Origin of the sequence: Mycobacterium sp. SMC-19 (assembly GCF_045310815.1) — a bacterium.
Taxonomy (GTDB): domain Bacteria; phylum Actinomycetota; class Actinomycetes; order Mycobacteriales; family Mycobacteriaceae; genus Mycobacterium.
The window spans coordinates 1-444,905 of sequence record NZ_JBJIAM010000005.1 but is presented as its reverse complement, the minus strand read 5'-3'; the positions used below and the strand labels follow the sequence as shown (position 1 = coordinate 444,905).

Genomic DNA, 444,905 nt, shown 5'->3' with positions numbered 1-444,905 from the left:
GCGACCGTCAGCACCCCAACGGCACCATCGAATGGACCAGCCCCACCGGCCACACCTACACCACGCAGCCCGGCAGCATGCTGCTATTCCCCGCCCTGTGCGTAGCCACCGCCGCACCAGCGGCACCACCGTCACCACCGACATCGACCGCCAACCGCGGCCTGATGATGCCTACCCGCAAGCGCACCCGCAGCCAAGACCGCGCCCACCGCATCAACAGCGAACGTGCTCTCAACAAGGCGCCACCCTGACCAGGGCGGGCAACTAGCTCTTGAAGGGCAGGATCTTGTTGAGCTGGTCGAGTTGCTTACGCAAGTCGTGGATCAGCGCGGTGCCCTTGGCGGTCTGGGCCACGGCATACATGCCGTTCTGATGCTGGGCCAGCTCGGCGATGTTCTCGTGGGCGACGCGCACGGACTCCAGCGTGCGCGCAAGCAGGTCCGTGGTGGACTCCGTCGTGGTCGCAGTGTTGTTTGCATGGGTCACGGCATCGCAGCCTATCGTCTCACGATAGGAACTGCGCGCAAACCGCGGGCATAATCTGCGACAAACATCGGCCGCGTCCGGCATAGTCACTCGACAACACGACGCGAGGAGAAGGGGTCGACCGTGAAGCGCTACCTCACCGGGGGCCTGACCACCGCGCTGGCGGCTACCGGACTGGCAGCCGGATGGCTGATCGCCTCGGCACCGACGGCCCAGGCGGGCTGCCAGGACAACCCGCTGCTGTTCTTCTCCACCGCCCAGAAGTGCGACGGTCCGGTTCAGCCCGACGGCAGCTGGCAGCGCTGCGTCATCTACTACTACGAGCCGCCGAAATCACCGCCGTCACAGCAAGACTGCCACTCGATGGGACCCGGCCGGGATTACCCACTGCACTCGTTCTACATGCCGGAGAACCACATCGACCCGTAGCGGGGCTCAGTCCATCAGCTGCGCGGCCACCGTCGCGCCAAGCTCCCAGCACGCTTCCAGCTCGGGCTTACCGGGCTTACCCGACACCACCACGTAGTCGGCCGCTTTGACCCATCCCAGGCCCGTCGTGATGGAGTCGACGGCCCGTTCGGCGCCCTCGGTTCCTTCGTTGCCGTGCAGGTAGAGGCCGAACGGCCTGCCGCGGGTCGAGTCCAGGATCGGGTAGTAACAGACGTCGAAGGCGTGCTTGAGCGCGCCGCTGATGTAGCCGAGGTTGGCCGGGCTGCCCAGCAGATAGCCGTCGGCGGCCAGCATGTCGGCCGGCGACACCTCGAGCGCGGCGCGGCGCACCACCTCGACGCCCTCGATCTGCGGGTCCGTCGCCCCGGAAAGCACCGCCTCGAACATGGCCTGGCAGAACGGCGATGGCGTGTGGTGCACCACCAACAGCGTCTTGCTCACTGCTGCGCCTGCAGCGCGACCGCGGTCTTCATCGCCTCCCGCGCGCGACGACGGTCCCCGGCGAACTCGTAGGCCCGGGCCAGCCGGTACCAGCGCCGCCAGTTGTCCGGGTCGGCATCGAGTTCGGCGCGAACCGTGTGGAACAGGGCATCGGCGGCGTCGCGTTCGATGCGTCCAGAAGGCCGCCGCGGCAAGGCGCCGGCGTCGAGTTCCATGTCGTCTTCGGTGATCAGCCGCGACAGCTTCTGGTGAGCGAATCCGTCCCGCAGGGTAGCGATCATCGCCCACAGCCCGAGGAACGGCATGATCAGCAGCGCCAGCCCCATCCCGATCGCCGCCACCGAACCGGAGGCGATCAGCAGCACCGCGATCCGGCCCAGAAACGCCAGATACATCAGCAGTGCCACACACATGAAGGCGATGAGCACCTTCACCCGGTTGGCCGGCGACACCTTGATCACGACTACTTCAGGTCGAGGAGGGGTTCGATGCCGATTGTGAGCCCGGGGTATTCGGCCACCCGGCGCACCGCCAGCAGCACCCCGGGAACAAACGAGGTCCGATCGATGCTGTCGTGCCGGATGGTCAGCGTCTCCCCCATGGTCCCGAACAGCACCTCTTGGTGGGCGACCAGCCCGGCCAACCGGATCGAATGCACCGGCACACCATCGACGTCCGCGCCGCGCGCTCCGGGCAGACCGGTGCTGGTGGCGTCGGGATTGGGCGGCAGTCCCTTTCGGGCTTCGGCGATCAGCGCGGCGGTGCGAGCGGCGGTACCCGACGGCGCATCGGCCTTCTGCGGGTGGTGCAGCTCGATGACCTCCACCGATTCGAAGTATTTTGCGGCCTGGGCCGCGAAGTGCATGGACAGCACCGCGCCGATGGCGAAGTTGGGCGCGATCAGCACCGCCGAACCGGGCTTGGCCTCGATCCAGGAACGGACCTGGGCCAGCCGCTCCTGCGTGAACCCGGTGGTGCCCACCACCGCATGGATCCCGTTGTCGATCAAGAACTTCAGGTTGTCCATCACGACTGCGGGGTGGGTGAAGTCGATCACGACCTCGGTGCCGCTGTCGGTCAACAAGCTCAGTTCGTCACCGGCGTCGACCGCCGCAGACAGGGTGAGATCTTCCGCGGCTTGCACCGCCGCCACCATCGTCGCGCCGACTTTGCCCTTGGCGCCCAGCACTGCTACCTGCATGGCTGCCACCCTAGCGGCAAGGGGCTTCAGGACACCTCTCGGCGGGTCTCGCCCGACTCACCGGGGTCGGCCAGGCGCCCGGCGACGAAGCGGACCATCAGGTCGAACGCCGCCCGACTCTCGGGCAGGAATCCGAACAGCGCCGGGAAAGCGTGCACCTGGTGTGCCCACAGCTCGAGCCGGCTGGACCGGCCCGCCGCCAGCAGCGCGTCGTGCAGCCGTTCGTTGTCGCAGCGCAGAATCTCCGACTCGGCGGCGATCAGCAGTGCCGGCGGCATGGTCTCAAGCCGGCCGTTGATCGGAGACAGCTCGCGCCGCATCGGCGTCGAGGGGCACACGTGCTCGACGAGGTCGGGCAGCGCGTCCGCGATGCCGAATGCGTCGGTGCCCATGTTCGGGTGCGTACTGCGGGCCGTTCCGTCCAGCTCCAGCAGTGCCGAGATCCCGATGACTCCGGCCGGTGCCGGCAGCCCCTCCTGCTGGGATCGGAGTGCGGTGGCGAACGTGAGAAAGCCCCCCGCGGAGTCGCCGGCGATCACCGTCTTGGCCGGGTCGGCCCCCTGTTCCAGCAGCCAGCGGTAGGCGCCGACGCAGTCTTCCACCGAGCCGTCCACGCTCACGTCGGGGAATTGCCGGTAGTCGACGTGCACGACCGGCAGCCGGGTGCGTCGGGCCAGGGTCGCCACGACATGCAGGTGGGTGTCCAGACCGCCGGTGAAGAACCCGCCGCCGTGAAAGTACAAGATGGCGCCGTCGCTCAGCGGGGCGACGCAGTCTGCCCTGCGGACGATCTCGACCGGAACACCCGTCGCGAGATCGCGGGTGAAGCGGATCCGAAAGTACGGGCGCAGCCGTTGCAGGCGGGCGACGGTGTTGGTGCGCCGGCCCAACTGCGCCAACATTCCGGGCATGGCCTCGGGGCCCCCACGGCGACTGACCCACCGCACCAACCGCGGCATTACCGCCGAGAAGACGGCGTAGATGATTCTGGCCCGCAAACTCCCGCGATGAATCTCAGCCTCACCAGACATCCGAGCATCCTATCTGCAGCGATACGCCTCGATTCAGGCGTCGATGACGATGCGTCCGCCGTTGGCCCGCGACACGCAGACCAGCATCTCGTCGCCGCCCTCGGCGGTGCGTCCGCGCCGGTCGACGTCGCCGGAGACCACCTTGACCTTGCAGGTGCCACAGAACCCCTGCCGGCACGAGTGTGCGGCCGTCGGATCGGCGTCGAGCATCACGTCCAGCGCCGAGCGGTCCGCGGGAATCGCCAGGACGCGCCGGGATCGAGCCAGCTCCAACTCGAAGGGCACCCCGTCGACCACCGGCGGCGGACTGAACCGCTCATAGTGCAGCGGGGCTTTGATATTCGAGGCGTGTTCGTTGCGGGTGACGCGCACCGCTTCGAGCATCGCGCTCGGGCCGCACACGTACACCGCGGTCTGCGGGCCGGCGCCGGCCAGCAGCTCCTCGGTGCCGGCGAAGCGCCCGTGCTCGTCGTCGGCCCACACCGTGACCCGCGCGGGATCCACGGCCAGCACCTCGTCGAGCAATGGCATGTCCGCCCGACTGCGCCCGGCATAGACCGCGCGCCAATCGATTCCGCGCTGGGCGGCCTCGCGCAGCATCGGCAGCATTGGGGTGACGCCGATTCCGCCGATGACGAACAGCACCTCGCTTTCCCCGGTGCCCAGGTAGAACGCATTGCGCGGACCTTCGAACAGCAACGTGTCGCCCTCGGCGTAACTCTCGTGCATCTCGACCGAGCCGCCGCCCCCATCGTCGAGCCGGCGTACCGCGATGCGGTACTCGGTGCGACGCCCCGGCACGCCGCACAGCGAGTACTGCCGGCGCCGGCCCGAGGGCAGCTGCACGTCGATGTGACCGCCCGGCGTCCACGACGGCAACAGTCCGCCGTCGGGGTCCGCCAGGGTGAGGGCCACCACGTCGCTGGTCAACATCTCCCGCTTGGTGACGACGGCCGCGATCGTCCGTGACACCGGGGCCACCCGGGACGGCTTCCATCGCGAAAGCGCGGCCATTCCGCCGAATACGGTGATCGCTCCCCAGAGCGCGTTGAACAGCCGGTCATGCTTTCGCCGGCCGTAGAGGTCGGCGGGGCGAGACCTCCAGATCTCCTGCGTCATATCAGGCCGGCCGCACGTCATCGCCGGGTTCACCGGCCACGCTGTGTTGCACCCACTCGTCGGTGAGCCGAGCGATCACGTCGGGGCGATCGGTCACCACCCAGTGGCCGCCGTCGATGTCGAGCACCCGGTGGTTGGCCGGGATGGATCCGGTGTAGCGCTGCAGGGCCGGACTGACGAACAGGTCCAGGCGAGGCGCGAGCACCTGCACCGCGACATCGGTGGCGGGCAGCGGTCGCGCCGGCTTCAGAAACGGTCCCGGCATGTTCGCGCGGTACAGGTTGAGCCCGTTGACGTAGTCGTTCTCCCCCCGGGGCATATCCGGCTGGGCGGTGCCCGAACGACCGATACGGTCAAGCCAGCCCAGGACTCGAACGCCCAGACCGGACCGGAAAGCCGCCTCGGGAACCCGCGGGGTCAAGAACAGCCAGATGTAGCTCGACTCCAGCAGCTGCCTGACCACATCGCCGAGCGTCCGCAGGTTGCGCGCCGAGCGCAGGAATCTGCCGGCGTAGTCCAAGTGAGGACCCGAAATCGACGTGTAGGAGCCGACTTTGGCCGCCACGGCCGGGTCGGTGATGGCTGCCCAGCCCTGGATCGAACCCCAGTCGTGCCCCAGTAGGTGAACCCTGTCCACGCCCAATTTGCCCAGGTGCTCGATCACCGCGGCGACGTCGGCGATCAGGTGCGGGAATCGGTAGCCGGACTTCTCAGCCGGCGCCGAGGACGTCCCCGCACCACGTACGTCGTAGGCGACGACGTTGTAGCGGCCCGGGTTCTGCTCGGTGAGCTCACGAGCCACCCCGTCCCAGACATGGTGATTGTCGGGGTAGCCGTGGATCGCCAGGATGGTCGTCCGCTGTGGGTCCAGATCGGTGTACGCGTGCACCGCAAGGGTCACACCGTCGGCCGACGTCACGGTGGTGGTGGTCGGGGTAGTCATGGACTGCACTCCTCGTTGTTCGCCCGCGGGTTGGGGTCAGTGCGTGGCGCGGGCGGCGGGCGACACGGCCAAGTAGTTGACCGCCTTTTCCACGCCGCCGAGTTGCGCCGGGTGGAAGCCGGGACGGTAGTACGAGGCGATCGCGGGCAGGAATTCGAACGGCGAGGGCACCAGCCCGCGGCGCGCCGCGATGAACCAGTCCCGCCAGCGCGGCTTGGCTCCGGCCGGCAGTTGCGGGTCCACCTTGTACATGAACCGCAGGCCGCGCACCCACAACAGCAGCATCAGGGGTGTGACGGCCAACTGGGTACGGACCTGCCGGAAGAACCCGGCTCGCAGGTGCTTCATGACGTCGAAGGCGACAGCCTTGTGCTCAACCTCTTCGGCGCCGTGCCAGCGCAGCATGTCCAGCATCGCCGGATGGGTGCCGACCTCGTCCAACGCGGGGCTTTCCAGGACCCACTCTCCGAGAATCGCCGTGTAGTGCTCGACGGCGGACACCAGAGCCACCCGTTCCAGCAGCCAGCGCTGCTGACGGCGCTCACTCCAGGTCGGCCGGTCGCCGAGCAGTTTGTCGAACAGCCACTTGATCTGGCCGGTGAACGGCGACATGTCGACGCCGCGGGCGGCCAAGTGGTCGACAACGGCGGTGTGCGCCTGGGAGTGGGTGGCCTCCTGGCCGATGAAGCCCTGGACGTCGAGCCGCAGCTGGTCGTCCTTGATCAGCGGTAACGCCTGCTTGAACACCTCGACGAAGAACTCCTCGCCGGCCGGCAGCAGCAGGTGCAGCACATTGCAGAAGTGGGTGACGAAGGGCTCGCCCGGCACGTAGTGCACCGGCAGGTCCGACATGTCGAACCCGACGTCGCGGGCTTGCAGGACGATGCGCTCGTGATCCAGTGACCCGTCATGCGGGCCGGCGGCGCTGTCATCGACCTTGAGCATGGCGAACCTCCCACGGGTTTTACAAAACCCTATCAATTGTCTTCGCAATGGACAGATAGCCCGGTGGGGTATAACGATACCATCGGTACTGCCTAAACCGGATTGTGACCGTCGCCACTGTCCTGCCGCGCCGGCCGGTCGCGACGCGCAGCGCGCAGCGCCGTCAAATCAGCCAATTTCGCGCCGTTGTGTAAACGTTTCGCTGCGAACGTTAAGAGGCTGTTAACCAGCTTGGATACCGGCAGGGCTGTCAGGAAATCTGGAGGATGTTCCCAGCAAAACGTTGCGCAACAGGGTCCGACTCCGAAAGAAGCCGGCCCTTTTTGTTGCCGCCGTCATTTTCAAGGAGAGGCCTTTGTCGTTCGTCAATGCACATCCTGAGACCCTGACCACCGCTGCCGACACCCTGTCGAGCACCGGCTTGGCGCTCGCGGCCCAAAACGAGGCCGCGCACATCGTGACCACCGCAGTGGTTCCCCCGTCCGCCGACGAGGTGTCGGCCATGCTGGCTGCCCGGTTCGCCGTTCAGGCGCAGCTGTACCACCAGGTCAGCACCCAAGCCAGCGCCATTCACGAGATGTTCGTCGCCACCCTCAACACCAGTGCGAACACCTACGCGGCCGCCGAGGCCGCCAACGTGATCGCGGCCGGATAAGAGAGTAGGCACAGCAATGGATTTCGCAGCACTACCACCGGAAATCAACTCCGGACGCATGTACGCCGGCCCTGGTTCAGGGTCGCTGCTGGCCGCCTCGGCGGCCTGGGACGAGCTGGCCGTCGACCTGCATTCCGCGGCGTCGAGCTACCGCGCGGTCGTCACCGAGCTGACCAGTGGCCCGTGGTTGGGCGTGTCATCAACGAAGATGGCGGCGGCAGCCGCACCGTATGCCACCTGGCTCACCGCCACAGCCGAGCAGGCGGAGCTCACCAGCACCCAGGCCAAGGCCGCCGCTACGGCCCACTCGAGCGCGTTCGCCATGACAATTCCCCCGCCCTTGATCGCTGCCAACCGCGCACAGTTGGCCACGCTGGTCGCAACGAACTTCTTCGGGCAGAACGCCCCGGCCATTGCGGCCACCGAAGCCCAATACGCCGAGATGTGGGCCCAGGACGCAGCCGCGATGTACTCCTACAGCGCTGCCGCGCAGGCCGCAGCACAGATGGTGCCGTTCACCACGCCGCCGCAGACGGCCAACCCCGGCGGCATTGCGGCGCAGGAGGCGGCGACCGCCGAGGTGACTGCGGCCGCGGCCGGCCAAGCCGCCACCAACCTGGCGATGGAGGCGTTGCCGGGTGCACTGGCGGGCTCAGCCGAAGCGGGGGCGCTCAACCTTCCGCCGATCTTTGGCGATCTGGCGACGTTGGGTGCGGCTCCGGTCTCAACCATGATGAGCGCCGCCATCATTGCCGCGTTCATACCCGAGTACCTCATTGCCGGCGCGGCACTCCCGTCGCCGTTCGGCCTGGAGGCGGCAGCTCCCGCTGCCATCGCGGCGGGTCTGCCCTTGGGCCTGACACCAACGCTGGGCAGTGCCGGCCTGGCGTCGGCAACGTCGGCAGCATCGGCCGGAGTTGGCAACGCGGCCTCCGTCAGCGGCTTGTCGGTACCCAAGGCGTGGGCCACCGCAGCGCCGGAAATGCGCTTGGCCGCAGCCGAATTCGCGGCGCCCGCGCTGGCCACCGCAGGCGCGCCGATGATGGGTGGCTCGCCGCTGCTGTGCGCTCCGCCGCTGATGGGGTTGGGTCCGCGTGGCAGTGCTGCAGCGCGAGCCAAGGACGACCAGAACGAAGAGGCCAAGCGCAAAGCAGCCAAGGGGCGACGGTCGTCCATGTGGTGAGGCGCTTCCGGCCGTCGACGATCCCCGCAGGGATCAACCCGACGCCAAGTCGGCGATGATGTCGGCGGCCGGAGCCGATCGGGCGGTCCGATAGGCGGTCCCAGCCCACAAGCTCGTCCCATGCGGGTCGTCCACGGCCACCGCCGCCGCCCGGATCGGGGCGGTCATGTGGTTGATCTCCGGGTATCCCACCGGCGCCACATCTTCGAAGGCGCGGGTGAAGTCGTTCTCCAGGCCGCGTGCGTAACGGCCGGAGAAGGCGCACGTCACCGTGGTGTTGGTGAATTCCGGGTTGGTCAGCGCCGCCCGGTGCGTCGGGTTGGTCCCGGCTTCGTGCGCCAGCAGCAGCGCGGTACCGACCTGGGCCGCGACCACACCACCGCCCAGCACCCCGGCTACGTCGGCCGCGGTGCCGAGCCCACCCGCCGCCACCAACGGGACATGGCCGTGGGCGTGGGCGATCTCCGCCAGCACATGCTCCAGGGAGTCGGTGCCCGGGTGCACGTCCGGCGCAAAGGTGCCCCGATGTCCACCGGCCTTGGGGCCCTGCACCACCAGCGCCTCGGCCCCATGTCCCAGCGCGACCCCGGCCTCGTAGGCAGACGTCACCGTGACCATCGTCAGGATCCGCAACGCCCGCAACGCCGCTATGTCGTCGGGCGACGGCGTCCCGAACGTGAACGACACCACCGTGGGCCGCAGGTCGGCAATCACCTCGAGCTTCTCCGGCCAGCAGTCGTCGTCGCCGAAGCGGGGCCGGCCCAGCTCTACGCCGTAATGTTCGGCCAGCGTATCCAGCAGGTCGGCGTATTCGTCGAGCAACACCACATCCGCGCCGCTGGGTTGGGGCACAAACAGATTGACACCGATCGGGCCGCTGGTGGCCGCGCGCGCGGCGGTGATCTCGTCGGCCAGCTGTTCGGCAGTGCGATAGCCTCCCGCGACGAACCCGAGTCCGCCGGCCTCCGACACCGCGGCCGCCAGCGCCGGTGTGCTGGGACCGCCTGCCATCGGCGCGCCGACCAGTGGGACAGTGAGTTCGGAGAAGCTGAACGCCATTGCTCTAGCCTGCCATCAACCGGCAAGCGCCCGCAGACGGGTTGGCAGCGCCCCTTTCGAGCGGTAGGGACCCAGTACGGCGACGCCGTAGGGCTGGCACAACAGCTGACGGGCCACCGCGTTGACCTCATCGACGGTCACCGCGGACAATTCCCGCAGGGTGCGCGCGATGGGCCGATGCCGGCCGTAGTTCAACTCGGTACGGCCCAGCCGGTTCATCCGGGACCCGGAATCCTCCAGGCCCAGCACCAATCCCCCGCGCAATGACCCCTTGGCGATCCGGCACTCGTCGGCGGTGATTCCCTCGCGCGCCACCGAGTCGAGCACCTCGGCGGTCACTTCCGCCACCTCGGCGAACCGGTCCGGCTGGCATGCGGTGTACACCGACAGTGCGCCGGCGTCGGCGAAGGTGTCCACCGACGAGTAGATCGAGTACGCCAGGCCGCGGGTCTCCCGAACCTGTTGGAACAGCCGGGAACTCAGGCCGCCGCCCAGAGCGGTGTTGAGCACCGCCAGCGCCTGACGGTGCTGCCAATATCGTCCCGGCGCACGTACCCCTAAAGACATGTGCGTCTGGTCCGCGTCGCGGTTGACCACGGTCAGCCCGGGCTTGCCCGGGACCCGGGTGGTGCCGCGCCGCGGCTCGGCGGGCTTCTCACCACGAATCAGGCGGTGCCCGAAGTGTTCTCGCACCAGCGCCACCACCGTGTCATGGTCGATGTTGCCGGCAACGGCGACCACCATGCGCTCCGGTGTGTAGCGGCGCTGGTGGAACGACCGCAGCTGTGCGCGAGTCATCGACGACACCGAGTCGACATTGCCGATCACCGGCCGCCCGATTGGATGGTCGCCGAACAGCGTCGACAAGAACACATCGCCCAGCGCGTCCTCGGGATCGTCGTCGCGCATCGCGAGTTCCTCGAGAACCACATCGCGTTCGAGGTCGACATCGGCAGCCGCGCAGGACCCGTTGAGCACCACGTCGCTCACCAGCGCGACGGCCAGCTCCAGGTCGGTGTCGAGCACATGGGCGTAATAGCAGGTGTGCTCTTTGCCGGTGAAGGCGTTCAGCTCGCCCCCGACGGCGTCCATCGCCTGGGCGATGCCGGCCGCCGTGCGGGTCGGGGTCGCCTTGAACAGCAGGTGTTCCAGGAAGTGCGCCGCCCCGGCCACCGTGGCGCCCTCGTCGCGAGATCCGACGCCGACCCAGACGCCCACCGACGCCGAACGAACTGCGGGAAGGTATTCAGTGACTACCCGCAGCCCGCCCGGCAGGGTGGTGCGTCGCAGTGTGGCGCGTGGCGCCGCTATGTCAGCTTTCGGTAGCCGCGGCATCGGCAGACTCAGCGGGCCCCGCCTCTGGGGTCGACTCGTCCACGGGCACCAGCGAGATCTTGCCGCGGTTGTCGATGTCGGCGATCTCCACGCGCAGCTTGTCGCCGACCTTCACCACGTCCTCGACCTTGGCCACCCGCTTGCCCTTGCCGAGCTTGGAGATGTGCACCAGGCCGTCGCGGCCCGGCAGCAGCGACACGAATGCGCCGAAGTCGGTGGTCTTGACCACGGTGCCCAGGAACCGCTCGCCGATCTTCGGCAGCTGCGGGTTGGCGATCGCGTTGATCTTGTCGATCGCCGCCTGCGCCGACGGGCCGTCGGTGGCCCCGACGAACACGGTGCCGTCGTCCTCGATCGAGATCTGAGCGCCGGTCTCCTCGGTGATCGAGTTGATCATCTTGCCCTTGGGCCCGATGACCTCGCCGATCTTGTCCACCGGAACCTTGATGGTGGTGACTCGCGGCGCGTAGGGGCTCATCTCGTCGGGCTCGTCGATGGCCTCGGCCATCACATCCAGGATGGTCATCCGGGCGTCCTTGGCCTGCGCGAGAGCACCCGCCAGGACGGACGAAGGGATGCCGTCCAGCTTGGTGTCCAGCTGCAGCGCGGTGACGAAGTCCTTGGTGCCGGCGACCTTGAAGTCCATGTCGCCGAACGCGTCCTCGGCGCCCAGGATGTCGGTGAGCGCGACGAAGCGACGCTCGGTCTTACCGTCCACCTCGACATCATCGGAGACCAGGCCCATCGCGATACCGGCGACCGGAGCCTTCAGCGGCACACCGGCGTTGAGCAACGCCAGCGTGGACGCACAGACCGAACCCATCGAGGTGGATCCGTTGGAGCTCAGGGCTTCCGACACCTGCCGGATGGCGTACGGGAATTCCTCGACGCTGGGCAGCACCGGGACCAGGGCCCGCTCGGCCAGCGCGCCGTGGCCGATCTCGCGGCGCTTGGGCGAACCGACCCGGCCGGTCTCACCGGTCGAGTACGGCGGGAAGTTGTAGTGGTGCATGTAGCGCTTGGACTTCTCCGGACCGAGCGAGTCGATCTGCTGCGCCATCTTCATCATGTCCAGCGTGGTCACGCCCATGATCTGGGTCTCGCCACGCTCGAACAGCGCGCTGCCGTGCGCCCGCGGGATCACCGCGACCTCGGCCGACAGCGCCCGAATGTCGGTGATGCCACGGCCGTCGATGCGGAAGTGGTCGGTCAGGATGCGCTGACGCACCAGCTTCTTCGTCAGGCTCCGGTAGGCCGCGCTGATCTCCTTCTCGCGACCCTCGTAGGTCTCGGCGAGGCGCTCGATGACCTCGGCCTTGATCTCTTCGGTGCGCTCGTCACGCTCGGCCTTGCCCGCGATGGTCAGCGCCTTCGCCAGCTCGTCGGTCGCGACCGACGCCACCGAGTAGTAGACGTCGTCACCGTAAGGCGGGAACAGCGGGTAGTCGGCGGTCGGGCGGGCGGCCGCGGCGCCGAGCTCCTGCTGGGCCTTGCACAGCGCCGCGATGAACGGCTTGGCCGCCTCCAGGCCCTCGGCCACCACGGTCTCGGTCGGCGCCTGTGCGCCGGATTCGATCAGCTCGATGACGTTCTCGGTGGCCTCGGCCTCGACCATCATGATCGCGACGTCACCGTCGTCGAGGAGGCGGCCCGCCAGCACCATGTCGAAGGCCGCGCCCTCGAGCTGTTCGACGGTGGGGAACGCCACCCAGGTGCCGTTGATCAGCGCCACCCGCGCCGCACCGACCGGGCCGGAGAACGGCAGGCCGGCGAGCTGGGTGGAGGCCGAGGCGGCATTGATCGCCACCACGTCGTACAGGTCGTTCGGGTTCAGGCTCAGCACGGTCACCACGACCTGAACCTCGTTGCGCAGGCCGTCGACGAACGACGGGCGCAGCGGGCGGTCGGTGAGGCGGCAGGTCAGGATCGCGTCGGTCGACGGCCGGCCTTCGCGGCGGAAGAACGAGCCGGGGATACGGCCGGCCGCATACATCCGCTCCTCGACGTCGACGGTGAGCGGGAAGAAGTCGAAGTGGTCCTTGGGAGCCTTGCTGGCGGTGGTCGCCGACAGCAGCATGGTTTCGTCGTCGAGGTAGGCGACGACACTGCCGGCGGCCTGCTGGGCCAGCCGGCCGGTCTCGAAGCGGATGGTGCGCTTGCCGAAGCTGCCGTTGTCGATGACAGCGGTGGTCTCGAATACGCCTTCTTCAATTTCAATTGCAGACATAAAAGCCCGTACGGCCTTTCCTGGTTTGTTCAACTGTTTCGCAACGTCGGACGTGCGTCAGTGATGGACCTGGATGCGGCTACGGTCGTCGATCGAAGCGGCCGGATCCTGGCTTACGTACTGTCAAAGCACTCCTCAGGCCCGGCTGCCACTACCGAAGACCGCCCGACTCAGGTCTGGCTGATCGCAGGAACGTGTCCCGTCGTGACGTGCCGGAGTGGCGCACGCGGATGCGGGGGCCACACCGATGCCCGGGCCTGGGCGGCCCGGGACGGCCTCACTCTACACGGAGGCGACTGACGCCGGCCCGATTCGTCGTCAGCGACGCAGGCCGAGACGCTCGATGAGCGAGCGGTAGCGCGCCACATCGGTCGCGGTCAGGTACTTGAGCAGACGGCGACGACGACCGACCAGCAGCAGCAGGCCGCGGCGGGAGTGGTGGTCGTGCTTGTGCTGCTTGAGGTGTTCGGTGAGGTCGACGATCCGCTTGGTCAGCAGGGCGACCTGAGCTTCGGGCGAGCCGGTGTCGGTCTCGTGCAGGCCGTAGCTGGCCAGGATCTCTTTTTTCTGCTCGACGGTCAGCGCCACGAAGAATCTCCATCAATCGGTCCCGCGAATATCAAGTCGGCGGCCACCGCGGACTGCAGCACGCCGAGGGGCGAGTCTAGCAGCGCCCTGGGCGCCCTTCCCAATCGCGCGGGTGGTCAGTCACCCGAGAGCAGGCCGCGGGTCTTCTCGACGTCGGTGTTCATCACCGCCACCAGGTCCGCCACGGAGTCGAACTTCTCCTGGCCCCGGATCCGACTGACGAAGTCCACGGCCACGCGCTGCCCGTACAAGTCTGCGGTTTCGTCGATCACGAACGCCTCCACGGTGCGGGCCCGTCCGGAAAACGTCGGGTTGGTGCCCACCGACACCGCGGCCCGACAACGCTGACCGGCGACGACGGTGCCGGGCACCTGGCCGTGTCCCAACACGGTGAACCACGCGGCGTACACCCCGTCGGCCGGAATCGCCGCAAAGGCCGACGGCGCCACGTTGGCGGTCGGGAAGCCGAGGCCGCGCCCACGGCCGTCACCGCGCACCACCAGTCCCTCGACCCGGTGCGGCCGGCCCAGCGCCTCGGCCGCCGCGGACACATCGCCGGCGTCCACACAGGACCGGATGTAGGTCGAGGAGAAGGTGACCGACTGGACGGCGTCGGCGCGCTCAGCCACCAGCGACACCGATTCGACCCCGAACCCGAACTGCTCACCGGCCCGGCGCAGGGTCTCGACGTTGCCGGCCGCCTTGCGGCCGAAGGTGAAGTTCTCCCCCACCACCACTTCCACCACGTGCAGGTGCTCGACCAGCAGTTGGTGGATGTAACGGTCCGGGGTGAGCTTCATGAATTCGGGCGTGAACGGAATCACCAGGAACACGTCGATGCCGAACTGCTCGACCAGCTCGGCGCGCCGCGCCAGCGTGGTGAGCTGCGCGGGATGGTTGCCGGGGTAGACGACCTCCATCGGATGCGGATCGAAGGTCATCAGCACCGTCGGCACGCCGCGCGCCTGGCCGGCCTTCACCGCATGGGTGATCAGTTCCGCATGTCCACGATGCACACCGTCGAACACGCCGATGGTGAGCACGCACCTGCCCCAGTCTGTGGGGATCTCATCCTGCCCCCGCCACCGCTGCACCAGGACAGCCTAAACTGTCGTGTTGTGAGCCCTTGGGAGCAGTCGGACGGGCTGAGTAGCGTCGCCCAGGACTATCTGAAAGTCATCTGGACCGCCCAGGAATGGTCACCCGACAAGGTCAGCACCAAGATGCTGGCGGAGAAGATCGGCGTGTCCGCCAGCACCGCCTCGGAGTCGATCCGCAAACTCGCCGACGCCGGCTTGGTGGACCATGAGAAGTACGGTGCGGTGACGCTGACCGATGAAGGGCGCCGGGCAGCGTTGGCGATGGTGCGCCGGCACCGGCTGATCGAGACCTTCCTGGTGTGTGAACTCGGCTATGGCTGGGACGAGGTGCACGACGAGGCCGAAGTCCTCGAGCACGCGGTGTCCGACCGGCTGATCGCGCGCATCGACGCCAAGCTGGGCTTCCCGCAGCGCGACCCGCACGGCGACCCGATCCCGGCACCGGACGGGCAGGTGCCCACTCCCCCCGCCCGGCAACTGTGGGCATGCGCCGACGGCGAGACCGGCACGGTGGCACGCATCTCCGACAACGATCCGGAGATGCTGCGCTACTTCGCCCAAGTGGGCATCAGCCTGGACGCCCGTTTACGGGTGCTGACTCGCCGCGACTTCGCCGGAATCATCTCGGTGGGCGTCGAAGGATCCGACGGCGAGCAGGTCACTATCGACCTGGGAAGTCCTGCCGCCCAGGCGATCTGGGTGGTCTAGCCACTACTTCACGTGGCCGGCCAGCTGACCTTCAGCCCCGAAGAGTTCCTGCTGCCAGTAGGTGATGAGTTCGGCGGTGTCGATCTGGTCGGGATGAAAATCCCGCCGCTTGAACGGCCGCATGTCGGAGTAGAAGCCCTGCCACATCGGGTTGCGCAGCATCTGCACCGTCTCCTTGAGGATCCGGAACGGTTGGCGGCGGCCCTCGACATCGGTGGTGGCAATCGAGAGCCAGGAGAACAGCACCAGAATCGGGATTCCACAGTTCTGCGCGAAGCGCATCCATCGGATGCGCGTCGACTCCGGAACGCCCACCGCCCGGTACACGTCGAACGCGACCGACTTGTGCTCCAGCTCTTCGAGCGCATGCCAGTTCAGCAGATTGCGGATCTCAGGGTCATACATCATCGCCTGGACCGCCGGGCGTTTGAGGATGTTCTCCGCCCACACCGCGGTGAAATGTTCTGCAGCCACTGTGAATCCGAGGAAGAAGTGGCGAAGGCGGGGCAGCCGGTCCGGGCTGGGGTACTGCTTGTCGAGGAACTTCTCCATGCGCTCGGTGCCGCTCAGCAGATACTCGAACCATGCGGTGGGATATCCCATGGCCGAGAGCTGCTCATTGAGCTCACGATGCTGCAGTCCGTGCGTCTTCTCCTGCCCGATGAAGCCGGCGACGCGCTTGGCCAACTCGGGGTCGGCAAGCTGGCCGGAGTAGCGGCGCACCGAGCGCACGAAGATGTCCTCGCCGGGTGGGAAGATCGCCGACAAGATGGCTACCAGATGGCTGAACACGATGCTGCCGTCGGCGAAATACCGGTTGCCGTCGGGCTGTTCACCGAACCCGAAGTTCAGGCGTCGGACGGCCGGGTATGTCATCACGTTCGTCATGGCAACGACGCTAGGTCCGCCTGCCGGCCGGCGGAATGGGCGAGCCGGACAAGAATTTGATGTTTTCGGACAGCTGGCCGTCAGGGCCGGCGGCCCCGGTGCTTGCTGGGCGGCGTACCGACCCAACGGATGAAGGCACGACTGAAGGCGGCCGTCTCCGAATACCCCAGTTGACGGGCCGTTTCTTCGACGGTGAGGCCCGATTCGAGCATGGCTAGCGCAAGGGTCACCCGCACCTCATCGACCAGCGCGCGGTAGCTGGTGTGCTCGCCGACCAAGCGGCGATGCAGTGTGCGCTCGGTGATGCACAGTTCGTCGGCGATCACCGCCATCGACGGCAGCACGCCGGGGTCCCGGACCAGCCGGGAGCGCACTTGCGCGGCGATTCCGCGACGGCTCCGACGCGTCTGCAAGAGCTCTTCGCACTGCTTCGCACATACCTGCGCCGCGGCGGTGTCGGCCGCGGGCATCGGAAGCGCCAGCAGTTCGAACGGCAAGGTGATCGCGCTGCGTGTCGCGGCCAGATCGACTTCAATTGTCACCCAGGGGAACTCAAGACGTTCGATGGGAAAGTCAATTCCGGGCAGCTCGACCTTGATCGGCGCATCCGAGCTCAGCTGGCCGATCAGTAGCGGCACCATGCTGGTCAGCGCGAACAGATCACGTTCGAGCATGAAGCTGCGGACGTCGGCGGGAACGGCGCTGTTGTCGAACTCGAGCACTGCGCCGTCGGGGGTGTCGTGGCGACTCAGCCGCAGAAAGGTTGACGACAACGTCGCGTAACGACAGGCCGTGTTGACCGCATCGCCCAAGGTCGGGCTTGCCAGCAGCGCATAGCCGAGCACGCCGGTGTTGGCGAAGTTGTACTGCAGACCGACGTCACGCGCGAACTCGTGTGGATCTTTCACGCGGCCAAGAATGTTCCGCAGGATCGCGAGTTCCTGCCCTGCTTGGACCTCGTTCGCGCTGTCGTCGATGTCGGTCAGCGTGACGCCGGTGCCGGCAAGGCAGTCTGCCGCATCGATGCCATGTAGGCGGGCGGCCTCCAGAAGATGCCGACAAGTGGCCACCGGCCGCGGAATGTCCCAATCCGCCTGCGCGGCATCGCCGATCGACACATGTCCGAATCTATCAAATTTGTGTCGGCATGCACTGTCCGCTCTAGGCTTTGCGGATGGCAAAGCTTGAGTTGTCCCGTGAACTGTCGCTGCCTCCCGACGAAGCCTGGGCCCACGCGTCGAATCTGGCCGAGTTGGGCGACTGGCTGTCCCTGCACCAGGGCTGGCGTTGCGAAATCCCGGCCGAGCTCACCGCCGGAACCACGTTGGTCGGGGTGGCGGGAGCCAAGGGCATGCGCAACCGAGTCACCTGGACGGTCCGCAAATTCGACCCGCCCGCACTGCTGGAACTGACCGGCGACGGCGTGGGCGGCACCAAGTACGCACTGACATTGGCGATCAGCCCGGCCGCAACGGGTTCGAAGTTCCTGCTGCGGATGGACCTGGGCGGACGGCCGCTGTTCGGACCGATCGGGGCGGCCGCCGCCCGCGCGGTCAAGGGCGACATCGAGGGATCGATCAAGCGATTCGAGCAGCTCTACAGCTGACGCGTCAACCGGCGGCACCCAGGGCAGTCGAAGCACCCCTCAGCCGCTCAGCAGGCCCTTGGCGATGTGGGTGACCTGAACCTCGTTGCTGCCGGCGTAGATCATCAGCGACTTCGCGTCGCGAGCCAACTGCTCCACCCGGTACTCGGTCATGTAGCCGTTGCCGCCGAACAGCTGCACCGCCTCCATCGCGACCTCGGTCGCCGCCTCCGAGGAGTACAGCTTGATCGCCGATGCCTCGGCCAGCGTCGGGATCTTGCCGTGCTTGGCCTTCTCCAGCGTCTGGAACACCATGTTCTGCACGTTGATCCGGGCCACCTCCATCTTGGCCAGCTTGAGTTGGATCAGCTGGAATTGGCCGATGTTCTGGCCCCACAAGGTGCGGCTCTTGGCGTAGTCGACGCAGAGCCGATGGCACTCGTTGATGATTCCCAGCGCCAGTGCGGCGACCCCGACCCGTTCGGCGACGAAGTTGGCCCGGGCACTGTCACGCCCGTCGCCGCCGGTGTGCTCCTCGGTCTCGCCCAGCAGCCGGTCACGCCCCAACCGCACGTCGTCGAAGAACAACTCACCGGTCGGCGAGGAGTGCATACCCATCTTCTTGAACGGCTTGCCCTGGGTCAGGCCCGCCATACCGGCGTCGAGGACGAAGGTGAGCACCTTGCGGTTGCGTGGATCGGTGCCGTCCTGTTCGTCCAGCTTGGCGTAGACGATGAGGGTGTCGGCGTAGGGGCCGTTGGTGATGAACGTCTTCTGCCCGTTGAGGATGTAGTCGTCACCGTCACGCCGGACATAGGTCTTCATCCCGCCGAACGCGTCGGATCCCGCGTCCGGTTCGGTGATCGCCCAGGCGGCGATCTTTTCCAGGGTGACCAGCTCCGGCACCCAGCGTTCCTGCTGAGCCAGCGTGCCGCGCGACAGGATCGTGGCAGCCCCCAGCCCGAGACTGACACCCACGGCGGCGACCAATCCCAAGCTCACGCCGGCGAGTTCGCTGACCAGGATCAATCCCATCGAGGCCTGAGCACCCAGATCGCCGAAGCGGCCTTCCGACGACGCGGCCGGCTTTCCCCCGCCTTCGGCGGTCTGCCGCGCCTGCGCCTTTTCCAGTCGGCTTTTGATGGCTTCGGCCGCAAGCACGTCGATCCCGAAGTCGGCGAACAGCTTCCGCAGGATTGGATACGGCGGCAGTTCACCGCTCTCCAGTGCGTCGAGGTTCGGCCGAACCTCCCGGTCGATGAATTCTCGGACGCTGTCCCGGATGAGCTCGTCGGTGTCGGACCACTCGATCATTGTCTACTCCGTCTCCTCAGCATCACTTCGTTCTGCATCGTCGCCGGTGGCTATGGCAACCTCGCCGCGATGTCGTCGATCTGCCAGATGCCGTCGGTTTCAATGGTGTCGGTGTCGTGCCAGCCGGCCAGCCGCGAGATGGCCCCACCCTGCACCGCATAGACCGTGCCGGTGACCGGGCATTTCTCCGTTGCCAGATAGGCCACCAGCGGCGAGATGTTGGCCGGGCTGAACAGGTCCAGCTCCCCGTCCTCCGGCTCGGCCATCAGCGCGCCCATCCCGGGAGTGGCCAGCGTGAGTCGGGTACGGGCGATGGGGGCGATGGCGTTGACCCGCACCCCATAGCGGTCCAGCTCCTCGGCGGCGATCAGGGTCAGTGCGGCGATCCCGGCCTTGGCCGCGCCGTAGTTCGCCTGCCCGGCGTTGGGCAAGGTGACCCCGGACCCCGAGGCGGTGTTGATGACCGCGGCGTTGGGCTGATCGCCTGCCTTGGACTGCGCCTTCCAGTAGGCCGCGGCGTGGTGCAGCATCGCGAAGTGCCCTTTGAGGTGGACCGCGACCACGGCATCCCACTGCGCCTCTTCCATGCCGGGGATGAATGCGTCGCGCAGGATTCCGGCGTTGTTGACCAACACATCCAACCGGCCGAACTCGTCGACGGCCTGCTGGACAAGGCCTTTCGCGGCATTCCAATCGGAGACGCTGTCGGTGTTGGCCACCGCTCGCCCGCCGGCCGCCACGATCTCATCGACGACCTGCTGCGCGGTGGTGGAGTCGGAACCCTCGCCGGCATTGCTTCCACCCAGGTCGTTCACGACGACGCAGGCGCCCTCACTGGCGAACAGCAACGCGTGCTCCCGCCCGATCCCTCGCCCGGCGCCGGTGATGACGGCGACACGGCCTTCTAACACACCCATTGATTTTCCCCTTCAGTCGGCGATGACAGCCAGGCCGTCGGTGATCGCCATTTCGCCGGCGCCTACGCGCGCGGTCTCGAATGCGTACGTCGTGGCGCCGTCGCCGCGACCGCTGGTCCAGATCCGGGTCTCCAGGTCGTCGCCGGGCAGCACCATCTTGGAGAACCGGACCGCCAACCGCCTAAGCCGGCTGACATCCGAGCCGGCCACCTCGGTGAGCACCGCCCAGGACGTGAACGCCATGGTGCACAGGCCGTGCGCGATGATCCCCGGCAGTCCGGCGTCGCGGGCGACTTCCTCGTCCAGGTGGATCGGCATCGGATCACCCGCGGCCGGCCCGTAGCGGAACGTCTGGTCGGCATCGACGTGCTGGACGACCTTGGCCATCGGCGCCTGCTCGCGCAGGGCGTCGTCGAACTTGTGTCCGGGGCTCAGTTCGCCGATCCGTTTGCCCGCATTGTGTCCGCGGAAAAAGCAGGTCACGTATTGCTCGTTGACCAGTTCGCCGTCCTCGGTGCGGCATTCGAGCAGAATCGCCGCGCGGGTGCCCTTCTCCAGCCCTTCGTAGCCGATCATCTTGCCGCGGGAGACCAGCTTGTCCCCCGGTCGGATAGGCCGGTGGAACCAGAAGTCCTGCTCGCCGTGCACCACCCGCGGGATCAGCTCGACCGGTGCCACCTCGACGGCCGGCACCAGCAGTGACTCGAACACCGGCACGATCGCGAACACCGGCGGTGCGAGGTCGCCGCTGCGGTGCGCGGAGATCGGGTCGTTGGTCGCCTCGGCGTACTCGACGATCAGCTCCCGGGTGACCTCGAAGCGGTCCTCGTCGCTCCACTTGTCCAGCCCGGCATCGTCGAATGCCAGATCGTCGGCCACGTCAGGCCGCCGCCGACGCCAGCGCCTCGAGCTGGGCCAGGGTCTTGTCGAGTTGCTTGGCGCCGTCCTTCTCGACCGCCTTGCCCAGCGCGCCCTTGATCAGCGCGCCCTCGAAGTCGCCGGCCACGCTGAATTGGGAGCCGTCCCCATCCGGAGTGACCGTGAAGTCAAAGCGGCACTTCACCCCCGCCATACCGGTCCCCGACAACGTCAGGCTGGTCGGGGCGTCGACCTTCTCGACGGTCCATTCGATCTTGTTCGCCATCCCCAGCATGACGATCTTGGCGGTCAGCGCCGATCCTTCGGTGAGTGCGGCCGGTGGCTCGGTGAGCCACTTCTCGTGGATGGTGAACCATTTGTCCCAGCCGGACAGGTCGCTGATGGTGTCCCACAGCGCGTTCGGGCTGACGGCCAGGCTTTTGGTGGCTTCGATGTGTCCCATGGTGTGTTCTCCTGCGCTGTCGATGGTTAGCGCTCGGCGCGCTGGTAGGCGGTGACCACGGCGGCGCCGCCGAGGCCGATGTTGTGTTGCAGCGCAGCGGTGACGCCCGGCACCTGGCGCTTGTCGGCGTCACCGCGGAGCTGCCAGGTCAGTTCGGAGCACTGCGCCAACCCGGTGGCGCCCAGCGGATGCCCCTTGGAGATCAGGCCGCCGGACGGGTTGACCACCCAGCGCCCGCCGTAGGTGGTGTCGCCGTCGTCGATCAGTCTGGGCGCATCACCCTCGGCGCAGAGCCCCAGCGCTTCGTACAGCAGCAGCTCGTTCGCCGAGAAGCAGTCGTGCAGCTCGATCACCTGGAAGTCTTCCGGCCCCAGGCCGGACTGCTGGTAAACACGTTGCGCGGCTTGGACGTTCATGTCATAGCCGATCAGGTTCTTGGCGCTGCCGTCGAAGGTGGAGCCGAAGTCGGTGGTCATCGCCTGCCCGACGATTTCGACCGCGCGACCGGCCAGGCCATGTTTGTCGACGAACGCCTCGCTGGCCAGGATCGCCGCACCAGAGCCGTCCGAGGTCGGCGAGCATTGGAGCTTGGTCAGCGGGTCGTAGATCATCCGCGACCCCAGGATGTCCTCGAGGGTGTATTCGTCCTGGAACTGGGCGTACGGGTTGTTGACCGAATGCTTGTGGTTCTTGTAGCCGATCTTGGCGAAATGCTCGGCGGTGGAACCGTGTTGCTTGATGTGTTCACGGCCGGCGGCACCGAACATCCACGGCGCCACCGGGAACAGCACCTCGGAGATCTCGGCGAGCGCGAGCACGTGTTTTTCCATCGGCTGGGCGCGGTCGTCGTAGGTGGACGCCAGCGAGCCCGGCTTCATCTTCTCGAAGCCCAGCGCGATGGTGCAATCGGCCAGCCCGCCCCGGATCGCCTGGGCGGCCAGGTAGAGCGCGGTCGACCCGGTCGAACAGTTGTTGTTGACGTTGACGACCGGGATCCCGGTCAGCCCCAACTCATACAGCGCCCGCTGGCCGGAGGTCGACTCGCCGTAGACGTAACCGACGTAGCCCTGTTCCACCTCGCGGTAGTCGATCCCGGCATCGGCCAGCGCCTTGGTGCCGGATTCTCGGGCCATGTCCGGGTAGTCCCATGCCGATCCGTCGTCGTTGGTCCGCCGGCCCGGCTTCTCGAACTTCGTCATCCCGACGCCGATCACATACACCTTGTTCGCCATGGTTCCCTTTCGCATCCGACCAGTGGCTAGAAACATACAGACCTGATTGCATCTTTACAAGGGTGCGCAGAGGGCCCCTGCGAGCGAAGGTGCGGTGAGTTGCCGGCCGGCGAATTCAGTCGGATTGCGGCAGCACGCCGGCCGCGACCTGACGCAGGTGCACGCAGGCGCGATCCCAGCGCCGCCGGGCGCGCTGCGCATCGTCGTCGACGAAGTTCGACACCAGGATGCCGCGTAACGCATCCATCGCGGTGTAGACGACGTTGCGTATCTCCTTCTGCGCCGGGCGCCCGGGCATCAACCGGGCGATCGCGGCGACCAGGGTCCCGTTGACGACGCCTTCCACCCGTTCGATGTGCTGCGCCAGGACCCGATCGGTGCGGGCGGCGACCCAGAGTTCCACGGTGGCAATGAACATCGGCCCCTGATGGGCCTCCCAAAGAAAGTCCAGGGCCATCTTTACCGGGTCCGGAATCGACCGGACCTGACCGAGTTCACGAATGGCGGCCTGGGTGCGTTGCTGGGCCAGGTGCTCGACGGCGGCGACGACGAGGTCCTCTTTCGACCGGAAATGATGGATCTGGGCGCCCCGGGTGACGCCGGCCAGTTCGGCGATACGCGGCGTGGTGGTGCCGGAGTAGCCGTAGCTCACCAGGCATTCGATGGTGGCGTCGAGCAGGCGGGTTCGCATCGCGGCACTGCGTTCGGCCTGGGTGCGTCGCACCGCAGGTGCACTACCGCTCGCAGTCATCCCGCCACCTCCACCAGTTTCCGGCCCATAACTCGCGCGTCAGCATAACTTCGCAGGGATACGTTTACATACGTTCTCGTAGGCATGTATCCATCCCCGGCGGTTGCTCACCAGAGCATGTGCACCTGTTCGGCCCAGCCGAGTAGGCCGTTGACGGCAATACTCGCTCCGCCGTCGGTGCGGATCCGGCCGTCGTAGTGCCCGAAGCACTGATGGGTCCCCGGCAACGGTGACCGGTGATGGAACGGGGTGAACGTCAGCTCCACCTGGTCACAGTCGGGCGTGCGGATCGTCCAGGGCCCGGCGTATTCCGGGTAGTGCCAGTCCAGTTCGGCGCCGATCTTGGTCAGTCGGCCATCCACGCAGAGCGCGTTCTCGGTGCTTGCCGTGCCGGCAGTCCACTTGCCCCCGAGCTGCAGGCCGACCGTGCGGCCGTCGGTGCGCCCAGAGGCCGCGCCCCAGTTCCACAGGGTGTTGGCCGGCCAACGACCGCGCCCGTGGTCGAGCACCCCCCACCCGCCGGCGAAGTCGTATACGTCGTCGCCGACCTGCACCGTGCCCGACGCCGGCCGCGCGGTGTGCTTGGCGGTGTACTGGAATCTCGTCTCGCTCCACGGCACCACCACCGCCAGCGTCTCGTGTCCGGGTGGCAGGGCCACAAACAGGTCACCGGTCATCGGGCCGGCAGAGGTCTTGCAGGAGAACCGGATCCGCGTGCCGTCGGGCTCGGGGGTGAGATCGATCGCGACCAGGCCACGGGCGGCGGCCGGTCCGTCGCCGAGGCTGGACGGCAGCGTGATCCCCCACCCGCCCGGGTGCAGACAACTGCGACTGAGCTCCCGCCCGGAATAGTCCAGGAGGAAGACGTTGCTCACCCCGAGGTAGTCCAGGTCGGCGACGGTGATCGCGATCAGGTGGGTGGGCGTCGTCAGGCACCAGTACTCCCACCGCTTGGTGCGGCCCCAGCCACGCAGGTTGCAGCGGTGCAGCGGTGTTCGGGTCCAACCGACGGCGGCCGGGTTCAGCAATCCGGCCGCATCGCACAGATCGACCGGCTCGGTGATCTCGCGCTCCTCGGTGGCCATCGGCGGACTATAGCGTCGCCGGCCGGATGACGACCACCGATTTGGTCCGCCTTCCCGAGTCCTCCAATAGTGCGATCACCCGGCCATCGGCGTCGGTTGCCGCGTAGATTCCGTCGATGCCCGCCGGGACCAACGGCCGGCCGTGGCTAACGTCGAGCGCCTCCTCGACGTCCAGGTCCCGGCGCGGAAAGGTCTGCAGGCAGGCGTCATCCAAGCTGTAGCTCAGTTGCGGGCTCTCCCCCACCTCGTCGAGGGTGCGAGCCTGATCCAGCCCGAAGCTGCCGGCCCGGGTACGCCGCAACGCGGTCAGATGACCGCCCACCCCCAGCTCGCTGCCGACGTCACGGGCCAGTGCCCGGATGTAGGTCCCCGCCGAACAGTCCACCTCGACGTCCAGATCGACGAAGGGATCGGCACGCCGCACCGCCAACAACTCGAAGCGCTCGATACGCACCGGCCGGGCCGGCAGCTCGACGGCGCGGCCCTCCCGGGCCAACTGATAGGACCGCTTGCCGGCGACCTTGATGGCGCTGACCGCCGAGGGCACCTGCTCGATGTCGCCGCGCAGTCCGGCGATCGCCGCGGCGATCTGACCGTCGGTGATGTGCGCCGCCGAAGTCGTGGTCAGCACCTCGCCCTCGGCGTCCTCGGTCGAGGTGGTCTGCCCCAACCGGATGGTGGCGGCGTAGGACTTCTGCGACGCGGTCAGCAACCCCAGAATCTTGGTGGCCCGCTCGATGCCGACCACCAGCACCCCGGTGGCCATCGGGTCCAACGTGCCGGCGTGGCCGACCTTGCGGGTCCCGAAGAACCTTCGACACCGCGAAACGACGTCGTGGCTGGTGATTCCGGCGGGCTTGTCGACGATCACCAGACCGGCCGGCGGCGGCGCGCTCACAGCACGATCGCCGTCAGCACCAGGCCGCCTGCCACCGACCATCGGCCGCGCAGCTCAGTCAGCGGAGGTCCGGACAGCGCCGCGGGATCGATCAGGATGCGGGAGCGAAAGCTGCCGTCGGGATCGAAGGTGATGTGGGCGTCCTCGAAACCCAACCACCGCCGGGTCAGCGGAAACCACACCTTGTAGGTGGCTTCTTTGGCGCAGAACAGGATTCGGTCCCAATGCCAGTCTTGCGGCAGCGCTGCGAGTTCGTCACGTTCGACCGGCAGGCTGACGGCTTTGAGCACACCGTCGGGCAGCACGTCGTGTGGTTCGGCATCGATACCCACCGATCGCACGTCGCCGCTGCGGCCTACCACCGCCCCTCGGAAGCCCGCACAGTGCGTCAGGCTGCCGACAACGCCGTCGGGCCACGTGGGCTCGCCCTTCTCCCCCTTGAGGATCGGGACCGGCGGTTGACCGAGCTCTTCCAACGCCAGCCGAGCGCAGTAACGCGCGGTGATGAACTCGTTGCGGCGCTTGGCAACCGAACGGGCCACCAGCGGCTCTTCCTCGGGCAGCGGAGCCAACCCCGGAGGATCGTCGTAGCGTTCGGCCCACGCCAGCGAGTCCGCCGGCGCTCCTTCGAGCACCCTGTCCAGCAGCTTGCTCATCGCGCCTGCCGCTTGCGCAGCCGCTCGGCGAATTTCGCACTGGCCTCGCGCATTTCGTCGGTGATGGCGAAGTGGCCGCCGAACTCGTTGAGGTAACCGGGCGGGTATTGCGGATCGGGCAGTATCTGGCGCAGCCACCGGTGCGGCGGGCGTCGGCGCCACTCTCGGGGATAGCCCACCGACACCTCTTCGAAGCGCACACCGTCGTAGAACGTGGTCCGCGGGATGTGCAGGTGGCCATAGACCGAACACGTCGCGTTGTAGCGGGTGTGCCAGTCGGCGGTTTCGACGGTGCCGCACCACAGCGAGAACTCTGGATAAAACAAAGCGTCGCAGGGCTGGCGCACCATCGGGAAATGGTTGACCAGCACGGTCGGCGTCATCCAGTCGAGGTCTTCGAGCCGCTTACGGGTGACGGCGACCCGATCGCGGCACCATGCGTCGCGGGTGCCGTAGGGCTCGGGCGACAGCAGGAACTCGTCGGTGGCCACCACGTTGTTCTCCCGCGCGATGGCCAGGCCCTCGGCCTTGCTCGTCGCTCCGGCCGGAAGGAACGTGTAGTCGTAGAGCAGGAACATTCCCGCGATAGTGGCCGGGCCACCCTGCTCGGTCCAGACCGGAAAGGGGTGCTCGGGCGTGATGACGCCCATCTGGTCGCACATGTCGACCAGATAGTCGTAGCGCGAGCGGCCGAACACCTGCATCGGGTCCTTGTTGGTGGTCCACAGCTCGTGATTCCCCGGGACCCAGATCACCTTGGCGAACCGCTTGCGCAGCAGATCCAGCGCCCAGCGGATCTCGTCGGTGCGCTCCGCGACGTCACCGGCGACGATCAGCCAGTCGTCACCGGTGGCCGGATGCAGCGCCTCGGTGATCGGCTTATTGCCCAGGTGACCGGTGTGCAAGTCGGAGATCGCCCACAGGGTGGGGCCGTCTGCAGCCCTGCGCTCGTGGGTGGTCACGGGGATCCAGCCTAATGGAGGCACAGAATTAGAACGTGTTCTCGCCTTCCGGGCAGTGGCCGCCGCCACAACTTGTACACTCCCGGCAGTACACCGGGTGGAAGCGAGGAGTGTCATGCTCACCAAACTGCGTCTGATCACCGCGTTGGGAGCGCTGGTGATGGCCGTCGTGATGGTCTGGCAACAGACACCCCCCAACCGGGACGTCGCCGGCGGCTCCGCGGTGCAGTTGCGTTCCACGGCGATACCGCTGGCACCCCCGACCACCTCGAGCAAAGCGGTCAACATCACCAACCCGCGTCCGTTCGACGCCTGCGAGGACATCCCCTACGACGTCATCGCACAGTTGGGGCTGGCATTCACTCCGCCCAAGCCGGTCGAGGGTGTGCGCTGCGAATTCGACTCCGGCAATTACCAGATGGCCGTCGAGACGTTCGTGTGGCGCAGCTACGACGAGTCGATTCCGGCCGACGCTATCGAGATGGACATCAACGGGCACCGGGCGGCGCAGTACTGGGTCATGAAGCCCACCGAGTGGAACAACCGGTGGTGGTTCTCCTGCATGGTGGCGTTCAAGACCAGCTACGGGGTGATCCAGCAGTCGCTGTACTACTCGCCGGTGTACTCCAACCCGGATGTGGACTGCCCCACCGAGAACCTGATGCGCGCTCACCAGCTGGCCCCGCACTACAAGTACTGATCGCGTGGCCGCCACCTCGCCACGTCCGGCCGGCCCGCGCCTTGCCGATGTTGTGGTGAACCGGGCGCTGCGGCGACTGCCGCCGCCCACCACCGGCTATACCGTGCGCCGGGAACACATCCCGATGCGCGACGGGGTCGCGCTGCGCGCCGTCCACTACCAACCGACCGGCGACGTGGTCGGCACCCTGCTGGTGCGCTGCCCCTATGGCCGCAAGTTCCCGTTCTCACTGGTGTTCGCCCGGATGTACGCCGCCCGCGGGTACCGGGTGATCCTGCAGAGTGTGCGCGGCACCTTCGGTTCCGGCGGTGTGTTCGAGCCGATGGTCAACGAGGCCGCCGACGGCGCCGACACCGTCGCCTGGCTTCGCACCAGGACGTGGTTCACCGGATCCTTCGGCACCATCGGGCTGTCGTATCTGGGCTTCACCCAGTGGGCGTTGCTCGCCGACCCGCCGCCTGAGCTGACCGCCGCGGTCGTCACCGTCGGGCCGCATGATCTGTACCAGTCGACGTGGGGCGTGGGGTCATTCGCGCTCAACGACTTTTTGGGCTGGAGCCACATGATGGCCCACCAGGAAGTGCGTCCGCGGATCCGGGCCGGGTTACAGCAACTGACAGCGCAGCGGCGGGTCAGGCGGGCCGCGGCCGCGTTGCCGCTGGGCTCGGCCGGCCGGGCCCTGTTGGGCGAAGGCTCCCCCTGGTACGAGTCCTGGGTCGAGCACCCTGATCGCGACGATCCGTTCTGGGACAGGTTGCGTCACCCGGTGGCACTCGAGCAGACCCGGGTGCCGGTGCTGCTGCTCAGTGGCTGGCAAGACCTGTTCTTGGATCAGGCGCTGGCTCAGTTCGCGACGCTGCGCGACCGGGGAGCCGAGGTGGCGTTGACCGTCGGCCCGTGGACCCACACCGAGATGCTGACCAAGGGACTGCGCACCGTCACCGCGGAATCCCTGGACTGGCTCGGCACTCACCTGGCCGGCACCGACGGACCCTCGCGGACCAGCCCGGTGCGGGTCTGCGTCACCGGCGGCGGGGGCTGGCGCGACTTGCCGGATTGGCCGCCCGAGTCGACCGGCCGAAGCTGGTGGCTGCAGCCCGGCGGGCGGCTGGCCGACTCCCCGGTGGCCGACGGTATGACCGACTCGGCGAGCTTTCACTACGACCCCGCCGATCCCACTCCCACGGTTGGCGGGCGACTGCTCGCCCCGGGCGGCGGCTATCAGCGCGACGACGTGTTGGCGCGCCGCGCCGACGTGCTGGCCTTCACCGGGGAGCCGCTGACCGGGGATGTCGAGGTGTTCGGCAGCCCGGTGGTGGAGCTGGCGCATTCCAGCGACAACCCGCACGTCGACGTGTTCGTCCGGGTCAGCGAGGTCGACGCCCGCGGACGCTCACGCAATGTCAGCGACGGCTTCCGGCGGCTGAACCAGACCTCGGGGACAGTCCGTATCGAGCTGGACCAGATCGCCCACCGATTCGCGGCAGGCTCACGCATCCGGCTGCTGATCGCCGGCGGCTGCCACCCCCGATTCGCACGCAACCTGGGCACCGACGAGCCCGCTATCAGCGGCGCCTCCCAGCGACCGGCAACGCACACGGTGCGCCTGGCCGGCTCACGGTTGCTGCTGCCCACGGACCGCCGCGACGGCTTTGACCAGCAGGTCTGACATCAGCCGCTGCGGGTCCAGCTGCTCATCCGCGCTGCCCATGACCACAACCGACGTTCGTTCGTCGAGCGCCGCCGTGTACAGATAGTCGGGATCCTCCTCGGGGTTCGCCACACTCAGCTTCACCCCGGTCGTGGTGGCCCCGGCGATGGCAGGGGCCGGGATCCGCTCCACGGTCCCGGTCGCCTCCGGCGAACCGGCCAGTGAGATCCGATCACAGCCCGCCGGTTCAGACTCGGCCGCAACGGGATTGGGTGATCGCAAGGCGACAACGTACATGTTGCCCTGATCTCCCTGCCCGATCACGCCGGCAGCTTCGGTGCCGACCGTCGGATCGACATACGGCGGGATGACCACCGACCGGCACTGCGGCGGGTCCACCTGGGCGTCGGTGAACGCCGCGACCGCGGAGCCGTCGATGTCGGCCTGGCCGAGTGTCTTCGCCGGGTGCGCCTGCGCGGTGAAGCCTTGCGGAAAGTCGTCGGCGACGGCGCCGACGTGCGAGATGTCGTAGGGTGCCGGGCTCGGCTCGGCGGCGGGCGGTTGGGACGCAACCGGCCCCGCCGGGGCGACTTCGGTGCTGGCGCCGCACCCGGCGAGGGTTGCCCCGACGCCGAGTGCGGCCAGCAGTACCAGCCCGTGCCTGGCGGCACGTCGCTGACCACGGTCAAGACCTGGCTTGGCCGACACTTCGATCACCACCACCACCACCAGCGGTGCCACAGATGGTGATGGCGCCACCAGTGATGGTGCCGGCCCCACCATTGCGGCATGGGCGCCATGCGCATGTCACTGGCGAACACGGTGTCCGCCGGTGCGCGATCGATGCCGACGCGAGTGCCCAGCGAGACCGGGGCGCCGGCCGGATTCCCGACCACGTGGACCGCGGCGGGCGGTGGTACGGCAACCTCCCCCGGGGAGGCCTGCGCCGGCCCCGTCGCGCCGACCAACAGCGCGCCGGCCAATGTCCCGGCGCCGATCGCTCCAGCGGCCACGCGCCGGCACGAATTGCGTGAAATCAACATGATTTCCTCCCTCGTCAAGATTCCCGAATCATCTTGATATTCGCAGGCTAGCACCGAGAAAGGCGCTCGACAACGGTCCGATTAACAATTTTTTTGCCTTCCGAATGTCTCGCTTAAATCGGACCACACACGGCGATTATCGCAGTTCAAAGCCTATCTACTGAGTTACTGATCCACTGATTCACGGATGTCCGTATTTAATGGAATGATGATCGATCAAGCCGGTCTAATATTTCTTTAATCTTGTACAGATAATGGCTCGACAAATTGTTGTCCGGTAGGTTTGCGCAGGCTTGACCGGGACTCGACATCCGCCGACTGACCGCTGAATGCACGTATGCGATCACCACAAGGCCACGCAGCCCTCAGCGCGACTTTCGTCGATCACCCTCGCGGCCGTCGATCGGGCGCTCTGGTCAACCGCGACGGTTGACGGGCTACTCTGGCGTGAGTACCCAGGGTGAGGTTCCACCGCAACCGAAGGTCCATACGATGAGAGCAGCTGCCAGCGATCCCCTCGACAACCGCAGTTTGGGTGTCCCGGCCACCGGCTGGACACCGCCCCGCGAAACCGGAATGAAGCCGACTGAGCCGATCCCGCTGCGTCAAACCCGCACCCGCCGCACTGTCGATCTGTCGCCGGCCCAGCACCGCGGACTCGACCTCTGGCAACGCGACGCCGCCGACCGGGTGGGATGCGCCCGCATTACGGGGCAGGAAGTCATGACTGCGTTGATCGACCAACTGCTCGCCGACCCGGAACTCTCGGCGCAGATCATTCGGACCCTGCGGTCCCGTCGATAGCCCAGATCTGAGCCCACGATTCCTTCAGCCGACGGTGTCGCGAACCCGGGTAGTCACCGCGTCAAGCTCGTGGACGGCGTAAACCGGGGCGCCCAGCTCCGGGTCCGCGATCGGTAACTGCACCCAGCTGGCGCAGCCGGCGTAGTCAGGGCTGCGCGCCAACCGCACCGGCGTCGACAGCGGGAACACCTGAACCACCAGGGCCGTCAACCGATGTTTGGGCCGGAAATCAACCCGATCGGCGCGTACCGATTCAGTGGTCCAGATGTGCAGGTCCGCGATGTCCTCCAACGCCTCGGGCCGCTCGACCGGCAGCGCCGCAACGACTTTGGCTGCGGCCCGCACCAGCACCTGCTCCACGGTGGAATCGGCTGCCGCCGGCACGATCAGGTCGCGGTGTTCGGGACGAACCCGCTCGGCGTGACTGTGTACCGATGTCGGAAACAGCAGGAATTCCTCGGCGCTCACATCGAAGCGCTTCTCGTGAATACCGCCTTTACGCAGCAGGATTCGTTGCCGGCCGGCCAGCAGCGCGGCGACGACAGCGCTCCACTCCTTCAACGCCATACCGTGCATTCCGCCCAGCGTAGCCGGGGCTACGGTGAACCGATGAGCGACGACATTCTGCAGGTCCAGACACAGGACCGAATCCGCACCCTGACCCTGAACCGCCCGCAGGCCCGCAATGCGCTCTCCGGCGCCTTGCGTGAGGCCATCTTCGGTGCGCTGGCCGACGCCGACGCCGACGACGGCGTCGACGTGCTGATCCTGACCGGTGCCGATCCGGTGTTCTGCGCCGGTCTGGATCTCAAGGAGTTCGGCGAATCCACTGGGCTGACGGATATTTCCCCGCAGTGGCCGCCGATGACCAAGCCGGTGATCGGTGCCATCAACGGTGCGGCGGTCACCGGCGGACTCGAGTTGGCGCTGTACTGCGACGTCCTGATCGCCTCGGAACAGGCCCGGTTCGCCGACACCCATGCTCGCGTCGGTTTGCTGCCTTCCTGGGGACTCAGTGTTCGACTCCCCCAGAAGGTCGGCGTGGGCTTGGCCCGCCGGATGAGTCTGACCGGCGACTACCTGTCGGCAGCCGACGCGCTGCGGGCCGGGTTGGTCACCGAGGTGGTGCCCCACGCCGAGCTGCTGACCGCGGCGCACCGGGTGGCCGCCTCGATCGTCGGCAACAACCAGGCCGCGGTGCGTGCACTGCTGGCCTCCTATCACCGCATCGACGAGTCGCAGACCGCCACCGGCCTGTGGCTCGAGGCGATGGCGGCCAAACAGTGGCTCAACACCGTGACCGGCGCCGACGTCGCCGCCAACCGGGCGGCCGTACTGGAACGTGGGCGCGCCCAGGTGCAGTGACAAAACACGTCCCGGACGGCGCTTGCGGCACCGTCCGGGACGTGTCAGTTGAGGCGAACTGCTAGAAGTCGAGCCCCAGGAATGCAGCGCCCGGGTCCATCAACGCCGAGGCGTCGAAACCACCGAACAGCCCGCTCAGGTCGAAGTCGCCGAACGGGGTGACGAAGGTGTCGGTGACGGTGCTGTCGGCGCCGTCCAGACCGGGGATCGCGGAGTAGACGTTGGCGAAACCGCCACCGAGGTTCAAGACGCTGTACACCGAACCGAGCACCGGCAGGTCTGCGGCGTCGCCATCACCGGGCGTCACGCTGTCGATGACGAACTCGGTGGTGGTCAGGCCCAACAACTGGGTGACGGTCTCCTGCGCGTGTGCAGTACCGAGCAGGTCGGTGCCGTCATAGATGTTGAAGTCCTGCGACGTGATCGGCAGCGGGAAGTAGGTGCCGCCGAGGTCGACGCCGGGTGTACCGCCGCCGATGTTGAGGAACGGCAGCGCACCGACCGTCTGGAAGACCGGCGCGAATCCCGGGGTGGCGTCGGCTCCGGTCCCGGTGAACGGGTCGAAGGTGGTGCCGCCGATGGTAAAGGCGTCCTCGCCCACTGCACTGTCGCTCAGCGCGCCGAACGCGGCTCCCGGGTCCATCGAGATCCCGCCGGCCATGCCGCTGAACAGCCAGCTCAGGTCCATGCTGCCGAACGGGGTGACGAGCGTGTCGGTGATCGTGCCGTTTTCGCCCGGGGTGGCGACGTAGACGTTGGTGAAGCCGCCACCGAAGTTGAACGCGTCGTAGACCGTCCCCGCGGCCGGCAGGCCGTCGCCGGTGTCCGAGCCGTCGGTGACAACGAGCTGGGTGTTGGTCATGCCCAACAGGTTGGTCACGTCCACCGAGGTGTTGATGGTGCCGATCTGGGTGGCGTCGTCACCGGTGCCGCTGAATACGTTGAAGTCCTGGGAGGCCAGCCCATTGCCTTGGTGGCTCGGGTCACCCAGCGATGCGCCGCCGATGGCCAGCAGCGGCGCCGCGCCGCCGAGCGCGGTGATCGGCGAGAAGCCCTCCTGCGCCGCGTCGCCGGTTCCCGTGAAGGGGTCCAGCGTGAGACCACCGATGGCGAAGGCGTCCTCGCCACCTCCGGACGCCCCAGCCTGCAGCGCATCGAAGGCGTCGCCCGGCAGCAGCGGGTCCGCCGCGTTGAAGCCGGCGAACATCGAGCTCAGGTCCATGCTGCCCCAGGGCGTCACGAAGGTGTCGGTGACCGTCCCGTCCTCGCCGGGGGTGGCAACGTAGACGTTGGCAAAGCCCCCGCCGAAGTTGAAGACGTCGTAGACCGAACCGGTCACCGGCAGATCCGCCGCCGAACCACCGGATGCGGCGGTGACGTCAGTGATGGTGAATTGCGTGTTGGTCAGACCCGCCAGGTTGGTCACGACGACGCTGGAGTTGATGCTGCCCAGGCTGGTGCCGTCCGCGCCGTACACCTCGAAGTTCTGGGGAGCGGTCGGCAGCAGGCCACCGGGGCTTCCGCCGCCCAAGGTCAACAGTGGCGCGGACCCGGTGAGCGGGTGAACGAGGGAGAAGCCCTCTGCGCCGGTGGCGTCGTTGAAGGGATCGAACGTGTATCCGCCAATGGTGAAGGCGTCGGCGCCGGTGGCACTCGGCGCGACAACGTCGTCACTCGGGCCTGCCACGGCGACCGCAGCCTGCAGGAACGCCGCAGTAAGTAGCCCACCCCCGGTGGCCAGACCTGCGGCGATCAGTCGGTAATGCATCATTTTCGAGCTTCCCCATCTCCGTCGTTTTCCCAAGCCAGTGGGTTACACCCCCAGGGTCAGGCGTGTGTAACTGGTAACAACGCGCAGAACGCTACCCGCGAGTAACCTAAATGTATAGATAGGCAGTGTAGATTTTTCCTGTCAATTAGCTGGACAAACAGAACGCCTCGACGCCCCCGCAGCAGGGTTACGGTGAGACAGCAAACCGGACCTACCCAGGGGGACTCAGTCGTGGCTCAGCACTCCCCGCCGTATCCCCCGTGGCCCCACGGCAACGTCACCCCGCCGCCACGCCGGCGGCCCGGGGATGTCATCGCCGCATCGCTGCTCGCCGTGCTCCTGCTGCTGGCCTGCGGGCTGGGCCTCATCTACTCGATGTTCGCCGGCATGGCGACCGACGTGTGCTCCAGTGCCCATCGCTGCAGTGACAACCTGATCAACGGGGCCTACCTGGTGGCCTGGGGCGGTATCGGTGCTGCCGTGCTCACCACCTTGGTCGGCATGAGCGTCAGCGCGCGCCGACGGAGCCGCATGCTCACCTGGCCGGCACTGGGCTGGTTGATCTTCATCGTCACCTTCGTCACCGGCGGTTTCCTGCTGAACGCCGGCGTGGGCGGCTGACGGCTGACGGGCTAGCCGAGCGATCGAAGGATCCGGCAGGGGTTTCCTGCCGCGAGCACGCCGGCCGGTAAGTCTCGGGTCACTACGCTGCCGGCCCCCACCACGGTGTCGGCGCCGATCGACACCCCGGGGCACACGATCACCCCCGCAGCCAGCCAGACGTTGTCGCCAATGGTGATCGGAGCGGCCGATTCCCAGCCGGCCCGCCGCGCGTCGATGTCGTCGACGGGGTGCAGCGCCGTCAGCAGTTGGGCGCAGGGTCCGATCGATACGTTGTCCCCGATGGTGATGGGCGCGCAGTCCAGAAAGACCGCGTCGTAGTTGACGAAACAGTTGGCGCCGATGCTGGTGTATGTGCCGTAGTCGCAACAGAACCGGGGCAATATCTCCGAGTTCGCCCCGAAGGATCCGAGCAGTTCACCCAGCAGTTCACGGCGGGTGTCCGCATCGTCCGGCCCGGTGGCGTTGAACGCCGCCACCAAACGCTGACATGCCTGCCGGCCGGCGACCAGGTCCGGGTCGTCGGGCCGATACGGCGCTCCGCGCAGCATCCGTTCTCGCGCACTGCTCACGCCAGCCGATCCTACGGCCGCCCGGCCCGTACCCAGCGCCCGGAAAGCGCCCGCCACCCGACGAACAGCAACCGCAGCACCAGGGAAGCGGTCAGGCCCGACCATATTCCGGCAAGCCCCCAACCGAAGGCCAACGACAACCACACCAGCGGCAGGAAACCAACCAGCGCGCTGATGACAGTGGCGGTACGCATGAACGCCGTGTCACCGGCTCCCAGCAACACTCCATCCAGCGCGAAAACGATTCCGGCAATGGGTAATTGGGCCACCAGAAACCACCAAGGCACCCCGACAGCGGTCAGCACCGCGACATCGTTGGTGAACAACCCCGGCAGGAGTCGCGCACCGAGTGCCAATCCCGCCGCCAGCACGGCAGCAGCGACCAAGGAGAACAGAGTGACCCGGCCCGCCACCGACTTGGCATGACGGACGTCGGATGCGCCCAACGCTGCGCCCACCAACGCCTGCGCGGCGATGGCCAGCGAATCAAGGGCCAACGCCAGGAAGTTGAACAGCTGCAACACGATCTGGTGGGCGGCCAACGCCGCGGCCCCGAAGCGCGCCGCGACCGCGGCAGCCGAGACGAAGCTGACCTGAAAAGCCAGCGAGCGCGCGATGAGATCGCGTGCCATGACCAGTTGCGCCCGCAGTACTGCGCGGTCGGGCTTGCAGGACACCGGTTCACGGCGCAGCGCACGCAGGAACAACAGCGCGGCAAGCCACTGGCCCGCGCAGTTGGCCACCGCCGAGCCGGCCAGACCCCAGCGCGGCATGCCCAGACCGCCGAACACCAGCAGCGGGCATAACAGCGCCGAAAGCGCAAAACCCGCAACCACATAGCGCGGCGGCCGCGCCGTGTCCTGTACCCCTCGTAGCCATCCGTTGCCCGCCAACGACACCAGAATTGCCGGAGCGCCGAGAATGGCGATCCGCAGCCATGGCAGGGCTGCTCGCGCGATGCTGTCACCCCCGGCCACGGCCGAGACCAGCGGCACCGCCACCGCCTGCACCCCAAGCACGACCAGCACCCCCAGCCCCAAGGCGAGCCAGGTGGCCTGCACCCCCTCGGCGACCGCCGCGGACCGATCGTCGGCACCGAAATGCCGCGACGAGCGCGCCGTCGTTCCGTAGGACAGGAATGTGGCCTGCGAGGCGACCAGACTCAGGATCAGCCCGCCGATCGCAAGACCGGCCAGACCCACGGCGCCGAGCCGGCCGACGACAGCGGTATCGAACAGCAGATACAGCGGTTCGGCGGCCAACACCACCAGCGCCGGCAGTGCCAGCGCCGCGATCTGGGGGTACCTCCCGCTTGCGGGGGACTTTGTCCCGGCGCCGGACTCGTCAGCCAAGGCCGGCGACCAGCGCGGCGACCACGTCCTGTGCCGTACCGGTGACCGTGTACCCGGCGGCCAGGCGGTGACCGCCGCCGCCGAAAGCCACTGCCACGGCGCTCAGGTCCACCGCCGCCTTGGCACGCATCGACACTGCCCAGCACCCGGGCTCGGTCTCCTTGAACACCGCCGCCACCTCGGCTTGGGCGGTGGTACGCACGATGTCGACGATGCTCTCCACCTCCTCGGGCCGCGCCGCGGTCCACTCGGCATGGTCGACCACCGCGTAGACCAGCCCGCGCCCGCCCGCCGCGTCCGGCAGCAGTTGCGCACCCGCCAGCACCCGCGACAGCATCGTCAGCCAGCCGAACGGATGGGTGTCCATGACCGTGCGGGTGACCGCCGCATTGTCGACCCCGGCTTCCACCAGGCGCGCCGCCAGCCGATACGCGCGAGCACTGGCCCACCGGAACGACCCGGTGTCGGTGGCCAGCCCCGCATACAGGCAGTGCGCCACGTCGGCGTCTATCGGCTCACCCCAGGCGTCGAACAGCTGCGCCACCATCATCGTCGTCGAATCCGCCGACGCATCAACGAAATTGGCCGTGCCGAAAAATTGGTTCGAGGCGTGATGGTCGATCACCAGCAGCTCACGTCCGACAGCCAGCTGACCCAGCTCCCCCAGCCGATCCGCGCTCGAGACGTCGACCGTCACCACCAGATCGACGTCGCAACGCATCACGTCGGCAGCGACCAGCAGGTCACCGCCCGGCAACGACTGCAGCGACTGCGGAAGTGCCGCCGGCCGAGCGAAACTGACTTCGACGGCCTTGCCGCGCCGTCGCAGGAGCGACGCCAAAGCCAGCCCCGCACCGATGGTGTCGGCGTCGGGATGCACATGACAGATCACCGCCAGCGTGCTCGCGCCCGCCAGCAGTTCCACGGCTTCGGCGGCGTCCACCCGCCGACTCGTGGGCAGCGGGTCAGTCGCCCGACTGCTCACCGTCACCGCTGTCGTCGGCATCGGGTTGTCCCGGTGCCTCGCGATACGGGTTCGCGTCCCCGACCGGCTGCTTGCCCTCCCGTATCCGGGCCAGGTCGGCATCGGCGGCTTGGGCTGCGGCCAGCAATTCCGACATCCGATGGGCAGCGTCGGGCACGGTGTCCCGCACGAACGACAGGGTCGGGGTGAACCGCACCCCCGTGCCTGCGCCGACCTTGGACCGCAGCACGCCCTTGGCGCCCTCCAACGCGGCAGCGGCGCCGCCGTAGTCGGGGTCCTCGTCCAGGGAGCGGCCCAGCACCGTGTAGTACAGGGTCGCGTCGTGCAGGTCAGCGGTCACCTTCGCGTCGGTGATCGTCACGCCGGCCAGCCGCGGGTCCTTGATCTCGTACTCGATCGCCGAGGCGACGATCGTGGAGATCCGCTTGGCCAGCCGGCGTGCCCGTGCCGGATCAGCCACTACGTCCGCGCCTTCTCGACGAGCTCGTAGGCCTGGATGACGTCGCCTTCCTTGATGTCGTTGTAGGTCAGCGTCAGACCACATTCATAGCCGTCGCGGACCTCGGTGACATCGTCCTTCTCCCGCCGCAGCGAGGAGATCGTGACGGTCTCGGCGATCACCACGTTGTCACGCAGCAACCGCGCCTTGGCGTTGCGGCGCATGATGCCCGAAGTGACCAGGCAGCCCGCGATGTTGCCCACCTTGGAGGAACGGAACATGGCGCGAATCTCGGCACGCCCCAGTTCCTTCTCCTCGTAGATCGGCTTGAGCATGCCCTTGAGCGCGCTCTCGATCTCGTCGATGGCCTGGTAGATGACCGAGTAGTACCGGATCTCCACACCCTCGCGGTTGGCCAGCTCGGTGGCCTTGCCCTCGGCACGGACGTTGAACCCGATGATGATCGCGTCCGACGCCGATGCCAGGTTGACGTTGGTCTCGGTGATGCCACCGACGCCACGGTCGATGACCCGCAGCTGCACCTCGTCGTCGATCTGGATCCCCATCAGGGCCTCTTCCAGCGCCTCGACGGTACCGGCGTTGTCGCCCTTGAGGATCAGGTTCAGCTGGCTGGTTTCCTTCAGCGCCGAGTCCAGGTCCTCCAGCGAGATCCGCTTGCGCGACCGCGCGGCCAGCGCGTTGCGCTTGCGGGCGTTGCGCTTATCGGCGATCTGGCGAGCGATCCGGTCCTCGTCGACCACCAGCAGGTTGTCGCCGGCACCGGGCACCGAGGTGAAGCCGATGACCTGCACCGGCCGCGACGGGGTCGCCTCCTCGACATCCTCGCCGTGCTCGTCGACCATCCGACGGACTCGGCCGTAGGCGTCGCCGGCGACGATCGAGTCGCCGACCCGCAGCGTGCCGCGCTGAATCAGCACGGTGGCTACCGGGCCGCGACCACGGTCCAAGTGGGCCTCGATCGCCACACCCTGGGCCTCCATGTCGGGGTTGGCCCGCAGGTCCAGGGCAGCGTCGGCGGTCAGCAGCACCGCCTCCTCGAGCGCGGCGATGTTGGTGCCCTGCTTGGCGGAGATGTCGACGAACATGGTGTCGCCGCCGAAGTCCTCGGCAACCAGTCCGTACTCGGTGAGCTGCCCCCGGATCTTGGCCGGGTCGGCACCTTCCTTGTCGATCTTGTTGACCGCCACCACGATCGGCACATCGGCCGCCTGGGCGTGGTTGATCGCCTCCACCGTCTGGGGCATCACGCCGTCGTCGGCGGCCACCACCAGGATCGCGATGTCGGTGGCCTTGGCGCCACGGGCACGCATGGCGGTGAACGCCTCGTGACCCGGGGTGTCGATGAAGGTGATCAACCGCTCGGAGCCGTCGAAGTCGACGCCCACCTGATAGGCACCGATGTGCTGGGTGATGCCACCTGCCTCGCCCTCGCGGACGTTGGCCTTGCGGATGGTGTCCAGCAGTCGGGTCTTGCCGTGGTCGACGTGACCCATGACGGTCACCACCGGCGGGCGGCTCTGCAGGTCTTCCTCGCCGCCTTCGTCCTCGCCGTAGGTCAGGTCGAAGGACTCCAGCAGCTCGCGGTCCTCGTCCTCGGGCGAGACGACCTGCACCACGAAGTTCATCTCGCTGCCCAGCAGCTCCAGCGTCTCGTCGCCGACCGACTGGGTGGCCGTGACCATCTCACCGAGGTTGAACAGCGCCTGCACCAGGGCAGCCGGGTTGGCGTTGATCTTGTCGGCGAAGTCGCTCAGCGATGCGCCGCGGGCAAGCCGGATGGTCTCGCCGTTGCCGTGCGGCAACCGCACACCACCGACGACCGGCGCCTGCATGTTCTCGTACTCGGCGCGTTTCGCCCGCTTCGACTTGCGTCCCCGCTTGGGTGCACCGCCGGGCCTACCGAATGCGCCGGCCGCGCCACCGCGCTGGCCGGGACGACCGCCGCCGCCACCGCCACCGGGACGACCCCGAAAACCTCCGGCGCCCGCGCCTGCGGGACCACCCGTGCCGCCGGGACCACCGGCACCGCCACCGCGGTAGTTACCGCCCGGACCGCCGCCGGGACCACCGGGACGACCACCGGGGCCACCGGGACGGCCACCGCCGCCGGGCCGCGGCGGACCGCCGGGACGTGCCGGGCGACCCTGTGCGCCGAAGTTGCTGGTGCGTCCGGGCATGTTGCCCGGCGTCGCGCCGCCGCCGGGGCGGGGCATGCCTGGCCGGGGGGCTCCTCCCGGCCGGGGCGCCGCCTGCGGGTGCGGACGCGGAATCGCCCGCTCGACCGGCTGCGCCGAGGAGAACGGGTTGTTGCCGACGCGCGGGGTGCGGGCGCCGGGCTTGGGACCCGGTGCTGCCGGCCGGGGGCCGGGCGCCGGCGGCGCCGCCGGCGACGGTGCTGCGGCGGCCGGTGGCGGGGTCTCGGCCGCGGGCGCGGCCGGAGCGGCCGGTGCCGCTGGAGCTGCCGGGGCCGCCGGCTTGGCTGCGGCCGGGACGGGGGCAGCAGGCTTGGCGGCCTCGCCCTGAACGGCAGCCGTCGGTGTCGGCTTCGCCGGTCCCGGGGTGGCCGCCGGGGCCGGAGCGGCCTTGGCGGGCGCCGGAGCCGCGGGCGCTTCAGCCTTCGGCGCGGGCTTGCCGCCGCCGAAGGACTCGCGCAGCCGCCGCGCGACGGGGGCTTCCACGGTTGAGGATGCCGATTTGACGAATTCGCCCTGTTCGCTCAGGCGGGCGAGAACTTCCTTGCTGGTGACACCGAGTTCCTTGGCCAACTCGTGTACGCGGGCCTTTGCCACTACATCTCCTGTCTATGAGGCGACAGCGGTGGTGGGCCGCGCCTCGGGTTTAGCTATGACGCATGGTCATCGGGACTTCACGGTGTGCTCATGTTCTTCGCTACCTGTTCTGTTGACCGGGGCGGCGAGCTGATCTTCGACTCCTTCGAAGTACTCCTCCACCCCGGATACATCCGGGGAACCGCTGATTCGCAGCGCGCGCGCGAATGCCCGTCTCCGAATCGCCGCGTGCAGGCATTCCGACGCGGGATGCAACCACGCACCCCGCCCCGGCTGGTTGCCCGCGCGGTCAACGATCACGGCACCGTTGCCGTTCTCGGTTGACACCGCGACCACCCGACGCAATTCGACGGTCAACGCACGTTTCCGGCATCCGACACACGTGCGCACCGGTCCATCTGGGGAACGGTGCGTCCGCGAGGCGGCTGGCGAAGTCTCGCGCTGGATCACGGCTCAGTCTACCCATACAACGGCGATGACCCGAACCACCCGAACCAACCCGGCGCTGCGCTACCGGGCGCTCCTGGTCGCGTCCCGCTCAGCGCTCGTGGCCCACGCCCTGACCTGCCGCACGCTCAGCGCCATCGGTATCGGTCTCGGGGGTGTCACTGCGGATATCGATGCGCCAACCGGTCAGCCGGGCTGCCAGCCGGGCGTTCTGGCCTTCCTTGCCGATGGCCAAGGAAAGCTGGAAGTCGGGGACGACCACCCGGGCGGCACGAGCCGCCTGGTCGATCACCGTCACCGACATCACCTTGGCAGGCGACAGCGCGTTGCCGACGAAGCGCGCCGGGTCCTCGTCGTAGTCGATGATGTCGATCTTCTCGCCGGCCAGCTCGCTCATCACGTTGCGCACGCGCTGGCCCATCGGGCCAATGCAGGCGCCCTTGGCATTGAGCCCGGGAACCTGCGAGGCGACCGCGATCTTGGATCGGTGGCCGGCCTCCCGGGCGACCGCGACGATCTCCACCGACCCGTCGGCGATCTCGGGGACCTCCAAAGCGAACAGCTTGCGCACCAGGTTCGGGTGGGTACGCGACAGCTCGATACGCGGTTCGCGCAGGCCCCGGGTCACGCCGATCACGTAGCAGCGCAGCCGGTCGCCGTGGTCGTAGGCCTCGCCGGGCGCCTGCTCCGCGGGGCGGATGACGCCATCAAAGCCCTTGGCCTCGGTGCCCAGCCGCACCACGATGACACCGCGGGCATTCTCCCGGGCGTCGCGCTGCACGACGCCGGCGACGATGTCGCCCTCCCGCGCCGAGAATTCGCCGTAGGCCTTCTCGTTCTCGGCGTCACGCAGCCGCTGCAGGATCACCTGGCGGGCCGTGGTCGCCGCGATACGGCCGAAACCCTCGGGCGTGTCGTCGTATTCGCTGATCACGTTGCCGTCGGCGTCCGTCTCGCGGGCCAGCACCCGCACCACGCCGGTCTTGCGGTCGACGTCGATCACCGCGTCGGCCTGATGGCCTTCGGTGTGGCGGTATGCGGTGAGCAACGCCGATTTGATCGTGTCCACGACCACGTCAACCGAGATGCCCTTGTCTGCCTCGATCGCATGCAGCGCGGCCATGTCGATGTTCATGCTCCGGCCTCCGTTCCCGCCTCCGGGGCCTGCCGGCCCGCCAACTCCAACTCACGTTCACTCGGCGGTGCGAATTCGACTTGCACCACCGCTCGGCTGATCTCGCTCAGCGGCAGGCGGCGACGGTTCCAGTCGCGCCCGGCGCGTACCACCAGCGTCAGGACGTCGTCATCGACGACGCCCACCCGACCGGTCAGACCCGACCCGTCGGACAGCGTCAGCTCCACTTTGCGACCGTGCGCGCGCCGAAAATGCTTCGCGGTGGTCAGCGGCCGCCCCACCCCGGGCGAGCTGACCTCAAGTACGTATTGGCCGTCGAATTCCAGGGTGTCGAGCAAGTCCGACGCCGAGCGCGCCAACGCGGCGGCGGTGTCCAGATCAAGCGGGGTGTCGCCGTCGGCGACCACGGTGATTCGCGGGAGCGGGTCCCGATCGTCGACGACAACGTCTTCGATCTCGTATCCGGCGCGGGTGAACTCAGCATCGAGCAGCTCGATCACCTGTGTCTGGGAAGGTAGCCCGGTGGCCACGGCGAGCTCCTCATCTTGAGTTGTCCTTCTCGGCGCGTTCCCACGCGCCAGGCGCGGCCGGGAACCAGTCATCAACGATACGCCGTGGGAAACACAGCCACAGCAAACCGGCAAAAGCGCCCGTCAGCGTACCGCGACCCGTTCGCGGCCACGTCGCGTCCTTACGGCGCCGTGGCAATGGCAGGATGTCAGGGTGCCCGGCCCCCTGTCCGCCATCGACCGACGGCGCGTGCTCACCGGCGCCGGGATGCTCGCCCTGCTGGCCCTTGCGGCGCCGGCCTGCGGCTCGGCTCCGACGGCGCCCGTCGTGGACGACCTGGAAGCGCAACGGCAGTTGGCGCTGCGCGACAGTGAGCTGGCTGCGGCGGCCGCCGCAGCACTGACCGACCCGGACTCCAAGGCGCTGGCCGCGGCGCTGGATCAGGTGTCGCAGGAGCGAACCGAGCACGCCCGGGCACTGGCCGCCGAGATCGCCCGCGCCTCCAGAAAGGCGCCGGTGGACGAGACCGAGACCACCACGCCCGGCGCCGCGCCGGATGCGCCCGCTCCGCCGGCCTCGCAGGTGATCAGCGCGCTGCGGGAGGCCGCCGACAGCGCCGGGAAACTGGCGGTCTCCTCGTCCGGTTACCGCGCCGGGCTGCTGGCCTCCATCGCCGCGGCATGCACGGCCTCCTACGCAGTTGCCTTGGTGGCGCAGACATGACATCTCCGCAACCCAGCCCGAGCTCCGGCCCCGAAGCGGCCCTGATCGATGCGCTGGCCACCGAACACGGCGTCGTCTATGGCTACGGGCTGGTATCGGCGTACTCGCTACCGGAATTCAACGATCTGGTGGTCACAACCATTCGACAGCACCGCGAACGCCGGGATCACACCATCGCGATACTGACCAGCCGCTCGGTTGCCGTGCCGCCTGCCGCTGCCGGCTATCAGTTGCCCATGCCGGTGACCACGTCCAACGATGCACTGCGGCTGGCGGTCCGGATGGAAAGCGACACCGCGGCGGCCTGGCGTGCGGTCGTCGAACAGGCCAGCGAGGCCACCGATCGGGAATTCGCGGCGACCGCGCTCGGTCAGAGCGCCGTGCTCGCCGCGCACTGGAACCGCGCGCTGGGGAGTTGGCCGATCACCCAGGCCTTTCCAGGTGGCCAGGACTGAGCGAGACTGACCTCGACCGGGCGAAGGGAGCAGGGATGATGTCGGTGCACAAGCGTGGTGCCCTGATCGCGACCGTAGTAGGAGCAGGGGTGCTGTTGGGTGCCGGACCGGCCGCCGCCTGGCCGATCCCCTACACCTCCGAGGACATCAGATACCTCGACGCAACCCGCGGCAACTTTCCCGGCGACGACGACCAGCTCCTGCTGGCCGGAAAGCAGGTCTGCCGGCAGCTCTACACCGGCCAGTCCGCCGGCTCGGTGACCGACCAGGTCGCCGCACAGTACGGGGCCAGCCCCGAACAGGCCGCCGTCGTGGTGCGCGCGGCGCGCAGCACCATGTGCACCCAGGCCCCGGGTTAACTGCCCTCAGCGCGGACCGCGGCCATGATCTGCCCGGCCAATTCCGCACCGACGGCCAGTTCGCGGGTCTGCCCCGAGAAACGATCCCGCAGCTCGACAACGCCGTCGGCCCAGCCGCGCCCCAGTACGACGATCCACGGCACCCCGAGCAACTCGGCGTCCTTGAACTTCACCCCCGGCGAGGCCTGCCGGTCGTCAAAGAGCACCTCCAGACCAAGCCGGTCCAGTTCAGCGACCAGCTCGGTCGCGCCGGTGCGGGCGGCGTCGTCCTTGTTGGCGATCACCACATGCACGTCGAACGGTGCGACCTGCGACGGCCAGCGCAGACCCAGCTCGTCATGCTGCTGTTCGGCGATGACAGCCACCAACCGCGAGACGCCGACACCGTAGGAACCCATGGTGAGCCGCACCGGCCGGCCATCCTCGCCGAGGACGTCGACAGCAAAAGCGTCGGTGTATTTGCGGCCGAGCTGGAAGATGTGGGCGATCTCGATGCCCCGGGCGCTGACCAGCGGGCCGGCCCCGTCCGGTGACGGGTCGCCGTCGCGGACCTCGGCCGCCTCGATGGTGCCGTCGGCGTGGAAATCACGCCCGGCGACCAGTCCCACGACATGCTTGCCGGGCGCATCGGCACCGGTGATCCAGCTGGTGCCGTCCACCACACGAGGGTCAACCAGGTAGCGGACCCCGTTGTCCTGCAGTGCTTTCGGACCGATGTAGCCCTTCACCAGGAACGGGTGCTTGGCGAAATCACCGTCGCCGAGCAGCGCGTACTCGGCGGGTTCGAGGGCCGCCCCGAGCCGCTTCTCATCGATCTCGCGGTCGCCCGGGACCCCGATGCCCAGTAGCTCCCACTCGCCATCGGGCTGGCGGACCTTGAGCAGGACGTTCTTGAGGGTGTCGGCGGCGGTGACGAGGCGACCGAGGCCCAGATCAGCAGAGTTGGCCCAATCCACCAGGGTGGCGATCGTCGGGGTATCGCCGGTGTCGTGAATCTGCGGCTCGGCCAAGCCATCGATCGGTCGCGGCTCGGGGCGGGCGGTGGTCACCGCTTCGACGTTGGCGGCGTAGCCGGACTCCTGGCAGCGCACGAAGGTGTCTTCACCGACCGCACTCTCGGCGAGGAATTCCTCGGAGGCCGATCCGCCCATGGCGCCGGAAACCGCCGAGACGATCACATAACGCACACCGAGCCGGTCGAAGATCTTCTGATAGGCCGCCCGGTGCGCGTCGTAGGCGGCGGCCAGGCCGGCGTCGCCGACGTCGAAGGAATAGGAGTCCTTCATCACGAATTCGCGGCCGCGCAGGATGCCGGCTCGCGGTCGCGCCTCGTCCCGGTACTTGGTCTGGATCTGATACAGCACCACCGGGAAGTCCTTGTAGGAGCTGTACTCCCCCTTGACGGTCAGGGTGAACAGTTCCTCGTGGGTGGGGCCCAGCAAGTAGTCGTTGTCGCGACGGTCCTTGAGCCGGAACAAGCCATCGCCGTATTCCGTCCAGCGGTTGGTGGTCTCGTACGGTGCGCGCGGCAGCAGCGCCGGGAACAGGATTTCCTGGCCGCCGATGGCGTTCATCTCCTCGCGCACCACTCGCTCGATGTTGCGCAGCACCCGCAGGCCAAGCGGCAGCCAGCTGTACAGACCGGGTGCGATAGGCCGGACGTAGCCGGCCCGGATCAGCAGCTTGTGGCTGGGAACTTCGGCATCGGCGGGGTCGTCGCGCAGGGTGCGCAGGAACAGTTCGGACATCCGGGTGATCACAGGCCGAGAGCCTATCTTCAGCCGCGAGCAGACGCGGACTTGCCCGGCGCCCCTACAGCTCCCCCGCCTCCACAGCCTCCAGAGTGTGTTGGGCGCGGGCGATCTGTTCGGCCGAGAACCTGATGAACAGTGCCGCCGCACCCACCAGCACGGCGATCGCGGCCACCCACAGCAGCGAATAGGTGTAGCCATGGCCGAGCGCATCCAGTTCGCTGTCGGTCATGTTCTTCACCGGGCCGGTGGTGCCGCCCAGGTACAGCGTTCGAGAGGTCTGCACGGCCTGGATGATCACCAGCACCACCGGGCCGCCCAGGTTGTACACCATCAAGGTGACCGCCGACACCGGGCCGATCTCGCGTGGGCCGACCTCGGCCACCGCGCACAGCGGCAGCACCACCGAGATCACGCCGATACCGAAGCCGCCGACCACGAACAGCATCACCAGGTCGGGGATGTACGGCACGCCGCGGTCCAGCGTCGACCCGAACAGCATGGCGCCCCAGACCAGGCTGCCGGCCCCGATGATGAGCCAGCGTGGCGCGATCAGCGCGGCCGCCCAACTGGTCAGCAGGTTGCCGAGACCCATCGCCAGCGCGAACGGGATGAAGCAGATACCGGCGCGCAGGGCCGAGTAGCCCAGCACGTCTTGAACCAGTAGACCGATCATCACGCTCACCGTGAGCATCACGCCGCCGGCCATGAAGTACGCCACGAAGGTGGCGACCCGGCTGGGGTTGTCGAACACCGCCGGCGGCACCAGTGGGTTGGCGGCGTTGCGCTCGACGAACAGGAAGGCCAGTAGGAAGAGTGCCGCGGCGACGCCGGCGCCGATCACCCACGGGCTCGCCCAGCCCTGGGGCGGGCCCTGGGTGAATACCAGCACCGCCGCGGTACACCCGCCGGTGGCCAGCAGCGCCCCGGTGAGGTCGAGCCGGAGCCGTTCGGTGTTGGTCTCGGTCAACCGCCGCACCGCGATGGCCACGATGACGATTCCGATCGGGATGTTGATCAAGAACGCCAGCCGCCACGAGATGACGGTGAGGGCGCCACCGAGCACCAGGCCCATGACCGAGCCGATGCCCTGCATGGCGGCCGACACCGCCATGGCCCGGTTCCGGGCCTGCCCGGCCGCGTAGGTCGTCGCGATCAGCGCCAGGCCGGTCGGTGCGGCAACCGCGGCCCCCATGCCCTGGACTGCCCGGGCGGCGATCAGGGTGGCGGAGTCGGTGGCCACCCCACAGACCAGCGAGGCGAGGGTGAACAACCCGACCCCGGAGATGAACGCCCGCTTCTGTCCGATGGCGTCGCCCACCCGGCCGCCGAGCAGCAACAGGCCGCCGAAGGTCAGTACGTAGGCGGTGATGACCCAGCTCTTGGCGGCATCGGACAGATCGAGGTCGGCCTGCATGCGCGGCAATGCCACCACGACGATGGTGCCGTCCAGCGTCGACATCAGCTGCATGCCGGTGATCGCCACGATGGCGACACCGAGCACGTTGGACGACAACGACCGGCCGGCCGACTGGGATTCCCCCGGCGCGGCCATAGCAGGTCAGCTTAGCGGGGATCGCTTGCGCGGCGGAGCCGGGCGAAGCGGGTCACCGCCGTCAACCCAGCGGGGATCGCTTGCGCGGCGGAGCCGGGCGAAGCGGGTCACCGCCGTCAACCCAGCGGGGAGCGCCGGCGCGCGTCCGGGCGAAGTTACAGGTTGCCGAAGGCGTCCTGCACGTCCTGGGCGTGCGCAACCTGTTTGGCGGTGTAACCGATCAGCAGGGAGATCCCGCCGACCAGGATCGCCACCGCGGCAATCCACAGCAAGCCGTAGGTGTAGCCGGCGTCCAACGCGGCGATCTGCGCGGGATTCATCGTCTTGACCGGCATGTTGGTGCCGCCCAGGTAGAGGGTGCGCGAGGTGATGACGGCCTGGATGACCGCCAGCACGATCGGCCCGCCCAGGTTCTGCAGCATCAGTGCGATCGCCGAGGTGGGACCGATCTGGTCGAAGCCCACGCCGGCGATCGCCGAGAGGGTCAGCGGCACCACGATCACGCCGATCCCGAGCCCACCGAGCACGATCAACGTCACGAAGTTCGGGAAGTACGGCAGGTTCCGGTTGATCGTCGAGCCGTAGATCATCGCGCCCAGCAACACGACGCCACCGGCGATCACCAGCACCCGGGGCGGGAACCGCCGCACCAGCTGGGAGGACAGACCCAGTCCGACGCCCAGCCCGATGACGAACGGGATGAATCCCACTCCGGCGCGCAAGGCCGAGTAGCCCATCAGATCCTGCACATACAGGCCGATGGTCACGGTCAAGGTGAACAGCACCCCGCCGGCCAGGAAGATCGCCGCGAAGGTCATCAGCCGATTGCGGTCCTTGAAGAGGCTGAACGGCACCACCGGGTTCTCTGCGGTGCGCTCCACCACGGCGAAAGCCAAGAGCGCTAACACCGCGACGACGCCCGAGCCGATGGTGAAGACCGAGATCCAGCCCTTCTCCGGGCCGATCGTGAACGCGAACACCGCGGCCGTGCAGCCCAGGGTCGCCAGCAGCGCGCCGGCAGCGTCGAGCTTCATCCGTTCCCGGTTGGTCTCGGTCAGCGCGGTGCGGGCCAGGTAGATCATCAGCAGGCCGATCGGCACGTTGATCCCGAACGCCAGCCGCCACGACACCTCGGTCAACGCGCCACCGACCACCAGGCCCATCACCGACCCGACAGCGGTCATCGCTCCGAATATCGCGGTGGCGGCGTTGCGGGCCGGCCCCTTCGGGAAGGTGGTGGCGATCAGCGCCAGCGCGGTCGGTGAGGCGATCGCTGAGCCGACGCCCTGGAGCAGTCGCGCGATCACCAACGTGGGCGCATCCCAGGCCACCGCGCACAGCACCGACGCGATGGTGAACAACGCGACCCCGCTGATGAAGGTGCGCTTGCGGCCGATGGTGTCGCCGAGCCGGCCGCCCAGCAGCATCAGGCCGCCGAAGGTCAGCACGTAAGCGCTGATCACCCAGCCGCGGCCCGCGTCGGACAGTCCCAGGTCGTCCTGGATCTTAGGAAGCGCGACGATGGCGACAGTGCTGTCCATGGTGGCGAGCAGTTGCATGCCACCGATGGCGATCACCGCATAGATGAAGCGGCGAGAAGGCAACCAGGACGACACATACTTGCTGGTCAAGCTCATGAGATCGGAACCGGTACGCCCCGGGGGAACCGACCCGGCAGCGCCGTCGGACCGCTGCGCAGTCGCCCGGCCTGCATCATCGAGTGCAGTCATAACCGGCTACCCTACAGTAATATTAAGAGCTGTTTAAACCCCAAAACCGGCGACGGCCCCGATAATGACGATCGCGGGAGGTCGGATGCCCTCCGCGCGGATCTTCTCGGGCGCGTCGGCCAGGGTTGCTCGCAGCGTGTGCTGGGCCGGCGTGGTGCCGTGTTGCACCACTAGAACCGGCGTATCCGCAGGTCGCCCGCCCTTTTGCAGGACCGCGCTGAATTGTTCGATGCGTTCGATGGCCATCAGCAGCACGATGGTTCCGCGCATTGCCGCCAAGGCGTCCCAATTCACTAACGATTCGGGATCGTCGGGCGCGACGTGCCCACTGACCACCACGAACTCGTGGTTCACGGCCCGGTGGGTGACCGGAACCCCGGCCAGCGCCGGCACCGCTATGGCACTGGTCACACCCGGCACAACCGTCACCGGAATCCCGGCGTCGGCGCAGGCCAGGACCTCTTCGTAGCCGCGGGCGAACACGAATGGATCCCCACCCTTGAGGCGCACCACGAACTTGCCGGCCTTGGCACGATCGATCATCAGCGCGTTGATGGCGTCCTGCGCCATCGCCCGCCCATAGGGGATCTTGGCGGCGTCGATGACTTCGACGGTCGGGGGCAGTTCGGCGAGCAGCTCGGGCGGGGCGAGCCGATCGGCCACCACGACGTCGGCGTGCGAGAGCATGCGGCGGCCGCGCACCGTGATCAGTTCCGGATCACCGGGTCCGCCGCCCACCAGCGCCACACCGCCGCGCACTACGTCGGGGGTCGCCGCTGCGTCCACGGTGATCGTGCCGTCCTGCAACGCCTCCCGGATGGCGGAGCGGATCGCCGCCGACCGGTTGTGCTCGCCACCGGCCAGCACACCCACCGACAGTCCGGAGTAGCCGAAGGTCGCCGGGGTGACCGCAGATCCCTCGACGGCCAAGTCGGCGCGCACACAGAAGATCTGACGGCGATCGGCCTCGGCCACGATGGCGGCGTTGATCTCCGGGTCGTTGGTGGCCGCAATCGCATACCAGGCATCGGCCAGGTCCCCGTCGCGGTAGGTACGCGATACCAGTGTGATTCCGGGCTTGCGCTCGCCCAGCGCTTCGACCGCCGGGGTGGCGCTGGGCGCGATCACCAGCACCTGCGCCCCGCTGTCCACCAACAGTGGAAGTCGTCGCTGCGCGACACTTCCCGCGCCTACAACAACAACCTTGCGGCCGGCCAGCCGTAAACCGGCCAGGTAGGGGTTCTCGGTCACCCGATAACTCTAGTGGCGACCGTCAGCGCGGCGAAGCCGGGCGCAACGGGTCGCCACCATCAATCCCGCGGCGACCGTCAGCGCGGCGAAGCCGGGCGCAACGGGTCGCCACCATCAATCCCGTGGCTATCAGCTCAGCTGAAGCTGTCGGCTGCCCCACTCCCACACCTGCTCGAACAACACGGGCTCGTCGGACAGGCGCGTACCCAGCGAGGGCACCATCTCTTTGAGCGTCGGCAGCCAGTCGGCGAACTTCCCGGCGAAACAGCGCGCCAGCACTTCCAGCATGGCCGGTACCGCGGTCGAGGCACCGGGCGAGGCACCGAGCAGGCCCGCGATGCTGCCGTCGCCGGCACTGACGATCGTGGTGTCGAAATCGAGCTGCCCGGCGCGGATCACCTGCACCCGCTGGCCGGCCCGGATCTCATGCCACTCCGCGTGATCCGCATCGGGAAGGAACTCCCGCAATGCCGCGACACGGGTGCCGTGGGTTCGTCGCAGTTGGCCGAGCAGGTACCCGACCAACTGACGCTCCCGGATCCCGGCGCCCAGCAGCGACCGCGCGTTGTCGAAGCGCACCGATCTCGGCAGGTCCGTGGCCCGACCGTGTTTGAGGAACTTGGGCGACCAGCCGGCAAACGGTCCGAACAGCAGCCACGACGCACCGTTGACCATTCGGGCGTCCAGGTGCGGGGCGGTCGTCGACGGCGCGCCTGGTGCCGGGGCGCCGTACACCTTGGCCCGGTGTGCGGCGGTGAGCTCGGCGTGCCCGCAGCGCAGGAACACCCCGCCGATCGGGAAGCCGCCGAAGCCCCGCACTTCGGGGATTCCCGAGCGCTGCAGCAGGCCCAGGGTCGCTCCCCCGGCGCCAAGGAATACGAATTTGGCGTTGAGCCTTCGGATTTCGCCGGTTCGCCGGTTGACCAGCCGCAGCGTCCAGCTGCCGTCGGACTCCCGGCCCAGCGCCCGTACCTCGTGGCCGAAGAGCACCGCGGTGCCGTGTCGTACCCCGTAACCGATCAGTTGGTCAGTCAGCGCACCGAAGTCGACGTCGGTGCCGTGCGGCGCCCAATCCAGGGCCACCGGTACGTCCGGATTCCTCCCGGCGGCCATCGCGGGCAAGCGCGTGGCGAACTCGCCGAAGTCGGTGATCAATTCGGTCCCGCCGAACAACGGGTTGTCGGCCAGCGCACGATGACGCCGCCGCAGGTAGTCCACGCCGCCGGCGCCGTGCACGAAGCTGACGTGCGGGACCGGATGCACGAAGTCGCGTGGATCCTCCAGCAGTCCGTTCTCCACGGCATACGCCCAGAACTGGCGGGTCACCTGGAACTGCTCGTTGACGCGTACCGCCTTGGCGATGTCGATCGAGCCGTCGGGCTGCTGCGGTGTGTAGAAGAGCTCGCACAATCCGGCGTGGCCGGTTCCGGCGTTGTTCCAGGGATCGCTGCTCTCGCCGGCGGCGGAATCCAACCGCTCGACGATGGTGATCGCGGCATGCGGTTCCAGCCGGCGCAGCATCGCCCCCAAGGTGGCGCTCATGATGCCCGCGCCGATCAGCGCTACGTCGGTCATCTCGGTCTGAACCGATGGGGACACGCCCATAGATTAGCCCGCGCACCGTTTAGTCTGACGCAATGGAGAGCTACGACCTGGCGATCATCGGAACCGGTTCGGGTAACAGCATTCTCGACGAACGCTACGCGGACAAGCGGGTGGCGATCTGCGAGCAGGGCACGTTCGGCGGCACCTGCCTGAACGTGGGCTGCATCCCCACCAAGATGTTCGTCTACGCCGCCGAGGTGGCCAAGACGGTGAGCGAGGCCTCGCGCTACGGGGTGGACGCCCGCATCGACGGGGTGCGCTGGGACGACATCGTCTCGCGGGTGTTCGGGCGGATCGACCCGATCGCCGCGGGTGGCGAGCAGTACCGCCGCAGCCTGCCGAACATCGACGTCTACGGCGAGCACACCCGGTTCGGCCCGGTCGGCTCCGACGGCCGCTACTTGTTGCTCACCGCCGGTGGCGAGCAGTTCAGCGCCGAGCAGGTGGTGATCGCGGCGGGGTCGCGCTCGGCGATCCCGCCCGCCATCGCCGACAGCGGGGCGCGCCACTACACCAGCGACGACATCATGCGGATCGCCGAGCTGCCCGAGCATCTGGTGATCGTGGGCGGGGGCTTCATCGCCGCCGAGTTCGCCCACGTGTTCTCCGCCTTGGGTGTCCGGGTCACGGTGGTGATCCGCGGCTCGACATTGCTGCGGCACTGCGACGAGACCGTAGCGGAACGGTTCACCCGGATCGCCGCGGCCAAGTGGGAGCTGCGTACGCACCGCAACGTGGTTGCGGCCCGAAACGACGGGAGCGGTGTCGTCCTGGACCTCGACGACGGCTCGGTCCTGCGAGCCGACGCGATGCTGGTGGCCACCGGGCGCGTGCCCAACGGCGACCTGCTGGACGCCGAGCAGGCCGGTGTCGCCGTCGCCGGCGGTCGGGTGACCGTCGACAAGTACCAACGGACCTCGGCGCGGGGAGTTTTCGCGCTCGGTGACGTGTCCTCGCCCTACGAGCTCAAGCACGTCGCCAACCACGAGGCCAGGGTGGTGCAACACAACCTGCTGTGCGACTGGGACGACGTGGACTCGATGCGGATGACCGACCATCGCTACGTGCCGGCAGCGGTGTTCACCGATCCGCAGATCGCTGCGGTCGGATTGACCGAAACACAGGCACTGGCAAAGGGTCTCGATATCTCGGTGAAGATCCAGGACTACGGTGACGTCGCGTACGGCTGGGCTATGGAGGACAGCACCGGATTCGCCAAGCTGATCGCCGAGCGCGGCACCGGACGGCTGCTGGGCGCGCACATCATGGGCTACCAGGCGTCGTCGATCATCCAGCCGCTGATCCAGGCGATGAGCTTCGGTCTCACGGCGCCAGAGATGGCTCGCGGTCAATACTGGATCCACCCGGCGCTGCCCGAGGTTGTTGAGAACGCACTGCTTGGGCTCCAGTGAAAGGTTCGCCAGATGAAGTCCACCCTGCTGTCCCGCCAAGACCTTGATTTCCTGCTGTTCGATTGGCTGCGCGTCGACGAACTGACCGGACGGGACCGATTCTCCGAGCACTCCCGGGAGACCTTCTCCGACACCCTCGATCTGTGCGAGCAGCTGGCGACTCGTTATTTCGCCCCACACAACAAGAAGAGCGACGCACACGAGCCCACCTTCGACGGGACGACAGTCACCATCATCGGCGAGGTCAAGGAGGCGTTGGCGGCGTGCGCCGACGCCGAGCTGATCGGCATGGCGATGGACTACTCACTCGGTGGTGCGCAATTGCCGGCAACGGTGGCCCAGGCCGGCTTCGCCTGGCTGTTCGCCGCCAATGTCAGCACCGCCGGCTACCCGATGCTGACCATGGCCAATGCGAACCTGCTCGCCAAGTTCGGCAGCGAAGAACAGATCGCCGCCTTCGTCAAACCCATGCTCGCCGGCCGCTTCTTCGGGACGATGTGCCTGTCGGAGACCCAGGCCGGTTCATCGCTGGCCGACATCACCACCCGCGCCGAGCCGCGCGCCGATGGCACCTACCGGCTGTTCGGGTCGAAGATGTGGATCTCGGGGGGCGAACACGACCTGACCGACAACATCGTCCATCTGGTGCTGGCCAAGATCCCCGGTGGTCCGGCTGGCACCAAAGGGATTTCGCTGTTCATCGTGCCGAAGTATCTGGTGAATCCCGACGGCACGCTGGGTGAGCGCAACGACGTCGTGCTGGCCGGGCTCAACCACAAGATGGGTTATCGCGGAATCACCAACACCGTGCTCAACTTCGGGGAGGGTGGCCACCAGCCCGGCGGCGAGCCGGGAGCGGTCGGCTATCTCCTCGGCGACGAGCACCGCGGCTTGAACTACATGTTCCACATGATGAACGAGGCACGTCTGGGCGTGGGCATGGGCGCGATCGCGCTCGGCTACACCGGCTACCTGAAGTCGCTGGAGTACGCCCGCAGCCGTCCGCAGGGCCGGCCCGCGACGACGAAAGACCCTGCCGCGCCGCAAGTTGCGATCATCGAGCACGCGGACGTCAAGCGGATGCTGCTGGCACAGAAATCCTATGTCGAGGGGGCACTCGCGTTGGCGCTGTACTGCGCGCGGCTCGTCGACCTCCAAAACACCGCCGAATCCGACGAGGAGTGCGAGCACGCCACCGCGCTGCTGGACATCCTCACTCCGATCGCCAAGAGCTGGCCGTCACAGTGGTGCCTGGCCGCCAATGACCTGGCGATCCAGGTGCACGGCGGCTACGGCTACACCCGCGAGTACGACGTCGAGCAGCATTACCGGGACAACCGGCTCAACCCGATCCACGAGGGCACCCATGGCATCCAGAGCCTGGATCTGCTGGGCCGCAAGGTGGTGCAGCGCGACGGCGCCAGCTTGGCCGCCCTGCACGGCGCGATGACCCAGACCACCGCGGCCGCCCATCGCGCCGGTGGCGAATTGGCCGATATGGCAGCCCGACTCGACACGGTGGTCCAGCGGCTGGTGGCGGTCACCGCGGGCATGTTCGCCGCCGGTGACATCGATGCCGCACTGGCCAACAGCGCGGTCTACCTGGAGGCCTTCGGCCATGTGGTGATCGCCTGGATCTGGCTGGAGCAGTTGTTGGCCGCCGAGGGACGCACCGGGGACTTCTTTGACGGCAAACGCCAGGCGGCCCGCTACTTCTTCCGCTACGAGCTGCCCAAGACCGGGCCGCAGCTCGACCTGTTGGAAAGCCTGGACCGCACGACGCTCGAGATGCGCCCGGACTGGTTCTGACGCCCTAGCCGAGGGCCCCCAGGATCTGATCAATGCCGAATCTGAACCGGGCGTCGTAGTCTGCCGACAGGAAATCGTCCAGTACCGCATGCAGACTGGGAAACTCGGTCTCGTCCACGACATCCCGCAGAGCGTCCGGCAACGTATCGGGGGCCCGCTGCTCCTCCTGGACCAGCCCCAGGGTGAAGTAGAAAAGGTTCCACGCGGTCCATGCCGCCGGCTTGGAAGCCGCTCCGCCACTCAACAAAACGGCGATCAGCTGGTCGCCAAAGGCCAGGGTCGACGGCAGGACCGGGAAGGTTCCGGCGACGACCAGCGCACCGTCACGGTAGCGCAGCATCGCCTGACGCAACCCGCCTAGCAACTGGGCCGCCCGCTGACGCCAGTCGCCGTGCAACGGGTCCGTCTCCACCTCAGCCACAAGGGCATCCGCCATCAGCTCGAGCAGTCGGGCCTTGGTGCCGATGTGCCACATCACGGTGTTCATGCTGACGCTGAGTTCCGTTGCTATGGCGCGCGTTGAGAGTTTCGCGATGCCTTGACGGTCGAGGACCTCGAACGCGGCCCGCACCACATCCTCGACGCCAAGGCCGGCTCGTGCCCGCACGACACCTTGATTCTTGGTCACTGACCAAGTATACAAAGGAGAGGCACCCTTCTTGGTCAGTGATAGAGAGGAAGATCCCATGCAGGCCGACCCGACCTTTGACGCGATGTACCGCGGCGAGCAGACGATCGCCGGGATGGTTCCGTGGGATATCGGCGGCCCGCAGCCGGTGGTGCAAGAACTCGCCGCCCATGGCGCGCTGCACGGAGAGGTACTGGATCCGGGCACCGGCCCCGGTCACCACGCGATCTACTTTGCCTCGCAGGGATATTCGGCCACCGGAATCGACGCCTCTCCGGCGGCGATCGAGCACGCCCGACGTAACGCGCAGCGGGCGGGAGTGACCGTGGACTTCCGGGTCGCCGACGCGACACACCTGGCCGAATTCGAGGGCCGGTTCAACACCGTCGTCGACAGCGCCTTCTATCACGTATTCGCCCATGACGAGCTACTGCAGGCGCGCTACCTTCAAGCGCTGCACCTCGCGACCGCGCCGGGTGCGCGGCTGTTCATGTTCGAGCTCGGGCGGCACAATCTCAACGGCCTACAGTTCTACGGCCTTCCGGCGGACTCCTTCAACCGGCTGCTCAATGCCAACGGCTGGCGCACGGACTACGTGGGCACCTCAACCTACGTCGGCACCTTCGGTCCACGGGCGTTGGAGTTTCTTTCGCAGATGGACTCCACCGACGGCGTCGCACCGCAGATGAAATCCCTGCCGGATCAGCTGGCGAGGTTGCGGCCGCAACTACAGAACGATCGGGTCCACCTGCCGATGTGGTCGGTAGCCGCCACCAGAGTCGACTGACCCAGGAGTCTGGCGCCACTGCATTCACTTGTGCCACAGCAGTTTTGGCTGTGGATAGGTTCTTCGACTTGTCGGATACCGAAGCTATGATTAGCACATGCGTTCGAATAGCCGGGAAGAGGTCGTCGAAGTCTTCGACGCACTGTCGGCGGATCTGGATCGAGCGCTGGATCTGGACTTCGAGGCGCTGACCCCGCGGGAATGCCTGGCACTGCTGCGGCGCTGCGAGCGGCTGCGGCGGCGGCTTCCTGCAGTGGAACATCCGCTGGTCAACCAACTCGCCGCCACCGACCCCACCGAGATCGGCGGCAAACCCCGCTGGGTGCTGGCCGACGAACTCCACATCACCCGTGGGGAGGCCGGGCGGCGTATCACCGAGGCCGCCGAACTGGGACCGCGCCGGTCCATGACCGGTGAAACCCTGGAACCGGTATTACCCAGCGCGGCCACCGCCCAACGTGCAGGGCAGATCGGTGCCGCCCACATCGCGGTGATACGCGCGTTCTTCACCTACCTGCCCGCCGAGGTCGACGCGGGCACCGTGACCCAGGCCGAACAGCACCTCACCGCATTGGGTACCGAGTGCCGTCCCGACGAACTGGCCAAACTCGCCCAACGCCTGGCCGACCACCTGCACCCCGACGGCAACTACACCGACGACCAGCGCGCCAAACGCCGCGGTGTGGTGCTCGGCCCCCAAGACCGCGACGGCATGACACCCATCAAGGGCTACCTCGATCCGCAAGCACGCGCCACCCTCGACGCGGTGCTGGCCCGCTGGGCCGCCCCCGGCATGTGCAACCCCAACGACGAGATCCCCTGCACCGCCGGCACCCCCTCACAAACCGCGATCGACACCGACACCCGCAGTGCGCCGCAACGCAACCACGACGCCCTGACCGCCATGGGGCGCGCCTTGCTGGCCTCCGGAGATCTGGGGCAGCACAACGGGCTACCGGCCACCATCATCGTCTCCACCACCCTGGCCGACCTGGAAGCCGGCACCGGGAAAGCTCACACCGGCGGCGGCACCTGGCTCCCCATTCGTGACGTGATCGCCATGGCCAGCCACGCCCACCACTACCTGCGGATCTACCACGGCGCCAAAGAGCTGGCGCTATTCCACACCAAACGGCTGGCTTCGCCGGGGCAACGCATCGTGCTCTACGCCAAAGAACGCGGCTGCTCCCACCCGGGCTGCCCCATATCCGGCTACCACTGCGAAGTCCATCACGACCACGACTACGCCAAAACCAGGCGCACCGACATCACCGACCTGACTCTGCGCTGCGGCCCCCACCACCAGCTGATTACCTCAGGCGGATGGAAAACGCGCAAGCGCCACGACGGGACCACCCAGACCCTGCCGCCGCCACACTTAGACCACGGTCAACCCCGCACCAACCACTACCACCACCCCGACAAGCTGTTGGGCGGCAACGGTTCCGGCGATGAGGATGACGACGGACACTAGCGGGCACCTAGCCAGACCGCTTACAGCGGCGTGACGTACGCCGAGCTGATCCCGCCGTCCACCAGGAAGGTCGAGCCGGTGATGAACGATGCGTCGTCGCTGGCCAGGAATGCCACCGCGGCCGCGATCTCCTCCGGCTCGGCGAACCGGCCCACCGGTACGTGCACCAACCGGCGTGCGGCGCGCTCCGGGTCGGCCGCGAACAGCTCCTGCAGCAGCGGGGTGTTCACCGGCCCGGGGCACAGCGCGTTGACCCGGATGCCCTGCCGGGCGTACTGAACCCCGAGCTCACGCGACATGGCCAACACGCCGCCCTTGGAGGCGGTGTAGGAGATCTGGGAGGTGGCCGAACCCATCACCGCCACGAACGACGCGGTGTTGATGATCGATCCCCGCCCGGCAGGCGCCATGTGCCGCAGCGCCGCCCGGCAGCATAGGTACACCGACTTGAGGTTGACGTCTTGAACCCGTTGCCAGGCTGGCAGTTCGGTGGTTTCGATCAGGTCGTCGTCCGGCGGCGAGATGCCGGCGTTGTTGAAGGCGATGTCCACCGAGCCGAACGTTCGGGCCGCGGTGTCGAACAGTGCGTCGACCTGGTCCTGATCGGAGACGTCGACCTGAACGAACAGGCCGTCGAGCTCATCGGCGACCGCGGTACCCGCCGCCTGGTCGAGGTCGCCGACCACGATCTGGGCACCTTCGGCGCGCATCCGCCGGGCGGATGCCAAGCCGATTCCGCCACCGGCGCCGGTCACCACGGCTACCCGTCCGGCCAGGCGTTGGGTCAGATCGGTCACTGCGTCTCCTTCACTGCGATGAATACGTTCTTGGTCTCGGTGAACGACAGTGGGGCGTCCGCGCCCAACTCCCGGCCCAACCCCGACTGTTTGAAACCCCCGAAGGGAGTGGTGAAACGCACCGAGGAGTGCGAATTCACCGACAGGTTCCCGGCTTCCACTGCCCGAGAGACGCGCAGCGCCCGGGACAGGTCGTTGGTCCAGATCGAGCCCGACAATCCGTAGACGGTGTTGTTGGCCATGGCGATGGCGTCGGCCTCATCGTCGAACGGCAGCACCGTCACCACCGGGCCGAAGATCTCGTCTGTGACGCATCGGTCGGTCGCCGCGGGGGTCAGGACCGTGGGCGGGAACCAGAAACCGGGGCCGGTGGGAGCCTGACCGCGGAAGGCGACCGGCGCGTCGTCGGGCACGTAGGAGGCCACCTTCTCCCAGTGCGGGCGCGAGACCAGCGGGCCCATCTCGGTGTCACGCGACGTCGGGTCGCCGACCACGACGCCGGCCACGGCGGGCTCCAGCAACTCCATGAAGCGGTCGTAGACGCTGCGCTGCACCAGGATCCGGCTACGTGCGCAGCAGTCCTGGCCGGCGTTGTCGAACACGCCGTAGGGTGCTGTCGCCGCCGCCTGCTCCAGGTCGCAGTCGCCGAACACGATGTTTGCGCTCTTGCCGCCGAGCTCCAGCGTGACCCGCTTGACCCCGGCCGCCCCGGCCTGCAGCACCCGGGTGCCGGTGGTGGTGGAACCGGTGAACACGATCTTGGCGACGTCAGGGTGGGTGACCAGGCGCTCCCCCACGTCGGCGCCACGGCCGGGCAGCACCTGTAGAAGGTCGCGGTCCAACCCGGACTCCACGGCCAGTTCCGCCAACCGCAGTGTGGTCAGCGGTGTCCATTCGGCCGGCTTGATCAGCACCGCGTTTCCGGCGGCCAGCGCCGGAGCAAAACCCCACGCGGCGATCGGCATCGGAAAATTCCACGGGGTGATGATCCCGACGACGCCGAGCGGCTCATGAAAGGTGACGTCGAGCCCGCCGGCGACCGGTATCTGCTTGCCGGACAGCCGTTCCGGGCTGGCCGCATAGAACTGCAGCACGTCTCGGACATGCCCGGCTTCCCATTCCGCGGCCGACACCGGATGGCCGGAGTTGGTGACCTCGAGGGCGGCGAGCTCGTCGATGTGGGCGCCGACAACCGCGGCGAAGTCTCGCAGCGCGGCGGCCCGCTCGGCCGGCGCCCGCTTGGCCCACTTCTTTTGGGCGGCCTGCGCACGGCGCACCGCGTCGTCGACCGCGGCGGCTTCGACGTGTTCGACGGTGGCGAAGACCGACCCGGTGGCCGGGTTGATCAGGTCGGTACTGATGTCTCGGCTCCTTGCTCGTTCGTTCCTCGCTCGCCGTCGCCTTCGTGAGTCATTCGCTCACCCGCGCCGACGTGTGCTTGCCCGCCTCGGCCACGATCGCGGCGAACAGCCGCAGATCGTCCGGGGATTCCTCGGGATGCCACTGAACCGCGAGCACGAAATCCTCCCCGGGAAGCTCGATCGCCTCGATGACCCCGTCGTCATCGCGCGCACTGACCACAAGTTTCGCACCCACCTCGGCGATCGCCTGATGGTGGTAGCACTGCACCTGGCAGGTCTCGCCGAGGAGTTCGGCCAGCCGGGTGCCGGCGACGGTGTGCACCGGCATCGGGGTGAAGACCCCGTTGCCCGCCCGATGCCCGGTGTTGCCGATGACGTCGGGCAGATGCTGGTGCAGTGTCCCGCCGAGCGCGACGTTGAGCACCTGGGCGCCACGGCAGATCCCCAGCACCGGCATACCGCGGCGCATCGCCTCGGCCAGCAGAGCGAATTCCCATGCGTCCCGGGTGGTGTCGGGTCGATCGGTCTCGGTGTGCGGCGCTTGGCCATACCCGATCGGATCGAGGTCACGACCTCCGGTGATCACCAGCCCGCCGACGCCGTCGAGCACGCGCGCCGCGATGTCGGGCGTCACCGGCTGCGGCGGGAGCAGTACTGCGATCCCGCCGGCGGCGGTGATGCCCTGGATGTACTGGGCAGGCAGCAGACCCGCCCGCGAATCCCAGACCCCGAACTTCGCTCGGTCCAGATAGGTCGTCAATCCGACTACTGGACCGCCGGGTTCAGAAGCGTTCAAATCCCCGGACCCTCTCCCAGTCGGTCACCGCGGTGTTGAATGCGTCCAATTCGACCCGGGCGCTGTGCAGGTAGTGCTCGACGACCTCGTCGCCGAACGCCTTGCGCGCCACCGTCGATTCGGCGAACAGCTCCATGGCCGCGCCCAGCGTCGTGGGCAGGTGCGGCAGCCCGGCCCGATAGGCGTCACCGTCGACCGGCTCGGGCAGCGACAGGTCGTTGTCGATGCCGTGCAGGCCAGCCGCGATCAGCGCCGCCACCGCCAGATAGGGGTTCACATCGCCGCCGGGAACCCGGCACTCCACCCGCATCGAGTCGCCGCGGCCGAGAACCCGCAGTGCGCAGGTGCGATTGTCCAGGCCCCACGCGATCGCCGTAGGCGCGAAGCTACCGCCGACGAATCGCTTGTAGGAGTTGATATTCGGCGCGTAGCACAGGGTCAGCTCGGGCAACGTGGCCAGCACCCCGGCCAGGAAGCCGCGGAACAGCGCCGACATGCCGTGCGGTGCGGCCGGATCGGCGAACACCGGAGCGCCCTCGGCGCTGCGCAGCGACAGGTGCACGTGGCAGCTGTTGCCTTCGCGTTGGTCGAACTTCGCCATGAACGTCAGGCTCTTGCCGTGCTGGTCGGCGATCTCCTTGGCGCCACTCTTGTAGACGCTGTGGTTGTCGCAGGTCCTCAGCGCCTCTTCATAGCGGAAGGTGATCTCCTGCTGACCGGTGTTGCACTCGCCCTTGACGCCCTCGCAGCGCAGGCCCGCCCCGGTCATCCCGAGCCGAATGTCGCGCAGCAGCGGCTCCAGCCGGGTACCGGCGACCAGGCCGTAGTCGGCGTTGTAGTCCGTTCCCGGCGTCAGCCCGCGATACCCGCCGGCCCACGCCTGCCGGTAGCTGTCCTCGAAGACCAGAAACTCCAGTTCCGTGGCGGCGTAGGCAACCAGCCCACGCTCGGCCAGTCGGGCCAGTTGGGCGGCCAGAATCTGGCGGGGTGCCACCGCGACCGCGCCACCGTCGGGCCAGTGCGCGTCGGCCAACACGTGCGCGGTGCCGGGCAGCCAGGGAATGCGCCGCAACGTCGCGAAGTCCGGCTTGAGCACCAGGTCGCCGTAACCGGTACCCCAGTCGGCGATCGAATAGCCGGGAACGGTGTCCATCTCTACGTCGACGGCCAGCAGGTAGCTGCAGGCCTCCACGCCGTGTCCGGCGACCTCGGCAAGGAAGTGCTCAGCCGCGACTCTCTTACCGACCAGCCGGCCCTGCATATCGGCGAATGCCACTACGACGGTGTCGATCTCACCGGAGGTGACCAGTTCTTGGAGCTCGGCCTGGGACAACATCGCGGGCCGGGTCATTGTGCTCCTTCGCCGACGACGGTCTTGCCTGACATTTGAGTGCTGTCAGGCTACCCGCCCGCGGTCAGTCGACGGGCTCCAGTCGACTGAATTGGGCCGAACGGTAGCAGTCGGCGCATGTGGAGCGGCGGATCTTGCCGCTGGTGGTGATCGGCAAGGAGCCAGGCGCGACCAGCACGAGGTCGGCGACCCGGACTCCGTGGGATCGGGAAACCGAGGCCGCCACATCTTTTTTCAGGGCCGCGATCCGTGCAAGTTGTTCTTCGACGGTGTTGCCCCGGTTCTTGAGTTCGGCGATGACCACCAGCTGTTCGCCACCGTCACCGCTGACCGGTACCGCGGCGACGCGGCCGCCGGTGAGCTCCTGCACGGTGGCCTCGATGTCGTCCGGGTAGTGATTTCGGCCGTCGACGATCAACAGATCTTTGATGCGCCCGACGACCAGCATCTCGCCCTCGTGGATGACGCCGAGGTCACCGGTGCGCAGCCACGGCCCCACCGGTGTACCGGCGGACGGCGACTCGAGGTGCCCACCGAAGGTGCGCTCGGTGGCCTCCGCGTTGTGCCAGTAGCCGCTGGCGACGTTGGGCCCGTGCACCCAGATCTCACCGACGCGACCGTCTGGGCTCTCGGTGTGGGCCTCAGGGTCGACGATCCGCACCGTGCACGCCCGCGGGGCTCCGATGCTGACCAGTTCGGCCCCGCCCGGGCCAGCCTCTGCAGTGCCGCCGACCAGGTTCTCGTAGTCGAGCCGAATGGTCACCGGACGGTTCGCGCGCGGCGCCGAGGCGACATAGACCATTGCCTCGGCCAGTCCGTACGACGGTGCCAGCGCATTCGCCGGCAGGTTGAAGCGGGCGAAGCGGTCGGTGAAACGGCGGATGGTCGCCGCGTGAATGCGCTCGCTGCCGCTCAAGATGGTGTGCACGCCCCCCAGGTCGAGGCCGGCCATGTCCTCATCGGTGGTCCGGCGCGCGGCCAGTTCGAACGCGAAGTTCGGCCCGGCGGTGAATGCGCAGGAGTTGATGGCCAGCTGCTGGATCCATCGGGACGGCTTCTGCAGGAACGCGATCGGGCTCATCACCACCGCGTGGCGGCCCAGCAAGACGGCTCCCATCACGCCGAGCAACAGGCCCATGTCGTGGTAGAAGGGCAGCCAAGACACCAGCGTGGCGTTCGGCGGCGGCGCTCCCCCGTCCTGCCCGAAGTAGTCCGCCATCACCTGCTCGATGTTGGCGAACACGTTGCGGTGCGAAACCACGACGCCTCGCGGAGATCCGGTTGAGCCGGAAGTGTATTGCAGCAGTGCCGTTTTCGTCGCCGACGCTCCGGTTCCGTCCCAGCAAACGGACGCATCGAGATCGATCAGATCCACCTCGATGATCACCGGCGAACTTCCGCCGAGAGCGCTGACGCACCCGTGGATGTCGCCGGCGACCGCCGACGTGGTGAGTACCGCCGCCGGTGCGCAGTCCTTCAGCGCTGCGGTGACTCGTTCGTCGTGGCTGCCGAACGCGGGGACCGGCAGCGGCACCACGATGCAACCGGCCTCCATCGCACCGAAGAAGCCGGCGATGTACTCCAGGCCCTGCGGCGCGAGCAAGGCGACGCGATCGCCCGGCGAGGCGATGGCGGCCACCTCCGCGGCGACGGCCTCGGTGCGCCCCAGAATCTGCGACCAGGTCAGGGTGTCGGCGTAACCGGCCGGATCCACCTCGTAGTCGATGTAGGTGAACGCCGGCCGATCAGGCCAGTGCTGAGCGCGTTCACGCAGCAAAGCCGGTATTGATTGCCCCCACGACAGCATTCGGTATCCCCCCAGATACGTATTTTATTTTTCCCAGCCGACGCGCCCTCGACCGCCGGCTACGCCGGAACCTACTCTCCCTCGCTCTGTATTACCAGGTACTGGCCCGTAACACGATCTCCATCGCGAGCTGTGCGGTGAATTCCTGGGCACTGCGCCGCCCGGGCAGCATCACCAGTCGGTGTTCGCCGTAGACGAACCGCTGGCTGGCGTTGGCCACCGACGCCGTGGCCCGGGAACTGACCAACACGGTGGTGTTGATCTCCACCGGGGGGCAGCGTTCGTCGCGGATCACGCCGCTCAGATCCGGCGCGCGCGGATGGCCCCGGTCGAGCGCCACCAGTCCGGTGAAGCGATCAGGGCGCGTCGCCGCGAGTTCCCAGGCGTTGTCCGCACCGGTCCGGTCACCCACCAGCACGCCGCATTGCACGCCCAGCGAATCGAGGATGCCGATCACCGACTTGGGCGTCAGACGCGGATCTGCGCCGATCACGATGGTCCGCAGGGAGGCGGTGTGCAACCGTTGGCAGACCGCGTCGTAGGCGGTGAGCGGGTGCTGCGCCGCGGCGAGCACGACGACGACCGGCCCGTTGTCCGGGCCTGCCACGTCGACCGGGATCGGGAACCCGTCGATGGTCATCATCGTGCCCGGCATCTGCGCCACGCTACAGCCCCTCGGGCGGCGCGGGGCGATTTTGGCGGGCCCCTTAGCGGCTCAACAGACAACGGCCGGAAGTCACGGCAGAGTCAATATCTCGGCACCGTCGTCCGTCACCACCAGGGTGTGTTCGAACTGGGCGCTCCACTGTCCGTCGCTGGTGACTACGGTCCAGTCGTCATCCCAGATGTCGTAGTCCAGGCTGCCGAGGTTGATCATCGGCTCGATGGTGAAGGTCATCCCGGGCTCGATGATGGTGTCGACTTCGGGCTGGTCGTAGTGCAGCACCACCAGACCGTTGTGGAAGGTCGGACCGATCCCGTGACCGGTGAAGTCACGGACCACGTTGTAGCCGAAGCGGTTCGCGTAGGCCTCGATGACCCGGCCGATCACCGACAACGCGCGGCCCGGTTTGACCGCCTTGATGGCGCGCATGGTGGCCTCGTAGGTGCGCTCGACCAGCAGCCGGTGCTCTTGCGAGACGTCGCCGGCCAGGAACGTGGCGTTGGTGTCACCGTGCACGCCGTCGATGTACGCGGTGACGTCGATGTTGACGATGTCGCCGTCGGCGATCACCGTCGAGTCCGGGATCCCGTGACAGATGACTTCGTTGAGCGATGTGCAGCATGACTTCGGAAAGCCCTTGTACCCCAACGTCGAGGGATAGGCGCCGTGGTCGACCATGAACTCGTGGGCGATGCGATCGAGCTCATCGGTGGTCACGCCGGGCGCGACGGCCTTGCCCGCCTCGGCGAGCGCACCCGCCGCAATCCGGCTCGCGACCCGCATCTTCTCGATCACGTCGGGGGTCTGTACCCAAGGCTCGGAGCCCTCGGCGGCCGTGGCGCGGCCGACGTATTCCGGACGCGGGATCAGGCGGGGCACCGGCAGCGTCGGAGACAGCACGCCGGGAGAAAGCGGGGCACGAACGGGCATTACGCCAGCTTAACGGAGCTGGTCAGCGCCGCCAGCGCAGCTTGCGCCGAGGGCCCCTGATGTCCACCGACCCGCACACCACACGACCGGTCAGCACCAGGTGCGGGGCCCCGTCGGCGGGCGGGTCGGTACGACGATCCCGGGCGCTACCGCCGTAGACCTCGACATCATCGATCGAGGCGCTGGCACCGTCGGGCAGCCGGATGTCGACCGAACCGAATCGCATGTCGAGTTCGATCACGACGACCGGCCCAGCGAACCGAGCCTTGGTGAGGTCGAGATCGACCGAGCCCAGGCGCCGCACCAATGCCAGCCGGGTCGGCACGATCCATTCCCCGTGACGTTTGAGCGATCCGGCCCAGCCGCGCAGTTCAACCCGGTCGGCCGCCGAGGTGACGATGGCGCGCGGGCCGGGCAGGTCACCGATCAGGGTGTCGAGCTCCGAGCGCATCCGCGCCTGCGAGACCTGCGCCGCGCGCTCCTCGAACTCCCCGATATCGATCAGTCCGAGGGAGACGGCATTGTGCAGGCGGCGCAGGGTGCCGTTGCGGTCCGCATCCGAGATACGCAACAGTTCCGCTTCGATCTCCGTCATCACCTTCCCCGTTGTACGTCTCCCCGCAACCTACCGCTGTCGGCCGCCGAACGGCAGCTTCGGACCGCCGCCCGGCCAACACCACGACCGATCGAAATGCTGGAATAACGTCCATGGAATTGTGTCAATCATTCAGATAAATCGGCTGAGTCGTACTTCAGAAATTTCCCTTATTGTTTGCCGATATAAAACACCGCGACGCCCCGGGTAATCCAAATCGGGGGCGGTTGGCTCGTTCGGCATAGGCGTATTTGCCGATCCTGAAAGCCGCACGCTGCCAACACTATCCACGCCTGTCAAGCGACCGGGAATGAGCTGCCAGTCCGCTGAGTACCGACCCGATTTCGCTGTGAATACTTTCGGATTTCACCAAGCACAGGTATAGACTCCGATTTGCCGGGGGGTCGGCAGGGGTGGATTCAAAGACTCATGTGCGAGCCCGCGGCTGCGGGAGGGCAATCCCGCATCCACATCCACATCGAGAGATCCAGAATTGGGGGGCTCGCACATGAGCAAGAACGAGTTTACGCACCCGCGGCGCATCGCGGCCGGTCTAGGCGTCGCCGCCGGTGGCGCCGTTGCCGCCGCGCTGATCGGCCTGGGCGCCGCCGGGGTCGCCGGCGCCGACCCGTACGTCGACACCTACTCCGCACCCGACCCCTATGACGTGCTGTTCGGCGCTCAGGGCACCGACCAGGGCCAACAAGGTTGGGAAAACAACGCCCTCGATCAGGCGTTGTTCGACCAAAGCGCAACCAACTACGCCACCTTCTACCAAGACGTGGTGAACTTCGAGGAGAACAGCGGCGAGCACGGCATATCGAACCTGATCTATGCGATCGATCCCAGCGCGTTCTACGAACAGACCTCGGCTGACATCACCGGTACGTTGGTCGGTGGTGCGTACCTGGTCCCGGACGACGCCCTCGGCTACCTCGCCACGGGTCTCGATTTCGGCCTGCTGTCGCCGATCGGGCTCGACTTCGTGTTGACCCCGCTGATCGACATCCTGCTGGGCGAGCCGCCGGCGATCTGACGAAGTGCGGTAGGACAACTGGCCGGCGGAGCGCAGCCCCGCCGGCCAGTTCCTTTGGTGTCAAGCGATTTTCTACAGCAGGAAGTTATCCGGCAGCGAGTCGAACATCACCTTGGTCATGCGAACCGCGTACTGCGAGCTGCCACCGCCGACGATCAGCGACGCGAAGGCCATGTCGCCCCGATAGCCGGCGAACCAGGAGTGCGAGCCACCGGTGAACTCGGCCTCCCCGGTCTTGCCGTAAACCGGTCCACAGCCGGCGATGTCGCGTGCGGTGCCATCGGTCACCACCAGCCGCATCATCTCGCGCAGACCGTCGAGCATCTCGGCGCTGACCGGAGCGGCCACCGGACCGTTGACCGCTGTCGGGCGCCCCTCGATCAACCGGGGCACCGGTGTTCGGCCGGCCGCCACCGTCGCCGCGGCCAGTGCGACACCGAACGGGCTGGCCAACACCTTGCCCTGACCGAATCCGTCCTCGGTACGTTCGGCCAGGTCAACGGTCGGCGGTACCGAGCCGGTGACGGTGGTGATCCCGTCCACCAGGTAGTCCACCCCGATCCCGTAGCGGCTGGCCGCCTGCGACAGCGCCCGCGGCGGCATCCGGCTGGCCAGCTCGGCGAAGGTGGTGTTGCACGAGTTGGCGAAGGCCCGCGACATCGACACCAGGCCGAGGTCGAACCCGCCGTAGTTGGGGATGGTGCGCTGGCCGATGTCGAGTTCGCCAGGACAACCCACCATCGAGTTCGGCGTCGCCATGTCCCGTTCGATCGCCGCGCCCGCGGTGACCATCTTGAAGGTAGAACCGGGCGGATACAGACCGCTGGTGGCGACCAGGCCGTCGGCGTCGGCCGCCGCGTTCTGCGCGACGGCGAGCAGCTCACCGGTCGATGGCTTGATCACCACCAACATCGCCTTGTCACCGCGGGTGTTGACCGCGTTCTGGGCGGCACGCTGTACCGCTCGGTCCAGGCTGATCGTCAGCGAGGGCGCCGGCGCCGGATCGACTTCGTGCAGCACCGCGACGTCGACGCCGTTCTGGTTCTCGCTGACCACACGCCAGCCCGCGGCACCCTCGAGTTGGGTCCCGACCGCCTTCTTGACCTCGCTGATGAGCATCGGGGCGAAGTGGTCGTCGGTGGGCAACAGATCGGGGCGCGGCGTGACCACGACTCCGGGCAGGGCGCCGATGGCGGGTTCGACACGGTCGTGGTCGGCCTTGCGCAGCGTGATCAGGCCGAGCGGGGTCGCTGAGGAACTGGCCTGCTCGGCCAGACGCTGCGGGTCACCCAAGGCGTCGTCGAAAGGCCGCAGAGTATCGACCACCGCGCGGGCGGTGCGCATCAGGTTTCGTCCGGCCCGGCCGGCGTCCAACTGATAGTGGTACACGTAGCCGGGCACCAGTACGTCGGTGCCGCCGATCTCGTTGACCGCCGCACGACGCGGGGGGTCGGCCCGCAGCGCGAACGTCTGGTGCTCGCCCAGTTTGGGGTGCAGGCCGGTGGCGGTCCAGCGAACCGTCCAATGGCCTTCGTTGCGGACCATCTTGAGCTGGCCGTCGTAGGCCCAGGTCCGGTTCTTCGGCAGCTTCCAGGTGTAGCGGTAGGCCACACTGCCGGTGTCGTCGTTGTAGCGCGAGCTGAGCACCTGCGCATCGAGGTGTTCGGCCTGCAAGCCCGCCCAGGCGGCGTTGAGTGCGCTGCGTGCCGTCGACGGGTCGTCGCTGAGCTCGGCGGCCGTCGCGGTGTCACCGGTGGCCAGGGCGGCGAAGAAGCGCTCGGCGACGGGCCCTGGGCCGTCGGGGCGCGGGGTGCAGGCCGCCACGCCGGCTGCGGTGAGCAGTACGGTCGCCAGGCCCGTGACGCGTGTGACGAATGAGCTTGCAGTTGTCATTGGGGCTGATGTTACGAAATAGAAACGGTCAGCAGGCGGAGGCGCACCGAAATTGAACCGCTACTTGGCGCCCGTACCCACCGAGCCTGTAGTTGGCGTGTCCGCTACTCGAACTTTTCCGCGCTAACAACAGTCTCGGCGAAAAATACGACAAGGCCCGAGATCAGTCGAGCAACACCGTCGCGAAAGTGCCGACCTGGGTGAAACCCACTCGCTCATAGGTGGACCGCGCCACCTCGTTGAAATCATTGACGTACAGGCTGGCGATGCGCCCGGTGCCGACGATCACCGCGGCCAGCATCGCGGTGCCGCCGGCGCCCAGCCCGCGTCCGCGTCGGTCCGGGTGCACCCAGACGCCCTGAATCTGGCCCACCGACGGCGACTGCGAACCCACCTCGGCCTTGAACACCACCTCGCCCCGCTCGAAGCGCGCCCAAGCGCGGCCCGCTGCGATCAGGTTGGCCACCCGCCGACGGTAGGCGCGTCCCCCGTCACCGACCCGCGGATCCACGCCGACCTCACCGATGAACATGTCGACGGCGGCTACCAGGTACGCGTCCAGCTCGTCGGGACGCACCTGGCGAACTTCGGCATCCATCGAGCAGGCGGGCATGGTGTGCAGCGCCATCAACGGTTGACTCTCCCGCACGTCGCGGGCCGGGCCCCAGGAGTCGGCGAGCCGCTGCCACATCGGCACCACCAGCTCCGCGCGGCCCACCAGCGACGAGCAGCGCCGGATCGCACTCACCGCCTTGTCGGCGAACGCGGTGAGGTCGGCCGGCGCCCCGCGCAGCGGGATCAGGTTTGCGCCTGCGTAGCACAAGGATTCGCTCACGCCGCCGCGCGTCCACAATTCCCCGCCGATCATTCGGGGGTCGACACCGTGATCGGCTACCCGGGCGGCGACCATGCAGGAACCGATCGGATCCTCTTCGAGCACCTGCCAGACCGCCGCGGCGTCACGCGCGACGGACACCCGTCGCTGGTCGAGACGGAACTCGGGCGGAGCCGACATAGTGACTCTTTCTGGCGAACTTCAACTGCCGCGCGCGTACGGCGATCCGGCTGCGATCAGCTTACGGCGACGGTGGGCGACCCGCCGGGAGATCCCTCACCCATCTCCTCCGCCAGGCGCAGGGCCTCCTCGATCAGGGTCTCCACGATCTGCGCCTCGGGAACGGTCTTGATCACCTCGCCCTTGACGAAGATCTGGCCCTTGCCGTTGCCGGACGCCACACCCAGATCCGCCTCGCGAGCCTCACCGGGACCGTTGACCACACAGCCCATCACCGCGACCCGGAGCGGGACGTCGATCCCCTCCAGCCCGGCGGTGACCTCGTTGGCCAGTCGGTAGACGTCCACCTGAGCCCGGCCGCAGGAGGGACACGACACGATCTCCAGACCGCGTGGCCGCAGGTTGAGCGACTCCAGGATCTGGTTGCCGACCTTGACTTCCTCTACCGGCGGCGCCGAGAGCGACACCCGAATGGTGTCGCCGATGCCGCGGGACAGCAGGGCGCCGAACGCCACGGCGGATTTGATGGTGCCCTGGAAGGCGGGGCCCGCCTCGGTGACGCCCAGGTGCAGCGGGTAGTCGCACTGCTCGGCCAGCAGCTGATATGCGGCCACCATCACGACCGGGTCGTTGTGCTTGACGCTGATCTTGATGTCGCCGAAGCCGTGCTCCTCGAACAGCGAGGCTTCCCACAGCGCGGACTCCACCAAGGCTTCGGGGGTGGCCTTGCCGTACTTGGCCAAGAACCGCTGATCCAACGAACCGGCGTTGACGCCGATCCGGATCGGGATACCCGCGGCGCCGGCCGCCTTGGCCACTTCGCCGACCCGGCCGTCGAACTCCTTGATGTTGCCCGGGTTCACCCGGACCGCGGCGCAGCCGGCATCGATCGCGGCGAAGATGTACTTGGGCTGGAAGTGGATGTCGGCGATCACCGGGATCTGACTGTGCTGGGCGATCTCGGCCAGCGCGTCGGCGTCCTCCTGCCGGGGGCAGGCCACCCGCACGATGTCGCAACCCGAGGCGGTCAACTCCGCGATCTGTTGCAGTGTCGCGTTGACGTCGTGGGTCTTGGTGGTGCACATCGACTGCACCGCGATCGGATGGTCGCTTCCCACCCCGACCCCACCGACCTTCAGTTGGCGGGTCTTGCGACGTGGCGCCAGTGTGGGCGGAGGGGCTGCCGGCATTCCTAGGCCGACGCTCATGAGGGGGCTCCTATCAAAACAGCCTGATCGGATTGACCAAGTCGGCGGTCACGGTGAGCAGCATGTAGCCGACCACCACCACCAAGACTACGTAAGTGGCCGGCATCAGCTTGAGGTAGTTCACCGGTGCGGCCGCGACCTTTCCACGGGCCGACCTGAGCAGGTTGCGGAGCTTTTCGAACAGCGCGATCGCGATGTGCCCGCCGTCGAATGGCAGCAGCGGCACCAAGTTCAGCACGCCCAGGATGAAGTTCAGCTGGGCCAGGAAGAACCAGAACGCCACCCACAGCCCGTGATCGACGGTGTCGCCGCCGATGATCGAGGCGCCCACCACGCTGATCGGGGTTTCGGGGTCGCGCTGCCCGTGCGGGTTGCCGATGGCGTGCACCAGCGCGCCGACCTTGGAAGGAATGTTGGCCAGCGACTTGCCCAGCAGCACCGACAGGTCGCCGCTGAAGGCGAAGGTGGCCGGCACCGCGGTGACCGGGTTGTACTGGGTCGGCCCGAACTGGGCGGCACCCACCCCGATCGCGCCGACGGTGCTGGGGACGGCCTCGCGGTCCGCGCCGTCGGCGATCCAGCGCTGAGTGGGCGTCACGTCGACGTACTTGGTGAGCGTGGAGCCGTCACGTTCGACAACGATCGGCGTCGTGCCGTGCTGCTTGCGCACCGCGGCGGCCATCTCCTCGAAGGTCGACACCGGGGTGTCACCGACCTTGACCACCACGTCACCGGACTCGATGCCGGCCAGCGCCGCCGGGCCGGGACCCGAGCAGGTGCCCAGTTCACCCTTGACGACTTCGGGTGCCACACAGGCGGTTTCGCCGATGACGGCGGTGGTGGGTGCGTGCAGGTTGGGCAGGCCCCAGATCACGGCGATCGAGTAGACCAGCACCAGGCCGATGACGAAGTTCATGGCGGGGCCGGCGGCCAGCACGGCCACCCGCTTCCATGTCTTCTGCTTGTACATGGCGCGGTCGACCTCGTCGGGCTCCAATTCCTCCACCGCGGTCATGCCCGCGATGTCGCAGAAGCCACCGGCCGGGATCGCCTTGAGGCCGTATTCGGTCTCGCCGCGCTTCGTCGACCACAACGTGGTGCCGAAGCCGACGAAGTAGCGGCGCACCTTCATGCCGGTGGCGCGCGCCACCCACATGTGACCGCATTCATGCAGCGCCACTGAAACCAGGATGGCCAGCGCGAACAGCGCGATGCCTACCGCGAACATCATCGGGTGCTGCCGACCTTTCTCGTAGCTATCGCCTCGACGGCGCGAGCCGCTCGCTGCTTGGCCCAGCGCTGCGCATCGAGTACCTCATCCACGGTAGCGGGTTGCGCGGCCCACTGGTCAGCGGCGCCCAGCACCTCGGCGATGGTGGCCACGATCGCCGGGAAACCGATCCGGCCCGCCAGGAAGGCTTCGGCCGCCTCTTCATTGGCCGCGTTGTAGACCGCGGTCATGCAGCCACCGGCCTCACCGGCATGGCGAGCCAGCTGCACCGCCGGGAATACGGCGTCGTCGAGCGGTTCAAACTCCCAGGTGGAGGCGGTGGAGAAGTCGCACGCCGCCGCCGCACCGGGCACCCGCGCCGGCCAGCCCAGAGCCAGCGCGATCGGTAGGCGCATGTCCGGCGGGCTGGCCTGGGCGATGGTCGATCCGTCGGTGAAAGTGACCATGGAATGCACGATCGACTGCGGGTGAACGACCACGTCGATGCGCTCGTAGGGAACACCGAACAGCAGGTGGGTCTCGATGAGCTCGAGGCCCTTGTTCACCAGCGACGCCGAGTTCAGGGTGTTCATCGGGCCCATCGACCAGGTCGGATGCGCCCCAGCCTGCTCGGGTGTGACGTGTTCCAGCTCGGCGGCGCCCAAGCCCCGGAACGGCCCACCCGAAGCGGTGAGCACCAACCTGGCGACCTCGTCAGGCGTGCCGCCCCGAAGGCATTGCGCCAGCGCGGAGTGCTCAGAGTCCACCGGCACGATCTGGCCCGGTTCGGCGGCCGCCAGCACCAGCGGGCCGCCGGCGATCAGCGATTCCTTGTTGGCCAGGGCCAGCCGCGCCCCGGTTTCCAGCGCGGCCAGCGTGGGCCGCAGCCCGAGCGCGCCGACCAAGGCGTTGAGTACCACGTCGGCCTCGGTGTCGTACACCAAGCGGGTGACGGCGTCGGGTCCGCGGTAGGGGGCATCGAGCGCCTCACCGACCTGCGTGTCGGCGACGGCGATGTTGGCGACCCCGGTCTCGGCGCGCTGGTCGGCCAGCAGCTGCGGGTTACCGCCGCCGGCGGCCAGCCCGACGATCTCGAAACGGTCCGGGTTCGCCGCGACGACCTGCAACGCCTGGGTTCCGATCGAGCCGGTAGAGCCCAACAGCAGAACTTTGATCCGGCGGCCCGTGGTCACCCACCTATTGTGCTCCCGCGTAGTTGCCGAAGCTCCACAGGTTGCCTTCCGGGTCACGGACGGTGAACTCACGAGCGCCGTAGTCGGTGTCGCTCAACGGTCGGATCACCTCGGCCTGGCGATCCAGGACCCGCTGGTAGAGGCCGTCGGGGTCGCTGGTGACGACGTAGCCACCCGCGGTGCCGGGCTCGCGACACCAGTCGTTGCCGGGTTTGTGACTGCCGAGCATGATGCCGCCGACACCCTCGGGCCAGCGCAGTTCGGCATGGGCGATGGTGTCGCCGTCATCGCCGTGGCGGGCTGTGACGACGAAACCGAAGGTGTCGACGTAGTAGTCGAGGAGTTTGCGCGCGTCATGCGCTTGCAGGGTCAACCACACGGTCGGATTCTGATGCGTCATGACTCCACTCTGATCGCGGGGCATGGCCGCCGTCTTGAATGTTTTGGAACTCCTCGGCCAGCTAGGCGCCCGGCGAGGTTCCGGCGTACCGAACGAATTCACGAGTCAGATGAGCCTGATCGGCATATCCGGCAGCGTTCGCGACACTCGCCAGGTCGACACGGCGATGCCGGCGAGCTTCCTCGGCCATTCGGGCGGTCGCGTACTCGAAACGCATGAGCATGGCCACGGCTTTCGGCGTGCGGCCGACCTCGCGGCGAAACAGCGTGCTCAGATGCCGCTGGCTCAGTCCGACCTGCTCGGCGATGTACGCAACCGGCGTCCTCCCCCGGCTGCGCTGCAGCAACTGCCAGGCCCGGGCCACCTCAGCGCGCACGGTGCCGTGGCGTCGACGCTGCTGGGCCACCAGATAACCGGACAGCAGCGCAAACGCGTCCGGCCAACACCGCACGGAGGCAAGCTGCTCATGTAGCCGCACCGCACCCCGGCCCAATATCGGCGCGGCGCCGAACTCGGTCACGCTTAGCTCGGCGGCCGGCACGCCGAACAGCGCACGCGACGCCAGGGGGTGCACCGCCAACTGAACGCCCGCCTGGCCCCGGGTTTGCTGCACCCGAGCGGCTTGCTCGTGCAGGCCGCCCAGCAGCACCGGAGCAGGTCGCGCGGACGGGAGAGCCTCGAGCGTTTCGGCCGCACGCACGCCCTCGTCGAGGCTGACGATGAAGGTCAAGGTCGACGACGGCATCCCCCGGTGCACGCCGTCGGGCACGTCCAGCGCGCGGTAGCCCACCATCGAACTCACGCCCGGCGCGGTGTGCGGCGGTGCAGCGGCGAAATCCCAGAACTGTGGCGCTTCGTCGGCGTCAGCGGCCATGTGCCCACGGTATCCCCGCAATCCGACCCTTGACCGCCGATCACTGGCCGATGCAGAATCCTACACAGCGTAGGAAAATGAACGAACCAGAAAAATGGAACGAACCAGAAAATGGCGAAAGGCAGACGAAATGAGCACTCTGCGCACGTGGCTGTCCCTGCCCGACGCCGAGCCCGCCGAGGATTACGGCTTCTTCGGCCCCGACTCGGCGACCTGGAAGGTCTGGAGCTACCCGACCTCGCTGTCGATCGGCTTCCAGCGCGCCGTGGTGATCGAAGAACTCGACCCCGCACTGGTCGCCTCCGTCGATGCCACCCAGGCGATCTATGAGCGGCCACGGACCCGCTATGACCGCACCCTGCGCTACTTCGCGATGGTGGCCTTCGGCGAGAGCCGCACCACCGCCGAGGCAGCCGACATGCTGGTCCGGATCCACTCCAAGGCCATCGGCGTCGATCCGGTCACCGGCGCACACTACGACGCCAACGACCCGGCCTCCCAGATGTGGATCCACCTCACGGCCTGGCACTCGATCCTGTACGCCTACGAAAAGTACGGACCCGGACCGCTTTCAGCGGATGAAGAGGCGTCGTACTGGGCCGACTGCGCCAAGGCGGCCGAACTGCAGACGCTCGACCCGGCCGACGTCCCGCGCACCCGCGACGGCATCGCAGCCTACTTCGACCAGATGCGCCCGCAGCTGATCAACTCCGACATCGCCCGGCGCGCGATGGCCCACCTGCTGCACGCCGAGGTGATCCTGCCGCAGTCGCTGCCCAAGCTGCTGTGGCCGGGCGCGCTGCTCGTCACCGCGTTCCTGCGCCGCGGAACCCTGGCAACCATGCCCCGCTGGATGCGCGAGCTCGGCGGTGTGGGCACCTCTCGGGTGCTCGACGCACTGATCGTGCCGCCGCTCAGCGCCGCGTTCACCCTGCTGAGCTTGAGCCCCCGCGTACAGCTGATGCTGCTGCGGCTGATCTCGCCGATGACGCTTCCGATCGGCACCCGGGTACTGCGGGCGATCCGGCCGGTGAACCCGGTCACCACGACTCCGCGGGAAGCCCAGGGACGCTACGGCTATGCCGTCCCAGCGCAGGCCCATCTGGAATTCCGGGCCAGGCAGTCGAATCGGGTCTTCGGCGAAGGCCTGGCGCCCAGCGACGAGGGACTCATCGAGTCCCAGCCGATCCTGGGCAGCATCCGATGAACCTCGGGGGCCTGCAACGCCTGCTGGACCGCGAACTCAGCATCCGCCAGCTGTGCTATCTAGGCGCCATGGGCTCGGTGCTGCTGGGCGCCTACCTGGTGATCGGACTGTTCTGGGCCGGCAGCCACTACCAGCACCTCCACGAGGTGCGCGGACTGGACAAGGTGTTCTCCGTTCTGGGGGAGATCGTGGCCTGGCCGGTGCTGATCATCGCCGATATCCAATTACGCTGAACCGGTGCCGGAACACGCCGCGAACCGGTCCCGCGCCGAGCATCTCGGCCCGCAGCGACGTCGGCCACAGGTGCTCGACGCCGCCCTGCAGATCGCTGCCGAGCACGGCATCGCCGGGGTGACGATGGCGGCGATCGCGGAGCGCATCGGAGTCACCCGACCGGTGGTGTACGCCTGCTACGACGGCCGGGGCAAGGTTCTGGCCGCGCTGCTCGACCGGGAGACCGAGCTGATGCTGACCAGCCTGCTCGGGGCCCTGCCGCCGCGGCGGACCAGCAGCGTCGAGGACCGGTTCGTCGCGGGCTTTTGCGCGTTCCTGTCCGCCGTGCGGGAACGGCCGGCGTCATGGCGGATCATCTTCACCGCCGATCAGGATCCGGTCCTGGCGGCCGCCGTGGTCTCGGGCCGAGCCCGCCTCACCGAGCGGGTCGGCACGGTGATGCGGCCACTGCTGGAGCGCCGAGCCCCGTCCGCCCAAACCCTGGCGGCACTTACCGAGGTGTTCCTGGCGATCTGCGAAGCCGCCGCGCGGATGCTGCTCGACAGTGACCAGCAGTGGACGCCGGAGAGCCTGGCCGCGATCGTCGGCCCGGCCGCCTACCGAACGTTCGAGATCTAAGCGATCGGAGGCGCGGCGCAGCGGGTCGCCGCCGTGCGATGGGCCGACTCGCCGTATGCCAGAATGATGCGAACTTGCTGCGAACCTAAGGAGTCGAAGTGGCCGGTACCGAGGTGGAGCGCCACACCGGGGTTGACCCTGTCGAGGTGCCGTCTGCGGCGTGGGGTTGGAGCGCGATCAACTACCGCACCTGGCACATCGTCGGCTTCGGTATCGTCGGTTTCCTGCTGCTCATGCTGCGCGGCAACCACATCGGCCACGTCGAGGACTACTTCCTGCTGGGATTCGCCGCGCTGACGCTGTTCGTCGTGGTGCGCGACATCGTCGGCCGCAACCGCGGCTGGCTGCGCTAGCAGCCGTATCGGCCGTCGCCGATTCCCCGAGACTGCATTCACGCAGTTAGATCGGCGATTTTCCCGGCGTCAGTGCAATCTCGCCGGGTGATCACTGGTTTTCGGCCGCCAGCTGGCCGCACGCCGCCGCAATCTCGCGCCCGCGGGTATCGCGGACCGTGCATTCCACCCCTTGGGCCCGCACCCGCCGGACGAACTCGCGTTCCACCGGCTTGGGGCTGGCGTCCCATTTGCTTCCCGGGGTGGGGTTGAGCGGAATCAGATTGACGTGCACCAATGGTCCCAGCGCCTTGTGCAGCTTGCGGCCCAACAGATCTGCCCGCCACGGCTGGTCATTGACATCGCGGATCAACGCGTATTCCACGGACACCCGTCGGCCGGTGACGTCCGCGTAGTAGCGGGCGGCATCGAGGGTTTCGGAAACCTTCCACCGGTTGTTCACCGGAACAAGCGTGTCGCGCAGCTCGTCATCGGGAGTGTGCAGCGACAGCGCCAGCGTCACCCCGAGCCGCTCGTCGGCGAGCTTGCGGATCGCCGGGGCCAGTCCCACCGTCGACACCGTCACCGATCGCGCCGAGATTCCGAACCCGTGTGGCGGTGGCTCGGTGATGCGCCGCACCGCGGCCACCACGCGGGCATAGTTGGCCAGCGGCTCCCCCATGCCCATGAAGACGATGTTGGAGAGTCGAGCCCCCGAAGATGGAGCACCGCCGCGGTCTCGTAGCGTCACTGACGCCGCCCGGACCTGCTCGAGGATCTCGGCGGTCGAGAGGTTGCGGGTGAGGCCGGCCTGGCCGGTCGCACAGAACGGGCACGCCATGCCGCAGCCGGCCTGTGAGGAGATGCACACGGTGTTGCGGCGCGGGTAGCGCATCAACACCGACTCGAACTTGGTCTGGTCGTGTGCACGCCACAACGTCTTACGTGTCTCGCCGGCGTCGCATTCGATCTCACTGGCGGCGGTCAGCAGGGTGGGGAACAGTGCGTCGGCCACTGCGGAGCGCACCGCGGCGGGCAGGTCGGTCATCTGCTGCGGGTCCGCGATCAGCCGGCCGTAGTACTGGTTCGCCAGCTGTTTGGCCCGAAATGCCGGCAGCCCCAGCTCGGCGACCGCGGCCACCACTCCGTCGGTGTCGAGATCTGCCAGATGCCGCGGCGGCAGGGCCCGCCGCGGTGCGGTGAACACCAGCTGTTGCTTCATGATCGGTTCCAGTATGCCGGTGACTCAGGGCAGAACGGTCAGCACGATCCAGGTCACCACGGCCGATGGCAGCAGCGCGTCCAGCCGGTCCATGATCCCGCCGTGGCCGGGCAGCAGCCGGCCCATGTCCTTGATGCCCAGATCGCGCTTGACCTGCGACTCGATCAAGTCGCCGAAGACACCGGTGATCACCAGCAGCAGACCCAGCGGCAGTCCTACCCACCACGGCCGGTCGAGGAACACCGTCACCGCGAACACCGCCGCGGCGACGCCGAGCACCAGGGATCCCGCGAGACCCTCCCAGGACTTCTTCGGGCTGATCGCCGGCGCCATCGGGTGCTTGCCAAACAGCACACCGACGGCGTACCCGCCGATGTCGGAGAACACCACCGGGAACAGCAGGCACAGCACCCGGCCCGGGCCATCGTCGCGGAAGACCAGCAGGGCCGCGAAGCTCATGCACAGCGGCACCCAGACCGCGATCAGGATCGTCGCCGACATGTCCCGCAGGTAGTTGACCGGGGCGTGGTTCAGCCCTTGGCCCACCAGCCGCCACATCATGGCGATCACCACCGTGGCACCGAACGCGCCCAGCACACCCCTGGCCCCGAACGGCAGCGACAGCCACAGCATCGCCTGGCCGCCCAGGGCCAGCGGGATGAACGGCACGTCGTAGCCGACTTCACGCAGCCGCCGGACGATCTCATGGGTGGCAACCGGAGCGGCTACCGCCAGAATCAGCACCCAGAAACGGGGGGCGAACAGCAGGGTGTAGACCAGCGTTCCGCTCAGCAGGGCGCCTACGGCGATGGCGGCGGGAAGGTTGCGTCCAGCTCGCGACTGTTTCGGCTGTGAGTCCGCGGCGTCTACGCCGGTGTCTTGGTCTGCCACGAGGGTGCCTACTGGACGGCCGCTAGACCTCCAGCAGCTCGCCTTCTTTGTGCTTGACCAGCTCGTCGATCTGGGTCACATACTGCTGGGTGGACTTGTCCAGGTCCTTCTCCGCCCGACCGACCTCATCCTCGCCGGCATCGCCGTCCTTGCGGATGCGGTGCAGCTCCTCCATCGCCTTGCGGCGGATGTTGCGCACCGAGACCTTGGCGTCCTCCCCCTTGGCTTTGGCCTGCTTGACCAGCTCCTTGCGCCGTTCCTCGGTCAGCTGCGGTACCGACACCCGAATCAGCGAACCGTCGTTGCTGGGGTTCAGGCCGAGGTCGGAGTTGCGAATCGCGGTCTCGATGGCACCCAGCGACGATGCCTCGTAGGGCTTGATCACCACGAGCCGCGCCTCGGGCACGTTGATGCTGCACAGCTGGGTGATCGGAGTGATCGACCCGTAGTAGTCGATGACGATCCGCGAGAACATGCCCGGGTTGGCCCGACCGGTGCGGATAGTCGAGAGGTCGTCGCGGGCCACCGACACGGCCTTCTCCATTTTCTCTTCGGCATCGAAGAGAGCCTCGTCGATCATCTGCCCCGCTCCTCGTTATCGCTTCGCTGTAGCGCCGGTGGTCGCCTGCACCGCGCCCGTCAGCTGGTGACCAGTGTTCCGATCTTCTCACCCGCGACCGCCCGCGCGATATTTCCGTCGGTCAACAGGTTGAACACCAGGATCGGCATGCCATTGTCCATGCACAGACTGAACGCGGTGGCATCGGCCACCTTCAGCCCCCGATCGATGACCTGGCGATGGGTGATCGAGGTGAGCAGTTCGGCATTCGGGTCGACGCGAGGATCCGCGGTGAAGATGCCGTCGACGGCCTTGGCCATCAGCACCACCTGAGCGCCGATCTCCAGCGCGCGCTGAGCCGCGGTGGTGTCGGTGGAGAAATACGGCAGCCCCATGCCGGCACCGAAGATCACCACCCGGCCCTTCTCCAGATGCCGCTGTGCCCGCAGCGGGATGTAGGGCTCGGCGACCTGACCCATGGTGATCGCGGTCTGCACCCGGGTGTCGATGCCTTCCTTTTCCAGGAAGTCCTGCAGGGCAAGGCTGTTCATCACGGTGCCGAGCATGCCCATGTAGTCCGAGCGCATCCGTTCCATGCCGCGCTGCTGCAACTGTGCGCCGCGGAAGAAGTTGCCGCCGCCGATCACCACCGCCACTTGCACGCCGTCGCGGACCACTTCGGCGATTTGGCGGGCGACCTGGGCGACCACATCGGGATCAAGCCCGACCTGCCCGCCGCCGAACATCTCCCCACCGAGTTTCAGCAACACCCGGGAGTAGGGGGGACGGCCGGCCGGCCGGTCTCCGTCGGTACTCGTCGGCTCCGTCATCAGGCTCCTCCGGGCTGTGCGCATATGACAGCGCCATCGCGGGAATCGTCCGCGACGGCATTGTCATCCTGCCCTACCGGAACGGTCAAACAGAGCCCGGGGTGGCGACACCGCTCTCGACCGTCACAACATATGAAAATATTTTCAATTGATGCGTTCGCTGCTATGGTCTGCGCTGTGCCGAACTCGCTCCATCAGGTGAAAGCGGAGTTCTTCAAGACTCTCGGGCACCCCGCCCGGATCCGCGTCCTGGAACTGCTTGCCGAACGTGACCACACCGTCAGCGAGCTGCTCCCCGAGATCGGGCTCGAGGCATCGAATCTGTCCCAACAACTGGGTGTCCTGCGCCGCGCGGGCGTGGTGACGGCGACCAAGGACGGCAACGCAGTGGTGTACTCCATCGCCTCGCCGCTGATCACCGAACTGCTCGTCGTGGCCCGCAAGGCGCTGACCGGATTGCTCAACGAACAAGTGGCCCTCCTCGATGACCTGCGGGCCGGGCAATGAGTTGGCTCACCAGAATCCGTGCGCTGGGCCGTGTCACCGAACCGGCAGGTGCCCGCCCCCCGGCCGCCACCGACCCGCCGGGAGGCGTCGCGGGGTCCCTGCAGATCCGCCATGTCGACGCCGGATCGTGCAACGGTTGTGAGATCGAGATCGCCGGGGCTTTCGGCCCGGTGTACGACGCCGAGAGATTCGGCGCCCGGCTCGTCGCCTCGCCGCGTCATGCCGATGCCCTGTTGGTCACCGGGGTGGTCACCCGCAATATGGCCGAGCCGCTGCGCAACACCCTGGAGGCCACCCCGCAGCCGCGCAAAGTCATCGCGTGCGGGGACTGCGCCCTCAACCGCGGGCTGTTCGCGCAGTCGTACGCCACCGTGGGGGCGGTCGGCGAGGTGGTCGAAGTCGATGTCGAGATTCCCGGCTGTCCGCCGACGCCCGAACAGATCCTCGCCGCGCTGAGGTCGGTGACCGGCCGGTGAGCACGCTGGCGGTTTCCTCCCCCGACACCTCGCATCACCCGACACTTGCGGCGGCCCTCAGCGGTGCCGCCACGGCCGGGATCGGTGCGGCCGGGGTCGGTCTCGGCCTGGCCGGCGTGTTCGGCAGCGTGCCCGCGGTCCGCATCGACTGGCTGGTCCCGCTACTGGGTGTGCAGCTGCGTATCGATGCGCTCGGCGGATTCTTCATGGTGCTGACCGGCGCGGTGGCCGTGGCCGCCGGCCTGTACTGGATCGGCTATGCGCGCCACGAGCGCTACGGCGCCGTCCCGCTGCTGACGCTGCCGCTGTTCGTCGCCACCCTGCTGACAGTCCCGGCGGCCGGCTCGGTGACGACGTTCCTGCTCGCCTGGGAGCTGATGGCGCTGAGCTCGTTGGTGTTGGTGCTCACCGACCAACAGCGCAGCGAGGTGCGTTCGGCCGCGCTGATCTACGCGGTCATGACCCAGCTCGGTTTCGTGTCGCTGCTGTTGGGAATGGTGGTGCTGGCAGCCCACTCCGGCGACGACTTCGGCGGTAGCGGCGCGTTGCCCGATCCCGTGCGCAACACCGTATTCGTGTTGACCCTGATCGGTTTCGGATCCAAAGCCGGACTGCTCCCACTGCACGCGTGGCTGCCGCGGGCGCACCCGGAGGCCCCCAGCCCGGTCTCGGCGTTGCTCAGCGCCGCCATGGTCAATCTCGGCATCTACGGCATCGTTCGCGTCGACCTGCAGCTGCTCGGTCCCGGCCCGCGGTGGTGGGGTCTGACGCTGCTGATCGCCGGTGGCGCATCGGCGCTGTACGGGGTGTTGCAGGCGTCGGTGGCAACGGACCTCAAACGGCTGCTCGCATATTCGACGACGGAGAACATCGGGCTGATCACCCTGGCCCTGGGGGCGGCGACGTTGTTGTCGGGCGCGGGTTCGCGCGACGCGGCAGCCGTTGCCGCCGTCGCGGCGCTGCTGCACCTGCTCGCCCACAGTGCGTTCAAGAGCCTCGGCTTCCTGGGCGCCGGGTCGGTGCTGGCCGCCACCGGCCTGCGCGACCTGGATCGACTCGGCGGCCTGGCCCGCCGAATGCCGGGCACCACAGCACTGTTCGGGGTGGCCGCGCTCGGCGCCGCCGGCCTACCGCTGGGAGCGGGCTTCGTCAGTGAATGGTTGCTGATCCAGTCGCTGATGCATGCCCGAGCCGACCATGACGTCACGATCACCCTGGTGACACCGCTGGCGGTGGGTGCGATCGCACTGACCGCCGGATTGGGTGTGGCCGCCATGGTCAAGGCGTTCGGAATCGGGTTCCTGGCCCGCCCGCGCTCGGATGCCGCCGCAGCGGCCCGGGAAGCGCCCACCACGATGCTCGCCGGCATGACGCTGGCCGCACTCGCCTGTGTGGTGCTGGCCGTCGCGCCGGGCACCGTGGGCCCGCTGTTGCATCGGGTGCTCGACACGCTGCCGATCTCCGGGGCAGCGCCGGCTCTCGGCACTTACCTACGCATTCCCGGGCTGGATGCGTCCATGTCGCCCGGGCTGCTGGCCGCCGTCCTGGCCGCCGCCACCGTCGTGGTGCTGATCGGTTCTCGCTGGCGCGCCCGTGCGCGCCCCAGCACCGCCACGGTGCCGTTGTGGGCCTGCGGCGCAGACGATCTGAGCCCGCGCATGCAGTACACCGCGACGTCGTTCGCCCAACCGCTGCAGCAGGTCTTCGACGACGTGTTGCACACCGACACCGCCGTCGAGGTGACCCGCCAAGCGCCGTCGAGCTATTACGTGGACCGGATCGCCTACCGGGCTCGGGTGGCCGATGTCGTCGAAGACCGCTGGTATGCCCCGCTGCTGCGGGCCGTGGCCGCCGCCGCACAGTTGGTGCGCCGCGCCCACACCGGCAGCGTGCACCTCTACCTGGCCTACGGCGCGGTGGGTGTGCTGATCGCCATGCTGGTGGCGCGATGAACGTCATGGCTTACCTGGCGGGTTTCGTGCAGGTCGCCGGTGTCGTCGCGGGCGCTCCCCTGGTCATCGGGCTGATGCGCCAAGTGCGGGCCCGCGCCGAGGGCCGCGCCGGTGCCGGGATCTGGCAACCCTGGCGTGACATGCGCAAACTGCTGGGCAAGCAGAACCTCAAACCACGCGGCACCACCTGGGTGTTCGCCGCGGCGCCGGTTGCCCTGGCCGCCACCACCCTGGTCATCGTCGCCGCCGCGCCCCTGGTGGCGACCGGCTCGCCGCTGGACCCGATCGCCGACCTGATCACCGTTGTGGGCCTGCTTTTCCTGGGCACCGTGGCTCTGACACTGGCCGGCATCGATACCGCAACCGCCTTCGGCGGAATGGGCGCCAGCCGCGAGATCACCATCGCGGCCCTGGTGGAACCGACCATCCTGGTGGCGGTGTTCGCGTGCTCGATCCCGGCGAACTCGGCCAATCTGGGGGCCATCGTCGGCTACACCAGCCAGCACCCCGGTCAGGTGATCTCGCTGGCGAGCGCCTTGGCGTTCGTCGCGCTGGTCATCGTGATCGTCGCCGAGACCGGCCGGCTGCCGGTGGATAACCCGTCCACCCACCTGGAGCTGACGATGGTGCACGAGGCCATGGTGCTCGAATACGCCGGACCCAAGCTGGCGCTGGTCGAATGGGCCAGCGGCATGCGGCTGACGGTGCTGCTGGCGCTGCTGGCGAATCTGTTCTTTCCGTGGGGCATCGCGGGTGCAAACCCCGGTGCGCTCGAACTGATTGTCGGTGCCGGCGCGATCGCGCTCAAGGTGGCCGTGCTGGCCGCGATCATGGCAGCCGTGGAGGTCTTCCTCGCCAAGCTGCGGCTGTTTCGGGTGCCCGAACTACTCGCCGGGTCCTTCGTACTGGCATTGCTCGCCGTGACGGCGGCGAACTTCTTCTCGGGGGCAGGCGGATGACCTACGTCAACATGCTGGACCTGGCTGCCGGTGGCGTGCTGCTGGCCGCGGTACTGGCGGTCTGGCATCGCGACCTGTCGGTGGTGGTGCGCCGGTTGCTCGTCGCCCAAGGTGTCGCGCTGGCCGCCATCCCGGTGATTCGCGGTGTGCACGACCATGATCCAGCCCTGCTCCTGGTGGGCCTCGGTGTGCTGGCGGTACGTGCGGTGCTGCTGCCGTGGCTGCTACACCGGGCATTGGGCGCCGAACGCCAGGAACGCCGCGAGTCCGCTCCCCTGGTCAGCACCACCGCTTCGCTGCTGATGGTCACCGCACTGGTGGTCGCGGCGTTCACCATCGCCCAACCGGTGGTCGCACTGGCACCCAGTACCTCGACCAACGCCGCCCCGGCGGCCATCGCGACGGTGCTGATCGCGCTGTTCATCATGGCGACCCGCCGCCACGCCATCTCACAGGCCGTCGGGCTGCTGATGCTGGACAACGGGATCGCTGCGACCGCGTTCCTGCTGACCGCCGGCGTCCCGCTGATCGTCGAACTCGGCGCCTCGCTGGATGTGCTGTTCGTCTTGATCGTGCTCGGAGTGTTGACCGGACAGCTGCGCAACGCCTTTGGCGGGGTGGACCTGGACCTGTTGCGGGAGCTGCACGACTGATGACGCTTCTGATCCTGCTACCCCTGCTGGCACCGGTGCTGGCCGCACTGTGTTCGGTGGTACTCGGCTGGCGGCGGCTCAGCGCCGCCGTCACGGTGTTGTCGGCCCTGACGATCCTCGGATGCGGTGTCGCCCTCGGTTTTCAGGTCGGCGATCAGGCGCATCTGGTTCTGAACGGCCTGCTGCGTGCCGATGCACTGTCGGTGACCATGCTGATCGTCATCGGTGTCGTCGGCAGTCTGGCCAGCTGGGCGAGCATCGGTTACATCGGTGCCGAACTGGCTCGTGGGCACACCGATGATCGCGGCGCGCGGTTGTACGGCATCCTGACTCCGGCGTTCCTGGCGGCGATGGCTCTTGCGGTGTCGGCCAACAACATCGGCGTGGTGTGGATCGCGGTGGAGGCCACCACGATCGTCACCGCGTTCCTGGTCGGGCACCACCGCAGCCGCGCCGCCCTGGAGGCCACCTGGAAATACGTCATGGTGTGCTCGGTGGGCATCACCATCGCCTTCCTGGGCACCGTGCTGCTGCATTTCGCCACGCTGCATGCCGGAGCCGTCGGCGAAGATGCGCTGGACCTGGACGTGCTGGCCGCCCATGCCGCTGGGCTCGACCCGGCGGTGACCCGGTTGGCGGGCGCACTGCTGCTGATCGGCTATGGGGCCAAGATGGGCCTGGCGCCGTTTCACACCTGGCTCGCGGATGCGCACAGCCAGGCCCCGGCACCGGTTTCGGCGTTGATGAGCGGGGTGCTGCTCTCCGTCGCGTTCTCGGTACTGATCCGGGTCAAACCGATCATCGATGCCGCAGTGGGCCCGGATTTCCTGCGGACCGCACTGTTGGCCGCCGGTTTGGTGACCTTGCTGATCGCAGCGTTGCTGCTCACCATCACGACCGATCTCAAGCGGATGCTGGCCTATTCGTCGATGGAGACGATGGGTTTGATGGCGGTCGCGGCGGCGGCCGGCACTCAACTGGCGATCACGGCACTGCTGCTGCACGTCCTGGCTCACGGCATCGGCAAGACCGTGCTGTTCCTGGCCGGCGGGCAGTTGCAGGCCGCCCACGGTACGACGGCGATCGGCGAGATCACCGCGGTGTTCGGCAGATCCCGGTTGATCGGCGGTGCGTTCGCGGTCGGGATGGTGGTCCTGCTCGGATTGCCGCCGTTCGCGATGTTCGCCAGCGAGGTGGCGATCGCGATCTCGCTGGCCGACGCCCGGCTGGCGTGGGCGCTGGGCGTGGCACTGCTGGCACTGCTGGTGGCATTCGCCGCATTGCTGCGCAACTCCGGCAGGATGCTGCTGGGCACCCCGGGCGCCGACAGTCCGTCGATCCCGGTGCCGGTGACGGTCGCTGGCGCGCTGGTTGCCGGGGTGCTGGCCTCGCTCGCCCTGGGTGTGACCGCGGGCCCGCTTTCCGAACTGTTCAGCACTGCCGCAAGCCAACTCGGAGTCCGCTGATGAGCCCCATCACCCGCGCCCAGCCGGTCACCGACAGCCAACTCGTCGGCGCGGCAACCGCCCTGTTAGCCGACGGGTTCCGGCTTGCCCTGGTAGCCGCCCACGACGACGGGGCCACCCTGCGGGTGGTGTACCTATTCGTCGCCGGGCGCCCGGATCGCCGCACTGAACTGATCCTGACCGTTCCGACGGACAACCCGGAGATACCGTCACTGGCCCGGATGTCGTTTCAGGCCGGCCGATTCGAGCGCGAGATGCTCGATCTGTATGGGATCACCCCGATCGGACATCCGCAGCCGCGCCGCCTGGTACGGCATGCGCATTGGCCAAACGATTGGCACCCGATGCGCAACGATGCCGGGCCACCTGGAGACTTCGTTGCGGCGGACCACTTTCCCTTCCTGACGGTGGACGGCGCGGGGGTGTACGAGATCCCGGTCGGTCCGGTGCACGCCGGTCTGATCGAGCCGGGCCACTTCCGGTTCTCGGTCGTCGGCGAATCGGTGTTGCGTCTCAAGGCACGATTGTGGTTCGTGCATCGCGGAATCGAGCGGCTCTTTCAAGGCCGGGCCGCCGCCGGGGCGGTCGATCTGGCCGAACGGATCAGCGGTGACACCTCCGCCGGCCACGCGCTCGCACACAGCCTGGCGGTCGAAGACGCCCTCGGTGTCGAGCTGCCCGATTCGGTGCACCGGCTGCGGGCATTGCTCGTCGAGCTCGAGCGCCTCTACAACCACGTCGCCGACCTGGGCGCCCTGGCCAACGATGTGGGTTTCGGCCTGGCCAACGCACATACCCAGCGAGTCCGTGAACTTGCGCTGCGCATCAACGCGCAGGTGACCGGACACCGGTTGTTGCGCGGAGCGATCAGTCCCGGGGGTGTTGCGCTGCAAGCACTCCCCGACCCTGAGCGGCTGCAGGATCTGGCTGATGACGTCGCCGAGATCGCCGAGCTGACGTTGGGCAACTCGGTCATTTACGACCGGTTCGCCGGTACCTCGGTATTGCACCGCGAGGACGCCGTGGCGATGGGCACCCTGGGCTATGTGGCTCGGGCCAGCGGGATTGTCACCGACGCCCGCCTCGACCATCCGACCACCGATCTTCCGGTCACCGAGGTGACGGCAAGCGCCGGCGACGTCCTCGCCCGCTATACCGTTCGCCGCGACGAGTTCGCGGCGTCGGTAGCACTGTGCCGCAACCTGATCGACAACCACGACGGGCCGATCGATGTCCGAGCGCAACTTCCGGCGCCGACCGGTCCTCGCAGCGGGGTCGGCATCGTTGAGGGCTGGCGCGGCAGCATTGTGCACCGGGTCGAGATCGAGGCCGACGGCGTCATCGGCCGCGCGAAGATCGTGGACCCGTCCTGGTTCAACTGGCCGGCGCTGCCGGTGTCGATGACCGACACCATCGTCCCGGACTTCCCGCTGACCAATAAGAGCTTCAATCTGTCCTACGCGGGAAACGATCTATAGCGGCTCAGCGCAGAGACCTTGTATGTCAGGATATTTGATATGGAAGACGTGGACGGTGCCCCGCTGGGATATCTGCTGTACCGGGTCAGCTCGGCGCTGCGCCCGCAGGTGACCGCGGTACTCGGACCGCTGGGGCTGGCCTTACCCGAATTCGTCTGCATGCGGGTGTTATCGCTGCGTCCCGGGCTGTCCAGCGCCGAACTGGCGCGCCACACCGGCGTCACCCCGCAGGCCATGAACACCGTGTTGCACCGATTGGAGAACCGCGGCGCGGTCAGCCGCCCGGAATCGGTGCCGTCCGGGCGGGCGCTGCCGGCGAACTTGACCGAGGCCGGCCGGGATCTGCTGAAGCAGGCCGAGGATGCGGTGCGCATCGCCGACGGTCGCGTGCTGGCTGCGCTGAGCGCGGCCGAGCAGCATCGGTTGCGGCAGATGTTGGAGCGAATCGGCGCGGAGTGACTGCTGGGTTGATGGCGGCGACCCGCTAGGCCCGGGCGGCGATCGTGGGCCAGGGCTTCGCGGCCTCCAGTTCGTAGGCCAACTCCAGCAGCCGGGCGTCCTGCCCGAGGGGGGCGCTGAACATCATGCCCACCGGCAAGCCGGCCGCGGACTCGGCCAGCGGCAGCGAGATCGCCGGTTCGCCGGTGGCGTTCTGCAGCGGAGTGAACGCCACCCAGTCCATCAGCCGGTCGATGACCTGCTCATAGCTGGCCGTGGGGTCCAGATGGCCCACCCGAGGCGTCTCGTGGGCCAGCGTCGGCGTGAGCACGACGTCGTAGTCGCCGTACATCTTCGAGGTGTGCCGCCGGCGCACGGACGCCAACCGGGCGACCGCCAGCGGCAGCCGGTAGAGGTGGCGGCTGGCGTGGCGATCGAGGCCCAGGGTCAGGTTGTCCAGCCGGCTGCGGTCGAAAGTGGGACCGAACATCCGTCGTCCGCCCCGAACCAACGCGGTCGCCAAAAACGCCCAGTAGAGCAGGAAGTCGTCGGCGAAGTGCGCCGGTACCGGTGGACGATCGAGATACTCGACGCGGTGACCCAGTTCCTCGAGCAGGGCCGCGGTCTTCAAGGTCAGCTCACGCATCTCCGCAGACGTCTCGCGGGCGATCGACTGGGTGATCACCGCGACCCGCAGGCGCTGAGCACCCGGCGCCCGGATGTCGCCGATCGGCGGCAGCTTGGTGTTGCGCGAGATCCGTTCCGCCTCTGCGTAAAAGGCGGCGGTGTCGCGCACCGAACGGGTCACCACTCCGTTGAAGACGATCCGTACCGGCATGGCACGCAGGTCCTTGTCCAGCGGCAGGCGACCTCGCGACGGCTTGAGGCCGACCAGTCCGTTGCAGGCCGCGGGGATGCGGATGGACCCGCCGCCGTCGTTGGCGTGCGCGATCGGCACCACCCCGGCAGCGACGAACGCCGCCGACCCCGACGACGACGCGGCAGCGGTGTAGTCGGTGTTCCACGGGTTGCGGACCGCGCCGATCCGCGGATGCTCGGCCGAAGCGCTGAAGCCGAATTCGCTCAACTGGGTCTTGCCCAGCGCGATCAGCCCGGTGCTGCGGTACAGCTTGGCGAAGTCGCCATCGACGGCGGCCGGGTGGGGCTGCCAGGCGTCGGTGCCCTGCATGGTCGGCATCCCGGCGACATCGACGTTGTCCTTGATAAACGTCGGGACTCCTTGGAAGAACCCCGAGTGGCCGCCGCTGCCCTGCCGGGCGGTCGCCCGGGCGCGGTCGAACGCCCGGTAGGCCAGGGCGTTCAGCTGCGGGTTGACCGCTTCGGTGCGCGCGATCGCGGCGTCGATGAGCTCGGCGGCGGACACCGCGCCCGATCGGAGTCGTTCGACCAAGCCAACCGTGTCGGAGTCACCGAGCGCATCGTCGCCGAAGGCGTGCACATGTTGCATGCCGGTGACCTTATCCGACGAAGGCGCCGGGCCCGTGACGCCCAAACGAAATCACCGCCAGGCCCGATCAACGGGCGCTGGCGGTGATTTTCGTACGAAAGTGACTAGCCCTGTCCGACCTCGAACCGCACGAAACGGGTCACGGTCACGCCGGCCTCGTCGAGCAGCGCCTTGACGCTCTTCTTCGAGTCGGACACCGACGACTGGTCCAGCAGCACGACGTCCTTGAAGAAGCCGGTGACCCGGCCTTCGACGATCTTGGGCAGGGCAGCCTCGGGCTTGCCCTCCTCCTTGGCCGTCTCTTCGGCGATGCGACGCTCGTTGGCCACCAGCTCGGCGGGAACGTCGTCGCGGCTCAGGTACTTGGCCTTGAGCGCGGCGATCTGCAGCGCCACGGCGTGAGCCGCCTCGGTGTTGTCGCCGCTGTACTCGACCAACACACCGACGGCCGGCGGCAGGTCGGAGGCCCGCTTGTGCAGGTAGGTCTCCACGGTGCCGTCGAAGTAGGCGACGCGACGCAGTTCGAGCTTCTCGCCGATCTTGGCCGACAACGCCTCGATGGCCTCACCGACGGTGCGGTCACCGATCTTGGCGCTCTTGAGCTCCTCGACATCGGAGGTCTTGGCCGCCGCGGCGGCGGTGACGACCTCGTCGGCGAGAGCCTTGAACTCGTCGTTCTTGGCGACAAAGTCGGTCTCGGAGTTCAGCTCGATCAGGGCGCCGCCCTTGGCCGCGACCAGACCTTCGGCGGTGGCACGCTCGGCGCGCTTGCCGACATCCTTGGCGCCCTTGATGCGCAGCACCTCGACGGCCTTGTCGAAGTCGCCGTCACTCTCGGCCAGCGCATTCTTGCAGTCCATCATGCCTGAGCCGGTGAGTTCCCGAAGCCGCTTAACGTCGGCAGCGGTGTAGTTCCCCACTGTTGTGTGCCTTTCCTACGATGCGTCGGTGGTGGTTTCGGCGCCGGCAGCCGCGGCGTCCGCGTCGGGCGCCGCCGTGGTGGCGCCCGCCAGCAGTTCCTGCTCCCACTCGGCCAGCGGCTCAACCGTTTCGGCCGCAGCCTTGCCCTCGCCGTTGCCCTGACCTGCCCGGGCCTGCAGCCCCTCGGCCACCGCGGAGGCGATGACCTTGGTCAGCAGAGCCGCCGAGCGGATGGCGTCGTCATTGCCCGGGATCGGGTAGTTCACCTGGTCGGGGTCGCAGTTGGTGTCGAGGATCGCGATGACCGGGATGCCCAGCTTGATGGCCTCCGCGACCGCGAGGTGCTCCTTGTTGGTGTCGACGACCCAGACGGCCGACGGCACCTTGTTCATGTCGCGGATACCGCCGAGGCTGCGCTCCAGCTTGTTCTTCTCGCGGGTCAGCATCAAGATTTCCTTCTTGGTGCGACCTTCGAAGCCACCGGTCTGCTCCATGGCCTCGAGTTCCTTGAGGCGCTGCAGGCGCTTGTGCACGGTGGAGAAGTTGGTGAGCATGCCGCCCAGCCAGCGCTGGTTGACGTACGGCATCCCGACCCGGGTGGCCTCGGCCGCCACCGATTCCTGAGCCTGCTTCTTGGTGCCGACGAACATGATGGTGCCGCCGTGCGCGACGGTCTCCTTGACGAACTCGTACGCCTGGTCGATGAACGTCAGCGTCTGCTGCAAGTCGATGATGTAGATGCCGTTGCGGTCGGTGAAGATGAACCGCTTCATCTTGGGATTCCAACGACGGGTCTGATGCCCGAAGTGGGCGCCGCTGTCCAGCAGCTGTTTCATGGTTACGACAGCCATGAGTCCATGGTTCCTTTTTTGTCGGTTGTCGCCCGGCGTCGGGTGAGGCCGGGCCCTGGTGCCTGCTGAGATGTCGGACCCCTGTCGGAGACCACCCGGCATCTGCGTTGTGGCGCAGGCACGCGAAGTCAGCCCGCATAAGCGAACTGCGCAAATGAGTTTACACCGTCCGAGCAGGTGCTTTGTCCACAGCGGTGACTGGCCCGATTCGGGGCTACCGAGGTGAACTGGGCACATGCGATGCGTGCCATTGTTGCTGGTCGGGGGACTTTTGCTGGCGGCCCCGGCACACGGCGACACGGTTCGGCTGGATTGGCCGCTGCAGCCGCGCCCGGCGGTGGTGCGGCGATTCGACGCCCCGCGCCCGGATTGGCAGCGCGGCCACCGGGGGGTGGACCTGTCCGGGGAACCGGGCCAGCCGGTGTACGCCGCCGGCGCGGGAACGGTGGTGTTCGCCGGGCGTTCCGGTGGACAGCCGGTGGTCTCACTGGCCCATCCCGGCGGGTTACGCACCAGCTATCAGCCGGTGTCCGCGGCGGTCCGGGTCGGTCAGCTGGTGGCCGCCGGATCGATGATCGGCACTTTGGAGTCCGGCCACCCAGGCTGCGCCGCGTGCCTGCACTGGGGCGCGATGTGGGGGCCGGCGTCACGGGCCGACTACGTCGATCCGTTGGGATTGTTGGTCTCGACGCCGATCCGGCTCAAACCGGTATCTGGTGTGAGCGCGACTACCGCGGCGGCAGTCGACGCAGGAAATCCATCATGGCGGCGATGACGACGTCAGGCTGGTCCCGTTGGACCCAATGGCCTGCGCCGGCAACGACTTTCAGCTCGGCGTGCGGGATCAGTTCGGCGGCCGCTCGCGCGCGCGCCACGGGCACGCCGACATCCCGGTCGCCGTGAATGATCAGCGTCGGACACGGGAACGACGCCAGCTGCGCCGTGTAGTCGGTTTTCAGCCGGTTCCACAACATCTCGTCGCGCTGCCATTGCTCGAACGCGACAAACCCGGGTTGACGTGCGGCGGAGATGATCTCCGCGATCAGTTCGGGGCTACGTTGGGCTGGATCACGGATCAGCGATTTCAGACTCCAGGTCAGCGCGGCGCGATTGGTCGCCATCCAGCGGGTGGCGAGATCCAGTGCACCGGTGCGCTGCATCGCCCACGCCAGCATGTGCCGGCCGCCGGCCAGCCGCGGCATCAGCCCGTAACTGTCCAACAGTAGTGCCGCGGTGACCCGTTCGGGGCGGTCCAACACGTGCCCGATCGTCAGGGCCCCGCCCAGCGACAGCCCACCGACGGCGTAGTGATCCAGTTCGAGCGCGTCGACGAACTCCCCCACGTAGGCGACCAGCCGCTGCTGGGTCACCCGCCACGTGGGCAGCGGGCTCTTACCGCAGCCGGGATGATCAGGAGCGATGACCCGCAAGCCGCCGGCCGCCAAGCGTGGCCCGACCTCGCCCCAGGACAGCTCGGCGCTGTCCGTGCCGCCCCCGTGCAGCAGCACCACGGTCCCGGCCGCCCAGGAAGCGGGATCGTCGGGACGAAAGTCGAGGTAGGAGACCAGTCCCGACGGCAGTTCGACAGTTGACCGCACCGTCACGCCCGCGGGTGGGCCTGATCGTGCACGGCACGCAGCCGGGCGACGGTGACGTGGGTGTAGAGCTGCGTGGTGGCCAGGCTGGAGTGACCGAGCAGCTCCTGCACGATCCGCAGGTCTGCCCCACCCTCCAACAGATGCGTGGCTGCCGTGTGCCGCAGCCCGTGTGGCCCCATATCCGGTGCTCCCCCGACCGCGGCGACGGTCTGGTGCACCACGGTGCGGGCCTGACGCGGGTCGAGGCGACCGCCGCGTGCACCGAGCAGCAACGCCGGGCCGGAGTCCGACGTTGCCAGCGGCGGGCGCCCCCGGGCAAGCCATGCCTGCAGCGCGTCGGCGGCGGGCTCCCCGAACGGCACGGTGCGTTGCTTGTTGCCCTTGCCCACCACTCGCAACACCCGTCGCGAGCTGTCGACGTCGTCGATGTCGAGGCCGCACAGTTCGCTGACCCGCACCGCAGTGGCGTAGAGCAACTCGGCGATCAGCCTGTCCCGCAATGCCAGGGGATCATTTTGCTGCGCACCGGATTTCGCAGCAATCATCGCGTCGTGCGCCTGGTCTCGGCGCAGTACCGCCGGCAACGTCCGGCGTGATTTCGGCAGCTGCAGGCGCGCACCGGGATCCGATGCCAGCAGCCCCCGCCGCGCCGCCCAGGCGGTAAAGGTCTTGACCGTCGAGGTGCGGCGCGCCAGTGTGCTGCGGGCCGCACCGGCGCCGGCCTGCGCGGCCAGCCAGCTGCGCAGCAGTGGAAGGCTCAGGCCCTCGATACCGGTATGGCCCTGTGCGGCGAGGAATCCGAACAACGATCGCAGGTCACCGAGATAGGCGCGCCGGGTGTGGTCGGAACGGCCCCGCTCCAAAGCGAGGTACTCGTCGAACTCGTCGAGAATCGCGTCCACACCGACCACGGTCTCAGACATCGCTCGACGGCGCTCAGGTGACGCGCCGCAGCGTTTCCGGGGTGAGATCAAGCCGTGACGGATAGCCGTCCACAGCCATGATCAGGTCTGCTTCGGCCAGCAGCGAGCGCAGCACGTGCACGATCCCGGCGGTTCCGCCCAGAGCCAGTCCATAGGCATACGGCCGGCCGATACCCACCGCCGTGGCCCCCAGCGCAAGGGCCTTGATGATGTCGGCGCCGGTGCGGATGCCCGAGTCGAAGAGCACCGGCATCCCGTCGGCGGCCGCCACCACGTCGGGCAGGCAGTCCAGCGCCGGCAGTCCGCCGTTGGCCTGGCGGCCGCCGTGCGTGGAGCAGTAGATGCCGTCGACGCCGCCGTCTCGGGCACGCCGCACATCGTCGGGGTGGCAGATCCCCTTGACGATCAGCGGCAGGTCGGTCAGCGACCGCAGCCACGGCAAGTCATCCCAGGTCAGCGGGTTTCCGAAGGTCTGGATCCAGGACAAGATGGCGGCTTGCGGGTTTTCCTCGGGCGGCTGGGCCAGCCCCGCCCGAAACACCGGGTCGGACCAGTAGTTGGACAGGCAGTGCCCGCGCAGCTGCGGGAAGTTCGAGGTGGCCAGGTCACGCGGACGCCAGCCCGGAACCCAGGTGTCGAGGGTGACCACGATGGCCTTGTAACCGGCCGCCTCGGCGCGGTGCACCAGACTGGCGGCCAGCTCCCGGTCCTTGGGCGTGTAGAGCTGAAAAAACCCTGGGGTGTCACCGAATTCGGCGGCGACATCCTCGAGCGGGTCCGCGGTGAGGGTGGACACCATCATCGGAACTCCGGTGGCAGCCGCGGCACGTGCGCTGGCCAGGTCGCCGTGACCGTCCTGCGCGCAGATCCCGATGACACCGATCGGCGCCATGAAGACCGGCGAGGGCAGCCGTAATCCGAACATCTCGATCGACAAGTCGCGCTCGGCGGCGCCGACGAACATCCTCGGTATGAGCCCCCACCCGTCGAAAGCGGTGACGTTGGCCCGCTGGGTGCGCTCGTCACCGGCACCGCCGGCCACATATGACCACACCGAGGGGGAAAGCGCCGCAGCGGCTTTGGCCTCCAACTCGGTGTAAGTCATCGGCAGCGCGGGCAGCACTCCGGCCAGGCCCTGCAGGTAGATCTCGAACTGGTAATCCCCGAATGCCATCGCGTTAGCCTGTCTGTTCTTCGGCTGATTCTTTAGCGGCGAGCTCTTTCTTCCACTGCCGGAACGTCTCTTCGGTGCGCCCGCGACGCCAGTAACCCGAGATCGATGCCCACTTCGCGTCGACGCCGCGCTCCTTGCGGACATAGGGCCGCAGGTTATGCATGACCGCCTGGGCCTCGCCGTGGATGAAGACCTGAACCTGGCCCGGTGGCCAGGCCGCGGTGGTGACCGCCTCGATCAGCGGCGCGTTGTCCCCGGCCCGCTCCTGCCCTACCAGGTCGGCCCGTCCCCCGCGGTGCAGCCAGTTCAGCTCGATCCCGTCCGGCGCATCCAGCGCGATCTCGTCCTCGGGCCCGGCGACTTCGAGAAACGCCATGCCCACCGCGTCTGCCGGCAGGGCCTCCAGTGCGGCCGCGATCGCCGGCAGTGCGCTCTCGTCACCGGCAAGCAGGTGCCAGTCCGCATCGGGGTCAGGCGCGTAGGCGCCGGCGGGCCCCATCAGGTAGACCGGATCGCCGGGCTCGGCGCCGACTGCCCACGGGCCGACCACACCGTGGTCCCCGTGCACCGAGACGTCGATGCCGATCTCCCGGGCCAGCGGATCGGCGCGGCGCACCGTCAGGGTGCGGACCACCGGACGCTGCTCGTCCGGCAGGCCCGCGAAGCTGTCCAGCGTCAACGGTTGCGGCAATGCTGCGACGTCGACGTCGTAGCGCACAAAGACCACCTTGACGTACGAATCGGTGAACACGCTGGGCGTGAATGTATCGAAACCGGTGCCGCCCAACACCACTCGAATCATGTGTGCCGACGCCTGCTCGGTGCGGACAACTTCGAAGGTGTGAACCGGTCGTCCCGCCACGCTGTCTCCCGTCTTCGGCCTGCTCCAGCCGACTATACGAGCTGCCGCTTCGGGCGGGTTATCGCCCAGCTTCCGTCGCGCCGGGCCACCAGGCCGGCGACCTCGAGCATCGCCAGCGGCCCGAATACCTGCGACGGCGCCAGCCCGGAGGCCACGGCGATCTGATCGACGGTGACCACGCCGCGCCCGGGTAGCGCTTCGTAGACCTGACGTTCGGCGGCGCTGAGCCCGTCCAAAGGTGTCACCGGCCGCGGCGGATCGTCGGCAAGTTCCCCAACCCGCCCCACCAGCTCGATCACTTCGTCGACCCGGGTTACCAACTCGGCGCCGCCGCGCAGCAGTACGTGGCAGCCGGCCGAGGCCGCGCTCGTGACCGGGCCGGGGACCGCGGCCACCGGCCGGCCCAGCAGCCGGGCCCACGCGGCGGTGTTGGCCGCTCCACTGCGCAGTCCCGCCTCCACCACCACCGTCGCACCTGCGAGCGCCGCGACCAGCCGGTTGCGGGTCAGGAACCGATAGCGGGCCGGACGTACCCCGGGCGGATACTCGGTGACTAACAGGCCGCTGGCGCCGATGCGATGCAGCAGCGCGGAATGGCCTGCCGGGTAGGCGATGTCAATGCCCCCGGCCAGGACCGCCACGGTGGTGCCGTCTGCGGCCAGCGCCGCACGGTGCGCCGCGCCGTCGATTCCATAGGCGCCGCCGGAGACCACCGCCACGTCGCGTTCGGCTAATCCGGCGGCCAGATCCGCGGCCACCAGCTCGCCGTAGGCGGTTGCTGCCCGGGTGCCGACGATCGCGGTGGCTCGCTCGGCGATCTCGTCGAGGCGAGCCGGACCCACCGCCCAGAGCACGAGCGGTGGCCGACAATCCGGTTTGTCCGCGGCCTCGGCGCCCCCGAAGCCGGCGAAGGCCAGCACCGGCCACTCGTCGTCGTCGGGGGTGACCAGGCGGCCTCCGCGGCGGTCGAGGTTCTCCAGATCGTCGGCAGCGACGTCGATCTCGCGTCGGGCCTCGGTGTGGCGGGCCAGCTCCGGGCCGACTGCACCGCACCGAATCCGTTCCGCTGCTTCCACTGGACCGACGCGGTCGACCAGTACGGCCAGCTCCGGGCGCGGCGGCTCGGCAACCCGGGACAGGTAGGCCCACGCCCGCTTCGTGGTGGCGTCTGTGGTGGTCATCGGGCCGCACCCGCTTGGCGGAAGCTCAAGGCCGCGGAGACCTCGTCCAGTCCCGGAGACGCCCGCCCGGCCAGATCGCAAAGGGTCCACGCGACCCGCAGGGTGCGGTTGGCACCCCGGATCGATAGCAGACCGCGGTCCAGCGCAGTGCGCAGCGGGGCCATCGCCTCGGCGCTGAGCCGAAACTTGCGGCGCAGCAACGCCCCGCTGACCTCGGCATTGGTGTGGAAGCCGTGCGGTGCCCACCGGTGTGCTGCGGCGGCGCGCGCCTGCGCGACCCGGCTGCGCACCGCAGCGGTCGACTCCCCATCCGCCGCCGAGAACGCACCCGCGCGCACCGGATGCATCTCCACTCGCAGGTCCACCCGGTCCAGCAGCGGACCGGACAGCCGGCCCAGGTAGCGCCGCTTCTCCATCGACTTACAGGTGCAGTCCCTGGGGTCGGCCGGGGCGCATGGGCACGGGTTGGCCGCCATGACCAACTGGAAGCGGGCCGGGTAGCAGGCCACCCCGTCGCGGCGGGCCAGCCGGATTTCCCCGTCTTCCAGCGGTGTACGCAGCGCCTCTAGCGCACTGACCCGAATCTCGGCGCACTCGTCGAGGAACAGCACACCTCGGTGAGCGCGGCTCACCGCGCCGGGCCTGGCCATCCCGGAGCCGCCGCCGACCAGCGCCGCGACGCTCGAGCTGTGATGCGGCGCGATGAAGGGCGGCCGGGTGATCAGCGGTGCACTGCCCGAGAGCAGACCCGCGACCGAATGAATGGCGGTGACCTCCAGCGACTCACTGTCGGTGAGCGCCGGGAGCAGTCCGGGAAGGCGTTGGGCCAGCATGGTTTTACCGATGCCGGGCGGACCGGTCAGCATCAGATGATGGGACCCGGCGGCGGCCACCTCGACGGCGAATCGGGCCTGAGCCTGGCCGACCACCTCGGCCAGGTCCGCGACCGGCTCGGCCACCGGGGCCGCGGTGGTGATCCGGTCCTGCAGCCGCGCGGCCCCCTCCAGCCAGCCGTGCAACTGCCCCAGCGTCGCCACGCCGTACACGTCGATGCCGTCCACCAGGCTGGCTTCGGCGAGGTTGTCCACGGGAACCACCGCGGCAGCCCAGCCGTCGTTCTTGGCGGCCAACACCGCGGGCAGCACCCCGTGGACCGGCCGCACGCGCCCGTCGAGTGCGAGTTCCCCCAGCAGCACCGTCTTCTCCAACCGGGACCACGGTGCTTTGCGGTCGGCGGAGAGCACGGCGGCGGCCAGCGCGATGTCGTAGACGGAACCCATCTTCGGCAGCGTCGCCGGCGACAGTGCCAGGGTCAACCGGGCTGCGGGCCAACGCTGCCCACTGTTGGTGATCGCCGCGCGGACGCGATCCCGCGACTCCTGAAGTGCGGCATCGGGCAGCCCCACCAGGTGCACCCCGGGAAGCCCCGAAGTGATGTCAGCCTCGATCTCCACGATCAAGCCGTCGAGGCCGCGTACCGCCACCGAGAACGCCCTCCCCAGAGACATTCAGCTCACCCCCTGTAGGTGCGTGATCTCTGGGGTTCGGCTGCGCCCGATCCGCACCCCGATCACGTCGAGACGTACTTGGTCCCAGTGCGCCTGCTGGCCCACAAGCCACGCACCGGCCAGCCGACGCAACCGGCGTATTTTTTCCGGTGGCACCGCGTACGCCAGCCCGCCGAAACCCTCACCGCTGCGGGTCTTCACCTCGACGAACACCACGGTGCGCGCCACCGGGTCCGCGGCAATCACATCCAGTTCGCCGTACCGGCAGCGCCAGTTGCGGGCCAAAATGGCCCAGCCCTGTCCGATCAGATGGTCGACGGCCAGTTGTTCTCCGAGGGCGCCCAGCTCGGTGCGAGACGTTGTCATGCCGGTCAGGGTCGGTCAATGCCCCGACACCGTCGAGCCGAGATGATCCGAAATCAGCTGCCAGGCAGGCAGTTATCCCCAGCCTGGCTTTCATCCACAGCTGCAGATGCCGAGATTCCGGCTCACTCGCTGCGACCGCGGACCCGTTGCCGCCGCCCCACGTGGGCTTCGGCGTGCAACCGTTCCGTCATGTGGGGATAGTGCAATTCGAAGGCGGGGCGGTTCGAGCGGATCCGGGGCAGTTCGGTGAAGTTGTGCCGCGGCGGCGGGCAGCTGGTGGCCCATTCCAAGGAGTTGCCGTGGCCCCACGGATCGTCAACGGTGACCGGCTCGCCGTAGCGGTAGCTGCGGAAGACGTTCCAGATGAACGGGAGCATGGAGACGCCCAAGACGAATGCGCCGACCGTCGCCACAATGTTCAGCCCTTGGAAGCCGTCGGTGGCCAGGTAGTCGGCGTAGCGCCGCGGCATCCCGGCCGCCCCGAGCCAATGCTGCACCAGAAAGGTGGTGTGAAAGCCGATCAGCGTCAGCCAGAAGTGGAGCTTGCCCAGCCGCTCGTCGAGCAGTCGGCCGGTCATCTTCGGAAACCACAGATAGATACCCGCGAAAGTGGCGAACACGATGGTGCCGAACAACACGTAGTGGAAGTGGGCAACGACGAAGTAGGTGTCGTGGACGTGGAAATCCAGTGAGGGGCTGGCCAGCATCACGCCGGTCAGGCCACCAAGCAAGAACGTCACCATAAAGCCGATCGAGAACAGCATCGGCGTCTCGAAGGTCAGCTGTCCTCGCCACATCGTGCCGATCCAATTGACGTATTTGATGCCGGTCGGCACCGCGATCAGAAACGACATCAACGAGAAGAAGGGCAGCAGCACGGCCCCGGTCGCGAACATGTGGTGCGCCCAGACCGAGGCGGACAGGAAGACGATGGCCCACGAGGCGTAGATCAACGTGGTGTACCCGAACAGGGGCTTGCGACTGAATATGGGAAGTACTTCGCCGATGATGCCCCAGAACGGTAGCGCCACGATGTAGACCTCGGGGTGACCGAAGAACCAGAACAGGTGCTGCCACAGGATCGGCCCGCCATTGGCCGGGTCATAGACATGGGCGCCCAAGTGGCGCTCGGCGGCCAAGCCGAACAACGCCGCAGTCAGGACGGGAAATGCCAGGAAGATCAATACGCTGGTTGCCACGATGTTCCAGGTGAAATTCGACATTCGGAACATCGTCATTCCGGGTGCGCGCAGGCAGACCACCGTGGTGACCATATTGACTGCGGCCAAGATGGTTCCGAGCCCCGACACGATGAGACCCACAATCCACAGGTCAGCGCCGGGGCCCGGTGAATGGACGCCGTCACTGAGTGGCGCGTAGCCGGTCCAGCCGAATTCCGCAGCGCCCCCGGGGGTGATGAATCCCGCCAGGACCAGGAGCCCGCCGAACAGGAACAGCCAGTATGACAGGGCGTTGAGGCGCGGGAAGGCGACATCGGGGGCACCGATCTGCAGCGGCAACACCAGGTTGGCGAAACCGAAGGCAATCGGCGTGGCATACAGCAGCAGCATGATCGTGCCGTGGATGGTGAACAGCTGGTTGTACTGCTCATTGGACAGAAACTGCAGGCCCGGTGCGGCCAGTTCGGCGCGCATCAGCAACGCCATCAGTCCTGCGGTCAGGAAGAAGCCGAAGGCCGTCACCACGTACATCTGGCCGATCACCTTGTGGTCGGTGGTCGCCAGCAGCTGGACAATCGCCTCGCCGCGGCGCTTGCCGCGCGGCGGGAACGGTCTGGGTGCGACAACCTCGGTGGGAGCCGCGCCGGCCTCGCCGATGACCATTGCTCTCCCGTCACACGCACGACAGCGATCAGCTGTGTGGCCGGGATACCCCTAGGGGGCAAGCCGAAACCCCGGGGCGTCCCGGGGCGACGATCCGCTGTTAGCCGGCGTGCGCACCCGGTGCTCGAACGATCAACGGCACTCCGGGAAAGTAGGCCGCCATCTCGGCGCGGGCCCGGCGCAATGCGGCGGTGCCGTAGCCCTTCTTGCGGTGTTCGGGATGAATCCAGATCCGCACGTTGACCTCACCGTGGTTGAGGTCGCCGAAGACCATCCCTACCTTGTGCCCGCCGTCGATCGCGACGAACAGCGCCGCGTCCTCGTCCTCGACGCGCGCCAGCGCCGAGCTGATCTCGTCGCCGATGTCGTCGGCCGGTCGACCGGTGCCGTCGGCGCTTGCGCCGACGTCCGTGGTCCGGTCCGCCAGAATGTCGCGGTCCTGCTCCCCGGAGAAAATCCGGAGCGCCAAGGTCTCGCCGGAACTGGCCGGCCGGTCACCGAGGGTGAACGTGAGCTCGTTGTTCAAGTCGTTGAGCTCGTCGGCGATCTTGTCCCGCGACTGCTTGGTGAGCTGATCCAGCGACATTCCGATCACCGCTTCGCAGCCCAGCGGCGAGACGCCCAGGAGGTCAGCGATAGCCTGCACGGCCGACGCGCGGTCGTCCGAATCGACGATCACATCCAGCACCTCGTGGCGGCGTTCCATAGCCTTGAGCAGGGCATCTGTGATTTCACGGCGGGAGACGGCACGGTCGACAGCGGTCATAGGTGTCAGCCTAGACCGAACTGCACGCCGACGCGGGGGTGTTCATTTGCGAGGCGTCAGCCTGCGAATTGCTCGCGCAGGACCCGCTTGAGAATCTTGCCGGTCGGGTTGCGCGGAATGGCATCGGCGAAGATCACCTTCTTGGGCATCTTGTAGCGCGCGAGCTTGGTCCCGCACTCGGCGATGATGTCCTGCTCGCTCAGCGCGCCCTGGTCGCCGACGACGATCGCGCAGGCGATCTCCCCCCACTTCTCGTCGGGCAGCCCGATGACCGCCACCTCGCTGACGCCCGGGATGCCGATCACCACGTTCTCGATCTCCGCCGGGTAGATGTTCTCGCCGCCGGAGATGATCATGTCCTTGAGGCGATCCTTGATGTACAGGTAGCCCTCGTCGTCGATCTCGCCGATGTCGCCGGTGCGGAACCAGCCGTCGTCGAAGGCGCCGCGGGTGGCGCCCGGGAGGTTCCAGTACTCCTTGAGCAGGAAGTCGGCCTTGATCACGACTTCGCCCTCGCCGCGTTCGCTGATCACCCCGTCGTCCCGGCGTACCCGAACGTCGGCGAACATGCAGGCCCGCCCGGCCGAGCCCACCTTGCGCAAGGCGTCGTCGCCGAGCAGCAGGGTGCCGCCGCCGCACGATTCGGTGAGCGCGTAGCCCTGCACGACCTGCATGTTCTTGGCGGCGTACAGCGTGATCAGCGGCTCGGGCATGGGTGCGCCGCCGGTGATGAAGAAGCGAAAGTCGGGGGCGACGAGTTCATCGAACCCGGGCACTTGGCGCATGAAGTTCAGGATCGCCGGCACCGCTCCCCCGATGGTCACCCGCTCCTGCACGATCAGCGACCACACCGTCGTCGGATCGAACTGCGGCATCGAGATCAGCGTGATGCCGCGCATGGCGCAGAAGATGACCGTCGTCAGCGCAGCCACATGGAACATCGGCAGCGGCAGCAGCACCCGGTCTCCGGCCCGCACGTCGACGGTCAGCGCCCACGACGTTGCCGCCGAGTGCACGGAATCATGGGTATGGACAACACCTTTCGGGCTCCCGGTGGTGCCCGAGGTATACATGATGAACAGGTTGTCTTCGCCGCCGCATTCGACGCCAGGTTCGTCCCCACGCACGGCTGCGAGGCGTTCGTCCAGCGAACCGGGACCGCCTGTTGCCGGCACCCAGTCGGTCACGGTGCAGGGATGAGTGGTGCCCGCCCGCACCGCGTCGGCCACCGGGGCGAATTCGGCCCCGTAGATCAGCGCTTTGCTGCCGCTGTTGGACGCGATGAACTCCAGTTCGGCTGCCGCGAGGCGGGTGTTGAGGGGCACGACGACGACCCCGATCTTTGCCGCGCCATAGAACAGGCCGCAGAACTCGACACTATTGGGCATCAACAGCGCCACCCGGTCGCCTTTGCCGAGTCCGAGCGAGATGAGCACGGCAGCACAGCGATTGGCCAGCTCATTGAACTGTGCGTAGTTCGTCCGCACCGATGACGACGGCTCGACGTACGCCTCGAGCCCGGGGCTGACGACGGCACGTTGTGCGAGCATGGCGCCGATGTTCTTCATGGTTTCCTCCGTGTCGTGGCCTGCAGACGCTGGAACGATTGGTCCATCAACCGGGCCAGCCGCAGGGGTTCGTCTACGGCCTCGGGTGCCGCACCGATGGCGATACGGACGGTGTCGTTGACGCTGGCGAAGGTGACGTTGAGTCCCGCGCCGGGCGGCAGGATCGGCAGGCCCAGGAACGCGACCAGCGGCGCGCCGGCCAGATAGAGCTGCTCGGCGGGTCCCTTCATGTTCGAGATCACCACGTTGGCGCTGGGCGCATTCCCCAACCCGGGCACGGAGTCTGACACGGCCATGCTGCCGGCCAGCAGCAGTGCATAGACCTGACGCGAGGTCGTCTGCATGCGGCGCCCCTTGGCCTTGGCATTCTTTGTCGCCCTGTTGATCTGTCGCAGCCGCTCCCCGATCCCTGACCCGGGGATGCCCAGGGAGATCAGTTCGGCGCTCACCTGATTGCCGCCCGCCCCGCCGGATCCGTGCGGCGCTCCCTCACGCAGCGACATCGGCATGAAGGCCACCAGTGGTCGATCGGTGGGCGCTCCGCGCTCGCCGAGGTAGGCGTGCAGCGCATCGTCGATGACGGTCATGACGACGTCGTTGACGGAGGTGTCGGTCGCCGAGGCCACGGCCTTGACGTCGGCGAGCGGCAGGCCGATGTCGGCGTAGGCACGGGCCGCCGATTTCGCGGTGTTGTTGAACAGCGTCCGGTGCGCAGTGAACGGCACCGACGCCAGGCGCGGCTTCAGGTGCAGCGCTTGTACGCCGAAGTCGAGGATGTCGGCGCCGATGCCGATCATGTCTGCGGGCAGGGTGGTCAGTCCCCGCAGCTGACTCTGCAGTCGCTCGGTCTGGGACACCCGGGGCTGCCGGCGGCGCACCTCGGCACCGCCCTCGGGTGCCATCCACGGGGCGGCCAGCCGCTCGTCGTCGGGTGAGTCGCTCATGAAGTTGCGCATCACCCGCAGCCCGCCCTCGCCGTCGATCAGGGCGTGGTGCACCTTGATCATGACCGCGAGACAGTCGTTCTCGAGGCCGTCGATGAGGTAGCACTCCCAGAGCGGACGGCTACGGTCCAGTAGCCCACTGTTCAGGGTGGAGACCAGCTCATAGAACTGCGCCATCGTGCCGGGCGCAGGTAGGTCGATCTGGCGGACGTGGTTGGCCATGTCCGGCTCTACGGTCTCCCACGCCGCGATCCCGGCGCCCGCCCAGCTGAGTTTGTGGTTGAACGGCTTGACCGCCCGGCTGTGCAGATAGGCGTCGAACAGGCGGGGACCGAACGTCGATTCCTGCCCCTTCGGCTTTCTGAAGATCGTCATGGCGGCCATGTGAAACGGCCGGTTCGGGTTCTCCAACAACAGAAATGTCAAGTCCGTCGGGCTGATTGCGCTCATCGGGCGACCTCGTTGGCTTCGGCCACGGCGAGCAGGGCGTTCAGTTCGTCGATGAAGTAGCCGAACAGTTGCCAGCCGTCGTCGAGGACTTCCCGGTCCGCCAGCATGCAGATGTTGGCCTGACCGCAGTAGCTCCACATGGTGATGTTGAGCGCGGTGCCGTCGACGAGTTGGCCGGTGGAGAACCAGTTGTCGAGCTTCCAGTTGTCGAGGTAGAGCGCGTCCTTGGGGCCGGGAACGTTGGACAGCACCAGATTTCCGAACAGGCTGAAACTGCCACCCCGGCGGTGAATGGCCTTACGAATGAGGGTGATCCCCCAGGGTGGAACGATCTGCAACAGCGTGCTGATGTCCGCGCCGACCTCCTTGACCGCCTTGATGTGTTCTTTCATCTCGAGGTTCGCCGTGCGGCTGGCGGCCAGGCGCTGCAGTGGGTCGGCGATGTCGCTGCGCAGCCAGCAGAAGTCTTGGGTCGCGAAGTTGCCGCGGCCTTCCATACCGGTGGGCCGTTCGCCGGCGAACGGGGTGGCGCCGACCAGCGGATGCTCATCGGGGTTGTAGTCCATGGCGATCAGCAGACGGCGTACCGCACCGGCCACACAGCTGCTGAAGACGTCGTTGATGGTGACGTCGAGCGCTTTGCTGACGGTGACGAAGCTGTCCAGCGGCAGGCTGTCGCATACGAACGTGCGCCCGGCGCTGAGGTTGACGTTCAGCGGGGTCTGCCGCATCATCGCGGCCGCCGGCGGTGGCGGTGCGCCGGCAGATTTGCGCCGCCGTTCCAACCTGACCCGCTGCCACAGCCCGGTGGCGACCTTCGGCAGGTTGGCGATGGCGACTTCGGGAAAGTCACGAACCGCCCAGCCCAGGCGCCGCAGCCACGACGGTAGCGGCGGTGGGTCATAGGGTGGGGGCGCGTCGGACTTGACGCCCGGCTGCGGCTGGTAGAACCGCTGCATCAGCCACGACGCGCCGACACCGTCGACGTAGGCGTGGTGCACGAGCATCACGCATGCGACCTTGCCGTCGGCAAGACCTTCGACGACCCACATCATCCACAGCGGTCTGCTGCGGTCGAGTTGGTAGGCGTAGATGTCGGCCATGAACTCGCACAGGCTCTTGTGGTCGGCCGGCGGCGGGCAGGCCACCCGGCGAATGTGGTAGTCGAGTTGGAAGTCCGGATCCTCAACCCAGTACGGATGATTGAGGCCGAGCGGCGAGTCGAGATACTTCCACCGCAAGACCGGCATCAGGTGCAGCCGGCGCGCCGCCTCGGTACAGAATTTCTCGAAGGACCAGCCGTCGGGGTCGGTGGTCGGGTCGATGATCGCCACCTTGAACGTATGCATATACGCCTTGGGGGTCTCCATGCCGAGCATGAATGCGTCGACCCCGTTGAGCCTCTCCATTATCGCCTCCGCGCCGTATGGTTGCCGTGCTTGCCGGATTGCTTGCGGCCCAACCGATACGACCGATGGACCTCACCGAGGAAGATCCCGATCGCCGTCACGGTCGACGGGGTTCGCGCACCGTCGGTCATGTCGAAACCGTGGTGGGCTCCGGGCAGCTCCAGATAGGCCACGGGCGCCCGCGAGGTCGCACGCAACGCGTCCACGAAGGCAACCGCCTGGGCTACCGGAATGATGGTGTCGGCGGTGCCGTGCACCACCAGGAACGGCGGCGCATGCGGCCCGACCCGCGCAATCGGCGATGCGGCCCGAAACACCTCGCGGAACCGGTCGTGGCGCTTGCGCACTACGACCCGCTCAATGAAGTCCATGAACCGGCGCCGCTCCGGAGTCGATCGGTCTTCCCAGTCGTAACGGCCGTAGATGCCCACCACAGCGTCCACCGACGTGTCGGCGTCGGGCGACAGATCCGCTTGCAGGCTGCGGTCCCCGGCGCTCAGCCCGACCAGGGCGGCCAGGTGGCCACCGGCCGAAGCGCCCGCAATGGCGACGAAATCGCCGTCTCCGCCCAAGGTGTCGGCGTTGGCCCGCGCCCAGGCAACCGCGGACTTGACATCGTTGAGGTGGCGCGGCCAGCGATTGCGCGGCGAGACGCGGTAGTCGATCGACAGGCACAGCCAGCCCTGGTCGGCGAGGTGACTCAGCAGCGCGTCGCCCTGTAGCGCGCGGCGGCCGTGCACCCAGCCGCCGCCCGGGACGAAGATCAGCACCGGCGCCGACATGGCCAGGGGCCCGGGCCGGCGCCAGATGTCCAGCACCTGTTCGGGCGAGTCCCCGTAGCTCACCGATGCCCGGTAGAGGTATCGGCGCCGGTTCCGGTGGTAGCTCAACACCGGTGGCAGCCGCCCGGGCGACGGCCAGTCGATGTCGAGCCGTTCGGCGGCAACGACGTCCTGCAGGGCATTCACGCAGGCCTGCGCCGCGCTCTTGCTGGGTTGCTCATCGCGCGCACCGCGTCGCGGCACGAACATTCCTTTGACCGCCGCGGAGGCGATACCGGGAGCGCGGCCCCCGACCCACAGACCCGCGGCAACCAGCGTGCCGAACGGGGTGAGGCGCTTGCCCACGACGGGAACGGTCGCCAACGACTCGCTCAGCGCCATGAGGTAGTCGACCGGACCGGTCCGCTGTTCGACATCCACGTCTGGTTTCACGTTGTGCCTCCTGTGTCCGCCTTGGTGTCAGCGCAGTAGGTGTCGGCTCATGACGACGCGCTGGATCTGGTTGGTGCCCTCATAGATCTGGGTGATCTTGGCATCGCGCATCATCCGCTCCACCGGGAAATCAGTGGTGTAACCCGCCCCACCGAACAACTGCACCGCATCGGTGGTGACCTCCATCGCCACATCCGAAGCGAAACACTTGCTGGCCGCCGAGATGAAACCCAACCCCGTCTCACCACGCTCAGCCCGCGCCGCAGCCGAATACACCATCAACCGAGCAGCCTCAAGCTTCATCGCCATATCGGCCAACATGAACTGCACACCCTGAAACGTGCTGATGTTCTTCCCGAACTGCTTACGGTCCTTGGTGTACTCAATCGCCGCATCCAACGCGCCCTGCGCAATGCCAACCGCCTGAGCGCCGATGGTCGGACGCGTGTGGTCCAACGTCCGCAGCGCGGTCTTGAAGCCAGTACCGGGCTCACCGATGATCCGGTCGCCGGGGATCCGGCAGTTCTCGAAATACAGCTCGGTCGTGGGCGAACCCTTGATGCCGAGCTTGTGCTCCTTGGGCCCGATGGTGAAGCCCTCGTCGTCGATGTGGACCATGAACGCCGAGATCCCATTGGCATCCAAATCCGGGTCGGTCACCGCCATCACCGTGTACCAACTGGATTTTCCGCCATTGGTGATCCAGCACTTGGAACCATTGAGAATCCAGTCATCCCCATCAGCCTTGGCCCGCGTCCGCATCGCCGCGGCATCACTGCCCGCCTCACGCTCCGACAGTGCATAGGAGGCCATCACCTCACCAGAGGCCAAACCCGGCAACACCTGCGCCTTGAGCTCATCAGAACCCGACAAGATCAAACCCATCGTGCCCAACTTGTTCACCGCCGGAATCAACGACGACGACGCACACACCCGGGCGACCTCTTCGATCACAATGCACGCCGCCACCGAATCGGCACCCTGACCGCCGTACTCCTCCGGGACGTGCACAGCATTGAAGCCCGACGCATTCAACGCGGCCAAAGCCTCTTCGGGGAACCGGGCCTTCTCATCAACATCCTTGGCGTACGGAGCGATCTCCTTCTCCGCCAACGCCCGAATCGCCGCCCGCAACTCATCATGCTCCTCGGGCAACTTGAACAGATCAAACGACGGGTTCATCGGGCGCTCCCCGGCTTCGTCCACGGGAAGAATCGCCCCGCCGCGGCGGCGGTGAGCCGCTGATACCCCGGTCCGATGACCCGCACGAGCACGTCGAGGGCGTGCGCCTCCCACCCGATCAACACCCGGGCGCGGCCCGCGCGGACGCCGTCGAGGATGGTCTGCGCGGCCATCTCCGGGGAATGCAGCAGCAGGTATCGGTCGTAGAACTCGGCAAGCGTCCGGGCGTCTTCGCCGTCGCAGACGGTCGCGTTGCGGGCTACTCCGGTCTTGATGCCGCCCGGGTGCACGCACGTCACCTTGACCGGATGACCGCTGATCAACATTTCTTGGCGCAGCGCCTCGGTGAAGCCGCGCACAGCGAACTTCGCTGCGTTGTAGGCACTTTGGCCCGGCACGGCAATCAGCCCGAACAGGCTGGAGACGTTGATGATGTGCCCGTCGCCGGACGCGATGAGGTACGGCAGAAAGGCTTTGGTGCCGTTGACGACACCCCAGAAGTCGACATCGATGACTCGCTCGATGTCCTTGAACGACGCCTTCTCGACGTCACCGTTGTAGGCGATTCCGGCGTTGTTGTAGACCTGGTGCACCTGGCCGAAGTGACCGGCTACGTCGTCGGCGTAGGCCAATACCTTTGCGCGTTCGGCCACATTGAGCTGGTCGGCCTTCACCTGCGCTCCCAGCGCCTGCACCTCGCGCACGGTGTCGGCCAGCCCGCCGGTGTCGATGTCGGACAGCGCGAGCTTCGCGCCCTGGGCGGCGAGGTTGAGCGCCAACGCTTTACCTATCCCCGATCCGGCGCCGGTGATGACGACGACCTTGCCGTCGAATCGGGTCGTGGGATCAACCGGCCGGCGTCCGCGTAGTGCGCCCAGGGCGATGACGATCCCGGACGAGCCCAGTCCTAGGGCCCAACGGGGTAAGCGTTGCGAAATCATGCCCCGATCTTGTCCATCTCCGGGGTCCTTGGTCTTGACATTTTCCGACGTTTTTTTATCATTTTCCGACAACCGGGTTGCGGAGGTGGTTAGCGAGGTGTCATCGGGCAGTTTCATCCGCGCGCCGGCCGCGTCGGGCTACGCCGAGCTGGTCCGCGAGCTCGGCGGTGACCCGGCGGCGTTCCTGGCGCGCTTTCATATCCCGGTAGAGGTGGAACAACTGGAGGACACGTTCGTTCCGGTCGACGCGTTCGCGCGGCTGCTGGAGACCACCGCCGATGAACTTCGGTGTCCGGAGTTCGGGCTTCGCCTCGCCCACCTGCAAGGGCTGCATATCCTCGGGCCGATCGCGGTGATCGCGCGCAACGCGCAGACCGTGCTCAGTGGCCTGGGCGCGATCTCGCGGTTTCTGTACATCCACTCCCCCGCTTTGGAACTGACCGATAGGCGAACGCAGCGGGGCATCGCGTTCAGCTACGAGGTGACCGAGCGCGGAATCCCCTATCCCCTGCAGTCCTACGAGCTCAGCATGGGCATCGCCGTGCGCATCCTGCAGCTGCTCGGCGGCCCAGGTGCGCGGCCCGACTCCGTCTCGTTCTCCCACCGACAACAGGCCTCCGACAGCGCCTACCGCGAGGCGCTGGGTTGCCCGGTGCGTTTCGAGCAGAGCTGGTGCGGGTTCGAGCTGCCCACGCATCTGGCCGAACGGCGGATCGAGAACGCCGATCCCCACACCAGCCGCATTGCCACCCAGTACCTGGAGTCGACCTACCTGCCGAAGACGTCGCCACTGGCGGCACGGGTGGCAGAGTTGGCGCGCCGACTGTTGCCCACCGGGCAATGCAGCATGGACGTGATCGCCGCCGAATTGGCCCTCCATCCGCGGACGCTGCAAAGACGATTGGCGATCGAAGGTGCCAGCGGCCGGGACATCATCGACGAGCAGCGCCGCTCCCAGGCGATGCGGTACTTCGCCGAGCCCGGGTTACCGGTGCGGCAGATCGTCGTCCTGCTCGGCTACACCGAGCAAAGTGCGCTGAACCGATCCTGTCGACGGTGGTTTTCGAAGACGCCGCGCCAGTGTCAGGACAGTGGGTGCACTTAGGCGCCGCGCACGCTGGCCTTACTCCGGAAGCCGCAGCTCGGGCTTCTCGACCTCTTCGATGTTGACGTCTTTGAAGGTGACCACCCGCACCTGCTTGACGAACCTGGCCGGGCGGTACATGTCCCACACCCAGGCGTCGGCCAACCGGAGCTCGAAATAGACCTCGCCGTCGGCGTTGCGCGGCACCATCTCCACGCTGTTGGCCAGGTAGAAGCGCCGTTCGGTCTCCACGACGTAACTGAACTGCCCCACGATGTCCTTGTATTCGCGGTACAGCGAGAGTTCCATCTCGGTTTCATACTTCTCGAGATCTTCGGCACTCATCTGCTCAGCCGTCCTTCTGCTCGGTTCGTCGACCCCATTGTCCCCGCAACCGGGGCGGCCGCGGCAGCCATAGCCACGTTGCGCACGTTGATGAACGAGAAGCGATGCTGGCTGCACGGTCCCAACGCGGTCAGTGCCGCAGTGTGCGCCGCGGTGGAATAACCCTTGTGCACCGCGAAGCCGTAGCCGGGGTGGTCGTCGTCCAGGGTCGCCATGTAGCGGTCCCGGCTGACCTTGGCCAGCACGCTCGCCGCGGCGATACATGCCGCCGCCCCGTCGCCGCCGATCACCGGAAGCGAGGGCATCGGCAGCCCGGGCACCCGGAACCCGTCGGACAGCACGTAGCCCGGGCGCAGCGCCAGACCCGCCACCGCCCGCCGCATGCCCTCGATATTGGCTACGTGCACGCCGCGCGCGTCAACCTCGGCCGGCTCGATGAACACCACGTGGTAGGCCAGCGCATGCCGTCGGATCAGTGGGAACAGCTGCTCGCGGGTCTTCTCGGTGAGCTTCTTGGAATCGTCGAGCGCGGCCAGTGCAGCCGGCTTGCCCGGCCCGAGCACACAGGCAGCCACCACCAATGGCCCAGCACAGGCGCCTCGACCGACCTCATCCACGCCGGCCACCGGACCAAGCCCACCGCGGTACAGCGCCGACTCCAAGGTGCGCAACCCCGGTGAGCGACGGATCACCGTGCGCGGCGGCCAGCCCGGGGCCATCGCCTAAGGCCCCTGCTGCGGGTTTGTCGCTTTCACCGGTCCCCAGCGTGACGGCGGCCAGGCGATGAACCTGGTCTTGCCGATCACGTTGGCCACCGGCACGGTGCCGGCGTCCAGATCTTCTCCGGTGCACAGGATCCGGCGCTGCATGTCGGGCTGGACCTGGACCGAGTCGCAGTGTGCCCGCGAGTCCGACGAATGGGTGCGGTTGTCGCCCATCACCCACAGTCGCCCGTCGGGCACGGTCACCGGACCGAATTCGTTACCGAGGCAGGGGTAGACCATCGGGTCGACCATGAGGGTGGCCGGGTTGAGGTAGGGCTCGTGGAGCGCCTTGCCGTCGACGGTCAGGCCGGTGTCATTTCGGCACTGAACCGTCTGACCGCCAACCGCGATCACCCGCTTGACCAGGTCGTTCTCGTCGGGCGGGACGAAGCCGATGAACGACAGGGCGTTCTGCACCCAGCGCAACGGCGTGTTGGTCGACCGGATCGACTTGTAGCCCACGTTCCACGAGGGGGGTCCGCGGAAGACGACGACGTCACCGGGCTGCGGTGCGCCGAACCGGTAGGTGACCTTGTCCACCATGATCCGGTCGCCGACGCAGCCGTGGCAGCCGTGCAGCGTCGGCTCCATCGACTCCGAGGGAATGAGGTACGGCCGTGCCACGAACGTCAGCACCAGGTAGTACAACACCAGAGCGATCGCGATCAGCACGACCGACTCACGCAGGGTGTTGTGCTTGCCGTCCTCGGGCGCCTCGGCAGGCTCAGCCGCCTCGGGGGAACTTTCGGGTGATGAGCCCGTGGTTTCGGTCACGAGATCAGGGTAATGACCGCGTCAGCGGTGTCGGGGACCGACCGAAGAAAGCCCAGCGCGGGCAAGATCAGCGCTTTTCCTTGATCTTGGCCTTCTTGCCGCGCAGCTCACGCAGGTAGTACAGCTTGGCGCGCCGAACGTCACCGCGGACCACGACGTCGATGTGGTCGACGTTGGGCGAGTGCACCGGGAAGGTCCGCTCCACGCCGACGCCGTAGCTCTCCTTGCGGACGGTGAACGTCTCGCGAACGCCGCCACCCTGCCGACGGATGACCACACCCTTGAACACCTGGATGCGCTCCTTGGAGCCCTCGATCACCTTCACGTGCACGTTGACCGTGTCGCCGGGGGCGAAGGCCGGGATGTCGTCGCGCAGCGACGCCTTGTCGACGATGTCCAGCGTGTTCATTGCGGAAACACTTCCTCGCGGGTCGCGGCTGCGGACCGGCCGACACGCGTTGTGAGCATGCAGACGGCTACCGAGCCGATGGGTTCGGGCATGTTGTCGCGCTGTGCGGTGACCGGGACGCCAGGACTCCGCTGCAGCATCAACCGCAGGCGACAACTGCTCAATTGTGCCAGACGCAGCGCAGCCAGCGAAATCGCGCAAATCGCCGCTGGTCGTTCCACACCGAACCCCGCCGCCGTGATAACTCTGGAAGCGACCGAACTGCGCGATCCTCATGCCCACGCGGTAACCTATCCGGCGGGCCGATGGCAGCAGTGTGGCGAGCCCGTAACCCATAGTTCGGTGCGATTACGCGACTGACACCTGTTGAGGAGGCCACCCACCGTGCGGCCATCGATGCTTCTGCTGACCATCGTCATGGTGATTTCCACGGTGGTGTTCGGTTGCGACGAGAAGGTCTACGGCGCCGACGCCGTACGGCCGACGCCGTACCGCGCCCCCGAGGTGGCGCCGGTGGCCACGGCGATCGAGGCTCCCCGGGCGCCTGCCATCCAGCCGGCCGCGGTGGTCGACGGCCTCTCGGCGCGCATGCAGGAAGCCACCGACGACGCCGCCAAAGTCGGGGCCAACATCTCGGTGGCGGTGCTGGACCGGATCTCGCACCAATTGATCACCAACGGCAACACCCGACCGATCGCCACCGCGTCGGTCGTCAAGCTGTTCATCGCCGACGACCTGCTGCTCCGCAAGCCCGAAGGTGGCCTGTCGGCCGACGACCGGGCTGCTCTCGACTCCATGCTGCGTGCGTCCGACGACGGGGCAGCCGAGACGTTCTGGAACCAGAACGGCGGCAACGCGATCATCACCCGGGTGGCCGGCCGCTATGGCCTGGCCGGCACCTCGCCGCCGTCGAACGGTGCCTGGTGGAACACCATCAGTACCGCACCGGACCTGGCGCGTTACTACGACATGCTGCTCAACGGCTCCGGCGGTCTGCCGCCGGCCCAGGCCAGCATCATCATGAACAACCTCGCGCAGTCCACCCCGAGCGGCCTCGACGGCTACCCGCAGCGATTCGGGATCCCGGAGGGCTTGTACGACGAGCCCGTGGCGGTGAAGCAGGGCTGGATGTGCTGCATCGGCAACAACTGGATGCACCTGTCTACCGGTGTGGTCGGGGCGGATCGTCGCTACATCGTGGTGATCGAGTCGCTGCAGCCCAGCGACGACGCCACCGCGCGCACCACCATCACCGAGGCCGTCAAGACCATCTTCCCGGGCGGTCGGATCTAGGTGATCGCCCGCACGGCGTCGCCGGGCGAAGCGGGTCACCGGTCGGCTTAGTCGCCCAGGTCGTCTAGCAGGTCCGGGCGGCGTGCGCGGGTCCGCTCCAGGGCCGCCTCGTGGCGCCAGGCGTTGATCCGGGCGTGGTCACCGGAGAGCAGCACATCAGGCACGTCCAGGCCGCGCCAGCTCGGCGGGCGGGTGTAGCTCGGCCCCTCCAGCAGCCCGTCACGGTCCGGGGAATGCGAATCGTCACGTTGCGACGCCGGATTTCCGAGCACGCCGGGCATGAGCCGCAGCACCGCCTCCAGCATCACCAACACGGCGGGCTCGCCGCCGGCCAGCACATAGTCACCGATCGACACCTCTTCGACCCGCATCCGCCGAGCGGCGTCGTCGGCGACCCGCTGATCGATGCCCTCATAGCGGCCGCAGGCGAACACCAGGTGCTCTTCTACGCTCCAGCGCTGCGCGGTGGCCTGGTCGAACAGTGTGCCCGCCGGAGTGGGGACGACGAGAACGGTCTGCTCCGAACAGATTTCGTCCAGCGCTTCACCCCAGACCGGCGCCTTCATCACCATTCCGGGGCCGCCGCCGTAAGGCGAGTCGTCCACCGAGCGGTGCACATCGTGAGTCCAGCGCCGTAGGTCGTGGACCTGCAACTCGACCATCCCGGATTCGATCGCCTTGCCGGGCAGTGATTGACGGATCGGGGCCAGATAGTCGGGGAAGATCGTGACGACATCGATTCTCATGCCGCGCTTTACCCGTCCAGCTCCAGCAGCCCGTCGGGCGGTTCGATCACCACGGCGTTGTCGGCCAGCGACACCGACGGCACGAAGGCGGCGATGAACGGCACCAACAGTTCCCGGCCATCGGTCCGCTTGATCGCGAGCAGCTCCCCGGCGGCGGTGTGCAGCACCTCGGTCACGGTGCCGATCTCCTCCCCCGCCACCGTGCGCACCTGCAGACCCTCGAGTTGATGGTCGTAGTAGGTGTCCGGTTCGGTGATCGGCGGAAGGTCGGCGGAGTCGACGACGAAAAGGCTGCCGCGCAACGCGTCAGCACCATCGCGGTCGCCGACCCCGGCCAACCGCACCAACAGGCGCGCACCATGCGGGCGCGCCGCCTCGACGACGTAGTCGCGTTGCGGCGCACCGGATTTACGGGCGTGCAGTGTGGCACCCGGCGCGAACCGGAGTTCGGGATCGTCGGTACGGACATCGACGACGAGTTCGCCGCGGATGCCGTGCGCTTTGACCACACGCCCGACCGTCAGCTCCATGAGCCAGCCGGCTACCGGTCGGTGTCCACCACGTCCACGCGGATGCCGCGTCCACCGATACCGGCGACGAGGGTGCGCAACGCAGTGGCGGTGCGACCGCCGCGACCGATTACCTTGCCCAGGTCGTCGGGGTGCACGTGCACCTCGACGGTGCGGCCACGGCGGTTGGTCACCATGTCGACTCGTACGTCATCGGGGTTGTCGACGATGCCGCGCACCAAGTGCTCGACAGCATCTGCCACGACGGCACTCATGGCCGCGGTCAGCTCTCGCTGGCCGACTCGGCGGCCTCAGCAGCGGGTGCCTCGGCAGCGGCGTCCCCGGCGGAAGCCTCGGCCTTCTCGTCGGCCTTCTTGGCCGGTGCCTTCTTCTTCTTGGCGGTGGTGGCCTCGGTGGTCGGCCCGCCCTCGGCCTCGGCCAGCGCGGCGTTGAACAGCTCCAGCTTGCTCGGCTTGGCCGGCTTGACCTTCAGGCGGCCCTCGGCACCGGGCAGGCCCTTGAACTTCTGCCAGTCACCGGTGATCTTCAGCAGCTTGAGCACCGGCTCGGTGGGCTGAGCACCGACCGACAGCCAGTACTGGGCGCGCTCCGAGTCGATCTCGATCAGGCTCGGCTCTTCCTTCGGGTGGTAGCGACCGATGACCTCGATGGCGCGACCGTCCCGGCGGGAACGGGCGTCGGCGACCGCGATGCGGTACTGCGGATTGCGGATCTTGCCGAGACGGGTGAGCTTGATCTTGACAGCCATGAATTACTCCTGAGGTAGCACGCTGCAATTCAGCGACGGGGGCGGGTTTGCTCCCATCCGGTTTTGCCTCGCGTGTTGCGCCACGGCCGCGCAGCCGTAGTCGCGCGGCGGACAGCCGCCTATTGTGCCAGAACCGAGCCGGTCAGCTGAAATCGCCTCAGGGCAGCTTCTCGAAGCACTTGATCTCGTTGCGCCGGCTCATCCGCCAGCCCTGCGCGGTGCGGATGAACTCGTCGTCGTACCACAGGCCCAACAACATGGTGGCGGGCTTTTCCCCGCCGAACACCATCGGGTTGAAGCAGAAGGTGCGCGCCGTGGCGCTGTCGCCATCCACCCGGATCGCCGGCAGTCCCAGCATGTGGGCGTAGCCCGCGAAATTGGGCAGTACCTCGGCCAGCCAAGCCTTCACCTCCGGGAAGCGCCCGTCGATACCGCCCATCGCGCGGTAGTCGATGTAGGCGTCGGGGGTGAACACCGCGTCCAGACCGTCGAAGTTGCGAGTGTCGATCGCAGTCGAGTAGTCGACCAGCAGCTGCTGGATCTCCCAACGGTCCGAAATTTCTTGTTGGCTCAGCATTCCCCGATTCAACACCACGGCGGTAAGGTAGGCCGCCATGCGGAAAATCTTGGCCGCAATCGCGGCTCTTGCGACCGTGTTCGCCTCGCCCGCCGTGACTGCCAACGCAGATGCCGCCCAGCCCATCGGCTCGGCGCCGGTGCCGATCGGCCCGGCTCCGAACTGGCTGATCGCCGACCTGGATTCCGGTCAGGTACTCGCCGAGCAGAACGGCTACGCCGTGACTCCGCCGGCCAGCACCATCAAGGTTCTGCTGGCTTTGGTGGTGCTCGACGAACTGAATCTCGACGACACCATGGTCGCCACGCCGGCCGACACTCATGTGGAGTGCAACTGTGTCGGGGTCAAGGCCGATCACAGCTACACCGCGCGGCAACTGCTCGAAGGTCTGCTGCTGGTGTCGGGCAACGACGCCGCCAACGCGCTGGCGGACATGCTCGGCGGGCCCGAGGCGGCGGTGGCGAAGATGAACGCCAAGGCCGGCGCGGTCGGCGCGACCGACACCCACGCCAGCACACCGTCCGGTCTGGACGGCCCCGGCGGCCCGGGCGCGAGCACCCCGCACGACCTGGCGGCCATCTTCCGGGCGGCGATGGCCAACCCGGTCTTCGCCGAGATCACCGCGCAGCCGGCGGCATCGTTCCCCACCGATTCCGGGGACCGTCCGATCGTGAACATGAACGAGTTGCTGGCCCGCTACCCCGGGGCTTTCGGCGGCAAGACCGGCTTCACCGACGCTGCCCGCAAGACCTATGTCGGCGGGGCCGCCCGCGACGGCCGGCGGCTGGTGGTCGCGATGATGTACGGGCTCATCCATGAGGGCGGGCCGACCTACTGGGACCAGGCAGCCGCCCTCTTAGACTGGGGTTTCGCGCAGGGCCCGATGTCGGGCGTCGGCAGCCTGTAGGCAGCGCATCACCGAACGTGTAATCAGCACGAAAAATCGCCGGAAGTATCGCGCTGGGTGCACGCTCGGCGCTGGGTCGCTAGTACACCCGGCCCCGCAGCATCACCAGATCGGGACGCCCGAGCACCTCGGGGCCGTTGCGCGGGTCGTCGGCGAAACACACCAGGTCGGCCGGGGATCCATGCTCCAGCCCGGGTGCCCCCAACCAGCGACGGGCATCCCAGCAGGCCGCGCCCAGTGCCTCGGCCCGGCTCAGGCCCACCCCGGACAGGGCATCGACCTCGTCGGCGATCCGGCCGTGGGCCACCATGCCACCGGCGTCGGTGCCGGCGTAGATCGGTACGCCGGCTTCCCGAGCCGCACCAATCCGTGATCGACAGGAGGCGTGCAACGCGCGCATGTGCGCCGCGTAGGTGGGGTACTTGGCCGCTGAGTCGGCGATACCGGGGAAATTGTCGATGTTGATCAGCGTCGGCACCAGCGCGGTGCCCTGGTCCAACATCAGCGCGATGATGTCGTCGGTGATACCGGTGCCGTGCTCGATGCAGTCGATGCCGGCGTTGATCAGCCCGGGCAGTGCCTCTTCGCCGAAGACGTGTGCGGTGACCCGCGCGCCGTTGGCGTGCGCGGCGTCGATAGCAGACTTCAACACGTCGTCGGACCACAGCGGCGCCAGGTCACCGACACCCCGATCGATCCAGTCCCCTACCAACTTCACCCAGCTGTCGCCGCGACGGGCTTGGGCCGCAACGGCTTCCGGTAGGTCAGACTCGTCATCGACGTTGACCGGCAGCCCGGGGATGTAGCGCTTGGTCCGGGCCAGGTGCTGCCCGGCACGGATGATGCGCGGCAGGTCGGCACGGTCGTCGAACCCGCGGGTGTCGACCGGTGAGCCCGCGTCCCGGATCAGCAGCACCCCGGCGCGGCGTTCGGTCTCGGCCTGGCGCACCGCCTCGTCGACGTCGACCGGACCGCCGGGCCCGATCCCGACATGGCAGTGCGCATCGACCAGACCCGGGATGACCCAGCCGCCGGAGAAGACGGTTTCGGCGCCGGCGACCGGTTCGAGACTGATCGTGCCGTCGACGATCCAATACTCGACGGGCTGTTCGTCGGGCAGCCCGCGGCCGGAGACGTGGAGCGCCAAATTACTTCTGGCCCGGGAAGTTCAGCTTGGACAGGTCGAAGTCGGCCAGCCCGGGGGGCAGCTCATTGAGGCCTTCGGGCATCTGGGACAGGTCGGGGAAACCGGCGGGCATCCCCGGGCCACCGGGACCGAACAGACCCCGCACCTTCGGCGGGGTCGGGCCGCGATTCTTGCCCTTCTTTCCCGCCTTGCCCTTTGCCTTGCGGTTGGAGCTCTTGCGGCCCATCCCGGGCAGGCCCAGGCCGCCCATCATCGACGACATCATCTTGCGGGCCTCGAAGAACCGGTCGACGAGCTGGTTGACGTCCGAGACGCTGACACCCGAGCCGTTGGCGATGCGCAGGCGCCGGGAAGCGTTGATGATCTTCGGATCAGCCCGTTCAGCCGGCGTCATGCCGCGGATGATCGCCTGCAGACGGTCCAGCTGGCTGTCGTCGACGGCGGCCAGCGCGTCCTTCATCTGGCCGGCTCCGGGCAGCATGCCCAGCAGGTTGCCGATCGGACCCATCTTGCGGATCGCCAGCATCTGCTCGAGGAAGTCCTCCAAGGTGAGCTCACCGGAGCCGATCTTGGCCGCTGCCTCTTCGGCCTTGCGGGCGTCGAAGACCTGCTCGGCCTGCTCGATCAGGCTGAGCACGTCGCCCATGCCCAGGATGCGGCTGGCCATCCGGTCGGGATGGAAGACGTCGAAGTCCTCCAACTTCTCACCGGTCGACGCGAACAGGATCGGCGCACCGGTGACTTCCCGCACCGACAGCGCGGCACCACCGCGGGCGTCGCCGTCGAGCTTGGTGAGCACCACCCCGGTGAAGCCCACGCCCTCGCGGAACGCATCGGCGGTGGTCACCGCGTCCTGGCCGATCATGGCATCCAGGACGAACAACACCTCGTCGGGCTGCACCGCGTCGCGGATGGCGGCGGCCTGGGCCATCATCTCCTCATCGATGCCCAGGCGCCCGGCGGTGTCGACGACGACGACGTCGAAATGTTTGGCCTTGGCTTCAGCCAGGCCGGCAGCGGCCACGGCGACCGGGTCACCCGGCGCGCCGGCGTCACCGGCGACCGAGGTGCCCGGGTGCGGAGCGAACACCGAGACCCCGGCGCGCTCCCCGACGACCTGCAGCTGGTTGACCGCGCCCGGACGTTGCAGGTCGCAGGCCACCAACAGCGGGGTGTGGCCCTGGCCGCGCAGCCAGGTGGCCAGCTTGCCGGCCAGCGTGGTCTTACCCGCACCCTGCAGGCCGGCCAGCATGATGACCGTCGGCGGGGTCTTGGCGAACGACAACTGCCGGGTCTGCCCGCCGAGGATGCCGACGAGCTCCTCGTTGACGATCTTGACGACCTGCTGAGCCGGGTTGAGCGCACCGGAGACCTCGGCGCCCTTGGCGCGGTCCTTGATCCGGCCGATGAACGCGCGCACCACCGGCAGCGACACGTCGGCTTCCAGCAGTGCCAGGCGGATCTCCCGGGCGGTGGCGTCGATATCGGCGTCGGTGAGACGGCCCTTGCTGCGCAGCCCCTGTAGGGCCCCGGTCAACCGGTCGGAGAGGGATTCAAACACGCCGCCAGCCTATATCCGCTTACATCGCGGGCGGGCAGGCGAAGGTGACGGCCGGTGGAGCGGGACGACACCTGACCGCCACGGCAAAATATTTCCGCGGCTCACTAATTGTAACCGCGACGTTAGATAAATTGCACAGTTAATGCGGCAATTCACGCCAATTAAAGAACCGTTTCAGACCTTTCACAGCGAATCTATTTTTGTTAAGGATCTACGCTCCACCGCAAAGAAAATGTTAACGATCTCCTCACGCTTGCCGATCTCTGCAACGCTTCACAACATCGATGACCGGCCCGTCGGACCATCACATTCTGGTCCGGCTTCCTGCGAGGAGGATGCATGTCCTTTGTGAAAACACTCCCCGAGTCAATGACGCACGCCGCGGGTCAGCTCGCAGGTATCGGCGAGGCGCTGTCCGCCGAGAGCGGCGCGGTGGCGATCCCGACCACGGTGATCGCGCCGGCCGGCACCGACCCGGTCTCTGCGCTGCAGGCCGCGGTGTTCGCGACCTACGGGAGCCTCTACCAGTCGATCAGCGAGCAGGCGACGGCCGTTCACCAGCAGCTGGTGCAGGTCCTCGGGCAGAACGCCGGGGCCTATTCCACCGCCGAGGCGACCAACCAGGCGACGTCGTCGATGGACTCAGGACTCCAGTGGTTCCTGACCAACATCCTCGGTGTGCCGACCAGCGGCAGTGGCTCGCTGCTCTCGGGCAACCTGGCCAACATCGAGAACATCGGGATGGGCAACTGGGCCTCGGCCACCTCTGCCCTGCTTGGTCTGGCCGGTGGTGGTCTCCTGGACTTCCCCGAAGAGATCGCCGCCGAGGGAGCCGCCGGCCTCATGGGGTACGAGGCGCCTGCGGCAATGGCCGGCGTCGGCGCGATGCCGGTGGCAGCCGGGATGGCACAGGCCACCACGGTCGGCTCCTTGTCCGCGCCGCCCAGCTGGGGAGCCGAGCCCGTGGCGGCCGCGTCCGCTGCCCCAGCCCGTTTGGCGGCTGCGAGCAGCATGGCCACCCCGCACTCCGTACCCACGATGGCCGCCGTGCCGGCCGCCATGGCCGCAGCCGGCGCCGGCGACCGCGGCGTCGGGAAGTTCGGCGCCCCGCGCTACGGGGTCAAGCACACCGTCATGCCCAAGCCGACCGCCGTTTAGCAACCTGCCCCACCAACGAGAAGGGGAATACAGATATGTCTTTCGATTTCGGAGCGCTACCGCCGGAGATCGTTTCCGCGTGGATGTACAGCGGAGCCGGTTCCGGCCCCCTGATGTCGGCCGCCTCGGCGTGGGGCAGCCTGGCCGCCGAGCTGGAGTCTTCGGCCATGTCAGCTCAGTTGGTGCTTTCTGAACTGGTCGGCGAAGACTGGACGGGGCCGGCCTCAGCGGCTATGACCAGCGCCGTGTCGCCATATCTCTCGTGGCTGCACACCACCTCAGCGGCCGCCCACCAGGCCAGCTCGCAGGCGATGGCCTCGGCAGGAGCGTTCGAGGCTGCCCGCGCGGCAGTGGTGTCTCCAGCGATCATCGCCGCCAACCGGGCCCAGCTGGCGGCCCTGGTTGCGTCGAACTTCCTGGGGGTGAACACGCCGGCGATCCTGGCCACCGAAGCCCACTACCTGGAGATGTGGGCTCAGGACACCTTGGCCATGTTCGGCTACACCACCTCCTCGTCCAGCGCTGCCGCGCTCACCCCGATGACTCCGGCACCTCAGACCACCAACCCCGTAGGCGCGGCAGTCGCCACTGCCGGCAGCGCCACCGGCGGGCTCCAACAGGAGTTGTCTCAATCACTGGCTTCGTTGCAGGGCGCGCTGCAGGCAGCTGCATCGCCCCTGTCAGCCACGGCGTCGATGCCGGATCTGGGGACTGCATTTGACCTGTTTCTCGGGACCCCACTGTTCGGCAATGCCATCAACGGCGGGGTGAACACGGCGGCCTGGTTCGTGTGCACCGCCATCCCGACGGCGGTATCGCTGGGCCACACCCTGGCCTTGGCCGGCCCGGCCAGCCTGGCATCCGATGTCGTCGGCGTAGATGGGCTTGCGGCGGGACTGGGCTCCGGGGTCCTGGCGGGCATGACCCAGCCGGTAGGAGCGGTGGCTGCCGCCGGAACGCCGGTGCTGGCGGGACTGGGTCAGGCATCGACCATGGGTGGGATGTCGGTCCCGGCCGGCTGGTCGGCCGCCGCGGGCACTCAGGTCGCGGCGTCGACGGGCTCGGGCTGGACGGTTGCCGCAGAGGAGACCGCGCAGATGCACGCCGTCCCGGCCGGAATGGGACCGATGGGCGCAGGTGGGCGCGGCGGTCTGGGTTCGGGAGGCCCGCGTTACGGCTTCAGACCTACGGTGATGCCAAAACAGGTGCTGGTGTGAAGCCGGGTGCGCCCTCTTGGTCACTGGCGATGGCGGGAGCCCCGTCGAGCCGCGCCTCAGGAGGGCGCACCGCGTGCTTCCGCCGGTCACCGGGGCAGGTGCGGCCCCGAATACAGCCGCAGTTGAGGCCGATGATGCAGGTCTGGGGGCTGGCGGGGGCTACGCCCGGCAAGGGGGCCACACCGCTCACAGGGATGGGTGCCGCCTGCGCGATGCCGGCCACTCCGGTTCCGGTGAACCCGACGGTCAAGGCCATGCCGGTGGTGCCCAACAACGCGGCCGTCATCTTGCCGAAGTGTCTCATCGCTATCCCTATGTTTCGTCCGTGTTTCACCCCCTTCACGCAACGTACTTCGTGTTTCTGGCATCCATCTGAATCTGCCTGGCATCTATCTGAGTCTTCGCAGGTCTCTGCCGGTGGCGGTCACTTCCAGCGCGGGCGTCGCGCGAAAATACGCCCCGCTCACACGGGCGATTTCGCGGGAAGGCGGCGGCCCCAGATTTAGGACGTCGGTATTGATAATCGCGGCGGGATTTTCCGGGTACCCCAAATACCTCGCCGTGCTTTCAACGCGCCAAAAATAATTCCGATCAAATGGCAGAAATACGGGGTTTCAGCTGCCCGGGAACCGGACCGACCCCGGTTGCATCTGTGCCGATGTGCCGGCTGATCATTTCCGGGACCATTTTCCCAACGCAGGACCGTAATAAAGCGCTGACAACGCCGATTCCGGCCCCAGCGGGTACCGTCAGCAAATTGCCAACACCGCGGAGATCACACCCGCAGAGCTGGCCTCCCGCGACGCGGCGATGTGTTGGCAACGGCACTCAGCACGGCGTCGACACGCCGGCTGATCGTGCGCGCCGCATCGAAGAGCCTGGCCGCCAGCTCGTACCTGTCGCCGAGCTCCAACGCGGCACTAACCTCGTCGGTGTACTGGGGCGACAGCAGATCGTGGGCGCGCCCGCCCGCCCGGTGCAGTTCGGTCCGGACGTCCAGCACCGTGCGATAGGCACCGCGCAACGAACTCCCGATGCCATCCGGCCGACGCCTGGTCCAACCGCCCGAGACATGGGCCACCGTCAGCGCATCGAGCAGTTGAACGTCACGCAGGCCACCTCGGCCACATTTCAGATCGGGTTCGGCGCTACCCGCTATCTCCCCGCTGCGCTGCCACCGGGCGTGTGTCACATCGACGAGTTCGGCGTAACGGGTGCCGATCCTGTGGCGCCATTGCTGTCGGACGCCGGCGATCAGCCGTGTCGACAGCAGCTCATCGCCGGCGATATGGCGTGCGTCCAACATGGCCAGAGCGGCGAGGATATCGGAGTCTGCGACCCGCAGCGCCTGCGGAACTGTGCGCACACTGTGGTCGAGACGAACATTGGCGTCCCACAAGGGATACCAGAGCAGCTCCGCCGTCCGCCGCACCGAATCGGCAGGCATGCCGTCGTGCACCAGCAGCAGGTCCAAGTCCGAGTGCGGAAGCAACTCGCCGCGGCCCAGCGAACCGGTGGCAACAACCGCGAAACCACTTCCGGCCACTACCCCGATCTCGCTCGCCTTGGCGGCCAACCACGACTCGTGCACCTGGCGCCATATCTGCCGCAGTGCGACCGAATCCCATTGCGCTGACGTGGTGCACCGCAGTGCCGCCCGGACAGCGGCCAGGTCGGTTGCGGAGCAGCCAGGTCGACGCTGCTCAGGGCTCAAGGTTGGACCCCCGCGGTTCATGGCCGTCTACATCGGCTCGGATCGCGCTACAGACTCATACCGCGTCGGAGCCGCGTTCGCCCGTGCGCACCCGGACCACGGATTCCACCGCGCTGACCCACACCTTGCCGTCGCCGATCTTGCCGGTATGTGCCGCCCGCACGATGACGTCGACGATCTTGTCCACCGCGAAGTCGTCGACCAGCACCTCGATCCGTACCTTGGGAACGAAGTCGATCGAGTACTCAGCGCCGCGGTAGACCTCGGTGTGGCCCTTCTGCCGTCCGTATCCCTGGACATCACTGACCGTCATCCCCAGGACTCCGGCCTCTTCCAAGCCAGTCTTGATGTCCTCCAACGTAAACGGCTTCACGATCGCGGTGATCAACTTCATCTTCTCTCCTGTCTTCAGCCGAGTAAGCAAGAACAGCACTGCCGGTACTCACGAGGTCGTAACCGCTTTGGAGGTGCTCGGCTTCATCGATTCCCGACGCTTCATCCTCGGCGTCCAGTCGCAGCCCGATGGTGTATTTGAGGATCAAGGCCAAGATCGCGGTTCCCACCGCCGAGTACAGCGCAACACTGGACGCGCCGATGAGTTGGCGCCACAGCTGATCGAAGCCGCCGCCGTAGAACAGGCCTGGCGACACGTCGGACGCACCGTCGATCGCCGCGGTGGTCGGCGCCGCGACCAGACCCACCAACAGGGTTCCGACAAGACCGCCGACCAGGTGCACCCCGACGACATCCAGCGAATCATCAAAGCCGAAGCGGTATTTGAGGCCCACTGCGAGCGCGCAGGCGACACCGGCCACGGCACCTACGACCAGCGCGCCGACGACATCCACTGACGCGCACGCCGGGGTGATCGCCACCAGTCCGGCCACGATTCCCGACGCTGCACCCAGCGAAGTGGCGTGGCCGTCACGCATCCGCTCGGCCAGCAGCCAGCCCAGCATCGCGGCTGCCGTCGCGACCGTCGTGGTGATGAAGGTCGATCCGGCAACACCATTGGCGCTGACCGCCGATCCGGCGTTGAACCCGTACCACCCGAACCACAACAGGCCGGCGCCCAGCATCACCAACGGCAGATTGTGCGGCCGCATCGGAAGGGCCGGCCATCCTTGGCGCTTGCCGAGGATGAGCGCCAGCACCAAGGCAGCCATGCCCGCGTTGATATGGACCGCGGTGCCGCCGGCGAAGTCGATCGCATGAAGCTTGTTGGCGATCCAACCGCCGTGCGGGGCGGTGCTGTCGTCGAACGCGAAAACCCAGTGGGCAACCGGGAAATACACGACGCTTACCCACAGAGCGGAAAACAACAACCAGCTGCCGAACTTCATCCGGTCGGCCACTGCCCCAGAGATCAACGCGACCGTGATGATCGCGAACATCATCTGGAATCCCACGAAAACGGTCGCCGGCACCGTGCCGACCAGCGGAATTTCTACCGCAGCCGTACCACTGGCCGGATCGGCGGCGACCGCGTTGACCCCGATCAGGCCCTTCAATCCCCAGTAATCAGTTGGGTTTCCCGCGACGTTGCCGACATCATCGCCGAACGCGATCGAGAATCCGTAGAGCACCCAGAGCACGGTCACCACACCCATGGCGCTGATGCTCATCATGATCATGTTCAAGACACTCTTGACCCGGACCATGCCGCCGTAGAAGAACGCCAGACCTGGCGTCATCAACAGCACCAGGGCGGCGCTGATCAGCATCCAGGCAGTGTCTCCGGTGTCGGGCACGCCCATCGTCGGGAATTGATCCATGCACCAAACCTCCTCCGCCGCGGCCGGTTGCCAGATGAACCCGGCTGGTCATAACCATGCGCAACAGTTGTTTCGGCGCTAGCGCCGCTCCGTTGCAGATGTGTGACCACCTGCTCACACCGGTCGAACCCGGAAGAGCCCAGAAGAGTGCAAAAGAATGTCCCACAAACCGCCTGCTGCGCGCGGTCGAACCAGTCGCGGCCAGGCTAGGCGGCGGCGTTAGGCGGGCGCGCCGGGTGCACCCCCGGCGCCGCCGGCACCACCGGTGCCGTCGACGTTGGCATCGCCGGGTGTGCCCGCGCCGCCGGCGGTTCCTCCGGTGGACCCGCCGTGGCCGCCGTCGCCGCCGTCCCCGCCGGCGCCCACCGAACCATTGCCGCCCGCACCACCGTTGCCGCCGCGGCCACCAGAGCTGCCGGTCTGATCGGCCGCTGCGCCGCCGTCGCCACCGTCGCCACCATTAGCGCCGACCCGGCCGCCGCCGCCGGCACCGCCGACTCCCCCGGCACCGCCGTTCCCACCGGTCGTTCCGACGCCGCCGGCCCCGCCCGCACCACCGTTGCCACCATGGCCTCCGGTGCCGAACGGGTTGGTCAGACCTGCGCCGCCAGCGCCCCCGGCGCCGCCGTCTCCGTCGTCCCCGGCCTGCCCGACCGCGCCGATCCACCCGACGCCCGTGCCGGCAGCACCGCCTCGGCCGCCGTCGCCGCCGTCGCCACCGTTGCCTCCGTTGGGCTGGCTGGCGGTGCCGATGCCGCCGGCCGCCCCCAGCCCGCCGACACCACCGGCGCCGCCATTGCCGCTGAAGCCCAAGAGCCACCCGGCATTGCCGCCGGCGCCGCCGTTACCGCCGACGCCGCCGTTCAATGCGGTCACATCGGGACCGTTGACACCGGCCCAGCCGGAGCCACCGCGCCCACCGGTTCCGCCGAATCCCCACCCGGCCAGGGAGTCACCACCGCCGCCGCCGGCACCCCCGGCGTGCGTCACCAACGACGTGCCGTCGAAGGTGTCGTGGAAGCCGGTGCCACCCTGGCCGCCGACACCACCGTCGCCGAACCACATTCCGCCGGTACCGCCCTGGCCACCCGCGCCGGCCTCGATCACCACACCACCCACACCGACGTAGGCGGCGGCGCCCTGACCGCCCGCACCACCGTTGCCGAACAATCCGGCGTCGCCGCCATCACCGCCCATGCCACCGTTGACTCCGGCGACGCCGGCCGCACCGTCGCCGCCGTCACCGAACAGGAACCCGCCGTCGCCGAGGTTTCCCAGACCGAGCCAGCCGAACAGCGAATTGTTGACGCCGTTGAAGCCGTCGATCCCGTCGCCGATCAGGTCCCGGCCGAACATCAACACAACGGGAGTGTTGATCAGGTCGATCAGCAGCTGGTTTCCGGCGTTGTGCAGGAAGCTTTCCAGTGCGTCGTGGATCGGGAGATAGAAGCTGTCCTGATAGAGCTGAGCCCAGTCAGCCGGTACGAACAGATTGAAGTCGGCGCCGCCCAGCTCGCCCGGGTCGAAGCTGGCGATGCCGATGTCTGCGAGATCAGCGCCGGCCGGGTTGATGTCGGCCGTGTCGAACCAGGTACCCGGGTCGAAGAAGTCGAAATCCGCCTGGGCAGATGGCGCAATCGCCATGGGCGCCAGGGCGAGCGTCAATGCCGCCGCAGCACCGCCTATCGCACGACTCATCCGAGCAGTTGCGCTACGACCCCGGTGCCCGGCACTACGGCGAAGACGACGATTCATTGCGATTGACCTTTCTACGACTAACCCGTGTTGACGGGCGCGAAGCTGACTTAGGCGGCGGTAACCGTGTCCAGGCCGAGGAATTCGCCGATCCACGACAGATCGGGATTCCCGTCAACAAGTGACCCGAGTGAGTTCAGGAAATCCGGCGACTCCCCTGGATCGGTCGCCATCGCCGAACCACCGAACAGGCCACCGAACAGCGGGGTGGGGTCCTGGATATCGAAAAAGACGCGTTGGGCTGCGTTCCACAGCGTCGAGAACGGTTCCTGCTCCATAAACGAGCCCCAAACGTAGTTCGCCGGGTCCTGCAAGTCGCGAAACGCCGCCTGAACACCTTCCGACCAGGCGGCACTCAAAGCGGTGTTGACCTCGGCCCAGCTGATGTTGCTCGGCAGCAGGTCGAAGCTGAAGTTCGTGAGCTCGTTGGCAGGTCCCTGGTTCCAGCCTTCCGTCAAGCTGCCGTAGCCCAGATTGACCAGGATGCGCATGCTCGGTTCCAAGAGGTCGGCCAAGGGGTTGCCCCAGACGGGATTTACCCGCAGCAGATCCAGCAGCGGCAGCGAATCCGCGGGGATCACATAGTAATTGGTGAGACCGTCGCCGGTGGTTTCCAACTGAATTGCGTTGGCGATGTCATCGGCGGTGACACCGAAATAGCCGATATGGGTAGAGAACATGCCCATGACGGCATTAAGCGACGATATCAGGTTCAGCGGATAACGGGGAAAGTCGGCGTACCCGTCATATTCCATCGTGTAGACATCGGTGGTGAAGTAGTCCGGCGTCGGATGACCGAGGGTCATCCCGTTCCAGAAAGTAAGGTTCCCGCCCCAGAAGTTCAACAACTGGAGCAGCCCGCCGTTCGGGTTCGCGGAATTCCCCACGAGCACGAAATGAACGTCCTCGGGCGCGACACCCTCGTGCTCGAGTTGCTCCATCGTCATCGACGACATTGCCGAACTCTGTGAGTAGCCGAACACATACACCGGGTTGTCGGCGTTCACTCCGCCGGCGGCGATCTCCTTGTTGATTGCCTCAGCGAGGATCTGGGCGCCCTGGACCATCGAGATGTTGCCCGGGAAGTACAGCTGGGGCGTGAACAGCGAGTCCGCCGTTCCAGTGAAGCCATGCGGCTGTAGATACAGCAGGTTGGCAGCATTGACGTAACCCTGCGACGGCAACGGAATACCGCTGCCGCCCATGACGAACGCGATGTCGCCCGCGGTCAGCGCTACGTCCTGTGACTCAGCGGCCGACGACCGGGCGGACAACGGCGATGCCGTCGCAAGCCCCGCCATGCCGGCGAAGACGACGAGAACGCTTACGACAGCGAGAACTACGCGACCACGGCGGAGCGAACGCCCCCCCTGCGGACCGGTCATCGCGACGACACCAGCCATGGAAACCCCTTGAAATGCCCTTCAACGCACCGCGGAACGCGGAACCCCACCCGAAATTAGATCACCCGCAACAGTTTTAGTCAGTAGTTCGGTGGAAAGCCAGCCAGATTGACATAACTGCGCTTATTGGGGCATGATAAAAAATCGGCCTTTCGGCTTCCCCGAATCGTAGCGCGGAACACCGTCCAAGTAAGGTGTCATTCGTGGATATTAATGGAGCAAGCGCGATCGTCACCGGTGGCGCATCAGGAATCGGCGCGGCCACTGCCCGCCAGTTGGCCGACAGGGGCGCACGGGTCGTCGTCGCGGATCTGCAGGCGGACAAGGGCGAGGCCCTGGCCCACGAGATCGGCGGCGTGTTCGTGTCCGTCGACGTGACCAGCACCGAACAGATCATCGACGCGGTCAACACCGCGACGGACCTCGGCCCGCTGCGGGCGCTGGTGAACTCGGCTGGTATCGGCTGGGCGCAGCGCACCATCGGCAAGGACGGCGAGTTCGAGTCGGCGCACAACCTGGACCTGTACAAGAAGGTGCTCGCCATCAACCTGGTCGGCACCTTCGACTGCATCCGGATCGCGGCCACCGCGATGAGCCGCAACGAACTGACCGACACCGGCGAGCGTGGCGCGATCGTCAACATGACCAGCGTTGCGGCCTTCGACGGCCAGATCGGCCAGGCCGCCTACTCGTCGTCTAAGGGCGGCGTCGTGGGCCTGACCCTGCCGGTGGCCCGTGACCTCTCGGCGGCAGGCATCCGCGTCAACACCGTGGCCCCGGGCCTCATCGACACCCCGATCTACGGCGAGGGCGAGGCCTCGGAGGCCTTCAAGGCCAAGCTCGGCGAGTCCGTGTTGTTCCCGCACCGGCTCGGCAAGCCCGAAGAACTGGCGTCGATGGTGGTGGAGCTGCTCACCAACTCCTACATGAACGCCGAGGTCGTCCGCGTGGACGGTGGCATCCGGATGCCCCCGAAGTAGTTTTCGTACCCGAGGTTGAGATTGCGTCCAGGGTCGCGGATACCGCGAAATGTACAGCCCTGGGCGCAATCTCAGCGGGCGACGGTCTAGGGGCGTTCCGTAGCGCGCCGGCGCGTGGCACCCCAGAGCCCGACGCCGATGCCGACCACCGCTCCACCGAGACCAATGATGTGCTGCCCACGCTTGAGATCGGCGTGCACGCTCATCCCGCCCAGCAGGTCGGCCGCATCGGCACCACCGGATGCGAGGAACCAGCCGCGCGTGTCGCGACCGCGCAACGCCCCGTTCAGGAGTAGCCCGCCGATCAGGGCGTCCCGGTATCCCATCGAACGAAGCAGCAGGCGCGCGGAAGGCCCGGGATCTTCCGGTTCTCCCCACAACCGATTCGCCCGAAGCGGATCGACGAGAAACGAGATACCCGACGCCAGCCGGATACTGCCCGCGACCAGGGCCGCACGGTCTTTGATCATGAACCGCAGCCTAGGGCCCGACTCCTGGGCCCGAACCTATTTCCAGGCGAATACCGGTTGTTCCAGCTCGTCGACCCGGTCCCCTCGACCCTCCAGGCACAGCCATCGCACTTGCAACAGCACCGCCCCGGTCGGCGCGTGGATGAGGTCATTGCCCAACGGGATCTGCACGACCGGACGCGGGCTCTCCGGGATACTGACGAAACGCGGCGAATCATCGCGTTGCAGCTGATGTAGCCCCACGCGGTAGACCGCCACCACCTCGGCCGGTTCGGGACGGAGATCGAGCCGTCCCCCGCCCCAGATCACCACCGGCGTGATGACGTATCCGGACCGAGTCGGATAGTCGTCGAGCACGCCGAGCACAGCCGAGCCAGACAAACTGATGCCGACCTCCTCGTCCAACTCGCGCAGGGCCGCGTCGACCGCGGTTTCGCCGGGATCCAGGCGGCCACCGGGCAGCGCCCACTGAGCGGCATGCGAGGTGAGACGAGAGGCTCTGCGGCACAAGAGGAAGGCAGCACCCCCGGATACATCGACCATGCGGCCGTCTAGACCAGCCTCCGGCATTGGCCGACCGGCGATCCAGTCGTCCACAGGCGCGGGGTCAACCCGGTCTTCGGCGACTTCGGAGTCCACGATCACCACCGCGACGGCCGCGTGCCGCTTCGACGGGTCGGTCACGACGCGGCGGTCGTGCCCGTCCAGATGTGCCCGGATCCGCTCCCGCAGCGCCTCGTCATAGCTGATCGTCACCGCTTGACCATAGGCGGCGCGGCAGGAACGATCTCGATACCGAGCCCACCCGTCGGTCAGCCGGCGGCCCATTCCTTGGCACGGTCGACGTCGTCGAGGCCGAACACTGCCAGTTCGCCGGGGATCATCCACTCGAGCGCATGCAGAACGTGGGCGACCCACTCCTTGTCGGACACCACCGCGATCCGTTTGAACGCGGCGTGATGCGGCAGCACGGCCCCCAGTCCGAGCTTGATGTCCTCGGCCAGCCCGCCGGGCCCGAAACCCTCGTAGTCGGAGTCGATGACCTCGACGATCCGAACATCGCCGCCCTGCAGAAGCTCGTGCAGCGAGGGCTTGATCTCACGCAGTTCGTCGCCGCGAAGCCGCCCCGACACCCGAATTCCAGTCACTCCCTCGGGCATGTCCGCCAGTAGCTCGATCATGGGAATGCTCCCTTCCAGCCGATGCAGTCACTGTAGTCCGCGGATCCGTCGACTATCCGAATTCGTTGCCGTGCGACTGGTGTTCGCGGAGCCGGCCGGAGAAGGTCATCCAATCGCCGGCCTCGACATCGCTGAGCAGGCTCCGATGTTCGGCCAGCACGAGATCGGGTTGCCCGCGGACTGTCGAGTTGCGCACGATCGAGAGGTGCTGTCGATCTTGGAGCCGGTCGTAGAACGCCAGCATCGTGGAGTTGTTCGCGAGCTCCACGAAAGCGCGATGAAACTGCATCGCCAGGGCCGCAAAGCCGGGATAGTCGCGCCGGCGTAGCGCCTGGTCTTGTCCATCAAGGTTTTCCTGCAGCCGCGCACTCAGTTGCCGCCGCGCTTCAGGATTGCCCAGTTGCACACCGGCACATTCAAAGGCGTGCCGCACCTGGTCTGACTCGCGGATCTCATCGACGGTCAATTCACGTACCAGCGCACCGCGCTTGGGATAGATCCGCACCAGTCCTTCGTCCTGTAGACGCGTCAGCGCCGCGCGCACCGGCGTACGGCTCATCGACATCGACGCCGCCAGGGCCGACTCGCTCAGCATGGCCCCGGCTGGGAACTCACCGCTGAGGATGCCCGCGCGGATCAGGTCGTGAGCACGTTGGGCGGAATTGACCGTCACGTCGCTCATGCGGACCTCCCGATCGGCTAAGACTCTCTAGGATACTTCTAGTATCCTAGTTGGGCGCAGAGAATCTGGAGGAGTGTGTGACAACACCAGCGAGCGGGCATCAGCCAACGGAAACCACCGCGCAGGAACTGGCATTCGCTGACCGCGTGACCGAGGCGCTGGACGCCGCCAGCCTCGCGCTGCTCCTGAGCCTGGGTCATCAAAGCGGACTGTTCGACGCGCTGGCCACCCTGTCAGCACCGGCGACCAGCGCCGAGATCGCCACCCGCGCCGGGCTCAACGAACGCTACGTTCGCGAGTGGTTGGGAGGCACGACGGTGGCCGGCGTGCTGGACTACGACTCCGTCAACCAGACGTATCGATTGCCGCAGCACCATGCCGCAGTGCTGACCCGTGCTGCCGGGGCCGCCAACCTGGCGCGCGTCGCGCAGTACATCGCGCTGATGGGCGAGGTCGAGCAGAAGGTGTTGGGCTGCTTCCAGCACGGCGGTGGGTTGCCCTACAGCGACTATCCCCGCTTCCATGCCGTGATGGCAGAGCGCAGCGGCGAGGTCTTCGACACGGCACTGGTCGACGTCGTCCTGCCCCTCGTCGAGGGCTTGCCACAACGGCTCCGCGACGGCGCGGACGTGGCCGATTTCGGCTGCGGCAGCGGACACGCCGTCAATGTCATGGCCGAGGCGTTTCGCACCAGCCGGTTCACCGGCATTGACTTCTCGACCGAGGGCATCGAGCGCGCGACGCGCGAAGCGACTCAGCGGGGATTGGCCAATACCACCTTCGAGAGCCACGACCTGACCACGTTCGACCGTGCATCGGCGTACGACCTCGTCACCGCATTCGACGCCATTCACGATCAGGCGCAGCCCGCGCGGGTGTTGGAGAACATCTATCGATCCTTGCGACCGGGTGGCGTCTTCTTGATGGCCGATTCGAAGGCGTCAAGCCGCCTGGAAGACAACATCGGCACCCCCATGAACACCTACCGCTACACGGTCTCACTGATGCACTGCATGCCTGTGTCATTGGCCTTGAACGGTGCCGGCCTGGGCACCATGTGGGGCCGCCAACTCGCTATGTCGATGCTGGCCGACGCCGGCTTCACCGACGTCGAGTGCGCCGAGATCAACGAGGATCCGTCGAATTACTACTTCACCGCGACCAAACGCTGAAGTGAAGGAGATCCAGTCATGCTGCCGGTTGTGAACTTCGCGCTGCTCGGCAGTTCCGGCGAACGCATCCGGCTGCGGGAAGTCACCCACACCACCGGATTCTTCTACCTCGTCGGCCACGGTGTCCCGGCCGAGCTCGTCGCTGAACTGCACACGACGGCACGCGAATTCTTCGCCCTGCCCGAGCAGGACAAGCTGGCGATCGAGCTCGCACGCAGCCCCCACTTTCGCGGTTACTCGAGAGTCGGCGGTGAGCTGACCAATGGTGCGGTGGACTGGCGTGAGCAGATCGACTTCGGTCCCGAGGCCGGCGTCACCGACGGCGCTGCCGGTCCGCAGTGGCTGCGCGGGCCCAATCAGTGGCCGCCGGCGATCCCCGCGATGCCGGACCTGGTGGGGCGCTACCAACAGGAGATGAACAGGGTCGCACGGGAGTTGTTGCGGCGCTGGGCACAATCTCTGGGCTCGCCGGCAGAGATATTCGACTCCACCTTCGGAACCGAACCCGCGTCGTTGATGAAGCTGATCCACTACCCGAGGCGGGCGGCCCACTCCAGCGGTGACCAGGGAGTTGGCGCGCATAAGGATCCGGGCGTCATGACGCTGCTGCACCTGCCGAACGACTCGACGGGATTGCAGGTGCAATCGCTCGACGGCGAATGGCTGGATGCCCCGCCGCTGGACGGCGCCTTCATCGTGAATATCGGCGAGCTGCTCGAAGTCTCGAGCCAGCGCTACCTTCGCGCCACACCGCATCGGGTGCTGACACCGGCGGGTGCCCCGGCACGCATCTCGATCCCCTACTTCTTCGGCCCGGCGCTGGACGGCGTCGTTCCCACCCTTGCACTACCCCCGGATCTTGCCGCCAAGACCCGACCGATCAGCCACGACGCCGACAATCGGCTGCACAGCACTACGGCGAAAACATGTGGAAGGCCAAGAGACGCGCCCACCCCGACGTGTTCGCGCGGTGGCACGACGCTGCCCCGGAGGCCAGCTAGGCCGGCCCGGTCAGCCCGCGTTGCGCGCCAGGTTGATGGCGTAATCGCTGACGAAGTGCCCCGCCGCGGGTTCGCCGGAACCACAGCTGCCGTCGGACTCCCCGACCCGCTTGACCCACAGGTAGGCGTCGGCGTGCTGCCCGGCGGTGTTGGCGGTCGGCGGCGTGCCCAGGGCCCGCCCGCTGGGGTTGCACCAGCCGTAGGGGTCGCCTTCCGCGGGGCCGGCGCCGTTGCGGGAGGTGTCGATCACGTAGTGCGCGCCGCCGGTCATCCCCGAGATCTCTTCGCCGTAACCGGTTTCCTCTTCGGTGGTGAAGTAGTTCGTGCTGTTCAGGGCAAAGCCCCGCGCGCGCCCCACACCGGCCTGGTTGAGGCGGTTGGCCATCTCTCCGGCGCTGACCCAGCGCGAGTGCCCGGCGTCGACATAGACCGCCGTGCCCGGGTTGCGGCCCAGCGTGTCGACGGCGTAGCTGATCAGGTCGAAGCGCTCCTGACGCGCATCACCGGAGAGGCAGTCGGCCATCGCTAGCGCGTCGGGCTCGAGGATGATCGCGGCCGGGTTGCCGCCGATCCCGTCGGCGACGCTGTCGATCCAGGCCCGGTAGGACGCACCGGAGGAGAATCCGCCCGCGGCGTAGCTGCCACAGTCACGGTGCGGGATGGCGTAGAGCACCAGCACGGGCATGGCGCCGGCCGCCGCGGCCGCGCCGGTGTGCCGGGCCACCGTCGAGCCGACAGAACCCACACCGAACGCCTGGTCCAGCCAGTACGCCTGCGGGGTGTTGGCTACGCGGGCCAGCTCGGCGCTGTCCGGCTGCGCGTTGGAGGCATGCATCGCCTTCGAGATGGGATCGACATAGAAGGGCATGCCGCCCAGTGGGTTGTCCCCGTCGGCCTGGGCGGGGGCCGCGCCGGCCAGGGCCGCAACGGCAAGGAGGGGGGTGAGGCAGCGCGCGACCGCGCCAAACGCTGAGGGGATCACAGGCAAAAATTACCTTATGGCCGACCCGAGGTCACAAGACGGTCACGGTGGAGAGCGGATCGCTCAGCCGAGCAGCGCGTCGACGAAGGCGCCCGGCTCGAAAGGCGCCAGGTCATCGGGCCCCTCCCCGAGCCCCACCAGCTTGACCGGCACACCCAGCTCCTGCTGCACCCGGAAGACGATCCCGCCTTTGGCGGTTCCATCCAGCTTGGTCAGCACCACTCCGGTGATGTCGACGACGTCGGCGAATACCCGGGCTTGGGCCAGGCCGTTCTGCCCGATAGTGGCGTCGAGGACCAGCAGCACCTCGTCGACGGCCGCCCGGCGCTCGACCACCCGCTTGACCTTGCCGAGCTCGTCCATCAGACCGGTCTTGGTGTGCAGCCGTCCCGCGGTGTCGATGACCACCACGTCGACACCGTCGGACACGCCCTTGTCGACCGCGTCGAACGCGACCGAGGCCGGATCGGCGCCCTCGGCGCCCCGCACCACTTCCGCGCCCACCCGCGCAGCCCAGGTCTGCAGCTGGTCGGCCGCGGCGGCCCGGAACGTGTCGGCCGCCCCCAGCACCACGCGACGGCCGTCGGCCACCAGCACCCGGGCCAGTTTGCCGACGGTGGTGGTCTTGCCGGTGCCGTTGACCCCGACCACCAGCAGCACCGACGGGTGCTCGTCGTGCGGCAGCGCCCGGATGGAGCGCTCCAGACCGGGCTGCAGTTCGCCGATGAGCACGTCGCGCAGCACGGCACGAGCCTCGGCTTCGGTGCGCGCCTGGCCGCCGGCCAGTCGGCCGCGCAGCTGCGTCACCACCGATTCGGTGACGACGGGACCCAGGTCGGCCACCAGCAGGGTGTCCTCGACGTCCTGCCAGGAGTCGTCGTCGAGGTCTCCACCGCCCAGCAGCCCGAGCATGCTGCGGCCCAATGCGTTCTGCGACTTGGCCAACCGACCGCGCAGCCGCTCCATCCGGCCTTCGACCGGCTCGATGTCCGGCTCGACGGCCTCGGGCGCCGGTGCTGCCTGGGTTTCGGGAAGGACTTCGGCCGGCGCTTCGGGCAGATCGACGTCGGTGATGGTGCGCCGGGGCGCGTCACGCGGAACGGTCGCGTCGTCGCCGATGACAGGCGCGGGCGGCTCTGACGTCTCGGTCCGGCTGAAGGTGATGCCTGAGGAGGCGGTGTAGCCACCGGAGCGGTCCAGGCTCTCGCGTTGCGGCGCGGACAGGTTGATCCGGCCTCGCCGATACCGCACCAGGCCCCAGACCAAGGCACCGACCAGGATTAGCGCGACAACGACCGCCGCGGCGATCAGGAGAGTTTGAGACGACACGACCGTCATTGTGGCAGCAGGGACTTAGGCGGGGTTGACGCGGCGGTCCCAGCTTCGGCTCTCCTCCGTCGAGCCTCGCTGAACCGCCGGGTTCACGCCTGGCTGGAAACGAGCTCTTCGCCCCGGATGCGTTGGGAGATCACTGCGGTGATCCCGTCGCCCTGCATGGTCACGCCGTACAGCGCGTCGGCCACTTCCATGGTCGGCTTCTGGTGGGTGATGACGATGAGCTGCGAGCGGGCCCGCAGCATCTCGAACAGCGCCAGCAGCCGGCGCAGGTTGGTGTCATCCAGCGCGGCCTCGACCTCGTCCATGATGTAGAACGGCGACGGGCGGGCCCGGAAGATCGCCACCAGCATGGCGATGGCGGTCAGCGACTTCTCCCCGCCGGACAGCAGCGAGAGCCGCTTGACCTTCTTGCCGGGCGGCCGAGCCTCGACGTCGACGCCGGTGGTCAGCATGTCGCCGGGATCGGTCAGCAGCAGCCGGCCTTCGCCGCCGGGGAAAAGCGCCGCGAACACCTCGGTGAACTCGCGCTCCACGTCGGCGTAGGCGTCGGTGAAGACCTGCAGGATGCGCGCGTCGACCTCGGAGACCACATCGAGGAGGTCTTTGCGGGCCGCCTTGACGTCCTCGAGCTGAGTCGACAGGAAGTTGTAGCGCTCCTCGAGCGCCGCGAACTCCTCGAGCGCCAGCGGGTTGACCCGGCCCAGTTCGGCCAGCTCGCGTTCGGCGCGTTTGGCCCGGCGCTCCTGGGTGGCGCGGTCGAAGGGCATCGGGGCGGGGGCCATCACCAGTTCACCGCGGTCCCGGGCCTGCTCGTACTCGGCCATCTCCAGTTCGGTCGGTGGCAGCGCCACGTCCGGGCCGTATTCGGCGATCAGGTCTGCCGAGCTCATACCGAACTGTTCGAGCACGGTCTGCTCGAGTTGTTCGATGCGCAAGGCGGCCTGCGCCTTGGCGACCTCGTCGCGGTGCAGTGACTCGGTGAGCGCGGTGAGCCGGGTGCTCTGGGCGTTCACCTCGTCGCGGACGGCGACCATCGCGGCGGCTCGCTGCTGGCGTTCACTGGCCAGCCCATCGCGGATCCGCGCCGCCGCGGTCACCACATGTTGCAGACGGCGGGCCAGCGAGCTGCCAGCGTCGGCCACCGCCGCCGCTGTCGTCGCCGCGCGTGCGCGTGCGGCGCGGGCCTGCTCGGCGCGCACCCGCGCCTCGCGCTCGGCCGCTGCCGCCCGGCGCAGCGAGTCCGCCTTACCGCGTACCGCGTTGGCGCGTTCCTCGGCGGTACGTACCGCCAGCCTGGCCTCCACCTCGACGCTGCGCGCCGCCTCGGCTGCCGCCGCGATCTGCTGGCGATCCACCGGTTCGGCGGCCGCGGTCGGCTGGTCCTCTTCGGCGTTGCGCAGCCGGGCCTCCAGTTCGCCCAGCTCCGTGACGGTCTGCGCTCGGCCGGTCTCCAGCTCGTCGCGCTCACGCAGCCGGCGGTGCCATTCGGCCTCGGCGGCGCGGGCTTCTTGCCCCAGTCGGCCCAGTTGCTCGTGGGTCGCGGCGATGGCGGCATCGGACTCGTTGAGCGCGGCCAGTGCCTGCTCGGTGGCGTCTCGGCGCGCGGACTGCTCGGCCAGCGCTCCGGAAAGAGCCGCACCGAGTTCGCCGGCCTGTGTCTCCGCGGCGGCCAGTTCGGCACGGGCCTTGTCGATCTCGCTGTTGATCTCCAGGGTGGACGGCTTGCGATCCGATCCGCCGCTGACCCAGCCCGCACCGACCAGATCACCGTCTAGCGTCACCGCGCGCACCCCGGGGCGCGCGGCCACCAGGTCCAGCGCCTTGGGCAGGTCGTCGACCACCGCCACCGCCGACAGCATGGCCGTCATCGCGCCGCGCAACTTCTCGGGGGTCTCGATGAGCTCCACTGCCCAGAGCGCTCCGTCGGGCAGCACCGCACGCTGTTCGGTGGCTGGCAGCGGCCAGTCCCCCAGCACGATGGCGGCCCGGCCGCCGTCGGCGGTCTTCAGCGCGTGTAGCGCCGAGCGGGCCGCGCCGGCATTCTCCGCGGCCAGCGCGTCGGCCGCGGACCCGAGCACCGCGGCCAGCGCCGCCTCGTACCCCGAGCGCACCTTGACCAGCTTCGCGATCGACCCGAACAGTCCGGGACCGCTGTGGTTCGCCGCGAGCCAGGCGGCGCCGTCCCGGCGTTCCAGCCCCATCGACAAGGCCTCGATGCGAGCGTGCAGCGAAGCCACCTGCCGCTCGGCGGCGCGCTCGGCCGCCTGAAGTTCGGCGACGCGCTCATCTGCCAGCTGCAGGGTGGCCACGGTCCGCTCGTGGTGGTCGTCCAGACCGACCTCGCCCTGATCCAGCTCGGAGACCCGACCCTGAATCGTTTCGAACTCCGCCTGCGCGGCCTGGGCCCGCCCGGCGGCTTCCTCGATGCGCGTCGAAAGCTGCCCGACGTGCGTGTCGATCGATTCGACCCGCGCCCGGATCGTCTCCACCTGGCCGGTCAGCCGGGCCAGGCCCTCCCGCCGGTCGGCTTCGGCACGGACCGCGGCCAGATGCGCCTTCTCCGCCTCGGTGCTGCGGCGCTCCCGTTCGGCCAGCTCGGCGCGTGCCGCCTCCAGCCGGATACCGGCCTCGGCCAGCTCGGCCAGCAGTTGCTGCTCGGCCGCGGCCACCTGCTCGGCCTCGGCTTCCAGTGCGTCCGGGTCGACGCCGGCGGTGGTGATCGGCTCCTCGTCGAGATGGTGCGCGCGTTCGCTGGCAATGCGCACCGTCGCGCTGACCCGCTCGGCCAGCGCGGAGAGCGAGAACCAGGTCTGCTGGGCGCTCTCGGCGCGCTGGGTCAAGCTGGCGACCGCGGACTCGTGGGCGGTCAGTTCGTCGGCGGCCACCGCCAAACGCTCGGTGATCTGGTCGTGTTCGCGGCGCAGCGTCGCCTCGGCGTCGGTGGTTCCGGCGAACTCTGCTTGCCGCGACACCAGGTCGTCGGCGGTCAGCCGCAGCTTGGCGTCACGCAGGTCGGCCTGGATGGTGGCCGCTCGCCGTGCGACTTCGGCCTGGCGGCCCAGCGGTTTGAGCTGGCGGCGCAACTCGGTGGTCAAGTCGGTCAGGCGGGCCAGGTTGGCCGCCATCGCATCCAGCTTGCGGACCGCCTTCTCTTTACGCTTGCGGTGCTTGAGCACCCCGGCGGCCTCTTCGATGAACGCCCGGCGATCTTCGGGCCGCGATTCCAGGATCTGCGCCAGCCGGCCCTGGCCGACGATGACGTGCATCTCTCGGCCGATGCCGGAGTCGCTGAGCAGCTCCTGGACGTCCATCAACCGGCAGCTCGCACCATTGATCTCGTACTCGCTGGCTCCGTCACGGAACATCCGCCGGGTGATCGAGACCTCGGCGTACTCGATCGGCAGCGCGTTGTCGGAGTTGTCGATGGTGACGGTGACCTCGGCGCGACCCAGCGGGGCGCGCGAGGAAGTGCCGGCGAAGATGACGTCTTCCATCTTCCCGCCACGCAGGGTCTTGGCGCTGTGCTCCCCCATCACCCAGGCCAGCGCGTCGACCACATTGGATTTGCCCGAACCATTGGGTCCGACCACCGCGGTGATGCCCGGTTCGAAGCGCAGAGTCGTCGGCGCGGCGAAGGACTTGAAGCCCTTCAGCGTCAAACTCTTGAGATGCACGGGACGTGAGACTACCGGGCTAGCGTTCGGCGAATCCGTCGATCGGGTCCCTGGCGTCCGTCCAGTCGGCGACGACGGTGTCCACCCGCCCCGGTGTGGTGCCACCCTTCAGCAGCTCCAACAGGCGCTGGCAGTTCGCGCGGGGCCCCTGAGCTACCACATGAACACGGCCGCCGGGCCGATTGGCGGCGTAGCCCGTCAGGCCCAGCTCGAGTGCCCGCGACCGTGTCCACCACCGAAAGCCGACGCCCTGGACGTGGCCGTGCACCCAGGCGGACAGGCGGACGTCAGGACCGGTCACCGGAGTCGATCTCGAAGCGCACCTCGGTGCCGGATTTCAGGGTGCGCCCCACGGTGCAGACCTGGTCGACGGCGCGGTACACGACGGTCAGCAGCCGCTGTTTGTCCACTTCATCCAGAGCCGACAGGTCCAGCTTCAGGACTTCTTCCAGCAGCGGATAGCGCTCCTGCTCCCGATCGGCCGGGCCGGAGACCTCGATGGTGGCCCGGTAATCGTCGCCGAGCCGGCGCGCCAGTGGGGCGTCACTGGACATTCCGCTGCACGCGGCCAGCGCGATCTTCAGCAGTTCTCCGGGGGTGAAGACGCCGGCGACGTCTTCACTGCCGACCAGCACCTGCGCGCCCCTCGAATTGTGTCCGGTGTAGCGGCGGGTTCCGGTTCGTTCCACCCATAATTCGGTCATGGGGACATCTTGGCAGCCCCGGACGTGACCGCGCCGAACGTGCGCTCTGCGTGCGCACGCGGATGCCGCTAGGCCGATGGCGGTGACCCGCTGCGCCCGGCTCCGCCGCGCTTGCGATCCTCGCTAGGTCAGTCGGCCACCGCCGCAGCAGGCTTTCTGCCGTACTGGCGCTCCATCATGGCCGTGTCGCCGTACACTTGCACCCGCACGGTCTTGCCGTTACGCAGGGTGTAGACCTCGGCACTGTGACCCCGTTCGCCGCCGATCGCCGCCTCGCTCAGGACGACGACGGTCTCCCCGTCGGCCAGGAAGCGCTGTGGGGTGATCGTCGGTGACTTTCGCCCCAACTGCATCAGGAACTCCATGAGTTCCCCTTTGCCGCGGTAGGTTCCGCTGATCGCACTCTCGCCGGGCTGCACCCATTCGATGTCGTCATCGAAGAGCGCCATCAGGGATTCGGTGTCGCCGGAGGCGAACGCCTGGTAGCCATTGCGCACCAGCGTGATGTTCTGCTCGGACATCTGTCGGGTCCTTTCTTAGGTATTCTCTTGCGCCCGGCCCACTTTCACGCATAAGAGCCGGAACATCTCACGCGCCAAGTGCGCGGCTTGCACGGCCGACGCTTGCTGATTGGCGGCATCCATAAGGCAAGCACCATCACCGCAAAATTGCCTCATCCCAATGGACGAGATCCGCGTAAACTTTTGCGACGAGAAGACAAGCGTCTTCCGATCCCTTCACAACCGGGAGCATGCGGAATGTCCAGGCCTATCAATGGATTCAGGGCCCGCGATGAGCGCGATCGATGAATTCTCACAACTGATCTCTCGTATTTACTCCGCGGTACTGGCTCCCGACGAATGGGATCTCGCCATGGCCGCCATCGCCGGCGCCTTCACGGCGCATACGGCGTCGCTGGTGCTCTCCGACAACGTCTCGCGCACGCTGAAGCACGCGCAGATGCCGTCGTCAGCGGCTGCGGCCTACGCGGCGCACTACGAACGGCTGGATCACGTCCTTTATGCGGTGGAGACCGGGCCGGTGGGCGTGGTACGGACCGGCGCTGAACTCATGTGGCCCTACCAAAATTGCGAGTTTCAGATCGACTGGGCTCGCCCGAATGGACTACACGACGGACTATTCGTTCGGCTCACTTCCGGAACGACGATGACCAGTCTGGCCATCGCCAACACAAAGCAATCGGAGCGGTTCGACAATCCCGAGAATCTTGCGTTGATGAACCGTCTGATTCCGCATCTGCAACAAGCGCTCCGATTGCAGGACCGTCTTGAAGATCTGGATCGCCGCAATGCTGATCTCACGGAGGCCAGTGAGGCCGTCCGTCACGGGGTCGTCATCGTCGAAGGACGGCGATGCGTGTACGCCAATGGTGCCGCGGAACGCATTCTGGGTTCCGACGACGGCTTGCGGATCGAACGAGGCTGCATCACAGCCGAGTCCTCGCACGCCGACGCGGAGTTGGAGCACGGCATCGCCCGACTGTCCAAGGCCGAAAGCCAGGAGATCTGGGGCGGTTCATTCCTGTGCGCACGCCCCTCCGGGCGACGCCCGTACATCGTTCATGTCCTACCGGTCGAAGCGAATTCCTTTGCGACACTGCGCTCCGGACGGGCCATGGTGATCATCGTCGACCCCGAACGACAGCCGGAACCACCCGCGATACTGCTGCGACGCCTGTACGGACTGACGAAAGCCGAAGCAGAGGTGGCCCTCTTGGTGATGCGAGGCGAGGGGCTGACCCCGATCGCCGAAGAGCTGTCGGTGTCGCTGACCACCGTGAAGACCCACCTGAGGCACATCTTCGACAAGACCGGCATCCATCGCCAGGCCGAACTCGTTCGGCTGCTGATCCTGCTCGGCCCCATGCGCGGATAACGAGATCTGCGGATCCGGCGCCGCAGGACTATCGTCAGAGTTGTCCCGCAACACCATTCGCCGAAGGCCGGGAGGCCATCCGTGCAGGTAGCGATCCCGCTCTTCCCACGATTCACCGCGCTGGACGCGATCGGGCCGTACGAGGTGCTGCAACGGATCCCAGATGCCGAGGTGGTTTTCGTCGGGCACCGCCGAGGCGAGGTCCGCAGCGACAACGGGATGCTCGGAGTCCTCTGTGACGCCCGATTCGACGAACTGACCGCACCGGAGGTCTTGGTCGTCCCCGGCGGTGTCGGGACGCGAACACTACTCGACGACGCGGAATTGCTCGACTGGATACGCAGCGCCCACACCCACACCAGGTTCACCACCTCGGTATGTACCGGCTCACTGCTGCTGGCCGCCGCGGGGCTCTTGGATGGGTTGACCGCGACCACTCATTGGAGCGCCGTCGGATTGCTGGAACACCTGGGCGCCAGCTACGTGGAGCAACGTGTGGTCGAGCATCTGCCGGAGCGGATAGTGACCTCCGCGGGGGTCTCCAGCGGCATCGACATGGCGCTGCGGCTCGTCGAACTGTTAGCCGACGCCGAGGCGGCCCGCGCTGTCCAGCTACTGATCGAATACGACCCACAACCGCCGTTTGACTGCGGATCGCTGGCCAAGGCCGGCGAGGACGTTCGACGGCGCGTCGCGCAGCTGAGGCGCTGACACAGCCGACCGCCGCGGGCATACTGGGCTTTTATGGCGACGGTGGTCGCGTTCCACGCCCATCCCGACGACGAAGCGATTCTGACCGGGGGAACTCTGGCGCGGGCGGCCGCCGAGGGACATCGCGTAGTCGTGGTGGTGGCGACCGATGGACGCGTCAATGACGACGATGGCGATCGGCTCGTCGAATTGCACGCGAGCGCAACGGCCCTCGGGGCCCACCGGGTCGAATGCCTGGGCTACGCCGACAGCGGCTTCGGGGCGGAGTTCTATCCTGACCCGCCGGGGCGGATCAGGTTCGCCCGCGCCGACCTCGAAGAGGCGGCACAGCGACTGGCAGCCATCCTGCGTGACGAAGACGCCGATCTGCTCCTGAGCTACCAGTCCAACGGCGGCTATGGCCACCGCGATCACGTGCGGGTTCATCATGTCGGCAAGCGGGCCGCGCAGATCGCGGCGACGCCGCGCGTGCTCGAGGCGACGATGCCCCGGGAGATGCTGACTCGGGTCGCCGACGGCGCACGTTTACTGCACCTGCCGGCGCCTTACGGGCGCGAGGTGGTACGCACGGCATACGCACCGGCATCAAGCATCACGCACCGGATCAACGTGTTTCGGTTTGCCCGGCAGAAGCGCGATGCCTTCGCCGCGCACCGCTCCCAGATCGGCGCCAGCGCCGCCGCCGCGCGGCTGTTCGCGGTGCTGATGCGGCTTCCCCCACAGGCGGCCGGCCTGATTTTCGGCCGGGAGTGGTTCATCGATCCGAATCTGCCGCCGGGCAGGGTGCACCGCAACATCTTCGAGTGATCGAAGGCTGGTCGCCGCGGCGCGGGGGCCGCTACGGCGCGAGCGTGCGCAGAATGCCACGATTTTCGGCGTGTTGGCGTGCAAACACGCACGCTCGCCGAAAGGGAACGGCAGTCAGCGTTGGCATTTCGGGCAAAAATACGACGAGCGGTTCATGAACTTTTCCCGGCGGATCGGCGTCCCGCAGCGGCGGCACGGCTCGTCTTCACGGCCATAGGCGTCCAGTGACCTGCTGAAGTAACCGGATTCACCGTTGACGTTGACGTACAGCGAATCGAACGAGGTGCCCCCGGCGGCCAGTGCGTCGTTCATCACCGCTGCTGCCGCACCCAGCAGTGCCCGCAGCCGCGGCCGGGACAGTCGGTCGGCCATTCGGGTGCCGCGAATCCCCGCCCGCCACAGCGCTTCGTCGGCGTAGATGTTGCCGATTCCGGCCACCACCGTCTGGTCGAGTAGTTGGCGTTTGATCTCGGAGTGTTTGCGCCGCAGCACCTCCACCACCGACTCGGCGTCGAAGCGCGGGTCCAGCGGGTCGCGGGCGATGTGGGCGACCGGGACCGGCAGCACGCTGCCGTCCACGGCGACCAGGTCGGTGAGCTGCCACCCGCCGAACGTGCGCTGGTCGACGAAGCTGACCTTCGTACCGTCGTCGAGCACGGCGGCGATCCGCAGGTGCCTGGCGTCGGGAAGCTCCCCCAGCAACATCTGACCGCTCATCCCCAGGTGCACCACCAGCGCCTCGTCGGTCGCTGCCCCGCTCAGCAGCAGCCACAGGTACTTGCCCCGCCGGTCGGTGCCGGTGATCTTCGCGCCCAGCAAACGACCGGTCAGATCGGCGGGGCCGGCGTCGTGCCGGCGCACCGCCCGCGGATGGTGCACCCGCACCCCGGTGATCGTGCGCCCGACCAGGTGCTCGTTCAGGCCGCGCCGAACCACCTCGACCTCGGGGAGTTCGGGCATGCTCAGGCCTGCGGCGTGTTGTCCAGCGCGTCCAGCGCCTGCCAGGCCGCCGCCGCGGCCTTCTGTTCGGCTTCCTTCTTGGTCCGGCCGACTCCGGTTCCGTATGCGGTCTCCGATACGACGGCAGTCGCGGTGAACTCACGGTCATGGTCGGGTCCGGTGGAGCTGACCTGGTAGGACGGCACGCCGAGACCGCGCGCTGCCGTCAGCTCCTGCAGGCTGGTCTTCCAGTCCAGGCCGGCACCCAGCGTGGCCGCGGTGTCGAGCAGCGGACCGAACAAGCGCAGGATCACCTCGCGGGCGGTGTCGATTCCGTGCTGGAGGTACACCGCTCCCAGCAGGGACTCCATTCCGTCGGCCAGGATGCTGGATTTGTCGGCGCCGCCGGTGTTTTCCTCGCCCCGACCGAGCAGCAGGTGGGCTCCCAGGCCGTCCTCGGTCAGTCCTCGCGCCACATCGGCCAAGGCGGTGGTGTTGACCACGCTGGAGCGCAGTTTGGCGAGGTCACCCTCGGGCCTGTCCGGGTGGCGATGGAACAGCTCGTCGGTAATGGTCAGTCCGAGCACGGCATCGCCCAGGAACTCCAGGCGCTCGTTGGTGGGCAGACCGCCGTGCTCATAGGCGTAACTGCGATGCGTGACGGCCAGCGTGAGCAAGTCGTCGGCGAGATCCACGCCGAGTGCATCCAGCACAGCTTGCCTGGGACGGCTCACCGCTCACCGTCGTCGCTCGGCCGGCCATCGTCCTGCGGTTCAAGCATTCCCGCCAATTTCGCCCAGCGCGGATCGATCTTGTCGTGGCGATGCCCGGGCTCCGCGGTGGCCAGTACCGCCCCGCAGTCCGGGCACAGTCCGGGACAGTCGGGGTCGCACAGCGGGGACAGTGGCAATGCCAGACCGACCGCGTCGACGATGGCCTGTTCGAGGTCCACCGCGTCGTCGACGACACGGCCCATCTCGTCATCGTCGGTGGTGGCGTCGGTGGTGCTGTCGGGGTAGGCGAACAGTTCCGTCAGCTCGACTTCGACCTCGCCGGTCAGTGGTTGCAGGCAACGCGCGCATTCGCCCGCGGTGCGCGCCGACACCACGCCGCTGACCAGAACGCCCTCAGATACCGACTCCACCCGCAGATCCAGATCGACTGCGGCGTCCGCAGGAATCGCCACCAAGTCCAGCCCGATGCGGTTGGGGCTGATCCGCTGCTCGTGCAGCGGCAACAGCGCACCGGGGCGTCGTCCCAACCGGGAGACATTGACCACGAACGGCGCAGGCAGCCGTCGGTGTGCTGCCTTCATACCTGCGCCGGGGTGCCTCGCCATGCCGCGATTCTACGCAGCGCGTTCCTCGACGTTCTCGGGTCAGCGAGTCGCGTAGTCGTGAGTGCCCGCGGCGGTACGCAGTTGGTGACGACCACGGTTGATCGAACGCAGCGTGCCGTTGAGGAAGTCCTCGAATTCGGCCAGCTTGGCGTCGACGTAGATGTCGCATTCGCCGCGCATCCGGTCGGCCTCGGCGTGAGCCGAATCGATCAGCCGGGTGGATTCGGCGCGCGCCGAGGTCACCACCTCGTTCTGCGACACCAGCCGCTGCTGTTCCTTGATGCCCTCCTGCACGGCCTTCTCGTAAGCGGCGTTGCCGTTCTCGACCAGTCGGTCGCATTCCGCCTGAGCGCGGCTGGTGGCGGTCTCGAACTCACGCTTGGCGGTGGCGCTCAGCCGGGCCGCCTCTTCACGGGCCTCGCCGACCATCCGCTCGCTGTGTCCGCGGGCCTCGGCCACCATCCGGTCAGCCTGCCCCTTGGCATCAGCGAGCAACCGGTCGGCCTCGGCGCGAGCATGGCTGACCAGCGAGTCGGCTTCGGTGGTAGCCGCGCCGACCATCGACTCCGCGTGCTCCTTGGCCTCATTGAGGACCGAGTCGCGGGCGTCAAGAACGTCTTGGGCGTCGTCCAACTCTCCGGGGATGGCGTCGCGGATGTCGTCGATCAACTCCAGGACGTCACCGCGAGGTACCACACAACCGGCCGTCATGGGCACGCCACGGGCCTCTTCGACAATGGAGCCCAGTTCGTCAAGGGCTTCGAACACTCGGTACACGGCAGCACCCTCCAGGCATAGTTGTTGTTACTAGTGTGCCCTGTGTTACGCGTGTGACAGTGTTAGCCGCCCGGTGTGTCGGATTCTCGTGCACTTCACCGGTAGCCTGACCCGTTGAAGTCGGCGATGAGCGAAGGGCGGCCATGACGAACGGTTCCGGGGGCCACGGGGGCACCGCGACACCAGGGCAGGCCCCACAGGGCTATCCGCAACAGTCCGGCGCCCAGGCCACCACCGATATCGGCCGACTGCTGCTGAGCTGCCGGGACAGCCACGGCATCATCGCCGCGGTCAGCGCCTTTCTGGCCGAGGCCGGCGCCAACATCATCTCGCTGGATCAGCACTCGACCGCACCCGAAGACGGGACCTTCGTGCAGCGGGCGATCTTTCACCTGCCCGGCCTGCCGGCAGCCCTCGACGGACTCCAGGAGCGCTTCGGCGCCACCGTGGCCCAGCGGTTCGCCATGGATTACCGGTTCACCGAGGCCGCCAAGCCCAAGCGGGTGGCGATCATGGCGTCCAAGACCGACCATTGCCTGCTGGACCTGTTGTGGCGCAACCGCCGCGGCGAGTTGGAGATGAACGTGGCGATGGTGATCTCCAATCACCCGGAACTCGCCGAGCAGGTACGCCCGTTCGGGGTGCCGTTCTTCCACATCCCCGCAACCCGCGACATCCGCGCCGATGCCGAACAGCGGCAGCTGCAGTTGCTCTGCGGCAACGTGGATCTGGTCGTGCTGGCCCGCTACATGCAGATCATCACCGGTGACTTCATCGAGGCGGTGGGCTGTCCGCTGATCAACATCCATCACTCCTTCTTGCCGGCGTTCATCGGTGCGGCGCCCTATCAGCGAGCACGGGAACGCGGCGTGAAACTGATCGGCGCCACCGCGCACTACGTCACCGAGGTGCTCGACGAGGGTCCGATCATCGAACAGGACGTGGTGCGGGTAGACCACACCCACAGCGTCACCGATCTGGTGCGACTGGGCGCCGACGTGGAGCGAGCGGTGTTGTCGCGGGCAGTGCAGTGGCACTGCCAGGACCGGGTGATCCGGGTGGGCAACGAGACGGTGGTGCTCTAAGTCGCTCCGGAGTTGACATCTGTCAAGTACGGTGTTGCGCATGGCTGTCCAGGACTTGTTCTCCAGCGTGCCGACGACCACTGCCGAGGCCTGTGAGATCTTCGATGCCGCCGAGGCCGTCGACCCCGATTTCATGGTCGGCACCTGGCATGGCTCCGAGCTGCCGACCGGCCACCCCCTAGACGGGCTGTTGGCCGCCACCGGCTGGTGGGGCAAGCAGTTCGTGGATGCCGAGACCGTCCATCCGCTGCTGTTCCCCACCCGCGACGGATCTGCGCTGTGGGCGTTCAACCCGGTGCTGGCGTTCAGTGTCCTCGGACTCGCCGCGAAGTTGCCGGCGCTGAAGAAACGCTCGTTCCTCGGGCAGATCAACGCGGTGGCGCCACTGCTGCGGACCCGGTCGCCCCGGGCTCGGCTGCGCACCACCCGGTTCCGCGGAGTCGACAGCGCCACGATGGTCTATGACCAGGCACCGGTCAACGACGTCTTCCGCCGGCTCTCCGATGACGCGGTGATCGGCGCGATGGACCTGCGGGGCTCGTCGCGACCATACTTCTTCGTGCTGCGCCGCGACGATTCGCTGAAATTGGCCTAACCGCTGGCGATTTCGCCGGCGTCGTGCCACGCATTGCGCTCCGCGGTGAACGCGGCGACCTGTTGGTGGCGGAATCCAGCGATGCTCTCGGTGTTGTCGGCCAGGAATCGGCGGTAGGCCGGCAGTGAGAACTCGCCGTCGGTGATCTCCACCCGACCACGCCCGGCCGCCATGTCGGCACGCAACTCCAGGAGCTCCTCGGCTCCGACCGGATAGAAGCTGATGCGGTCGAAGTAACGCAGCAGCCAAGGGGTTTCGGCATCGAACAGCCCAGCGGTGGCATGCCGGTGGTTCCACACCTGGGTGGTGCGCCCGACGAACTGGTAGCCGCCGGGCCCCTCGATGCCGTAGATGCACAGGTAGGCGCCGCCGATCCCGACGGCGTTCTCCGGGGTCCAGGTGCGGGCGGGGTTGTATTTGGTGGTCACCAGCCGATGCCGGGGATCCAGCGGGGTGGCCACCGGCGCGCCCAGGTAGATGTCGCCCAGCCCCAGCACCAGATACTGCGCATCGAGCACGATGTCGTACACCTGCGCGATGTCGTCGAGGCCGTTGATGCGCCTGATGAACTCGATGTTCGACGGGCACCACGGAGCGTCGGGGCGCACGCCGTACATGTAGCGGCGAATGGCCTCATGGGTGCCGGGGTCGTCCCAGCTCAGCGGGAGGCGCACCGCGCGGCTCGGCACCACGAGTTCATCGCAGGGCGGCAGCGCGTCGTCGATGGCGGCCACCTCCTCGATCACCTCGGCGCAGGAGGACTGCTCGGTGTCGAATTGGATCTGCAGTGATCGCACACCCGGGGTCAGTTCGGCCAGCCCGGGCAATCCCCGCTGCCGGAGTTGGTCATAGAGCACCTGCACCCGCGCCCGTAGCGCCAAATCCAGGGTCATCGGTCCGTATTCGAGCAGCACGCCGTTGTCTCCGGCGCGCCGCAATGTGACGGCCGTCCCGTCGCGGCCGGTGTAACGCTGCAGCACTCCGTCGTCGCCGTCGCCGGAGCGGGAGACCACGACGGGCAATGCCGCGCGCCGCTGCACACCCAGTGCTGCCGTCGGTGGAGCGTGGTCGGCACGGATCGGCACCAGGCGCACCGCGTCGCCGGGCGAGATCTGGCCGAGTTTCCATCGGTCGCCGCGCACCACCGTCACCGGACAGACGAAGCCGCCCAGACTGGGCCCGTCCGGGCCGAGCAGGATCGGGGTGTCACCGGTGAAGTCCAGCGCCCCGATGCTGTATGCCGTGTCGTGAATGTTGGACGGGTGCAGGCCGGCGTCCCCACCGTCAGGTCTGGCCCATCGTGGTTTCGGCCCCACCAGCCGCACGCCGGTGCGATCGGAATTGAAGTGCACGGTGTAATCGGTGGTCGTCAGGGTGATCATGTCGGCGCGGGTCATGAATTCCGGTGCGGCGTGCGGACCTTCGGTCACCGCCAGCTCCCAGCGCCGGCCGATGCTGGGCTGACTCTGGCTGGGCGCACGGGTGAGCCTCGACGGTGTGCCGCCCAGGCCGACGGCGCTGAGTCGATCCGATTCCCGCAATGCCCTGCCGTGGTGTCCGCCGAACACCCCTTGAGTGAAAGTAGCTGCGCTGCCCAGGAATTCCGGCGTGGCTATGCCACCCTCGACCAGGACGTAGCAGCGCATCCCCGGCCCGGGGATGATGCCGATCTCCAGGAGGCCACCGGCGGGTACCCGGACCGACTGCCATTGCCCAACCGGGACACCATCCAGGCTGACCGGCACCGCGGCACCGGTGACGCAGACCCAGGCGGGATCTGAAAAGCGTAGGGCCGGTCCGGCTTTGGTGCATTCCAAACCGGCCGCACCTTCGGGATTGCCCAGTACCTGGTTGCCGATCCGAAACGACAGGTCGTCCATCGGCCCGGACGGCGGCACCCCGACATGCCAGTAGCCGACGCGCCCGGGCCAGTCCTGGACCGTGGTGAACATGCCCGGCGAGACCACCTCGATGCCGATCATGTTCGGGTGATCACCATCCGCACCGGTGTCGGGTCGAAGCCGTTGCACGGGTTGTTGATCTGCGGGCAGTTCGACACCAGGACCAGGGTGTCGATCTCGGCGCGCAGGGTCAGGCTCTTACCCGGTGCCGAGAGGCCGTCGACGATGCCCAGCGTGCCGTCCGCTTCGACGGGGACGTTCATGAACCAGTTGATGTTGGAGACGATGTCGCGTTTACCCAGGCCCCACCGGGCCCCCTCGGCGAGGAAATTCTCCACGCAGGCGTGCTGGTGGACGGTGTGGTGCCCGTAGCGCAGGGTGTTGGATTCCTGCGAGCAGGCTCCGGCGATGGTGTCGTGGTTGCCGACGTCGTCGGCAACCACGGTCATCAGGGCGGCGCCGTCGGCGGTGCGCAGCACCGATCCGGTGCTCAAGAAGATGTTGCGCGCGGCGGCGACGGTGGCCTGGGCGCTGTACCGGCGGGTGTGGTCGGCGGCGTCGTAGAGCAGGCAGTCCACCGCCTGGTTCCCGTGTAGATCGATGATCTGCAGCAGGTCGCCGGCGCGCACCACTGCCGACCAGGGCGCCCGGGCCGCCACCACCTCGTCGGAGATGATCTGCGATGGGTGCGAGGGGTTGGTCATGAGCGCTTCCCCGATCCGGCGACCCAAGCCGCCTCCGTGTTCTGCACCGCACGTAGGTATTCCGGGTCCTGGTTGGTCAGGTTTGCCAACTGCTCGCCGGCCTGCCAACCGAGCACGTCCAGTGCGGTGGCGGGAGGCTTGGGATCCAGCGGATGCGCGGCGTTGGCCAGCACCATTACCACCGGCAGGTGGACCAGCAGGTCAACAGCCGCACCCGCGCCCACCGACCCGGTGAATTCCAGTGCCCCGCTGACGGGATCGACACGCACTCCGCGGAACAGCGACACCGACGGCGCCACGTCCCGAATGTCCATGCCCTGCTTGATCGCGCCCAGCAGGAGCAGTTGACGGCCGGTGGCGTCCGGGCCGCAGAGCAGGTCGTGCTGCCCCGAGGAGTCGGCGACGACGGTGGCCAGTACCCGACCCTGATCGGACAACAGCGGGTGACCGACACCGAGGTAGGCCTGCCACGGCACCTTCATGGTGTCGGCGACATTGAGCCGTTCCCAGGGCGCCTCGGCCCGGTACAGCAGCAGGTGCGCGCACGCCCCGCCGTCGACGTCGATCAGCCGGATCCGGCTGCCGCGGGAGAGCACTTTGGTGGCGTAGCCGTTCGGCGGAATCGACTCGGCCCAGGTCAGTGTCGACGGGTCGACGTCGTCCGGAGCCGCCGGGATGCGCATCGACGCGTGCTGCGCCTGCGCGCGGGCATGGGAACGCGCCCCGTCGGTGGAATCGGTGCGTGGATTGTCCATGACCAGGAAGCTAGCACATTTTCTATCAACTGATAGTTTTTAGCGCGCCAGGCCTCGGCGCGTGATAGGCAGTAAGGCGTGCAGAGCGATCGACGAGGACGTCCCCGGCTGGTGGCTTCCAGCAGGCCGGGCCGCAGCGCCCGCGACGAGATCCTCGATGCCGCGGCGGAGTTGTTCACCACCGTCGGCTACGCCGCGACCTCGACCCGGCGCATCGCCGACAGCGTCGGGATGCGGCAGGCCTCGCTGTATCACCACTTCGCCGCCAAGGACGACATCCTCGACGCGCTGCTGGCCGACACCGTCGAGAACTCCGTGCAGCTGGCCGCCGATCTGCTGGCCGAGGGCGGACCGAGCGCGCCCCGGCTGCACACGCTTGTGGTCGCCGATACCGCGCAATTGTGCGGCGGTGCCTGGAATCTGGGCACCCTGTATCTGCTCCCGGAGCTTCGCCTCGAGCGCTTCGCCGCCTTCCGCGCACGCCGGGGAGAGCTCCGCGACCACTATCACGAGTTATCGCGTGCGGTGATCGCCGACCATGCCGGTCCCGCCGCTGCCGACGACCTGCCGTTCCGGTTGGTGGAGGCGGTGATCAACCGCCGTTCCGACGACGGCTCCTGCCCGCCGGATCATCCGTGGACGATTGCCGAAGCGGCGCTGCGGGTATTGGGATGCACCGGTGGTTTCCCTGCGATGCGCACCTCGACCGAGCACCGGTTGGGGTGGCAGCCGCAGTAGGCAGCAGCCTGCTCAGCGGCCGGCCAGCTTGGCAGCCAGTCTGCGGTTCACCGGCTCGGGCAACAGGTCTGAGACATCGCCGCCCATCGACGCCACTTCCTTTGCCAACGAGGACGACACAAACGAATACCGCGGCGTGGTCGCCACGAAAAACGTGTCGACACCGGCGATGTGCTTGTTCATCTGGGCCATCTGCAGCTCGTACTCGAAGTCGGTACCGGTGCGCAGCCCCTTGACGATCGCGGTCAGCTCACGCTCGCGGACGAAGTCGACCACCAAGCCCTGGCCCGACTCCGCACGCACGTTGGGAAGGTGCGCGGTGGCTTCGGCGATCATCTCGAGACGCTCGTCCAGGGTGAACATGCCCTTCTTGGCGGGATTGACCAGCACGGCGGCCACCACCTCGTCGAACTGGGCGGCCGCGCGCTCCAGGATGTCGACGTGTCCCAACGTCACCGGGTCAAAGGAACCGGGGCATACCGCGCCACTCATAGTGCTCGACGCTAGCAGCCGGGCTACTCCAGCTCGGCCAGCTCCAGCCGGGTGTCGCCGTAACGGCGCGAGGGCCACGCTTCCCAGCCCTGCGGCCAGGCCACCGCCGGACTGGAAGCGGCCCGTTCGATCATCACGACGGTGCCCGGTCCCGCCCAGCCCCCGGCGGTCAGCAATCCCGGCAGCGCGTCGATCGTGGCGGCATCGACGTCGTAGGGCGGATCGGCCAGCACCAGATCCACCGGCGTCTCGGTGCCCCCGGCCAGCACCGCGGCCACCGTGCCGCGGCGCAGCACGGCGCCGGCCAGCCCCAGTGCGGCAATATTGGCGGCCAGCACATCGGCAGCGCGGCGGTCCGATTCGACGAACAGCGCCGATGCAGCGCCGCGAGACAACGCTTCCAAGCCGAGCGCCCCCGAACCCGCGTACAGGTCCAACACCGTCATCCCGGTCAGATCCATCCGGGAATCGAGCACATTGAACAGCGCCTCGCGCACCCGATCGGTAGTTGGCCGGGTGCCACGCGGTGGCACGGCGAGGCGTCGTCCACCGGCTGCACCGCCGACGATGCGGGTCAGCTCAGCACCACCAGCAGGTCACCGCCCTCGACCTGCGCGGTCTCGGCAACGGCCACCCGCGTGACGGTGCCGTCGGCCGGCGCGGTGATGGCCGCCTCCATCTTCATCGCCTCGATGGTGGCCACGGTCTGTCCGGCGGTGACCTTCTCCCCCTCGGCAACCCCGATGGTGACCACACCGGCAAACGGTGCCGCGACATGGCCCGGCTTGCTGCGGTCGGCCTTTTCGGCAACCGGCACTTCGCTGGCGATACTGCGGTCACGCACCTCGACCGGCCGCAGTTGACCGTTGATGATGCACATCACGGTCCGCATGCCGCGTTCATCCGGCTCGGAGATGGCCTCGAGCCCGATCAGCAGCTCCACCCCGCGCTCCAGCTTGACCCGGTGTTCCTCGCCTTGACGCAGGCCGTAGAAAAACTGGTTGGCCGACAAACGCGAGATGTCGCCGTAGAGCTCCCGATGCGACTCGAACTCCTTTGTGGGGCCGGGGAACAGCAGGCGATTCAGCCGGGCCTGCCGTTCCGGTCCGGACCGGGCCAGCACCGCCTCGTCGTCGGCCGAGAGCTGCTGCATCTCCCGTGCCGGGCCGCGACCCTGAAGCGCCTTGGTCCGCAACGGCTCCGGCCAGCCACCGGCCGGGTCGCCCAGCTCGCCGCGCAGGAAGCCGATCACCGAGTCCGGGATGTCGACTCGGGACGGGTCGGCGGCGAACTCGTCGGCACTCACGCCCGCTCCGACCAGGGCCAGTGCCAGGTCGCCGACCACCTTCGAGCTCGGGGTCACCTTGATCAACCGGCCGAGTACGGCGTCCGCGGCGGCATAGTTGGTCTCGACGTCTTCGAACCGGTCCGCCAACCCCAGCGCCTTGGCCTGCTGATGCAGGTTGGACAGCTGGCCACCGGGAATCTCATGGTGGTACACGCGCCCGGTCGGCGCCGGCAGTCCGGACTCGAACGGCGCGTACACCTTTCGCAGCGCTTCCCAGTACGGCTCCAAGTCGCCCACCGCATCCAGCGAGATCCCGGTGTCGTAGTCGGTGTGCGCCGCCGCTGCGATGATCGAACTCAACGCCGGCTGGCTGGTGGTGCCCGCCAGCGGGGCGGCCGCGCCATCGACGGCGTCCGCCCCGGCCTGCCAGGCCGCGACGTAGCTGGCCAGCTGACCACCCGCGGTGTCGTGGGTGTGTACGTGGATCGGCAGGTCGAAGCGACTGCGCAGCGCGCTCACCAATGTGGTTGCCGCAGCGGGGCGCAGGAGCCCCGCCATGTCCTTGATGGCCAGCACATGGGCGCCGGCGTTCACGATCTGCTCGGCGAGCCGCAGGTAGTAGTCCAGCGTGTAGAGGGTCTCGCCCGGGCTGCGCAGATCCCCGGTGTAACACATGGCGACTTCGGCTACCGCACTGCCGGTTTCGCGCACCGCATCGATGGCCGGAATCATCGAGTCGACGTTGTTGAGCGCATCGAAGATCCGGAAGATGTCAATACCGGTCTCCGTCGCCTCCCGGACGAACGCCGAGGTCACCAGCTCCGGATAGGGAGTGTAGCCGACGGTGTTGCGCCCGCGCAGCAGCATCTGCAGGCAGATGTTGGGCAGCGCCTCACGCAGCGCGGCCAGCCGCTCCCAGGGGTCCTCCTTCAAAAACCGCAGCGCCACATCGTAAGTCGCGCCACCCCAGCACTCGACCGACAGCAGTTGCGGCATGGTGTGGGCCACATACGGCGCCACCTTGACCAATCCGCTGGTGCGCACCCGGGTGGCCAACAGCGATTGGTGGGCGTCCCGGAACGTGGTGTCGGTGACACCCAAGGCCGGCGAATCCCGCAGCCAGCGGGCGAAACCGTCCGGGCCCAGCTCGACCAGCCGCTGCTTGGAGCCCGACGGCGGCGGCACCGACAGATCCAGCTCGGGCAGCTTGTCGCGCGGGTACACCGCCGACGGCCGGGTACCGTGCGGACTGTTGACGGTGACGTCCGCCAGGTAGTTCAAGATCTTGGTGCCGCGGTCGGCCGAGGACCGCGCGGTCAGCAGCTGCGGGCGCTCGTCGATGAACGAGGTCGTGATACGCCCGGCGGAGAAGTCGGGATCATCGAGCACGGCCTGCAGGAACGGGATGTTGGTGGCTACCCCGCGGATACGGAACTCCGCGATCGCCCGGCGCGCCCGCTTCACCGCGGTGGGGAAATCCTTACCGCGACAGGTCAGCTTGACCAGCATCGAGTCGAAGTGTGCGCTGATCTCCGCACCCAGGTTGGTGCCGCCGTCCAGCCGGATCCCGGCCCCGCCCGGGCTGCGGTACGCGCTGATCCGGCCGGTGTCGGGCCGGAATCCGTTGGCCGGGTCCTCGGTGGTGATCCGGCATTGCAGCGCCGCACCGTGCAGCGTGATCGCATCCTGGGAGAGGCCCAGGTCCGCCAGCGATTCACCGGCCGCGATCCGCAGCTGTGACGACACCAGGTCGACGTCGGTGATCTCCTCGGTGACGGTGTGCTCCACCTGGATGCGCGGATTCATCTCGATGAACACGTGGTGGCCGCGTTCGTCGACCAAGAACTCCACGGTGCCCGCGCAGGTGTAGCCGATATGACGCGCGAACGCGACGGCGTCCGCGCAGATCTTCTCCCGCAGGGCCGGATCCAGGTTCGGCGCCGGCGCCAATTCGACGACCTTCTGATGCCGGCGCTGCACGCTGCAGTCGCGCTCGTAGAGGTGGATCACGTTGCCGTGGTTGTCGGCCAGGATCTGCACCTCGATGTGGCGCGGGTTGAGTACCGCCTGCTCGAGGTAGACGTGTGGGTCGCCGAACGCCGAATCCGCTTCCCGACTGGCCGCTTCCACCGCGTCGGCCAGCGCATCGATGTCGGCGACCCGGCGCATCCCACGCCCACCGCCACCGGCGACCGCCTTGACGAACAACGGGAACGTCATGTCTTGGGCGGCTGCGAGAAGTTCCTCGACCGAGGACGACGGCGCCGACGACGCCAGCACCGGCAGTCCCGCCTCCCGCGCGGCGGCCACCGCGCGGGACTTGTTGCCGGCCAGTGCCAGCACTGCCGCGCTGGGACCGACGAAGGTGATGCCCGCGTCCGCACAGGCCTGCGCCAGTTGCGGATTCTCCGAAAGGAATCCGTATCCGGGGTAGACGGCGTCGGCCCCGCACCGCACCGCGGTGCCGACGATCTCATCGACTGACAGGTACGCGCGTACCGGATGGCCCTCTTCGCCGATCTGGTAGGACTCGTCGGCCTTGAGCCGGTGCAGCGAGTTGCGGTCCTCGTAGGGGTAGACGGCCACGGTGCCGACCCCCAGTTCGCAGGCGGCCCGGAACGCGCGGACAGCGATCTCCCCACGGTTCGCAACCAGCACTTTGGAGATCACTTCCACCCCTACAGCAGCGTTATCCAGTAATCCTGAAACCGAATAAATATCAACAGAAATAACGCGATAAACCATAACGCAGCGATGGTCCAACGCCATCGGTGCAAATACTGCAAATTTTTGCGTATACGACCCTGCTCAGATGCTAGGGCTGCGAATATCACCAGCAGGCACAGCGTGACCGCCCAGACCACCATGCAGTACGGGCACAGCGCGCCGATGCGGTACAGGCTCTGGAAGATCAGCCAGTGCACGAACCCCGCACCGACCAGCGTGCCGAGCGTCATTCCGGTCCAATACCACCGCGGCAGAGGCACTTTCGCCACCGCCAGCACACCGGTCACCACCACCACAGTGAATGCCACGATCCCCATCAACGGATTGGGGAAACCCAGCACCGACGCCTGCGGGGTGACCATGACCGATCCGCAGGACAGCACCGGGTTGAGGTTGCACGACGGCACGTAGCCCGAGTCGATCAGCAGCTCGATCTTCTCGACGGTCAGCGTGATCGAGGCGGCCAGGCCAATGACTCCGCCGATCAGCACCGCCCAGGCCCGGGGCGTCGCCACCGGTACCGCCTGCTCGGGCGGTTCGGGTTCGACGGCCGAAGCCGCGATGGTCACGACTCCTGGGCCGGTGCGGCCATGCCGGGCACGTCACCGACGATCTCGCGGATCTTGGAGACCAGGGCCTCCGGAGTCGAGGGGCGGTAGTCCTCGCCGTTGATACGCAGGGTGGGGGTGGCGTGTATGCCAGCGTCCGCGGCCATACCGCCGACCATCTTGAGGTACTTCCCGCTGTTGATGCACGCCGGAACGCCGCCGGCGGCGCCGGCCTGGCGGGCCAGCTCGATCAGGCGCTTGTTGTCGGGGAACTCCGTACCGATCTCCGACGGCTGCAGCTGCTCGGTGTAGAGCGCGGTGTGGAACCGGCGGAAGGCGTCGTTGTTCTCGTCGGCGACACAGTAGGCGGCGGCACCGGCGCGCGAGGAGTAGTCGTCGTTCTGGGGCCGGTCGAGGATCGCGACCATGTGGTAGTCGGCGGCGATCGCCCCGCTGTCGATCAGCCGGGACACCGTCGGGCCGAATGCCCGCTCGAGGTTGCCGCAGGCCGGGCAGAGGAAGTCCTCGTAGAACGCCAGCACGGCCTTGGGCTCATCGGTCCCGTCCTTGGTGACCAGCTTGCTCGAGGTCACCCGGATCGCCTCACCGGCGCCAGCGCCCTTCTTGTGGCCGTTGGACAGCACGATGTAGCCGATGAGCCCCACCGCGAAGACCACCACGATCGCGACAAGCCCGATCTGCATGGCGAGGTTGCGTTTCTGGTCGCCGGCCCTCAAGCCGGAGACGCCGGGGCGTTTGGGTTTGCTGGCCACAGTCGGTTGGTCCTCGTCTTCGGTGGTCGGTTTGCGGTTCAGCGTACCGGCGTGCGTCCTGGACCTCAGCCGCGGCTGAGGTGCGCGCGCAGCGCGGAGATCAACTCACCGGTGGCGGTCGCGCTGCCACCGCCCAGGCCGAACAGGTTGATGAAGGCATGCGTCAAGGACGGCATCTGCCGCAGGTCGACCACGACCCCGGCCTCGCGCAGGGCTTTCGCAAACGCCTCGCCTTCGTCGTGCAGCGGGTCGAAACCGGCTACGGCCACCAGTGCGGGCGGCAACCCCGACAGGTCGCCGGCCAGCAAGGGCGATACCCGAGGGTCGGTCGGGTCAAGCTGCGAGCGGCCCACGTACTGGTCGGTGAACCAGTCGATGTCGTGCTTGGTCAGCAGAAATCCGTCGCCGTAGAGGGTGCGCGAGCGGGTCTGGGCGGTGCAGTCGGTGACCGGGTAGATCAGCCACTGCAGGATGGGTGCCGGTCCCCCGCCATCACGGGCCAGCAGCGCCACTGCGGCGGCCAGGTTGCCGCCGGCGCTGTCCCCACCGACCGCGATCCTTCCGGGTATCCCGCCCAGCTCAGCGGCGTGGTCGTGGGCCCATCGAAATGCCGCAAAGGCATCGTCGAGCGCTGCCGGTGCGGGGTGCTCGGGCGCCAGCCGGTAGTCGACCGAAAGCACCGCGATGTCACCGTCCCGGCAGGTCAGCCGGCAGATCGCGTCGTGGCTGTCCAGGTTGCCGATCACGAATCCGCCACCGTGGTAGAAGACCAGCAACGGCTTGGCGCCACCGCCGACCGGCCGGTAGTGCCGAGCGGCGATGTCGCCGGCCGGGCCGGGCACCACGATGTCGCGAACATCGACGTGGATATCACCGCCGCCGAGCCCGGCGGTCGTCTCGCGCAGTTGGGCACGGGAGGCAACCGCGTCGTCGCCGATGACGAAGCCGTTGATGCCCATCGCGCGCTGCGCGGCCAGCGTCAACCGCAAGGTGGGGTCCAAGGTCTTTCCATCGATGGCCACCGACCGCCCGCCGGTCAGCATCCGCTGGACCCCGATCGGCAGCAGCGGCGTCACCTTCATGCCGACTCTCATGGCGGTGCTCTGCAGCTGGTCGGTCCATCGCGCTCCCCGGCCGGAACCGGAGCCGCCTGGCAGACTTCGTGTCATGGCTGTTGAAGGTAGCTTGCGTTCGGTCACGCTCAACGACGGTAATTCCATCCCCAGCGTCGGTTTCGGGGTTTACAAGATTTCACCTGCCGAGACCGAGCAGGCGGTGCGCACCGCACTGGCTGCCGGATACCGCCATATCGACACCGCGGCCCTGTATGACAACGAGCGTGAGGTCGGCCGGGCCGTCGCGGCATCCGGGCTGCTGCGCGACGAGGTGTACGTGGTCACCAAAGTGTGGAACTCCGACCAGGGCTATGACTCGACGCTGAGGGCATTCGAGGCGAGCATGGACCGCCTCGGCCTCGAATTTCTGGACCTGTACCTGATCCATTGGCCGCTGCCGGCACGCGGAAAGTTCGTCGAGACCTTCCGGGCGTTGGCTCACCTGCGAGATCAGCGCCGGATCCGCTCGATAGGGGTGAGCAATTTCGCACCCGAGCACCTCGAGATGCTCATCGACGGAACCGGGATCGTTCCAGTCGTCAACCAGGTCGAGCTGCACCCGCGCTTCAGCCAGCCCGAACTGCGTGAGGTACACGCCCGCCTCGGGATCGCCACCGAAGCCTGGGCACCGCTGGGCCGGGGTTCGCTGTTGGCCCATCCGACGGTTACCGGGGTGGCGCGGCGTTGCGATAAGACACCGGCACAGGTGCTGATTCGGTGGCATATCCAACTGGGTAATATCGTGATTCCGAAATCGGTGCACCCGGAGCGCATCGTCGGCAACTTCGACGTCTTCGACTTCGAACTCGGCGCAGCAGAGATGGCCGAGATATCCTCGCTCGACGACGGCGCCCGATTGGGACCCGATCCGCGAACATTCGATTACACAGGTAGGTGAAATGACGTCGGGCACTTCGATCCCCTCCGTCACCCTCAACGACGACCGCGCGATGCCGACTCTGGGCATCGGGGTGGCCGAGTTGACCGAGGCCGAAACCGAGCGTGCGGTCTCGACCGCTCTTGAGCTGGGCTGCCGGTTGATCGACACCGCCAAGGTGTACGGCAACGAGGCCGCGGTGGGCCGGGCGATCGCCGCGTCGGGGATCCCACGCGAGGAGGTGTTCGTCACCACCAAGCTGGCCAACGCCGACCAGGGACTGACCGCCGCCATCGAAGCCTGCAAGGCCAGCCTGGAGCGGCTCGGGATGGACTATGTGGACCTGTACCTGGTCCACTGGCCGGCTCCATCGCTGGGCATGTACGTCGACAGCTACGGCGGACTCATCCAGGCCAGGGAGCTGGGACTGGCCCGGTCCATCGGGGTGTGCAACTTCACCGCCGAACACCTCGACGATGTGATCGACCTGGCGTTCGAGACGCCGTCGGTGAACCAGATCGAGCTGCACCCCCTGCTCAACCAGGCCGAGCTGCGTGCCGCCAACGCCGAACGCGGCATCATCACGCAGGCCTACAGCCCGCTGGCGGTCGGTCGGTTGCTCGAGCACCCGACCGTGACGGCGATCGCCGGCGAGTACGGCAAGACCCCGGCCCAGGTGCTGATCCGGTGGAGCCTGCAACTGGGCAACGTGGTGATCCCCCGGTCGGCCCAGCCGGAGCGCATCGCGGCCAACCTGGACGTGTTCGGCTTCGAGCTGGCCGACCAGCACATGGAGCGCCTGGGCGGCCTCAATGACGGCACCCGGGTGCGGGAAGACCCGCTGACCTACACCGGTATCTGATCCGAGCCGATCCGCACACGCGGGTCAGCGCGCCGACACCCGGTTGATGCGCTCTACCAACCGGGCCCGCGCTTGCGGCCACTCCTGCCCGATCACCGAGTAGATGATCGTGGTGCGCCAGGATCCGTCGCGGCGCCGGGCGTGGTTGCGCAGCTCACCCTCCCGGGTGGCGCCGATGGCCTGCACCGCGCGCTGCGAGCGCTCATTGAGGTTGTCGACGTTGAACTGCACCCGCCCCGCGCCCAGGGCGCCGAAGCAGTGGTCGAGCAGCAGCAGTTTCGATTCGGAGTTGACCGCCGACCCGCGGACCCGCTGAGCCAACCAGGTGCTGCCCACCGTCAGCCGGCGGTCCACCCCGCTCATGTCGTACAGCGATGTCGTCCCGATGATCTCGCCGGTGCCGGCCTCGACCTGAGTCAGCACCTGGTGGTCGGAAGCCAGTGCCGCGGACACCGAGGCTTCGGTGGGCGGCTCGGAGTGCTGGCCGTAGAGGAAGTACCGGGTGCACTCGGTGTCGAACGCGCGGGCCAGGCCGCCGACATCGGCGAGCACGGTCGGCCGCAGCAGCACATGCTCGCCGGGCAGCGTGGGCGTGGTTCGCCAGTGGTCGATCATCATCGGCTCCCCTATCCGGTCGGGCAGGTGGCCGCTGCCGCACGCAGCACGTCGGCTGACGGCTGATCGAGACGCAACGCGTAGCCCCGCAGGACCGAAATGTAGGCGACGGCGTACTGGCACGCGAACGATTTATTGGGCGGCATCCACTGCCCGGGCCCCGCGTCGCCCTTGTCCTGGTTGCCCTGCCCGGCGACCGCCAGCAGGTTGGCGGGGTCGTTGGCGAAGCGCAACCGCTGGCGATAGGGCCAGGCGGAGGCCCCCATGTCCCAGGCGTAGGCCAGCGGCACGATGTGGTCGATCTGCACCGCCTCACCGATCTTCGCGCCGCGGGTGAAGGCGACGACGGCGTTGGTGTAGGGGTCGTGCAGGGTTCCGGTGGCGACCGCGTCGGCGCAGCGTTTGGTCGACACGTGCGTGATGTCCACCAGATCCCGGTTGAGGATGTCGTTGCGGGTGTCACAGCCGTTGTGCCCGCCCGGCGCATCGTTGTCGTCATCCCAGGCATCGCCGAACAGCGGGCGGCGGTAGTCGTAGCGGTGGGTGCGGGCTGGAACCACGGTGATGCCGGCCAGGACGTCGGTGCCGGGCGCCACCGTGGGCATGCCGGCCTGCGCTGCCAGGGCACGGCTGCTCCTACCTACGGCCGACACCGTCTGGTAGGCGACGACCACGGCCAGCACCGCCACCACGGCCAGCCACAACAGGGTTTTACGACCGGTCATGATTTGTCCAGGTAGTCGATGTCGGTGAAATGCGCGGCGAGCGTGGCCAATCCGGGATCATCCGGGTGGGTTTCCCAAGCCTTGTTGCACCACGACCGGGCCGCCTCGATCACTTCGCCGTGGTCGGCCAGCGAGAGCAGTTTGAGGCCGCCTCGCCAACCGGACTGGTTGCGGCCCAACACATCTCCCTCACCACGCTCGGCCAGATCCAGATCGGCCAGGGCGAATCCGTCCAGGGTTCCGGCGACGGCCTTCAGGCGCTGACCCGCCTTGGACCCCGGACCGCTGGAGGTCGCCAGCAGGCAGAGGCTGGCGTGCTCGCCGCGGCCGATCCGGCCGCGAAGCTGGTGCAGCTGGCTGATTCCGAACCAGTCGGCGTCGGCGATCAGCATGACGGTGGCATTGGGTACGTCGACACCGACCTCGATGACCGTGGTGCAGACCAGCACATCGACCGCACCGCTGCGGAACGCCGTCATCACCGCGTCCTTCTCGTCCCCGGTCAGCCGCCCGTGCATCAAGCCCAGCCGCAGCCCCGACAGCGGCCCGGCCCGCAGCTGATCGAACAACCCCACCGCGGTGGCCGAGGTTCGGCCGCCCTCATCTGCTGAACCGGGTTTGCTCGGCTCGTCGGTCTCGTCGATGCGGGGTGCCACCACGTAGGCCTGCCGTCCGGCCGTCACCTCCTCGCGGATCCGCGCCCAAGCCCGATCCAGCCAGGTCGGTTGCTCCTTGACGAAGATCACCGAACTCGCGATCGGCTGGCGGCCGCGGGGCAGCTCGCGCAACGTGGAGGTCTCCAGATCGCCGTATACGGTGAGCGCCACCGTGCGCGGAATCGGAGTGGCGGTCATCACCAGCAGGTGCGGAGTGATGCCCTCGGGGGCTTTGGCGCGCAACTGATCTCGCTGCTCGACGCCGAATCGATGTTGCTCGTCGACGACCACCATGCCCAGGTTGTCGAATTCGACCGCATCGACCAGCAGGGCGTGCGTGCCCACGGCGATGCCGGCCCGGCCGCTGGCGATCTCGGCGCGAGCCTGCTTCTTGGCGGCCGCGGACATCGAGCCGGTGAGCAGCGCCACCGCAGTGGCATTGTCGGCCCCGCCCAGCTGACCGCCGAGCGCCAGCGGCCCGAGCATGTCGCGTATCGATCGGGCGTGTTGGGCGGCAAGGACTTCGGTGGGCGCCAACAGGGCGCACTGATAGCCGGCATCGACCAGCTGCAGCATCGCCAGCAGCGCGACGATCGTCTTGCCCGAGCCGACCTCGCCCTGCAGCAGCCGATTCATCGGGCGGCTGGCGGCCAGTTCGCCTTCGAGCACGCCGAGCACGTCGCGTTGTCCGGTGGTCAGCTCAAACGGCAGCCGCCGAAGCAGTTCTGCGACCATCCCGTCGTCGCGGCGCGGTGCCGGCGACCCGGATTCGGACAGTTCACCGTTGCGGCGCATCGCCAACGCCCACTGCAGACCGAACGCTTCGTCTACGGCCAGCCGAGCCCGGGCGCGGTCCCGTTCGGCGGCGTTCTCCGACAGATGGATCGCGCGCAGCGCTTCGTCTTCGCCGAGCAGGCCCCGTTCGGTGCGCACCGCGGTCGGCAGCGGGTCCGGAACCGGATCGAGCATGTCGAGCACCTGCCGCACGCAGGCGAAGATGTCCCAGCTCTGCAGTTTCGCGGTCGCCGGGTAGATCGGGTAGCAGCTGCGCTCGAAGTCGGACTGGTTGACCTGCCCGCTGACCTTTTGCGATGCATCGGCGATGTTGCGCAGCGAACTGCTGCCGAAGTTGCGTTCCTGCGCGGCGTCGTCGGCTTCCTTGAGTACCAGGAAGTCCGGATGGGTGAGCTGGATCGCACCCCGAAACAGCTTGACCTCCCCGGACAGCATCACCCGGGTGCCGGGGGTCAACCGCCAGCGCAGGCCTTTGGGGTTGAAGAACGTCGCACTGACCTTGTTTCGGCCGCTACCGACGGTGACAGCGAGGTATTTGCCGTTGCGCCGCTGCATGTCTTTGAGCACCGCTGAACTAATGGTGTCGACGATGGTGATGTGGTCGCCTTCGGCGGGGCGACTGTCCGCCGCGCCGCGCACCCCGGTGCCTTCGACGTAGCTGCGCGGGTAGTGCCGCAGCAGGTCTCCGACGGTGCGGATGCCGAAGCATTCGTCGAGTTTGTCGGCGGCGTCCGAGCCGACGATGAAATCCAGCCGGTCAGCCAGCGTCACCATCGCTACTCGACCCCGATCAGCAGTGCGTCCCCCCGATGGCCGGTGAAGTAGGTCGCCAGTTCGGTTCCCGGGTGCTGGTCATGCACGTGCCGGGCCAAGACGTCCATGACGTCACCGTCGAAACCGGCCCCGAACAGCACCGTCACCAGCTCACCGCCGGCCGCCAACAACAGATCGATCAGGCCGATCGCCGCCGCACCGACATCGCGGGCCACGATCAGCACCTCGTCTCCGGCGATACCCAGACCGTCGCCGGGCCGGCAGGATCCGGCCCAGGTCAGCGCCTGTTCGGTGGCCACCCGGACCGATCCGAGCCGGGTGCTGCCGGCGGCTCGGGCCATCGTGTAGCCGTCATCGACCACCGGACGGCCAGGGTCGTGGACCGCCAACGCGGACAGCCCCTGCACCATGGAGCCGGTCGGCACCGGTACCACGTCGATGCCCCAGCCGATGGCCGCCGTACAACCCGCCACCAGCTCCTCGGCGGCGACATAACCGTTGGGCAGCAGCATCACCTGCGCTGCACCGGTGTCTACCACCGCCCGCAACAGCTGCTGGGCGGTGACCATCATGACCGGCTCGGCACTGTGCGGGTCGGGCCGCAGCACGCAGGCGCCTTCGGAGTCGAACAACGCCTCGGCGCCGTCGCCGTCGACCACGGCCAGCACCGCACGCTCCCGCGCCCAGCTGCCCGGGGACGGGCCGGTGGCCCCGGCCAGGGCCGAGATCTGGATCCGTCGCGGCCGGCCGAAGGCCAGGCCCGCTTCCACAGCGGCACCCGCGTCATCGGTGTGCACGTGCACCGAATATCCGCCGACCACGCCTGAGGTGGCGATTGCCACCGATTCTCCGAGCTGGTTCAGCCTCTCGCGCAGGGCTTCGGTGTCTTCGGGACCGCACTCGCCGAGTAGGTACATCACCTCGAACTGCGGCGCGGGAGCCTCGGTGCCCGCTTCGGGCGGCCGCGGGCACGGCGCGGGCTGGTATGTCTCCCGCACGGGCGCCTGCCCGGTGATCGTGGAGCGCAGGGCGTCGAGCAGCACCAGCAGGCCGCGGCCGCCCGCGTCCACCACCCCGGCCTCGGCGAGCACGTCGAGCTGCGCGGTGGTCGCCTCCAGTGCCGCCGCGGCTGCATCGGTGCCGGCCACCAGCGCCGGACCCAACTCGGCTCCCTGCTCCGCGCACTCTTCGACGGCCGCAGCGGCAGCCTGCAGCACCGACACGATGGTGCCCGGGACCTCGCGACCGCCCATTGAGGTGACCACCAGTTCGACCCCGTGGCGCAGACCGGCGCCGAGCAAGGTGGAGTCGATGGCACTGACTGCGGTATCAGGGTTGCTTGGGGCCGTCACATCGGCCAGGCCACGCAGGATCTGCGACAGGATCACCCCGGAGTTTCCGCGTGCGCCGTGCAGCGCCCCGGACGACAGTGCGGCCGCGACCCGGCCCACCTCACCCGAGGCGGCCTCGGTGTTGGCCTCGGCCAGGGCCGAACGCATGGTGAACAGCATGTTTGTTCCGGTGTCGGAATCGGCGACCGGGAAGACATTGAGCCGGTTGATCTCGTCGGTATGGGTGATCAGGTCGCCGACGGCGGTGTGCGCCCAGTCCCGCAAGGTCGCCGCATCCAGCCGACGATCGGGGTTGCCCACCTGCGCCCACCTTCCTGCCGCCACCTCCGGTGGCTGCAAGCCTAATCACTCCGGGCGACAGCACAGGTCACGTCCGTCCGGCCGCGATGGGGCGTTTTGGTGGTTGCCCCGCCTGGCGGGTATCCTGATCAGGTTGTCGGGCCACCCGCTGAGGTCGTTGGCCCTCAAGCAGACGTTTTGAGGAGTGTCACATATGGCTGCCGTGTGCGATATCTGCGGAAAGGGCCCCGGCTTCGGTAAGTCGGTGTCCCACTCGCACCGTCGGACCAGCCGTCGGTGGGACCCGAACATCCAGGTCGTGCACGCCGCGCGTCCCGGCGGTAACAAGCAGCGCCTGAACGCCTGCACCTCGTGCATCAAGGCCGGCAAGGTCGTCCGCGGCTAAGTCCGCTCTTTTCTCGCCGAGAGCGCAGGACACCCCTGCCTCCTCGGCGAGTGTGCGCGACCGCCTGAGCCGCGCTACTCCAGTCGCCAGTCGATCGGCTCGGCACCCATCTGCGTCAGCAACTCGTTGGCGCGGCTGAACGGCCGAGATCCGAAGAAGCCGCGCGACGCAGACAGTGGCGACGGGTGCGGTGATTCGATCGCGACGCAGTGGTCGGACAGCATCGGCTTGAGCGTCCCCGCGTCACGTCCCCACAGGATCGCCACCATCGGCTGACTGCGGGCCATCAACGCGCGGATCGCACATTCGGTGACGGCCTCCCAGCCCTTGCCGCGATGTGAGGCCGGCGTACCCGGCCGCACGGTGAGCACCCTGTTGAGCAGCAGCACACCCCGCTGTGCCCAGGCGGACAGATCGCCGTTGGACGGCTTGGGATAGCCCAGATCCGCGGTGTACTCGGTGAAGATGTTCTCCAGACTGCGCGGCAGCGGCCGAACATCCGGGGCGACCGAGAAGCTCAGGCCCACCGCGTGCCCGGGCGTCGGATACGGGTCCTGTCCGACGATCAACACCCTGACGTTGTCGAACGGAAACGTGAAGGCACGCAAGATGTTCTGCCCTTCGGGCAGATAGCCGTGGCCGGACGTCGTCTCCTCGCGCAGAAACTGCCCCAGCGCGGCGACATGATCGGTCACCGGCGCCAGCGCACTGGCCCAACCGCTTTCGACAAGTTCAGGAAGTGGACGCGCAGTCATGGTGTCTCAACGTAATGGGGCGCCGGAATCAAACGACTGCCAGCCCGCCTCCCCGTCCCACCCCGCCCCGTCGACCAGCACCCGTGCCGGCCCCGCCCGTACCTGTCCGATGGCCCGCCAACCGGCCGGCACCGCACCGGGAAACGCGGCGACGAAGGCGTGGTCTTCTCCCCCGCCCAGAACCCACGACCACGCGTCGGCACCGACCGCAGCGGCCGCGGGCGCCAGGGCACGATAATCGGGCGCCAGCGCCGCTGTGGACACGTCCAACGTCACCTGCGACGCCGCGGCCAGGTGCCCCAGATCGGCGATCAGGCCGTCGGAGACGTCCGTCATCGCCTGTGCCCCGGCATCGGCGGCCGCCGCGCCCTGCCCGTACGGCGGTTCGGGCACCAGGTGCCGATGCCTGAGCTCCGCGAATTCTGCTGAGCCCACACCGTCACGCCACAGCCGCAGTCCCGCGGCCGAGCGGCCCAGGTCCCCGGCCACCGCCAGCGTCGCCCCAGCCCGCGCCCCGGACCGCAGCACCGCCGCCCGACCACCTAGGTCCCCCAGTACCGTCACCGACACCACCCAGCAGTCGGCCTGGACCAGGTCGCCGCCGACCACGCCCGCCCCCAGTCGCTCCGCCTCAGCCCACATCCCGTCGGCCAGGGCCGCGGCATCGGCGGCGGAAGTGTGGGCTGGGGCGCCGAAGCCGACGACGAACGCGGTGGGGCGTGCACCCATCGCCTCGATATCGGCGGCGTTCTGCGCGATCGCCTTGCGCCCGACCTGCTGTGGGGTTGACCAGTCCAGCCGGAAATGCCGACGTTCCACCAGCATGTCGGTGGACACCACGGCCCGGCCGTCGGCGCACTGGACCACCGCCGCATCGTCCCCTGGCCCCAGCTGGGTGGTGGTGGGCTGACGTCGCCCGGCCACCAGCCGGTCGATCATGGGAAACTCTCCAAGCTGACCCAGCGTGGGCTCGTTACCGCGCACAGCCTGGAGTGTAGGTGTGATCAGAACGGTAGGCGGGGCGTGACCAATCCGGAGAACGACGCGGACGGACCGCCGCGACTTGCGTTGATCGTCGCGCTGGTGGTCGCGGTCGCCGCGGTAGGCGCGGCACTGACCGTCGCCGCGCGACACCACCCGGGCAAACGGCCGGCCGGACCGGTGCCGGTCGCGACGGTGCCCGCCCCGCACGCCGACAGCGAAGACTGCCGTGCCCTCCTCGACGCCCTACCGGATCGGCTGGGCGACTATCGGCGCGCCGAGCTCGCCGCACCGGCACCGGAGGGCGCGGCGGCCTGGACCGCCGACGACGGCGAGGCCGTGGTGCTGCGCTGCGGGCTGGACCGGCCGGCCGATTTCGTGGTGGGTTCACCGCTCCAGGTGGTCGATTACGTGCAGTGGTTCGAGGTCCGCGAAGGCGACCGCGCCACCTGGTATGTGGTCGACCGGAAGGTCTATCTGGCGCTGACATTGCCGCCGGGATCGGGCCCTACGCCGATTCAAGAGGTGTCGGATCTGATCGCCGGCACCGTCGACGCCGTACCGATCAGACCGGGCCCGCCGCGCTAGCGATCGCCGGCCCCGACGATTCGCACCGAGCGTGCAATCAGACTGAATATTTGGCTGCTTTTTCGCCCTCAGTGCACGCTCGGCGCGCTAGCTAGCAGGCCGGCGTCAGCGGAGCCCCACGCCGCGAGCCAGGGCGGTGTCGACCATCGTCGCCAGCAGCGTCGGGTAGTCGACACCGCTGGCCGACCACATCCGCGGGTACATCGAGATGGTGGTGAATCCGGGCATGGTGTTGATCTCGTTGATCACCGGTCCGCTGTCGGTCAGGAAGAAGTCCACCCGAGCCAGCCCCTGGCAGTCCAGCGCGGCGAATGCCCGAATCGCCAATTGCTGCACGGCTTCGGCGACCTCGTCGTCGATCTTGGCGGGCACGTCGAGTTCGGCAGCGTCGTCGAGGTACTTGGTGGAGAAGTCGTAGAAGGAGTCGTCGCGGCCCCGCACACCGGCCACCCGGATCTCCGCCACGGTGCTGGCGGCCACCGTGCCGTCGGGGAACTCCAACACGCCGCATTCGATTTCACGCCCGATCATCGCGGCCTCGACAATGACCTTGGGGTCGTGCCGGCGCGCCTCGGCGATCGCGGCGGGAAGCTCGTCGTAGGACATCACCCGGCTGACCCCGATCGAGGACCCGCCGCGCGCCGGCTTGACGAACAACGGGAGCCCCAAGCGCTCCCGATCCTCGATCGACAGCGTCTCCTGGCGCGGCCGCAACACGGCATAAGGTCCGGTCGGCAGACCCTCGGCGGCCAGTAGCTTCTTGGTGAACTCCTTGTCCATGCCCGCCGCGCTGGCCAGCACCCCGGCGCCCACATAGGGCACCCCGGCCAGCTCCAGCAGCCCCTGCACGGTGCCGTCCTCGCCGTAGGGGCCGTGCAACACGGGAAACACCACGTCGACCGACGCCAGCACCTCCGCGGAACCCGCGGACGACAATGCGACCAGCTGACCGGCACGCTGTGGGTCGGCCGCCAGCGCCAGTTCCGCACCGGAGGCCGAGCTGACCGCCGGCAGCTGGCGGTCGGTGATCGCCAACGTGTCGGGGTTGCCGTCGGTGAGCACCCACGCCCCTTCCGGGGTGATGCCGACCGCGACGACCTCGAAGCGTTGCGGATCCAGGTTGCGCAGGACGCTACCCGCCGAGACGCACGAGATAGCGTGCTCGCTGCTGCGGCCGCCGAAGACTACGGCCACCCGGGTGCGTTCGTGGGAATTCACACGCCAGAGGCTACCGGGGCCGCTCACTCCGGCTTGGTGCGACGTCCCAGCAGCAGTGCCACCGCCTCGTTGACCGACGAGCCCTTGTGGCAGACCCGGTGCACGGCGTCGGTCAGCGGCATCTCCACGTCGTAGCTCAAGGCCAGGGCCAGCACCGACTGGCACGACGTCACGCCCTCGACGACGTGACCGTCGGCGGTGCTCAACAACCCCGCCGACCCGGGCACCGGCGGCATCGCCTCGCCGCGGCCGAGGCGCTCGCCGAACGAGCGGTTGCGCGAATGCGGCGATGTGCAGGTGGCCACCAGGTCGCCCACTCCGGCCAGCCCGGCCAGGGTGGCGCCCTTGGCGCCCAGCGCGACTCCCAGACGGATGATCTCGGCCAGGCCCCGGGTGATGATGGCGGCCGCGGTGTTCTCACCCAGCCCTACCCCGGCCGCCATCCCGCAGGCCAGGGCGATGACGTTCTTGCAGGCCCCACCGATCTCGGTGCCGACGACGTCGGAGTTGGTGTAGGGCCGGAAATAGCCCGTGTTGAGCATCCGCTGCAGCGCCACCGCCCGGCCGGAGTCCGTGCAGGCGACGACGGTGGCTGCGGGCTGTTCGGCGGCGATCTCCGCCGCCAGGTTGGGACCGGACACCACCGCGACCTGACCGGGGTCGAATCCCGTCACCGCGGCGACCACCTGGCTCATCCGCATCAGCGTGCCCAGCTCGATGCCCTTGGCGACGCTGACCAGCGTGGCGCTGTCGGTCAGGTGCGGCGTCCATGCCTGCAGATTCGCCCGCATCGTCTGCGCCGGCACAGCCAGCACCACGGTGGTCAAGCCGTCCAGCGCCTCGGCCGGATCACTGGTGGCGCGCACCGCGGCGGGTACCTCGAAGCCCGGCAGGTAGTCGGGGTTGCGCCGGGTCTCGTTGATCTGCGCGGCGATATCGGGCCGGCGTGCCCAGAGCCTGACGTCACTACCGGCGTCGGCGAGCACCTTGGCCAGCGCCGTGCCCCACGCGCCGGCGCCCATCACCGCGACCGTGCCCTCGGTGCCTGCCATCGCACACCACCTCCCTATAAGCGCATCACCCTAGCGGGGATCGCAAGCGCGGCGGAGCCGGGCGAAGCGGGTCACCGCTATGAACCCAGCGCGCGGAACGTTCAGCCCGACGCTGGCAGGATGTGAGGTGTGAACTCCGCACAGGCCGAGGTATCCGGCATCGGCCTGATCATCGCCGTCAAGCGGCTCAGCGTGGCCAAGACCAGGCTGGCGCCGGCTTTTCCCGCACCGCTGCGGGAGGCCGTGGTGCTGGCCATGCTGGTGGACACCATCAGCGCGGCGGTGGCCGCCCGCGGACTCGAACACATCACCGTTGTGACTCCCGATGCGGCCGCCGCGGCAGCCGCCGCCGAGCTCGGAGCCGAGGTGCTGGAGGACCCGACTCCAGAAGGTCACGGCGACCCGCTGAACAACGCACTCGCCGCTGCCGAAGCCGCAGTAACCGAATCGGTGCCCAATATCGTTGTGCTGCAGGGCGATTTGCCGGCTTTGCAATCTTACGAGCTCGACGAGGCGATCGCCGCAGCGCGGACACACCAGCGCAGCTTCGTCGCTGACCGGCATGGGATGGGCACCGCGGCGCTCTTCGCGTTCGGCACCGCGCTGGACCCGAGGTTCGGCAGAAATTCATCTACGCGACACCGGGAATCCGGCGCGCTGGAACTGACCGGAGCCTGGCCTGGCCTGCGCTGCGACATCGACACCCCGGAAGATCTCGCGGTAGCGCGTCGGCTCGGAGTCGGTACCGCAACAGCCCGTGCACTCGCACATGCCAAGTCCGGTGGCAGCACCACGCGGGATGAGCAATGATTTCGGGGTGGACGAAATCGAGGGCAGCGAACTCACCGAGACGCGTAGCGACACGACCGACTGGCGTCCGCACGACGCCGCTCCGACTGCACCACCCGCTGCCACCGAGACGCTTTCGGCCGGCGACGACGACGAACTACCCGCCGACCGCTACCTCAACCGCGAACTGAGCTGGCTGGACTTCAACGCCCGAGTGCTGGCTCTGGCCGCCGACACCTCATTGCCGCTGTTGGAACGGGCCAAGTTTCTGGCGATCTTCGCCTCCAATCTGGACGAGTTCTACATGGTCCGGGTCGCCGGCCTCAAACGCCGCGACGAGATGGGCCTGTCCGTGCGCTCGGCCGACGGCCTGACCCCCCGTGAGCAACTGCGCCGCATCGGCGAACGGACCCAGCAGATCGCCACCAGCCATGCGCGGGTGTTCCTCGACTCGGTCCGCCCGGGGCTGGCCGCCGAAGGCATCCACATCGTCACGTGGGCCGACCTGGAATCGACCGAGCGCGACCAGCTGTCGGGGTACTTCCACGAGCAGGTGTTCCCGGTGCTGACACCGCTGGCGGTCGACCCGGCACACCCCTTCCCTTTCGTCAGCGGGCTCAGCTTGAACCTGGCGGTGACGGTCAAACGTCCCGAGGACGGTGGAAGTCACTTCGCGCGGGTCAAGGTCCCCGACAACGTCGACCGTTTCGTCGAACTCGATGTCGGCGCCAGCAGCAGCGACAGCCGCGGCGAGGTCCGATTCCTGCCGATGGAGGAGCTGATCGCGGCATTCTTGCCGGTGTTGTTCCCCGGCATGGAGATCGTCGAGCATCACGCGTTCCGCATTACCCGCAACGCCGATTTCGAAGTCGAAGAGGACCGCGACGAAGATCTGTTGCAGGCCTTGGAGCGGGAGCTGGCGCGGCGCCGGTTCGGGTCACCGGTGCGCCTCGAGGTCGCCGACGACATGACCGAGCACATGCTGGAGCTGTTGCTGCGCGAACTCGACGTGGACCCCGGTGACGTCATCGAGGTGCCCGGCCTGTTGGACCTGTCATCGCTGTGGCAGGTCTACGGGCAGGACCGGCCCGATCTCAAGGACCGCACCTTCGTCCCGGCCACTCACCCGGCGTTTGCCGAACGGGAAACCCCCAAAAGCATTTTCGCCACCCTGCGTGAAGGCGATGTGCTGGTACATCACCCGTACGACTCGTTCGCCACCAGCGTGCAACGGTTCATCGAACAGGCGGCCGCCGACCCGGGCGTGCTGGCGATCAAGCAGACGCTCTACCGAACCTCCGGTGATTCACCGATCGTCACCGCGCTGATCGATGCCGCCGAGGCCGGCAAGCAGGTGGTGGCACTCGTCGAGATCAAGGCCCGGTTCGACGAGCAGGCCAACATCAAGTGGGCCCGCAAGCTGGAGCAGGCCGGCGTGCATGTGGTGTACGGACTGATCGGTCTGAAGACCCACTGCAAGGTCTGCCTCGTCGTGCGTCGCGAGGGATCGACGATCCGGCGGTACTGCCATATCGGCACCGGTAACTACAACTCCAAGACCGCGCGCCTCTACGAAGATGTGGGACTGCTGACCGCCGACCCGGACATCGGCGCCGACCTGACCGACCTGTTCAATTCGTTGACCGGCTATTCGCGGAAAGTCGCCTACCGCAACCTGTTGGTGGCCCCGCACGGCGTCCGGACCGGGATCATTGAACGCATCGAACATGAGGTCGCGGCACACCGCCAGTCCGGCGACGGCCGGATCCGGCTCAAGCTCAACTCACTGGTCGACGAGCAGGTTATCGATGCGCTCTACCGCGCCTCTCGCGCCGGAGTCCGAGTCGAGCTGTTCGTCCGCGGGATCTGCGCGTTGCGCCCCGGGGTCGAGGGTTTCTCCGAAAACATCCTCGTCCGATCGATTCTCGGCCGATTCCTGGAACACTCCCGCATCATCCACTTCCGCGCCATCGACGAATTCTGGATCGGCAGCGCCGACATGATGCACCGCAATCTGGACCGCCGGGTCGAGGTGATGGTGCAAGTGAAGAACCCGCGGCTGACCGCGCAACTGGGCGATGTGTTCGACTCCGCCATGGATCCGGCCACCCGCTGTTGGGAGCTCGGGCCAGACGGTCAGTGGACGGCCGAACCGCAGGCGGGGGCCACGGTCCGCGACCACCAGGTGTCGTTGATGGACCGGCATCGCAATTCCTGACATCTCCGCCCACTACCGCCCACGAAGTCCGAATTGACCTGCAGGAGTGCAAGGTGCTCGAAACGACAGTGTCGAATGGCTCCGGGACGGTAGACAAGGTCGTCCACGCCGCCGGTGCGGTGCTGTGGCGGACGCGGCGCAATGCCGTCGAAGTGGCCCTCATCCACCGCCCGCGCTACGACGACTGGTCACTGCCCAAGGGCAAAGTCGATCCCGGTGAGACCGAACCGGTGACAGCCGTGCGGGAGATCCTCGAGGAGACCGGCCAGCACGCGCAGCTGGGCCGCCGGCTGGGGGCGGTCCGCTATCCGGTCACCCAGGGCGTCAAGAAGGTGCGTTACTGGGCCGCGCAAGCGGTGGGCGGAGATTTCGTGCCCAACCACGAGGTGGACGACATGGTCTGGCTACCGGTCGAAGCCGCAATGCGGGAACTGCAGTACGCCTATGACCGGAAGATATTGCGGCGGTTCGCCAAGCAGCCCGCAGACACCGAAACGGTGTTGATCGTGCGGCACGGCACCGCCGGCCGTCGGTCGCGGTTCTCCGGCGACGACCGCCAACGGCCACTGGACAAGAAGGGGCGTGCGCAGGCCGAAGCGCTCACCGATCAGCTGCTGGCCTTCGGCGCGACCACGGTGTACGCGGCCGACCGGGTGCGCTGTGAGCAGACCGTGGAGCCATTGGCCGCCGAACTCGGGGTGGCGGTACACAGCGAACCGACGCTGAGCGAGGAGTCGTACGCCGACAACCCGAAAAGGGCCCGGCGCCGGGTAGTGGAGATCGCGCAATTGGGCGGCACACCGGTTATCTGCACCCAGGGCAAGGTGATTCCGGATTTGGTCGCCTGGTGGTGCGACCGCGACGGTGTCAGCCCGGACAAGTCGCGCAATCGCAAGGGCAGCACCTGGGTGTTGTCGCTGTCGGGCGGCCGGCTGATCGCCGCCGACCACCTCGGTAGTCCGCTGGCTACCCAAGCACTGGTGTGAACGACCGAGCGCCGCGGGGATAACCCCGCGGCGCTCGGCTATTCGTTGCTACTTGCGACCCTTACGGGCCGGTGCCTTGGTGGCTTTCTTGGCCGGAGCCTTCTTCGCCACGGCCTTGGTGGCGGCCTTCTTGGCGACGACCTTCTTGGCCGGAGCCTTGGTTGCTGCCTTCTTCGCGACAACCTTCTTGGCCGGAGCCTTGGTCACAGCCTTCTTGGCCGGAGCCTTAGTCGCTGCCTTCTTCGCGACAACCTTCTTGGCCGGAGCCTTAGTCGCTGCCTTCTTCGCGACAACCTTCTTGGCCGGAGCCTTAGTCGCTGCCTTCTTGGCGACAACCTTCTTGGCCGGAGCCTTGGCGGCAGTCTTCTTCGCGGCGGCCTTGGTGGCCTTCTTCGCCGGCGACTTCTTCGCGGCCTTCGCGGGCGTGGCGCTGGCACCAGCACCGCGCTTGACGGCGAGCCCCTCGGACGGGACACGCTGCGCGCCAGAAACAATCGCCTTGAACTGCGCCCCGGGGCGGAAGGCGGGAACGGACGTCGGCTTCACCTTGACCGTTTCACCGGTGCGGGGATTGCGGGCCACGCGCGCGGCGCGACGACGACGCTCAAAAACGCCGAACCCGGTGATGGTGACGCTCTCACCCTTGTGGACGGCGCGCACAATGGCATTGACGAAATGCTCGACGGCCTCGGTCGCCGACCGACGGTCGGTGTCCAATTCCTTTGTGAGCACCTCGATGAGCTCTGCTTTGTTCATCCAATCCCTCCGAAACCAGTGGCCCTACTTGAGCCGACTAGAGCACACGGTAAACCCTGATACCACTGATATCCAAGAGCCACGCGCAATTTCAGACGAGATTATGGGCGAATTCGGCAATCCGGTTACCGCCCTTGGACGCTGACGAGAGCGTCGTTTCGACCGGAATTAAGCTCCGGCACGGGGCCTCAAGAAGCAGGCAGAGTGCGCGGTTTCCAGCTCGGGCGAGCCGCCTCGAAAGAATCGATATCGTCGAGTTTCCGCAGCGTAAGGCCTATATCGTCGAGCCCCTCGGACAGCCGCCAGGCGGTGTAGTCGTCAATCGTGAACGCCACCACCACCGTTCCGGCGGTGATATTCCGATCTTGAAGATTGACAGTGATTTCCAGCCCCGGGCTCTGCTCGATGACTTTCCACAGCAGTTCCACATCATCCTGGGCCACCTGGGCCGCCAGCAAGCCAGCCTTGCCAGCATTGCCGCGGAAGATGTCGGCGAATCGGGAGGAGATCACCACCCGGAACCCGTAGTCGAGCAGCGCCCAGACCGCATGTTCCCGCGAGGATCCGGTGCCGAAGTCCGGTCCGGCCACCAGCACCGAACCTTGGTCGAAAGGGCTGAGATTCAGCACAAAGGACGGGTCGGTGCGCCACGTGGCGAACAGGCCGTCCTCAAATCCCGTCCGGGTGATGCGCTTCAAATAGACCGCGGGAATGATCTGGTCGGTGTCGACATTGGACCGCCGCAGCGGGACTCCGATTCCGGTGTGGGTGTGGAAAGCGTCCATGACAAGGCTCCTTTTTCGTACCGGCGGCGGTCAGTTCAAGTCGGCGGGGGCCGACAGCGTCCCACGGACAGCGGTGGCAGCGGCGACGACCGGAGAAACCAGGTGGGTGCGTCCGCCCTTGCCCTGCCGGCCCTCGAAGTTGCGGTTGGACGTCGACGCAGACCGCTGCCCCGGCTCCAGCTGATCGGGGTTCATCCCCAGGCACATTGAGCAGCCGGGTTGGCGCCATTCGGCACCTGCGGCGGTGAAAACCTCCGCAAGGCCCTCGGCTTCGGCCTGATTGCGCACCCGCATCGAACCCGGCACCACGAGCATCCGCACCCCGTCGGCCACCTGATGCCCACGCAACACGTCGGCCACCGCGCGCAGATCCTCGATGCGACCGTTGGTGCACGACCCGACGAAGACCGTGTCGACCGCGATCTCGCGCATCGGCGTTCCCGGTTGAAGGTCCATGTACGCCAACGCCTTCTCCGCGGCCCGTCGCTCGGCCTCGTCGTGGATCGCCTCCGGGTCGGGCACCTGGGCGCCCAGCGGGACACCTTGGCCCGGGTTGGTGCCCCAGGTCACGAACGGCGTCAGCGTGTCCGCGTCGAGGTGGACCTCGGCGTCGAACACCGCACCCGGGTCAGTGCGCAAGCTGCTCCAATAGTCCACCGCGGCGTCCCAGTCGGCGCCGGTCGGCGCGTGCGGCCGGCCGCGCAGGTACTCGTACGTGGTCTCATCGGGAGCGACCATGCCGGCCCGAGCGCCGGCCTCAATGCTCATGTTGCAGATCGTCATCCGGGCCTCCATCGATAGCGCCTCGATGGCGCTGCCCCGGTATTCGATGACGTAACCCTGGCCGCCGCCGGTGCCGATCTGGGCGATCACCGCCAAGATGATGTCCTTGGCCGTGACACCCTCGGCGAGTCGCCCGTCGACATTGACCGCCATTGTCTTGAAAGGCTTCAGCGGCAGCGTCTGGGTGGCCAGCACGTGTTCCACCTCGGAGGTGCCGATACCCATCGCCAGCGCACCGAACGCGCCGTGGGTGGAGGTGTGACTGTCGCCGCAGACCACCGTCGTACCCGGCTGGGTGAGCCCCAGCTGCGGCCCGATGATGTGCACGATCCCCTGATCGATGTCGCCCATCGGGTGCAGCCGGATGCCGAACTCGGCGCAGTTGTGCCGCAACGTCTCGACCTGGGTACGCGACACAGGGTCGGCGATCGGCTTGTCGATGTCGACCGTCGGCACATTGTGGTCCTCGGTGGCGATGGTCAGATCCGGGCGCCGCACCGGACGACCGGCCAACCGCAGCCCCTCGAAAGCCTGCGGGCTGGTGACTTCATGCACCAGGTGCAGATCGATGTAGATGAGGTCGGGTTCGGTCCCACCGCCGGATACCACGACGTGGTCTGCCCAGACCTTCTCGGCCAAGGTGCGAGGCTGCTCGGTCTTGGACATTGCTGCCATCCCCAATCTGTACCGTCTTACATTCTGAGACGCTAGTATCTGTATATGGGACAGCATAGCGGTATCGGCGTTCTGGACAAAGCACTGGCGGTGCTCCACTCAGTCGCCGAATCGCCGTGTGGGCTGGCTGAACTGTGCGAGCGCACCGGCCTGCCCCGCGCCACCGCACACCGGTTGGCCGCAGGCCTGGAGACCCACCGGCTGCTCGGCCGCGACGATGAGGGCCGTTGGCGGATCGGCCCCGCGGTCAGCGAACTGGCGTCCCGCGCCGACGATCCGCTTCGCGCCGCCGGAGCGGCGGTGCTGCCACGGCTGCGAGAGATCACCGGGGAGAGCGTGCAGCTGTATCGCCGCGAGGGTTCCGAACGAGTCTGTGTTGCGGCGCTGGAACCGCCTGCGGGGCTAAGAGACACAGTTCCGGTCGGCGCCCGGTTGCCGATGACGGCCGGTTCGGGCGCCAAGGTCTTGCTGGCCTACGCCGATGCAGGCGTGCAACAGGAAGTGCTGGCGGCGGCCAAGTTCACCAGTCGCACCCTCGCGGAGATGCGCCGGCGGGGCTGGGCGCAAAGCGTTGCCGAGCGCGAGCCCGGGGTGGCCAGCGTGTCGGCACCGGTGCGCGATCACCGCGGCACGGTGGTCGCAGCGATCTCGGTGTCGGGTCCGATCGACCGGATGGGGCGGCGCCCGGGGGCGCGCTGGGCCGACGACCTGCTCGCGGCGGCCGGCGACCTGACGGCCCGGCTGTAACCCGGGCGCGGGGGTCCCGGTCCGCCTGTCAGACTGCAGAGATGGGAACCAAACAGCGCGCACAGATCGTCATGACCGATGCCGAGGTAGCTGACTTCGTCAACACTCACCGCACCGGAACACTGGCCACCATCGGGCCCGACGGCCAGCCCCACCTGACCGCGATGTGGTACGCGGTGCTCGACGGCGAGATCTGGCTCGAGACCAAGGCCAAGTCCCAGAAGGCGGTCAACCTGCGCCGCGATCCTCGGGTCACCTTCCTTCTGGAAGCCGGTCAGACGTACGACACGCTGCGCGGGGCCGCGTTCGAGGGCGTCGCCGAGATCGTCGACGACCCCGAGACCATCTTCCGGGTGGGCGTCAGCGTCTGGGAGCGCTACACCGGCCCCTACACCGACGAGATGAAGCCCGGCGTCGACGCGATGATGAACAACCGGGTGGCTGTGCGCATCGTCACACGGCGCACCCGCTCCTGGGACCACCGCAAGCTCGGGTTGCCGGCCATGCCGCTGGCCGGTTCCACCGCCCCGAAGGGCGACTGAACCCACTCTGGATCAGGTCGACACAAAAAGGCCCGCACCGTGACGGTGCGGGCCTTTTGCGATGTACCCCCGATGGGATTCGAACCCACGCTACCGCCGTGAGAGGGCGGCGTCCTAGGCCGCTAGACGACGGGGGCTAGAACATTTCCGGGTTGCCAGCATAGCTCAACCCGTACGGCCCGCCTAATCGCTTGCAGCGGACCGCTTTTGCTGGGGTACCAGGACTCGAACCTAGAATGGCTGAACCAGAATCAGCTGTGTTGCCAATTACACCATACCCCATTGGCCGGCCATTACCGCTGGTCAGAGTGCCGGTGGGGCACTACTGGCCAGCCGTTCTTGGGCCGACGAGCAGACTACCAAACTTCTAGCGCGAAGTTGTCATCGCGCTTCCCCAACGCCGTCCCGGGCGCTGCGGAGCCGGTCCAAACTGCGGTTCGAGCCCAACAGTTCCAGCGACTCGAACAGTGGCGGGCTGACCAATCCACCGGAGACACCGACCCGGATCGGGCCGAACGCCTTGCGCGGTTTGAGCCCCAGATCGTCCAGCAGCGCGGCCTTCAGCGCAGCCTCGATGTTGGCGGTGGTCCACTCCCCCACGCCCTCCAGGGCCGCAATGGCCGCATCCAACACCGGAGCCGCGTCGGGGCCCAGCTCCTTGGCGGCGGCCCGCGGGTCCAGCTCGTAGTGCGAGTCGTTGAAGAACCTCAGCAGCGGCCATGCGTCCCCGAGCACCACGATGCGGGTCTGCACCAGCGCAGCGGCCACCGCGAAGCCGGCGTCGTCCAGACCGGTGTCCTGTCCGTGGGTGTCGAGATAGCTGCGCAACCGTGCGGTGAAGTCGTCGAGGTCGAGCAGCCGGATGTGCTCGGCGTTGAGCGCATCGGCCTTCTTCTGGTCGAACCGGGCCGGATTGGAGTTGACGTTGACCACGTCGAACGCGGCAACCATCTCGTCGATACTGAACACGTCGCGGTCGTCGGCGATGGACCAGCCAAGCAATGCCAGATAGTTCAACAGTCCCTCGGGGATGAAGCCTCGGTCGCGGTGTGCGAAGAGGTTCGACTGCGGGTCACGCTTGGACAGCTTCTTGGTGCCCTCACCCAAAACAGTTGGCAGGTGGCCGAATTCCGGGATGCGATCGGCGACGCCGATGCGAATCAGCGCCTGGTACAGCGCGATCTGGCGTGGCGTGGACGGCAACAGGTCCTCGCCGCGCAACACGTGGGTGATCTTCATCATGGCGTCATCGACCGGGTTGACCAAGGTGTACAGCGGGTCGCCGTTGGCGCGGGTCAGCGCGAAATCGGGAACGGTGCCCGCCGGAAAGGATGTCTGCCCCCGCACCAGGTCCGCCCAGCCCAGTTCGGTGTCGGGCATCCGCAGTCGCACGACCGGCTTGCGGCCCTCGGCCAGAAAACCGGCGCGCTGCTCGGCGGTCAGCTCGCGGTCGAAGTTGTCGTAACCCAGCTTGGGGTTGCGGCCGGCGGCCAAGTGGCGGGCCTCGACCTCCTCCGGCGTCGAGAACGCCTCGTATGCCTCTCCCGCCGCCAGCAGCCGCGCCACCACGTCACGGTGGATGTCGGCGCGCTGCGACTGCCGGTACGGGCCGTAGGGCCCGCCCACCTCGGGACCCTCGTCCCAGTCCAGATTCAGCCAGCGCAGCGCATCCAGCAGCGCCAGGTAGCTTTCCTCGCTGTCGCGTTCGGCGTCGGTGTCCTCCACCCGGAAAACCATGGTTCCGCCGGTGTGGCGGGCGTAAGCCCAGTTGAACAGGGCGGTGCGGATCAGCCCGACGTGCGGCGTGCCGGTCGGTGACGGGCAGAACCGGACGCGAACACCAGATGTGGTCACGAGTTTCCTTTGCGGATAACGGGGTTGGACAGCGTGCCAATGCCTTCGACGGAGACGGACACGGTGTCACCGTGTTCGATGGGGCCGACACCTTCGGGGGTTCCGGTCAGCAGGATGTCGCCGGGCAGCAGCGTCATCACCGCGGAGATCCACTCCACGATGGCGCCGATGTCGTGCATCATCAGCGAAGTCCGGCTGTCCTGCTTGACCACCCCGTTGACCTCGGTGCGAATCGCCAGGTCAGCTGGGTCGAGGTCGGTGACGATCCACGGCCCGATCGGGCAGAAGGTGTCGTGGCCCTTGGCCCGGGTCCACTGCCCGTCGGACTGCTGCTGGTCTCGCGCCGACACGTCGTTGCCGATCGTGTAACCCAGGATGTTGTCCTTGGCCCGCTCGGCCGGCACGTCCTTGCACGGACGTGAGATGACGACGGCCAGCTCACCTTCGTAGTGGACCGGGGAAGCGTTGGCGGGCAGCTGAATCGGCACGTTGGGCCCGATGATCGCGGTGTTGGGTTTGAGGAACATCGTCGGGTTGACCGGTGGGGCGCCACCCATTTCGGCGATATGTGCCGCGTAGTTCTTCCCGATGCAGACCACCTTGCTGGCCAGGATGGGCGCCAGCAGGCGCACGTCGGCCAACGGCCAGGACCGGCCGGTGAACTCCGGTGTGCCGAACGGATGCTCGGCGATCTCGCGGGCAGTCATCTGGTGTGGCCGGTCCGGATCTCCTTCAAGACTGACGAAGGCGACACCGTCCGGGCTGGCAATTCGGCCTAGGCGCATTCGAGCAAGCCTAATGGCGATCACAAGCGCGGCGGAGCCGGGCGCAGTGGGTCGACATCAATCGGCTCAGGCCGATCACAAGCGCGGCGGAGCCGGGCGCAGTGGGTCGCCATCAATCGGCGTAGCTCGCGTCCCTGGTAGACCCGCCTGTGGAAGCATGGTCGGATGTCCACCGAGCCGATCGGCAAAGCCGCTCGCTGGTCGGTCGTGGTCGTCGCCCTGATGGCCACGCTGTGTTCATTCGTCTTCATCAACGGCATCGCCTTCGTCATCCCGATGCTGGAGACCAAACGGGAAACCAACCTGGCGATGGCCGGCCTGCTGGCCTCGATGCCCAGCTTCGGAATGGTGCTGACCCTGTTCGCGTGGGGCGCGTTATTGGACCGCATCGGCGAGCGAATCGTATTGAGTGTTGGCTCCGCGTTGACCGCGCTGGCCACGTTCGCGGCCGCCTCGATGGAGTCGCTGGTCGGGGTCGGCGCGTTCCTGTTTCTCGGCGGTATGGCCGCCGCCAGCGCCAACAGCGCCAGCGGGCGGCTGGTGACGGGCTGGTTCCCGCCGCACCAGCGCGGATTGGTGATGGGTATCCGCCAGACGGCGCAGCCGTTGGGCATCGCGCTGGGGGCCGAGGTGATCCCCGAACTGGCTGAGCACGGGCTGGCGCGGGCGTTGATGTTTCCCGCAACGCTGTGCGCAGTCGCGGCGGTGGCGTGTGCGATCGGCGTGGTGGATCCGCCGCGCATGCCACGGTCGGCGGCCTCTGGCACTGAACTCGCCAGCCCCTACAACAGTTCGAAGGTGCTGTGGCGCATCCACCTGTCCTCGGCTCTGCTGATGGTTCCGCAGTGTGTGCTCGCCACTTTCATGCTGGTGTGGCTGATCGTGGACACCGATTGGTCCATCGCCGCCGCAGGCGGTCTGGTGACGGTGTCGCAGCTGCTCGGCGCCGCCGGGCGGGTGGCCGCCGGCCGGTGGTCCGACCGCGTCAGGTCGCGGCTGCGCCCGATTCGCAGCCTCGCCGTCGCCGGAGCGCTGGCGATGCTGGCTCTGGGCACCGCCGACCATCTGCACTCCCGTCTCGCCGAAGCGGCCATGGTCGTTGCGGCGGTTATCACCGTGCTGGACAACGGATTGGCCTCGACCGCAGTCGCCGAGATCGCCGGCCCCTACTGGAGCGGTCGTGCACTGGGCATCCAGAACACCACTCAGCGGTTGACCGCCGGGATCGCTCCCCCGGTCTTCGGTGCGCTGATCGGTGCCGCCGGTTACCCGGTGGCGTTTGCGTTATGCGGACTGTTCCCGCTGGCCGCACTGCGTTTGGTACCGGTGAGCGCTGAACCCGAAGGCCGCTCGGCACTGGAGGCGCTGCGGACCCTGCGAGTGCCGCCCGGGCCGCCGCCCGACCCGTCCACGTAACCGCGAGCCTGCGGCCAAGTACCGTCGAAACGATGACGGATACGGATCTTGTCCGGCTTCGGACACCAACTGTGGCGGACGGCCCGGCCCTATGGCAGATGGCCGTCGACAGCGCCACGCTCGACGTCAACTCGCCCTACGCATACCTGCTGTGGTGCCGCGATTTCGCCGCTACCTCGGTGGTTGCCGAGGTCGGCGGAGAACCCGGCGGTTCAGCGAGGCTCGAGGCAGGAGAGGCGAAGCCGCGGCCGCCGCATCAACTCGGCGGCTTCGTCAGCGGCTACCGGCGCCCAGATCAGCCGGAGACCCTGATGGTCTGGCAGGTAGCTGTCAACGCTGCTCACCGCGGCGCCGGCCTGGCCGGGCGGATGCTCGACCACCTGGCGAGCGCGCAACTCGCCCAGGGCGTGACACATCTTGAGACCTCGATCACACCGGATAACGAAGCCAGCCGACGACTCTTTGGCGCTTTCGCCCGTCGATGGGACGCGCCACTGGCGTGTTCCGAGCTGTTCGGAGCGGATTTGTTCACCGAATCTCATTTGGCAGAAGAACTGTTTCGGATCGGACCGCTTCGGGTACACCCACGACGCCGGTGAGGGCGTGGCAAGGTTGAGATCACAAAATGGTCTCGGTAAGGTCACGGACGCGCAAACGTGAGCCCCGACAGACCTAGTGCGGGGGCATACGAGCGGGGTGGTGGGTCGAGCCGAGATCACCCGCGGCACGAGTTTGATGTCGACCTGTCGTTCCGTTCCGTTGTATGTGACCGACGGACGGAGGAACTATGACGATTTTCGAAACCCTTGAATCCGAAGTACGAAGTTATTGCCGGTCCTGGCCGGTGATGTTCGACCGCGCCAGTGGCTCTCGGATGTGGGATGTCAACGGCAAGGAATATCTGGACTTCTTTGCGGGCGCCGGAGCGCTCAATTACGGCCACAATCACCCCGACCTGCGGGCGCCGTTACTGGAATACCTCAGCTCGGATCGAGTGGTGCACAGCCTCGATATGAACACCGTCGCCAAGGCTGAGTTCCTGGAGCGCTTCAACGAGGTGATCCTCAAGCCCCGCGAGCTCAACTACAAGGTGCAATTTCCCGGACCCACCGGGACCAATGCGGTGGAGTCGGCGCTGAAGCTGGTGCGCAAGATCACCGGCCGCGAGAGCATCATCAGCTTTACCAACGCTTTTCACGGAATGACGCTGGGTGCGCTGAGCGTGACCGGCAACTCGATGAAGCGCGGCGGTGCCGGGATTCCGCTGGTGCACGCCACCCCGATGCCCTATGACAACTACCTCCACGGCGCTACCCCCGACTTCATCTGGTTCGAGCGACTGCTGCAGGACAGCGGCAGCGGCCTGAACGACCCGGCGGGGGTGATCGTCGAGACTGTGCAGGGTGAGGGCGGAATCAACGTGGCCCGCCTGGAATGGCTGCGCGGCCTGGCCGACCTGTGCCAGCGCCACAACCTGCTGCTGATCGTGGACGACGTCCAGATGGGCTGTGGGCGCACCGGACCGTTCTTCAGCTTCGAGGCGGCCGGCATCGTTCCCGACATCGTCTGTCTGTCCAAGTCGATCAGCGGGTACGGGCTCCCGATGGCACTGACGCTGCTGAAGCCGGAACTGGACGTGTGGGAGCCGGGCGAGCACAACGGCACATTCCGCGGCCAGAACCCGTCGTTCGTGACCGCCGCTGCGGCGCTGAACTTCTGGACCGACAATCGGTTGGAGAAGTCGGTACTGCGCAAGGGTGAACTGATCGAACAGGCGCTGACCGAAGTGGTGGACCCGATCCCCGGCGTCAGCACCCGGGGTCGCGGCCTGATCCGCGGCGTGGCCTTCGAACGACCGGAGCTGGCTGGAGAGGTATGCCGTGAGGCGTTCGAGCGCGGGCTGCTGCTGGAGACCTCTGGCCCCGAAAGCGAGGTTGTAAAACTCATGCCGCCGTTGGTCATTGACGACGACGATCTGGCCGAAGGCCTGACGATCGCCGCCCAATCGATCGAAGCCGTCGCCGCCCGTCAACTCACCGCAACCACGTCAGGAGCCAGCCGATGATCGTCCGTACCCTCGCCGAGATCAAGGGCACCGACCGCGACGTCCAGTCCAAAACCTGGAACAGCCAGCGGCTGCTGTTGGCCCGCGACGGGCAGCGGTTCTCGATGCACGAGACCTGCCTGTACGCCGGTACCGAGACCTCGATGTGGTACGCCAACCACGTTGAGGCGGTGTACTGCGTCGGCGGCGAAGGCGAGCTGATCAACGACGAGACCGGCGAGGTGCACCCGCTGCATGACGGCACGCTGTACCTGCTCGACGGTCACGAGCACCACCGCGTTGTCGCCCACACCGACCTGCGCATGGTGTGCGTATTCGACCCGCCGGTCACCGGGCAGGAGGTGCACGACGACACCGGCGCGTACCCCCTGCTCACGGAACAACCACAGGAGACGGCATCGTGACCCCTCCCCTGACCGAGCAAGGCCTCGTCGACCGCTACCCCACGCGCAACAACGTCACGATCGGTATCGAACCGCGGCACGACCCGGTGGTCTGGGCCGCAGAAGCCAACGGCGGCGGCCCGTTGAGCCCGCAACGGGTCGCGCAATTCGACGCCGACGGATTTCTGGCCGTCGACACCGTTTTGGACGCCGACGTCGTGGCAGACCTGCGTAACGAGCTGGACCGCCTGCGCGCCGACGCCGCGCTGGCCGCCGACGAGCGCTCGATCTGCGAGCGCGACAGCGGCCAGATCCGGTCGATCTTCGAGGTGCACCGGATCAGTCCGGCGTTCGCCGCGCTGGTCGCAGACCCGCGCCTGGTGGGACCGGCCCGTCAACTGCTCGGCTCCGACGTCTATGTGCACCAGAGCCGGGTCAACTTCAAGCCGGGGTTCAACGGCCGAGAGTTTTACTGGCACTCCGATTTTGAGACCTGGCATGCCGAAGACGGCATGCCCACCCCACGCGCGGTCAGCGTCTCGGTGGCCCTCACCGAGAACCTGGACAGCAACGGATCGCTGATGATCATGCCCGGGTCGCACCGTTGGTTCGTGTCGTGCCCGGGCCAGACCCCGCCGGATCACTACCGCTCGTCGCTCAAGCAGCAGGAGATCGGCACGCCCGACGATGCGAGCCTGACCTGGTTGGCCGATCAGCATGGGATTCGTCAGATCACCGGACCGGCCGGGTCCGCGGTGTTCTTCGACAGCAACTGCATGCACGGATCGAGCAGCAACATCACGCCATATGCACGCTCGAACGTGTTCATCGTCTACAACAGCGTGGACAACGCCCTGGTGGAGCCGTTCGGCGCTGCCGTTCCGCGACCGACATTCATCGCCAGCCGCGTCTTCGACCCGGTGTAGACCCGGCGGGAGAGGAAAGAGGCTGCTGTGGCACGTTTCCTGTCCATCACGCTGACCGGGCGCGGGGTGTCTTGCCGGGCGCGACTGCTCGAGGAGCAGGCGCCCCTGACCTGCGCCGTGGTCTGGGAAGCGCTACCCGTCGCAGGCCAGGCCTATCACGGCAAGTACGCCCGCAACGAGGTCTACACGCTGTTGCCACCACTGGGCTCCCCCGGACGCGAGAACACCACGGTCACACCAATCCCCGGCGATGTCTGCTTCTTCGACTTCGACGCCGGTGACATCGGCAACCCCGCCTACGGCTATGACAAGGACGGGCAGGCGAATTCACCACTGGGCGCCACCGACCTGGCGATCTTCTACGGCCGCAACAATCTGTTGATCAATGGCGACGTCGGGTGGGTGCCCGGCAATGTCTTCGCCACGATCGAGGACGGCCTGACCGAGATGGCCGCCGCCTGCAACGACTTGTGGATGGCCGGTGCGGTCGGCGAACAGTTGGCCTTCGCCCGGGCCTGACCCTTTCCGGCGAGAGTGCATGTCTGCACAGCGACACGCCGTTGACGACGGCATTCTGCGCACGCTCGCTGGTGGAACGGGACTGTATCTAGCCCAAGACCCGCTCGGCGAACAAGCCGGCCGCCAGCACCAGATCGTCGCTGTGCCGGGGGCCGATGATCTGCATGCCGATCGGCAGACCCTCCGCCGTGGCGCCGATCGGGATGCTCAGCGCCGGCTGTTGAGTCATGTTGAAGGGGTAGGTGAACGGCGTCCACTGGGCCCACCACCGCAGATCGGAATCGACCGGCACGTCGTGGCCGGCGGCGAAGGCCGCAATCGGGGTGGTCGGCGTGATCAGTAAGTTGTGCCGTTCGTGGAAGCGCCCCATGGCAACACCCAGATCCACACTCACCTGGCGGGCGGCCAGATAGTCGACGCCCGACACCGCCGTCCCCCGGTCCCACATGTCGGCCAGCCCGGGGTCGACGAGCCCGCGGTCGCCTTCCCGGCCACGCAGGCTGCCCGCCGCCCCGGTTGCCCACAGCACCTCGAACGCGTCGATCGGGTCGGCGAAGCCGGGATCGGCCACTAGAACGTTCAATCCGGCGTCGGCCAGCGCCTGAACGGCCTCGGCCACCGCGGACGCGATCTGCGGGTCGACGTCGACATATCCCAGCGTCGGCGAATACGCCACGTCGAGACCGACCACGTCGCGCCGGACTTCGCCGCGGTAAGTCGTCAAAGTCGGCGGCAACGACGTGGGGTCGCGAAAATCTGGCAGCGCGATGATGTCCATCAGCATGGCGGCGTCTTCGACGGTCCGGGTGATCGGGCCGGCGTGCGCCAGTGGCCCGAACGGGCTGATCGGATACATCGGCACGCGGCCATGAGTGGGTTTGAAACCCACCACCCCACAGAAACTCGCGGGAATCCGGATGCTGCCGCCACCGTCGGTGCCGATAGCCAAGGGCGCCATCCCGGCGGCGACCGCGGCGGCGCTGCCGCCCGAGGAGCCGCCCGCGGTGCGCGTGGTGTCGACGGGATTGCGGGTGACGCCGGTACGCGGGCTGTCGGTGACGCCCTTCCAGGCCAGTTCCGGGGTGGTCGTCTTACCGAGCAGCACCATGCCGTCGTTGCGGATCTTGTTCACCGCCGGGCTGTCGTCGGGCCACGGCCCCGCCGCGTCGGCGAGCAGCGATCCCCGCAGGGTCGGCCAACCGGCGGTGTGGAAGACGTCTTTGATCGCGATCGGCACCCCGTCCAGCAGTCCCTTGGTGTAGTTGCCGCCCCAGCGGACCTCGGACTTGCGGGCCTCTGACAGCGCCGCCTCCTCGTCGACCAGACAGAAGGCGTTGACCTCGCCGTCACGTTCGCTGATCGCCGCGAGCGCTGCGGCGGTGGCTTCCACCGGTGACAGCTCGCCGGAGGTGTAGGCGGCGACCAGTTGCAGGGCACTCAGTTCGGTGGGGTGAGTCATACGACGTGCCTCCTCAACCGGTTTCGCTGGTCGCCGACGCGCGGCGCTTGTCGACCACGTTGTGCAGCGGCTGGCCGGACATGTACCGGCGGAAGTTGGCGATGAACTGTTGCTGCAATGCGTTTCGCCAACCCTTGATGTCACCGCTGTTGTGCGGTGTCAGGCGTACGTTGGGGACTCTCCACAGCGGATGATCGGCCGGGAGCGGCTCTGGGTCGACGACATCGAGTGCGGCTCCGGCAATGACACCGGCCTGCAGCGCCGCCACCAACGCATCGGTGTCTACCAGCTCGCCGCGGCCTACGTTGATCAGTCGCGCCGTCGGCCGCATCGCGTCGAGCACCCCGGAATCGACCATGCCCCGGGTCTGCGACGTCAGCGGCGCGGCCAGCACCACATAGTCGGCGTCGGCGACTGCGGCCAACACATCGGTGGTGATCGCGCCGATGTCGGGATCCTCGCGGACGCTGCGTCCAACGCCGCGTACCGACATTCCGACCGCACGCAACAACCGGGCGATGGCCCGCCCGACCGGCCCGGGCCCGACGATCGTGACCGATGCGCCGGCAATCGGCTCGCTGTCGAAGTGCTCCCACCGTTGGACGCGCTGAGCGTCCCAGGACCGCCGGAAGTCCTTGGCGAAGGCCAGGATCTGCCCGAGCACATACTCGGCGATCGGTTCCTCGAAGATTCCGCGGGAATTGGTGATGACGACATCGCTGTCGATCAACTCGTCGAAGAGCACGGCGTCCACCCCGATGGCGGCAACCTGCACCCAGCGCAATGCCTCGGCGGAAGGCCACACCGATGCCAGTGCGGGAGAAGAGAAGTCGTACAAGAAGAGCACGTCGGCACCGACAATGCCGTCGGCCAGCCGCGATGACGGAACCAGGCGTAGCTCCGCGTCTGCGCTGATCGAATCGAGTTGTGCGGGGACCGACTCGCCGTGCTGGACGGTCACCACCGGCCGCGCGTCCACATTGACACCGTAAAAACAGATCGTATGATTGTCAACAATCCAGGGCTGGCCTGGGGGTGGAACGTCAGTATGGGGAAACCCATGGATCTGTCCCAGTTTCCGGAGTTGCCGGACTTCGACGGGCCGGTCGATCAGCGCGGTGTCGGCATCATCGCGCCTTTCGATCTGGCGATCGAACGCGAACTGTGGCGCTGGATCCCTGCCGAGGTGACGCTGCACCTGGCACGTACGCACTACGAACCTGTCCCGGTCAGCCGAGCCATGGCCGAACTGGTGTCTGACACCAATCATCTACAGGCGGCGACCCGAGACGTGCTGCACGTCGAGCCGGAGGTGGTTGCCTATCTGTGCGCGTCGGGGAGCTTCATCCACGGCGTCGAGTACGAGAAGACGCTGGTCTCGGCCATCGAATCCGCCGGAGCCAAGGCAGCGGTCACCACGTCGGGCGCACTGGCTGAAGCGATCATCGCGCTGGACATTTCGCGGATCAGCGTCCTGACCCCCTACGACGGGGAGTTGACCGACCTGCTGCGGGTGTTTCTGAACCAACTCGGGGTGTCCGTGCTGCACTCCGATCATCTGGGACTGGGTGGCGGGATCTGGAAGGTCAACTACCGCACCGTGGCCGAACGGATTTTGGCCGCGGATCGCCCGGAGGCGCAGGCCATCTTCGTCAGCTGTACCAACCTGCGGACCTACGACATCATCGCTCCCCTGGAGCAGATGCTGGGTAAGCCGATCCTCACGGCCAATCAACTGACGATGTGGGCGTGCCTGGGGCGGATGGACCTGCCGATGATGGGACCCGGCCGGTGGCTCCGCGATGTCTTCACCGGAGCCCCCCAATGACCGGCGCACCACCGACCGTCGGGTTCATCTATCCCGACCACGCCGCCGAGTCGGACTACCCCCATGCCGCCCGCCTGCTGGGCGTGCACCTGCCCGTCGCGCACATCTACGGCACCGACCTGCATGCCGTGCCGGAACTGATGGACCTCGGCAGTCCAGCCAGACTCGCCCACGGCGCGGCGTTGCTGACACCGCAGCAGCCCGCCGCGGTGGTCTGGGCGTGCACGTCGGGAAGCTTCGTGTTCGGCCCCTCCGGCGCTGCCGAGCAGGTTGATCGACTGGCAGCCGAAGCCGGCGTGCCCGCCTCGAGTACGTCGTTCGCGTTCGTGCACGCCCTGGCCGCGCTCGGCTGCCGCCACGTTGCGGTCGCCGCCAGCTATCCGCGCGACATCGCCCAGCTGTTTGTGGATTTCGTTGCCGCCCACGGTGTCACCGTCGAAGCCATGGGAGATTCCGGTATCCCCACCGCGGCGGAGGTGGGCCGGCTGACGCCTGGCCAAGTCCGAGAACTCGCACTGCGCAATGACTCCCCTCGGGCCGATGCGCTGCTGATCCCCGACACCGCCATGCACACCGTCGCCCAGGTCGACGAACTCGATCGACTGCTCGGCAAGCCGGTACTGACCGCCAATGTGGTGACGGTGTGGGAAGGTTTGCGCATCGCCGGGATAAGCCGGCGGACAACCGGGCTGGGCGCATTGTTCGAGGATGGGCGATGACAATCTCACATGATGCCGGGTTCGAGCCATTGAGCCGGCCCTCAACGGCGGAGCTGATCGCCGAGCGGCTCCGGGAGGCGATCACCCGCGGCCGGCTGGCGCCGGGTCAACAACTCGGCGAAGCGACCCTGGCCGCGCAGTTCGCGGTGTCGCGCGGCCCGCTACGCGAGGCGATGCAGCGGCTGGTGGCCGAAGGGTTGCTGCGCAGCGAACGCAATCGGGGCATTTTCGTCGTCGAACTCACCGATGACGACGTCCGCGATGTGTACCAGGCACGCAAGGCCATCGAACGCGCCGCCGTCATCGAAGTGCTGCGCGGCGACACCCGCACCGCGGCCGCCCGACTGCGTGGCCCGGTAGAGGCCTTGCGCGTTGCCGCGTCCCAGGGCGACGGCGCCGCGGCAGCCGATGCCGACCAGGCGTTCCACGAAGAGCTCGTCGAGTGCGCCGGCAGTCCACGACTGCACCGCGCGATGCGGACCCTGCTTTCGGAAACCCGAATACTGCTGGGCGAACTCGAAGAGGCCTACCCCGACCTGCGCGATCAGGTCACCGAACATGTCGTGCTGCGCAAGGCGATCGGTGCCGGTGACGAGGGCCTCGCGATCCGGCTGATCGACGAACACATGGACGACGCCGTACGTCGCCTGTTGGCGCGGCGGGCACAGCTGCTCTTGGCCCCGTCGTAGCTGTTAGCCGATCTGGTCGCCGATCTCTTTGGCCGCCTCGACCAATACGGCCGCCACCCCTCGGTACTGCGAACTGCTCAGTCGGTGAACGGGCGCTGCGGCATTGAGCGCCAGCAGAACTCCCGGCGCACGCGTAGGAATGGGCACCGCGACCGAAGCGACTCCATCCTCACTTCCCTCCCGGTTCACCGCGTACCCCTGTTGTCGTATCTGACTGAGCTCGCGTTGCAGTTGCGTCCTGGTGCCGACCGAATGTGCCGTCACGCGCGGCAGCTCGTCGTCTGGGTACAGACGGGCGATGTCGGCATCGGACAACCGCGCCAGCAGCGCCTTGCCGGTTGAGGTGCAGTGCGCCGGCATCGTGCGCCCGAGCCGTGAGGCAACCCGAACGGCAGCCTGCCCCTCAGCGGCGGCGATGAAGCGAACGCCTGAGCCCTCAAGCATTCCGAGATGGACCGACTCGTTGAGGCGTTCGCTGAGGCGCAGCAAAACCGGCTTTGCCGCACCCTCGACATCGATGCGGTTGAACACCGAGAACGCCACGCTCATCAGCGCGGGCCCGGGGTGATAGGCCTTGGACACCGGATCCTGGCGCACGAAGCCCCGATATTGCAGCATGGCCAACAGACGATGGGCCGTGGAGGATGCGACGTCCAAGTGTTTGGCCGCGTCCGTCAACCGGATCTGCGGCTGCTCTCCCAACAACAGGAGAAGCTTCAGCGCCCGGTCCACCGATCCGATCGGATACTGCGGCACACCCCAGTCCGGAGCCGCGGCGCCGGCGCCCTCGCCGGTCGGCCCCAGTGGTTCATCGCTCTGCATACCAGAGACAATACTGCGGGTTGTTGACCTTTTAACCGGCATCCTGGCAAAGTTTTCTCCACGCCCCAGAGATTTTCTCTGCATACCAGACATCGCGGGCCTTCACGACTGGAGACGCATCGATGAGTGATCACCGGCATGTCCTCGATGAGGTCAGGCGGGGAATGATCCCAGCGCACATCTACAACGACGCCGAAATCTTCGAACTGGAGAAAGAGCGACTCTTCCGCCGCGCCTGGATGTTCGTGGCGCACGAGTCGGAGATACCCCAGGGCGGCGACTACGTGGTGCGGCGCCTGCTCAACGACTCCTTCATCATTGCGCGCGACTCCAAGGGCGACGTGCGGGCCATGTTCAACATGTGCCTGCATCGTGGGATGCAGGTATGCCGCGCCGAGATGGGCAACGCCTCCAATTTCCGATGCCCCTACCACGGCTGGTCGTACCGCAATGACGGGCGCATCACCGGCCTGCCCTTCCACCAAGAGGCCTACGGCGGCGAGGCCGGCTTTTCCAAGCGGGGCCAGACCCTATTGCCGGCACCAGGTCTCGCCAGTTACAACGGGCTGATCTTCGTCAGCCTTGACCCGCAAGCTCCCCCGCTCGAAGAGTTTCTCGGCGATTTCAGGTTCTATCTGGACTTCTACACCAAGCAGAGCCGCAGCGGCCTCGAGGTGCGCGGCCCGCAACGGTGGCGCATCAAGGCGAACTGGAAGATCGGCGTCGAGAACTTCGCCGGCGACATGTATCACACCCCCCACACCCACGCCTCTGTCGTCGATATCGGGCTGTTTCGTGAACCGAAGGCGCAGAAGCGCAAAGACGGCGCAACGTACTGGGCGACCTGCGGCGGCGGTACCACCTACAAACTGCCGCCGGGCACCTTTGAGGAACGGATGCGCTATGTCGGCTACCCCGACGACATGGTGGGGCGAATCAAGGACGTGTGGTCACCCGACCACCAGCGCATGGTCGCCGACGACGGTTTCATGATCTCGGCGGCATCGGTCTTCCCCAACATGAGCCTGGTGCACAACTGGCCGAAGATTCAAGACAGTGAAGACGTGTTGCCGTTCATATCGATTCGCACCTGGCAGCCGATCAGCGAGAACGAAACCGAGGTGTACTCCTGGTTCGCGGTCGACGCGGCCGCACCCGAGCAGTTCAAGAAGGACTCCTACAAGGCCTATCTGATGTGCTTCGGCTCCACGGGCATGTTCGAACAGGACGACGTGGAGAACTGGGTGTCGCTGACCAATACCGCCGCCGGATCCATGGCCCGCCAACTGTTGCTCAATGGCCGGATGGGCCTGCTCGCCGACGACACTCCGGTGGTCAATGCCCTACCGCCGGAGCAATTCCATGGACCAGGTACCGCTCAAGTCGGCTATAACGAGAACAATCAGCGGGCGATGCTTCGGATGTGGGCCGATCACCTCGAAATGCCTGCGGTGGCGACCACCACCGCGGCGATGGGCACACAGCGCGAAGGCATCACGCCCCTGGTGCAGACCAACGGCACGTCGGCATGCGAGGACGCCTGCGAGGAGGCCCGGGTATGACATCCGCCGAGAAAGGCACGCGGGCGGGGTTTCCACGACCGAGCGATGCCGGCGGCCCCTGGGAGCTGGCAGTCCTGGGTGGTCATGCACCAACGAAGGTCCGTACCGGTAAGCCCTTACCGTTCAACGACACCCGACACCTGCAGGCACATCAGTTCTTGGTCGATGAGGCCTATCTTCTCGACGCGCAGCAGTACACCGAATGGCTCGACACTCTCACCGAGGACATCCACTACTTCATGCCCGTGCGAGTGACCACCGCCTCCGGCGCTGGGTTCGACACGTCGCCCGGCATGGCTCACTTCGACGAGAACAAGTACTCCCTGCACAGACGCGTCGCGCGCTTTGCGACCGAACACGCCTGGACCGAAGACCCGCCGTCACGGCTGCGCCATCACATCACCAACGTCCGCACCTTTGCCTGCGACGATGACCAGCACCTGATCGTCGAGTCGGCCGAACTGCTCTTCCGCAGCCGCGGCGACGTCAACGAGGCTGCGCTGGTCTCCTGCGGCCGCGAAGATCTGTTACGCCTGACTGACCACGGATGGAAGTTGGCGCGCCGCACCATCTATGTCGATGAGTCGGTCATTCGCATGCAGAACCTGGCGGTCTTCCTGTGAGCGCACTCGACGACCTGATGGCCAATGCGGTGGGTGACGCCATAACCATCGCCAACGAGTTCACCGAAGTCACGCTGCGCCGGGTCGATACCCGCAACGGTTCGCGGCTGCTGATCGCCTCACCGAAGTCGGGACAATGGATCAGTCTCGATGCCCTGGAACTTGAAGCATTGACCTGGCAGAACACCTACACATTGGCCGCGATGGTCGGCAAGATGCATCAACCGCTCCTCGCAGACGACAGTGACCTGCCATGACCCGATGGCTGGACGGTAAGCGTGCGCTGGTCGTCGGCGCCGGCTCGGGCATCGGCCGAGCAGTCGTTGACGCATATCTCGACGAGGGAGCCCAGGTCGCGGTACTGGAACGCGATCGGTCGAAGTGCGATGCCTTGGCACGTCAATTGCCCGGAGTGCCGGTGACACAGGGCGATGCGACCACTGCCGAGGCAAACGAACGCGCTGTCGCAGCAACAGTCGCGGCATTCGGCGGCCTGGACACGCTGGTCACCTGTGTCGGGATCTTCGACTTCTACAAGGGAATCACCGACATCTCGACCGAAGAGCTGGCGCCGGCCTTCGACGAGATGTTCACCACGAACGTGCTGAGTTATCTGCAGTCGGTGAAGGCCGCCATCCCGGCGCTTCAAGCCCAGGAGCGGTCGTCCATCGTTCTCACTGAGTCTGCGTCGTCGTTCTATCCCGGTCGCGGCGGCGTACTTTACGTCGCGTCGAAGTTCGCCGTGCGCGGCCTCGTCACCACTCTCGCCTACGAACTCGCCCCGAACATCCGGGTCAACGGCGTTGCACCGGGCGGCACGTTGAACACCGACCTGCGCGGTTTGCAGAACCTGTCGCTCGACCAGATCCGCCTTGACGACACCCCCAACCGGGCCCGCGATCTCGCCGCACGCACCCCGCTCAATGTCGCACTCACTCCACAGGACCACGCTTGGAGCTATGTCTTCCTGGCATCGGACCGGTCCCGCGGCATCACCGCAGGGAGCACACATCCCGACGGTGGATTCGGAATGACTACCGGGGGTACCGCGTGACCGCCGACTATCTGTCGCCGCTGCGGCTGGAGGTCGCCCAGGCATGCCGAGTCGCTGCCGCCCGGGGCCTGGTGGACGGCATTCTCGGACACATCAGTGCCCGAGTCGACGAGGAACACCTACTCATGCGGTGCCGCAGCGACTCTGACGACGGCGTCGCATTCACTGGTCCCGACGACATTCGGCTCATCCGCTTTGACGGAACACCGGGCATGCCAGGCGAACTGGACGGGTATCGGGTGCCTAACGAGCTGCCGATTCACGTCGAAACCCTGCTGGCCCATCCCGAACACCGGGCAGTGGCCCACCTGCATCCGGCGGCCGTCGTGGCCGCCGACCTGGCGGGCATCACGATAGAACCCATCTACGGGGCCTTCGACATCCCTGGCGCATGGCTCGCGCGTCGGGGCGTCCCGGTGTACCCGAGGGCCGTGCTGATCCGCACCGCAGAACTCGGCAAGGAGATGGTCGCCGCCATGGCGGGCAAGCCGGTGGTGATCTGCCGCGGCCACGGCATCACCAGTGCCGCAGCCACCGCTGCCCGGGCTGTCCTGCAGGCGATCAGCCTGGACCAACTGGCTTCGATGTCACTGCGGGTCCGCTCCGCGGGCGGCACATTGAGGCCGATCGACGAATCGGATTGGGCGGATCTGCCCGACCTTGGTCCCTCATTCACCGCGGATGCCGCGTGGCGCCACGAACTGGCCCGGCTGGAGCGGTGATGACGGGTCAGGCGGAGATCAGCGCCGAGATCGCGGCGATCCAGGTCGAGTACTCGCGCGCGGGCATGCAAGAGAGCCAGCCGAAGCTGGACTATCCGCCGTACCGCAGTAGCGTGCTGCGCCATCCCAAGAGTCGGCTCCACCTCACGGATCCAGAGGGCATCGAGCTACAGGCGCCCTGTTTCGGCGACGGCGACCTCGGCCCGGGCGACGCCGATCTGACCGCGCAGCACACCGGCTCGCCGATCGGTGAGCGGACCGTGGTGACCGGGCGAATCCTCGACGGTGACGGCAGGCCCGTGCGCAAGCAACTCGTCGAGATCTGGCAGGCCAACGCCAGCGGGCGCTACATCCACCAGGGCGATCAGCACCCCGCACCGTTGGACCCCAACTTCACCGGAGCAGGGCGTTGCCTCACCGACGACGACGGGTGTTACCGGTTCACCACGATCAAGCCCGGCCCGTACCCCTGGCGCAACCACCACAACGCGTGGCGCCCCGCGCATATCCACTTCTCCTTGTTCGGCAGTGATTTCACGCAGCGGATGATCACCCAGATGTATTTCCCCGGCGACCCGCTGTGCGCGTTGGACCCGATCTACCAGTCGATCACCGACCAGAAGGCCCGTGATCGGCTCGTCGCGCTCTACGACCACGACATCACCAGCCACGAATGGGCTACCGGCTACCGGTGGGACATCGTGCTCACCGGTTCAGCCGCAACGCCTTTCGAGGATCACGATGACTAATCGGACGGCCACTCCCGGGCAGACCATCGGCCCGTTCTTCGGCTACGCGTTGCCGTTCGAGCGTGGTAGCGAACTCGTTCCCCCCGGCTCAGTCGGTGCCATCCAGCTGCACGGCACCGTCACCGACGGCGCCGGGGCGCCGGTTCCCGATGCGCTGTTGGAGATCTGGCATGCCGATTCGGACGGCGTCGTGCCAACCTCGAGTTCACTTCGTCGCGACGGCGACACCTTCACCGGGTGGGGACGCGCCGCAACAGACGCCGCCGGCCGTTACTGCTTCACGACGGTGAAACCCGGAGCATCCCAGCAGTCGACACCATTTATTGCCGTCGCCGTGTTTGCGCGGGGCCTGCTGAACCGGTTGTTCACCCGTGCCTATCTGCCGGGAGATCAACTCGACGCAGACCGACTGTTGAGTTCCGTTCCTGCTGACCGTCGCCATACGCTCATCGCGGTAGCCGACGAGCAGGGCTTTCGCTTCGACATCAGACTGCAGGGCGCCGACGAGACGGTTTTCCTGCGCTACCGGGGGCAACCATGACCGACTTGTTGTGGCCCGGCGACCACCGGGCAGGACAGATCTTCAGCGACGCGGCGTACCTGGCTGCGCTGGCGCGGGTCGAAAGCGCCTGGCTCGGTGTGCTTGTCGACTCGGGTATCGCACCGGCGACGGCGCGGTCCGACCTATCTGCGGCGATCACCGCAGCCGACGTGGAACCGGTGGCCGTAGCCGCCGAGGCGACCGGAAACCCGGTGCCCGGCCTGCTCGCATTGCTCCGGGATCGCACCGGCCACGAATCGGCCCGCTGGCTGCACCGCGGCCTGACCAGCCAGGATGTCGTCGACACCGCACTGATGCTGTGCCTGCGCGACACGCTGGACCGCGTTCGCAGCGAACTCAGCAGGCAGGTACGCACCGTGGCCGCGCTGGCCGAAACCTACCGTGACAGCCCCATGCTGGCCCGCACGTTGACCCAGCCCGCTTTGCCGACAACGCTCGGCATGAAGTTCGCCCATTGGCTGACCGGACTTCTGGATGGCGCCGACTGTGTCGCGGCACTGCCGGAGCTTTCAGTGCAGGCCGGCGGCGCCGCGGGAACCATGGCCGCTGCCACCGAGCTGACCGGCTCACCCACCGATGCCCTCGCCCTGTCCGGGCGCCTGGCCGCAGCCCTTGGTCTTGCCGAGGGCCCACCGTGGCACACGACTCGATCAGTCATTACTCGCGTGGGTGACGCGTTGGTGACATGTTGCGACGCCTGGGCCCACATCGCCAATGACGTTGCCGCAAGCAATAGATCCGAGGTCGGCGAATTGGCCGAGGGCAGCGGCGGCGGTTCGTCGACGATGCCGCACAAGAACAATCCGGTGTTGTCCCTACTGATCCGCCGTACAGGATTGGCGGCACCGTCGCTGGCCGCCGGCTTGCACGCCGCGTCGGCCGCCGGTGTCGATGAGCGCTCCGACGGCGGCTGGCACGCCGAATGGGCCGCCCTGCGGACCTTGTCCCGCAATGCCGTAGCCGCCGCGTCGCAGACCACAGACCTACTCGCCGGCCTGGTCATCGACACCGATCGCGCCGCGGCCAATCTTGCGTCCGCCGGTGACCTGCTCGGCGAACAGCGGGCGATGACCGAACTGACCGGAAATACCGCTCGTCGCGACTACACCGGGGCGACAAGCCATCTCATCGATGCCGTGTTGCAGCGCGCACACCACTGGATGGAGGCAACATGAGCGTGCCGCGGCTGGTCGGCACTGACTTCGGCGGACCACCGAACGCGGACCTGCTCCTGCTCGGGCCATCGCTCGGGACATCGGCAACCGCCCTGTGGGGCTCAGCCGCTGAACAACTCGCCGAGCGCCTGCGCGTCATCGCGTGGGACCTTCCCGGCCACGGTCGTAGTCCAGCAGCTCCTGCCTTCCGGATACCGGACCTGGCGGCAGGCGTGCTGGCCTTGGCGGACGAGATCGCGCCGCGCTCGGCATTCCATTACGCCGGCAATTCGATCGGTGGTGCGGTCGGTCTGCAGCTGCTGCTCGATGCCCCCGAGCGGTTGTCGAGCGCCACGCTGCTATGCACTGGCGCCGCCATCGGTCGGGCAGAGGATTGGGCGACGCGTGCCGCCACCGTGCGCACATCGGGTACCGGCGCGGTCGTCGAGGCCTGTCTGCAACGCTGGTTCGCACCCGGTTTCATCGATCGGGCGCCGGGTCTGGTCGCGGCGCTGGTGGATGCGTTGCGCGGAACCGACGACGAATCGTATGCCCAGGCATGTGTGGCACTGGCCGACTTCGATGTCACCGCACGACTCGGTCAGATCGCCGCACCGGTGTTGGCCATTGCCGGTTCCCGTGATGACGCCACTCCCCCAGAGTCGTTGGGGCGTATCGCCTCCGGTGTCCAACACGGCCGCCTGGTGGTGCTCGACGATGTCGGCCACCTTGCGCCCGTCGAGGCCCCCAAGGCGACCGTCAACCTCATCCTCGCCCATCTGATGGTGCGGGATCCGGTCTACACCGCGGGTATGTCGGTGCGCCGACAGGTCCTGGGCGACGAACACGTCGACCGCACGATCGCACGCACCACCGAGTTCACCGCCGACTTTCAAGACCTGATCACTCGTTACGCGTGGGGCAACATCTGGACCCGAGACGGCCTCGACCGACGCAGCCGCTCGATCGTCACCCTGACCGCCCTGGTGGCTCGAGGCCACCACGAGGAACTTGCCATGCATCTGCGCGCGGCGCGCCGTAACGGCCTGTCCAACGACGAGATCAAAGAGGTGCTGTTGCAGACCGCCATCTATTGCGGTGTACCCGATGCCAATACCGCGTTCCGCATTGCCGCGCAGGTGCTGGGCGACCACGACAGCTCGGAGGGTTACCGGTGAGCCGTGCTGCGTTCTGTGACAGCGCTGCCGAGGCGGTATCCGGAGTCGCCGACGGCGCAACGGTTTTGGTAGGCGGATTCGGTTTGGCCGGCCTGCCCACCGTGTTGATCGACGCCCTGATCGCCCAGGGAGCTCGCGATCTGACCATCGTCAGCAACAACGCGGGCACTGCTGATACCGGGCTGGCAGCACTGTTGGCCGCCGGGCGGGTCCGCAAGCTGATCTGTTCGTTTCCCCGTCAGTCCGATTCCTACGTGTTCGACGGCCTGTATCGCGCCGGCAAGATCGAGCTGGAGCTGGTACCACAGGGCAACCTCGCCGAACGCATACGCGCCGCCGGTGCAGGCATCGGGGCGTTCTACTGCCCCACTGGCGTTGGCACGCTGCTCACCGAGGGCAAAGAGATTCGGACCATCAACGGCCGGGACTACGCGCTGGAGTATCCGATTCACGGGGATGTCGCGCTGATCCGCGCCCATATCGGAGACCGCATGGGAAACCTGGTGTATCGCAAGACCGCCCGCAACTTCGGCCCGGTGATGGCCGCCGCCGCCACCCTGACGATCGCCGAGGTGTCCCGTGTCGTCGACACCGGGCAGCTGGACGCCGAAGCGGTCGTCACGCCGGGAATCTACGTCGACCGGATCCTGGAGACGAGCTCGTGACGTCGGCCTCTGCGAACACGATCGAGCACATTGATCGCGGCCCGCTGACCCGCGACGAACGTGCCGCCGTGATCGCCCGTGACATCCCTGCGGGTTCGTACGTGAATCTCGGCATCGGACAGCCCACGCTGGTCGCGGATCACCTGTCGCCCGACGACGCGGTGATACTGCACACCGAGAACGGCATGCTCGGCATGGGCCCCGCAGCCCGCGGCGCGGACGTCGATCCCGACCTCACCAATGCCGGCAAGATTCCGGTCACCGAGACTCCCGGGGCCTGCTACTTCCACCACGCCGACTCCTTCGCGATGATGCGAGGCGGGCACCTCGATGTGTGCGTGCTGGGAGCACTACAGGTCAGTCAGTGCGGCGACCTGGCGAACTGGCACACCGGGGAACCGGGCGCAATCCCGGCCGTCGGTGGCGCCATGGACTTGGCGATCGGCGCCAAGGACGTGTTCGTGATGATGGACCTGTTCACCAAGGACGGTGCCGCCAAACTGGTTCCGTCGTGCACCTATCCGCTGACCGGTCTGCGTTGCGTCAGCAGGGTCTATACCGAGTACGCCATCATCGACATCGACACGGCTACCGGAACGATTCGGGCCCGTGAAACCTTCGGCATCACCGCCGCTGCCCTGGCGGCGAGATTGCCCGTCAGCTTCAGCTAGCCCAGCACCCATCCACGATGATGCGGCCCAACGCCATGGGGCGCGTCACCATAGCCGTGTCAGAGCAGGTTCAGAATCCGCTCTCCGGTGGCCACGGTAGACAGCTTCTGCCCACCGCGGGTAGCCAGGTGCTGCTCGACGGCCGCATCGACCCGGGCGGCGGCCTCGGGCTCGCCGATGTGGCCCAGCAGCATGGCCACCGACGTCACCGCCGCGGTCGGGTCGGCGATGCCCTGCCCGGCAATGTCGGGCGCACTGCCGTGCACCGGCTCGAACATCGAGGGATTGGCACCGGTGGCGTCGATGTTGCCGCTGGCCGCCAGGCCGATCCCGCCGCAGACAGCACCCGCCAGGTCGGTGATGATGTCGCCGAACAGGTTGTCGCTGACGATCACATCGAACCGGCCGGGGTCGGTGACCATGTAGATCGTGGCGGCGTCGACGTGGGTGTAGGCGGTCTCGACGTCCGGGTAATCCTTGGCGACTTCGGCCACCGTCCGGGTCCACAACGATCCCGCGTAGGCCAGCACGTTGTTCTTGTGCACCAGGGTCAAGTGCTTACGGCGAGCGCGGGCCTTCTCGAAGGCGAACCGGACCACTCGGGCCACCCCGAACGCGGTGTTGACGCTGACTTCGGTGGCGACCTCGTGGGGGGTGCCGACCCGCAGCGCCCCGCCGTTGCCGGTGTAGGGACCCTCGGTCCCTTCGCGCACCACCAGGAAGTCGATCTCCGGCGGATCGGCCAGCGGGCTCGTCACCCCCGGGTACAACCGGCTGGGACGCAGATTGACGTGGTGGTCCAGGGCGAAGCGGGCGTGCAGCAGCAGGCCGCGCTCCAGCACACCCGAGGGCACCGACGGGTCACCGATCGCGCCGAGCAGGATCACGTCGTGGCCGCGGATCTCTTCCAGCACCGAATCCGGCAGGACCTCGCCGGTGGCGTGATAACGCTTGGCGCCCAGGTCGTATTCGGTCTTCTCGGTGCCCGGGAGCACGGCGTCGAGCACCTTGACGGCCTCGGCGATAACCTCCGGGCCGATCCCGTCGCCGGGGATGACGGCAAGTTTCAGGCTCATGTCAGGTCTACCTCTTCAATCTTGTTGGCGCCGACCGCAGCACTGATCGCCGACTCCACATCGGCGGGCACCTGGCGATCGACCCGCAGCAGGACGGTCGCCGCAGGGCCTTCGGCGTCCTCGGACAGCTGCGCGGCGTGGATGTTGATGCCCGCCGACCCCAGCAGAGTGCCGATCTTGCCCAGCGCGCCAGGCTGGTCGGAGTAGTTGATGATCAGGTTGACGCCTTCGGCACGCAGGTCGAAGTGCCGGCCGTTGATCTCAACGATCTTCTCCACCTGCTGGGTGCCGGACAGCGTGCCGGCAACGGTGACGGTCGAGCCGTCGGCGGTGACCGCCTTGAGCTCGACGACGCTGCGGTGGTTGGGGCTTTCGGTGGCGGTGCCGATCTCGGCGTCGACGCCGCGTTCGGCGGCCAGGGCCGGCGCGTTGACGAACGTCACCGGGTCTTCGATGACCGCCGAGAACAGTCCGCGCAACGCCGACAACCGCAGCACCCCAACGTCTTCGGAGGCCAGTTCGCCGCGCACCTGCACCGACAGCGACACCGGCAGCCCATCGGAGAGCGCGCCCGCCAGTAGCCCGAGCTTGCGCACCAGGTCCAGCCAGGGTGCGACTTCCTCACTGACCGCGCCACCACCGACGTTGACCGCGTCGGGAACGAACTCACCGGCCAGCGCCAGCTTCACGCTCTTGGCGACGTCGGTGCCGGCCCGGTCCTGGGCTTCGGCGGTCGATGCGCCCAGGTGGGGGGTCACCACCACCTGCGGCAGGTCGAACAACGGCGAGTCGGTGCACGGCTCGGTGGCGAACACGTCCAGACCGGCGGCCCGGACGTGGCCGCTGGTGATCGCCGCCGCCAGGGCGGCCTCGTCGATCAGCCCGCCGCGGGCGGCGTTGACGATGATCACCCCCGGCTTGGTCTTGGCCAGGTTTTCCGCGCCGATCAGACCCGCCGTTTCGGGGGTCTTCGGCAGGTGCACCGAGATGAAGTCGGCACGGCCGAGCAGCTCGTCGAGGGGCAGCAGTTCGATACCGAGCTGGGCGGCGCGGGCCGCCGACACATACGGGTCGTAGGCGACGATGTGGGCGCCGAACGCGGCCAGCCGCGCCGCGACCAGCTGTCCGATGCGCCCCAGGCCGACCACGCCGACGGTGTGGTCGTAGATCTCGGTGCCGGAGAACGACGACCGCTTCCACTGCTTGCCGTGCAGCGAGGCGTCGGCGGCCGGGATCTCGCGGGCGGCGGCGAGCATCAGCGCGATCGCGTGCTCGGCGGCGCTGTGAATGTTCGAGGTCGGGGCGTTGACCACCAGCACCCCACGGGCGGTGGCGGCCTCGACGTCGACGTTGTCCAGGCCGACCCCGGCGCGCGCCACGATCTTGAGCTTGGTGCCGGCCGCGAGGACCTCGGCATCGACGGTGGTGGCCGAGCGCACCAGCAGCGCGTCCGCTTCCGGAACCGCGGCCAGCAGCTTCTCCCGGTCCGGGCCGTCCACCCAGCGAACCTCGACCTGGTCGCCGAGGGCGGCGACGGTGGATTGGGCGAGTTTGTCAGCGATCAAAACCACGGGCAGAGTCACTCGGACAGCCTAGTGGCCGGTCGCAAGCCCGGCGGAGCCGGGCGCAGTGGGCCGGCCACCATCAGCACAGTGCCGGTCGCAAGCCCGGCGGAGCCGGGCGCAGTGGGCCGGCCACCATCAGCACAGTGCCGGTCGCAAGCCCGGCGGAGCCGGGCGCAGTGGGCCGGCCACCATCAGCACAGTGCCGGTCGCAAGCCCGGCCCGGCCCATCCCCAGCCCCGAGATTGCACTGAGGCGGGCGCTGCGCCGATTTCACCCGCCTGAGTTCAATCTCGCGACGCGGGGCCCACTTCTTGTCGGACCCCCGGCGGACCCTGGGGTCAAATCGACCCGCAGGAAGGGGCACCTATGTGCTGGAAATGCGATCACCCGGACAGCACCGTCGAGCAGTGGCTGGACTCCATTCGCGCCACGGTGGATAAACACGGTTGGGCGGTGCAATACGTAGAGAGTGATCGCGCACCGTACGCCTACACGGTCGGCCTGCATGAACACGGCCTGCCTGAGCTGCTGGTGACGGGCCTGCCGCCGGATCGGACCGCCCGTTTGCTCAACAGTGTGGCCGCCTACTTGATGACGGGCGGACGGCCGCTGCCCGGCGAATGGATCGAAGTACCCGACGGTCCGCTGCTCGCCGTGGTTGCGGTGGAGCATCCCGACGCGCACATGAACGTGGCAATCGCGTTCTACGGCAGTGGTGTGCGGGCATTGCAGCTGGTGTGGCCAGATGAGCGCGGCCATCGGCCGTGGTGCCCCGAATTCGACAACGGCGGCGTCCGGCAGCCGGTATTGGGGGTACACCCCGATCTGGCCGCATAGCGCGGGCCGCTCCCTACTATCGACGGATGGATGTCACCGTCGTCGGTAGTGGACCCAATGGCCTGGCCGCCGCCGTCATCTGCGCCCGCGCCGGCCTGACGGTTCAGGTTCTCGAGGCCCAGCCCACGTTCGGCGGCGGAGCGCGCACTGCCGCCGATCCGGAATTCGGTGACGTTGCCCATGACATCTGCTCGGCGGTGCATCCGCTCGGCTTGGCATCGCCCTTTTTCACCGAGTTCGATCTGGCCGCCCGGGGTGTGCAGCTGACGGCGCCCGAGATTTCCTACGGCAATCCACTCGATGACCGACCCGCGGCGATCGCCTACCGCGACCTGGACCGCACCTGCGCGGAGTTGGAGCGCGGCTCGTCCTGGCGACGGCTACTGGGGCCGCTGGTGGCCGACAGTCGAGCCGTGGTGGGGTTTCTCCTCGGCGACAAGCGGTCGGTTCCGTCCGGGATCGCCACAGTCGCCCGACTGGGGTTGCGGATGGCCGGACAAGCCGGACCGGCCTGGAACGCGACGCTGTCCGGTGATGACGCCCGCGCCCTCTACACCGGGGTGGCCGCGCACACGATTTCACGACTGCCGTCGGTGACCTCTGCCGGCGCCGGCATGATGCTGGCGACGCTCGGTCATACGGTCGGTTGGCCGATCCCGGTCGGGGGCAGCCAGGCCATCACCGATGCCCTCATCGCCGACCTGACCACGCACGGCGGTCAGGTCGCCGCCGATACCCCGGTGAGCCGGCCACCCGGCGGCGTGGTCCTGTACGACACCGCACCGACCGCGCTGCTGTCGATCTACGGTGACGCGTTGCCGTCGCGGTATGCGAACGCGCTGCGCCGCTACCGGTTCGGTTCCGCGGCGGCCAAGGTGGACTTCGTACTCTCCGGCGAGGTGCCATGGAGCGATCCACGGTTGGCGCAGGCACCCACGTTGCATCTCGGTGGTGACCGCAACCAGATGGCACTGGCCGAAGCCGCGGTCGCTTCCGGGCGGCACGCTCAGCGACCGATGATCCTGGCGGCCTTACCGCATCTGGTCGACCCGTCCCGTATCGACGCCGCCGGACGGCGACCGATGTGGGCTTACGCGCACGTTCCGGCCGGCTCAACGGTCGACCAGGCCGAGGCTGTCACCGCGGGAATCGAGCGATTCGCCCCCGGCTTCCGCGACATCGTGGTCGCGGTCCGATCCGTTCCAGCCGCCCAGCTGGCACACCACAATGCCAACTACGTCGGCGGCGATATCGCCGCCGGAGGCAACAGCGCATGGCGGGCTCTCGCCGGCCCGACCCCACGGGTAAACCCTTGGGCTACAGCGATTCCCGGGGTGTATCTATGTTCGGCGGCCACTCCCCCCGGCGCCGGGGTGCACGGCATGGCCGGCTACTACGCCGCCCGCACCCTGCTGCGCCGCGAGTTCGGGATCAACCGGCTGCCGAGCCTGGCAGCCTGACCGGACCGCGTCCACGTTCGACGCCAGCGAAAACGTTGGCTTTGCGGGCACCTACAGTCTGCACAGATTTTTCCCAGTTAATTAGAGACATACTGCCAGCTTCGGTGTAGCCTCAGCTAACTTGTGTTGGGCGTTACAAAAACTCCCGGTAGTGACACAAGCCACACTTCACTTGAGGAGAAACCGTGCCAACCATCCTTCGTCCATTCGCCTTGGCGGGCGCTGCGCTCATCGGCGCCAGCGCCATCGCCGCAACTCCTGTGATCGTCGCCCCGGCGAACCCGCACATCCCGGCCATCGAACTCACCGCTGACGGCAGCGGTGTGTTCGATGGCGCCCTGGGCAACATCGACTTCTCCGGCATCTTCAGCGGCCTCGGCGACTGGCTGAACAACATCGACTTCTCCGCGATCTTCGGCGATCTGTTCACCAATCTCGACCTGTCCGGCATCTTCGACGATCTGTTCACCAACTTCGACCTGTCGGGGATCTTCAGCGGACTGACCGACTTCCTGGCTAACTTCGACCTCTCCGGCATCCTCAGCGGCTTCTTCGACAACTTCGACTTGTCGGCCATCTTCGGCGGCCTCGGCGACTTCTTCGCCAACTTCGACCTGTCGGGGATCTTCAGCGGGCTCACTGACCTGCTGACCAACTTCGACCTGTCGAGCCTGTTCGGTAACTTCGACCTGTCGAGCCTGTTCGACAACTTCGACCTGTCGGCCCTGTTCGACGACTTGGACCTGTCGAACCTGTTCTCGGGACTGGACCTGTCCGGCTGGCTCGACGGTTTGCTCGGCAGCCTGTAAGTACGACAAATGGCGAGTGGCCCCTTCCGGGGAAGGGGCCACTCGTCTTTGGGGATCTTCTTCGCCTCGATAGCCGTTGTGCGCCAACGGCTATAGGGGCGAAATCAGCACCGCCGCTTAGGCGGTTTCGGTGATGGGCCGGTCCACCCAGCTCATCAGGTCGCGCAGCTTCTTGCCGGTGACCTCGATGGGGTGCTCGGCGTTCTCCTTGCGCAGACCTTCGAGCTCCTTGTTGCCGCCCTCGACGTTCGCCACCAGGCGCTTGACGAAGGTGCCGTCCTGGATGTCGGAGAGGATTTCACGCATCCGCTGCTTGGTACCGGCGTCGATCACCCGCGGCCCAGACAGGTAGCCGCCGAACTCCGCGGTGTCGCTCACCGAGTAGTTCATCCGCGCGATGCCGCCCTCGTACATCAGGTCGACGATCAGCTTGAGTTCGTGCAGCACCTCGAAGTAGGCCATCTCCGGGGCGTAGCCCGCCTCGACCATGACCTCGAAGCCGGTCTTCACCAGTTCTTCGGTGCCACCGCACAACACGGCCTGCTCACCGAACAGGTCGGTCTCGGTCTCCTCCTTGAAGGTGGTCTTGATGACGCCGGCCCGGGTGCCGCCGATGCCCTTGGCGTAGGACAGCGCCAGCGCCTCGCCGTCGCCGTTGGGGTCCTGCGCGACCGCGATCAGCGAGGGCACGCCCTTACCGTCGACGAACTGCCGGCGCACCAGGTGCCCCGGGCCCTTGGGCGCGACCATCCCGACGGTGATGTCGGCGGCCGGCTTGATCAGGCCGAAGTGGATGTTCAGGCCGTGACCGAAGAACAGTGCGTTGCCCGCCACCAGGTTCGGCTCGATGTCGTTGGTGAAGATCTCAGCCTGGGCGGTGTCGGGGGCGAGCACCATGATCACGTCCGCCCACTTGGCGACCTCGGCGGGCGTGTCGACCTCGAGGCCCTGCTCGGCGACCTTGGCGCGCGACTTCGACCCTTCCTTGAGGCCCACCTTCACCTGCACACCGGAGTCGCGCAGGCTCAGCGAATGCGCGTGTCCCTGGCTGCCGTAGCCGATCACGCCGACCTTGCGGCCCTGGATGATCGACAGGTCGGCGTCGTCGTCGTAGAACATCTCAACTGCCACTGTGTTGTTTCCTTACTATCTCTACTGGCTTTTTCTGGGGGACTATTTGGTCGTGCCGATGCCGCGCGGACCGCGAGACAACGATACGAGACCCGATTGGACGATCTCGCGGATGCCATAGGGCTCCAGCACCCGCAGTAGCGCTTCGAACTTGGCCGGCGTGCCGGTGGCCTCGATGATCAACGACTCCGGAGAGACATCGATCACCCTGGCGCGGAACAGGTTCACCGCTTCGACGATCTGTCCACGCGTACTGGCATCGGCACGGACTTTGATCAGCGCGATCTCGCGGGAGACGGAGTTGTCCTCCTCCTGCTCGACGATCTTGATGACGTTGATCAGCTTGTTGAGCTGCTTGGTGATCTGCTCGAGCGGGGTGTCCTCCACCGAGACGACGATCGTCATCCGCGACATGTTCTTGGTCTCGGTGGCGCCGACGGCCAGCGACTCGATGTTGAATCCGCGCCGGGAGAACAGTGCCGCCACCCGCGCGAGCACACCGGGCTTGTCTTCGACCAGCACCGAGAGCGTGTGGGTCTTCCAACCTGTCGCCATCACGCGTGCCCCTCGTTGTTCTCGTCGTCGAACAGCGGCCGGATGCCGCGTGCAGCCTGGATCTCGTCGTTGCTGGTGCCGGCGGCCACCATCGGCCACACCTGCGCGTCCGCGCCGACGATGAAGTCGATCACCACGGGCCGGTCGGTGACCGCCCGCGCCTGATTGATCACGTCTTCGACGTCTTCCTCACGCTCGCAACGCAATCCGACACAGCCCAGCGCTTCGGCCAGCATCACGAAATCGGGGATGCGGTGGGAGTGGGTGGCCAGGTCGGTCTGGCTGTAGCGCTCCCCGTAGAACAGGGTCTGCCATTGGCGCACCATGCCCAGGTTGCCGTTGTTGATCAAGGCAACCTTGATCGGGATGCCCTCGATCGCGCAGGTGGCCAACTCCTGGTTGGTCATCTGGAAGCAGCCGTCGCCGTCGATCGCCCACACCTCGGCGTCCGGGCGGCCCATCTTGGCGCCCATGGCCGCCGGGATCGAGAAGCCCATGGTGCCCAGGCCCCCGGAGTTCAGCCAGGTGCGCGGCTTCTCGTACTTCACGAACTGCGCCGCCCACATCTGGTGCTGGCCGACACCGGCAACATAGAGCGCATCGGGTCCGGCGATGCGGCCCAGCGTCTCGATGACGAACTCCGGCGACAGGCTGCCGTCGCTCTGCGGCCCGTAGCTCAGCGGGTAGGTGGAACGCAGGCCGTCGAGGTAGGTCCACCACTCGGTCTGGTCCAGCGACAGCTTCTCGTGGCGAAGGACCTCGAGCAGCTCGGCGATGACGGCCTTGACGTCACCGACGATCGGGACGTCGGCGTGCCGGTTCTTGCCGATCTCAGCGGGGTCGATGTCGGCGTGAATCACCTTGGCATCCGGGGCGAACGAATCCAGTTGGCCGGTGACCCGGTCGTCGAATCGGGCGCCCAGGGTGATCAGCAGATCCGAGCGCTGCAGCCCGGCCACCGCCGCGACCGTGCCGTGCATACCGGGCATGCCCAGGTGCTGACGGTGGCTGTCCGGGAACGCGCCGCGGGCCATCAAGGTGGTGACCACCGGGACGCCGGTCAGCTCCGCCAGCTCCGCCAGTTCCTCGCAGGCGTCACCGCGGATCACTCCGCCACCGACATAGAGCACCGGCCGGCTCGCGGCCGCGATCAGCTTGGCGGCCTCGCGGACCTGCCGGCTGTGCGGCTTGGTGGTGGGCTTGTAGCCGGGCAGATCCAGCCGCGGCGGCCACGCGAAGGTGCACTGGCCCTGCAGAACATCCTTGGGGATATCGACGAGAACTGCTCCGGGCCGTCCGCTTGCCGCGATGTGGAATGCCTCGGCCAGCGCACGCGGGATGTCGTCGCCGTTGCGAACCAGGAAGTTGTGCTTGGTGATCGGCATGGTGATGCCGGAGATGTCGGCCTCTTGGAAGGCGTCCGTGCCGATCAGCTGACGGCCGACCTGACCGGTGATCGCGACCACCGGGATGGAGTCCATCTGCGCATCGGCCAGTGGGGTCACGAGGTTGGTGGCACCCGGCCCCGAGGTGGCCATGCACACCCCGACCCGTCCGGTGGCGTGCGCGTAGCCGCTGGCCGCGTGCCCGGCGCCCTGCTCGTGGCGGACCAGCACGTGGCGCAGCTTCTTCGAGTCGAACAGCGGGTCGTAGACCGGCAGAACCGCGCCGCCAGGAATGCCGAAGATCACGTCAACGTCGAGCTCTTCCAGCGAACGGATCACCGATTGGGCACCGGTCATCTGCTCCGGCGGGACCCGCTTGGCGGGTGATTTGGCCTTGTCTGAAGCTGCGTCCGAGGCCGAAGCCCCGTTGGCGGCTTGAGACGGTGCCGACCGCTCCGGCGGTCGCGTGGTAGGTGCGCTCACGGTTTCCTCTTCAATTCCTCTGGTGCTATAGAACTGGTGGCAACAAAAAACCCCCGCCAGCTCAGCTGCTGCACGAGGGTTGCGCGTCGGTGTTGGAAGTTCAGGCAACAACCAACGCGCAGTGGGCTACTACGAGCATGCCGTTGTCCATAGCACACGACGGTAGCCGCTGGACCGACCCAGCGTCAAATGAGCAAGCGCTCAGTTCAGGTGGTCGACCAGCGATCCCTGCTCGCCGAACAGTTCCGCCTCCCAGTACTCAAGCAGCGCGGCGTTGTCCTGGTCATCGGGATGGAACCCCGGCCGCATGTACTCCCCCAGCCGGCGGAAGACCGCGCGGGTCAAGAACGGCGAATGCCGCAGGGCGGCAAAACTGCGGACGAGTCGCACCGGGTGATAGGCGGCCCGGTCGCCGAAGAGCGAGAAGATGGTGTTCGTCACGACGGCGAGGGGGAAGCTGAAGCGGATGATCCGCATCGTCCGGATGCGCCGGGCCTCATCACCCCCGACCGCGCGATAGACGTCGAATGCCACCGAGCGGTGCTCGGACTCCTCGATGGCGTGCCACAGCAGCATGGACCGCACTTCGGTCGTGCCGAGCAGGGCCTGGGCCCGCTCGTCACCGAGCAGGGTCTCGGCGAAAACGGCGGTGAAATGTTCGAGTGCGGCGGTGATGGCCAGGCAGGTCAGCGGGGAGAACCGTCGTTCGATGACCGCCTGGCGGCGCGCCACCAGCCGGTCGATCCTGCGGGTCGGGTAACCCATCTCATGTAGGCGCTCGTTGAGTGCACGGTGCTCGCGCCCGTGGGTCACCTCCTGGCCGATGAATCCCTTCACCTGATCTTTGAGGTCGGGGTCGGTGATCTGGTCGGCGTAGCGACGCACCGAACGAATGAAGAAGTCCTCGCCCTCCGGGAACACCGCCGACAGGTGCGCGATCATGTGGCTCATCACCAGGTCGCCCTGGACGAAGTGGCGATCCAGGGCCGCCACCGGGTAGTTGAACCGGATGCGACGCGGTTGTACCGCCGGGTGCGTGGGTTGGCGGCGGTACTCGTCGGCGGTCATTGCGTCCCCTCTGGTTGTTGATCTGCCGGGTCGGCCACCAACGGCCGAGCCAGCGCCTTGAAAGTCTCGAGGATGTCGTTGGTGGCCACCGGTTCGTAGCCGTCGATCGACCGCGACATCGCCAGGCCGTTCATCAACACGAAAGCCATCTGGAGGCCAATGCGCCACTGCGGGGCGGCGCCATCGGCGGGACTGGCCGGGCCGAGCAGTTGGCCGTAGACCCGCTCGCAGGCTTCCGCGAACTGTCGATCTGTCTCGATGACCGCCGGCGCCAGCTCCGGGTCGGTGCGAGCCGCCACCCACAGCTCGTGGGTTGCGGTGAAGGTGGGACCGGAAAACATCGACCACAGCAGGTCGAAGGCCTCATCGAGTTTGTCGGCGGACGGGTCCAGCCCGGCCATCAACACCTCGAACTCTTCGATGCGGCGGTTCAGCGAGAACTCGATGGCGGCGGTCAGCAGGCCGACCTTCGACGGGAAACGTCCCTGCAGCGCCCCCACCGAGACGCCTGCTCGGCGGGCCACCTCGGTGGTGGTAGTGCCCTTGAAGCCGACCTCCACCAGCGCGTCAAGCGTCGCGTCGAGCAGCGCATGCCGGGTTTCGGCAGTGCGTTCCGCCTGCGTTCGGCGGGGCTTTGTCGGCGACACGCGTTCATCATGCAGCACATAAAATAAGTAGTCAATATTTATTTTTATCGTGGCGCTGGCTCCCACCGACCGGGTCCGACGACGCCGGCGGTGACATCATGCGGGGGTGGCCTCTCCCTCCCCCGATCCCGCACCCTTGGTGATCCGCATCTCGCCGATGGCCCACTTCGCGGTCGGCTTCCTGGCCCTCGGCCTGCTGATCCCCGTGCTGACGTGGCCATTGACAGCGCCACTGCTGGCACTGCCGGTATTGCTGTCGGTATTGATCGCCCGGTGGCGAACCGTGGCCGACGCCCGGCAGATCAGGGTGCGAACCCTGCTCGGCAGTCGCGCAGTGGACTGGGATGCCATCGCCGGACTGGGATTCACCCGGGGATCGTGGGCGCGGGCGCATCTGCGCGACGGGGAGATTGTGCGGTTGCCCGCGGTCAGTTTCGCCACGCTGCCGCTGTTGACCGAGGCCAGCGGCGGGCGGGTGCCCAACCCCTATCGCTGAATCTCTAGCCCAGCGGGTTGGCCCCGTTGAGGAACACCCACATCGCAATGCCACCGGCAATCCCGAGCACCAGCGCGACGATGGATCCGATAAAGGGCCGCCGGGCCCAGCCGCGGTCGCCATCGAGGCCATACCGACCCGGGCCGACCAGCACGATCGCCACTGCCACCACAATCAGAATGACGTGGTACTCGTGGCCGTCGGGCAGGAAGAGATCGAACCGGCCCTGGTTGTGCGACGAGACACCGGTGAGCACGCCGTTGATGAAATACGCCAACGCGCCGGCGGCGGCCACCGGCGTGAACAGGCCGAGCACCAGCAGCAGGCCCGCGGCGATCTGGCCGCCCCCAGCCGCGTAGGTCAGGATGTCCGCGTGCTGGTAGCCGGCCGCAGCAATCGAACTCTTGAAGTCGGACAGCCCCTGACCGCCCCACCACCCGAACAGCTGACGCAGCCCGTGGGCCACCAACAACACTCCGAGACCGAGCCGCAGCACCAGCAGACCGAGATCCTGGGTGCCGCGGCGGTCCAGCGCCCGGAACGGCTCGTCTGCGTCGGCGTCTCCGCCGACAGCGACTCCGACACGGCCGGGGTTGACCTGAGGCTCGGCGTAGGGCAGCGGGTGGTAGCCCGTCCCCACCGCGGCACGAGAGCCGGTGGGGTCGTAAGCCGGAATGGCTGCGGTCTCGAAATCACCGGTGTAGGTCGGTGATGGCATGTCGTCCTCCGGATCTACCAGACGTGCCGACTTGGGACGTCCTTTGCCTGCGTCGGCAGTCTCACCCGGCCGACGCCAGTGTGAGCCCTCACCATGACTGGTCACCCTGCCAGCGTAAGGGCAACCCCGGCGGGATTGGGGATTTGAACGCCTTCGTTAGCGAATCGAATCCGGTCCGGTGCGGCGCTGCGGTGGGCGTCGTGGCGAAACCCGACCCGGTGTCCGTAACCTGACGGGCATGCGGATGCGCGGGGTGGTTCACCGGGTGCCTGTCGTGCTGTGCGCAGCTTTGCTGGTTCTGACCGGCTGCGCGCACTTCGATGACGCTCAGTCTCAACCGTTCACCACCGTGCCGCGGCGCGGGATGGCGCCCCCCACGACTCCCCCGCCGCCGCCACCGCTGCCCGCCAACCCGTTCCCGAAGCAGTGCCCCGCACCCGGGGTCATGCAGGGCTGCCTCGAGAGCACCAGTGGCCTGATCATGCACGGCGACAGCAAATCGGCACTGGTCGCGGAGCGGACCACCGGTGCGGTCAAAGAGGTCTCACTGTCCGCCGAACCCAAGGTGAAAACCGTCATCGGCGTCGACCCGGCCGGGGACGGCGGCCTGATGGACATCGTGCTGTCACCGACCTACACGCAGGACCGGTTGATGTACGCCTACATCAGCACGCCGACCGACAACCGGGTGATCCGGATCGCCGACGGCGACGTCCCGAAGGACATCCTGACCGGAATCCCCAAGGGCGCGACCGGCAATACCGGCGCGCTGATCTTCACCAGCCCGACCACCCTGGTGGTCCTGACCGGAGACGCGGGCAATCCGGCCGCGGCCGCCGATCCCGGCTCGACCGCCGGGAAGGTATTGCGCATCGAGCAACCCACGACCATCGGCCAGGCAGCGCCCACCACGGCGCTGAGCGGCATGGGCGCCGGCGGTGGACTGTGCATCGACCACGTTGACGGCTCGCTCTACGTCACCGACCGAACCCCGAGCGGCGACCGGTTGCAGCGCATCACCAAAGATTCCCGGGTTTCGACCGTGTGGACGTGGCCGGACAAGCCCGGCGTCGCCGGTTGCGCCGCCATGGATGGCATCGTGCTGGTCAACCTGGTCAACACCAAGCAGACGGTGGCCGTGCGACTGGCTGCCGGTACCGGATCGGTCACCAGCGAACCCGAGGTCATGCGCCAAGACACCCACGGCCACGTCTGGGCCGTCAAGATGTCGCCGGACGGCAACGTCTGGGGCGCGACGGTCAACAAGACCGCCGGAGATGCCGAGAAACTCGACGACGTGGTGTTCCCACTCTTCCCGTCCGGCGGCGGATTCCCGCGCGCCAACGACGACAAGGACTAACCGCGCGCCGGGTCGCGCACCATCATCACTCACCGCATCCACGACCCTGATCCGTCTCAGGTGGCGCCGCCTGAGGCTCAGTTCACGGGCGACCGCAGACTCCCGGACGCAACTTTGGTCCACTCACAGCAGCCGCACTTCCGCCTCCCGGACACCAAGTTTCTGAGAATTCTCTGTCAATCAATTTTCCGTGATCCACATATCCCCAGGTCACCTAGGGCGAACTTGGGCTGACCTTGGCTTTTGTTAGCAGTCAGTTCATTTGCACCTAAGCTACTTTCAAGTAGCCTTTCGTTGCCGTGGCAGTCGTCACGCGTACGTAACTAGGAGACCAATGCAACACATTGCCCCCGCTCCGTGGGTCGCAGCAGGCATCGCGCTCATCGGCGCCGGCGCCGTCGCCGCCACCCCGGTCACCGTTCCGCTGCCCGGCCTGACCGCGTCGCACTCGGCCGCTGTGGCGCTGACCGCGGACTTCGACCCGTTCGGCGCATGGCAGGACGTCTTCGCCACCGCCAAGGACAACGCCACCACCCTGTGGGACAGCATGTCCGCGGTGCCGGGCGTCGCCTTCCAGCAGCTGATCGCTGACCTCATGAATGGCACCTCGATCGACCCGCAGGCGGTCTTCGAGGCGATCGTGCAGCCCAACATGGCGACCGACCTGACGATGTCACCGCTGCTGCTGAGCAACGACGCTCTGCAGGCACTGGTCACGCTGGTGATGCCCCAGTACATGCCCGACGATTTCCCGCTCACCACCGACCAGCTCACACCGATCCTCTCTTTCCTGGCGTCACCGCTCAGCGGGGTGTTGATCGGCGCGATCGGCCCGTCGATCGCGCCGCTGGTGGCGCTGGGCAACAGCGTCAGCGAGATCAGCACCGCGCTGTCCGGCGACGACCCGGACTGGACCGCGGCACTGCAGGACGTGGCCAACATCCCTGCCAACATGGTCGGCGGGCTCCTCAACGGGGCCACCCTCAACCTGGATGCGCTGCTACCCAGCCTGACCGAGGCCGGCTTGTTGCCCGCGGACCTGGACGTCACCGCGCTCAGCTACACCTTCGGCGGGCTGCTGTCGCCCGGTGTCACAGGCACCGACGTCGAGGGCTTCATCAACGAGATCTCCGACGGCAGCTCGCCCGGTATCGGCGGCTCGATCATCAACGGCCTCGGACTGACCACCGGTCTCATGGGCTTCCCGCTGGAGATTGAGGGTCAAGGCGTCGGACTGCTAGGCGCATTCCAAAGCCTGCAGGAGATCATCGCCATGACGCTCGGCTGGGACGGCGTGGGCAGCCCCCTGGGCGACGAGGCCGACACCATCGCCTCGCTGGTGACCGACATCTTCGGCATCAGCGTGTAAATCCGGTCAACACAGAAGTGGCCCCCTTCACCGCGAAGGGGGCCACTTTTGCGTTGCCCGGTCAGTGCAGCGGGTGGGCCAGCAGCAACTCGCAGTTTGCGGTGCAGATCGTTGTAGGACAGCTCGCGGTACAGGCTGGCCAGAACGCCTTTCCGTTTCATCCGGTGATCAACTACCCGCAAGGAGGGCCGAGTCAGCTGGTCCAGCGCCAGTTCACCGACGGCCCGGCCCTTGATGGCGAAGTGCTTGCCAGGGCGGCGGGTCAGCACAATCGGTTCTCACAGAAGTATTACTGACTCCGCCCGGACGCCTTAAATATCGGGCTTACCTTGGGTTTCAACGGGTTGATAGCAGTGACTCACCGCAGAACGTCACCGCCGCCGCACGCTAGCCCGACGAGCGAAAAGGATGACCACACAATGTTGATCGACTTCCGGTGGCTGCAGTTCATCTTCGACCACCGCGACCACCAGGGTTTCCGCCAGCTGCCGCAGACTGGCGGCGCCACCGTCGGCTGAGGCAGCCCAGGACTAACCGCCGCAGGCGGCCAGCACCAGCTCACGCACCCGGGCGGCGTCGGCCTGCCCCTTGGTCGCCTTCATCACCGCTCCCACGATGGCACCCGCGGCCTGCACCTTCCCGCCCCGAATCTTCTCGGCTACATCGGGATTGGCGGCCAAGGCTTCGTCGATCGCCGCCTGGATCACTGAGTCGTCACGCACCACGACCAGGCCCCGGTCGGCCATCACCTGGGCGGGCTCGCCCTCGCCGGCGAGCACCCCTTCGACCACCTGCCGGGCCAGCTTGTTGGACAGCTCGCCCGATTCCACCAAAGCCACCACTGCCGCGACCTGCTTCGGCGTGATCGCCAGGGCATCGAGTTCGACGCCTGCCTCGTTGGCCTTCTGCACCAGGAAGTTTCCCCACCAGGCCCGGGCCGCCTCGCTGGACGCTCCGGCCGTCACGGTGGCGGCGACCAATTCAACGGCGCCCGCATTGACCAGGTCACGCATCACCTCGTCGGAGACGCCCCACTGATCCTGGATCTTCTTGCGGGCCAGCCACGGCAGCTCGGGGATGGTCTCCCGCAGTTCTGCGACCAGCTCCGCCGACGGAGCCACCGGCTCCAGATCGGGCTCAGGGAAGTAGCGGTAGTCCTCCGCGGTCTCCTTGGCCCGGCCCGGACTGGTGTAGCCGGCCTCGTGGAAGTGCCGAGTCTCCTGGACCACGGTGCCGCCACCGGCCAACACCGCGCCCTGGCGTCGCATCTCGTAGCTCACCGCCACCTCGACACTCTTGAGCGAGTTGACGTTCTTGGTCTCGGTTCGGGTGCCGAATTCGGCTGCACCGGCGGGCTTCAGCGACACGTTGGCATCGCAACGCATCGACCCCTGGTCCATCCGCACGTCGGAAACGTCCAACGCCCGCAGCAGATCCCGTAGCGCGGTCACATACGCCCGGGCGATCTGCGGTGCCCGGTCACCGGCACCGGTAATCGGTTTGGTGACGATCTCGATCAGCGGCACACCGGCTCGGTTGTAGTCGACCAGCGATTCGCTGGCGCCCTCGATACGGCCGGTGTCGCTGCCCACGTGGGTGAGCTTGCCGGTGTCCTCTTCCATGTGGGCACGTTCGATATCCACCCGCCACACCGACCCGTCCTCCAACGGCACGTCCAGGTGGCCGTTGAATGCGATCGGCTCGTCGTACTGGGAAATCTGGTAGTTCTTCGGCTGGTCGGGATAGAAGTAGTTCTTGCGCGCGAACCGGCACCAGGAGGCGATGTCGCAGCCCAGCGCCAGCCCGATCCGGATCGCCGATTCGACCGCGGTCGCATTGAGCACCGGCAGTGAACCAGGCAGGCCAAGACACACAGGGCACACCTGGGAGTTGGGTTCGGCGCCGAACTCAGTCGAGCATCCGCAGAACATCTTGGTGGCCGTGGACAGCTCGACGTGCACTTCCAGGCCCATAACCGGGTCGAAGCGGGCGATGACGTCGTCGTAATCGAGCAGTTCAGCGACAGCAGCGGTCATGGGACCAAAGTCTAGGTGACCCCCTCGGCCGGACTTGCTCACACCGGCCAGTCCTCCATCCGGTAGGCGGCGTCGAAGAACATCCACTCATAGCGCGCGGCGGTGTGGAAATGCCGGCGCATCAGCTCCCACTCCGCTGCCGGCAGATGCGCACCGATTCGGTCGGCGACCGTAAGCACCGCCTCGACCACCGCCTGGTATTCGTGGCCCGCATAGGTGTCGATCCAGCGCTGGAACAGTGGCTCGGGTGAGCCGTGGCGCTGCAGGTGCTCCCCCACCCTGGCGTAGATCCAATAGCAGGGCAGCACGGCGGCCACGGCTTCGGCGTAGGAGCCGGATGCGGTGACCGCCAGCAGATAGCTGACGTAGGCCTGGGTCGTCGGGGCGATCGGCACGGCCGCGGCAGCTTCGACATCGAGCCCCAGATCCGCCAGCAGCCCGGCATGCAATTCGGCTTCGGCGGTGATCGCCGCGCCGGCGTGCTCGGCGAACATCGTCAGCTCCGACTCGATCGGCGCCTTGGCCGCGCAGACCGCCAGTGCCCGCGCATAGCCGCGCAGGTAGTGCGCGTCCTGCACGAGGTAGTAGCGAAACTGGTTGCGCCCCAAAGAGCCCTTGGTCAACCCGGTGACGAACGGGTGCTCGCAAATCTGCCGATAGATGCCATCGATATGCGCCCACAGCCGTTCACGGTTCCGCTCGGTCATACCTCACGGTAGGTGACACCGCCCTAGACTGACCTCCATGCCCGACCGCAACGTACTGGGCGGCCCGCTGGAGCCGTGCGGCAGCGACCCCATCACCGGCTTCTACCGCGACGGCTGTTGCTCGTCAGGGCCCGAGGACATTGGCCTGCACACGATTTGCGCCGTCGTCACCGGCGAATTCCTGGAACACCAGCGCTCGATCGGCAACGATCTGTCCACGCCGATGCCGGCCTACCGGTTCCCGGGACTGACGCCCGGCGATCGCTGGTGCGTGACCGCACTGAACTGGCTGCGGGCCCACCGCGACGGCTGCGCCGCGCCCGTCGTGCTAGCTGCCACCCATGAACGCACGCTGGAAGTGGTCGCCCTGGAGGTGCTGGCGGACTACGCCGTCGACGTGCCCGACGACCCGAGCGACCTCTGACGGCTACCGGCGTTCGCCGGCCACCCCGGGGATCAGGGTCCCAGCGTCACGCCGACGCCGGAGTTGCTCTGCTCCCGATGCCTTTCGTACCAGACGAATTCCTCGACCAGCGGGCCGTCCTCGGGGCAGTCGGCAATGACTGATCCGGCCAGCAGTCGCCCCGTCTGGTCCGCGGGCATGCCACTGGTCGCCAGGATGTGGCTGACCGCGTGCTTGACTCCCGCCAGATTCGGCTGGTCGTTGATGAAAGCGCACACATCGCCACCGTGATCGGTGACGTAGTCGCCGATCTGGTCACCGCTGGCGTGGGCCGGTATACACGGCACCAGTCCCATCGGCAGACCGCACAGCACCGCGACAGACAACGCCATCTTTCCCATACCCACCCCCCAGCCTTCGTCCATCGGGCACCACGAAGCACAACCTCACCATTGTGAGGCCATTTAGCGACGTTGTCACGCCACGCGCGGGCTATCCGAAAAACGCCGCCGCGTCGTCGTAGCGGCTCTGCGGCACCACCTTGAGCTGTCGGACCGCGTCGGCCAATGCCACCCGGCCGATCTCCTGGCCGCGCAGCGACACCATCATTCCGTATTCGCCGGCGTGGGCGGCGTCGGCGGCGTTGACGCCGAACCGGGTCGCGAGCACCCGGTCGTAGGCGGTCGGGGTGCCACCGCGCTGCACGTGGCCCAGCACAGTGGTGCGGACTTCCTTCTTGACGCGTCGTTCGATTTCGACGGCCAACTGGGCTGCGACACCGGTGAACCGCTCGTGGCCGAACTCGTCGACACCGCCGGCCCGTAGCTCCATGGAGCCGGCAGCGGGCTTGGCCCCTTCGGCGACGACGCAGATGAAATGCGACGATCCGTGTTGGAAGCGCTGTTTGACCAGCCGGCACACCTCTTCGACGTCGAAGGGCTGCTCGGGTATCAGGGTCATGTGCGCACCGCTGGCCAGGCCGGCGCTCAGCGCGATCCAGCCGGCGTGGCGGCCCATCACCTCGACCAGCATGACCCGCTGGTGAGATTCGGCGGTGGAGTGCAGCCGGTCGATGGCGTCGGTGGCGACCTGCAGCGCGGTGTCGTGGCCGAAAGTGACATCGGTGCAGTCGATGTCATTGTCGATGGTCTTGGGCACCCCGACCACCGGGACATTCTCCTGCGACAGCCAGTGCGCCGCAGTCAGCGTGCCCTCTCCGCCGATCGGGATGAGCACGTCGATGCCGTTGTCGTCGAGGGTCTGCTTCACCTGATCCAGGCCCGCGCGCAGCTTGTCCGGGTTCACCCGGGCGGTGCCGAGCATGGTGCCGCCCTTGGCCAGCAGCCGGTCGTTGCGGTCGTCATTGGCCAACTGGACGCGCCGGTTCTCCAGCAGGCCGCGCCAGCCGTCTTGGAATCCCACGACCGTGGAGCCATAGCGGGAGTCGCAGGTGCGCACCACCGCCCTGATCACCGCGTTCAATCCGGGACAGTCGCCGCCTCCGGTGAGCACTCCGATCCGCATAGTGCCCATCTTGCCGGGTCGCTCGCCCCGAGACTGTAGTTAGCGCGAGCTCCACTCGAACTTTCCCGCGCTAACCGCAGGCTCGGCGATTAAATCGCCGTCGTCAGCTCCCCGCGGGCCACCTCGTAGGCCGCGCCCACCCGGTAGAGCCGGTCATCGGCCAGCGCCGGCGCCATGATCTGCAGACCCACCGGCAGCCCGTCGTCGCCGGAGAGCCCGGACGGCACCGACATGCCGCAGTGCCCGGCCAGGTTCAGCGGCAGCGTGCACAAGTCGAACAGGTACATCGCCAGCGGGTCGTCGACCTTCTCCCCCAACCGGAACGCGGTGGTGGGCGTCGTCGGCGAGATCAGCACGTCGACGGACTTGTACGCCTCGTCAAGGTCGCGGGCGATCAGCGTGCGCACCTTCTGGGCTTGGTTGTAGTAGGCGTCGTAGTAGCCCGCCGACAGCGCGTAGGTGCCGAGCATGATGCGGCGCTTGACCTCTGGACCGAACCCGGCCGCGCGGGTCAGCGCCATCACCTCCTCGGCGCTGTGGGTGCCGTCGTCGCCGACCCGCAACCCGAAGCGCATCGCATCGAAACGGGCCAGGTTGGACGACACCTCCGACGGCAGGATCAGGTAGTAGGCGCTCAGCGAATAGTCGAAGTGCGGGCAGTCCACCTCGGAGATCTGCGCGCCCAGCGCCGTCAACTGTTCGACGGCGGCGTTGAACGACGCCAGCACGCCGGGCTGGTAACCCTCCCCGCTGTGCAGCTGGCGCACCACCCCGATCCGCACCCCGGACAGGTCACCGCTGGCCCCGGCACGCGCGGCGCCGACGACGTCGGGCACCGGTACGTCCAACGAGGTGGAGTCGCGCGGGTCGTGCCCGGCGATCACGGAGTGCAACAGCGCGGTGTCGGCCACGGTGCGTGCGCACGGCCCGCCCTGGTCCAGCGAGGAGGCACAGGCCACCAACCCGTAGCGGCTCACGGTGCCGTAGGTGGGTTTGACGCCGACGGTGGCGGTCAGCGCGGCCGGCTGGCGGATCGAGCCGCCGGTGTCGGTGCCGATGGCCAGCGGCGCCTGGAACGCCGCCAACGCCGCGGCACTGCCCCCACCGGAACCACCCGGCACCCGCTCGACATCCCACGGGTTGCGGGTCGGACCGTAGGCGGAGTTCTCCGTGGAGGAGCCCATCGCGAACTCGTCCATGTTGGTCTTGCCCAGGATCGGAATGCCGGCCGCGCGCAGCCGCGCGGTGACGGTCGCGTCGTAGGGGGCCCGCCAGCCTTCCAGGATCTTCGATCCGCAGGTGGTGGGCGCGTCGACGGTGGTGAACACGTCCTTGAGCGCCAGCGGCACCCCGGCCAGCGCCGACGGCGCCTCGCCGGCGGCGATCGCCTTGTCGGCGGCCTCCGCTGCGGCCAGGGCCTCGTCGGTGCCGACGTGCAGGAACGCCCCGTACCGGTCGTCGGTGGCCGCGATCTGGTCGAGGTGGGCGCGGGTGACCTCGACCGAGGACACCTCGCGGGCGGCGATCTTGGCCGCCAGGGTGGCCGCGTCGGATCGGATCAGCTCACTCACTGGCTCTCCCCCAGGATCTGCGGCACCGCGAAGCGGTTCTCGGCGACGCGCGGCGCGGCGGCCAGCGCCTCGGCCTGGGTCAGGCAGGCGACGATCTCGTCGGGCCGGGTCACATTGACCGCCTTGAGCGGGTTGTCGGTCGCTTCGACGCCGGTGACGTCGACGGACTGAATCGTGCTGACATGGGTCAGGATCGCATCGAGCTGGCCGGCGAAGCCGTCCAACTCGGCGTCGGTCAGCGCCAGCCGGGCCAACCGGGCCAGGTGAGCTACGTCATCACGGGAGATCTGGGACACGGGTGCAAAGCCTAGTCGTCCGCTCACGCCGAGCGTAAAGCCAGCGTGCGATGGCGCGCGTGAAGTCAGACTCACTCGCGGCGTGCCCGGACACGCTGTGGGAAAGTTTGCCCATGCCTTCCTATCTGCTGCGCGTCGAACTCGACGACCGCCCCGGCAGCCTGGGTTCGTTGGCCGTGGGTCTGGGCTCGGTGGGCGCCGACATCCTGTCGCTGGACGTTGTCGAGCGTGGAAGCGGTTCAGCGATCGACGACCTGGTGGTCGAACTGCCGCAGGGATCGATGCCTGACGTGCTGATCACCGCCGCCGAACGACTGCCCGGGGTTCGGGTGCACAGCCTCCGCCCGCACACCGGGCTGTTGGACGCGCACCGCGAACTCGAGCTAATCGACCACGTCGCTGCTGCCGGTGACCGCAGCGCCAAACTGCAGAAACTGGCCGATGAAGCGCCGCGGGTGCTGCGAGTCAGCTGGTGCGCGGTGCTGCGCAGCGACGGAGACGACGGGACGTTCCGCCGGCTCGCCGGCAGTGCGGGCATCCCGGAGACTCAGGTCAGCGCGGTGCCGTGGCTGCCGATCGAGCAGGCCGCCGCCCTGGACAACACCGCCGCCTGGGTGCCGGCGGTGTGGCGGGAGATGGATGTCGCCCTGGCGGCCGCGCCGTTGGGCAACCCGCGCACCGCCGTCGTGCTGGGCCGCACTGGAGGTCCGGCCTTCCTGCCCGCCGAAGTGGTCCGGTTGGGCTATCTGGCCGGGATCGTGGCGACGCTGCTGCGCTAGTCGGCCTCCGGGGTCTCGTCTTCCGGAACGTCGGGTCCGTTCTCCAGCAGTGCCCGGAATCCGTCTTCGTCCAGGACCGGCACTCCGAGTTCGACGGCCTTGTCGTACTTCGAGCCGGGCGCATCGCCGGCCACCACGTAGGCGGTCTTCTTCGATACCGAACCGGCCGCACGGCCACCGCGGGCGATGATCGCCTCCTTGGCCTCGTCGCGGGAGAAGCCGGTCAGTGAGCCGGTCACCACGATGCTGAGCCCCTCCAGCGTGCGTTCGATGCTCGCGTCGCGTTCGTCGGCCATCCGTACCCCGGCGGCCCGCCACTTGTCGACGATCGCCCGGTGCCAGTCGACGTCGAACCATTCGGTGACCGCGGCGGCGATCGTGGGGCCGACGCCTTCGACTGCGGCCAACTGCTCGGTGGACGCCGTGGTGATCGCATCCAGGCTGCCGAACTCGGTGGCCAGCGCGCGGGCCGCGGTCGGTCCGACGTGCCGAATCGACAACGCCACCAGCACCCGCCACAGCGGCTGCGCCTTGGCCTTGTCGAGATTGGTCAGCAGTTGCCGGCCGTTCTTGGACAGCGCGCCGTCCTTGGTGGTGAACAGCTCGGTGCGCAACAGGTCGTCTTCGGAGAGGGTGAACAGATCACCCTCGTCGGTGATGACCCCGGCGTTCAACAGCGCGGTCGCCGCTTCATAGCCCAGGGCCTCGATATCGAAGGCGCCGCGGCCGGCGACGTGGAACACCCGCTCGCGCAGCTGCGCCGGGCAGGACCGGGAATTGGGGCAGCGGATGTCGACGTCGGCTTCCTTCGCCGGCGCCAGCAGCGTTCCGCACTCCGGGCAGTGAGTCGGCATGACGAACTCGCGCTCGTTGCCGTCGCGCAGATCGACCACGGGCCCGAGCACCTCGGGGATCACGTCGCCGGCCTTGCGAATCACCACGGTGTCGCCGATCAATACACCCTTGCGCTTGACTTCCGAGGCGTTGTGCAAGGTGGCCAGGCTCACCGTGGAGCCGGCCACCTTCACTGGAGTCATGTACGCGAACGGGGTGACCCGGCCGGTACGTCCGACGCTGACCCGGATGTCGAGCAGCGTGGTCTGCGCCTCCTCCGGCGGATATTTGTAGGCCACCGCCCAGCGCGGCACCCGGGAGGTGGCACCGAGCCGGCGCTGCAGTGCCCGGTCGTCGACTTTGACCACGACACCGTCGATTTCGTGTTCGACGTCGTGCCGGTGTTCGCCCCAATAGGTGATGCGTTCGGCCACAGCGGCCATGCCCTCGACGCGGGCGGTGTGCGGCGAGACCGGCAGCCCCCACGACTTCATCGCGCTGTAGGCGTCGTGCAGGGTCTCGGGGCTGAACCCGTCGGCGAAGCCGAGGCCATGGCAGACCATCCGCAGGTTGCGCCGGGCGGTGATCGCCGGGTTCTTCTGCCGCAGCGATCCGGCCGCACTGTTGCGAGGGTTGGCGAACGGCGCCTTGCCCTCAGCGACCAGTCCGGCGTTGAGGGTCTCGAAATCCTCCAGCCGGAAGTACACCTCGCCGCGTACCTCCAGTACGGCCGGGACTGGGAATTCGCCGTCGGTGTTGAGGAATTCGGGGATGTCGGCGATGGTGCGCGCGTTCAGCGTCACGTCCTCGCCGACCCGGCCGTCGCCGCGGGTGGCCCCGCTGCTCAACCGGCCGTCGCGGTACACCAGCCCGAGTGCCACGCCGTCGACCTTGAGTTCGCACAGATAGGTGGTGTCGCCGCCGATCTCACCGCTGACCCGGCCCGCCCAGGCCGTCAGTTCGTCGGGTGAGAACACGTCTTCCAACGACAGCATCCGCTCCAGGTGCTCAGCGGGAGCGAACTCCGTGGTGAAGCCGGCGCCACCTACCAGCTGGGTCGGCGAGTCGGCGGTGCGCAACTCCGGGTGCGTCTCCTCCAGCGCGAGCAGCCGGTTGAACAGCTCGTCGAAGTCACCGTCGGTGATGATCGGCGCGTCTTTGACGTAGTAGCGGAACTGGTGTTCGCGCACCTCTTCAGCCAGGTCGTGCCACTGCCGCCGGAGGTCCGGGGTCACGCTGTCGGCCTCTGGTCTCACCACCGCAGGTTATCTGCTGACTACCCTGACGGCATGCCGCACCCGATCATGTTCCACGACGACGACCCTGGTCTGGCGCAGCTGCGGCGCATCGCGCTGGGCTTTCCCGAAGCCTTCGAGAAGATCTCTCACGGCCGCCCGGTGTTCTGCGCCCCGAAAATGTTCGCGATCTATGGCGGCAACAGCAAAGCCACCGGCGCGATGGTGCCCTACCCGCACGCGCTGCTGGTCAAGGTCGACGAGTCCGAGCGACGGGCGCTGGAACAGGACCCGCGGTTCTTCTCACCGATGTATTTGGGCCCGTCCGGTTGGCTGGGATTGGATTTCGGTGCAGCTGAAGTGGATTGGGATGAGGTCGGTGAGCTGGTCGACGCGTCGTTTCGGCTGACCGCGCCGGCGCGGTTGATCCGGTCCCTGGATGGGGATTAGTTCTCGCCCGTCTCGACGAACGCCCGCAGCCGCTCAGTCGCGGCATCCCAGCGGCGCGACAGCCCGGTGAGATAGTCGCTGGCATCGGCCAGCTGCCGCGGCTGCACCGCCCAGATCCGTTCGCGGCCGCGACGGCTGCTGGTGACCAGGCCGACGGCCTCCAACAGCTGCAGGTGTTTGGTGGCCGCCTGACGTGTCACCGGAATCGCGTGGGTGAGCTGCGAGGTGGAACACGGCCCGCCATCGCAGAGACGCCCGATGATCCGCAGCCGGTTCGGGTCGCCGAGCGCGTCGAAAACCGGCGCCTCGATACTCGTCACGCCCGCTGCAACTCCAGGTACTTGCGCACCAACCTGACCTGATGCGCCCAGCCGCCGGCGTTGGCCTCGAATGCGGTCGATCGCCGGGACGGCGGCAGTGCGTCGAAGCCGCTCTCGACGATGGTGAGCAACACCCCCTCGGGCGTCTCGGCCAAGGTGAACTCCACCAGCGTCATCGGTTCGTCCTCGACCTCGGTGTCGACGGCGAACGGGTGCCAGCGGTAGGCGAACCGCCGTTGCGGTTCGACCGCGACGACGTGCCAGGTCCCCCGGTTCCCGGCATGGGGCTCCTGCAGCCGTGCGACCTCGCTGTCGACGCTGGTCGGGGTGATCGTCCCGGTCACGGCGGTACCAGCGACGAACGGGCCGTCGAACCGGATGCCGAACCACTGCCCGAACTCCCCCGAGTCGCTGATCGCACGCCACACCCGGTCCAGCGTCGCGCGCAGCACAACTTGCTTCTCGATACGATCGGTACTCATATGCAACCTCCCGGTTGCCTTTCAGTACAGCAGGCCGGTGATCAATGCGCAACCTTTTGGTGCCCTTAGATCGCCTCGGGGTCGCTGGCCATCGCCTCGCCCACCTTGCGCACCAGCCCTACCGCGGCGCGCGCCCAGGCGGCGCTGGCACCGGCCATCCCGCAGACCGGACTGATCCCGACCCGCTGCGCCAACACCGAGCGGGGGAATCCGATCCGGTCGGTGATCGCTGCAACCGCGGTCGCCAGCTCTTCAACGTCGGGCGTCCGCACCGGCGCCAGCGCGGGAACCAGTCCCATCACCACGGTGCGGCCGGAGTCGACGAAGGCACCGATCTGGTCGTAGTCGGCGGATTCCAACGCGGTGCAGTCCAACGCCAGCGCAGTGATAGCGCTGCGCTGCAACACATTCCACGGAAGTCCCGATGCACAACTGTGCACCAGCACCTCGCCCCCGATCGTTTCGACACAGCCGTCGAGCAGCGCACTGGCCACCGCCTCGTCGATGGCGGCCACCGGGCTCAACGCGGTCACGCCGGCCAGCCGGCCGGTCACCGCGGCGGCCAGCGACGGCTCGTCGAGCTGCACGATCACCGGTGTGTCGAGCCGGCGAGACAGCTCGGCGCGGTGTGACTTGAGGCCCTCGGCCAGCGACGCGGCCAGGTCACGCATCGCACCGCGGTCGGTGATCGCCCGGTGCCCATTGGCCAGCTCCACCTCCGCGGCCAGAGTCAACGGACCGGCCGCCTGCACCTTCACCGGATGCCCGCTACCGCGCAGGCCGGCGACTTCCCACGCCTCTTCCAGCGCATCGGCGTCCTCACCGAGCAGACTCACCGCGCGCCGGCTCACCGCTCCAGGACGCGCCGCCAGCCGGTAGCCACGCGGGGCGGTGTCGATGGCGATGTCGACCAGCAGCGCGCCGGTCCGACCGATCATGTCGGCGCCCACGCCACGCCCTGGCAGCTCGACCAGGTGGGCCAGGCTGCCACCCAACTCACCGACCACCACCTCGGCCGCCGCACGCGCCGAGGTGCCCGGCCACGACCCCAATCCGGTCCCGGTGGCGAAAGCACTCACCGGGCAACCGTATTGAAGTGACATGGCCCCGGGTACGGCGGGCTAGCCTTCGATGGTGAGGATGTCGCGGCTGGTGCCGATCTGGGCGGTGACAGCAGCGGTGGTGGGCTGCACCCGGCTGGTCGACGGGACCGCGCTGCCACCGGTGGCGCTGCCGGCGCCCGCCGGCGTCGTGGATCTCGGCCGGATCATGCTCGGCACGCCCCGGATGCGGGCCATCGTCGGCGCCGACGAGCAGCTGACGGTCATCCCCACCATGGATTCCAGCTCTCCAACCGACATCGACGACCTCGCCGCCACCATCCCGCCGCCGTGCCGTTTCATCTTCGCCGAGACCGCGGTGTTCGGATCCGCCGCGACGCGTTTCCACAAAACCACCTACCAGTACCCGCCCAAGGCCGCGCTGGTCTCCGAGGGCGCGGCCGTCTATCCCGACACCGAGGCCGCCCACCACGCTCTCGACACGCTGGTGAACACGGTCGCCGAGTGCGCTGACACCGCTGCCGGGCCGGGACTGGTCAGCGACTGGGCTTCCGACGAGGAGTCCCTGCGCACCCACGCCGGTGCCTGTGGCCGGGCTTACCAGGTCAAGTCGGTGGTGCTGTTGGAGGTCACCTACTGCGGCTTTTCGCAGGCCGACGCCGACCTGGTGGTGACGAATATGGCTTCGGCGGTGCCCGGTTAGGCGCGCTTCCGCACGCCGAACGTGCATCCAGGGCGAGAAAATCGCCGGATCGTCGCACTCAGTACACGTTCGGCGCTGAAAGCTGGAGTTATGCGCCGGTGGCGGCGATGGTGGCGCTGGCGATCACTTCGTCGCCGTGCGCGTCCGGGCGGTAGCAGGCCAGGGTCTGGCCGCGGGCCACGCCGCGCAACGGCTCGCGCAGTCGCACCTGCAACATGTCGCCGACCAGTTCGGCGACCGCGCCGACGGTCTCACCATGGGCGCGCACCTGCACCTCGCACTCGACCGGGCCGCGCCACGGCTGCCCGGAGGTGAACACCGGTGCCCGCCCGGTCAGCTCCACCACCCGCAAGTCGGCGGCCGATCCGACGGTGACGGTGCCGGTCGCGGCGTCGATACCGGTGACGTAGCGCGGCTGGCCGTCCGGGCCGGGCCCAGCGATGCCCAGACCCTTGCGCTGACCGATGGTGAAACCGTGCACTCCGTCGTGCTGCGCCAGCACCGATCCGCCGGTGTCCACCACGGCCCCGGGCCGTACCCCGATGTGCCCCCCGAGGAAGGTGCGGGTGTCGCCGGTCGGGATGAAGCAGATGTCGTGGCTGTCGGGCTTGCTCGCCACCGCCAGGCCGCGTTCGGCGGCTTCGGCACGGATCTGCGGCTTGGGGGTGTCCCCGATCGGGAACGCCGCGTGCCGGAGCTGCTCTGCCGAGAGCACCGCGAGCACATAGGACTGGTCCTTGTCGGGGTCCACCGCGCGGCGCAGTCGACCGCCGGCCAGCCGGGCGTAGTGACCGGTGGCGACCATGTCGAAGCCCAGGGCGAGCGCTCGGGCGGCCACCGCGGAGAACTTGATCTTCTCGTTGCACCGCATGCACGGGTTGGGTGTCTCGCCGCGGGCGTAGGACTCGACGAAATCGTCGATCACCTCGTCCTTGAACTGCTCGGAGAAATCCCACACATAGAACGGAATGCCCAGCACGTCGGCGACGCGACGGGCGTCGTCGGAGTCTTCCCGCGAGCAGCAGCCGCGCGAGCCGGTGCGCAGGGTGCCCGGATTACGCGACAGTGCCAGATGCACGCCGACCACGTCGTGGCCGGCATCGACCATGCGGGCCGCCGCCACCGAGGAGTCCACTCCGCCGCTCATCGCCACGACGACCTTCATCGCGCTACCCCCGCGGCGGCCAGCATCGCATGGCGGGCCCGGTTCACCGCGCCGGGCAGCACCGCCAGCACGGCGTCGACATCACCGTCGACGCTGGTGTGCCCCAACGACAGTCGCAGCGATCCCCGGGCGGCGACCGGGTCAAGGCCCATCGCGGTCAGCACGTGCGAGGGCTGCGGCACACCGGCGGTGCAGGCAGATCCGGTGGAGCATTCGATTCCGTTGGCGTCCAACAGCATCAGCAGGGAGTCGCCTTCGCAGCCGGCGAAGGTGAAGTGCGCGTTGCCGGGCAGCCGCTGGGTGCGCGACCCGTTGACCCGGGTGTTGTCGATCCGGGCGAGCACGCCGTCGATGAGCCGATCACGCAGGCCCGTAACCCGGTCTGCGGTGGACTCCAACGAGCCCACGGCGACCTGGAGCGCCGCTGCCATTCCGACTGCCCCGGCTACATCGGGTGTGCCGGAACGGATGTCACGCTCCTGTCCCCCACCGTGCGTCAGCGGTACACAGGTCACGTCACGACGAATCAGCAGTGCGCCGGTGCCGCACGGCCCGCCGAACTTGTGGGCGGTCAGGCTCAGCGCCGACAACCCGCTGGCAGCGAAATCGACCGGCAGCTGCCCGACGGCCTGCACCGCGTCGGAATGCATCGGTACCCCGAACTGCGCGGCGATCGTGGCCAGTTCAGCAACCGGCAACACCGTTCCGACTTCGTTATTGGCCCACATCACCGACACCAGGGCGACGTCGTCGGCGCGGCCGGCGTCCAATTCCTCGCGCAGCGCATCCGGTGACACCGACCCGTCGGCGTCGGTGGGCAGCCAGGTGATCTCGGCGCCCTCGTGTTCGGCGAGCCAGCCCACCGAATCCAGCACCGCGTGGTGCTCGACTTCAGTGGTGATGATCCGGCGCCGCCGCGCATCGGCGTCGCGGCGGGCCCAATAGATACCCTTGACGGCCAGGTTGTCGCCGTCGGTGCCGCCGGAGGTGAACACCACCTCAGAGGGGCGTGCGCCCAGCCCTGCTGCAATGGATTCGCGGGACTCCTCCATGCGACGACGCGCGGCGCGGCCCGCGGCATGCAGCGAGGAGGCGTTGCCGACGGTCCCCAGCACAGCTGCCATCGCCTCGATGGCCTGCGGGTGCATCGGGGTGGTGGCAGCGTGATCCAGATAGACCATGACCTGCTAAGGATACCGGGCACTTCGCGACGGCCCAGCGTTGCGGCGGGCGGCCAGGGTGCTCAACAAGCGATGCGGGCTCGTCGGCGCGGCCGCACCCGCCAGCCCGCCGCCGCCTGGCAACGAGCGGCCAGCTCACGCCGATCGGTTCCCGGCAGCTGCAGGGCGGCGACGTGCACCTGTGCGACAGTGCGTCGCGCGGTGATCAAACGACGCATCGAGGCCAGCAGGCTGTCGTCGCCGACAAATGCGGGCAGGGTCGACGGCGACCCGTCGTGATGGTGGTAGGTGAGCTGCAGGGGCTGCACCGGTCGTGCCGCGTCCACGGCGGCCTGGAACATCGCCGGATAGAACCGGCCGTGGGCCCGTCCACACCAGGTGGTGCCTTCCGGGAACGCCACGACCGTGCGGCCGGCCCGCAATCGCGCCGCCACCGTCTCCACCACCACCGGCAACCCGCGCAGACTGTCCCGCTCGATGGGGATGATCCGCATCAGGCGGGCCAACGCTCCGATACCGGGCCAGCTGATCAGGTCGGCGCGCGCCACGAAAGTCCCCGGCGATACCGCACCGATCACGAACACATCCAGCCAGGACACGTGCGGGCTGACCACCAACATGCCGCGCAGGTTGCGTACCGGCCCGCCGGTGGTCGTCACCCGCACCCCGAAGCAGCGCAACACCACCCGGCAGCCGCCACGCTGCAGCCGGGCACGACCCGGAATCGGGACCGCCAGCAGTGGCAGCAGCGGCGCCAGCAGCACCACCAGGGCCAGCCGTAGCGCCGCCACCCCCGGGAACGGCCGCTCGCTACCGCCCCGGACGCATCGCGGGGTGCAGCCGGCCCGGGGCGCCCAGGCGTTCACCGCCGTTTGGTTCACGCGTGTGCGGCGGTGTCGGCAGCCTCAGGAGCTCCCGCCACCACCGACGCCGCGGACACCGACCGCAGCCGGCGCAGGTAGCGGGTGTCGGCCTCGCTGCGGCGCAGCAGGGCCGGGAAGTCCCCCACACCGAAGGCCGGGTCGTGGGCCGGTTCACCGCAGACTCGTGCGCCCAGACGCAGGTAGCCCCGCAGCAGCGGCGGCATGGTTGGCCGAGTCGGCGGCGCGATCTCGTCGAGGCCCTTACCGTCGATCACCACCGGCCGATACGGAGTCACCCGGTGTGGGGAGGCGTGACGCCGCCGCACGAAATCGCGGACCCCGCGGATCTGACTACCGGGAGCGCCCTCACCGCGCACCGGCACCGATACGCAGCCGGTGATGTAGTCGTACTGGTAGCGGTCCAGGTAGGCCAGGATGCCGGCCCACATCAACAGCACGACGGCGCCATTACGGTGCCCCGGCCGAACCACGGCGCGACCCATTTCGACCAGCGACGGCCGCAGCGGGTCCAGCGCGGTGACATCGAATTCACTTGCGCTGTAAAGGCCTCCGGCGGCGATAGCCCCGGTGGGAGGAAGCATCCGGTAGCAGCCGACCAGCTCTCCGGAGTCGTCGTCGCGCACCAGCAGGTGGTCGCAGTACTCGTCGAAATGGTCGGCGTCCAGGCCGGGGCGGCCGGTGCCGGTGTCGGTCAGGCAAAAGCCCGGCTCGGTGCTGAACACCTCGAATCGCAGCCGCTGCGCGGCTTCGATCATGGCGGGGTCGGTAGACAACAGCAGCGAGTAGCGCGGGTTGTCGGTCCCGGAAGCGGGAGAATCGGTGGCGGGCTCAGGGGCGATGAGAACAGAACCAGTGCTCACACTCGTCACGGTCGCGCAGCCAGGCAGCGACCAGGCAATCACGGCGTGACATGTCGGTGCACGCTTGATGACGACTTGTGCGCATTGGTGAACAACGCCCAACGGGCGTTGAGATTGCATCTACGGTCGTGAATCCGCCATGTCATGCACAACCATCAGTGCAATCTCAACGCCGCGGCTCAGGCGGCGGCGCCGCCGCCGTCGGCGTGCAGGGTCGAGCCGGTGATGAAACTGGACCGCGGCGAGGCGAGAAACAGCACGGCTTCGGCGATCTCGGCGGCGTGAGCCGTACGCCCGAGCGGAAGTGCCCGGCCCAGTTCATCGTTGACGTCACCCCATTCGGCGACGACCCCCTCGGTGGCGGTCGGTCCCGGGGCAACACTGTTGACGCGTACGCCCTGCGGGCCGAATTCAGCGGCCCAGGTGCGCGTCAGCGACTCCAACGCGGCCTTGGAGGCGCTGTAGCTCGACGCACCTGGGACGCCCTTGAAGGCGACCATGCTGGTGACATTGACGATGCTGCCGCGCCCACGCCGCAGCATCCCCGGCGCCAAGGCGGCGACCAGGAAATAGGCACCGCGCACGTTGGTGTCGAACGTCGACTCGAACGATGCCACGTCCTGTTCCACGGTCAGTGCGCCGGGGAAGCTGGCGGCGTTGTTCACCAGGATGTCGACGCCGTCACCGCATTGGCGCACCAGAGCTTTCACCGAATCGAGGTCGGACAGGTCCGCAGCCACAAATCGCACCCCGCCACCGAGTTCGGCGACGGCGGCGGCACCACGCTTCGCCGAGCGGCCGGTGATGATCACCTCGGCGCCGTGCCGCGCCAGCAGGCGTGCGGATTCCAGTCCGATGCCCGCGGTCCCGCCGGTCACCAATGCGGTCTGACCCGCCAGCTCGTTCATTGCCCCACCAGCCAATCGGCCAGCCGGGTGGACGCCAGGGTGGCGTCGTCGCCGGTGACCAGGCCGGTGTCGCCGATCTTGGTGCCGAAGTAGACCGCGGCCGGATCGACGACGATCGGGAGGTTCTCGCCGCGGTGGGCCAGTACCAGCGCCGCCATTTCGGCGAAGGTCAGCTTCTCCGGGCCACCGATGTCGACGATGCCGTCGACCGGCGCGCCCTGCGCGGCCCGGGCCACTTCGGCGGCCACCTCGGCACCGGCGATCGGCTGGATCAGGCCTTCGGGGGCCCGGACTTCGCCGTCGACGGTGATCGACGCAACGATGCCGTCGGCGAACTCGTGGAACTGGGTGGCGCGGACGATGGTGTAGGGCAACCCGGAGTCGGCGATGATGCGTTCCTGGGCGACCTTGGCGCGCATGTAACCGCTGTCGGGCAGACCGTCGCAGTTCACGATGGACAGCACGACATAGTGGCCGACATCAGCGGCTTTGGCCGCGGCCACCTGATTGGTGGTGGACTTGGTGAAGAAATCCAGCACCGGGCCGTCGGCGAAGTCCGGCGAGTTGACCACGTCGACCAGCACGTCGGCCCCCGACAGGGCCTCGGCCAGGCCATCGCCGGTCAGCACGTCGACACCCGAATTGCGGGCGGCTGCCACGGTCTCGTGGCCCGCGGCACGCAGCAGCTCAACGACCTTGGTGCCGATCTGCCCGCTGGCACCCATCACAGTGATCTTCATCCTCGACACACCCTCTCGCCTCAGCACGATTTCGATACCTCGACCCTGGCACCGCGCAGTGCGTGGGGGAACCCCGGAAAGTCCGTAGTCTGCTGTCCTACCGGCGGGGTTTGGGGCCCCGGTCAGCGACCGGCCGCGGTGTCGCGCAGTTCCCGGCGTGAGCGGATGCCCAGCTTGGCGAAGACCTTGCGCAGGTGCCATTCGACGGTGTGGGCACTGATGAACAGCTGCGCCCCAATCTCGACATTGGTCAACCCGGCACCGGCCAGCTCGGCGATCTGCTGCTCCTGCGGTGTCATCACATCACCGCCGGCAGCGGTCCTGGTGCCGACCTTGTCCCCGATCGCCTGCAGTTCGCGGCGGCTGCGCTGCGCAAAGGCCTGCGCCCCGAAACCGGTGAACATCTCGTGGGCGGTGCGCAGCTGCGTACGCGCGTCGCCGCGCCGCTTCTCGCGACGCAGCCATTCCCCGTACACCAGGTGCGCACGCGCCAGGTCCACGGCGATCCGGGTGCGCCCCAGCCGCTCGACGGCCTCGACATAGTGGTCCTCGGCGGTCGCTGAGTCGCACAGCAGCGCACGCGAGCGAGCCAGCACTCCCAGCCCCCAGTCCGTTCCGCTGACGGTGGCGCGTTCGGCCAGCTGCGCCAGTGCCTCGGCGGCCAACGGCTGCTCACCGCCGCGCGCCCCGGCCTCCACCAGTTCGGCCAGGTTCCACCCGTAGAGGCCCAGATCCTCGTACTCCAGCACCCGGCGCAGCCCCTCGCACGCCGACTGGTAGCGGCCCAGCCCGTTGTAGAGCACCGCGGAGGCGTAGCCGATCAGCGCGGTGATACGGCCCTCTCCGCGGGCCGCCCCGCTGCGGGCCGCGGCGTCGATCAGCACCCTCGCCTCGGCTTCCTCGCCCGTCCAGGCCGCCAGCGCCAGCGCGTGGTAGCGCACCGGCGCCTGACCGACCGCTGCGGTCAGCGCGTCGGCGTCTGCGATCAGCGCGCGCGCCGCGGCGAACTCCCCCGCCTGTACGTGCACGCCGGCCCGGGTTGTCAACGCGATCGGCAGCATGGCCAGCGCACCGGTGTCGGTCGCGACCCGCACGGCGTCGCCTGCGATCCGATACCAGGCCTCGTCGTCCCACACGTCGTGCACAGCGGCCTCGTACCCGATCGGAAACGCCTGCCATGACCAGGTGTTCGGGGTCAGTGCGGCAATCGCGGCGCGCATCGGCTCCAGGCCGGCTTGGCAGCCGGCACTGATGCGGGTGGTCAGCGCAAGCAGCAGCAGATCGGCCGGCCGGTTCGGGGCCGTCCGCACACCCGCTGCCAGTGCCGCCGCAGTGTGATGGCGCACCTGCGCGCCGAACGCCCGGCCCGCGTACATTGCCGCGCTGACCGCTTCCAGCAGGGTCTCTTGCGCCATCACCGCATCAATAGACTCCAAATGACTTGCTGCGCTGAAGAACTGGTGAACCGAATCAAGAATGGTTGCGGCGTGACCGCTGCCGCGGCCACGGGTGAATCCCAACTGCGCGCGCATCCGGAACAATCGGGCACGCTGCAGCTCGTCGAGCGGCGCCAGCTCAGCGGCACCCAACAGTGCTGCGGCCGCGTCTATTTCGGCCACCGCCAGCTTGGCTTCGGCTGCCCCGAGCGCACGGGATCCGCGCCGCAGCGGGTCGGGGGTCAGTTCGGTGGCACGGGCTAAAAACGCTGCTGCTGCAGCGGTTCCACCGCGTAACGCCGCACGGTCGGCGGAGCATTCCAGCTCTGCGGCGACCGATTCTTCCGGGCCGGCTGCCGCATGGGCGCGATGCCACGCCCGCCGGTCGGGGTCGTGTGCCGGGTCGGTGGCCTGCGCCAGCGCGCGGTGGGCATCCCGGCGGCCCTCCAGACTCGCCGCGCGGTAGATCGCCGAGCGCACCAGCGGATGCCGGAACCGCACCCGCGCGCCCACCTCGATCAGGCCGGCCTGCTCGGCCGGGGCCAGGGCCGCAACCGCCAGACCCAGCTCACCGGCCGCCCGCAGCAGCAGCGCCGCATCCCCCACCGGCTCGGCGGCAGCCAGCAACAACAGCCGTTGGGCATCGTCGGGCAGCCCATGAACCCGGGTCAGGTAATGGCGTTCGATCTGTCCCGCCACCGGCACCACGTCGGGGCGGTAGTAGCCGCCGGCCAGCTCGGCCGCGGACAACCCCCGCGGCAGTTCCAGCAGTGCCAGCGGGTTGCCATGCGTCTCGGCGACGATCCGGTCGGCGACCTGGGGGTCAATCCGGCCCGGCAACGCCGATTCCAGCACGGCGCGTGCGTCGGAGTCCGCCAGGCCGCGCAGCATCAGCTTCGGCAGCCCGGTCAGACCGTCGACGGGTTCACGCAGTGCGCACACCAGTACGATCGACTCGGCCCGCAGTCGCCGTGCCACGAACCCCAGCGTCTGAGCCGAAACCCGATCGAGCCACTGGGCGTCGTCGATCAGACACAGCACCGGCTGCCGGGCAGCGATCCCGGCCAGCAGCCCCAACACTGCCAGGCCGACCAGAAATCGGTCGGGCGCCGACCCGCTGCTCATGCCGAAGGCAATGGCCAGCGCCTCGCGCTGTGGTTCGGGCAGCAGGTCGATCCCGTCGGCCGCGGGTGCGCACAGCTGCTGCAGCCCGGCGAACGCCAGCTCCATGTCGGACTCCACCCCGGCCGCCCGGATCACGTGAAAATCCGGCGCGGACTCGGCCAGGTAATCGAGCAGAGCGGTTTTGCCGATCCCGGCCTCGCCACGCAGCACCAGCACCTGAGGGCGGCCGCCACGGGCGGCCGCGAGGGTTTCGCGCAACTGCGCGCACTCGGCGTCGCGGCCCCGCAAGGACGACAAAACCCCCGACACGCCAGGCGTGCGGGGGCTTTGACGATTGGCGGCCGGGCGGGCCCGGCGAACGCCCATAGAGGTCTTCTTAACCCTTGCGGGCCTTGATCGCCTCGGTCAGCTGCGGGGTGACCTTGAACAGGTCGCCGACGATGCCGAAATCGGCGATCTCGAAGATCGGCGCTTCCTCGTCCTTGTTGACCACGACGATGGTCTTGGACGTCTGCATGCCGGCCCGGTGCTGGATCGCACCGGAGATGCCCAGCGCGATGTACAGCTGCGGCGAAACCGTCTTGCCGGTCTGGCCGATCTGGAACTGGCCCGGGTAGTAGCCCGAGTCCACCGCGGCACGCGAGGCACCGACGGCCGCGCCGAGCGAGTCGGCCAGCTCCTCGACCACCGAGAAGCTCTCGGCGCTGCCGACACCGCGACCACCGGACACCACGATGGGGGCCTCGGTGAGCTCCGGGCGGTCACCGGCCACGGCCGGCTGACGCGAGGTGATCTTGGTGGCGTTCTCGGCGGCCGCGGGCACCTCGACGGTGACCTGCTCGCCCGCACCGGCGGCCGGCGCGGGCTCCACCGCACCCGCACGCACGGTGATGACCGGGAGTTCCCCGGTGGGCTCGGCCTCGACGGTGTAGGCACCACCGAAGATCGAGTGCACCACCTTGGCGCCTGCCTTGACCTCGACCACGTCGACCAGGAGTCCGGAACCGATCCGGGCAGCCAGGCGGCCGGCAACCTCTTTGCCGTCGGCAGTGGCGGCGATCAGCACCGCGGCCGGAGCGGCCGTCTCGGCCAGCCCGGCCAGCACGTCGACGACTGGGGTGAGCAGGTAGCTGTCCACCACGTCGGACTCGGCGACGTAGATCTTGGCGGCGCCGGCCTCCTTCAGTCCGTCCACCAGCGGGGCGGCGGTGCCGGGGGCACCGACGACGACCGCGGACGGCTCGCCGAGCTCACGCGCGGCGGTGATCAGTTCGGAGCTGACCTTCTTCAGCGCTCCGTCGGCGTGCTCAACGAGCACAAGTACTTCAGCCATGTCTATTTTCTTCCGTCTTCGCTAGGTCCGGGGATCGCTTAGATGATCTTCTGGGCAACCAGGTACCCGGCGATCTTGGTGCCGCCATCGCCCTCGTCGGTCACCTTCTCGCCAGCGGTCTTCGGCGGCTTCGGGGTCGAAGCAGTCACCTTGGTACCGGCGTTGGCGACACCGACCTCGTCGGCCTCGACGCCGATCTCGGCCAGCGTCAGCACGGTGACTTCCTTCTTCTTGGCGGCCATGATGCCCTTGAAGGAGGGGAAGCGCGGCTCGTTGATCTTCTCGTTGACGCTCACCACGGCCGGCAGCGAGGCCTCCAGGGTGAACAGGCCTTCGTCGGTCTCCCGCTCGCCGGTGACCTTGCCGTCTTCGACGGTCAGCTTGCGCAGGTGGGTCAGCTGCGGCAGACCCAGGTACTCGGCGATGATCGCCGGAACCGCGCCGCCGACACCGTCGGTCGACTCGTTGCCGGCGATGACCAGCTCGGTGCCCTCGATGGCGCCCAGGGCGCGCGCCAGAGCCCAACCGGTCTGGACGACGTCGGAACCCTTCATGCCGTCGTCGAGGATGTGCACGGCCTTGTCAGCCCCCATCGACAGCGCCTTGCGGATCGCCTCGGTGGCCCGCTCCGGGCCGGCGGTCAGCACGGTGACGGTGCCTTCGGCGCCTTCCTTCTCCCGGATCTGCAGCGCCTCTTCGACGGCCCGCTCGTTGATCTCATCGAGCACGGCGTCGGCAGCGTCACGGTCCAGCGTGAAGTCACCGTCGGTGAGCTTGCGCTCCGACCAGGTGTCTGGGACCTGTTTGATCAGGACCACGATGTTCGTCATGAGTGTGGTTCGTCCTCCTCGAAGGGGTCCTGCAGCGGCGGGCCACAAGACTTCGGTAGCGATTCACGCAGCCGCACGAGAATGTTACTCACCGGTAACTTAATGCGGTTCGCGTGTACAGCGTAGCGGGTCGTGATAATGCCATGTGGGGTAGCCGGTTCATGGACCGCGCCCTTCGCGTTAGCCTGCCTGTGCGATGAAATCTACGAATGCCGCCGGAGACTCCACCGGCACGCCGCCCAGCGACAGCACGCTGACGCTGACCGGGGAGCGCACCATTCCCGGACTGGACGTCGAGAACTACTGGTTCCGACGTCACGAGGTGGTCTACCAGCAGCTGGCGCCGCGCTGTAGCGGTCGCGACGTCCTGGAGGCCGGATTCGGCGAGGGCTACGGCGCCGACCTCATCGCGCGCGTGGCCCAGCGGGTGATCGGCGTGGATTACGACGACTCGGCGGTGGCCCACGTACGGGCCCGCTACCCGCGCGTCGAAGCCGTCCAGGGAAACCTCGCCGACTTGCCGCTGCCCGACGCGGCCGTGGACGTGGTGGTCAACTTCCAAGTCATCGAGCACCTCTGGGACCAGGGGCAGTTCATCGCCGAATGCGCCCGCGTGCTGCGGCCCGGCGGCTTGCTGATGGTGTCCACTCCCAACCGGATCACCTTCTCCCCCGGCCGCGACACACCGATCAACCCGTTCCACACCCGCGAACTCAATGCCGCCGAGCTCACCGAGCTGCTGCTCGAGGGCGGATTCGACATGGACGGCATGTTCGGGGTTTTTCACGGACCGGTCCTGGCCGAGATGGACGCCCGGCACGGCGGCTCGATCATCGACGCCCAGATCGCGCGGGCGGTCGCCGACGCGCCTTGGCCGGCCGACTTGCTGGCCGACGTCGCCGCCGTCACCAGCGACGATTTCGACATCCTCGAAGCCTCGCAGCGCGACATTGACGACAGCCTGGACCTGTTGGCGATCGCGGTGCGCCGGTGACCGAAGAATCCAACGGCTCGGTACCGGGCCTGTTCACCCTGGTGCTGCACACCCACCTGCCCTGGCTGGCACACCACGGCCGCTGGCCGGTCGGCGAGGAGTGGCTCTACCAGTCCTGGTCGGCGGCGTACCTGCCGCTGGTGCGGGTGCTGCGGACGCTGGCCGCCGAAGGCCGGCGAAACCTGCTCACGCTCGGGGTGACACCGGTGGTCGCCGCCCAGCTCGACGACCCGTACTGCCTGGACGGCATGCACCACTGGCTGGCGAACTGGCAGCTGCGCGCCGCGCAGGCCACCACTTTGGCCGACATCCGCCCGTTCGGGCTGCACGAATGCGCCGCCGCCGAACAGGCTCTCGAGGAGTTCGCGCTGCTGTGGCGCCACGGCGCCAGCCCGCTGCTCCGGGAGCTGGTACAGGCGCAGACGGTGGAACTGCTCGGCGGTCCGCTAGCCCACCCGTTCCAACCCCTGCTGGCGCCACGACTGCGCCAGTTCGCGCTGCACGAGGGATTGGCCGACGCTCGGGCGCGGCTGGCCCACACCCCCACCGGAATCTGGGCACCGGAATGCGCGTACACGCCCGGCCTGGAAACCGAGTACGCGGCCGCCGGGATTTCGCACTTCATGGTCGACGGTCCGTCGCTGCACGGCGACACCACACTGGGCCGACCGGTCGGTGACTCCGACGTGATCGCGTTCGGCCGTGACCTTGCAGTCAGCTACCGGGTGTGGTCGCCGAAGTCGGGCTATCCCGGGCATGACGCCTACCGGGATTTCCACACCTATGACCACCGCACCGGGTTGAAGCCGTCCCGGGTAACGGGCCGCAACGTCTCCCCCGAGCAGAAGGCGCCGTACGACCCGCAGCGCGCCGATGCCGCGATCGATGCCCACGTCGCCGATTTCGTCGAGGTGGTCCGAGGCCGCCTGCAGTCCGAGTCCGAGCGGATCGGCCGACCGGCCCACGTGGTCGCCGCATTCGACACCGAGCTGTTCGGCCATTGGTGGTACGAGGGACCGACCTGGCTGGCCCGGGTGCTGCGGGCACTGCCGGAAGCGGGGGTTCGCGTCGGGACCCTCACCGATGCCATCAACGCCGGATTCGTCGGCGAGGCGGTCGAACTGCCGCCCAGCTCGTGGGGTTCGGGCAAGGACTGGCGGGTGTGGTCCGGCGAGAAGGTCGCCGACCTGGTGCAGCTGAACTCCGAGGTGACCGAGACCGCGTTGGGCGCCGTCGACAAGGCCCTGTCCCAGACGGCTGCGCCGTCGGGTCCCGCCCCGCGCGACCGGGTCGCCGACCAGATCCTGCGTGAGGCACTGCTGACGGTCTCCAGCGACTGGCCCTTCATGGTCAGCAAGGACTCCGCCGCCGACTACGCCCGCTATCGCGCACAGCTGCACGCGCACGCCACCCGCGAGATCGCCGACGCACTGGCCGGCGGTCACCGAGACACCGCACAGCGCTTGGCCGACGGCTGGAATAAGGCCGACGGCCTGTTCGGCGCCCTGGATGCCCGTAGGCTGCCACGGTGACCCCCCACCTCCGGACCTCGCACCGCTACGGTGCGCGTCAGAACGGAACCGCCGCGTGAAAATCCTGATGGTGTCGTGGGAATACCCGCCGGTGGTGATCGGCGGGTTGGGTCGGCATGTCCATCACCTGTCGACCGCGCTGGCCGCCGCCGGGCACGACGTCGTCGTCCTATGCCGGCGCCCCTATGGCACCGACCCGAGTACGCACCCGTCGTCCGACGAGATCAGCGAGGGCGTGCGGGTGGTCGCCGCGGCCCAAGACCCGCACGAATTCTCCTTCGGCGAAGACATGATGGCCTGGACACTGGCGATGGGTCATTCGATGGTCCGCGCCGGACTGTCGCTCAAGATCGACGGCGGCCAGAGCGTGTGGCGCCCCGATCTGGTGCACGCCCACGACTGGCTGGTTGCACACCCCGCGATCGCACTTGCCGAATTCTATGATGTGCCATTGGTTTCCACGATCCATGCCACCGAGGCCGGACGTCACTCCGGCTGGGTGTCCGGAGCGCTGAGCCGTCAGGTGCACGCGGTGGAATCGTGGCTGGTTCGCGAATCCGACTCGCTGATCACCTGTTCGGCCTCGATGCGGGACGAGATCACCGACCTGTTCGGTCCCGGACTCGCCGAAACCACCGTGATCCGCAATGGCATCGACGCCGCACGGTGGCCGTTCGCCCGCCGCCAGCCCCGCACCGGCCCGCCGGAAATCCTGTTCGTCGGGCGACTCGAATACGAGAAGGGCGTGCACGACATCATCGCGGCCCTGCCGCGGATCCGGCGCGCCCACCCGGGAACCACGCTGACCATCGCCGGCGACGGCACGCAGCAGGACTGGCTGGTCGAGTGCGCCCGAAAGAGCCGGGTACTCAAGGCAACCCGGTTTATCGGCCGGGTCGACCACGACGAATTGTTGGCACTGTTGCACCGGGCCGACGCGGCGGCACTGCCCAGCCACTACGAACCGTTCGGTTTGGCGGCGCTGGAGGCCGCTGCCGCCGGGACCCCGCTGGTGGTCGCCAACGTGGGGGGATTGGGCGAGGCGGTGATCAACGGCGAAACCGGTATGTCCTGCCCGCCGCGCGACGTGCCGGCCCTGGCCGCGGCCGTCTGCCACGTGCTCGATGACCCGGCCGCCGCCCAGCGCCGCGCCGTCGCCGCCCGGGAGCGGCTCAGCTCCGACTTCGATTGGCACACCGTCGCCGACGAGACCGCCCAGGTGTACCTGGCGGCCAAACGCCGCCTGCGGGACCCGCAGCCACGCCGCCCGATCATCGAGCACGCACTGCCGGACCGGTAACCCTGGCCGATGAAGAGCCGCGCCGCGATCCTGCGAACCTACGGTGGGCCCTGGTCGGTCGAGGAGTTCGAGCTCGATCCGCCGCGCACCGGCGAGGTCTTGGTCCGCATGGCCGCGGCGGGCCTGTGCCATTCCGACGAACACATCCGTCAAGGCCACCTGGCCCCGCCGGCGCAGAGCGCTCCCACCGCTCCGACGATCGGCGGCCACGAGGGCTCCGGGGTGGTTGTGCAGGTCGGCGACGGTGTCACGGGGTTGTCCCCCGGCGATCATGTGGTGACGTCATTCGTGGCGGTCTGCGGTCAATGTCATTGGTGTTCTTCGGGGATGGGGTACATCTGTGATGCCGGCGCGGGAACCATGCTGCCCGGAATGCCCACCGACGGCACCTTCCGCCACCACGGCGCAGACGGCCGGGATCTGGCGCATGTCTCCAAGATCGGCGCCTTCGCCGAACACACCGTTGTCTCGGCCGCCTCGCTGGTCAAGATCGATCCACACCTGCCCCTGCTTCCCGCGGCCCTGCTGGCCTGCGCGGTGCCGACCGGGTACGGCTCGGCGGCCTATCGCGCCGGTGTGCGCGGCGGGGACACCGTCGTGGTCATCGGGGTGGGCGGCATCGGCACGGCCGCCGTCCAGGGCGCCCGTATCAACGGCGCCGTCCGGATCGTCGCGGTGGATCCCGTTGCCTTCAAGCGGGAATCGGCACCGACGTTCGGCGCCACGCATACCGCGGCCAGCACCGGCGAGGCGTTCGAGACAGTCCGCGACCTGACGCGCGGTGTGATGGCCGACGCCGTGGTGGTGTCCCCATCGGTCATCACCGATTCCGACATCGAAGATGCCCTGCGACTGACCCGCAAGGCCGGGACCTGTGTGCTGACCGGGATGGCGGTGCAGGGCACCCGGACCAGCATCGATCCCCAGGACATGATGTTGATGAACAAGAACCTGTGCGGCACCGTCTTCGGCTCGTGCAATCCGCGGACCGACATCCCGCTGTTGGCCACGCTCTACGAGGCGGGCCGACTGCAACTCGACGAGATGGTCACCAAGCGTTACCGGCTCGAGGACGTCAATGAGGCTTACGCAGACCTCGCCCGCGGCGAATTGATCAGGGGCGTCATCGACTTCGGGCTCTAGCCCCGCCCGCCGTCATCGAGTGACGGTGAATCCTTCCAGGGCACCGGAGTCTCGCCACGCACCCAGGATGTCGGCGTATTCGGTAGGGCTGCCGAAGAAGAAACTGTCCTGCCGCAGCCGGGCGTTGGCGTGACCTTCGCGGTTGTAATAACCCGGGGTGCAGGACTCGCGCCGCCCGGCGATGACGTCGGAACGCGCCACCACAGCATCAACCCAGCCCTGTTCGGCGTCCTTGGTGACCTCCAGGGTGGCCACGCCCTGCTGCAACGCGTGGGCGATCACCCACGCCACGTGCCGCGACTGGGTGTCGATCAGGTAGGGAAAGTTCACCGTGAACCCGGATTGGGCGATGCTCTCGATGAAGCAGTTCGGGAAGCCGCTCACGTGCAGGCCGTGGAAGGTACGCACACCGTCGGCCCACTTGTCGGTCAGGGTCACGCCGTCGCGCCCGATGACCTCGAAGCCGGTGCGCCGGCAATAGTCGGTGCCTACCTCGAAACCCGTCGCGAAAATCAGGCAGTCCAAAGGGTATTCGGCGCCGTCGACCACCACGCCGGAAGAGGTGATCCGCTCGACTCCGAGGCCTTTCGTGTCGACCAGGGTGACGTTGTCGCGGTTGAAGGCCTGCAGGTATTCGTCGTGGAAGCACGGCCGCTTGCAGTAGTACCCGTACCACGGCTTGAGTGCCTCGGCGGTGGCCGGATCGTCCACCAGCGCGTCGACGCGGCCGCGGATCTCGTCCATCTTGGCGAAGTCGGCCATCTCGGCGGCGTTCGGGCCACCCTCATCGACTATCGGCATCTGCTTGGTCAGGCTGGTCCAGGCGTCATCGACCAGGTCCTCGTCGGCGGTGCCGCCCGCGGTCAGGATCTGAAAGTTCTCCATGCGGCGCTGTTGCCAGCCCGGCTCCAGTGCCGCCGCCCACTGCGGGTCGGTCGGCCGGTTGCCGCGCACGTCCACCGTCGACGGCGTGCGCTGAAAGACGTAGAGGTGCCCGGCCGCCTCGGCCAATCGCGGCACGCACTGGATGGCGGTAGCGCCGGTGCCGACGATCCCGACCCGTTTGTCGGCCAGCCGGACCAGATCCGCGCCGCTGTACTCGTAGTCCCAGCGGCTGGTGTGAAAGGTCCGACCGGCGAAATCGTCGATGCCGGGAATACCCGGCAACTTCGGCTTCTGCAGGTAGCCATTGGCCATCGACACGAATCTGGCCCGGAATGCGTCGCCGCGATTGGTGCTGATCCGCCAGCGTGATGTCGCCTGTTCCCAACGGATTTCGGTGACCTCGGTCTGCAGGCAGGCGTCGCGGTACAAGTCGTAGTGGCGGGCGATGCGCTGACAGTGCGCGAAGATCTCCGGGCCTTTGGCGTATTTCTCGGTCGGCACGTAGCCGAGTTCCTCCAGCAGCGGCATGTAGACGTAGGACTCCACGTCGCAGGCGATACCCGGATACCGATTCCAGTACCAGGTGCCCCCGACATCGGCCGCCTTGTCGATCAGCCGAATGCTGCCCACCCCGAGCTCGCGCAGCCGGGCGCCGGTCAGCAAACCCCCGAAACCGGCTCCCACGATCGCGACGTCGACCTCATCGGCCAGCGACTCCCGGGTGAACCCCGGCTGCGCCCACGGGTCCTGCGCGAACCGGGCAAAGCGGCCCACCACCTCGACGTACTGGTCGATCCCGTCGCTGCGCAGGCGCCGCTGGCGTTCCCGGGTGTACTTGTCCCGCAGGGCATTCGGATCAAACTCCTGCCCCTGCAGATCCTGGACATCGGTCACTATCAGGCACCTCCGGAACGCCGCAAAGCCAGCCCAGCAACGCCGATCAGCATATAATCAATCAGTTGATCATATCAATGGCCGTCGAACAGGGTTCCCCTGATCAGCCGCTTCGCGGCGGCCAGCGCCGCCTGATAGGTCTCCGGCGAACCGGTCGCCGCCAACTCGGTCAGGCCATAGACCAGGGCGTAGGTGACCTCTACTTCCGGCCGCGTTGCGCCGGCGTCGCCATGAGTGTCGTCATGCACGATCCCGGTGATGATGTCGCGCAGCGCCTCGAGCCCCCCGCTGCCGGCCTCCCCCGGATACACGGTGACGGCATTCTGAGCGCGTATCGCCCACTCGAAGGTGGCGAGATCGGGATGCTCGCGCATGAGGTTGCCGGACTCGTCGAGCAGGGCCTCGATCCGGTCGACCACGGTGCCGGGCCGCTGCGCGGCGCGCCGCAGTCGCGGCAGCGCGATCTCGGCCCGCGCGGCGATCGCGGCCGCCACCAGTTCGGCCTTGTTCGGAAAATAGTTGTAGATGTTGGCGCTGGTGACACCCGCGGTACTCGCGATCTGACGGATCGTGGTCCGCGCGTAGCCCAATTCGGCTACACACGCAATGGTGGCGGCGATGATCCGCTGGCGGGTCTGGCCGCCGACGGCGCCGACCGGGCGGCCCAGCTGCGGAGTCGACATGGACACATCCTCGCAGCCCTCGACACCGGCGCTCGACAACCGGCACTGTGTGTGACCCGCCGGATCGCCGGCGGGTTAATCTGAGGTGATCATGCCCCTGACTTCGTCGCCGCGGGGTCGACCGGCTGGAACCAGCAGCGAAGAAACCCGCCAGCGGATCATCAGCGCAGCGATCCGGCGCGTCGCCGAAGTCGGCCGTTCCGGCGCCACTATCCGCGATATCGCCTCCGCCGCCGACGTGACCAGCGCAAGCCTCTACCACTACTTTCCGAACAAGGATGAGCTGATGGCGGCGACCGTGGCCGCCGCGCGAGAGATCGCCCTGCCCCGATTACACGCCGCGGCACAGCGGACCGGCACTGTGGCTGATCAGCTGGCCGCGATACTTGCCGAGGCCGATCGGTTGAGCCACGACCACCCGTACCTGGCCGCCTTCGAACGTGCCACGGGCGAGGTCTCGCCGTTGCGCGAGGTCATCGGTGAGGTCGTCGGTGAAGCGCGACGCGGCGGGTCGCTGGCAACCGATGTGGACAGCGACGGCGCCGCGGATGCGATCTACGCATTGACGCGGGGGTTGACCGAGCAGGCAGCGCAGGCATCACCGGCCGCCTACCGGGCCACTCTGCGCTGCGCCGAAGAACTCATCCGCGGCACGCTGTTCTAGGCTGCTGCCGCGTCCTAAGCGCTTGCCGCGGCGGCGATTCCGATATCAACCCATTCGGCGAGCTGATGCGCAGAACCGATGTGCTCGCCATCGACATGGACCCAGCCACGCATGGTCCGTCCGCCCATCTCCATCGGCTGGGCGGCGGTGGCTTTCAGCAGCTGTTCGGCACGCGCGGCACCCACGCGGACCAGCAGCCCACCGGCCATAGCGGCGACCGCGATCTTGCCGGCGACCAGGAACGCCAGGCCGCCGAACATCGCCTTCTCCAGCACCGGTGGGCCATCTGCGGCGAACATCTCCCGCACGCGGGCCGCCAGCTGCGCGTCGTAGGCCACTATTGCCCCGGATGCCAGTCGCGGATCGCCGCGGCGAATTGTTCGGGGGCATCGGAGGGAACGAAGTGGCCGGCGCCTTCGACGATCACCGTCTGATGATTGGTCAGCGTCTGTTCCCACTGCCGTAATTCCCTGTCGCCGAAGGCGAAATCGCCGTCACCCCAGATGATCAGCGTCGGCAGCCCCGCGATGGCGGGCAACCCGGATTCGAGGTCGGCGAGAAAGGCTCGGCTGGCGGTGATCTCGCGCGGAAAGACCGCCGACGCCTCCCGACGCGCGGGGCTATCGAGGGCTTTTTGGTAGTGGTCCATCTCCTTGCGGGTGGGCTTGGTGAGGCGGTGCCCGACGGGGATCATGACGTTGACGAAGAGGTTGAACTGTCTGATCAGCAGGCGTCCGATCGAGCCACCCATCACATGCGACATGACCTGCACGAGCGGAGCACCGACGGGCCATGCCCACGTATTGGACAGCACCAACCGTTCGAAGATCTCGGGACGTTGTTGTATGACGGCCAACCCGATCGGACCACCCCAGTCGTGCACCACCAAGGTGATCCCGCTCAGGGCGAGCGCATCGACGAACGCGCCGATCACCTGCGTGTGTTCGGTAGGTAGGTACCGGTAGCCGGGCCCCGCCGCCGACAGGCCGAACCCGGGATAGTCCACCGCGATGCATCGAAAGTCCGGCCGCAACGCTTCGATGATCTTGCGATAGTCGAACGACCAGGTCGGGTTGCCGTGCAGGAACAGCAGCACCGGCCCGGATCCCTCATCCACGTAGTGGACGCGGTTCCCGTCGATGTCGAGGAACCGGCTCTCGAACGGAAACAACGTGTCGTCGACCCACGCGGGCCGTTGGGCGTCTGCCATGCCGATCCCCCTCGCCACTTGATATAGTCAAGTTCACTTTAAATTAGCAAGCAGATGGTGATGAGTCGAGACTACGGTCAGTACTGCGGACTTGCCCGGGCCCTGGATGTGGTGGGTGACCGGTGGAATCTGTTGATCGTGCGCCAGCTCCTGATGGGCCCGGCCCGCTACCGCGAGTTGCGCGACGGGCTGTCCGGGGTCGCGACGAACCTGCTGGCCGACCGGCTCCGCGATCTGGAGACCGCGGGGGTCCTCGAGCGGCGATTGGCCGACGACGGCAGGGCGGTGACCTACGCACTGACCCCCTGGGGCGCGCAACTGCGCGAGCCGATCTACGCGCTGGTCCGCTGGTCCACGCCGTTGATGATCCGCGGCCCCCAGGGCGATGAGTTCCGCGCCGAGTGGCTGCGACTGGCCCTTCCCGCCCTGTTCGCCGATCGGGTGGCAGCGGGCCCGTCGGTGGCGGTGGGAGTCGCCGTGGACGGCGGAATGGTTCAACTGCAGGCCACCGAGTCCGGTATCGATGTCGGCGAACCCGACGGGCGCCCGCTTGATGCCGTGCTGCACACCGAGGCGCCCTTGGTCCTCGGCCTCGCGGCGGGCGTGTTGTGCTTTGACGACGTGGCTGCACTGGTCGAGATCGACGGTGACGAGTCGGCGCTACGCAGGCTCTTCGGCGCGGCTACAGCGCCGCCAGATACCTCACTCGGTGCGCGATAACCCGTTGAGAAACCTCGGCTTCGGGCGCAAGCAGGTCGAACGCGTGCGGGCAACCGGGGTACACATGCAGCTCGACGGGGACCCCTGCGGCAACCAGGCGATGAGCAAAGGCGACGTCCTCCGGCGCGAAGATGTCCAGCCCGCCGACATCGACGTAGGTCGGCGGCAGGCCGGCCAGGTCGTCGGCGCGGGCCGGGGCGGCGTAGCCGTCTGCGCCACCTTCACCCAGCAGAGCTGACCAGCCCGTGGCGTTGTCGTCGTAGCTCCAGGTGAGCAGCGTGGCGCCCGCGGCGCCCGCCTCGCGGGTGCGGTCGTCGAGCATGGGGTAGATCAACAGCTGAGCTGCGATCGCCGGTCCGCCCCGGTCGCGGGCCAGCAGGCCCACGCCTGCGGCCAGTCCCCCGCCGGCGCTGTCGCCCATCACGGCCAGCCGGGACGCGTCGACTCCTAGGTCGCCGGCGTGCTCGCCGAGCCAGCACAATGCCGCGTAGCAGTCCTGAAGCGGAGTCGGATGCGGGAATTCCGGCGCCACACGGTAATCCACCACCAGCATCGGTACCCCGGAGGCAGCGACGTAGCCGCGCACCGCCGCATCGTAGAGCGGACCCAAGTGTCCCCAGTCCAGGATCATGCCGCCGCCGTGCAGATACAGCGCGGCGCTGCCGGGCTGATCGGCGCCGTTGCGCCGGTACCAGCGCAACGGCAGCGTGCCCCCGTCGCAGGTCAGCGAAAACTCTTTTGTCTCTACGCCGGTGACCGGTGCCAGCGACGCCAGCACCTGATTGAAGGTATGACCCACGTTGCGACGACGTGCGGCGACATCGCCGACCTGCGGCGCCGGCGCATTGTCGGCGCCGTCGCGCATCGCCAGCAACGCCGCCAGCACCTGCGGGTCGGGTGGCCCGGCCATCAGCCTTGCGCCCCACGCACCGCGGTGGCCACCACTTTGGTCTCGAGGTATTCCTCGAAGCCCGCCAATCCCATCTCCCGACCAACTCCCGATTGCTTGTATCCCCCGAACGGTACGTCGGCGGAGTACCACATCCCGCCATTGACGTTGACGGTCCCGGCACGTAGTCGCGACGCCATTCGAGCGGCACGGTCGTAGGTCCCGAACACGGTGGCGGACAATCCATACGGCGAGTCATTGGCGATGCGCAGTGCGTCCGCGTCGCCGTCGTGAGCCAGCACCACCAACACCGGCCCGAAGATCTCCTCGCGGGCCACCCGGGCCTCGTTTGTCAGCCCGCCGATCACCGTCGGCTCGATGAAGAAGCCTCGGTCGACTCCGGCCGGTCGGCCGCCGCCGCAGTGAAACGTCCCGCCTTCGGCGATCGCCAGATCCAGGTAGGACTGCACGCGGTCTCGCTGCTTCGCCGAGATCAGCGGTCCGCACAGCGTTTTCGGATCATTGGGGTCACCCACGGGCACCCGTGACATCGCGGCAGACACCAGGTCGAGCGCCTCGCCGTAGCGTTCACGCGGCACCAGCAGCCGGGTGGTCAGTGCGCACCCCTGGCCGGCATGCATCGCCACCGTCGACGCGGCGGCCGTGCACGCGGCGGACAGGTCGGCGTCATCGAGGACCACGAACGCCGACTTGCCGCCCAGTTCCAAAAAGACCTTCTTGATGGTCTGCGCGGCCGCGGTCATCACCGAGCGACCGGTCGCCGTGGAGCCCGTGAAAGAGACCACGTCGACACGCGGGTCCTGCGCGAGCCGGGCACCGATACGGTGGTCGGACGCGGTGACGATGTTGACCACTCCGGGCGGGAAGTCGGTCTTCTCGGCGATGATCCGACCGACTTCTGCTGCGCACCAGGGGGTGTCGGGTGCCGGCTTGAGGACGACGGTGTTGCCGGCCGCCAGCGCCGGCCCGATCTTGGCGAACGTGACCTGGTGAGGGAAGTTCCACGGGGTGATCGCCCCGACCACGCCGAACGGCTCCCGCACAAGGGTGCGCGCGGTGGTGATGCCCAACGGAGCCGCCACCCCGAGGTCCACCTGCCAGGGGTAGCTCTCCGCAGTGGCGGCCGGGAAATCCAGGTCATCGACGGGAGTCTGCAGCTGGCCCCGATAGGTCAGCGCCCGTGGTGCCCCCACCTCGGCGATGGTGATCTCACGCAGCGTCTCGATCTCGTCGTTGAGCACGTCGCGGAGTTGGCGCAGGCAGTGCACCCGCAAGGCGGTGTCACGGCCCCAGTCCGAGGAGTCGAACGCCGTGCGGGCGGCGGCGACAGCGCGGTCGAGATCGGCGGCGTCACCGTCGGCGGCCGCACCGATGGCTTCCTCGGTGGCCGGGTTGATGGTGTTGAAGGCGCCCGCACCGCCGGCGACCAGCGCGCCGTCGATCAGCAGCGGGGTTGGCGCACCGGTCACAGCCCCTAGGCTAACGGCGGGACGCGGACATAATCAATCGATTGATCATTTCGTGCGCTACGGTGGCGCCCAGGAGGTGACCGACCAATCCCATGCCACTACTGAGCGCCCTGCGGCTGAACATGACGAACATCCCCGGTGCCGAAAATGCCGAGCGGTACCGGGCGGCGTTGGAGATGGCGTCCTATGCCGACGCCAACGGAGTCACCGCGGTCGGCTGCGAAGAACATCATCTTGCGGCCACCGGCTGGCTTCCCGCGCCGCTGTTGATGGCCGCCGCCGTCGCCGGATGCACCACCAACATTCGCATCAGCATCAACGCGCTGCTGATACCGCTCTACGACCCGGTGCGCCTCGCCGAGGACATCGCGGTGCTCGACCAGCTGTCCGCCGGGCGAGTCAGCTTCGTCGCCGGAATCGGTTACCGCCCAGAGGAATACCACGCGGTGGGCAAGGATTTCCGGCGACGGGGCCGCTTGATGGACGAATGCCTCGACGTGCTGCTCAAAGCCTGGGGCGACGAGCCGTTCGAGTACCACGGCCAGCTGATCGACGTGACACCCAAGCCGTACACCAAGCCGCATCCGGTGTTCTTCATCGGCGGGATGAGCACCGCGGCCGCCCGCCGAGCGGCCCGGTTCGGTTTGCCGTTCTCGCCGCCGATGCCCATGCCCGAGATCGAATCGGTGTATCGAGATGAACTGGCACGCAACGGCAAGCAGGGTTTCGTGTTCAGCCCCGAGAACGGCAACACCGTGACTCATCTGACCACCGACCCCGAAGCGGCGTGGGCACGATGTGGTGAGCATTTCCTGCACGAGGCAACCGAATACAGTTCCTGGGCGGTGGCCGAGGTGCCTCGCCCCAACGAGAGTCCGACCGCTACCATCGCCGAGCTGCGCGCATCGGCCAAGATCGAGGTGCTGACTCCCGAAGAGCTCGTGGCACAGTGTCACGCCGGCCGCACCGGGGTGACCCTGCACCCCCTGATCGGCGGCCTGCCGTTGGACGAGGGCTGGGAGAGCCTGCGACTGCTGGTCGAACGGGTGCTGCCCGCAGTGAAACCCTAGCTCCGGCAGCCCGGCTCACCAGTTTTCTCCGATACCATGGGCGCGATGGACCGCCCAGCCGAATCCAAAGTCGACGCCCGTGCGCTGAACGGAGTTTCGGAAACCGCCCTGATGACGCTCAACGGTCGGGCATATCAGGCCGCACACTCCAACGCCATCATCGACGACCCGGAGGCTGTTCGACTCGTCGAGTCCATCGCGTTCGACTTCGACAAGTTCGGACGTCGTGGCCAAGAGATGGCGTTGCGGTCGCTGGCCGTTGATCGATGCGCGACGGCGTATCTGCGTGAGCACCCCGACGCGACGGTTGTCGCACTTGCCGAAGGCTTCCAAACCAGCTTCTGGCGCTTGAGCCGTGCCCTACCCGATCCGCGGTTCAATTGGGTATCAGTGGATTTAGAGCCGGTGATGCGGCTTCGCGAACGATTGCTGCCGACCTCACCGCGCATCACCAACCTGGCGCAGTCGGCGTTGGACTACAGCTGGATGGACCAGGTCGACTCCAGCGCCGGGGTCTTCATCACCGCCGAAGGCCTGCTGATGTATCTGCAGCCGCGCGAGGCGATGGACCTCATCGCGGCGTGCGCCGATCGTTTCCCCGGCGGTCAGATGTTCTTCGACGTCCCACCGACCCTGGTCAAGAAAGTGGCTCCGCGCGGGATGCGTTCATCGCGGCACTATCGCGTGCCCCCGATGCCGTTCAGCCTGTCGCCGCGTCAGCTCGCCGGGCTGTCCCAGACGGTGCCGGGCATCAGTGCCGTGCACGATGTGCCGATACCCAAAGGGCGTGGCCTGTTCTTCGGAACACTGTTCCCGACTTTCTGGCAGTGGGGCCCCATCAAGAATCTCCGGGGCGCCTACACGCTGCTTGAGTTCGCCTGAAAACTCGAGGCGGGTCAGGCGGCGGTGATTTCCAGGCCGATGTGCACCTTGTCGATTCCACCGCGCACGAGCGAGTGCGGGACGAACCACCAGGCGTGCCACCAGTACCGCTTGATGACGGCGTCGTAGACCCGCCGGGTCTCGGACTTGGGCAGCACTCGGGCCACCGCCTCAACGGGATCGCCTTTGGGCTTGCCGAGTGCGCCGCACTTTTGGATGGTGACCCGCGGAGTGTTCTTGATCCGCTTGGTCTTCCACGACCCGTCGTCGGTGATGACCAAGAGCTTGTCCCCGACGGGCGCCCCCCAGACCGCGGTGGGTTTGGGCTTGCCGTCCTTGGTGAACGTCGTCAGCAGCAGATACTTTTCCCGGTACACATCGGAGAATGCCGGTGTCGTCATCATTCGATTCTGGCAGTTTTCAGCGGATCGTTGGGGCGCACGCCGCGATAGATGCCCCGCCGGACGATCCAGGGAAGCAGCACGCGGTCGATCGACCAGGCCGGGAACCGGAACGCGCGCCCAGAGGGCGCGAACACCTCCAGGCCCTCGGGCCCCGGCCCCAGCACCGAACCCCAACGCCTGGTTGGCGGCCGGTAGTGCCGGAGCGGGCGGCCGGTGAGGGCGGCCCGCACGTTATGGGCCAGCAGGCCGTCGGCCCGGTTGCGGGCCGAGCTGCGCAGCGGGTCGGTCGCCGCGACGTCGCCGATCGCGAACACTGTCGAATGTCCGGGCACCCGCAGGTCGGGCATCACTCGGACGAAGCCGGCCTCGTCGAGCAGCTCGGCCGGCAACCAGTCGGTGTTCGGTCGCACCCGTCCGATCGCCCACAGCACGGCATCGGCCGATGCCGGGTCCTGACCGGTGCTGAAATGAACCGGGTCAGCGGTGATGCGGTCGCAGCAGAACCCCTCGGGCACCAGCGCGCGGTGTTCGGCATGCAGCGCCACACGCGCGTCGACCAACCTGCGTTCGACGGTGTTCCAGACCCGCCGATGGTGCTCACGCAGGGGGCGCTGACCCGGGAAATACAGGGCGACCCGTTTGGCCGGCCAGGTGCGTGCGATGTTGACGGCGCTGCTGACCGCCGCGGCACCACCGCCCACGACGATGACCGATTCGGCGGTGGCCAGTCGACTGTGCGCCTCGGTCAGCTCCGCGGCGACATCGCCGGCCGACTGCGTCGTGGGCTGACGCCAGAAGCCGTTGCTGACTCCGGTCGAGATGATCAGGGCGTCATAGGGCTCGTCGCGGGTGGCGCCGTCGGCGCAAGCGACCCTCAGAGCTCCACCATCGAGATCGACGCCGGTCACCGCGCCGTGCACGGTGCGCACCGCGTCCAGTCGCGCGAATCGGTCGAAGGGCAGCCAGTAGTCCCGCGCCCACTGGTGCGGGCGGGACAGCCGCAGACCGAGCTCTTGACCGCTCACCAGGGCGGGCTTGACCGAAATGCCCACCACGTCGGCGTGCTTGGCCAGCCGGATCGCGGTGAGCACGCCGCTGTCGCCCAGCCCTGCTATGACTACCCGCGGTCGCGTCACCGGCAACTCAGCTCTGGGAGGCCTTCTTACGTTCGATGTCGGCCAGTGCGGCGGCCAGCTCCGCCCGCTCGGCGGCCGAGGTCTCCCAGGCCAGTTTGCGGTTCTTGACCACCTTGGCCGGTGCTCCCACCGCAATCGAGTAGTCGGGGATGACGCCCTTGACCACCGCGTGGGCGCCCAGGACGCAACCACGGCCGACGCTGGTGTCGCGCAGGATGGTGACTTTCGCCGCGATCCAGGTGTCCGGACCGATCCGCACCGGGCTCTTGATGATGCCCTGGTCCTTGATCGGCACGTTGATGTCATCCATCTTGTGGTCGAAGTCGCAGACGTAGCACCAGTCGGCCATCAGCACCGAGTCGCCCAGCTCGATGTCGAGATAGGTGTTGATGACGTTGTCGCGTCCCAACACCACTTTGTCGCCGAATCGCAGCGAGCCCTCGTGTGCCCGGATGGTGTTCTTGTCGCCGATGTGCACCCAGCGGCCGATCTCCATGTGCGACATCTCCGGGGTGGCCTGGATCTCGACACCCTTGCCCAGGAACACCATGCCGCGGGTGATGATGTGCGGGTTGGCCAGCTTGAACTTCAGCAGGCGCCAGTAGCGGACCAGGTACCACGGTGTGTAGGCCCGGTTGGCCAGCACCCAGCGCAGCGAGGCCAGCGTGAGGAACTTGGCCTGGCGCGGGTCCCGCAGCCGCGAACCCCGCCAGCGTTTGTGGATTGGAGCACCCCACATCGTCGTCATGGCCGGAAAGCCTACGCGAGCGCGATCTACCCACGCGCTACCCTCACCTGGACTCGTTCACTGACCGGCCGGGGATTGGGGATTGCCACTGTGTTGCGGCGACGTGGTGTCCTAGCCGGAATCGCAATGATGGCGCTGGCGGGGCTTCTTGGCGGCTGCTCCAACACCGATTCGTGGGTGGATGCCGCGCCCGCGCCGGGCTGGCCCGCCCAGTACGCGGACGCCGCCAACAGCAGTCATACCGCCACCGCGGGAGCCGCCGACCTGCAACTGGACTGGATCCGCTCGGTCAAGGGTGAGCTGGGAGCCCAGCCCGCCCTGGGCGTCCACGGCTGGATGATGCTCAACGCCCAGACCGACTCGGGTTGCTCGCTGATGCAGTGGGAGAACGCCGACCGCGGCCGGCAACGCTGGTGCACACGGCTGCATCAGGGCGGTGGGTTCTTCAGCCCGCTCATCGACGGCTTCGACAACGTCTATGTCGGACAGCCGGGCGCCATGCTGTCGTTCCCGCCCACCCAGTGGATCCGCTGGCGCGCACCGGTGATCGGAATGCCCTCAACGCCGCGGATCCTCGGCGACGGCCAGCTGCTGGTCGTGACCCATCTGGGCCAGGTACTGGTTTTCGATGCGCACCGCGGCGCCGTCGTCGGCACCCCGCTGGACCTGGTGGACGGTGTCGACCCGACCGACTTCCGGCGCGGATTGTCCGACTGCGCCGGCGCGCGGCCCGACTGCCCGGTCGCCGCCGCCCCGGCCTTCTCGCCGGAGAGCAATATCGCGGTGGTGAGCCTGTGGCAGCCGGGCGCCAAGGAGTCCGGCTTGGTCGGCCTCAAATACCACCCGGGCGGCGTCCCACTGCTCACCCAGGAGTGGAGCAGCGACGCCGTCGCGGCCGGGGTATTGGCCAGCCCCGTGCTGTCCGCCGACGGTGAGACGGTCTACGTCAACGGGCGCGACCAACGCCTGTGGGCGATCAATGCCGCCGACGGCAAGGCGAAATGGTCAGTGCCACTGAAGTTCCTGGCCCAAACACCACCGGCGGTGACGCCCGGCGGATTGATCGTCTCGGGCGGTGGCCCCGACACCGAACTGGTCGCCTACGCCGACCGCGGTGACTACGCCGAGCAGGTGTGGCGCCGCGAGGACACCGTGCCGCTGTCCTCGTCGAGCCTGGCCGGCAAGGTGGGCTACACCGTGGTCGCGGGCACCAGCCTCGGCCCGGCAGGTTTGTCGCTGCTGGTGTTCGACCCGGCAGACGGCCACACCATCAACAGCTATCCGCTGCCCGAGGCGCGCGGGTTTCCCGTCGGGGTGTCGGTCGGCAATGACCGGCGGGTGGCGGTCGCCACCAGCGCCGGTCAGGTGTTCAGCTTCGCCCCCGCGTAATCGCGACTACTCCCCCAGCGCGATCGCTTAGACGGCCAGCGCCGGGAGTGCCGTGCGCGGCACTTTCACCGAAGTGGCGCCGGAGCTCATCGGCAGCAGCTCGCCGGGTGCGAAATAGAAGATCACCTCGTCGTTGGTGATGGCGAAGTTCTGGTAGTGCGCCGGGTCCATCCCGGAACCCGACGAGATCAGGATGGCCGGCACTCCGGTTTGGCGCTCGAGGTCGCGCTGCACGACCGGAAAGATCACTTCCAGCGGCTTGCTGCCCGGCACGAACAGGGTCTCGAACGTGATCGGCTTGCGCGTCCCCAGGTCGTAGTTGAACGACTGGTACCAGGTGGAGGGCTGCGGGCCGCCGAGGTCTTGGAAGATCTTCAGCACGACGCTCTGGGTGCCTTTGGGGGCTTGACCCGAACGGTGCTGCTCAGATGTGGCATCCATTTCGTACGGCATATCCCGCGACCCGGGTGACTTGGCCACGGTCAAGAACCCGTCGCGGTTCTGCACCAGGTAGTCGGTCAGGGTCTGCTGGTCGGGGTAGTCGACCGGAAACCGCATATCCAGGGTGTAGTTGGCATTGGACGAGTGGACGTGGCATTGCCCGGACTCGAGCGTGCCGCCCAGTTCGGCACAGGGCGACACCGCGCCCGCCGAGGGCACACCCGTCATGCCCAGCCAACTGCCCACCGCACCGCCCGCCACCAGGGCGGCCACCAGAATGCGCATTGTCGGTTTGTCTCGCTTTGTCTCGCCTTGCCGCAGCAAGCAGGAATGGCCCGAAGACGACAGCCTACCGGGCGCCTTAGCGCGACGGACGGCAGACGAACGCAATCGCCCGCGCCGCTGCCCCCGTCCCGATGCGGGTGATCACCACCGACAGGGCCTGCGCCCCGCGCAGCCGCAACCGGCGACGCAGCCCGTCCGGGTCGGCCTGCACGTCGCGTACACCGCGCACCAGGATCTCCAGGGCACCGCAGTCGCGTGCCGTCAACACCTGACGGAGGCGTTTCTCGCTGTAGGCCAGCGACTCGAGCACCTCGAATCCGCGTACCCCGTCCGGCAATTCGTCACCGGAGAGATAGGCGATGTCGGGATCGAGCTGCCACAGCCCATGCCGGGCGCCGTACTGGCGGACCAGACCGGCCCGCACCACCGCACCGTCGGGGTCGATGAGCCAGCGCCCCGCCGGACGCACATCACAGTCGGGCGGGTCGGCGTCGGTGATCTGCTCGTCGCGGTCCAGGATCACCGCCCGGCGGCGCACCCCGGTCTCGGCCAGGGCGGGCGACCACAGACAGGCCTCCCGCACCGAGGCGCGCCACGAGGTGACTTCGATCTCGCCCTGAAATCCGAGCTCCCCCACCTTGTCGAAATCGATTCCGGGAGCGACCTTTACCACCATGTCGCGGTCGCGGTAGACATCCAGCAACCGATCCAGGGCGGGCTGATAGTCGGTCGGGTCGAAACGACGCCGCCCGCCGCCTCGCCGGCCGGGGTCGGCCAACACCACCGTGCCGCGGCTGACCGGCACCAGTGCATCGGCTCGTACAACGCAGTCGACGCCCACGTTGTGGCGCGCCATCGCCAGCCGTACCGAGTCGAGATCACTGCCCAGCAGCCGATCCGCCGGCAGGCCGGCCGCCAGGAAGGCGGCCAGCTCGGTGCCGACCGAGCAGGTCACGTCGTGCACGACGGCACCTGGTGCCGCGGCGGCGATGCGGTGAGCCCGGTGCCGCGCCACCGGGGCGGCACTGGCCTGTTGCAGGGCCTCGTCGGTGAACAGCCACCGCGACGTCTCGGGCAGCTCAGCGAGTTTGGCGGCGGCACGCCGGCGCAGCAGCACGGTCTCCACCAACGCGGGCGCGCGGGTGCCGAAGCGGCCGCGCAGGGCGGTGATGTCGGCGATCCGGCTGGCGTCGGTGAGCGCGAAGCCGCCGACCTCGGCCAGGGCGGTGACCCCGACCGGCGAGCTCAGATAGCCGACGTCGTCGACTTCAAATCTGAAGCCGGCAGTCAGGACGGCTTAACCCCGGTGATCATCAGGTTGTAGAACCAGCCCTTGGGGACCACCCGGCGCCAGATGTTGGAGTCCACCCAGCTCAAGGCCGTCCAGCTGCCGAAGGCGAACCGCGCCCAGCCCCAGCCGAGCTTGCCCGGCGGGACCGTCGACTCGAAGGTCCGGACCGGCCAGCCCAGCATGGCGGCGGTGAACTCTTCGCTGGCGGTCTGCACGTCGACCGCGCCGGCGTTGCTCGCCATCCGCTCCAGGTCGCGCGGCTCGAAGGTGTGCAGGTCCACGATCCACTCGAGTGCGGCGGCGCGCGAGTTCTCGTCGAGCTCTTCCTGCGGTCGGCGCCAGGAGCCCATTCCGGGCAGCTTCATCGCGGCGACCGTGGTCTTCCAGGTCAGGTCGGCCAGCCGGCGGGCATAGAAGTTGCCGACCGTGGTGGGTTCGCCGGCGAAGATGAATCGCCCACCGGGCTTGAGCACCCGGACCACCTCGCGCAGCGACAGTTCGACGTCGGGGATGTGGTGCAGCACCGCATGGCCGACCACCAGGTCGAAGGTGTTGTCCTCGTACGGGATGCCCTCGGCGTCGGCGACCCGCCCGTCGACGTCCAGGCCCAGGGACTGACCGTTGCGGGTGGCGACCTTAACCATGCCCGGCGACAGGTCGGTGACCGAGCCGCGCCGCGCTACGCCGGACTGCATCAGGTTGAGCAGGAAGAATCCCGTGCCGCAGCCCAGTTCCAGCGCCCGGTCGTACAGCGGTGCTTCTCCGGTGCGCTCAGCGGCCGGCACGATCGCATCGAAGCGGCCGCGGGCGTAGTCGATACAGCGCTCGTCGTAGGAGATCGACCACTTCTCGTCGTACTGCTCGGCCTCCCAGTCGTGATAGAGCACCTGAGCGAGCTTGCTGTCGTGCCGGGCGGCCTCCACCTGCTCAGCGGTGGCGTGCGGGTTCGGCGTCGGGTCCGTGCTCGTCATAGTGAGCCAGCCTAACGGCTGGCCCCGCCCCGGGTCAGATCGCTCCCACCAAACCGTCGGCCATCGAGTCGGCGGCTGAGCCGGTGCTGTCGCCCAAGGCGCCGGTGATGGTGTCGATCACCGCTTGCGGGAACGCGGTGAATGCCGCGAGCACGTCGTTAAAGCCGGTCTGCAGCGCGGCGGTGATGTCGGCGGAATCGCCGCCCTGAATGGCCTCCCAGACGTTCCAGGCGGCCACCTGCGGTGCGACGATCAGGTCTCGGACGTCGACGAACAAGCCGGTGAACAGATCCGGGGTCTGCGGGACTGGCGTCCCGTCCCAGCTGACCATCGTCCAGCCGTCAGTGGGGCTGCCCTGCAGGATGGCTTGACCGGCATTGGGTGGCGGCCCCAGCGTCTCGAGCAACTGCTGCAGAAGCAGCAATACGGGCGGGTTCTGCACGTTCATCAATGTCCAGATGGCGATCACTCCGCCGCTGGTGTACGCCACGTCAGCCAGTGGGCCATCGCCGGCAATGGTGTTGGTGTAGATGGTGTCGATGGCGCCGCCGACCTGCTCGTCGAACTGCACGCCGTTGATGCCGCCGAACTCTGGCACCAGTACGAAGCCGAGGACCCACGCTGCCATCGGCGCGAAGTAGCCGATCTCGGTCGTCAGGTCACGTGGTTGGCCTTCGAAGATGCCGGCGCCCACCTCGTTGAGCCCGGCGAGGATCTGCACGTCCATCATCAGCGCCTGCGCCAGCGGGTCCGCTGTCTCCTGGGTCCGGATGAGCTCGGAGGCATAGATGCCGGAGATGCCATTCGGGAACTCGCCCGCAATGGCCTGGGCGACGGCGTTCGCCTGCTGTACCCCTGCCTCGGTGAGCGGAGCACCCGGTGGCAGCGTGCCGAGGATGTTGTTGAGGTCGTCGGTCGATTGGCCGTGCCGCACCAGATCGAGCGTGATCTGCTCGGCATCCGCGGTGAGCTGGATATCGACCACGAGCGCTGCGGCGGGCGGGGATACCACCGGAGTGACGGTGGCGCCCCCGAGCCCGACCAGAGTGATGACGGCGGCTATCCACGTACGGTTGACGACTCGCTGCATGTCCATCCCCCCAGATGGGACGCGGTGTGACCGATATCACATGGTACCCAGGCGGGAGAGAGCTGGGCAATACCCGGCCTTCAGCGAATCACGGGGCCGCCTTCAGGGACAGCGAAGCCGGGTGCGGCGAGTTGCTGCCGCACCCGGCTTCGGCACTGCTGCGGCTTAGATCGCCAGGGCCGCCAGCAGGTCGCCCATCGCATCTGCGGAGCCGGTGCCCGCGGCATCGCCCAGGGAACCGGTGATGGTGTCGATCACGGCTTGCGGGAACTCCACGAGCGCGGAGAACACGTCGCTGAAGCCGGTCTGCAACGCGGCCAAGATGTCGGTGGGGTCGCCGCCCAGAATGGCCTCCCAGACGTGCCAGCCGGCCATCTGCGGCGCGACGATCAGGTCACGGAAGTCGACGAACAACCCGGTGAGCAGGCCCGGGTTCTCCGCGACCTCGGTGCCATTCCAGCTGACCAGCGTCCAGCCGTCGGTGGGGTTGCCCTCGACCACGACCTGGCCGGTGTTGGGGAGCCCGCGGTCACCCGCCAGCGTCTCCAAGAACAGCCCCCAATCGGGGTTCTTGACGTTCATCATCGTCCACGCCATGATCGCCGCGCCGTGCGAGAACGCCACCTCGGTCCCGGCGCTGTCCGGGTCTGCCGTACTGGTGTCGTAGATCGTCTGAATCGCGCCACTGTAGTTGTCCTGGAACGCCATCCCGTTGGGGTTGACGTCCGAGCCCAGCATCGGCACCCAGTAGGCCCCGGTCATCCACGCAATGGTGGGCAGGAGATAGAGCAGGCCGCCGAGGGTGCCGCTCTGCCCCTCCAGCCACCCGGCATTGATCTCGCCGAGCCCGGACAGGATCTGACTCGGGTCGAGCAGCGGGGTCGGACCTTCCGGGATCTGGTCGTAGTTGCTGTTGCCCAGCAGCAACTGCGCCAGCGGCCACGCCGTCTGCTGAGCTCGCAGGAAGTCCGAGGCCCAGACCCGCGCGATGTCGTTGTCGCCGCCGTTGAAGAGGCTGTTCCCGACATCGATGGCCTGTTGCTCACCCAAGTCGGTGAGCGGAGCACCCGGCGGCGTCGTCCCGACGTAGTCCGACACGTTCTCCGTCGATTGCCCGTGCCGGACCAGATCCAGCACGATGTCCGCTGCGGTCAGCTGGATGCTGGACACAGCGACGGTGGGCAAAGGTCCGGCTATCGGGGCCACCGGGGCGACAGCCACGAGGCCGGCGCCGACAAGGGCAACCCCGGCGGTGATCCACGGACGGGTGTGGTGCATGACCTTCTCCTTCAGCGAGTCGATAGCTTCCGTTACGCTCCGACGCGTAGCGCAATACTTCGCTGAAGGTAATCCCGTGGTTTTCCTATGTCAATGCTTAATCCGCCGAACTCCTGAACCGCCAAAGTCCGGCGCGGCGCGCTAGCCGCCCAGCGCGCCGGTGATCGTTTCGAACACAGCCTGCGGGAACGCGGTGATGGCCCCGAGAACCTGGTCGAACCCGGTCTGCACTGCGGCAGCGATTTCGGCCTGATCCCCGCCCTGCAATGCCTCCAGGATGTGCCAGGTCGCGATCTGCGGCGCAACGTTCAGCTCCCGCCAGTCGACGAACAGACCGGTGAACAGGTCCGGGGTCTGCGACACCTCGTGCCCGCCCCAGCTGACCAGCGTCCAGCCGTCGGTGGGGTTGCCCTCGATCACCACCTGGCCGGTGTTGGCCAGCGGACTGTGGGTGTCGAGCAGTTCGCTGAGGACGAGCCCGAAATCCGGGTTCTTGACGTTCATCAACGTCCAGATCGAGATCGTTCCGGCGTGGGCGAACACCGCGTCATTCAGCGGGTTCGCCGGGTCGGTGACGGTGTTGTTGTAGATGGCGTCGATCGCTTCGGTGACACGATCGTTGAACGCCACCCCGTTGGGGTCGATCGTTGACCCCAGCATCGGCACCCAGTACTGACCCAAGGCCCACATGAAAGTCGGCAGGGCGTAGGCGATCTCGGTGAGGATGTTGAGATCGTGCCCTTCGAACCATCCCGCGTTGATCTCGTTGAGCCCGGCGAGGACCATGACGTCCATCCCCAACAGATCAGCCAGCGGCTGCGCGGTGTCCTGCGCACGAATGAACTCCGACGCATAGATGCCGGCGAGCCCGCCCGGGTATGCAGCATCGATCAGCGGCGCCACGTCCTCCGCCTGCTGCTGCCCGAGTTCGGTGAGCGGAGCGCCCGGCGGAAGGGTGCCCAAGATGTCCTCGGCGTTGTCCACCGACTGGCCGTGGCGCACCAGGTCGAGCGTGATGTCCTGAGCGGCCAGCAGGATGTCGACCGCGACGGCTCCGGCCTGCGGCATCACGACCGGGCCGGACGCAACGGCGCCCGCGCCCAGCAGGGCGATGGCCGCGGTGGTCCAGGGGCGGATGGCAGGTGACTGCATGATGGATTCCTAACGCCGGGATCGTGGCGGCCTTCGCCGCTGACTGGACGTTAGCTGATAAAAACGTGAAAAGAAACCGTCACTGCCCCAAGTCGTTCTGGCGTGGCGGCTAAGGGCCGTCCCCGGCGGGGCCGATACCGGCGGCGAACAGCTCGCCGTAGCGGCGTTGGTCCGCGCCGGCCCGGTCGGCTGGACGTTCGGTTTCGATCGAGTCGATCGAGGCCTTGGCCGCGGCCAGCGCCTGCGCCGGGGTGCCGATGAAGCGCCGAGCCCAGGCGATCGCGGCGTCGTAGACGCCGTCGGGGGCGACCATGTCGTCGACCAGACCCAGGGCCAGCGCCTCTTCGGCATCGAAGAACCGGCCGCTGTAGGCCAGTTCCTTGGCTCGGCTGGCACCGATGGTGCGGGCCAGGCGAGCCAGTCCGCCGCCGTCGGGAGCGAGGCCGGCCAGGATCTCGGTCGCCCCGAACTTGACGTTGTCGCCGCTGATTCGCCAGTCCGCGGCAAGTGCCAGCGCCAGACCACTGCCCAGCGCGTAGCCGGTGATCGCGGCCACGGTCGGCTTCCCGATTGCCGCCACCGCTTGCACGGCATCGTGGCGCACGCGGGCGAACACCTGTGCCTCTGCCGCGATCAGCGTGCGCAGTTCGGGCACATCGTCACCGGCGCAGAAGATCTCGTGGCCCCCGTACAACACCACGGCGGCGACGTCGTCGCGCGCCGACACCTGGGCCGCGGCCGCGGTGATCTCCCGGTAGACCTGCCGGGTCATGGCGTTGGTCGGTGCACGTGAGACCACCAGGGTGGCCACCCCGGGCCCCTCGCCCGAGGTGTGCACGGTGACGAATTCGCTCATCCCGGCCAACGCTTCCCACGCGCGGCGTTGTAGCGGTCGGAATTGAAGAACTCGATCTCCCAGTTGTCCCCTCGGCGAGCCAGGTCCGGCTGCACCACCACGATCTGCCGTTCCACCGCCATGACGGCCTCGATGCTGCGCCCGATGAGTGAATCCAGCTGTGTCCAGGTCGGCGGCAGCAAAAAGCTGTTCCCGGCCGCGAAGTCGTCGATCGCGGCTTCGGGGGTGAGCCAGCCGGCGCGGTCGGATTCGGTGTTCTCGCCATCCGCTCGCTGCCCGACCGGCAGAGCGCCCACGAAAAAGTAGGTGTCGTAGCGGCGGGTGCGCTCGGCTTCCGGGGTCACCCAGTTCGCCCAGGGCCGCAGCAGCTCGGCATGCATCACCAGATTCTCGGTGCGCAGAAAGTCGGCGAACGACAGCTCGCCGGCGTTCAGCGCTCGCCGGGATTCGGCGTACACCGACGCATCGGAGACAACCCGGTCGGGATCATCGGCAGGGCCGGCGAACAGTACCCCGGATTCCTCGAAGGTCTCGCGTGCGGCAGCGCACACCAGTGCCGCGGCCAGGTCGACGTCCACTCCGAAACGCCGCGCCCACCACGTCGGCTCTGGCCCGTGCCAGGCGATCTCGGCGCTGCGGTCACGGTCGTCGACCCCACCGCCGGGAAACACCATCACCCCGGCAGCGAACTCCATCGCAGCGTGGCGGCGCATCAGGAACACGTCGAGGCCCGCCCCGCCGGGGGCGTCCTGGCGTACCAACATCACGGTCGCGGCCGGTCGCGTCGGCAACGGTGGTGGCTGGGGTTCGTTCATGCGCGCCTCCGGTGGGCTGCTCGGCTTCGGGTCCGGCGCGCGAAGTAGCGCCCGTCGATGACATCCAGGGAGATCGACTGGCCGAATGTGGCCGAGAGGTTTTCGGCCGTGAGCACATCCTCGAGCAGTCCGGCGGCCACAGCGCGGCCCTCGGCCAGCAGTAGGCAGTGACTGAAGCCGATCGGGATCTCCTCGACGTGGTGGGTGACCAGCACGATCGCCGGGGCGTCGGGGTCAGCGGCCAGGTCCCCCAGGCGCGCCACCAGCTCCTCACGCCCACCCAAGTCCAGGCCGGCCGCCGGCTCGTCGAGCAGTAGCAGCTCCGGATCGGTCATCAGGGCGCGGGCGATCAGCACCCGCTTGCGCTCGCCTTCGGACAACGTCCCGTAGGTGCGATCGGCCAGGTGTTCGGCGCCCAGGCTCTCCAACAGGTCGACCGCCCGCTCGTGGTCGACGGCGTCGTAGCGCTCCCGCCACCGTCCCAGCACCGCGTAGCCGGCCGAGATCACCAGGTCGCTGACCGTTTCCCCGCCCGGGATCCGCTGCGCCAGCGAGGAGGAGCTCAGTCCCACCCGGGCCCGCAGCTCGGTGGTGTCGACGCGGCCCAGCTGTTCGCCCAACACGTAGGCCACACCCGAGGACGGGTGTTCGGTGGCGGCGGCGATCCGCAGCAACGACGTCTTGCCCGCCCCGTTGGGGCCGATGATCACCCAGCGTTCGTCGAGTTCGACCGACCAGTCCAGCGGCCCCACCAGAGAGCGCCCGTCACGGCACAGCGAAATGCCCTCGAAGTGGATCAACAGATCCTGATCGGCCCCGGTTGCGGGAGCGGAACGTCCGGTATCGGGCACGGCCCTATCGTGCCGTATCCCGGCTCCGCGACGACCGACCGGGGTGCCGGTAGCCGGCGCACGTTCCCGGCTGATCTTCTTCGCACCGATGCGGCGTTGTGCTGTTGTAATGTTTGCCGAGGTCGGCCCACACCGGTTCTCAGGCTTTGGTTCAGGGGGCTTCGATGATTCGTCTTCCCAGTGTTCTCGCGGTCGGCCTTGTCGGTGCCGGTTTCATCGCCTCCCCCGCTGCCGCGGATCCCGTCGTCCAAGCGGTGCAGCTCGCCGACGCCGAAGCGCCGCTGGGCGGCGGAACGGCTCTGATCATGGGCGGCAGCGGTATGCCCACCCCGGGGCAGACCTACGCGGACACGGTCAACGAGCTCTACCTGGCCCCGCTGGGCTTCACCGGAACCACCCAGATCATCACCACCCCAGAGGCGCTGTACCCCTTCCTCGGCCCGTTCACCGGCACCTTCGACGAGTCGGCCGCAGAGGGCAGCCAGATCCTGGAGCTCGCGATCCTGCGACAGATCGTCGGCGGGCACGTCGATGCCGAGAACCCCGTGGTGGTGTTCGGGTGGTCGCAGAGCGCGGTGATTTCCTCGTTGCTGATGCAGCAGCTCGCCGACGAGGGTGTGCCCAGCGATTACGTGCACTTCGTGCTGATCGGTGATGAGACCCTGCCCAACGGGGGAATGCTGTCCCGCTTCGATCTGCCCGCCGGTGCCCATCAGGACATCCCGAGCCTCGGGTTGACGTTCAGCGGGCCCCAGCCCAGTGACCTGTTCCCGACCACCGTCTACACCCACGAATACGACGGCTTTGCCGACTTCCCGCAGTACCCGCTCAACTTCTTGTCCACCCTCAACGCCGTGATGGGCATCTTCTTCGAGCACGTGACCTACCTGGGCCTGGATCCCGAGGAGATCGCGAATGCGGTGCAGCTGCCAACCTCGTCCGATGACGTCCTGACCGACTACTACATGATTCCGGCCGGCACCTTGCCCCTGCTCGCGCCGCTGGAAGCGCTGCCGTTCGTCGGCCCGCCGATGGTCGACCTGCTGCAACCTGCCCTGGAAGTGCTGGTGAACCTGGGCTACGGCAACATCGAGCACGGCTGGAGCCCCGGGTTCGCCGATGTACCCACGGGAATCGGCTTCTTACCGGACCTCAGTGTCCTGCAACAGGTTCCGCAGGCCCTGTTCGACGGCGTGCAGAAGGGCATCACCGACGCCTTCAACACTTTGATGGACCCGGCCAACTACGTCTATTCGTTGCCGGACTGGGCTGAACAGCTACTCAAGACCGCACAGGCCGTCGAAGGGGGCGATAGCTCGCTGCTGTCCTTCGTGCCCACCACCTGGCAGGACCTCTTCGAAACGTTCCCGCCGCACACCGGTTTCCCGCCGCTGGACATGCTCAGCGCAGTGCTGTTCACCCTGCCCCAGTACAACTACGACGTGTTCATGTCCGAGCTCGCCGACGGCAACGTGCTGGACGCGATCGGCATCCCGCTTGCCGCTGACATCGGATTACTGCCGTTGATCGTGCTCGGCGCCCTGTTCTAGACCGGCGGGATCTCGACCCGGCGCAGCACACCGTCGTGTGCGTCGGCGGCCTCGATCTCAGCACGGGTGACCCCGAGCAAGAACAGCACCGTGTCCAGGTACGGGTAGCTCAGCGAGGCATCGGCCACCTCGCGCAACGCCGGCTTGGCGTTGAACGCCACACCCAGGCCCGCCGTGGACAGCATGTCGATGTCGTTGGCGCCGTCGCCGACCGCCACGGTCTGCTCCAGCGACACACCCACCTGGGAGGCGAACTCCCGCAACGACTCGGCCTTGCCGGCCCGGTCCACCACCGGACCGATCACCCGGCCGGTGAGTTTGCCGTCGACGATCTCGAGTTCGTTGGCCGCCACGAAGTCCAGCTGCAGCTCAGCCGCCAGCGGCTCGATCACCTGCCGGAAACCGCCGGACACCACCCCGCATTTGAAGCCGAGGCGGCGAAGCGTGCGCACCGTGGTGCGAGCACCGGGAGTCAGCTCGATCTGTGCGGCGACCTCGTCGACGACGCTGGCAGGCAGACCCGCGAGGGTGGACACCCGGTGGTGCAGTGACTCGGCGAAGTCGAGTTCGCCGCGCATCGCGGCCTCGGTGATCGCGGCGACCGCGTCCCCGGCGCCGGCCCGATCGGCGAGCATCTCGATGACTTCACCCTGGATCAGGGTGGAGTCGACGTCGAAGACGATCAGGCGCTTGGTCCGGCGCGACAGGCTGGCGTCTTGGAACGCGACGTCGACCTGCTGCTCCGCGGCGACTTTGCTCAACGCGGACTGCAACTGGCCGGCGGCGCCTTCCGGCACCGAAACCCGCAGTTCCAGCCCGGTCACCGGGTAGTCCGAAACGCCGCGGATCATGTCGATGTTGGCGTCGATCTCCGCGATCTCGTGTGCCAGTGCGCCCAGTGCGGTGGCGGCCACCGGCCGTCCCAGGACGACGATCCGGTGCGTGGAGGGCGCCGCGATGATCGGCGCGTCGTCGCTGCGTTCGATCGTGACATCTAGCCCCACGCCGCGAATCGCGGTGGTGACCTCATCGGCGAACGCTGTCCCGTCAGCGACCTTCGGCTCTACGGAGACCAGCACACCGAGCGTGAGCCGACCGCGAACCACGACCTGCTCGACGTTGAGCAACTCCACCTGGTAGCGCGACAGCACCTCGAAGAGGGCCGACGTCACGCCGGGCTGATCGACGCCGGTGACGGTGATCAACACCGGCACCTTGGGCGTGCTCACCCGCGGCGGGCGCCCGGCTCGACCGGGCGCCGCCTCTCCCCCGACAGGCTCATCAAGCGTTTGCGGGTTCGTACAGCTCGTCACCGGGGTGACGGCCGACGTGCGCCTCGGCCCGCAGTCGATCGATCATGTGCGGGTAGTGCAGCTCGAAAGCCGGACGCTCCGAACGGATCCGGGGCAGCTCGGTGAAGTTGTGCCGCGGCGGCGGGCAGCTGGTTGCCCACTCCAGGGAGTTGCCGTAGCCCCACGGGTCGTCGACGGTGACGACCTCGCCGTACCGCCAGCTCTTGAACACGTTCCAGGTGAAGGCGATCATCGACGAGCCCAGGATGAAGGCGCCCACGGTCGAAACGATGTTGAACGCGGTGAAGCCGTCGGTGGGCAGGTAGTCGGCGTAACGACGCGGCATACCCATGTTGCCCAGCCAGTGCTGGATCAGGAACGTGGTGTGGAAGCCGATGAAGGTCAACCAGAAGTGCAGCTTCCCGAGCCGCTCGTCGAGCAGCCGGCCGGTCATCTTCGGGAACCAGAAGTAGATCCCGGAGAACGTCGCGAACACGATGGTGCCGAACAGCACGTAGTGGAAGTGCGCGATCAGGAAGTAGCTGTCGCTGACGTGGAAGTCCAGCGGCGGGCTGGCCAGCATGACACCGGTCAGACCACCAGCCAGGAACGTGACGATGAAGCCCAGCGCGAACAGCATCGGCGTCTCGAAGGTCAGCTGGCCCCGCCACAGGGTGCCGATCCAGTTGAAGAACTTCAGACCGGTCGGGATGGCGATCATCAGGGTCAGCAGCGAGAAGAACGGCAGCAGCACCGCACCGGTGGCGAACATGTGGTGCGCCCACACCGCGGTCGACAGTCCCGCGATGCTCAGCGTCGCGTACACCAGGGTGACGTAGCCGAAGATCGGCTTGCGCGCGAAGACCGGGAACACTTCGCTGACGATGCCGAAGAACGGCAGCGCGATGATGTACACCTCGGGGTGGCCGAAGAACCAGAACAGGTGCTGCCACAACAACACACCGCCGTTGGCGGAGTCATAGACGTGCCCGCCCAGATGACGGTCGACGGCCAGGCCGAACAGCGCAGCGGTCAGCAACGGGAAGACGATCAGCACCAGGATCGAGGTGACCAGGATGTTCCAGGTGAAGATCGGCAGCCGGAACATCGTCATGCCCGGGGCACGCATGCAGGCCACCGTGGTGATCATGTTCACCGCGCCGAGGATGGTGCCCAGACCACCGACGGCCAGGCCCATGATCCACAGGTCGCCACCGGCACCCGGGGAGTGCACCGCGTCGCTCAGCGGGGTGTAGGCGGTCCAGCCGAAGTCGGCGGCGCCGCCGGGGGTGATGAAGCCCGCCAGAGCGATGGTCGCACCGAACAGGAACAGCCAGAACGAGAACGCGTTGAGGCGCGGGAAGGCCACATCCGGGGCGCCGATCTGCAGCGGCAGCACCAGGTTGGAGAACCCGAACACGATCGGGGTGGCGTAGAACAGCAGCATCACCGTGCCGTGCATGGTGAACAGCTGGTTGAACTGCTCGTTGGACAGGAACTGCAGGCCCGGCACCGCCAGCTCGGTGCGCATGAGCAGCGCGAGCAGGCCGCCGATGAAGAAGAAGGCCATACAGGCGACGCAGTACATGATGCCGATCAGCTTGTGATCGGTGGTGGTGATCATCTTGTACAGCAGGCTGCCCTTGGGGCCCGTCAACGCAGGGAAGGGCCGACTGGCCTCGAGTTCTGCGCGAGGGGGTGCTTCGGCGGTCAAGATTCCTCCAAACATGGGCATCCCGGGAAACTTGTTCGAATCCTAACCCCGAGCGTCGCCCGGTCGGTATAGGCCTCCTACAAACTGTCGTATTCGTCTCCTCGAGGGGTGTTCCGCCGTGGGTGTTAACGTCACGGCGTGACCAGGGTGGACCGGCGGGCGGCGTCCGCAGTAGCGCTTTCCGTGACCTTGCTCACGGCCGCCGGATGCGCGGGCGATGCGATGGAAACCGCCCCGACCTCGATCTCCACTACGACGACGATGGTCGCCGGCGCTGGTGTGCTCGGCAATGATCGACGCCCCGACGAGTCCTGCGCGGCGGAGCCGGCGCACCCGGACCCCGGTCCCTCGATGCGCTGGGCCCATAACGCGGCCGAGGTGGAGCCGCCCACCGTCGAAGTTCCCGAGCAGGCCGAGCGCATCGTGGTGCTCTCCGGCGACCAGCTCGACACGCTGTGCGCCCTCGGGCTGCAGTCCCGCGTGGTCGGAGCCGCTGTACCGGACGGCGCAGAGAACCAGCCGTCTTACCTGGGTGCCGTGGTGCACGGTGTCCCGTCAGTGGGCTCGGCCAGCAACCCCGATACCGACGCCATCGCCGCCTTGCATCCGGATCTGATCCTGGGCGCGCAGGGCCTGACGCCCGGGTATGCGGAGCTGGCCGCGATCGCCCCGACCGTGTTCACCGGTACACCCGGCTCGGCATGGGAGGACAACGTGCGCGGTGTGGGCGCCGCGACCGCACGCACCGATGCCGCCGACGAAGTGCTGGAGAAGTTCAGCGCATATGCAACCGAGACCCGCGAGGTCAGCGACGCCACCCACTTCCAGGTGTCGGTAGTGGCGCTCACCGACGACAGCGTGCGGGTGTACGGGTCCGCCGGCTTCGCCGCCAGCGTGCTCAGGGCCGTCGGCGTGGACCGCCCACCGTTGCAGCGATTCACCGATCGGCCCTACATCGAGATCCCAGCTAACGATGCCGATCTGGCCGGCCGGGCGGACTTCTCCGCAGCCGACGGCGACATCGTCTACGTGTCTCTTTCCTCGCCGTCCGTTAAGGCGCGGGCAGCCACGGTGTTCGACAGTGTCGCCTGGCGCCGGCTGGCGGCCAACCGCGACAGCCGGGTGTTCGTCGTCAACAACGAGGTGTGGCAGAGAGGGCAGGGGCCAGTCGCCGCTCGCGGCGTGGTCGAGGATCTGCACTGGGTGAACGCGCCGATCAACTGAACCGGCGCCCCCACTCGCCAAGCCCGCGGTGACCGATCTCACCCCACGGGGACAGACATGGCAGCAAATAACTTTGCTAAGCTATGTTTTTACGTGTCGACGTATATCTGAAGAGGAATCTCCACTATGAGCACCGTTTCCGCTTACGCTGCGACCGCGCCCGACGCCCCGCTGAGCAAGACCACCATCACTCGCCGGGACCCAGGTCCGCACGATGTCGTGTTCGACATCGCCTTCGCCGGCATCTGCCACTCCGACATCCACACCGTCAGAGCCGAATGGGGACGTCCGCAATACCCACTGGTTCCCGGCCACGAGATCGCCGGAGTGGTGACCGCCGTCGGTTCCGAGGTGACGAAGTTCAAGGTGGGCGACCGTGTCGGCGTCGGCTGCTTCGTCGACTCCTGCCGCGAGTGCGCCAATTGCCAGGCCGGGGTTGAGCAGTACTGCACCGGCGGCGGCATGGTCGGCACCTATGCCGGCGTCGGACGCGATGGGCAGCCCACCCAGGGCGGCTACAGCGGCGCGATCGTCGTCGACGAGAACTACGTGCTGAGCATCCCGGACGAGATTCCGCTGGACGCCGCCGCTCCCCTGCTCTGCGCCGGCGTGACCACCTATTCGCCGCTGCGGCACTGGAATGTCGGTCCCGGCAAGCGGATTGCCGTCGTTGGTCTGGGCGGTCTGGGGCACATGGCCGTCAAGCTGGGGGTGGCGATGGGCGCCGAGGTGACGGTGCTGTCGCAGTCGCTGAAGAAGATGGAGGACGGCCTGCGACTGGGGGCCGAGCACTACCACGCCACCAGCGATCGACAGACCTTCAAGGACCTGCGCGACAAGTTCGACGTCATCTTGAACACCGTCTCAGCCAGCCTGGACCTGGGCGCATATCTGAACCTGCTCACCCTGGACGGCACGCTGGTCGAGTTGGGCATGCCCGAACACGCCCTGACAGTGCCGCCGAGTCCGCTGGTTCGGATGCGACGAAGCGTGACAGGCTCGTTGATCGGCGGGATCGCCGAGACCCAGGAGATGCTGAACTTCTGTGCCGAGCATGGCGTGCGCCCCGAGATCGAGGTCATCGAACCGGACTACATCAACACCGCTTACGAGCGCGTGCTGGCATCCGACGTGCGCTACCGCTTCGTCATCGACACCGAGTCGTTGCGGACCGCCTAGCACCCAGCGTTCGCGTCCACCTCGCCGAGCGTGTACTGAGACCGAAAAAGTCGCGAAATCCCCGGTCTCAGTACACGTTCGGCGAGGGATCCGGGCTCAGACGTAGCGGTTGCGCCCGGCCAGGGCGCCCGCCAGTGTCTGCACCAGGTAGACGGCGAGCATCATGAGCCACGGCACGGTCCATCCACCACTGACGTGGTGCAACAGACCGAACATGAACGGGCCGACGCCGGCGAGCAGATAGCCGAAACCTTGCGCCATCCCCGACAGGCTCGCGGTGTCCTGTGCGTCGCGGGCTCGCAGCGCAATCACGGTGAGCGCCAACGAGAACACGCTCATCCCCAGGCCCACCAGCACGCTCCAGAGCAGCGGCGCGGCCGCCGGCGCGATCAGCAGACCGAGCATTCCGGAGATGCCGAGCACCCCCAGTCCGACAATCCATCCGCTTTGGCTGTCGCTGCGGGCCGCCAGCGGCGAGACGATCAGGCTGATCGGCACCGCGATCAGCGAGATCAGGCCGAGCAGTAGGCCCGCGCGCGTTTCGCTGGTGCCGTTCTCGATCAGCACCTCGGGTAGCCAGCCCATCACCACGTAGGCGAGGAACGACTGCGTGCCGAAGAACAGTGTGACGGTCCATGCCAGCTTGCTGCGCAGCAGCGAGCGGCCCTTGGTCGTCGCCGCGGGTGCGGCGGTGCCGGGCCGGTCGAATCCGCGGGCCCCCACCACCCATGCCGCCAGTGCCAGCAACGCCAGCGCACTCCACGCGCCCAGGGCCGAGCGCCAGCCGCCCAGGGCGTCATCGAGCACCGGGGTGACCGCGGAGCCCAAAGCTCCTCCCCCTTGGAGTGCCGCGGTGTAGATCCCGGTCATCAGGCCGACCTGCGCCGGGAAGGATCCTCGGATGATCACCGGGATCAGCACGTTGATCAACGCGATTCCGGCGGTCGCCACCAGTGTTCCGCCGAGCACCACGAGGGGTCCGTCGCAGACCCGGATCAGCAGTCCCGCAATGAGTATGAGCAACGCCGCGGAAACGGTGCGGCCCAGTCCGATCCGCCGCGACAACCACGGCGCGGCCAGCCCCGCCGCGGCGAAGCACAGACCGGGCAACGTGGTCAGGACACCGGCCCAGGTGTCCGAGGCGCCCAATGCGCCACGCATCTCCGGGAGCAGCGGCCCCACGCTGGTGATCGCAGGGCGCAGGTTCAGCGCGGTCAAGACCACCGCGACGGTCAGGAGTGCACCGCCGGCCGCCATCGTCGCCGGCCGGAATTCGGCCGCACCCTCGAGTTCCAGTTCAAGGTCGTGCTCGTACTGGCCGAGTCTGTCGTTGCGGGCGGTGCGGGTCACCTAAAGTAGGATGGCATACATCCTATGATTGGATGAAGGGAGGTAGCTGTGCCGTTGGTCACCACTCGCCGCACCGGCTTGGTGGATCAGGTGATTGAACAGCTTCGCGCCTCAGTGACCGGCGGGGAATGGCCGGTCGATACGCGAATCCCCACCGAGCCGGAGCTCGCCGACGCGCTGGGCGTCGGCCGCAATACCGTGCGTGAGGCGGTCCGGGCGTTGGCCCACAGCGGCCTCCTGGAGGTCCGCCAGGGCGACGGCACCTACGTGCGCGCCACCAGCGAGGTGTCCGGCGCGGTGCGCCGACTGTGCGGCCCGCAGCTGCGCGACGTCCTACAGGTGCGGCGTTGCCTGGAGGTGGAAGGGGCGCGCCTGGCCGCAGCCGCCCGCACCGACGAGGACCTGGCCGAGCTGCGCACCCTGTTGGATCGCCGCGACGGCCACCAGCAGCAGGGCCGACACGAAGACTTTGTCCGGGCCGACACCGATTTCCATCTTGCGGTGGTGCGCTGCTCGCACAATCCGGTGTTGACCGAGTTGTACTGCGGGCTCACCGAGGTGCTGATGGCCAGCGTGGCCACGACGAGCGCAAAACCGGTGCAGGCGGACCAGATCCGGCACCGCGGCCTGGTGGATGCGATCGCCGCGGCCGACGTAGAGGCGGCCGGGCGTGAGGCGGGCGGATTCCTTGACGAGCTGCTGGAGCAGCTCCCGACCCGATGAGCCGCTCAGTCGCGCCGAAGTCCGAGCACCCGTAGCAGTTCCGGCCGGCGCAGGATCAGCCCGATCCACATCAGCACGCCGACATACACCCCGGATAACACGAAGCCGGCCAACGGTTTGTCGGCATGCAGGTTGATCGTTACCGCCCCACCCAGATAGGCCGTCAGACCCAGCGCACCCAGCACCGCGGTGCGCGGGATCAAGAAGACGGCCAGGCACACCAGCAGGACCCAGCCGATCACCGCGGTCTTGTCAGGAGAAAAGCCGAGCGCCTCGGTGCCCTCCCGGGCAAACGACACACCCAGAATCTTCGGGATGGCATCGAACGCGAAGAACAGCCCCAGCAGGGCGGTGATCGCGGCTCCGGTGATCCACGCCCGGGAACGACGCGGCGTGGTGGCGTCGGCGTTTGTCGTCATCATGCGCTCCTTGCATCCGAAGGTCAGTGTGCTGCGATGGGTTCCTCTGCGCGGACGAAACCGCCCTGACCGCAACACTAAGCTTTCTGCCGCGCCAAGGCGGGCGCCACGACCGCGGAATCCACCGAATCGCGCGGACGCGCCGACGGATCGCGGCCCTCGAGCAACTCCTGTGCGTACAACAGCCTTCGAAGTCATCGCGCAGCGGCCACACTCCCGGAGTTGCGCCAGCGCAAAGCTTCCAATGCCACCGCGACATGCACGACGGCGACTTCCAGCGGTTGTGGCAACAGTTCATCGGCGCGAACGAGCCTGCGGTCCACCGTGTTTCGATGTGTGAACAGACGTTCGGCGGTTCGTGCGGCATTGCACTTCTCCTGTATGAAGGTGAGGACCGTCCGCTGCAACTCGGGATCTGCTGACTCGAAATCGCCGAGTGTGCGTTTGATGAAGCGGTCTACCTGATCAGGATCGGCGGTGATCAGCGAGATGAGCTGGGCATCGGTGAAGCTGGCGATCCGCTGGATTGATCCGAGCCGCGTCATTACCCGCTGAGTCGTGATGGCGTCGAGATGGCTGCGCCGGAAGCCGGCGATTCCCGCCGCCGTCGAACCGATCGCGATCCGAACACCGGGCAGTTGACTCATCGCGGCGGCCACCCCGGCCAAGTCGACATCGTCGTTGCCTTGCAACCACACCCATCGGGTATCAGCGCTGGCCAACACCGACAACGACCGACGCTCGTGCCAGGCGTGTATCAGCAATTCCCTGGCCCGATCGAGGTCGGAGAGCTCGACGTTCGACTCGTCGCCCCAGATCACAGCTGCAGTGTGGTTCTGCTCAAGGTTGTAGCCCAGCCGCTTCTCGGCGAGCTGGGAGGTGATCGGCGCTCCGTCGAGGATCAGCGCGACCGTCTCCCGACGTTCAGCGTGCGTTCCGCGGGTAAGTTCGTCGCGTTCTATCTCCATCTGGCGATGGACCTCGACGATCGTCGCACTCAGGAACGAATTGATCGAGCGTTCGGAAACATCGAACAGTTCCCGAATCTCCTCAGGGTCGGATGTCAGCCGGAAAACAATGCGCATCCACAACCGAACCGCCACCCGCTCCGCCATCCGGTAGGTCTCCACGACCGCCACGTTGTCCAGCCCGTGACGAACCAGGTAGCGGGCGAGCGCGAGCGTCTCCGCACCGAGATTGGGTGGCACCGGCTCGCCGGGGTGGCTGATATTGGCCGCCGCCCAGTGCAGCTGGTTTGACCGGTTGCTTCTGGCAATCACCTCGGCGGCAAGCGGATCCCCAGCCATTGCCTGCATGTAATCCGGCGACAGCGTCATCATGTTCACGTCGGCGACCCACGTCTGCTGAGTTTCGACGGCCAGCTTCGCGGCCTCGCGCATCAGCTCCCGGACCCGTCCCGACAGCGGCTCTTCGCTCACCCGGACAGCATATCGACACAGGTTAATTACTCACTACTACGGCGTGCGGTTGGGTGCATATCTCACCTTGCTGGCCTTCCTTCCAGCCGACATACTTCAACCACCAGAAGCCCTTCTTGGTTGACATTTACTCGGCTGACCACCGTTACTCGGGAGAATCACATGTTGCACTTTGGACTGACGCCGTGGACACCTCGCACCTTGGCCGGTGGCCGGGAAGGCGTGGCCTTGGTCGGCGAAGCGGGCTTGTCTGCGGCGCCCGGTCAGGGCGTCGACCCGGCCGCGGAATCGGGCCGGTCTCGGCGTCGCGGACACCGGTTTGCTCGAGCAGTCGGCGTAGCGACCACTGCGACGGTCGGCGCGTTGGCAACGGCAGTGGTTGTCCCCCAGGCTGCGGCAGGGCCGGCCGTGGCCACTCCGGTGAGACTGCTGTCGGATTCGTTGCAGAGCGCGATCAACGAGATACTAAGCGCACAACAACAAGTCGCGACCAGCGTTAGCCAGCTCCCATGGGTTACGCCGTATGACGTCGCGCATCAACTGGGGCCGTATACGCAAATGGTGGCCAACACCATGCTCGCCAGCATCCTGAACATCGAAAACGCGACCCGCGGATTCGACTCGAACGGCCAGATAGCTCCGACCCCGTGGGGTGCCCCCGCCGCCGATCCGTTTCAAATGCAGAACTTTGCGAGTGCCGACAACATTTACATGGGACTCGCCACCGGAGATAAAACCTGGACAGTCACCGTTTACCCCGGTCAGGGCAGCCAGGATATGCTTTTCTCACCGATGGTCGGTGACGGTGTTACGACCAGCTACCTTACGGCCAGAACCGATGATTTCGCCGGATTCACGCCCAACGCCGATGGCAGCTACACCATTATTCTGAGTCCCACCGAGCACGCCGGCAACTGGGTCGATACGCAAGGCTCCGTGTCAACGCTGATCCGTGACACTGTCGGCGACTGGGGGATGATGCACAATACCCTCCGGGTCCACGAAGTCGGTGCGTCCGGATATACGATGCCCGTGTTGTCGACGGACAACATCACGTCAATTCTGCAGACCCTTGGTGCCAACTTCGTTTACCAGAATTCGACGCCCACCTATATCGGGCTGCCGAATGCGATGGCGCAGATTCCGTTCAATACCGTGACAACGCCCGCGCCATCTCAGCCAGGAGTCATCGGTCCGGCGGTCGTCGGCCAAATCAACAGCATGGGCCGCTTTCAGCTTGAGCCCGACCAGGCTCTCATCATCAAAGTGGCCGACGTTCCCGGCCGCTACAGCAGCGCGGAGATCGGCTCCGCATTGAACAACGTCGGCTCACAGCCGGGGTGGGCGACCAGCGTCGGCCAGATCAACGACGCCCAGGCGTTCCATAGTTCCGATGGATTCACCTACTACGTCATCAGCGCTAAGGACCCGGGTGTCGCGAACTGGCTTGATACCAATGGGGCTTCCAACGGCGACATTGCTTTGCGATGGCAGGGCGCGGAGGTCAGCTCCATCTCCCGACCGACGTTCGAAGTCGTGTCGATCGACGACGTCAAGGACTACCTGCCGGTTGACACACCCACCGTCAGCCTCGCGGAACGTGCCGTTGAGCTCCAGAACCACCTGCTGGAATACGGCTACAAGATCAACCAGTATCACGACAGTGGTTGGGTGACGCAGAACCTCGAGATCGATCAGATCAAAGCCGCGATCGGCACCGAGCAGTTCGACGCGATATTCGGCACTCAATTGAACGTGCCATCGGTGCTGGACCGGATGGTGGATCCGATGCTGATGGCCGACCCGGCCACCGTCATTCACGACTTACTAACCACCGATCCCGGCGATACGTTCTCGGCAATCGTGCAGAATATGCCCACGCTGCTGCAGGATATCCAGATGCCCGTGGTTTTGGCGGCGTTGAGGTTGGCCATGCTGCTTGGCAGCGACCCAGGATTTTCAGGCCTGACGACCGGGCTGGGAACGTGGTTGGAGTCGACGTTTACCGACCCGGCCACCAGCATCACTGCCGGTTTTCTCAACGCGCGCGACGACCTGAGCGTTGTGCTCATGAACGCGGACAAGTACTCCGCACTGTCATTCGGCGACCTCTCGCTGGTATCGGACCGGCTGTCCGATTTGCACGAGTCCGTGTCGAACATGCTGGCCGCGGGATTGGCGCATGCCTTGGGTGTTGGCGATAGCAGCGCGGTATTCGACTTCAGCGACGGCACCGCCCTGACCGGCTTGGATCTCTGGTGAGATCCCGGCCGGCCGTGGCCGGAACCGATGCACGGGCGCCTAACCCGTTGTCGTGCTAACCGGTTCGTGGGCGTGCAGAAATATCGCGGTGTAGCCGAACAGGATCACCGCGGTGGCCACCAGCAGCAGCAATCCCACCGCATAGCTGTTGCGCACCGGATCATAGGTAGCGCCCATCACCAGCGGCGGGAAGTAGCCACCCAGCCCGCCGACCGCGGCGACGATCCCGGTGACCGAGCCGACCGAACCGGCCGGGGCACGATGGGACACCCAGGCGAACACCCCGCCGGTGCCGATGCCGAGCGCGACGGCAAGGGGCAGAAACGTCAGTCCCGACCAGATATCGGCGGGCGGTTTGAACACCGAGATCAGCGTCTGCACCGCGATACCGGCCAGCGAGGCCAACACGACGTACTTGGGCGCGATGTGGTCGGCCAGCGTCCCGCCGAGCAACCGGGCCAGCACCGCCGCCAGGGCGAACGCGGCGGTGCGCTCCCCCGCGCCGACCGCGGAGAAGTCGTAGACCGTCTTGATGTAGATGGGCAGGTAGCTGCAGAAGGCCACGAAGCCGCCGAACACCAATCCGTACAACAGCGACATCTCCCACGTCACCCGCAATCGCGCGGCGGCCTTGAGCTTCGGCAGCACCGGGTTGGTGTTGGGCACGAAGCGCGGGCCGTTGCGCATCAGCGCCACACACAACAGCGCTGAAATCGCCAGGGCCACCGCGACTATGAGGTGGGTGGTGAAAAGCCCAAACCACTTCACGAACCGCGGGGTGAAGAACGCCGAGACCGCGGTACCTACCATCCCCATGCCGAACACTCCGGTGGCGAACCCGCGGCGCTCGGGGCCAAACCAGTTGTTGGCGAACGGGATTCCGATCGCAAAGACGGTGCCGGCCACGCCGAGGAAGAACCCCGCCACCAGCATCAGCGGATAGGAACCGATCTTTGCCGCGTACCCGACCGCCAGCACCGGGAGAATCGAGGCCAGCGAGACCCCGATGAACATGGTGCGGCCGCCGAACCGGTCCGTCATCAATCCGGTGGCGATCCGGCCCAGCGCTCCGACCAGGATCGGAGTGGCCACCAGCAGCGCCTCACGGTTGGAGCTGAGCGACAACTGGCTGGCGTACCGCGTCGACAGCGGACCGATCAAGGTCCACGCCCAGAAGCAGATCACCGAGACCCAGGTGGCCAGGAACAGGTTGACGAACTGCTGTGCCCTGGTTTCCGGCTTGGCAACAACCGTCATTCGGCCATGTAAACACGGCGCTGCGGGCCGTGTGAGGCTAATTCAGCCGAACGCGCTTAATCAGAACTCCCAGTCCTCATCCTCGGTGACGACGGCCTTACCGATCACGTACGACGAGCCCGAACCGGAGAAGAAGTCGTGGTTCTCGTCGGCGTTGGGCGACAGCGCCGACAAGATCGCCGGGTTCACGTCGGTCTCTTCGCGCGGGAACAGCGCCTCGTAGCCGAGGTTCATCAATGCCTTGTTGGCGTTGTAGCGCAGGAACTTCTTCACGTCCTCGGTCAGGCCGACATCGTCATACAGGTCCTGGGTGTACTCGACCTCGTTCTCGTAGAGCTCGTAGAGCAGGTCGTAGGTGTACTCCTTGAGCTCACCCTGCTTGGCCTCGTCAACGAGGGCAAGTCCGCGCTGGTACTTGTAGCCGATGTAGTAGCCGTGCACCGCCTCGTCGCGGATGATCAGCCGGATCATGTCGGCGGTGTTGGTCAGCTTGGCCCGGCTCGACCAGTACATCGGCAAGTAGAAGCCGGAGTAGAACAGGAAGCTCTCCAACAGCGTGGACGCCACCTTGCGCTTGAGCGGCTCGTCACCCCGGTAGTACTGCATGACGATCTCGGCCTTGCGCTGCAGGTTGGGGTTCTCCTCCGACCAGCGGAACGCGTCGTCGATCTCACTGGTCGAACACAGCGTGGAGAAGATCTGGCTGTAGCTCTTGGCGTGCACCGACTCCATGAACGCGATGTTGGTGTAGACCGCCTGCTCGTGCGGGGTCAGCGAGTCGGGAATCAGACTGACCGCCCCGACCGTGCCCTGGATGGTGTCCAGCAATGTCAGACCGGTGAACACCCGCATCGTGAGCTGCTTCTCGTGATCGGTCAAGGTCCCCCACGATGGCAGGTCGTTGGAGACCGGAACCTTCTCTGGCAGCCAGAAATTGCCGGTCAGACGGTCCCAGACCTCGGCGTCCTTGTCGTCTTGCACCCGGTTCCAGTTGATTGCCGAAGTGCGGTCGATCAGCTTCACATTTTCGGACACCAGAACCCCATTTCACCCGCCGAAATCTAGGTCTTCGACACTACCCCTGGGGGGCGACAACCCAGGCCAACACAAGAACTTGTGGTCTGCGTGTCGTGTCAGCCCACCCCGGAAAATCGGTACTCCCCCGCCCGCAACGTCCTGGTGGACTGCCAGTACTGCCAGGTCATGCCGCTCCACAGCGTCCGGTTCACACCGTGCTCGTCGAGATACCAGCTGTTGCAGCCGCCGGTGATCCACACCGAGCCGCCAAGCTTGTCCTGCAGCTCGGCGTTGTAGCGGTCCTGGGCGGCCCGACTGGGCGCCAACGCCTGCGCGCCGGCTTGGTCGGCCGCGGCGATCGCCTTGGCGACGTACCGGATCTGCGACTCGATCATGAACACCACCGAGGTGTGGCCGAGTGCGGTGTTGGGACCGAGCAGGAAGAACAGGTTGGGCATATCGGCCACCGCGATGCCGCGGTGCGCCTGGACCCCTTCGCGGTTCCAGCGCTCGACCAAATCCTCGCCATTCGGGCCGGTGATGCCGACGTAGGTGTAGGAGTCGGTGACATGGAATCCGGTGGCGTAGATGATGACATCGGCCTGGTGTTCCACGTTGTCGGCGGTGACGATGCCATCCCGGGTGATGCGGGTGATCCGGTCGGTCACCAGCGTCGTCTTCGGGTCAGCCACCGCGCGGTAGTAGTTGTTGCCGGAGTAGAGGATTCGCTTGCAACCGGCCCGATACTGGGGCGTCAGCTTACGGCGCAGTTCCTTGTCGCGGACCTGCCGCCGGATGTTGAGTTTGCCGGCGGCCTCGATCAGACGCAGCAGGCCGGGGCGCTTGGTCATCGCGAATCCGACACCCTCCAGCGCCCAGTAGATGGCAGCCCGGACCGACAGGCGCAGTCCCGGCACAATCGCGAAGGCGCGGCGTACCGCGTTGGGCAACGGCTGGTGTGGCACCGGTACCACCCACGGCGGAGTGCGTTGGTAGAGCTGCAGTTCAGCTACCCGGTCGACGATCGCCGGCACGATCTGGATTGCACTGGCGCCGGTTCCGATCACCGCAACCCGCTTGCCGGTCAGGTCCACGGTGTGGTCCCACTGGGCGGAGTGGAATGCGGCACCGGCGAATTCGTCGATTCCCTCGATGTCGGGAAAGCGCGGGATATGCAGGCCACCGACTCCCGAAACCAGGAATTGGGCAACGTATTCCCCGCCGTCCTCGGTGAAAACATGCCAGCGAAATTCGTCGTCGTTCCAGTGCGCACGGGTCACTTTCGAACCGAATCGGATCTGGCGGCGCAGGCCGTACTTGTCGGTGACGCCCTTGAGGTAGTCCAGGATCTCCGGCTGCGGGGAGAACAGTCGACTCCAGGTGGCCTTCGGCTCGAAGGAGAACGAATAGAGGTGCGACGGCACGTCGCAGGCGCAGCCCGGGTAGGTGTTGTCCCGCCACGTCCCGCCGATCTCGTCAGCCTTCTCCAGGATGAGGAACTCCACGCCCTGCTTCTGCAGCGCAATGCCCATGCCCAGACCGGAGAACCCGGTTCCGATGATGAGCGCCCGGGTGTGCACCGGCGCCCGGCGGCCGGCATCTTCAGTGGTGTGATCGGTCAGCGTCATCGCGCATCCCTCCCTTGTGGGGTCTTGATGTTCAGTGTGTTTGCCGGACCTGTGTCCGTCAACGCCCGTGCCGCCTTGCCGCAGGAGCCCCTGCGGCAAGGCGCCACGACGCGTGGTTGCTGCCGGCTCAGCCCATCAGGGCCGCCATGACCTGCTGGTTCAGATCGACCAGTGACTCCATCAGCGGCGAGTACGGGCTCAGGTCGAAGCTGTTGCCGGCGTTGAGAATTCCAGTCGACATGTCGTCACGCGCGTTGAGCAGGCCCGCGATTATGCCGGTGGTCGGGTCATCCCAGGCCGTATCGAAGACCGTCCCAAGCCTTTCCAGACCGCCGGTCAGAGTTGTCCAGGCCTGCGTCCAGTCGCCGGAACTGAAGTCACCCTGCAAGCCTTGCCAAGTCTGGTCCGCAACAGCCTTCGAACTCATCATGGCCAGCAGCACCGGCAACTCGATGTCTTTGAATGCCAACGGCATATTGCCGACGAACGCCGCCATGGCACCAGCCGGGTTGGTCAGGAACTCCGAGGCGACGGCGTCCAGGTTCGGCATCAGCGCAGGATCGGTCATCCGGTCCCAGATCGTAGGCGCGTCAGCCTGGCTGCCGAAGATCTTCTCGAAATTGTCCTCGCCCATCGAGGCCACAACCTGGTAGCGCAGGAGGTTGGCCCCCAGCCAGGAGATGTCGTGGTCCTGGTCTTGGTTGTAGTTCCAATTGAACAGGCGCTCGTGCAGCAGCGCCGCCTGCTCTTCGGGGCTGACAAGTGGGTGATCGGCCGGCAGGTAGTCCTTGACGTCGGCGACGTTGACCACCTGGGAAAACGTCTGGGAGCCCGTCGGATTGCCTTCCACGCCCTGCCAGCGGACTCCGAGCATGCCGTTGACCAGGCCGCCGGTGTCGATCCAGTTGGCGACACCAGGGTCTTTGGCGCTGACGACGTAATAGGTGTAGCCGTCGGGGTCGGCGAACGTCTGGGTGCTGTTCAGGCTGCCCTGTGCGGTCACGATCGGAACGTTCTGCCCCCACGCGTTGGCCAGCTCCAGGCCGGAGTAGCGGGCGTCCAGGTTGGGCACCTTGATGATCAGTGCCTCATCGTCATCGAGGCGGAAGTGTCCCATCGTGCTGTATTGACCGGGCATGAGTCCGTTGATCGCGGTGGTGGACGATGCGACCGGCGTCATCCAGTTGACCGGGAGCTTGTTCGGGATCGCGGTCTGGTCGTAGTACACCGCGTCGGCGTTGGTGGTGGGAATGTCCCTGGCGACGTTGCTCAACAGCGTCGTCAGCTGCTCGTCCGAGAGGAACGGCAGGTGGTAGGTCGGCGCGACACCCTCTTGCTGGAGTGAGAAGAAGTCGTGCGGCAGTCCGGCGTCACCGATCGAGTTGCGAATAAGCATGGTTTCAGCGCCGGTAGTGTCGATCCAGTTCCCGTCGTGCGGCGTCGGGCTGAAGGTGACCGTGTAGCTGCCATCGGCATTCGGCGTAGCCCCGGACAGACTGAGCACATGGCCGGTGGGCAGGTAGCCCTGCTCAGAGCCGATCGTGCCGGACAGCGTTGTGAACGAAACGTCGAGGCTGCCGGCACCGGGGTGGACCGTCATGGTGTAGGTGCCGTCCGCGCTGATCGGGATGACGCCGTACTGATTGTCCGGGTTCACCAAGATGTAGAACTGGCCCGGGTCAGCCGAATTGGCGTCCCACGGGAAGCCGAGCAGCCATTGGATTCCGGTATTGGGATTGAACATCTCGCCGTATTGCAACACCAGCTCGGTGGCTGACAGGCCCTGTATGTACTGCGGCAGCGAGTCAAGATCCGACGGAATGATGAACGGGTAGTGGCTATTCGTGTCGTACACCTGCTGCTGTGCGTCGAGCAGCTGGTCGATGATCGATTGCATGGCGGCCGTCGGGGCCGTCGCGGCGACCGCGTGCGGGGTTGCCAACGTCATCGCCAACGCTCCAGCCACCGCGCCCGGCGCGGTGGCGGCGACGACGCGCAGCCGCTGCCGCACCCGGCGCCGCTGAGCGGCCTTGCAGTTGGCGCGCTCGACGGCTGCGCGTTGTGTGGATCCGATGCGCGACATGTGGTCCTCCAGGGTGTGGTCAAGGCGAGCTGTGATGGCTGTCACCTGATAGCGACCTGATTGTTCGGCGAATGAGGGTCGTCGCGAAAGAGCATTTGGCACCTAAAAAGCACACCAGTCAGTGCACAATGCACCAGCGATATATGCTGCAGCTATGGACTGTGCACGGCCATCCGAACCGGTACGCGAACTGATCCGGCATGGCGCCCAGCTGATGGTCAGTGCTCCCCCGGAGTCACTCGACGAACTCCATGAGGCCACCCTGTCGGCCGTATACACGCAGGCCATAGCCTCGGATCCGGTTCTCGCCGAAGGCATCCGCCGCAGCAACCGCTCCAACCTGCTGCACTGGGCGGCCGCCAATGTCAGCCACCCAGGAGAACCGGTGCCGGCCAATCTCGCGACGGAGTCACTGCTCATCGTCCGGGACGGATTCCGTCGAGGCCTCGACGAATCGGCGGTCCTCGACGCCTACCGGGTGGGAACTAATGTGGCGTGGCGGTCGTGGATGCAGACCGCATTCACCCTCACCAACGATCCCGACCAACTGCGTGAACTGCTCGACGTGACCTCCCGGTCGTTGACCTCGTTCATCGATGCCACCATCGTCGGCATCGGCGAGCAGATGCAGCGCGAACGTGAGGCCCTCACCCGGGGCACCCACGCCGAGCGGCGGGAGACCGTCGCACTGATCCTGGACGGCGCGGCGATCACCACACAGCGCGCGCAAAGCCGGCTCGGCTATCGCCTCGACCAAAGCCATACCGCGGCGGTGATCTGGGGCGACGAGTCGACCACCAACCTGTCCGATCTCGATGCCGCCGCCGAGGCGTTGATGCGTACCCACGACGGTCAGCGCGCATTGTCGGTTCTCGCCAGCACGGCGACCCGCTGGGTGTGGGTGCCCGGCCCGGCAGGCCCGGACCTGACCGCCGTCTCCGCCGCGGTCAGCACCCTGCCGGGGGTGCAGATCGCGATCGGGACGACGGCCGCGGGCCTCGACGGCTTTCGGCGCAGCCACCTCGACGCCATCACCGCACAGCGCATGATGGTGCGGCTGAACTCCACCCAGCGTGTGGCCCGGTTCACCGATATCGAGCTCGTCGCCTTGATCAGTGCCGAACCGGAGTGGGCGGACCGGTACATCACCCGAACGCTCGGCGACTTCGCGACGGCCGACGCCGAACTGCAGCAAACCGTCCTGACATTCGTCCATCAGCAGTGCAACGCCTCGCGTGCGGCCGCCCACCTGTTCATTCACCGAAACACATTGCTGCGCCGGATTGCTCGCGCCGAGGAACTGTTGCCGAAGCCACTGGAAGACAGCAGCCTGTACGTCGCGGTCGCGTTAGAAGCGCTGCGCTGGCGTGGCGGCGCGGGTTAGCGCCGGCGGAAGCTTCGCGCCTCACCTGAGAATGACTTCGGTTTGACCTGAAATTTCTCTCCCGTGGGCGATACGCTCAACCCTCACCATCACTGACGAGGCGGTCCTGTAGTTGATCACTGTGCGTCGCATCCAAACGGCACTCGCCGCGGCCATTCTGGCCGCCTCAACCCTGACCGGCGCCGCCAGCCTGCCGACGACCAATCCCGGCGCGGCCCCGGCGATCGCAGCGCCGCAGGTGATCCACCTCGAGACGATCACCCTGGTCAATGCCGAGACCAGCGATGTCACCACCCAGGTTTTCGGGGTGGCCGACTCCGACCTGTACAACCTGAACCAGTCCGACCTCGTCGCCCAACTCAGCGAGATCCGCGACCTCGGGGTCACCGATCTGCGCCTGGCCGTGCCGTGGCTCTACATTCAGCCCACCGCCACCACCTATGACTGGGCCCAGATGGACAACGTGATCAACACGGCGCACTCGATGGGCTTCACGATCACCGGCGCGATCACCGGCAACCCCGCCTGGGATGGCCCCCTCATCTCGGGTGCCCCCGACCCGACCGCGTATGCGAATTTCGCCGCCGAGGTCGCCGAGCGCTACGGCAGCCAGATCTCGTCCTACGAGATCTGGAACGAACCCAACGGGGTGATCTTCTACTCCCCGGTCAGCGCCGAGACCTACACCACCGTGCTGCAGGCCGCCTACACCGCGATCAAAGCGGTCGACCCCGACGCCACCGTGCTGGCAGGCGCGTTGGGTGCGACCACCACCATCGCCGGGCTCAGCGTCAGTCCCCAAGAGTTCCTGGAGCAGATGTACGCCAGCGGGGCCCACGGCTATTTCGACGCGGTGAGCTACCACCCCTACCACTACACGTTGCCGTTCTCCGCAGGCCTGGGCGTGACCAACTCACCGCTGGAGCAGGTCCAGGCTCTCAATGCGATCATGGCCGCCAACGGTGACGGCGATCTGAAGATCTGGGCCACCGAGTACGGCAATGCCACCACCCCGGTTTTCGGTGTAAGCGAGACCGTCCAGGCCAATTTCCTCGAAAACTTCCTGATCGCCTGGTCCAAGCTCCCGTTCGCCGGGCCGGCGTTCATCTACAGCGCCCAAGACCTGGCGACCGGGGCGCTCAACCACGAGGGCAACTTCGGTTTGTTCACCGACGACGGCACCCCCAAGCCCGCCGCCGAGGTGCTGGCCAACCTGATCACCGCCAACGCCCACGGCACCCTGCCGGACTACACCGCGCCGCTGTTGCCCGACGCCGAGGTGGTCTACCTCCAGCTGGCCTCGATGGTTGCGGGCGTGATCAACCAGGGGCTGATCATCCCCAACGCCATCTTCGCGGCGATCTACCAAGTGCTGCCCGAGCCCCTGCAGCAGGCGTTCACCGCAGCGTCAGACTTCATCACCGCGACCGCGACCCAATTCCTGGAGGCCACCAAACCCATGGTCGTGGACACCATCAGCGTGTTGCTCGACCTCGGGCTCTAAACCTCTGACACCGGATCAGCCGAACAGGCCGGCCAACTCCGCCTGAATCTGGGACGTCGCGTGCATGATTCCGATCAGCTCGAATCCCGCCGCCAGCGACCCCAGCCCGGTAGCCGCGGCCAATGGAAGACCGATCGCGTCGAGCAGGTTCCCCTGGGAGAGTTCGGAGAAGAAGACCTGGGCCATGGCGGCCGGCAGCGTGGTGGTCAGTGCATTGAGGATGTCTCCGGTCACCATCAACGCCCCGTTGATCGCGGAGACCGAGCCGCTGAATGCGTTGGCGATGTCAACGAGGCTGGGCATCGTGAACGCAGCCATGTCCACACCTGTGTCGGGCCCGTCAGCAACGGCTGACGACAGCGAACCCAGGTCTTGAACGAAATCCTGCCAGCCCTGTTGCGCGCCGTTGACCAGGGCCGTCAGGACATCCATGGGGTTGACGTCCGGGAACAACCCAATCGTGGTGGGTACGTTGGCCGGCCCCGCGTCCCAGCCGTGTTCGATCTGGCCGTAGCCCAGGTTGACCAGCACCCGCAGGGAGGGCTGCACCAGGTCAGCGATCGCGTTCCCGAACGGACTCCCCCGGAACGGCTCCAGCAGGGGAAGGTTCTCGGTCGGGATCATCCAGTAGTTGGTCGCCGTACTCGGCGTCACGCCGTCGGGCAGCTCACCGACGTAGTCCACCGACCCCGGAAGCAGAATCGCGTTGGCGAGCTGGCCATCAGGTGTCATCGGCAGCATCGCGTACTGGTCGTGCGTGTACAAGATCCCGGCTACCGCGTTGAGGTTGGCAAGCAGATTCAGCGAGTAGCGCGGAAAATCGGCAAACCCGTCGTACTCCAGCGTGTAATTGTTGGTCGCCCAGGGACCGTCCGGGGTTGCGCCGTTGAGGGTCAGGCCCAGTGAGGCAATGGGCACCGATCCACCGAACTCCGGCAGATTGAAGATCTGCATCAGCCCGCCGTTGGGGGTGTTGGGGTTGCCCAGGAACGTGAACGTCAACGCATCCGCGTCTGGCCGTTGATCTTCGGGCAACGCGAGATACTGCCTCATCAGCAGCGTGTCGATGGAGGCACTTTGCGAGTAGCCGTAGAGGTTGACGGCATGGCCCAAGTTGAACTGCTGTTGGACGGCGAGCTGCAGGATCGTCAGCCCCTGGGCCATCGAAACGTCCAGCGGCAAGGTCTTGACACCGGTAAACGGCTGCAGTCCCTCCGGGGTGAACAGGGCCTGCGGGGTGAACCCGGGATGCAACGGCTGAATGAAGCGCTCGTTGACCGCGTCGATGTAGTCCTGGTGCGGTATGGGAATGCCGCTGCCGCCGAACACAATCGAGCATCCGAACACGTCCACCGCCATGCATGCGTACGGGTCACCCGGCGGGCCCCCGCCCGGAAAAGTGGGCAACGCCGCCGGCGCTACCGCCAACGCCGTGGTTACTTCGGACGCCGCGGTCGCCTGAGCCGCCGGCACGACCAGCGCTGCCGCGGTGACCGCCGACAGGAGCCCTGAACCCATCCGCCAGGCGTTATTGTGCTTCATTCAGCCGTTTATACGGCATTTATCAGGTTGTTGGGCGCGATTCAGGCAGATCGCGATCAGGCGACCGGCTGGCGCCGAACTGCCTCGTGGATCGGCTGGGCCGGGTCCATAACGATGCCGAGGTTCTGGGCGGTGCCACCGACGACGCTGATCATGATCGTCGTCAGGTAGTCCACGAAGGTGTCGCGGGGCATCCGCCGCGGGCTGTCCAGCTCCGGTCCGAGCCACCAGTCGGTGGCCGAGGTCGCGCTGCCGAAGGCCGCAAACGCGGCCAGCTCCAGCGCCCCACGGTTGAGGTCCAAATCCTGCAGTTCGTGGTTGATCATCTCCGCCATCGCCAGCGTGATGGTCCGGCCTTCGTTGAGTGCCCGCATCCTCGACTCGGACTGTGCGCGCGCCCGGCCCTGGATGAAAAACCGCAGCACGTTGGGGTGCTCGTCGACCAGCGTGACGTACTCTTCGACACTGCGCTGGACGATGTCGCGCAGCGAGTTGGTGGCGACGTCGATGGAGGCGAAGATCGCGGCCCACAGGTCGTCGCGCAGCCGAGCTCCGACCGCCTCGAACAGGTCATCCTTGTCGGCAAAATGCCGGTAGATCTTGGGCTTGGCGGTGCCGGCTTCCTCGGCGATCTCGCGCACGCTCACTTCAGGGCCGAGCCGGTCGATGGACCGGAAGGCGGCGTCGACGATCTCGCTGCGAACCTTCTTGCGGTGTTCGCGCCAACGCTCGCTGCGGGCGTCGACCTTCTGCCCGCCGTTTTCGGCCGGCTTGGGTCTCGTCGTTCCGCGCACGTCAAGCACCTTACAGCGTTGCCGTCGCTGACCTGGGCAGACCGGCCGTCGGCTACCATCGCCGCTGTGGTGCAGCGATTCGATCTTGCAGTTGTCGGCGGAGGTCCAGCAGGGTCAGCGGCCGCCTGGCAGGCCAGGCAGGCCGGCGCAAGCGTCGTGGTCTTGGACAAGGCCGAGTTCCCCCGGGACAAGCCCTGCGGTGACGGCCTGACCGCCCGCGCGGTCAGCTACCTGCAGAAAATGGGCCTGGCCGAGCAGGTCGACAAGTTCCACCGGGTCAACCGGGTGAAGGTGTTCAGCCCGAGCGAGTGGGAGCTGTCATTTCCGCGCCGGCCCGGCATGCCCGACCACGGCTACGTCGCGCGCCGCCCGGAACTGGACACGTTGCTGCTCAAGCACGCCGAATCTGCCGGCGCCGAGATTCGGCAGTCCGCCGAGGCCGCCGGCCCGGTGCTCGACGACACCGGCCGCGTGACCGGAGTACTGCTCAAGGGCGGCGAAAAGGTGCTGGCGGATGCGGTGATCGCCGCCGACGGCGCCTACTCGCCGATCAAGCGGGCGCTGAAGCTCGACTCGGACTACAACGGCTACTCCGCGATCGCGATCCGCGCCGAAATGCCCGCGGTCCGGCCGGATGTCGACTCTCTCGACATCTATATGAAGCTGGTCTTCCAGGGCGACCAACTGCCCGGCTACGGCTGGGTGTTCCCGCTGGGTGACGGCCGGGTCAACATCGGCCTGGGCTACGTCAACAGCTACAAGAACTGGCAGGCCATCAACGCCACCCACTTCCTCGGCGACTTCCTCGAGACGCTTCCCCGGGAATGGGAACTGCCTTCGATCACCGAACTCAAGCAGTCCAAGACCGTACGAGCCTGGCGCCTGCCGATGGGCTTCACCGCGTGGCCGCCGTGGCGGCCCGGGGTGCTGTTCACCGGGGACTCGCTGGGTGCGGGCAGGCCGACCTCGGGCGCCGGGATCTCCAAGGCGCTGGAGTCGGGGCTGGCTGCCGGCGAATGCGCCGTCGCAGCACTGACCAACGGCGGGCCCGACGATTTCACCAACTACGCCAACCGTATGGAAGAGGCGTGGGGCCGGGAGTACAAGCGCGGCAGGTTCTTTCACAAGCTGGCCGGTAGGCCGACGCTGGCCAACGCCGGGCTCAAGCTGCTCGACAACGCGCGATTCCGCGACCTGATGCTCGCCCGGCTCTACAAGGGCCAAGAGGGGCCGGCTCACACGCACTGAGGTCGTGGCCCCTGACCGAGTGTGAATCTCACGACGCGCCACGCCGACGAACGCGTCGCGAACCGCACAGTCGGCGCGCGCTTGGCCGATGAGTCGGCTACAGGTCCCGTTCGCCCAGCCAGACGTGGATGTGTTCTGCTACCGAGTCCCAGCCGGGTTCGAGCATCATGTTGTGCCCCATTCCGGAGAAGATCTCCGCGTCGGTGCCCACGGCGCGTGCCAGCGCCCGCACCGCCTGGATCGAGATGCAACCGTCGTGTTCGGCGCCCAGCACCAACAGCGGCGTCGTTATCCGCGTGGGGCGGGCGATATTCAACATCAGCACGTCCAGGATTGCTCGTTGGCATTCTTCCTGCAGACGCGCTGCATACCGGACGACATCGGCTTCGGCAGTTGTCGGCGAGAAGAATGCCTCCCGGGCGCGTTCGGGCGAGTCGACCAGCGGCAACGATCTGCCGGTGAACGCGTAAGCCGCCATCAGCCAGGGGTGTCGTCTGGTCTGACGCAAGGACAGTGCGAGCGCAGCGCGGCCGGTCACGGACGCCAGCAGAACTCCCGCAGCCGCGGGTGAGGACTCCAGATATTTCTGCACCAGGTAACCGCCCATAGAGTGGCCGATCAACACCGGCACGGTGGGCAGGTCATCGACCACCGCGTGAATGTCGTCGACGTAGTCGGCGGCCGAGCAGGAGCGCAGCCGCTGGTGCAGCGAGCTCTTCCCGTGGCCGCGCAGATTCACCGCCACTGCGCGATAGCCCTTGTCGGCGAAGAAGTTCAGGAAGTGTTCGGCCCAACACCACGCGCCGTGCCAGGCGCCGTGCACGAACAGCAGCGGCGCCGGGTGGGCGCGGGTAGTGACACCTACATCGAGGATCTCGAGCCGGGGAGCCACACCCCGCCCCGGCACACCGGGTGACGCTGGTTGCGCCGTCACCGCAGCGCGCCCGATCGCTGTGTGACGCGGGCATAGATCGGCGCGGCGGCGACCGTCGTGAACGGTACCGCCACCGGGAATTCGTTGCTCAGCGAACTGATCTCACGGTGCCGCACACAGGTGGCCAGCGCCAGGGTGGCTTCCAACATGGCGAAGTGATCGCCGACGCACTTGCGTGGTCCACCACCGAATGGCAGATACTGCCATCGATTACGGCCCGCCGAGCTCTCCGGACTGAACCGGTCCGGATCAAACTCCAGCGGCCGTTCCCACAGCGTCGGATCGCGGTGCAACGCGTAGATGCCGATCCCGACCATGGAGCCGGCCTGCACACGAAAGCCGTCGACCGCGATGTCGCGCAACGCAGTTCGACCGTTGAGCGCGCCAGGCGGGCACAACCGTAATGCTTCATGCAAGACCTGGATGGTGTACGGCAGTCTGGCCACATCGTCAGGGCTGAGGTCCGCGTCGAGTTCGGCGACCTCGTCGGCAACCCGGCGCTGCATGTCGGGGTGGTTGCCCAGCGCCCACAACGCGTAAGCGAGCGTCGTCGCGGTGGTGTCGTGACCGGCCAGCATGAACACGATCAGCTCGTCGCAGATCTCACGATCGGTCAGCCCACGGCCGGTGTCGGGGTCGGTGGCACTGATCAGCCCGCGCACCAGCGGCGCATCCCTATCGGGGTCGGCTCGACAGGCCTGCAGGATGTCGTTGGCGAGCCGGTGCAATGTGGCGCTGGCGGCCCGGGCACGGTGTCGCGCCGGGGTCGGCAGCCAGCGCGGCGCGCGTGCCGGAGCAAACGCCCGATCCGTGACGTACTCCTGCGCGACGCGCATCGGCGTACCCAACGCGGCAGCCTGTTCGTCAAGGTCGGCGCCGAGCACCGAGCGCCCCAACGCCCGCAGCGTCAATCGGCGGCACTCGGCGTCCAGATCGACCGTTGACCCGTCTTTCCAGCCGGTGGCGACTGTTTCGGCGGCCTGTCCCATATGCCCGGCGAACCCGCGGACATGCTGCTTGGTGAACAGCGGCTGCAACGTGCGCCGCCGCGGCAACCACGCCTCATTGGGTAGATCGAAGAGGTTCGGACCCATCAGGTGGCGTATCTCATCGTGGGCCAGAGTGCGATCGACGTCGCCGCTGCTGAGCACGTCATGCGAACCTTGCGGCGAGGTCACAACCACTATCGGGGGCGCGAGCCAGCGTGGTGCCAGTTCCAACCTGGTCACCGGCCCGCCGGCATCGCGCAGTATTTCGATTCCGGTACGCAGCTCCCGGAACTGCCGCACCTGCTGCCAATATGGCAATGGGTTCTTCGGCGCCAACGGCAGAGCCCGCACATCGACGCCGACATCCTGCACGGTCATGGGGGTCAGCCAACCAGGCACGATCCACCCCGCGCCTCATCCAAATGGTTGAGATTTTCGCCGGAAATCAGATTGCAGGCGACTTCTCCGGCGCACAATCTTCTCCAAGGTGGGAGACATTCCCCAGACCGGAGACGTGACATGCCGGCGGCAGCGACTCTTGACGACTTTTCGCGGATAGTCGCGGCCATCTATGGCACCGTCCTGGCGCCCACCAACTGGACCTCGACACTGAGCGACCTTGGGCAGATCGTCGATGCAAACTGCGCGGTGATACGCGTGGACGAATCGGGCCGGTCGATCCAGGCCACCAGCCTGGCACCGGAGGCCCAAGCCGACTACAACCGGCACTACCACCGGATCGATTACGTCCTCGACGCCGTCGAGAACGGCCCGGTCGGTGTCCTTCACAGCGGGCGGTCACTGGTGGCATTGCAGACCGAGTCCGAGTTCAACATCGACTGGCTGCGTCCACTGGACATGACGGACGGCTTGTTCGTGCGGCTCACCGACGGCCCGGCGCCGCTGGCGTTCCTTGCCGCCGCGCCACAGCCGCTGCAGCCCTTCGTCCCGCTGGTCAGCGCCCTGGTACCGCACCTGCAGCAAGCCCTGCACAGCCAACGGCACCTGCAACAGCTGCGCCGCCATGCCGACGACCTCGGTGCCGTCACCCAGGCACTGCGGCTGGCCGTCGTCGTGGTCGCCACCGAGTCGCACATCGTGTACGCCAACGACGCCGCCGAGGACCTCCTGCGGTCAACCGGCGGACTCCGCTCCCGCGCCGGGCGACTCGAAGCGGTAGCCGCCGGAACCGACCGTGCGCTTCAGTGCAGCATTCACGCCGCCTTGGCGGCCGGGACCAACCCGCCGTCGGGAAGCTCGCTGCTGTGCACCCGACCCGACGACCAGCGCCCCTACGTCATCGAGGTATTGCCCATCGATCCGGCCGACGGCACCGGACCCGGCAGGCGCGCCATGGTCATTGTCGTCGATCCAGAGCACGAACCCGAAACAGCGGCAGTGCTTTTGCGCCGCCACTACGGCCTCACGGCCGGCGAAACCCAGATTGCGCTGATGGTGTTGAACGGCAGCAGCGTCAAAGACATCGCCGAACGCATGTCGCTGTCACAGTCCACCGTCAAGACCCACCTGCAGCACCTCTTCGACAAGACCGGAACCCATCGCCAAGTCGACCTCATCCGGCTGCTGCTCGGCCTGCGCTCGCCCTGCCGCTGAGCTCAGTGGTGGGTTCACACCAAGCAGGGCACATCGAAGGTGGCCGTCTCGCGAGCTGGACGCCAGTAAAGTACGGCTAGCCGTAACTATTTGTTCGGGTAGCCGAATAACCGCTACGGTATGAGGGCGCAACAGCCCCACCCCGTCAAGGAGAACTACGCGATGCCGGCCTACCAACTCCCCGATCTGACCTACGACTACGGCGATCTCGAACCCGCGATCAGCGGCGAAATCATGGAGTTGCACCACGGCGCGCACCACGCCGCCTACGTCAAGGGTGCGAATGCAACGTTGGAACGCCTCGGCGAGATGCGACAGGCCCGCGACTTCGCGCCACTACCCGGGCTCGAGCGCACCCTGGCCTTTCACCTGGCCGGCCACAGCCTGCATTCGCAGTTCTGGACCAACCTGTCCCCCGACGGCGGCGACCGGCCCGGCGGAGAGCTCGCCGCCGCTATCGACGAGTTCTTCGGCAGCTTCGAAGCGTTCCAAGCGGAGCTGACGGCGGCCACCGCCAGCGTGCAGGGATCAGGCTGGGGCGCACTGGCCTGGGATCCACTCGGGGCGCGACTGGTGGTCAACCAGATCCACGACCACCACATCACCGTGGTCCCGACCAGCACCCCGCTGCTGGTGTTCGACGCCTGGGAGCACGCGTTCTATCTGCAGTACCGCAACGTCAAGACCGACTACATCGACCGGCTGTGGTCGCTGGTCGACTGGGCCGATGTCGCCGAACGATTCGACGCCGCCCGACGCTGTTCACCGTCGACGTAGGCTAGATCGTGGCCGTCGATCCGATCGAGGCGATCAACTGGAACGACATCGCCGACCAGCGGGACCTGGATGTGTGGAACAGGCTCACCGCGAACTTCTGGCTCCCGGAGAAAGTGCCGCTCTCCAACGACCTGCCCAGCTGGCACACCCTGAGCCCCGAACAGCAGACGCTGACCATCCGGGTGTTCACCGGACTGACCCTGCTCGACACCATGCAGGGGACCGTCGGGTGCATCGAGATGCTCGCTGACTCTGCCACACCGCACGAGGAAGCGGTCTACACCAACATGGCGTTCATGGAGTCGGTCCACGCCAAGAGCTACAGCTCCATCTTCTCCACCCTGTGCTCGACTCCCGAGATCACCGCAGCCTTCGCCTGGTCGCGTGAAAACACCTTCCTGCAACGCAAGGCCCACATCGTGCATGACTACTACCGGGGCGACGACCCGCTGAAGAAGAAGATCAGCTCGGTGATGCTGGAGTCGTTCATGTTCTACAGCGGCTTCTATCTGCCGCTGCATTGGGCATCGCGTTCGATTCTGACCAATACCGCCGACATCATCCGGCTGATCATCCGCGACGAGGCAGTGCACGGCTTCTACGTCGGCTACAAGTTCCAGCAGGGCATGCACACGGCCACCGCGCAGCGACGCATCGAGCTGAAAGACTTCGCCTACTCCATGCTCACCGAGCTGTACGACAACGAGATCGACTATGCGCGAGATCTATACGGCCCACTCGGCATGATCGAACCTGTCCTGCCTTACATGCGCTACAACGCGAACAAGGCTCTGTCCAACCTCGGCCTGGACCCGTTGTTCCCCACCGATGACTGTCGCGTGCCGGCCGAGATCATGTCCGCCCTCGACCCGGGAGCTGCCGAGAACCACGACTTCTTCTCCGGGTCGGGCAGCTCATACGTGATCGGCGCACAGCAGCCCACGACCGACGACGACTGGGATTTCTGAACTCCACAGCTGTGTCAGCGTCGACCGCGCCCCGCCCGGCCCGGTTTGCGGGCGACCTTGCCCGCAGCGGCGCGCGCGGCCTGTTTGGCGAGCGTCTTCTCCCGAGCGGTGCGCTTGGGCGCCGACGGGGCCTGCCCCCGCGACGAACCGGGTTTGCGGCCCCGCACAACGCCGACGAACTCTTCGACCAGTTCCGACTGCGGACCGCTGGGGAAAGCCAGCGACACCGGGCAGCTGGGCGCATCGGCGATCGGACGGTAACTGAGATCCTTGCGGTGATAGAGCCGCGCCAACGACTGTGGGACGACAAGTGCGCCCAGCCCGGCTGCAACGAGTTCTATTGCGTCCTTGGTGGTTTCAGGTCGATGGTCGATCGGGTTGCCGGGAGCGTCCGCCCATGCGACGACGTCGTCTAGCGGCAGCAGGACCGGCTCATCCTGGAGGTCGGCAGCGGCGATCTCGTCGACGGCGTTGAAAACGTGGTCCTTGGGCACCACGACTACCGTCGTCTCCTCATAGAGAGGAATGACCGCCAGCCCCTCGGTGTCGGCCAGCGGCCGCAGCAGTGCCACATCGACGGTGCCGGCCCGCACGGCGGCCGCCGCGTCTGCCGCGGCAACGGCGTGCAGCAGCAGTGGGACATCCGGGTGCCGCTCGGCCCAAACCCGAGCCCACTTCGCGGGCGTCCCGCCGGGGACGTACCCGAGGGTGAGGGAAGGCGGGTTCACCGCATCAGGCTACCGATAGGCTGACGCCATGAGCAGGCCGAACGCACAGTCCATGAAACCCGCTACGGCCGCCAAGAAACTGGACGTGTATCTGCCCGCGACACCTGGGGAGTTCCAGGAGAACTCGATCACCCGCACCGAGCTCGCCGCCTTGCAGGCCGAACCGCCGGAGTGGCTCAAGGACCTGCGCAAGAACGGACCGCACCCGAAGAATCTGGTGGCGGCCAAGCTGGGCATCTCGATCTCCGGTCTCACCCGCAGCGGCGTGGAGAATGCGCTGACCACCGAGCAGATCGTCGCGCTGCTCGAGGAGAAGCCGGAGTGGCTGGTCGCCGAACGTGAGAGCTACCAGGAAGTCCTGCGCGAGCAGCGGCGCATCAAGGCACTGCATGCCGACCAAGCTCGCGAAGGCTGATTCACGAAGACCGAAGAACGGGCCTCACGGCAGGTTGAGCTGCCAGGACACTCCGTACCGATCGTTGACCCAGGCGAACGCGGTCGAGAAACCGTAGTCGCCGAGCGGCATCAGGGTGGCGCCACCCTCGCCCAGCACGGCCACCAGCCGTTCCAGCTCCGGGCGGTCAGCAACGTCGACGAACAGTGAGCTCGACGGGGTGAAGTCGAAGCCATGCGTGACCGCACTGTCACTGACCAGCACCCGCTGCCCGGCCAGGTCGAGTTCGGCCAGCATGATGCCGGTGGCCGGATCGGGGTGCGCGGTCGAGGACACCACCGAGGCACCCGGGAATGCGGCCAGGTACAACTCGATCGCGGCGGCGGCGGTCCCGCCCTGGAACATGAGGAACGGTCTGATCCGGGTCATGCCGCCCACCCTAGCCACGCTGACAGCGCGCGGCTTTGAAAAAAGAAGCAGGCCAGGGAGCAATATCGCCTGGCCTGCAACTGTTTCGAAGCGGCCTGCCAGTCGCCGAGCACGAGCGCGAGCCGATCAGCACAGGTAGCGTTCGGCGGAATCCACCAGACGGCTGACGCTTCCGCGATCCAGTCCGTCGTGGCGGTTCACGCCCAACTTGCGCGCTGCCCTGCTGACGACTTGAGCGGCCTCACCGCGCGACGCGGGGGTCGCGCGTCCGTCCGGCCCCTTGCGCAGGACATGGCATGCCTCCCAACCCAATTGCAGCGCTTGGTTATCGCGTAACCGGACCCTGACCGTGCTGTGCACCTCACGCAGGTAGCTGTTGGCGTCGGCGTGTGCGGTACCAACTGCCAGCGAAGGGAGGGCCGCGAGAAGGATGGCTGCCAGCATGATCCGCGAGAACCTGGCTTTGAGCTGGGTCAATTGACGCCTTTCGTCGGTCAACCGCGCAGAAGTGAACGCCGAATCTGGTTTGTTCAGGACTTTCACATTCAGCATAAACGCTTGGTCGCGGGAGCCGAAAGTGCCACCTGCGTTGCGGCCGCTCGAGGCAGTAAGCAGTCGATCGACCTAGGACTCTGACCTCCCCCAACGAACAAACGGGCCAGAGGACATGTCCCCTGGCCCGCGTGTCGTCGGAAAAATGGTCACAGCATGCAGGACACGCAACCCTCGACCTCGGTGCCTTCCAGCGCCATCTGCCGCAGGCGGATGTAGTAGAGCGTCTTGATCCCCTTGCGCCAGGCGTAGATCTGAGCCCTGTTCACATCGCGCGTGGTCGCGGTGTCCTTGAAGAACAGCGTCAAGCTCAACCCCTGGTCCACGTGCTGGGTGGCCGCGGCGTAGGTGTCGATGATCTTCTCGTAGCCGATCTCGTACGCGTCCTGGTAGTACTCCAGGTTGTCGTTGGTCATGTAGGGCGCCGGGTAGTAGACCCGGCCGATCTTGCCTTCCTTGCGGATCTCGACCCGCGCCACGATCGGATGGATCGACGACGTCGAGTGGTTGATGTAGGAGATCGACCCGGTCGGCGGGACGGCCTGCAGGTTCTGGTTGTAGATCCCGTGGGCCTGCACCGACTCCTTGAGCCGGCGCCAATCGTCCTGGCCCGGAATCCGGATGCCCGCCTCGGCGAACAGCTCACTCACGCGCGCGGTCTTGGGCTCCCACACCTGCTCGGTGTACTTGTCGAAGAACTCCCCAGAGGCGTACTTGGAATTCTCAAAGCCCACGAATGACGTACCCCGTTCCAGGGCAAGACGATTCGACGCGCGCAGTGCGTGATACAGCACGGTGTAGAAGTAGATGTTGGTGAAGTCGATGCCCTCTTCGGAACCGTAGAAGATCCGCTCCCGGGCCAGGTACCCGTGCAGGTTCATCTGCCCCAGCCCGATGGCGTGCGAGGAGTTGTTGCCCTGCTCGATCGACGGCACCGACCAGATGTGGGTCTGATCCGACACCGCGGTCAGCGCCCGGATGGCGACCTCGATGGTCTGGCCGAAGTCCGGCGAGTCCATCGCCTTGGCAATGTTGAGCGAACCGAGGTTGCAGGAGATGTCCTTGCCCACCTTGGCGTACGACAAGTCGTCGTTGAATTCCGATGGGGTGGAGACCTGCAGGATCTCCGAGCACAGGTTCGAGTGGGTGATCTTGCCTTCGATGGGGTTGGCCCGGTTCACCGTGTCCTCGAACATGACGTACGGGTAGCCGGATTCGAACTGCAACTCGGCCAGAGTCTGGAAGAACTCGCGCGCCTTGATCTTGGTCTTGCGGATGGCCGCGTTGTCCACCATCTCGTAGTACTTCTCGCTGACGGAGACGTCGGCGAACGGCACCCCGTAGACCTTCTCGACGTCGTAGGGCGAGAACAGATACATGTCCTCGTTCTTCTTCGCCAGCTCGAAGGTGATGTCGGGAATCACCACGCCCAGACTCAGCGTCTTGATCCGGATCTTCTCGTCGGCGTTCTCCCGCTTGGTGTCCAGGAAGCGGTAGATGTCGGGGTGGTGGGCGTGCAGGTACACCGCACCGGCACCCTGACGGGCGCCGAGCTGGTTGGCGTAGGAGAAGGAGTCCTCCAGCAGCTTCATAATCGGGATGACCCCGGAAGACTGGTTCTCGATGTTCTTGATCGGGGCGCCATGCTCGCGAATGTTGCTCAGCAGCAACGCCACTCCCCCACCACGCTTGGACAGCTGCAGGGCGGAGTTGATCGACCGGCCGATCGATTCCATGTTGTCTTCGATGCGCAGCAAAAAGCAGCTGACCGCCTCGCCGCGCTGCTTCTTGCCGGAGTTCAAAAACGTCGGGGTGGCGGGCTGGAAGCGACCGTCGATGATCTCCTCGACGAGTTGCTCGGCCAGCTTGGTGTCACCGGCGGCCAGGGTCAGCGCGACCATGCACACCCGGTCCTCGAACCGCTCCAGGTAGCGCTTTCCGTCGAAGGTTTTCAAGGTGTAGGAGGTGTAGTACTTGAACGCCCCCAGAAACGTCGGGAACCGAAACTTCTTGGCGTAGGCCCGATCCAGCAACGACTTGACGAAGTTGCGCGAGTACTGGTCGAGCACCTCGCGCTCGTAGTACTCCTTCTGGATCAGGTAGTCGAGCTTCTCGTCCTGATTGTGGAAGAACACCGTGTTCTGGTTGACGTGCTCCAAGAAGTACTGACGGGCGGCCAGCACATCCATGTCGAACTGGATCTTGCCGTCGGCGTCATACAAGTTGAGCATCGCGTTGAGCGCGTGGAAGTCCAGCTCGCCCACCGGTGCGCTGCGGGTGGTTGCGGTTACCTGCTCTGCAGTTGCAGCGGTTGGTGGCATGCCTCGTCCTTCCAGAAATCGGCCAAGCCCGCGCGGACGGCTTGTACGTCCTCGTCGGTTCCCATCAATTCGAATCGATACAGGTACGGCACCCCGCACTTGCGGGACACCACGTCACCCGCGTAGCAGAACTCCGCACCGAAGTTGGTGTTGCCGGCCGCGATCACGCCGCGCAGCAGCCCCCGGTTGTGTTCGTTGTTCAAAAAAGCGATGACCTGCTTCGGCACGTAGCCGCCGTCGTTCATATCGGGCTGCTGACGTCCGCCGCCGTAGGTCGGCAGGACTAATACATAGGGGTGGTCGACCTCGATGCGTCCGTGCAGCGGGATCCGGATGGCCGGCAGGCCCAGCTTCTGCACGAACCGGTGGGTGTTCTCCGACACCGAAGAGAAATACACCAGGCTGCATTCCGAATCCGCAGACATGGCGACCCCCTTCAGCTCTCAGTCAGACTCCACCCGTACCCGACCCGACCACCGGCGCCTACGCGCTGAGCGCGGTCTGCGTCAGCGCCTTGATGCGGTCCGGCCGGAAACCCGACCAGTGCTCGTCGCCGGCGACCACAACCGGGGCCTGCAGGTAGCCCAGCGCCATGACGTAGTCACGGGCGTCGGGGTCCAGCGAGATGTCGACCTTCTCGTAGGAGATGCCCTGCTTGTCCAACGCCTTGTAGGTTGCGTTGCACTGCACGCACGCGGGCTTGGTGTAGACAGTGATGCTCATGGCGGCAGGCTCCTCAGCGAATCGTCGACAACGAAAGGATGACGGATCGGGCACTACGTTCAGCTAGCCGCCAGGACTTTCCGTTCTCCAGCTCCGCAGCCGTGGCAGAGCACCGAAATTGGTGCCGGTTGCCGCGGCCCGGATAACTGGAAGATCCCGGGCCTGTCGGTCCCCCGAACACTACACCTAGTGGTCATCCCTCGGGGTTAATACTAGATGTTCTGAACGACATTGTTGAAATTCGCTGGTCGTAAGCTTGCGGCGCCGTGTACGTCGGCGTGTCGCATCTCACATTCGAGCATCTCTCTCTTCATAACCGCAGGTCTACCACTCGGCACCGACAAGCGATCGGCGCAGGCACCCGCCGGCCTCCTGCCAGCAAAGCTGCCCAGCCTCCCCATCAACGCGTCCCGGCAGGCACAGATTCCCGCAGATCCGCCACGGCAACGGGGGCCGGCCGGCGACGGTTCCGGCGCAGACGGCCGCCCACGACGCCCAGCAGCACCGGTACCAGCGACACTGCGATGACCGCCAGCAGAACCAGGTCCAGATGTGCGCGGACGAACCCGATGCCGCCGAGCTGGTACCCCAGCAAAGGGACGCCCGCACCCCAGGCCAAAGACCCGGCGATGCTGTAGCCGGTGAACGTTCGATGGCGCATTCCCGACGCCCCCGCCAGCACCGGCGTCAGGGTCCGCGCCACCGCGACGAAGCGCGCCAGGAAGACCGTCGCCTTGCCGTGGGCAGCGAAGTAGCGCTGGGCGCGCTCCACCTGATGGCGGCCGAGCCGTCGGGCGCCCCGCGACTCCAGCACCGCCGGCCCCGCCTTGACCCCGAGGAAGTACCCGCACTGATCGCCGGCGATCGCCGCGAGCGGCACGGTCAGTATCAGCAGCCACAACGGAACCGCGGGGTGAACTTGAGCGGCCAGCACGCCCGCGGTGAACAGCAGCGAGTCGCCGGGCAGGAAGAAGCCCACCAGGAGACCGGTCTCGACGAACACCACCGCCAGCACGCCCAGCAGACCGAACGTGGCGATCAAAGTGTCTGGATTGGTAGTAATTCCGGTCATGGCACCAGCTTGTCCGCGAGGCGCTGTGGGACCGCTGAGAACGCGGCGAGCCCGGTGGTCGCGCTCTGCTGTACTGGTGTGGTGCGGATACTGCTGGTCGAAGACGAGGCTCGGCTGGCTGAGACGGTGCGTCGTGGACTGGTCGCCGAGGGCTTCGTCGTCGACGTCGAACACGACGGCGCAGATGGTCTGGCCGCCGCCACCACCGGCGACTACGACGTGGTGGTGCTGGACATCATGCTGCCCGGCCTCAGCGGCTATCAGGTGGTTCGCGAGCTGCGAGCCCAGCAGGTGTGGACGCCGGTACTCATGCTGTCGGCCAAGGACGGCGAGTACGACATGGCGGATGCCTTCGACATCGGTGCCGACGACTACCTGACTAAGCCGTTCTCATTCGTCGTGCTGGTGGCGCGGCTACGCGCACTGCTGCGCCGAGGCGCCCCGGCGCGTCCGACGGTGCTCACCGCCGGCACCCTGACGCTGGATCCGGCTCGGCGCCGGGTGACCCGCGGCGACACGGTGCTCACCCTGACGCCGCGGGAATTCGGGCTGCTGCAGTTCTTGATGCGGAACCAGGGTGACGTCGTCACCAAGCCCGAGATCCTGCGGTCGGTGTGGGATACGAACTACTCCGGCGACGAGAACGTCGTCGAGGTCTACATCGGTTATCTGCGCCGCAAGGTCGACGTGCCGTTCGGGCTCGCCACCATCGAGACCGTGCGTGGCGCCGGCTACCGGCTGCGCTCGGACAGCGATTCTTGATCGGGGCAACCCTGCCGCGGCAGTGCGACGGTGAACACCGCACCACCGGCGGCAGCATCACCGACAGCGACGGTGCCCCGGTGGGCGCGCACCACCTCCGCGACGATCGCCAGGCCGAGCCCGGTTCCACCTGACGCCCGGGCCCGGGCCGCGTCGAGCCGAACAAACCGTTCGAAGATCCGGCTCCGATCCCGCGCCGGGATCCCGGGACCATCGTCGGCGATCGTGATCACGACGCCGTCCGGGACCGGACGGCAGCTCAGCGTCACCGTGCTGCGGGCATACCGGGCCGCGTTGTCGACCAGGTTGCGAACCACCCGGGTCAGGGCGGCGCGATCGCCCGTTACCCGGCAGGCCCGGATTTCGGTCGCGACGCCGACCGCCCCGTTACCACTCAGCCGGGCCGCCTCGGCCTCCATCAGATCGTCGATGTCGACGTCCTCCCACCGCAGTCCCAGTGCCCCTTCGTCGGAGCGGGCCAGCAGCAACAGGTCTTCGAGAAGTCGGCTCATCCGGCGTGATTCCGGAAGCAGCGATTCGTCGATCAGTTCCCGGTCCATCAGCTCGGGCCGGCCACTGGCCAGCTCCAGCGCGGTGGTGATCGTGGCGAGCGGGCTGCGCAGTTCGTGCGAGACATCGCTGACCAGGCGAAGTTGGGCGGCCCTGCCGTGTTCCAGGCGAGCGAGCATGGCGTTCATCGTCGTCGCCAGTTCGGCGATCTCGTCATGGGTTCGGGGAACCGGAACCCGCTCGGTCAGGTCAGCGCTCGAGATCGACGCCACCTGGGTGCGGATCGCTTCCACCGGGCGCAGTGCGGCGCCGACCAGGCGGAAAGTTCCCGCCGCCACCAACACGATCAGAATCGGCGCGCCGAGCGCCAGCAGCACACCGACCTCGGCGACGATCTCTTCGACCGGTTCGCGGTCCACCCCCACCAGCACGGTGACCGGAGCTCCGTCGGCGGCGGCGCCGCGGGCCGATACCCAATACTCCTCGCCAGTGGCGGATTCGACGCGGCCCACGTAGCGCGCTTTGCCCTCATCGAGGGCTACCGCGGCCAGTGGAGATCGGGGTGCGCCGTTGGAGGCGGCCCGGATCACGCCCGACGCCCCGATCACCTGCACCACGGCGATCTGCCCATCGGTGGCCAGCAGCGCCGACTCCAGATCGTCGAGATCGTCAGACCGCAGCTGGGCGGCGATGTTTTCGGCGCGAAGTCCCGCCGCGGTTTCGGCGGTCGATTCCAGCGACCGATACAGCACCAGCAGGAGCAGCCCGCCCGCAATGGCGAGGCAGATCGTCATCACCGCCGCGGCGGCCAGCGCCGATCGGGTCCGCACACCGCTGTACAGCGAGCGAAGCCGCTCGATGACGGCCCGCATCCGGTGCGTGCTGCCCCTCACCCCACCTCCCAGTTCATCGCGTCTCGACACAGCATGCCCGTCATCGTGGCCCGCCGCCGCTGTGACGCCACTGAGGCCGCGGGTGGCCATCCCCTGTCGGAGGAGCCCGCTAACCTGCCGAGCATGCTTTCGACGCTGGCTGTGCGCGGGTACCGCTCGCTGCGCGACCTGGTGCTGCCGTTGCGCCCTCTCACGGTCGTCACCGGGGCCAACGGCACCGGCAAGTCATCGCTGTATCGGGCGCTACGACTGTTGGCCGACTGCGGGCGTGGCGAGGTGATCGGCTCGCTGGCCCGCGAGGGCGGCCTGGAGTCGGTGCTGTGGGCCGGCCCCGAACAGCTCGGCGAAGCGCGGCGCAGCGGAGCCGCCCAAGGCAGTGTGCGCACCCGACCGGTGTCGCTGGAGATGGGTTTCGCCTCTGACGATTTCGGCTACCTGGTCGATCTGGGACTGCCGCAGGACCCCGAGCAGGCGTCGGCGTTCGCCCACGATCCGGAGATCAAGCGGGAGATCGTGTTCGCCGGACCGGTGCCGCGGCGCGGCGCCACCTTGGTCAGCCGCACCCGGGCTTTCGCGCAGTCCAGCACGGACTCCGGTGTCGAGGAACTGTCGCGGACCCTGCCGACCTATCGCAGCGTGCTCGCCGAATTCGCCCACCCCGCCGCACATCCGGAACTGGCCGCAGTACGGGACCGGCTGCGGGACTGGCGCTTCTACGACGGCTTCCGGGTCGACGCCGGCGCACCGGTGCGACGGCCGCAGGTCGGCACGCGCACGCCGGTACTCGCCGGCGACGGCGTCGATCTGGCTGCGGCGGTACAGACCATCATCGAGTCCGGCGACGACGAGCTGGACCGTGCGATCGCCGCCGCATTCGACGGGGCCACGCTGTCGGTCAGCTCCCACGACGGCATGTTCGACGTTCAGCTGCGCCAGCGCGGCATGCTGCGGCCATTGCGTACCGCCGAACTGTCCGACGGCACCCTGCGCTTCCTGCTGTGGGCCGCCGCCCTGCTGAGTCCCCAGCCACCGTCGCTGATGGTGCTCAACGAGCCGGAAACCTCACTGCACCCCGATCTGGTGGCGCCCCTGGCCGAACTCATCCGGGCCGCAGCCAACCGGACCCAGGTCGTGGTGGTCACCCACGCGCGCGCCATGCCCGAACTGCTCGCCGCCGTGCCGGTCGCCGAGGCCGACCGCCACGACACCGCGGAGATCGAGGTCTACAAAGACTTCGGCGAGACGCGAGCCGCCGGGCTGGGTCTGCTCAACACCCCGGCCTGGAACTGGGGCAGCCGCTGAGCCATCTGGCGGCTCAGGAGCTGCGCAGTGACGCCTGCGACGGCCGCAGTGCCCGGCTGAACAGCGCGTTGGCCTGACGCATGGCCACGCTGTAGGGCAACCAGGCCAGCCGCTTGAACGCGTACAGCGCCCGGATGTCACCGGAGGTGTAGACCAGGTAGCGGTTGCGGGCCACCCCGGCCAGGATCTTGTCCGCCGCCTTCTCCGGCGACACGGCATGGCCGGCAAAACGGCCCACCCATTTCTCCACGTGCGGGTCCTCGCGGTCCACGCCGGCGATCTCGACGGTGTGGACCAGCCCGGTCTTCACCGCGCCGGGCACCACCACCGACACCCCGATCTTGTGCCGGGCCAGGTCGAAGCGCAGCACCTCCGACACTCCGCGCAGGCCGTACTTGCTGGCGGAATAGGCCGCGTGCCAGGGCAAGGCGACGATTCCGGCCGCCGAGGACACATTCACCAGGTGCCCGCCGCGGCCGGCGGCGATCATCTGCGGCAGCAGCGACTCGATGACGTGGATCGGGCCCATCAGGTTGATGTCGACCATCTTTCGCCACTGCTGGTGGGTCAACCGGTCGACGGTCCCCCACGCCGACACCCCGGCAATGTTCATCACGACGTCCATCGCCCCATGCCGCTCATGAATGTCGGCGGCGAAAGCGGCGACATCGTCGTAGTCGGCGATGTCGACCACCCGGTGCTCGGGTACCAGCGCGCCCAGCGCGCGTGCGTCCGCGACGGTTTCGGCCAGGCCTTCGGCGTTGCGGTCGGTCAGGTACAGCTCGGCGCCGTGCTCAGCCAGCCGCAACGCGGTGGCCCGCCCGATCCCGCTCGCCGCTCCGGTGATGAAGCACCGCTTGCCCCGGTAGTACTGCGCTACGCGTGTCATGGGTGCAGACGATACCGGCGGTACCGCTCACCGATGATTCAATCCCCCGGTGAGCTGCTGGCGGCGAGCCGTTAGCGCTTGCGGCCGCCCCACAGCGCGTTGCGCCACAACGCCTCGAGCACCTGCACGCCACGACCCACGTCACCGGTGGGCCCGACGAAGGCACTGTCTCCGGAAAGCATGTAGGCGGTGGTAGCGCCCAGGGTCCGCACCAGCGCCGGGATGTCGTCGCTGATCGGGTTCGCGGTCCCCGCGGCGAGTTCGTCGTTGACCACGCCGACGATCTGGTCAATCACCGCATCGATCTGCGCGTCGAGCAGCTCTCGGATCTCGGCGTCGCTGTTGCGGGCCAGGTTGCACGCCGACATCACCGGATCGTTGTGGGCGTAGACCGCGGCCGCACTGCCCACCATGCGCTCGGCGAATGCCTCCGTCGATTCGTCGGCACCCCGCGGCGCGAAGTAGTGGGTCAGTTCTTCGAGCTCGTGCGTGGCCTCCGCCAGGATGTGGGCGAGCACGGCGTACTTGGAGTCGAAGTAGAAATAGAAGCCCGAGCGCGCTACACCGGCCCGATCGCTGATGGTGCTGACCGACAGTTCCGCGAAGGGTTTCTCCTCCAGCAGTTCGCGCACCGCCTGAACAATCGCCTGACGTTGTTTGTCGCCCCGCCGCATCGGCAGATCGTCGGCAGACCGCCCACCCGCGCCATCCTCGCTATTCACCTTTGCACCTTGCACCACGCCGCGCCGGATTCAAACTTGACAGGCGTCAAACTTACTTCAAGGATTAGGGCCGAGTGACGGTTACCACAACCTGTCCGGGCCGTTAGAGGAGCGTCTGTGACCACCATCAGCACCCCGCGTTACCTGCTCGACCAGGCAAAACGCCGGTTCATCCCGACCGTGAACACCATCCCCGGGATGGGATTGCTGGAAAAGCGGCTGATGACAGTCGACTGGCCGCAACGGACGCTGGCTACCCCGCCGGAAGGCAGCGATCTGAAGCCCATCGTCGGCGACTCGGGGCTGCCGCTGCTGGGTCACATCGTCGAGATGTTCCGCCAGGGACCCGACTTCCCGCTGCATCTGTACAACACCCGGGGCCCGATCACCTTCGCCGACTCGCCCATCCTGCCGTCGATCGTCGCCCTGGGACCCGACGCCACCCAGACGATCTTCACCAACAAGAACAAGGACTACTCACAGAAGGGCTGGCTCCCGGTGATCGGGCCGTTCTTCAACCGCGGCCTGATGATGCTCGACTTCGACGAGCACATGGGCCATAGGCGGATCATGCAGTCCGCCTTCACCCGGCCCCGGCTGGCCAGCTACGTCGAGGACATCGACCGGGTGGCCTCGGCGATCGTGGCCGACTGGCCCACCGACGACGGCCGTTTCCTGGTGTATCCGGCGATGAAGGAATTGACCCTCGACGTCGCCTCGGTAGTGTTCATGGGCCACGAGCCGGGCAGCGACCACCAGCTGGTCACCAAGGTCAACCGCGCCTTCGAGCAGACCACTCGGGCCGGCGGCGCGATCATCCGGACCGGCTTGCCGCCGTTCAAGTGGTGGCAGGGCCTGCAGGGCCGCAAGCTGCTCGAGGACTACTTCGTCGAGCGGGTCAAAGAGCGTCGCAAGGCCGAGGGCACCGACATGCTGACCGTGCTCTGTCACACCGCCGACGAGGACGGCAACAGCTTCTCCGACGCCGACATCGTCAACCACATGATCTTTTTGATGATGGCCGCCCACGACACCACCACCTCGACGGTGACCACGATGATCTACCACCTGGCCGCCCACCCGGAGTGGCAGGACCGAGCGCGCGACGAGTCGACGCGCCTGGGCGACAGCCCGCTGGACATCGAGTCGCTGGAGAAGCTGGAGACCCTCGACCTGGTCATGGACGAGTCCCTTCGGCTGGTGACGCCGCTGCCGTTCAACATGCGCCAAACCGTGCGCGACACCGATCTGCTGGGCCACTACGTGCCGGCCGGCACCAACGTGGTCACCTGGCCGGGCATGAACCACTGGCTGCCCGAGCTGTACACCAACCCGCGCCAATTCGACCCCGAGCGGTTCCTCGAGCCACGGGCCGAGCACAAGAAGCACCGCTACGCCTGGGCGCCGTTCGGCGGCGGGGCGCACAAGTGCATCGGAATGGTGTTCGGCCGTCTCGAGGTCAAGACGGTGCTGCATCGGCTACTGCGCCAGTACCGGATTGAGCTGGCCCACCCGGACTACAAGCCGCGTTGGGACTACGGCGGCATGCCGATCCCGATGGACGGGATGCCGATCGTCCTGCGCCGGCTCTAGCCGCGCGCCGGCACGATCACCTTGCCGTCAACAGCCGGTTGACACACGTGACGACGGCATCCACGGCCGAGGCCCCTGCGTCGGGCGCGAAGCCCACCGCCCAGGCCGTCGCGCGGCCATTGGATCCGTGGATGAACGTCGCCGTCTCGGCGCCGCAAGCGAGCTGATGAAATCCTAGGATTTCCAACGTGATTCCGCGCCCGTAGAGCATCTCGGTCAGCGCGGCCAGCGGTCCGTGCGCCGCGGCGGTGCACGTGCCGGTCCGGTCTCCGATGGCGATCGTCGCCTGATAGGTGCGGCCCTCTAGCCCCACCCGTGCCGTGGGTCGGTCGGCGTCCAGGCAACGCCACCGGCCCAGCCGCAGCGGCCCAGCGCAGCGCCCATAGTTGGCCACGAAGCCTTCCCACGTGAGCTGGGCGGCCGAGTCGCGCAGTTCACGTGGGAGTCGGGTGCTGAACCGATCTGCGAAGGATGTGTATGCCATGGTGCGGTCTTTTCTGCTCGAAGAGAGCGACCGACGGGTAGTAGCTTCCGACCCACAGCGGGGGGCCGGTCTGGATCAGACCCCGCTGCGGGTGCTGGCTACTACGACTAGGTACCGCATGATGTCACCCAGGCTAGTAGCGGGTCCGCCGGACGCGCAATGCATTTATGGACCAGCATCGAGATCGATATCAATTCAAGATGCGGCGGGCCACGTTGGTGGTCACCAGATCCAGCAGCTCGTCGGCGCGACCGGCCAGGATGGTCCGGATCGCATACAGCGAAAATCCTTTGGCCTGCTCAGCGGTGATCGCCGGGGGGATCGACAGTTCCTGGCGGGCGGTGACGACGTCGACGACCGCCGGACCGTCGTAAGCGAATGCCTCGGTCAGGGCCGCTTCCAAATCGGCGGGATGCTCCACCCGACGTCCGAACATGCCCAACGCGGTGGCGACGGCGCCGAAGTCTGGATTGTCTAACTCGGTACCGAAGTTGACGATGCCGGCGGCCTTCATCTCCAGTTCGACGAAGTTCAGCGACGAGTTGTTGAACACGATCACCTTGACCGGCAAGCGATTCTGCGTCAGCGTCAGCAGCTCGCCGAACAGCATCGCCAGCCCGCCGTCACCGGCCAACGCGATGACCTGTCGCTCACGGTCGCTGGACTGGGCGCCGATCGCGTGCGGCAGTGCGCACGCCATGGTGCCGTGGTTGAACGATCCGATCAGCCGCCGCCGCCCGTTCATGGTCACGTAGCGAGCCGCCCACACGACCGGAGAGCCGACGTCGACGGTGAACACCGCGTCGTCGTTGGCCAGTCGATTAGCCAGCGCGGCAACATATTCGGGACGTATCGGGGTGCGATCCCGATCGTTGGACGCCAGCGCGTCCAGTCTCTTGCGGGTCTTGCGGTAGTGCTTCAGCGACTTGTCCAAATGGCTGCTGTCGTCCTTGCGCACCAGCAACGGCTGCAACGCGGCGACGGTGTCGGCGACTGTGCCGCGCAACCCGAGATCGATCGGGGTGCGCCGGCCCAGGTTCCGACCGCGAATGTCGACCTGAATGATCTGCGCCCGATCGGGATAGAACTGCTGATAGGGAAAGTCCGTGCCGAGCATCAGCAACACGTCGGCTTCCCTGATCGCCTTGTAGCCCGAGGCGAAGCCCAGCAGTCCGGTCATCCCGACGTCAAAGGGATTGTCGTACTCGATGTATTCCTTGCCGCGCAACGCGTGCACGATCGGAGCCGCCAATGTGCGCGCCAGCTCCATCACCTGGTCGTGCGCACCGGCGACGCCCGCACCGGCCAGGATCGTGACATTGGCGGCGGCATTGAGCATGGCCGCGGCCGCCCGCAGCCCCTGCTCGTCGGGGTGGCACACCGACCCGGTGGGCAGCACCGGAAGCGCTCCCCAGCCGGTCTCGTCGAGGCGGTGGCCGAAGATCTCGCCCGGCACCACCACGACGGCGACGCCGTTCTCCTCCACCGCCGCCCGCATGGCCAGCTCCAGGATGCGCGGCGCCTGCTCGGGGGTGCTGACCAGCTCGCAGTAGACGCTGCACTCGCGAAACAGGTTCTGCGGATGGGTTTCCTGGAAGTAGTCGGAGCCGACCTCGGCCAGTGGGATGTGGGCAGCGATCGCCAGCACCGGCACCCGGCTGCGCTGGGCGTCGAACAGGCCGTTGATCAGGTGCAGGTTGCCGGGTCCGCAGCTACCTGCGCACACCGCCAAGTTGCCGCTGAGCGCCGCTTCGGCTGCGGCCGCGAACGCCGCGGTCTCCTCGTGGCGCACCTGTTCCCACCTGACCTCGCCGTCGCGGCGGATCGCATCGGTGAGCCCGTTGAGACTGTCGCCGGGTATCCCGAAGATGCGCTGCACCCCGCTGTGTTTGAGGGCGGCGATCACATGGTCTGCGACAGTTGCCATTTCGCGTTCTCCTCACCGCGATCCAGGGTGCGCGGAATGCCGCTGCACTCGGCGTGTCGCTGTGCAAACACGCTCCCCCGCAAGCGGGGGTACCCCCACCTGGCGCAGTGAGAAACGCTACTTGATCAGCGGGTCGCGGGGCATCCCCAGAATTCGCTCGGCGATCTGGTTGCGCGTCACCTCCGAGGTGCCGCCGGCGATCGCGATACCGCGCGCGCCCATCACCATCCGGCCGGCCATGGCGCCCGGCCCGTCGTCCAGGGCGACGTCGGGGCCCAGCAGCGCCGCTCCGATGGCTGCCCCATCGCCCATGTGCTCGGCGAGCTTGAGCTTGGTGACGTTGCCCTCCGGTCCCGGGCCGGCGCCGGCGATGCTGCGCGCCACCCGGCGCAGGTTGAGCAGTCGCAACGCGTGCTCGTCGGCAACGAACCGGCCGATCCGCGCCGCGGCGTCGGCCACCGTATTCCGGTGCTGCTGAGCCAGTGCGATCAGCCGCTGGTCGACCCCGGCGGTGTAAGAACCACCTCCGCCGATGCTGACCCGTTCATTGCCCAAGGTCGCACGGGCCACCTTCCAGCCCTCGTTGACCTCGCCGACGACGTCCTCATCGGGAACGAACACGTCGTTGAAGAACACCTCGTTGAACTCCGACCCACCGGTGATCTGGCGCAACGGCCGCACTTCGACGCCGGGCGCCTTCATGTCGATGATCACCATGGTGATGCCGGCGTGCTTGGGCACGTCGAAGTCGGTGCGCACCGTGGCCAGGCCGCGCCGGCACAGGTGGGCGCCGGAGGTCCACACCTTCTGACCGTTGATCTGCCAGCCACCCTCGACCCGGGTTGCCTTGGTCTTGACCGCGGCGGCATCCGAGCCCGCAGCGGGCTCGGAGAACAGCTGGCACCAAATCTCCTCCTGGCGCAGCGCCTTCTCCACGAATCGCTGGATCTGCCAGTCGGTGCCCTGCTGAATCAGCGTCAGGATCACCCAGCCGGTGATCGAGTAGTCGGGCCGCTGGATACCGGCGGCGCTGAATTCCTGCTCGATCACCAGCTGCTCGACGGCGTCGGCGGCCCGGCCCCACGGCTTGGGCCAGTGCGGCATCACGTAGCCGGTCGCGATCAACCGGTCCAGCTGGTCTTCGGTGCCCAAACCCGCGATCTCGGCGGCGTCGGCGTGGATTCGGACGCGCAGCTCCTCGGCTTCGGGCGGCAGGTCCAGGCTGTTGGCCCGCGTGATGCCGGCCGCGGCGCTCTCGAAAACGGCCAGGGCCGGCGCGTCGCCGCCGAACAACGCCTGCACGGTCAGGGCCCGACGCAGCTGCAGGTGGGCGTCGTGCTCCCAGGTGTAGCCGATACCGCCGTGCACCTGGATGTTGAGCTCGGCGTTGCGCACGTAGGCGGGAAACGCCAGCGTGGCCGCTACCGCCGCGGCCAGCCGGAAGGCGTATTCGTCCTCCCCGTCAGCCCGCGCGGCATCCCACACCGCGGCGGTTGCCGACTCGGCGCCGACCAGCATGTTGGCGCAATGGTGCTTGATGGCCTGGAAGGTGGCGATGGTCCGGCCGAACTGTTCGCGCACCTTGGCGTACTCGACGGCCGAATCGGTGCAGTCGGCCGCACCGCCGACCGCTTCGGCGGCCAGCAAGACCCGGGCGCGCGCCAGCGCCGACTCACGCCCACCGGACAGGACGTCGTCGGCGCTGACTCCGACACCGGTCAGCGTCACTCGTCCGGACCGGCGGGTGGAGTCGAGGTTGCCGGGCACGTCGACGTTGACCCCGGCGCGGTCCCGCTCGAGCACCAGCACGTCCTCACCGGCGGCCACCAGCAGCACGTCGGCCAGGCCCGCGCCCAGCACCACGCCGGCGTCACCGGAGGCCACGCCGCCGTCCAGGACGACGTCACCGGCCAGCCCCACGCCGGCGGTGTGGGACCCGTCGATCAGCCCGGGCAGCAGACGGGCCTGCTGCTCAGGGGTGCCGGCAGCAGCGATCACCGCCGAGGCGATGACGGTCGGAACGAACGGCCCCGGCGCCACCGCCCGGCCCAGCTCCTCGATCACCACCACCAACTCCGGCAGCCCGAAGCCCGAACCACCGTGCTCCTCGTCGATATGCAGGCCCAGCCAGCCCAGCGCGGCCAGTTCGGCCCAGAACGGTGGCCGAGTCTCCTCGGCCGCGTCGAGCAGCGCACGGGCCGCCGAGCGGGCCTTCTGCGCGGTCAAGAATCCGCGGGCCACTTCGGCCAGTTCGCGGTGGTCTTCGGTTACTGCGATGCCCATGGGCTGTCTCCTGGCTTTCGTTTACTTGGGGGCGAACCGCTGCCCGGCGTCGAGCCGCAGGCATTGTCCATTGAGCATCGGGTTGTCGACGACGGCGGCAACCAACTTGGCGAACTCTTCGGGCCGCCCGAGGCGCTTGGGAAACGCCGCGTCCTTGGTCAGGGCACTGGCGAACTCCTCCGGGATGCCCTTGGTCAGCCCGGTGGCGAACAGGCTCGGCGCGATCGCCAGCGCCCGGATGCCCACCGAACCGAGGTCGCGAGCCATGGTCAGAGCCATACCGGCGACGCCCGCCTTGGCGGCGGTGTAGGCGACCTGGCCGATCTGACCCTCGAACGCAGCGATAGACGCCGTGTTGATGATGACGCCGCGCTCGTCGTCTTCGGGCTCGTTGGTGCTCATGTGCGCGGCGGCCAGCCGGTTGATGTTGAACGTGGCGATCAGGTTCAGGTCGATCACCGCACGGAAGGACTCCAGGTCGTGCGGGCCGGACTTGCTCAAGGTGCGCTTGGCGATACCCCCGCCCGCCGTGGTGACGATGACGTGCAGCCCACCCAGGCCCTCGACCGCCGCAGCCAGAGTCTTCTCGGTGGCGTCGAAATCGGTGATGTCCACCGGGTAGAAGGCGCCAGCCCCACCCTTTAGACCGGCGGCTACCTCTTTGCCCTCCGAGCCTTCCCGGTCGAGCACCGCGACGTCCGCCCCGCCGGCAGCGAGCAGCTCCGCGGTGGCCCGGCCCATTCCGGAAGCGCCGCCGACGACGACGACCTTCTTGCCGTTGATGTCCATGCACACCCCTTCGCCGCCGTTACGGGAAATCTAGTAGTTGAGAATCTAGGACAAGTTATCGTTCCGCTCGGAAACCGCTGCCCCTCGGGCATCAGAGAAGGCCTCAAGGAGGTACCCGTGGCCGCACCGACGGCGCCGGAGGTAGTCGAGCGACACGACGGGCCGGTGACCTATGTGCACACCGACCCCGAGTTGCCCGCGGTGGCGGTGATCGACCGCTCCCCCATCTCCGCACGGCACAAAATGGTGTTCGGTGCGGTCGCGGTCGCGGGCGCGGTGGCGTGGGCATCGATCGCGTTCGCCCGCGGCGAGTCAGTGAACGCCGTGTGGTTCGTCATCGCCGCGGTGTGCACCTACATCATCGGATTCCGTTTCTACGCACGGTTTATCGAGCGCAAGATCGTTCGCCCGCGCGATGACCACGCCACGCCCGCGGAGATCTTCGAGGACGGCACCGACTATCTGCCGACCGACCGGCGGGTGCTCTTCGGCCACCATTTCGCGGCAATCGCCGGCGCAGGCCCGCTGGTCGGCCCGGTGCTGGCCACGCAGATGGGCTACCTGCCGGGCGCCATCTGGATCATCATCGGCGCGGTGGTGGCCGGCTGCGTACAGGACTACCTGGTGCTGTGGTGCTCGGTGCGCCGACGGGGCCGCTCCCTGGGACAGATGGCCCGCGAGGAACTGGGTGTGGTCGGCGGGGCGGCCGCGATCATCGGCGTACTGGTCATCATGGTGATCCTGATCGCGGTGCTGGCCCTGATCGTGGTGCGGGCCTTGGCGGTCAGTCCCTGGGGCGTGTTCTCCATCGCGATGACGATCCCGATCGCCCTGTTCATGGGGTTCTACCTGCGGTACTTGCGACCGGGCCGGGTGTCCGAGGTGTCTCTGATCGGAATCGTCGCGCTACTGGCTGCCGTGGCATCGGGCAAGTGGGTCGCCGAAACCTCTTGGGGCGTCGCATGGTTCACGTTGTCCCCGGTGACGTTGTCCTGGTGCATCATCGGCTACGGCTTCGCCGCCTCGGTGCTGCCGGTGTGGTTGTTGCTGGCGCCGCGTGACTACCTGTCGACGTTCATGAAGGTCGGCACGATCATCCTGCTGGCCGTCGGCATCCTGATCGCCCGGCCGCTGATGGCCGCGCCGGCCGTCTCGGAGTTCGCCCGCACCGGCGAGGGGCCGGTGTTCGCCGGGTCGTTGTTCCCGTTCCTGTTCATCACGATCGCGTGCGGCGCGCTGTCGGGATTTCATTCGCTGATCGCCTCGGGCACCACCCCGAAACTGCTCGAAAAAGAGAGCCAGATGCGGCTGATCGGTTACGGCGGGATGCTCACTGAGTCTTTCGTCGCGGTGATGGCGCTGATCACCGCATCGATTCTGGACCAGCACCTGTTTTTCACCCTCAATGCTCCGGTCGCCGCGACCGGCGGCACCGCCTCAAGCGCCGCCGCTTACGTCAACGGCCTCGGGCTGGGCGGGTCGCCGATTACCCCCGATCAGATCACCGAGGCCGCCACCGCGGTCGGCGAACAGTCGATCGTCTCGCGTACCGGCGGGGCCCCGACCCTGGCGTTGGGAATGGCCGACGTACTGGGGCAGGTGTTCGGCGGGCCCGGCCTCAAGGCCTTCTGGTACCACTTCGCGATCATGTTCGAGGCGCTGTTCATCCTGACCACCGTCGACGCCGGCACCCGGGTGGCCCGATTCATGCTCTCCGACGCGCTGAGCAATCTGGGCGGACCGCTGCGCCGGCTGTCCAATCCGAGTTGGCGGGTCGGAGCGTGGGTGTGCAGCCTGGCGGTGGTCGCCGGGTGGGGTTCGATCCTGTTGATGGGTGTCACCGATCCGCTCGGCGGGATCAACACCCTTTTCCCGCTGTTCGGTATCGCCAACCAGTTGCTGGCCGCGATCGCGCTGACCGTGGTGACGGTGATCGTGATCAAGAAGGGAAACGGGACCTCAGGGCTGAAATGGGCACTGATCCCGGGCATTCCGCTGCTGTGGGATCTGACCGTCACGATGACGGCGTCGTGGCAGAAGATCTTCTCCGGTGATCCGCGGGTGGGCTACTGGACTCAGCACTTCGCCTACCGGGCCGCCGAACGCGCCGGCGAAACCTCCTTCGGATCGGCGGCCACCCCAGCGCAATTGCACGACGTCGTCCGCAACACCTTCATCCAGGGCACCTTGTCGATTGTGTTCGCCTCCGTGGTGGCGGTGGTGGTCATTGCGGGAATTCTGGTGTCACTGCGGGCGATTCGCGGCACGGGGTCGACCGCCGAGCCGCCGCCGGTGCCCTCGCGGCGATTCGCGCCTGCGGGGCTGATCGCGACCGCGGCCGAACGAAAGGTGCAGGCGCAATGGGACGCCCGCTGCGCGGATTAAGCCGGGCCGCCCGTCACGTCGGCTGGTACTGGGCGTCGTTGTTGGGCGACAACCACTACCGCCGCTACCTGCAGTACCGCCGTCGCGCCCATCCCGGCGAACCGGTGCTCTCCGAGCGCGACTACTGGCGGCGCCGGCACGACGGCGATCCCGGGGCACGCTGCTGCTGACGCTGCCGTGTCCAAAACTTAATGAAGCCTTGACCGACTCGTGGGCATGTGCGCGAGGCTTTCGGGCGCGAATCTCCCTACCATCAACGGCGATAACCCAAGGTAAGAAGATCGGGAAGGTATGCCGACGATGTGGACATCGGTGCGTTCAGCAATGGTGGTGATCGGGGTCGCGGTCACAACGCTCGTGACGCCGCCCGGGACGAGTTCGGCCGCGGCCAGCCAACCGCCCGGCGCCGGGATCGCATCGATCCAGCCGGCCTCGGGTGCCGTCGTCGGTGTGGCGCACCCGGTGGTGGTGACCTTCTCCGCACCGATGATCGACCGCCGGGCCGCCGAGCGCAGCATCGCGGTGCGGTCTAGCCCGCCGATGACCGGAACCTTTCACTGGGTCGACGACACCGAGGTGCAGTGGGTTCCCGACCACTACTGGCCGTCGCACAGCGCCGTGGCACTGTCGGTGGGCAAGCTGTCCGTCGACTTCAGCACGGGCGCAAAGGTGGTGGGCGTCGCCAGCATCTCGGCGCACACCTTCACCGTGACCGTCGACGGTGACGAGGCCGGCCCGCTGCCCACACCGCACCACCGCCCGCACTGGGGCGAAGACGGCGTCATGCCCGCCACCATGGGCAAGACCGAATACGAGACGCCGACGGGCAACTACACCGTGCTGGGCAAGGACCGCAAGGTCATCATGGACTCCAGCAGCGTGGGGATCCCGATCGACTCCGCCGAGGGCTACCGCTTCGAGGTCGAGCAGGCAGTACGCATCACCCGGCGCGGGCTCTACGTCCACTCCGCACCGTGGGCGCTGCACTCACTGGGGCTGGAGAACGTCAGCCACGGCTGCGTCGGCCTGAGTCCTACCGACGCCGAGTGGTACTTCGACCGGGTCAACATCGGCGACCCGGTGATCATCAAGGAGTGACGCGGGCCGCGGGGACGCCCGCTAGGACGCCGACGCGCTGCCGAATTCCACGGGCATAGCGTCGATCCCGTTGATCCAGGGCAGCACGGACCGCGATGGGCGATCCAGCTGGTGGATGTCGGGAATGATGTCTGCCAGCGCGCCGAAGATCAGGTTGATCTGCATGCGGGCGAGGTTCGCACCGATGCAGTAGTGCGCTCCGGGAGCCCCGAAACCCAGGTGGGGGTTGGGGCTTCGCAGGATGTTGAACGTGAAGGGGTCCTCGAACACCTCGTCGTCGTAGTTGGCCGAGCCGTAGAACATGCCGACCCGCTGGCCCTTGCGGATCTGCACTCCGCCGAGCTCGACATCGCGTAACGCCGTGCGCTGGAAAGAGATGACCGGCGTCGCCCAGCGGACCACTTCCTCGGCCATGGTGGTGGGGCGTTCGGCGACGAACAGCCGCCATTGGTCGGGGTGGTCGAAGAACGCCAGCATCCCCTGCGAGGTGGCGTTGCGAGTGGTCTCGTTGCCGGCCACCATCAGCATCATCACGTAATAACCGAATTCCAGTGCGGTCAGCTCTTCGCCGTCGATGGTCGCGGTCACCAGGGCCGTCGCGATGTCATCGCGCGGGTGCGCCTTGCGGTCTTCGGCCATTTGATAGGCGTAGCCCAGCAGTTCGGCGGAGGCCTGGAGCCCGTCGGCTCCGGCATCCGGCTCGCCGTTGCCGCCGCCCACCAGCCGATTGCTCCAGTCGAAGACCTGCTGGCGCTCATCCGCCGGGACACCGATCAGCTCGCAGATGGTGGCCAACGGCAGCTGCGAGGCCACCTCGGTGACGAAGTCGCCGGTGTTGTGCTCAGCGGCGGCCGTGACGATCTCGCGGGCTTGGCGGTCGAGCGAATCCCGCATACCGGCAACTACTCGGGGCGTGAATCCCCGTGACACGATCCGGCGCAGCTTGGCGTGCTTGGGTCCGTCGAGAAAGAGCATGATGTTGTCGCGACTGGCGTCGTGGAGCTCTTGATTGTTCGTGGTATTCGTCCGGATCAGTGAGGTGTTCTCGTGTGAGGAGAACACCTCGTCCTGCAGAGACACCGCCCGGACGTCGGCGTGCTTGGTGACGACCCAGTAGCCCTCGTCAGGGTAGCCGGAGGCGCCGAAGGGCTGGGCGTTCCACCAGATCGGTTCGGTCTTGCGCAGGAGGGCGAACTCCTCGTGCGGGATCCGCTCGGCGATGAGTGCGGGGTCGGTGAAGTCGAACCCCTCCGGCAGCAGGTGCTGTGTGTCGGTCATCGTGCTCCCTCTCGCTCTACCAGCGGTTGCCACGCCAGGCCTGCACCGGCGCTGTTGATGTAGCCGCCCGACGGGGCGGCGAAATGTGATCCGAGCAGTAGTGCCCGCTCATCGGCGATCCGGCGCAGCAAGTCCAGCCGGCTGGCGCGAGCAGCGCGCGGGTCGGCGTCGGGCAGGGCACTGATCTCGGGGTCGCCGATCTGGACCGGATGGTGCACGACGTCGCCGCTGATGTAGGCCACGGCGCCGGCGGACTCGATGCGTACCGACACGTGACCAGGGGTGTGACCGGCGGTAGGGACCAGCCGGATGGTCTCGGTCAGCTGATGATCCGGCGCGACCAACCGGAGCTTGCCGTGCTGGGCCAACGGGTCGACACATTCGGGCGCCACCCGGTCCTCACCGGTGAACCCGCACCAATGCGCGTGCTCAGCCTCGGTCACCAGATAGTCGGCGTGGGGAAACGTCGGCACCCACTGCCCCGCGCGCTCCACGGCGTTGCGACCGGCGTGGTCGCGGTGCAGATGCGTGCACACCACCGCCGTGATGTCGTCGGGCCCGAATCCGGTGGCCGCCAACGACTCCTCGAAGCGATCCGGCAGGTTACGGGTCCGTAGGAAGCTCTCGGCGAAGCAGGTGTCGACCAGCACCCGCGACGACTCGGACGCGATCAGGTAGGACTGGATCGCCATCAAGATGTTTCCCGCCGCGTCGGAGTACTCCGGCAGCGAATCGTCCGTACAACGCTGGGGTGCTCCCGCGAAAAGCCGGGCGGGCGGGATCGGGATGACCGCCTGCAGGACCGCGTGGATGTCAACGTCGCCGACAGTCCAATGCTGCACGCCATGGTCCCCTTCTCGCAGCGCGATCGTATGCCACGAATCATTTGGAAGTGAGCGATTCGACGAACCGGATCCGTACGGCCTGATCTGGCACACTCGACTCGTGGCAGCACCCACCATCCGCTTTCGGCGGCTCGCTGAACAGGTCGCCGACGAGCTCCGTCGGCGCATTCTCGCCGGCGAGCTGACCGACGATCATGTGCTCCCCAAAGAGGACGAACTCCTGGTCGAGTTCGCCATCAGCAAGCCGTCATTGCGCGAGGCCATGCGCATCCTCGAGGCCGAGGGACTGCTCACCGTGCGCCGCGGGAAGCGGGGCGGCGCGGTGATACATCGACCCACGCCAGCAAACGTCGCCTACACCATGGGTCTGGTACTGGGCTCACAACAGGTGAGCCTCGCCGACGTCGGGACCGCGCTGCTGCAGGTCGAACCGGCCTGCGCGGCACTGTGCGCGCAGCGGCCGGACCGAAAGAGCACAGTGGTGCCCATTCTGCGCCGGTTGCACGAGGAATCAGTGGCCGCGGTCGACGACTTGCAGAAGGCCACCTCCGCCAGTCGCCGCTACCATGAAGCGCTCGTCACGCACTGCGGCAACGCCACCATGCTTGTGATGGCCGGTGCACTCGAAGCCCTGTGGTCCGCTCACGAGCAAAGCTGGTCAAGTCAGGTCACCGACCACTCGACGGTGCCCGTTCCCGAGCGGCGCGCCGTCTTGGAGGACCACCGTCAGGTGATCGATGCCATCGATGTCGGCGACGCCCAGCGGGCCCGGGACCTTGCCGCGGCGCACCTGTTGCATGCCCAGCACTACCCCGGCCGCTCCGGGATCGTCGACCCCGCCATGGTCCGTCCCCGTGGCGTCTTCAATGCTGCGGACGCCCAGCACTGACGAAAGGGTCGACAGCGTTGACGGCGCCCCTTATTTCCATATGATTTGTTCATGACGGAGTCCGTCGACGTCCAGTGCGCCCGTCCCGGTGGCTCAGCGGTCTGGTCGCCGTCGGTGGTCCCGCCGATCGGCGTCGAGCTGAGCAACCCCCAGGCGCTGGCCATCGCGTTTCGCCATCTCGCCGGAATCGGTTTCGCCGAGAACATGGCCGGTCACATCACTTGGCAGCCCCTCGGCCAGACCGAGATGCTGGTCAATCCGTGGGGACTGTGGTGGGCCGAACTCACTGCCTCCGACATCTGCACCGTCGACGAAGACGCCCGCGTCGTCGCGGGCCGCTGGGATGTCACCCCCGCCATTCATATCCACACCGAGTTGCACCGCGCCCGCCCGGACGCGCGCGTGGTGATCCACAACCATCCCTACTACGTCAGCCTGCTGGCGTCGCTGCAGACGCTGCCCGAACTCGTCCACCAGACCGGCTCGCTCTTCCTCGACGACCTGTGCTTCGTCGACACCTACGACGGCGAGGTGGACACCGCTTCGCGGGCCCGGGATCTGGCCGGCCGCATCGGTGATGCGAACCTGACGATCCTGGCGTCGCACGGGGTGATCGCCACCGGGAGCACGCTGGCCGAGGCGGTTTATCGGTCGGCGACCATCGAGCGAGTGTGCAAGCTGGCTTACCACGTCATGCTGACCGGCCGGAAGCCCACGCCGATGAAGCGATCCGACATGGCCGGGATGCAGGCGTCGCTGATCGAACGTGCCGCAGACGTGTACTGGGCCGGCGCGGCCCGCATGACCATCAAGGCCGACCGGCATGTGCTCGACTGATCCTCCACGCCCGAAGACTGAGGTTCGCAGGTGAAATCAATCGACGAGCTCAGCTCAGACCTGAGCTTCACCACCGCCAAGGCCGGAGCAGAGCGCACCGTGACCTTCCTGCCGGAACCGCCACGCGCGCAACGCCGCTACACGGTGATCTCGGTAGACGACCACATCGTCGAACCCCCGGATACCTTCTGTGGACGAGTGCCGTGCAAACTGGCCGACCGGGCGCCGCGGGTCGTCGAGACCGAAACCGGCGGCCAGACCTGGATGTACGACGGCCAATCGCTGCCCAACGTCGGGTTCAACGCGGTGGTCGGGCGTCCGGTGTCGGAGTACGGCTTCGAGCCGGCCCGCTTCGACGAGATGCGCCGCGGCGCCTGGGATATCCATGCGCGCATCAAGGACATGGACATCAACGGCGTGTACGCTTCGCTGAACTTCCCCTCCTTCCTGCCCGGGTTCGCCGGCCAGCGCCTGCAGCTGACGACCGGCGACCGTGAGCTGGCGCTGGCCTCGGTGCGAGCGTGGAACGACTGGCACCACGAGGTATGGGCCGGCTCCTACCCCGACCGCATCATCGGATGTCAGCTGCCCTGGCTGCTGGATCCCGAAGTCGGAGCGGCCATGATCTACGAGAACGCCGAAAGAGGATTCCGCGCCGTCACCTTCAGTGAGAATCCGGCCATGCTGGGACTGCCGACCATCCACTCCGGGCATTGGGACCCGATGATCGCCGCCTGCGCCGACACGGGCACCGTGGTCAATCTGCACATCGGTTCGTCGGGCACCTCACCGTCGACCACCGATGATGCCCCGCCGGACGTCGCCGGCGTGTTGTTCTTCGCCTATGCCATCTCCGCCGCCGTCGACTGGCTGTACTCGGGGTTGCCCAGCCGCTTCCCGGAGTTGAAGATCTGCCTGTCCGAGGGCGGTATCGGCTGGGTCGCAGGCCTGTTGGACCGCCTCGACCACATGCTGAGCTATCACGAGATGTACGGAACCTGGAAGTCGCTCGGCGAGACGCTCTCCCCTGCCGAGGTGCTGCAACGCAACTTCTGGTTCTGCGCGGTCGAAGATCAGTCGTCGTTCTGTCAGCACGAGCGCATCGGCACCGACCACATCATGCTGGAAGCCGACTACCCGCACTGCGATTCGACATGGCCGAACACCCAGCAGGTGATTCACCAGGAGATCGGTAACCTGCCTTCCGACGTGATACGAAAGTTCACCTGGGAGAATGCCTCTCGCCTCTATCAGCATCCGGTTCCCGAGGCGGTCCAGCACGACCCGGATGCGTTCTGAAGATGGCCGCCACCGCGGCGCCGCTGCGTATCGCGGTGCTCGACGATTACCAGGGCATCGCCGAGACGGTGGACTGGACGCCCATACCGCGGCCGGTACATCTGCTCGCGATCCGCGAACATCTCGCCCCCGGCGACGAACTGGTGGCCCGGCTGGCCGATTGCGAGGTGGTGGTCGCGATGCGCGAACGCACGCCGATCGGCGCCGAACTGCTGTCCCGGCTGCCGTCGCTGAAATTGCTGGTCACCACCGGACCGTTCAACGCCGCCATCGACGTGGCCGCCGCGCACCGACTCGGGATCACCGTGTGTGGGACCGGCGGCACCATCGCGCCGACGGTCGAACTCACCTGGGCGTTGATCCACGCCCTGCAACGCCATCTGATCGTCGAAGACGCGGCACTGCGCGCCGGCCGATGGCAACAGACCGTCGGCGCCGATCTCGCCGGCGCGACGCTCGGGCTGGTGGGGCTGGGCCGGATCGGCCGACTGGTCGGCGCAGTCGGACACGCCTACGGAATGCGAGTGACGGCGTGGAGCCCGCATCTGACCGCCGAGCGCGCCGCCGAGGCTGGGGCGCAGCTGCGGGACCGGCACAGCCTGTTCGAGACCGCCGATGTCGTGTCGATCCACATGGTGCTCTCCGCGGCGACGCGGGGACTCGTCGGTCGCGATGAGCTGACCGCGATGAAACCCAGCGCGATCCTGGTCAACACCTCGCGCGGTGGGCTGATCGATGAGGCCGCGCTGATCGACGCGCTGCGCACCGGCCGGATCCGCGGCGCCGGGCTCGACGTCTACGACCAGGAGCCGCTGCCGGCCGGACACCCGCTCACCACGCTGGGCAACACCGTGCTGACCCCGCACCTGGGCTACGTGACCAAGAACTGCATGAACATGTTTTACCGCGATATCGTCGAAGACGTCGCCAGTTACTGTGCCGGCACTCCGCGACGCCTGGTGAAAGCTTGACCGCACGGTTCACCCAAATTGCGATAACAGTTGTTCGTAACAGAACTGTCGCGCCGGAATAACGGTTCTACAAATAAATTCTCGTCAGCGATATTCGAAAAAAATGCCGCAATAGAAAAAGCCCGCGAACGTAATGTTCGCGGGCCTTTTCTGCCACGTGCTATTTAGTACCGCCGGCCAAGCCGATAGGGGCGCTGATGGCGTCTGTCATCAATCCCGCGATAGGACTGGCGGCGGCGGCCCCGGCCGGCCCCGGCGCCACCAGCGGCACGGGCGGCGGCAGTCCGGGCACCACCGGAATCGGGGCGATCGGAATAGGAGGCACCGGACCCGGTAGCCCCATCGGGACAGGCCCAGCAAGAGTGGTCAGATCTGCTGCGCACGGCACCGCGCCGGCCGCTCCGACCACGCCGGCAGGCGCCCCACCGTCACCGGATGTTTGAGCGACCACACCACCCGCGCACACCGGCCCCCCGAGGGGCAGGGGCGCGACGGGAACAGCACCAGCCTGGCCGCTGAAAAACAACCCGCTCGCAGATATGCCGATACCGGCGAATATCGCTTTACCGAGTCTCCCGAGGCTCTTCACGTACACTCCGATGATTAGTATCCAGCCCCCCCGGACACGCAATCTTTCGATTGCAAAGGAACCGTATCACAGGCTTGTAAGTCACCGGGCCGGCCAATTGACTCGTTAGCGTAACGATGCGACTCGTCAGCCGTGACACTGCGTTTACCAAACGATCTGATCACAATTCCGCGCGATCAGCGCAGAGTGAACGGAATACCCATCGAAATGAGTGGAGCTAAGGGGACTCGAACCCCTGACCCCCACACTGCCAGTGTGGTGCGCTACCAGCTGCGCCATAGCCCCGCGTTGTCGTGCTCATCGAAGCTACACCACAGCCACACCAAGGTTCAAAACAGCTCCTCAGTCGGCCTGTGTTCAGGCCGGATGCTGGGTCTGATGCAGCCCGTAGGGCACCGCGTCGAGCAGCGTCACCGTCACGTTGGCCCCACTGGGCACCTGGTAAGTGCGCTCCTCCCCCGGCCGTGCTCCGGTGATCGCCATGCCCAGCGGCGACTGCGGCGAGTAGACCTCCAACCCGCCCTGGTCGTCGTCGCGCACCCCGAGCAGGAAGGTCTCGGTGTCCCCGTCGCTGTAGCGCACGGTGAGCACCATGCCGGGCTCGGCGACCCCGTCGTCCGGCGGATCCTGTCCGACAACCGCGACCGCCAACAGGTCGTGGATCTGGTGGATCCGGGCCTGACGAGCTTGTTGTTCATCTATGTCTTCGTTGCCCGAAGCAGCTTGCGGCGCAGACAGTTCCGCCAACTCCGCCAGCAGCCGGTCCTTGGCCTGCTGGGTCATCCAGACACCGTGCGTATCAGTCATCGACAGTTCTCCTTTACAACAGCATTTTGATTCGAAACTCACCGACCCAGACGGGTCAGCGCAAGGGATCGAGGTCACGCAGCACGGCGGATTGCTTGCCGGTGGTGATCTGCTCGGCCAACAATCGGCCTGTCACGGGGCCATGCGTCATGCCCCACATGCCGTGCCCACCGGCGACGTAGACGGTGCGCGGGCACACCTCCCCCACCAGGGGCCGTCCGTCGGGGCTGACCGGGCGTGGGCCCACCCACACGTCGGTGCGCTCCTCCCAGCGCACGCCGTCGAGCAGGGGGCGGGTGGCGGCGACGATCGCTTCAACGCGGGCCGGGACGATCGGGGCGTCGGGGTCGCCGAACTCCATGGTGCCGGCGACCCGAAGGCGGGCGTTCAACGGCGTGCAGGCCACCCGGGCATCGGGCAGGTAGATCGGCCCCGTGACCGGCCCATCCACCGGCACGGAGAAGGAGTAGCCGCGCCCGGCCCGCACCGGCACACGGATCCAGCGCGCCGCCAGCCGCGACAACCAGGCACCGCTGGCGATCACCGCCGCATCCGCCGTCAAAGTCGCGCCGTCGCTGCTGGTCACGGCCACGCCGTCACCGTGGGGCGACACATCGGCGACATCGAGAATGTGCAGAACGGCACCGCGCTGTACCACCGTGCGCCCCAGCGCGGTCACGAACCGGCCTGGGTCAAGGAAGCGCTGACCGTCGATCTGCACCCCGGCGGCAACCGCCGCGGATGCCAGCGGCACCCGCTCAGCCAGCGCCGCGCCGGTCAGTTCGGTACCGAACACCGGCTGGCCGGCCTCGGAGAACCGGCGCAGCTCGTCGAGCAATCGCTCCGCGTCGGCGGAGGTCCGGAAAATCGCGGTGATCGGAGCATCGGTGACCGGGGCGTCTACCCCGTTGGCGAGCAGAACGTCATAAGCCTCAATGCATTCCGCGCTCAGGGGCGCGTTGGCCCGCACCGCGCGCCGCCAGGCTGCGGGACGGCTGTTCGCGGCGAAGCGGGCCAAGAAAGTCCACAATGCCGGGCCGGCGTTGAGCGGTACCTGCAGCGGCGCGGTCCGGCTCAGCAGGGACCGCAGCCCGAAGCGGAGGTTGGCCGGCTCGTTGAGCGGAATCGCCAGTGCCGGGGAGATCCAGCCGGCATTGCCCCACGAGGAACCGGCCGCGACTCCGACCCGGTCGACCACGGTGACTTCGACACCGCGCTCCTGCAGAAACCAGGCGGTGGACAACCCGACGACGCCGGCGCCCACCACGATCACCGATCGTGGCGCGCCGTCGATTCGGTTGGCCGCACCCATCTCTCCATGATGCGACTGCGCTCAGACGCCCGGTTTAACCGAATCGCACAACAGCAGCGTCAGGGTTTGTCGAGTTCCGACATGTCACCCGCCGCGAGCTCGATCATCGCCGCGAATCGAGTGCGCGGATCCTCCAGCCCCAGTGGCGTGACCTCGGCCATCTTGCGCAGCCGGTAGCGGACCGTGTTCTCGTGCACGCCCAGCTGCTCGGCGGCCCGTGCCAGATCACCCTGGGCGTCGAGCCAGGCCCGCAGCGTGGCCACATACGGCGTGTTGTGGGCCGCGTCGTGATGACGCAGCTCTGCGACCGGCCCACGGGTCGGCACCCGTCCGGCTCGTGCCGCGGTGTGCAGGCGGCGCAGCACGATCTTGTCCCAGGACTCGTCGTAAGCCGGCGCTACGCCGCCGGGTGGCCCGGCCTCGTGCAGCGCGAGACATTCTTCGGCCTCCCGGCGCGCGGCGGCCAGCTCGGCGACCGTGGCAACCGCACTGATCCCGGCCAGCACGCTGGCGTGCGGCGGCAAGACGGCGGCCAGGCCGCTCACCCACTGCCGGGCGGCGGCGGCATCTTCAGCCGGCAGCAGGGTGTAGACGGTGTTGGCAGCCAGTGCGCTGCGGCCGGGACGCGACCAGCCGAACCCGGTGGTGACGGCCTCGAAAGCCAACAGCAGCCCGGCATGCGGTTGCGTGGCGATCCGGGTGTGCACGGCGATCACCCGCAGCGGGGCTTGCGGCAGCCCCAGCCTGGCGACGAGGGCGACCGCGTCGGCCGGCTCCGTTCGCTCATCCAAAAGCCGGGTCACCCAGTCGGATTCGACTTGGCGCTCCAAGTCCGCACTCGCCCGTGACCGCAGCACGTGCAATGCCACCGTACGAGCACCATCAGCGAGGGCGGTCAGCCGCTCACCGCTCAATGGGTCCGGGCAGGCCACCCATACCGCACCCAGCAGCTCTCGGCCGGCGCGCACCGCCACCACCATCCGGCCGGTCAAGCCGTGCTCGGGATCGGCACCGACGTACAACGGTTCGTCGTGGAGGTCCAAATGCGCTATAACGCCGCGCTTTTCGAACAGCTCCCGAAGCGGCTCGGACTCCTGCCGGTTCAGGATCGTCGCCGAACGCGCCGGGTCGGCGTACCGCTGGCCACGCGAGTAGGCCAGCACCCTGCCCAGCTGATCCTCGATGGTGACCGCACCGGCCACCGCCTCGGCCAGGCTGTCGGCCACGGCGAACAGATCCGTTGGCCCGCGACCCGATTCGGTCTCCCGGCCTTCGAGCACCAACCCGTAGACCACCGCGGCCAGCTCGCTCCAGGACACCGCCGCGTCCACCACCAGCACGGCCAGCGACTCGCCCTCCCCCACGAAGGAGGTCTTGTCCTCGACGTCGCGGACCAGCACGGCGACGGCCTTGGCGGCCACCGCCCAGCGCACCGCCTCTTTTACCGAGCGGGCGCCGACCGCCAGCAGAACGTCGCCGACGACGACGCGCTCACCGGTCACCTCGTGCATCACGACACTGCTCAGCCGCGTCGTCCTCGGAATGGAGCAGAACCTCAGCCGAACCCCGTAGCTGCCCACCACGTTGACCAGCCGGTCCAGTGTCACCATCAACCGAGCCTAGCCACGTCTCATCGGCCAGCCCGCCGATCGGGTTGCTCGCCCTGGTCTCCGGCGCCCACACCCACGTGAGCGCTGCCACCAGCAACACCCCACCACTGATCGCAAAACCCCACTCGAAGGACAGCCGCTCGGCGATCTGGCCGACGGCGATCGAACCCACGATCGATCCGAAGTCGGCCATCATCTGGTACGTCGCCACCGCGGTGCCGGCCCGGGCCTGGTTGCCGACCAGGTCGGAGATGACGGCCTGCTGCGGCGACCCGTAGATCCCCGAAGCCACCCCGGTCAGGTACGCCACCACCAGAAACACCGCCAGCGAGGCGCTCGCGCCCAGCAAGACCGTGGTGACGCCCGATGCCGCCAGGCCGGCGATCAGCAGCCCCTTGCGGCCGATCCGGTCCGAGAGCTGGCCGCTGGGCAGGACCGCGCAGACATTGCCGATCCCGACCATCGCCAGCGTCAAGCCGGCGAAGGAGGGCCCGCGGCCCAGGACTTCGGTGACGAACAACGGCACCAACGCAACCCGCAGACCGAAGACCGACCAGCCCGTGGCGAAGTTCGACAGCAGCGCCGAGCGGTAGGCACGATTCCCCAGCGCCGTCCGCACCGACACGGTGGGCCCGGTCGACTCGGCCGCCTCGGCCAAATGCGAGTGGCGCAAGCTGACGAAGACGCCGGTGGCCGTCACGATCAGCACCGAACCGTAGAACAAGAACGGCGCGCTGAGGCCGAAACCTGCTGTCAGGCTTCCCAATATCGGTCCACCCACGGTGCCCAGCAGGAACGCCGTGGCGAACAGCCCGGCGACGCGGCCGCGAGCATCCTCCGGGCTGATCCGGATCATCAGGCCCACCGCGGCGATGAAGAACATCGTCGATCCAATGCCGCCGAGAGCACGGAAAAACAGCAGCTGCCCGTAGGTCTGCACGAAGGCGCAGGCCGTGGTGGACACCGAGACGATCAACAGGCCGGCCACGTAGACCCAGCGCTCGCCCAGCCGTTGAACCAGCAGTCCGCTCACCGGCGCGAAGAGCAATCGCGTCAGCGCGAACGCGGTGATGAGGAACGTCGTCGCGGAGATGCTCACCCCGAAATGGCGCGCGTAGACCGGCAGCACCGGCGACACCAACCCGTAGCCGAGCGCGATCAAAACGTTCGCGACGAGCAGTACCCAGATCTCCCGCTGCAGCCGCGGTTTAGCGGCCGGGGAGTCGTAGGTCACCCGATAACTTTAGACAGCCTCGGTAATCTCTGAATCGGGAGGCTTGACCATGAACCACGCTGTCGATGCGGGCCCCGATCACTCGTCGCCGCGGCCGGTGCTGCTGCAGCTGTGGGAACAGTGGACCGCGTTCAAACCGTTCGCCGTAGCCGGCGCCACCGCGATCGTGGTCGGTGGCGTGATAGCCGCCGCCATCGCGGCCCCCGCGCCCACCCGTCACGGGGTCTGGGCGGTGGCCTACCTGGTGCTCGTGCTCGGCGCCGGCCAACTGGCGATCGGGGCCGGCCAAGCGCTGCTGCCGACCACGGCGCCGTCACCGCGCGAGGCAACGCTGGGCGCCGCGGCGTTCAACGTCTCCGGCGCCGCCATCGTGCTGGGCGTGGTCACCGACCATGTCGCGGTGTTCTACGCGGGTTCTGCGCTGCTGTTCGCCGTGCTGGTCTGGCTGCTCTACCGGGTTCGGCGCAAAACACGTCGGGGCTGGGCGCTGTTCGCCTACCGGTTTTTTCTGGCGGCGTTGGTGGTGAGCATTCCGATCGGAATGGCGATCACCACCGCGGGCCGCGGCTAGTCACTGCCGGGCCAGCAGCTTGGCCAACACCGCCGCCTGACTTCCGTCCACGTCCCGGCTCGCCGTCACCAGGGTGACGGTCTTCTTGCCGCGAGCCAGCGCGCGCAAGCCGGCGAACCCCGCGGCCCCCTTCGCGGTCTGCAGTTCGTCTTCGTAGCGGGCGACGAACTCGTCGAACCGCTCCGGTTGGTGGTTGTACCAACGGCGCAGTTCACTCGACGGCGCCGCGTCCTTGTACCAATGCCCCACCCGGGGGTCGTCCTTGCGGAAGCCCCGCGGCCACACCCGGTCCACGAGGATTCGTTCACCGTCCTGCGCACCGGGTTCGTCGTAGACACGGGCGACTCGGAAGGTGGTTGTGGGACTCATACCCCAGGCTATCGCCGGCCCGCGGCGCATGTCAGCCGTCGTCCCACCACCATCGACGAGTTCGAAGTTAGCTTAGGCAATGCTATCTTGTCGATATTTACAGTTCCGCTCGTAGAAATTGGTGGCCGGCGTGAACGGTGGTTGGATCGCATCTCCCCCAGAGGTGCATTCCGCGCTGCTGAGCGCCGGGCCCGGTGCCGGTGCCCTGCTGGCTGCCGCCGGCGGCTGGTCCACGCTGAGCACCGAATACGCGGACGCGGCCACCGAACTGATCAGCGTGCTGAGCGCCGTCGGGTCAGCCGTCTGGCAGGGCCCCAGCGCGGAGAGCTACACCGCGGCGCACGCGCCGTACCTGCAGTGGCTGATCCGCGCCAGCATCGAGAGCGCCCACGCCGGAACCCAGCACGAAGTCGTCGCGGCCGCCTACACCACCGCCCTGGCCGCCATGCCCACCCTGGCGGAGCTGGCGCTCAACCACACCGTCCACGGCGTCTTGACCGCCACGAATTTCTTTGGCATCAACACCATCCCGATCGCTATCAATGAGGCCGACTACGCCCGCATGTGGGTGCAGGCCGCCACCGCCATGGCGACCTACGAGGGCATGGCCGGCGCTGCCGTGACGTCGCTACCCGGCACGGACTCGCCGCCGCCGATCCTGGCCGCAGACACCGGAACCGGTGGCGACGACGAGCCGACGGATCCGGTCGAGGAGGCCAACCGCTGGTTCTGGTTCATCTTCTGGAACATCGTGTTCTGGTCGACGTTCCTGTTCATCGTGACGATTCCGGTTCGGATCCCGATCGTGCTGCCGCTGCTGATCAACGCCATCAACGACTTCATCGCATCGATGCAGGTGCCACCACCGGAGCCGGTCATCGAACAGCCCGCGCCACCGCCCGTCGCGGTACGGCACCCGATCGCGGCCCGACCGGCTCACGAGCCGGTCGCCGTTGCCGTCGGTGTCGCGAGCGCTATCGCCGGTTCGGCGGGGACATCCTCGGGCCCGGCCGGCGCAACGACCACCGGGCCGGCGCTACCGGTAAGCGGCGCCGAATCGCTGGCCTATCTGGTGACCGGCGGCCACGCCGAAGGCTTCGGCCCCACCTTGACCGACCGCGACCGGTCCCCAGCGCCGGCCGCGGGCGCCTGCGCGGCGGTCTCGGCTCGCGCCCCGTCGGCGCGTGCACCGCTGCGCTCCCGGCGTCGGCGTCGCGCCCAGATGAAGGAATACGCCGACGCCACCATGACTCTGGATGCCGACGTCACCGGATCACCCGTCGAAACGACCAGATCCGACGGCTCGGATTCCGGCGCCGGAGCACTGGGATTCACCGGGACAGCGCAGCGCAGCGACGCGGGGGCGACAGGACTGGCCCGGTTACGCGGCAACGCTTTCGGCGGCGGCCCGGTGGTACCGCTGTTGCCCGAGACCTGGGATCACGACTCGGACGAGTGGTCGCCCTCTTAATTGCTTGGCCGTGAACCGAACCGGCGCCGGCCCCGCGCCGAGAAGGCGCGCATAGCCCCCAGCGCCATCGCCATCTGGCGCTTCGACGCCGGATACCACAGCAATTCGGACTTCTGAGTGGGTAGCCGCGGACTCGTAATCGCCTGCTGCCGACAGTATTTGATAATTCCAGACGCTCCGCCGGCACGATAGCCGATCCCGGATTCCTTCCAGCCGCCCATCGGCAACCCCGGACAGAAGACATTGACCAAGGCATCGTTGACATTCACCGCGCCCACTTCCAGCCGACGGGCCAGCCGCTCGCCGCGGCGCTTATCGCCGGTCCACACCGTGGCCGACAACCCGTACGGCGAGTCGTTGGCCAGCCGGATGGCCTCGTTCTCGTCGGCGACCTTGATCACCGGCAGGGTCGGTCCGAAGGTCTCTTCGGTCATGCATGTCATGGACGAGTCGACGTCGGCGATCACGGTCGGAGCGAAGTACGTCCCCACGCCGGTTGCCTTGCCGCCGGTGACCACCCGCGCCCCGGCGGCCGTCGCCTCCTCGACATGGCGCGCCACGATGTCGCGTTGCGCTTCGGTGGCCATGGCACCGGTGTCACCGTCCTGGCCCTGCTGCACCTCACCCACCCGGGCAGCCAGCTTCGCGACGAACTCGTCATAGACCGGGGCTTCGACGTACACGCGCTCCACCGACACACATACCTGTCCGGAGTTGAACATTCCGCCCCACGCAATGCCGTTGGCGGCGCGGTCGAGGTCGGCGTCGGCCAACACGATCGCCGGGTCCTTTCCACCGAGCTCCAGACCGTAGGGAATCAGCCGCTGCGCGCAGGCCACCGCGACCTTGCGCCCGGTGGCCGTCGACCCGGTGAACTGCAGGAAGTCGGCTTGCTCGATCAGCGCCTGGCCGGTGTCGCCGTAGCCGGTGGTCAGGTCGAGCACTGGCGGGGCACCGATCTCGGCCCAGCCGCGCACAAACTCGACCGCCGACAGCGGCGTCACTTCGGAGGGCTTGAGCAGCACGGCCGCGCCGGCCGCCAAGGCCGGCGGCACGTCAAGGCCGGGCATCGCGAACGGGAAGTTCCACGGCGTGATGACCCCGACCAGCGGGTAGGGACGATAGGCGGTGGTGAACCGCTTCACCCGATAGATCGGGCTGTGCGCCTTGGGATGCCGGTCGGCGAGAAACTCCTTGGCCTGATTGGCCCAGTAGCCGATGGCGTCCGCGGTGGCGACGGCCTCCAGGCTGGCGTCGACGTACGACTTTCCGGTCTCGGAGATCAACACCTCGGTGATGTGATCGGCGTGGTCCAGAATCCAGTCCTGCCACGCCAACAGCCAGCGCTTGCGGCCCGTCGGCCCGAGCGCCTCCCATTCCGGTTGGGCTGCAATGAGTTGGGCGGCCTTGGCAGCCACCGTCTGGGGGTCGTCGATCGGCACGGTGCCCGACACGGCCCCGGTAGCGGGGTTGTGCACGGTGATCATCGACTCGGCCCTGGATTGCACTGCGGTCATGTTGCGCTCCCGATCTAGACCCTGCGGAAAGGCTGTGACCTCGCCGTACCTGATCGTCAGTTGCTGCCTGCGAATTTGTCAAGGTCAACCATCGCGGGAACTTTGCCCGAGGCGCCCGGAGTACAGGGAAATCCCTGTATCCGATCGGTGCGAAGTCGCCTACTGTCCGAAATCAGCGGATGGTCATGCAGGGACTGGAGAGGCCGATGACTGATTGGGTAGGGACGCGTTCTCGCCGAAGGGCTGGGCGCTTCGGCGTCACCGCTGCCAAAGCCGTCTCGGCCGGGGCCGCCGCGGGCATCGTCCTCGCCTGTGCACCGATGTCCTGGGCCGACCCGGAGCCCTCAACCCAGCAGGAGCCGGCCGAGAACCAGGAACAGCAGGACGAACAGCAGCAAAAGGGGTTCTCGCCGCCGCGCCCGGATGCCCCCGACAACAACCCGCCGAACAACAACCCGCCGAACAACCCGCCCAATAACCCCACCAACAACGACGCCTCCAAAAAGGGCGACCTGGCGGACAAGAACTGCTGGATGTACAGCACCGGCCCCGAATGGTTCGCGCCCGGCGCCATGCCCAGGCCGGGGCTTCCCGGGGAGAAGGTCTGGCCCTGCTACTACGTGGCGGGGCTGACCCCGCATTAGGACTCCACCATCCAGGGCAACGCAGCGGCGAGGGTGCTATTGCGCGAGATACCCCCCGTCGACGGGCAACACGGCGCCGGTGATGAAGGAGGCATCGTCGGAGGCGAGAAAGACGATGGCGCTGGCAACTTCGGCCGGTTCGCCAATGCGGCCCATCGGGTGCATGCGTTCGACCGCCGCCAAATACGCTGAGCCACCCGGCTCCTCCGGGAACCGCTGGACCCGCTCGGTGCGAATCGTCCCGGGGGCAACGGCGTTGACTCTGATTCCCCGATCGGCCCACTCGACCGCTAAGTGCTTGGTCAAACCGCTGGCGATGAACTTCGCGGGCCCGTAGGCCGCCTGCCGCTTCTGCCCGGCCAGGCCCGAGATCGACGAGAGGCACACGATCGCGCCGCCGCCGGTTGGCAGCATTGCCTCGATTGCGAATTTGCACGTGAGGAACATGCCGCGGCCATCGATGGCCATCACGTTGTCCCAGTCGGTGGCGGTCACCTCTTGCGCATCTCCGAGCGGGATGATGCCGGCGTTGGCGACCAGCACATCGAGCCGTCCGAATCGGTCGACCGCCGCGCCGATCATTCGCTGCGCGTCATTCTGGACCGAGACGTCGCCGACGACTGCCTCAACCTCCGCCCCGGCTTGCCGCATCTCCTCGGCGAGCGCCAGCAGCGGCTCGCCTTGAATATCGGTCACGACCAGACGCGCACCTTCACGTGCGAAGAGCACGGCGGTGGCCCGGCCGATGCCAAACGCTGCCCCGGTGATCACAGCCGACTTTCCGAGGAGGCGTCCTCGTCCTTCGGTTATGCCGTCCGTCATCTGCGCATCGCCTCGGCCAACGCTGCCCCTACTTCCTTGTGCGCCGAGCTTTTCAACGCGGTAGATGGCCGCTCGATTTCGCGTGAGCCCAGGGAGATCTGGAGCTCTGGGCTACATCGCGATCGAGGCCTCGCCACAGGGCGGGACGCGAACAGGATAAGTCCGAGCGGATGATCCTCCGGCGCAATCGCCACCGTGAGGGAGGAAGCGAGAGCCAGGTGCCTCGGTTGAGGTCGAGCTGAAGCGGGACGGGCCAGGACTATTTCGTCCTGGCCCGTCCCGCTTCTTCAGTTGTGGAGCTGCCGGGAATCGAAACCGCATATAATGCGCTTGAGCTGCACAAACAGCTATCGAGTCAACATGGTTGGCCATGGGCGTTTACGGATGTTGACGGAAGTTTTGTTGACCTACGTCAACCAGTTCAGATCGAATATCTGTTCGAATAATCTCAGCGACGCGCCGCGGTCCCGGCTGCTCTTGCCAGCCCGGTTCCCTATACTTCCACCTGGCACGGCAGGTAGCGGTGACCGTCCAGGGAGGCGGGCCGTGTCGGATGCGCCCGAGGCAGGGCGCACCTGAGATACACCGAGAAACAACTCAACAATGGAACTCATTGGAGTTGAAGAAGTCGCGTCAATCCTCGGCGTGAGCGCCAGCACCGTTAGGTGGTGGAAGCAGATGGGCAAAGGCCCCCGTTCAGCGAAGATTGGCAAGCACGTCAGGTACAGGCGGGCTGACGTCGAGTCCTGGATCGAGTCACGGTTCGAGGCCGGTCCTGCGCCGGATGTTCTTGAGACACAGTTGAACCCCCTGGGCCGACGCCGGATTGCGAGCGTCGCGAATGACTGAGATGCAGCTACATCGGGCGTTGGACATGGCAGCCTCGCAGCCGGTCAGGTGGGCACTCAGCCCCGGCTACCTCGCCAAAGGGAAGCCCAACCTCCTCGTCGGCGCGGAGGGAATCGGCAAGTCGCTATGGACGATTCGGGCGATGGCGGCTATCACGACCGGGCAACCCTGGGGGCCGTTCACCATCACAGATGAGCCGGCTGATGTAGTTTTGATCGCCACAGAGGACGGGTGGGCGGACACAATTCGTCCTCGGTTGGAAGTTGCAGGCGCGGACTTGTCTCGACTGTATGTGCTTTCCGCCGAGGACGACGGCACCGGCCCAGGCACAACGAGAGATATCGATGTGCTCAAAGCTCGTGATCTCAAGCCTGGACTTGTAGTCCTCGACGCTTGGATCGATACGGTGCCAGGCGGGTTGAACGTCAAGGACCCTCAGCAATGCAGGAGTGCAGTCAAGCCGTGGAAGGACTACGCGGCTGACACCGGAGCGGCCGTCCTGCTAGTGACGCACACGAACCGCCTCGATACTGGATCATCGCGCGACACGTACGGCTTGTCGGGCGCGTTACGGCAGATTGCGAGATCTGCTCTGTACGCCATTGAAGATCCGGAGACTTCGGCACTCGTTGTGGGCCCCGACAAGTCAAACCTTGCATCGAAGGCCGTTGCGCAGCGATTCGAAAAGTCATCTGTCGAGAAGTTCAAAGCGACCGCCGATACCGATGGCGTCGTCCCCCTGTTGAACTACATCGGCCCTGACGATCGCACCGTCAGCCAAATCGTGGCAACCCAGCACAGAGGTCAACAACAGCCGGCACGCACCAAGAATGACGAGATCGACGACATCGTCCGGCAAGCTCTAGAGAGCGGACCTATGGCGTCCAAGGAACTTTCGGACTTGGTGAGCATGTACGGATTCAGCGAAGATCAACTCGACCGATCAAAGAAGCGGATCGGGGCGAGAAGCCGCCGAGACGGAGCGGTTTGGATTACCGAGCTGACGAGCACCGGAGAATAGTTCGTATGACCGCAAGACCGCGCGTCAAAGAGCTAGACCACCTGACGCGCGGTCTTCGGTTGTCACACCCAACAGACCCCGAAGACCGCAGAACCGTTGCTCTTGGCAGCTGCGCGGACTTGCGGACTTGGCGCCTTCCAGCCGAGATGGTTTCGGACCATCAGGGACATAGCCGTTCCCCTCAGATCGCGGAGAGAGAGGCGGCGCTGGCCGTTCGAGGCGCGGCCCAGCCATCGGGTAGGGGCACCCCCCACCCCTCTTACCGCCGGTTGCGCGACCACAGAGCAGATCTCCCCGTACTCAAGTGACGCTCTCGCTGTCTTCCGTTGCAATGAGTGACGACCGCCAGTCGTTCACTCCCGGGAGGATGCCGGAGTTCTCCATGATTGCAGTGCGCCAGTACTCGGCCCGCGAGGGATTAGTCTCTACGTCCACGCGTATCGCGAATAATTGAAGGCCCGTGATCAAGCAATGCCCACGACTCTCGCAATACGGAATCATCTGGTCAGGAAAGTCGATTTCCACGCGCTCGCTTAGATCTATGTCACGCCACGTGTTGACGATCAAAATTCCCTTTGGGGCAATACCCGTCTCCTCGAACTCGCCAGCGACCCACTTTTCGAGCTGCGCAGCGTGTTTTTCGGCCGCACTCTTGGATACACCCTTTACTTCTACTACAGCGTTACCCTCAGGGAAAGCAACCTTCCAATCATCCCGATCCGGGTCAGGCTGTGTCACCTCACCACCTAGCAATTCAAGGGTTACTCCAACCTCCGACGCCAAAACGTCGCCTGTCCCAAGAAATAACTGGTTCTTAGCATCCGCATTCTCGCGTCGCTCAACTAGCTTAGCAAGCTTTGCCCGAGCTGCTTCAATCCGGGACTCTTGCCTCGTAATCTCTTGGCGCACCAACGACTGATCCGCCGTCGCGTAATTCAATGACCACACCGGGCGCGACCTGATCGCTTTTGACGTCATTGCAGCGACCGCTTCCATGAGATCTTCTTGGACCTCAGGGGATACATCTAGCCAGCGGTCATCGTCGTCCTCATCATCCTCGTCGCCATGTTGGGGTCTAGCCAAACTGAATGACGGGGATAACACGAGCAGTCCACCAGCCTTCGGCCTACAGAATGAACCAACAACCCTGGTCGTGCCCGCAACTGAAGCGAAAGGCGTGCCATCGAGCCACGAAAAGACGGCGTCGTACTTAACGAGTTTTTTGTACTTCCGGAGGAACGACGCAATTACACTATCCCCCTGGATTGTTATCCTGTTTCCGCTGGCAACTTGAAGCGAAAAACCGTTAGCGGGCAGCGCATCCCATAGATCGACCTTTGCGAGCCTTCTAATCCTCTGACGATTCCGACCAGTTCCGGAATACTCAGCTTCTCCGGTAGCGGCATAGTACTCTTGAGGCGGTCTAACGATTGCAATAATAGTTCTGCCAGCTTCGAGAAATTCCTTAAACTCCGCATGCCTCCGAGTGATATCTGCCCTAAACCTAACAGATTCGTCGTCGCTCAGGCTCGGCAAGCCTTGGAAAGATGACCGACCGTATTGGTTGTAGTTACGGAATGATGCGGCAGGGTCCCATATCACGGCGTCAAAATCGAAGACACTTATATCACTACCAAAGGAGCTGCGTTTTGTTTCGTCCCCCTCGCCATATACCGGGTCATAGTCCAGCGACAAAAGTCTCACGCACAGAAGCGTACCGTGACCGGCCATGCAGGTGAGCGACTCTGCCCTAATACACGTCGAGCTGACCGCACCCCTAGGACGCCGGATCTGCCAGCACTCGATAAACCGTGGCACGACTGACGCCTAGCGTTGTCGCAATGGTGTTGACCGGCTCGCCGCTCACATGCATCCGCTGCGCCAAAGCCGCTTGCGACTCATCGAGCGCCTTTGGCCTACCAATAGACTGCCCTCGTGCCCGGCGGGCTTCCCGCGCCGCTGCGCGCCGCTCCCGCCCCAACTCCAACTCAAGCTCGGCCAAACTGGCCAGAACACCTGCAACCATTCGACCGGCCGCGTTCGACGTGTCGATGCCCTCACGCAAAGAACGCAGCACGATACCCCGTTCGCCAAGTTCGCGAATGGTTGTCATCACCTCCGCGGCATTTCTGCCCAAGCGGTCAATCCCAACGACCACGATGGCGTCACCCTCGCGGGCGTAGTCCATAAGTGCCGCCAGTCCGGGTCGCTGCTCGCGGGTCGACGTGCCCGACAACCGATCCGAGTAGAGGCGATCGCCGTCGACACCTGCGGCGGCAAGTGCATCGACCTGTTGGTCGAGTGATTGATGTCCGGTGCTGACGCGGGCATAGCCCAGCACGGCTCCGGTGGCGACAAGAACGCTGCTTGATGTCATGCAGCCAGTGTCGCAAAAGTCTCATAACCCGTCAATATGCGACATCTATTTTGAGCCGATTTATGAGACACTACGAGCTGGTATCTCTTTCAGGGCAAGTCATCCCGTGGAGGCGTCTCATTTCCTTAGATATGAGACACGCCATCTCCTGAGCCTTACCAGCCTCAACACGGCGACCTCCGCATCTCTCGCCGCCCGAGCCGATAGGCTTCCGCAATGCGATTCCATCTGTTCGAGTTCCGAGGCTTCAAATCGCTGCGCGACGTTTCACTTGACCTTGACCAAGTCACCGTTGTAACTGGGCCTAATGGTGCGGGGAAGACCAATCTTGTCGAAGCCCTGAGCTTTTTCTCTGAAGCTGTACAGTACGGGCTTGAAATCGCTATCGCTCGCGCTGGAGGATTCGAGAACATAACTCACCATTCCAACGGAGATAATCAAAAGTCAATCGGCTGCACGTTCGTTGCAACATTCCATTTATCAGAGATATTCGGGCGACGTCCATACATCGTCGACCGCGCGGGCGAACTCAGCTCAGTGATCAACATGGCTTATGATTTTACAGTAATTCAACGCGACGATAGCGACCCGTCGAGCTTCAAAATTGAATTTGAGTACCTAGAACTTCGCGACGAACCAGGCTTGATATTTAAAGCCACAAGAACGGGAGAATCCCCACCAAAGTTTTTCCGCTCTAAGCGCATGAAGGGTGGACGGCGCGGCCCCCTTTCTGCCGCTCTATATCCACTATCGGATGATGACTTTATCAAGTACACGAGAGAGCGAATAGACGACACCACTCTCCTTGTGCGAGGTTTGGATTTTTCGACCAACGTATTTGATCTTATCGCGCGCCAGCTAGGCCAGACTAAGGTTTTCCAGCTCTCGCCTCAACAATGTCGACAGCCCGGAGTCTCTACTCCCAATGCTCTACTAAGTAGGTACGGGGAGAATCTTCCATCAGTTGTCGATTACCTTCGCAAGAACCGACCTGAGCCTTGGACTCAGATCGAGGCGGCAATGCGGGCTGTCCTGCCGCAACTTGAAGTAATAGAAACGACTTTTACTCAAGACCGCCGACTGTCACTGAGCTTCAAGTTTTCTGATTCAGACCGAAACTGGAATGCAAATGAAATGTCCGATGGCACTGTTCAGGCCTTAGCGCTTTTCGTCGCATTATTTGACGAAAGATCACCCGTCTTGGTAGTTGAGGAACCAGAGAATGCCCTGCACCCTTGGATACTACGACATTTTCTAGACCTGTGTCGAGGGCAATCCAAAAAACAGATACTGCTAACCACACACTCGCCGGTAGTAATCGATTACACAGCACCCGAGAACCTGCGCATTATGTGGAGTCGAGACGGAAGTAGCCATCTATCTCTAGCCACAGACCTGAACCCCGAAATCGTTACCCTATGGAAGTCTGGCGAGGTCAGAAGTTTCGACATATTCGACTCAGGCATGGTTCATGAGTATCTCCCTGAAGAGTACGTTCCCGAGGAGCCCAACGAATGAGAATAGCATTGATTACGGAGGGAGCTAGCGAGTTTAAGGCCCTCCCGCAGCTTTTCCCACAGCTCCAACAAAAGATGCCAAGACGGTCAAGAATTGTGAGAATTCTTAGAGCTAATATTACACCCGACGCTCCTCACCCCCAGGTAATTTCATCATGCCGCCCCGCTCTAAAGATCGCATCTAATATCGCAGACATGGCTATTGTACTGCTTGACAGAGAACAGCAACAGAACTGCCCTGGAGACATTGCGGCAAAGCTGGAAGAGCGATTCAAAAAGGCCGCGTGCATCGATATCCGAGTGGTACTCAAAGACCGGAAGTTTGAGAATTGGCTAATTTCGGACTTAGTAGGCCTGAAATCTCATCCCGCGCGATTCAACTACGACAATGCCCTCAGCAGACGAGTCCATCCCGATAAGGCTGACAGAATAGACGCAGAAAGGGAACTAAAACGAATATCCGGAGGCAAGTACGACAAGATTCCTGATGGGAATCGACTTTGTAAGACTGCATCTGTCGACAGGATTGCCCACAACAGTCGCAGCTTCCGACATTTTTTGCATTTGCTTAACTATGAACCCTACAGAACCGATTGCCGAACTCCGGCTGCCGCAACACCAAACGGGTCTCCCAAGCGCAGAAGAACGAAACCCTAGCGCTAAGCGACCTTAAGGCAGCATCTTACCTATCGCTTCGGCCGCCACCTCATGGTTGCGTCGATCAAGATGTGCATAGTGTCGCCGGGTCGTCTCATACGAGTCGTGCCCCAAGTGGTCCTGGACCACCGCCAGATCAATGCCGTTCTGAACCATCCATGACCCGCACGTTGTCCGGAGATCACGGATGCACGGTGTCCGCTCCAGACCATTCCTCTGCGCCTTTTGTAGCGACTTGTACCAAACGTTGGCACGCCAGCTGTAAATCCTGATCGGCTTTCCATTCGTCCCAACGAACAACCATTCACCAGAGTAGTCGAGCTGCTCTAACACCCGGGTCGGAACATTGATGGTTCGGACCGACTTCTCAGTCTTAGGTGGCCCGAGGTAGTAGCTGTCCGGGCCTCCCTTGTGCCATGCGCGAGTAATCGAGACGGTCCCCTGTTTGCGGTCAACGTCCGACGGCCGCAGCGCCACAGCCTCCGAGAATCGGCAGCCCGAGGCGACCAAGAACTCCACCAAGGGTTGGTAGTGCTCGCTGAACGCTGCCTTAAGCACCTGGAACTCGTCGCGGGTGAGATAGAGATAGGGCCGCTTCTCAGTGCGGGGCATCTTCATCCGGTGGCAAGGATTAGCCGCTAAGTCTCCAACTTCCACAGCCCGAGTTAGCGCACCAGACAGAAACCCATGCTTGTTCTGGATCGTCTTACCCGACGCCCCGCCTTCCGCCATGCCGTTGACCCAAGCCGAAACGTCGTCGCGAGTCAGCTTCTTCAACGGGATAGCGCCGAGGGCCGGACCGATGTCATTCCGGAGATATCGCCGGTACTCGACGACCGTCTTCTTCTCAACTCCGGTCAGGCTTTGGATGTGCCGTTCCAAGTACTCCGCGACCGTCTGCGACGACATCGTGCGAGGCGCGATGTCCGCGACGCCCGCGATTTCCATCGCCCGCGACGGACCCACCGCACCGACCAAGTCCCGGAACCACTGAGCCTCCTTCTCATCAGGAAACGACGTACTGGTCTGCCTGCTGCCATGGCGGTACAAGACCGCGTAATAGACCGAACCATCCTTGCGGGTGCGCATACGAACAGAGGCCACGTCGCGCATCCTAGCGCCAACAAAATGTTGACGCAGCGTTGACGTGACCTCTGCGCGGGTAGTTTGTCTACCCTGGCCTGCTGTTTAGTTGTGGAGCTGCCGGGAATCGAACCCGGGTCCTACGGCATTCCCTCAAGACTTCTCCGTGCGCAGTTCGCTATGTCTCTACTTGGATCTCCCGGTCACGCGAACAAGCCGAGATGACGATCCCAGTCGCTGTTGGTGTCCCGATACATCCCGCGACCGGACGTATCGGTGGATCCCTCTAGTCGATGCCAGGGTCCGGGCCGAGGGAGCTCCCGGTCTGACAGGCCCGCCTCGCTTAGGCAGCGAGGGCGAAGTCGCTCTGAAGAGCGACCTTAGCCGGCGTAAGTGCCTTGGCGCTTACTTGTTTACAGCGACGCTTACGGTGGTCTCCTGCCTGCACCGGCACGCTTCCCTTGATTCGACACACGCAGTCGAAACCTTTCAGCCCCCTGTCTTGGGTATTTGCCCACCGACCGTCGGCGGACACTTCATGGTACGCGGTTTACAACGACGAACCGATGCCCGTTCATTCCATCGGCGCCGCACCGTCACCGGGCGGTGATCATCGCCACCGCCACCGCCGCCAGCACCATGCCGAGCACCTGTCCGCGGTGCACCCGCTCGCGTAACACCACAATGGCCAGCACCACCGTCACCGCCGGGAACAGCGAGATCAGCACGCTGGCCAGCGACAGGTCCGAGCCGCGCAGCGCGAGCAGCATCGCGACATTGGCTGCGGTATCCGACAGCCCCGCCACCAGCGCCAGCTTCAACGGCCGGCCGGTGGGCAGGTGCAATTCACGCGCCCCGGTCGCCGCGGTGAACACCAGCAGCGCGGCGGCCACCCGCGCGAACGCCAACGGCCACAGCCCGGAGTCCGCCGGCGCCTCGTGAATGAACACGAAGTCCAATCCGAACGCCACGCCGGCTCCCACGGTCAGCCAGGCCACCTTGCGGGTGAAGCGGTGCGGCCGGATGTCTTCGTCGGTGGCCTGCCGGCTCACCAGGACCACCGCCAACAGCGCCAGCACGATCCCGCCGTCGGCTACCAGCCCGGGCCGCTCCCCCTGGATTAAGCCGGCCCCCACCGGAACCCCGGCCGTCAGCACCGCCGAAATCGGAGACACCACCGAGATGGGCCCGGCACCCAACGCGGCGTAGAACCACCAGCCGCCCAACCCCAGCGCGACACCGGAGGCCAGGCCCCAGCCGATCGCGCCCAGGGGAATCGGTCCACCCACCGCAATGGCGAACGTGCCCAGCAACACCAGCGCCACCGGGTAGGAGACCAGCACCACCCGCAGTGCGGGTACGCGGCGCGCGGCGAGGCCACCGGCGAAATCGCTGACCCCGAACCCGGCCGCTGACAGCAGCGCCAGGACGGCGCCGGTCACATGCCCTTGGCGCGCCGACCCAGCGCCCGGGTGACTTCGCGTTGTGCGTCGCGCTTGGCGAGGTCCTGACGCTTGTCGTGGGCCTGCTTACCGCGCGCCAGCGCCAATTCGACCTTCACCTTGCCCTCGGTGAAGTACACCGACAGCGGCACCAGGGTGAGATTGCCGTCGCGGATCTTGCCGATCAGCATGTCGATCTGGCGTCGATGCAACAGCAGCTTGCGGGTGCGTCGCGGTTCGTGGTTGGTCCAGGTGCCGTGGTGGTACTCCGGAATGTGCATGTTGCGCAGCCACACTTCGCCGTCGTCGACGGTGGCGAACGCATCGACCAGTGAGGCCTGCCCGGCTCGCAGGCTTTTCACCTCGGTGCCGACCAGCGACACCCCCGCCTCGTACACGTCCAGAATCGAGTAGTTGTGGCGTGCTTTGCGATTCGACGCAACGATCTGTTTGTCGAGCTTCTTCTTGCTGCCCTTGTCCGCCGCTTTCTTAGCCATCGCTACCGCCGCACATACAGCCGAAGCGTCACGTATGCGGTGGCTCCGGCCATCGCCGCGCCCAGCAGCAGCAGGATCGGCGAGATGTAGAGGATGTCGGCATAGTCGATCCGCGCGATCAGATGTGCTTGATAGAACTGGCTGAGCGCGTTGTCGAGGAAAAGCGCCCGCACCACCAAAAGCCCGATGATCGCGATGATCACCCCCACCGTCGCGGCCAGCACCGCCTCCACCAGGAACGGCAGCTGGGTATACCAGCGACTGGCGCCCACCAGACGCATGATGGAGACCTCGGTGCGGCGCGTGTAGGCGGCGACCTGAACCATGTTGGCGATCAACAGCACCGCCCCCACCGCCTGCACGAGGGCGACCGCGAACGCAGCACTGCTCAGTCCGTCGAGCACGGCGAACAGCCGGTCGATGAGCTTCTTCTGGTTGAGCACGCTGAGCACGCCCGGCTGGCTCTGCATCGCGGCGTCGAAATCCTTGCTCTGCTCCGGATTCTCCAGCTTGACGATGAACGAGGCCGGGAACGAGTCCTTACTCGCCACATCCTTGAATTCCGGGAACTTGCGGATGGCGTCGGCATACGCGTCGTCGGAGTTGAGGTAGCGCACCGACTTCACGTCGTTGCGTGTTTCGATCTGCTCCCGCAGCGCCTTGCATCCCTGCCCCTCGCAGTTCGGGTCATCGGCGGCGACGTCGGGGTCCAAGAACACCTGCGATTCCACCCGGTCCAGGTAGATGCTGCGGGACTGGTCGGCCAGGCGCACCACCAGCAGGCCACCGCCGAACAGACCGATCGAGATGGCCGTGGTGAGGATCATCGCCACCGTCATGGTGACGTTGCGACGCAGGCCGGTCAGGACCTCGTTGAACAGGAATCCAAAGCGCACGTCAGCGATCCATTCCGTAAACGCCGCGCTGTTCGTCGCGCACCAACCGTCCCAGTGACAGCTCGACGACGCGCTGGCGCATCGAGTCGACGATGTGGTGGTCGTGGGTCGCCATCAGCACCGTGGTTCCCGTGCGGTTGATCCGCTCCAGCAGGTCCATGATGTCCTCACTTGTCTCCGGGTCGAGGTTTCCGGTCGGCTCGTCGGCCAGCAGCACCAGGGGCCGGTTGACGAAGGCCCGGGCGATCGCCACCCGCTGTTGCTCACCTCCGGACAGCTCGCCGGGCAGCCGGTTTGCTTTGCCGGACAACCCGACCATCTCCAGAACCTCGGGGACAACCCGATTGATCATCTCCGGCTTCTTGCCGATGACCTCGAGGGCGAACGCGACGTTTTCGAACACGGTCTTCTGCTGCAGCAGCCGGAAGTCCTGGAACACGCAGCCCAGCACCTGCCGCAGGCTGGGGATGTGGCGGCCGGCCAGCTTGTTGACGTGGAACTTCGACACCTGAATGTCGCCCGAGGTGGGTGTCTCCTCGGCCAGCAGCAGCCGCATGAAGGTCGATTTGCCCGAGCCCGACGGGCCGATCAGGAAGACGAACTCGCCCTTGTCGATCTTGACGTTGACATTGTCGAGCGCCGGGCGGGCCGACGATTTGTACTGCTTGGTGACATGGTCGAGCGTGATCATCACGGCACGCAGTTTAGCCGTGCGAGACGCCCGGGCCGGGCGGGGACGCGGGTGTTGCCGGGCCGGGCTGGGCCGGTGGCTGCGCAGCGCCGGGCGGTGCCGCAGGCGCGGAAGGCTCGGGCGGCGGTGGGTTGGGCGCCGGTTCCACCGGCGGAACCGGGGCCGGCGGCGGGCACAGCGGCGGACAGAACGGGAATCCCGGCACCGGTGTCGGCGCCGGCGGTTCGCCGGGCGGCGGCTCGGTCGGGGCGGGGGTCTCGGTCGTGGTGGGCGTGGGTGTGACGGTCTCGGTGATGGTCACCGGCGGTTGTTGCAGCTTGGTGCGCGGCACCCAGGTATAGGCCGGGTCGGGGATGAAGCCCGGCGGCACCACCTGCGGGGCGGGTGGCGGCGTCGGCTCTTCCCGGTAGGTGTCATAGACCCACCACACCGCGGCGAAGGCGATGATCAGCGCCACCGTGGAGGTGCGGACCCGACCGCCGAACAGATGCTCCGGCCACTTCCATCGCTTGCCGTCTGCCGCCTCCGGCTGCTCCGGGGTGTCGGCGGGCTTTCTGATGCTGAGCCTCACAGTGTCTCCACCGGCTTCACATCACCGGCGGTGACGACGCCGGCCGACGCCAGGGCCCGCACCACCTGGATGCGCAGCCGACGTCCCACCTCGAATTGCTTCCCGGGGAGGGTACGGGCCACCATCCGCAGGTTGACGACACCGAGCTCGATGCTCTCCACCCCCATGATCGACGGCTGGTCCAGCAGCAGATCCCGCAGCGGGGCGTCGGCCTCGCGGGCGTTCTCACAGACCTGATGCAGCACCTCGTTGACCCGAGTCAGGTCAGCACTGGTGGGTACCGGGATGTCGACAACGGCGCGCGCCCAGTCCTTGGACAGGTTCAGCGACCGCACGATGTTGCCGTTCGGGACGTTGTAGACCTCGCCGTTGGGAGTGCGCAACTTCGTCACCCGCAGCGTGACCTCCTCGACGGTCCCGAGCGCTTCGGTCGGCGCTCCCGCCATGGACAGCTGCACCAGATCGCCGAAGCCGTACTGCTTTTCGGTGATGATGAAGAAGCCGCTCAGCAGGTCCTGCACCAGCTTCTGGGCGCCGAAACCGATCGCGCCACCCAACACCGCAGCCGGCCCCACCAGAGAGCCGACCGGAATATCGAGGATGCTGGTGATCTGGACGGCGACCATCACGCACAACAGCACCACCGACACCCAGGAGATCACCGAGGCGACCGCCTGACGGTGCTTGGAGGCCTCCGAACGCACCAGCGCGTCGCTGGCTGCAAAGCCGCGTTCCAGCCGCCGCGTGACGCGGCGCGCCGCCCAGGTGATGAACCGCGACGCCAGCACCGCCCCGATCAGCAACAGGACGATCCGCAATCCTTTGGTGATGACCCACTCGCCGATCTGACCGCGCCACAGCTCATGCCAGCGTTGTCCCGGGGCGAAGGCCAAGACCATGCGCTCAGTCGCCTTCAGGCCTGTTGCGCCAGCGGATTCCGGCCTCCAGGAATCCGTCGATGTCACCGTCGAGCACCGCGGCCGGGTTGCCGACCTCAAACTCGGTCCGCAGGTCCTTGACCATCTGGTACGGGTGCAGCACATAGGAGCGCATCTGGTTGCCCCACGAGCTGCCGCCGTCGCCCTTGAGCGCGTCCATCTCGGCGCGCTCCTCAGATCGCTTGCGTTCCATCAGCTTCGCCTGCAGCACGCGCATCGCCGAAACCTTGTTCTGCAGCTGCGATTTTTCGTTCTGACAGGTGACGACGATCCCGGTCGGGATGTGGGTGAGCCGCACCGCCGAGTCGGTGGTGTTGACCGACTGTCCGCCGGGCCCGCTGGAGCGGTAGACGTCGACTCGGACGTCGCCCTCGGGGATGTCGATGTGGTCGGTGGTCTCCACCACCGGCAGCACCTCGACCTCGGCGAACGACGTCTGCCGGCGCCCCTGGTTGTCGAACGGGCTGATCCGCACCAGCCGGTGGGTGCCCTGCTCCACCGAAAGGGTGCCGTAGGCGAAGGGCGCGTGCACCGCGAACGTGGCGCTCTTGATCCCGGCCTCTTCGGCGTAGGAGGTGTCGAACACCTCGACGCCGTACTTGTGCTGCTCGGCCCAGCGGATGTACATCCGCATCAGCATCTCGGCCCAGTCCGCGGCGTCCACGCCGCCCGCACCGGAGCGGATCGTGACCAGCGCTTCGCGCTCGTCGTACTCACCCGAGAGCAGGGTGCGCACTTCCATGGTCTCGACGTCGGTTCGCAGCGACGCGAGCTCGGCGTCGGCTTCGGCCAGGGCATCGGCAGCGGCCGCGCCCTCTTCCTCGGCCGCCATCTCGTAGAGCACCGGCAGGTCATCCAGGCGGCGGCGCAGTTCCTCCACGCGGCGCAACTCCCCCTGCGCGTGCGACAACTCACTGGTGACGCGTTGGGCGCGGGCCTGGTCGTCCCACAGATTCGGGTCGGACGCCTCGTGCTCGAGTTTGTCGATACGGCTGCGCAGTCCGTCGACGTCAACCACCCGCTCCACCGTGGTCAAGGTGGTGTCGAGGGCGTCGATGTCAGGCTGGCGGTCTGGTTCCACGTTTATCGAGGTTACCGGCGGCCACTGGCGTGCGACCTCTAGCATCGGGGTTACGCGGGTGCATGAACGACTTCCGAGGAGAAAGAAGGTTCGAGGATGCGGCCCTACCACGTCGCGATCGTCGGCTCCGGTCCCTCCGGCTACTTCGCTGCGGCATCGCTGCTCAAGCTGGCTGCCGGCGGTGAAGTCGACGTGCGCGTCGACATGCTGGAGATGCTGCCGACGCCGTGGGGCCTGGTGCGCTCGGGAGTGGCGCCGGATCATCCGAAGATCAAGTCGATCAGTGCGCAGTTCGAGAAGACCGCGGCCGATCCTCGATTCCGGTTCTACGGCAACGTCACCGTCGGCGAGCACGTGACGCCCGAGGAACTGGCCGAGCGCTACGACGCGGTCATCTACGCGATCGGCGCGCAGTCGAATCGGCAACTGGGCATTCCCGGGGAGGACCTGGCCGGCAGCGTGGCGGCGGTGGACTTCGTCGGCTGGTACAACGCCCATCCGCACTTCGTCGACCACGCACCCGACCTGACCTGCAAGCGCGCCATCGTGGTCGGTAACGGCAACGTGGCCCTGGATGTGGCCCGCATCCTGGTCAGCCAGCCCGACGAACTGCGCCGCACCGACATCGCCGACCACGCCCTGGACCTGCTGGGTCCGCGCGGCATCGAAGAGGTGGTGATCGTCGGCCGGCGCGGCCCGCTACAGGCCACGTTCACCAGCCCGGAGCTCCGCGAACTCGGCGATCTCAAGGGCCTCGACGATGTCGACGTGGTGATCGACGCCGCGGAGTTCGCCGGCATCACCGACGAGGACATCGAGGCGGCCGCCAAACATCCCAAGCAGAACGTCAAAGTGCTGCGCACCTATGTCGGACGCGAATTGCGACCGGGCCATCGCCGAATCGTGTTCCGGTTCTGCACCTCTCCGATCGAGATTCGCGGCGACGGCCGGGTCGAGGAAATCGTGTTGGGGCGCAACGAGCTGACGACCGACGAGCAGGGCCGGGTCAGCGCACACGACACCGGTGAACGCGAGGTGCTGCCGGCTCAGCTGGTGGTGCGCTCGGTCGGTTATCGCGGCGTACCGATGCCCGGACTGCCGTTCGACGAACGCAGCTGCACCATCCCACACACCGACGGGCGCATCGAAGGCACCAGCAATCAGTACGTGGTCGGGTGGATCAAGCGTGGACCTTCAGGGGTGATCGGCTCCAACAAGAGCGACTCGCAGGCCACCGTCGACACGCTCGCCGCGGATCTGGCCGCCCGGGCAGCGCAAACCGGTCTTCCCGACGTGGACGCCGACTACGAAGCCCAACTGCACCGGTGGCTGTTGTCCCGCCAACCGGATCTGGTCACCGCCGAGCACTGGCAGCTGATCGACGCCCACGAGCGCTCCACCGGTGAGCCGCACGGCCGGCCCCGGGTCAAGCTGGCCAACGTCGCCGAGATGCTGCGGATCGGGCATGGGCCGGGCTCGAATGACTCCTGCCCGGACTGTGATGACGCGGGCTTGACGTCCTACCCGGTGCCGTTGCCGGAGTCGCAGCCGCGGTAGACGGGAGCGTCAGTCTCCTATTGGCCCGGTCAGATTCCAGTTGTCCGGGTTGCGCGGCGAGTACCGCACCGGCAGCAGGTCGCCCACGCTCGGCCACTTGCTGACGTCGACCGCGAACCGCTGATAGACCTCGTGCTCATCCACCGTCGGACCATGCAGGACGCCGGTGATGGTGACGTATTGCGCGCCGGTCGCCTCGGGCCGCGGACTGACGCCGGTGACCAGGACGGTGCCCTCTTGGGCTCCACCGCCCGGCCCCGGCCGGAACAACCGCGGCGCCAGGAACACCGCGAGAATGGCCAGTAGCAACAGCAGTGCCCCGAACTCCCACATGCGGTCATGGTAGGACTTTCGCCATGGCGCAGATCAACGACAATCTCGACGCAGACCTCACGCTGGCCCTGGCTCTGGCCGACCGGGCGGACGAAATCACGCTGGCGCGGTTCGGTGCGCTCGACCTGCGGGTCGACACCAAGCCCGACCTGACTCCGGTGACCGACGCCGACCAGGCGGTCGAAACCGCACTGCGCGAGGTGCTGGTCGCCGAGCGTGCCGACGACCAGATCCTCGGCGAGGAGTTCGGTGGCACCGCGACTTTCACTGGGCGCCAGTGGATCATCGACCCGATCGACGGCACCAAGAACTTCGTGCGCGGGGTGCCGGTGTGGGCCACCCTGATCGCGTTGCTCGAGGACGGCGTGCCGATCCTCGGCGTGGTCAGCGCCCCGGCATTGCACCGGCGCTGGTGGGCGACGCGCGGCCGGGGCGCGTTCGGGTCCCACGCCGGCGCGCCGGCCCGACCGCTGTCGGTGTCCTCGGTGGCCGAGGTGGGCTCCTCCAGCCTGACGTTCGCCGGGTTGAACTACTGGGCGGCGCGCGGGCTGCGGGAGCAATTCCTGGGGCTGACCGAGGCGGTGTGGCGGGCACGCTCCTACGGCGATTTCTGGGCGTACTGCTTGGTCGCCGAGGGCGCTGTGGATGCAGCCATCGAGCCGGCGGTGTCGGTGTGGGATCTGGCCGCCGTCGACATCCTTGTGCGCGAAGCGGGCGGGGTGTTCACCGACCTGTCCGGCAACCCGGGCCCGCACGGGAACTGCGCCGTGGCCGCCAACCCCGCCCTGCACCAGCAGGTGCTGGCGGCTTTGACCCCGGAGTAAACGGGCGTCCGGCGGGGGCCGATTGAGGACTTCGTCACACCTTACTTCTGAGTTAACTTACTTCGGAGTAAGGTGGCCTCATCGATACCTTCCATCGAGTGAGGCTCTGACATGACTGATATCGCCCCCGCCACCAACGGCTCAAAGGTCCGGCTGAACAGCCGCGCCAGCGGCGTCGGGTCGGCTCCGCACAAGCGCAGCCCGATGGCGGCCGCACTGTCGCTGGTCACGCCGCTGGTCAGCCGGGACTTTCTGGACCGCTACCGCCTGCGAGAGCCGCTCAACTGGAGCCTGAACTACGGCGTGAAGACGGCCTTCTCCGTCGCCGGAGCCTCCACCCGCCAGTTCAAAAAGGTTCAGGGCCTGGGCAAGGCGCCGGCGCGCCTCGCCCCCGGCGCCAAGGGCGGCAAAAACACTGACTACTTCGACCTGACCCCCGATGACGACCAACAGATGATCGTCGACACCGTCGAGGAGTTCGCGGCCGAGCTGCTGCGGCCGGCCGCCCACGACGCCGACGAGGCCCTCGACTACCCGCGCGAGCTGCTCGGCAAGGCCGCCGAATTGGGCATCACCGCGATCAACATCCCGGAGGACTTCGACGGGATCGCCGCACACCGTTCCGCGGTCACCAACGTGCTGGTCGCCGAGGCGCTGGGCTACGGCGACATGGGCCTGGCACTGCCGATCCTGGCCCCCGGCGGGGTGGCTTCGGCGTTGACCCACTGGGGCAGCGCCGACCAGCAAGCCACCTACCTGCCCGAGTTCGCCGGGGAGAAGGTCCCCCAGGCCTGCGTCGCGATCGTCGAGCCACAGCCGTTGTTCGACCCGACCAACCTCAAGACGACCGCGGTACGCACGCCCAGCGGCTACCGGCTCGACGGGGTGAAGTCGTTGGTGGTGGCCGCTGCCGACGCTGAGCTGTTCATCGTGGCCGCCCAGCTCAACGGCAAGCCCGCACTGTTCATCGTCGAGTCCTCAGCGCCCGGCCTGACCGTGAAGGCCGACCCCAGCATGGGTCTTCGCGCCGCCGCCCTGGGCCAGCTCGAGCTGAACCAGGTGTCGGTCCCGCTGAGCGCCCGCCTCGGTGAGGAAGCGGCGACCGATGCCGACTACTCGCAGGCCATCGCACTGTCCCGGCTGGGCTGGGCCGCATTGGCGGTCGGCACCAGCCACGCGGTGCTCGACCACGTGATGCCCTACATCAAGGAGCGTGAGGCGTTCGGTGAGCCGATCGCCAACCGCCAGTCGGTGGCGTTCATGTGCGCCAACATCGCCATCGAACTCGACGGGCTGCGGCTGCTGACCTGGCGCGGCGCGTCGCGTTGCGAGCAGGGACTGCCCTTCATCCGGGAGGCCGCCCTCGCCAAGCGGATCGCGACCGACAAGGGCATGCAGATCGGTCTGGACGGGGTGCAGCTGCTGGGCGGCCACGGCTACACCAAGGAGCACCCGGTCGAGCGCTGGTACCGCGATCTGCGGGCACTCGGCGTCGCCGAAGGCGTCCTGGTCATCTAGTCATCCGAGCTACCAAGCCAACTCCGCTGCGAACACGAAAGTCTGATCATGGCAATCAATCTGGAACTGCCCCGTAAGCTCCACGAGGTCATCGAGATGACCCATGCCGGGGCCGCCGAACTGCTGCGCCCCATCTCGCGCAAGTACGACGCACGCGAGCACGCCTACCCGGTCGAGCTGGACACCCTGGAAACCCTGTTCGACGGGGTCTCCGGGGCCGGCGGTAGCGCGATGGCCGGCGCCGAGGCCTTCCGCGACGCCGGCGCGCAGACCGGCAACCGCAACGCGTCCAACATGGCGGCAATGCTGCAGGTGCTCGAGATGAGCTGGGGCGATGTGGCTTTGATGCTGTCGGTGCCCTACCAGGGCCTTGGCAATGCGGCCATCTCCGGCGTGGCCACCGACGAACAGCTCGCTCGCCTGGGCAAGGTGTGGGCCGCAATGGCCATCACCGAGCCGAGCTTCGGCTCCGACTCGGCGGCGGTGACGACGACGGCCACCCTCGACGGCGACGAGTACGTGATCAACGGCGAGAAGATCTTCGTCACCGCCGGTTCGCGATGCACCCACATCGTGGTGTGGGCGACGCTGGACAAGGCTCTGGGGCGGGCGGCGATCAAGTCGTTCGTGGTGCCGCGCGAGCACCCCGGCGTCATCGTCGAGCGCCTGGAGCACAAGCTCGGCATCAAGGCCTCCGACACCGCGGTGATCCGGTTCGACAATGCCCGCATCCCCAAGGACAACCTGCTGGGCAGCCCGGAGATCAACACCGAGAAGAGCTTCTCCGGAGTCATGGAGACCTTCGACAACACCCGGCCGATCGTGGCCGCCATGGCGGTCGGAGTCGCGCGCGCCGCACTCGAAGAGCTGCGCAAGATGCTCACCGCCGCCGGCATCGAGATCTCCTATGACAAGCCGGCACACGCCCAGAGCGCACCGGCCGCGGAATTCCTGCGGATGGAGGCTGACTGGGAGTCGGCGAACCTGCTGACCCTGCGTTCGGCGTGGCAGGCCGACAACAGCATCCCCAACTCCAAAGAGGCGTCGATGGGCAAGGCCAAGGCCGGCCGAGTCGCCAGCGACATCACCCTCAAGGCCGTCGAAATGGCCGGCACCTTGGGCTACTCCGAGCAGATGCTGCTGGAGAAGTGGAGCCGCGACTCGAAGATCCTCGACATCTTCGAGGGCACCCAGCAGATCCAGCTGCTGGTGGTGGCCCGCCGGCTGCTGGGCCTGTCGTCGGCCGAGCTGAAGTAGCGCCCTACGCCGGCGGTTGGATCAGCGGGCCGAAGCTGGCGCTGACGGCCTTGAGCGCCCGGGTGTCGCGAGCGGACAGCGCGATGACGAACGCACCCTGAATCAGCGCCAGCACGCTGTGCGAAAGCTCGTCGGCGGAACGGTCGTCACGCACATCCCCACATTGCTGGCCGGCCCGCATCAACTCGGCCAGAGCGCGATGCCAGCCGGCCAGCGCGGCATCGAGGCAGTCGCGAAACGGTTCGGAGTCAGCCGCCAGTTCGGTGGAGAATTTCCCGGCCAGACAAGCCCGCTGGAAGTCCGACCGCACGAACGCCTGAGTGAGTTCGGCGAAGTAGCCGGTGAGTTTGTCAGTGGTACTGAGGGTTTCGTCGTCGGACCACTTGGCCAGGGCGTCCAGCTGCATGTGCATATAGCGGTCCAGCACGGCCAGGCCGAACGCATCCTTGGACCCGAAGTGGTGGTAGAACGAGCCCTTCGGCACCCCGGATGCGGCCAAGATGGCGTCGACAGTGGTGCCGTGAAACCCGGACGCATAAAACGACCTCATGCCCTGGCGAAGCAGTCGCTCCTTGTGGGTCAGCGCTTTTGCCGGAGCTGCCATCGATCCTCCATTCTTGACGATCTGGTCTAGACGATTTAGTCTAGCCGATACGCCCGGCTTCCAGGGAGGACACCAGTGAACTACGACATCTGACCGTCCGCCGCGACGGCCATGTGCAGATCATCGGCCTCAATCGGCCCGACAAACGCAACGCGTTCCACTCCGCCATGCTGCGCGAACTAGCCGCCGCCTACGGGGAATTCGACGCCGACGACAGTCTGCGGGCCGCCGTGCTCTACGGCGAAGGGCCGATGTTCACCGCCGGGCTGGACCTGGCCAGTGTGGCCGGCGACATCGCCAACAACGTCTCGCAGGTTCCCGATGGCGGTATCAATCCGTGGCAGGTCGACGGCAGGCAGCTGTCCAAACCGGTCGTCACCGCCGTACACGGCAAGGTGCTGACGCTGGGTATCGAGCTGATGCTCGCCGGCGACATCGCCATCGCCGCCGAGTCGGCCACCTTCGCACAACTGGAAATCGCCCGGGGCATCTACCCGTTCGGAGGGGCCACCATCCGATTCCCGCGGGCGGCGGGCTGGGGCAACGCCATGCGGTGGATCCTGACGGCCGACACCTTCGACGCCCGCGAGGCCCATCGAATCGGCATCGTGCAGGAGGTGGTGCCCGACGGCGGGCAGCTGGCCCGCGCCATCGAGATCGCCCAGACCATCGCGCGGCAGGCGCCGCTGGGCGTGCAGGCCACCCTGCGCAGCGCCCGTCAGGCGGTGCGTGATGGCGACACCGCGGCCGAGGCCGACCTGGTGCCCACCGTGCAGAAACTGTTCGCCAGTGAGGACGCCGCCATCGGGGTACAGGCGTTCCTGAGCCGCAACACCGCGGAATTCGTCGGCCGCTGAGTTCGCGGAGGCTCTTGCCCACGACTGAAACAAAAAGTAACGTCACTTTTAGTTTTGGTCCGATATTCGCATGAGCTCCCCGGGAGTCGCCGATGGAATCCTTCGTCCACCTGCGCAAAGGCACCACACCGCGCCGCCTGCACGCCGATCTCGACGGCCTCAAGGACGACGAACTGGGCCGCGGCGGCTTCACCGGTCGCACCGCGAACCTGTACCGGCGCAACGACCCCACCGCTTACCGCGCCGAAGGTCCGCTGCGGCCCGTCGACGTGCTGGCCGCACTCCTACAGCCGAGCGACGCCACCGACGCCGCCGGCGAGCCGCTGCTGCTGTTCAGCAACGCCGACTGCCGCATCCGGCTGTCCCGACGCAACGCGGAGATGCCGTTTCACGTCCGCTACGTCGACGGCGACCTGCTCTGCTTCGTACATGCCGGATCCGGCCGACTGGAGACCGAATTCGGCCCGCTGGACTACCGCCAGGGCGACTGGCTGTATCTGCCCAAGGCGACCACCTGGCGCCAGCTCCCCGCGGCCGAGACGACGCTGCTGATCATCGAGGCCACCGACGAGTTCCGGGTTCCCCCGCCCGGACCGCTGGGCCGGCACTTCCCGTTCGACCCTTCCCTGATCGTCATCCCGGATCCGGCCCCCTTCGACCCAGATCCGTTCGGGGACGGGCGCGAGAGCTACGAGGTCCGGCTGATCCATGATGGCGGCCCGACAACGCTTCACTACCAACATAATCCGATCGACGTCGAGGGCTGGCGCGGCGACAACTTCGCCTTTTCATTCAACATCGCCGACTACAACGTGGTGACGTCTGACAGCGTGCACCTGCCGCCGACGGTGCATCTGTTCATGCAGGCCACCGGGGTGTATGTGATGAATTTCCTGCCCAAGCCCGCCGAAGGGGTGGCCGGAACCGAACGGACTCCGTGGTATCACCGCAACGTCGACTACGACGAGATCGCCTTCTTCCACGGCGGTTCCCTCTACGGCATTCCAATGCCGCCCGGCCTGATCAGCCACGCCCCGCAAGGCGTACATCACGGCGCGCCGGAAAAGGCCCGCGAGCGGGCGCGCCGCAAATTCGACGACTATGCGCGGGTGGACTGGCAGGTCATCGCCATCGACACCCGACGCCGTCTCACCCCCTCCCCCGAAGTTCTCGCCGCCGACCTAGGACAGCACGCATGACCACCAAACACGACTACGATCGAATCCCCTACCTGATTGCCTACCAGAACAATTCGGGTGTCCGCGACGTCTACGGCGGGGTCGCCGAGCTGGTGGTGCTGGAGAGTTACCTGCTGCGGCCCAAGGCCACGCCGAGCGACACCGTGCTGGTGTTCATGCACCCGATCGGCGGCGGCGCGTACCTGCCGATGGTCAATGCCCTGGCCCGCGCCGGGCACCACGTCATCTACTGCAACAGCCGATTCCGCGGCACCGACTCGGCGCTGCTGATGGAGAAGGTGGTCGAAGACCTCGGCCAGTGCATCGCCGACGCCAAGAACCGGCTCGGCTACGCCAAGGTGGTGCTGGCCGGATGGAGCGGCGGCGGCTCGCTGTCGCTGTTCTACCAACAGCAGGCGCAACATCCGACGGTGACCGCAAGCCCGTCCGGCGACGGTCCCGACCTGACGAAGCTGAACCTGATCCCGGCCGACGGCGTGATGCTGCTGGCCGCCCACATCAGCCGCCACGGCACGCTCACCGAGTGGCTGGACGCCTCGATCCTCGACGAGTCCGACCCGACCAAACGCGATCCGGAGCTGGACCTCTACAACCCGGACAACCCGAACCAGCCGCCCTACAGCGCGGAGTTCCTGGACCGCTACCGGGCCGCCCAGATCGAGCGGAATCGCCGTATCACCGCCTGGGTCAAGGCGAAGCTGGCCGATTTCACCGCGGCCGGCCTACCCGATCGGGAGTTCGGGTTCGTCGTGCACGGCACCATGGCCGACCCGCGCTGGCTGGACCCGACGGTCGATCCCAACGAGCGCACCCCGGGCAGCTGCTATCTGGGCGAGCCGGAGGTGGTGAATATGAGCCCGGTCGGGCTGGCGCGGTTCTGCACGCTGCGCAGCTGGCTGTCCCAGTGGAGCTACGACGACGCCCACGGCGACGGGGTGGACTGTGGCAGCGACGTCACGGTGCCCACCCTGGTGATCGGCAACATGGCCGACGATGCATGCACACCCAGCCACACCCGCCGGCTCTTCGAGGCGATCGGCACCGGCGACAAGCAGATGCACGAAATCCCCGGAGCCAACCACTATTACGCCGGGCCGGATCAGCGCGATGCACTGCGACAGGCCGTAGCGATTATCAGTGATTGGCTGGCCCAGCATGATTTCGTAGGCTCGTCGGCATGACACCTACCGGCGCACTCGACGGCATCCGGGTTCTGGAGCTCGGCACGCTGATCTCCGGGCCGTTCGCCGGGCGACTGCTCGGCGACATGGGCGCCGAGGTCATCAAGATCGAGCTGCCCGGCAAACCCGACCCGCTGCGCACCTGGGGACAGGCCGAACTCGACGGGCACCACTTCTTCTGGACCGTGCATGCCCGTAACAAGAAGGCTGTCACCCTCGACCTGCGTACCGAGCGCGGTCGCGAGCTGTTCCTCGAGCTCATCGACAAGACCGACATCGTCGTGGAGAACTTCCGCCCTGGCACACTGGAGCGCTGGGGGCTGGGCTTTGACGTCCTGCGTCAACGCAATCAGGGAATCATCCTGGTGCGAGTGTCCGGCTACGGGCAGACCGGACCGGACGCCCACAAGGCCGGCTACGCCTCAGTCGCCGAGGCGGCCAGCGGGCTGCGGCACATGAACGGTTTTCCCGGCGGCCCGCCGCCACGGCTGGCCCTCTCGCTGGGTGACAGCCTCGCGGGCATGTTTGCCGCCCAAGGCGCCCTGGCCGCCCTCTACCGTCGCACGGTCACCGGTGAAGGCCAGGTGGTCGATGTCGCCCTCACCGAATCCTGCTTGGCGATCCAAGAATCCACCATCCCCGACTACGACGTCGGCGGTGTGGTGCGCGGGCCCTCGGGCACCCGGCTCGAAGGCATCGCCCCATCGAACATCTACCAGTCGGCCGACGGCAGTTGGGTGGTGATCGCCGCCAACCAGGACAGCGTGTTCTCCCGGCTGTGCCAGGCCATGGGCAGACCAGAGCTGACAACCGATACCCGGTTCGCCGATCACGGCGCGCGCGGTCGCAATCAGGACGAGCTGGACGCGATCATCGGCGAATGGGCCGCACAGCGGGCGCCGGATGCCATCATCGCGACGCTCAGCGATGCCGGGGTGATCTCCGGTCCCATCAACACCGTGGCCGAGGTCGTCAAGGACCCGCAACTGCGGGCGCGCGGCATGCTCGCCGAGCACTGGGACGAGGGCGCCGAGCGCACCGTGCTGGGGCCCGGGGTGATCCCGGTGCTCTCGGAGAGCCCGGGCACCATCCGCAACGCCGGATCGGCCCGGCCCGGCCAGCACAACGACGAGATCTACGCCGGCCTGCTCGGCAAGACCGGCGCGGAGTTGGACACCCTACGCACCGAGGGGGTGCTGTGAGCACACTGCCCGGCCAGGTCACGATCCGCGAAGTCGCGCTACGCGACGGCCTGCAGATCGAAGCGCCGATCCCGTTGAGCGCCAAGCTCGAACTGTTGGCAGCAATCGCCGCCACCGGAGTCCGCGAGGTCGAGGTGACGTCGTTCGTCTCCCCGACCAAGGTCCCGGCCCTCGCCGACGCGGCCGAACTCGCTGCCGAGCTGTGGCGCTACCCCGAACTGGAGTTCTCCGCTCTGGTCGCCAGCCCCGGCGGAGCCACCCGGGCGGTGGCCGCCGGGCTGAAATCCATCGAGTACGTGGTGTGTGCCTCGGATGCCTTCAGCACCGCCAACGTCGGCCGCCCCACTGCGCCGGCGGTCGCAGCGATCACCGACATCGCCGGCATCGCCCACGACGCCGGTGCATCACTCGAGGTCATCATCGCCACCGCGTGGGACTGCCCGTTCGACGGCCCGACCGAACCCGGACGCGTCACCGACATCGCCGCCTCGGCAAGCGCTTTCGGGGTCGACCGCCTCGCCATCGCCGATACCATCGGCACGGCCACTCCCCGGCGAGTCACCGATCTGATCGCAGCGGTGCAGCCGATCATCGGCGATGTTCCGCTGGGAGCGCATTTCCACAACACTCGCGGCTCCGGCCTGGCCTGCGCCTACGCGGCGGTTCAGGCGGGCATCACCCGGCTCGACGCCTCGGCCGGCGGATTGGGTGGCTGTCCGTTCGCCCCCGGCGCCACCGGCAACATCGCTACCGAGGACCTGGTCTACCTGCTCGGTGACTGCGGCATCGACACCGGTATCGATCTGGATGCCGCCATCGTCGCGGCCGGCGTGGCCAGCACGGTGGTCGGCCACGGGCTGCCCAGCGCCCTGCTGGCCGCCGGAGATCGGAAGCGGGTCTGAGCGCCTCGATGTCCACCCAGCGTGAGCTCAGTTCGAAGGGACGTCTGACCCGCGGGGCGATCGAGCAGGCTGCCCGAGAACTGTTTGCCGAGCGTGGATTTCATGGCACCACGCTGGCCGACATCACATCGGCGGCCGGAAAATCCACGGCAGTGCTGTACCGGTATTTCCGCGACAAGGAAGATCTGCTGGCCGCCTTGGCCGAATCGTTTCTCACCGAAGTGGTCGAGCCATCCGGACTCAAGATGCGGCTACCGGAGTCCCCGGAGGACACCGAGTTCTTCTCGTCGGTGGTCAGTGCCTATTGGGCCATGTTCACACCGAACATCGGTGTCATGATCGCGGTGGCACAGCTGGCCGCCACCAGCGAACGATTCGCCGCGCTGCAGAACGAGTTCCGCCGGTTCGGTATGGAGATCGTCGCCGCCTCGGTGCGGCGCGCACAACAGCAGGGCTATGGCCGCGAGCTCGACCCCGACCACATCGCGGCGGCCATCGCGCTGCTGTTCGAGAATTTCACCGTCGTGTTCGTCGGCCCGTCGGGGCCGGGATGGCGGATCAGTGACAGCGATGCCATCGAGACGCTGTCGACGATCTGGAGAAAGACCCTGTACGGCCGTTGACCCCTGCTAGCTGAAGGAACCGCCATGGATTTCACACTGCCCGAACACCTTCCCGGGGTTCTCGCCGAGATGGACGACTTCATCGAGCGCGAGATCGCACCGCTGCAGGCCGAGCACATGCAGTATTTCGACCACCGGCGCGAGTTCGCCCGCACCGACGTGGAGAGCGGTGGCATTCCGCGACGCGAGTGGGAGGACCTGCTCGATGAGATGCGCCGCCGCGCTGATGCCGCCGGCTGGCTGCGCTACGGTTTGCCGGCGTCTCTGGGCGGCCGGGACGGAACCAACGTCGACATGGCGGTGATCCGGGAGCACCTGGCGCACAAAGGCCTCGGCCTGCACAACGATCTGCAGGACGAGTCGTCGATCGTCGGGAACTTCCCGCAGGTGATCATGATGGAGCGGTTCGGCACCGACTCCCAGCGCCGCGAGTTCTCCCAGGCCATGATCACCGGCGAGCGGTCGATGGCCTTCGGTTTGACCGAACCGGACCACGGTTCGGACGCGACGTGGCTGGAAACCCGCGCCGAACTCGACGGCGACACCTGGGTGATCAACGGCGCCAAGCGGTTCAACACCGGAGTACATCGGGCCACCCACGACCTGGTGTTTGCCCGCACGTCGGGCGACGCCGGCTCGGCGCGCGGCATCACCGCGTTCCTGGTGCCCACCGACACGCCGGGATTCACCATCCCGTTCTACTGGTGGACCTTCAACATGCCCACCGACCACGGCGAGGTCGAGCTCCGCAACGTGCGGGTGCCCGCCGAGGCGGTGCTCGGCGAGGTCGACGGCGGATTGGATGTGGCCCAGACCTTCCTGCACGAAAACCGGATCCGCCAGGCCGCATCCAGCCTCGGCGCCGCGCAATATTGCATCGACCGCGCCGCCGAGTACGCCCGGCAACGCATCGTGTTCGGCAAGCCGCTGTCGGTTAACCAGGCGGTGCAGTGGCCGCTGGCCGAATTGCAGACCGAGGCCCAGATGGTGCGCCTGCTGGTGAACTATGCGGCCTGGCACCTGGACCGCGACCACCACCTGGAGGTGTCCGACAAGGTGTCGATGGCCAACTACCGTGCCAACCGGCTGGTGTGCGAGGCCGCCGACCGCGCCATCCAGATTCACGGCGGAATCGGCTATACCCGCCACGAGCAGTTCGAGCATATCTACCGCCATCACCGCCGCTACCGGATCACCGAAGGCGCCGAGGAGATCCAGATCCGCCGGGTCGCGCAGCGCCTGTTCGGGTTCGACCGTCGGCGATGACCGCCGACCAGCTCCCCGACCGGCTGGCCGATGTGCTGGCGCCGGTGTTGGGCCCCGTCGCGGTAGAGGACCTGCGCGCGCTGACCGGCGGCGCCAGCCGGATCACCTGGGCTTTCGATGCCGTGACGGGCACACGCGAGCGCCGGTCGCTGATTCTGCGCACCGGGCCACTCGAGGAGCTCTACGCCAGCATGGAACTCGAAGCGCAGGCGCAGCGCGCCGCAGGCCAGGCCGGCGCTCCGGTTCCGAACGTGCTGGTGGCCGATAATTCCCCTGCAGCACTGGGGAATCCGTATTTGATCTGCGACCTGATCCACGGCGAGACGGTCGTTCGCCGCATCGAACGCCAACTCGATGACGCAGGACGCGAACAACTGCTGGGCCAGTGCGCGCAGGCGCTGAGCGCCATCCACCGGGCCGACCCGGGCGGCATCGCGCTGAGCACCGAAGACCAGCTGTCCGCATGCCGCGCCCAGCTCGATGCCATGCCCGATACCACCGCCGCCTTCGAGTGGGCGTTTCGGCGGCTGGCCGCCGATCGTCCACCGCCGGTGCCGACGCAGCTGGTCCACGGCGATTTCCGGATGGGCAACCTGATGGTCTCCGCCGAGGGCGACCTGGCGGCCGTGCTGGACTGGGAGCTGGTGCACCTCGGCGACGGCATCGAGGACCTGGCCTGGTTCTGCCTGCGAGCCTGGCGCTTCGGTGCGCCACGCGAGCGCGCCGCCGGTGGACTCGGCGATATCGACGCCCTGCTGGCCGCATATGAGCAAGCCAGCGGGCACCGCGTCGATCCGGACCGGTTCGACTGGTGGCTACTGCTGGGCACGCTGCGATGGGGCATCATCTGCCGCTACCAGGCGCAACGTCACCTGAGCGGCCAAACCCGTTCGGTGGAACTGGCGACCATCGGCCGGCGGGTCTCCGAATCCGAATGGGACGTACTGCGCCTGCTCGATGGAGTCCGGCCATGAGCGCCGGGGGCCGCCGCCCCACCGCGGCCGAACTCGTCGCCGCGGTCACCGAATTCCTGGACACCGCGCTGGTGCATCGCGACGGACAGGCCGCCACCGACGGCCAGGTCAGGTTCCACGCCCGGGTGGCGGCCAACGCACTGCGTATCGTCGAACGCGAGTTGCGCGACACCACCGGGGACGTCGTCACCGAGGCCTTGGCCGGGCTGGGTTTCGCCGACGAGGCAGAGCTGGCCGCCGCCATCCGGGCCGGTGACCTCGACGACCGGCCCGAGGCGCTCACCGCCTGCCTGTACACCCTGGTCGAGCATCGGTTGGCGATCGACCATCCCGGATACACCCAGTAGCCGCTAGATTTCCTGCGCGACAATCACTTCGACGGTGCTGTTCCAAACCCGATGTATCGGCAGTACCCGCGCAGTAGCATCTGGTCCGTGTCCGACTCCAATGCCGCGCTGCGAATCCTTGTCTACAGTGACGACGCCGCAACCCGTGCACGGGTTACGACCGCGTTGGGCAAGCAGCTACACCCGGACCTACCGGAGCTGAGTTATGTCGAGGTCGCAACCGAGCCGGTGGTGATCCGGCAAATGGATGCCGGTGGAATCGACCTGGCCATCCTGGACGGGGAGGCCGCTCCGGCCGGCGGAATGGGTATCTGCAAACAGCTCAAAGACGAGATCACCCCGTGCCCGCCCATCGTGGTGCTGACCGGCCGCGCCGACGACGTCTGGCTGGCGAAGTGGTCACACGCCGACGCCGCGGTAGCCCACCCGCTGGACCCGATGGAATTGAGCCGTGCGGTGCTGGGTCTGCTGCGCACGCCGGCGCCTTAGTTAGGGCAGCCTCAGAGACGAATTCCCCTGTCGCCGTTACCGCTACAGGTGATGCCCGTCACAGTTGTCGGCAATTTCGGATTCTTCCCAACCGCCCCGTGACGGCGGACTAGGCTGTGCCTGAAGTCACATCGGCGCCCGGAAGGGAACTACGTCACTGAGCATGAACCTCTACCTGCCGATCCTGGTCCTCGCCGCGCTAGCCGCCGGTTTCGCCGTGTTTTCCGTGGTCGCCACCGCACTGGTCGGCCCCTCCCGCTACAACCGGTCGAAACTAGAAGCCTACGAGTGCGGCATCGAACCCACAGACCAGCCGGTCAGCGGGCCGCACGCCCCGCCCGGACAGCGATTCCCGGTGAAGTACTACCTGACCGCGATGCTGTTCATCGTCTTCGACATCGAGATCGTATTTCTCTACCCCTGGGCAGTTGCCTTCGACGGGCTCGGAGTATTCGCCCTCATCGAAATGGTGCTGTTCGCCGTCATCGTGTTCGTCGCCTACGCCTACGTCTGGCGGCGCGGCGGCCTGAATTGGGATTGAGTGGGAGTAGGCGGGCTTAGACATGGGATTAGAAGAGCAGCTGCCGAGCGGACTCCTGCTGTCCACCGTGGAAGACCTGGCCGGGTACTTCCGCACCGGGTCACTGTGGCCGGCGACCTTCGGCCTGGCCTGTTGCGCGATCGAGATGATGTCGACGATGGCGCCCGACTACGACCTGTCCCGGTTCGGGATGGAAGTCTTCCGGGCCTCGCCGCGCCAAGCCGATCTGATGATCGTCGCCGGCCGGGTCAGCCAGAAGATGGCACCGGTGCTGCGCCAGATCTACGACCAGATGGTGGAGCCCAAGTGGGTGCTGTCGATGGGCGTATGCGCGTCGTCGGGCGGAATGTTCAACAACTACGCGATCGTTCAAGGCGTGGACCATGTCGTCCCGGTCGACATCTACCTGCCCGGTTGTCCGCCCCGGCCGGAAATGCTGATGTACGCAATCCTCAAGCTGCACGAGAAGATTCGCTCGATGCCCTTGGGCGCCAACCGGGAGCAGGTGATCACCGCTACGGAGGAGGCGGCGCTGTCGGCCCCGTCTACCTGGCAGATGAGGGGGTTGCTGCGGTGAGCGAGGCGAGCGGAGAGGGCCGAACCGGCCCCGAAGACGTGATCAAGGTCCGCCACGGCCTGTTCGGCGCGACGGGCACCGGCGACACGTCCGGATACGGACGCCTGGTGACCGAGGCAGCACTCCCCGGCGAGACCCCTCGGCCCTATGGCGGGTACTTCGACGAACTCGTCGACACGCTCACCGCTGCCCTGCAGCGCAACGGAATCGAGTTCGCCGACGCTGTCGAGAAGGTCGTGGTGTATCGCGACGAGCTGACGCTGTATGTCCCTCGCGCGCAGCTGCCGGCGGTGGCTCAGCTGCTGCGCGACGAGCCGGCGCTGCGCTTCGAGCTGAGCCTCGGGGTCTCCGGTGTGCACTACCCCGGTGACACCGACCGCGAGTTGCATGCGGTCTACCCGCTGCGGTCCATTACCCACAACCGCCGCGTCCGTCTGGAAGTCGCTGCCCCCGATGCAGATCCGCATATTCCTTCACTGTTCGCGATCTACCCCACCACCGACTGGCATGAACGCGAGACCTATGACTTCTTCGGGATCATCTTCGACGGCCACCCCTCGCTGACCCGGATCGAGATGCCCGACGACTGGCACGGCCACCCGCAGCGCAAGGACTACCCGTTGGGCGGCATCCCGGTCGAATACAAGGGCGCGCAGATACCGCCGCCGGACCAGCGGAGGGCTTACAAATAATGAGCACCGACACACCGCACACCGTCCTGAACGTCGGTGGGCAGGAATGGGATCAGGTAGTGGAGGCGGCCAAGGCCGCCGACCCCGGAGAACGCATCGTCGTCAACATGGGACCCCAGCACCCATCGACGCACGGCGTGTTGCGGCTGATTCTGGAACTCGAAGGCGAGACCGTGACCGAAGCCCGGTGCGGCATCGGCTATCTGCACACCGGTATCGAGAAGAACCTGGAAAGCCGCTACTGGACCCAGGGCGTCACGTTCGTGACCCGAATGGACTACCTGTCGCCGTTCTTCAACGAGACCGCCTACTGCCTCGGTGTGGAGAAACTGCTCGGTATTACCGATGACATCCCCGAACGTGCCAGTGTCATCCGGGTTTTGATGATGGAACTCAATCGGATGTCCTCGCACCTGGTCGCGCTTGCCACCGGCGGTATGGAGCTCGGCGCACTGACCGTGATGCTGTTCGGCTTCCGGGAACGTGAGCTGGTGCTCGACATCTTCGAGGCCATCACCGGGCTGCGGATGAACCACCAGTACGTCCGCCCCGGCGGCGTGTCGGTGGATCTGCCCGATGACGCAGTCCCGCAGATCCGCGACTTCCTCAAGCTGATGCCCAAGCGACTCAAGGACATCGAGGACCTGCTGACCGAAAACTACATCTGGAAGGCCCGGACCAAGGGCGTGGGCTACCTGGACCTGACCGGATGCATGGCGCTGGGCATCACCGGCCCGGTGCTGCGCTCGACGGGCCTGCCCTATGACGTGCGACGTGCGGAACCCTACTGCGGCTACCAGGACTACGAGTTCGAGGTAGTCACCGATGACGGCTGTGATGCCTACGGCCGCTACCTGATCCGCATCGCAGAGATCAAGGAGTCCCTGAAAATCGTCGAACAGTGTCTGGACAAGCTGCGGCCCGGGCCGGTGATGGTCTCCGACCGCAAGATCGCCTGGCCGGGCGACCTGACCATCGGCCCGGACGGGCAGGGCAACTCCCGGGAGCACATCGGCTGGATCATGGGCCACTCGATGGAAGGGCTGATCCACCACTTCAAGCGAGTCACCGAGGACCTGTGGGTGCCGCCGGGCCAGGTGTTCGTCTCGGTCGAGTCGCCCCGCGGCGAACTGGGGGTACACATGGTCAGCGACGGCGGTACCCGCCCCTACCGGGTGCACTACCGGGATCCGTCGTTCACCAACCTGCAGGCGGTGGCCGCCATGAGCGAGGGCGGGCTGATCGCCGACGTGATCGCCGCCGTCGCCAGCATCGACCCGGTCATGGGCGGGGTAGACCGGTGAGCGCGTCGGGCGGCGAGATCGACCAGGCCGGCGTCAACAAGACCGGGCGCGGCCGGTTGATGCCGCCGACTGCCGGGACCGACGGCAAGCGGGTCTTCCTGCAGTTAGGCCGGCAGCCAGAAGAACCCAATCAGTTCAACCATCCCGGCGCTCCGACCAGCTACTCCCCCGACGTGCGAGCCCAGCTGGAAGCCGACGCCAAGGAGATCATCGGCCGCTACCCACAGCCGCGTTCGGCGATCCTGCCGCTGCTGCACCTCGTACAGGCACAGGACACCTACGTCACGCCGGCAGGGCTGTCGTTCGTCGCGGAGCTGCTTGGGCTGACCAGCGCCGACGTCGCCGGGGTCGCATCGTTCTATTCGATGTACCGGCGTGACCCCACCGGCAAGTACCTGGTCGGCGTCTGCACCAACACGCTGTGTGCGGTGATGGGCGGCGACGCCATCTACGACGGCCTCAAGGAGCACTTGGGCGTCGGTAACGATCAGACCACCGCCGACGGATCGGTCACGCTGCAGCACATCGAGTGCAACGCGGCCTGCGACTACGCGCCGGTGGTGATGGTCAACTGGGAGTTCTTCGACAACCAGACACCGGAATCGGCACGCGAGCTCGTCGACAAATTGCGCGACGACGCCGAGGTGCGACCCACCCGCGGGATGCCGCTGTGCAGTTTCGCCGCCACCGAGCGAATTCTCGCCGGCTTCCCCGACGAACGCGCCGACGACGGCCAAGGCGGCGCCGGCGCGGCGACGCTCGCCGGCCTGCAGGTGGCGCGCGAGCACAAGATGACGGCACCGGAGCCCGGCCGCAACACCAGTGGGGGCGAGAAATGACACTTGCCGAGGGCACACCGCTGACGCCGGTGCTGAGCAGCTACTGGGACGAACCCGAGTCCTGGACGCTCGAGACCTACCGCCGCCACGACGGCTACGCCGGGATGAAGCGTGCGCTGGCGATGACACCCGACGAGGTCATCGAACTGGTCAAGGACTCCGGGTTGCGTGGCCGAGGCGGCGCCGGGTTCTCCACCGGGACCAAGTGGTCCTTTGTCCCCCAAGGCGACGAGGGGGCAGCGGCAAAGCCGCACTACCTGCTGGTCAATGCCGACGAGTCCGAGCCCGGCACCTGCAAGGACATGCCGCTGCTGATGGCGACACCGCATGTGCTCATCGAGGGCATGATCGTGTGCTGTTACGCGATCCGTGCCCGCCACGCCTTCATCTACATCCGCGGCGAGGTGCTGCCGGTGGTGCGCCGCTTGCAGGCGGCGGTCGCCGAGGCGTATGCGGCGGGGCTGCTGGGCAACGACATCGGTGGCAGCGGCTTCGACCTGGATATCACCGTGCACGCCGGGGCGGGCGCCTACATCTGCGGCGAGGAGACGGCGCTGATCGAATCGCTGGAGGGCTATCGGGGCCAGCCCCGGCTGCGCCCACCGTTCCCCGCGGTGGCCGGGCTGTATGCCTCGCCGACGGTGGTCAACAACGTCGAATCGATCGCCAGTGTGCCGTCGATCCTGCGCAACGGGCCGGAGTGGTTCCGGTCGATGGGCACCGAGAAATCCCGTGGATTCACCCTGTATTCGCTGTCCGGGCACGTCAACCGTCCCGGGCAGTACGAGGCGCCGCTGGGTATCACGCTGCGCGAACTGCTCGGCTACGCCGGCGGGATACGCGACGGGCATCGGCTGAAGTTCTGGACGCCGGGCGGCTCGTCCACCCCGATCCTGACCGAGGAACACCTCGACATCCCGCTGGACTACGAGGGCATGGCGTCGGTGGGGTCCATGCTGGGCACCAAGGCATTGCAGATCTTCGACGAGACCACCTGCGTAGTGCGCGCGGCGGGGCGCTGGTCGGAGTTCTACAAACACGAGTCCTGCGGCAAGTGCACTCCGTGCCGTGAGGGCACCTACTGGCTGGTGCCGATCTACCAGCGGCTGGAAACCGGCCGCGGAACACCGGAAGACCTCGACACCCTGCTCGACATCGCCGACGTCCTGTTCGGAAAATCCTTCTGCGCCTTGGGTGATGGCGCGGCAATGCCGGTGAAGTCGTCGATCCAGTACTTCCGTGACGAATACATCGCCCACCTCGAGGGCGGCTGCCCGTTCGACCCGAAAGCGAGCATGTTCGTGCCAGGTGGAGCAGCAGGCGGTGTGGCGTGACTCAAACTTCTCAACCGGACGGTCAGGAGTCGGTGACCCTCACCATCGACGACCAACAGATCACCGTTCCCAAGGGCACCTTGATCATCCGGGCCGCGGAGCAGTTGGGCATCGAGGTCCCGCGATTCTGCGACCACCCGCTGCTGGACCCGGTGGCCTGGTGCCGGCAGTGCATGGTGGAGGTGGAGGGCCAACGCAAGCCGCAGCCGTCATGCGCGGTGGCCGCCACCGACGGCATGGTGGTGCGCACCCAGCACACCTCCGCCGAGGCCGATCGGGCCCAGCACCTGGTGATGGAACTGCTGCTGATCAACCACCCGCTGGACTGCCCGACCTGCGACAAGGGCGGTGAGTGTCCGCTGCAGAACCAGGCGATGTCGCACGGCCGCACCGAGACTCGTTTCGAAGAGACCAAGCGCCACTACCCCAAGCCGATCAACATCTCCTCGCAGGTGCTGCTGGACCGAGACCGCTGCATCTTGTGCGCCCGCTGCACCCGGTTCGCCAACGAGATCGCCGGGGACAAATTCATCGAGATGATGGATCGCGGCGCACTGCAGCAGGTCGGTATCTACACCGACACGCCGTTCGACTCCTACTTCTCGGGCAACACCGTGCAGATCTGCCCGGTGGGCGCCCTGACCGGTGCCTCCTACCGGTTCCGGGCCCGCCCGTTCGACCTGGTCTCCACACCGACCGTCTGCGAGCACTGCGCCGGCGGCTGCGCCGAACGCACCGACCACCGTCGCGGCAAGGTGATGCGGCGGATGGCCGGCGAAGACCCGGATGTCAACGAGGAGTGGAACTGCGACAAGGGCCGCTGGGCCTTCACCTACGCCACCCAGGGCGACCGGATCACCACACCGATGGTCCGCGACGACGGCGGGAACCTGGTCCCGACCTCCTGGCCGCACGCGGCGGCGGTGGCGGCGCGCGGCCTGGCCGCGGCACGTGGACGCACCGGCGTGCTGGTCGGCGGGCGGGTGTCGGCCGAGGACGCCTACGGCTACGCCAAGTTCGCCCGGGTGGCGCTGCACAGCGATGACATCGACTTCCGGGCTCGCGCGCAGTCCGCCGAGGAAGCCGCGTTCCTGGCGGCCCGGGTGGCGGGCCACGGGATCGAGGTCAGCTACGCGGATCTGCAGGCCGCGCCGGTGGTGTTGCTGGCCGGCCTGGAGCCCGAGGAAGAGGCACCGATGGTCTTCCTGCGGCTGCGCAAGGCGGCCCGCAAGAACGCCACGAAGGTGTTCAGCCTGGCGCCGTTCGCCGATCGCGGGTTGACCAAGATGTTCGGCACCCTGCTGGCAGTCGTTCCCGGTGGCGAGGCCGCCGCGCTGGACGGCCTGCACACCGGTGATATCGGACAGGCGCTTCGCCGACCCGGCGCAGTGGTGCTGGTCGGCGAACGGCTGGCCGCCTCGCCCGGAGCACTGTCGGCGGCGATTCGGCTGGCCGATGCCACCGGCGCGAAGCTGGCCTGGGTGCCCCGCCGAGCCGGGGAACGCGGCGCACTGGATGCCGGTGCGCTGGCCGGCCTGCTCCCCGGTGGACGTCCGCTGGGTGACCCGGCGGCGCGGGCCGAGGTCGCGCAGAGTTGGGGTCTCGGCGGCCCCGACGACCTGCCGTCGCAGACCGGCCGCGACACCGACGCCATCCTGGTCGCCGCGGCCGAGGGGAAGCTGGGAGCACTGGTGGTCGGCGGGGTGGAGCCGACCGATCTGGCCGACCCGGCGGCGGCGTTGGCGGCCCTGGACGAGGTCGAGTTCCTGGTCAGCCTCGAGTTGCGGCACAGCGAAGTCACCGAGCGCGCCGATGTGGTGCTCCCGGTCGCTGCCGCGGCCGAGAAGTCCGGCACGTACGTCAACTGGGAGGGCCGCCACCGGCGGTTCGGTGTCGCACTGGGTGACACCGGCGCCCTGCCCGACCGGCGGATACTCGATGTGATCGCCGACGAGATGGGCGTCGCGTTGGGGTTGTCCACGCTGGAAGCGGCGCGCGACGAGCTGGCGGGGCTGGGCGGCTGGTCCGGCGAGCGAGTCACCGGACCCGAGGTCGCCGCGGGCTCACCGCCGCGGCCCGGCGCCGGCGAAGCCGTGCTGGCCGGCTGGCGAATGCTGCTGGACGAGGGCCGGATGCAGGACGGTGAGCCGAACCTGGCCGGCACCGCACGCACTCCGGTGGCACGCATGTCGGCGGCCACGGCTGCCGACATCAGTGTGGCCGAAGGCGAGCCGGTCACCGTCAGCACCGAGCACGGCAGTATCACCCTGCCGCTGGTCACCACCGAGATGCCGGACAACGTGGTGTGGCTGCCGATGAATTCGCATGACTCGGCAGTGCACCGGGATCTGGGGGTCACCCCCGGCGCGACGGTACAGATTGGACGCAGATCATGACCGATCCCTGGTGGCTGATGCTGGCCAAGGCGCTGGGCGTCTTCGTGTTTCTGATTCTGACGGTGGTCCTGGCGATCGTCATCGAACGAAAAGTCGTGGGCCGCATGCAGATGCGCCCCGGCCCAAACCGGGTCGGACCCAAAGGTTGGCTGCAGAGCCTGGCCGATGCGATCAAGCTGGCGCTCAAGGAGGACATCACCCCCTTCAACGTCGACCGGGCGATCTACACGCTGGCGCCGATCATCTCGACGGTGCCGGCGATCACCGCATTCGCGGTGATCCCGCTCGGGCCGGAGGTCAGCATTTTCGGTCACCGCACCGCTTTGCAGCTGGCGGACCTGCCGATCGCGGTGTTGTTCGTCCTGGCGATGTCCTCAATCGGGGTCTACGGGATCGTCCTGGCCGGCTGGTCGTCCGGATCCGCTTATCCACTGATCGGCGGAATCCGCTCCACCGCCCAGGTGATCTCCTACGAGGTCGCCATGGGTCTGGCATTCGCGTCCGTGTTCCTCTACGCCGGCACGATGGCGACCTCAGGCATCGTGGCGGCCCAGGACCGGGTGTGGTTCGCGTTCCTGCTGATGCCGTCGTTCATGGTGTATCTGACCGCGATGGTCGGTGAGACCAACCGGGCACCGTTCGATCTGCCCGAGGCCGAAGGCGAGCTGGTCGGCGGCTTCCACACCGAATACTCGTCGCTGAAGTTCGCGCTGTTCTTCCTCGCCGAATACATCAACATGACCACGGTTTCGGCCGTCGCCGTCACGTTGTTCCTCGGTGGCTGGCACGCTCCGTTCCCGTTCAACATGTGGCCGGCCGCAAACACCGGCTGGTGGCCGCTGCTGTGGTTCACCGTCAAACTGTGGGGCTTCATTTTCGTCTACATCTGGTTGCGGGGCACCCTGCCCCGGCTGCGTTACGACCAGTTCATGGCGCTGGGCTGGAAGATCCTGATCCCCGTGGCGCTGGCCTGGGTGATGATCGCCGCGGTGCTGCGCAGCCTGCGCAACGACGGCTACGAGCACTGGCAGCTGGCCCTGGCCGGGATGAGCACGCTGACCGCGGGGGTGCTGTTACTGGCACTGCATCGCAAGTTCAGTGCGCTGAACAGTCGCCTCGACGAACCAGCGCCGGCGGCTCCGGCCGTCACATCCGAAGGCTCATTCCCGACACCACCGCTGCCACAACGCAGTTCATCGCGGGTCAAGGAGGACGTCAATGGCTAGTCTGCGAGACGCCCTGGCCGGGTTCGGCGTCACCTGGAAAACGATGTTCAAACGGCCGATCAACGACGGCTACCCCGAACAAAAGAAGCCGACGGCGCCGCGCTACCACGGCCGCCACCAACTCAACCGGCATCCGGATGGGCTGGAGAAGTGCATCGGCTGCGAGTTGTGCGCCTGGGCCTGCCCGGCCGACGCCATCTATGTTGAGGCCGCGGACAACACCGACGAGGAGCGCTTCTCCCCCGGTGAGCGCTACGGTCGCGTCTACCAGATCAACTACCTGCGCTGCATCGGCTGCGGCCTGTGCATCGAGGCCTGTCCCACCCGCGCGCTGACCATGACCAACCAGTACGAAATGGCCGCCGACAACCGTGCCGAGCTGATCTTGGAGCGTGACCAGTTGCTGGCGCCGCTGGAACCCGACATGATCGCCCCGCCGCACGCGATGCCGCCCGGCGCCACCGAAAAGGACTACTACTTGGGCAGAGTCAGCCCGGCCGGGCTCGATGCGGACCCGGACCTGTTCGTGATGCTCGACCGGGTGAAGCAGGGCAAAGCCTGATGGGCACCACCCTGCTCGCCACCGACATCGTCGTCCGCACCTCCACCGGGGAGGCGGTGGCGTTCTGGATTCTGGGCGTCATCGCCGTCGTCGGTGCCATCGGCGTCGTCAGCGCCGCGAAGGCGGTGTATTCGGCACTGTTTCTGGCGATGACCATGCTGATCCTGGCGGTGTTCTACTTCGTCCAGGACGCGATGTTCCTCGGCGTGGTGCAGATCGTCGTCTACACCGGCGCGGTGATGATGCTGTTCCTGTTCGTGATGATGCTCATCGGCGTTGACTCCGCCGAGTCCCTGGTGGAGACCTTGCGCGGCCAGCGGGTCGCCGCCACGCTTGCCGGGATCGGCTTCGGGATGCTGCTGATCGCCGGGATCGGCAGCGCGACGATGCACCTGAGCAGCATCGGCACGCCGACGGCGACCGGTACCGGCTCGGCGGACCTGAGCCAGCACAACGTCGAGGGACTGGCGGCACTGATCTTCACCCGCTACCTGTGGGCGTTCGAGCTCACCAGTGCGTTGCTGATTACCGCGGTACTCGCCGCGATGGTGCTGACGCACCGCGAGCGGTTGCGGCCGCGAATGACCCAGCGGGAGCTGTCCATCCAGCGCTTCCAATCCGGCCGGCGGGCGACGCCGCTGCCCACCCCCGGCGTCTACGCCCGGCACAACGCCGTCGACATCGCCGCGCGCCTGCCCGACGGGACCTACTCCGAGCTGTCGGTGTCGGACACCTTGACGCACCGCTGGGTAGGCGCCACCGGCAACGCCGCGCATGCGAACACCGAGGAGTCGGACCAGTGAATCCGGAGAACTACCTGTACCTGTCGGCGATGTTGTTCACCATCGGCGCCACCGGAGTGCTGTTGCGGCGCAACGCGCTGGTGATGTTCATGTGCGTCGAGCTGATGCTCAATGCCGCCAATCTGGCGTTCGTCACCTTCTCGCGCCTGCACTCCCAGCTCGACGGCCAGATGGTCGCGTTCTTCACCATGGTGGTCGCCGCCTGTGAGGTGGTGATCGGCCTGGCCATCATCATGACGATCTTCCGGGCCCGGCGATCCGCCTCGGTCGACGACGCGAACCTACTGCGCGGCTAGGAGTTGGGGAGCTCTATGACGAATCTGAGTCAGCTGAGCTGGCTGCTGGTGGCCCTGCCGACGGCCGGTGCGCTGATCCTGTTGCTCGGCGGACGCCGAACCGACCGGTGGGGACACCTGCTGGCGTGCGCCACCGTGCTCGGCTCGTTCGGGATCGGGCTGGTACTGCTGGCCGACATGCTCGGCCGCGACGGCGAGGACCGGGCGATTCACACGCACCTGTTCAGCTGGGTGCCGGTGGGTGCCCTGCGCGTCGACTTCGGGGTGCTGATCGATCAGCTGTCGATCTGCTTCGTGTTGCTGATCAGTGGCGTCGGCGCGTTGATCCACATCTATTCGACCGGCTACATGAAGCACGACCCCGACCGCCGGCGCTTTTTCGCCTACCTGAACCTGTTCGTCGCGGCGATGCTGCTGCTGGTCGTCGCCGACAACTACCTGGGCCTCTACGTGGGCTGGGAAGGTGTCGGTCTGGCGTCCTACCTGCTGATCGGCTTCTGGTACGCCAAGCCGGTGGCGGCAGCCGCCGGCAAGAAGGCGTTTGTGTCCAATCGAGTCGGCGACATCGGGCTGTCACTGGCCATGTTCGTGATGTTCGCCGGATTCGGCACGCTGTCCTACGACGGACTGTTCGGCGCGGTCGGCGATGCCGGCCCCAGCGGGCTGACCACCGCCATCGGTCTGCTGCTGCTGGTGGGTGCCTGCGCCAAGTCCGCGCAGGTTCCGTTGCAGGCCTGGTTGTTCGACGCGATGGAGGGCCCTACCCCGGTGTCGGCGCTGATCCACGCCGCCACCATGGTGACCGCCGGGGTGTATCTGATCGTGCGCTCCGGACCGGTGTTCGACCTGTCCCCCGACGCCCGGTTGGCGGTGGTCGTGGTCGGTGCGGTCACGCTGCTGTTCGGCGCGATCATCGGCTGCGCCAACGACGACATCAAGCGCGCCCTGGCCGCCTCCACGGTGAGCCAGATCGGCTACATGGTGCTGGCCGCGGGCCTGGGTCCGGCCGGCTACGCGGTGGCGATCATGCACCTGCTCACCCACGGCTTCTTCAAGGCCGGCCTCTTCCTGGGCTCGGGTTCGGTGATGCACGGGATGAACGATGAACAGGACATGCGCCGCTACGGCGCCCTACGCAGCTTCATGCCGGTGACGTTCGTGACGTTCGGGCTGTGTTACCTGGCGATCATCGGGGTGCCGCCGTTCGCCGGCTACTGGTCCAAGGACGCCATCATCGAGGCCGCGCTGGCCTCCGGCGGCACGCGCGGTTGGGTGCTGGGCGCCGTCACCATCCTGGGCGCCGGCATCACCGCCTTCTACATGACCCGGGTGATGCTGATGACGTTCGGTGGCGAGCGCCGCTGGGCCGCCGACGATTCCGAGGTGAGCCCCGAGCGGGCGCTGCAGCACCCGCACGAGTCCCCGCGGGTGATGACCTGGCCGATGATCGTGCTGGCTCTGGGCGCCGTGTTCGCCGGCGCCGCACTGGCCATCGGCGGACGCCTGGAGCACTGGCTGGAGCCGGTGGTCACCCGAGTAGCGCCTGTTGCCGAGCACGCGCATGTCATCCCGGCCTGGCTCACCGGCGCGATCACCCTGGGAGTCGTCCTGCTCGGTGTTGCGGTGGCCTTCAACATGTACGGCCGCAAGCCGATACCGATCACCGCGCCCACCGACGTTTCGGCGCTGACGGTGGCGGCCCGCAAGTATCTCTACGGCGATGCCTTCAACGAGGAGGTGCTCATGCGTCCGGGTAACCGACTGGCACAAGGCCTGGTCGGCGTCGACGACCGGGTGGTGGACGGCTCGGTCAACATGACGGCGGGACTGGTGGCGATCGCGTCATACCTGGTGCGGCGTCTGCAGACCGGGTTCGTGCGCTCCTACGCGCTGACAATGCTGGCCGGCACGGTCCTGGTCATCGCACTCGTGATGGCGGTGCAGCTGTGAACGCGAACACCAGCGTGCCCTGGCTTAGCCTGCTGTGGCTGATACCGCTGGTCGGCGCCGGTTTGGTCATCGTGTTGCCGGCCCGCCAAGCTGGGCTGGCGAAGTGGACCGGCCTGGTGGTGAGCCTTGCGACGCTGGCGGTGGCGATCGTGGTCACCGTCGGGTTCGACACGACTCCGGTTGCCGCGCCCTACCAATTCGTCGAATCGCACGCCTGGATACCGGCATTCGGCGCGAGCTACACGCTCGGGGTGGACGGTATCGCGGTGATCCTGGCGTTGTTGACCGCCGGGCTGGTGCCGCTGCTGATGCTGGCCGGCTGGAACGACGGTGACGGTGCGCGCAGCCGCAGCCGAGGACCGCACGCGTTTGCGGCGCTGACACTGACCGTTGAGGCGATGGTGCTGATCTCACTGGTCTCGCTGGACGTGCTGCTGTTCTACGTGTTCTTCGAGGCGATGCTGATCCCGATGTACTTCATGATCGGCGGTTTCGGGAACGGCGCGAAGCGCTCTCAAGCGGCCCTGAAGTTCCTGCTGTACAACCTGTTCGGTGGCCTGATCATGCTGGCCGCGGTCATCGGCGTGTACGTGGTGAGCTCCGGCGACGGCGTCTCCGGCGGCACCTTCGACTTCCGCGAACTGGTCTCGATGTTCTCCCCGGCAACCACCACCGTGGATCCGGGTGTCCTCAAGCTGCTGTTCGCCGGCTTCATGTTCGCCTTCGCGGTCAAGGCCCCGCTGTGGCCGCTGCACCGGTGGCTGCCCGACGCGGCGGTGGAATCCACCCCGGCGACCGCGGTGCTGATGATGGCGGTGATGGACAAGGTGGGGACGTTCGGGATGCTGCGGTACTGCCTGCAGCTGTTCCCCGACGCCTCAACGTATTTCCGTCCGGCCATCATCGTGCTGGCGGTCATCGGGGTGGTCTACGGCGCGATGGTGGCGATCGGCCAGCGCGACATGATGCGGTTGATCGCCTACACCTCGATCTCGCACTTCGGGTTCATCATTCTGGGCATCTTCGTGATGACCAGCCAGGGGCAGAGCGGCTCGACGCTGTACATGCTCAACCACGGGTTGTCGACGGCGGCGCTGTTCCTGATCGCCGGATTCCTGGTCGCCCGGCGCGACGGCGCGCGGGCGATCTCGGATTACGGCGGCGTGCAGAAGGTGGCACCGGTGATGGCCGGCACCTTCATGGTCGCCGCCATGGCCACCCTGTCGCTGCCCGGGCTGGCTCCGTTCATCAGTGAGTTCCTAGTGTTGATCGGCACGTTCAACCGGTATTGGGTGGCGGCGGCGGTCGGCTCCACGGCGCTGGTGTTGTCGTCGATCTACATGCTCTGGCTGTATCAACGGGTGATGACCGGCCCGGTCACCCCAGGCAATGAACGCATCCGCGACCTGGTGCCACGGGAGTTGCTGGTCGTCACCCCGTTGATCGCGCTGCTGCTGTTCCTCGGCTTCTACCCCAAACCCGCGCTGGACATCATCAATCCGGGTGTCGAGCACACCCTGACCACGATCGGTCAGACCGATCCGGCACCGCTGACCGCTGAGGGGGCGCACTGACCATGGCGGGCATGCCAGTTCCATCCGTCGAATACAGCCTTCTGCTGCCGCTGCTGATCGTTTTCGGCACCGCGGTGACCGGCGTGCTCTTCGAGGCGTTCATTGGGCGCCGGGCGCGTTACGTGATGCAGGTCCTGCTCGCGGTCGGCGGCCTGGCCGCCGCGTTCGCCGCCATCGTCGAGGTGAGCCGCGACCTGCCGACCGGCGGTCGCATCGCGGTGCTGGGCGCGGTGGCCGTCGACGGGCCGGCGCTGGTGCTGCAGGGCACCATCGTGCTGGTCGGGATCATGGCCGTGCTGTTCATCTCCGAGCGCAACATCGGCGCGGGCGTTCCCGAAGGTCCGGGCGCGGCGGCGGCGCCCGCAAGCCCCGTACACCCAGGTCTAGACGCGTTCACTCCGCAGGCGTCGGCGGTCCCGGACAGCGTCGCCGAACTCGACGCGGCGCGCGCCGGGGTGACCCAGACCGAGGTGTTCCCGCTGACCGTGCTGGCGATCGGCGGCATGATGGTGTTCCCCGCAGCCAATGACCTGGTCACCATGTTCGTGGCCCTGGAAGTACTCTCCCTGCCGCTGTATCTGCTGTGCGGGCTGGCCCGCTACCGCCGTCTGCTCTCGCAGGAAGCGGCGCTGAAATACTTTCTGCTGGGCGCATTCTCCTCGGCGCTGTTCCTGTTCGGCGCTGCACTGCTCTACGGCGCCACCGGGACGCTGACGCTGACGGATATCGGTGAGCAGCTGTTCGCCCACAGCAACGACCCGCTGGCGCTGATCGGCGCCGGCCTGCTCCTGGTGGGCTTGTTCTTCAAAGTCGGCGCGGTGCCGTTCCATTCGTGGGTTCCCGACGTCTACGTCGGTGCGCCGACGCCGATCACCGGCTTCATGGCGGCAGCCACCAAGGTCGCCGCGTTCGGCGCGATGCTGCGGATCCTCTACGTCGCACTGCCCGCGCTACATGACCACTGGCGGCCGCTGCTGTGGCTGATCGCGGTACTGACCATGGTGGTCGCCACCATCGCCGCGATCACCCAGACTGAGATCAAGCGGATGCTGGCCTACTCCTCGATAGCCCACGCGGGCTTTGTGCTGACCGGTGTGCTGTCCGCCATTCCGGCGGGTATCTCCGCGACGCTGTTCTATCTGGTCGCCTACAGCTTCTCCACGGTGGGTGCCTTCGCGGTGGTGAACCTGATCCGCAGCGCCAGCGGCGAAGAGGAACTCGACATGTCCCGGTGGGCCGGGTTGGGACGGCGTTACCCCGTTGTGGGCCTGCTGTTTTCGATGTTCCTGCTGGCGTTCGCAGGCATTCCGCTGACCAGTGGGTTCATCAGCAAGTTCGCGGTGTTCAAGGCTGCCGCCGAGGGTGGCGCGGCACCACTGGTGGTGGTCGGCGTGATCGCCAGCGGCGTCGCCGCCTACTTCTACGTCCGGGTCATCGTGTTGATGTTCTTCACCGACTCCCCCGCCGACCCACCGCACCTGGTGCTGCCCAGCATATGGAGCAAGGCGGCAATCGCGCTGTGCGCCGCGATCACGGTGCTGTTGGGGGTACTGCCGCAGCCACTGCTCGACCTGGTGGACGCTGCAACGCAATTCGCGCAGTAATCCAGCCCGCCCGTCGCGCGACGGGTACATCATGGACAGATGCACGACGAGCCGATTCAGCAGCTGCTCACCATGCTGGACTACACCATGTTCGTGGTGACCACGGCGACCGATGAGCGCGCCTCGGGCTGTCTGGTTGGGTTCGCCACCCAGACCAGCATCGAGCCGCCACGGTTTCTGGTGGGTATGTCCAAGCGCAACCACACCTTCGAGGTGGCAGCCGAGGCCGAGCACTTGGCCGTTCACGTCCTGGCGCGCCGCGATATCGAGTTGGCCCGGCTGTTCGGCGGTCAGACCGGCGACGAGATCGACAAGTTCGCGCGTTGCTCCTGGCACAGCGGTCCGGCGGGAATGCCGATCCTCGACGATGCGCCGGCATGGTTCGTCGGCAAGACGCTGCGTCGGATCGACCTCGGCGACCACATGGGCTACCTGTTGGAACCCGTGGCCGGGTATGCCGCCCAAGGCGACCAGGACCTGCTGTTGCTCTCCGACATCGACGATCTCGAACCGGGCCACAGGGCGTGACCGAGACGGCCCAGCAGATCAGCCCGGTTCGCGCAGGGGTAGACCTGCGGCGGTGTAGATCGCGTCGATGACGGTCATGTTCTTGATCGCGTCGTCGGGGGTGGTGCGTACCGGCACGCCACGCAGCACGGCGTCGGCGAACGCATCGAGTTGGTAGGCGTAGGACGCCCGATGGGTGAAACGCTCGACGCGCTTGCCCTTGGGCGAGCTGACCCGCAACCGGTGGAAGTACTGCGGCATCAGCGGGTTGAGCGCCCGCAGCTCACCGTGTTCGCCGATCACCCGGGCGCTGATCTGCAACAGGTTCGATGACCACAGCGAGCAGCGGATGCTCCCGGTGTGCCCGGCGGGAAACCGAAGCTGCGCCGTCATGGCTCGGTCAACGAGTGGGTCACGCAGCTTCGCTTGCGCGGAAACGACTTCCGGGGTAGCTCCACCGAAGGTACGGGCCATATGCACGGCATAGCAGCCGGCGTCCATCAATGCCCCGCCGGCCAGCGCATAGTGATAGCGGATATCGGAGAAGCGGGGCAGCGGAAAGCTCAGTGCGGTGTGGACCTGCCGCAGCTCCCCCAGTTCGCCAGAGGCGATGATCTCTTCGATGCGCTCTGTCATCGGGTGGTAGCGGTAGTGGAATGCCTCCATCGCCACCCGATCGGAGCCCGCGGCGACCGCGGCGATCTCGCGGGCTTCCTCGGCGTTGGCGGTGAACGGCTTCTCGCACAGCACGTGCTTGCCGGCGTCCAGTGCGGCGCGGGTCCACTTGCCGTGCAGGTGGTTCGGCAGCGGGTTGTAGATGGCATCGACCTCGGGGTCGGCGATCAGTGCGTTGTAGCTGTCGTGCACCCGGCCGATGCCGTGTTTGGCGGCGAAGGAACGGGCGCGGCCGATGTCGCGCGCAGCCACTGCGCTCACCACGACTTCTGGGTTGGCGGCGGCAGGTTTGAGCAGTGCATCCGGGGTGATCCGTGCCGCCCCGAGCACGCCGATCCGCAGCGCCGTCGTGGTGTCGGTCATGAGATGGTGCTGCGCTGCAGGCGGAACCCGGCCACCCGGCGACCGGGTTGGGCCGAGGTCGTCATATCGACCACCCGGCGCGCCTGCTCGCGCACCGGTGTGGCCGGATCGAGCACCGACAGGTACACGTCGTGGGCGGCCAAGGACTCCGTCGCGACATCGAGGTAGGCCTCCACATCCTCGACATGGGTGGGCCCCGGGCCGCCTTGGAACAGCCAGCGCGGCTTGTCTGCCAGGGTGTCCCACGCATCGGTGACCGCGGCGGCGAATTCGATGTGGTCGCGCTGGTTGGGCATACCCGGCCCGAACTCCGCGCCGCCGTAGATCGCCACCACCACGTCGGGTCTCAACTCGCCGATCACCGCTGCGATCTTGGCGCGCAACTCTGGCGTGTTGCGGATGTTGCTGTCCGGGAAGCCCCAGAAGTCAACGTGAGAAACCCCGACGATGGCCGCCGCCCGCCGTTGCTCATCCTCGCGCAGCGGTCCCGCCTGCCCCGGCTCCATGCCGGCGATGCCCGCTTCCCCACTGCTGGCCAGGGCGTAGCGGACGGTCTTGCCGGCGGCGGTCCATTTCGCCACCGCGGCGGCGACACCGTATTCGGGATCGTCCGGGTGCGGCACCAACACCAGCAGCGACGCCCAGTCTTGCGGGAAGGGCAGCGGCTCGGTGGGCCCCACAGGTTGGGACATGGGTCTATGCCATCACACCGTGGGCGATGATGTCAGCGATCCGCTGCACCCAGTCATCGCCGAGGTCGTCGTCGGGGCGCAGCATCATGGCCAGCAGCGCCGCGCCGCCGATGATTTCGACCAGCCGGTCGGGGTCCACGCTTGGTCGCGCGTCACCGCGGCTCACCGAATCGGCCACCCAGTGGCGCATTACCTCGAAGAGTCCCTGGAAGCGTTCCAGGATGCGCGCGGTCAACTCGGCGTTGGTCGCCATGTCGGCGATCAGGCCGGGCAGCGCCGCCCGCACCACCGGGTTGGTGAACGCGTCGCGCGCACCGGCCATCATGGCTCGCAGGTCGCCGGCCGCATCGCCGGGCGCCGCGGACACCGCACTCGGCGGCACCGAGAACACGGCCTCGTGCACCAGCTCGGCCTTGCTGGGCCACCGGCGGTACAGCGCTGTCTTGGTCGTCCCGGCACGCTCCGCGACGGCCGCCAGGCTCAGATTCGTATATCCGACTTCGACAACCAGTTCCACGGCAGCCTGCAATATGGCAGCGTCGATGCGGGGGTCACGAGGTCGTCCGGCGCCGGACCCCTTGTCAACCGCTGAAGGTTCTGCTTTCATAACGCTACCTGTCGTATCGTAATTACCCTAACGGAGGATACAACCGTGGTCGAGCAACCGACTGTGGAAAAGGACGTCGGCCGGATCCAACGTTCTAGCCGCGATGTCACCACACTGCCCACGGTAATGTCTCGCTGGCTTGCCACCCAGTTGCCGGGCGCGGCCACGCCGGAGATCACCGTGGAAAGCGGCGTCGACACGAACGGCATGTCGTCGGAAACAATCATGCTCACCGCCCGCTGGACGGAAGACGGTGCCCCGGTCGAACAGCGCTGGGTGATGCGGGTGGGGCCCGCCGCCGAAGACGTCCCGGTGTTTCCGACATACCGGCTGGATCATCAGTTCGAGGTGATGCGGCGGGTGGGTGAGCTCACCGACGTCCCGGTGCCGAAGGTGCGCTGGCTCGAACCGACCGGAGACGTGCTGGACCGGCCGTTCTTCCTGATGGACCGGGTCGACGGCGAGGTGCCACCCGACGTCATGCCCTATACCTTCGGCGGCAACTGGTTCGCCGATGCGACAGCCGAGCAGCAGCGGACCCTGCAGGAGTCCACCGTCGAAGTGCTCGCCAAGCTGCACGCCATCGGTGATGCGGAGCAGACCTTCGCCTTCCTCGACGAGGGGTCGCACGGGGACACCGCGCTGCGCCGGCACTTCGAGGGGGTACGGCAGTGGTACGAGTTCGCGGTGCCCGACATGGGGCGCTCGCCACTGCTGGACCGCGCCCTGGCCTGGCTGGAGGACAACTGGCCCACTGACGTGGCCGGTGGCGAAACGGTGTTGTGCTGGGGCGACTCCCGGATCGGCAACGTGCTCTACCGCGACTTCCAGCCGGTTGCCGTGTTGGACTGGGAGATGGTGGCGCTGGGGCCCCGCGAACTGGACGTGTCGTGGGTCATCTTCGCGCACATGGTGTTCGAGGAACTCTCCGGGCTGGCGGGGCTGCCCGGGCTTCCGCAGGTGCTCCGCGAGGACGACGTGCGGGCCACCTATCAGAAGCTCACCGGCGTCGAACTCGGTGACCTGCACTGGTTCTACGTCTACGCCGGCGTGATGTGGGCAATCGTTTTCATGCGCACCGGGGCCCGTCGGGTGCATTTCGGGGAGATGGAAAAACCGGAGGACCCCGAATCCTTGTTCTACCACGCCGGATTGCTGAAGAAGTTGATCGGAGAACAGAACTGATGCTGGGGCCACTCGACGAATTCCCGGTTCACCAACTGCCACAACCGATCGCCTGGCCGGGATCCTCGGATCGCAATTTTTACGACCGGTGCTATCTGAATGCCCACGACCGCACCGGGGACATCTTCTTGATCACCGGGTGCGGCTACTACCCCAACCTCGGTGTCAAGGACGCCTACGTGCTGGTCCGCCGCGGCGACACCCAGACCGCAGTGCACCTGTCCGACGCCATCGACCAAGACCGGCTCAACCAGCGCATCGGCGCCTACCGCATCGAGGTCACCGATCCACTGCGCTCCCTGCGGGTGGTCATGGACGAGACCGAGGGCATCGCACTCGATCTGCGCTGGGAGGGCCTGTTCGACCCGGTGCAGGAGCAGCGGCACATCCTGCGGACCGGCAACAGGGTGACCCTGGATGCGCAGCGCTTCGCTCAATTGGGCTCGTGGAGTGGGCAGATCGTGGTCGATGGCGAGGAGATCGCCGTCGACCCCGCGGTCTGGATCGGCTCACGCGACCGCTCCTGGGGCATCCGACCGGTCGGAGAACGCGAACCGGCCGGCCGTCCCGCCGATCCGCCGTTCGACGGCATGTGGTGGCTGTATCTGCCGATGGCCTTCGAGGACTTCGCGGTGGTGATGATCATCCAGGAGGAGCCGAACGGCTTCCGCTCGCTCAACGACTGCAGCCGAGTCTGGCGCGACGGCCGCGTCGAACAACTGGGTTGGCCGCGGATCTCCACTCGCTACCGCGCCGGCACTCGCATCGCCACCGGAGCCACCATCGAGGCCACCCGCCCGGACGGGACTCCGGTCGTGTTCGAGGTGGAATCCAAACTGCCGGTGCCCATTCACGTCGGCGGCGGCTACGGCGGCGACATCGATTGGCTGCACGGCGAGTGGAAGGGCGAGAAGTTCACCGAGCGCCTGACCTATGACATGACCGACCCGGGCATCCTCGGGCGCACCAGCTTCGGGATGATCGACCACGTGGGGCGCGCGGTGTGCCGCGAGGGCGACGCCGCCCCGGTCGAGGGTTGGGGACTCTACGAGCACGGTGTGCTGGGACGGCATGACCCGACGGGATTCCCCGACTGGGTCACCATGGCTCCCTAGCGCCTAGCCCTTAAGACAATTCGCTGACGATCGCCCCGATAACCGCCGGGGCGATCGGAGCCGCCTGGTAGATGCAGACGGTGTCGGCGATTCCGTCAACCCTGTCACGGATGTGCGCGGCCACCTGCGCCGGCGTACCGCACGCGGCGATGGTGTGCAGGATCTCGTCGGTGATCCGTGCACCCATCTGCGCCCATTGCCCCTGCTTGGACAGTGCGTTGAGTTCGGGCTGCAAATCCTGCCAGCCGTGTGCGGCCAGCACCGGGGCGTACGCCGGAGTCGACGCGTAGAAGCCGAGCAACATCCGGGTGGCGGCTTCGGCAGCCTCCCGCTCGGCATCGGTGGCACCGGTGGCCACGATGACTTCGGGCACCACCGCGAAATCCTCGGCACGCCTTCCCGCTTGGGTAAGCCCCGCATGCACCGCGGACATGGTGCTCTCATGCAGGAATCGCTTGGTGGAGAACGGCATCACCAGCAGTCCATCGGCGTGCGCGGCAGCAGCACGAGTCAGCCGCGGCCCCAGCGCGCCGACATAGATCGGTGGTGGCCCGTACGGGTTCGGCCCGGGGCTGAACGTCGGCGTCATCAGCGTGTGCCGGTAGTAGTCGCCGCGAAAATCCAAGCGGGCGCCGGTGTTCCAGGAATCGAAGATCGCCCGCAGCGCCGCAACGAGTTCGACCATGCGGTCCACCGGCCGGTCGAAGGCGGCGCCGAAACGCTTCTCGATCTGCGCACGCACCTGCGTGCCCAGCCCCAGGACGAATCGCCCGCCACTGAGCAGCTGGTGATCATTGGCCTGGTGCGCCAAATGGATCGGGTTGCGTGGGAACGCAATCGCAACATTGGTCATCAGGTCCAGGCCACCCACTCCGGCGGCCAGGGTCAGCGGCGCGAACACGTCGTGCGGGCCTTCGAAGGTGAAGACCCCGCTGACGCCCGCGTCACGCAGCTCGCGCGCCTGATCGACCACACCGGTCAGCCCGCTGAGGGCAGTGAGAACTTTCAACGCGATTCGCCGGGCCCTTATGAACTGATCTCGGAGCCGACCGCCAAGCCGCCCGCGGAACCAGTGGCCAGATCCACCAGGTCACGCAGCTCCCGATTCACCGCAGCGGGATGTTCGAGGATCGAGCAGTGTCCCCCGCTGACCTCGACGAACCGGGCGAGATTGGGTGCGGCGTCGGCGATCCGCTGTGAGGCCGCGAGCGGCAACAGCCGGTCCCGGGTGCTGCCGATGACCAGGGTGGGCACGGTCAGGCCGTCGAGGTTGATGAAGGACGCCGGACCGAGCGCGTCGATGAGCGCCCGCACCCAGTGGCCGCGGCTTGCGGCCGGTGTTTTGGCGAACAGGTCGCAGATCAACGAGGTGACCCAGGGGTCGGCCTCACCGCCTACCGCAAGCATGTGCACGAATCGCCGAACCGCCAGGTTCGCCGGGCCGACGATCGGCACGTTGCCGAACGCCAGCAACCCGCGACGAGCAGCCTCCACCCGGGCACGCTGCAGGGGCGGTGGCACCTGGAACAGTTCGACCTCGGCCAGCAGGTTGCCGATGGTGGTGTTGATCAGCGCTACCGCATCGGCACGTTCGTGCACGCGGTGCCGGTAGCGGTCCGACCACGCACTGATCGCCATGCCGCCCATCGAATGTCCGGCGATGACGGCACGTTCTCCCGGCGCCAGGGTGGCCTCCAGCACCGCGTCCAGGTCGGATGCCAGGTGCGTCAGGCTGTATCCACCGCGCTTGGGCACCCCGCTGCGTCCGTGGCCGCGGTGGTCGTAGGCGATCACCCGGTGATCGGCGCTCAGGTCGGCAATCTGATGTCCCCACACCCGGATGGCGCAGGTGATTCCGTGCGCCAGCACGATCGGGTAACCGTCGGCCGGCCCGAAGACCTGGGTGTGCAGCTTTGTTCCGTCAGCCGCCCGGACCGCCATGGTGCGGGCTGGCGGCAGCTCCGCCGGGAATGTGCCGACAATTCGCCGCCGACTGGACCGTTGAGCACTCATCGCCACCTCATCGGAAATGCGGCAACGCTGCCGCATCGCGAGCATACGCCTGCGTGGACTAGGTTTTCACCGAAAGGACTACTGACGAAGGGTTCGCCCATGCGCGCGGTACAGATTTCACAACTCGACGGACCGGCGGCTGCCCAGGTGGTCGACCTCGATGAGCCGGCCGGTGAGGGCCTGGTAGTCATCGACATCCACGCCGCCGGAGTGGCGTTTCCCGATGTGCTGCAGTCCCGCGGGCTCTATCAACACAAGCCGGAGCTGCCGTTCGTGCCGGGCGGCGAGGCGGCCGGTGTGGTGCGCAGCGCCCCGGCCGGCGCGCACGTACGCCCCGGTGACCGGGTGGCGGTATTGACCATGCTCAACGGCGGAATGGCGCAGGTGATCGCGGTGCCCGCCGCCCAGGTGTTCAAACTGCCGGACACGGTGTCGTTCGAGGCCGGTGCCGGTCTGCTGTTCAACGACCTGACGGTGCTGTTCGCGCTGACCACGCGCGGCCAGCTGACCGAAGGCGCCACTGTTCTGGTGCACGGCGCCGCCGGCGGGATCGGCACCTCCACGCTCCGACTGGCCGGGCCACTGGGGGCATCTCGGGTGATCGCCGTGGTCTCCACCGAAGCCAAGGCCGAGACGGCTCGAGCCGCCGGCGCCACCGACACGGTGCTCGCCGACGGGTTCCGCGAGGCGGTTGCCGAGCTGACCGGTGGACGCGGCGTGGACCTGGTGCTCGACCCGGTCGGCGGTGACCGGTTCACCGACTCGCTGCGCTCGCTGGCCCCCGGCGGAAAGCTGCTGGTGGTGGGCTTCACCGGCGGCGACATTCCGACGGTTAAGGTGAACCGGCTGCTGCTCAACAACATCGACGTGGTGGGCGTCGGTTGGGGTGCGTGGGTGATGTCGCATCCCGGCGAACTGGAGCACCAATGGGAGGTGTTGGAGCCGCTGCTGGCCTCCGGAGAAGTGGCCGCGCCGCAGCCGGATGTTTTTGGCCTCGACCGGGCCGCAGATGCGCTGTCCGCACTGGAGAATCGCACCGCGGCGGGCAAGGTCGTGCTGCGGATGCGCGACTGAGGGGCCCTGAGGTCTTAGCGGTCTTCGACGAGAGGAATTCCGATGCCGGACCAGCGTTCTTCGCACAGTGCCAGTGCACTGCTCGACGCCGTCGAGCAATCTCCGAAAGCTGTGGCAGTACACGATAAGTCGGCCTGGGTCGGAATCTTCGCCGCCGACGGGCAGGTGAACGACCCGGTCGGTTCGACCCCCCATGTCGGCACGGCCGCCATCGGGCGCTTCTTCGACACCTTCATCGCACCGAACACCATCGCCTTTGATGTGCAGCACGACGTGGTCGCCGGCATGTCGGTGCTGCGAGACCTCACGGTGCACACCACGATGTCGACCGGTGTCACCATGCATATCCCGATGCACCTGCGCTATGACCTGGTCTCGCAGGGACCGGACGGCTCGTTGAAGATCCAACGGCTGTTCGCGCACTGGGAGCTGCAGAAGATGGTCGGGCAGCTGCTGACCTCAGGAGGCCGCGGTCTCCTGGCCTCGGTGATCCTGGGACCTCAGCTGATTCGCCATCAAGGGCTTTCGGGCTGCGCTGGCTTCCTGCGCGGCCTTTCCGGGGTACGAAAGCGCGGAAAGCGTCAGGTCGAGAACCTCGTCGCGGCGCTGGGGCAGGGTGATGCCGCCGCGGTTTCGGCGCTTCTGACTCCCAATCCCACCTTGAGCCTGGACGGCGTCTCTGAGACGTCAGTTGCCGAATTTGTCTCAACAGTGCGGCATCTCTCGGTTGAGAAGCTCCTGGCCGCCGGGCATACCGTTACTGCGACCGTGCACCTGGACGGCAAGCGCGGGGTGGGATTGTTCGAGTTCTCCACTGACGCCGCCGACCGGGGCGCCATTTCCGCTGTCCGCCTCTATATCTGAGGCGGACAGCTACAGCACGCCGGGAATGATCGCCTTGCGATTGGGCGGGTAGTCGGGAAACTTCTGCTGATACCACTTGTGGGTGGCCATCGCCCTGGGCCCCAAGTTGGCGATGGAGAAAAACACGAAGATCAGGCCCGGCAGCGTCCAGGCCATGATCGCCCAGCCCGTCCACAAGATCAGCTCACCGAAATAGTTGCCCGACGACACCCAGCGATACACCCCGCCGTAGGGGATGCTGTACCCGCTGCTGCCATCGGCCCGCAGGCCGATCAGGATGCGGTCGGCCTGGAAATTGATCCCCCATCCGATCACAGCCACGGCGAGACCCAGGATGAAGCGGGGGTCGACAAACCAATGCTCCTGTTGCAAGTGCGGGGCCAGCGCCACGGCATAACCGTTGGCGAAACCGTTGACGGCGTTGAAGATGAAGCCGAATGCGATACCTGAGATCGGGAAGCGTTTGTCATCGCCCTTGCGGCTCAACGGATAGATCAACCCGCGGTAGAGATAGTGGCACTGCCACAGTGCATACAACACGATCGCCGGCGCCCCATGCGAGTGCGCCACCAGCCAGAACGTCACGGTAAAAGCCCACCACTGCGGGCATTCGAACATCAGCCAGCTGATCTTTCCTGGCAGCGTGAAGCGGTCATCCGGACTGGCGAAGCGGCCATAGGGGTTGGTGAACCAAAAGCTGCTGGCGAAGGTGACGATCGTCAGGACGATCAGGAAGACGATAGCGGCGTGGTACAGACCGGCCATGACGGAACCTTTCATCCAGGATGCTAGGCAGTAGTAGCACATACGGCCGGCGCGGTCGTGCTGCGGATGCGCAACTAGCCCCCGGAATCGTCCCGCCTGCCCGGCGCGAAGTAGTCGAACGCGGCACGCATGTCGCTGAGTTTGCCGTCGGTGCCCTGCAACGACAGCACTACGTGACCAAAGGATTTGGCCCCCAGCCTCTTGCGGCCGGCGAACTCGGACGCGTCGTTGAGGAACAGGTACGCCAGCTGCACCCGGCCGGAGTCCACGGTGGCGATGCGCTCGATGGCGCTCCACGGAATCACCCGGTTGCCGCTGCGCCGCCCGTAGACCCCTTCGGCGTCGACGCGGACCTCGGCCCCGGAAGAGAACAACCGCGCTACGAGAACCGCCAGACCGAACCCGAAAAAGCCGATCGCGATCCACCCGAAGACGTGCAGGGCCTGCGGCGACCAGCCACGGATGGGCCCCACCGGCCCGAATCCCCCGGCCAGCCACACCCCGCTCAGGACGAACGCCCCCGCGATAGCGAGCAGCGAGGCGATCTTGCGTCGGTCCGGATGCGCTTCGAACGGCATGTGACCTCCCCTGTCGACGGAGCCGACTCTAGTGCGCACCGGCGGGAGGCACCCCGCGAAGACGACGAGTTGCTAGGTGTCGCTGATGCGCGCCTTGAACTCCGGGCACTCCACCAAAGGCGTATGGGTGCAGGTCACGGCGTGCGTGAGGCTGTCCCGCATCCGGGTGAGGCGGGCGATCTCGTCATCGACTTGGCGGGCTTTCTCGGCCATTCGCGCACGTAACTCGGTGTCGCTGGGTGTGGCCCGCAAGAACCGCTCGATCTGAGCCAGCGTGAATCCGGCCGCTTTGGCACAGCCGATGAGGGCGAGCCGGTCGAGCACCGCCGGTTCGTAGGTGCGGCGAAGGCCGTTGCGTGCACCCGAATTGATCAGCCCGCGCCGCTCGTAGAACCGCAGCGCCGAGGACGCCAGGCCCGATCGACTCGCCACCTCCGCAATGTCCAGCATCGCCATCCCCTTGACTTGAAGCGTGGTTCAAGTCAGAGACTAGCGACGAACCGCCCCCGAGGAAAGGACACCGAGCGCCGTGCCACTACATCCGCAGGTCCAAGCCCATCTGGAACGCCTGGCCGGCAGCAACTTTGCCGACCTGCACACCTTCACCCCCGAGCAGGTCCGCCAGGCCATGCGGCTGATGACCCAAGCCGCCGGCAGCGGCGAAGCCGTCGCAGGCGTTCGCGACCGAATCATTTCCACGCCGGCCGGCGAGCTACCGGTTCGGATCTACCATCCACAGCCGGACGAACCGCGCCCCGTGATCGTCTTCTTCCATGGCGGTGGCTTCGTGCTCGGCGATCTGGACACCCACGACGGATTGGCCCGGGCGCTGGCCAATCGCTCCGGTCGTGTCGTCGTCTCGGTGGACTATCCCCTGGCCCCGGAGCACAAGTACCCGGCAGCGATCAATGCCGGTTTCGCCGCGACGCAGTGGGTAGCTGTCAATGCCGCCGAATTCGGAGGCGACGGCACAAACATTGCCGTCGCCGGTGACAGCGCCGGCGGCAACCTCGCCGCGGTGGTCGCGCTGATGGCACGCGATGCCGGCGGTCCGGCCATCGCACACCAGGTATTGATCTACCCGGACTTGGACTTTCGGCGATCGAACGTGTCCATCCAAGAGTTCGCGGGAAAGTACGGGAACATCAGCCGGGCGACCCAGCAATGGTTCATGAACCACTACCTCAACGGCGGCCACGAGAAACTCGATGCTCACGTCTCACCGCTTTTGGCCCCCGCTCTTGACCAGCTTCCACCGGCGCTCATCGTCACCGCTGAATACGACGCCCTGCGCGACGAGGGCGAACAGTACGGCGCCCGACTCCAGCAAGCGGGAGTTCCCACCACCGTCAATCGCTATGCCGGCATGATCCACGAGTTCATCCGCTGGCCCTTCGACGACGCCGCCCGGGCGCTCGACGACATCGCCGCCGGACTCCGAACCGCGCCCGTGGCTCCGCGCTGAGGCCCGTCGAACGGGGGCCGAGACAATATACGTTGCGTCTGGCCAGCTATCGCCTAGTCTGTTCACTGGACACTATGTCCAGTGAGACGTGATGACGCGAGGAGCACGAGGCGATGCCACCCACGGCCAGCTCCCTGGGACCGCAGCCGGCGAAGTACGACCCGCAGTGGGTGCGTGCGAAGTACGCGCTCGAACGCGACAAACGGATGCGCCCCGACGCCGTGGGCCAGTTCATCGAGGTCACCGCCGATTTCTCGCACTACGCCGACGATCCGTGGACGCAGCGCATCGATCGCCTTCCGGTGCACGACCACGTCCAGGTGGCGATCATCGGCGCGGGTCTGGGCAGCCTGATCGCCGCCGCGCGGCTGCAGGAAGCCGGGATCGGCGACATCCGGATGATCGACACCGCCGGCGACTTCGGCGGCACCTGGTACTGGAACCGCTACCCCGGGGTGCAGTGCGATGTCGAGTCCTACATCTATCTGCCGCTGCTCGAAGAGCTGAACTACGTGCCCACCGAGCGCTACGCACACGGCCCGGAGATCCGCGAGCACCTGCAGAACATCGCCAAGCACTACCGCCTGTACGACAACGCCTTGCTGGGCACCACGGTCACCGGCCTGCGCTGGGACGACGTGGCCAATCGGTGGCACATCACCACCGATCGCGGCGACGCATTCACCGCCACGCTGGTCGCCGTCTCCCCCGGATCGCTCACCCGACCGAAACTGCCGGGTATCGCGGGCATCAACGAGTTCCGCGGGCACACCTTCCACACCAGCCGCTGGGACTTCGGCTACACCGGCGGCGACGAATCCGGTGGGCTGACCAAGTTGTCCGACAAGCGCGTCGGCGTCATCGGCACCGGTTCGACGGGGCTGCAGTGCATCCCGCACCTCGGGGAATGGGCACGCCAGCTCTACGTCTTCCAGCGCACCCCGAGCACCGTCGCGGTGCGGGGCAACCGGCCCACCGACCCGGCGTGGGCGGCGAGCCTGCAGCCGGGTTGGCAACGCGAACGCATGGAGAACTTCACCCGGGTCACCTGCGGGGTGGAGATGGACCTCGACCTCACCAATGACGGCTGGACGCAGAAGGCCCTGGAACTGAGCGAGCCCGCGGTGCTGCGCGAGACTCAACGCCTCGGTCGCCAGATGACTCCCGCGGAGATCGCCGACTTCCTGTTCCACGCCGATTATGTGGCGATGCAACGGTTGCGCGCGCGGATCGATGACACCGTGCGCGACCGCGAGACCGCCGAATCGCTCAAGCCGTGGTATCGGCTGAACTGCAAGCGCCCCGGCTACCACGACCAGTACCTCGATACGTTCAACCGGGACAACGTCGAGTTGGTGGACACCGACGGGCGCGGGGTGGATCGGTTCACCGAGACCGCCGTCGTGGTCGACGGGGTCGAATACGAACTCGATGCGCTGGTCTTCGCGACCGGTTTCGAGGTGGGCACCGAATTCACCCGTCGGCTCGGCTTCGAGATCGTCGGCCGCGACGAAGTGCGCCTGAGCGACAAGTGGGCCAAAGGCATGCGGACGTTGCATGGCCTGCAGACCCACGGTTTCCCCAACTGCTTCTTCCTGGGCTACACCCAATCCGGGGTCTCCCCCAACTACACCCACACCGCCGAGGAGCGGGCCCGCCATTTCGCCTACCTGGTCGGCACGTTCGTGCAGCGGGGCGCGGACACCATCGAGGCCACCAAGACCGCTGAGGACCAGTGGCTGGCCGCGATGGACGAAGCGTCGGAGAAGCCCAAGGCCTTCTACGCCGAGTGCACGCCGAGTTACCTGAGTTCCGAGGGCGATCGGGAGAATCCGCACGGCATGCTGTCGACCAATTTCGGGGGCAAGCCGGTCGATTTCTTCGAGATGCTGAGCGCGTGGCGCTCTACCGGTCGGTTGGAGGGGGTGATCCTGAAATGACCTCCACCGCCCCGCGACTCACGATGCGCGACCGGCACCGCGCCATGACCCGCGACCACATCATGGCCGCCGCGCTGGAGGCGTTCGCCGAACGCGGCTATGTCGCGGTGACCATCGACGACATCGTGCGCCGGGCCGGGATCGGGCGGGCGACGTTCTATCTGCACTTCGACTCCAAGGCAGCGGTGCTGCGCGAACTGCGCAATACCCGGATGACCGTCTGGTCCCAACAGGACGCCCCGCGCGGCGGCAGAGCGGGACGGCCGTCGATCAAGGCCTTCTTCGAGAAGGTGGTCGACTTCTACACCTCCGCGCCCCAGCTCTACATGGCACTGCATCAGGCGCGGGCGGCCGATCCGGAGTTCGCCGCGGCGCACCGAGCGACCATGGAGGCCAACGTCACCGAGTGGATCGAGGCCGACGCCATGCCCGGTGCCACCGAGGACCAACTGCGGCTGGCCATCGCGATGATGTACACCATGGTCGACTCGTTCATGCACCTGTGGCTGGTCGACGGCTGGCCGCTGGAGCGCGAGGCCGCCATCGATGCGATGACCGACGCGTTGCACGCCACCATGCGCTGAAAACGCCGGCTCGAGCGGCCGCGCCATTTATCGTGGCACAACGCACGAGCGATCGCGGTGCGAGCGGTTTTTCAGACGAGAGGCTGGCCCGATGACCGAGCTGCGGGCAGATGGCGTGATCACCGAGCGACCGACACCACGCCGAGGCGTCATGCAGTCGCTCACCGGGCTCAGTGTCCGCTACGTCGAGCGCCTGATGCCCGACCCGTATCTGTTCGCGGTGATCCTCACGTTGATCGTCGCCGGGCTGGTCGCTGCATTGGTGCGCGGAGCGTCGGCCGGCGGCATGCTGCACGCGTGGTACGCCGGGGTGTGGGGCCAGCAGAACATCTTCACCTTCGCCTTCCAGATGGTGCTGATTCTGGTGACCGGCTACACGCTGGCCGAGGCGCCCGTGCTGAAGCGGGCCATCGTCCGCATCGCGGCGCTGCCGCGCAGCCAGGTGCAGGGGGCGCTGCTCTGCTTTACCGTCAGTGCCGCTGCGTCCCTGCTGAACTGGGGCCTGGGGCTGGTGGCCGGCGCACTGGTCGCCCGGCAGGTGGCGCGGCGTTTCCCCGACTCGCATTTCGGCTATCTGATCGCCGCGGCGTTCATGGGTTTCATCGTCTGGACGCAGGGGCTCTCGTCCTCGATCGCGCTGGCCAACACCGATGCCGGCAGCCCCATCAACGTAATCCATAAGATCGCCGGATTCACGGTGCCGTTGAGTCAGACCATCTTTCAGCCGTACAGCTGGCTGTCGGCGATCATCGTGCTGGGGGTGCTCGCGCTCGCGGTGTGGCGCATGGAGCCGGCTGATGCTCTTGCGCCGGATCCCGCGGTGTTCGAGGAAGAGCCGGAGATCGCCGACCAGCGCAGCACGACGTTCGCCGAATGGCTGGAGAACCAGTGGATCCTCAATGTGCTGCTGTTCGCGGCGGGCATCACGTATTTCGTGGCCAGTGGTTTCGCGCTGAACATCTCCTCGATGATCATGCTGTTCACCATCACCGCCGCCCTGTTGCACCGCACGCCGATCCGCTTCATCCGCCCGTTCACCGGTGCGGCCAATGTATCGGGCCCCCTGCTGCTGCAGTATCCGCTCTACGGCGGACTGGTGGGGCTACTGGCGTACACCGGCGCCGAGGGGTCCAAGCCGCTGCAGACGCTGTTGGCCCAGATGCTGGTCAATGGCGCCACGGAATACACCTTGCCGTTCCTGACATTCATCGGCTCGGTGATCATCAGCCTGTTCGTGCCGTCCGGCGGCGGACACTGGGCGGTGCAGGGCCCGATAGCCGTCGACTCCGCCCTGGCGATCGGCCAGCAGTCACCTGCCTATCTCGGGTTGGTGTCCATGGCCGTGGCCGTCGGCGAGGGGGTTGCGAACATGATTCAGCCGTTCTGGCTGCTGCCCCTGCTGGCGATCGCGAAGCTCAATGTCCGCCAGGTGATGGGCTTTACCATCGTGGCGTTCTTCATCGGGTTGGCGGTGCTGGGGGCGATGACGCTGGTTGCGCCGTGGGTAATTTGACGGCGGGCCTCGCCATTTCCTTGATATCTGCTCGTGCGTGTCCGATGCTCGTAGGGAGTCCTGGCCGCGAAGGAGTAGACGGCATTGAAGACACCGGAACCCGACAGGGTGGACAGGATCGCCACCGCGCTGCGGTCTTGCTACGACGCGATCGAAGCCCTGTGCGCCGATCTCAGCGACGCCGAGTGGGCGGCTCAGTCACTGTGCCCGGACTGGACGGTCCAGGACGTGATCAACCACGTCACCAGTATCGAAGCGGTGCTGGTGGGGTGGCTGCCCGACGACGATCGCACCCCGCCGCCGTTCGAGAAGGCCGCCGATTTTCTGCGCGACGCCGACACCGACACCGACCGCGCGGCGTACCGCGAACTGGTGCGCGGGATCTATGACCGTCGCCGACGCGACCTGGCCGCGTTGTCCGACGCGGATCTGATGCGGCCGTCGTGGACTCCGGTCGGCCCCGCCACCTACGGGCGGTTTCTGGAGATCCGGGTCTTCGACTTCTGGGTACACGAACGAGACATCACCACCCCGCTGGGGCGCACAACCGACGACACCGGCCTGGGAGCCGAAATCGCACTAGCCGAGGTAGCCGGCTCCTTGGGCTACATCGTGGGCAAGAAGGTGGGTCTTCCCGACGCAAAGAGCATCACCTTCGACCTCACCGGACCCATCACGCGCCAGTTGCATGTCGCTGTGGATGGCCGAGCCAAAGCTGTTGACCACCTAGATAATCCGGATGTAACGGTGGCCACCGATTCCACGACCTTCATCCAACTGGCGTGCGGGCGCGTCGACCCGCAGGCCCAGATCGACTCCGGCGCCGTCACCTGGACGGGCGATAGCGAACTCGGCGACCGCGCCGCCCGCAATCTGAGGTTCACGATGTGACCAGTCGCCCGGATTCGGTGGACTTCCACTTCGATGTTATGTGCCCGTACGCCTACCAGACTTCGCGGTGGATCCGGGAGGTCCGCGACCTGACGGGCCTGACGGTGAACTGGCGCTTCTTCAGCCTGGAGGAGATCAATCGCCAAGACGGCAAGAAGCATCCCTGGGAACGCGAGTGGTCCTACGGCTGGTCGATGATGCGCATCGGGGCACTGCTGCGTCGCCAATCGATGGCCGACGTCGATGCCTGGTACGAGCGCGCCGGCCGCGCCTTGCACGTTGAGGGCCGCAAGCCGCACGAGAAGGCGGTCGCCCACCATCTGCTGGCAGAACTCGGATTCGACCCCGGACTCGTCGACCGGGCGATCGCCGACCCGACGACCAGCGACGAGGTACTGGCCGACCATGAGCGGGTGGTTGCCGCCGGCGGCTACGGCGTGCCCACGCTGTTCTTTCCCGACGGGCAATGCCTTTTCGGGCCGGTGCTCATCGATCCGCCCACCGGCGACGCTGCCCTGCGACTATGGGACGTCCTTGTCGGCTGGACCGAGTTTCCGCATCTCTACGAACTCCAACGGCCGAAGACGCCCGCCGACGAACAGCGCATTGCCGAGACGTTCCGACCGTATTTGGAAGCGCGGGACTGGGTGTCGATCGACCGCGGAGAGGTGATTACCTTCACCGATCTCGAACGCGGGCAATGCGCGTCAGATGAACCCTAGGCGCCAATGATCATCATTGCGCCGGAACAAGACCCGGCAGCAGCCGACCCTGGCCGATATGGCCGAGTTCACTGCGCTAAGAGTCGAACCGCGCTCCGAAACCGGCATGGGCGACGGTGGCCGTCGCGAGCGTCTGCCCTTTCGGTTCACCATGGTGGGCGGTGAACAGAATGTCGAAGCAAGGGAATTCACGCCCTGCTCGTTGTTTATCAGTGGACCGCGCCCCCCCGGAAGTCCGTGCTACCGTCAGTTACGCACATCTTTCTTGATGCGCTTGGAAAAATGAGAGAAGTTAAGTAATGGCACAGGGCACTGTGAAATGGTTCAACGGCGAAAAGGGCTTCGGCTTCATCGCCCCCGATGGCGGAGCGCCTGACGTCTTCGTTCACTACTCTGAGATCGGTGGCGGCGGATTCCGCACGCTCGAAGAGAACGCTCGGGTTCAGTTTGAGGTACAGCAGGGTGCGAAAGGTCCACAGGCTGTGGGCGTTTCGGTAATCTAATCGAACACGCAGACTTCAAAAGGCTGTCGCAGCGCAAGCTGCGACAGCCTTTTTTGTTGTCTATGCGCTGGGCTTCCGTCCGTGACACGCGTGCACGACGGATGGCGCCAAGAATCTCGGTCATGACCACGGCGCCGCAACAGAAAACCTGCCCCGGCAGTTCAGAGCGGCACCGATACCTGCCGAAAGGGGCCACCTCGGCGACGCTCTGCGACACGACGCCCATCGCAACGCCGGGGACCGCCCACCGACGCCACCACCCCACGACCGGATGCGAGCTGACATCGTCGACAAGGCCGGATCAGTGACACCGCGCCCGAGTCATCAACGCCGCCACCGGCAAAGTCCTACGCGACTTCGCCCTCGAACCCACCAGGGGCTACCAACCCACCGGCGCCCCAAGGCCCCAAAAGAAAAAACCGCAGACCCAGAGTAGGTCCGCGGCCATTCCGATGTCCTACGACATCACATTAGTAGCGGGGACAGGATTCGAACCTGCGACCTCTGGGTTATGAGCCCAGCGAGCTACCGAGCTGCTCCACCCCGCGTCGGTATCTATGAGATTACCGAACGATGGCCTGGGCACCAAATCACCTGTTGCCGGCGCCGGAACCAGGATCGGCTGCCCAGAATCAGGGGGTAACGTAAATTAACAAAATCCCCCTCCTGCCGGATCGGCGTCGCCGCTCCGCAAACCCGTCGCACCACCCGCCTCGGCCCAATCCTGGCGCTATGCACCCAGTTCAAGGCCGGTTTACCTGTGCCGAATCGCGCGCGGAAAGCCGCTCCGCCTGCCGCGGTAGCCAATCCCTCGGGTCCCGGGGATCCGGCAAAACGGGAAAGCAAAATTAACTTTTCTCTTGCAGGCCCGAACCCTCCGTGGCATGCTGCTCGCACAGCGCCAATTGAGTCCTGCATCACATCCCCCGCCGCCCCCGGCGGGACCACAGAGTCGGGAGAGACTACGGATGCCTGGAATCGTCGACGGCATAGGTCGTCTACTGAGCTATCGGATGAGCGTCGGAGAACTGATCGGGCTGGGCCTGATCCTCGGTACGCCCTACCTGATCATCGGGCTGATCTGGTCGTTGACCCACACCGCGCACCTGCACGACATGCAGGGCGCGGACCTGGTGGTGTCCTTCCTCGGATCGATCGTGTCGTGGCCGGTGCTGTTGGTCGCCAACGTCTGCATGCAGTGACCCGATGTCTGTATCGGAATCCACCCGTCGCCTGATTCACCTCGCTGATCAACAGATGGCCGGCCGGCCGGGCCTACGGGCCGTGGTCGATTGGCTCCTGCAGTACCTGAAGAACCACCCGGTCCAGTCACTGGGCACCGGCGGCAGCCAGGTGGTGCTCGGGGTCCGGGCCATCCAGTACCTGTTCGTCGACCTGTTCCGCGGACGCTTCCTGGTCGGCGACTTCATCGACCAGACGGCGTTCGTAGCCAATGCCGCGTTTCTGCCAACGGTTTTCGTCACCATCCCGGTGGGCGTGACGCTCTCGATCCAGTTCAGCGTGCTGGCCGGCCAAGTCGGCGCCTCCTCACTCGCCGGTGCGGCCACCGGATTGGTGATCATCCGTCAGGCCGCGCCCCTGGTCGCCGCGATGCTCCTGGCGGTGGCTGTGGGCTCCGCGGTCTGCGCCGACCTGGGATCGCGGACCATGCGCGAAGAGATCCAGGCCATGGAGGTCATGGGGGTCTCCCCGGTACGGCGCCTGGTGGTTCCCCGGCTGGCCGCGCTGATGACCGTCGGCGTACTACTCACCGGCATCACGTTTTTCGTCGGCTACGTCGCCGGCTACATCTTCAACGTGTTCCTGCAGAACGGGACCGCGGGCTCGTTCATCGCGACGTTCTCCTCGTTCTCCGACGTCGGCGACATGTGGCTGGCATTCGCCAAATCCATCGTCTTCGGGATGATCGTCGCGATCGTGAGCTGCCAGAAGGGCCTCGACAGCCACGGTGGGCCGGCTGGAGTCGCCAACTCGGTGAACGCCGCAGTGGTGGAGTCCATCCTGCTGTTGATGTTCGTCAACGTCGTGATGAGCCAGCTTTACGTGATCCTGTTCCCCAGGCAGGCGCTGTAACCATGGTCATTCCCAGCGTCTTTGAGATCCCCGGGCTGCGACCGATCACCGGCCTGTTCAGCGGGGTCTTCGTGGCCGTGGCCCGCGCCGGTCACTTGGTGCATTTCTTCGGGCGCACGCTCGCATCCATCCCGACCATGCTCCGGCACTACCGGCGCGAGATGCTGCGACTGCTATCCGATATCGCCTGGGGCAACGGGTCGATCGTCGTCGGCGGTGGCACCATCGCGGTCGCCCTGGCACTCGGGGCGATCGCCGGCGCACTGGTTGCCGTCGAGGGCTACAACGTCCTGGACCTGCTGGGTTTGGGGCCGGCCACCGGCCTGATCTCGTCATTCGCCACCACTCGCGAACTCGCCCCGATCATGGTGGGAATGGCGTTCATCGCCCAGGCCGGTTGCCGGTTCACTGCCCAACTCGGAGCGATGCGGATCAACGAGGAGATCGATTCGCTGGAAGCGATGGCGATCAACCCGATCCCGTTCCTGGTCACCACCCGGGCCGTCGCCTCGGTGATCGCGGTGGTGCCGCTGTTCCTGGTGGCGTTGGGTATCGCCTACCTGTCCTGTCAGTTCTCGGTCATCCTGATCTCCGGGCAATCCAACGGGTCCTACCTGCACTACTTTTCGCTGTTCGTCAACGGCCGCGACGTGCTGTACGCGACGTTCAAGGCCACCGTCTTCGTGTTCGTGTCCTCGACCATCCAGAGCTACTACGGCTTTATCGCCTCGGGCGGACCGGCAGGCGTCGGTGTCGCCGCCGGACGCGCGATGCGCACCAGCGTCACCGCCGTGGTCGTGGTGAACATGTTCCTGACCATGGCGCTGTGGGGTGTCGAATCCGGCGCCAGGTTCGGAGGTTAGGCGATGCCGAACTCGTTCGACAGCGATCCGCGCGGGCCCTCCAACCTTCGGGTATTCGTGCTGGGCGTCGTCTTCATCGTCATCGCCGTCGTGACCGCGACGCTGATGGTCGCCAAATCCCAGGGCAAGCTGGACAACCTGGTCCGCATCGATGTGCGGCTGTCCAACATCGGCGATGGGCTGCCGCCGCGCTCCGACGTGAAATACCACGAACTTCTGGTCGGTTCGGTCGCCGACATCACGCCCTCCACCCACGGACTGCCCAACGAAGTCCACGTCGTGCTCAAACCCGAACACGCGGCCAAGATCCCCAGCACCGTCACCGCACGCGTCGTGCCAGCCAACCTGTTCGCCGTCTCCGCGATCCAGTTGGTCGACAACGGTGCCGCCCCCGACCATCTGCGGTCGGGTTCGGTGGTCCTCGAAGACCAGTCGCTGCCCACCGTGCTGTTCCAGAACGTGCTGAACAAGCTGCGCCAATTGATCAGCCCCCTGGGCCGCAGGCCCGACGACACCACTGTCGGCGTGATCGCCGCCCTGGGCACCGCGACCCACGGCCGCGGCCAGGAGCTGACCGACACTGGCCACAACCTGAACGAGATTATGGCGCAACTCAACTCCGTCGTCGCCACCGACGACGCCGATCCGACCACGCTGTCGGCACTGTCGGCGGCGGCCGAGGGCCTACAGCGCGTCTCCCCGGAACTGTTCGACGCCCTGGACCGATCGATTCAGCCGATGGCCACCATCGCCGAGAAGGGGCCGCAGCTGTCCAGCCTGCTCACCGGCGGAACCGACACCGCGACCACGGTGGCGAACGCCCTGGAGAACCAAACCGAGCGGATGATCACCATCACCAGCCAGTTCACCCCCGCTCTCGGGGTGATCGCGGATCACGCCGGCGAATTCCACGGTGTGTCAACCAAATTGCAGACCCTGGCCAACCGGGTCTACGACGTCATCTGGGATCCCAACGAGAAGCTCCTTCAGGTCAAGGCGGCCATCGCCCTGACGCCCAGCCGCACCTACGTCCGCGCCGACTGCCCCCGCTATGGCGAGCTGGCCGGACCGAGCTGCGCCACCGCACCGGAAGTGCCCACCGCCCCGGACCTTTTTCCCGCGTTGGGTTCCCAGGGCGTCTCCCCTACCCCGGGCATGACCGAGAACCGGCCGAACCTCACCCCACCCCGGCACTCGATGCCCGGCGATCCGCAGGGACCACCGATCCCCCCGCCGCCCGGACCACCGCCGGCGGAAGTCCCCACCGCCGCGCCGGCGGGCGCGGTCATCGGCGGCAACGTCGGCGTGGTGGGCAGTCCGCAGGAAAAGCTGCAGATCAGCCGGATCACCGGGCGTTCCGACACCCCCACGGTGCTGCTGCTGGCACCGCTGTTGCGGGGCAGCACGGTGCGCCTGAGCCAAATCGTGAAAGAAGGTGGCCGGTGAGGAGTCGTTCTAAATCGGTGATCGGCATGGCCATCTTCACCAGCTTCGCCCTGACGGTCACCTGGATGGTTTACAACACGTTGCGCCGCGACATCGCCGGGCCCACTTACAGTTACTCGGCGATCTTCAGTGACGCGTCCGGCATGGCGCCGGGCGACGATGTGCGCGTCGCCGGGGTGCGGGTCGGGCGGGTCGACCGGGTGAAACTGCACGGCACCGCGGCCCAAGTGCAGTTCCGCGTGCAACGCAGCCAGCAGCTCTACCGGAACACGATTGCCTCGGTGACCTACCAGAGCATCATCGGGCAGCGCTATCTCGGACTGGCTCAAGGGCCCGGCGACAATCACGAGATCCTGCCCAACCACGGCCAAATACCGATCGAACGCACCAACCCATCACTGGACGTCTCCTACATGCTGAACGGATTCGAGCCCCTGTTCGCCGAGCTGGACCCCGAACAGGTGGACAACATCAGCAACGCGACAGTTCTGGCCCTGCAAGGCAATCACGCCTCCATGCTGACGTTGATCACCCAGGCCTCGCAGATGGCCGAAACCTTTGCCGGCCCGGACGAAGTGCTCAGCACACTCATCACAACCCTCAATCAGCTGATGACCGATCTGGCCAAACAGAGCACCAACATGGAGAACATGATCCGCCAGTCGCGCGACACCATGGTCACGCTGGCGAATCACCGTGAACCGTTGGTCGACTCGGTGGGCTCGATCAACGCCACCATGGCGCGACTGTCCACCATCGTCGACAACATCACCCCGGATCTCGAAGAGTTCATCGCGCGCCAGCCCGGCCTGCTCAACTACGGGGTCAACGACGGCCGCGAACGCTTCGCCTACATGGCGGCCAACCTCCCGTACGTGCTGCAGGGGCTGGCCCGGATCACCCAGAGCGGCACCTACAGCGACGTCTACGCCTGCGAACTGGACTTCGGCCTGTGGCGCGGCCTGTTCCACTGGTTCCGGGCCTTCGTCGGCGCGGCCACCGCCAGCGAAGGCCTCGCCCACCAGCATTCGGCGGCGTGCCGATGAACCTGATCCCCACCGCGCTCAGACGCCCCATCGAATCGTTCAGCCGACCCTGGATGGGCGTCATCTCGATCGTGATCATCGTCGCCGTGCTCACGGCCACCGTCGTCTACTCGGGCCTGGGCATCGGAAAGACCCGCTACCAAGGACAATTCGCCCAGGCAGCCCAGATCCGCTCCGGCGCCGTGGTGACTATCGCCGGCGTCAAGGTCGGCACCGTTGAACGCGTCAAGCTCGCCGGCGACCACGTGGTGGTCGGATTCAACGTCGAGCGCGGCGTACCGCTGGGCGCCGACACCCGCGCCGCGATCAAACTGACCACCATCTTGGGGTCGCGCTATCTCGAACTGTCACCGGCCGGCACCGGACAGCTGCAGAATCGAACGATCACCCTGGCGCACACCCAGGTTCCCTACGATCTGCAACGCACCCTCGCCGGGGCGACGCGCACCCTGGGGCCGGTGGACGCCAACCGGTTCGTCGACTCGCTGAACGTGCTCAACGCCAATCTCGGTGGGGTGGCCGAGGAACTGCCGCAGGCGCTGACCAACCTGCAGGCGATGGCCGACATCCTCGCTGATCGCCGCGAGCAGCTCGGCACGCTGCTGACCAACACCGAAACGCTCACCACCATGCTGCGCGGCCAGCGGGCCAACCTCGGCGCCCTGGTCCTGCAGGGCCGTGATGTGCTGCGCGAGATCGCCACCCGCCGTGCGGCCGTGCAGCAACTGTTCGCCAGCGCCACACTACTGGTCGACCGCACCCACGGAATCCTGCGCGATGAGACGGCCGTCAACCAGATGATCCGCGACTTCGATGAGTTCATGAAGATGACCGCCGATCACGACGCATTGCTGCGCAGCTTCCTGCAGTCGACCCCGGTCGCGCTACGCAACTTCGCCAACGCCACCGGCAGCGGTAATGCGGCCGACGTCTTCTTGCCGGCCGGCATCTTCGTGGACTCCTGGATGTGTGCCCTGAGCGGACGCGCCAGGCAGTTCAATCTGGTCGAGTACTTCAAGGACTGCGAATGAGTCGCGCTGTGAAGCTCTACGTGCTCGCCGGTGCGGCCGCCCTCGTGTTGGCCGTGACCGGCGCCGCGGTGGCGCCGCAGTTGATCCCCGACCTGCCGCGGCTGTCCCTACACAAGATCCGGGTTACCGCCCAATTCCAGGACGCGGTTGGGCTTTACACCGGCAACGGGGTGTCGGTGCTGGGCATGGACGTCGGCAAGGTCACCAGCATCACCCCCAAGGGCAGCTACGTCGAGGTAAAGCTCGCAATCGACGCCGGCGTCGATATTCCGGCCGACGCCGAAGCCGTCACCGTCTCTTCCTCGGTGCTCACCGACCGGCATGTCGAGCTCACCCCGGCCTATCGCGGCGGACCCAAGCTGCGCAACGGCGACGTGCTGAGCCTGGACCGCACCCGCACACCCGTCGAGTTCGAACGGACCCTGGCGATGATGGACAAGTTGGGTAGCGCGTTGCGCGGCGACGACAACAACCAGGGCCCGCTGGGCGAGTTCGTCGCGCTCGGCTCGCAGATCACCGTCGGCAACGGCCCAGAGATCAAGGCAACCCTGGGCCGGCTCTCTGACGCCCTGCGCGTCGGGTCGGACAAGGGCGCGCGCAGCAAGAAGACCATTCAGACGATCATCACAGGCGTCGCCGAGCTCAGCGAGTCGGCGTCGAGAAACGACGCCGCATTGCGTGAATTCGGCTCCTACATCCACCAGCTCAGCGACATCCTGGCCGCCGAGAACCTGGGCGCCGGAAGCACCGGAGCCAAGATCAATCGGCTGCTCGCCGAGACCTCGCGGCTTCTCGAGGGCAACTCCGACCGGCTGCGAGAGGCCTTCTCCGGTGTTCGCACGGTCGCCACCACGCTCGCCGACAACGAACGCGACCTGCGCGAGATCCTCGATGTGGGACCGCTGTTCGTCGACAACTTCTACAACGTCATCGACGAGAACGCGGGCAGCCTGCGATCGCACCTGCTGCTCGGCAAGACCTTGTTCAACAGTCAGTTCGGCAAGGAGGTCTGCAACCTGATGGGCCTCAAGCAGCTCGCATGCGCGACCGGAACGGCGCAGGACTACGGGCCGGACTTCGGGCTGGGCAGCATGCTCGATCTGATGCAGGACGGGATCGGTGCGCAGCCATGATGCGGTCGACGAGATGGGTGCGTGGGGCTCGTGCGGCGCTGGCGATCGCGACCGCACTGCTGACGGTCGGATGCGGCCTGGACCTGGAGAGTGTGGCCCTGCCCGCGCCCGGCGGCGGCGGGCCGTACTACACCATCACCGCGGTCTTCTCCGACGCCCTGAACCTTCCGGAGAAGGCCAAGGTGCGGCTATACGGGGCGCAGATCGGTGAGGTGGAATCCATTCGGGCGCAGGACTTCAACGCCTACGTCACCATGCGGATCAAATCGGCCGTACCGCTGTATGCCGGCAGCACCGCCGAACTACGCTCGGCCACCCCACTCGGCGACATCTTCGTTCAGATCTGGCCCGACAAGAAACGGCCCGAGGACGCCCCGCTGCTGCACGACGGCTCGCTACTGCCCCTGGAATCAACCGCCAACGCTCCCACCATCGAAGAACTGATCAGCTCGATGGCGATGCTGGTCAACGGCGGCACGGTGCGCCACCTGGTGTCCATGCTCAACGGCGCGGGCAAGGCCGTCGGCGGGCGAGGCGAGAAGCTCGGCCTGCTACTGGACCAGACCGCGACCCTGTTGTCCCGAATGAGCGCCCGGTCGCAGCAGTTGGATCTGACGCTGCGGAGATCCTCGGAGCTGGCCGCGACTATGTCCGCGCGCCAGAACACCTTCGACGATGCCCTCACCCGCCTGGCGCCCGCCCTCAACGTCATCTCCGACAACACCTCCGATCTGATCGACCTGGTCGACACCGGAGCGCGGATCACCCGTCAGCTGTCCCGCTTCCCGTCTCTGCAAGGCACCGATACCCGGAGCCTGACCGCCGATCTGAACAAAATGGCGGGAGTGTTCAACGAGATCGCCGTCGACCCCGAGCTGTCGCTGATGCCGTTCAACCGGTTCCTGGGCATCTTGATGAAGACCTTCAACGGCACCGCCGCGCACACCAAGGGAGAAATCGACAAGATCACCCTGGTGCCCTGGCCCGACAAGAACTACCCGGGCGATCCCGAATTCCACTGGACCGACGGCACCGACTGGCATCTGATAATCGGCGACCTCCGCTACGAGTGGAACATGCTGCTCTCCCGGATCTACGGACCGCAGCGATGAGACCCTTCCTCGACCTGCTCGACCTGTTCGCCCGGCTGGGCGTGTGGCTGGTACAGGCCGGCCACCGCCGGCGCATTCTGTTGTCCGGCATCGGATTGGCGCTGACCACGGTGGTGGCCGCGGCATACGTGACGATCTTCGGGGTCGGGATCAACCCCGCGCAGAAGACGATCTCGGTCCGGGTTCTACTTCCGCAGTCCGGCGGACTGCTGGTCAATCAAGACGTGACGTTGCGGGGCATCCCGATCGGCCGGGTCACCGATGTGCACCTGACCGCGGCGGGAGCCGAGGCCGTCGTCGCGCTGCGGGCCGATCGGTCCATCCCGCGGGACACCCGGGTGCGGGTGGCCGGACTGTCGGTCGCCGGTGAGCAATACCTGGACTTTCGCCCCGAGCACGAGAACGGCCCCTACCTCACCAACGGCTCGCTCATCGGCCAGGAGCAGACCAGCGTGCCGGTGTCACTGCCCCAGATCATCGACGACAGCCGTGGGGCCCTGGGCCAGGTCGACGCCGAGAAGCTGACGGCGGTCTTCGACGAGCTTCGGGTCAGCCCGGACGGCGGCAAGAAACTGTCCGCCCTGTTGGACGGCACGGTGCTACTCGCCTCGACCCTCGACGGCGTACTGCCCGAGACGGTCAGCATGCTGCGTAATACCCGGATCACGTTCACCACCTTCAGTGACGTCGCCCCGGGATTGAGCGGCACCAGCATGGATCTGCAACAGATCCTCGGCGGCGTCAACACCATGGACGGCGGATTCCGCACCCTGGTCGAACTCGGCGGCACCGAACTGGGACAGGTCGACAGCTTCATCGGCGACAACCGCGAGAACGTCTACGCGCTGCTGGGCAATCTGACCACCCTGTCGCAGATCTTCTTCCTGCGGGTGCCCGCCCTACAGGACCTGTGGCGTCCCGACCACGGCTCGCTGGTGGATCGCCTGGCCGGCACCGTGCACGACGGCGGCATCTGGGTGATCGCCGACATCTACCCCAGGCATCGCTGCGACTACGACCTGCCCCGCAAGCCGCCGTCGGCGGTGAATTTCCCTGCCCCCTACCGCTACACCTACTGCCCCGACGACGACCCGTCGCTGCTCGTTCGCGGCGCCCGCAATGCGCCACGCCCGCCCGGTGATGACACCGCCGGGCCGCCCCCGGGCCACGACCCGCTGGCGACCCTGGAGCCGCCTCCGGTCTATCCGCCCTACACCTTGCCCACTCCCGATGGCGGTCCGCAGCTGCCCGCGTGGATCCCCAATTGATGAGAAAGCCGAGCCCCATGGGAAAAACAGCCGACCCCGACGTCTTCGACCAACTCGACGAACAACTCGAGACGGACCTCGACACGGATTCAGCACACGACGAGGCTGCCGACCATATCGACCCCGAACCCACGCCACCCTCGGAGCCGACGACGCGGCGGCACCGAGCGACGGTGGCACTGGTGTCCGCCGTGTTGATCGCGGCGCTGGCCTATTCGGGATACGCCGGGTGGCGTCTGCATCAACTCGATGCGCGCGCCGCCGCGGGGCAGGTCGCCTTGGCGGCCGCCAAGGACTACGCGATCACCCTGACCACCCTGGACACCGCCGACATCGACGGCAACTACGCCCGCGCGTTCGACGGCGCGACCGGCCAGTTCAAGGACGCCTACAGCTTGGGCGCCAAGCAGTTACGCCAGATCCTGATCGACAACAAGGCCACCGGCAGGGGCATCGTTTTGGACGCTGCCGTCAAGTCCGCGACCACCACCCGCGTGGAGGTGTTGTTGTTCGTGGACCAATCCATCACCAACGCGGTGCGATCCGAACCACGGATCGATCGCAACCGAATCCAGATGACCATGGAACTCGTCGACCACCGCTGGCTTGCCAGCCAGGTCGACCTGACCTGACAGCGAAGGCATCGAGATGACCATCGTTGAGGCACCCAGCGTTGAGGCACCACAGGTGGGTCCCACCGATTCGCCGCACCGCTGCCGGCTTCGGCGTGCGATGCGGCTGGCCGCAATACTGTGCGCGGCCGGGGTTCTCGCAGGCAGCGGATACCAAAGCTGGCTGCTCTACCAGCAGCATCGATCGAAACTCGCCGGCCGTGAGGCTTCCGAGGCCGCAACGCAATACGCGGAGTTGCTGACGACAGCGAGCCCTGGCACGGTCGATCGGCAGATCATCGAGCTGTTGGACCGATCGACCGGCACATTCCACGACCGCTACGCCAAGCAGAGCTCCGAGCTTCGCGCGATGTTGATCGCCAACCAGGTGACCACTCGTGGCACCGTCATCGACGCCGCGGTGAAGTCAGCCGACGCCACCGACGCGACGGTGCTGCTGTTCGTCGAACAGACCTTCAGCAGCGCGGCACTGAAGAAGGCCGCCGGAGGACAGATCGCCCAAGCGCCACCCGACGTCACCGCCATGGCGCTCACCCTGCACAAGGACGCCGGGCGCTGGCTGGTCAGCGATGTCGTGGCAGGACAGCAACAATGATGGGCAGCGGCGCAGCCTTGGGCGGCCTGGTGGTGCTGGTGGCCACCGCGAGCACGGTGCTGGCCCCGGCCGCCGCCGGCTCCGCGCCGAGCTTCTGCGATGATCTGCAGGCGAGCTGGGACGGGCAGCGGTGCACGACGCTGATTGTGTCGTCCCGAAAGGCCGAGCGATACATCGCCTTTGACCTTCCCGAGGCAATGCTGGACAACGCCACCGCCGGCCCGATCGTGCGTGACTTCTACCGCCGGCTGATGAGCGGCTGGCGCAGTTCGGGCAGCGAGGCGATGCGGGACAGTAGTGCCGTCGCCTACTACGAGAGCTTCTCCGGGCCTGGCGCGGTGCAGTCGCTGGTAGTGCATGAATGCCTGGAACCGTTTGGGATGCAGGCCAACAACGCCTACCGCACGTTCGTATTCGACCTTGCGACCGGGCGCCGCCTGACCCTTGGCGACCTGTTCAAGCCGGGTATCGACCCGATGACCGTCATCGCAGGCGCGGCGGCACCGGTGCTGCCGGCGGCACTGGACGCCGCGGCACCCCCGCATGCGCCCAACACCTACCCGTTCACCGTCGAGGAATTTCAGCCCAACCCACAGGGCAGCGGATATACCGGCGACTACCGGGCGTTTGCACTGACCCCCGACCAACTGGTGCTGTACCTGCCCGACGCCCCGATCCTGCGAGAGAGCCCGCAGCCCGCTGACCGGTTCGTGTGGTCCATGGATGGCGGGGCGGTGGTGGCCAGGGTGCCGCTGGCGTCGCTGTCACCCACCCTGCGACCGGAATACGGTGGAACGTGAGGCCGGCCCTGATAGGAGGACGCTGGAGATGATGCTTCTGGTGCGGATCATCGATCTGGTCGTGAGCATGCTGCGCTACCTGGCCACCCCCGAAGCCCGGCTACTGCGCGCCGGTGTGCTGGTCGTGCTGTTCTTCGGTGTCCTGATCGGGGCAGCCGGGCTGATCTGGGGACTCGCCCAACTCCCGCACTATCTGGCCGGGCCATAGCCCGCACATGTCGCTGCATCGAGAGGATCGCTCAAATGTCGACCTGCCATGAACAACACGGCCAGGACCCGGCCCGGCATCGCATGCTCACCAACGCCGAAACCCGGGTTCACGTCGACTGCTACACCCCGCGTTGGGACGACGACCCCGTCGATCTGACTGAGGCGCTGGATTTTTGGTCGGCCGCGGCGGCAGCCGCCAACGTCATCATGCAGTTGAGCCTTCCCGGAGTCGGCTACGGCGTCGTGGAGAGTCGGGTGGAATCCGGCTCGCTGATGGAACATCCGTGGAAGCGGTTGCGCACTACGGCCCAGTACATGGCCGTCGCGGTGCTGGGCACCGAGGAGGAACGTGGCGCCTACCGTGACGCGGTCAACGTCGCGCATCGGCAGGTTCGCTCCACGGCGGACAGCCCGGTCAAATACAACGCCTTCGACCGCGATCTGCAACTGTGGGTCGCCGCATGCCTGTTCGTCTTCTACGAGGACACCTACCAACTGCTGCGCGGCAAGATGACCGAGGAACAGGCGGAGACGTTCTACCACCACGCCTGGCCGCTCGGCACCACCTTGCAGGTCACCGATGACCAATGGCCGCCCACCCGCGCCGACTTCGATACCTACTGGAACACCACCTGCCAAACTCTGGAGATGGACGACGCTGTCCGCGACTACCTCATGCGGTTGGTCGACCTGAAGATGGTCAACCCGATCTTTCGGGTGCTCCTCGGGCCGCTGCTGCGGTTCTTGACGATCGGGTTTCTGCCACCGGTCTTTCGTAAGCTGCTCGGTGTGCAATGGTCGCCCACCGAACAACGCCAGTTCGAGAACCTCTTCCTGTTCGTGTCGTTTGTCAACCGCTTCATTCCCCGGTTCATCCGGACCGCCAACTACCACGTGCTGATGGCCGATGTTCGCCACCGCATCCGCCGGCACAAGTCGCTGATCTGACCATGGCGACCCACCACGATGACGGCTTAGGTCCCGACAGCCTGCTGTGGCACTTCCTGGCCGACCGCCGCTACCTGTTCGTGTTGCCCCGAGCGGTGTGTCTGCTACTGCTGCATCCCGGTATCGCCGCCGGCATCAGCCAGCATGCCCTGATGCGCAAGCGCATCTGGTTGCACAAGAAGCGCACCTTCACCCAAGCCGTCAACTACGCCTACGCCGACCTCGACATGCGGCCCCAGATGCGCTTCGCCCATGAGCATGTCAAGGGCGTCGACGAATTCGGCGACAAGTACCACGCGCTGAACCCCGACCTGTTCCATTTTCAGCACAGCGCTTACGTAGAGTCCCTCGTCGTCATGGTCAATACCTTTATCCGGCCCCTCGACGCCGACGAACACGAGCAGCTCTATGCCGAGTGCTGTGCCTGGTATCGCCGATACGGCGTATCGACCCGGCCGATGCCTGCGACCTGGCCGGAATTCGTCGAGTATTTCGAGGACTATTGCCAAACGCACCTGAAGGCCGGTGCCCATTTCGAGCCGTTCCGCGAGCAGATCTTCGCTCCCACCGATTGGTGGATGCGCACGGTCCCCCGCCCCGCGATCCGCGCCCTGCAGCATCCCCGCGCCCGCGAGCTCACCGGGGTCGACGTCACTGCGGCCGACCGATGGTCGCTGCGCCAGTTCGTCCGGTTGACTCAGCTCTCGTCGCTGACCCCCAGGCACCACTGGAACGCCAGGGCGCGCGCCGCACTTCGCACCGCGGCACAGCACCAGCCGACAACCTCGTTGGGCGCCACGCGTGGCTGACACCGTACGGACGACCCGACGGCGCCCCAAAGATCGCAAAGACCAGATCGCTCGGGCTGCCGCCGAATCGTTCAGCACCCTGGGCTATCACGCGGTCAGCGTGGAGAACATCGCCACCGAGGTCGGTGTCTCAGCCCCCGCCCTCTACCGGCACTACGCCAGTAAGTACGACCTGTTCCGCGTCGCGGTGCTGGCGTTGAGCCAACAACTTGTCGACGTCACCGACATCGTTGCCGACCCCGCGGCCGGCCCTGCGGCAGCGCTCGATCAGCTGATACACGCCCTGATCGACGTCGCACTGCGCAACCGAGAATCCGGCGGCCTGTACCGATGGCAGGCCCGCTATCTGCGCGAACCCGACGCCACGGCGCTGTTGGATCAACTACGGCTGGTCAACCAACGCCTGCAGCAACCGCTGGCCGAATTACAGCCGGCGGCGCCCCTGTTACACCGACAGATGCTCTCGGCAGCGTTGCTCAGTGTCGCCGGAGGCATCACCGACCACCACCTACGTGCCACGGTCACCGACATCACCGACCTGCTGACCGCGGCGTCGTGGGCATTGCTGCACACCGAACTGCCTGCGCCGGAAGACTTTACGACCGGGGCCACCGGAGCACGCATCTTCACCGCGGATGCCGGGATGTACGAAGCGGTGCTGCACGCCTCGATGGTGCTGTTTCACCGTCAGGGCTACGGCGAAACCAGCGTGGCCCAGATCGCCAAGGCCGCCGGGCTGCGAATCTCGAGTATCTACCGCTATTTTCCCGGCAAGGCCGACATCCTCAGTACCGCGCTACGACGCTCGTCCGACCGGCTCTCCGCGGAGCTGTCGGTGGTCAACACCAACGGTCCCGACCCGCGAGAAGCGCTGACGCAACTGATCGACATCTACGTGGCCACCTCGTTCGCCAACCCGGAGCTTGCGGCGATCTACTACAGCGAACAGATCCACCTGTCCGGATCCGACCGGAAGCTGCTGCGCAATGTGCAACGCTCCACCATCGACTCATGGGTCGGGCTGTTGCGCTCGGTGCGGCCCGAACTCACCGCCACAGCCGCCCGATTCCTGGTACACGCCGCGATGGGCTTGGTGGTCGATATCGGCCGGCTGGTGCACTACGACCGGCCCGCCCCGGTCACGGAGCACTCCGACACACCCCACCTGGCCTATGAGCAGGCATGCGTACGCACGCTGATGCACTCCGCGTTGTTCGGCGCCTGAGCGCACCGCGCGCTATTTGGCGCTGTTGAACTTGGCCATCGCGTCGTCGAGGCGTTGCAGCGCCGCACCGTAGGCCGCGAAGTCGCCGCGATGCTGGGTGTCTCGCACCGCAGTGAGCGCCGCCTCGATCTCGCGCAGCGCCGCAGCTTTAGCCGGCGACAGCCCGGCCTCGGCGGACGGCGGCGTGGGCACCGCGGCCACCGGCGGGGTGGCCGAGGGCGGTGTCCCCTGCGCAGCCGCGCCACTCTCGGTGGGGGCGATGTCGGTGGCCGCCGCGCTCGCGCCCGGTCCGAACAGACCGGTCAGCGCGTCAGAGACCGTCGGCCCGTAACCAATCTTGTCGTTGTACATCATCGCCACCCGGATCAAGCGCGGGTACGACGACGAGGCGTCGCTGGAACCCGGTGAGGCATAGACCGGTTCGACGTAGAGCAGACCGCCCTGTGCCACCGGCAGAGTCAGCAGATTGCCCCACCGGATGCGGTTCTGGTTGTCGCGACCGATCACACCGAGGTCCTGGCTGACCGTGGTGTCGGTGGTGATCGCGTTGTTGGCCAGTTTGGGCCCGTTGACCTGCCCGGGAATGGTCAGCACGGTGATCTTGCCGTAGGTGTCCGGGTCCGAGCTGGCGCTGATGTAGGCGGCCAGATAGTCGCGCTTGAATCGGTTCATCGCGCTGGTCAGCTGGTAGGACGCCGAATTATCACCCTTGGCAAGGTTTTTCGCGACGATGTAGTACGGCGGCTGGAAGCTGCTGGCGGTCGGGTTGGGGTCCAGCGGCACGTCCCAGAAGTCCGAGGTGGAGAAGAAGGTCACCGGGTCGTTGACGTGATACTTGGCCAGCAACATGCGCTGCACCTTGAACAGGTCTTCGGGGTAACGCAGGTGCTCGGCGAGCTCGGGCGAGATGTCGGACTTCGGTTTGACCGTTCCGGGGAACACCTTCATCCATGCCCGCAGCACCGGGTCGTGCTCGTCTTGGGCGTACAGGCTCACCGTTCCGTCGTAGGCGTCGACGGTGGCCTTCACCGAGTTGCGGATGTAGGACACCCGCCGGTCCGGCAACAGCCGGTTGAACTCCACGTCTTTGGAGTCCGCGGTCGCCGACGACAGAGACGTCAGCTCCGAGTAGGGGTAGTTGTCCAGCGTGGTGTAGCCGTCGATGATCCACACCAGTCGTTTGTTGACGATCGCCGGGTACACCGTCGAATCGGTGGTCAGCCAGGGCGCCACCGCCTGGACCCGGCTCGCCGGGTCGCGGTTGAACAAGATCTTGCTGTCCGCGCCGATCACATTGGAGAACAAGAAGTTGCGCTCGGCGAACTTCGCGGCGAATACGCTGCGGGCCAACCAATTTCCTACGCCCACACCGCCGGCGCCGGTGTAGGTGTAGTTCTTGGTCTCGGTGTTGGTCTCATAGTCGTACTCGCGGTCGGCACCATTGCGTCCGACGATCGCGTAGTCGGCGACGGTGTCGGCGATCACCGGACCGTAGTAGACACGCGGCTGGTCCAGGCGGGCCGGCCCGTCGGAGACGACACCGCCGTTGGCACCGACGACGTTGGCCAAGAACTCCGGGTATCCACCGTTCTGGTTGGGGTCGTTGGCGATACCGCGCACGGTGTTGGCCGGGGAGGCGATGAACCCGTTGCCGTGGGTGAACACCGTGTGCCGGTTGATCCAGTCACGCTGGTTGTCGATCAGTCGATCCGGGTTCAGCTCGCGGGCGGCGACCACGTAGTCACGCAGCTGGCCCTCGTCGTCGCGATACCGGTCGATGGTGAGCTGGTCGGGGAAGTAGTAGAAGTTCTTGCCCTGCTGAAACTGGGTGAATGCCGGGCTGACGATGGTCGGGTCCAGCAGCCGAATGTTGGAGGTGGTAGCCGCATCGGCGCCCACCTGCGCGGCCGTCGCTCGCGCATCACCGCGGTAGTCCCGGTAGGTGACCACATCTTCGGTCAGCCCATAGGCCGCGCGGGTCGCCGTGATGGAGCGGGAGATGTATTCGCTTTCCTTCTGCGCCGCGTTCGGCTTGACGCTGAACTGTTCGACGATCAGTGGCCAGCCCGCGCCGACCACGACCGACGACAGCAGCAGTAGCACCAAACCGATCGCCGGAATCTGCAAGTCGCGCAGCACGATCGCCGAGAACACCGCGACCGCGCAGATCAGGGCGATCGCCAGCAGGATCATCTTGGCCGGTAGCACCGCATTGATGTCGGTGTAGCCGGCTCCGGTGAAGGGCTTGCCGGTGCGGGTGTGGCTGAGCAGCTCATAGCGATCCAGCCAGTAGGCCCCGGCCTTGAGCAGCACCAGGGTGCCGATCAGGCTGACCACCTGGATGCGCGCCGGGCGGCTCAGGGCGCCGGCCCGGCCGGACAGCCGAATACCGCCGAAGATGTAGTGCGTGGTCAGGTTGGCGATGGTGGCCAGGCACAGCGTCGCCAGCAGCAGCCCCACCACCAGCCGGTAGAACGGCAGGTCGAAGGCGTAGAAGCCCAGGTCTTTGCCGAACTGCGGATCGTTGATCCCGAAGTCACCGCCACGCAGGAACAGCTGGATGCGCACCCAGTAACTCTGCGCGACGATGCCCGCCAGCACACCGATGCCGGCCGGAATCCCGAATCCGAACAGCCGCAGCCGCGACAGCACGGTGGTCCGATACCGCGCCACCGGGTCGTTGACCCCGTTGCTGGGGACGAACACCGGCCGGACCCGGAAGGCCGTGGCCATCGCGGCGAACACGATTCCGCCTACCAACAGCGTCACCACGACGAACGTGATCAGCCGGGTCAGCAACGTGGTGACGAACACCGAGCGGTAGCCCAGCTCGCCGAACCACAACCAGTCGACATAGCCGTCGATCAGCCGCGGCCCCACCAGCAGCAGCGCGATCACGACGAACGCGCTGCCGACCATGATCCGGCTGCGCGCGGTCAATTTCGGCATCCTCGCGGTGGGCCGCATCCCCACGTGCCACGCTCCCTAGCTCAGTTGTTCCTGACGGCCCCACTGTAGCCAACGAAGTCTCAGCAAGAGGGCGGCTGACCTCCGTCGGTGATGGTTCGCAGCGCGCCAACCGCCTGGGCGAGGTTGTCGACCTTGACCAGTTGCAGACCCTTGTCGTCGTTTCTGGCTTCGTAGCAGTTGTCGGCCGGGACCAGAAACACCGTCGCGCCGGCCTCGCGGGCCGCCATCATCTTGTGCGCGATCCCGCCGATCGAGTCGACCTGGCCGTTGGCCTTGATGACCCCGGTGCCGGCAACGAAATTCGGCCCGGCCAGGGTGCCGGTGGTCAGCTTGTCGACGACGGCCAGCGAGAACATCAGCCCCGCCGACGGGCCGCCGATGTTGGCGAGGTTGAAGTCGATGGTGAACGGCGCCCACGGCGCATCGAGGACGGACACGCCCAGGAATCCGTTGGCGCGGTCCTTGTTCTCTCCGAGCGTAATCCGCGCCGTACCGGGCGCGGCGTTCTTGCGCCGGTAGTCGATGACAACCGTCTGGCCCGGCTTGGTGTCGGCCAGCCGCGCGGTGAACTGCTGCACGGTGTAGACCGGTTCGCCGTCCACGGCGTCCACGGCATCGCCGCGCTGCAGCGCGCCGGCCGACGGTCCCGGGTCGTGGACGTCGGCGAGGGTGACCGCTGACGGGTAGCGCAGGTAGCCCAGCGCGGCATACTCGGCGCTCTGCTCGGACGCACGGAAGTCGGCGTCGTTGCTCTCGTCGACTTCCTGACGGGACTTGCCGGGCGGATATACCAGGTCACGAGGCATGAGCTGCTCACGTCCGGACAGCCACAGAGCCAGCGCCTCCCCCAGTGTCAGACCGTCGCGCTGGGACACCGTGGTCATGTTGAGGTGACCGGTCGTCGGGTGCGTGGTGGTCCCCTCGATGTCGACCACCTGCTTGCCGTCGATCATCCCGAGGGTGTCGAACGTGGGTCCCGGCCCCAAGGACACGAACGGCACCGTCACCGCCGTCAGCAGCACGCCGAATGCGATCACCGGCAGCACAGCCGCCAACAGCGTCAGAATCCGCCTGTTCACCCCGGGTATGGTAAACGGCCGCCGCCCAGGCGGTAACGGCCCGACCGCCGGTGGCGGCGTGTCGTACCGCCGGAGGTTGCCGGTGAGTACGGTTGTGTCTATGGCTGATCTGCCCTTCGGTTTCTCTTCCGGGGACGACCCCGACCGCGAGCGAGGCTCCGGGCCCACCGACCCGTTCGGTATGGGTGCTGGCTTCAACATGGCCGATCTGGGTCAGGTTTTCACCCAGCTCGGGCAGATGTTCAGCGGCGCCGGCCGGGTGAGTGCCGACGGCCGACCAGCCGGGCCGGTCAACTACGACCTGGCACGACAGGTCGCGACCAAGTCCATCGGTTCGGTCTCGCCCGTCACCGCGTCGACCGCGACCGCCATCGGCGACGCGGTGCACCTGGCCGAGACCTGGCTCGACGGCGCCACCTCGCTACCGGCCGGCACCACCAGCGGGGTCGCCTGGACGCCCGTGGACTGGGTCGAGCACACCATGACCACCTGGCAGCGACTGTGCGACCCGATGGCCGAACAGGTTTCGTCGGTGTGGGCGTCGGCACTGCCGGAAGAGGCCAAGAGCATGGCCGGCCCACTGTTGTCGGTGATGTCGCAGATGGGCGGGTTGGCGTTCGGTTCCCAATTGGGCCAGGCGCTGGGACGGCTGTCCGGAGAGGTGCTGACCTCGACCGACATCGGCCTGCCGCTGGGCCCCAGCGGGGTGGCCGCGCTGCTGCCCGGTGCGATCGAGGAATTGGCCGGCGGGCTGGAACAGCCGCGCAGTGAGATCGTCACCTTCCTGGCCGCCCGCGAGGCCGCCCACCACCGGTTGTTCACCCACGTGCCGTGGCTGTCCAACCAGTTGCTCAGCGCTGTGGAGGCCTACGCCCGGGGGATGAAGATCGACATCCGGGGCATCGAGGAACTGGCGCAGGGCTTCGATCCGGCGGCGATGACCGACCCCTCGGCCATGAACGAGCTGCTCAACCAAGGCGTGTTCGAGCCCAAGTCGACTCCGGAGCAACTCGCCGCACTGGAGCGCCTCGAGACCCTGCTGGCCTTGATCGAGGGCTGGGTGCAGACCGTGGTCAATGCGGCGCTGGGCGACCGCATCCCGGGCACCGCCGCACTCTCGGAGATGCTGCGCCGGCGACGGGCCACCGGTGGCCCGGCCGAGCAGACGTTCGCCACCCTGGTTGGTCTGGAACTGCGACCGCGCAAGCTGCGCGAGGCCGCCGTGCTGTGGGAGCGGTTGACCACGGCGGTCGGATCCGACGCTCGCGACAAGGTGTGGCAGCACCCCGACCTGTTGCCCGAGTCCTCCGATCTCGACGAGCCGGCCGCGTTCATCGACCGGATCATCGGTGGCTCCAGCGACGTCGACTCGGCCATCGACCAGGCGATTGCGGAGTTCCAGCGCGAGGCCGGCAACAAAGGCGACGACACCGACGACTGAGTCGCGGCCGCCAGATCAGTTAGGTACTGGTGGTGAGACTGCGTGCCGCCAAGCTAACGGATTGAGGTGCCGGTAGGGATCCTCGGCGCGGACGTCCAGCAGCTCGGCCAAGATCCGCTCGAGCGACTGCTGAGTCGACTCCCGCACGGTGGCAACCCATTTCTCGCTCGAGACGCGGTCGGGCTTGCTGGTGTCGATGGGGGCGCCGAAGCGCAAGTACATCCGCTGCGGGCGCGGGATAAGGGTGGGGCCGATGCCGTGCTGCAGGGGGATGGCCATGTCCGGCGGGCCTGAAAGCCGGCGGGAAACAGCCGTGCTGAAGCGCTCCCAGCTGCCACCGCGACGACTCAGACTTCGATAGACGTCATCGCCACCGACCAATCCGACGGGCACGATCGGATAGTCGTGTTCGACTGCGAGGCGGGCGAAACCGGCCCGGCCCTGCCAGCGCAGCGTGTACTCCTCCCCCTTGAATTTGGGAATCTCGCGACCGCCTCCGGGGAACACCAGAATGGGCTCGCCTCGGCGCATCAGTTCGCGGACGGGTTCGGGCGCGCCTACCAGCGCCCCCGCAGCGGCGAGTAGATCCCGCGCCGGGCCCCGCATGCGCCCGAACTGCCGGTCGGTCAGTGGCCGGACTCGTTTGCCGATCGCCCGCCGAACATGGAACGGAATCAACAGGGCTTCCACACTGACCTGAGTGTGATTGCCTACCAAGAGAAATCGGCCATCGGCGGGTAGGTTGTCGAGCCCCTCGACGTAGGGTCGGTATGCCTCGACGACGGGTGTGACCGCGTCGGCAACGGCCTCCACCGCCCGCCGCATGGCCTCGACTCGCGGCGGGTGGTTCAGGATCGCGTCAGTGTCATGGAGCACGTGCATGTCCTCACATTACAGAACGAACTAGTTCGTATGGTTATGATCTTGCTGTGAGGAGGAGCGCCACCGAACTGCGTGACCAGATATTGGACGCCGCCCGCGTCGAGTTCGCTCGCCATGGGCTTGCCGGCTCGCGCATCGACCGCATCGCCCGCGAGGCGCACGCCAGCAAGGAACGTCTCTACGCCCACTTCGGCGACAAGGAAGCACTGTTCCGAGAAGTGGTGGCCACCGACGTGGCGGCCTTCTATCGGTCGGTCACTCTTCGGCCCGACGCGGTGCCCGAATTCGCCGGCGACGTCTACGATTTGGGCAGAGGCCGCCCCGAGCACCTTCGCATGATCACCTGGGCGCGCCTGGAAGGCCTGGCCCTCGACGAGCCCCACGCCGACGGGCAGGCGATCTTCGAGCACGCGATCACCGCCATCGAAACCGCCCAGGCCGACGGGCACGTCGACAGCTCCTTTGAACCCCTCGATCTGCTGGCCCTGCTGTTCGGGATCGGCCTGGCCTGGGCCCACTCCCCCGACCCCTACGAAACCCTCACCGACCGCACCGTCATCGCACGCCAACGCGGCGCGGCTGTGGAGGCCGCCCGGCGCATCGTTGCGCGCCCCTGTGGATGACGGGAGGGTTGTTGCCACCCGGCATGGCAGGGTCGCGTGCGTGAGAAGGGTTGGTTCCGAGACCGCCACCTACACCCTCGATCCGGCTCTGCCGGTGTTGCTGCGCCCCGACGGTGCTGTGCAGGTCGGCTGGGATCCGCGGCGCGCCGTGCTGGTGCAGCCGCCACGGGGGCTGAGCACGGCCGCGCTGGCCACTGTCCTGCGCGTGATGCAGATCCCGACCACCGGCGCCGCGCTGCACCACGAAGCCGCCCAACACGGCGCGGTGGACACCGCGGAGCTGGACGCCCTGTTAGCCGCGCTGGTGACGGCGGGTGTCGCAGTCCGCGGCGCCGGGCCGCGCCGTCAGTGCCGCACGGTCTCGCTGCGGGTGCACGGCCGCGGCCCCTTGTCGGATCTGCTGGTCGAATCGCTGCGCTGCTCGAGCGCCGTGGTCCAGCACAGCAGTCATCCGCACGCCGTTGTGAGCACCGCCGGGACCGATCTGGTGGTGCTGGCGGACTACCTGGTCTCCGACCCCAGGCTGATACGTGAACTGCACGCCGAGCGGGTACCGCACCTGCCGGTGCGGGTGCGCGACGGCACCGGAGTGGTCGGCCCGCTGGTCTTGCCGGGGGTCACCAGCTGCCTGGGGTGCGCCGACCTGCACCGGCGGGACCGGGACGCCGCGTGGCCCGCGGTGGCCGCGCAACTACGTCATACCGTCGCCCACGTCGACCGGGCCACCGTGCTGGCAACGGCGGCTTTGGCACTGGGCCAAGTCGACCGGGTGATCGCGGCAGTGCGCGGGACGGCAGCCGGTGCGGGCCTGGCCGCTCCCCCGACGCTGAACGCCACCCTGGAGCTGGACCTGGCCGCCGGATCGATCGTGACCAGGCGCTGGGTCCGGCACCCGCTATGCGATTGCCGAGGCCTGGATCGGCACTGAAGATTGTCACCGCGGTGACCGGCACCACAACGACGTCATGGATGATGGACAGGTGTCAGAAATCAAACGCGGAAGCGCAGCGCGCAATGCGAAGCTGGCCAGCCTGCCCGTCGGCTTCGCCGGCCGGGCAGCACTCGGGCTCGGGAAACGGCTGACCGGCAAGTCCAAGGACGAGGTCACCGCCGAACTCATGGAGAAGGCGGCCGACCAGTTGTTCACCGTCCTCGGTGAGCTCAAGGGCGGCGCCATGAAGGTGGGCCAGGCCCTGTCGGTGATGGAAGCGGCCATCCCCGAGCAATTCGGCGAGCCCTACCGGGAGGCGCTGACCAAGCTGCAGAAGGACGCACCGCCGCTGCCCGCGGACAAGGTGCACCGGGTGCTCGACGCACAGCTGGGCACCAAGTGGCGGGAACGGTTCACCGACTTCGACGACACCCCCATCGCCTCGGCCAGCATCGGCCAGGTGCACAAGGCGGTGTGGGCCGACGGCCGTCCCGTCGCAGTCAAGATCCAGTACCCCGGCGCCGACGAGGCGCTGCGGGCCGACCTCAAGACGATCCGGCGGTTGACCGGCGTCTTCAAACAGCTGGCACCCGGCGTCGACGTCAAGGGCGTCGTCGACGAGCTCATCGAGCGCACCGAGATGGAGCTGGACTATCGGCTCGAAGCCGACAACCAGCGCATCTTCGCCAAGGCCTACGCCGGCCACCCGCACTTCCAGATTCCGAACGTGGTGGCCAGCGCCCCCAAAACGGTGATCCAGGAGTGGATCGACGGCGTCGGAATGGCCGAGATCATCCGCAACGGCACCGTCGAGCAGCGTGACCTGATGGGAACCCGGCTGGCCGAATTCACCTGGGACGCGGCGCGCCGGCTGGAACTGATCCATGGCGACGCTCACCCCGGCAACTTCATGCTGATGCCGGACGGCCGGATGGGCGTGATCGACTTCGGCGCGGTGGCACCGATGCCCGGCGGTTTCCCGCCGGAACTGGGCGCCGCGGTGCGCTACGCCCGGGACAAGGACTACGACAAGGTCATCGAGACCATGCGCCAGGGCGGCTTCATCCAGAAGGGCCAGACCGTCTCGGTGCGCGAGATCGACGAGATGCTGCGCCAGCACGTCGAGCCGGTGGAAGTCGAAGTGTTCCACTACACCCGCAAGTGGCTGATGCGGATGGCCGGCAAGCAACTGGAGCGGCCGGTCGAGCAGCTCAAGACCGCCCGCCAGCTGGATCTGCCGCCCAAGCTCGCGATGCCGATGCGGGTGCTCGGGTCGACCACGGCGATCATGTGCCAGCTCGATGCCCACGTGCCGATCAAGCGGCTTTCCGAGGAACTGGTGCCGGGCTTCACCGACCCCGAAGACGCCGCGGCCAGTCCCTCGTCCTGATGCTGCGGCCGCTCACGCGGCCACCGGCTCCTTACGGGGGCGGCCACGAGGCCGTTTGCGACCGATGACACTGCCCCGGTCGAGGATCTCGCCGCCCCACACACCCCACGGCTCGGCGCGCTGCAACGCCGCTGCCAGGCACTGCTGGCGGATCGGGCACTGAGCGCAGCGCGCCTTGGCCCGCTCCAGATCGGCCGGGTCGTCGGCGAACCACAGATCGGGATCGCTCTTACACGGCAACTTGAGGGTTCTCGACATGATGTATCTGCTTTCCGGTCGGTTCGTGGGGTTCGGATCCGGGCCGGTCGGCGGGCCGCCGAGCGAAAAAATGGCCACGGATCCTGGTCGGGTCCGTGGCCATCGGGGATGGGGCTGCTGTTAGGGCGAACCCCGATGCACGGACGCGTCTACGGCGGCGGCGGCATGGCGCGCCGCCGCCTCGGCAGCGGCGGCATGGCGCGCGCCGGCTACCCGCAGGACGTTGATCGTGGTCATGGGTTCCGAGGCTAGCCGCTCGGCCCACCGATCCACAACCGAATTACCGCCCGCGGCGGCTCAACCCCGGTTGCGGACCAGTTCCAGCACGTCGGGGCCGAACTGTTCCAGCTTGCGCGCGCCGATGCCCGGGATGGCCACCAGGGCGGCCTCGTCGCCGGGCAGCATCTCGGCGATCGCGGTCAGGGTGTTGTCGGAAAAGACGATGTAAGCCGGCACTTTCAGCTCGGTTGCGGTGCGCAGGCGCCAGTCCTTGAGCGCCACCAGCAGCTCGGTGTCGACGTCGGCAGCGCAGGTCTCGCAGCGGCTGAGCATGATGGCCGCCGGAGTGGCCAGCGCCTTATTGCAGACGCGGCAGTACTTCGGGGCACCACGAGCCCGTCGCTTGCCGGGGGTGGCAGTGGCGTCGGCCTGCGGGGCAATACCGCTGAGGAAACGCGACGGCTTGCGGCCGGCCCGCCCGCCGGGGGCGCGGGCCAGCGCCCAACTCAGCGTGAGGTGGATCCGGGCCCGGGTGACGCCGACGTAGAGCAGTCGGCGTTCCTCTTCGACTGCCTCGCTGTCCGCGCCGTGCGCCAGGGCGTGCGAGATGGGCAGGGTGCCGTCGGCGAGACCGACCAGAAACACCGCGTCCCACTCCAGCCCCTTGGCGGCGTGCAGTGACGCCAAGGTGACGCCCTGCACCGTCGGCGGGTGACGAGAGTCAGCGCGCATCCGCAGTTCGGTCAACAGCGCGGGCAGATCGAGGTCGGGGCGTTGCGCCACCTCGTCGTCGACAAGTTCGGCCAGTGCACCGAGGGCCTCCCAGCGTTCGCGCGCCTTGGCCCCGCTGGGTGGTTCGGTGGTCAGACCGAGCGGTTCCAGCACACCGCGCACGATTTCCGACAGCGGCGACCCGCTGCGCCCGGCTTCGCCGCGCTGGCGATAGCCGCCCTCGGGTAGCGGCCCGTCCGCTCCGCGCTCCGCCGCCCGCTGCAAGGCGATCAGCGCCTGGCGGATCTCCTGGCGGGTGAAGAAACCCTCCCCGCCGCGCACCTGATACGCGATGCCGGCCTCGGTCAGTGCCTCCTCGTAGACCTCTGACTGCGCGTTGATCCGATACAGCACGGCGATCTCGGCCGCAGCGGTGCCGTCGTGGATCAGCCGGGCGATGGATTTGGCTACCGCCGCGGCCTCGGCGACCTCGTCGGGATGCTCCCGAAAGACCGGCGCCGGGCCGGGTTCGCGCTGACCGATCAGCTTCAGTTTGCTGCCGGACACCCGCCCACGCGCGGCGGCGATCACCCGGTTGGCCAGCGACACCACCTCGGGGGTGGACCGGTAGTCGCGCTCCAGGCGCACCAGCGCGGCGTCCGGGAACCGGCGGGTGAAGTCCAGCAGATAGCGCGGCGAGGCACCGGTGAACGAATAGATGGTCTGGTTGGCGTCGCCGACCACGGTCAAATCGTCGCGCTCCCCCAGCCAAGCCGACAGCACCCGCTGCTGCAGCGGGGTGACGTCCTGGTATTCGTCGACGACGAAGCAGCGGTAGCGGTCCCGGAATTCGGCGGCCACCGCCGCGTCATTCTCGATGGCGGCGGCGGTGTGCAGCAGCAGGTCGTCGAAGTCGAGCATCGCCACTTCGCCGCGGGCCTTCAGCGCCTCATACCCGGCGTAGACGTCGGCCAGCTTCGCGGCGTCCAGCGGGGTGTCGCGGCCGGCCGCGGCCACCGCCTCGGGATACTGCTCCGGCCCGATCAGCGATGCCTTGGCCCACTCGATCTCGCCGGCCACGTCGCGGACGTCGTCATTGCTCAACCGCAGGCCGGCGTGGCCGGCGGCGCGGGCGACCACCCCGAACTTGCGGTCCAACAGTTCCCAACCGGTGGCGCCGACCACCCGCGGCCAGAAATAACGCAACTGCCGCCGGGCGGCCGCGTGGAACGTCAGCGCCTGAACTCCGCCCACCCCGGCGGCCGCTCCCGCGCCGGCCGCCGAACCCAGGGCACGCAGCCGCGACCGCATCTCGCCGGCGGCACGCTGGGTGAACGTCACCGCCAGCACCTGTCCGGGCGCAACGTGCCCCCCGGCGACCAGCTGGGCGATGCGGTGGGTGATGGTGCGGGTCTTGCCGGTCCCGGCGCCGGCAAGAACGCAGACCGGGCCACGCGGCGCCAGCACCGCAGCACGCTGCTCCTCGTCCAGGCCGGCGATCAGCGCATCCATGGCGTCCATCTTGGCAGGCACCCCCGACGGCCCCGGACGCCGATTCGGGAATCATCGGGTGACCTATTAGGTTTGGGGAGTTATGAACCAGCTCGTCATGTACACGACCCAATGGTGTGGCTACTGCCGGCAGCTCAAAGCGTCGTTGAAGAAGCTCGAGATCGACTACGAGGAGATCGACATCGAGCTGGACCCGACGGCGGCGGAATTCGTCAGCTCAGCCAACGGCGGCAACCGCACGGTGCCGACGCTGCGCTTCGCCGACGGCTCGACGCTGACGAACCCGACCGGACGTGAGGTCAAGGCGAAGCTGGAGCGCCTGGGCGGCTAGATCCGTCAGGTCGATTCGGCCCACGACTCGATAATGGTCCGAGCGATCGAGATCGACCCGGGCAGCAGCAGTTTGGCATCCGGGTCGCCGCTGTTCCACGCCCCGGCGGACAGCGCGGCCCGCACCTCGTCACGGGTGAACCAGGCCGCCTCGGTGATCTCGCCGTCGCTGAACACGAAGGTCTGGCCCGGGTCGGCGACGGCGTGGAAGCCGACCATCAGTGACCGCGGGAACGGCCACGGCTGGCTGCCCAGATAGGTCACATCGCGCACGGTCAGCCCGACCTCTTCGTGCACCTCACGAACCACGCAGGTCTCGAACGACTCGCCGGCCTCGACGAAGCCCGCCAGCAGCGAGAACATCCGGACCGGCCAGTTGTGCTGGCGGGCCAGCACCACACGGTCGTCGCCGTCATGCACCAGGCAGATCACCGCCGGGTCGATGCGCGGGAACTCCTCGACGCCGCTGACCGGATTGGCTCGCGCCCAGCCGCTGCGCACCGGCTTGGTCGGCGTGCCGTCGACGGCCGAAAACCTGGCATTGTCATGCCAATTCAGCAGCGCGATGGCCGACGACACCAATTGGGCGCTGACGTCGTCGAAGATGTCGCCGGTGGCACGGATGTCCAGCACCGAGACGTCGGCACCGGCCGGGGCCTGCAGCGCGCCGCGAATGGCCCAGACGTGTCGACCGTCCTCGACACGGCCCAGAAACACAGCATCCGATGGCGGTGTATCGCCCACTTCCCGGGCCTCTTGCAGCACCACCCGGCCGGCGGCGACCAAGACCTGGTTGCGGGGATCGACCCGCAGCAGCGCGGCAGACGACCACCCGGCGACGGCCGCGTCGGTGTCGGTCCGCAACTGGTCGGCGCGATCCGCCCCAACCCGCGAGAGCAGGGGCACCTGGCGCAGCTGAAAGTTGCCCATCATTGCACCCCGTGTCGACTCGCCGCGTCCGGCGTCGCCGCGCTTGCGCTCGTCACTGGTTGGTCACCGTACGCACGTAGAGCAACCGGTCGCCGGCCTCGATGGCATCGACCTCGGGTGCATCCAGTCGCAGCAGCCGCCCCTCGCGGACCAAGGCGAGGACAATCTCGTTGAGATGTTTGGCCGATCCGCCGACTTCCTGCTGTTCCACCTCGCGTTCGGCGATGGCGTAGCCGGCGTCCGGGGTGAGCAAGTCCTCGATGATCTCGACCACGTTGGGCGTGGTGGTGGCGATGCCGAGCAGCCGTCCGGCGGTTTCGGAGGACACCACCACCGAGTTGGCGCCGGACTGTTCCAGCAGATGTTGGTTCTCGGCCTCCCGAATGGCCGCCACGATGGTGGCCTGTGGCGCGATCTCGCGGGCGGTCAAGGTGACCAAGGCGGCGGTGGCATCCGAGCCGGTGGCCACCACGATCGCCGATGCACGCTGGGCGCTGGCCAGCCGCAGTACGTCCGATCGGGTCGCGTCGCCGTCGACCGTCACCAGCCCGGCGCTCTTGGCGCGCTCGAGCACGGCACGGTCGTTGTCCACCACGACGATGTCGCTGGGGGTGGTCTCGTCGTCGCCGAGCATCGCGGCGATCGCGGTCTTTCCCTTGGTTCCGTACCCGATGACGATGGTGTGGTCGCGCACTCTTTTCCTCCAACGCTGAATGCGGAATGCCTGCTGGGAAGTCTCGGTAAACGCCTCCACGGTCGTTCCGACCAGCAAGATCAGGAAGGCGATCCGCAGCGGAGTGATGATCGTGACGTTGATCATGCGGGCGAACTCGGTGACCGGCGTGATGTCGCCGTACCCGGTGGTCGACAGCGTCACCGCCGAGTAATACAGGCAGTCCAGGAAGCTCAGCCGGTCGCCTTGCACGTCCTGGTAGCCGTCGCGGTCGACGTAGACCAGCAGCGTGGACACCAGCAGCGCCGCCAGTGCAATGGCGGTGCGCCGGTAGACGATGCGACCGGGGCTGTATTGCCCATGAGGGATGCGCAGCACCCCGACAAGCGCGTGGCTGGGTTGGGCGGTCAGCGTCTCGTCGAGACGACGCAACCGCCGCCAGCTAGCTCCCGCCACGACGGGCGGTCATCGGTCGCACCTGACGCACGGACCCACTGTAACCACACGTGTCCTCAGCTGTTGAGCAGCGCGGCGAGCTCAGCCCGTTCGGGCAGTTCTTCGACGACGACGGTGGCCCCGGTGCGCACGTAGTGGAAGGCGGCTCGCACCTGTGATTCCGGGCAGCCGGTCAACGCGGCCCAGGCCAATCGGTAGACGCCGAGCTGTACGGCGGCGTGCCGGCGTGCCTCGGGCCCATCGGGCGGCGCACCGGTCTTCCAGTCCACCACGGTGACGCCACCGTCGCGATCGGCGAACACCGCGTCGATCCGGCCGCGCACCACCCGGCTGCCGATAGCCATCTCGAACGGCACCTCAACGGCGGTGGGAGTACGGGCCGCCCACGGCGATTCCAGGAAAGCCGCCTGCAGACGTGCCAGCTCCTGCGCATCGGCGCGGGCGGTGTCGGCGTCGGCCGCGCCGGGCAGATCTTCGAGCTCGAAAAGCCGCTCGGCCCCATAGAGTCGCTGGACCCAGTCGTGAAAGGCAGTGCCCAACAACGCATGCGGGTCCGGCCGGGCCGGAAGCCGGCGACTCAGGCGCTGGCCTGCGCCGGCGGGGTCGCGGCTCAACTCCACCAGGCCGCTCACCGAGAGCTGGGTGGGCAGGGTGCGGGCCTGCTGCGTGGCGGTCGTGGCTCGCTCTGCCAACAGCGCGTCGACATCGGCGGCCCACGAACTGACCGAGGCTGCGCCGTCCTGGGGGTCGCCGGCCTGCAACTCGGCGGCGACCAGTGCGGCCCCGCGTTCGACATCACCGCGCCGGCCGGTCAGCGGGTCGACTGGCCAGGTTCCTTCGTTTACGGTGTCGCACAACGGATTTTTCTCTCCATCGGCCGGCGCCTCCGCCCAGCGCTCGACCGATCCGCAAGGCGTCCCGGCCTCGGCCGAGCGATCCATCACCGCCTTGATCTCGGTGAGGAAGTCCGACGGGCCGCGCGGCTTTGTCTCGCCCTGGCCCCAGTGGTGGCCAGAGACCAGCAGGGTGTCCTCGGCGCGGGTGACGGCGACGTAGAGCAGCCGGCGCTCTTCGTCGACCCGCCGCTGATCCAGGCGGCGCTGGTGTTCGGAGATGGCGTCGGACAATTGCTTTCGGTTGGTGACCGCGCCGGTGTCGAGCAGCGGGACGCCATGATCGCCCGGTCCCAGCTTCGCCTCTCCTCCGTCGAGCCTCGCTGAACCGCCGGGCTGCGCCCGGTCGCCGCGCAGCAGCGGTGGCAGTTCGGCGGCATCGGAGAGCCAGCTGCGTCGCGACGCGGTCGACGGGAAAACCCGCGCCACCAGGTGCGGTACCGCGACCACCTGCCATTCCAGTCCCTTGGCGGCATGCACCGTGAGGATCTGGACGCGGTCGGCAGCGACCGCCGGTGCTGCCGGCGCCAGCCCGTTCTCCACCACGGCGGCGGCGTCCAGGTAACCCAGCAGACCTGGCAGAGCGGCGGGCGCCCCGGCGCCGTCCGCATAGCCTGCCACCACGTCGGCGAAGGCGTCCAGCTGTTCGGTGCCGGCCGCACTTGCCGCCACCGGCTGCGCGGCGAGTACCTCGCAGTCCAGGCCGAGCACCCGACGTACCTCGGCGACCAAGTCGGGCAGCGGATGCCACAGGTGCCCGCGCAGCAGGGTCAGTTCCTCGGCAAGGGTGACGATGCGCCGGTACCCGACGGCCGAATAGCGCTCTGCCGGTCCGGGATCGGCGAGCGCGTCGGCCAGACACGCGGTATCGGAATCGGGCCCGGCCGGTGCAGCGATCTCGGCAGCCGAGACCGGCGCGGTCGACTGTTCGGGCCGGGCCAGCTCGGCGGCGCGCCGCCACAGCGCGGCCAGATCGGCGGCGCCGAGCCGCCATCGTGGGCCGGTCAGCACCCGCATCGCCGCGGCGCCGGCGGTCGGCTCCTGGATCAGTCGCAGCATCGCCACCAGATCGGCAACCTCCGGCACCGACAGCAGTCCGGCCAGCCCGACCACCTCCACCGGGATACCTCGGGCGCGGATCGCCTCGGCCAGTGGCGCGGCATCGGCGTTGCGCCGCACCAGCACAGCGGCCGTGGGCGGGGGCACGCCGTCGGTATCGGCTTGCCGGTAGCACCGCTGCAATGCCTCGGCGACCCACTCGTCCTCGGCGACTACGTCGGACAGCAGCGCGACCCGCACGTCACCGGGGGGCGCGGCCGGGCGCGGCCGCAGCGATTGCACCGTGACGGAGCGCTGACGTGCCTCAGCGGAGATCTCGTTGGCCAGTTGCAGCACTTCCGGCGGGTTGCGCCAGCTGGTCCGCAACTCCAGGGTGGGTGCCGGGCTGCCGTCGGACAGGGGGAAGTCGGTGGCGAATCGGGGCAGGTTGGTTGCCGAGGCGCCGCGCCAGCCGTAGATCGACTGGATCGGGTCGCCCACCGCGGTCAACGCCAGGCCATCGTCGGCGCCGCCGCCGAACAGCGACGACAAGGCGATGCGCTGGGCATGACCGGTGTCCTGATACTCGTCGAGCAGCACCACCCGGTAGGTGGCGCGCAACCGCGCGCCGACGGCCTCGTTGGATTGCGCAAGCCGAGCGGCCGTGGCCATCTGTGCCCCGAAGTCCATGGCCCGTTCCGTCCGCATGCGTTGGTGCAAGGCGTCGATCAGCGGCACCAGCTCGGCACGTTCGGTCTGGGTATCGAGCATCTTGAGCAGCGACTGGGTGGGTTCGGCGCGCTGGCGAGGGCCCGGCGGCAGGGTGTGCACCAACCGCTCCAATTCCAGGTGGGTGTGGCGCAGGGCGTCGGTGTCCACCAGGTGTTCGGCCAGTTGCCCGGCCAGCCGCAACACCATCGCGGTGACGGCGGCGGGATCCCGGTCGGTGTGCAGTTCCCCCGGATAACCGCTGACCACGTCGAACGCCAACTGCCACAAGCCGGTCTCGGTGAGCAGCCGGGTGTCGGGCTCGATTCCGAGCAGCAGCCCGTGCTCGCGCAGCAGCGCGCCGGCGAAGGCGTGGTAGGTGCTCACCACAGGTGTTGTCGCCGGGGCACCATCGAGCCTCGCCGAACCGCCGGGTTGGTTCGGTTCGGCCGCCACCAGTCCCGCACCGGCCAACCGCGCCAGCCGGGATCGCACCCGGCGCAGCAGTTGGCCGGCCGCCTTGCGGGTAAAGGTCAGCCCGAGGACCTGGCCGGGGTGGGCATAGCCGTTGGCAACCAGCCACACCACCCGGGCAGCCATCGTCTCGGTCTTGCCGGCGCCCGCGCCGGCGATCACCACCAGGGGACCCGGCGGGGCGGCGATGACCGCGGCCTGCTCCTCGGTGGGTTGGTGTAACCCGAGCGCGGCCGCCAGTTCGGCGGGGTCGTAGCGGTTTCTCATCCCCCGCACCCGCCGTTGTGGGCGGGGCAGATCGGCCGGACCGGGCAGTGCCGGCAGCCGTCGTTGACGCGGGCGGTGAACTGCGGCCCGGCGGTGGCCGCGGCCGCCTGCCCGATCCGCTCCCGCCATTGCCCACCGGTGTCGGGCGTGAGGGGATCCTGTTCGCGTTCGGTGGCGCCGACCGGTCCGGGTTTGGCGGGATAGACCAGGCGGGCGCCACCGGGTTGCTCGTCGGGCCCGATGAGCCCGGCCTCGACCGCCAATTGGTAGACGGCCAGCTGTGCGTGCTGTTGTGCGTCGTCCTTGCTGGCCGGGGTCTTCGCGGTCTTGACGTCGACGACTACCAGCCGGCCGGCGGCGTCGCGTTCGACCCGGTCGATCCGGCCGCGTAGCCGCACCCCGTCATCACCGGCGTCGATCACTCCATCGAAGGCGATCTCCGTGCCGACTTCGGTGAGCTCGCCACGGGTTTGCGCCCGCCATGCCAGGAAAGCCTCGATGATGGCGCGATGCCGGTCGTGTTCGTTGGCCGAATACCACTGCGACGCGAACGGCAGCTGCTGCCAGGCGCGGTCCAACTCGGCGAGCAGTTCCTGCGGGCTGCCCGCCGATTCGGCGACCAGCGCGTGTACCACCGATCCGATCGTCGAGCGCAGGTCGCGGCCATCGGTCCCGCCGTGGCGTTCGGCCAACCAGCGCAGCGGGCAGTCCAACAGGCTCTGCAGCGCCGACGGCGACAGGGTGACCGGTCCGCCGCCGGGGTGCCACAGCGGCTCCTCGGTGCTCAGCGGTGCCGCGCCGTACCAGCTCTGCGGGTCGGCGCCGGGCACCCCGGCCCGGGCGAGCCGCGCCAATTGCGTTGCCGCGTCGGCGCGTTCGGAATCGCTTACAGCTGCCTCCGGTGCGCAGACCACGGCGCGCAGTCGGCCCACCAATCCGGCTGCGGACAGCACCGGCGGGGAAACCACCGGTGCAGCCGGTGCCGTTGGCACGTCACCGGTGGCGCAGGCCGTGAGTTCGACGAAGAACTCCGACGGGATCTGCTCCTCGGCGCCGCCGTCCCCGTCGCCGTCGACAGCGGTGATCAGCAGCCGGCGCCGGGCCCGACCCAGCGCCGCCACCAGCAGCCGTCGCTCCTCGGCAAGCAGCGGGGCGCGGGCCGAGACCTCTTCCCCGAAGCCCTGCAGGGTGTCCAGCAGCCGCTGGGTTCCCAGCACGCCGCCGCGCGGAACGGTGTTGGGCCACAGTCCTTCCTGGACGCCGGCGATGACCACCAGATCCCATTCGCGCCCGAGCGCGGCGTGCGCACTGAGCACACCCACCGCCTCGGTGCCCGGCACGGAATCGGGGCGCGGCGCCGCCAGTTGCATGGCGGTGACGTACTCGACCAGCCCGGTCAGGGTGGCGCCGGCGGTGCGGGCCACGTACTGCTCGGCGAGGTCGAACAGTGCGGTCACCGCGTCCAGATCCCGACCGGCTTGGGCGCCGGACGGACCGCCGCGCTCGGCAGCCGACAGCCAACGTTGTTGCAGCCCTGAGCGATTCCAGGCCTGCCACAGCGTGTGGTGCGGATCGCGGCCGTCGGCATGGCTGCGGGCCGCGGCCTGCAGCACCGCCCGAACCCTGCGCAGCGCGCGGGTGTGCGCGGCCGGCAGCTCGACAGGCGCACCGGTGAGCACCCCCGCGAGGCGGTCGCCGGGTTCATGCGGCGATTGCAGTCCGGCCGTACCGCGGCGCAGGGTGCGCTGCAGTTGCCGCAGCGAGATCGGGTCCACCCGCCCGATCGGCCCACTGAGCAAGGCCAACGCCCGAGCGCCGTCCACCGCGTCGGCGGTGCACTCCAGCACCGTGAGAAGGGCGGCCACCGCGGGCTGTTCAGCCAACAGTCCACCGCTGGCCGGCAGCGTGACCGGGATCCCGGCGGCGGCCAGGGTGCGCGGTAGCCGCGCGGCCGCCCGCGGCACGGACCGGACGATCACCGCCATCTGCGACCACGGCACCCCGTCGATCAGGTGCGCGCGCCGCAGGGTGTCGGCGATCAGGGCGGCCTCGGCGTGGCTGGTGGCCGCCGTGCGCACGCTCACCGCCCCGGCGCCGGTCCCGGTGCCCTCGATCCGGCGGGTGGCGCTGGTGCCGGGCAGCCGCGCGGCGACGGCGCTGATAGTCCGGGCCACCGCCGGCGCGCACCGATGCGACGTCGTCAGCGTCAACGCGGGGACCGTGGCCCCGTCGGACTGCGCGTCGTCGGCCAGCAGGACGGTGGGTTCAGCGCCGCGGAATCCGAACACCGCCTGATCGGGGTCGCCCGCGATCACCGTCCGGTGCACGCCGGCGGCCAGCACCCGCACCAACCGGGCAGCCTGCGGGTCGAGTTGCTGCGCGTCGTCGACCAAGAGCAACCGGATCCGGCTGCGTTCGTCAATGAGCAGATCCGGGTCGGTCGCGAATGCCTCCAGCGCCGCCCCGACCAATTCCGCGGCGCCCAGCGCCGGCGTGGTCGCCTGGGGCGCCGCGGTACCGACCGCGGCACGAAGCAGCATCACCTGCTCGTACTGCTGGGCGAACCGGCCCGCGGCTGTCCACTCCGGGCGGCGGCAGCGCTTACCCAACCTGGCCAGCTCGGCCGGGTCCACACCGCGTTCGGCGCAGCGTGCCATCAAGTCGCGCAGTTCGGTGGCGAAGCCGTCGGTGGCCAGTGCCGCGTGCAACGACGGCGGCCAGGCGCCGGCACCATCCCCGGCGAGCAGCTCACGGATCACGCTGTCCTGCTCGGCACCGGTGACCAGCCGCGGCGGGGTGGCCTCAGCCCGCCGGGCGGCGCGCTGGAGCACCGCGAAGGCGTAGCCGTGCACGGTGCGCACCAGCGGTTCCCGGATCACCTGGCTCGCCGCGGGCCCCCCGGCCGCCAGCAACGTCGCGGTCAGCGCTCCACGGTCCGCCGCGGGAAGCCGGCCCGACCCGGTCAGCAGCAGCACCGAATTCGCGTCCACGCCCGCGGCGACGTGGGCGGTGGCCACCTCCACCAGCAGGCGGGACTTGCCGGTGCCCGGCCCCCCACGTACCTGCACAACGCCACGCGCACCCGGATCGAGAACCGCGGCGACCTGCGCGGTGGACGATCCCCAAACTTGTGGCATGCCGCCTATAAGAGCACTGCCCTCCGACAAGTGCGGGCGCGGCTGGCACCATCGACGGGTGAATCCCGATCATCGACTGCATGTGCACCGCTACGGCCCGGACGGACCAGTGGGTCTGCTGGCAGTCCACGGGCTGACCGGTCACGGGGCACGCTGGCGCTACGTGGCCGAGCAACTGCCCGACATCGCGGTCGCCGCGCCAGACCTGATCGGCCATGGACACTCGTCGTGGGCGGCCCCGTGGAGCATCGACGCCAACGTCGCGGCGCTGGCGGCGTTGCTGGAGGGCACCGCGCACGGCCCGGTCCCGGTGGTCGCGCATTCCTTCGGCGGTGCGATAGCGCTGCATCTGGCCGCGGCGCGCCCCGACCTGGTCGATGCACTGATCCTGCTCGACCCGGCGATCGGCCTGGACGGTGAGTGGATGGCCACGATCGCCGCCGCGATGCTGGCTTCCCCCGACTACCCCGATGCCGCGGAGGCTCGGGCCGAGAAGGAGAACGACGCGTGGTCCGACGTGGATCCCGGCCTGCTCGACGTCGAACTCGACGAGCATCTGATCGCGCTGCCCTCGGGCCGCTTCGGGTGGCGGATCAGCGTGCCCGCGGTGATGTCGTACTGGAGCGAGTTAGCTCGCGCCGTCGTGCTGCCGCAAGCCACGCCGACCACCGTTGTGCGGGCCACCCGCACCTCGCCACCGTATGTGGAAGCGGCCCTCATCGAGGGTCTGCGGGACCGGCTGGGCGCGAACTTCCAGCTGGTCGACTTCGACTGCAATCACATGGTCGACCAGGCCCGTCCCGCCGAGGCTGCCGCCGTGATCCGCGCGCAGCTGGCCCGGCGCTAGGAGCGCAGTCCGTGGCCGCCGTCACCGACGAACAGGTCGAGCTGGTGCGCGCACTGATCATCAGCGTGCCTGCCGGCCGGGTCACCACCTATGGCGACGTCGCTTCCGCGGCAGGGCTTTCCAGTCCTCGCATCGTGGGATGGATTCTGCGGATCGACGGCACCGACCTGCCCTGGCACCGGGTGGTCCCGGCGTCGGGACGGCCGGCGGCACACTTGCGCACCGAGCAGCTGGAACGCCTTCGCGCCGAGGGAGTGCTGGCCGTCGACGGGAAAGTGGATCTGCACACGCTGCGACACCGGTTCTGACGGCGGCACATTCGGCGAGCGTGTACTCAGACCGAACGATCGGCCGAAATCCCGTGCTGAGTACACGTTCGGCGAGAAACGAGAAACGAGAGGCTAGAGCGCCAGGCGCACCAGCGCCGCCGTGCGGGCCAGCCCGGGGAACGCCTCCTCGGTCGAGCGCGGGTGCAGCGCATGTACTGCGAGTCGGAACATCAACGCCCGCAGCAACATCTGCGGCCACTCGGGCATCGTTTCCCAGCGTTCGATCAGCCCGTCGTCGGCATCACCCCACGACAGGGCATCCACCACCACCACCCCGGCAGCCCACGAGGCCGGCCGCCAGTACGGCGTGATGTCGGTGATGCCGGGCGCCGCGGCGCCGGAGAACAGCACCGTGCCATACAGGTCGCCGTGCACCAACTGGCTGGGGCTCTTGGTGGGTTTGCGCAAGGTGGCCAGCTGGTTGATCAGGTCGATCGACCGCTGACCGTCCACCGAGCCCGGGGCCAGCCGGGCACCGGCCTGCAGCGAGGCGAACGGCCGTTCCTCCCAGGCGGCCCGGTCCGCGGCGATGAACACGTCGACGTCGGCCCAGGGCGCCACCGGCGCCTGGGTCAGGAAACGGGGCCGCTCCAACTTGGAAGTGGCTTCGTGCAGCCGAACCGCCGCCGACACCACCTCGTCGTGGCGCGGCTCGGGGCTGCCGCCGACGAAGGTGTCTGCTCGCCAACCCGACACCACATAGCGTCCGTCGGTGGAGCGCACCGGGCGGGCCAGGCGGATGCCGTCAGCGAACAGCGTTTCGCGTACTTTCGCCGACCACGCGGCCCTGGCATGGTCGGCGACCATCGACAGGACAACTTCCCCGCACCTCCAGCCGTCTTCCCAGCCGGCACCGAGCGGAGTGGGCGAAACGTTGCGAATACCGAACGTCGCCAGCACATGTTCGGGCGGCGGCTCGATGGTCACGCGATAAGACTAACCGCGGTGATCGCAAGCACGGCGGAGCCGGGCGCGGCGGGTCACCGCCCTATGCACGGTTTCACCGGGTCTCTGGCGCCTAGTACATGACCATGTCGGGCTGCATCTGCTTGGCCCACGCCACAATTCCGCCCTGCAGATGGACTGCATTGGCAAATCCGGCTTTCTTCAGGGTGGCCAGGGCCTCGGCAGAGCGGACACCGGTCTTGCAGTACAGCACCGACATTCGGTCCTGCGGAAGCTTTGCCAGGCCCTCACCGGTGTTGATCGTCGACTGCGGGACCAACTGCGCACCCTCGATACGGTTGATCGCCCACTCTCCGGGCTCGCGCACGTCGATCAGCGTCAACGGTTGACCGGAGTCCAGCAGCTCGCGCAGCTCGGCCGGGGTGATCGCTGACCCGGCGGCCATTTCGGCGGCCTGTTCGGAGAGCGCGCCGCAGAATGCGTCGTAGTCGATCAGCTCGGTGATCTTCGGCGTGGCGGGGTCCTTGCGGATCGCGATGGTGCGGTAGCTCATCTCCAGGGCGTCGTAGATCATCAGCCGGCCCAGCAGCGGTTCTCCGATACCGGTGATCAGCTTGATCGCTTCGGTGCCCATCACCGACCCGATCGAGGCGCACAGCACCCCGAGCACACCGCCCTCGGCGCACGACGGCACCATTCCCGGCGGCGGCGGTTCGGGGTACAGGTCGCGGTAGTTCAGGCCGCGCTCATTGCCGGCCTCATCGGCCGGGGCGTCCTCCCAGAACACCGACACCTGGCCCTCGAAGCGGTAGATCGATCCCCAGATGTAGGGCTTGTGCGCCAACACCGCTGCGTCGTTGACCAGGTAGCGGGTGGCGAAGTTGTCGGTGCCGTCCAGGATCAGGTCGTATTGCTCGAACAGCTCGACGGCGTTGGACGCCTCCAGCCGCACCTGGTGCAGCTGCACCCGTACGAGCGGGTTGACCTCGGCGATCGAGTCACGGGCGCTTTCGGCTTTCGCGCGGCCGATGTCGGAGATCCCGTGGATGACCTGGCGCTGCAGGTTCGATTCTTCGACGACGTCGAAGTCGACGATCCCGATGGTGCCGACGCCGGCGGCCGCCAGATACAGCAGCGTCGGCGCACCCAGTCCGCCGGCGCCGATCACCAGCACGCGGGCGTTCTTGAGCCGCTTCTGCCCCTGCACGCCGACGTCGGGAATGATCAGGTGCCGGCTGTAGCGCGCCACTTCATCCCTGGTCAGCTCGCCGGCCGGTTCCACCAGCGGCGGCAGTGAATTCGGCACCGGGCAATCTCCTCAACGTCGCGTCCGCCAATCCATCACAGCAGCTGCTGGGGGCAACGACAAACCGCGGGGAACCCTTCCCACGGCAGCTGACCGGCTCAGGCGATCGGCGAGGGCCAGGGGTTGAAGCGGCAGGTCTTTCCATCGGGCTTGACCCAGTCCGGGTCGAACTTCGCCGCGTCGTCGTTGGAGGTGCCGAACGTCTGCTGCATCATCACCGGCGCCAGCCCGTCCTGCTTGTCGCACGGCTCATGGTGCTGATAGCCGATAGCGTGACCGACCTCGTGGTTGATCAGGTATTGCCGATAGGACCCGATGTCGCCCTGGAAGGGCACGGCACCGCGAACCCAGCGGGCTTCGTTGACGAACACCCGTGGCTCCGACCTTGCCCCGTAGGACGGGTTGTAGCAGGACGCTTCCAGCGGAATCTCGTAGCCGCAGCCCTCCCGGACCGTGATCGGCGACGTCAGCGAGATGCGGAAATCCGGGGTGATCGGGCTGCTGCCGTCGACCCGCACGAACCCGATCTGCGGGGTGTGCGTCCAACCCTTGGGGTTGCGCAGGGTCTGGTCGACCATCCGGGCGAAAGCCTCGTCGCCGCCGAACGCGGTGGTGTCGATGCCGTTCTCCACCTCGATGGTGTAGGCGAACACCTTCTCGGTGCCTTGACCGAATTCGGGCTCCGTTCCCGGTATGACGTGCCAGGACATGTCGCCGGCTTCGGTGAACGGGCCGCCGTTGGGCAGCACGCCGGTCGGCAGGTTGACGTCGAACTCGGTGAGGCCGCGCGGCGGCGCACCGATGATCGAAGTACCGGCCGATCCGATCGTCGGCGGGCCCTGGACTGTGTCGTCGGCGGCCTGAGTGCGCACTCCCGTGCCGGTCACCGTCTGATACACCACCACGACGGTGAGAGCCATGAGCACCGGCAGCGCGTAGGCGCGCCAACCATAGGTGGACACGAACCTGCCCAGCCACGACTGCTTGCGCCACTGGCGGTGCACATCACGGTCGGAGCGCAGCCGCCCGGCACCGGCCGCGAGTGGGTCACGCTGGGCGCGCAGGGGCTCGCGGAAGCGATCCCGCAGCACCGGGGCTCGACCGCCGCCGCTTCGCCCCGGGTCGTAGGTCACCGTCCCAGAATGGCACAAGGTCTGCGAGCTGGGACTCTGCGGCACGCCAGGAGGGTGCTGCGGGGACTTCGAAATGCTGATCGGCAGCGGACTGGCGGATGTCGCTGGTGGAAGTGACGGCTGCAGCGCGTAGTCTCGCTCTCACGCACCGGCCGTCGCGGACCCAGTCCCAGGCGTCCGGCCGAACCAGATTGAGGAGTCGATGAGCAAACCGATCGACACGGCAGAACGGGACGGCGCCCAGCCGTCCGGCCGCCGCTCGAGCGGCGCCAAGGCGTCGACTGGGGGCGGCCGTCGGGGCAGCCGGCTACCCCGCGACGAGCGACGCGGTCAGCTGCTGATCGCCGCCAGCGATGTATTTGTCGACCGCGGCTACCACGCTGCCGGCATGGACGAGATCGCCGAGCGGGCCGGCGTCAGCAAACCGATCCTCTACCAGCACTTCGCGTCGAAGCTGGAGCTGTACCTGGCGGTGCTGGCCCGGCACGTGGAAAACCTGGTCTCCGGTGTCCGTCAGGCACTGCGGACCACCACCGACAACCGCCAGCGGTTGCGTTCGGCGGTGCAGGCATTCTTCGACTTCATCGAGCACGACAGCCAGGGCTACCGGCTGATCTTCGAGAACGACAACGTCGCCGAGCCACAGGTAGCGGTCCAGGTGCGGGTCGCCACCGAGTCGTGCATCGACGCGATTTTCGACCTGGTCAGCCGTGACTCCGGCCTGGACCCGCACCGCGCCCGGATGGTCGCGGTGGGGTTGGTCGCGATCAGCGTCGACTGCGCCCGGTACTGGCTGGACAGTGACCGCCCGATCTCCAAGGACGATGCCGTCGACGGGACGGTGGCGTTCGCCTGGGGCGGTCTGTCACACGTGCCGCTTACGCGGTAGCGGCGTCGGCACCGATCCCGAAACCGACCCGGCGGCTGTCGGCCACGCCGATCTCCACGTAGGCGATCTTGGCGGCCTGCACCAGGTAGCGACGGCCCTTTTCGTCGGTGAGGGACAGCAGTCCCGCGCTCTCCGCGCCCTTGCCCAACGCGGCGCCGACCAGCTTCTCGACTTCATCGGGCGTCTGCGCACTGTTGATCACCAGTTCGCGCGCGCTGTCGGTGACCCCGATCTTGACCTCCACGCCGGCCCCTTTCGTTTGCGTTGGGCGTTGCTAAGCAGGCTAGTGGACGGGCGCCCGGTTGGTGCGCACCGGACTGTTCGCCCTCGGCGATAACGGACTTCTCAGCGTTGTTGAATGCGAACCATGTTGCCGGCGGGATCACGGAAAGCGCAGTCTCGCACGCCATATGGCTGCTGCGTCGGCTCTTGGACCACTTCGGCGTCCGTCGCCTGCAGCCGATCGAAGACGCCGTCAAGATCGTCGGAGGCCAGCAGAAGCGTGCCGTAGGTCCCCTTGGCCATCATTTCGGCGATGACGCGGCGCTCCTCGTCGGTGATCCCGGGGTTGGCCGCCGGCGGACACAAGACGATCGAGGTGTCGGGCTGATTGGGAGGACCGACCGTGATCCAGCGCATCGTGCCTTTACCGACATCCAAACGCACCTCGAAGCCCAGCGCGTCGCGGTAGAAGGCGACGGAGGCTTCCGGATCGTCGTACGGCAGGAAACTCGAGTGAATGGTGATGTTCATAGCGGTCACGGTAAGTGCAGCGCGCCGGCCGGGGCTTCTCGATTCCTGATCGGTCTGGTGACCTGCTTCTCCAGGCACGACGGGATGCCCTCGGTGAGGTGCCTGGTCTCCGCCCGATAGCGGCTCGGTGGCATCCCGACAAGTTCGGTGAAGCGGGTGCTGAACGTCCCCAGTGAGGAGCAGCCGACCGTGAAACAGACCTCGGTGACGCTCATGTCCCCGCACCGCAGCAGTGCCATCGCGCGTTCGATCCGCCGGGTCATCAGGTAGGAGTACGGCGATTCGCCGTAGGCGAGCTTGAATTGTCGCGACAAGTGCCCCGTGGACAGGTGAACGTCGCGAGCCAGTGCTTCCAGGTTCAGCGGTTGGGCGTAGTCCCGGTCGATCCGGTCCCGAACGCGCCGCAGCCGCGCAAGGTCACGCAGGTCCTGGGCACGCCCGCCGGTCACCCGCTGACATTATCGCGGCGACGCGCTAGGTGTACTGCCCAGGCAGGTTGGTCAACCTGGTGATGGGCGGAATCTTGCCGATCGCGGAGTGTTGCCGATGGTGATTG

General features: G+C 67.2%; 436 protein-coding genes, 4 tRNA genes, 1 other RNA gene and 4 pseudogenes. 188 read left to right on the top strand and 257 right to left on the bottom strand.

Annotation, left to right across the window (positions count from 1 at the left end; genetic code table 11):
- Window positions 1–251, top strand: a pseudogene (locus ACJH5R_RS14405) (hypothetical protein); the annotation flags it as partial.
- A 13-nt stretch (window positions 252–264) separates the two neighbouring features.
- On the opposite strand, the gene ACJH5R_RS14400 reads toward ACJH5R_RS14405, so the two are convergent.
- Entirely contained in the window at window positions 265–486 is a 222-nt protein-coding gene (locus ACJH5R_RS14400) for a hypothetical protein (RefSeq protein WP_406759172.1), read from the bottom strand.
- A gap of 123 nt (window positions 487–609) precedes the next feature.
- Between ACJH5R_RS14400 and ACJH5R_RS14395 the strand changes: the two genes are divergently transcribed.
- Window positions 610–915, top strand: a complete 306-nt coding sequence (locus tag ACJH5R_RS14395) for a hypothetical protein (protein WP_406759173.1) — start codon at window positions 610–612, stop codon at window positions 913–915.
- A gap of 6 nt (window positions 916–921) precedes the next feature.
- On the opposite strand, the gene ACJH5R_RS14390 is transcribed toward ACJH5R_RS14395, so the two are convergent.
- From ACJH5R_RS14390 to ACJH5R_RS14360, 7 genes are read right to left on the bottom strand one after another with little or no spacing between them, the layout of a single operon-like run.
- Window positions 922–1,323 (bottom strand): flavodoxin family protein, encoded by a 402-nt coding sequence (locus ACJH5R_RS14390; RefSeq protein WP_406759226.1) that lies wholly within the window; start codon window positions 1,321–1,323, stop codon window positions 922–924.
- Between the two features lie 50 nt (window positions 1,324–1,373).
- Window positions 1,374–1,790 (bottom strand): hypothetical protein, encoded by a 417-nt coding sequence (locus ACJH5R_RS14385; RefSeq protein WP_406782219.1) that lies wholly within the window; start codon window positions 1,788–1,790, stop codon window positions 1,374–1,376.
- A gap of 50 nt (window positions 1,791–1,840) precedes the next feature.
- Window positions 1,841–2,578, bottom strand: coding sequence for a 4-hydroxy-tetrahydrodipicolinate reductase (dapB, locus tag ACJH5R_RS14380; RefSeq protein WP_406759174.1), 738 nt, complete (start codon window positions 2,576–2,578; stop codon window positions 1,841–1,843).
- Between the two features lie 26 nt (window positions 2,579–2,604).
- Complete coding sequence (locus tag ACJH5R_RS14375; RefSeq protein ID WP_406782202.1) at window positions 2,605–3,609, bottom strand: alpha/beta hydrolase; 1,005 nt, start codon at window positions 3,607–3,609, stop codon at window positions 2,605–2,607.
- Window positions 3,610–3,642: 33 nt separating this feature from the next.
- The gene (locus ACJH5R_RS14370; RefSeq protein ID WP_406759176.1) at window positions 3,643–4,728 is read right to left on the bottom strand and encodes a PDR/VanB family oxidoreductase; all 1,086 of its coding nucleotides are present in this window, start codon (window positions 4,726–4,728) and stop codon (window positions 3,643–3,645) included.
- 1 nt (window position 4,729) lies between these two features.
- Window positions 4,730–5,671 carry an alpha/beta fold hydrolase gene (locus ACJH5R_RS14365; protein WP_406759177.1) on the bottom strand — a complete coding sequence of 314 codons (942 nt, stop codon included), beginning with the start codon at window positions 5,669–5,671 and terminating at the stop codon, window positions 4,730–4,732.
- A gap of 36 nt (window positions 5,672–5,707) precedes the next feature.
- Window positions 5,708–6,616, bottom strand: coding sequence for a metal-dependent hydrolase (locus ACJH5R_RS14360; protein WP_406759178.1), 909 nt, complete (start codon window positions 6,614–6,616; stop codon window positions 5,708–5,710).
- Between the two features lie 355 nt (window positions 6,617–6,971).
- Here ACJH5R_RS14360 and ACJH5R_RS14355 point away from each other — a divergent pair, with 355 nt between their 5' ends.
- Together ACJH5R_RS14355 and ACJH5R_RS14350 are read left to right on the top strand one after the other, a co-directional pair.
- Window positions 6,972–7,271: a PE family protein gene (locus tag ACJH5R_RS14355; protein ID WP_406759179.1), complete on the top strand. Its 300-nt coding sequence runs from the start codon at window positions 6,972–6,974 to the stop codon at window positions 7,269–7,271.
- Between the two features lie 16 nt (window positions 7,272–7,287).
- Window positions 7,288–8,454, top strand: coding sequence for a PPE family protein (locus tag ACJH5R_RS14350; protein ID WP_406759180.1), 1,167 nt, complete (start codon window positions 7,288–7,290; stop codon window positions 8,452–8,454).
- A 33-nt stretch (window positions 8,455–8,487) separates the two neighbouring features.
- Here the strand turns inward: ACJH5R_RS14350 and ACJH5R_RS14345 are convergent, their stop codons facing one another.
- The 5 genes from ACJH5R_RS14345 to ACJH5R_RS14325 form a co-directional block, all read right to left on the bottom strand.
- Window positions 8,488–9,513, bottom strand: a complete 1,026-nt coding sequence (locus tag ACJH5R_RS14345; RefSeq protein ID WP_406759181.1) for a nitronate monooxygenase — start codon at window positions 9,511–9,513, stop codon at window positions 8,488–8,490.
- Window positions 9,514–9,528: 15 nt separating this feature from the next.
- Window positions 9,529–10,848 (bottom strand): M16 family metallopeptidase, encoded by a 1,320-nt coding sequence (locus ACJH5R_RS14340; protein WP_406759182.1) that lies wholly within the window; start codon window positions 10,846–10,848, stop codon window positions 9,529–9,531.
- Window positions 10,826–13,075, bottom strand: a complete 2,250-nt coding sequence (locus ACJH5R_RS14335) for a polyribonucleotide nucleotidyltransferase (protein WP_406759183.1) — start codon at window positions 13,073–13,075, stop codon at window positions 10,826–10,828. Before ACJH5R_RS14335 ends, ACJH5R_RS14340 begins: the two co-directional genes overlap by 23 nt.
- A gap of 318 nt (window positions 13,076–13,393) precedes the next feature.
- Window positions 13,394–13,663 (bottom strand): 30S ribosomal protein S15, encoded by a 270-nt coding sequence (gene rpsO, locus ACJH5R_RS14330; protein WP_406759184.1) that lies wholly within the window; start codon window positions 13,661–13,663, stop codon window positions 13,394–13,396.
- 116 nt (window positions 13,664–13,779) lie between these two features.
- Window positions 13,780–14,757, bottom strand: a complete 978-nt coding sequence (locus tag ACJH5R_RS14325) for a bifunctional riboflavin kinase/FAD synthetase (protein WP_406759185.1) — start codon at window positions 14,755–14,757, stop codon at window positions 13,780–13,782.
- A gap of 24 nt (window positions 14,758–14,781) precedes the next feature.
- Here ACJH5R_RS14325 and mntR point away from each other — a divergent pair, with 24 nt between their 5' ends.
- Window positions 14,782–15,471, top strand: a complete 690-nt coding sequence (gene mntR, locus ACJH5R_RS14320; protein ID WP_308483539.1) for a manganese-binding transcriptional regulator MntR — start codon at window positions 14,782–14,784, stop codon at window positions 15,469–15,471.
- Window positions 15,472–15,474: 3 nt separating this feature from the next.
- Here mntR and ACJH5R_RS14315 read toward each other — a convergent pair whose 3' ends face one another.
- Together ACJH5R_RS14315 and ACJH5R_RS14310 are read right to left on the bottom strand one after the other, a co-directional pair.
- Window positions 15,475–16,359 carry a metal-dependent hydrolase gene (locus ACJH5R_RS14315; RefSeq protein ID WP_406759186.1) on the bottom strand — a complete coding sequence of 295 codons (885 nt, stop codon included), beginning with the start codon at window positions 16,357–16,359 and terminating at the stop codon, window positions 15,475–15,477.
- 80 nt (window positions 16,360–16,439) lie between these two features.
- Window positions 16,440–17,477 carry a helix-turn-helix domain-containing protein gene (locus ACJH5R_RS14310; RefSeq protein ID WP_406759187.1) on the bottom strand — a complete coding sequence of 346 codons (1,038 nt, stop codon included), beginning with the start codon at window positions 17,475–17,477 and terminating at the stop codon, window positions 16,440–16,442.
- Window positions 17,478–17,533: 56 nt separating this feature from the next.
- Between ACJH5R_RS14310 and ACJH5R_RS14305 the strand changes: the two genes are divergently transcribed.
- The gene (locus ACJH5R_RS14305) at window positions 17,534–17,965 is read left to right on the top strand and encodes an SRPBCC family protein (protein WP_406759188.1); all 432 of its coding nucleotides are present in this window, start codon (window positions 17,534–17,536) and stop codon (window positions 17,963–17,965) included.
- 39 nt (window positions 17,966–18,004) lie between these two features.
- Here ACJH5R_RS14305 and ACJH5R_RS14300 read toward each other — a convergent pair whose 3' ends face one another.
- From ACJH5R_RS14300 to ACJH5R_RS14255, 10 genes are all read right to left on the bottom strand, one after another.
- Window positions 18,005–19,258, bottom strand: a complete 1,254-nt coding sequence (locus tag ACJH5R_RS14300; RefSeq protein ID WP_406782201.1) for an acyl-CoA dehydrogenase family protein — start codon at window positions 19,256–19,258, stop codon at window positions 18,005–18,007.
- 50 nt (window positions 19,259–19,308) lie between these two features.
- Window positions 19,309–20,175, bottom strand: a complete 867-nt coding sequence (locus ACJH5R_RS14295; RefSeq protein WP_406759190.1) for an SDR family oxidoreductase — start codon at window positions 20,173–20,175, stop codon at window positions 19,309–19,311.
- A gap of 12 nt (window positions 20,176–20,187) precedes the next feature.
- Complete coding sequence (locus ACJH5R_RS14290; protein ID WP_406782200.1) at window positions 20,188–21,054, bottom strand: MaoC/PaaZ C-terminal domain-containing protein; 867 nt, start codon at window positions 21,052–21,054, stop codon at window positions 20,188–20,190.
- Window position 21,055: 1 nt separating this feature from the next.
- The gene (locus ACJH5R_RS14285; RefSeq protein ID WP_406759192.1) at window positions 21,056–21,496 is read right to left on the bottom strand and encodes an SRPBCC family protein; all 441 of its coding nucleotides are present in this window, start codon (window positions 21,494–21,496) and stop codon (window positions 21,056–21,058) included.
- Between the two features lie 26 nt (window positions 21,497–21,522).
- Window positions 21,523–22,728, bottom strand: coding sequence for a lipid-transfer protein (locus ACJH5R_RS14280; protein ID WP_406759228.1), 1,206 nt, complete (start codon window positions 22,726–22,728; stop codon window positions 21,523–21,525).
- A 115-nt stretch (window positions 22,729–22,843) separates the two neighbouring features.
- The gene (locus tag ACJH5R_RS14275) at window positions 22,844–23,479 is read right to left on the bottom strand and encodes a TetR/AcrR family transcriptional regulator (protein ID WP_406782199.1); all 636 of its coding nucleotides are present in this window, start codon (window positions 23,477–23,479) and stop codon (window positions 22,844–22,846) included.
- 107 nt (window positions 23,480–23,586) lie between these two features.
- Window positions 23,587–24,564 (bottom strand): DUF2804 domain-containing protein, encoded by a 978-nt coding sequence (locus tag ACJH5R_RS14270; protein ID WP_406759194.1) that lies wholly within the window; start codon window positions 24,562–24,564, stop codon window positions 23,587–23,589.
- 7 nt (window positions 24,565–24,571) lie between these two features.
- Window positions 24,572–25,462 (bottom strand): tRNA pseudouridine(55) synthase TruB, encoded by an 891-nt coding sequence (gene truB, locus ACJH5R_RS14265; protein ID WP_406759195.1) that lies wholly within the window; start codon window positions 25,460–25,462, stop codon window positions 24,572–24,574.
- Window positions 25,459–26,118 carry a 4'-phosphopantetheinyl transferase gene (locus ACJH5R_RS14260; RefSeq protein WP_406759196.1) on the bottom strand — a complete coding sequence of 220 codons (660 nt, stop codon included), beginning with the start codon at window positions 26,116–26,118 and terminating at the stop codon, window positions 25,459–25,461. Before ACJH5R_RS14260 ends, truB begins: the two co-directional genes overlap by 4 nt.
- Window positions 26,115–27,086, bottom strand: a complete 972-nt coding sequence (locus ACJH5R_RS14255; RefSeq protein WP_406759229.1) for a metallophosphoesterase family protein — start codon at window positions 27,084–27,086, stop codon at window positions 26,115–26,117. The genes ACJH5R_RS14260 and ACJH5R_RS14255 overlap by 4 nt, the downstream gene beginning before the upstream one ends.
- A 109-nt stretch (window positions 27,087–27,195) precedes the next feature.
- Between ACJH5R_RS14255 and ACJH5R_RS14250 the strand changes: the two genes are divergently transcribed.
- On the top strand, window positions 27,196–27,780 hold the full coding sequence (locus tag ACJH5R_RS14250; protein ID WP_406759197.1) for a DUF3558 domain-containing protein: 585 nt from the start codon (window positions 27,196–27,198) through the stop codon (window positions 27,778–27,780).
- A 4-nt stretch (window positions 27,781–27,784) separates the two neighbouring features.
- Entirely contained in the window at window positions 27,785–29,449 is a 1,665-nt protein-coding gene (locus ACJH5R_RS14245) for a CocE/NonD family hydrolase (protein WP_406759198.1), read from the top strand.
- On the opposite strand, the gene ACJH5R_RS14240 is transcribed toward ACJH5R_RS14245, so the two are convergent.
- Together ACJH5R_RS14240 and ACJH5R_RS14235 are read right to left on the bottom strand one after the other, a co-directional pair.
- Window positions 29,396–30,172 (bottom strand): DUF5642 family protein, encoded by a 777-nt coding sequence (locus ACJH5R_RS14240; protein WP_406759199.1) that lies wholly within the window; start codon window positions 30,170–30,172, stop codon window positions 29,396–29,398. The genes ACJH5R_RS14245 and ACJH5R_RS14240 overlap by 54 nt on opposite strands.
- Complete coding sequence (locus ACJH5R_RS14235) at window positions 30,145–30,474, bottom strand: hypothetical protein (RefSeq protein WP_406782198.1); 330 nt, start codon at window positions 30,472–30,474, stop codon at window positions 30,145–30,147. Before ACJH5R_RS14235 ends, ACJH5R_RS14240 begins: the two co-directional genes overlap by 28 nt.
- A 492-nt stretch (window positions 30,475–30,966) precedes the next feature.
- Here ACJH5R_RS14235 and ACJH5R_RS14230 point away from each other — a divergent pair, with 492 nt between their 5' ends.
- Window positions 30,967–31,278 (top strand): hypothetical protein, encoded by a 312-nt coding sequence (locus ACJH5R_RS14230; protein WP_406759201.1) that lies wholly within the window; start codon window positions 30,967–30,969, stop codon window positions 31,276–31,278.
- Window positions 31,279–31,302: 24 nt separating this feature from the next.
- Here the strand turns inward: ACJH5R_RS14230 and ACJH5R_RS14225 are convergent, their stop codons facing one another.
- Complete coding sequence (locus tag ACJH5R_RS14225) at window positions 31,303–31,854, bottom strand: DUF1802 family protein (protein WP_406759202.1); 552 nt, start codon at window positions 31,852–31,854, stop codon at window positions 31,303–31,305.
- Window positions 31,855–31,887: 33 nt separating this feature from the next.
- Between ACJH5R_RS14225 and ACJH5R_RS14220 the strand changes: the two genes are divergently transcribed.
- The gene (locus tag ACJH5R_RS14220) at window positions 31,888–32,643 is read left to right on the top strand and encodes an enoyl-CoA hydratase (RefSeq protein ID WP_406759203.1); all 756 of its coding nucleotides are present in this window, start codon (window positions 31,888–31,890) and stop codon (window positions 32,641–32,643) included.
- Between the two features lie 61 nt (window positions 32,644–32,704).
- Here ACJH5R_RS14220 and ACJH5R_RS14215 read toward each other — a convergent pair whose 3' ends face one another.
- The gene (locus ACJH5R_RS14215; RefSeq protein WP_406759204.1) at window positions 32,705–34,414 is read right to left on the bottom strand and encodes a hypothetical protein; all 1,710 of its coding nucleotides are present in this window, start codon (window positions 34,412–34,414) and stop codon (window positions 32,705–32,707) included.
- A 231-nt stretch (window positions 34,415–34,645) separates the two neighbouring features.
- On the opposite strand from ACJH5R_RS14215, the gene ACJH5R_RS14210 reads away from it, so the two are divergent.
- Window positions 34,646–35,035 (top strand): hypothetical protein, encoded by a 390-nt coding sequence (locus tag ACJH5R_RS14210; RefSeq protein ID WP_406759205.1) that lies wholly within the window; start codon window positions 34,646–34,648, stop codon window positions 35,033–35,035.
- Window positions 35,036–35,046: 11 nt separating this feature from the next.
- On the opposite strand, the gene ACJH5R_RS14205 is transcribed toward ACJH5R_RS14210, so the two are convergent.
- The 8 genes from ACJH5R_RS14205 to rimP all read right to left on the bottom strand — a co-directional run bounded on the left by ACJH5R_RS14205 (window position 35,047) and on the right by rimP (window position 43,305).
- Window positions 35,047–35,586 carry a sugar O-acetyltransferase gene (locus ACJH5R_RS14205; RefSeq protein WP_406782218.1) on the bottom strand — a complete coding sequence of 180 codons (540 nt, stop codon included), beginning with the start codon at window positions 35,584–35,586 and terminating at the stop codon, window positions 35,047–35,049.
- Between the two features lie 32 nt (window positions 35,587–35,618).
- A complete protein-coding gene (locus ACJH5R_RS14200) occupies window positions 35,619–36,959 on the bottom strand; it encodes an MATE family efflux transporter (RefSeq protein WP_406782197.1) in 1,341 nt (446 codons plus the stop codon).
- Window positions 36,952–37,902, bottom strand: a complete 951-nt coding sequence (locus tag ACJH5R_RS14195) for a DHH family phosphoesterase (RefSeq protein ID WP_406782217.1) — start codon at window positions 37,900–37,902, stop codon at window positions 36,952–36,954. Before ACJH5R_RS14195 ends, ACJH5R_RS14200 begins: the two co-directional genes overlap by 8 nt.
- 22 nt (window positions 37,903–37,924) lie before the next feature.
- The gene (gene rbfA / locus ACJH5R_RS14190) at window positions 37,925–38,404 is read right to left on the bottom strand and encodes a 30S ribosome-binding factor RbfA (protein WP_406759207.1); all 480 of its coding nucleotides are present in this window, start codon (window positions 38,402–38,404) and stop codon (window positions 37,925–37,927) included.
- Window positions 38,404–41,193, bottom strand: coding sequence for a translation initiation factor IF-2 (gene infB, locus ACJH5R_RS14185; protein ID WP_406782196.1), 2,790 nt, complete (start codon window positions 41,191–41,193; stop codon window positions 38,404–38,406). The genes rbfA and infB overlap by 1 nt, the downstream gene beginning before the upstream one ends.
- A 66-nt stretch (window positions 41,194–41,259) precedes the next feature.
- A complete protein-coding gene (locus ACJH5R_RS14180) occupies window positions 41,260–41,520 on the bottom strand; it encodes a DUF448 domain-containing protein (protein ID WP_406759209.1) in 261 nt (86 codons plus the stop codon).
- Window positions 41,521–41,731: 211 nt separating this feature from the next.
- The gene (gene nusA, locus ACJH5R_RS14175; RefSeq protein WP_406759210.1) at window positions 41,732–42,775 is read right to left on the bottom strand and encodes a transcription termination factor NusA; all 1,044 of its coding nucleotides are present in this window, start codon (window positions 42,773–42,775) and stop codon (window positions 41,732–41,734) included.
- Window positions 42,772–43,305 carry a ribosome maturation factor RimP gene (rimP, locus tag ACJH5R_RS14170; RefSeq protein ID WP_406759211.1) on the bottom strand — a complete coding sequence of 178 codons (534 nt, stop codon included), beginning with the start codon at window positions 43,303–43,305 and terminating at the stop codon, window positions 42,772–42,774. The genes nusA and rimP overlap by 4 nt, the downstream gene beginning before the upstream one ends.
- Window positions 43,306–43,498: 193 nt before the next feature.
- Between rimP and ACJH5R_RS14165 the strand changes: the two genes are divergently transcribed.
- From ACJH5R_RS14165 to ACJH5R_RS14155, 3 genes are read left to right on the top strand one after another with little or no spacing between them, the layout of a single operon-like run.
- Window positions 43,499–44,008, top strand: a complete 510-nt coding sequence (locus ACJH5R_RS14165) for a hypothetical protein (RefSeq protein ID WP_406759212.1) — start codon at window positions 43,499–43,501, stop codon at window positions 44,006–44,008.
- Complete coding sequence (locus ACJH5R_RS14160) at window positions 44,005–44,463, top strand: ferritin-like domain-containing protein (protein ID WP_406759213.1); 459 nt, start codon at window positions 44,005–44,007, stop codon at window positions 44,461–44,463. The genes ACJH5R_RS14165 and ACJH5R_RS14160 overlap by 4 nt, the downstream gene beginning before the upstream one ends.
- A 38-nt stretch (window positions 44,464–44,501) precedes the next feature.
- Window positions 44,502–44,822, top strand: coding sequence for a DUF732 domain-containing protein (locus ACJH5R_RS14155; protein ID WP_406759214.1), 321 nt, complete (start codon window positions 44,502–44,504; stop codon window positions 44,820–44,822).
- Here the strand turns inward: ACJH5R_RS14155 and ACJH5R_RS14150 are convergent.
- The 5 genes from ACJH5R_RS14150 to mqo form a co-directional block, all read right to left on the bottom strand.
- The gene (locus ACJH5R_RS14150; RefSeq protein ID WP_406759215.1) at window positions 44,819–46,582 is read right to left on the bottom strand and encodes a proline--tRNA ligase; all 1,764 of its coding nucleotides are present in this window, start codon (window positions 46,580–46,582) and stop codon (window positions 44,819–44,821) included. The two genes, ACJH5R_RS14155 and ACJH5R_RS14150, sit on opposite strands and share 4 nt — an antisense overlap.
- A gap of 52 nt (window positions 46,583–46,634) precedes the next feature.
- The gene (locus tag ACJH5R_RS14145) at window positions 46,635–48,128 is read right to left on the bottom strand and encodes an MFS transporter (protein ID WP_406759216.1); all 1,494 of its coding nucleotides are present in this window, start codon (window positions 48,126–48,128) and stop codon (window positions 46,635–46,637) included.
- Between the two features lie 155 nt (window positions 48,129–48,283).
- Window positions 48,284–49,858, bottom strand: coding sequence for an MFS transporter (locus ACJH5R_RS14140; protein ID WP_406759217.1), 1,575 nt, complete (start codon window positions 49,856–49,858; stop codon window positions 48,284–48,286).
- A gap of 33 nt (window positions 49,859–49,891) precedes the next feature.
- Window positions 49,892–51,109 carry a uroporphyrinogen-III C-methyltransferase gene (cobA, locus tag ACJH5R_RS14135; RefSeq protein WP_406759218.1) on the bottom strand — a complete coding sequence of 406 codons (1,218 nt, stop codon included), beginning with the start codon at window positions 51,107–51,109 and terminating at the stop codon, window positions 49,892–49,894.
- A 129-nt stretch (window positions 51,110–51,238) separates the two neighbouring features.
- Complete coding sequence (gene mqo, locus ACJH5R_RS14130) at window positions 51,239–52,684, bottom strand: malate dehydrogenase (quinone) (protein ID WP_406782216.1); 1,446 nt, start codon at window positions 52,682–52,684, stop codon at window positions 51,239–51,241.
- A gap of 62 nt (window positions 52,685–52,746) precedes the next feature.
- Here mqo and mtr point away from each other — a divergent pair, with 62 nt between their 5' ends.
- Both mtr and ACJH5R_RS14120 read left to right on the top strand, forming a co-directional pair.
- On the top strand, window positions 52,747–54,126 hold the full coding sequence (gene mtr / locus ACJH5R_RS14125) for a mycothione reductase (RefSeq protein WP_406757284.1): 1,380 nt from the start codon (window positions 52,747–52,749) through the stop codon (window positions 54,124–54,126).
- Between the two features lie 12 nt (window positions 54,127–54,138).
- The gene (locus ACJH5R_RS14120) at window positions 54,139–55,935 is read left to right on the top strand and encodes an acyl-CoA dehydrogenase (protein WP_406782195.1); all 1,797 of its coding nucleotides are present in this window, start codon (window positions 54,139–54,141) and stop codon (window positions 55,933–55,935) included.
- A gap of 4 nt (window positions 55,936–55,939) precedes the next feature.
- Here ACJH5R_RS14120 and ACJH5R_RS14115 read toward each other — a convergent pair whose 3' ends face one another.
- Window positions 55,940–56,563: a TetR/AcrR family transcriptional regulator C-terminal domain-containing protein gene (locus tag ACJH5R_RS14115; protein WP_406782194.1), complete on the bottom strand. Its 624-nt coding sequence runs from the start codon at window positions 56,561–56,563 to the stop codon at window positions 55,940–55,942.
- A gap of 58 nt (window positions 56,564–56,621) precedes the next feature.
- Here ACJH5R_RS14115 and ACJH5R_RS14110 point away from each other — a divergent pair, with 58 nt between their 5' ends.
- The gene (locus tag ACJH5R_RS14110; protein ID WP_406782193.1) at window positions 56,622–57,350 is read left to right on the top strand and encodes a class I SAM-dependent methyltransferase; all 729 of its coding nucleotides are present in this window, start codon (window positions 56,622–56,624) and stop codon (window positions 57,348–57,350) included.
- A gap of 97 nt (window positions 57,351–57,447) precedes the next feature.
- Complete coding sequence (locus ACJH5R_RS14105; RefSeq protein ID WP_406782192.1) at window positions 57,448–58,824, top strand: HNH endonuclease signature motif containing protein; 1,377 nt, start codon at window positions 57,448–57,450, stop codon at window positions 58,822–58,824.
- A 20-nt stretch (window positions 58,825–58,844) separates the two neighbouring features.
- Here the strand turns inward: ACJH5R_RS14105 and ACJH5R_RS14100 are convergent, their stop codons facing one another.
- The 8 genes from ACJH5R_RS14100 to ACJH5R_RS14065 all read right to left on the bottom strand — a co-directional run bounded on the left by ACJH5R_RS14100 (window position 58,845) and on the right by ACJH5R_RS14065 (window position 67,125).
- A complete protein-coding gene (locus tag ACJH5R_RS14100) occupies window positions 58,845–59,621 on the bottom strand; it encodes a 3-oxoacyl-ACP reductase (RefSeq protein ID WP_406782191.1) in 777 nt (258 codons plus the stop codon).
- Window positions 59,618–60,982 carry an aldehyde dehydrogenase family protein gene (locus tag ACJH5R_RS14095; protein WP_406782215.1) on the bottom strand — a complete coding sequence of 455 codons (1,365 nt, stop codon included), beginning with the start codon at window positions 60,980–60,982 and terminating at the stop codon, window positions 59,618–59,620. The genes ACJH5R_RS14100 and ACJH5R_RS14095 overlap by 4 nt, the downstream gene beginning before the upstream one ends.
- Window positions 60,983–61,031: 49 nt before the next feature.
- Complete coding sequence (locus ACJH5R_RS14090; RefSeq protein WP_406782190.1) at window positions 61,032–61,778, bottom strand: gamma-glutamyl-gamma-aminobutyrate hydrolase family protein; 747 nt, start codon at window positions 61,776–61,778, stop codon at window positions 61,032–61,034.
- The gene (locus ACJH5R_RS14085) at window positions 61,765–63,129 is read right to left on the bottom strand and encodes a glutamine synthetase family protein (protein ID WP_406782189.1); all 1,365 of its coding nucleotides are present in this window, start codon (window positions 63,127–63,129) and stop codon (window positions 61,765–61,767) included. Before ACJH5R_RS14085 ends, ACJH5R_RS14090 begins: the two co-directional genes overlap by 14 nt.
- Before the next feature lie 64 nt (window positions 63,130–63,193).
- Window positions 63,194–64,936 carry an AMP-binding protein gene (locus tag ACJH5R_RS14080; RefSeq protein WP_406782188.1) on the bottom strand — a complete coding sequence of 581 codons (1,743 nt, stop codon included), beginning with the start codon at window positions 64,934–64,936 and terminating at the stop codon, window positions 63,194–63,196.
- Window positions 64,937–65,027: 91 nt separating this feature from the next.
- Window positions 65,028–65,591: an alpha/beta fold hydrolase gene (locus tag ACJH5R_RS14075; RefSeq protein ID WP_406757292.1), complete on the bottom strand. Its 564-nt coding sequence runs from the start codon at window positions 65,589–65,591 to the stop codon at window positions 65,028–65,030.
- 81 nt (window positions 65,592–65,672) lie between these two features.
- Window positions 65,673–66,530 carry a type I methionyl aminopeptidase gene (gene map, locus ACJH5R_RS14070; protein WP_406757293.1) on the bottom strand — a complete coding sequence of 286 codons (858 nt, stop codon included), beginning with the start codon at window positions 66,528–66,530 and terminating at the stop codon, window positions 65,673–65,675.
- Window positions 66,531–66,552: 22 nt separating this feature from the next.
- On the bottom strand, window positions 66,553–67,125 hold the full coding sequence (locus ACJH5R_RS14065) for a DUF1707 domain-containing protein (RefSeq protein ID WP_406757294.1): 573 nt from the start codon (window positions 67,123–67,125) through the stop codon (window positions 66,553–66,555).
- 508 nt (window positions 67,126–67,633) lie between these two features.
- Here ACJH5R_RS14065 and ACJH5R_RS14060 point away from each other — a divergent pair.
- Window positions 67,634–68,161, top strand: a complete 528-nt coding sequence (locus ACJH5R_RS14060) for a hypothetical protein (RefSeq protein ID WP_406757295.1) — start codon at window positions 67,634–67,636, stop codon at window positions 68,159–68,161.
- Between the two features lie 72 nt (window positions 68,162–68,233).
- Here the strand turns inward: ACJH5R_RS14060 and ACJH5R_RS14055 are convergent, their stop codons facing one another.
- The 7 genes and pseudogenes from ACJH5R_RS14055 to ACJH5R_RS14025 form a co-directional block, all read right to left on the bottom strand.
- Window positions 68,234–70,054 (bottom strand): penicillin-binding transpeptidase domain-containing protein, encoded by a 1,821-nt coding sequence (locus tag ACJH5R_RS14055; RefSeq protein WP_406757296.1) that lies wholly within the window; start codon window positions 70,052–70,054, stop codon window positions 68,234–68,236.
- A 163-nt stretch (window positions 70,055–70,217) separates the two neighbouring features.
- On the bottom strand, window positions 70,218–71,069 hold the full coding sequence (locus tag ACJH5R_RS14050; RefSeq protein ID WP_406782187.1) for a GNAT family N-acetyltransferase: 852 nt from the start codon (window positions 71,067–71,069) through the stop codon (window positions 70,218–70,220).
- A 56-nt stretch (window positions 71,070–71,125) separates the two neighbouring features.
- Window positions 71,126–72,277, bottom strand: coding sequence for a flavodoxin-dependent (E)-4-hydroxy-3-methylbut-2-enyl-diphosphate synthase (gene ispG, locus ACJH5R_RS14045; protein ID WP_406782186.1), 1,152 nt, complete (start codon window positions 72,275–72,277; stop codon window positions 71,126–71,128).
- A 13-nt stretch (window positions 72,278–72,290) separates the two neighbouring features.
- The gene (locus ACJH5R_RS14040; RefSeq protein WP_406757299.1) at window positions 72,291–73,508 is read right to left on the bottom strand and encodes a M50 family metallopeptidase; all 1,218 of its coding nucleotides are present in this window, start codon (window positions 73,506–73,508) and stop codon (window positions 72,291–72,293) included.
- Window positions 73,505–74,680 (bottom strand): 1-deoxy-D-xylulose-5-phosphate reductoisomerase, encoded by a 1,176-nt coding sequence (gene dxr / locus ACJH5R_RS14035; RefSeq protein WP_406757300.1) that lies wholly within the window; start codon window positions 74,678–74,680, stop codon window positions 73,505–73,507. Before dxr ends, ACJH5R_RS14040 begins: the two co-directional genes overlap by 4 nt.
- Window positions 74,681–74,684: 4 nt before the next feature.
- Window positions 74,685–75,080: a VOC family protein gene (locus ACJH5R_RS14030; protein ID WP_406757301.1), complete on the bottom strand. Its 396-nt coding sequence runs from the start codon at window positions 75,078–75,080 to the stop codon at window positions 74,685–74,687.
- Window positions 75,034–75,873, bottom strand: a pseudogene (locus tag ACJH5R_RS14025) (helix-turn-helix domain-containing protein). Before ACJH5R_RS14025 ends, ACJH5R_RS14030 begins: the two are co-directional and overlap by 47 nt.
- A 211-nt stretch (window positions 75,874–76,084) precedes the next feature.
- On the opposite strand from ACJH5R_RS14025, the gene ACJH5R_RS14020 reads away from it, so the two are divergent.
- The 4 genes from ACJH5R_RS14020 (at window position 76,085) to ACJH5R_RS14005 (ending at window position 78,366) form a co-directional block, all read left to right on the top strand.
- Window positions 76,085–77,161, top strand: coding sequence for an oxygenase MpaB family protein (locus ACJH5R_RS14020; protein ID WP_406757302.1), 1,077 nt, complete (start codon window positions 76,085–76,087; stop codon window positions 77,159–77,161).
- On the top strand, window positions 77,158–77,394 hold the full coding sequence (locus ACJH5R_RS14015) for a hypothetical protein (protein ID WP_406757303.1): 237 nt from the start codon (window positions 77,158–77,160) through the stop codon (window positions 77,392–77,394). Before ACJH5R_RS14020 ends, ACJH5R_RS14015 begins: the two co-directional genes overlap by 4 nt.
- 4 nt (window positions 77,395–77,398) lie before the next feature.
- Window positions 77,399–78,013 (top strand): TetR/AcrR family transcriptional regulator, encoded by a 615-nt coding sequence (locus ACJH5R_RS14010; protein ID WP_406757304.1) that lies wholly within the window; start codon window positions 77,399–77,401, stop codon window positions 78,011–78,013.
- Window positions 78,014–78,111: 98 nt separating this feature from the next.
- Window positions 78,112–78,366, top strand: a complete 255-nt coding sequence (locus ACJH5R_RS14005) for a DUF2631 domain-containing protein (RefSeq protein ID WP_406757305.1) — start codon at window positions 78,112–78,114, stop codon at window positions 78,364–78,366.
- A gap of 91 nt (window positions 78,367–78,457) precedes the next feature.
- Here the strand turns inward: ACJH5R_RS14005 and rlmN are convergent, their stop codons facing one another.
- From rlmN to pyrH, 4 genes are read right to left on the bottom strand one after another with little or no spacing between them, the layout of a single operon-like run.
- On the bottom strand, window positions 78,458–79,567 hold the full coding sequence (gene rlmN / locus ACJH5R_RS14000) for a 23S rRNA (adenine(2503)-C(2))-methyltransferase RlmN (protein WP_406782185.1): 1,110 nt from the start codon (window positions 79,565–79,567) through the stop codon (window positions 78,458–78,460).
- A 24-nt stretch (window positions 79,568–79,591) separates the two neighbouring features.
- Window positions 79,592–80,458, bottom strand: a complete 867-nt coding sequence (locus ACJH5R_RS13995) for a phosphatidate cytidylyltransferase (RefSeq protein WP_406757307.1) — start codon at window positions 80,456–80,458, stop codon at window positions 79,592–79,594.
- Between the two features lie 22 nt (window positions 80,459–80,480).
- On the bottom strand, window positions 80,481–81,038 hold the full coding sequence (gene frr, locus ACJH5R_RS13990) for a ribosome recycling factor (protein WP_406757308.1): 558 nt from the start codon (window positions 81,036–81,038) through the stop codon (window positions 80,481–80,483).
- Between the two features lie 59 nt (window positions 81,039–81,097).
- Window positions 81,098–81,847 (bottom strand): UMP kinase, encoded by a 750-nt coding sequence (gene pyrH, locus ACJH5R_RS13985; RefSeq protein ID WP_406757309.1) that lies wholly within the window; start codon window positions 81,845–81,847, stop codon window positions 81,098–81,100.
- Window positions 81,848–82,024: 177 nt separating this feature from the next.
- On the opposite strand from pyrH, the gene ACJH5R_RS13980 reads away from it, so the two are divergent.
- From ACJH5R_RS13980 to ACJH5R_RS13945, 8 genes are read left to right on the top strand one after another with little or no spacing between them, the layout of a single operon-like run.
- Window positions 82,025–82,354 (top strand): ArsR/SmtB family transcription factor, encoded by a 330-nt coding sequence (locus ACJH5R_RS13980; RefSeq protein ID WP_406782184.1) that lies wholly within the window; start codon window positions 82,025–82,027, stop codon window positions 82,352–82,354.
- Window positions 82,351–82,830, top strand: coding sequence for an NADH-quinone oxidoreductase subunit B family protein (locus tag ACJH5R_RS13975; protein WP_406757311.1), 480 nt, complete (start codon window positions 82,351–82,353; stop codon window positions 82,828–82,830). The genes ACJH5R_RS13980 and ACJH5R_RS13975 overlap by 4 nt, the downstream gene beginning before the upstream one ends.
- Window positions 82,827–84,782, top strand: a complete 1,956-nt coding sequence (locus tag ACJH5R_RS13970; RefSeq protein ID WP_406782183.1) for a proton-conducting transporter membrane subunit — start codon at window positions 82,827–82,829, stop codon at window positions 84,780–84,782. The genes ACJH5R_RS13975 and ACJH5R_RS13970 overlap by 4 nt, the downstream gene beginning before the upstream one ends.
- 5 nt (window positions 84,783–84,787) lie before the next feature.
- Entirely contained in the window at window positions 84,788–85,741 is a 954-nt protein-coding gene (locus ACJH5R_RS13965) for a respiratory chain complex I subunit 1 family protein (RefSeq protein WP_406782214.1), read from the top strand.
- A complete protein-coding gene (locus ACJH5R_RS13960) occupies window positions 85,738–86,394 on the top strand; it encodes a hypothetical protein (RefSeq protein ID WP_406757313.1) in 657 nt (218 codons plus the stop codon). The genes ACJH5R_RS13965 and ACJH5R_RS13960 overlap by 4 nt, the downstream gene beginning before the upstream one ends.
- Window positions 86,394–87,860, top strand: a complete 1,467-nt coding sequence (locus ACJH5R_RS13955) for a proton-conducting transporter membrane subunit (protein WP_406757314.1) — start codon at window positions 86,394–86,396, stop codon at window positions 87,858–87,860. Before ACJH5R_RS13960 ends, ACJH5R_RS13955 begins: the two co-directional genes overlap by 1 nt.
- Window positions 87,860–89,338, top strand: a complete 1,479-nt coding sequence (locus ACJH5R_RS13950) for an NADH-quinone oxidoreductase subunit C (protein WP_406782182.1) — start codon at window positions 87,860–87,862, stop codon at window positions 89,336–89,338. The genes ACJH5R_RS13955 and ACJH5R_RS13950 overlap by 1 nt, the downstream gene beginning before the upstream one ends.
- Before the next feature lie 39 nt (window positions 89,339–89,377).
- Complete coding sequence (locus tag ACJH5R_RS13945) at window positions 89,378–89,797, top strand: MarR family winged helix-turn-helix transcriptional regulator (protein ID WP_406782181.1); 420 nt, start codon at window positions 89,378–89,380, stop codon at window positions 89,795–89,797.
- A gap of 25 nt (window positions 89,798–89,822) precedes the next feature.
- Here ACJH5R_RS13945 and ACJH5R_RS13940 read toward each other — a convergent pair whose 3' ends face one another.
- From ACJH5R_RS13940 to rpsB, 3 genes are all read right to left on the bottom strand, one after another.
- Window positions 89,823–91,244: an amidase gene (locus ACJH5R_RS13940; RefSeq protein WP_406782180.1), complete on the bottom strand. Its 1,422-nt coding sequence runs from the start codon at window positions 91,242–91,244 to the stop codon at window positions 89,823–89,825.
- A gap of 104 nt (window positions 91,245–91,348) precedes the next feature.
- Complete coding sequence (gene tsf / locus ACJH5R_RS13935; RefSeq protein ID WP_406757318.1) at window positions 91,349–92,164, bottom strand: translation elongation factor Ts; 816 nt, start codon at window positions 92,162–92,164, stop codon at window positions 91,349–91,351.
- Between the two features lie 15 nt (window positions 92,165–92,179).
- Window positions 92,180–93,016, bottom strand: a complete 837-nt coding sequence (gene rpsB, locus ACJH5R_RS13930) for a 30S ribosomal protein S2 (RefSeq protein WP_406757319.1) — start codon at window positions 93,014–93,016, stop codon at window positions 92,180–92,182.
- A gap of 235 nt (window positions 93,017–93,251) precedes the next feature.
- Between rpsB and ACJH5R_RS13925 the strand changes: the two genes are divergently transcribed.
- The gene (locus ACJH5R_RS13925; protein ID WP_406757320.1) at window positions 93,252–93,791 is read left to right on the top strand and encodes a M23 family metallopeptidase; all 540 of its coding nucleotides are present in this window, start codon (window positions 93,252–93,254) and stop codon (window positions 93,789–93,791) included.
- Here the strand turns inward: ACJH5R_RS13925 and ACJH5R_RS13920 are convergent.
- From ACJH5R_RS13920 to ACJH5R_RS13850, 15 genes are all read right to left on the bottom strand, one after another.
- Window positions 93,745–94,614, bottom strand: a complete 870-nt coding sequence (locus ACJH5R_RS13920; protein ID WP_406782179.1) for an alpha/beta fold hydrolase — start codon at window positions 94,612–94,614, stop codon at window positions 93,745–93,747. The genes ACJH5R_RS13925 and ACJH5R_RS13920 overlap by 47 nt on opposite strands.
- 2 nt (window positions 94,615–94,616) lie before the next feature.
- The gene (locus ACJH5R_RS13915) at window positions 94,617–95,516 is read right to left on the bottom strand and encodes a tyrosine recombinase XerC (protein WP_406757614.1); all 900 of its coding nucleotides are present in this window, start codon (window positions 95,514–95,516) and stop codon (window positions 94,617–94,619) included.
- Between the two features lie 34 nt (window positions 95,517–95,550).
- Window positions 95,551–96,711 carry an alpha-hydroxy-acid oxidizing protein gene (locus tag ACJH5R_RS13910; protein ID WP_406782178.1) on the bottom strand — a complete coding sequence of 387 codons (1,161 nt, stop codon included), beginning with the start codon at window positions 96,709–96,711 and terminating at the stop codon, window positions 95,551–95,553.
- Between the two features lie 4 nt (window positions 96,712–96,715).
- A complete protein-coding gene (locus ACJH5R_RS13905; protein WP_406782177.1) occupies window positions 96,716–97,573 on the bottom strand; it encodes a siderophore-interacting protein in 858 nt (285 codons plus the stop codon).
- Window positions 97,574–97,605: 32 nt separating this feature from the next.
- On the bottom strand, window positions 97,606–98,754 hold the full coding sequence (gene dprA / locus ACJH5R_RS13900; protein WP_406757324.1) for a DNA-processing protein DprA: 1,149 nt from the start codon (window positions 98,752–98,754) through the stop codon (window positions 97,606–97,608).
- Entirely contained in the window at window positions 98,751–100,262 is a 1,512-nt protein-coding gene (locus ACJH5R_RS13895) for a YifB family Mg chelatase-like AAA ATPase (RefSeq protein WP_406782176.1), read from the bottom strand. Before ACJH5R_RS13895 ends, dprA begins: the two co-directional genes overlap by 4 nt.
- Window positions 100,263–100,628, bottom strand: coding sequence for a YraN family protein (locus tag ACJH5R_RS13890; RefSeq protein WP_406782175.1), 366 nt, complete (start codon window positions 100,626–100,628; stop codon window positions 100,263–100,265).
- 122 nt (window positions 100,629–100,750) lie between these two features.
- Window positions 100,751–102,472, bottom strand: a complete 1,722-nt coding sequence (gene ctaD, locus ACJH5R_RS13885) for a cytochrome c oxidase subunit I (RefSeq protein ID WP_406782174.1) — start codon at window positions 102,470–102,472, stop codon at window positions 100,751–100,753.
- 100 nt (window positions 102,473–102,572) lie between these two features.
- Window positions 102,573–103,238, bottom strand: coding sequence for a GNAT family N-acetyltransferase (locus ACJH5R_RS13880; RefSeq protein WP_406757328.1), 666 nt, complete (start codon window positions 103,236–103,238; stop codon window positions 102,573–102,575).
- A 56-nt stretch (window positions 103,239–103,294) separates the two neighbouring features.
- Complete coding sequence (locus tag ACJH5R_RS13875; RefSeq protein WP_406782173.1) at window positions 103,295–104,806, bottom strand: acyl-CoA synthetase; 1,512 nt, start codon at window positions 104,804–104,806, stop codon at window positions 103,295–103,297.
- Complete coding sequence (locus ACJH5R_RS13870) at window positions 104,803–106,200, bottom strand: wax ester/triacylglycerol synthase family O-acyltransferase (RefSeq protein ID WP_406782172.1); 1,398 nt, start codon at window positions 106,198–106,200, stop codon at window positions 104,803–104,805. Before ACJH5R_RS13870 ends, ACJH5R_RS13875 begins: the two co-directional genes overlap by 4 nt.
- On the bottom strand, window positions 106,197–107,609 hold the full coding sequence (locus ACJH5R_RS13865; RefSeq protein WP_406782171.1) for a WS/DGAT/MGAT family O-acyltransferase: 1,413 nt from the start codon (window positions 107,607–107,609) through the stop codon (window positions 106,197–106,199). Before ACJH5R_RS13865 ends, ACJH5R_RS13870 begins: the two co-directional genes overlap by 4 nt.
- Window positions 107,609–108,772: an alpha/beta hydrolase gene (locus tag ACJH5R_RS13860; RefSeq protein ID WP_406782213.1), complete on the bottom strand. Its 1,164-nt coding sequence runs from the start codon at window positions 108,770–108,772 to the stop codon at window positions 107,609–107,611. The genes ACJH5R_RS13865 and ACJH5R_RS13860 overlap by 1 nt, the downstream gene beginning before the upstream one ends.
- A 78-nt stretch (window positions 108,773–108,850) precedes the next feature.
- Complete coding sequence (locus ACJH5R_RS13855) at window positions 108,851–110,005, bottom strand: acyl-CoA dehydrogenase (RefSeq protein ID WP_406782170.1); 1,155 nt, start codon at window positions 110,003–110,005, stop codon at window positions 108,851–108,853.
- Window positions 110,002–110,946 carry an SDR family NAD(P)-dependent oxidoreductase gene (locus ACJH5R_RS13850; RefSeq protein ID WP_406757332.1) on the bottom strand — a complete coding sequence of 315 codons (945 nt, stop codon included), beginning with the start codon at window positions 110,944–110,946 and terminating at the stop codon, window positions 110,002–110,004. The genes ACJH5R_RS13855 and ACJH5R_RS13850 overlap by 4 nt, the downstream gene beginning before the upstream one ends.
- Before the next feature lie 97 nt (window positions 110,947–111,043).
- Between ACJH5R_RS13850 and ACJH5R_RS13845 the strand changes: the two genes are divergently transcribed.
- Window positions 111,044–112,051 (top strand): AraC family transcriptional regulator ligand-binding domain-containing protein, encoded by a 1,008-nt coding sequence (locus ACJH5R_RS13845; protein WP_406782169.1) that lies wholly within the window; start codon window positions 111,044–111,046, stop codon window positions 112,049–112,051.
- A gap of 18 nt (window positions 112,052–112,069) precedes the next feature.
- Here the strand turns inward: ACJH5R_RS13845 and ACJH5R_RS13840 are convergent, their stop codons facing one another.
- The 4 genes from ACJH5R_RS13840 to rplS form a co-directional block, all read right to left on the bottom strand.
- Window positions 112,070–112,375, bottom strand: coding sequence for a DUF2469 domain-containing protein (locus ACJH5R_RS13840; protein WP_012393608.1), 306 nt, complete (start codon window positions 112,373–112,375; stop codon window positions 112,070–112,072).
- On the bottom strand, window positions 112,372–113,094 hold the full coding sequence (locus tag ACJH5R_RS13835) for a ribonuclease HII (protein WP_406757334.1): 723 nt from the start codon (window positions 113,092–113,094) through the stop codon (window positions 112,372–112,374). The genes ACJH5R_RS13840 and ACJH5R_RS13835 overlap by 4 nt, the downstream gene beginning before the upstream one ends.
- Before the next feature lie 3 nt (window positions 113,095–113,097).
- On the bottom strand, window positions 113,098–113,913 hold the full coding sequence (lepB, locus tag ACJH5R_RS13830) for a signal peptidase I (RefSeq protein ID WP_406757335.1): 816 nt from the start codon (window positions 113,911–113,913) through the stop codon (window positions 113,098–113,100).
- 67 nt (window positions 113,914–113,980) lie between these two features.
- Complete coding sequence (rplS, locus tag ACJH5R_RS13825) at window positions 113,981–114,322, bottom strand: 50S ribosomal protein L19 (protein ID WP_024443224.1); 342 nt, start codon at window positions 114,320–114,322, stop codon at window positions 113,981–113,983.
- A gap of 396 nt (window positions 114,323–114,718) precedes the next feature.
- On the opposite strand from rplS, the gene ACJH5R_RS13820 reads away from it, so the two are divergent.
- Window positions 114,719–115,615 (top strand): hypothetical protein, encoded by an 897-nt coding sequence (locus tag ACJH5R_RS13820; protein ID WP_406757336.1) that lies wholly within the window; start codon window positions 114,719–114,721, stop codon window positions 115,613–115,615.
- A 47-nt stretch (window positions 115,616–115,662) separates the two neighbouring features.
- On the opposite strand, the gene trmD is transcribed toward ACJH5R_RS13820, so the two are convergent.
- The 5 genes from trmD to ACJH5R_RS13795 all read right to left on the bottom strand — a co-directional run bounded on the left by trmD (window position 115,663) and on the right by ACJH5R_RS13795 (window position 118,216).
- Window positions 115,663–116,361 carry a tRNA (guanosine(37)-N1)-methyltransferase TrmD gene (trmD, locus tag ACJH5R_RS13815; protein WP_406757337.1) on the bottom strand — a complete coding sequence of 233 codons (699 nt, stop codon included), beginning with the start codon at window positions 116,359–116,361 and terminating at the stop codon, window positions 115,663–115,665.
- 8 nt (window positions 116,362–116,369) lie between these two features.
- Window positions 116,370–116,891: a ribosome maturation factor RimM gene (gene rimM / locus ACJH5R_RS13810; protein WP_406757338.1), complete on the bottom strand. Its 522-nt coding sequence runs from the start codon at window positions 116,889–116,891 to the stop codon at window positions 116,370–116,372.
- 11 nt (window positions 116,892–116,902) lie between these two features.
- Complete coding sequence (locus ACJH5R_RS13805; protein ID WP_019736217.1) at window positions 116,903–117,145, bottom strand: RNA-binding protein; 243 nt, start codon at window positions 117,143–117,145, stop codon at window positions 116,903–116,905.
- An 8-nt stretch (window positions 117,146–117,153) separates the two neighbouring features.
- Window positions 117,154–117,639, bottom strand: a complete 486-nt coding sequence (gene rpsP, locus ACJH5R_RS13800; RefSeq protein ID WP_406757339.1) for a 30S ribosomal protein S16 — start codon at window positions 117,637–117,639, stop codon at window positions 117,154–117,156.
- A gap of 157 nt (window positions 117,640–117,796) precedes the next feature.
- Window positions 117,797–118,216: a nuclear transport factor 2 family protein gene (locus ACJH5R_RS13795; protein ID WP_406782212.1), complete on the bottom strand. Its 420-nt coding sequence runs from the start codon at window positions 118,214–118,216 to the stop codon at window positions 117,797–117,799.
- A 37-nt stretch (window positions 118,217–118,253) separates the two neighbouring features.
- On the opposite strand from ACJH5R_RS13795, the gene ACJH5R_RS13790 reads away from it, so the two are divergent.
- Window positions 118,254–119,123: a D-alanyl-D-alanine carboxypeptidase family protein gene (locus ACJH5R_RS13790; protein WP_406782168.1), complete on the top strand. Its 870-nt coding sequence runs from the start codon at window positions 118,254–118,256 to the stop codon at window positions 119,121–119,123.
- 79 nt (window positions 119,124–119,202) lie between these two features.
- Here the strand turns inward: ACJH5R_RS13790 and ACJH5R_RS13785 are convergent, their stop codons facing one another.
- On the bottom strand, window positions 119,203–120,270 hold the full coding sequence (locus ACJH5R_RS13785; RefSeq protein ID WP_406782167.1) for an amidohydrolase family protein: 1,068 nt from the start codon (window positions 120,268–120,270) through the stop codon (window positions 119,203–119,205).
- Window position 120,271: 1 nt separating this feature from the next.
- On the bottom strand, window positions 120,272–121,831 hold the full coding sequence (gene ffh / locus ACJH5R_RS13780; protein ID WP_406757342.1) for a signal recognition particle protein: 1,560 nt from the start codon (window positions 121,829–121,831) through the stop codon (window positions 120,272–120,274).
- Between the two features lie 339 nt (window positions 121,832–122,170).
- Between ffh and ACJH5R_RS13775 the strand changes: the two genes are divergently transcribed.
- Both ACJH5R_RS13775 and ACJH5R_RS13770 read left to right on the top strand, forming a co-directional pair.
- Window positions 122,171–122,989, top strand: a complete 819-nt coding sequence (locus tag ACJH5R_RS13775) for a PE family protein (protein WP_406782166.1) — start codon at window positions 122,171–122,173, stop codon at window positions 122,987–122,989.
- 35 nt (window positions 122,990–123,024) lie between these two features.
- A complete protein-coding gene (locus ACJH5R_RS13770) occupies window positions 123,025–124,206 on the top strand; it encodes a PPE family protein (RefSeq protein ID WP_406757344.1) in 1,182 nt (393 codons plus the stop codon).
- Here ACJH5R_RS13770 and ACJH5R_RS13765 read toward each other — a convergent pair.
- The 6 genes from ACJH5R_RS13765 to ACJH5R_RS13740 form a co-directional block, all read right to left on the bottom strand.
- Window positions 124,175–124,510: a hypothetical protein gene (locus tag ACJH5R_RS13765; protein ID WP_406782165.1), complete on the bottom strand. Its 336-nt coding sequence runs from the start codon at window positions 124,508–124,510 to the stop codon at window positions 124,175–124,177. The genes ACJH5R_RS13770 and ACJH5R_RS13765 overlap by 32 nt on opposite strands.
- A gap of 471 nt (window positions 124,511–124,981) precedes the next feature.
- Complete coding sequence (locus ACJH5R_RS13760; RefSeq protein ID WP_406782164.1) at window positions 124,982–125,920, bottom strand: nucleotidyltransferase domain-containing protein; 939 nt, start codon at window positions 125,918–125,920, stop codon at window positions 124,982–124,984.
- Between the two features lie 55 nt (window positions 125,921–125,975).
- Window positions 125,976–126,314 carry a P-II family nitrogen regulator gene (locus ACJH5R_RS13755; protein ID WP_406757346.1) on the bottom strand — a complete coding sequence of 113 codons (339 nt, stop codon included), beginning with the start codon at window positions 126,312–126,314 and terminating at the stop codon, window positions 125,976–125,978.
- Window positions 126,220–127,695: an ammonium transporter gene (locus ACJH5R_RS13750; protein ID WP_406782163.1), complete on the bottom strand. Its 1,476-nt coding sequence runs from the start codon at window positions 127,693–127,695 to the stop codon at window positions 126,220–126,222. Before ACJH5R_RS13750 ends, ACJH5R_RS13755 begins: the two co-directional genes overlap by 95 nt.
- Window positions 127,696–127,914: 219 nt before the next feature.
- Window positions 127,915–129,051: a hypothetical protein gene (locus ACJH5R_RS13745; protein WP_406782211.1), complete on the bottom strand. Its 1,137-nt coding sequence runs from the start codon at window positions 129,049–129,051 to the stop codon at window positions 127,915–127,917.
- Between the two features lie 449 nt (window positions 129,052–129,500).
- Complete coding sequence (locus tag ACJH5R_RS13740) at window positions 129,501–130,853, bottom strand: PE-PPE domain-containing protein (RefSeq protein WP_406757349.1); 1,353 nt, start codon at window positions 130,851–130,853, stop codon at window positions 129,501–129,503.
- Between the two features lie 203 nt (window positions 130,854–131,056).
- Between ACJH5R_RS13740 and ACJH5R_RS13735 the strand changes: the two genes are divergently transcribed.
- A complete protein-coding gene (locus tag ACJH5R_RS13735; protein ID WP_406757350.1) occupies window positions 131,057–131,833 on the top strand; it encodes an SDR family NAD(P)-dependent oxidoreductase in 777 nt (258 codons plus the stop codon).
- Window positions 131,834–131,919: 86 nt separating this feature from the next.
- On the opposite strand, the gene ACJH5R_RS13730 is transcribed toward ACJH5R_RS13735, so the two are convergent.
- From ACJH5R_RS13730 to ACJH5R_RS13715, 4 genes are read right to left on the bottom strand one after another with little or no spacing between them, the layout of a single operon-like run.
- Window positions 131,920–132,303, bottom strand: a complete 384-nt coding sequence (locus ACJH5R_RS13730) for a DUF4267 domain-containing protein (protein WP_406782162.1) — start codon at window positions 132,301–132,303, stop codon at window positions 131,920–131,922.
- A 36-nt stretch (window positions 132,304–132,339) separates the two neighbouring features.
- Window positions 132,340–133,059, bottom strand: coding sequence for an NUDIX hydrolase (locus ACJH5R_RS13725; protein WP_406782161.1), 720 nt, complete (start codon window positions 133,057–133,059; stop codon window positions 132,340–132,342).
- 56 nt (window positions 133,060–133,115) lie between these two features.
- On the bottom strand, window positions 133,116–133,484 hold the full coding sequence (locus ACJH5R_RS13720; protein ID WP_406757352.1) for an STAS/SEC14 domain-containing protein: 369 nt from the start codon (window positions 133,482–133,484) through the stop codon (window positions 133,116–133,118).
- 52 nt (window positions 133,485–133,536) lie between these two features.
- Entirely contained in the window at window positions 133,537–134,166 is a 630-nt protein-coding gene (locus tag ACJH5R_RS13715) for a GntR family transcriptional regulator (protein WP_406757353.1), read from the bottom strand.
- A 77-nt stretch (window positions 134,167–134,243) separates the two neighbouring features.
- Between ACJH5R_RS13715 and ACJH5R_RS13710 the strand changes: the two genes are divergently transcribed.
- Entirely contained in the window at window positions 134,244–135,338 is a 1,095-nt protein-coding gene (locus ACJH5R_RS13710) for a class I SAM-dependent methyltransferase (RefSeq protein WP_406782160.1), read from the top strand.
- Between the two features lie 18 nt (window positions 135,339–135,356).
- Window positions 135,357–136,339: pseudogene (locus tag ACJH5R_RS13705) on the top strand (isopenicillin N synthase family dioxygenase).
- A gap of 10 nt (window positions 136,340–136,349) precedes the next feature.
- Here the strand turns inward: ACJH5R_RS13705 and ACJH5R_RS13700 are convergent.
- From ACJH5R_RS13700 to ACJH5R_RS13675, 6 genes are all read right to left on the bottom strand, one after another.
- A complete protein-coding gene (locus ACJH5R_RS13700; RefSeq protein ID WP_406782159.1) occupies window positions 136,350–137,321 on the bottom strand; it encodes a glycoside hydrolase family 6 protein in 972 nt (323 codons plus the stop codon).
- Window positions 137,322–137,384: 63 nt separating this feature from the next.
- A complete protein-coding gene (gene ftsY / locus ACJH5R_RS13695) occupies window positions 137,385–138,650 on the bottom strand; it encodes a signal recognition particle-docking protein FtsY (protein WP_406757357.1) in 1,266 nt (421 codons plus the stop codon).
- Between the two features lie 92 nt (window positions 138,651–138,742).
- On the bottom strand, window positions 138,743–142,333 hold the full coding sequence (gene smc / locus ACJH5R_RS13690) for a chromosome segregation protein SMC (protein WP_406782158.1): 3,591 nt from the start codon (window positions 142,331–142,333) through the stop codon (window positions 138,743–138,745).
- A 19-nt stretch (window positions 142,334–142,352) separates the two neighbouring features.
- Window positions 142,353–142,634 (bottom strand): acylphosphatase, encoded by a 282-nt coding sequence (locus ACJH5R_RS13685; RefSeq protein ID WP_406782157.1) that lies wholly within the window; start codon window positions 142,632–142,634, stop codon window positions 142,353–142,355.
- Window positions 142,621–143,037, bottom strand: coding sequence for an OsmC family protein (locus tag ACJH5R_RS13680; protein ID WP_406782156.1), 417 nt, complete (start codon window positions 143,035–143,037; stop codon window positions 142,621–142,623). The genes ACJH5R_RS13685 and ACJH5R_RS13680 overlap by 14 nt, the downstream gene beginning before the upstream one ends.
- A gap of 128 nt (window positions 143,038–143,165) precedes the next feature.
- Window positions 143,166–143,558, bottom strand: coding sequence for a nuclear transport factor 2 family protein (locus ACJH5R_RS13675; RefSeq protein WP_406782155.1), 393 nt, complete (start codon window positions 143,556–143,558; stop codon window positions 143,166–143,168).
- A gap of 271 nt (window positions 143,559–143,829) precedes the next feature.
- On the opposite strand from ACJH5R_RS13675, the gene ACJH5R_RS13670 reads away from it, so the two are divergent.
- The 3 genes from ACJH5R_RS13670 (at window position 143,830) to ACJH5R_RS13660 (ending at window position 146,451) form a co-directional block, all read left to right on the top strand.
- Entirely contained in the window at window positions 143,830–144,933 is a 1,104-nt protein-coding gene (locus tag ACJH5R_RS13670; RefSeq protein WP_406782154.1) for a helix-turn-helix transcriptional regulator, read from the top strand.
- Between the two features lie 81 nt (window positions 144,934–145,014).
- Window positions 145,015–145,644, top strand: a complete 630-nt coding sequence (locus ACJH5R_RS13665) for a DJ-1/PfpI family protein (protein WP_406757363.1) — start codon at window positions 145,015–145,017, stop codon at window positions 145,642–145,644.
- A gap of 33 nt (window positions 145,645–145,677) precedes the next feature.
- Window positions 145,678–146,451 carry a PIG-L deacetylase family protein gene (locus ACJH5R_RS13660; protein ID WP_406757364.1) on the top strand — a complete coding sequence of 258 codons (774 nt, stop codon included), beginning with the start codon at window positions 145,678–145,680 and terminating at the stop codon, window positions 146,449–146,451.
- A gap of 114 nt (window positions 146,452–146,565) precedes the next feature.
- Here the strand turns inward: ACJH5R_RS13660 and mutM are convergent, their stop codons facing one another.
- The 4 genes from mutM to sepIVA are packed head-to-tail and all read right to left on the bottom strand — an operon-like array spanning window position 146,566 to window position 149,506.
- Window positions 146,566–147,411: a bifunctional DNA-formamidopyrimidine glycosylase/DNA-(apurinic or apyrimidinic site) lyase gene (gene mutM / locus ACJH5R_RS13655; protein ID WP_406782153.1), complete on the bottom strand. Its 846-nt coding sequence runs from the start codon at window positions 147,409–147,411 to the stop codon at window positions 146,566–146,568.
- Window positions 147,412–147,413: 2 nt separating this feature from the next.
- A complete protein-coding gene (gene rnc, locus ACJH5R_RS13650; RefSeq protein ID WP_406782152.1) occupies window positions 147,414–148,124 on the bottom strand; it encodes a ribonuclease III in 711 nt (236 codons plus the stop codon).
- Window positions 148,121–148,729: a YceD family protein gene (locus tag ACJH5R_RS13645; protein ID WP_406757367.1), complete on the bottom strand. Its 609-nt coding sequence runs from the start codon at window positions 148,727–148,729 to the stop codon at window positions 148,121–148,123. Before ACJH5R_RS13645 ends, rnc begins: the two co-directional genes overlap by 4 nt.
- 39 nt (window positions 148,730–148,768) lie before the next feature.
- Window positions 148,769–149,506 (bottom strand): cell division protein SepIVA, encoded by a 738-nt coding sequence (gene sepIVA, locus ACJH5R_RS13640; RefSeq protein ID WP_406757368.1) that lies wholly within the window; start codon window positions 149,504–149,506, stop codon window positions 148,769–148,771.
- 143 nt (window positions 149,507–149,649) lie between these two features.
- On the opposite strand from sepIVA, the gene purU reads away from it, so the two are divergent.
- Entirely contained in the window at window positions 149,650–150,591 is a 942-nt protein-coding gene (gene purU / locus ACJH5R_RS13635) for a formyltetrahydrofolate deformylase (protein WP_406782151.1), read from the top strand.
- Window positions 150,592–150,631: 40 nt separating this feature from the next.
- A complete protein-coding gene (locus ACJH5R_RS13630; RefSeq protein ID WP_406782150.1) occupies window positions 150,632–151,186 on the top strand; it encodes a DUF4334 domain-containing protein in 555 nt (184 codons plus the stop codon).
- Here the strand turns inward: ACJH5R_RS13630 and ACJH5R_RS13625 are convergent.
- The 3 genes from ACJH5R_RS13625 to ACJH5R_RS13615 are packed head-to-tail and all read right to left on the bottom strand — an operon-like array spanning window position 151,183 to window position 154,546.
- Window positions 151,183–153,168: a 5-oxoprolinase/urea amidolyase family protein gene (locus ACJH5R_RS13625; RefSeq protein ID WP_406782149.1), complete on the bottom strand. Its 1,986-nt coding sequence runs from the start codon at window positions 153,166–153,168 to the stop codon at window positions 151,183–151,185. The two genes, ACJH5R_RS13630 and ACJH5R_RS13625, sit on opposite strands and share 4 nt — an antisense overlap.
- On the bottom strand, window positions 153,165–153,791 hold the full coding sequence (locus ACJH5R_RS13620) for an urea amidolyase associated protein UAAP2 (protein ID WP_406782148.1): 627 nt from the start codon (window positions 153,789–153,791) through the stop codon (window positions 153,165–153,167). The genes ACJH5R_RS13625 and ACJH5R_RS13620 overlap by 4 nt, the downstream gene beginning before the upstream one ends.
- Window positions 153,788–154,546 (bottom strand): DUF1989 domain-containing protein, encoded by a 759-nt coding sequence (locus tag ACJH5R_RS13615; protein ID WP_406757373.1) that lies wholly within the window; start codon window positions 154,544–154,546, stop codon window positions 153,788–153,790. Before ACJH5R_RS13615 ends, ACJH5R_RS13620 begins: the two co-directional genes overlap by 4 nt.
- A 111-nt stretch (window positions 154,547–154,657) precedes the next feature.
- Between ACJH5R_RS13615 and ACJH5R_RS13610 the strand changes: the two genes are divergently transcribed.
- Window positions 154,658–155,284: a TetR/AcrR family transcriptional regulator gene (locus tag ACJH5R_RS13610; RefSeq protein WP_406757374.1), complete on the top strand. Its 627-nt coding sequence runs from the start codon at window positions 154,658–154,660 to the stop codon at window positions 155,282–155,284.
- Between the two features lie 12 nt (window positions 155,285–155,296).
- On the opposite strand, the gene coaD is transcribed toward ACJH5R_RS13610, so the two are convergent.
- From coaD to ACJH5R_RS13580, 6 genes are all read right to left on the bottom strand, one after another.
- The gene (gene coaD / locus ACJH5R_RS13605) at window positions 155,297–155,776 is read right to left on the bottom strand and encodes a pantetheine-phosphate adenylyltransferase (protein WP_406757375.1); all 480 of its coding nucleotides are present in this window, start codon (window positions 155,774–155,776) and stop codon (window positions 155,297–155,299) included.
- Window positions 155,777–155,799: 23 nt separating this feature from the next.
- Window positions 155,800–156,354, bottom strand: a complete 555-nt coding sequence (gene rsmD / locus ACJH5R_RS13600; protein ID WP_406782210.1) for a 16S rRNA (guanine(966)-N(2))-methyltransferase RsmD — start codon at window positions 156,352–156,354, stop codon at window positions 155,800–155,802.
- Complete coding sequence (locus ACJH5R_RS13595) at window positions 156,351–159,734, bottom strand: pyruvate carboxylase (RefSeq protein ID WP_406782147.1); 3,384 nt, start codon at window positions 159,732–159,734, stop codon at window positions 156,351–156,353. Before ACJH5R_RS13595 ends, rsmD begins: the two co-directional genes overlap by 4 nt.
- Window positions 159,735–159,742: 8 nt before the next feature.
- Window positions 159,743–160,354 carry a vitamin K epoxide reductase family protein gene (locus ACJH5R_RS13590; RefSeq protein WP_406782209.1) on the bottom strand — a complete coding sequence of 204 codons (612 nt, stop codon included), beginning with the start codon at window positions 160,352–160,354 and terminating at the stop codon, window positions 159,743–159,745.
- Between the two features lie 2 nt (window positions 160,355–160,356).
- A complete protein-coding gene (locus tag ACJH5R_RS13585; protein WP_406782146.1) occupies window positions 160,357–161,112 on the bottom strand; it encodes a DsbA family protein in 756 nt (251 codons plus the stop codon).
- Window positions 161,113–161,177: 65 nt separating this feature from the next.
- A complete protein-coding gene (locus ACJH5R_RS13580; RefSeq protein WP_406782145.1) occupies window positions 161,178–162,281 on the bottom strand; it encodes an alpha/beta hydrolase in 1,104 nt (367 codons plus the stop codon).
- Between ACJH5R_RS13580 and ACJH5R_RS13575 the strand changes: the two genes are divergently transcribed.
- Both ACJH5R_RS13575 and ACJH5R_RS13570 read left to right on the top strand, forming a co-directional pair.
- Window positions 162,280–163,125: an aldo/keto reductase gene (locus ACJH5R_RS13575; RefSeq protein ID WP_406782144.1), complete on the top strand. Its 846-nt coding sequence runs from the start codon at window positions 162,280–162,282 to the stop codon at window positions 163,123–163,125. The genes ACJH5R_RS13580 and ACJH5R_RS13575 overlap by 2 nt on opposite strands.
- A gap of 1 nt (window position 163,126) precedes the next feature.
- Complete coding sequence (locus ACJH5R_RS13570) at window positions 163,127–163,966, top strand: aldo/keto reductase (RefSeq protein ID WP_406757380.1); 840 nt, start codon at window positions 163,127–163,129, stop codon at window positions 163,964–163,966.
- A gap of 24 nt (window positions 163,967–163,990) precedes the next feature.
- Here the strand turns inward: ACJH5R_RS13570 and ACJH5R_RS13565 are convergent, their stop codons facing one another.
- Genes ACJH5R_RS13565 through ACJH5R_RS13550 form a run of 4 tightly spaced genes read right to left on the bottom strand, consistent with a single transcriptional unit; the run spans window position 163,991 to window position 169,183 of the window.
- The gene (locus ACJH5R_RS13565; protein ID WP_406782143.1) at window positions 163,991–164,584 is read right to left on the bottom strand and encodes a GNAT family N-acetyltransferase; all 594 of its coding nucleotides are present in this window, start codon (window positions 164,582–164,584) and stop codon (window positions 163,991–163,993) included.
- 8 nt (window positions 164,585–164,592) lie between these two features.
- Complete coding sequence (locus tag ACJH5R_RS13560; RefSeq protein WP_406757382.1) at window positions 164,593–165,306, bottom strand: HNH endonuclease family protein; 714 nt, start codon at window positions 165,304–165,306, stop codon at window positions 164,593–164,595.
- The gene (recG, locus tag ACJH5R_RS13555; RefSeq protein WP_406782142.1) at window positions 165,303–167,531 is read right to left on the bottom strand and encodes an ATP-dependent DNA helicase RecG; all 2,229 of its coding nucleotides are present in this window, start codon (window positions 167,529–167,531) and stop codon (window positions 165,303–165,305) included. Before recG ends, ACJH5R_RS13560 begins: the two co-directional genes overlap by 4 nt.
- Before the next feature lie 2 nt (window positions 167,532–167,533).
- A complete protein-coding gene (locus ACJH5R_RS13550) occupies window positions 167,534–169,183 on the bottom strand; it encodes a DAK2 domain-containing protein (RefSeq protein WP_406757384.1) in 1,650 nt (549 codons plus the stop codon).
- 193 nt (window positions 169,184–169,376) lie between these two features.
- On the opposite strand from ACJH5R_RS13550, the gene rpmB reads away from it, so the two are divergent.
- Window positions 169,377–169,568: a 50S ribosomal protein L28 gene (gene rpmB / locus ACJH5R_RS13545; protein ID WP_024443272.1), complete on the top strand. Its 192-nt coding sequence runs from the start codon at window positions 169,377–169,379 to the stop codon at window positions 169,566–169,568.
- A gap of 74 nt (window positions 169,569–169,642) precedes the next feature.
- On the opposite strand, the gene ACJH5R_RS13540 is transcribed toward rpmB, so the two are convergent.
- Together ACJH5R_RS13540 and ACJH5R_RS13535 are read right to left on the bottom strand one after the other, a co-directional pair.
- Window positions 169,643–170,323: a uracil-DNA glycosylase gene (locus ACJH5R_RS13540; protein ID WP_406757385.1), complete on the bottom strand. Its 681-nt coding sequence runs from the start codon at window positions 170,321–170,323 to the stop codon at window positions 169,643–169,645.
- A gap of 6 nt (window positions 170,324–170,329) precedes the next feature.
- On the bottom strand, window positions 170,330–171,307 hold the full coding sequence (locus ACJH5R_RS13535; protein ID WP_406757386.1) for a thiamine-phosphate kinase: 978 nt from the start codon (window positions 171,305–171,307) through the stop codon (window positions 170,330–170,332).
- A 39-nt stretch (window positions 171,308–171,346) separates the two neighbouring features.
- Here ACJH5R_RS13535 and ACJH5R_RS13530 point away from each other — a divergent pair, with 39 nt between their 5' ends.
- Window positions 171,347–171,892: a DUF3515 domain-containing protein gene (locus ACJH5R_RS13530; RefSeq protein ID WP_406782141.1), complete on the top strand. Its 546-nt coding sequence runs from the start codon at window positions 171,347–171,349 to the stop codon at window positions 171,890–171,892.
- A gap of 105 nt (window positions 171,893–171,997) precedes the next feature.
- Here ACJH5R_RS13530 and ACJH5R_RS13525 read toward each other — a convergent pair whose 3' ends face one another.
- Entirely contained in the window at window positions 171,998–173,110 is a 1,113-nt protein-coding gene (locus ACJH5R_RS13525; RefSeq protein WP_406782140.1) for a D-alanine--D-alanine ligase family protein, read from the bottom strand.
- A 23-nt stretch (window positions 173,111–173,133) separates the two neighbouring features.
- Window positions 173,134–174,162, bottom strand: a complete 1,029-nt coding sequence (locus ACJH5R_RS13520; protein ID WP_406757389.1) for an NAD(P)H-dependent glycerol-3-phosphate dehydrogenase — start codon at window positions 174,160–174,162, stop codon at window positions 173,134–173,136.
- Between the two features lie 129 nt (window positions 174,163–174,291).
- Between ACJH5R_RS13520 and cofC the strand changes: the two genes are divergently transcribed.
- From cofC to ACJH5R_RS13505, 3 genes are read left to right on the top strand one after another with little or no spacing between them, the layout of a single operon-like run.
- A complete protein-coding gene (gene cofC / locus ACJH5R_RS13515; RefSeq protein ID WP_406757390.1) occupies window positions 174,292–174,972 on the top strand; it encodes a 2-phospho-L-lactate guanylyltransferase in 681 nt (226 codons plus the stop codon).
- On the top strand, window positions 174,962–177,169 hold the full coding sequence (locus ACJH5R_RS13510; RefSeq protein ID WP_406757618.1) for an RNA degradosome polyphosphate kinase: 2,208 nt from the start codon (window positions 174,962–174,964) through the stop codon (window positions 177,167–177,169). The genes cofC and ACJH5R_RS13510 overlap by 11 nt, the downstream gene beginning before the upstream one ends.
- Window positions 177,170–177,222: 53 nt before the next feature.
- Window positions 177,223–178,155, top strand: a complete 933-nt coding sequence (locus ACJH5R_RS13505; protein WP_406757391.1) for an NUDIX domain-containing protein — start codon at window positions 177,223–177,225, stop codon at window positions 178,153–178,155.
- A 48-nt stretch (window positions 178,156–178,203) separates the two neighbouring features.
- Here the strand turns inward: ACJH5R_RS13505 and ACJH5R_RS13500 are convergent, their stop codons facing one another.
- From ACJH5R_RS13500 to leuC, 3 genes are all read right to left on the bottom strand, one after another.
- Window positions 178,204–178,911, bottom strand: a complete 708-nt coding sequence (locus tag ACJH5R_RS13500; RefSeq protein ID WP_406757392.1) for an HU family DNA-binding protein — start codon at window positions 178,909–178,911, stop codon at window positions 178,204–178,206.
- Window positions 178,912–179,099: 188 nt separating this feature from the next.
- On the bottom strand, window positions 179,100–179,696 hold the full coding sequence (gene leuD / locus ACJH5R_RS13495) for a 3-isopropylmalate dehydratase small subunit (RefSeq protein ID WP_406757393.1): 597 nt from the start codon (window positions 179,694–179,696) through the stop codon (window positions 179,100–179,102).
- 30 nt (window positions 179,697–179,726) lie between these two features.
- Window positions 179,727–181,145, bottom strand: a complete 1,419-nt coding sequence (gene leuC / locus ACJH5R_RS13490; RefSeq protein ID WP_406757619.1) for a 3-isopropylmalate dehydratase large subunit — start codon at window positions 181,143–181,145, stop codon at window positions 179,727–179,729.
- 54 nt (window positions 181,146–181,199) lie between these two features.
- Between leuC and ACJH5R_RS13485 the strand changes: the two genes are divergently transcribed.
- Together ACJH5R_RS13485 and ACJH5R_RS13480 are read left to right on the top strand one after the other, a co-directional pair.
- Entirely contained in the window at window positions 181,200–181,901 is a 702-nt protein-coding gene (locus ACJH5R_RS13485; protein WP_406782139.1) for an IclR family transcriptional regulator, read from the top strand.
- Window positions 181,902–181,942: 41 nt separating this feature from the next.
- Window positions 181,943–182,443, top strand: coding sequence for a pyridoxamine 5'-phosphate oxidase family protein (locus ACJH5R_RS13480; protein ID WP_046286782.1), 501 nt, complete (start codon window positions 181,943–181,945; stop codon window positions 182,441–182,443).
- Between the two features lie 64 nt (window positions 182,444–182,507).
- Here the strand turns inward: ACJH5R_RS13480 and ACJH5R_RS13475 are convergent.
- The 4 genes from ACJH5R_RS13475 to ACJH5R_RS13460 form a co-directional block, all read right to left on the bottom strand.
- Window positions 182,508–182,580: transfer RNA gene (locus ACJH5R_RS13475), tRNA-Glu, on the bottom strand.
- A 73-nt stretch (window positions 182,581–182,653) separates the two neighbouring features.
- Window positions 182,654–182,725 (bottom strand) — tRNA-Gln (locus ACJH5R_RS13470).
- 99 nt (window positions 182,726–182,824) lie between these two features.
- Entirely contained in the window at window positions 182,825–184,297 is a 1,473-nt protein-coding gene (gene gltX / locus ACJH5R_RS13465; RefSeq protein ID WP_406782138.1) for a glutamate--tRNA ligase, read from the bottom strand.
- A complete protein-coding gene (locus tag ACJH5R_RS13460; protein ID WP_406782137.1) occupies window positions 184,294–185,082 on the bottom strand; it encodes a fumarylacetoacetate hydrolase family protein in 789 nt (262 codons plus the stop codon). The genes gltX and ACJH5R_RS13460 overlap by 4 nt, the downstream gene beginning before the upstream one ends.
- A 165-nt stretch (window positions 185,083–185,247) precedes the next feature.
- On the opposite strand from ACJH5R_RS13460, the gene ACJH5R_RS13455 reads away from it, so the two are divergent.
- The 6 genes from ACJH5R_RS13455 (at window position 185,248) to ACJH5R_RS13430 (ending at window position 190,391) form a co-directional block, all read left to right on the top strand.
- Window positions 185,248–186,498 carry an MFS transporter gene (locus ACJH5R_RS13455; protein WP_406757398.1) on the top strand — a complete coding sequence of 417 codons (1,251 nt, stop codon included), beginning with the start codon at window positions 185,248–185,250 and terminating at the stop codon, window positions 186,496–186,498.
- Between the two features lie 32 nt (window positions 186,499–186,530).
- On the top strand, window positions 186,531–187,097 hold the full coding sequence (gene ectA / locus ACJH5R_RS13450) for a diaminobutyrate acetyltransferase (RefSeq protein ID WP_406782136.1): 567 nt from the start codon (window positions 186,531–186,533) through the stop codon (window positions 187,095–187,097).
- Between the two features lie 188 nt (window positions 187,098–187,285).
- On the top strand, window positions 187,286–188,563 hold the full coding sequence (ectB, locus tag ACJH5R_RS13445) for a diaminobutyrate--2-oxoglutarate transaminase (RefSeq protein WP_406757400.1): 1,278 nt from the start codon (window positions 187,286–187,288) through the stop codon (window positions 188,561–188,563).
- Entirely contained in the window at window positions 188,560–188,967 is a 408-nt protein-coding gene (locus ACJH5R_RS13440) for an ectoine synthase (protein ID WP_406757401.1), read from the top strand. Before ectB ends, ACJH5R_RS13440 begins: the two co-directional genes overlap by 4 nt.
- Entirely contained in the window at window positions 188,964–189,872 is a 909-nt protein-coding gene (gene thpD, locus ACJH5R_RS13435) for an ectoine hydroxylase (RefSeq protein WP_406757402.1), read from the top strand. Before ACJH5R_RS13440 ends, thpD begins: the two co-directional genes overlap by 4 nt.
- Before the next feature lie 27 nt (window positions 189,873–189,899).
- Entirely contained in the window at window positions 189,900–190,391 is a 492-nt protein-coding gene (locus tag ACJH5R_RS13430; protein ID WP_406757403.1) for a DUF3830 family protein, read from the top strand.
- Window positions 190,392–190,479: 88 nt separating this feature from the next.
- On the opposite strand, the gene ACJH5R_RS13425 is transcribed toward ACJH5R_RS13430, so the two are convergent.
- Together ACJH5R_RS13425 and ACJH5R_RS13420 are read right to left on the bottom strand one after the other, a co-directional pair.
- Window positions 190,480–191,850, bottom strand: a complete 1,371-nt coding sequence (locus ACJH5R_RS13425; protein WP_406757404.1) for an amidase — start codon at window positions 191,848–191,850, stop codon at window positions 190,480–190,482.
- 13 nt (window positions 191,851–191,863) lie between these two features.
- Window positions 191,864–192,829 carry a D-2-hydroxyacid dehydrogenase gene (locus ACJH5R_RS13420; protein WP_406757405.1) on the bottom strand — a complete coding sequence of 322 codons (966 nt, stop codon included), beginning with the start codon at window positions 192,827–192,829 and terminating at the stop codon, window positions 191,864–191,866.
- Between the two features lie 81 nt (window positions 192,830–192,910).
- On the opposite strand from ACJH5R_RS13420, the gene ACJH5R_RS13415 reads away from it, so the two are divergent.
- The 3 genes from ACJH5R_RS13415 to ACJH5R_RS13405 are packed head-to-tail and all read left to right on the top strand — an operon-like array spanning window position 192,911 to window position 195,086.
- Window positions 192,911–193,678 carry an Asp/Glu/hydantoin racemase gene (locus ACJH5R_RS13415; RefSeq protein WP_406757406.1) on the top strand — a complete coding sequence of 256 codons (768 nt, stop codon included), beginning with the start codon at window positions 192,911–192,913 and terminating at the stop codon, window positions 193,676–193,678.
- Window positions 193,675–194,397: a maleate cis-trans isomerase gene (locus tag ACJH5R_RS13410; RefSeq protein ID WP_406757407.1), complete on the top strand. Its 723-nt coding sequence runs from the start codon at window positions 193,675–193,677 to the stop codon at window positions 194,395–194,397. The genes ACJH5R_RS13415 and ACJH5R_RS13410 overlap by 4 nt, the downstream gene beginning before the upstream one ends.
- Complete coding sequence (locus tag ACJH5R_RS13405) at window positions 194,394–195,086, top strand: GntR family transcriptional regulator (RefSeq protein ID WP_406782135.1); 693 nt, start codon at window positions 194,394–194,396, stop codon at window positions 195,084–195,086. Before ACJH5R_RS13410 ends, ACJH5R_RS13405 begins: the two co-directional genes overlap by 4 nt.
- A gap of 3 nt (window positions 195,087–195,089) precedes the next feature.
- Here ACJH5R_RS13405 and ACJH5R_RS13400 read toward each other — a convergent pair whose 3' ends face one another.
- Complete coding sequence (locus ACJH5R_RS13400; protein WP_406757409.1) at window positions 195,090–195,908, bottom strand: IclR family transcriptional regulator; 819 nt, start codon at window positions 195,906–195,908, stop codon at window positions 195,090–195,092.
- Window positions 195,909–196,030: 122 nt separating this feature from the next.
- Here ACJH5R_RS13400 and ACJH5R_RS13395 point away from each other — a divergent pair, with 122 nt between their 5' ends.
- The 11 genes from ACJH5R_RS13395 to ACJH5R_RS13345 are packed head-to-tail and all read left to right on the top strand — an operon-like array spanning window position 196,031 to window position 204,848.
- Window positions 196,031–197,470, top strand: coding sequence for an aromatic ring-hydroxylating dioxygenase subunit alpha (locus ACJH5R_RS13395; protein WP_406782134.1), 1,440 nt, complete (start codon window positions 196,031–196,033; stop codon window positions 197,468–197,470).
- Window positions 197,467–198,093 (top strand): 3-phenylpropionate/cinnamic acid dioxygenase subunit beta, encoded by a 627-nt coding sequence (locus ACJH5R_RS13390; RefSeq protein ID WP_406782133.1) that lies wholly within the window; start codon window positions 197,467–197,469, stop codon window positions 198,091–198,093. The genes ACJH5R_RS13395 and ACJH5R_RS13390 overlap by 4 nt, the downstream gene beginning before the upstream one ends.
- A 17-nt stretch (window positions 198,094–198,110) precedes the next feature.
- Window positions 198,111–198,350 (top strand): dihydrodiol dehydrogenase, encoded by a 240-nt coding sequence (locus ACJH5R_RS13385; RefSeq protein WP_406782208.1) that lies wholly within the window; start codon window positions 198,111–198,113, stop codon window positions 198,348–198,350.
- The gene (hcaB, locus tag ACJH5R_RS13380; protein WP_406782132.1) at window positions 198,347–199,147 is read left to right on the top strand and encodes a 3-(cis-5,6-dihydroxycyclohexa-1,3-dien-1-yl)propanoate dehydrogenase; all 801 of its coding nucleotides are present in this window, start codon (window positions 198,347–198,349) and stop codon (window positions 199,145–199,147) included. The genes ACJH5R_RS13385 and hcaB overlap by 4 nt, the downstream gene beginning before the upstream one ends.
- Complete coding sequence (locus tag ACJH5R_RS13375; RefSeq protein WP_406782131.1) at window positions 199,144–199,869, top strand: class II aldolase/adducin family protein; 726 nt, start codon at window positions 199,144–199,146, stop codon at window positions 199,867–199,869. The genes hcaB and ACJH5R_RS13375 overlap by 4 nt, the downstream gene beginning before the upstream one ends.
- The gene (pcaH, locus tag ACJH5R_RS13370; protein WP_406757414.1) at window positions 199,869–200,618 is read left to right on the top strand and encodes a protocatechuate 3,4-dioxygenase subunit beta; all 750 of its coding nucleotides are present in this window, start codon (window positions 199,869–199,871) and stop codon (window positions 200,616–200,618) included. Before ACJH5R_RS13375 ends, pcaH begins: the two co-directional genes overlap by 1 nt.
- Entirely contained in the window at window positions 200,611–201,159 is a 549-nt protein-coding gene (pcaG, locus tag ACJH5R_RS13365; protein ID WP_406757415.1) for a protocatechuate 3,4-dioxygenase subunit alpha, read from the top strand. Before pcaH ends, pcaG begins: the two co-directional genes overlap by 8 nt.
- Window positions 201,156–202,355 carry a lyase family protein gene (locus tag ACJH5R_RS13360; protein ID WP_406757416.1) on the top strand — a complete coding sequence of 400 codons (1,200 nt, stop codon included), beginning with the start codon at window positions 201,156–201,158 and terminating at the stop codon, window positions 202,353–202,355. The genes pcaG and ACJH5R_RS13360 overlap by 4 nt, the downstream gene beginning before the upstream one ends.
- The gene (gene pcaC / locus ACJH5R_RS13355; protein WP_406782130.1) at window positions 202,352–203,512 is read left to right on the top strand and encodes a 4-carboxymuconolactone decarboxylase; all 1,161 of its coding nucleotides are present in this window, start codon (window positions 202,352–202,354) and stop codon (window positions 203,510–203,512) included. The genes ACJH5R_RS13360 and pcaC overlap by 4 nt, the downstream gene beginning before the upstream one ends.
- A complete protein-coding gene (locus tag ACJH5R_RS13350; protein WP_406782129.1) occupies window positions 203,509–204,177 on the top strand; it encodes a 3-oxoacid CoA-transferase subunit A in 669 nt (222 codons plus the stop codon). The genes pcaC and ACJH5R_RS13350 overlap by 4 nt, the downstream gene beginning before the upstream one ends.
- On the top strand, window positions 204,174–204,848 hold the full coding sequence (locus ACJH5R_RS13345) for a 3-oxoacid CoA-transferase subunit B (RefSeq protein ID WP_406782128.1): 675 nt from the start codon (window positions 204,174–204,176) through the stop codon (window positions 204,846–204,848). Before ACJH5R_RS13350 ends, ACJH5R_RS13345 begins: the two co-directional genes overlap by 4 nt.
- Window positions 204,849–204,907: 59 nt before the next feature.
- Here the strand turns inward: ACJH5R_RS13345 and ACJH5R_RS13340 are convergent, their stop codons facing one another.
- A complete protein-coding gene (locus ACJH5R_RS13340) occupies window positions 204,908–205,918 on the bottom strand; it encodes a 3-isopropylmalate dehydrogenase (protein ID WP_406757621.1) in 1,011 nt (336 codons plus the stop codon).
- Window positions 205,919–205,920: 2 nt separating this feature from the next.
- Entirely contained in the window at window positions 205,921–207,507 is a 1,587-nt protein-coding gene (gene serA, locus ACJH5R_RS13335; protein ID WP_406757420.1) for a phosphoglycerate dehydrogenase, read from the bottom strand.
- 348 nt (window positions 207,508–207,855) lie between these two features.
- Here serA and ACJH5R_RS13330 point away from each other — a divergent pair, with 348 nt between their 5' ends.
- From ACJH5R_RS13330 to ACJH5R_RS13320, 3 genes are all read left to right on the top strand, one after another.
- The gene (locus ACJH5R_RS13330) at window positions 207,856–208,326 is read left to right on the top strand and encodes a DUF4262 domain-containing protein (RefSeq protein ID WP_406757421.1); all 471 of its coding nucleotides are present in this window, start codon (window positions 207,856–207,858) and stop codon (window positions 208,324–208,326) included.
- Window positions 208,327–208,352: 26 nt separating this feature from the next.
- On the top strand, window positions 208,353–209,786 hold the full coding sequence (locus ACJH5R_RS13325) for a phytoene desaturase family protein (protein WP_406757422.1): 1,434 nt from the start codon (window positions 208,353–208,355) through the stop codon (window positions 209,784–209,786).
- Window positions 209,787–209,971: 185 nt separating this feature from the next.
- On the top strand, window positions 209,972–210,595 hold the full coding sequence (locus ACJH5R_RS13320) for a hypothetical protein (protein WP_406757423.1): 624 nt from the start codon (window positions 209,972–209,974) through the stop codon (window positions 210,593–210,595).
- A 117-nt stretch (window positions 210,596–210,712) separates the two neighbouring features.
- Here ACJH5R_RS13320 and ilvC read toward each other — a convergent pair whose 3' ends face one another.
- The 5 genes from ilvC to ACJH5R_RS13295 all read right to left on the bottom strand — a co-directional run bounded on the left by ilvC (window position 210,713) and on the right by ACJH5R_RS13295 (window position 215,864).
- The gene (gene ilvC / locus ACJH5R_RS13315) at window positions 210,713–211,714 is read right to left on the bottom strand and encodes a ketol-acid reductoisomerase (RefSeq protein WP_406757622.1); all 1,002 of its coding nucleotides are present in this window, start codon (window positions 211,712–211,714) and stop codon (window positions 210,713–210,715) included.
- A gap of 54 nt (window positions 211,715–211,768) precedes the next feature.
- On the bottom strand, window positions 211,769–212,281 hold the full coding sequence (gene ilvN, locus ACJH5R_RS13310; protein WP_406757424.1) for an acetolactate synthase small subunit: 513 nt from the start codon (window positions 212,279–212,281) through the stop codon (window positions 211,769–211,771).
- The gene (locus ACJH5R_RS13305; protein ID WP_406782127.1) at window positions 212,281–214,149 is read right to left on the bottom strand and encodes an acetolactate synthase large subunit; all 1,869 of its coding nucleotides are present in this window, start codon (window positions 214,147–214,149) and stop codon (window positions 212,281–212,283) included. The genes ilvN and ACJH5R_RS13305 overlap by 1 nt, the downstream gene beginning before the upstream one ends.
- A gap of 201 nt (window positions 214,150–214,350) precedes the next feature.
- Window positions 214,351–215,217 (bottom strand): metal-dependent hydrolase, encoded by an 867-nt coding sequence (locus ACJH5R_RS13300; RefSeq protein ID WP_406782126.1) that lies wholly within the window; start codon window positions 215,215–215,217, stop codon window positions 214,351–214,353.
- Window positions 215,214–215,864, bottom strand: a complete 651-nt coding sequence (locus ACJH5R_RS13295) for a TetR/AcrR family transcriptional regulator (protein ID WP_406782125.1) — start codon at window positions 215,862–215,864, stop codon at window positions 215,214–215,216. Before ACJH5R_RS13295 ends, ACJH5R_RS13300 begins: the two co-directional genes overlap by 4 nt.
- Window positions 215,865–216,021: 157 nt before the next feature.
- Here ACJH5R_RS13295 and ACJH5R_RS13290 point away from each other — a divergent pair, with 157 nt between their 5' ends.
- The gene (locus ACJH5R_RS13290) at window positions 216,022–216,360 is read left to right on the top strand and encodes a PH domain-containing protein (RefSeq protein ID WP_406782207.1); all 339 of its coding nucleotides are present in this window, start codon (window positions 216,022–216,024) and stop codon (window positions 216,358–216,360) included.
- Window positions 216,361–216,364: 4 nt separating this feature from the next.
- Here ACJH5R_RS13290 and ACJH5R_RS13285 read toward each other — a convergent pair whose 3' ends face one another.
- Entirely contained in the window at window positions 216,365–217,183 is an 819-nt protein-coding gene (locus tag ACJH5R_RS13285) for a DoxX family membrane protein (protein ID WP_406782124.1), read from the bottom strand.
- A gap of 133 nt (window positions 217,184–217,316) precedes the next feature.
- On the opposite strand from ACJH5R_RS13285, the gene ACJH5R_RS13280 reads away from it, so the two are divergent.
- The 3 genes from ACJH5R_RS13280 to ACJH5R_RS13270 all read left to right on the top strand — a co-directional run bounded on the left by ACJH5R_RS13280 (window position 217,317) and on the right by ACJH5R_RS13270 (window position 220,103).
- On the top strand, window positions 217,317–218,438 hold the full coding sequence (locus tag ACJH5R_RS13280; protein WP_024443383.1) for a sorbosone dehydrogenase family protein: 1,122 nt from the start codon (window positions 217,317–217,319) through the stop codon (window positions 218,436–218,438).
- Window positions 218,439–218,772: 334 nt separating this feature from the next.
- Complete coding sequence (gene gjpA / locus ACJH5R_RS13275) at window positions 218,773–219,807, top strand: outer membrane porin GjpA (protein WP_406757429.1); 1,035 nt, start codon at window positions 218,773–218,775, stop codon at window positions 219,805–219,807.
- A gap of 17 nt (window positions 219,808–219,824) precedes the next feature.
- Window positions 219,825–220,103 carry a hypothetical protein gene (locus ACJH5R_RS13270; protein WP_406757430.1) on the top strand — a complete coding sequence of 93 codons (279 nt, stop codon included), beginning with the start codon at window positions 219,825–219,827 and terminating at the stop codon, window positions 220,101–220,103.
- A 234-nt stretch (window positions 220,104–220,337) separates the two neighbouring features.
- Here ACJH5R_RS13270 and gatB read toward each other — a convergent pair whose 3' ends face one another.
- Window positions 220,338–221,843 carry an Asp-tRNA(Asn)/Glu-tRNA(Gln) amidotransferase subunit GatB gene (gene gatB, locus ACJH5R_RS13265; RefSeq protein ID WP_406757431.1) on the bottom strand — a complete coding sequence of 502 codons (1,506 nt, stop codon included), beginning with the start codon at window positions 221,841–221,843 and terminating at the stop codon, window positions 220,338–220,340.
- A gap of 38 nt (window positions 221,844–221,881) precedes the next feature.
- On the bottom strand, window positions 221,882–222,550 hold the full coding sequence (gene tenA, locus ACJH5R_RS13260; RefSeq protein ID WP_406757432.1) for a thiaminase II: 669 nt from the start codon (window positions 222,548–222,550) through the stop codon (window positions 221,882–221,884).
- A 37-nt stretch (window positions 222,551–222,587) separates the two neighbouring features.
- Here tenA and ACJH5R_RS13255 point away from each other — a divergent pair, with 37 nt between their 5' ends.
- Window positions 222,588–222,974: a DUF2237 family protein gene (locus ACJH5R_RS13255; RefSeq protein ID WP_406757433.1), complete on the top strand. Its 387-nt coding sequence runs from the start codon at window positions 222,588–222,590 to the stop codon at window positions 222,972–222,974.
- Between the two features lie 32 nt (window positions 222,975–223,006).
- Here the strand turns inward: ACJH5R_RS13255 and ACJH5R_RS13250 are convergent, their stop codons facing one another.
- From ACJH5R_RS13250 to gatC, 4 genes are all read right to left on the bottom strand, one after another.
- The gene (locus tag ACJH5R_RS13250; RefSeq protein ID WP_406757434.1) at window positions 223,007–223,378 is read right to left on the bottom strand and encodes a hypothetical protein; all 372 of its coding nucleotides are present in this window, start codon (window positions 223,376–223,378) and stop codon (window positions 223,007–223,009) included.
- Window positions 223,379–223,445: 67 nt separating this feature from the next.
- Entirely contained in the window at window positions 223,446–224,477 is a 1,032-nt protein-coding gene (locus tag ACJH5R_RS13245) for an ATP-dependent 6-phosphofructokinase (RefSeq protein ID WP_406757435.1), read from the bottom strand.
- Between the two features lie 89 nt (window positions 224,478–224,566).
- Window positions 224,567–226,048, bottom strand: a complete 1,482-nt coding sequence (gene gatA, locus ACJH5R_RS13240; protein WP_406757436.1) for an Asp-tRNA(Asn)/Glu-tRNA(Gln) amidotransferase subunit GatA — start codon at window positions 226,046–226,048, stop codon at window positions 224,567–224,569.
- Entirely contained in the window at window positions 226,045–226,344 is a 300-nt protein-coding gene (gene gatC / locus ACJH5R_RS13235) for an Asp-tRNA(Asn)/Glu-tRNA(Gln) amidotransferase subunit GatC (RefSeq protein WP_406757437.1), read from the bottom strand. The genes gatA and gatC overlap by 4 nt, the downstream gene beginning before the upstream one ends.
- A 113-nt stretch (window positions 226,345–226,457) precedes the next feature.
- Here gatC and ACJH5R_RS13230 point away from each other — a divergent pair, with 113 nt between their 5' ends.
- Window positions 226,458–227,123, top strand: a complete 666-nt coding sequence (locus ACJH5R_RS13230; protein WP_406757438.1) for an amino acid-binding protein — start codon at window positions 226,458–226,460, stop codon at window positions 227,121–227,123.
- Here the strand turns inward: ACJH5R_RS13230 and ligA are convergent.
- Entirely contained in the window at window positions 227,120–229,216 is a 2,097-nt protein-coding gene (gene ligA / locus ACJH5R_RS13225; RefSeq protein WP_406782123.1) for an NAD-dependent DNA ligase LigA, read from the bottom strand. The two genes, ACJH5R_RS13230 and ligA, sit on opposite strands and share 4 nt — an antisense overlap.
- Before the next feature lie 30 nt (window positions 229,217–229,246).
- On the opposite strand from ligA, the gene ACJH5R_RS13220 reads away from it, so the two are divergent.
- A complete protein-coding gene (locus ACJH5R_RS13220; protein WP_406757440.1) occupies window positions 229,247–229,642 on the top strand; it encodes an MmcQ/YjbR family DNA-binding protein in 396 nt (131 codons plus the stop codon).
- Here the strand turns inward: ACJH5R_RS13220 and ACJH5R_RS13215 are convergent.
- The 3 genes from ACJH5R_RS13215 to ACJH5R_RS13205 all read right to left on the bottom strand — a co-directional run bounded on the left by ACJH5R_RS13215 (window position 229,639) and on the right by ACJH5R_RS13205 (window position 231,523).
- Complete coding sequence (locus tag ACJH5R_RS13215; RefSeq protein WP_406782122.1) at window positions 229,639–229,962, bottom strand: ArsR/SmtB family transcription factor; 324 nt, start codon at window positions 229,960–229,962, stop codon at window positions 229,639–229,641. The two genes, ACJH5R_RS13220 and ACJH5R_RS13215, sit on opposite strands and share 4 nt — an antisense overlap.
- A complete protein-coding gene (locus ACJH5R_RS13210) occupies window positions 229,959–230,444 on the bottom strand; it encodes an SRPBCC family protein (protein WP_406782121.1) in 486 nt (161 codons plus the stop codon). The genes ACJH5R_RS13215 and ACJH5R_RS13210 overlap by 4 nt, the downstream gene beginning before the upstream one ends.
- 65 nt (window positions 230,445–230,509) lie before the next feature.
- Window positions 230,510–231,523 (bottom strand): methionine synthase, encoded by a 1,014-nt coding sequence (locus ACJH5R_RS13205; protein ID WP_406782120.1) that lies wholly within the window; start codon window positions 231,521–231,523, stop codon window positions 230,510–230,512.
- A gap of 52 nt (window positions 231,524–231,575) precedes the next feature.
- Here ACJH5R_RS13205 and ACJH5R_RS13200 point away from each other — a divergent pair, with 52 nt between their 5' ends.
- Complete coding sequence (locus ACJH5R_RS13200) at window positions 231,576–232,208, top strand: sensor domain-containing protein (protein ID WP_406782119.1); 633 nt, start codon at window positions 231,576–231,578, stop codon at window positions 232,206–232,208.
- Window positions 232,209–232,296: 88 nt separating this feature from the next.
- Here ACJH5R_RS13200 and mnmA read toward each other — a convergent pair whose 3' ends face one another.
- The 9 genes from mnmA to ACJH5R_RS13155 all read right to left on the bottom strand — a co-directional run bounded on the left by mnmA (window position 232,297) and on the right by ACJH5R_RS13155 (window position 242,670).
- On the bottom strand, window positions 232,297–233,373 hold the full coding sequence (gene mnmA, locus ACJH5R_RS13195) for a tRNA 2-thiouridine(34) synthase MnmA (RefSeq protein ID WP_406757445.1): 1,077 nt from the start codon (window positions 233,371–233,373) through the stop codon (window positions 232,297–232,299).
- Complete coding sequence (locus tag ACJH5R_RS13190) at window positions 233,370–234,554, bottom strand: cysteine desulfurase family protein (RefSeq protein WP_406782118.1); 1,185 nt, start codon at window positions 234,552–234,554, stop codon at window positions 233,370–233,372. The genes mnmA and ACJH5R_RS13190 overlap by 4 nt, the downstream gene beginning before the upstream one ends.
- 62 nt (window positions 234,555–234,616) lie before the next feature.
- Window positions 234,617–235,420 (bottom strand): lysophospholipid acyltransferase family protein, encoded by an 804-nt coding sequence (locus tag ACJH5R_RS13185; protein ID WP_406757447.1) that lies wholly within the window; start codon window positions 235,418–235,420, stop codon window positions 234,617–234,619.
- A gap of 11 nt (window positions 235,421–235,431) precedes the next feature.
- Window positions 235,432–236,298: a GNAT family N-acetyltransferase gene (locus ACJH5R_RS13180; protein ID WP_406757448.1), complete on the bottom strand. Its 867-nt coding sequence runs from the start codon at window positions 236,296–236,298 to the stop codon at window positions 235,432–235,434.
- A gap of 179 nt (window positions 236,299–236,477) precedes the next feature.
- On the bottom strand, window positions 236,478–237,206 hold the full coding sequence (locus ACJH5R_RS13175; protein ID WP_406782117.1) for an SDR family NAD(P)-dependent oxidoreductase: 729 nt from the start codon (window positions 237,204–237,206) through the stop codon (window positions 236,478–236,480).
- On the bottom strand, window positions 237,203–237,946 hold the full coding sequence (locus ACJH5R_RS13170) for an SDR family oxidoreductase (RefSeq protein WP_406782116.1): 744 nt from the start codon (window positions 237,944–237,946) through the stop codon (window positions 237,203–237,205). Before ACJH5R_RS13170 ends, ACJH5R_RS13175 begins: the two co-directional genes overlap by 4 nt.
- Window positions 237,947–238,068: 122 nt before the next feature.
- A complete protein-coding gene (locus ACJH5R_RS13165; RefSeq protein ID WP_406782115.1) occupies window positions 238,069–240,873 on the bottom strand; it encodes an AAA family ATPase in 2,805 nt (934 codons plus the stop codon).
- Between the two features lie 10 nt (window positions 240,874–240,883).
- Window positions 240,884–241,840: an electron transfer flavoprotein subunit alpha/FixB family protein gene (locus ACJH5R_RS13160; RefSeq protein WP_406757452.1), complete on the bottom strand. Its 957-nt coding sequence runs from the start codon at window positions 241,838–241,840 to the stop codon at window positions 240,884–240,886.
- Between the two features lie 38 nt (window positions 241,841–241,878).
- The gene (locus ACJH5R_RS13155; RefSeq protein ID WP_406757453.1) at window positions 241,879–242,670 is read right to left on the bottom strand and encodes an electron transfer flavoprotein subunit beta/FixA family protein; all 792 of its coding nucleotides are present in this window, start codon (window positions 242,668–242,670) and stop codon (window positions 241,879–241,881) included.
- A gap of 196 nt (window positions 242,671–242,866) precedes the next feature.
- On the opposite strand from ACJH5R_RS13155, the gene ACJH5R_RS13150 reads away from it, so the two are divergent.
- Genes ACJH5R_RS13150 through ACJH5R_RS13135 form a run of 4 tightly spaced genes read left to right on the top strand, consistent with a single transcriptional unit; the run spans window position 242,867 to window position 247,639 of the window.
- Entirely contained in the window at window positions 242,867–243,664 is a 798-nt protein-coding gene (locus tag ACJH5R_RS13150; RefSeq protein ID WP_406782114.1) for a class I SAM-dependent methyltransferase, read from the top strand.
- Entirely contained in the window at window positions 243,661–245,196 is a 1,536-nt protein-coding gene (locus ACJH5R_RS13145) for a 1,4-alpha-glucan branching protein domain-containing protein (RefSeq protein ID WP_406782113.1), read from the top strand. The genes ACJH5R_RS13150 and ACJH5R_RS13145 overlap by 4 nt, the downstream gene beginning before the upstream one ends.
- A gap of 55 nt (window positions 245,197–245,251) precedes the next feature.
- Complete coding sequence (locus ACJH5R_RS13140; protein ID WP_406782112.1) at window positions 245,252–246,496, top strand: glycosyltransferase family 4 protein; 1,245 nt, start codon at window positions 245,252–245,254, stop codon at window positions 246,494–246,496.
- A gap of 9 nt (window positions 246,497–246,505) precedes the next feature.
- Entirely contained in the window at window positions 246,506–247,639 is a 1,134-nt protein-coding gene (locus tag ACJH5R_RS13135) for an NDMA-dependent alcohol dehydrogenase (RefSeq protein ID WP_406782111.1), read from the top strand.
- Between the two features lie 12 nt (window positions 247,640–247,651).
- Here the strand turns inward: ACJH5R_RS13135 and ACJH5R_RS13130 are convergent, their stop codons facing one another.
- Together ACJH5R_RS13130 and ACJH5R_RS13125 are read right to left on the bottom strand one after the other, a co-directional pair.
- Window positions 247,652–249,418, bottom strand: a complete 1,767-nt coding sequence (locus ACJH5R_RS13130) for a flavin-containing monooxygenase (RefSeq protein WP_406782110.1) — start codon at window positions 249,416–249,418, stop codon at window positions 247,652–247,654.
- A gap of 74 nt (window positions 249,419–249,492) precedes the next feature.
- On the bottom strand, window positions 249,493–250,101 hold the full coding sequence (locus tag ACJH5R_RS13125) for a TetR/AcrR family transcriptional regulator (protein ID WP_406782109.1): 609 nt from the start codon (window positions 250,099–250,101) through the stop codon (window positions 249,493–249,495).
- A gap of 91 nt (window positions 250,102–250,192) precedes the next feature.
- On the opposite strand from ACJH5R_RS13125, the gene ACJH5R_RS13120 reads away from it, so the two are divergent.
- Window positions 250,193–250,765 carry a TetR/AcrR family transcriptional regulator gene (locus ACJH5R_RS13120; RefSeq protein WP_406782108.1) on the top strand — a complete coding sequence of 191 codons (573 nt, stop codon included), beginning with the start codon at window positions 250,193–250,195 and terminating at the stop codon, window positions 250,763–250,765.
- 14 nt (window positions 250,766–250,779) lie between these two features.
- Here ACJH5R_RS13120 and ACJH5R_RS13115 read toward each other — a convergent pair whose 3' ends face one another.
- A complete protein-coding gene (locus ACJH5R_RS13115; protein WP_406782107.1) occupies window positions 250,780–251,103 on the bottom strand; it encodes a TfoX/Sxy family protein in 324 nt (107 codons plus the stop codon).
- A complete protein-coding gene (locus ACJH5R_RS13110; RefSeq protein WP_406782106.1) occupies window positions 251,103–251,975 on the bottom strand; it encodes an alpha/beta fold hydrolase in 873 nt (290 codons plus the stop codon). Before ACJH5R_RS13110 ends, ACJH5R_RS13115 begins: the two co-directional genes overlap by 1 nt.
- 60 nt (window positions 251,976–252,035) lie before the next feature.
- Between ACJH5R_RS13110 and ACJH5R_RS13105 the strand changes: the two genes are divergently transcribed.
- Entirely contained in the window at window positions 252,036–252,695 is a 660-nt protein-coding gene (locus tag ACJH5R_RS13105) for a winged helix-turn-helix transcriptional regulator (RefSeq protein WP_406782105.1), read from the top strand.
- On the opposite strand, the gene ACJH5R_RS13100 is transcribed toward ACJH5R_RS13105, so the two are convergent.
- Together ACJH5R_RS13100 and ACJH5R_RS13095 are read right to left on the bottom strand one after the other, a co-directional pair.
- Window positions 252,658–253,605 (bottom strand): alpha/beta hydrolase, encoded by a 948-nt coding sequence (locus ACJH5R_RS13100; RefSeq protein ID WP_406757464.1) that lies wholly within the window; start codon window positions 253,603–253,605, stop codon window positions 252,658–252,660. The two genes, ACJH5R_RS13105 and ACJH5R_RS13100, sit on opposite strands and share 38 nt — an antisense overlap.
- Entirely contained in the window at window positions 253,605–255,074 is a 1,470-nt protein-coding gene (locus tag ACJH5R_RS13095; protein WP_406757465.1) for an aldehyde dehydrogenase, read from the bottom strand. The genes ACJH5R_RS13100 and ACJH5R_RS13095 overlap by 1 nt, the downstream gene beginning before the upstream one ends.
- Window positions 255,075–255,166: 92 nt before the next feature.
- Here ACJH5R_RS13095 and ACJH5R_RS13090 point away from each other — a divergent pair, with 92 nt between their 5' ends.
- Entirely contained in the window at window positions 255,167–256,144 is a 978-nt protein-coding gene (locus ACJH5R_RS13090) for an LLM class flavin-dependent oxidoreductase (RefSeq protein WP_406757466.1), read from the top strand.
- Between the two features lie 36 nt (window positions 256,145–256,180).
- On the top strand, window positions 256,181–257,026 hold the full coding sequence (locus tag ACJH5R_RS13085; RefSeq protein WP_406757467.1) for a class I SAM-dependent methyltransferase: 846 nt from the start codon (window positions 256,181–256,183) through the stop codon (window positions 257,024–257,026).
- A gap of 14 nt (window positions 257,027–257,040) precedes the next feature.
- On the opposite strand, the gene ACJH5R_RS13080 is transcribed toward ACJH5R_RS13085, so the two are convergent.
- The 3 genes from ACJH5R_RS13080 to ACJH5R_RS13070 are packed head-to-tail and all read right to left on the bottom strand — an operon-like array spanning window position 257,041 to window position 259,314.
- Window positions 257,041–257,430, bottom strand: a complete 390-nt coding sequence (locus tag ACJH5R_RS13080; RefSeq protein ID WP_406757468.1) for a PPOX class F420-dependent oxidoreductase — start codon at window positions 257,428–257,430, stop codon at window positions 257,041–257,043.
- A complete protein-coding gene (locus ACJH5R_RS13075) occupies window positions 257,427–258,566 on the bottom strand; it encodes an FAD-dependent oxidoreductase (protein ID WP_406757469.1) in 1,140 nt (379 codons plus the stop codon). The genes ACJH5R_RS13080 and ACJH5R_RS13075 overlap by 4 nt, the downstream gene beginning before the upstream one ends.
- Before the next feature lie 7 nt (window positions 258,567–258,573).
- Window positions 258,574–259,314, bottom strand: a complete 741-nt coding sequence (locus tag ACJH5R_RS13070) for an acyltransferase (protein WP_308483749.1) — start codon at window positions 259,312–259,314, stop codon at window positions 258,574–258,576.
- A 126-nt stretch (window positions 259,315–259,440) separates the two neighbouring features.
- Between ACJH5R_RS13070 and ACJH5R_RS13065 the strand changes: the two genes are divergently transcribed.
- The gene (locus ACJH5R_RS13065) at window positions 259,441–260,703 is read left to right on the top strand and encodes a PQQ-binding-like beta-propeller repeat protein (protein ID WP_406757470.1); all 1,263 of its coding nucleotides are present in this window, start codon (window positions 259,441–259,443) and stop codon (window positions 260,701–260,703) included.
- Window positions 260,704–260,730: 27 nt separating this feature from the next.
- On the opposite strand, the gene ACJH5R_RS13060 is transcribed toward ACJH5R_RS13065, so the two are convergent.
- The 8 genes from ACJH5R_RS13060 to ACJH5R_RS13025 all read right to left on the bottom strand — a co-directional run bounded on the left by ACJH5R_RS13060 (window position 260,731) and on the right by ACJH5R_RS13025 (window position 269,751).
- The gene (locus ACJH5R_RS13060; protein WP_406757471.1) at window positions 260,731–261,429 is read right to left on the bottom strand and encodes an esterase; all 699 of its coding nucleotides are present in this window, start codon (window positions 261,427–261,429) and stop codon (window positions 260,731–260,733) included.
- 76 nt (window positions 261,430–261,505) lie between these two features.
- Window positions 261,506–262,720 carry a THUMP-like domain-containing protein gene (locus tag ACJH5R_RS13055; RefSeq protein WP_406757624.1) on the bottom strand — a complete coding sequence of 405 codons (1,215 nt, stop codon included), beginning with the start codon at window positions 262,718–262,720 and terminating at the stop codon, window positions 261,506–261,508.
- Window positions 262,717–263,691, bottom strand: coding sequence for a class I SAM-dependent methyltransferase (locus ACJH5R_RS13050; protein WP_406757472.1), 975 nt, complete (start codon window positions 263,689–263,691; stop codon window positions 262,717–262,719). The genes ACJH5R_RS13055 and ACJH5R_RS13050 overlap by 4 nt, the downstream gene beginning before the upstream one ends.
- Before the next feature lie 34 nt (window positions 263,692–263,725).
- The gene (locus ACJH5R_RS13045) at window positions 263,726–264,787 is read right to left on the bottom strand and encodes a histidine phosphatase family protein (protein WP_406757473.1); all 1,062 of its coding nucleotides are present in this window, start codon (window positions 264,785–264,787) and stop codon (window positions 263,726–263,728) included.
- 159 nt (window positions 264,788–264,946) lie between these two features.
- Window positions 264,947–266,059, bottom strand: coding sequence for a histidine phosphatase family protein (locus ACJH5R_RS13040; RefSeq protein ID WP_406782104.1), 1,113 nt, complete (start codon window positions 266,057–266,059; stop codon window positions 264,947–264,949).
- 141 nt (window positions 266,060–266,200) lie between these two features.
- A complete protein-coding gene (locus ACJH5R_RS13035) occupies window positions 266,201–267,211 on the bottom strand; it encodes a histidine phosphatase family protein (RefSeq protein ID WP_406782103.1) in 1,011 nt (336 codons plus the stop codon).
- A gap of 109 nt (window positions 267,212–267,320) precedes the next feature.
- On the bottom strand, window positions 267,321–268,067 hold the full coding sequence (locus tag ACJH5R_RS13030; protein WP_406782102.1) for an enoyl-CoA hydratase: 747 nt from the start codon (window positions 268,065–268,067) through the stop codon (window positions 267,321–267,323).
- An 811-nt stretch (window positions 268,068–268,878) separates the two neighbouring features.
- Window positions 268,879–269,751 carry an ABC transporter ATP-binding protein gene (locus ACJH5R_RS13025; protein ID WP_406757625.1) on the bottom strand — a complete coding sequence of 291 codons (873 nt, stop codon included), beginning with the start codon at window positions 269,749–269,751 and terminating at the stop codon, window positions 268,879–268,881.
- 146 nt (window positions 269,752–269,897) lie between these two features.
- On the opposite strand from ACJH5R_RS13025, the gene ACJH5R_RS13020 reads away from it, so the two are divergent.
- Window positions 269,898–271,283 carry a PE-PPE domain-containing protein gene (locus ACJH5R_RS13020; RefSeq protein ID WP_406757478.1) on the top strand — a complete coding sequence of 462 codons (1,386 nt, stop codon included), beginning with the start codon at window positions 269,898–269,900 and terminating at the stop codon, window positions 271,281–271,283.
- On the opposite strand, the gene serB is transcribed toward ACJH5R_RS13020, so the two are convergent.
- Both serB and ctaD (ACJH5R_RS13010) read right to left on the bottom strand, forming a co-directional pair.
- Entirely contained in the window at window positions 271,280–272,512 is a 1,233-nt protein-coding gene (serB, locus tag ACJH5R_RS13015) for a phosphoserine phosphatase SerB (protein ID WP_406757479.1), read from the bottom strand. The genes ACJH5R_RS13020 and serB overlap by 4 nt on opposite strands.
- A gap of 52 nt (window positions 272,513–272,564) precedes the next feature.
- Window positions 272,565–274,289: a cytochrome c oxidase subunit I gene (ctaD, locus tag ACJH5R_RS13010; RefSeq protein WP_406757626.1), complete on the bottom strand. Its 1,725-nt coding sequence runs from the start codon at window positions 274,287–274,289 to the stop codon at window positions 272,565–272,567.
- Between the two features lie 138 nt (window positions 274,290–274,427).
- Between ctaD (ACJH5R_RS13010) and ACJH5R_RS13005 the strand changes: the two genes are divergently transcribed.
- Both ACJH5R_RS13005 and ACJH5R_RS13000 read left to right on the top strand, forming a co-directional pair.
- Window positions 274,428–275,513: an iron-siderophore ABC transporter substrate-binding protein gene (locus ACJH5R_RS13005; protein ID WP_406782101.1), complete on the top strand. Its 1,086-nt coding sequence runs from the start codon at window positions 274,428–274,430 to the stop codon at window positions 275,511–275,513.
- A gap of 126 nt (window positions 275,514–275,639) precedes the next feature.
- The gene (locus ACJH5R_RS13000; protein ID WP_406782100.1) at window positions 275,640–276,692 is read left to right on the top strand and encodes an NAD(P)-dependent alcohol dehydrogenase; all 1,053 of its coding nucleotides are present in this window, start codon (window positions 275,640–275,642) and stop codon (window positions 276,690–276,692) included.
- A gap of 96 nt (window positions 276,693–276,788) precedes the next feature.
- On the opposite strand, the gene ACJH5R_RS12995 is transcribed toward ACJH5R_RS13000, so the two are convergent.
- Window positions 276,789–278,042 (bottom strand): CynX/NimT family MFS transporter, encoded by a 1,254-nt coding sequence (locus ACJH5R_RS12995; RefSeq protein ID WP_406782099.1) that lies wholly within the window; start codon window positions 278,040–278,042, stop codon window positions 276,789–276,791.
- Window positions 278,043–278,090: 48 nt separating this feature from the next.
- On the opposite strand from ACJH5R_RS12995, the gene ACJH5R_RS12990 reads away from it, so the two are divergent.
- The gene (locus tag ACJH5R_RS12990) at window positions 278,091–278,765 is read left to right on the top strand and encodes a FadR/GntR family transcriptional regulator (RefSeq protein ID WP_406782098.1); all 675 of its coding nucleotides are present in this window, start codon (window positions 278,091–278,093) and stop codon (window positions 278,763–278,765) included.
- A gap of 5 nt (window positions 278,766–278,770) precedes the next feature.
- Here ACJH5R_RS12990 and ACJH5R_RS12985 read toward each other — a convergent pair whose 3' ends face one another.
- Together ACJH5R_RS12985 and ACJH5R_RS12980 are read right to left on the bottom strand one after the other, a co-directional pair.
- Window positions 278,771–279,184 (bottom strand): DoxX family protein, encoded by a 414-nt coding sequence (locus ACJH5R_RS12985; protein ID WP_406757484.1) that lies wholly within the window; start codon window positions 279,182–279,184, stop codon window positions 278,771–278,773.
- A 194-nt stretch (window positions 279,185–279,378) separates the two neighbouring features.
- On the bottom strand, window positions 279,379–280,584 hold the full coding sequence (locus ACJH5R_RS12980) for a PucR family transcriptional regulator (protein ID WP_406757627.1): 1,206 nt from the start codon (window positions 280,582–280,584) through the stop codon (window positions 279,379–279,381).
- 201 nt (window positions 280,585–280,785) lie between these two features.
- Between ACJH5R_RS12980 and ACJH5R_RS12975 the strand changes: the two genes are divergently transcribed.
- Complete coding sequence (locus ACJH5R_RS12975) at window positions 280,786–282,885, top strand: hypothetical protein (RefSeq protein ID WP_406757485.1); 2,100 nt, start codon at window positions 280,786–280,788, stop codon at window positions 282,883–282,885.
- A 39-nt stretch (window positions 282,886–282,924) separates the two neighbouring features.
- On the opposite strand, the gene ACJH5R_RS12970 is transcribed toward ACJH5R_RS12975, so the two are convergent.
- From ACJH5R_RS12970 to ACJH5R_RS12955, 4 genes are all read right to left on the bottom strand, one after another.
- Window positions 282,925–284,142, bottom strand: coding sequence for an MFS transporter (locus tag ACJH5R_RS12970; protein WP_406757486.1), 1,218 nt, complete (start codon window positions 284,140–284,142; stop codon window positions 282,925–282,927).
- A 60-nt stretch (window positions 284,143–284,202) separates the two neighbouring features.
- Window positions 284,203–285,177, bottom strand: a complete 975-nt coding sequence (nrdF, locus tag ACJH5R_RS12965) for a class 1b ribonucleoside-diphosphate reductase subunit beta (RefSeq protein WP_109558875.1) — start codon at window positions 285,175–285,177, stop codon at window positions 284,203–284,205.
- A 98-nt stretch (window positions 285,178–285,275) separates the two neighbouring features.
- Window positions 285,276–286,787, bottom strand: coding sequence for a flavin-containing monooxygenase (locus tag ACJH5R_RS12960; protein WP_406782097.1), 1,512 nt, complete (start codon window positions 286,785–286,787; stop codon window positions 285,276–285,278).
- A 127-nt stretch (window positions 286,788–286,914) separates the two neighbouring features.
- A complete protein-coding gene (locus ACJH5R_RS12955; protein WP_406782096.1) occupies window positions 286,915–288,915 on the bottom strand; it encodes a hypothetical protein in 2,001 nt (666 codons plus the stop codon).
- 109 nt (window positions 288,916–289,024) lie between these two features.
- Between ACJH5R_RS12955 and ACJH5R_RS12950 the strand changes: the two genes are divergently transcribed.
- Together ACJH5R_RS12950 and ACJH5R_RS12945 are read left to right on the top strand one after the other, a co-directional pair.
- Window positions 289,025–290,254: a PucR family transcriptional regulator gene (locus tag ACJH5R_RS12950; protein ID WP_406782095.1), complete on the top strand. Its 1,230-nt coding sequence runs from the start codon at window positions 289,025–289,027 to the stop codon at window positions 290,252–290,254.
- 121 nt (window positions 290,255–290,375) lie between these two features.
- On the top strand, window positions 290,376–291,758 hold the full coding sequence (locus ACJH5R_RS12945) for a cellulase family glycosylhydrolase (RefSeq protein ID WP_406782094.1): 1,383 nt from the start codon (window positions 290,376–290,378) through the stop codon (window positions 291,756–291,758).
- A 15-nt stretch (window positions 291,759–291,773) separates the two neighbouring features.
- On the opposite strand, the gene ACJH5R_RS12940 is transcribed toward ACJH5R_RS12945, so the two are convergent.
- The gene (locus tag ACJH5R_RS12940) at window positions 291,774–293,300 is read right to left on the bottom strand and encodes a PE-PPE domain-containing protein (RefSeq protein ID WP_406782093.1); all 1,527 of its coding nucleotides are present in this window, start codon (window positions 293,298–293,300) and stop codon (window positions 291,774–291,776) included.
- A gap of 56 nt (window positions 293,301–293,356) precedes the next feature.
- Complete coding sequence (locus ACJH5R_RS12935) at window positions 293,357–294,094, bottom strand: TetR/AcrR family transcriptional regulator (protein ID WP_406757492.1); 738 nt, start codon at window positions 294,092–294,094, stop codon at window positions 293,357–293,359.
- Window positions 294,095–294,160: 66 nt separating this feature from the next.
- On the opposite strand from ACJH5R_RS12935, the gene ACJH5R_RS12930 reads away from it, so the two are divergent.
- Window positions 294,161–295,342, top strand: coding sequence for an NAD(P)/FAD-dependent oxidoreductase (locus ACJH5R_RS12930; protein ID WP_406757493.1), 1,182 nt, complete (start codon window positions 294,161–294,163; stop codon window positions 295,340–295,342).
- A 97-nt stretch (window positions 295,343–295,439) separates the two neighbouring features.
- Here ACJH5R_RS12930 and ACJH5R_RS12925 read toward each other — a convergent pair whose 3' ends face one another.
- Together ACJH5R_RS12925 and ACJH5R_RS12920 are read right to left on the bottom strand one after the other, a co-directional pair.
- Window positions 295,440–296,234, bottom strand: a complete 795-nt coding sequence (locus ACJH5R_RS12925; protein WP_406782092.1) for an alpha/beta hydrolase — start codon at window positions 296,232–296,234, stop codon at window positions 295,440–295,442.
- 38 nt (window positions 296,235–296,272) lie between these two features.
- The gene (locus tag ACJH5R_RS12920; protein WP_406782091.1) at window positions 296,273–297,643 is read right to left on the bottom strand and encodes a cytochrome P450; all 1,371 of its coding nucleotides are present in this window, start codon (window positions 297,641–297,643) and stop codon (window positions 296,273–296,275) included.
- A gap of 141 nt (window positions 297,644–297,784) precedes the next feature.
- Here ACJH5R_RS12920 and ACJH5R_RS12915 point away from each other — a divergent pair, with 141 nt between their 5' ends.
- The 3 genes from ACJH5R_RS12915 (at window position 297,785) to nrdF (ACJH5R_RS12905) (ending at window position 300,624) form a co-directional block, all read left to right on the top strand.
- Window positions 297,785–298,879, top strand: a complete 1,095-nt coding sequence (locus ACJH5R_RS12915) for a helix-turn-helix transcriptional regulator (RefSeq protein ID WP_406782090.1) — start codon at window positions 297,785–297,787, stop codon at window positions 298,877–298,879.
- 162 nt (window positions 298,880–299,041) lie between these two features.
- Window positions 299,042–299,656, top strand: coding sequence for a superoxide dismutase (locus tag ACJH5R_RS12910; protein ID WP_406757629.1), 615 nt, complete (start codon window positions 299,042–299,044; stop codon window positions 299,654–299,656).
- 5 nt (window positions 299,657–299,661) lie between these two features.
- A complete protein-coding gene (gene nrdF, locus ACJH5R_RS12905; protein WP_406757630.1) occupies window positions 299,662–300,624 on the top strand; it encodes a class 1b ribonucleoside-diphosphate reductase subunit beta in 963 nt (320 codons plus the stop codon).
- Window positions 300,625–300,638: 14 nt separating this feature from the next.
- Here nrdF (ACJH5R_RS12905) and ACJH5R_RS12900 read toward each other — a convergent pair whose 3' ends face one another.
- Complete coding sequence (locus ACJH5R_RS12900; RefSeq protein ID WP_406757496.1) at window positions 300,639–301,352, bottom strand: LysR family substrate-binding domain-containing protein; 714 nt, start codon at window positions 301,350–301,352, stop codon at window positions 300,639–300,641.
- Window positions 301,353–301,380: 28 nt separating this feature from the next.
- Between ACJH5R_RS12900 and ACJH5R_RS12895 the strand changes: the two genes are divergently transcribed.
- Entirely contained in the window at window positions 301,381–301,767 is a 387-nt protein-coding gene (locus tag ACJH5R_RS12895; RefSeq protein WP_406782089.1) for a DUF5997 family protein, read from the top strand.
- A 24-nt stretch (window positions 301,768–301,791) separates the two neighbouring features.
- Here the strand turns inward: ACJH5R_RS12895 and ACJH5R_RS12890 are convergent, their stop codons facing one another.
- From ACJH5R_RS12890 to ACJH5R_RS12865, 6 genes are all read right to left on the bottom strand, one after another.
- Window positions 301,792–302,175, bottom strand: coding sequence for a VOC family protein (locus ACJH5R_RS12890; protein WP_406757498.1), 384 nt, complete (start codon window positions 302,173–302,175; stop codon window positions 301,792–301,794).
- Between the two features lie 126 nt (window positions 302,176–302,301).
- Window positions 302,302–302,727, bottom strand: coding sequence for a hypothetical protein (locus tag ACJH5R_RS12885; protein ID WP_406757499.1), 426 nt, complete (start codon window positions 302,725–302,727; stop codon window positions 302,302–302,304).
- A 149-nt stretch (window positions 302,728–302,876) separates the two neighbouring features.
- The gene (nrdE, locus tag ACJH5R_RS12880) at window positions 302,877–305,048 is read right to left on the bottom strand and encodes a class 1b ribonucleoside-diphosphate reductase subunit alpha (RefSeq protein ID WP_406757500.1); all 2,172 of its coding nucleotides are present in this window, start codon (window positions 305,046–305,048) and stop codon (window positions 302,877–302,879) included.
- Window positions 305,015–305,473 carry a class Ib ribonucleoside-diphosphate reductase assembly flavoprotein NrdI gene (gene nrdI, locus ACJH5R_RS12875; RefSeq protein ID WP_406757501.1) on the bottom strand — a complete coding sequence of 153 codons (459 nt, stop codon included), beginning with the start codon at window positions 305,471–305,473 and terminating at the stop codon, window positions 305,015–305,017. The genes nrdE and nrdI overlap by 34 nt, the downstream gene beginning before the upstream one ends.
- Before the next feature lie 58 nt (window positions 305,474–305,531).
- Entirely contained in the window at window positions 305,532–305,771 is a 240-nt protein-coding gene (locus ACJH5R_RS12870) for a redoxin NrdH (protein ID WP_406757502.1), read from the bottom strand.
- Window positions 305,772–306,171: 400 nt separating this feature from the next.
- Window positions 306,172–306,843 (bottom strand): DedA family protein, encoded by a 672-nt coding sequence (locus ACJH5R_RS12865; RefSeq protein ID WP_406757503.1) that lies wholly within the window; start codon window positions 306,841–306,843, stop codon window positions 306,172–306,174.
- 81 nt (window positions 306,844–306,924) lie between these two features.
- On the opposite strand from ACJH5R_RS12865, the gene ACJH5R_RS12860 reads away from it, so the two are divergent.
- Entirely contained in the window at window positions 306,925–307,605 is a 681-nt protein-coding gene (locus tag ACJH5R_RS12860; protein ID WP_406757504.1) for a response regulator transcription factor, read from the top strand.
- Here the strand turns inward: ACJH5R_RS12860 and ACJH5R_RS12855 are convergent.
- Complete coding sequence (locus tag ACJH5R_RS12855; RefSeq protein ID WP_406757631.1) at window positions 307,575–308,987, bottom strand: ATP-binding protein; 1,413 nt, start codon at window positions 308,985–308,987, stop codon at window positions 307,575–307,577. The genes ACJH5R_RS12860 and ACJH5R_RS12855 overlap by 31 nt on opposite strands.
- Before the next feature lie 144 nt (window positions 308,988–309,131).
- On the opposite strand from ACJH5R_RS12855, the gene ACJH5R_RS12850 reads away from it, so the two are divergent.
- Window positions 309,132–310,310, top strand: coding sequence for an AAA family ATPase (locus tag ACJH5R_RS12850; RefSeq protein WP_406757505.1), 1,179 nt, complete (start codon window positions 309,132–309,134; stop codon window positions 310,308–310,310).
- 13 nt (window positions 310,311–310,323) lie between these two features.
- Here ACJH5R_RS12850 and ACJH5R_RS12845 read toward each other — a convergent pair whose 3' ends face one another.
- Together ACJH5R_RS12845 and ACJH5R_RS12840 are read right to left on the bottom strand one after the other, a co-directional pair.
- Window positions 310,324–311,199, bottom strand: a complete 876-nt coding sequence (locus ACJH5R_RS12845; protein WP_406757506.1) for an SDR family oxidoreductase — start codon at window positions 311,197–311,199, stop codon at window positions 310,324–310,326.
- 71 nt (window positions 311,200–311,270) lie between these two features.
- Window positions 311,271–311,873, bottom strand: coding sequence for a TetR/AcrR family transcriptional regulator (locus ACJH5R_RS12840; protein ID WP_406757632.1), 603 nt, complete (start codon window positions 311,871–311,873; stop codon window positions 311,271–311,273).
- A 165-nt stretch (window positions 311,874–312,038) separates the two neighbouring features.
- On the opposite strand from ACJH5R_RS12840, the gene ACJH5R_RS12835 reads away from it, so the two are divergent.
- The gene (locus ACJH5R_RS12835; protein ID WP_406757507.1) at window positions 312,039–313,514 is read left to right on the top strand and encodes a cytochrome P450; all 1,476 of its coding nucleotides are present in this window, start codon (window positions 312,039–312,041) and stop codon (window positions 313,512–313,514) included.
- Window positions 313,515–313,530: 16 nt separating this feature from the next.
- Here ACJH5R_RS12835 and ACJH5R_RS12830 read toward each other — a convergent pair whose 3' ends face one another.
- From ACJH5R_RS12830 to ACJH5R_RS12815, 4 genes are all read right to left on the bottom strand, one after another.
- Complete coding sequence (locus ACJH5R_RS12830; protein WP_406782088.1) at window positions 313,531–313,998, bottom strand: homocitrate synthase; 468 nt, start codon at window positions 313,996–313,998, stop codon at window positions 313,531–313,533.
- A 190-nt stretch (window positions 313,999–314,188) separates the two neighbouring features.
- Window positions 314,189–315,925, bottom strand: coding sequence for a ubiquinone-dependent pyruvate dehydrogenase (poxB, locus tag ACJH5R_RS12825; RefSeq protein ID WP_406782087.1), 1,737 nt, complete (start codon window positions 315,923–315,925; stop codon window positions 314,189–314,191).
- Between the two features lie 117 nt (window positions 315,926–316,042).
- The gene (locus ACJH5R_RS12820) at window positions 316,043–318,208 is read right to left on the bottom strand and encodes an acyl-CoA dehydrogenase (protein WP_406782086.1); all 2,166 of its coding nucleotides are present in this window, start codon (window positions 318,206–318,208) and stop codon (window positions 316,043–316,045) included.
- Window positions 318,209–318,229: 21 nt separating this feature from the next.
- Window positions 318,230–318,997: an SDR family NAD(P)-dependent oxidoreductase gene (locus ACJH5R_RS12815; RefSeq protein WP_406782085.1), complete on the bottom strand. Its 768-nt coding sequence runs from the start codon at window positions 318,995–318,997 to the stop codon at window positions 318,230–318,232.
- Window positions 318,998–319,114: 117 nt separating this feature from the next.
- Here ACJH5R_RS12815 and ACJH5R_RS12810 point away from each other — a divergent pair, with 117 nt between their 5' ends.
- The 3 genes from ACJH5R_RS12810 (at window position 319,115) to ACJH5R_RS12800 (ending at window position 322,480) form a co-directional block, all read left to right on the top strand.
- Entirely contained in the window at window positions 319,115–321,382 is a 2,268-nt protein-coding gene (locus ACJH5R_RS12810; RefSeq protein ID WP_406782084.1) for a carbon starvation CstA family protein, read from the top strand.
- On the top strand, window positions 321,358–321,552 hold the full coding sequence (locus ACJH5R_RS12805) for a YbdD/YjiX family protein (RefSeq protein ID WP_406782083.1): 195 nt from the start codon (window positions 321,358–321,360) through the stop codon (window positions 321,550–321,552). The genes ACJH5R_RS12810 and ACJH5R_RS12805 overlap by 25 nt, the downstream gene beginning before the upstream one ends.
- A gap of 130 nt (window positions 321,553–321,682) precedes the next feature.
- Entirely contained in the window at window positions 321,683–322,480 is a 798-nt protein-coding gene (locus tag ACJH5R_RS12800) for a L,D-transpeptidase (RefSeq protein ID WP_406782082.1), read from the top strand.
- 21 nt (window positions 322,481–322,501) lie between these two features.
- Here ACJH5R_RS12800 and ACJH5R_RS12795 read toward each other — a convergent pair whose 3' ends face one another.
- Window positions 322,502–323,758 carry a cytochrome P450 gene (locus ACJH5R_RS12795; RefSeq protein ID WP_406757515.1) on the bottom strand — a complete coding sequence of 419 codons (1,257 nt, stop codon included), beginning with the start codon at window positions 323,756–323,758 and terminating at the stop codon, window positions 322,502–322,504.
- Window positions 323,755–324,600: an MBL fold metallo-hydrolase gene (locus ACJH5R_RS12790; protein ID WP_406782081.1), complete on the bottom strand. Its 846-nt coding sequence runs from the start codon at window positions 324,598–324,600 to the stop codon at window positions 323,755–323,757. Before ACJH5R_RS12790 ends, ACJH5R_RS12795 begins: the two co-directional genes overlap by 4 nt.
- 103 nt (window positions 324,601–324,703) lie before the next feature.
- Between ACJH5R_RS12790 and ACJH5R_RS12785 the strand changes: the two genes are divergently transcribed.
- The 4 genes from ACJH5R_RS12785 to ACJH5R_RS12770 are packed head-to-tail and all read left to right on the top strand — an operon-like array spanning window position 324,704 to window position 328,599.
- A complete protein-coding gene (locus ACJH5R_RS12785; protein WP_406782080.1) occupies window positions 324,704–325,492 on the top strand; it encodes a FadR/GntR family transcriptional regulator in 789 nt (262 codons plus the stop codon).
- Window positions 325,493–325,543: 51 nt separating this feature from the next.
- Window positions 325,544–326,329, top strand: coding sequence for a class II aldolase/adducin family protein (locus ACJH5R_RS12780; protein WP_406782079.1), 786 nt, complete (start codon window positions 325,544–325,546; stop codon window positions 326,327–326,329).
- Between the two features lie 30 nt (window positions 326,330–326,359).
- Window positions 326,360–327,628, top strand: coding sequence for an amidohydrolase family protein (locus tag ACJH5R_RS12775; RefSeq protein ID WP_406782078.1), 1,269 nt, complete (start codon window positions 326,360–326,362; stop codon window positions 327,626–327,628).
- A gap of 2 nt (window positions 327,629–327,630) precedes the next feature.
- Window positions 327,631–328,599 carry a D-2-hydroxyacid dehydrogenase family protein gene (locus ACJH5R_RS12770; RefSeq protein WP_406782077.1) on the top strand — a complete coding sequence of 323 codons (969 nt, stop codon included), beginning with the start codon at window positions 327,631–327,633 and terminating at the stop codon, window positions 328,597–328,599.
- A gap of 160 nt (window positions 328,600–328,759) precedes the next feature.
- Here ACJH5R_RS12770 and ACJH5R_RS12765 read toward each other — a convergent pair whose 3' ends face one another.
- From ACJH5R_RS12765 to ACJH5R_RS12740, 6 genes are all read right to left on the bottom strand, one after another.
- Window positions 328,760–329,050 carry a hypothetical protein gene (locus ACJH5R_RS12765; protein ID WP_406757521.1) on the bottom strand — a complete coding sequence of 97 codons (291 nt, stop codon included), beginning with the start codon at window positions 329,048–329,050 and terminating at the stop codon, window positions 328,760–328,762.
- Between the two features lie 350 nt (window positions 329,051–329,400).
- Window positions 329,401–329,473: transfer RNA gene (locus ACJH5R_RS12760), tRNA-Ala, on the bottom strand.
- A 72-nt stretch (window positions 329,474–329,545) separates the two neighbouring features.
- Window positions 329,546–329,995 (bottom strand): GreA/GreB family elongation factor, encoded by a 450-nt coding sequence (locus ACJH5R_RS12755; protein ID WP_406757522.1) that lies wholly within the window; start codon window positions 329,993–329,995, stop codon window positions 329,546–329,548.
- A gap of 55 nt (window positions 329,996–330,050) precedes the next feature.
- Window positions 330,051–331,307, bottom strand: a complete 1,257-nt coding sequence (locus tag ACJH5R_RS12750; protein WP_406782076.1) for an NAD(P)/FAD-dependent oxidoreductase — start codon at window positions 331,305–331,307, stop codon at window positions 330,051–330,053.
- 59 nt (window positions 331,308–331,366) lie between these two features.
- Window positions 331,367–332,917 (bottom strand): PucR family transcriptional regulator, encoded by a 1,551-nt coding sequence (locus ACJH5R_RS12745; protein ID WP_406757524.1) that lies wholly within the window; start codon window positions 332,915–332,917, stop codon window positions 331,367–331,369.
- Entirely contained in the window at window positions 332,799–334,151 is a 1,353-nt protein-coding gene (locus tag ACJH5R_RS12740; RefSeq protein ID WP_406782075.1) for an MFS transporter, read from the bottom strand. The genes ACJH5R_RS12745 and ACJH5R_RS12740 overlap by 119 nt, the downstream gene beginning before the upstream one ends.
- Window positions 334,152–334,200: 49 nt before the next feature.
- Here ACJH5R_RS12740 and ACJH5R_RS12735 point away from each other — a divergent pair, with 49 nt between their 5' ends.
- Window positions 334,201–334,722: a hypothetical protein gene (locus tag ACJH5R_RS12735; RefSeq protein ID WP_406782074.1), complete on the top strand. Its 522-nt coding sequence runs from the start codon at window positions 334,201–334,203 to the stop codon at window positions 334,720–334,722.
- Here ACJH5R_RS12735 and ACJH5R_RS12730 read toward each other — a convergent pair whose 3' ends face one another.
- Window positions 334,723–335,091: a DUF488 domain-containing protein gene (locus ACJH5R_RS12730; RefSeq protein ID WP_406782073.1), complete on the bottom strand. Its 369-nt coding sequence runs from the start codon at window positions 335,089–335,091 to the stop codon at window positions 334,723–334,725.
- 130 nt (window positions 335,092–335,221) lie between these two features.
- Here ACJH5R_RS12730 and ACJH5R_RS12725 point away from each other — a divergent pair, with 130 nt between their 5' ends.
- Entirely contained in the window at window positions 335,222–336,562 is a 1,341-nt protein-coding gene (locus tag ACJH5R_RS12725) for a PPE family protein (protein WP_406782072.1), read from the top strand.
- On the opposite strand, the gene ACJH5R_RS12720 is transcribed toward ACJH5R_RS12725, so the two are convergent.
- Window positions 336,559–338,079, bottom strand: a complete 1,521-nt coding sequence (locus ACJH5R_RS12720) for an aldehyde dehydrogenase family protein (protein WP_406782071.1) — start codon at window positions 338,077–338,079, stop codon at window positions 336,559–336,561. The genes ACJH5R_RS12725 and ACJH5R_RS12720 overlap by 4 nt on opposite strands.
- Before the next feature lie 206 nt (window positions 338,080–338,285).
- Here ACJH5R_RS12720 and ACJH5R_RS12715 point away from each other — a divergent pair, with 206 nt between their 5' ends.
- Entirely contained in the window at window positions 338,286–338,723 is a 438-nt protein-coding gene (locus ACJH5R_RS12715) for a hypothetical protein (protein WP_406757530.1), read from the top strand.
- Between the two features lie 36 nt (window positions 338,724–338,759).
- Here ACJH5R_RS12715 and ACJH5R_RS12710 read toward each other — a convergent pair whose 3' ends face one another.
- The gene (locus ACJH5R_RS12710; protein WP_406782206.1) at window positions 338,760–339,533 is read right to left on the bottom strand and encodes an SDR family NAD(P)-dependent oxidoreductase; all 774 of its coding nucleotides are present in this window, start codon (window positions 339,531–339,533) and stop codon (window positions 338,760–338,762) included.
- Window positions 339,534–340,148: 615 nt separating this feature from the next.
- On the opposite strand from ACJH5R_RS12710, the gene ACJH5R_RS12705 reads away from it, so the two are divergent.
- Window positions 340,149–340,394, top strand: a complete 246-nt coding sequence (locus ACJH5R_RS12705; RefSeq protein WP_406782070.1) for a helix-turn-helix transcriptional regulator — start codon at window positions 340,149–340,151, stop codon at window positions 340,392–340,394.
- Window positions 340,387–341,415 carry an AAA family ATPase gene (locus tag ACJH5R_RS12700; protein WP_406782069.1) on the top strand — a complete coding sequence of 343 codons (1,029 nt, stop codon included), beginning with the start codon at window positions 340,387–340,389 and terminating at the stop codon, window positions 341,413–341,415. The genes ACJH5R_RS12705 and ACJH5R_RS12700 overlap by 8 nt, the downstream gene beginning before the upstream one ends.
- Before the next feature lie 300 nt (window positions 341,416–341,715).
- Here the strand turns inward: ACJH5R_RS12700 and ACJH5R_RS12695 are convergent, their stop codons facing one another.
- Together ACJH5R_RS12695 and ACJH5R_RS12690 are read right to left on the bottom strand one after the other, a co-directional pair.
- The gene (locus tag ACJH5R_RS12695; RefSeq protein ID WP_406782068.1) at window positions 341,716–343,119 is read right to left on the bottom strand and encodes a hypothetical protein; all 1,404 of its coding nucleotides are present in this window, start codon (window positions 343,117–343,119) and stop codon (window positions 341,716–341,718) included.
- Between the two features lie 73 nt (window positions 343,120–343,192).
- Window positions 343,193–343,792, bottom strand: coding sequence for a recombinase family protein (locus ACJH5R_RS12690; protein WP_406782067.1), 600 nt, complete (start codon window positions 343,790–343,792; stop codon window positions 343,193–343,195).
- A 216-nt stretch (window positions 343,793–344,008) separates the two neighbouring features.
- Between ACJH5R_RS12690 and ACJH5R_RS12685 the strand changes: the two genes are divergently transcribed.
- Together ACJH5R_RS12685 and ACJH5R_RS12680 are read left to right on the top strand one after the other, a co-directional pair.
- Entirely contained in the window at window positions 344,009–345,310 is a 1,302-nt protein-coding gene (locus tag ACJH5R_RS12685) for an AAA family ATPase (RefSeq protein ID WP_406782066.1), read from the top strand.
- Window positions 345,307–345,966: a DUF4276 family protein gene (locus tag ACJH5R_RS12680; RefSeq protein WP_406782065.1), complete on the top strand. Its 660-nt coding sequence runs from the start codon at window positions 345,307–345,309 to the stop codon at window positions 345,964–345,966. Before ACJH5R_RS12685 ends, ACJH5R_RS12680 begins: the two co-directional genes overlap by 4 nt.
- A gap of 12 nt (window positions 345,967–345,978) precedes the next feature.
- Here the strand turns inward: ACJH5R_RS12680 and ACJH5R_RS12675 are convergent, their stop codons facing one another.
- From ACJH5R_RS12675 to prfB, 9 genes are all read right to left on the bottom strand, one after another.
- The gene (locus ACJH5R_RS12675) at window positions 345,979–347,079 is read right to left on the bottom strand and encodes a tyrosine-type recombinase/integrase (protein ID WP_406782064.1); all 1,101 of its coding nucleotides are present in this window, start codon (window positions 347,077–347,079) and stop codon (window positions 345,979–345,981) included.
- A gap of 79 nt (window positions 347,080–347,158) precedes the next feature.
- Window positions 347,159–347,546: a transfer-messenger RNA gene (gene ssrA, locus ACJH5R_RS12670) on the bottom strand.
- 99 nt (window positions 347,547–347,645) lie between these two features.
- Window positions 347,646–348,491 (bottom strand): EamA family transporter, encoded by an 846-nt coding sequence (locus ACJH5R_RS12665; protein ID WP_406757531.1) that lies wholly within the window; start codon window positions 348,489–348,491, stop codon window positions 347,646–347,648.
- A complete protein-coding gene (smpB, locus tag ACJH5R_RS12660; RefSeq protein WP_406782063.1) occupies window positions 348,488–348,988 on the bottom strand; it encodes an SsrA-binding protein SmpB in 501 nt (166 codons plus the stop codon). Before smpB ends, ACJH5R_RS12665 begins: the two co-directional genes overlap by 4 nt.
- A gap of 2 nt (window positions 348,989–348,990) precedes the next feature.
- On the bottom strand, window positions 348,991–349,884 hold the full coding sequence (gene ftsX / locus ACJH5R_RS12655; RefSeq protein ID WP_406757532.1) for a permease-like cell division protein FtsX: 894 nt from the start codon (window positions 349,882–349,884) through the stop codon (window positions 348,991–348,993).
- A 1-nt stretch (window position 349,885) separates the two neighbouring features.
- Window positions 349,886–350,575, bottom strand: a complete 690-nt coding sequence (ftsE, locus tag ACJH5R_RS12650; RefSeq protein ID WP_046284564.1) for a cell division ATP-binding protein FtsE — start codon at window positions 350,573–350,575, stop codon at window positions 349,886–349,888.
- Between the two features lie 13 nt (window positions 350,576–350,588).
- Complete coding sequence (locus tag ACJH5R_RS12645; protein WP_406782205.1) at window positions 350,589–351,134, bottom strand: hypothetical protein; 546 nt, start codon at window positions 351,132–351,134, stop codon at window positions 350,589–350,591.
- Window positions 351,135–351,142: 8 nt separating this feature from the next.
- Window positions 351,143–352,045 carry a mechanosensitive ion channel family protein gene (locus ACJH5R_RS12640; RefSeq protein WP_406757533.1) on the bottom strand — a complete coding sequence of 301 codons (903 nt, stop codon included), beginning with the start codon at window positions 352,043–352,045 and terminating at the stop codon, window positions 351,143–351,145.
- 4 nt (window positions 352,046–352,049) lie between these two features.
- A complete protein-coding gene (gene prfB / locus ACJH5R_RS12635; protein WP_406757534.1) occupies window positions 352,050–353,165 on the bottom strand; it encodes a peptide chain release factor 2 in 1,116 nt (371 codons plus the stop codon).
- A gap of 96 nt (window positions 353,166–353,261) precedes the next feature.
- Between prfB and ACJH5R_RS12630 the strand changes: the two are divergent.
- A pseudogene (locus ACJH5R_RS12630) lies at window positions 353,262–354,632 on the top strand (FAD-dependent oxidoreductase); the annotation flags it as partial.
- A gap of 99 nt (window positions 354,633–354,731) precedes the next feature.
- Here the strand turns inward: ACJH5R_RS12630 and ACJH5R_RS12625 are convergent.
- Window positions 354,732–355,055, bottom strand: a complete 324-nt coding sequence (locus ACJH5R_RS12625) for a hypothetical protein (RefSeq protein ID WP_406782062.1) — start codon at window positions 355,053–355,055, stop codon at window positions 354,732–354,734.
- Window positions 355,056–355,078: 23 nt separating this feature from the next.
- On the opposite strand from ACJH5R_RS12625, the gene hisN reads away from it, so the two are divergent.
- The 3 genes from hisN (at window position 355,079) to ACJH5R_RS12610 (ending at window position 358,654) form a co-directional block, all read left to right on the top strand.
- On the top strand, window positions 355,079–355,879 hold the full coding sequence (gene hisN / locus ACJH5R_RS12620) for a histidinol-phosphatase (protein WP_406782061.1): 801 nt from the start codon (window positions 355,079–355,081) through the stop codon (window positions 355,877–355,879).
- A gap of 111 nt (window positions 355,880–355,990) precedes the next feature.
- Entirely contained in the window at window positions 355,991–357,397 is a 1,407-nt protein-coding gene (locus ACJH5R_RS12615; RefSeq protein WP_406782060.1) for an acyl-CoA dehydrogenase family protein, read from the top strand.
- Between the two features lie 48 nt (window positions 357,398–357,445).
- Window positions 357,446–358,654, top strand: a complete 1,209-nt coding sequence (locus ACJH5R_RS12610) for an acyl-CoA dehydrogenase family protein (protein ID WP_406782059.1) — start codon at window positions 357,446–357,448, stop codon at window positions 358,652–358,654.
- Window positions 358,655–358,658: 4 nt separating this feature from the next.
- Here the strand turns inward: ACJH5R_RS12610 and ACJH5R_RS12605 are convergent, their stop codons facing one another.
- The gene (locus ACJH5R_RS12605; protein WP_406782058.1) at window positions 358,659–359,258 is read right to left on the bottom strand and encodes a TetR/AcrR family transcriptional regulator; all 600 of its coding nucleotides are present in this window, start codon (window positions 359,256–359,258) and stop codon (window positions 358,659–358,661) included.
- Between the two features lie 89 nt (window positions 359,259–359,347).
- On the opposite strand from ACJH5R_RS12605, the gene ACJH5R_RS12600 reads away from it, so the two are divergent.
- The 25 genes from ACJH5R_RS12600 to ACJH5R_RS12480 all read left to right on the top strand — a co-directional run bounded on the left by ACJH5R_RS12600 (window position 359,348) and on the right by ACJH5R_RS12480 (window position 384,524).
- Entirely contained in the window at window positions 359,348–360,115 is a 768-nt protein-coding gene (locus ACJH5R_RS12600; RefSeq protein WP_406782204.1) for a crotonase/enoyl-CoA hydratase family protein, read from the top strand.
- 92 nt (window positions 360,116–360,207) lie between these two features.
- Window positions 360,208–361,314, top strand: a complete 1,107-nt coding sequence (locus ACJH5R_RS12595; protein ID WP_406782057.1) for a homogentisate 1,2-dioxygenase — start codon at window positions 360,208–360,210, stop codon at window positions 361,312–361,314.
- Window positions 361,311–362,495, top strand: a complete 1,185-nt coding sequence (locus ACJH5R_RS12590) for an alpha/beta hydrolase family protein (RefSeq protein ID WP_406782056.1) — start codon at window positions 361,311–361,313, stop codon at window positions 362,493–362,495. Before ACJH5R_RS12595 ends, ACJH5R_RS12590 begins: the two co-directional genes overlap by 4 nt.
- Window positions 362,492–363,697: a CaiB/BaiF CoA transferase family protein gene (locus ACJH5R_RS12585; protein WP_406782055.1), complete on the top strand. Its 1,206-nt coding sequence runs from the start codon at window positions 362,492–362,494 to the stop codon at window positions 363,695–363,697. Before ACJH5R_RS12590 ends, ACJH5R_RS12585 begins: the two co-directional genes overlap by 4 nt.
- Window positions 363,694–364,599, top strand: coding sequence for a hydroxymethylglutaryl-CoA lyase (locus ACJH5R_RS12580; protein ID WP_406782054.1), 906 nt, complete (start codon window positions 363,694–363,696; stop codon window positions 364,597–364,599). Before ACJH5R_RS12585 ends, ACJH5R_RS12580 begins: the two co-directional genes overlap by 4 nt.
- A gap of 8 nt (window positions 364,600–364,607) precedes the next feature.
- A complete protein-coding gene (locus tag ACJH5R_RS12575; RefSeq protein WP_406782053.1) occupies window positions 364,608–365,222 on the top strand; it encodes a TetR/AcrR family transcriptional regulator in 615 nt (204 codons plus the stop codon).
- Window positions 365,223–365,246: 24 nt separating this feature from the next.
- Window positions 365,247–366,488: an acyl-CoA dehydrogenase family protein gene (locus tag ACJH5R_RS12570; protein ID WP_406782052.1), complete on the top strand. Its 1,242-nt coding sequence runs from the start codon at window positions 365,247–365,249 to the stop codon at window positions 366,486–366,488.
- Window positions 366,485–367,462 carry a phosphotransferase family protein gene (locus tag ACJH5R_RS12565; RefSeq protein WP_406757547.1) on the top strand — a complete coding sequence of 326 codons (978 nt, stop codon included), beginning with the start codon at window positions 366,485–366,487 and terminating at the stop codon, window positions 367,460–367,462. The genes ACJH5R_RS12570 and ACJH5R_RS12565 overlap by 4 nt, the downstream gene beginning before the upstream one ends.
- A complete protein-coding gene (locus tag ACJH5R_RS12560; protein ID WP_406757548.1) occupies window positions 367,459–367,809 on the top strand; it encodes a DUF6285 domain-containing protein in 351 nt (116 codons plus the stop codon). The genes ACJH5R_RS12565 and ACJH5R_RS12560 overlap by 4 nt, the downstream gene beginning before the upstream one ends.
- A gap of 87 nt (window positions 367,810–367,896) precedes the next feature.
- Window positions 367,897–368,298 carry a hypothetical protein gene (locus tag ACJH5R_RS12555; protein ID WP_406757549.1) on the top strand — a complete coding sequence of 134 codons (402 nt, stop codon included), beginning with the start codon at window positions 367,897–367,899 and terminating at the stop codon, window positions 368,296–368,298.
- Window positions 368,299–368,461: 163 nt separating this feature from the next.
- Window positions 368,462–368,839, top strand: a complete 378-nt coding sequence (locus ACJH5R_RS12550; RefSeq protein WP_406757550.1) for an NADH-quinone oxidoreductase subunit A — start codon at window positions 368,462–368,464, stop codon at window positions 368,837–368,839.
- A gap of 22 nt (window positions 368,840–368,861) precedes the next feature.
- Window positions 368,862–369,416: an NADH-quinone oxidoreductase subunit B family protein gene (locus ACJH5R_RS12545; RefSeq protein WP_024442466.1), complete on the top strand. Its 555-nt coding sequence runs from the start codon at window positions 368,862–368,864 to the stop codon at window positions 369,414–369,416.
- Window positions 369,413–370,108, top strand: coding sequence for an NADH-quinone oxidoreductase subunit C (locus ACJH5R_RS12540; RefSeq protein ID WP_406757551.1), 696 nt, complete (start codon window positions 369,413–369,415; stop codon window positions 370,106–370,108). The genes ACJH5R_RS12545 and ACJH5R_RS12540 overlap by 4 nt, the downstream gene beginning before the upstream one ends.
- Window positions 370,108–371,412: an NADH dehydrogenase (quinone) subunit D gene (nuoD, locus tag ACJH5R_RS12535; RefSeq protein WP_406757552.1), complete on the top strand. Its 1,305-nt coding sequence runs from the start codon at window positions 370,108–370,110 to the stop codon at window positions 371,410–371,412. Before ACJH5R_RS12540 ends, nuoD begins: the two co-directional genes overlap by 1 nt.
- Before the next feature lie 59 nt (window positions 371,413–371,471).
- Window positions 371,472–372,251 (top strand): NADH-quinone oxidoreductase subunit NuoE, encoded by a 780-nt coding sequence (gene nuoE / locus ACJH5R_RS12530; protein ID WP_406757635.1) that lies wholly within the window; start codon window positions 371,472–371,474, stop codon window positions 372,249–372,251.
- A complete protein-coding gene (nuoF, locus tag ACJH5R_RS12525) occupies window positions 372,248–373,585 on the top strand; it encodes an NADH-quinone oxidoreductase subunit NuoF (protein WP_406757553.1) in 1,338 nt (445 codons plus the stop codon). The genes nuoE and nuoF overlap by 4 nt, the downstream gene beginning before the upstream one ends.
- Entirely contained in the window at window positions 373,582–375,981 is a 2,400-nt protein-coding gene (locus tag ACJH5R_RS12520; RefSeq protein WP_406782051.1) for an NADH-quinone oxidoreductase subunit G, read from the top strand. The genes nuoF and ACJH5R_RS12520 overlap by 4 nt, the downstream gene beginning before the upstream one ends.
- Window positions 375,978–377,207, top strand: a complete 1,230-nt coding sequence (nuoH, locus tag ACJH5R_RS12515) for an NADH-quinone oxidoreductase subunit NuoH (protein ID WP_406782050.1) — start codon at window positions 375,978–375,980, stop codon at window positions 377,205–377,207. The genes ACJH5R_RS12520 and nuoH overlap by 4 nt, the downstream gene beginning before the upstream one ends.
- Window positions 377,200–377,769 carry an NADH-quinone oxidoreductase subunit NuoI gene (nuoI, locus tag ACJH5R_RS12510; protein ID WP_406757556.1) on the top strand — a complete coding sequence of 190 codons (570 nt, stop codon included), beginning with the start codon at window positions 377,200–377,202 and terminating at the stop codon, window positions 377,767–377,769. Before nuoH ends, nuoI begins: the two co-directional genes overlap by 8 nt.
- Complete coding sequence (locus tag ACJH5R_RS12505) at window positions 377,769–378,572, top strand: NADH-quinone oxidoreductase subunit J (RefSeq protein WP_406757557.1); 804 nt, start codon at window positions 377,769–377,771, stop codon at window positions 378,570–378,572. The genes nuoI and ACJH5R_RS12505 overlap by 1 nt, the downstream gene beginning before the upstream one ends.
- Window positions 378,569–378,868 (top strand): NADH-quinone oxidoreductase subunit NuoK, encoded by a 300-nt coding sequence (nuoK, locus tag ACJH5R_RS12500; RefSeq protein ID WP_308483848.1) that lies wholly within the window; start codon window positions 378,569–378,571, stop codon window positions 378,866–378,868. Before ACJH5R_RS12505 ends, nuoK begins: the two co-directional genes overlap by 4 nt.
- 15 nt (window positions 378,869–378,883) lie before the next feature.
- Complete coding sequence (gene nuoL / locus ACJH5R_RS12495; protein WP_406782049.1) at window positions 378,884–380,818, top strand: NADH-quinone oxidoreductase subunit L; 1,935 nt, start codon at window positions 378,884–378,886, stop codon at window positions 380,816–380,818.
- The gene (locus tag ACJH5R_RS12490; protein WP_406782048.1) at window positions 380,815–382,392 is read left to right on the top strand and encodes an NADH-quinone oxidoreductase subunit M; all 1,578 of its coding nucleotides are present in this window, start codon (window positions 380,815–380,817) and stop codon (window positions 382,390–382,392) included. Before nuoL ends, ACJH5R_RS12490 begins: the two co-directional genes overlap by 4 nt.
- A gap of 2 nt (window positions 382,393–382,394) precedes the next feature.
- The gene (gene nuoN, locus ACJH5R_RS12485) at window positions 382,395–383,996 is read left to right on the top strand and encodes an NADH-quinone oxidoreductase subunit NuoN (RefSeq protein WP_406782047.1); all 1,602 of its coding nucleotides are present in this window, start codon (window positions 382,395–382,397) and stop codon (window positions 383,994–383,996) included.
- Between the two features lie 39 nt (window positions 383,997–384,035).
- Entirely contained in the window at window positions 384,036–384,524 is a 489-nt protein-coding gene (locus tag ACJH5R_RS12480; protein ID WP_406782046.1) for a flavin reductase family protein, read from the top strand.
- Window positions 384,525–384,542: 18 nt separating this feature from the next.
- Here ACJH5R_RS12480 and ACJH5R_RS12475 read toward each other — a convergent pair whose 3' ends face one another.
- From ACJH5R_RS12475 to ACJH5R_RS12465, 3 genes are read right to left on the bottom strand one after another with little or no spacing between them, the layout of a single operon-like run.
- Complete coding sequence (locus ACJH5R_RS12475; RefSeq protein WP_406782045.1) at window positions 384,543–385,541, bottom strand: Gfo/Idh/MocA family protein; 999 nt, start codon at window positions 385,539–385,541, stop codon at window positions 384,543–384,545.
- Complete coding sequence (locus tag ACJH5R_RS12470) at window positions 385,538–386,233, bottom strand: PIG-L deacetylase family protein (RefSeq protein ID WP_406757563.1); 696 nt, start codon at window positions 386,231–386,233, stop codon at window positions 385,538–385,540. Before ACJH5R_RS12470 ends, ACJH5R_RS12475 begins: the two co-directional genes overlap by 4 nt.
- Window positions 386,234–386,237: 4 nt before the next feature.
- Window positions 386,238–386,840: a TetR/AcrR family transcriptional regulator gene (locus tag ACJH5R_RS12465; protein WP_406757564.1), complete on the bottom strand. Its 603-nt coding sequence runs from the start codon at window positions 386,838–386,840 to the stop codon at window positions 386,238–386,240.
- A 45-nt stretch (window positions 386,841–386,885) separates the two neighbouring features.
- Here ACJH5R_RS12465 and ACJH5R_RS12460 point away from each other — a divergent pair, with 45 nt between their 5' ends.
- On the top strand, window positions 386,886–388,025 hold the full coding sequence (locus ACJH5R_RS12460; protein WP_406782044.1) for a phosphotransferase family protein: 1,140 nt from the start codon (window positions 386,886–386,888) through the stop codon (window positions 388,023–388,025).
- Window positions 388,025–389,140: a hypothetical protein gene (locus ACJH5R_RS12455; RefSeq protein WP_406757566.1), complete on the top strand. Its 1,116-nt coding sequence runs from the start codon at window positions 388,025–388,027 to the stop codon at window positions 389,138–389,140. Before ACJH5R_RS12460 ends, ACJH5R_RS12455 begins: the two co-directional genes overlap by 1 nt.
- 10 nt (window positions 389,141–389,150) lie before the next feature.
- Here ACJH5R_RS12455 and ACJH5R_RS12450 read toward each other — a convergent pair whose 3' ends face one another.
- Window positions 389,151–390,149, bottom strand: coding sequence for a TIGR03617 family F420-dependent LLM class oxidoreductase (locus ACJH5R_RS12450; protein WP_406757567.1), 999 nt, complete (start codon window positions 390,147–390,149; stop codon window positions 389,151–389,153).
- 17 nt (window positions 390,150–390,166) lie between these two features.
- Complete coding sequence (locus tag ACJH5R_RS12445; protein ID WP_406757568.1) at window positions 390,167–391,153, bottom strand: alpha/beta fold hydrolase; 987 nt, start codon at window positions 391,151–391,153, stop codon at window positions 390,167–390,169.
- Between the two features lie 99 nt (window positions 391,154–391,252).
- On the opposite strand from ACJH5R_RS12445, the gene ACJH5R_RS12440 reads away from it, so the two are divergent.
- Entirely contained in the window at window positions 391,253–392,227 is a 975-nt protein-coding gene (locus tag ACJH5R_RS12440) for an NADPH:quinone oxidoreductase family protein (protein WP_406757569.1), read from the top strand.
- 42 nt (window positions 392,228–392,269) lie between these two features.
- Window positions 392,270–393,091: a nuclear transport factor 2 family protein gene (locus ACJH5R_RS12435; protein ID WP_406782043.1), complete on the top strand. Its 822-nt coding sequence runs from the start codon at window positions 392,270–392,272 to the stop codon at window positions 393,089–393,091.
- Window positions 393,092–393,100: 9 nt separating this feature from the next.
- On the opposite strand, the gene ACJH5R_RS12430 is transcribed toward ACJH5R_RS12435, so the two are convergent.
- The 3 genes from ACJH5R_RS12430 to ACJH5R_RS12420 form a co-directional block, all read right to left on the bottom strand.
- Entirely contained in the window at window positions 393,101–393,856 is a 756-nt protein-coding gene (locus ACJH5R_RS12430; protein WP_406757571.1) for a DUF1295 domain-containing protein, read from the bottom strand.
- A gap of 74 nt (window positions 393,857–393,930) precedes the next feature.
- Complete coding sequence (locus ACJH5R_RS12425) at window positions 393,931–394,434, bottom strand: STM3941 family protein (RefSeq protein ID WP_406757572.1); 504 nt, start codon at window positions 394,432–394,434, stop codon at window positions 393,931–393,933.
- 72 nt (window positions 394,435–394,506) lie between these two features.
- Window positions 394,507–394,884 carry a MerR family transcriptional regulator gene (locus tag ACJH5R_RS12420; RefSeq protein ID WP_406757573.1) on the bottom strand — a complete coding sequence of 126 codons (378 nt, stop codon included), beginning with the start codon at window positions 394,882–394,884 and terminating at the stop codon, window positions 394,507–394,509.
- 79 nt (window positions 394,885–394,963) lie between these two features.
- Between ACJH5R_RS12420 and ACJH5R_RS12415 the strand changes: the two genes are divergently transcribed.
- The 7 genes from ACJH5R_RS12415 (at window position 394,964) to ACJH5R_RS12385 (ending at window position 402,052) form a co-directional block, all read left to right on the top strand.
- Entirely contained in the window at window positions 394,964–395,899 is a 936-nt protein-coding gene (locus ACJH5R_RS12415) for an alpha/beta hydrolase (protein ID WP_406782042.1), read from the top strand.
- A gap of 113 nt (window positions 395,900–396,012) precedes the next feature.
- Window positions 396,013–397,839, top strand: coding sequence for a flavin-containing monooxygenase (locus ACJH5R_RS12410; RefSeq protein WP_406757575.1), 1,827 nt, complete (start codon window positions 396,013–396,015; stop codon window positions 397,837–397,839).
- Entirely contained in the window at window positions 397,836–398,423 is a 588-nt protein-coding gene (locus ACJH5R_RS12405) for a TetR/AcrR family transcriptional regulator (protein WP_406757576.1), read from the top strand. Before ACJH5R_RS12410 ends, ACJH5R_RS12405 begins: the two co-directional genes overlap by 4 nt.
- Before the next feature lie 91 nt (window positions 398,424–398,514).
- Window positions 398,515–399,936 carry a TIGR00366 family protein gene (locus ACJH5R_RS12400; RefSeq protein ID WP_406782041.1) on the top strand — a complete coding sequence of 474 codons (1,422 nt, stop codon included), beginning with the start codon at window positions 398,515–398,517 and terminating at the stop codon, window positions 399,934–399,936.
- An 84-nt stretch (window positions 399,937–400,020) separates the two neighbouring features.
- Window positions 400,021–400,827, top strand: a complete 807-nt coding sequence (locus ACJH5R_RS12395; protein ID WP_406757578.1) for a maleylpyruvate isomerase family mycothiol-dependent enzyme — start codon at window positions 400,021–400,023, stop codon at window positions 400,825–400,827.
- The gene (locus ACJH5R_RS12390) at window positions 400,824–401,549 is read left to right on the top strand and encodes a DsbA family protein (protein ID WP_406757579.1); all 726 of its coding nucleotides are present in this window, start codon (window positions 400,824–400,826) and stop codon (window positions 401,547–401,549) included. Before ACJH5R_RS12395 ends, ACJH5R_RS12390 begins: the two co-directional genes overlap by 4 nt.
- A 299-nt stretch (window positions 401,550–401,848) precedes the next feature.
- A complete protein-coding gene (locus ACJH5R_RS12385) occupies window positions 401,849–402,052 on the top strand; it encodes a cold-shock protein (protein ID WP_406757580.1) in 204 nt (67 codons plus the stop codon).
- A 474-nt stretch (window positions 402,053–402,526) separates the two neighbouring features.
- Here the strand turns inward: ACJH5R_RS12385 and ACJH5R_RS12380 are convergent.
- Window positions 402,527–402,600: transfer RNA gene (locus tag ACJH5R_RS12380), tRNA-Met, on the bottom strand.
- 420 nt (window positions 402,601–403,020) lie between these two features.
- Here ACJH5R_RS12380 and ACJH5R_RS12375 point away from each other — a divergent pair.
- From ACJH5R_RS12375 to ACJH5R_RS12300, 16 genes are read left to right on the top strand one after another with little or no spacing between them, the layout of a single operon-like run.
- On the top strand, window positions 403,021–403,254 hold the full coding sequence (locus ACJH5R_RS12375; RefSeq protein WP_406757581.1) for a hypothetical protein: 234 nt from the start codon (window positions 403,021–403,023) through the stop codon (window positions 403,252–403,254).
- 55 nt (window positions 403,255–403,309) lie between these two features.
- Entirely contained in the window at window positions 403,310–404,146 is an 837-nt protein-coding gene (locus tag ACJH5R_RS12370) for an MlaE family ABC transporter permease (protein WP_406782203.1), read from the top strand.
- Between the two features lie 2 nt (window positions 404,147–404,148).
- Window positions 404,149–405,009: an ABC transporter permease gene (locus ACJH5R_RS12365; RefSeq protein WP_406757582.1), complete on the top strand. Its 861-nt coding sequence runs from the start codon at window positions 404,149–404,151 to the stop codon at window positions 405,007–405,009.
- A gap of 3 nt (window positions 405,010–405,012) precedes the next feature.
- Window positions 405,013–406,455: an MlaD family protein gene (locus ACJH5R_RS12360; protein WP_406757583.1), complete on the top strand. Its 1,443-nt coding sequence runs from the start codon at window positions 405,013–405,015 to the stop codon at window positions 406,453–406,455.
- On the top strand, window positions 406,452–407,501 hold the full coding sequence (locus tag ACJH5R_RS12355) for an MlaD family protein (RefSeq protein WP_406757584.1): 1,050 nt from the start codon (window positions 406,452–406,454) through the stop codon (window positions 407,499–407,501). Before ACJH5R_RS12360 ends, ACJH5R_RS12355 begins: the two co-directional genes overlap by 4 nt.
- Complete coding sequence (locus ACJH5R_RS12350; RefSeq protein WP_406757637.1) at window positions 407,498–408,532, top strand: MCE family protein; 1,035 nt, start codon at window positions 407,498–407,500, stop codon at window positions 408,530–408,532. The genes ACJH5R_RS12355 and ACJH5R_RS12350 overlap by 4 nt, the downstream gene beginning before the upstream one ends.
- Window positions 408,529–409,665, top strand: coding sequence for an MCE family protein (locus ACJH5R_RS12345; RefSeq protein WP_406782040.1), 1,137 nt, complete (start codon window positions 408,529–408,531; stop codon window positions 409,663–409,665). The genes ACJH5R_RS12350 and ACJH5R_RS12345 overlap by 4 nt, the downstream gene beginning before the upstream one ends.
- Window positions 409,662–410,777, top strand: coding sequence for an MlaD family protein (locus ACJH5R_RS12340; RefSeq protein ID WP_406782039.1), 1,116 nt, complete (start codon window positions 409,662–409,664; stop codon window positions 410,775–410,777). Before ACJH5R_RS12345 ends, ACJH5R_RS12340 begins: the two co-directional genes overlap by 4 nt.
- Window positions 410,774–412,045: an MlaD family protein gene (locus ACJH5R_RS12335; RefSeq protein ID WP_406757587.1), complete on the top strand. Its 1,272-nt coding sequence runs from the start codon at window positions 410,774–410,776 to the stop codon at window positions 412,043–412,045. The genes ACJH5R_RS12340 and ACJH5R_RS12335 overlap by 4 nt, the downstream gene beginning before the upstream one ends.
- A 17-nt stretch (window positions 412,046–412,062) precedes the next feature.
- Window positions 412,063–412,677, top strand: a complete 615-nt coding sequence (locus tag ACJH5R_RS12330; protein WP_406782038.1) for an Mce protein — start codon at window positions 412,063–412,065, stop codon at window positions 412,675–412,677.
- A gap of 16 nt (window positions 412,678–412,693) precedes the next feature.
- On the top strand, window positions 412,694–413,272 hold the full coding sequence (locus tag ACJH5R_RS12325; RefSeq protein ID WP_406757589.1) for an Mce protein: 579 nt from the start codon (window positions 412,694–412,696) through the stop codon (window positions 413,270–413,272).
- Window positions 413,269–414,072, top strand: a complete 804-nt coding sequence (locus ACJH5R_RS12320) for a mannan-binding protein (protein ID WP_406757590.1) — start codon at window positions 413,269–413,271, stop codon at window positions 414,070–414,072. The genes ACJH5R_RS12325 and ACJH5R_RS12320 overlap by 4 nt, the downstream gene beginning before the upstream one ends.
- 28 nt (window positions 414,073–414,100) lie before the next feature.
- On the top strand, window positions 414,101–414,280 hold the full coding sequence (locus tag ACJH5R_RS12315; protein ID WP_406757591.1) for a hypothetical protein: 180 nt from the start codon (window positions 414,101–414,103) through the stop codon (window positions 414,278–414,280).
- 35 nt (window positions 414,281–414,315) lie between these two features.
- Window positions 414,316–415,230 (top strand): oxygenase MpaB family protein, encoded by a 915-nt coding sequence (locus ACJH5R_RS12310; RefSeq protein ID WP_406757592.1) that lies wholly within the window; start codon window positions 414,316–414,318, stop codon window positions 415,228–415,230.
- Between the two features lie 2 nt (window positions 415,231–415,232).
- The gene (locus tag ACJH5R_RS12305; RefSeq protein ID WP_406757593.1) at window positions 415,233–416,039 is read left to right on the top strand and encodes an oxygenase MpaB family protein; all 807 of its coding nucleotides are present in this window, start codon (window positions 415,233–415,235) and stop codon (window positions 416,037–416,039) included.
- Window positions 416,032–417,264: a TetR/AcrR family transcriptional regulator gene (locus ACJH5R_RS12300; protein ID WP_406757594.1), complete on the top strand. Its 1,233-nt coding sequence runs from the start codon at window positions 416,032–416,034 to the stop codon at window positions 417,262–417,264. The genes ACJH5R_RS12305 and ACJH5R_RS12300 overlap by 8 nt, the downstream gene beginning before the upstream one ends.
- Window positions 417,265–417,276: 12 nt before the next feature.
- Here the strand turns inward: ACJH5R_RS12300 and ACJH5R_RS12295 are convergent, their stop codons facing one another.
- On the bottom strand, window positions 417,277–420,237 hold the full coding sequence (locus tag ACJH5R_RS12295) for a UPF0182 family protein (RefSeq protein WP_406757595.1): 2,961 nt from the start codon (window positions 420,235–420,237) through the stop codon (window positions 417,277–417,279).
- 56 nt (window positions 420,238–420,293) lie between these two features.
- Window positions 420,294–421,313, bottom strand: coding sequence for a PDZ domain-containing protein (locus ACJH5R_RS12290; protein ID WP_406757596.1), 1,020 nt, complete (start codon window positions 421,311–421,313; stop codon window positions 420,294–420,296).
- Between the two features lie 100 nt (window positions 421,314–421,413).
- Between ACJH5R_RS12290 and ACJH5R_RS12285 the strand changes: the two genes are divergently transcribed.
- Window positions 421,414–422,754 carry a zinc-dependent metalloprotease gene (locus ACJH5R_RS12285; protein ID WP_406782037.1) on the top strand — a complete coding sequence of 447 codons (1,341 nt, stop codon included), beginning with the start codon at window positions 421,414–421,416 and terminating at the stop codon, window positions 422,752–422,754.
- 15 nt (window positions 422,755–422,769) lie between these two features.
- Here ACJH5R_RS12285 and ACJH5R_RS12280 read toward each other — a convergent pair whose 3' ends face one another.
- Window positions 422,770–423,636, bottom strand: coding sequence for a lysophospholipid acyltransferase family protein (locus ACJH5R_RS12280; protein WP_406757598.1), 867 nt, complete (start codon window positions 423,634–423,636; stop codon window positions 422,770–422,772).
- Between the two features lie 47 nt (window positions 423,637–423,683).
- On the opposite strand from ACJH5R_RS12280, the gene ACJH5R_RS12275 reads away from it, so the two are divergent.
- The 3 genes from ACJH5R_RS12275 to ACJH5R_RS12265 are packed head-to-tail and all read left to right on the top strand — an operon-like array spanning window position 423,684 to window position 426,580.
- A complete protein-coding gene (locus ACJH5R_RS12275) occupies window positions 423,684–424,259 on the top strand; it encodes a TetR family transcriptional regulator (RefSeq protein WP_406757599.1) in 576 nt (191 codons plus the stop codon).
- A 40-nt stretch (window positions 424,260–424,299) separates the two neighbouring features.
- Window positions 424,300–425,187 carry a TOMM precursor leader peptide-binding protein gene (locus tag ACJH5R_RS12270; RefSeq protein ID WP_406782036.1) on the top strand — a complete coding sequence of 296 codons (888 nt, stop codon included), beginning with the start codon at window positions 424,300–424,302 and terminating at the stop codon, window positions 425,185–425,187.
- A 37-nt stretch (window positions 425,188–425,224) separates the two neighbouring features.
- Window positions 425,225–426,580, top strand: coding sequence for an ABC1 kinase family protein (locus ACJH5R_RS12265; RefSeq protein WP_406757601.1), 1,356 nt, complete (start codon window positions 425,225–425,227; stop codon window positions 426,578–426,580).
- Between the two features lie 12 nt (window positions 426,581–426,592).
- On the opposite strand, the gene ACJH5R_RS12260 is transcribed toward ACJH5R_RS12265, so the two are convergent.
- Entirely contained in the window at window positions 426,593–426,838 is a 246-nt protein-coding gene (locus ACJH5R_RS12260) for a WhiB family transcriptional regulator (RefSeq protein WP_406782035.1), read from the bottom strand.
- 297 nt (window positions 426,839–427,135) lie between these two features.
- Window positions 427,136–429,289 carry an ATP-dependent DNA helicase UvrD2 gene (locus ACJH5R_RS12255; RefSeq protein ID WP_406757603.1) on the bottom strand — a complete coding sequence of 718 codons (2,154 nt, stop codon included), beginning with the start codon at window positions 429,287–429,289 and terminating at the stop codon, window positions 427,136–427,138.
- 73 nt (window positions 429,290–429,362) lie between these two features.
- Here ACJH5R_RS12255 and ACJH5R_RS12250 point away from each other — a divergent pair, with 73 nt between their 5' ends.
- On the top strand, window positions 429,363–429,611 hold the full coding sequence (locus ACJH5R_RS12250; protein ID WP_024443678.1) for a mycoredoxin: 249 nt from the start codon (window positions 429,363–429,365) through the stop codon (window positions 429,609–429,611).
- Window positions 429,612–429,616: 5 nt separating this feature from the next.
- Here ACJH5R_RS12250 and nudC read toward each other — a convergent pair whose 3' ends face one another.
- From nudC to ACJH5R_RS12230, 4 genes are read right to left on the bottom strand one after another with little or no spacing between them, the layout of a single operon-like run.
- Window positions 429,617–430,540, bottom strand: coding sequence for an NAD(+) diphosphatase (nudC, locus tag ACJH5R_RS12245; protein ID WP_406782034.1), 924 nt, complete (start codon window positions 430,538–430,540; stop codon window positions 429,617–429,619).
- Window positions 430,541–430,592: 52 nt separating this feature from the next.
- A complete protein-coding gene (locus tag ACJH5R_RS12240) occupies window positions 430,593–431,669 on the bottom strand; it encodes a potassium channel family protein (RefSeq protein WP_406757605.1) in 1,077 nt (358 codons plus the stop codon).
- 56 nt (window positions 431,670–431,725) lie between these two features.
- Window positions 431,726–435,049 (bottom strand): ATP-dependent helicase, encoded by a 3,324-nt coding sequence (locus ACJH5R_RS12235; RefSeq protein ID WP_406782033.1) that lies wholly within the window; start codon window positions 435,047–435,049, stop codon window positions 431,726–431,728.
- Window positions 435,046–438,186, bottom strand: a complete 3,141-nt coding sequence (locus ACJH5R_RS12230; protein WP_406782032.1) for an ATP-dependent helicase — start codon at window positions 438,184–438,186, stop codon at window positions 435,046–435,048. Before ACJH5R_RS12230 ends, ACJH5R_RS12235 begins: the two co-directional genes overlap by 4 nt.
- Window positions 438,187–438,244: 58 nt before the next feature.
- Here ACJH5R_RS12230 and ACJH5R_RS12225 point away from each other — a divergent pair, with 58 nt between their 5' ends.
- Together ACJH5R_RS12225 and ACJH5R_RS12220 are read left to right on the top strand one after the other, a co-directional pair.
- Window positions 438,245–439,033 carry an alpha/beta fold hydrolase gene (locus tag ACJH5R_RS12225; RefSeq protein ID WP_406782031.1) on the top strand — a complete coding sequence of 263 codons (789 nt, stop codon included), beginning with the start codon at window positions 438,245–438,247 and terminating at the stop codon, window positions 439,031–439,033.
- An 11-nt stretch (window positions 439,034–439,044) separates the two neighbouring features.
- Window positions 439,045–439,341: an MGMT family protein gene (locus ACJH5R_RS12220; protein ID WP_406782030.1), complete on the top strand. Its 297-nt coding sequence runs from the start codon at window positions 439,045–439,047 to the stop codon at window positions 439,339–439,341.
- A 93-nt stretch (window positions 439,342–439,434) separates the two neighbouring features.
- Here ACJH5R_RS12220 and ACJH5R_RS12215 read toward each other — a convergent pair whose 3' ends face one another.
- The 3 genes from ACJH5R_RS12215 to ACJH5R_RS12205 all read right to left on the bottom strand — a co-directional run bounded on the left by ACJH5R_RS12215 (window position 439,435) and on the right by ACJH5R_RS12205 (window position 442,707).
- Complete coding sequence (locus ACJH5R_RS12215; RefSeq protein WP_406758185.1) at window positions 439,435–440,289, bottom strand: TIGR02569 family protein; 855 nt, start codon at window positions 440,287–440,289, stop codon at window positions 439,435–439,437.
- Window positions 440,290–440,380: 91 nt separating this feature from the next.
- Entirely contained in the window at window positions 440,381–441,574 is a 1,194-nt protein-coding gene (gene moeZ, locus ACJH5R_RS12210; protein WP_406758184.1) for an adenylyltransferase/sulfurtransferase MoeZ, read from the bottom strand.
- A gap of 98 nt (window positions 441,575–441,672) precedes the next feature.
- Complete coding sequence (locus ACJH5R_RS12205) at window positions 441,673–442,707, bottom strand: DUF3152 domain-containing protein (protein WP_406758183.1); 1,035 nt, start codon at window positions 442,705–442,707, stop codon at window positions 441,673–441,675.
- 202 nt (window positions 442,708–442,909) lie between these two features.
- Here ACJH5R_RS12205 and ACJH5R_RS12200 point away from each other — a divergent pair, with 202 nt between their 5' ends.
- The gene (locus ACJH5R_RS12200; RefSeq protein WP_406758182.1) at window positions 442,910–443,596 is read left to right on the top strand and encodes a TetR/AcrR family transcriptional regulator; all 687 of its coding nucleotides are present in this window, start codon (window positions 442,910–442,912) and stop codon (window positions 443,594–443,596) included.
- Here the strand turns inward: ACJH5R_RS12200 and ACJH5R_RS12195 are convergent.
- The 3 genes from ACJH5R_RS12195 to ACJH5R_RS12185 form a co-directional block, all read right to left on the bottom strand.
- A complete protein-coding gene (locus ACJH5R_RS12195) occupies window positions 443,586–443,840 on the bottom strand; it encodes a DUF3107 domain-containing protein (RefSeq protein WP_406758181.1) in 255 nt (84 codons plus the stop codon). The two genes, ACJH5R_RS12200 and ACJH5R_RS12195, sit on opposite strands and share 11 nt — an antisense overlap.
- Window positions 443,841–443,941: 101 nt before the next feature.
- Window positions 443,942–444,349 (bottom strand): VOC family protein, encoded by a 408-nt coding sequence (locus ACJH5R_RS12190; RefSeq protein ID WP_406782029.1) that lies wholly within the window; start codon window positions 444,347–444,349, stop codon window positions 443,942–443,944.
- A 5-nt stretch (window positions 444,350–444,354) separates the two neighbouring features.
- Window positions 444,355–444,798 (bottom strand): helix-turn-helix transcriptional regulator, encoded by a 444-nt coding sequence (locus tag ACJH5R_RS12185; RefSeq protein WP_406782028.1) that lies wholly within the window; start codon window positions 444,796–444,798, stop codon window positions 444,355–444,357.
- Window positions 444,799–444,905 lie beyond the last annotated feature (107 nt).

Excerpts from the sequence above, each read along its gene's own strand:
- ACJH5R_RS13670 (WP_406782154.1), top strand. The coding sequence starts at position 143,830 with ATGAGCGCGATCGATGAATTCTCACAACTGATCTCTCGTATTTACTCC.
- leuD (WP_406757393.1), bottom strand. The coding sequence starts at position 179,696 with ATGGACGCTTTCCACACCCACACCGGAATCGGAGTCCCGCTGCGGCGG.
- ACJH5R_RS14050 (WP_406782187.1), bottom strand. The coding sequence starts at position 71,069 with ATGTCGGCTCCGCCCGAGTTCCGTCTCGACCAGCGACGGGTGTCCGTC.
- ACJH5R_RS13715 (WP_406757353.1), bottom strand. The coding sequence starts at position 134,166 with ATGAGCGACGTGACGGTCAATTCCGCCCAACGTGCTCACGACCTGATC.
- ACJH5R_RS13750 (WP_406782163.1), bottom strand. The coding sequence starts at position 127,695 with ATGGATCAATTCCCGACGATGGGCGTGCCCGACACCGGAGACACTGCC.
- ACJH5R_RS12960 (WP_406782097.1), bottom strand. The coding sequence starts at position 286,787 with ATGACGCTGACCGATCACACCACTGAAGATGCCGGCCGCCGGGCGCCG.
- ACJH5R_RS14370 (WP_406759176.1), bottom strand. The coding sequence starts at position 4,728 with ATGACGCAGGAGATCTGGAGGTCTCGCCCCGCCGACCTCTACGGCCGG.
- ACJH5R_RS13890 (WP_406782175.1), bottom strand. The coding sequence starts at position 100,628 with ATGACAACGTCTCGCACCGAGCTGGGCGCCCTCGGAGAACAACTGGCC.
- ftsE (WP_046284564.1), bottom strand. The coding sequence starts at position 350,575 with ATGATCACGCTCGACCATGTCACCAAGCAGTACAAATCGTCGGCCCGC.
- frr (WP_406757308.1), bottom strand. The coding sequence starts at position 81,038 with ATGATCGACGAGGCTCTCTTCGATGCCGAAGAGAAAATGGAGAAGGCC.
- ACJH5R_RS13060 (WP_406757471.1), bottom strand. The coding sequence starts at position 261,429 with ATGCGCATTCTGGTGGCCGCCCTGGTGGCGGGCGGTGCGGTGGGCAGT.
- ACJH5R_RS13570 (WP_406757380.1), top strand. The coding sequence starts at position 163,127 with ATGACGTCGGGCACTTCGATCCCCTCCGTCACCCTCAACGACGACCGC.
- leuC (WP_406757619.1), bottom strand. The coding sequence starts at position 181,145 with ATGTCCAAGACCGAGCAGCCTCGCACCTTGGCCGAGAAGGTCTGGGCA.
- ACJH5R_RS12610 (WP_406782059.1), top strand. The coding sequence starts at position 357,446 with ATGGCAATCAATCTGGAACTGCCCCGTAAGCTCCACGAGGTCATCGAG.
- ACJH5R_RS12255 (WP_406757603.1), bottom strand. The coding sequence starts at position 429,289 with ATGGACGCCATGGATGCGCTGATCGCCGGCCTGGACGAGGAGCAGCGT.
- ACJH5R_RS13940 (WP_406782180.1), bottom strand. The coding sequence starts at position 91,244 with ATGCAACATGTGCACGCCTTCGGCGACGATGCGCTCGGTGACTCCGAC.
- ACJH5R_RS13080 (WP_406757468.1), bottom strand. The coding sequence starts at position 257,430 with ATGATGACGACACCGGCATTCTCCGATGTGTACCGGGAAAAGTATCTG.
- ilvN (WP_406757424.1), bottom strand. The coding sequence starts at position 212,281 with ATGGCGACAGGTTGGAAGACCCACACGCTCTCGGTGCTGGTCGAAGAC.
- ACJH5R_RS13325 (WP_406757422.1), top strand. The coding sequence starts at position 208,353 with ATGGATGTCACCGTCGTCGGTAGTGGACCCAATGGCCTGGCCGCCGCC.
- ACJH5R_RS12870 (WP_406757502.1), bottom strand. The coding sequence starts at position 305,771 with ATGAGCATCACTGTCTACACCAAGCCCGCGTGCGTGCAGTGCAACGCA.
- ACJH5R_RS14260 (WP_406759196.1), bottom strand. The coding sequence starts at position 26,118 with ATGAGCAAGCTGCTGGACAGGGTGCTCGAAGGAGCGCCGGCGGACTCG.
- mqo (WP_406782216.1), bottom strand. The coding sequence starts at position 52,684 with ATGACCGACGTAGCGCTGATCGGCGCGGGCATCATGAGCGCCACCTTG.
- ACJH5R_RS12940 (WP_406782093.1), bottom strand. The coding sequence starts at position 293,300 with ATGAAGCACAATAACGCCTGGCGGATGGGTTCAGGGCTCCTGTCGGCG.
- ACJH5R_RS13255 (WP_406757433.1), top strand. The coding sequence starts at position 222,588 with ATGCCCGACCGCAACGTACTGGGCGGCCCGCTGGAGCCGTGCGGCAGC.
- ACJH5R_RS13070 (WP_308483749.1), bottom strand. The coding sequence starts at position 259,314 with ATGACGACGATGTGGGGTGCTCCAATCCACAAACGCTGGCGGGGTTCG.
- ACJH5R_RS14205 (WP_406782218.1), bottom strand. The coding sequence starts at position 35,586 with ATGCTGCGCGGAGCGCCGTATCGGCCCGACGACCCGGACCTGGTCGCC.
- ACJH5R_RS14040 (WP_406757299.1), bottom strand. The coding sequence starts at position 73,508 with ATGATGTTCGCGGTAGGCATCGCGCTGTTCGCGCTGGCCATCCTGGTT.
- ACJH5R_RS12705 (WP_406782070.1), top strand. The coding sequence starts at position 340,149 with ATGGAACTCATTGGAGTTGAAGAAGTCGCGTCAATCCTCGGCGTGAGC.
- ACJH5R_RS12805 (WP_406782083.1), top strand. The coding sequence starts at position 321,358 with ATGGGACGCCCGCTGCGCGGATTAAGCCGGGCCGCCCGTCACGTCGGC.
- ACJH5R_RS13960 (WP_406757313.1), top strand. The coding sequence starts at position 85,738 with ATGACCTACGTCAACATGCTGGACCTGGCTGCCGGTGGCGTGCTGCTG.
- ACJH5R_RS13395 (WP_406782134.1), top strand. The coding sequence starts at position 196,031 with ATGAGTGATCACCGGCATGTCCTCGATGAGGTCAGGCGGGGAATGATC.
- rlmN (WP_406782185.1), bottom strand. The coding sequence starts at position 79,567 with ATGAAGCAACAGCTGGTGTTCACCGCACCGCGGCGGGCCCTGCCGCCG.
- ACJH5R_RS12360 (WP_406757583.1), top strand. The coding sequence starts at position 405,013 with ATGCCGAACTCGTTCGACAGCGATCCGCGCGGGCCCTCCAACCTTCGG.
- ACJH5R_RS13150 (WP_406782114.1), top strand. The coding sequence starts at position 242,867 with ATGAAATCTACGAATGCCGCCGGAGACTCCACCGGCACGCCGCCCAGC.
- ACJH5R_RS12690 (WP_406782067.1), bottom strand. The coding sequence starts at position 343,792 with ATGACATCAAGCAGCGTTCTTGTCGCCACCGGAGCCGTGCTGGGCTAT.
- nuoH (WP_406782050.1), top strand. The coding sequence starts at position 375,978 with ATGACCGATCCCTGGTGGCTGATGCTGGCCAAGGCGCTGGGCGTCTTC.
- nusA (WP_406759210.1), bottom strand. The coding sequence starts at position 42,775 with ATGAACATCGACATGGCCGCGCTGCATGCGATCGAGGCAGACAAGGGC.
- ACJH5R_RS12575 (WP_406782053.1), top strand. The coding sequence starts at position 364,608 with ATGTCCACCCAGCGTGAGCTCAGTTCGAAGGGACGTCTGACCCGCGGG.
- ACJH5R_RS13290 (WP_406782207.1), top strand. The coding sequence starts at position 216,022 with ATGGCCCACTTCGCGGTCGGCTTCCTGGCCCTCGGCCTGCTGATCCCC.
- ACJH5R_RS13625 (WP_406782149.1), bottom strand. The coding sequence starts at position 153,168 with ATGATCGGCATCGAGGTGGTCTCGCCGGGCATGTTCACCACGGTCCAG.
- ACJH5R_RS13720 (WP_406757352.1), bottom strand. The coding sequence starts at position 133,484 with ATGATCGAGCTACTGGCGGACATGCCCGAGGGAGTGACTGGAATTCGG.
- ACJH5R_RS12800 (WP_406782082.1), top strand. The coding sequence starts at position 321,683 with ATGTGGACATCGGTGCGTTCAGCAATGGTGGTGATCGGGGTCGCGGTC.
- ACJH5R_RS14275 (WP_406782199.1), bottom strand. The coding sequence starts at position 23,479 with ATGACTGCGAGCGGTAGTGCACCTGCGGTGCGACGCACCCAGGCCGAA.
- ACJH5R_RS13765 (WP_406782165.1), bottom strand. The coding sequence starts at position 124,510 with ATGAGACACTTCGGCAAGATGACGGCCGCGTTGTTGGGCACCACCGGC.
- nuoN (WP_406782047.1), top strand. The coding sequence starts at position 382,395 with ATGGCGGGCATGCCAGTTCCATCCGTCGAATACAGCCTTCTGCTGCCG.
- ACJH5R_RS13870 (WP_406782172.1), bottom strand. The coding sequence starts at position 106,200 with ATGAGCGCAATCAGCCCGACGGACTTGACATTTCTGTTGTTGGAGAAC.
- ACJH5R_RS13565 (WP_406782143.1), bottom strand. The coding sequence starts at position 164,584 with ATGATGATCGACCACTGGCGAACCACGCCCACGCTGCCCGGCGAGCAT.
- ACJH5R_RS12970 (WP_406757486.1), bottom strand. The coding sequence starts at position 284,142 with ATGACGGTTGTTGCCAAGCCGGAAACCAGGGCACAGCAGTTCGTCAAC.
- ACJH5R_RS13730 (WP_406782162.1), bottom strand. The coding sequence starts at position 132,303 with ATGATCAAAGACCGTGCGGCCCTGGTCGCGGGCAGTATCCGGCTGGCG.
- ACJH5R_RS13110 (WP_406782106.1), bottom strand. The coding sequence starts at position 251,975 with ATGGCAGACGCCCAACGGCCCGCGTGGGTCGACGACACGTTGTTTCCG.
- pcaH (WP_406757414.1), top strand. The coding sequence starts at position 199,869 with ATGACGGGTCAGGCGGAGATCAGCGCCGAGATCGCGGCGATCCAGGTC.
- ACJH5R_RS14120 (WP_406782195.1), top strand. The coding sequence starts at position 54,139 with ATGAAGTCCACCCTGCTGTCCCGCCAAGACCTTGATTTCCTGCTGTTC.
- nuoD (WP_406757552.1), top strand. The coding sequence starts at position 370,108 with ATGAGCACCGACACACCGCACACCGTCCTGAACGTCGGTGGGCAGGAA.
- ACJH5R_RS12585 (WP_406782055.1), top strand. The coding sequence starts at position 362,492 with ATGACACCTACCGGCGCACTCGACGGCATCCGGGTTCTGGAGCTCGGC.
- ACJH5R_RS12920 (WP_406782091.1), bottom strand. The coding sequence starts at position 297,643 with ATGACCGTGCAGGATGTCGGCGTCGATGTGCGGGCTCTGCCGTTGGCG.
- ACJH5R_RS13880 (WP_406757328.1), bottom strand. The coding sequence starts at position 103,238 with ATGACCGCTGTCGACCGTGCCGTCTCCCGCCGTGAAATCACAGATGCC.
- ACJH5R_RS13170 (WP_406782116.1), bottom strand. The coding sequence starts at position 237,946 with ATGAAGATCACTGTGATGGGTGCCAGCGGGCAGATCGGCACCAAGGTC.
- ACJH5R_RS12595 (WP_406782057.1), top strand. The coding sequence starts at position 360,208 with ATGGAATCCTTCGTCCACCTGCGCAAAGGCACCACACCGCGCCGCCTG.
- ACJH5R_RS14300 (WP_406782201.1), bottom strand. The coding sequence starts at position 19,258 with ATGATCGAGTGGTCCGACACCGACGAGCTCATCCGGGACAGCGTCCGA.
- ACJH5R_RS12375 (WP_406757581.1), top strand. The coding sequence starts at position 403,021 with ATGCCTGGAATCGTCGACGGCATAGGTCGTCTACTGAGCTATCGGATG.
- ACJH5R_RS12795 (WP_406757515.1), bottom strand. The coding sequence starts at position 323,758 with ATGACCGACACACAGCACCTGCTGCCGGAGGGGTTCGACTTCACCGAC.
- ACJH5R_RS13000 (WP_406782100.1), top strand. The coding sequence starts at position 275,640 with ATGAGCACCGTTTCCGCTTACGCTGCGACCGCGCCCGACGCCCCGCTG.
- ACJH5R_RS13120 (WP_406782108.1), top strand. The coding sequence starts at position 250,193 with ATGCCCCTGACTTCGTCGCCGCGGGGTCGACCGGCTGGAACCAGCAGC.
- ACJH5R_RS13175 (WP_406782117.1), bottom strand. The coding sequence starts at position 237,206 with ATGAACGAGCTGGCGGGTCAGACCGCATTGGTGACCGGCGGGACCGCG.
- hcaB (WP_406782132.1), top strand. The coding sequence starts at position 198,347 with ATGACCCGATGGCTGGACGGTAAGCGTGCGCTGGTCGTCGGCGCCGGC.
- gatB (WP_406757431.1), bottom strand. The coding sequence starts at position 221,843 with ATGACCGCTGCTGTCGCTGAACTGCTCGATTACGACGACGTCATCGCC.
- ACJH5R_RS12480 (WP_406782046.1), top strand. The coding sequence starts at position 384,036 with ATGCACGACGAGCCGATTCAGCAGCTGCTCACCATGCTGGACTACACC.
- ACJH5R_RS13925 (WP_406757320.1), top strand. The coding sequence starts at position 93,252 with ATGCGATGCGTGCCATTGTTGCTGGTCGGGGGACTTTTGCTGGCGGCC.
- ACJH5R_RS13360 (WP_406757416.1), top strand. The coding sequence starts at position 201,156 with ATGACCGACTTGTTGTGGCCCGGCGACCACCGGGCAGGACAGATCTTC.
- dapB (WP_406759174.1), bottom strand. The coding sequence starts at position 2,578 with ATGCAGGTAGCAGTGCTGGGCGCCAAGGGCAAAGTCGGCGCGACGATG.
- ACJH5R_RS12335 (WP_406757587.1), top strand. The coding sequence starts at position 410,774 with ATGAGACCCTTCCTCGACCTGCTCGACCTGTTCGCCCGGCTGGGCGTG.
- ACJH5R_RS13425 (WP_406757404.1), bottom strand. The coding sequence starts at position 191,850 with ATGACTCACCCCACCGAACTGAGTGCCCTGCAACTGGTCGCCGCCTAC.
- ACJH5R_RS14385 (WP_406782219.1), bottom strand. The coding sequence starts at position 1,790 with ATGTGTGTGGCACTGCTGATGTATCTGGCGTTTCTGGGCCGGATCGCG.
- pyrH (WP_406757309.1), bottom strand. The coding sequence starts at position 81,847 with ATGACGGAGCCGACGAGTACCGACGGAGACCGGCCGGCCGGCCGTCCC.
- ACJH5R_RS13460 (WP_406782137.1), bottom strand. The coding sequence starts at position 185,082 with ATGCGCCTAGGCCGAATTGCCAGCCCGGACGGTGTCGCCTTCGTCAGT.
- ACJH5R_RS13400 (WP_406757409.1), bottom strand. The coding sequence starts at position 195,908 with ATGCAGAGCGATGAACCACTGGGGCCGACCGGCGAGGGCGCCGGCGCC.
- ACJH5R_RS14080 (WP_406782188.1), bottom strand. The coding sequence starts at position 64,936 with ATGCTGTCGTGGGGGCAATCAATACCGGCTTTGCTGCGTGAACGCGCT.
- ACJH5R_RS12200 (WP_406758182.1), top strand. The coding sequence starts at position 442,910 with ATGAGCAAACCGATCGACACGGCAGAACGGGACGGCGCCCAGCCGTCC.
- smpB (WP_406782063.1), bottom strand. The coding sequence starts at position 348,988 with ATGGCTAAGAAAGCGGCGGACAAGGGCAGCAAGAAGAAGCTCGACAAA.
- ACJH5R_RS13410 (WP_406757407.1), top strand. The coding sequence starts at position 193,675 with ATGACCGGCGCACCACCGACCGTCGGGTTCATCTATCCCGACCACGCC.
- ACJH5R_RS12840 (WP_406757632.1), bottom strand. The coding sequence starts at position 311,873 with ATGCGGCGGGGCGACAAACAACGTCAGGCGATTGTTCAGGCGGTGCGC.
- ACJH5R_RS12405 (WP_406757576.1), top strand. The coding sequence starts at position 397,836 with ATGACCTCCACCGCCCCGCGACTCACGATGCGCGACCGGCACCGCGCC.
- ACJH5R_RS12865 (WP_406757503.1), bottom strand. The coding sequence starts at position 306,843 with ATGACCGGAATTACTACCAATCCAGACACTTTGATCGCCACGTTCGGT.
- ACJH5R_RS13895 (WP_406782176.1), bottom strand. The coding sequence starts at position 100,262 with ATGTCTCTGGGGAGGGCGTTCTCGGTGGCGGTACGCGGCCTCGACGGC.
- ACJH5R_RS12320 (WP_406757590.1), top strand. The coding sequence starts at position 413,269 with ATGATGGGCAGCGGCGCAGCCTTGGGCGGCCTGGTGGTGCTGGTGGCC.
- ACJH5R_RS14285 (WP_406759192.1), bottom strand. The coding sequence starts at position 21,496 with ATGGGACACATCGAAGCCACCAAAAGCCTGGCCGTCAGCCCGAACGCG.
- ACJH5R_RS12770 (WP_406782077.1), top strand. The coding sequence starts at position 327,631 with ATGGCCGCCACCGCGGCGCCGCTGCGTATCGCGGTGCTCGACGATTAC.
- ACJH5R_RS12910 (WP_406757629.1), top strand. The coding sequence starts at position 299,042 with ATGCCGGCCTACCAACTCCCCGATCTGACCTACGACTACGGCGATCTC.
- ACJH5R_RS14015 (WP_406757303.1), top strand. The coding sequence starts at position 77,158 with ATGAACCTCGGGGGCCTGCAACGCCTGCTGGACCGCGAACTCAGCATC.
- ACJH5R_RS12915 (WP_406782090.1), top strand. The coding sequence starts at position 297,785 with ATGCCGGCGGCAGCGACTCTTGACGACTTTTCGCGGATAGTCGCGGCC.
- ACJH5R_RS12850 (WP_406757505.1), top strand. The coding sequence starts at position 309,132 with ATGCTTTCGACGCTGGCTGTGCGCGGGTACCGCTCGCTGCGCGACCTG.
- ACJH5R_RS14340 (WP_406759182.1), bottom strand. The coding sequence starts at position 10,848 with ATGCCGCGGCTACCGAAAGCTGACATAGCGGCGCCACGCGCCACACTG.
- ACJH5R_RS14250 (WP_406759197.1), top strand. The coding sequence starts at position 27,196 with ATGCTCACCAAACTGCGTCTGATCACCGCGTTGGGAGCGCTGGTGATG.
- ACJH5R_RS12845 (WP_406757506.1), bottom strand. The coding sequence starts at position 311,199 with ATGACACGCGTAGCGCAGTACTACCGGGGCAAGCGGTGCTTCATCACC.
- ACJH5R_RS12260 (WP_406782035.1), bottom strand. The coding sequence starts at position 426,838 with ATGTCGAGAACCCTCAAGTTGCCGTGTAAGAGCGATCCCGATCTGTGG.
- ispG (WP_406782186.1), bottom strand. The coding sequence starts at position 72,277 with ATGAGCGTCGGCCTAGGAATGCCGGCAGCCCCTCCGCCCACACTGGCG.
- ACJH5R_RS12720 (WP_406782071.1), bottom strand. The coding sequence starts at position 338,079 with ATGACCGCAGTGCAATCCAGGGCCGAGTCGATGATCACCGTGCACAAC.
- ACJH5R_RS13165 (WP_406782115.1), bottom strand. The coding sequence starts at position 240,873 with ATGGGCGTTCGCCGGGCCCGCCCGGCCGCCAATCGTCAAAGCCCCCGC.
- ACJH5R_RS13405 (WP_406782135.1), top strand. The coding sequence starts at position 194,394 with ATGACAATCTCACATGATGCCGGGTTCGAGCCATTGAGCCGGCCCTCA.
- nuoF (WP_406757553.1), top strand. The coding sequence starts at position 372,248 with ATGACACTTGCCGAGGGCACACCGCTGACGCCGGTGCTGAGCAGCTAC.
- ACJH5R_RS13645 (WP_406757367.1), bottom strand. The coding sequence starts at position 148,729 with ATGGCGAGGCACCCCGGCGCAGGTATGAAGGCAGCACACCGACGGCTG.
- ACJH5R_RS13385 (WP_406782208.1), top strand. The coding sequence starts at position 198,111 with ATGGCCAATGCGGTGGGTGACGCCATAACCATCGCCAACGAGTTCACC.
- ACJH5R_RS14030 (WP_406757301.1), bottom strand. The coding sequence starts at position 75,080 with ATGACGCATCAGAATCCGACCGTGTGGTTGACCCTGCAAGCGCATGAC.
- ACJH5R_RS13850 (WP_406757332.1), bottom strand. The coding sequence starts at position 110,946 with ATGATTTCGCAACGCTTACCCCGTTGGGCCCTAGGACTGGGCTCGTCC.
- ACJH5R_RS12545 (WP_024442466.1), top strand. The coding sequence starts at position 368,862 with ATGGGATTAGAAGAGCAGCTGCCGAGCGGACTCCTGCTGTCCACCGTG.
- ACJH5R_RS12250 (WP_024443678.1), top strand. The coding sequence starts at position 429,363 with ATGAACCAGCTCGTCATGTACACGACCCAATGGTGTGGCTACTGCCGG.
- ACJH5R_RS12895 (WP_406782089.1), top strand. The coding sequence starts at position 301,381 with ATGAGCAGGCCGAACGCACAGTCCATGAAACCCGCTACGGCCGCCAAG.
- hisN (WP_406782061.1), top strand. The coding sequence starts at position 355,079 with ATGGCGCAGATCAACGACAATCTCGACGCAGACCTCACGCTGGCCCTG.
- ACJH5R_RS13440 (WP_406757401.1), top strand. The coding sequence starts at position 188,560 with ATGATCGTCCGTACCCTCGCCGAGATCAAGGGCACCGACCGCGACGTC.
- rplS (WP_024443224.1), bottom strand. The coding sequence starts at position 114,322 with ATGAACACGCTGGACATCGTCGACAAGGCGTCGCTGCGCGACGACATC.
- ACJH5R_RS14020 (WP_406757302.1), top strand. The coding sequence starts at position 76,085 with ATGAGCACTCTGCGCACGTGGCTGTCCCTGCCCGACGCCGAGCCCGCC.
- ACJH5R_RS14225 (WP_406759202.1), bottom strand. The coding sequence starts at position 31,854 with ATGCACGGTATGGCGTTGAAGGAGTGGAGCGCTGTCGTCGCCGCGCTG.
- ACJH5R_RS12325 (WP_406757589.1), top strand. The coding sequence starts at position 412,694 with ATGACCATCGTTGAGGCACCCAGCGTTGAGGCACCACAGGTGGGTCCC.
- ACJH5R_RS12985 (WP_406757484.1), bottom strand. The coding sequence starts at position 279,184 with ATGACGACAAACGCCGACGCCACCACGCCGCGTCGTTCCCGGGCGTGG.
- ACJH5R_RS12315 (WP_406757591.1), top strand. The coding sequence starts at position 414,101 with ATGATGCTTCTGGTGCGGATCATCGATCTGGTCGTGAGCATGCTGCGC.
- ACJH5R_RS12235 (WP_406782033.1), bottom strand. The coding sequence starts at position 435,049 with ATGAGAAACCGCTACGACCCCGCCGAACTGGCGGCCGCGCTCGGGTTA.
- ACJH5R_RS12715 (WP_406757530.1), top strand. The coding sequence starts at position 338,286 with ATGACTGATTGGGTAGGGACGCGTTCTCGCCGAAGGGCTGGGCGCTTC.
- ACJH5R_RS14155 (WP_406759214.1), top strand. The coding sequence starts at position 44,502 with ATGTCGGTGCACAAGCGTGGTGCCCTGATCGCGACCGTAGTAGGAGCA.
- ACJH5R_RS12570 (WP_406782052.1), top strand. The coding sequence starts at position 365,247 with ATGGATTTCACACTGCCCGAACACCTTCCCGGGGTTCTCGCCGAGATG.
- ACJH5R_RS12410 (WP_406757575.1), top strand. The coding sequence starts at position 396,013 with ATGCCACCCACGGCCAGCTCCCTGGGACCGCAGCCGGCGAAGTACGAC.
- ACJH5R_RS12735 (WP_406782074.1), top strand. The coding sequence starts at position 334,201 with ATGAACCACGCTGTCGATGCGGGCCCCGATCACTCGTCGCCGCGGCCG.
- ACJH5R_RS13560 (WP_406757382.1), bottom strand. The coding sequence starts at position 165,306 with ATGACCGGTCGTAAAACCCTGTTGTGGCTGGCCGTGGTGGCGGTGCTG.
- ilvC (WP_406757622.1), bottom strand. The coding sequence starts at position 211,714 with ATGTTCTACGACGACGACGCCGACCTGTCGATCATCCAGGGCCGCAAG.
- ACJH5R_RS13740 (WP_406757349.1), bottom strand. The coding sequence starts at position 130,853 with ATGGCTGGTGTCGTCGCGATGACCGGTCCGCAGGGGGGGCGTTCGCTC.
- ACJH5R_RS12350 (WP_406757637.1), top strand. The coding sequence starts at position 407,498 with ATGAACCTGATCCCCACCGCGCTCAGACGCCCCATCGAATCGTTCAGC.
- ACJH5R_RS13020 (WP_406757478.1), top strand. The coding sequence starts at position 269,898 with ATGATTCGTCTTCCCAGTGTTCTCGCGGTCGGCCTTGTCGGTGCCGGT.
- rpsB (WP_406757319.1), bottom strand. The coding sequence starts at position 93,016 with ATGGCTGTCGTAACCATGAAACAGCTGCTGGACAGCGGCGCCCACTTC.
- ACJH5R_RS13050 (WP_406757472.1), bottom strand. The coding sequence starts at position 263,691 with ATGACGAGCACGGACCCGACGCCGAACCCGCACGCCACCGCTGAGCAG.
- ACJH5R_RS12280 (WP_406757598.1), bottom strand. The coding sequence starts at position 423,636 with ATGCACGTGCTCCATGACACTGACGCGATCCTGAACCACCCGCCGCGA.
- ACJH5R_RS13965 (WP_406782214.1), top strand. The coding sequence starts at position 84,788 with ATGGCTTACCTGGCGGGTTTCGTGCAGGTCGCCGGTGTCGTCGCGGGC.
- ACJH5R_RS12975 (WP_406757485.1), top strand. The coding sequence starts at position 280,786 with ATGTTGCACTTTGGACTGACGCCGTGGACACCTCGCACCTTGGCCGGT.
- ACJH5R_RS14360 (WP_406759178.1), bottom strand. The coding sequence starts at position 6,616 with ATGCTCAAGGTCGATGACAGCGCCGCCGGCCCGCATGACGGGTCACTG.
- ACJH5R_RS12560 (WP_406757548.1), top strand. The coding sequence starts at position 367,459 with ATGAGCGCCGGGGGCCGCCGCCCCACCGCGGCCGAACTCGTCGCCGCG.
- mnmA (WP_406757445.1), bottom strand. The coding sequence starts at position 233,373 with ATGAAGGTCGTCGTGGCGATGAGCGGCGGAGTGGACTCCTCGGTGGCG.
- ACJH5R_RS13455 (WP_406757398.1), top strand. The coding sequence starts at position 185,248 with ATGTCCACCGAGCCGATCGGCAAAGCCGCTCGCTGGTCGGTCGTGGTC.
- ACJH5R_RS12685 (WP_406782066.1), top strand. The coding sequence starts at position 344,009 with ATGCGATTCCATCTGTTCGAGTTCCGAGGCTTCAAATCGCTGCGCGAC.
- ACJH5R_RS14215 (WP_406759204.1), bottom strand. The coding sequence starts at position 34,414 with ATGATGCATTACCGACTGATCGCCGCAGGTCTGGCCACCGGGGGTGGG.
- ACJH5R_RS12565 (WP_406757547.1), top strand. The coding sequence starts at position 366,485 with ATGACCGCCGACCAGCTCCCCGACCGGCTGGCCGATGTGCTGGCGCCG.
- ACJH5R_RS12615 (WP_406782060.1), top strand. The coding sequence starts at position 355,991 with ATGACTGATATCGCCCCCGCCACCAACGGCTCAAAGGTCCGGCTGAAC.
- ACJH5R_RS14345 (WP_406759181.1), bottom strand. The coding sequence starts at position 9,513 with ATGGCGTTCAGCTTCTCCGAACTCACTGTCCCACTGGTCGGCGCGCCG.
- ACJH5R_RS13045 (WP_406757473.1), bottom strand. The coding sequence starts at position 264,787 with ATGGACATGCAGCGAGTCGTCAACCGTACGTGGATAGCCGCCGTCATC.
- ACJH5R_RS12830 (WP_406782088.1), bottom strand. The coding sequence starts at position 313,998 with ATGGCATACACATCCTTCGCAGATCGGTTCAGCACCCGACTCCCACGT.
- ACJH5R_RS13085 (WP_406757467.1), top strand. The coding sequence starts at position 256,181 with ATGGGCGCGATGGACCGCCCAGCCGAATCCAAAGTCGACGCCCGTGCG.
- ACJH5R_RS14390 (WP_406759226.1), bottom strand. The coding sequence starts at position 1,323 with ATGTTCGAGGCGGTGCTTTCCGGGGCGACGGACCCGCAGATCGAGGGC.
- pcaG (WP_406757415.1), top strand. The coding sequence starts at position 200,611 with ATGACTAATCGGACGGCCACTCCCGGGCAGACCATCGGCCCGTTCTTC.
- ACJH5R_RS12265 (WP_406757601.1), top strand. The coding sequence starts at position 425,225 with ATGGATGATGGACAGGTGTCAGAAATCAAACGCGGAAGCGCAGCGCGC.
- ACJH5R_RS12855 (WP_406757631.1), bottom strand. The coding sequence starts at position 308,987 with ATGCGGGCCGTCATCGAGCGGCTTCGCTCGCTGTACAGCGGTGTGCGG.
- ACJH5R_RS14140 (WP_406759217.1), bottom strand. The coding sequence starts at position 49,858 with ATGACTGCACTCGATGATGCAGGCCGGGCGACTGCGCAGCGGTCCGAC.
- ACJH5R_RS13500 (WP_406757392.1), bottom strand. The coding sequence starts at position 178,911 with ATGAACAAAGCAGAGCTCATCGAGGTGCTCACAAAGGAATTGGACACC.
- ACJH5R_RS13875 (WP_406782173.1), bottom strand. The coding sequence starts at position 104,806 with ATGAAGAACATCGGCGCCATGCTCGCACAACGTGCCGTCGTCAGCCCC.
- ACJH5R_RS14075 (WP_406757292.1), bottom strand. The coding sequence starts at position 65,591 with ATGCCGGGCACGATGATGACCATCGACGGGTTCCCGATCCCGGTCGAC.
- ACJH5R_RS13580 (WP_406782145.1), bottom strand. The coding sequence starts at position 162,281 with ATGACACGAAGTCTGCCAGGCGGCTCCGGTTCCGGCCGGGGAGCGCGA.
- ACJH5R_RS12700 (WP_406782069.1), top strand. The coding sequence starts at position 340,387 with ATGACTGAGATGCAGCTACATCGGGCGTTGGACATGGCAGCCTCGCAG.
- ACJH5R_RS12340 (WP_406782039.1), top strand. The coding sequence starts at position 409,662 with ATGATGCGGTCGACGAGATGGGTGCGTGGGGCTCGTGCGGCGCTGGCG.
- ACJH5R_RS13415 (WP_406757406.1), top strand. The coding sequence starts at position 192,911 with ATGGATCTGTCCCAGTTTCCGGAGTTGCCGGACTTCGACGGGCCGGTC.
- coaD (WP_406757375.1), bottom strand. The coding sequence starts at position 155,776 with ATGAGTGGCGCGGTATGCCCCGGTTCCTTTGACCCGGTGACGTTGGGA.
- ACJH5R_RS13660 (WP_406757364.1), top strand. The coding sequence starts at position 145,678 with ATGGCGACGGTGGTCGCGTTCCACGCCCATCCCGACGACGAAGCGATT.
- ACJH5R_RS12625 (WP_406782062.1), bottom strand. The coding sequence starts at position 355,055 with ATGTGGGAGTTCGGGGCACTGCTGTTGCTACTGGCCATTCTCGCGGTG.
- ACJH5R_RS14305 (WP_406759188.1), top strand. The coding sequence starts at position 17,534 with ATGGCAAAGCTTGAGTTGTCCCGTGAACTGTCGCTGCCTCCCGACGAA.
- ACJH5R_RS14055 (WP_406757296.1), bottom strand. The coding sequence starts at position 70,054 with ATGACAACTGCAAGCTCATTCGTCACACGCGTCACGGGCCTGGCGACC.
- ACJH5R_RS13820 (WP_406757336.1), top strand. The coding sequence starts at position 114,719 with ATGCTTCTGCTGACCATCGTCATGGTGATTTCCACGGTGGTGTTCGGT.
- ACJH5R_RS13805 (WP_019736217.1), bottom strand. The coding sequence starts at position 117,145 with ATGAGTGCCGTCGTGGCAGATGCTGTCGAGCACTTGGTGCGCGGCATC.
- ACJH5R_RS14375 (WP_406782202.1), bottom strand. The coding sequence starts at position 3,609 with ATGTCTGGTGAGGCTGAGATTCATCGCGGGAGTTTGCGGGCCAGAATC.
- ACJH5R_RS13040 (WP_406782104.1), bottom strand. The coding sequence starts at position 266,059 with ATGCACCACACCCGTCCGTGGATCACCGCCGGGGTTGCCCTTGTCGGC.
- trmD (WP_406757337.1), bottom strand. The coding sequence starts at position 116,361 with ATGAGAATCGATGTCGTCACGATCTTCCCCGACTATCTGGCCCCGATC.
- ectB (WP_406757400.1), top strand. The coding sequence starts at position 187,286 with ATGACGATTTTCGAAACCCTTGAATCCGAAGTACGAAGTTATTGCCGG.
- ACJH5R_RS13100 (WP_406757464.1), bottom strand. The coding sequence starts at position 253,605 with ATGGCCGGGCCACCCGACCCGCAGGTGCTGGCGGCGTTGCTGGCGATG.
- ACJH5R_RS13855 (WP_406782170.1), bottom strand. The coding sequence starts at position 110,005 with ATGAACCCGTCGTTTGATCTGTTCAAGTTGCCCGAGGAGCATGATGAG.
- dprA (WP_406757324.1), bottom strand. The coding sequence starts at position 98,754 with ATGACCACCACAGACGCCACCACGAAGCGGGCGTGGGCCTACCTGTCC.
- ACJH5R_RS12890 (WP_406757498.1), bottom strand. The coding sequence starts at position 302,175 with ATGACCCGGATCAGACCGTTCCTCATGTTCCAGGGCGGGACCGCCGCC.
- ACJH5R_RS13065 (WP_406757470.1), top strand. The coding sequence starts at position 259,441 with ATGATGGCGCTGGCGGGGCTTCTTGGCGGCTGCTCCAACACCGATTCG.
- ACJH5R_RS12680 (WP_406782065.1), top strand. The coding sequence starts at position 345,307 with ATGAGAATAGCATTGATTACGGAGGGAGCTAGCGAGTTTAAGGCCCTC.
- ACJH5R_RS12455 (WP_406757566.1), top strand. The coding sequence starts at position 388,025 with ATGCTGGGGCCACTCGACGAATTCCCGGTTCACCAACTGCCACAACCG.
- nudC (WP_406782034.1), bottom strand. The coding sequence starts at position 430,540 with ATGGGCAACTTTCAGCTGCGCCAGGTGCCCCTGCTCTCGCGGGTTGGG.
- ACJH5R_RS12445 (WP_406757568.1), bottom strand. The coding sequence starts at position 391,153 with ATGAGTGCTCAACGGTCCAGTCGGCGGCGAATTGTCGGCACATTCCCG.
- ACJH5R_RS14365 (WP_406759177.1), bottom strand. The coding sequence starts at position 5,671 with ATGACTACCCCGACCACCACCACCGTGACGTCGGCCGACGGTGTGACC.
- ACJH5R_RS13210 (WP_406782121.1), bottom strand. The coding sequence starts at position 230,444 with ATGAGTACCGATCGTATCGAGAAGCAAGTTGTGCTGCGCGCGACGCTG.
- ACJH5R_RS13390 (WP_406782133.1), top strand. The coding sequence starts at position 197,467 with ATGACATCCGCCGAGAAAGGCACGCGGGCGGGGTTTCCACGACCGAGC.
- ACJH5R_RS12465 (WP_406757564.1), bottom strand. The coding sequence starts at position 386,840 with ATGAAAGCAGAACCTTCAGCGGTTGACAAGGGGTCCGGCGCCGGACGA.
- ACJH5R_RS12605 (WP_406782058.1), bottom strand. The coding sequence starts at position 359,258 with ATGGCAGCTCCGGCAAAAGCGCTGACCCACAAGGAGCGACTGCTTCGC.
- ACJH5R_RS12230 (WP_406782032.1), bottom strand. The coding sequence starts at position 438,186 with ATGCCACAAGTTTGGGGATCGTCCACCGCGCAGGTCGCCGCGGTTCTC.
- ACJH5R_RS13945 (WP_406782181.1), top strand. The coding sequence starts at position 89,378 with ATGGAAGACGTGGACGGTGCCCCGCTGGGATATCTGCTGTACCGGGTC.
- ACJH5R_RS13745 (WP_406782211.1), bottom strand. The coding sequence starts at position 129,051 with ATGTTCGGCCGGGACCTGATCGGCGACGGGATCGACGGCTTCAACGGC.
- ACJH5R_RS13280 (WP_024443383.1), top strand. The coding sequence starts at position 217,317 with ATGCGGATGCGCGGGGTGGTTCACCGGGTGCCTGTCGTGCTGTGCGCA.
- ACJH5R_RS14220 (WP_406759203.1), top strand. The coding sequence starts at position 31,888 with ATGAGCGACGACATTCTGCAGGTCCAGACACAGGACCGAATCCGCACC.
- ACJH5R_RS13620 (WP_406782148.1), bottom strand. The coding sequence starts at position 153,791 with ATGACCAACCCCTCGCACCCATCGCAGATCATCTCCGACGAGGTGGTG.
- ACJH5R_RS12475 (WP_406782045.1), bottom strand. The coding sequence starts at position 385,541 with ATGACCGACACCACGACGGCGCTGCGGATCGGCGTGCTCGGGGCGGCA.
- ACJH5R_RS12885 (WP_406757499.1), bottom strand. The coding sequence starts at position 302,727 with ATGCTGAATGTGAAAGTCCTGAACAAACCAGATTCGGCGTTCACTTCT.
- ectA (WP_406782136.1), top strand. The coding sequence starts at position 186,531 with ATGACGGATACGGATCTTGTCCGGCTTCGGACACCAACTGTGGCGGAC.
- rimM (WP_406757338.1), bottom strand. The coding sequence starts at position 116,891 with ATGGAGCTGACGGTCGGGCGTGTGGTCAAAGCGCACGGCATCCGCGGC.
- ACJH5R_RS12590 (WP_406782056.1), top strand. The coding sequence starts at position 361,311 with ATGACCACCAAACACGACTACGATCGAATCCCCTACCTGATTGCCTAC.
- ACJH5R_RS14270 (WP_406759194.1), bottom strand. The coding sequence starts at position 24,564 with ATGGCCACCGAGGAGCGCGAGATCACCGAGCCGGTCGATCTGTGCGAT.
- ACJH5R_RS13190 (WP_406782118.1), bottom strand. The coding sequence starts at position 234,554 with ATGGTCTATCTGGATCACGCTGCCACCACCCCGATGCACCCGCAGGCC.
- ACJH5R_RS12815 (WP_406782085.1), bottom strand. The coding sequence starts at position 318,997 with ATGGACATCAACGGCAAGAAGGTCGTCGTCGTCGGCGGCGCTTCCGGA.
- ACJH5R_RS12345 (WP_406782040.1), top strand. The coding sequence starts at position 408,529 with ATGAGTCGCGCTGTGAAGCTCTACGTGCTCGCCGGTGCGGCCGCCCTC.
- purU (WP_406782151.1), top strand. The coding sequence starts at position 149,650 with ATGACGAACGGTTCCGGGGGCCACGGGGGCACCGCGACACCAGGGCAG.
- ACJH5R_RS13035 (WP_406782103.1), bottom strand. The coding sequence starts at position 267,211 with ATGCAGTCACCTGCCATCCGCCCCTGGACCACCGCGGCCATCGCCCTG.
- ACJH5R_RS14110 (WP_406782193.1), top strand. The coding sequence starts at position 56,622 with ATGCAGGCCGACCCGACCTTTGACGCGATGTACCGCGGCGAGCAGACG.
- ACJH5R_RS13955 (WP_406757314.1), top strand. The coding sequence starts at position 86,394 with ATGACGCTTCTGATCCTGCTACCCCTGCTGGCACCGGTGCTGGCCGCA.
- ACJH5R_RS14280 (WP_406759228.1), bottom strand. The coding sequence starts at position 22,728 with ATGGCGAACAAGGTGTATGTGATCGGCGTCGGGATGACGAAGTTCGAG.
- ACJH5R_RS13755 (WP_406757346.1), bottom strand. The coding sequence starts at position 126,314 with ATGAAGTTGATCACCGCGATCGTGAAGCCGTTTACGTTGGAGGACATC.
- ACJH5R_RS12550 (WP_406757550.1), top strand. The coding sequence starts at position 368,462 with ATGAACCTCTACCTGCCGATCCTGGTCCTCGCCGCGCTAGCCGCCGGT.
- ACJH5R_RS12310 (WP_406757592.1), top strand. The coding sequence starts at position 414,316 with ATGTCGACCTGCCATGAACAACACGGCCAGGACCCGGCCCGGCATCGC.
- ACJH5R_RS12745 (WP_406757524.1), bottom strand. The coding sequence starts at position 332,917 with ATGGTGACACTGGACCGGCTGGTCAACGTGGTGGGCAGCTACGGGGTT.
- ACJH5R_RS12755 (WP_406757522.1), bottom strand. The coding sequence starts at position 329,995 with ATGACTGATACGCACGGTGTCTGGATGACCCAGCAGGCCAAGGACCGG.
- ACJH5R_RS13090 (WP_406757466.1), top strand. The coding sequence starts at position 255,167 with ATGCCACTACTGAGCGCCCTGCGGCTGAACATGACGAACATCCCCGGT.
- ACJH5R_RS13125 (WP_406782109.1), bottom strand. The coding sequence starts at position 250,101 with ATGTCGACTCCGCAGCTGGGCCGCCCGGTCGGCGCCGTCGGCGGCCAG.
- ACJH5R_RS13860 (WP_406782213.1), bottom strand. The coding sequence starts at position 108,772 with ATGGCGCTGAGCGAGTCGTTGGCGACCGTTCCCGTCGTGGGCAAGCGC.
- ACJH5R_RS13230 (WP_406757438.1), top strand. The coding sequence starts at position 226,458 with ATGCCTTCCTATCTGCTGCGCGTCGAACTCGACGACCGCCCCGGCAGC.
- ACJH5R_RS12750 (WP_406782076.1), bottom strand. The coding sequence starts at position 331,307 with ATGGGTGCGGCCAACCGAATCGACGGCGCGCCACGATCGGTGATCGTG.
- ACJH5R_RS14230 (WP_406759201.1), top strand. The coding sequence starts at position 30,967 with ATGAGAGCAGCTGCCAGCGATCCCCTCGACAACCGCAGTTTGGGTGTC.
- ACJH5R_RS13220 (WP_406757440.1), top strand. The coding sequence starts at position 229,247 with ATGCCGCACCCGATCATGTTCCACGACGACGACCCTGGTCTGGCGCAG.
- ACJH5R_RS12385 (WP_406757580.1), top strand. The coding sequence starts at position 401,849 with ATGGCACAGGGCACTGTGAAATGGTTCAACGGCGAAAAGGGCTTCGGC.
- ACJH5R_RS14295 (WP_406759190.1), bottom strand. The coding sequence starts at position 20,175 with ATGGGTGTGTTAGAAGGCCGTGTCGCCGTCATCACCGGCGCCGGGCGA.
- recG (WP_406782142.1), bottom strand. The coding sequence starts at position 167,531 with ATGGTGACGCTGGCTGACCGGCTGGATTTCATCGTCGGCTCGGACGCC.
- nuoE (WP_406757635.1), top strand. The coding sequence starts at position 371,472 with ATGCCGCCGACTGCCGGGACCGACGGCAAGCGGGTCTTCCTGCAGTTA.
- ACJH5R_RS12365 (WP_406757582.1), top strand. The coding sequence starts at position 404,149 with ATGGTCATTCCCAGCGTCTTTGAGATCCCCGGGCTGCGACCGATCACC.
- ACJH5R_RS12285 (WP_406782037.1), top strand. The coding sequence starts at position 421,414 with ATGGCTGATCTGCCCTTCGGTTTCTCTTCCGGGGACGACCCCGACCGC.
- nuoL (WP_406782049.1), top strand. The coding sequence starts at position 378,884 with ATGACGAATCTGAGTCAGCTGAGCTGGCTGCTGGTGGCCCTGCCGACG.
- ACJH5R_RS12675 (WP_406782064.1), bottom strand. The coding sequence starts at position 347,079 with ATGCGCGACGTGGCCTCTGTTCGTATGCGCACCCGCAAGGATGGTTCG.
- ACJH5R_RS13250 (WP_406757434.1), bottom strand. The coding sequence starts at position 223,378 with ATGGACGAAGGCTGGGGGGTGGGTATGGGAAAGATGGCGTTGTCTGTC.
- nuoI (WP_406757556.1), top strand. The coding sequence starts at position 377,200 with ATGGCTAGTCTGCGAGACGCCCTGGCCGGGTTCGGCGTCACCTGGAAA.
- mtr (WP_406757284.1), top strand. The coding sequence starts at position 52,747 with ATGGAGAGCTACGACCTGGCGATCATCGGAACCGGTTCGGGTAACAGC.
- nrdI (WP_406757501.1), bottom strand. The coding sequence starts at position 305,473 with ATGTCTGCGGATTCGGAATGCAGCCTGGTGTATTTCTCTTCGGTGTCG.
- ACJH5R_RS13630 (WP_406782150.1), top strand. The coding sequence starts at position 150,632 with ATGGCTGTCCAGGACTTGTTCTCCAGCGTGCCGACGACCACTGCCGAG.
- ACJH5R_RS13245 (WP_406757435.1), bottom strand. The coding sequence starts at position 224,477 with ATGCGGATCGGAGTGCTCACCGGAGGCGGCGACTGTCCCGGATTGAAC.
- ACJH5R_RS12400 (WP_406782041.1), top strand. The coding sequence starts at position 398,515 with ATGACCGAGCTGCGGGCAGATGGCGTGATCACCGAGCGACCGACACCA.
- tenA (WP_406757432.1), bottom strand. The coding sequence starts at position 222,550 with ATGACCGAGCGGAACCGTGAACGGCTGTGGGCGCATATCGATGGCATC.
- ACJH5R_RS13770 (WP_406757344.1), top strand. The coding sequence starts at position 123,025 with ATGTCTTTCGATTTCGGAGCGCTACCGCCGGAGATCGTTTCCGCGTGG.
- poxB (WP_406782087.1), bottom strand. The coding sequence starts at position 315,925 with ATGGCAACTGTCGCAGACCATGTGATCGCCGCCCTCAAACACAGCGGG.
- ACJH5R_RS12305 (WP_406757593.1), top strand. The coding sequence starts at position 415,233 with ATGGCGACCCACCACGATGACGGCTTAGGTCCCGACAGCCTGCTGTGG.
- ACJH5R_RS13975 (WP_406757311.1), top strand. The coding sequence starts at position 82,351 with ATGAGTTGGCTCACCAGAATCCGTGCGCTGGGCCGTGTCACCGAACCG.
- ACJH5R_RS13485 (WP_406782139.1), top strand. The coding sequence starts at position 181,200 with ATGGGACAGCATAGCGGTATCGGCGTTCTGGACAAAGCACTGGCGGTG.
- ACJH5R_RS13330 (WP_406757421.1), top strand. The coding sequence starts at position 207,856 with ATGTGCTGGAAATGCGATCACCCGGACAGCACCGTCGAGCAGTGGCTG.
- ACJH5R_RS14315 (WP_406759186.1), bottom strand. The coding sequence starts at position 16,359 with ATGACGAACGTGATGACATACCCGGCCGTCCGACGCCTGAACTTCGGG.
- map (WP_406757293.1), bottom strand. The coding sequence starts at position 66,530 with ATGCCCGTTCGTGCCCCGCTTTCTCCCGGCGTGCTGTCTCCGACGCTG.
- ACJH5R_RS14350 (WP_406759180.1), top strand. The coding sequence starts at position 7,288 with ATGGATTTCGCAGCACTACCACCGGAAATCAACTCCGGACGCATGTAC.
- ACJH5R_RS14060 (WP_406757295.1), top strand. The coding sequence starts at position 67,634 with ATGAGCAAGAACGAGTTTACGCACCCGCGGCGCATCGCGGCCGGTCTA.
- ACJH5R_RS13520 (WP_406757389.1), bottom strand. The coding sequence starts at position 174,162 with ATGGCAGGCACCGAGGGCACGGTCGCGGTGATGGGCGCCGGCGCGTGG.
- ACJH5R_RS14105 (WP_406782192.1), top strand. The coding sequence starts at position 57,448 with ATGCGTTCGAATAGCCGGGAAGAGGTCGTCGAAGTCTTCGACGCACTG.
- ACJH5R_RS13300 (WP_406782126.1), bottom strand. The coding sequence starts at position 215,217 with ATGACCGCCGACGAGTACCGCCGCCAACCCACGCACCCGGCGGTACAA.
- ACJH5R_RS12430 (WP_406757571.1), bottom strand. The coding sequence starts at position 393,856 with ATGGCCGGTCTGTACCACGCCGCTATCGTCTTCCTGATCGTCCTGACG.
- ctaD (WP_406782174.1), bottom strand. The coding sequence starts at position 102,472 with ATGGTCATCGGCGAGGCCGGCGCGGCTCCCACCGAGGTTGTCGCACCC.
- ACJH5R_RS14065 (WP_406757294.1), bottom strand. The coding sequence starts at position 67,125 with ATGACGGAGATCGAAGCGGAACTGTTGCGTATCTCGGATGCGGACCGC.
- rpmB (WP_024443272.1), top strand. The coding sequence starts at position 169,377 with ATGGCTGCCGTGTGCGATATCTGCGGAAAGGGCCCCGGCTTCGGTAAG.
- ACJH5R_RS13840 (WP_012393608.1), bottom strand. The coding sequence starts at position 112,375 with ATGAGTGCCGAAGATCTCGAGAAGTATGAAACCGAGATGGAACTCTCG.
- ACJH5R_RS13105 (WP_406782105.1), top strand. The coding sequence starts at position 252,036 with ATGAGTCGAGACTACGGTCAGTACTGCGGACTTGCCCGGGCCCTGGAT.
- ACJH5R_RS13160 (WP_406757452.1), bottom strand. The coding sequence starts at position 241,840 with ATGGCTGAAGTACTTGTGCTCGTTGAGCACGCCGACGGAGCGCTGAAG.
- ACJH5R_RS12780 (WP_406782079.1), top strand. The coding sequence starts at position 325,544 with ATGACGGAGTCCGTCGACGTCCAGTGCGCCCGTCCCGGTGGCTCAGCG.
- ACJH5R_RS12190 (WP_406782029.1), bottom strand. The coding sequence starts at position 444,349 with ATGAACATCACCATTCACTCGAGTTTCCTGCCGTACGACGATCCGGAA.
- ACJH5R_RS13155 (WP_406757453.1), bottom strand. The coding sequence starts at position 242,670 with ATGACGAACATCGTGGTCCTGATCAAACAGGTCCCAGACACCTGGTCG.
- ACJH5R_RS12370 (WP_406782203.1), top strand. The coding sequence starts at position 403,310 with ATGGCCGGCCGGCCGGGCCTACGGGCCGTGGTCGATTGGCTCCTGCAG.
- gjpA (WP_406757429.1), top strand. The coding sequence starts at position 218,773 with ATGCAACACATTGCCCCCGCTCCGTGGGTCGCAGCAGGCATCGCGCTC.
- ACJH5R_RS12470 (WP_406757563.1), bottom strand. The coding sequence starts at position 386,233 with ATGTCCCAACCTGTGGGGCCCACCGAGCCGCTGCCCTTCCCGCAAGAC.
- ACJH5R_RS14335 (WP_406759183.1), bottom strand. The coding sequence starts at position 13,075 with ATGTCTGCAATTGAAATTGAAGAAGGCGTATTCGAGACCACCGCTGTC.
- ACJH5R_RS13910 (WP_406782178.1), bottom strand. The coding sequence starts at position 96,711 with ATGGCATTCGGGGATTACCAGTTCGAGATCTACCTGCAGGGCCTGGCC.
- ACJH5R_RS12425 (WP_406757572.1), bottom strand. The coding sequence starts at position 394,434 with ATGCCGTTCGAAGCGCATCCGGACCGACGCAAGATCGCCTCGCTGCTC.
- ACJH5R_RS13030 (WP_406782102.1), bottom strand. The coding sequence starts at position 268,067 with ATGAGCGAATTCGTCACCGTGCACACCTCGGGCGAGGGGCCCGGGGTG.
- ACJH5R_RS14145 (WP_406759216.1), bottom strand. The coding sequence starts at position 48,128 with ATGGCCGCGCCGGGGGAATCCCAGTCGGCCGGCCGGTCGTTGTCGTCC.
- ACJH5R_RS13790 (WP_406782168.1), top strand. The coding sequence starts at position 118,254 with ATGCGGAAAATCTTGGCCGCAATCGCGGCTCTTGCGACCGTGTTCGCC.
- ACJH5R_RS14085 (WP_406782189.1), bottom strand. The coding sequence starts at position 63,129 with ATGACCCGGCCCGCGATGTTGTCCCAGGCCGAGCTCCAAGAACTGGTC.
- ACJH5R_RS13200 (WP_406782119.1), top strand. The coding sequence starts at position 231,576 with ATGGTGAGGATGTCGCGGCTGGTGCCGATCTGGGCGGTGACAGCAGCG.
- rpsP (WP_406757339.1), bottom strand. The coding sequence starts at position 117,639 with ATGGCTGTCAAGATCAAGCTCACCCGTCTCGGCAAGATCCGCAATCCG.
- ACJH5R_RS13795 (WP_406782212.1), bottom strand. The coding sequence starts at position 118,216 with ATGCTGAGCCAACAAGAAATTTCGGACCGTTGGGAGATCCAGCAGCTG.
- ACJH5R_RS12980 (WP_406757627.1), bottom strand. The coding sequence starts at position 280,584 with ATGCGCGAGGCCGCGAAGCTGGCCGTCGAAACTCAGCAGACGTGGGTC.
- nrdE (WP_406757500.1), bottom strand. The coding sequence starts at position 305,048 with ATGCCACCAACCGCTGCAACTGCAGAGCAGGTAACCGCAACCACCCGC.
- ACJH5R_RS13135 (WP_406782111.1), top strand. The coding sequence starts at position 246,506 with ATGAAGAGCCGCGCCGCGATCCTGCGAACCTACGGTGGGCCCTGGTCG.
- ACJH5R_RS12950 (WP_406782095.1), top strand. The coding sequence starts at position 289,025 with ATGGACTGTGCACGGCCATCCGAACCGGTACGCGAACTGATCCGGCAT.
- ACJH5R_RS12420 (WP_406757573.1), bottom strand. The coding sequence starts at position 394,884 with ATGCTGGACATTGCGGAGGTGGCGAGTCGATCGGGCCTGGCGTCCTCG.
- ACJH5R_RS13575 (WP_406782144.1), top strand. The coding sequence starts at position 162,280 with ATGGCTGTTGAAGGTAGCTTGCGTTCGGTCACGCTCAACGACGGTAAT.
- ACJH5R_RS13865 (WP_406782171.1), bottom strand. The coding sequence starts at position 107,609 with ATGGAGAGGCTCAACGGGGTCGACGCATTCATGCTCGGCATGGAGACC.
- ACJH5R_RS13675 (WP_406782155.1), bottom strand. The coding sequence starts at position 143,558 with ATGTCCGAGCAGAACATCACGCTGGTGCGCAATGGCTACCAGGCGTTC.
- ACJH5R_RS14160 (WP_406759213.1), top strand. The coding sequence starts at position 44,005 with ATGACATCTCCGCAACCCAGCCCGAGCTCCGGCCCCGAAGCGGCCCTG.
- ACJH5R_RS13680 (WP_406782156.1), bottom strand. The coding sequence starts at position 143,037 with ATGACCGAATTATGGGTGGAACGAACCGGAACCCGCCGCTACACCGGA.
- ACJH5R_RS12730 (WP_406782073.1), bottom strand. The coding sequence starts at position 335,091 with ATGAGTCCCACAACCACCTTCCGAGTCGCCCGTGTCTACGACGAACCC.
- ACJH5R_RS13510 (WP_406757618.1), top strand. The coding sequence starts at position 174,962 with ATGAGCAATGATTTCGGGGTGGACGAAATCGAGGGCAGCGAACTCACC.
- ACJH5R_RS13480 (WP_046286782.1), top strand. The coding sequence starts at position 181,943 with ATGGGAACCAAACAGCGCGCACAGATCGTCATGACCGATGCCGAGGTA.
- pcaC (WP_406782130.1), top strand. The coding sequence starts at position 202,352 with ATGAGCGTGCCGCGGCTGGTCGGCACTGACTTCGGCGGACCACCGAAC.
- ACJH5R_RS12820 (WP_406782086.1), bottom strand. The coding sequence starts at position 318,208 with ATGGGCATCGCAGTAACCGAAGACCACCGCGAACTGGCCGAAGTGGCC.
- ACJH5R_RS12640 (WP_406757533.1), bottom strand. The coding sequence starts at position 352,045 with ATGGTCTTGGCCTTCGCCCCGGGACAACGCTGGCATGAGCTGTGGCGC.
- ACJH5R_RS12440 (WP_406757569.1), top strand. The coding sequence starts at position 391,253 with ATGCGCGCGGTACAGATTTCACAACTCGACGGACCGGCGGCTGCCCAG.
- ACJH5R_RS13540 (WP_406757385.1), bottom strand. The coding sequence starts at position 170,323 with ATGACTGCGCGTCCACTTCCTGAACTTGTCGAAAGCGGTTGGGCCAGT.
- ACJH5R_RS13775 (WP_406782166.1), top strand. The coding sequence starts at position 122,171 with ATGTCCTTTGTGAAAACACTCCCCGAGTCAATGACGCACGCCGCGGGT.
- ACJH5R_RS12435 (WP_406782043.1), top strand. The coding sequence starts at position 392,270 with ATGCCGGACCAGCGTTCTTCGCACAGTGCCAGTGCACTGCTCGACGCC.
- ACJH5R_RS13835 (WP_406757334.1), bottom strand. The coding sequence starts at position 113,094 with ATGGCCCCGGGCTGGCCGCCGCGCACGGTGATCCGTCGCTCACCGGGG.
- mutM (WP_406782153.1), bottom strand. The coding sequence starts at position 147,411 with ATGCCCGAACTCCCCGAGGTCGAGGTGGTTCGGCGCGGCCTGAACGAG.
- ACJH5R_RS14235 (WP_406782198.1), bottom strand. The coding sequence starts at position 30,474 with ATGTTGATTTCACGCAATTCGTGCCGGCGCGTGGCCGCTGGAGCGATC.
- ACJH5R_RS12330 (WP_406782038.1), top strand. The coding sequence starts at position 412,063 with ATGGGAAAAACAGCCGACCCCGACGTCTTCGACCAACTCGACGAACAA.
- ACJH5R_RS13950 (WP_406782182.1), top strand. The coding sequence starts at position 87,860 with ATGAGCCCCATCACCCGCGCCCAGCCGGTCACCGACAGCCAACTCGTC.
- ACJH5R_RS12505 (WP_406757557.1), top strand. The coding sequence starts at position 377,769 with ATGGGCACCACCCTGCTCGCCACCGACATCGTCGTCCGCACCTCCACC.
- ACJH5R_RS13615 (WP_406757373.1), bottom strand. The coding sequence starts at position 154,546 with ATGGACAATCCACGCACCGATTCCACCGACGGGGCGCGTTCCCATGCC.